The sequence below is a fragment of the Streptomyces yunnanensis genome (assembly GCF_029011865.1).
Classification (GTDB): domain Bacteria; phylum Actinomycetota; class Actinomycetes; order Streptomycetales; family Streptomycetaceae; genus Streptomyces; species Streptomyces yunnanensis.
The window spans coordinates 7653653-8115025 of the sequence record NZ_CP095749.1 but is presented as its reverse complement, the minus strand read 5'-3'; the positions used below and the strand labels follow the sequence as shown (position 1 = coordinate 8115025).

374 protein-coding genes, 3 rRNA genes, 8 pseudogenes and 2 riboswitches (1 of these 387 running past the window's edge) are annotated in these 461373 nt (G+C 71.9%); of the genes and pseudogenes, 170 read left to right on the top strand and 215 right to left on the bottom strand.

Annotation, left to right across the window (positions count from 1 at the left end; genetic code table 11):
* The 3 genes from MOV08_RS35415 to MOV08_RS35405 all read right to left on the bottom strand — a co-directional run.
* Positions 1-820, bottom strand: partial view of a diaminobutyrate--2-oxoglutarate transaminase gene (locus MOV08_RS35415; RefSeq protein WP_275310333.1) — the 5' portion only. 578 nt of this gene lie to the left of the window's left edge; the window shows 820 of its 1398 coding nt (coding positions 1-820); it begins with the start codon at positions 818-820; its stop codon lies beyond the left edge, outside the window.
* A 121-nt stretch (positions 821-941) separates the two neighbouring features.
* A complete protein-coding gene (locus MOV08_RS35410; protein WP_275310332.1) occupies positions 942-2096 on the bottom strand; it encodes an alanine racemase in 1155 nt (384 codons plus the stop codon).
* Positions 2097-2263: 167 nt separating this feature from the next.
* Positions 2264-2815, bottom strand: coding sequence for a GNAT family N-acetyltransferase (locus MOV08_RS35405; RefSeq protein WP_275310331.1), 552 nt, complete (start codon positions 2813-2815; stop codon positions 2264-2266).
* An 847-nt stretch (positions 2816-3662) separates the two neighbouring features.
* Between MOV08_RS35405 and MOV08_RS35400 the strand changes: the two genes are divergently transcribed.
* Entirely contained in the window at positions 3663-4061 is a 399-nt protein-coding gene (locus MOV08_RS35400; protein WP_275310330.1) for a hypothetical protein, read from the top strand.
* A gap of 404 nt (positions 4062-4465) precedes the next feature.
* Complete coding sequence (locus MOV08_RS35395) at positions 4466-4867, top strand: hypothetical protein (RefSeq protein ID WP_275310329.1); 402 nt, start codon at positions 4466-4468, stop codon at positions 4865-4867.
* Between the two features lie 150 nt (positions 4868-5017).
* On the opposite strand, the gene MOV08_RS35390 is transcribed toward MOV08_RS35395, so the two are convergent.
* Genes MOV08_RS35390 through MOV08_RS35345 form a run of 10 tightly spaced genes read right to left on the bottom strand, consistent with a single transcriptional unit; the run spans position 5018 to position 27197 of the window.
* Complete coding sequence (locus tag MOV08_RS35390) at positions 5018-6397, bottom strand: ABC transporter ATP-binding protein (protein ID WP_275310328.1); 1380 nt, start codon at positions 6395-6397, stop codon at positions 5018-5020.
* Positions 6398-6428: 31 nt separating this feature from the next.
* A complete protein-coding gene (locus MOV08_RS35385; protein ID WP_275310327.1) occupies positions 6429-7124 on the bottom strand; it encodes an energy-coupling factor transporter transmembrane component T in 696 nt (231 codons plus the stop codon).
* Positions 7117-7695 (bottom strand): MptD family putative ECF transporter S component, encoded by a 579-nt coding sequence (locus tag MOV08_RS35380; RefSeq protein WP_275310326.1) that lies wholly within the window; start codon positions 7693-7695, stop codon positions 7117-7119. Before MOV08_RS35380 ends, MOV08_RS35385 begins: the two co-directional genes overlap by 8 nt.
* Before the next feature lie 42 nt (positions 7696-7737).
* Complete coding sequence (locus MOV08_RS35375) at positions 7738-9510, bottom strand: ABC transporter ATP-binding protein (protein WP_275310325.1); 1773 nt, start codon at positions 9508-9510, stop codon at positions 7738-7740.
* The gene (locus MOV08_RS35370) at positions 9507-11267 is read right to left on the bottom strand and encodes an ABC transporter ATP-binding protein (RefSeq protein ID WP_275310324.1); all 1761 of its coding nucleotides are present in this window, start codon (positions 11265-11267) and stop codon (positions 9507-9509) included. Before MOV08_RS35370 ends, MOV08_RS35375 begins: the two co-directional genes overlap by 4 nt.
* Complete coding sequence (locus MOV08_RS35365; protein ID WP_275310323.1) at positions 11260-12057, bottom strand: thioesterase II family protein; 798 nt, start codon at positions 12055-12057, stop codon at positions 11260-11262. Before MOV08_RS35365 ends, MOV08_RS35370 begins: the two co-directional genes overlap by 8 nt.
* Entirely contained in the window at positions 12054-13088 is a 1035-nt protein-coding gene (locus MOV08_RS35360; RefSeq protein WP_275310322.1) for a Gfo/Idh/MocA family oxidoreductase, read from the bottom strand. The genes MOV08_RS35365 and MOV08_RS35360 overlap by 4 nt, the downstream gene beginning before the upstream one ends.
* Positions 13085-14233: a saccharopine dehydrogenase NADP-binding domain-containing protein gene (locus tag MOV08_RS35355; protein WP_275310321.1), complete on the bottom strand. Its 1149-nt coding sequence runs from the start codon at positions 14231-14233 to the stop codon at positions 13085-13087. Before MOV08_RS35355 ends, MOV08_RS35360 begins: the two co-directional genes overlap by 4 nt.
* Positions 14230-19842, bottom strand: coding sequence for a non-ribosomal peptide synthetase (locus MOV08_RS35350; protein WP_275310320.1), 5613 nt, complete (start codon positions 19840-19842; stop codon positions 14230-14232). The genes MOV08_RS35355 and MOV08_RS35350 overlap by 4 nt, the downstream gene beginning before the upstream one ends.
* Complete coding sequence (locus MOV08_RS35345) at positions 19839-27197, bottom strand: non-ribosomal peptide synthetase (RefSeq protein WP_275310319.1); 7359 nt, start codon at positions 27195-27197, stop codon at positions 19839-19841. Before MOV08_RS35345 ends, MOV08_RS35350 begins: the two co-directional genes overlap by 4 nt.
* A 268-nt stretch (positions 27198-27465) precedes the next feature.
* Between MOV08_RS35345 and MOV08_RS35340 the strand changes: the two genes are divergently transcribed.
* Positions 27466-27837 carry a hypothetical protein gene (locus MOV08_RS35340; protein ID WP_275310318.1) on the top strand — a complete coding sequence of 124 codons (372 nt, stop codon included), beginning with the start codon at positions 27466-27468 and terminating at the stop codon, positions 27835-27837.
* A 47-nt stretch (positions 27838-27884) separates the two neighbouring features.
* Here MOV08_RS35340 and MOV08_RS44230 read toward each other — a convergent pair.
* Positions 27885-28085 (bottom strand): annotated as a pseudogene (locus MOV08_RS44230) (hypothetical protein); the annotation flags it as partial.
* 698 nt (positions 28086-28783) lie between these two features.
* Here MOV08_RS44230 and MOV08_RS35330 point away from each other — a divergent pair.
* Entirely contained in the window at positions 28784-29203 is a 420-nt protein-coding gene (locus MOV08_RS35330; RefSeq protein WP_039642269.1) for a glutathione peroxidase, read from the top strand.
* On the opposite strand, the gene MOV08_RS35325 is transcribed toward MOV08_RS35330, so the two are convergent.
* From MOV08_RS35325 to MOV08_RS35315, 3 genes are all read right to left on the bottom strand, one after another.
* Positions 29185-30759, bottom strand: coding sequence for a recombinase family protein (locus MOV08_RS35325; protein WP_275310316.1), 1575 nt, complete (start codon positions 30757-30759; stop codon positions 29185-29187). The genes MOV08_RS35330 and MOV08_RS35325 overlap by 19 nt on opposite strands.
* Before the next feature lie 129 nt (positions 30760-30888).
* Positions 30889-31236, bottom strand: a complete 348-nt coding sequence (locus MOV08_RS35320; protein ID WP_275310315.1) for a hypothetical protein — start codon at positions 31234-31236, stop codon at positions 30889-30891.
* Between the two features lie 11 nt (positions 31237-31247).
* On the bottom strand, positions 31248-31664 hold the full coding sequence (locus MOV08_RS35315; protein ID WP_078876016.1) for a helix-turn-helix domain-containing protein: 417 nt from the start codon (positions 31662-31664) through the stop codon (positions 31248-31250).
* Between the two features lie 296 nt (positions 31665-31960).
* Between MOV08_RS35315 and MOV08_RS35310 the strand changes: the two genes are divergently transcribed.
* From MOV08_RS35310 to MOV08_RS35270, 9 genes are all read left to right on the top strand, one after another.
* Positions 31961-32170 (top strand): helix-turn-helix domain-containing protein, encoded by a 210-nt coding sequence (locus tag MOV08_RS35310; protein WP_205362618.1) that lies wholly within the window; start codon positions 31961-31963, stop codon positions 32168-32170.
* Positions 32167-32382 carry a hypothetical protein gene (locus MOV08_RS35305; protein WP_039638391.1) on the top strand — a complete coding sequence of 72 codons (216 nt, stop codon included), beginning with the start codon at positions 32167-32169 and terminating at the stop codon, positions 32380-32382. The genes MOV08_RS35310 and MOV08_RS35305 overlap by 4 nt, the downstream gene beginning before the upstream one ends.
* A gap of 49 nt (positions 32383-32431) precedes the next feature.
* Positions 32432-33451 (top strand): hypothetical protein, encoded by a 1020-nt coding sequence (locus MOV08_RS35300; protein WP_205362619.1) that lies wholly within the window; start codon positions 32432-32434, stop codon positions 33449-33451.
* Complete coding sequence (locus tag MOV08_RS35295) at positions 33448-33996, top strand: hypothetical protein (RefSeq protein ID WP_205362620.1); 549 nt, start codon at positions 33448-33450, stop codon at positions 33994-33996. The genes MOV08_RS35300 and MOV08_RS35295 overlap by 4 nt, the downstream gene beginning before the upstream one ends.
* Before the next feature lie 138 nt (positions 33997-34134).
* Positions 34135-34965 carry a hypothetical protein gene (locus MOV08_RS35290; RefSeq protein ID WP_275310314.1) on the top strand — a complete coding sequence of 277 codons (831 nt, stop codon included), beginning with the start codon at positions 34135-34137 and terminating at the stop codon, positions 34963-34965.
* Positions 34965-35666 carry a zinc finger domain-containing protein gene (locus MOV08_RS35285; protein WP_275310313.1) on the top strand — a complete coding sequence of 234 codons (702 nt, stop codon included), beginning with the start codon at positions 34965-34967 and terminating at the stop codon, positions 35664-35666. The genes MOV08_RS35290 and MOV08_RS35285 overlap by 1 nt, the downstream gene beginning before the upstream one ends.
* Positions 35663-36085, top strand: coding sequence for a hypothetical protein (locus MOV08_RS35280; protein ID WP_275310312.1), 423 nt, complete (start codon positions 35663-35665; stop codon positions 36083-36085). The genes MOV08_RS35285 and MOV08_RS35280 overlap by 4 nt, the downstream gene beginning before the upstream one ends.
* A complete protein-coding gene (locus tag MOV08_RS35275) occupies positions 36082-36255 on the top strand; it encodes a hypothetical protein (protein WP_275310311.1) in 174 nt (57 codons plus the stop codon). Before MOV08_RS35280 ends, MOV08_RS35275 begins: the two co-directional genes overlap by 4 nt.
* A gap of 97 nt (positions 36256-36352) precedes the next feature.
* Positions 36353-36814, top strand: coding sequence for a single-stranded DNA-binding protein (locus MOV08_RS35270; protein ID WP_420834239.1), 462 nt, complete (start codon positions 36353-36355; stop codon positions 36812-36814).
* Here MOV08_RS35270 and MOV08_RS35265 read toward each other — a convergent pair.
* Positions 36811-37014 (bottom strand): YegP family protein, encoded by a 204-nt coding sequence (locus tag MOV08_RS35265; protein ID WP_102924295.1) that lies wholly within the window; start codon positions 37012-37014, stop codon positions 36811-36813. The two genes, MOV08_RS35270 and MOV08_RS35265, sit on opposite strands and share 4 nt — an antisense overlap.
* Positions 37015-37206: 192 nt before the next feature.
* Between MOV08_RS35265 and MOV08_RS35260 the strand changes: the two genes are divergently transcribed.
* The 25 genes from MOV08_RS35260 (at position 37207) to MOV08_RS35140 (ending at position 57998) form a co-directional block, all read left to right on the top strand.
* Positions 37207-37422 carry a hypothetical protein gene (locus MOV08_RS35260; RefSeq protein ID WP_275310310.1) on the top strand — a complete coding sequence of 72 codons (216 nt, stop codon included), beginning with the start codon at positions 37207-37209 and terminating at the stop codon, positions 37420-37422.
* Positions 37419-37655, top strand: a complete 237-nt coding sequence (locus MOV08_RS35255; RefSeq protein ID WP_275310309.1) for a hypothetical protein — start codon at positions 37419-37421, stop codon at positions 37653-37655. The genes MOV08_RS35260 and MOV08_RS35255 overlap by 4 nt, the downstream gene beginning before the upstream one ends.
* A 26-nt stretch (positions 37656-37681) precedes the next feature.
* A complete protein-coding gene (locus MOV08_RS35250) occupies positions 37682-38461 on the top strand; it encodes a hypothetical protein (protein ID WP_275310308.1) in 780 nt (259 codons plus the stop codon).
* Positions 38462-38602: 141 nt separating this feature from the next.
* A complete protein-coding gene (locus tag MOV08_RS35245) occupies positions 38603-39847 on the top strand; it encodes a hypothetical protein (RefSeq protein ID WP_275310307.1) in 1245 nt (414 codons plus the stop codon).
* 58 nt (positions 39848-39905) lie between these two features.
* A complete protein-coding gene (locus tag MOV08_RS35240) occupies positions 39906-40481 on the top strand; it encodes a hypothetical protein (RefSeq protein WP_275310306.1) in 576 nt (191 codons plus the stop codon).
* A 68-nt stretch (positions 40482-40549) separates the two neighbouring features.
* Entirely contained in the window at positions 40550-41485 is a 936-nt protein-coding gene (locus MOV08_RS35235; RefSeq protein ID WP_275310305.1) for a DUF2637 domain-containing protein, read from the top strand.
* Positions 41486-41589: 104 nt separating this feature from the next.
* Entirely contained in the window at positions 41590-42120 is a 531-nt protein-coding gene (locus tag MOV08_RS35230; protein WP_338057430.1) for a helix-turn-helix domain-containing protein, read from the top strand.
* A 4-nt stretch (positions 42121-42124) separates the two neighbouring features.
* Entirely contained in the window at positions 42125-43387 is a 1263-nt protein-coding gene (locus MOV08_RS35225) for a PBSX family phage terminase large subunit (RefSeq protein ID WP_275310304.1), read from the top strand.
* Positions 43374-44849, top strand: a complete 1476-nt coding sequence (locus tag MOV08_RS35220) for a phage portal protein (RefSeq protein ID WP_275310303.1) — start codon at positions 43374-43376, stop codon at positions 44847-44849. The genes MOV08_RS35225 and MOV08_RS35220 overlap by 14 nt, the downstream gene beginning before the upstream one ends.
* A gap of 358 nt (positions 44850-45207) precedes the next feature.
* Positions 45208-45663, top strand: a complete 456-nt coding sequence (locus tag MOV08_RS35215; RefSeq protein ID WP_275310302.1) for a hypothetical protein — start codon at positions 45208-45210, stop codon at positions 45661-45663.
* A 470-nt stretch (positions 45664-46133) separates the two neighbouring features.
* Positions 46134-46472 carry a hypothetical protein gene (locus tag MOV08_RS35210; RefSeq protein ID WP_275310301.1) on the top strand — a complete coding sequence of 113 codons (339 nt, stop codon included), beginning with the start codon at positions 46134-46136 and terminating at the stop codon, positions 46470-46472.
* A gap of 354 nt (positions 46473-46826) precedes the next feature.
* Positions 46827-49052, top strand: coding sequence for a phage minor capsid protein (locus MOV08_RS35205; protein ID WP_275310300.1), 2226 nt, complete (start codon positions 46827-46829; stop codon positions 49050-49052).
* A gap of 9 nt (positions 49053-49061) precedes the next feature.
* Entirely contained in the window at positions 49062-49247 is a 186-nt protein-coding gene (locus tag MOV08_RS35200; protein ID WP_039638359.1) for an Rmf/CrpP fold protein, read from the top strand.
* An 86-nt stretch (positions 49248-49333) separates the two neighbouring features.
* On the top strand, positions 49334-49930 hold the full coding sequence (locus tag MOV08_RS35195) for a hypothetical protein (RefSeq protein ID WP_275310299.1): 597 nt from the start codon (positions 49334-49336) through the stop codon (positions 49928-49930).
* Positions 49931-49948: 18 nt separating this feature from the next.
* On the top strand, positions 49949-50926 hold the full coding sequence (locus MOV08_RS35190) for a major capsid protein (RefSeq protein WP_275310298.1): 978 nt from the start codon (positions 49949-49951) through the stop codon (positions 50924-50926).
* Positions 50926-51324 (top strand): hypothetical protein, encoded by a 399-nt coding sequence (locus MOV08_RS35185; protein ID WP_275310297.1) that lies wholly within the window; start codon positions 50926-50928, stop codon positions 51322-51324. Before MOV08_RS35190 ends, MOV08_RS35185 begins: the two co-directional genes overlap by 1 nt.
* The gene (locus tag MOV08_RS35180; RefSeq protein ID WP_275310296.1) at positions 51321-51641 is read left to right on the top strand and encodes a hypothetical protein; all 321 of its coding nucleotides are present in this window, start codon (positions 51321-51323) and stop codon (positions 51639-51641) included. Before MOV08_RS35185 ends, MOV08_RS35180 begins: the two co-directional genes overlap by 4 nt.
* Positions 51638-51991 (top strand): hypothetical protein, encoded by a 354-nt coding sequence (locus MOV08_RS35175; RefSeq protein WP_275310295.1) that lies wholly within the window; start codon positions 51638-51640, stop codon positions 51989-51991. Before MOV08_RS35180 ends, MOV08_RS35175 begins: the two co-directional genes overlap by 4 nt.
* Positions 51988-52419, top strand: a complete 432-nt coding sequence (locus MOV08_RS35170) for a minor capsid protein (RefSeq protein WP_275310294.1) — start codon at positions 51988-51990, stop codon at positions 52417-52419. Before MOV08_RS35175 ends, MOV08_RS35170 begins: the two co-directional genes overlap by 4 nt.
* An 11-nt stretch (positions 52420-52430) precedes the next feature.
* Positions 52431-52943, top strand: coding sequence for a phage tail tube protein (locus tag MOV08_RS35165; protein WP_275310293.1), 513 nt, complete (start codon positions 52431-52433; stop codon positions 52941-52943).
* Positions 52943-53431: a DUF7426 family protein gene (locus MOV08_RS35160; RefSeq protein WP_275310292.1), complete on the top strand. Its 489-nt coding sequence runs from the start codon at positions 52943-52945 to the stop codon at positions 53429-53431. The genes MOV08_RS35165 and MOV08_RS35160 overlap by 1 nt, the downstream gene beginning before the upstream one ends.
* A gap of 29 nt (positions 53432-53460) precedes the next feature.
* On the top strand, positions 53461-53652 hold the full coding sequence (locus MOV08_RS35155) for a hypothetical protein (RefSeq protein WP_275310291.1): 192 nt from the start codon (positions 53461-53463) through the stop codon (positions 53650-53652).
* 6 nt (positions 53653-53658) lie between these two features.
* Entirely contained in the window at positions 53659-56079 is a 2421-nt protein-coding gene (locus MOV08_RS35150) for a phage tail tape measure protein (RefSeq protein ID WP_275310290.1), read from the top strand.
* 2 nt (positions 56080-56081) lie between these two features.
* On the top strand, positions 56082-56984 hold the full coding sequence (locus tag MOV08_RS35145; protein WP_275310289.1) for a phage distal tail protein: 903 nt from the start codon (positions 56082-56084) through the stop codon (positions 56982-56984).
* A 12-nt stretch (positions 56985-56996) separates the two neighbouring features.
* Positions 56997-57998: a hypothetical protein gene (locus tag MOV08_RS35140; RefSeq protein WP_275310288.1), complete on the top strand. Its 1002-nt coding sequence runs from the start codon at positions 56997-56999 to the stop codon at positions 57996-57998.
* A gap of 48 nt (positions 57999-58046) precedes the next feature.
* Here MOV08_RS35140 and MOV08_RS35135 read toward each other — a convergent pair whose 3' ends face one another.
* The gene (locus MOV08_RS35135; RefSeq protein ID WP_275310287.1) at positions 58047-58676 is read right to left on the bottom strand and encodes a hypothetical protein; all 630 of its coding nucleotides are present in this window, start codon (positions 58674-58676) and stop codon (positions 58047-58049) included.
* A gap of 201 nt (positions 58677-58877) precedes the next feature.
* Between MOV08_RS35135 and MOV08_RS35130 the strand changes: the two genes are divergently transcribed.
* Together MOV08_RS35130 and MOV08_RS35125 are read left to right on the top strand one after the other, a co-directional pair.
* Positions 58878-59978: a hypothetical protein gene (locus tag MOV08_RS35130; protein WP_275312000.1), complete on the top strand. Its 1101-nt coding sequence runs from the start codon at positions 58878-58880 to the stop codon at positions 59976-59978.
* Positions 59979-60722, top strand: coding sequence for a hypothetical protein (locus tag MOV08_RS35125; RefSeq protein ID WP_275310286.1), 744 nt, complete (start codon positions 59979-59981; stop codon positions 60720-60722).
* Between the two features lie 89 nt (positions 60723-60811).
* On the opposite strand, the gene MOV08_RS35120 is transcribed toward MOV08_RS35125, so the two are convergent.
* Positions 60812-61483: a hypothetical protein gene (locus MOV08_RS35120; protein ID WP_275310285.1), complete on the bottom strand. Its 672-nt coding sequence runs from the start codon at positions 61481-61483 to the stop codon at positions 60812-60814.
* 125 nt (positions 61484-61608) lie between these two features.
* Between MOV08_RS35120 and MOV08_RS35115 the strand changes: the two genes are divergently transcribed.
* From MOV08_RS35115 to cutA, 6 genes are all read left to right on the top strand, one after another.
* Positions 61609-63057, top strand: a complete 1449-nt coding sequence (locus tag MOV08_RS35115; RefSeq protein WP_275310284.1) for a hypothetical protein — start codon at positions 61609-61611, stop codon at positions 63055-63057.
* Between the two features lie 29 nt (positions 63058-63086).
* The gene (locus MOV08_RS35110; protein ID WP_275310283.1) at positions 63087-63335 is read left to right on the top strand and encodes a hypothetical protein; all 249 of its coding nucleotides are present in this window, start codon (positions 63087-63089) and stop codon (positions 63333-63335) included.
* Between the two features lie 72 nt (positions 63336-63407).
* Complete coding sequence (locus tag MOV08_RS35105) at positions 63408-64418, top strand: peptidoglycan-binding protein (protein WP_275310282.1); 1011 nt, start codon at positions 63408-63410, stop codon at positions 64416-64418.
* Between the two features lie 68 nt (positions 64419-64486).
* The gene (locus tag MOV08_RS35100; RefSeq protein WP_275310281.1) at positions 64487-64732 is read left to right on the top strand and encodes a hypothetical protein; all 246 of its coding nucleotides are present in this window, start codon (positions 64487-64489) and stop codon (positions 64730-64732) included.
* Positions 64729-64986, top strand: a complete 258-nt coding sequence (locus MOV08_RS35095; RefSeq protein ID WP_275310280.1) for a hypothetical protein — start codon at positions 64729-64731, stop codon at positions 64984-64986. The genes MOV08_RS35100 and MOV08_RS35095 overlap by 4 nt, the downstream gene beginning before the upstream one ends.
* A 97-nt stretch (positions 64987-65083) precedes the next feature.
* Positions 65084-65410, top strand: a complete 327-nt coding sequence (gene cutA / locus MOV08_RS35090; RefSeq protein WP_039638343.1) for a divalent-cation tolerance protein CutA — start codon at positions 65084-65086, stop codon at positions 65408-65410.
* Here the strand turns inward: cutA and MOV08_RS35085 are convergent, their stop codons facing one another.
* On the bottom strand, positions 65411-67099 hold the full coding sequence (locus tag MOV08_RS35085; protein WP_275310279.1) for a helix-turn-helix domain-containing protein: 1689 nt from the start codon (positions 67097-67099) through the stop codon (positions 65411-65413). It abuts the gene before it with no gap.
* Here MOV08_RS35085 and MOV08_RS35080 point away from each other — a divergent pair.
* From MOV08_RS35080 to MOV08_RS35055, 6 genes and pseudogenes are all read left to right on the top strand, one after another.
* Complete coding sequence (locus MOV08_RS35080) at positions 67010-67363, top strand: ATP-binding protein (protein WP_275310278.1); 354 nt, start codon at positions 67010-67012, stop codon at positions 67361-67363. The genes MOV08_RS35085 and MOV08_RS35080 overlap by 90 nt on opposite strands.
* Positions 67360-67902 (top strand): DUF6624 domain-containing protein, encoded by a 543-nt coding sequence (locus MOV08_RS35075; RefSeq protein WP_275310277.1) that lies wholly within the window; start codon positions 67360-67362, stop codon positions 67900-67902. The genes MOV08_RS35080 and MOV08_RS35075 overlap by 4 nt, the downstream gene beginning before the upstream one ends.
* Before the next feature lie 178 nt (positions 67903-68080).
* A complete protein-coding gene (locus tag MOV08_RS35070) occupies positions 68081-69205 on the top strand; it encodes a hypothetical protein (RefSeq protein ID WP_275310276.1) in 1125 nt (374 codons plus the stop codon).
* Positions 69202-69555: an ASCH domain-containing protein gene (locus MOV08_RS35065; protein WP_039638339.1), complete on the top strand. Its 354-nt coding sequence runs from the start codon at positions 69202-69204 to the stop codon at positions 69553-69555. Before MOV08_RS35070 ends, MOV08_RS35065 begins: the two co-directional genes overlap by 4 nt.
* A gap of 166 nt (positions 69556-69721) precedes the next feature.
* A pseudogene (locus MOV08_RS35060) lies at positions 69722-69832 on the top strand (glutathione peroxidase); the annotation flags it as partial.
* Positions 69833-69982: 150 nt separating this feature from the next.
* Positions 69983-71578, top strand: a complete 1596-nt coding sequence (locus MOV08_RS35055) for a GAF domain-containing sensor histidine kinase (protein ID WP_275310275.1) — start codon at positions 69983-69985, stop codon at positions 71576-71578.
* A gap of 76 nt (positions 71579-71654) precedes the next feature.
* Here MOV08_RS35055 and MOV08_RS35050 read toward each other — a convergent pair.
* Positions 71655-72110, bottom strand: a pseudogene (locus tag MOV08_RS35050) (ATP-grasp domain-containing protein); the annotation flags it as partial.
* Positions 72111-72281: 171 nt separating this feature from the next.
* On the opposite strand from MOV08_RS35050, the gene MOV08_RS35045 reads away from it, so the two are divergent.
* Positions 72282-74282: an ABC transporter ATP-binding protein gene (locus tag MOV08_RS35045; protein WP_275310274.1), complete on the top strand. Its 2001-nt coding sequence runs from the start codon at positions 72282-72284 to the stop codon at positions 74280-74282.
* Between the two features lie 197 nt (positions 74283-74479).
* Positions 74480-76036, top strand: coding sequence for an apolipoprotein N-acyltransferase (gene lnt / locus MOV08_RS35040; protein ID WP_275310273.1), 1557 nt, complete (start codon positions 74480-74482; stop codon positions 76034-76036).
* 149 nt (positions 76037-76185) lie between these two features.
* Here lnt and MOV08_RS35035 read toward each other — a convergent pair whose 3' ends face one another.
* Complete coding sequence (locus MOV08_RS35035; RefSeq protein WP_275310272.1) at positions 76186-77100, bottom strand: Gfo/Idh/MocA family protein; 915 nt, start codon at positions 77098-77100, stop codon at positions 76186-76188.
* A 72-nt stretch (positions 77101-77172) separates the two neighbouring features.
* Positions 77173-78384 carry an FAD-dependent monooxygenase gene (locus MOV08_RS35030; RefSeq protein ID WP_275310271.1) on the bottom strand — a complete coding sequence of 404 codons (1212 nt, stop codon included), beginning with the start codon at positions 78382-78384 and terminating at the stop codon, positions 77173-77175.
* A gap of 212 nt (positions 78385-78596) precedes the next feature.
* Here MOV08_RS35030 and MOV08_RS35025 point away from each other — a divergent pair, with 212 nt between their 5' ends.
* The gene (locus MOV08_RS35025; RefSeq protein ID WP_275310270.1) at positions 78597-79214 is read left to right on the top strand and encodes a TetR/AcrR family transcriptional regulator; all 618 of its coding nucleotides are present in this window, start codon (positions 78597-78599) and stop codon (positions 79212-79214) included.
* 23 nt (positions 79215-79237) lie between these two features.
* Here MOV08_RS35025 and MOV08_RS35020 read toward each other — a convergent pair whose 3' ends face one another.
* The 7 genes from MOV08_RS35020 to MOV08_RS34990 form a co-directional block, all read right to left on the bottom strand.
* Entirely contained in the window at positions 79238-79807 is a 570-nt protein-coding gene (locus MOV08_RS35020) for a hypothetical protein (protein ID WP_275311999.1), read from the bottom strand.
* Positions 79808-79878: 71 nt separating this feature from the next.
* The gene (locus MOV08_RS35015) at positions 79879-80592 is read right to left on the bottom strand and encodes a uracil-DNA glycosylase (RefSeq protein ID WP_275310269.1); all 714 of its coding nucleotides are present in this window, start codon (positions 80590-80592) and stop codon (positions 79879-79881) included.
* A 67-nt stretch (positions 80593-80659) separates the two neighbouring features.
* Complete coding sequence (locus MOV08_RS35010) at positions 80660-81625, bottom strand: aldo/keto reductase (RefSeq protein WP_039638332.1); 966 nt, start codon at positions 81623-81625, stop codon at positions 80660-80662.
* Positions 81626-81762: 137 nt separating this feature from the next.
* Positions 81763-82533, bottom strand: coding sequence for an SDR family oxidoreductase (locus MOV08_RS35005; protein ID WP_039638331.1), 771 nt, complete (start codon positions 82531-82533; stop codon positions 81763-81765).
* 43 nt (positions 82534-82576) lie between these two features.
* Positions 82577-83338 carry a 3-oxoacyl-ACP reductase FabG gene (gene fabG, locus MOV08_RS35000; RefSeq protein ID WP_039638330.1) on the bottom strand — a complete coding sequence of 254 codons (762 nt, stop codon included), beginning with the start codon at positions 83336-83338 and terminating at the stop codon, positions 82577-82579.
* A 213-nt stretch (positions 83339-83551) separates the two neighbouring features.
* Positions 83552-83947 carry a DUF3037 domain-containing protein gene (locus MOV08_RS34995; RefSeq protein WP_039638329.1) on the bottom strand — a complete coding sequence of 132 codons (396 nt, stop codon included), beginning with the start codon at positions 83945-83947 and terminating at the stop codon, positions 83552-83554.
* Positions 83944-84765 (bottom strand): HipA family kinase, encoded by an 822-nt coding sequence (locus MOV08_RS34990; protein ID WP_039638327.1) that lies wholly within the window; start codon positions 84763-84765, stop codon positions 83944-83946. Before MOV08_RS34990 ends, MOV08_RS34995 begins: the two co-directional genes overlap by 4 nt.
* 979 nt (positions 84766-85744) lie before the next feature.
* Here MOV08_RS34990 and MOV08_RS34985 point away from each other — a divergent pair.
* Positions 85745-86557, top strand: coding sequence for a glycoside hydrolase family 26 protein (locus MOV08_RS34985; protein ID WP_275310268.1), 813 nt, complete (start codon positions 85745-85747; stop codon positions 86555-86557).
* A 128-nt stretch (positions 86558-86685) separates the two neighbouring features.
* Here MOV08_RS34985 and MOV08_RS34980 read toward each other — a convergent pair whose 3' ends face one another.
* Both MOV08_RS34980 and MOV08_RS34975 read right to left on the bottom strand, forming a co-directional pair.
* Complete coding sequence (locus MOV08_RS34980; RefSeq protein ID WP_039638324.1) at positions 86686-87387, bottom strand: metal-dependent hydrolase; 702 nt, start codon at positions 87385-87387, stop codon at positions 86686-86688.
* A gap of 188 nt (positions 87388-87575) precedes the next feature.
* On the bottom strand, positions 87576-88079 hold the full coding sequence (locus MOV08_RS34975) for an LURP-one-related/scramblase family protein (protein WP_275310267.1): 504 nt from the start codon (positions 88077-88079) through the stop codon (positions 87576-87578).
* Positions 88080-88491: 412 nt separating this feature from the next.
* Between MOV08_RS34975 and MOV08_RS34970 the strand changes: the two genes are divergently transcribed.
* Positions 88492-89121 (top strand): hypothetical protein, encoded by a 630-nt coding sequence (locus MOV08_RS34970; protein ID WP_275310266.1) that lies wholly within the window; start codon positions 88492-88494, stop codon positions 89119-89121.
* 415 nt (positions 89122-89536) lie between these two features.
* The gene (locus MOV08_RS34965) at positions 89537-89884 is read left to right on the top strand and encodes a hypothetical protein (RefSeq protein WP_275310265.1); all 348 of its coding nucleotides are present in this window, start codon (positions 89537-89539) and stop codon (positions 89882-89884) included.
* A 184-nt stretch (positions 89885-90068) separates the two neighbouring features.
* Here MOV08_RS34965 and MOV08_RS34960 read toward each other — a convergent pair whose 3' ends face one another.
* The 8 genes from MOV08_RS34960 to MOV08_RS34925 form a co-directional block, all read right to left on the bottom strand.
* On the bottom strand, positions 90069-90785 hold the full coding sequence (locus MOV08_RS34960; protein WP_275310264.1) for a YcnI family copper-binding membrane protein: 717 nt from the start codon (positions 90783-90785) through the stop codon (positions 90069-90071).
* Positions 90786-90878: 93 nt separating this feature from the next.
* A complete protein-coding gene (locus tag MOV08_RS34955) occupies positions 90879-91547 on the bottom strand; it encodes a hypothetical protein (RefSeq protein ID WP_275310263.1) in 669 nt (222 codons plus the stop codon).
* 192 nt (positions 91548-91739) lie between these two features.
* Positions 91740-93260, bottom strand: coding sequence for a PepSY-associated TM helix domain-containing protein (locus MOV08_RS34950; protein ID WP_275310262.1), 1521 nt, complete (start codon positions 93258-93260; stop codon positions 91740-91742).
* A gap of 225 nt (positions 93261-93485) precedes the next feature.
* On the bottom strand, positions 93486-94283 hold the full coding sequence (locus tag MOV08_RS34945) for a hypothetical protein (RefSeq protein WP_275310261.1): 798 nt from the start codon (positions 94281-94283) through the stop codon (positions 93486-93488).
* A 199-nt stretch (positions 94284-94482) separates the two neighbouring features.
* Complete coding sequence (locus MOV08_RS34940; RefSeq protein ID WP_275310260.1) at positions 94483-95415, bottom strand: isocyanide synthase family protein; 933 nt, start codon at positions 95413-95415, stop codon at positions 94483-94485.
* 163 nt (positions 95416-95578) lie between these two features.
* Positions 95579-96856: a cytochrome P450 family protein gene (locus tag MOV08_RS34935; RefSeq protein WP_275310259.1), complete on the bottom strand. Its 1278-nt coding sequence runs from the start codon at positions 96854-96856 to the stop codon at positions 95579-95581.
* A gap of 11 nt (positions 96857-96867) precedes the next feature.
* Complete coding sequence (gene asnB, locus MOV08_RS34930) at positions 96868-98694, bottom strand: asparagine synthase (glutamine-hydrolyzing) (protein ID WP_275310258.1); 1827 nt, start codon at positions 98692-98694, stop codon at positions 96868-96870.
* 16 nt (positions 98695-98710) lie between these two features.
* Positions 98711-100123, bottom strand: coding sequence for an MFS transporter (locus MOV08_RS34925; protein WP_275310257.1), 1413 nt, complete (start codon positions 100121-100123; stop codon positions 98711-98713).
* 312 nt (positions 100124-100435) lie between these two features.
* Here MOV08_RS34925 and MOV08_RS34920 point away from each other — a divergent pair, with 312 nt between their 5' ends.
* Positions 100436-100651, top strand: a complete 216-nt coding sequence (locus MOV08_RS34920; RefSeq protein ID WP_039638316.1) for a heavy-metal-associated domain-containing protein — start codon at positions 100436-100438, stop codon at positions 100649-100651.
* Between the two features lie 90 nt (positions 100652-100741).
* Here the strand turns inward: MOV08_RS34920 and MOV08_RS34915 are convergent, their stop codons facing one another.
* From MOV08_RS34915 to MOV08_RS34850, 14 genes are all read right to left on the bottom strand, one after another.
* Entirely contained in the window at positions 100742-101557 is an 816-nt protein-coding gene (locus tag MOV08_RS34915) for an ABC transporter ATP-binding protein (RefSeq protein ID WP_275310256.1), read from the bottom strand.
* Positions 101554-102681, bottom strand: coding sequence for a FecCD family ABC transporter permease (locus tag MOV08_RS34910; RefSeq protein ID WP_420834238.1), 1128 nt, complete (start codon positions 102679-102681; stop codon positions 101554-101556). Before MOV08_RS34910 ends, MOV08_RS34915 begins: the two co-directional genes overlap by 4 nt.
* Before the next feature lie 2 nt (positions 102682-102683).
* Entirely contained in the window at positions 102684-103754 is a 1071-nt protein-coding gene (locus MOV08_RS34905; RefSeq protein ID WP_275310255.1) for an ABC transporter substrate-binding protein, read from the bottom strand.
* Between the two features lie 350 nt (positions 103755-104104).
* Positions 104105-104983 carry an RICIN domain-containing protein gene (locus tag MOV08_RS34900; protein WP_275310254.1) on the bottom strand — a complete coding sequence of 293 codons (879 nt, stop codon included), beginning with the start codon at positions 104981-104983 and terminating at the stop codon, positions 104105-104107.
* 747 nt (positions 104984-105730) lie between these two features.
* Entirely contained in the window at positions 105731-105949 is a 219-nt protein-coding gene (locus MOV08_RS34895) for an EF-hand domain-containing protein (RefSeq protein WP_039638309.1), read from the bottom strand.
* A gap of 287 nt (positions 105950-106236) precedes the next feature.
* A complete protein-coding gene (locus MOV08_RS34890; protein WP_275310253.1) occupies positions 106237-107583 on the bottom strand; it encodes an MFS transporter in 1347 nt (448 codons plus the stop codon).
* Positions 107584-107653: 70 nt separating this feature from the next.
* Positions 107654-109087 (bottom strand): nitrosuccinate lyase, encoded by a 1434-nt coding sequence (locus tag MOV08_RS34885; RefSeq protein ID WP_275310252.1) that lies wholly within the window; start codon positions 109085-109087, stop codon positions 107654-107656.
* Positions 109084-111090, bottom strand: a complete 2007-nt coding sequence (locus tag MOV08_RS34880) for an FAD/NAD(P)-binding protein (protein ID WP_275310251.1) — start codon at positions 111088-111090, stop codon at positions 109084-109086. Before MOV08_RS34880 ends, MOV08_RS34885 begins: the two co-directional genes overlap by 4 nt.
* A 125-nt stretch (positions 111091-111215) precedes the next feature.
* A complete protein-coding gene (locus MOV08_RS34875; protein WP_039638306.1) occupies positions 111216-111920 on the bottom strand; it encodes an ArsR/SmtB family transcription factor in 705 nt (234 codons plus the stop codon).
* Between the two features lie 13 nt (positions 111921-111933).
* Complete coding sequence (locus MOV08_RS34870) at positions 111934-112377, bottom strand: RidA family protein (protein WP_052287048.1); 444 nt, start codon at positions 112375-112377, stop codon at positions 111934-111936.
* Positions 112374-113582 carry a CapA family protein gene (locus MOV08_RS34865; RefSeq protein WP_275310250.1) on the bottom strand — a complete coding sequence of 403 codons (1209 nt, stop codon included), beginning with the start codon at positions 113580-113582 and terminating at the stop codon, positions 112374-112376. The genes MOV08_RS34870 and MOV08_RS34865 overlap by 4 nt, the downstream gene beginning before the upstream one ends.
* Positions 113583-113729: 147 nt before the next feature.
* Positions 113730-114917 carry a class I SAM-dependent methyltransferase gene (locus tag MOV08_RS34860; RefSeq protein ID WP_039638304.1) on the bottom strand — a complete coding sequence of 396 codons (1188 nt, stop codon included), beginning with the start codon at positions 114915-114917 and terminating at the stop codon, positions 113730-113732.
* Between the two features lie 154 nt (positions 114918-115071).
* Positions 115072-116046 carry a methionyl-tRNA formyltransferase gene (locus tag MOV08_RS34855; protein WP_039638303.1) on the bottom strand — a complete coding sequence of 325 codons (975 nt, stop codon included), beginning with the start codon at positions 116044-116046 and terminating at the stop codon, positions 115072-115074.
* Positions 116043-116918 (bottom strand): ThiF family adenylyltransferase, encoded by an 876-nt coding sequence (locus tag MOV08_RS34850; RefSeq protein ID WP_039638302.1) that lies wholly within the window; start codon positions 116916-116918, stop codon positions 116043-116045. The genes MOV08_RS34855 and MOV08_RS34850 overlap by 4 nt, the downstream gene beginning before the upstream one ends.
* A gap of 305 nt (positions 116919-117223) precedes the next feature.
* On the opposite strand from MOV08_RS34850, the gene MOV08_RS34845 reads away from it, so the two are divergent.
* On the top strand, positions 117224-117946 hold the full coding sequence (locus MOV08_RS34845; RefSeq protein WP_039642206.1) for an ArsR/SmtB family transcription factor: 723 nt from the start codon (positions 117224-117226) through the stop codon (positions 117944-117946).
* Positions 117947-118047: 101 nt separating this feature from the next.
* Here MOV08_RS34845 and MOV08_RS34840 read toward each other — a convergent pair whose 3' ends face one another.
* From MOV08_RS34840 to MOV08_RS34815, 6 genes are all read right to left on the bottom strand, one after another.
* Complete coding sequence (locus tag MOV08_RS34840) at positions 118048-119028, bottom strand: aldo/keto reductase (RefSeq protein ID WP_275310249.1); 981 nt, start codon at positions 119026-119028, stop codon at positions 118048-118050.
* Between the two features lie 124 nt (positions 119029-119152).
* Positions 119153-119707 carry a RidA family protein gene (locus MOV08_RS34835; RefSeq protein WP_275310248.1) on the bottom strand — a complete coding sequence of 185 codons (555 nt, stop codon included), beginning with the start codon at positions 119705-119707 and terminating at the stop codon, positions 119153-119155.
* A 48-nt stretch (positions 119708-119755) separates the two neighbouring features.
* Positions 119756-121375: a long-chain-fatty-acid--CoA ligase gene (locus tag MOV08_RS34830; protein WP_275310247.1), complete on the bottom strand. Its 1620-nt coding sequence runs from the start codon at positions 121373-121375 to the stop codon at positions 119756-119758.
* 211 nt (positions 121376-121586) lie between these two features.
* Positions 121587-122798 carry an erythromycin esterase family protein gene (locus MOV08_RS34825; protein WP_275310246.1) on the bottom strand — a complete coding sequence of 404 codons (1212 nt, stop codon included), beginning with the start codon at positions 122796-122798 and terminating at the stop codon, positions 121587-121589.
* 159 nt (positions 122799-122957) lie between these two features.
* Positions 122958-123980: a Rieske 2Fe-2S domain-containing protein gene (locus MOV08_RS34820; RefSeq protein ID WP_275310245.1), complete on the bottom strand. Its 1023-nt coding sequence runs from the start codon at positions 123978-123980 to the stop codon at positions 122958-122960.
* Between the two features lie 2 nt (positions 123981-123982).
* Positions 123983-124210 (bottom strand): recombinase-like helix-turn-helix domain-containing protein, encoded by a 228-nt coding sequence (locus MOV08_RS34815; RefSeq protein WP_275310244.1) that lies wholly within the window; start codon positions 124208-124210, stop codon positions 123983-123985.
* Positions 124211-124487: 277 nt separating this feature from the next.
* Between MOV08_RS34815 and MOV08_RS34810 the strand changes: the two genes are divergently transcribed.
* The gene (locus MOV08_RS34810; protein ID WP_275310243.1) at positions 124488-126026 is read left to right on the top strand and encodes an MFS transporter; all 1539 of its coding nucleotides are present in this window, start codon (positions 124488-124490) and stop codon (positions 126024-126026) included.
* A gap of 195 nt (positions 126027-126221) precedes the next feature.
* On the opposite strand, the gene MOV08_RS34805 is transcribed toward MOV08_RS34810, so the two are convergent.
* Positions 126222-127718 (bottom strand): MFS transporter, encoded by a 1497-nt coding sequence (locus tag MOV08_RS34805; RefSeq protein WP_275310242.1) that lies wholly within the window; start codon positions 127716-127718, stop codon positions 126222-126224.
* A gap of 141 nt (positions 127719-127859) precedes the next feature.
* Here MOV08_RS34805 and MOV08_RS34800 point away from each other — a divergent pair, with 141 nt between their 5' ends.
* Positions 127860-128516: a TetR/AcrR family transcriptional regulator gene (locus MOV08_RS34800; RefSeq protein WP_275310241.1), complete on the top strand. Its 657-nt coding sequence runs from the start codon at positions 127860-127862 to the stop codon at positions 128514-128516.
* 115 nt (positions 128517-128631) lie between these two features.
* On the opposite strand, the gene MOV08_RS34795 is transcribed toward MOV08_RS34800, so the two are convergent.
* Positions 128632-129390 carry a helix-turn-helix transcriptional regulator gene (locus MOV08_RS34795; RefSeq protein WP_275310240.1) on the bottom strand — a complete coding sequence of 253 codons (759 nt, stop codon included), beginning with the start codon at positions 129388-129390 and terminating at the stop codon, positions 128632-128634.
* A gap of 224 nt (positions 129391-129614) precedes the next feature.
* Between MOV08_RS34795 and MOV08_RS34790 the strand changes: the two genes are divergently transcribed.
* Positions 129615-130280 (top strand): Rossmann-fold NAD(P)-binding domain-containing protein, encoded by a 666-nt coding sequence (locus MOV08_RS34790; RefSeq protein ID WP_275310239.1) that lies wholly within the window; start codon positions 129615-129617, stop codon positions 130278-130280.
* Between the two features lie 596 nt (positions 130281-130876).
* The gene (locus MOV08_RS34785; RefSeq protein WP_420834312.1) at positions 130877-133027 is read left to right on the top strand and encodes a prolyl oligopeptidase family serine peptidase; all 2151 of its coding nucleotides are present in this window, start codon (positions 130877-130879) and stop codon (positions 133025-133027) included.
* 74 nt (positions 133028-133101) lie between these two features.
* On the opposite strand, the gene MOV08_RS34780 is transcribed toward MOV08_RS34785, so the two are convergent.
* On the bottom strand, positions 133102-133746 hold the full coding sequence (locus tag MOV08_RS34780; RefSeq protein WP_039638296.1) for a cysteine hydrolase family protein: 645 nt from the start codon (positions 133744-133746) through the stop codon (positions 133102-133104).
* 181 nt (positions 133747-133927) lie between these two features.
* On the opposite strand from MOV08_RS34780, the gene MOV08_RS34775 reads away from it, so the two are divergent.
* The 3 genes from MOV08_RS34775 (at position 133928) to MOV08_RS34765 (ending at position 137564) form a co-directional block, all read left to right on the top strand.
* The gene (locus MOV08_RS34775; protein WP_420834237.1) at positions 133928-134446 is read left to right on the top strand and encodes a pyridoxamine 5'-phosphate oxidase family protein; all 519 of its coding nucleotides are present in this window, start codon (positions 133928-133930) and stop codon (positions 134444-134446) included.
* Positions 134447-134650: 204 nt separating this feature from the next.
* Entirely contained in the window at positions 134651-136159 is a 1509-nt protein-coding gene (locus MOV08_RS34770; RefSeq protein WP_275310237.1) for an acyl-CoA synthetase, read from the top strand.
* The gene (locus tag MOV08_RS34765; RefSeq protein WP_275310236.1) at positions 136152-137564 is read left to right on the top strand and encodes a carboxyl transferase domain-containing protein; all 1413 of its coding nucleotides are present in this window, start codon (positions 136152-136154) and stop codon (positions 137562-137564) included. The genes MOV08_RS34770 and MOV08_RS34765 overlap by 8 nt, the downstream gene beginning before the upstream one ends.
* Positions 137565-138234: 670 nt before the next feature.
* Here MOV08_RS34765 and MOV08_RS34760 read toward each other — a convergent pair.
* On the bottom strand, positions 138235-139197 hold the full coding sequence (locus MOV08_RS34760; RefSeq protein WP_275310235.1) for a LysR family transcriptional regulator: 963 nt from the start codon (positions 139195-139197) through the stop codon (positions 138235-138237).
* 75 nt (positions 139198-139272) lie between these two features.
* Here MOV08_RS34760 and MOV08_RS34755 point away from each other — a divergent pair, with 75 nt between their 5' ends.
* The gene (locus MOV08_RS34755; RefSeq protein ID WP_275310234.1) at positions 139273-140277 is read left to right on the top strand and encodes a DMT family transporter; all 1005 of its coding nucleotides are present in this window, start codon (positions 139273-139275) and stop codon (positions 140275-140277) included.
* Between the two features lie 300 nt (positions 140278-140577).
* On the opposite strand, the gene MOV08_RS34750 is transcribed toward MOV08_RS34755, so the two are convergent.
* Complete coding sequence (locus MOV08_RS34750) at positions 140578-141915, bottom strand: aminotransferase class I/II-fold pyridoxal phosphate-dependent enzyme (protein ID WP_275310233.1); 1338 nt, start codon at positions 141913-141915, stop codon at positions 140578-140580.
* A gap of 35 nt (positions 141916-141950) precedes the next feature.
* On the opposite strand from MOV08_RS34750, the gene MOV08_RS34745 reads away from it, so the two are divergent.
* Positions 141951-142619, top strand: a complete 669-nt coding sequence (locus tag MOV08_RS34745) for a pyridoxamine 5'-phosphate oxidase family protein (RefSeq protein WP_275311995.1) — start codon at positions 141951-141953, stop codon at positions 142617-142619.
* Between the two features lie 9 nt (positions 142620-142628).
* Entirely contained in the window at positions 142629-143306 is a 678-nt protein-coding gene (locus MOV08_RS34740) for an FMN-binding negative transcriptional regulator (RefSeq protein ID WP_275310232.1), read from the top strand.
* Between the two features lie 192 nt (positions 143307-143498).
* Here the strand turns inward: MOV08_RS34740 and MOV08_RS34735 are convergent, their stop codons facing one another.
* Positions 143499-144509 (bottom strand): NAD(P)/FAD-dependent oxidoreductase, encoded by a 1011-nt coding sequence (locus tag MOV08_RS34735; protein WP_078876290.1) that lies wholly within the window; start codon positions 144507-144509, stop codon positions 143499-143501.
* Positions 144510-144721: 212 nt separating this feature from the next.
* Between MOV08_RS34735 and MOV08_RS34730 the strand changes: the two genes are divergently transcribed.
* Complete coding sequence (locus MOV08_RS34730) at positions 144722-145336, top strand: helix-turn-helix domain-containing protein (RefSeq protein ID WP_039638286.1); 615 nt, start codon at positions 144722-144724, stop codon at positions 145334-145336.
* A 21-nt stretch (positions 145337-145357) separates the two neighbouring features.
* Here MOV08_RS34730 and MOV08_RS34725 read toward each other — a convergent pair whose 3' ends face one another.
* The gene (locus MOV08_RS34725) at positions 145358-145993 is read right to left on the bottom strand and encodes a TetR/AcrR family transcriptional regulator (RefSeq protein ID WP_039638285.1); all 636 of its coding nucleotides are present in this window, start codon (positions 145991-145993) and stop codon (positions 145358-145360) included.
* A gap of 169 nt (positions 145994-146162) precedes the next feature.
* Between MOV08_RS34725 and MOV08_RS34720 the strand changes: the two genes are divergently transcribed.
* Positions 146163-146903 (top strand): YqeB family protein, encoded by a 741-nt coding sequence (locus MOV08_RS34720; protein WP_275310231.1) that lies wholly within the window; start codon positions 146163-146165, stop codon positions 146901-146903.
* Between the two features lie 225 nt (positions 146904-147128).
* On the opposite strand, the gene MOV08_RS34715 is transcribed toward MOV08_RS34720, so the two are convergent.
* The 3 genes from MOV08_RS34715 to MOV08_RS34705 all read right to left on the bottom strand — a co-directional run bounded on the left by MOV08_RS34715 (position 147129) and on the right by MOV08_RS34705 (position 150054).
* The gene (locus tag MOV08_RS34715) at positions 147129-148097 is read right to left on the bottom strand and encodes a DMT family transporter (RefSeq protein WP_275310230.1); all 969 of its coding nucleotides are present in this window, start codon (positions 148095-148097) and stop codon (positions 147129-147131) included.
* Between the two features lie 178 nt (positions 148098-148275).
* Positions 148276-149418 carry an EamA family transporter gene (locus MOV08_RS34710; RefSeq protein ID WP_275310229.1) on the bottom strand — a complete coding sequence of 381 codons (1143 nt, stop codon included), beginning with the start codon at positions 149416-149418 and terminating at the stop codon, positions 148276-148278.
* A gap of 102 nt (positions 149419-149520) precedes the next feature.
* Positions 149521-150054 carry a Clp protease N-terminal domain-containing protein gene (locus MOV08_RS34705; protein ID WP_039638280.1) on the bottom strand — a complete coding sequence of 178 codons (534 nt, stop codon included), beginning with the start codon at positions 150052-150054 and terminating at the stop codon, positions 149521-149523.
* A gap of 448 nt (positions 150055-150502) precedes the next feature.
* On the opposite strand from MOV08_RS34705, the gene MOV08_RS34700 reads away from it, so the two are divergent.
* Positions 150503-150931, top strand: a complete 429-nt coding sequence (locus MOV08_RS34700) for a type II toxin-antitoxin system Rv0910 family toxin (RefSeq protein ID WP_275310228.1) — start codon at positions 150503-150505, stop codon at positions 150929-150931.
* Between the two features lie 52 nt (positions 150932-150983).
* On the opposite strand, the gene MOV08_RS34695 is transcribed toward MOV08_RS34700, so the two are convergent.
* From MOV08_RS34695 to MOV08_RS34685, 3 genes are all read right to left on the bottom strand, one after another.
* Positions 150984-151610 carry a PadR family transcriptional regulator gene (locus MOV08_RS34695; protein ID WP_275310227.1) on the bottom strand — a complete coding sequence of 209 codons (627 nt, stop codon included), beginning with the start codon at positions 151608-151610 and terminating at the stop codon, positions 150984-150986.
* Positions 151611-152072: 462 nt separating this feature from the next.
* Positions 152073-152711: an NAD(P)-dependent oxidoreductase gene (locus MOV08_RS34690; RefSeq protein WP_275310226.1), complete on the bottom strand. Its 639-nt coding sequence runs from the start codon at positions 152709-152711 to the stop codon at positions 152073-152075.
* Between the two features lie 20 nt (positions 152712-152731).
* Entirely contained in the window at positions 152732-153661 is a 930-nt protein-coding gene (locus tag MOV08_RS34685; RefSeq protein WP_275310225.1) for an EamA family transporter, read from the bottom strand.
* Between the two features lie 75 nt (positions 153662-153736).
* Between MOV08_RS34685 and MOV08_RS34680 the strand changes: the two genes are divergently transcribed.
* On the top strand, positions 153737-154243 hold the full coding sequence (locus MOV08_RS34680) for a MarR family winged helix-turn-helix transcriptional regulator (RefSeq protein ID WP_275310224.1): 507 nt from the start codon (positions 153737-153739) through the stop codon (positions 154241-154243).
* A 428-nt stretch (positions 154244-154671) separates the two neighbouring features.
* A complete protein-coding gene (locus MOV08_RS34675; RefSeq protein WP_275310223.1) occupies positions 154672-155487 on the top strand; it encodes a PhzF family phenazine biosynthesis protein in 816 nt (271 codons plus the stop codon).
* Positions 155488-155559: 72 nt separating this feature from the next.
* On the opposite strand, the gene MOV08_RS34670 is transcribed toward MOV08_RS34675, so the two are convergent.
* Positions 155560-156303, bottom strand: a complete 744-nt coding sequence (locus MOV08_RS34670) for a CPBP family intramembrane glutamic endopeptidase (protein ID WP_039642180.1) — start codon at positions 156301-156303, stop codon at positions 155560-155562.
* 287 nt (positions 156304-156590) lie between these two features.
* Here MOV08_RS34670 and MOV08_RS34665 point away from each other — a divergent pair, with 287 nt between their 5' ends.
* Positions 156591-158372, top strand: coding sequence for a substrate-binding and VWA domain-containing protein (locus tag MOV08_RS34665; RefSeq protein WP_275310222.1), 1782 nt, complete (start codon positions 156591-156593; stop codon positions 158370-158372).
* Positions 158373-158648: 276 nt separating this feature from the next.
* On the opposite strand, the gene MOV08_RS34660 is transcribed toward MOV08_RS34665, so the two are convergent.
* Positions 158649-160205 (bottom strand): glutamate-cysteine ligase family protein, encoded by a 1557-nt coding sequence (locus MOV08_RS34660; RefSeq protein WP_275310221.1) that lies wholly within the window; start codon positions 160203-160205, stop codon positions 158649-158651.
* Between the two features lie 561 nt (positions 160206-160766).
* Between MOV08_RS34660 and MOV08_RS34655 the strand changes: the two genes are divergently transcribed.
* Both MOV08_RS34655 and MOV08_RS34650 read left to right on the top strand, forming a co-directional pair.
* Positions 160767-161351: a hypothetical protein gene (locus MOV08_RS34655; RefSeq protein ID WP_039638274.1), complete on the top strand. Its 585-nt coding sequence runs from the start codon at positions 160767-160769 to the stop codon at positions 161349-161351.
* A 338-nt stretch (positions 161352-161689) separates the two neighbouring features.
* A complete protein-coding gene (locus tag MOV08_RS34650; protein ID WP_039638273.1) occupies positions 161690-161896 on the top strand; it encodes a DUF5999 family protein in 207 nt (68 codons plus the stop codon).
* 90 nt (positions 161897-161986) lie between these two features.
* Here MOV08_RS34650 and gcvP read toward each other — a convergent pair whose 3' ends face one another.
* Positions 161987-164872, bottom strand: coding sequence for an aminomethyl-transferring glycine dehydrogenase (gene gcvP / locus MOV08_RS34645; protein WP_275310220.1), 2886 nt, complete (start codon positions 164870-164872; stop codon positions 161987-161989).
* A 189-nt stretch (positions 164873-165061) separates the two neighbouring features.
* A riboswitch (glycine riboswitch) is annotated at positions 165062-165159 on the bottom strand.
* Positions 165160-165222: 63 nt separating this feature from the next.
* Here gcvP and MOV08_RS34640 point away from each other — a divergent pair.
* Complete coding sequence (locus MOV08_RS34640; RefSeq protein WP_073448290.1) at positions 165223-165657, top strand: PRC-barrel domain-containing protein; 435 nt, start codon at positions 165223-165225, stop codon at positions 165655-165657.
* Here MOV08_RS34640 and MOV08_RS34635 read toward each other — a convergent pair.
* From MOV08_RS34635 to MOV08_RS34575, 13 genes are all read right to left on the bottom strand, one after another.
* Positions 165567-167012, bottom strand: coding sequence for a DNA polymerase IV (locus tag MOV08_RS34635; RefSeq protein WP_275310219.1), 1446 nt, complete (start codon positions 167010-167012; stop codon positions 165567-165569). The genes MOV08_RS34640 and MOV08_RS34635 overlap by 91 nt on opposite strands.
* Positions 167013-167089: 77 nt before the next feature.
* Positions 167090-167695, bottom strand: a complete 606-nt coding sequence (locus tag MOV08_RS34630) for a MerR family transcriptional regulator (protein WP_039638268.1) — start codon at positions 167693-167695, stop codon at positions 167090-167092.
* Positions 167696-167880: 185 nt separating this feature from the next.
* On the bottom strand, positions 167881-168351 hold the full coding sequence (locus MOV08_RS34625) for a bifunctional nuclease family protein (protein ID WP_016571419.1): 471 nt from the start codon (positions 168349-168351) through the stop codon (positions 167881-167883).
* 53 nt (positions 168352-168404) lie between these two features.
* Positions 168405-169151 (bottom strand): transcriptional regulator FtsR, encoded by a 747-nt coding sequence (gene ftsR, locus MOV08_RS34620; RefSeq protein WP_275310218.1) that lies wholly within the window; start codon positions 169149-169151, stop codon positions 168405-168407.
* A 16-nt stretch (positions 169152-169167) separates the two neighbouring features.
* Positions 169168-170016: an FHA domain-containing protein gene (locus MOV08_RS34615; RefSeq protein WP_229921846.1), complete on the bottom strand. Its 849-nt coding sequence runs from the start codon at positions 170014-170016 to the stop codon at positions 169168-169170.
* 118 nt (positions 170017-170134) lie between these two features.
* Positions 170135-171118 (bottom strand): DUF881 domain-containing protein, encoded by a 984-nt coding sequence (locus MOV08_RS34610; RefSeq protein WP_275310217.1) that lies wholly within the window; start codon positions 171116-171118, stop codon positions 170135-170137.
* A 5-nt stretch (positions 171119-171123) separates the two neighbouring features.
* The gene (locus tag MOV08_RS34605; RefSeq protein ID WP_016578706.1) at positions 171124-171456 is read right to left on the bottom strand and encodes a small basic family protein; all 333 of its coding nucleotides are present in this window, start codon (positions 171454-171456) and stop codon (positions 171124-171126) included.
* Positions 171453-172385: a DUF881 domain-containing protein gene (locus tag MOV08_RS34600; RefSeq protein ID WP_275310216.1), complete on the bottom strand. Its 933-nt coding sequence runs from the start codon at positions 172383-172385 to the stop codon at positions 171453-171455. The genes MOV08_RS34605 and MOV08_RS34600 overlap by 4 nt, the downstream gene beginning before the upstream one ends.
* A 76-nt stretch (positions 172386-172461) precedes the next feature.
* Positions 172462-174957: a mannose-1-phosphate guanyltransferase gene (locus tag MOV08_RS34595; RefSeq protein ID WP_102923558.1), complete on the bottom strand. Its 2496-nt coding sequence runs from the start codon at positions 174955-174957 to the stop codon at positions 172462-172464.
* Between the two features lie 116 nt (positions 174958-175073).
* On the bottom strand, positions 175074-175688 hold the full coding sequence (gene clsA, locus MOV08_RS34590; protein WP_039638260.1) for a cardiolipin synthase ClsA: 615 nt from the start codon (positions 175686-175688) through the stop codon (positions 175074-175076).
* Positions 175689-175835: 147 nt separating this feature from the next.
* Positions 175836-175952, bottom strand: a 5S ribosomal RNA gene (rrf, locus tag MOV08_RS34585).
* Positions 175953-176023: 71 nt separating this feature from the next.
* Positions 176024-179145 (bottom strand): 23S ribosomal RNA (locus MOV08_RS34580).
* A gap of 309 nt (positions 179146-179454) precedes the next feature.
* Positions 179455-180982, bottom strand: a 16S ribosomal RNA gene (locus MOV08_RS34575).
* Together the 16S, 23S and 5S rRNA genes form the textbook arrangement of a ribosomal RNA operon.
* Before the next feature lie 585 nt (positions 180983-181567).
* Here MOV08_RS34575 and MOV08_RS34570 point away from each other — a divergent pair.
* Positions 181568-182017: a PTS sugar transporter subunit IIA gene (locus MOV08_RS34570; protein WP_039638258.1), complete on the top strand. Its 450-nt coding sequence runs from the start codon at positions 181568-181570 to the stop codon at positions 182015-182017.
* 82 nt (positions 182018-182099) lie between these two features.
* Complete coding sequence (gene ptsP, locus MOV08_RS34565) at positions 182100-183770, top strand: phosphoenolpyruvate--protein phosphotransferase (RefSeq protein ID WP_275310215.1); 1671 nt, start codon at positions 182100-182102, stop codon at positions 183768-183770.
* Between the two features lie 97 nt (positions 183771-183867).
* Here ptsP and MOV08_RS34560 read toward each other — a convergent pair whose 3' ends face one another.
* Both MOV08_RS34560 and MOV08_RS34555 read right to left on the bottom strand, forming a co-directional pair.
* Positions 183868-184809 (bottom strand): hypothetical protein, encoded by a 942-nt coding sequence (locus MOV08_RS34560; RefSeq protein ID WP_275310214.1) that lies wholly within the window; start codon positions 184807-184809, stop codon positions 183868-183870.
* A gap of 178 nt (positions 184810-184987) precedes the next feature.
* The gene (locus MOV08_RS34555; protein ID WP_275310213.1) at positions 184988-187024 is read right to left on the bottom strand and encodes an acetoacetate--CoA ligase; all 2037 of its coding nucleotides are present in this window, start codon (positions 187022-187024) and stop codon (positions 184988-184990) included.
* 389 nt (positions 187025-187413) lie between these two features.
* Here MOV08_RS34555 and MOV08_RS34550 point away from each other — a divergent pair, with 389 nt between their 5' ends.
* The 5 genes from MOV08_RS34550 (at position 187414) to glpK (ending at position 195200) form a co-directional block, all read left to right on the top strand.
* Positions 187414-189837: a glycoside hydrolase family 31 protein gene (locus MOV08_RS34550; RefSeq protein WP_275310212.1), complete on the top strand. Its 2424-nt coding sequence runs from the start codon at positions 187414-187416 to the stop codon at positions 189835-189837.
* Positions 189838-189931: 94 nt separating this feature from the next.
* On the top strand, positions 189932-190774 hold the full coding sequence (locus MOV08_RS34545) for a M15 family metallopeptidase (RefSeq protein ID WP_275310211.1): 843 nt from the start codon (positions 189932-189934) through the stop codon (positions 190772-190774).
* 106 nt (positions 190775-190880) lie between these two features.
* Positions 190881-192608, top strand: a complete 1728-nt coding sequence (locus MOV08_RS34540) for a bifunctional diguanylate cyclase/phosphodiesterase (protein ID WP_275310210.1) — start codon at positions 190881-190883, stop codon at positions 192606-192608.
* A 207-nt stretch (positions 192609-192815) separates the two neighbouring features.
* Positions 192816-193583 (top strand): MIP/aquaporin family protein, encoded by a 768-nt coding sequence (locus tag MOV08_RS34535; RefSeq protein WP_067354395.1) that lies wholly within the window; start codon positions 192816-192818, stop codon positions 193581-193583.
* 66 nt (positions 193584-193649) lie between these two features.
* Complete coding sequence (gene glpK / locus MOV08_RS34530; RefSeq protein ID WP_275310209.1) at positions 193650-195200, top strand: glycerol kinase GlpK; 1551 nt, start codon at positions 193650-193652, stop codon at positions 195198-195200.
* A gap of 103 nt (positions 195201-195303) precedes the next feature.
* On the opposite strand, the gene MOV08_RS34525 is transcribed toward glpK, so the two are convergent.
* From MOV08_RS34525 to MOV08_RS34505, 5 genes are all read right to left on the bottom strand, one after another.
* Positions 195304-195915 (bottom strand): GTP-binding protein, encoded by a 612-nt coding sequence (locus MOV08_RS34525; RefSeq protein ID WP_039638249.1) that lies wholly within the window; start codon positions 195913-195915, stop codon positions 195304-195306.
* 206 nt (positions 195916-196121) lie between these two features.
* On the bottom strand, positions 196122-196991 hold the full coding sequence (locus MOV08_RS34520; RefSeq protein ID WP_275310208.1) for an alpha/beta fold hydrolase: 870 nt from the start codon (positions 196989-196991) through the stop codon (positions 196122-196124).
* Between the two features lie 204 nt (positions 196992-197195).
* Positions 197196-197609: a DUF742 domain-containing protein gene (locus MOV08_RS34515; protein ID WP_205362871.1), complete on the bottom strand. Its 414-nt coding sequence runs from the start codon at positions 197607-197609 to the stop codon at positions 197196-197198.
* Between the two features lie 30 nt (positions 197610-197639).
* A complete protein-coding gene (locus MOV08_RS34510) occupies positions 197640-198065 on the bottom strand; it encodes a roadblock/LC7 domain-containing protein (protein WP_039638246.1) in 426 nt (141 codons plus the stop codon).
* Positions 198062-200737, bottom strand: a complete 2676-nt coding sequence (locus MOV08_RS34505; protein WP_275310207.1) for a nitrate- and nitrite sensing domain-containing protein — start codon at positions 200735-200737, stop codon at positions 198062-198064. The genes MOV08_RS34510 and MOV08_RS34505 overlap by 4 nt, the downstream gene beginning before the upstream one ends.
* Before the next feature lie 394 nt (positions 200738-201131).
* Here MOV08_RS34505 and MOV08_RS34500 point away from each other — a divergent pair, with 394 nt between their 5' ends.
* Together MOV08_RS34500 and MOV08_RS34495 are read left to right on the top strand one after the other, a co-directional pair.
* The gene (locus MOV08_RS34500; protein WP_420834236.1) at positions 201132-201485 is read left to right on the top strand and encodes a hypothetical protein; all 354 of its coding nucleotides are present in this window, start codon (positions 201132-201134) and stop codon (positions 201483-201485) included.
* A 207-nt stretch (positions 201486-201692) separates the two neighbouring features.
* Positions 201693-202496 (top strand): IclR family transcriptional regulator, encoded by an 804-nt coding sequence (locus MOV08_RS34495; protein ID WP_275310206.1) that lies wholly within the window; start codon positions 201693-201695, stop codon positions 202494-202496.
* A gap of 46 nt (positions 202497-202542) precedes the next feature.
* Here MOV08_RS34495 and MOV08_RS34490 read toward each other — a convergent pair whose 3' ends face one another.
* The 7 genes from MOV08_RS34490 to MOV08_RS34460 form a co-directional block, all read right to left on the bottom strand.
* The gene (locus tag MOV08_RS34490; protein ID WP_275310205.1) at positions 202543-207225 is read right to left on the bottom strand and encodes a coiled-coil domain-containing protein; all 4683 of its coding nucleotides are present in this window, start codon (positions 207223-207225) and stop codon (positions 202543-202545) included.
* Positions 207226-207283: 58 nt separating this feature from the next.
* Complete coding sequence (locus MOV08_RS34485; protein WP_275310204.1) at positions 207284-208231, bottom strand: hypothetical protein; 948 nt, start codon at positions 208229-208231, stop codon at positions 207284-207286.
* 94 nt (positions 208232-208325) lie between these two features.
* Positions 208326-209864, bottom strand: coding sequence for a hypothetical protein (locus tag MOV08_RS34480; protein ID WP_275310203.1), 1539 nt, complete (start codon positions 209862-209864; stop codon positions 208326-208328).
* 132 nt (positions 209865-209996) lie between these two features.
* The gene (gene pcp, locus MOV08_RS34475) at positions 209997-210683 is read right to left on the bottom strand and encodes a pyroglutamyl-peptidase I (RefSeq protein ID WP_275310202.1); all 687 of its coding nucleotides are present in this window, start codon (positions 210681-210683) and stop codon (positions 209997-209999) included.
* An 80-nt stretch (positions 210684-210763) separates the two neighbouring features.
* On the bottom strand, positions 210764-211732 hold the full coding sequence (locus MOV08_RS34470) for a DUF979 domain-containing protein (RefSeq protein WP_039638242.1): 969 nt from the start codon (positions 211730-211732) through the stop codon (positions 210764-210766).
* Positions 211729-212439: a DUF969 domain-containing protein gene (locus MOV08_RS34465; protein ID WP_275310201.1), complete on the bottom strand. Its 711-nt coding sequence runs from the start codon at positions 212437-212439 to the stop codon at positions 211729-211731. Before MOV08_RS34465 ends, MOV08_RS34470 begins: the two co-directional genes overlap by 4 nt.
* 451 nt (positions 212440-212890) lie before the next feature.
* On the bottom strand, positions 212891-213634 hold the full coding sequence (locus MOV08_RS34460; RefSeq protein ID WP_275310200.1) for a GntR family transcriptional regulator: 744 nt from the start codon (positions 213632-213634) through the stop codon (positions 212891-212893).
* A gap of 254 nt (positions 213635-213888) precedes the next feature.
* On the opposite strand from MOV08_RS34460, the gene MOV08_RS34455 reads away from it, so the two are divergent.
* From MOV08_RS34455 to MOV08_RS34445, 3 genes are read left to right on the top strand one after another with little or no spacing between them, the layout of a single operon-like run.
* Complete coding sequence (locus tag MOV08_RS34455) at positions 213889-214665, top strand: LamB/YcsF family protein (RefSeq protein WP_275310199.1); 777 nt, start codon at positions 213889-213891, stop codon at positions 214663-214665.
* Positions 214662-215393 (top strand): 5-oxoprolinase subunit PxpB, encoded by a 732-nt coding sequence (gene pxpB / locus MOV08_RS34450; RefSeq protein WP_275310198.1) that lies wholly within the window; start codon positions 214662-214664, stop codon positions 215391-215393. Before MOV08_RS34455 ends, pxpB begins: the two co-directional genes overlap by 4 nt.
* Positions 215390-216283, top strand: coding sequence for a 5-oxoprolinase subunit C family protein (locus tag MOV08_RS34445; protein ID WP_275310197.1), 894 nt, complete (start codon positions 215390-215392; stop codon positions 216281-216283). Before pxpB ends, MOV08_RS34445 begins: the two co-directional genes overlap by 4 nt.
* 78 nt (positions 216284-216361) lie before the next feature.
* Here MOV08_RS34445 and MOV08_RS34440 read toward each other — a convergent pair whose 3' ends face one another.
* The 5 genes from MOV08_RS34440 to MOV08_RS34420 form a co-directional block, all read right to left on the bottom strand.
* The gene (locus MOV08_RS34440; RefSeq protein WP_275310196.1) at positions 216362-219976 is read right to left on the bottom strand and encodes a hydantoinase B/oxoprolinase family protein; all 3615 of its coding nucleotides are present in this window, start codon (positions 219974-219976) and stop codon (positions 216362-216364) included.
* Positions 219973-220833, bottom strand: a complete 861-nt coding sequence (locus MOV08_RS34435) for an SGNH/GDSL hydrolase family protein (RefSeq protein WP_275310195.1) — start codon at positions 220831-220833, stop codon at positions 219973-219975. The genes MOV08_RS34440 and MOV08_RS34435 overlap by 4 nt, the downstream gene beginning before the upstream one ends.
* Complete coding sequence (locus tag MOV08_RS34430) at positions 220830-222065, bottom strand: glycosyltransferase (protein ID WP_275310194.1); 1236 nt, start codon at positions 222063-222065, stop codon at positions 220830-220832. Before MOV08_RS34430 ends, MOV08_RS34435 begins: the two co-directional genes overlap by 4 nt.
* Positions 222062-223195 (bottom strand): glycosyltransferase family 4 protein, encoded by a 1134-nt coding sequence (locus tag MOV08_RS34425; protein WP_275310193.1) that lies wholly within the window; start codon positions 223193-223195, stop codon positions 222062-222064. Before MOV08_RS34425 ends, MOV08_RS34430 begins: the two co-directional genes overlap by 4 nt.
* A gap of 113 nt (positions 223196-223308) precedes the next feature.
* Positions 223309-224733 carry a hypothetical protein gene (locus tag MOV08_RS34420; protein ID WP_039638232.1) on the bottom strand — a complete coding sequence of 475 codons (1425 nt, stop codon included), beginning with the start codon at positions 224731-224733 and terminating at the stop codon, positions 223309-223311.
* 311 nt (positions 224734-225044) lie between these two features.
* On the opposite strand from MOV08_RS34420, the gene MOV08_RS34415 reads away from it, so the two are divergent.
* Positions 225045-226511, top strand: a complete 1467-nt coding sequence (locus tag MOV08_RS34415) for a PP2C family protein-serine/threonine phosphatase (RefSeq protein WP_275310191.1) — start codon at positions 225045-225047, stop codon at positions 226509-226511.
* Between the two features lie 225 nt (positions 226512-226736).
* Here MOV08_RS34415 and MOV08_RS34410 read toward each other — a convergent pair whose 3' ends face one another.
* The gene (locus tag MOV08_RS34410; RefSeq protein WP_039638229.1) at positions 226737-228263 is read right to left on the bottom strand and encodes a DNA-binding protein NsdB; all 1527 of its coding nucleotides are present in this window, start codon (positions 228261-228263) and stop codon (positions 226737-226739) included.
* A gap of 285 nt (positions 228264-228548) precedes the next feature.
* On the opposite strand from MOV08_RS34410, the gene MOV08_RS34405 reads away from it, so the two are divergent.
* Together MOV08_RS34405 and MOV08_RS34400 are read left to right on the top strand one after the other, a co-directional pair.
* The gene (locus MOV08_RS34405) at positions 228549-229685 is read left to right on the top strand and encodes an aminoglycoside phosphotransferase family protein (protein WP_039638228.1); all 1137 of its coding nucleotides are present in this window, start codon (positions 228549-228551) and stop codon (positions 229683-229685) included.
* Between the two features lie 337 nt (positions 229686-230022).
* The gene (locus MOV08_RS34400; RefSeq protein ID WP_275310189.1) at positions 230023-232041 is read left to right on the top strand and encodes an N-acetylmuramoyl-L-alanine amidase; all 2019 of its coding nucleotides are present in this window, start codon (positions 230023-230025) and stop codon (positions 232039-232041) included.
* Positions 232042-232129: 88 nt separating this feature from the next.
* Here the strand turns inward: MOV08_RS34400 and MOV08_RS34395 are convergent, their stop codons facing one another.
* Together MOV08_RS34395 and MOV08_RS34390 are read right to left on the bottom strand one after the other, a co-directional pair.
* Positions 232130-232627: a hypothetical protein gene (locus MOV08_RS34395; RefSeq protein ID WP_039638227.1), complete on the bottom strand. Its 498-nt coding sequence runs from the start codon at positions 232625-232627 to the stop codon at positions 232130-232132.
* 73 nt (positions 232628-232700) lie between these two features.
* Entirely contained in the window at positions 232701-233306 is a 606-nt protein-coding gene (locus MOV08_RS34390; RefSeq protein WP_275310188.1) for a CGNR zinc finger domain-containing protein, read from the bottom strand.
* Positions 233307-233355: 49 nt separating this feature from the next.
* Between MOV08_RS34390 and MOV08_RS34385 the strand changes: the two genes are divergently transcribed.
* The 3 genes and pseudogenes from MOV08_RS34385 (at position 233356) to MOV08_RS34375 (ending at position 234986) form a co-directional block, all read left to right on the top strand.
* Complete coding sequence (locus MOV08_RS34385) at positions 233356-233505, top strand: hypothetical protein (protein WP_275310186.1); 150 nt, start codon at positions 233356-233358, stop codon at positions 233503-233505.
* Positions 233502-234251, top strand: a complete 750-nt coding sequence (locus MOV08_RS34380; RefSeq protein ID WP_275310184.1) for a maleylpyruvate isomerase family mycothiol-dependent enzyme — start codon at positions 233502-233504, stop codon at positions 234249-234251. Before MOV08_RS34385 ends, MOV08_RS34380 begins: the two co-directional genes overlap by 4 nt.
* Positions 234248-234986 (top strand): annotated as a pseudogene (locus MOV08_RS34375) (leucine-rich repeat domain-containing protein). Before MOV08_RS34380 ends, MOV08_RS34375 begins: the two are co-directional and overlap by 4 nt.
* A 92-nt stretch (positions 234987-235078) precedes the next feature.
* On the opposite strand, the gene MOV08_RS34370 reads toward MOV08_RS34375, so the two are convergent.
* From MOV08_RS34370 to MOV08_RS34350, 5 genes are all read right to left on the bottom strand, one after another.
* Positions 235079-235321 (bottom strand): DUF397 domain-containing protein, encoded by a 243-nt coding sequence (locus tag MOV08_RS34370; protein WP_039638223.1) that lies wholly within the window; start codon positions 235319-235321, stop codon positions 235079-235081.
* A gap of 87 nt (positions 235322-235408) precedes the next feature.
* Positions 235409-236590, bottom strand: coding sequence for a thiolase domain-containing protein (locus MOV08_RS34365; protein WP_275310182.1), 1182 nt, complete (start codon positions 236588-236590; stop codon positions 235409-235411).
* The gene (locus MOV08_RS34360; protein WP_275310180.1) at positions 236587-237633 is read right to left on the bottom strand and encodes a thiolase domain-containing protein; all 1047 of its coding nucleotides are present in this window, start codon (positions 237631-237633) and stop codon (positions 236587-236589) included. The genes MOV08_RS34365 and MOV08_RS34360 overlap by 4 nt, the downstream gene beginning before the upstream one ends.
* Entirely contained in the window at positions 237633-238580 is a 948-nt protein-coding gene (locus tag MOV08_RS34355) for a Zn-ribbon domain-containing OB-fold protein (RefSeq protein WP_275310178.1), read from the bottom strand. The genes MOV08_RS34360 and MOV08_RS34355 overlap by 1 nt, the downstream gene beginning before the upstream one ends.
* Before the next feature lie 24 nt (positions 238581-238604).
* On the bottom strand, positions 238605-239450 hold the full coding sequence (locus MOV08_RS34350; protein ID WP_275310176.1) for a crotonase/enoyl-CoA hydratase family protein: 846 nt from the start codon (positions 239448-239450) through the stop codon (positions 238605-238607).
* A 163-nt stretch (positions 239451-239613) separates the two neighbouring features.
* On the opposite strand from MOV08_RS34350, the gene MOV08_RS34345 reads away from it, so the two are divergent.
* Complete coding sequence (locus MOV08_RS34345) at positions 239614-241242, top strand: acyl-CoA synthetase (protein WP_275310175.1); 1629 nt, start codon at positions 239614-239616, stop codon at positions 241240-241242.
* 65 nt (positions 241243-241307) lie between these two features.
* Here the strand turns inward: MOV08_RS34345 and MOV08_RS34340 are convergent, their stop codons facing one another.
* The gene (locus tag MOV08_RS34340) at positions 241308-241937 is read right to left on the bottom strand and encodes a chorismate mutase (RefSeq protein WP_275310173.1); all 630 of its coding nucleotides are present in this window, start codon (positions 241935-241937) and stop codon (positions 241308-241310) included.
* Between the two features lie 125 nt (positions 241938-242062).
* Positions 242063-242758: an alpha/beta fold hydrolase gene (locus MOV08_RS34335; protein WP_039638215.1), complete on the bottom strand. Its 696-nt coding sequence runs from the start codon at positions 242756-242758 to the stop codon at positions 242063-242065.
* 121 nt (positions 242759-242879) lie between these two features.
* Between MOV08_RS34335 and paaK the strand changes: the two genes are divergently transcribed.
* Positions 242880-244217: a phenylacetate--CoA ligase PaaK gene (paaK, locus tag MOV08_RS34330; RefSeq protein ID WP_275311993.1), complete on the top strand. Its 1338-nt coding sequence runs from the start codon at positions 242880-242882 to the stop codon at positions 244215-244217.
* Positions 244218-244219: 2 nt separating this feature from the next.
* Here paaK and MOV08_RS34325 read toward each other — a convergent pair whose 3' ends face one another.
* From MOV08_RS34325 to MOV08_RS34295, 7 genes are all read right to left on the bottom strand, one after another.
* On the bottom strand, positions 244220-245020 hold the full coding sequence (locus tag MOV08_RS34325) for a VOC family protein (protein WP_275310172.1): 801 nt from the start codon (positions 245018-245020) through the stop codon (positions 244220-244222).
* Between the two features lie 69 nt (positions 245021-245089).
* Positions 245090-246664, bottom strand: a complete 1575-nt coding sequence (locus MOV08_RS34320; protein ID WP_275310171.1) for a fatty acyl-CoA synthetase — start codon at positions 246662-246664, stop codon at positions 245090-245092.
* Positions 246665-246717: 53 nt separating this feature from the next.
* Positions 246718-247740, bottom strand: coding sequence for a tetratricopeptide repeat protein (locus MOV08_RS34315; RefSeq protein WP_275310169.1), 1023 nt, complete (start codon positions 247738-247740; stop codon positions 246718-246720).
* On the bottom strand, positions 247730-248341 hold the full coding sequence (locus MOV08_RS34310; protein ID WP_039638210.1) for a hypothetical protein: 612 nt from the start codon (positions 248339-248341) through the stop codon (positions 247730-247732). Before MOV08_RS34310 ends, MOV08_RS34315 begins: the two co-directional genes overlap by 11 nt.
* Positions 248342-248482: 141 nt before the next feature.
* Positions 248483-250033, bottom strand: a complete 1551-nt coding sequence (locus tag MOV08_RS34305) for an acyl-CoA synthetase (protein ID WP_275310167.1) — start codon at positions 250031-250033, stop codon at positions 248483-248485.
* A gap of 75 nt (positions 250034-250108) precedes the next feature.
* Positions 250109-251227 carry an NAD(P)H-dependent flavin oxidoreductase gene (locus MOV08_RS34300; RefSeq protein WP_275310165.1) on the bottom strand — a complete coding sequence of 373 codons (1119 nt, stop codon included), beginning with the start codon at positions 251225-251227 and terminating at the stop codon, positions 250109-250111.
* 71 nt (positions 251228-251298) lie between these two features.
* Positions 251299-252879, bottom strand: coding sequence for a phytoene desaturase family protein (locus tag MOV08_RS34295; RefSeq protein ID WP_275310163.1), 1581 nt, complete (start codon positions 252877-252879; stop codon positions 251299-251301).
* Between the two features lie 195 nt (positions 252880-253074).
* On the opposite strand from MOV08_RS34295, the gene MOV08_RS34290 reads away from it, so the two are divergent.
* Positions 253075-254373 (top strand): glycoside hydrolase family 27 protein, encoded by a 1299-nt coding sequence (locus tag MOV08_RS34290; RefSeq protein ID WP_275310162.1) that lies wholly within the window; start codon positions 253075-253077, stop codon positions 254371-254373.
* Positions 254374-254429: 56 nt separating this feature from the next.
* Here MOV08_RS34290 and MOV08_RS34285 read toward each other — a convergent pair whose 3' ends face one another.
* The 7 genes from MOV08_RS34285 to MOV08_RS34255 form a co-directional block, all read right to left on the bottom strand.
* Complete coding sequence (locus MOV08_RS34285) at positions 254430-256418, bottom strand: serine/threonine-protein kinase (RefSeq protein WP_275310161.1); 1989 nt, start codon at positions 256416-256418, stop codon at positions 254430-254432.
* Positions 256419-256444: 26 nt separating this feature from the next.
* Positions 256445-257362, bottom strand: a complete 918-nt coding sequence (locus MOV08_RS34280; protein ID WP_039638201.1) for an oxygenase MpaB family protein — start codon at positions 257360-257362, stop codon at positions 256445-256447.
* 19 nt (positions 257363-257381) lie between these two features.
* The gene (locus MOV08_RS34275) at positions 257382-258572 is read right to left on the bottom strand and encodes an acyl-CoA dehydrogenase family protein (RefSeq protein WP_102923591.1); all 1191 of its coding nucleotides are present in this window, start codon (positions 258570-258572) and stop codon (positions 257382-257384) included.
* 218 nt (positions 258573-258790) lie between these two features.
* Entirely contained in the window at positions 258791-259255 is a 465-nt protein-coding gene (locus MOV08_RS34270) for an SH3 domain-containing protein (RefSeq protein WP_275310160.1), read from the bottom strand.
* 186 nt (positions 259256-259441) lie between these two features.
* Entirely contained in the window at positions 259442-260206 is a 765-nt protein-coding gene (locus MOV08_RS34265) for a VOC family protein (protein WP_275310159.1), read from the bottom strand.
* 127 nt (positions 260207-260333) lie between these two features.
* Positions 260334-261509, bottom strand: a complete 1176-nt coding sequence (locus tag MOV08_RS34260) for an FAD-dependent oxidoreductase (protein WP_039638194.1) — start codon at positions 261507-261509, stop codon at positions 260334-260336.
* Positions 261510-261633: 124 nt separating this feature from the next.
* Positions 261634-262413, bottom strand: coding sequence for a class I SAM-dependent methyltransferase (locus MOV08_RS34255; RefSeq protein ID WP_039638192.1), 780 nt, complete (start codon positions 262411-262413; stop codon positions 261634-261636).
* A gap of 109 nt (positions 262414-262522) precedes the next feature.
* Here MOV08_RS34255 and MOV08_RS34250 point away from each other — a divergent pair, with 109 nt between their 5' ends.
* The 3 genes from MOV08_RS34250 (at position 262523) to MOV08_RS34240 (ending at position 265595) form a co-directional block, all read left to right on the top strand.
* Entirely contained in the window at positions 262523-262702 is a 180-nt protein-coding gene (locus MOV08_RS34250; protein ID WP_039638191.1) for a hypothetical protein, read from the top strand.
* 127 nt (positions 262703-262829) lie between these two features.
* Complete coding sequence (locus MOV08_RS34245) at positions 262830-263087, top strand: DUF5133 domain-containing protein (RefSeq protein WP_239010203.1); 258 nt, start codon at positions 262830-262832, stop codon at positions 263085-263087.
* Positions 263088-263129: 42 nt separating this feature from the next.
* The gene (locus MOV08_RS34240) at positions 263130-265595 is read left to right on the top strand and encodes a phosphoketolase family protein (protein ID WP_078875995.1); all 2466 of its coding nucleotides are present in this window, start codon (positions 263130-263132) and stop codon (positions 265593-265595) included.
* Between the two features lie 44 nt (positions 265596-265639).
* On the opposite strand, the gene MOV08_RS34235 is transcribed toward MOV08_RS34240, so the two are convergent.
* Positions 265640-266305: an HhH-GDP family DNA glycosylase gene (locus MOV08_RS34235; RefSeq protein ID WP_039638188.1), complete on the bottom strand. Its 666-nt coding sequence runs from the start codon at positions 266303-266305 to the stop codon at positions 265640-265642.
* Positions 266306-266537: 232 nt separating this feature from the next.
* Here MOV08_RS34235 and ku point away from each other — a divergent pair, with 232 nt between their 5' ends.
* Positions 266538-267620, top strand: a complete 1083-nt coding sequence (ku, locus tag MOV08_RS34230) for a non-homologous end joining protein Ku (protein ID WP_275310157.1) — start codon at positions 266538-266540, stop codon at positions 267618-267620.
* A gap of 43 nt (positions 267621-267663) precedes the next feature.
* Here the strand turns inward: ku and MOV08_RS34225 are convergent, their stop codons facing one another.
* Both MOV08_RS34225 and MOV08_RS34220 read right to left on the bottom strand, forming a co-directional pair.
* Positions 267664-269274, bottom strand: coding sequence for an alpha/beta hydrolase (locus MOV08_RS34225; RefSeq protein ID WP_275310155.1), 1611 nt, complete (start codon positions 269272-269274; stop codon positions 267664-267666).
* Between the two features lie 157 nt (positions 269275-269431).
* Entirely contained in the window at positions 269432-270475 is a 1044-nt protein-coding gene (locus MOV08_RS34220; protein ID WP_275310153.1) for an Lrp/AsnC family transcriptional regulator, read from the bottom strand.
* Positions 270476-270628: 153 nt separating this feature from the next.
* Here MOV08_RS34220 and MOV08_RS34215 point away from each other — a divergent pair, with 153 nt between their 5' ends.
* Together MOV08_RS34215 and MOV08_RS34210 are read left to right on the top strand one after the other, a co-directional pair.
* The gene (locus MOV08_RS34215) at positions 270629-271135 is read left to right on the top strand and encodes a DNA-binding protein (RefSeq protein WP_275310152.1); all 507 of its coding nucleotides are present in this window, start codon (positions 270629-270631) and stop codon (positions 271133-271135) included.
* A gap of 41 nt (positions 271136-271176) precedes the next feature.
* On the top strand, positions 271177-272106 hold the full coding sequence (locus MOV08_RS34210; RefSeq protein WP_275310150.1) for a GNAT family N-acetyltransferase: 930 nt from the start codon (positions 271177-271179) through the stop codon (positions 272104-272106).
* Between the two features lie 50 nt (positions 272107-272156).
* On the opposite strand, the pseudogene MOV08_RS34205 reads toward MOV08_RS34210, so the two are convergent.
* A pseudogene (locus tag MOV08_RS34205) lies at positions 272157-272306 on the bottom strand (SDR family NAD(P)-dependent oxidoreductase); the annotation flags it as partial.
* Positions 272307-272395: 89 nt separating this feature from the next.
* Positions 272396-273568, bottom strand: coding sequence for an acyl-CoA dehydrogenase family protein (locus MOV08_RS34200; RefSeq protein ID WP_275310149.1), 1173 nt, complete (start codon positions 273566-273568; stop codon positions 272396-272398).
* 231 nt (positions 273569-273799) lie between these two features.
* On the opposite strand from MOV08_RS34200, the gene MOV08_RS34195 reads away from it, so the two are divergent.
* The gene (locus tag MOV08_RS34195; protein WP_275310148.1) at positions 273800-274600 is read left to right on the top strand and encodes an alpha/beta fold hydrolase; all 801 of its coding nucleotides are present in this window, start codon (positions 273800-273802) and stop codon (positions 274598-274600) included.
* A gap of 396 nt (positions 274601-274996) precedes the next feature.
* On the opposite strand, the gene MOV08_RS34185 is transcribed toward MOV08_RS34195, so the two are convergent.
* Positions 274997-275554, bottom strand: a complete 558-nt coding sequence (locus MOV08_RS34185) for an RNA polymerase sigma factor (RefSeq protein ID WP_039638180.1) — start codon at positions 275552-275554, stop codon at positions 274997-274999.
* A gap of 323 nt (positions 275555-275877) precedes the next feature.
* Between MOV08_RS34185 and MOV08_RS34180 the strand changes: the two genes are divergently transcribed.
* The gene (locus MOV08_RS34180) at positions 275878-276186 is read left to right on the top strand and encodes a hypothetical protein (RefSeq protein ID WP_039638179.1); all 309 of its coding nucleotides are present in this window, start codon (positions 275878-275880) and stop codon (positions 276184-276186) included.
* A gap of 92 nt (positions 276187-276278) precedes the next feature.
* The gene (locus tag MOV08_RS34175) at positions 276279-276809 is read left to right on the top strand and encodes a cupin domain-containing protein (RefSeq protein WP_275310147.1); all 531 of its coding nucleotides are present in this window, start codon (positions 276279-276281) and stop codon (positions 276807-276809) included.
* Positions 276810-276976: 167 nt separating this feature from the next.
* Here MOV08_RS34175 and MOV08_RS34170 read toward each other — a convergent pair whose 3' ends face one another.
* From MOV08_RS34170 to MOV08_RS34160, 3 genes are all read right to left on the bottom strand, one after another.
* Positions 276977-277633 carry a hypothetical protein gene (locus MOV08_RS34170; protein ID WP_275310146.1) on the bottom strand — a complete coding sequence of 219 codons (657 nt, stop codon included), beginning with the start codon at positions 277631-277633 and terminating at the stop codon, positions 276977-276979.
* Positions 277634-277954: 321 nt separating this feature from the next.
* Entirely contained in the window at positions 277955-278389 is a 435-nt protein-coding gene (locus MOV08_RS34165; RefSeq protein ID WP_275310144.1) for a VOC family protein, read from the bottom strand.
* A 131-nt stretch (positions 278390-278520) separates the two neighbouring features.
* Positions 278521-279537, bottom strand: coding sequence for an MDR family NADP-dependent oxidoreductase (locus MOV08_RS34160; RefSeq protein ID WP_275310143.1), 1017 nt, complete (start codon positions 279535-279537; stop codon positions 278521-278523).
* 800 nt (positions 279538-280337) lie between these two features.
* On the opposite strand from MOV08_RS34160, the pseudogene MOV08_RS34155 reads away from it, so the two are divergent.
* The 4 genes and pseudogenes from MOV08_RS34155 to dhaM all read left to right on the top strand — a co-directional run.
* Positions 280338-280643: pseudogene (locus MOV08_RS34155) on the top strand (SDR family oxidoreductase); the annotation flags it as partial.
* Between the two features lie 455 nt (positions 280644-281098).
* Complete coding sequence (dhaK, locus tag MOV08_RS34150) at positions 281099-282091, top strand: dihydroxyacetone kinase subunit DhaK (protein WP_039642152.1); 993 nt, start codon at positions 281099-281101, stop codon at positions 282089-282091.
* Between the two features lie 130 nt (positions 282092-282221).
* On the top strand, positions 282222-282830 hold the full coding sequence (dhaL, locus tag MOV08_RS34145; RefSeq protein ID WP_275310142.1) for a dihydroxyacetone kinase subunit DhaL: 609 nt from the start codon (positions 282222-282224) through the stop codon (positions 282828-282830).
* Positions 282827-283240, top strand: coding sequence for a dihydroxyacetone kinase phosphoryl donor subunit DhaM (gene dhaM / locus MOV08_RS34140; RefSeq protein ID WP_039638174.1), 414 nt, complete (start codon positions 282827-282829; stop codon positions 283238-283240). The genes dhaL and dhaM overlap by 4 nt, the downstream gene beginning before the upstream one ends.
* Positions 283241-283264: 24 nt before the next feature.
* On the opposite strand, the gene MOV08_RS34135 is transcribed toward dhaM, so the two are convergent.
* The gene (locus MOV08_RS34135) at positions 283265-284083 is read right to left on the bottom strand and encodes an SAM-dependent methyltransferase (RefSeq protein WP_039638173.1); all 819 of its coding nucleotides are present in this window, start codon (positions 284081-284083) and stop codon (positions 283265-283267) included.
* 362 nt (positions 284084-284445) lie between these two features.
* Between MOV08_RS34135 and MOV08_RS34130 the strand changes: the two genes are divergently transcribed.
* Positions 284446-285045 carry an RNA polymerase sigma factor gene (locus MOV08_RS34130; protein WP_275310141.1) on the top strand — a complete coding sequence of 200 codons (600 nt, stop codon included), beginning with the start codon at positions 284446-284448 and terminating at the stop codon, positions 285043-285045.
* A gap of 55 nt (positions 285046-285100) precedes the next feature.
* Positions 285101-285865, top strand: coding sequence for a hypothetical protein (locus MOV08_RS34125; RefSeq protein WP_275310140.1), 765 nt, complete (start codon positions 285101-285103; stop codon positions 285863-285865).
* Between the two features lie 17 nt (positions 285866-285882).
* Here the strand turns inward: MOV08_RS34125 and amaB are convergent, their stop codons facing one another.
* From amaB to MOV08_RS34110, 3 genes are all read right to left on the bottom strand, one after another.
* Positions 285883-287457, bottom strand: coding sequence for an L-piperidine-6-carboxylate dehydrogenase (amaB, locus tag MOV08_RS34120; RefSeq protein WP_275310139.1), 1575 nt, complete (start codon positions 287455-287457; stop codon positions 285883-285885).
* 27 nt (positions 287458-287484) lie between these two features.
* Positions 287485-288915: a 2-oxoadipate dioxygenase/decarboxylase gene (gene hglS, locus MOV08_RS34115; protein ID WP_275311991.1), complete on the bottom strand. Its 1431-nt coding sequence runs from the start codon at positions 288913-288915 to the stop codon at positions 287485-287487.
* Positions 288916-289048: 133 nt separating this feature from the next.
* Positions 289049-290254, bottom strand: a complete 1206-nt coding sequence (locus MOV08_RS34110; protein WP_275310137.1) for an NAD(P)/FAD-dependent oxidoreductase — start codon at positions 290252-290254, stop codon at positions 289049-289051.
* A gap of 228 nt (positions 290255-290482) precedes the next feature.
* Here MOV08_RS34110 and MOV08_RS34105 point away from each other — a divergent pair, with 228 nt between their 5' ends.
* Positions 290483-291532 (top strand): LysR substrate-binding domain-containing protein, encoded by a 1050-nt coding sequence (locus tag MOV08_RS34105; protein WP_275310136.1) that lies wholly within the window; start codon positions 290483-290485, stop codon positions 291530-291532.
* A gap of 37 nt (positions 291533-291569) precedes the next feature.
* Here MOV08_RS34105 and MOV08_RS34100 read toward each other — a convergent pair whose 3' ends face one another.
* A complete protein-coding gene (locus tag MOV08_RS34100) occupies positions 291570-291968 on the bottom strand; it encodes an STAS domain-containing protein (protein WP_235092786.1) in 399 nt (132 codons plus the stop codon).
* A 338-nt stretch (positions 291969-292306) separates the two neighbouring features.
* Between MOV08_RS34100 and MOV08_RS34095 the strand changes: the two genes are divergently transcribed.
* From MOV08_RS34095 to MOV08_RS34080, 4 genes are all read left to right on the top strand, one after another.
* On the top strand, positions 292307-293068 hold the full coding sequence (locus MOV08_RS34095; RefSeq protein ID WP_039638168.1) for a DeoR/GlpR family DNA-binding transcription regulator: 762 nt from the start codon (positions 292307-292309) through the stop codon (positions 293066-293068).
* Between the two features lie 100 nt (positions 293069-293168).
* Entirely contained in the window at positions 293169-294554 is a 1386-nt protein-coding gene (locus MOV08_RS34090) for an ABC transporter substrate-binding protein (RefSeq protein WP_420834235.1), read from the top strand.
* Positions 294535-295446: a carbohydrate ABC transporter permease gene (locus MOV08_RS34085; protein WP_275310135.1), complete on the top strand. Its 912-nt coding sequence runs from the start codon at positions 294535-294537 to the stop codon at positions 295444-295446. Before MOV08_RS34090 ends, MOV08_RS34085 begins: the two co-directional genes overlap by 20 nt.
* Positions 295443-296294: a carbohydrate ABC transporter permease gene (locus MOV08_RS34080; RefSeq protein ID WP_275310133.1), complete on the top strand. Its 852-nt coding sequence runs from the start codon at positions 295443-295445 to the stop codon at positions 296292-296294. Before MOV08_RS34085 ends, MOV08_RS34080 begins: the two co-directional genes overlap by 4 nt.
* A 36-nt stretch (positions 296295-296330) precedes the next feature.
* Here MOV08_RS34080 and MOV08_RS34075 read toward each other — a convergent pair whose 3' ends face one another.
* Together MOV08_RS34075 and MOV08_RS34070 are read right to left on the bottom strand one after the other, a co-directional pair.
* Positions 296331-296819, bottom strand: a complete 489-nt coding sequence (locus MOV08_RS34075; protein WP_275310132.1) for an NUDIX hydrolase — start codon at positions 296817-296819, stop codon at positions 296331-296333.
* A gap of 43 nt (positions 296820-296862) precedes the next feature.
* Positions 296863-298398, bottom strand: coding sequence for an ATP-dependent DNA ligase (locus MOV08_RS34070; protein WP_275310130.1), 1536 nt, complete (start codon positions 298396-298398; stop codon positions 296863-296865).
* A 123-nt stretch (positions 298399-298521) separates the two neighbouring features.
* Here MOV08_RS34070 and MOV08_RS34065 point away from each other — a divergent pair, with 123 nt between their 5' ends.
* Both MOV08_RS34065 and MOV08_RS34060 read left to right on the top strand, forming a co-directional pair.
* Entirely contained in the window at positions 298522-299253 is a 732-nt protein-coding gene (locus MOV08_RS34065; protein WP_275310128.1) for a histone deacetylase, read from the top strand.
* Positions 299254-299324: 71 nt separating this feature from the next.
* Positions 299325-300656 carry a phosphoribosyltransferase gene (locus MOV08_RS34060; RefSeq protein ID WP_275310126.1) on the top strand — a complete coding sequence of 444 codons (1332 nt, stop codon included), beginning with the start codon at positions 299325-299327 and terminating at the stop codon, positions 300654-300656.
* Positions 300657-300773: 117 nt separating this feature from the next.
* On the opposite strand, the gene MOV08_RS34055 is transcribed toward MOV08_RS34060, so the two are convergent.
* Positions 300774-301889, bottom strand: a complete 1116-nt coding sequence (locus MOV08_RS34055; RefSeq protein WP_275310125.1) for a baeRF3 domain-containing protein — start codon at positions 301887-301889, stop codon at positions 300774-300776.
* Positions 301890-302315: 426 nt separating this feature from the next.
* On the opposite strand from MOV08_RS34055, the gene MOV08_RS34050 reads away from it, so the two are divergent.
* Complete coding sequence (locus tag MOV08_RS34050) at positions 302316-302750, top strand: CBS domain-containing protein (protein ID WP_039638162.1); 435 nt, start codon at positions 302316-302318, stop codon at positions 302748-302750.
* A gap of 81 nt (positions 302751-302831) precedes the next feature.
* On the opposite strand, the gene MOV08_RS34045 is transcribed toward MOV08_RS34050, so the two are convergent.
* Positions 302832-304052, bottom strand: a complete 1221-nt coding sequence (locus MOV08_RS34045) for a 4-hydroxybenzoate 3-monooxygenase (protein WP_275310124.1) — start codon at positions 304050-304052, stop codon at positions 302832-302834.
* Positions 304053-304481: 429 nt separating this feature from the next.
* Here MOV08_RS34045 and MOV08_RS34040 point away from each other — a divergent pair, with 429 nt between their 5' ends.
* Positions 304482-305018 carry a hypothetical protein gene (locus MOV08_RS34040; RefSeq protein ID WP_275310122.1) on the top strand — a complete coding sequence of 179 codons (537 nt, stop codon included), beginning with the start codon at positions 304482-304484 and terminating at the stop codon, positions 305016-305018.
* 45 nt (positions 305019-305063) lie between these two features.
* Here the strand turns inward: MOV08_RS34040 and MOV08_RS34035 are convergent, their stop codons facing one another.
* The 3 genes from MOV08_RS34035 to MOV08_RS34025 all read right to left on the bottom strand — a co-directional run bounded on the left by MOV08_RS34035 (position 305064) and on the right by MOV08_RS34025 (position 307193).
* Positions 305064-305561: an NUDIX hydrolase gene (locus tag MOV08_RS34035; RefSeq protein WP_275310121.1), complete on the bottom strand. Its 498-nt coding sequence runs from the start codon at positions 305559-305561 to the stop codon at positions 305064-305066.
* A 137-nt stretch (positions 305562-305698) separates the two neighbouring features.
* Entirely contained in the window at positions 305699-306313 is a 615-nt protein-coding gene (locus MOV08_RS34030; protein ID WP_275310119.1) for a hypothetical protein, read from the bottom strand.
* An 82-nt stretch (positions 306314-306395) separates the two neighbouring features.
* Positions 306396-307193: a glutamate racemase gene (locus tag MOV08_RS34025; protein WP_039638157.1), complete on the bottom strand. Its 798-nt coding sequence runs from the start codon at positions 307191-307193 to the stop codon at positions 306396-306398.
* A gap of 136 nt (positions 307194-307329) precedes the next feature.
* Here MOV08_RS34025 and MOV08_RS34020 point away from each other — a divergent pair, with 136 nt between their 5' ends.
* On the top strand, positions 307330-308478 hold the full coding sequence (locus tag MOV08_RS34020; RefSeq protein ID WP_203232735.1) for a glycosyltransferase: 1149 nt from the start codon (positions 307330-307332) through the stop codon (positions 308476-308478).
* A 4-nt stretch (positions 308479-308482) separates the two neighbouring features.
* On the opposite strand, the gene MOV08_RS34015 is transcribed toward MOV08_RS34020, so the two are convergent.
* Positions 308483-309823, bottom strand: coding sequence for a TerD family protein (locus MOV08_RS34015; protein WP_275310118.1), 1341 nt, complete (start codon positions 309821-309823; stop codon positions 308483-308485).
* Between the two features lie 254 nt (positions 309824-310077).
* Between MOV08_RS34015 and MOV08_RS34010 the strand changes: the two genes are divergently transcribed.
* The 6 genes from MOV08_RS34010 to MOV08_RS33985 all read left to right on the top strand — a co-directional run bounded on the left by MOV08_RS34010 (position 310078) and on the right by MOV08_RS33985 (position 316290).
* Positions 310078-310530, top strand: a complete 453-nt coding sequence (locus tag MOV08_RS34010; protein WP_039638151.1) for a DUF6643 family protein — start codon at positions 310078-310080, stop codon at positions 310528-310530.
* 46 nt (positions 310531-310576) lie between these two features.
* Positions 310577-311401, top strand: coding sequence for an MOSC domain-containing protein (locus MOV08_RS34005; RefSeq protein ID WP_275310116.1), 825 nt, complete (start codon positions 310577-310579; stop codon positions 311399-311401).
* Between the two features lie 116 nt (positions 311402-311517).
* Complete coding sequence (locus tag MOV08_RS34000; protein ID WP_275310115.1) at positions 311518-312408, top strand: MEDS domain-containing protein; 891 nt, start codon at positions 311518-311520, stop codon at positions 312406-312408.
* Positions 312402-312860, top strand: coding sequence for an ATP-binding protein (locus MOV08_RS33995; RefSeq protein WP_275310113.1), 459 nt, complete (start codon positions 312402-312404; stop codon positions 312858-312860). Before MOV08_RS34000 ends, MOV08_RS33995 begins: the two co-directional genes overlap by 7 nt.
* A 230-nt stretch (positions 312861-313090) precedes the next feature.
* Positions 313091-313693: an Rv1733c family protein gene (locus MOV08_RS33990; RefSeq protein ID WP_275310112.1), complete on the top strand. Its 603-nt coding sequence runs from the start codon at positions 313091-313093 to the stop codon at positions 313691-313693.
* 167 nt (positions 313694-313860) lie between these two features.
* The gene (locus MOV08_RS33985) at positions 313861-316290 is read left to right on the top strand and encodes a right-handed parallel beta-helix repeat-containing protein (protein WP_275310111.1); all 2430 of its coding nucleotides are present in this window, start codon (positions 313861-313863) and stop codon (positions 316288-316290) included.
* On the opposite strand, the gene MOV08_RS33980 is transcribed toward MOV08_RS33985, so the two are convergent.
* The gene (locus MOV08_RS33980) at positions 316260-318668 is read right to left on the bottom strand and encodes an alpha/beta hydrolase family protein (RefSeq protein WP_275310110.1); all 2409 of its coding nucleotides are present in this window, start codon (positions 318666-318668) and stop codon (positions 316260-316262) included. The genes MOV08_RS33985 and MOV08_RS33980 overlap by 31 nt on opposite strands.
* A 326-nt stretch (positions 318669-318994) precedes the next feature.
* On the opposite strand from MOV08_RS33980, the gene MOV08_RS33975 reads away from it, so the two are divergent.
* Positions 318995-319843 carry a DeoR/GlpR family DNA-binding transcription regulator gene (locus MOV08_RS33975; protein WP_275310108.1) on the top strand — a complete coding sequence of 283 codons (849 nt, stop codon included), beginning with the start codon at positions 318995-318997 and terminating at the stop codon, positions 319841-319843.
* A 59-nt stretch (positions 319844-319902) separates the two neighbouring features.
* On the top strand, positions 319903-320376 hold the full coding sequence (locus tag MOV08_RS33970) for an SRPBCC family protein (protein WP_275310107.1): 474 nt from the start codon (positions 319903-319905) through the stop codon (positions 320374-320376).
* A gap of 27 nt (positions 320377-320403) precedes the next feature.
* On the opposite strand, the gene MOV08_RS33965 is transcribed toward MOV08_RS33970, so the two are convergent.
* On the bottom strand, positions 320404-321561 hold the full coding sequence (locus MOV08_RS33965) for a PLP-dependent cysteine synthase family protein (RefSeq protein ID WP_039638137.1): 1158 nt from the start codon (positions 321559-321561) through the stop codon (positions 320404-320406).
* Between the two features lie 245 nt (positions 321562-321806).
* Between MOV08_RS33965 and MOV08_RS33960 the strand changes: the two genes are divergently transcribed.
* Positions 321807-322094: a hypothetical protein gene (locus MOV08_RS33960; protein WP_039638136.1), complete on the top strand. Its 288-nt coding sequence runs from the start codon at positions 321807-321809 to the stop codon at positions 322092-322094.
* Positions 322095-322304: 210 nt separating this feature from the next.
* The gene (locus MOV08_RS33955) at positions 322305-322805 is read left to right on the top strand and encodes an ATP-binding protein (RefSeq protein WP_275310105.1); all 501 of its coding nucleotides are present in this window, start codon (positions 322305-322307) and stop codon (positions 322803-322805) included.
* 9 nt (positions 322806-322814) lie between these two features.
* On the opposite strand, the gene MOV08_RS33950 is transcribed toward MOV08_RS33955, so the two are convergent.
* Positions 322815-323135, bottom strand: a complete 321-nt coding sequence (locus MOV08_RS33950; protein ID WP_275310104.1) for an SHOCT domain-containing protein — start codon at positions 323133-323135, stop codon at positions 322815-322817.
* A 246-nt stretch (positions 323136-323381) separates the two neighbouring features.
* Here MOV08_RS33950 and MOV08_RS33945 point away from each other — a divergent pair, with 246 nt between their 5' ends.
* Genes MOV08_RS33945 through MOV08_RS33935 form a run of 3 tightly spaced genes read left to right on the top strand, consistent with a single transcriptional unit; the run spans position 323382 to position 325590 of the window.
* Positions 323382-324002, top strand: a complete 621-nt coding sequence (locus MOV08_RS33945; RefSeq protein ID WP_275310103.1) for a TetR/AcrR family transcriptional regulator — start codon at positions 323382-323384, stop codon at positions 324000-324002.
* Positions 324003-324028: 26 nt separating this feature from the next.
* Complete coding sequence (locus MOV08_RS33940; RefSeq protein WP_275310102.1) at positions 324029-324616, top strand: DUF4865 family protein; 588 nt, start codon at positions 324029-324031, stop codon at positions 324614-324616.
* Positions 324610-325590, top strand: a complete 981-nt coding sequence (locus tag MOV08_RS33935) for a phosphotriesterase family protein (protein ID WP_275310101.1) — start codon at positions 324610-324612, stop codon at positions 325588-325590. The genes MOV08_RS33940 and MOV08_RS33935 overlap by 7 nt, the downstream gene beginning before the upstream one ends.
* Positions 325591-326030: 440 nt before the next feature.
* On the opposite strand, the gene MOV08_RS33930 is transcribed toward MOV08_RS33935, so the two are convergent.
* Complete coding sequence (locus tag MOV08_RS33930) at positions 326031-327257, bottom strand: ROK family protein (protein ID WP_039638131.1); 1227 nt, start codon at positions 327255-327257, stop codon at positions 326031-326033.
* Between the two features lie 17 nt (positions 327258-327274).
* On the opposite strand from MOV08_RS33930, the gene MOV08_RS33925 reads away from it, so the two are divergent.
* Together MOV08_RS33925 and MOV08_RS33920 are read left to right on the top strand one after the other, a co-directional pair.
* Positions 327275-328606, top strand: coding sequence for an MFS transporter (locus tag MOV08_RS33925; RefSeq protein ID WP_420834234.1), 1332 nt, complete (start codon positions 327275-327277; stop codon positions 328604-328606).
* Between the two features lie 209 nt (positions 328607-328815).
* Positions 328816-329571, top strand: a complete 756-nt coding sequence (locus MOV08_RS33920) for a maleylpyruvate isomerase family mycothiol-dependent enzyme (protein WP_275310100.1) — start codon at positions 328816-328818, stop codon at positions 329569-329571.
* 48 nt (positions 329572-329619) lie between these two features.
* Here MOV08_RS33920 and MOV08_RS33915 read toward each other — a convergent pair whose 3' ends face one another.
* The 3 genes from MOV08_RS33915 to MOV08_RS33905 all read right to left on the bottom strand — a co-directional run bounded on the left by MOV08_RS33915 (position 329620) and on the right by MOV08_RS33905 (position 333001).
* Entirely contained in the window at positions 329620-330285 is a 666-nt protein-coding gene (locus tag MOV08_RS33915; protein ID WP_039638127.1) for a response regulator, read from the bottom strand.
* Entirely contained in the window at positions 330282-331532 is a 1251-nt protein-coding gene (locus MOV08_RS33910; RefSeq protein ID WP_275310099.1) for a sensor histidine kinase, read from the bottom strand. The genes MOV08_RS33915 and MOV08_RS33910 overlap by 4 nt, the downstream gene beginning before the upstream one ends.
* Before the next feature lie 188 nt (positions 331533-331720).
* On the bottom strand, positions 331721-333001 hold the full coding sequence (locus MOV08_RS33905; protein ID WP_275310098.1) for a geranylgeranyl reductase family protein: 1281 nt from the start codon (positions 332999-333001) through the stop codon (positions 331721-331723).
* Positions 333002-333178: 177 nt separating this feature from the next.
* Here MOV08_RS33905 and MOV08_RS33900 point away from each other — a divergent pair, with 177 nt between their 5' ends.
* A complete protein-coding gene (locus MOV08_RS33900; protein ID WP_275310097.1) occupies positions 333179-334540 on the top strand; it encodes a dipeptidase in 1362 nt (453 codons plus the stop codon).
* A gap of 530 nt (positions 334541-335070) precedes the next feature.
* Here the strand turns inward: MOV08_RS33900 and MOV08_RS33895 are convergent.
* From MOV08_RS33895 to MOV08_RS33885, 3 genes are all read right to left on the bottom strand, one after another.
* Positions 335071-336105, bottom strand: coding sequence for an NUDIX hydrolase (locus MOV08_RS33895; protein WP_039638122.1), 1035 nt, complete (start codon positions 336103-336105; stop codon positions 335071-335073).
* A gap of 293 nt (positions 336106-336398) precedes the next feature.
* Positions 336399-338348: a serine/threonine-protein kinase gene (locus MOV08_RS33890; RefSeq protein WP_476718410.1), complete on the bottom strand. Its 1950-nt coding sequence runs from the start codon at positions 338346-338348 to the stop codon at positions 336399-336401.
* A 279-nt stretch (positions 338349-338627) separates the two neighbouring features.
* A complete protein-coding gene (locus tag MOV08_RS33885; RefSeq protein ID WP_275310095.1) occupies positions 338628-339584 on the bottom strand; it encodes an ROK family protein in 957 nt (318 codons plus the stop codon).
* A 183-nt stretch (positions 339585-339767) separates the two neighbouring features.
* On the opposite strand from MOV08_RS33885, the gene MOV08_RS33880 reads away from it, so the two are divergent.
* A complete protein-coding gene (locus MOV08_RS33880; RefSeq protein WP_205363122.1) occupies positions 339768-340808 on the top strand; it encodes a LacI family DNA-binding transcriptional regulator in 1041 nt (346 codons plus the stop codon).
* 106 nt (positions 340809-340914) lie between these two features.
* Here the strand turns inward: MOV08_RS33880 and MOV08_RS33875 are convergent, their stop codons facing one another.
* Positions 340915-341592: a class I SAM-dependent methyltransferase gene (locus tag MOV08_RS33875; protein WP_275310093.1), complete on the bottom strand. Its 678-nt coding sequence runs from the start codon at positions 341590-341592 to the stop codon at positions 340915-340917.
* Positions 341593-341680: 88 nt separating this feature from the next.
* Entirely contained in the window at positions 341681-342148 is a 468-nt protein-coding gene (locus MOV08_RS33870; RefSeq protein WP_275310092.1) for a glycine-rich domain-containing protein, read from the bottom strand.
* A 790-nt stretch (positions 342149-342938) separates the two neighbouring features.
* Here MOV08_RS33870 and MOV08_RS33865 point away from each other — a divergent pair.
* A complete protein-coding gene (locus MOV08_RS33865) occupies positions 342939-343718 on the top strand; it encodes a helix-turn-helix domain-containing protein (protein ID WP_275310090.1) in 780 nt (259 codons plus the stop codon).
* A gap of 51 nt (positions 343719-343769) precedes the next feature.
* Here MOV08_RS33865 and MOV08_RS33860 read toward each other — a convergent pair whose 3' ends face one another.
* Positions 343770-345053, bottom strand: a complete 1284-nt coding sequence (locus MOV08_RS33860; protein WP_275310089.1) for a DUF6986 family protein — start codon at positions 345051-345053, stop codon at positions 343770-343772.
* 206 nt (positions 345054-345259) lie between these two features.
* Here MOV08_RS33860 and MOV08_RS33855 point away from each other — a divergent pair, with 206 nt between their 5' ends.
* The gene (locus MOV08_RS33855; protein ID WP_275310087.1) at positions 345260-345778 is read left to right on the top strand and encodes a DinB family protein; all 519 of its coding nucleotides are present in this window, start codon (positions 345260-345262) and stop codon (positions 345776-345778) included.
* A 107-nt stretch (positions 345779-345885) separates the two neighbouring features.
* On the opposite strand, the gene MOV08_RS33850 is transcribed toward MOV08_RS33855, so the two are convergent.
* The 4 genes from MOV08_RS33850 to MOV08_RS33835 form a co-directional block, all read right to left on the bottom strand.
* Entirely contained in the window at positions 345886-346848 is a 963-nt protein-coding gene (locus MOV08_RS33850; protein ID WP_275310084.1) for an electron transfer flavoprotein subunit alpha/FixB family protein, read from the bottom strand.
* A gap of 147 nt (positions 346849-346995) precedes the next feature.
* On the bottom strand, positions 346996-347784 hold the full coding sequence (locus MOV08_RS33845) for an electron transfer flavoprotein subunit beta/FixA family protein (RefSeq protein ID WP_073447283.1): 789 nt from the start codon (positions 347782-347784) through the stop codon (positions 346996-346998).
* A 212-nt stretch (positions 347785-347996) separates the two neighbouring features.
* On the bottom strand, positions 347997-348503 hold the full coding sequence (locus tag MOV08_RS33840; RefSeq protein WP_275311985.1) for a flavin reductase family protein: 507 nt from the start codon (positions 348501-348503) through the stop codon (positions 347997-347999).
* 231 nt (positions 348504-348734) lie between these two features.
* Positions 348735-349067 (bottom strand): TlpA family protein disulfide reductase, encoded by a 333-nt coding sequence (locus tag MOV08_RS33835; protein ID WP_189856532.1) that lies wholly within the window; start codon positions 349065-349067, stop codon positions 348735-348737.
* A 499-nt stretch (positions 349068-349566) separates the two neighbouring features.
* Between MOV08_RS33835 and MOV08_RS33830 the strand changes: the two genes are divergently transcribed.
* Positions 349567-350280, top strand: a complete 714-nt coding sequence (locus MOV08_RS33830; protein ID WP_039638110.1) for a lysophospholipid acyltransferase family protein — start codon at positions 349567-349569, stop codon at positions 350278-350280.
* Between the two features lie 10 nt (positions 350281-350290).
* Here MOV08_RS33830 and MOV08_RS33825 read toward each other — a convergent pair whose 3' ends face one another.
* The 4 genes from MOV08_RS33825 to MOV08_RS33810 all read right to left on the bottom strand — a co-directional run bounded on the left by MOV08_RS33825 (position 350291) and on the right by MOV08_RS33810 (position 354872).
* On the bottom strand, positions 350291-350995 hold the full coding sequence (locus MOV08_RS33825) for a B3/B4 domain-containing protein (RefSeq protein WP_275310083.1): 705 nt from the start codon (positions 350993-350995) through the stop codon (positions 350291-350293).
* A gap of 555 nt (positions 350996-351550) precedes the next feature.
* A complete protein-coding gene (locus MOV08_RS33820; RefSeq protein WP_338057428.1) occupies positions 351551-352621 on the bottom strand; it encodes a threonine aldolase family protein in 1071 nt (356 codons plus the stop codon).
* Positions 352618-353445, bottom strand: coding sequence for an SDR family NAD(P)-dependent oxidoreductase (locus tag MOV08_RS33815; protein WP_039642129.1), 828 nt, complete (start codon positions 353443-353445; stop codon positions 352618-352620). The genes MOV08_RS33820 and MOV08_RS33815 overlap by 4 nt, the downstream gene beginning before the upstream one ends.
* 29 nt (positions 353446-353474) lie before the next feature.
* Positions 353475-354872 (bottom strand): DUF6421 family protein, encoded by a 1398-nt coding sequence (locus tag MOV08_RS33810; RefSeq protein ID WP_275310080.1) that lies wholly within the window; start codon positions 354870-354872, stop codon positions 353475-353477.
* Between the two features lie 859 nt (positions 354873-355731).
* Here MOV08_RS33810 and MOV08_RS33805 point away from each other — a divergent pair.
* Positions 355732-356415 carry a glycerophosphodiester phosphodiesterase gene (locus tag MOV08_RS33805; RefSeq protein ID WP_078875992.1) on the top strand — a complete coding sequence of 228 codons (684 nt, stop codon included), beginning with the start codon at positions 355732-355734 and terminating at the stop codon, positions 356413-356415.
* A gap of 96 nt (positions 356416-356511) precedes the next feature.
* Here MOV08_RS33805 and MOV08_RS33800 read toward each other — a convergent pair whose 3' ends face one another.
* On the bottom strand, positions 356512-357045 hold the full coding sequence (locus MOV08_RS33800; RefSeq protein ID WP_039638104.1) for a GNAT family N-acetyltransferase: 534 nt from the start codon (positions 357043-357045) through the stop codon (positions 356512-356514).
* Between the two features lie 105 nt (positions 357046-357150).
* On the opposite strand from MOV08_RS33800, the gene MOV08_RS33795 reads away from it, so the two are divergent.
* Complete coding sequence (locus MOV08_RS33795; protein ID WP_039638103.1) at positions 357151-357537, top strand: VOC family protein; 387 nt, start codon at positions 357151-357153, stop codon at positions 357535-357537.
* Between the two features lie 847 nt (positions 357538-358384).
* Here the strand turns inward: MOV08_RS33795 and MOV08_RS33790 are convergent.
* The 15 genes and pseudogenes from MOV08_RS33790 to MOV08_RS33720 all read right to left on the bottom strand — a co-directional run.
* A pseudogene (locus MOV08_RS33790) lies at positions 358385-358612 on the bottom strand (IS5/IS1182 family transposase); the annotation flags it as partial.
* A 45-nt stretch (positions 358613-358657) separates the two neighbouring features.
* On the bottom strand, positions 358658-359950 hold the full coding sequence (locus MOV08_RS33785; protein ID WP_275310078.1) for a condensation domain-containing protein: 1293 nt from the start codon (positions 359948-359950) through the stop codon (positions 358658-358660).
* Between the two features lie 20 nt (positions 359951-359970).
* Positions 359971-360099 (bottom strand): ubiquitin-conjugating enzyme E2, encoded by a 129-nt coding sequence (locus MOV08_RS33780; RefSeq protein WP_239010198.1) that lies wholly within the window; start codon positions 360097-360099, stop codon positions 359971-359973.
* Between the two features lie 113 nt (positions 360100-360212).
* Positions 360213-360491, bottom strand: a complete 279-nt coding sequence (locus MOV08_RS33775; protein ID WP_039638101.1) for a phosphopantetheine-binding protein — start codon at positions 360489-360491, stop codon at positions 360213-360215.
* Positions 360492-360508: 17 nt separating this feature from the next.
* Positions 360509-361813 carry a class I adenylate-forming enzyme family protein gene (locus tag MOV08_RS33770; protein ID WP_275310076.1) on the bottom strand — a complete coding sequence of 435 codons (1305 nt, stop codon included), beginning with the start codon at positions 361811-361813 and terminating at the stop codon, positions 360509-360511.
* Position 361814: 1 nt separating this feature from the next.
* Positions 361815-362816 (bottom strand): biotin synthase BioB, encoded by a 1002-nt coding sequence (locus tag MOV08_RS33765; RefSeq protein WP_275310075.1) that lies wholly within the window; start codon positions 362814-362816, stop codon positions 361815-361817.
* Positions 362817-362970: 154 nt separating this feature from the next.
* Positions 362971-364263 carry a condensation domain-containing protein gene (locus MOV08_RS33760; RefSeq protein ID WP_039638100.1) on the bottom strand — a complete coding sequence of 431 codons (1293 nt, stop codon included), beginning with the start codon at positions 364261-364263 and terminating at the stop codon, positions 362971-362973.
* A 3-nt stretch (positions 364264-364266) separates the two neighbouring features.
* Positions 364267-365247, bottom strand: a complete 981-nt coding sequence (gene sbnA / locus MOV08_RS33755; RefSeq protein WP_039642125.1) for a 2,3-diaminopropionate biosynthesis protein SbnA — start codon at positions 365245-365247, stop codon at positions 364267-364269.
* Positions 365248-365262: 15 nt separating this feature from the next.
* A complete protein-coding gene (gene sbnB / locus MOV08_RS33750; RefSeq protein ID WP_275310073.1) occupies positions 365263-366330 on the bottom strand; it encodes a 2,3-diaminopropionate biosynthesis protein SbnB in 1068 nt (355 codons plus the stop codon).
* Positions 366331-366379: 49 nt separating this feature from the next.
* Positions 366380-370072 (bottom strand): non-ribosomal peptide synthetase, encoded by a 3693-nt coding sequence (locus MOV08_RS33745; protein ID WP_275310071.1) that lies wholly within the window; start codon positions 370070-370072, stop codon positions 366380-366382.
* A 96-nt stretch (positions 370073-370168) separates the two neighbouring features.
* Entirely contained in the window at positions 370169-370387 is a 219-nt protein-coding gene (locus MOV08_RS33740) for an MbtH family protein (RefSeq protein WP_039638098.1), read from the bottom strand.
* A 72-nt stretch (positions 370388-370459) separates the two neighbouring features.
* A complete protein-coding gene (locus tag MOV08_RS33735; RefSeq protein ID WP_420834233.1) occupies positions 370460-383683 on the bottom strand; it encodes an amino acid adenylation domain-containing protein in 13224 nt (4407 codons plus the stop codon).
* A 297-nt stretch (positions 383684-383980) separates the two neighbouring features.
* Complete coding sequence (locus tag MOV08_RS33730; RefSeq protein ID WP_275310068.1) at positions 383981-406015, bottom strand: non-ribosomal peptide synthase/polyketide synthase; 22035 nt, start codon at positions 406013-406015, stop codon at positions 383981-383983.
* Positions 406016-406680: 665 nt separating this feature from the next.
* The gene (locus tag MOV08_RS33725; protein WP_275310067.1) at positions 406681-408168 is read right to left on the bottom strand and encodes a tryptophan 7-halogenase; all 1488 of its coding nucleotides are present in this window, start codon (positions 408166-408168) and stop codon (positions 406681-406683) included.
* 80 nt (positions 408169-408248) lie between these two features.
* On the bottom strand, positions 408249-409460 hold the full coding sequence (locus tag MOV08_RS33720; RefSeq protein WP_275310065.1) for a cytochrome P450: 1212 nt from the start codon (positions 409458-409460) through the stop codon (positions 408249-408251).
* 753 nt (positions 409461-410213) lie between these two features.
* Here MOV08_RS33720 and MOV08_RS33715 point away from each other — a divergent pair.
* The 10 genes and pseudogenes from MOV08_RS33715 to MOV08_RS33670 all read left to right on the top strand — a co-directional run bounded on the left by MOV08_RS33715 (position 410214) and on the right by MOV08_RS33670 (position 420583).
* Positions 410214-411902, top strand: a complete 1689-nt coding sequence (locus tag MOV08_RS33715) for a 2-isopropylmalate synthase (protein WP_338057267.1) — start codon at positions 410214-410216, stop codon at positions 411900-411902.
* Between the two features lie 109 nt (positions 411903-412011).
* A complete protein-coding gene (locus MOV08_RS33710; protein WP_275310063.1) occupies positions 412012-413349 on the top strand; it encodes a cation:proton antiporter in 1338 nt (445 codons plus the stop codon).
* Positions 413350-413431: 82 nt separating this feature from the next.
* On the top strand, positions 413432-414151 hold the full coding sequence (locus MOV08_RS33705; protein WP_275310062.1) for a class I SAM-dependent methyltransferase: 720 nt from the start codon (positions 413432-413434) through the stop codon (positions 414149-414151).
* Between the two features lie 376 nt (positions 414152-414527).
* Positions 414528-414602: pseudogene (locus tag MOV08_RS33700) on the top strand (VOC family protein); the annotation flags it as partial.
* A 111-nt stretch (positions 414603-414713) separates the two neighbouring features.
* Positions 414714-416261, top strand: a complete 1548-nt coding sequence (locus MOV08_RS33695; protein ID WP_275310060.1) for an FAD-dependent monooxygenase — start codon at positions 414714-414716, stop codon at positions 416259-416261.
* A 147-nt stretch (positions 416262-416408) separates the two neighbouring features.
* On the top strand, positions 416409-417032 hold the full coding sequence (locus MOV08_RS33690) for a DUF5134 domain-containing protein (RefSeq protein ID WP_275310058.1): 624 nt from the start codon (positions 416409-416411) through the stop codon (positions 417030-417032).
* A gap of 122 nt (positions 417033-417154) precedes the next feature.
* Positions 417155-418090, top strand: coding sequence for a M56 family metallopeptidase (locus tag MOV08_RS33685; RefSeq protein WP_039638088.1), 936 nt, complete (start codon positions 417155-417157; stop codon positions 418088-418090).
* A 23-nt stretch (positions 418091-418113) separates the two neighbouring features.
* Positions 418114-418908, top strand: coding sequence for an HAD family hydrolase (locus MOV08_RS33680; protein ID WP_275310056.1), 795 nt, complete (start codon positions 418114-418116; stop codon positions 418906-418908).
* Positions 418909-419077: 169 nt separating this feature from the next.
* A complete protein-coding gene (locus tag MOV08_RS33675; protein ID WP_275310054.1) occupies positions 419078-419860 on the top strand; it encodes an SDR family NAD(P)-dependent oxidoreductase in 783 nt (260 codons plus the stop codon).
* A 267-nt stretch (positions 419861-420127) separates the two neighbouring features.
* Positions 420128-420583 carry a nuclear transport factor 2 family protein gene (locus tag MOV08_RS33670; protein WP_275310053.1) on the top strand — a complete coding sequence of 152 codons (456 nt, stop codon included), beginning with the start codon at positions 420128-420130 and terminating at the stop codon, positions 420581-420583.
* Positions 420584-420641: 58 nt separating this feature from the next.
* On the opposite strand, the gene MOV08_RS33665 is transcribed toward MOV08_RS33670, so the two are convergent.
* A complete protein-coding gene (locus tag MOV08_RS33665) occupies positions 420642-420866 on the bottom strand; it encodes a hypothetical protein (RefSeq protein ID WP_275310052.1) in 225 nt (74 codons plus the stop codon).
* Positions 420867-421074: 208 nt separating this feature from the next.
* Between MOV08_RS33665 and MOV08_RS33660 the strand changes: the two genes are divergently transcribed.
* On the top strand, positions 421075-421488 hold the full coding sequence (locus MOV08_RS33660; protein ID WP_275310050.1) for a hypothetical protein: 414 nt from the start codon (positions 421075-421077) through the stop codon (positions 421486-421488).
* A gap of 395 nt (positions 421489-421883) precedes the next feature.
* On the opposite strand, the gene MOV08_RS33655 is transcribed toward MOV08_RS33660, so the two are convergent.
* Both MOV08_RS33655 and MOV08_RS33650 read right to left on the bottom strand, forming a co-directional pair.
* Positions 421884-422852 carry an aldo/keto reductase gene (locus tag MOV08_RS33655; RefSeq protein ID WP_275310049.1) on the bottom strand — a complete coding sequence of 323 codons (969 nt, stop codon included), beginning with the start codon at positions 422850-422852 and terminating at the stop codon, positions 421884-421886.
* A 13-nt stretch (positions 422853-422865) separates the two neighbouring features.
* Positions 422866-423462: an NADPH-dependent FMN reductase gene (locus tag MOV08_RS33650; protein ID WP_275311981.1), complete on the bottom strand. Its 597-nt coding sequence runs from the start codon at positions 423460-423462 to the stop codon at positions 422866-422868.
* Between the two features lie 101 nt (positions 423463-423563).
* Between MOV08_RS33650 and MOV08_RS33645 the strand changes: the two genes are divergently transcribed.
* The gene (locus MOV08_RS33645) at positions 423564-424400 is read left to right on the top strand and encodes a helix-turn-helix domain-containing protein (RefSeq protein WP_275310047.1); all 837 of its coding nucleotides are present in this window, start codon (positions 423564-423566) and stop codon (positions 424398-424400) included.
* A gap of 209 nt (positions 424401-424609) precedes the next feature.
* Here MOV08_RS33645 and MOV08_RS33640 read toward each other — a convergent pair whose 3' ends face one another.
* From MOV08_RS33640 to MOV08_RS33630, 3 genes are read right to left on the bottom strand one after another with little or no spacing between them, the layout of a single operon-like run.
* Positions 424610-427540 carry a hypothetical protein gene (locus MOV08_RS33640; protein ID WP_275310045.1) on the bottom strand — a complete coding sequence of 977 codons (2931 nt, stop codon included), beginning with the start codon at positions 427538-427540 and terminating at the stop codon, positions 424610-424612.
* 2 nt (positions 427541-427542) lie between these two features.
* Positions 427543-429390, bottom strand: a complete 1848-nt coding sequence (locus MOV08_RS33635) for an HSP90 family protein (RefSeq protein ID WP_275310044.1) — start codon at positions 429388-429390, stop codon at positions 427543-427545.
* 57 nt (positions 429391-429447) lie between these two features.
* Positions 429448-430434 carry a hypothetical protein gene (locus MOV08_RS33630; protein ID WP_275310043.1) on the bottom strand — a complete coding sequence of 329 codons (987 nt, stop codon included), beginning with the start codon at positions 430432-430434 and terminating at the stop codon, positions 429448-429450.
* A gap of 1208 nt (positions 430435-431642) precedes the next feature.
* On the opposite strand from MOV08_RS33630, the gene MOV08_RS33625 reads away from it, so the two are divergent.
* Genes MOV08_RS33625 through MOV08_RS33615 form a run of 3 tightly spaced genes read left to right on the top strand, consistent with a single transcriptional unit; the run spans position 431643 to position 433709 of the window.
* Positions 431643-432734, top strand: coding sequence for a hypothetical protein (locus tag MOV08_RS33625; protein WP_275310041.1), 1092 nt, complete (start codon positions 431643-431645; stop codon positions 432732-432734).
* A gap of 31 nt (positions 432735-432765) precedes the next feature.
* Positions 432766-433203: a hypothetical protein gene (locus tag MOV08_RS33620; RefSeq protein WP_052287020.1), complete on the top strand. Its 438-nt coding sequence runs from the start codon at positions 432766-432768 to the stop codon at positions 433201-433203.
* Positions 433200-433709 (top strand): hypothetical protein, encoded by a 510-nt coding sequence (locus tag MOV08_RS33615; protein ID WP_275310040.1) that lies wholly within the window; start codon positions 433200-433202, stop codon positions 433707-433709. Before MOV08_RS33620 ends, MOV08_RS33615 begins: the two co-directional genes overlap by 4 nt.
* Before the next feature lie 160 nt (positions 433710-433869).
* On the opposite strand, the gene MOV08_RS33610 is transcribed toward MOV08_RS33615, so the two are convergent.
* A complete protein-coding gene (locus tag MOV08_RS33610; protein WP_275310039.1) occupies positions 433870-435090 on the bottom strand; it encodes an arylsulfotransferase family protein in 1221 nt (406 codons plus the stop codon).
* A gap of 802 nt (positions 435091-435892) precedes the next feature.
* Here MOV08_RS33610 and MOV08_RS33605 point away from each other — a divergent pair.
* Positions 435893-436558 carry a site-specific integrase gene (locus MOV08_RS33605; protein ID WP_275310038.1) on the top strand — a complete coding sequence of 222 codons (666 nt, stop codon included), beginning with the start codon at positions 435893-435895 and terminating at the stop codon, positions 436556-436558.
* Here the strand turns inward: MOV08_RS33605 and MOV08_RS33600 are convergent.
* On the bottom strand, positions 436506-437894 hold the full coding sequence (locus MOV08_RS33600; RefSeq protein WP_275310036.1) for a peptidase C39 family protein: 1389 nt from the start codon (positions 437892-437894) through the stop codon (positions 436506-436508). The genes MOV08_RS33605 and MOV08_RS33600 overlap by 53 nt on opposite strands.
* Positions 437895-438059: 165 nt before the next feature.
* Between MOV08_RS33600 and MOV08_RS33595 the strand changes: the two genes are divergently transcribed.
* On the top strand, positions 438060-438650 hold the full coding sequence (locus MOV08_RS33595; protein WP_052287019.1) for a uridine kinase family protein: 591 nt from the start codon (positions 438060-438062) through the stop codon (positions 438648-438650).
* A gap of 503 nt (positions 438651-439153) precedes the next feature.
* Entirely contained in the window at positions 439154-441055 is a 1902-nt protein-coding gene (locus MOV08_RS33590) for an AAA family ATPase (RefSeq protein ID WP_275310034.1), read from the top strand.
* Between the two features lie 64 nt (positions 441056-441119).
* Here the strand turns inward: MOV08_RS33590 and MOV08_RS33585 are convergent, their stop codons facing one another.
* The 10 genes from MOV08_RS33585 to ribD form a co-directional block, all read right to left on the bottom strand.
* Complete coding sequence (locus MOV08_RS33585; RefSeq protein WP_039638073.1) at positions 441120-442250, bottom strand: hemolysin family protein; 1131 nt, start codon at positions 442248-442250, stop codon at positions 441120-441122.
* A complete protein-coding gene (locus MOV08_RS33580; protein WP_039638072.1) occupies positions 442247-443617 on the bottom strand; it encodes a hemolysin family protein in 1371 nt (456 codons plus the stop codon). Before MOV08_RS33580 ends, MOV08_RS33585 begins: the two co-directional genes overlap by 4 nt.
* 171 nt (positions 443618-443788) lie before the next feature.
* Positions 443789-444259 carry a PH domain-containing protein gene (locus tag MOV08_RS33575; RefSeq protein WP_039638071.1) on the bottom strand — a complete coding sequence of 157 codons (471 nt, stop codon included), beginning with the start codon at positions 444257-444259 and terminating at the stop codon, positions 443789-443791.
* 45 nt (positions 444260-444304) lie between these two features.
* Positions 444305-445153 carry an ATP phosphoribosyltransferase gene (hisG, locus tag MOV08_RS33570; protein WP_039638070.1) on the bottom strand — a complete coding sequence of 283 codons (849 nt, stop codon included), beginning with the start codon at positions 445151-445153 and terminating at the stop codon, positions 444305-444307.
* 54 nt (positions 445154-445207) lie between these two features.
* Positions 445208-445480 carry a phosphoribosyl-ATP diphosphatase gene (locus MOV08_RS33565; protein ID WP_016571913.1) on the bottom strand — a complete coding sequence of 91 codons (273 nt, stop codon included), beginning with the start codon at positions 445478-445480 and terminating at the stop codon, positions 445208-445210.
* A 129-nt stretch (positions 445481-445609) separates the two neighbouring features.
* Positions 445610-446095, bottom strand: a complete 486-nt coding sequence (gene ribH, locus MOV08_RS33560; RefSeq protein WP_039638068.1) for a 6,7-dimethyl-8-ribityllumazine synthase — start codon at positions 446093-446095, stop codon at positions 445610-445612.
* A gap of 45 nt (positions 446096-446140) precedes the next feature.
* Positions 446141-447532 carry a GTP cyclohydrolase II gene (gene ribA, locus MOV08_RS33555; protein WP_275310033.1) on the bottom strand — a complete coding sequence of 464 codons (1392 nt, stop codon included), beginning with the start codon at positions 447530-447532 and terminating at the stop codon, positions 446141-446143.
* Complete coding sequence (locus MOV08_RS33550; protein WP_039638066.1) at positions 447529-448185, bottom strand: nicotinamide mononucleotide transporter family protein; 657 nt, start codon at positions 448183-448185, stop codon at positions 447529-447531. Before MOV08_RS33550 ends, ribA begins: the two co-directional genes overlap by 4 nt.
* The gene (locus tag MOV08_RS33545; protein WP_039638065.1) at positions 448182-448844 is read right to left on the bottom strand and encodes a riboflavin synthase; all 663 of its coding nucleotides are present in this window, start codon (positions 448842-448844) and stop codon (positions 448182-448184) included. The genes MOV08_RS33550 and MOV08_RS33545 overlap by 4 nt, the downstream gene beginning before the upstream one ends.
* 1 nt (position 448845) lies before the next feature.
* On the bottom strand, positions 448846-449973 hold the full coding sequence (gene ribD, locus MOV08_RS33540) for a bifunctional diaminohydroxyphosphoribosylaminopyrimidine deaminase/5-amino-6-(5-phosphoribosylamino)uracil reductase RibD (RefSeq protein ID WP_275310032.1): 1128 nt from the start codon (positions 449971-449973) through the stop codon (positions 448846-448848).
* Between the two features lie 154 nt (positions 449974-450127).
* Positions 450128-450258, bottom strand: a riboswitch (FMN riboswitch).
* Positions 450259-450429: 171 nt separating this feature from the next.
* Here ribD and MOV08_RS33535 point away from each other — a divergent pair.
* Positions 450430-451218, top strand: coding sequence for an SDR family oxidoreductase (locus MOV08_RS33535; RefSeq protein WP_275310030.1), 789 nt, complete (start codon positions 450430-450432; stop codon positions 451216-451218).
* A gap of 55 nt (positions 451219-451273) precedes the next feature.
* On the opposite strand, the gene MOV08_RS33530 is transcribed toward MOV08_RS33535, so the two are convergent.
* On the bottom strand, positions 451274-452530 hold the full coding sequence (locus tag MOV08_RS33530) for an ROK family transcriptional regulator (protein ID WP_275310029.1): 1257 nt from the start codon (positions 452528-452530) through the stop codon (positions 451274-451276).
* Between the two features lie 70 nt (positions 452531-452600).
* Between MOV08_RS33530 and MOV08_RS33525 the strand changes: the two genes are divergently transcribed.
* A complete protein-coding gene (locus MOV08_RS33525; RefSeq protein WP_275310027.1) occupies positions 452601-453854 on the top strand; it encodes an MFS transporter in 1254 nt (417 codons plus the stop codon).
* Positions 453855-453864: 10 nt separating this feature from the next.
* Here the strand turns inward: MOV08_RS33525 and MOV08_RS33520 are convergent, their stop codons facing one another.
* Positions 453865-454350, bottom strand: a complete 486-nt coding sequence (locus MOV08_RS33520; RefSeq protein ID WP_275310025.1) for an acyl-CoA thioesterase — start codon at positions 454348-454350, stop codon at positions 453865-453867.
* A gap of 145 nt (positions 454351-454495) precedes the next feature.
* Here MOV08_RS33520 and MOV08_RS33515 point away from each other — a divergent pair, with 145 nt between their 5' ends.
* Complete coding sequence (locus tag MOV08_RS33515) at positions 454496-455890, top strand: uracil-xanthine permease family protein (protein WP_275310023.1); 1395 nt, start codon at positions 454496-454498, stop codon at positions 455888-455890.
* Between the two features lie 41 nt (positions 455891-455931).
* Here the strand turns inward: MOV08_RS33515 and MOV08_RS33510 are convergent, their stop codons facing one another.
* Positions 455932-456387 (bottom strand): phospholipase, encoded by a 456-nt coding sequence (locus MOV08_RS33510; RefSeq protein ID WP_420834232.1) that lies wholly within the window; start codon positions 456385-456387, stop codon positions 455932-455934.
* Positions 456388-456666: 279 nt separating this feature from the next.
* Here MOV08_RS33510 and MOV08_RS33505 point away from each other — a divergent pair, with 279 nt between their 5' ends.
* Both MOV08_RS33505 and MOV08_RS33500 read left to right on the top strand, forming a co-directional pair.
* Positions 456667-457422, top strand: coding sequence for a DUF5995 family protein (locus tag MOV08_RS33505; protein ID WP_275310022.1), 756 nt, complete (start codon positions 456667-456669; stop codon positions 457420-457422).
* A 77-nt stretch (positions 457423-457499) separates the two neighbouring features.
* The gene (locus MOV08_RS33500; RefSeq protein ID WP_275310021.1) at positions 457500-458432 is read left to right on the top strand and encodes a TIGR03619 family F420-dependent LLM class oxidoreductase; all 933 of its coding nucleotides are present in this window, start codon (positions 457500-457502) and stop codon (positions 458430-458432) included.
* A gap of 117 nt (positions 458433-458549) precedes the next feature.
* Here the strand turns inward: MOV08_RS33500 and MOV08_RS33495 are convergent, their stop codons facing one another.
* Together MOV08_RS33495 and MOV08_RS33490 are read right to left on the bottom strand one after the other, a co-directional pair.
* Positions 458550-460256: a flavin monoamine oxidase family protein gene (locus MOV08_RS33495; protein WP_275310020.1), complete on the bottom strand. Its 1707-nt coding sequence runs from the start codon at positions 460254-460256 to the stop codon at positions 458550-458552.
* Between the two features lie 152 nt (positions 460257-460408).
* A complete protein-coding gene (locus MOV08_RS33490; RefSeq protein ID WP_275310019.1) occupies positions 460409-461215 on the bottom strand; it encodes a carbon-nitrogen hydrolase family protein in 807 nt (268 codons plus the stop codon).
* Positions 461216-461373 lie beyond the last annotated feature (158 nt).

Genomic DNA, 461373 nt, shown 5'->3' with positions numbered 1-461373 from the left:
TGCGGCCGACGCCGGTCTGCACCTCGTCGACGATCAGCGGAATCTCGCGCTCGGCGGTGATCCGCCGCATCTCGCGCAGCCAGGCGTCCGGGGCGGGCACCGCGCCGCCCTCGCCCTGCACCGCTTCCAGGATCATCGCGGCGGGCGGCACCACTCCGCCGTTGGGGTCGTCCAGCAGCCGCTCGACGTAGTCGGCCGAGATCTGCGCACCGCCCTCGCCGCCGACGCCGAACGGGCAACGGTAGCTGTACGGGTAGGGAAGCCGGGTCACATCGGCAGCGATCCCGGGCACCGGCGTCTTCGTCCCGACGCCACCGGAGGCGGCCAGCGCGCCCGCGGTCATGCCGTGGTACGCGCCGGTGAAGCCCAGCACGCCACGGCGTCCGGTGGCCGTCTGCATCAGCTTCAGCGCGGCCTCGACCGCGTCGGTTCCGGCCGGTCCGCAGAAGTGGATACGGGCCTTGTCGGCGAAGTCTCCGGGCAGGGTGGCGAACAGCGCGTCGGTGAACTCGTCCTTCTCCGGGGTGGCCAGGTCCAGGACGTGGAGCGGGGCTCCGCTGCTGACGGTCCGCTGGATGGCCTCCAGCACGACGGGGTGGTTGTGGCCAAGGGCCAGCGTGCCCGCGCCGGAGAGGCAGTCGAGGTAGCGGCGGCCGTCGGTGTCCTCGATCGTCATGCCCTGGGCGCGGGCCGGGACGATGGGGAACGAGCGGGCGTAGGTGCGGGCGGCGGATTCGCGTCCGCGCTGGCGCTCCAGGATGGCCGCTCCGCTGGGTGCGGTCCGCGGTGCCGCGGGCAGGTCGGTGGGCTGCAGGGTCATGAGGACTGGCTCCAAGGAGGGGAACAGAGGCGGGGGGGGTGACCACACCGATGAGGCCGAAGGAGGCGTGGCGCGGGGGCGGTACCGCCGCGGCGACAAGCCTCGGCGGCCGGGGGCTCGTTCAGAGCAGAAGTCGTTCGGCGACCGGGTGCCCGAGGAAGCGGTGCATGGCGAACTCCCAGCCGTAGGAGCCCGCGTTGGGGAAGACGACCAGGTCGCCGGCGCGCACCCGGTCCACCTTCACGTCGCGCAACAGGGTGTCCTCGGGGGTGCACAGTTCACCGACGACGGTCACCCGGGTGTCCTCGGCGGCGGGGCGGGGGCAGCCCTCGGGCCAGTCCGCGACGGGCAGGACCGCGACGTTGTGCACGATGTCCCAGGAGGTGGGCAGCTGGAAGTGGTTGATGCCGCCGCGGAGCACGACGAACGACTCGCCGTACGACGCCTTCACGTCGGTCACCTCGGCGGCGTACCAGCCGCAGTCGGTGACCAGGAAGCGGCCGGGCTCCAGTACGACCTTGACGCCCTCGGGGACCTCCACCTGCGCGGCGAGTTCCCCGAAGCGGACGACGTCGAAGGGCTTCTCACCGATCTCGAAGGCGACACCGATGCCGCCGCCGATGTCGACATGCCGCAGGTCAATCCCGTTCTCGCGGGCGGTCCGCACGCTCCACTCCACGCACCAGCGCAGATACGCGGCATGGGAGTCGGCCTCGAGGTTGTTGGAGGCGGCGTGGATGTGGAAGCCGACCAGATCCAGGCCGGGCAGCTGAACCGCCGCGCGCAGCACACCGGGCACATCCGGCTCCGCCACGCCGAACTGGGAGGGCACACCACCCATGTGCAGCGAGCCAGTGACCGGAATCGTCTCCGGGTTGACGCGCAGCGCCACCTTGGCGCGGACACCCTCCACGACGGCGATCCGGCTGATCCGGTGCAGTTCGAGCAGACTCTCGGCGTTGATCGCCTCGACCCCGGCCCGGACCAGGGCGGTCAGGACGGGGACGGACTTCGCGGGCCCCGCGGCGACGACGGGGGCGGTGGTGCCCTCGTCGACCGGCTTGGCCGACAGGGCGAGTTCGAGCTCCGAGCGGGAGGCGACCTCGAACCCGTCGACATACGGCGCCAGAGCCGCGACGACTCCGGGGCAGGAGTTCGCCTTCACGGCGTAGTAGACGGCCGCCCACTCGGGAAGGGCACTGCGCAGCTCCCGCGCTCGCTCGGCGGCGACGTCTCCGTCGTACACATACGTGGAAACCGGCGTCTCGGACTGCACCAGTTCCAGAAGACGGCCGCGAACCCTCTCCGGGACCACGTCCACGGGGTAGACGGATCGCGGGGCTGCGGACGGCGGCAACTCAATGGACACGTTATGCCTCAGGTCGGGGGCGAGTACAGGGAAGGAGATTCGATTTCCGGGCGGGCGTGGAGCAGGAGAGGGCTTCAGCCACGGCCGAGCGGGCGCACGATCGCCACATGGGGCCGCCATCCCGGATACGGCTCCAGCCGGCCTACGGGCTTGAAGCCGTACTTGACGTAGGTGGCAAGCATCACGTCGTTGCCCTCGGACACGAACGCCGCTGCGCGATCCTCCGGGCGGCACGCGAGGAACGCCTCGAAGAGCGCGTGCCCGATGCGCGAGCGCCGCCATCGGTGACGCACCAGCAACTCGCACACCCCGACCGTGCGTCCGGGGTACTCGCGAGTGAACTCCGCACCGGGATCCGGCACCAGGCCGTCCCACCACAGCGAGTCCGGCGGAAGCGTGTACCCGTAGACGAATCCGGCCACCTCGTCGCCGTGCAGAGCCGCTATCAGCCCAAAACCGGGGCGCTCGGCATGCCGCAGCAGTCGGTCCGAGACTGGCGGATCGCGATGGTCGCTGAGCCCCAGCGCGTCCGCGTACACGTCCTCGTAGGCAGTTGCCCACCGCCCGACGGCCGAGGTGACGGCTGTGCCGTCGTAATGCTCGATCACAAGCTCGGCCGACGCCATCGCTGGCGTTGGCGCGATTGACTTGCTCGAACGCGTCACAAGCACTCCCAGAGGTAACACAACTGCCTGGCGGCCATAGAGATTCAGCAGAATGCTTAGGCTAGCCTAACCTAACGAATTCCGCGCAAGTCACCAAGACTGCATGCACTGCACACGCAGACCGGCGTCCGGCCGCGCCAGGCATGGGACGTCCGTAGAGACATCAGGTGAATACGAGGCGGCCGCTCCCCTTCGCTCGACTTGAGAGTGGGAGTGGCGACCGAGGCCCCTCCAGTGAGCAACTCACCTGCAACCCGCGCCCGCAGGCGATTAGCGCGACAGCCCCCGAAACGAGCAGCACCGACCGTCCCTACAGTTGCCGATACAGCCGCCGCATTCCTGGAACCACAGTCCTGCCGGACCTGCTCGAAGCGAACCAAGGTAACGCCTTCGCCCTTCGCCCAGTTCGCGGAAGGCATGACGAACTCACTTACCTGGTCACTAAAGGACATCTTCACAGTGGAGTACCGAAGGGCTGCGCATCGTCCTCAATCACGACCTGTCCTCCGCGTTTTACCTGCTGGTCGGGTACAGCGCGGCCGCACGGGCGCGTCGCCCCTGACCGGCTGACCGGCGCAGGGCGCACAGCGTGAAGCGACAGGCGACACAGGGGCGCTGGAGGGCTCGCCCCAAAGCAGCCGCTTCACCTGCGCAAGAAAGTTAGGCTAACCTAAGTCATCCTGCGGATTGGGGGACGGACGCCCCGCGCCCCAAAACCAGCATGCCGGTGGACCTCGGACTCACTCCCCCCCGCCCCCGGCGAACACAGCTGACGTCCTGCCAGTCGGAAGGGAGGCCACGTCTCCACATGTACCTGCCGGCCAACGGAAGTGCTCCCGTACTGCCCACAAAGACGCGAGAAGGACTGGTCGAATATCTCCGTGTTGACCTCGCGCCCGAAGAGGCGGCCACCCGCACCGGTATAACGCTCGACGCTCTCCACGCAGTAGCCAACGCGGACGGAAATCTTGCCGTCGCCCTCGCAGGGCGAAACCCGCACGCCCGGTGCGGGCAGGCAATTCAGCAACGTGCCGACGTACCGCGCGGCGTAGCGCTCGGAATTTCCCTCGCCGGCGCCGCGCGCACAGCCGGAGTCGCTGCCGCCACGGTGATCGCGTGGAGCGCCAATGACGCACGCTTCAAGGCCACCCTGGATGCGGTCGGGGCCCCGGTCGACAGCAGCACCGCGAAACAGGTGGTCGCATGACTCCGGCTCGGGCAGCCATTCTCCTGGAGGCCCTACGCGACGGGGAGACCATGACAGGCGCCGCCGAACGCGCGGGCATCAGCCGGAGGACCGCCTACAGGTACGCAGAGCGGGACGCGGAATTCGGCGAGCAGGTAAAGGAAGCGCTGGAGACGGGGAGGCGCGTCCGAGCACGTCGCAGAGGGAAACATACCCGCCTGCGCACTGCTGGCTACAGACTCGTCCCGATGGGTGAAGCTGCACAGCAGCCCTAGTAGATCGTCGCTGTTTAGTTGTGGCATGACCGGTTGGGAGACTGGCGTCTGGCAAGTTCCAACCCACTTGCCAGACAGGACTGTTGTCATGGTTCGCAGAAGAAGCGGCCAGTCAGGTTGACGACGCAAGATCGTGAGGAATTGGTCCGGGTGACCACGACGGGTGTTCGTGGGGCCTCGATGATCATGCGTGCGCGGGTGCTGCTCGCGCTGGACACCTCGGTGGGCGAGGTGGGTTCCAAAGAGGCGATCGCGACCCGGCTCGGCGTCTCCGGTGAGACATTGCGGTTGGTCGCCAAGCGTTTCGCCGAGACCGGTGGCGACGTCCACGCCACGATCGCACGGAAGAAGCGCGACCTGCCGCCAGCAAACTGCCGGGATCGACATACGACCGCAAGGGCCTGGCTGGCGGGTACAAACTCGCCACCCCTGTGCACAACGTACCGTCCTCGACACCCATGCTGGTCGACGGCACGGGAGCGCTCGCGCTCGCCCTCGCATGCGGTACGTTCGGGCTCCGTCTCCACCGCAAGCGTAGGCATTCCCGGATGAGTTGATGCGTACAACAGCCAATGTGGCACGCATCCAGATGAGTTGAGTGTCCTTCCATGCCCCGCCTGTGTAGCGGGGCATGGAGCTGTCGTCCGCTGCCATCGGTTAGGTCCTCGGGCGCGCGGCTGCCCACGTGTCTGGGGGCCGCGTTCAGGGGGAATCCTCCGGAGCGGACAAGGACACGAGGTTCTTCGCGCACTCGTCGGCGAGTTCGTGGTCGTGGGTGATCAGAACCACGGCTGCGCCCGTGCCGGCGAGGTTTGTCAGTACCTCGGAGACGGACCGCATGGCGCGGTAGTCGAGGCCGGAGGAGGGCTCGTCGAACACGTACACCTCGCGGCCCTCGACGAGCGCCGATGCGACGGCCAACCGCTGCTGCTGGCCGCCGGAGAGCGACAGCGGATGGCGGTCGGCGAGATGGCCGATGCCCAGCCGTCGCAGGGCGTCGTCGACGGCGGATGACGACACGCCCGGGCGCCCCAGTGCCAGTTCTTCGCGGACCGACGGGCCGAACAGCTGCCGGTTGACGTCCTGCATGGCCAGGAAGACGCGGCGGGTCCGCTCCCGGCGCGTCAACGGCACGCCGTCAAGTGCCACGTGCGCCGACGACTTCTCAAGGCCGGAAAGGATGCGCGCGGTGTGCGTCTTGCCGACGCCGTTCCGTCCGATGAGCGCGGTCACCGTCGCGCGGGGGAAGCGCAGTTCGCCGAAGCGCGGGTGGTCGCAGACCAGACCCGGTTGGTTGTCGGCCGCCTGGTGGCTCAGCTCGGCCTCCGGGGGGTGCAGGCTGCGCAGGCCCAGTTCGCGGCGCGTCTGCTCGGGTATGCCCCAGAAGTCCTTGGGCCGGTAGGTCTCCGCGATCCGGCCGCCGTCCATCCGCACCACGCGGTCGACCAGGCCACGCAGGTAGTGCAGCCGGTGTTCGGCGATGACGAGGGTCGCGCCGGTATCGCGGAGCCGCGTGAGGGATGCTCGCAGCTCCTCCACCGCGCTGTCGTCCAGATTGGAGGTCGGCTCGTCGAGGAGGTAGATCCGCGGCTGGTCGCAGACCGCCGAGGCCAGTGCCACGCGTTGTCTCTCTCCGCCGGAGAGCGCGAACATGCTGCGGCCGGCGAGGCGGGAGACGCCCATCCGGTCGGCGACCCGCGCCACGCGGGCGCGGATCCCCTCCGGGTCCGCACCCGCGTTCTCGCTGCCGAAGGCCAGCTCGGACGGCGGGTCGGTGCAGAAGAACTGGGTCCTGGGGTTCTGGAACACGGTCGACACCGCGCGTCCCGTCTCGTGCAGCGGTTGGTGCCCGGGATCGCTCCCGAACACCGCGACGCCGCCCGACACTTCGGCCTCGTAGACGTGTGGGATGAGGCCGTTCAGCAGCCGGATCACGGTCGACTTGCCGCATCCGCTGCCGCCGGTGAGCAGAACGCACTCCCCCTCTGACACCTCGAACGAGACGTCACGCAACGCCGGTTCGCCGCCCGTCGGGTACCGCACGGTGGCCTTGTCGAGAGCGATCGCCTTCGCGCCAACCATTACTCCGTCACTCCATTACTCCGTTACTCCGTTACTCCGTCAGTTTCCAGAACGTCGCGAGGGCGGCCAGGGCCAGCACGGTGAGCGCCAGGGCCGCGTCCCGGATACCGAATCCCAGTCGGGCGGTCGTCGTCGGCCGGACCGGGGCGCCGAGTCCACGGCACATCGCCGAGGCGGCCAGGTCCTCGCCGGAACGTACCGCTGCCGCCAGCAGCGGAACCAACACATACTCCACGGTCCGCAGGGGGTGACGGACCGCGGCCGCGCGGCCGAACAGGCCGCGCAGCCGCATCGCGTCGGTGATCGCCACGGCGTCCTCGCGCACGGTCGCGGTGAACCGCAGCATGACCGCGAGCGGGGTGATCACGAAGCGGGGTACGCGCATACGGTTCAGTCCGCCGGACAGCTCGCTCGGAGTCGTCGAGCGGACGAAGTAGTACCCGTACCCCGCCGCTATGACGTACGGGACCGTGTACAGCAGCGCTGTCGTGATCACCGCGCCACCCGGCACATGCGGCAGCACCCACCGGCTCAGCGCCATGCAGGCGGCCCATGCCCCGGTGAACCACGCGGCGCCGCGTATCGCCCGCTCCGACACCAGCAGCACGGCCAGCACCAGCAGGGCCGGGACCTGGATGAACCGGGTGCCCGACGACAGCAGGAGCAGGTCGACGACGATGACGGCGATCAGTCGGGTCCGGACGTCGAACCAGCCCCGGCTATGCAAGACCGGCCTTCACGAAGTGTTTTGCCAGCATCTTGCGTCCGAGCAGACCGCCGAGCAGACCCGCGACGAAGTAACTCGCCACCATCGCGAGGACCACGCCCGGTGTCATCAGGCCGGCGTAGGTATCGGCGTAGGCGTTGCCCATCTGCGCGCGTACCTGGGCGATCGTGTCCTCGCGCAGGAAGAGCAGCGGAAGGATGGCACCTGCCGACCACAGGCTGAAGAACGCATAGCCGAGCACGTCGGAGACCCCGGGTGACGCGCGCTTGGCGGCGATCACGATCTCCGCGGCGACACCGGCGACGAGGGCGGTCGCCATCGTGATCACGTGGTGGCCGAGCAGCAGCGTGAGAAGGCCGAGCAACAGGGCCATCAGCGCGACCATTCCGGTCGAGCGCACTCGCGCCCGGAACAGCATGAAGACGATGCCGCAGATGACGATGGTGGCGAAGGAGGTAAGGGGCTGTAGCAGGGGGGTGAGCGAAGCGAGCATGTTGATGGCGAAATAGAGGACGAGATACACGGCGCTGAAGACGCCAAGCGATACCAGGTCTCTGGCCTTGAAATGCACGGTTGTTCTCCTGGTTTCCTTGTTCCCGGGTGATTCGGATGTTCAGGATTCGCCGGCCGGTATATGGACGGGCGTCCGCAGTGGGGTTTCTCCCGCGTGTGAGCGCCAGAACTGCGCGTACCTGCCGTTCCGTTCGAGGAGGTCCTCGTGGGTGCCGTGTTCGACCACGGCGCCGCCGTCGAGGAAGGCGATCGAGTCGGCCTGTGCCACCGTGGCCAGGCTGTGCGCGATGACCAGGACCGTGGCGCGCCCGGCGAGCAGCCGGATGGATTCGGCCACCACGGCTTCGGTTGTCGGGTCGAGGGCGGCGGTGGCTTCGTCGAACAGCACCACCGGGGCGTTCTTCACCAGGGCCCGTGCGATGGACACCCGCTGACGTTCGCCACCGGACAGCGCCCGGCCTCCTTCGCCGACGCTGCTGTGCCAGCCGTTGGGAAGGCGTTCGGCGATCTCGGTCACCGCCGCGAACTCCGCGGCGCGCCGTACCTGTTCATCGGTGGCTTCGGGGTTGCCCAGGCGGATGTTGGCTTCCAGGGTGTCGTCGAACAGGTAGACGTCCTGGAAGACCAGGGACAGCTGGGCCATCAGGTCGTCGGTGGCGAAGTCGCGGACGTCGGTGCCGCCGAGGGTGACGGCCCCGTCCTGGACGTCCCAGAAGCGTGCGATCAGTCTGGTGAGGGTGGTCTTCCCGCTCCCGGACGGGCCGACCAGCGCCACCATCGAGCGGTGCGGAACGGTCAACGACAGCCTGTTGAGGACGGGTTGGCCACGCTGCTCGTGCCCTGGCCCGGGCTCGTAGGCGAAGGTGACGTCGTGGAAGGCGATGTCGTGCCGTGGTGGCACCGGGCTCGGCGTGGCCGGTTCCGGGAGTCCGTCGAGCTCGACGAGATCGCGGACGGCACCGACTTCCACAGCCGAACGGCGCAGCGCCGTACCGAGTTCGGCCAGGATCTTCAGCGGGCCGGTGAACTGTGCGCACAGCCCGATCAGCGCGACCACGTGGACCGGGTCGGCGGTGCCGTGCACCGTCAGGTAGACGCCCAGTGTCACGGCGGCGCCGAACGCGGTCTGGACGACGAGGCCCTGCAGGGCCAGGCCGAGCACCGAGGACCAAAGGGCCCGCCGTCCGGCCCTGCGCTGTGCGTCGATCGCGTCGTCGAGCGGTGTGTACGCGGTTCCTTCGATGCCCGCGGCGCGCAGCGTCAGCTGTTTCTCCGCGAATTCGAGGAGCCGGGTGTTGGTGGCCGCCGCGGCGTCGTGGATCCGCCGTTCGGCCGCGCCGTTGCGGCGGCCGGCGACGGTTGCCGACAGCCAGATGACGGGTGCGGCAGCCAGTAGGGCCAGCCCCATGCGCCAGTCGTAGAAGCAGGTCGCGACCGCGACCGTGAGCGGCGTGACGACATGCAGTGTCAGCGGTACCAGGATGTCCATCGCCGTCTGTGCGACGAACATCGTGCCCCGCACCGCGACGTGCGAGGTGCGCCCCGTGGTCGCGGGAGTGAACCAGCCGATCGGCAACTCGACGAGCCGCTGGCCGATGCGGCGGTGCATGGCGACGATGACGTCCATCGCGAGGTGGAATCCCCACATCGTCACCCGCGCCAGCAGCGTGCCGCCGGCCGCCGCGACCAGGCCGAGCACGGCCAGCCAGTACCAGGCCGCCCCGGCATCGTTCCGATAGAGCGACAGCAGCACCGGCACCAGCGTCGCCAGCGCGATTCCCTGGAGCACTCCGACCAGCGTGGCGAGGGCCAGGAAGCCGCGGAACGCACGGCGGGTAGCGGTGCCGCCGATGGATATGAGCGCGGATATCACCGGGTCACCTCACAGAAGTCGTCGTTCCACATGCGGGCGTAGACGCCCCCGTGCTCCAGCAGTTGGGCGTGGGTGCCCTGCTCCACGACGCGTCCATGCTCCAGCACCACGGTGTTGTCCGCCTCCTTCGTGCTGTCGAGCCGGTGCGTGATCACGATGACGGTGCGGTCCGCGGTCAGGCGCCGGAGGGCGGCGTTCAGCAGCGCCGCCGCGTCCGGGTCGATCGCGGATGTCGCCTCGTCGAGCACCAGCACCGGGGTGTCCGCCAGCAGCAGGCGGGCGATGGCGATGCGCTGGGCTTCCCCGCCGGACAGGCGGGCGTCCGTGCCGACCACCGAGTCGTATCCGTTCGGCAGCGCGAGGATCCGGTCGTGGATCAGCGCCTCGCGGGCCGCGCGTTCGACCTCCGCGCGGGTGGCGGCCGGGCGGCCGAGGGCGATGTTGTCGGCCACCGAGACGGCGGGCAGCTGCGGTTGCTGGAGCAGCACCCCGACGGTGCGGTACAGCTGCCGGGTCGGGATGTCGCGGACGTCCACTCCCCCGATGCGGATCTGCCCCCGGTCGACGTCGTGGAACCGCACCAGCAGCGCCGTCAGCGTCGACTTTCCCGCGCCGGACGGCCCGACGAGGGCGGTCGTGGTGCGGGCGGGGAAGGTGAGCGTGATGTCGTGCAGTACGGGCTCCTCCGCGCGGTATCCGAAGCCGACGTCACGCACTTCGACCGTCGCGTCGCGCAGCTCCGCCTCCCGGTCCGTGGCCGGGAGCTCCGGCTCGTCGAGCAGGCGGACGATACGTCCCGCGGCCTCGGCCGCGTCGGCCCGGGCCTGGGCACTGGTCGCGACCGTGAGGATGGCCGCTGGCAGCATCATGGCCACGGCCGACACCACCAGCAGCGAGGCGGCTCGCGTCCAGCCCTGCTGCACGCTCCAGACGCCCACCGCGAACACCGAGCAGGCCATCACCGACGCCGTGAGGAACACGCTCGCGACGGCCTGGGCGCGCATCGCGGGCCGGACGAGGCCGGTGAACTCCTCACGGAACCGCTCGGAGACCGCGGTGAAGCGCCCGTATTTCTCGCCCGCCTTGCCGAACACCTTCAGCACCACGACCCCGCGGAAGTAGTCCGTGACCGCCGCGCTGACGACCGCGAGTTCGGCGGAGACACGCGCCATGATCTCCCGGCTTCCGGTCTGGGACAGCGCCGAGAACACGGTGAAGTACAGGACCATCGGAGCGATCACCGCCAGCCCGAGCCGCCAGTCGACGGCGAAGCAGAAGAGCAGTCCGGCGGCCGGGGTGAGCACGCAGGCGACGGACTCGACGAGGGTGTGCGCGACGAGCTGGTGGAGCGAGTCGACGTCGTTCTGCACGATCTGCCGCACCCGCCCCGAGGAGTGGGCTCCGAACCACCCCAGCGGCAGCCGTCCCAGCTTGGCGCTCAGCGTACGGCGGAGCGTCGCCTGGAGTTCGACGTCGGCGAAGTGCGTGATCAGCAGGGCGACAAAGCTGCACGTTGACTGGATGCCGAGCCCGGCGATGAACCAGAGCAGCGGCCTGCTCACGTCCTGATGGTGGGTCAGTCCCTCGGCGAGATCCAGCAGGGCGAAGAACGGGATCACTGAGCACAGCGACCCGGCGGCCTGTATCGCGACCGCGACCGCGGTGGGGGCGACCACCGGCCGCAGGATCCGGAACAGCGGGCCGCCCGTGATCTTCCCTGACAGCCCCGGCTGCTGCCTGGTGTGCTGGTCAGACATCGGCGCACACCCCGCGGGCAGCACGGACATCTGTGCCGGTGCCGGCACCGGCACAGATGGTGCTGATCAGCTCCGGGAGCTGGGTGTCGGGTGCCTGTAGGTAGAAGTGCCCGCCCGCGCACCGGACAGGGGCACGCCGCTGGGTGGAGAAGCCGTTCCACTCGCCGATGCGTACCGGGTCGACCTCGTCGTCGCGGTCGCCGAAGACCACGTGGATGTCCGGGATCACGGCGCCGGTGCAGGCGTATGTCTCCAGCAGCCGGTAGTCCTCCCGCACCGCCGGGAGGAACATGTCGCGGAGTTCGGGCACCTGCCACAGTTCCGCGCTCGCCGGATTCTGCCGGACGATGTCGGCGATCAGCTTCGCGTCGGTGTCACGGTGCAGTGCGGTGCCCACACCGCGGGATGGCGGGTTCTGTCCCGACACCACCACCTGAATGCCTCGGGCACCGCGCGCCGCCAGCGCCGCCGCGGTCTCGTACGCCACCAGCGCGCCCATCGAATGCCCGACGAGCACGGGCGCCGCCTCGGCGAGGCCGGCCGCCGCGAGGTCGTCCGCGATCGAGCGGGCGAGGCCGACGAGGCTGTCGCCATGCGGGTTGTCCCGGTGCCGCTCGTGCAGGCGGGCGTCCCGTCCGGGATAGGTGACGCCGAACAGCTGGGCCTTGGGTATCGCGCCGGTCCAGTGCAGAAAGAACCGTGGACTCCCCCCGGCGTGCGGGAAGATGACGACGGGTACGTCGCCTCCACTGCTCGTCTCGGCATCGCTCAGCGGTGCCACTGCGTTCACGAACACACCTCCAGGTCATGGACGTTGATGAATTTCGGTGGTGAGGAGGGCAGGTCGGCGGGTCTGCCTAGACGTGCCGATACCGCCTCCCAGTGGCGGAGCACGGCGAGGTCCCGCTGCCCGACCGGCTGCCGCCCGGTTGTCAGCGCCTCGGCGAAGCCGCGGAGTGCCCGGGTGATTCCCTCCGCCCACAGGCCGGTGAACACGGTGTCTCCGGTCCAGTCGTCCGGTCCGAGGACGTGTGACAGGCGCTGTTGCGGGTGGCGCAGCCGTCCCGGGGTGTCCTCGTGCAACCGGGGCTCCCACCGGGTCGAGCCGTGGACGTGCGGCAGCGACAGCTCGCCGTCCGGTGTGCCGAGGACGAAGCCCATGAGGGGCTGGCAGTTGTCGTCGGGCGTGCGTGCGTCGTAGCCGTTGCGTACCAGCACATCCACCGCGACACCTCCCCAGTCCGTGCTGACCAGGGACTTGGCCGTCGCCGCTGCCGGGTGCACCGCGAGGTCACCGCCCGGCGGGGAGGTGAGGATCCGGGACAGCACGCGCAGGCTGGAGTGCAGCACCTGGACGGTGGTGCGGAGTTCGACGCTGGTGACCGGGGAGACGGCGTCCAGCGCGCGTGCCGCGGCGATGAACCGGCGGACCGGTTCCAGATGCTCGTAGAAACCGGTCACCGCGAATGCCGCTCCAGACCGTTTCGCGGTACGGACCGAGCGCACGACGTCCGAGGAGTGCACCGGGAGCTCCTGGAGCACGGAGATGCCACGTCGCAGCAGGTCACGGCAGATCTCGTCGCCCTGGCCGCCGACCATCGCGGAGCGGACCGCGACGACAGCCAGCTCGGCACCGTCGATCTCGTCCGTCCCGGCCAGGTAGCGCACCCCGAGGTCCGCCGCGAGATCGCGTCCGGCCTGCCCGCCGGTGCCGGCCACGCCGACGAGTTCCACGGGTGAGCACGGATCGGCCAGCGCCCGCGCATAGTGCGCGCCGAAGGTGGCGCCGACCACCACCGCCCGTGGCCTGACCCTGCTCACAGCTCACCCTCCTCGAACTGTCCTGACTTCTCGGCCGGTTCGGAGGGCTCGGGCAGGCTGGCGGCCGGGGCGGTGTCCAGAACGAGCGACACCCCGGGTACGTCCGTGGCCATGCGGTCCCAGAAGCGCCGGGCATCGACGTACTCCGACATCCAGACCGCACCGGTCCTGCCGCGCGGGTCTTCGAGAGCGGCCAGCGCGGCCACGGCCCCGGTGAGGGCGTAGCTGTCGGCGCAGTGCAGGACGGTGCGCACACGCACGGTGGCCTGTCGCGAGGTGCCGTGTCCCGCGGTGCCCTGCAGGCTGATCCGGAAGTACGGCCGGGCCCCGGAGACCGCGGCGTCGATCGCCCGGAGCGTCTCGGTGTGGGTGCGTTCCTGGCCGAGCGCCCTGGACAGGGCCTGTTCGATCGGCACCGAGCCGGTGATGTTGCCCCACCACAGGGCAGCAAGTCCCAACTCCTCGGCCGCGGCCCGGCATTCCTCGTCCAGGCTCACATGGGCGCGCGCGGTGCCGGGGAATGCCGCGGGGACGGCCATGCCGCTGTCCGGTGGCAGCGTGTGCAGGGCACCCCGCTGGTAGATCTTTCCGGGATGACCGGTCCGGGCGCGCACCGCGTGCAGGTACTCGTCGAGTCCCGCGCGGCTGAGCGGCTGCACCCCGCCGCAGTGGGCGTGGATCTCCGTCGTCGCGGGGTCCGCCAGCCGGGCGGCCACCGCGCGCACGGCCACACCGGCCAGCCCGGGCTGCACGCCCGCACCGAACACGGCGAGAGCGCCGTGCTTCTCGGCTGCTGCCGCCGTCGCGTCGATGAGGGCCTGGTCTCCGCCGGCGTCGACGTAGCGGGCTCCGTGCCGCAGCGCTGTCTCCGCGGTCGGCGCGGAGTAGCGGTAGGACGGCCCGGCGCAGTTGACGACGACATCCACCGGACCGGCCGGCCCTGCCAGCGCCGCATCCACAGAGCCCGGCTCGTCGAGGTCCACCCGAACGGTGTCCGGGCTTCCCGCCCCGTACGCCCGCCACTCCCTTTCCAGCCGCGGCAGATTGCGCCCCGCGGCAACGACATGGGCGTCCTCCCGGCCGAGCAGGGTCCGCACACAGGCCCGCCCCACCGCGCCGGAGGCGCCCAGTACTAGGTACTTCATGCGTCCCTTCCCCATATCTGCTGGAGGATGTCCGTCACCGCGGCCGCCGCATCACCGGTGAGACAGTCGAAATGGGTTCCGTCCACGTCGGTCACGGTGAGCTCACCGAGGCAGTACTCCTCCCAGAAGGCCGTCATGTCCTCCTTCAAGGTGGGCAGGAAGTGCAGGTCACCGCGCTGCCGCAGGAAAGTGATGTCGCCGAGGTAGCCGAGGCTCCGGAAGGAGGCGACCGCCTTCAGGCTCGCCGCGTACGACTCGCGGAGCTCCAGCAGCGTCTCCGGCGTCCAGGCGCCGGCCGGGTCGGAGGCGGCGAGCCGGTCCAGCCGAGCCCGCACGCTGTCGGGTGCCGTCGCAACGGCCGGGCCCAACCTCGGGTATCCGACAGCGAGTTGCGCCAACGCGCCCTGGGGCACGCGGTCGCCGTAGTGGGCGCGTGCCTCGTTCAGCAGGTCGCCGAGTTCGTGCTCATCGAAGTCGAGACCGGCGTCGGCGGGGGCGCGGTACATCAGCCTCGCGAAGGAGTAGTCGAGCAGCAGCCCGTCCTCGATGACGAACGGGATGCGGTACGAGCTGACCACCGTCAGCGATCCGGGCGGGGTCCCGCGTTCGGCGAGCCGTTCGGCCATGCTCGCGGCGATCAGGCCGCCCATGCAGTAGCCGATCAGATGGATCCGGCCGTGGGTGCGGTCGAGTCCGCTGTCGTCGAGCGCGCGGACGTAGCGTTCGGCGAGGGTGCCGAACAACTCCTCGGGCGCGACGTCGATACCGCCGTCGCCGGGGGTGCGCCGCGCCCCGAACACTGCTGGCCGCTCGGTCTGCGTCTCCAGCCGGGCCAGGAGATCGCGGTACGGGCCGAGCCCGCCGGAGCCGTCGTGGACGAAGACCACAGCATCGTCCTGCCAACGGCTGCCGCGGCCGTCGAGCACCTGGACCAGGGGCCGTTGCGCCTCCGCGGGCCCCTTCCCGTCGACGGTTCCCTTCCCGGTCTCCGTTCCGGTCTCCGTCGCGCTGGGGTCCGCCGTGTCGCCGTCGGAGAGTGCCTGTACGCACCCGGCCACCGTGGGGTCGGCGACGATCTCCCGCAGCAGCCGGTCCCACGGAATCGCCCCGGCCCCGGGGATCTCCCGCCGCAGCGTGCCCACGCAACGGGCGATCAACAGGGAATCGCCGCCGAGCTCAAAGAAGTTGTCGCCGGCCGCGATCGGATGGTCCGGGCCAAGGCCCAGCACCTCGCGCCAGATCCGGGCCACCGGCCGGTGCTCGACGCCCAGCCGTGCCGGTCCGCCTGCGCCGGCTGGGCGCTGCGCACCGGTGCCCGTGCGCCCTGCCAGCTGTGCGACGGCCGCCCGGTCGACCTTGCCGTTCGCCGTCAACGGGAGGGAAGGCAGCACGACCACCCGCGACGGAAGCATGTAGCGGGGCAGGTGCTGCGCGCCGGCTTCCAGGACCTGCGCGGGGGTGAGGGGCTCCTCGTCGAGCCGCGCGCTGGCGAAGAACACCGACTGCGCTGCCGGGCGCAGCACGCTGTCCTCGGCGGGGAAGTGCACACACCGCTCGAACCGCGACGCCTCCAGTGCGGCGTTCCACTGCTCCAGGGAGAAGAACGCATCACCGCTCGCCGCCCGTTCATCCGTGAATCCGGTCAGCCCCTCCTTGAACTCCATCGACACCAGCAGCGGCGCGTTGACCTTCGTGGAGTCGATGACGGCCAGGGTGCCGCCGGGGGCGAGCAGCCCGTGCAGGCGGTCGAGGGCCGCGGGAATATCCCGGGCGTTGTGGAGCACGTTGGCGCACAGGACGACGTCGAAGGAGCCCGGCGCCATGCCCTGCTCCTGCGGGTCCTCGTTGAGGTCGAAGAGCGTGACGTTCACCTCGGGCCACCGCTGAGCCGCTTCGTCGAGAAAGAACCGCGAGACGTCCGTGAACGTGTACTCGGCACGGCACCCTTCGAGGACGGCGAGCACCGGGGCGGTGGTGCCGCCGACACCGGCGCCGATCTCCAGGATCCTGAGCGACTGTCCTGCGGCATTGCGCTGCCCGGCCCGCTCCCTGATGCCAGCGCAGATCAGGCCGTTGAGGTACCGGCTGGTGAGGTTCTCGGCATAGGCGGCCCGGGCGACATGCGTGCTGCCCTCGGGGAACAGCAACGCCAGGGGGTCGGCTTCGCCGGACAGCAGGGCGGACAGTTCGGCGAGACAGCGCTCGACGTAGGCGAGCTGCTCGTCGCCGTAGTCGAGCGCGCGGCCGAGCTCGCGCACCTCGGACCACCGCCGCAGCAGTGCCGTCTCCTCATGCAGCTCCGGGGCGACCGTGACGTTTCCGTCCGACACGGTGAGCCTGCCCTCGTCCTGAAGCGTACGGATCCAGCGCCGCACCAGTGGCCGATGGGCGCTGCCGCCGAGCGCGGCGACGAGGTCCTCGACGCCGGTGGTTCCCCGCGCGCACTCCTCGGCGACCTTGCTGCCCATCGCGTCGAGGGCCACCGCGTTCATGCGGGCGAGGAACTCGGTGAAGGCGTCGGCGTCCAACTTGGCGATGAACGCCGCGTGTTCGGCCGCGACGGCCTGCTCGACCCGTTCTGCATCCCGCACTCCTTCGGCGCGCCGGACCGGCCCGCGTCGGGGAACCACGCCCGCGACGAGTGACTTGCCGCGCCCGGTGTCGGCGGCCGCCGCGACGGCGGCCACTATCCCCTCCGCGGAGCACAGTGCGGATTCGACCTCGGCGAGCTCGATGCGGTGCCCGCGGATCTTCACCTGGCCGTCGAGGCGTCCGAGGAACTCGATCTCCCCGTTCGGCAGCAACCTGCCGCGGTCGCCGGTGCGGTAGCAGCGTTCACCATTGTCCGGGTGGCGGTAGAAGGCGGTCGAGGCGGCGGAACCGGTACGGGTGCCGGTGCCGATGCCGGTGCCGAGGTATCCGGCGCCGACGCCATCGCCGCCGATGTGGATCTCGCCCGGCTGTCCGGTGACGGCGGGCTCTCCGTCGGCGTTGAGGACCCAGATGCCCTGGTTGGGCAGTGCCCTTCCGTACGGGACGGACCGCGTGTCCGGCGGCAGCGGCTCGGTCACCTCGTGCAGGTTCGACCAGATCGCGGCCTCTGTCGCGCCGCCGAGTGCGAGGAAGCGGGCGTCGGGCGCGTGGCGCCACAGGTGCCCGGGCTGCCGTACCGGGACCCAGTCCCCGGAGACGAGCACCACGCGCATGCCGGACAGCCGCCCCGCCGGAGCGCCCTCGTCGTCCAAGTGGTCCAGCAGCAGCTGGAGTTGTTCGGGCACCGAGTTCCAGACCGTGACGCCGTGCTCCGCCACCGCGTGGGCCCAGGTCTGCGGGTCGGCGGTGACGCCCGAGGACGGCAGCACCACGCGCCCGCCCGCGGCGAGCACGCCGAAGACGTTGAACACCGACAGGTCGAAGGAGGGCCGCGAGACCGCCAGCACCGCGTCGTCCGCGGTCAGTTGGAGGAGCTCCTCCATCGCGTCGAGGGTGGTCGCGACCTGGTCGTGGGTGAGCGCGACTCCCTTCGGTGCCCCGGTGGAGCCGGACGTGAAGATGGCGTACGCGAGCTGTCCGGGGTCCACTGCCGGGATGTCCGTGTCCCCGGCGGGCAGGAGGACGGTGTCCGGGTCGATCACGAACACGCCGGCGTCGGCGCCGTTTGCGGTGCTGGTAGCGGCGCGGGCTTCGGTGCCGGTTGCGGCGCCTGCTTTGGTTCCGGCGCCGCTGTCGCTGAGCGTGGCGATGATGTGCTCCCGGCGGGCGGCGGGCCACTCCGGGTCGACGGGCACGAAGTAGCAGCCCGCGGCGAGCACGCCGATCTCCGCCGCGATCTGGTCCGGGCCCGGCGGCAGCGCCACCACCACCGGACTGCCCGGCCGTACCCCGGCACCGACGAGCGTCCGGGTGACCGCGGATGCCCGCTCGGCGAGCTCTCCCCTGCTCACGGTGGTGCCGGTGCCGGAGTGCACGACCGCGACGGCGTCGGGGTCGGCCTGGGTGTGCTCCCGTATTCGGGTGTGCAGCGCGCCCCGAGGACGCCGCGGCACGCGTGTCACCGCCGGCAGCGCGCGGCGGTCGAGGAGGTCGCGGTCCCAGGCCGACTCGTCCGCCGCCAGCAGTTCCACGGCGTCCACGAAGTCCCCGAACGCAGCGTCCAGCACGCTCTCCTCGATCCCGCCGTTCCTGCTGTCCCAGACCAGCGAGGCCCCGCCGCCGTGCGGGGCGGCCTGTACGTCGAGCAGGACCTGCGGGGTCTGGCTGAGCCCGGCCTCCACGACGGGCCGGAGCCGGCGCCCGATGCCCGTTCCCGACCCCGTGCCGGCGCCCACGGTCGAGGTGAGCACCACCTGCGGGGTGCTGTTCTGCCCCTCCTGTCGGCGCGCCAGCATCCGGCCCACTTCGACGCCGCTGACCGCGCCGTGGTCCATCGCCTCGAACAGGGAGTCCTGCGCCCGGCGCGCCAGGTCGGCGAAGGGCACATCGGGCTGTCCGGGGGCCTCGGCCAGAGCGGTCGAGGTGAAGTCCCCGACGATCCGGTCCACGTCCTCCGTGACCGGGCTGCGGTCCAGGACCGTCGCGGTCACCAGGGAGCGGTCGGCGTCGGTGTAACGCCGGGCCACCCGCCCGAGCACCGCGAGCAGCAGCGCGGACGGCGTCACCCCGCGCGACCGTGCCGCGGCGGTCAGGGCCGCCCAGCGCTCCGGCTCGACGAGGTGGCTGCGCCGCGTGTAGCGGACCGGCCCGCGTTCCCGGTCCTGGTTCCGGCCCGGGCCCCGGAGGGAGGGCGGGAACTGCATGGCCGGCGGGAGCTGTTCGCTGCGCTCCTGCCAGTACTCCTCGTCCCGGGCCCGGGCTGCGCGCGCCCGCGCCGTATCTGCCCTCCTGCCCATCGTCAGGATGTAGTCGCGGAAGGTGAGGGACGGTTTCGCCAGGGGCGTCGCCGGGTCGTCGAGGGCCGTTTCGAAGTCCTGCAGGATCACTTCGAGGCCGCGGAAGTCGGTGAGGAGCAGATCCACCGACAGGTGCAGCACCGACTCGCCCGGGCCGCGCGTCACCACTGCGTCGATCATGGGACCGCCGCCGAGCTCGTAACTGCGGTGCTGGAGCTGCGACCGCACGACACGCCGGGTCTCGTCGAACGCCTCGGGAGTCGGGCAGTCGTGGACGAGGAGCGGTACGTCCATGCCGGACTCGATCTGCTGCCATCCGTCCGGGGAAACTGTCACGCGCAGCATCTCGTGGCAGTCGACGACCCGCTGCCATGCCTGCCGCAGCCGCCCGGCCGGTCCCGCCAGGTCGTCGGGGAGGATGAACTCGGCGTAGCCGTGGCAGCCGACGCCGCCGTCCTCGTAGGCGTCTGTCCGGCCGACGAGGTAGGCGGCCTGAACATCGGTGAGGGGGAAGGGCCGGTCGGCGTTGTCCGGGTCCCGCACCGCGGCCTCGCGAGCCGCGAGTACCGCGATGACCTCGTCGCGCCGTGCCGCGACCTGCTCGCGCAGCTCGGGCTCGAAGGCACCGGTCGGGGCCTTGAAGCGGAGCTTCCCGTCTTCCAGCCACAGATCGACGCCCCTCATCTCGATCCTGTCGATCAGCTGCTGGACGGAGGTCATAGCTCACCTGCTTCGTAGTCGTCGTCTGCCGTGTCGGTCGCGAGGTTCGCCACCGCAGCGGTGAATGTCCCAAGGTCCGGATGGGACAGGAGAGTTCGCAGTGTGATCCGCGGGTGGACCTGCTCCTGGAGGGCGCGGACGCAGCGCGTCGCCCGCAGTGAATCGCCCCCGGCGCGGAAGAAGTTCGCCCCGTCCCGGGGCAGTTCCGTGCCGAGCGCGCGCTCCCATGCCTGCCGGATGAGCGCGTCGAGCCGCCCGGCGCCGGACTGCCCGGGATCTGGCTCCTCGGCGTCCGGCCGTGCGCACGCGGACCCGGCGAAGTCGCGCAGCCGGCGTGCGACCCCGTCCACCACGGCCTGGGCCCGCCGGGAGCCGATGAGCTGGGTGACGTGGTCGGCCGTGATGTGCAGCCCCCGGCAGTCGTCGTGGACCTGGAGGTCCAGCACCGTCTGCGGGGTCTGCGAGCAGCTGAACACCAGCCGCCCGAACCCGAAGTCGTCGGAGCGCAGCGCGGGATCCTGCATCCCCAGCCCACAGGTGAACACCACGGGATACATGCCGCGCACCGGATCCCCCGTCTCCTGCACTGCGTTGCGCTGCTGATCGATGGCGGTGACGGTGCGGTGGTCCCGCGCCGCGGCCAGTTGCAGCTGGGCGCTCCGCCCGACGGGGACGAGGTCGCCGCCGTCGGCCACGCGCGCACCGACCAGCGTCAGCGAGGTGAAGTCGCCCACCACCGTGTCGATGCCCGGCACGGTCAGGTCGCGGTCGAAGGTGGTGACGTTGACCGCCAATCGTTCCTGGCCACTGCACTCCGCGAGTTCGGCGGCGTACGCGGCGAAGATCAGCGCGGCGGGCGTGAGGCCGGCATCCGCCGCCGCGGCGCGGACCGCGTCCCACTCCCTGCGGTGCAGGCCGGTGCCCACCCGATCGAAGACGGGCCGTTCGGTCAGAGCGACGATCTGCGCCGCGCTGACGAGCGCGGGCGCTTCGGGCACAGGGTTGGCGGCCCAGTACGTGGAGTCCCGCTCCGTCGGTGCCACGGTGCTGCACAGCCACGGGCGCTGGGAGACGTAGTCGGCGAAAGAGGCGCGCAGCGGGTCGAGTTCCGCCGCCGTGGCCCCGGCGTAGAGTGCGCCGATCTCCCGCAGCACCCGCCACATCGAGGCACCGTCGAGCATCAGGTTGTCCATCCCGATCCCGATCCGGGTCCTGGTCCTGGTCCCGGGCGAACCCGGGCTGCCCGACCGACCGATGCGCACCGTGAGCGGGCCACGCCGGACGGGGTCGGGGACCTCCGCGGCGGTGCTCTCCCGCGGATCGTCGGCGAATTCGACGGGCGGGTGCACCGGCCGGTCCCCGACACGGCCGGTCATGACCCCGTCCTCATCAACGACCGTGGTGCGCAGGGCCGGATGGCGGAGCACCACGGCCTCGACGGCGGCGGTGAAGCGTTCGGTGTCGAGCTCCGGCGCGTCGAACTCGAAGTAGCAGTGCGAGGCGACACCCCCGAGCAGCTGCTGCTCGCTGCGGCCGGTCAGGTATGCCTGCTGCACCTTGGTCAAGGGGAAGGCAGAAGTGTCCGCGGCGGTTCGGGGGTCCGCGTCCGCGTCCGGGGAAGCCGCCGCGGGCCCCGGAGCCGATGGCTCGTCTTCGCGCGCCGACCGGGCGATGTGCCGCGCCAGTTCGCCGAGCACCGGGATGTTGAACAGGTCGGCAAGCCGAACGCCGGTGAAGCCACGGGTGTGCAGCTCGGCGAGAACCCGCGTGGCCGCGAGCGAGTCGCCGCCCAGCGCGAAGAAGTCGTCGTCCGGCCCAGCCGTGCGTGCGGCCTCCGGCAGACACCGCCGCCAGAGGACGGCAAGGAGCTCCTCGACGCCGGTGCGGGATGTTTCTTCCCGCTCCTTCCGTTGCTTCTGTTGCTTCCGGCGTGCCGGGATGTCCGACGGAGGCCGCAGTTGGAGCACAGGCACCGGCGCGGCCGTGCGCGCGGGAGCGGCAGCGGCAGCGGCCGCCTCATCCCCATCGCCGCCCTCGTACCGCTCGTACCGGGCATGTACGAGAGCGAGTTGCGGGGTAGGCGCGCTGACCGAGACGGGACGCCAGCCCCGTTCCGTCAGCCAGTTCCACCAGGTGGGCACCGGCCACAGCGGCGTGGTCGCCGGGTCGGCGATGCGGGAGTCGAGCAGCGCGGTCACCAGGGAGGCCGGGTCGGGCCCGGTCACCTCGGCCAGCAGGAGCGCGGCCTCGGGCGCGACGGGCATGTCGGTGAGCATGGCGGCCAATCCGGTGTCCCGGTGCAGCGCGCCCAACGCAAGGACGACGTCCACCGGCATCTCCGGCGGCGCGGCGAGGGACTTCAGGCCCCGCTCCTCGCCGAGATCGCGCAGCAGCGGAGAGCACTCGACCGGGACCCACTCGATGTCCGTCCCCGCCAAGTGCCCGGCGAGAACGCTGTGCAGCAGCCCGGTCCCGGCGCCGAGGTGGGCCACCCGCACGCTGCGGCCCGCGGCCTCCGCCGCGCGACGCAGCTCGCCGCACACCTGCGTCAGCAGTCCGCCGGCCTCAAGGGAACGGGTCAACAGCGCCTCCGGCGCGAGTCGTTCGTGCTCCAACAGCCGCGTGACTCGCACCTCGCCGGTGAGGCAGTGCGCGAGGAACTCGGCGTCCGCGGCGTGCGGTTCGCCCGCCGCCTCCAGGTCGGCGAGTGCGGTGCGCCACCGGTCGAACACCGACGCCAGCGCGGGCCTGACCTGCTGCGGGTCCACGCGCTGCGCACAGCGGCGCAGTGTGGCCACCAGCTCGTCGCGGTCCGGCGCACACACCGCAGCGGACGGTGCCGCAGGGGCGGCAGCCGGTGCTCTCCCGCTGCTCCCCGTGAGGCGCCGGATCCGACCCACGAACCGAGAGAACGCCCGCTCCAGGAAGCCCGGTTCCAAGACGTCGTCCGGACAGTCCCAGCGCAGTTCGATCCCCTCGTCGCGCGGCACCACCTGGCAGTCGATCAGTACGCCGGGAGTCCTGGTGTGCGACCAGACCGCCTTGACCTCGCCACGGAAAAGGCGCTGCGCCGACGACAGGCCGAGGGTGCTGGTGAAGACGACGGGGAAGGCCGCACGGCCTGCCCGGGCGACATCCCGCTCGCCGGGCGCGTACCCGGCAACGGCCCGACCCAGCGCACGGTGCACCTCCCGGGCGCCGAATTCCGGACCGCAGCGGCACAGCGCGAGTTCGGTGAAATTGCCCAGCACCTCCGAGGAGACGTCCGTGGGCCGGCGGGACATCGGCACACTGATGTCCACGGCATCCACGCCGAGGGTCTCCGCGAGGGACTGCCCGAACTCGGCCAGCAGCAGCGATGACGTGGTGACCTGCTGGTCCCTGGCGACGCGGGTCAGTGCGCTGGTCTCATCGGAGTCGAGATGCACCCCGCGCGAGCGGATGACGACCCGCTCACCAGGAATCCGCTGTACCGGCAGCGCCGGTGGCCGCAGTCCACCCGCTGCGTCATCGGGGGCATCGGCCCGGAAGCCTGCTTCCTCGGCCTCCTCGGCCTCCTCGGTCTCCTCTGCCTCCTCGGCTTCTTTGGCGGCGGTCCGTGCCGCGTACCGGCCGAACTCCGCCAGGGAAGGATCGATCGGTTCCACCGACTCGGTCCCGCACGCCTCGGATATCAGCGTGTTGAGTACGCCCATGAGGCTCCGCGCATCGAGCCCGAGGTAATTGAGGCTGAGCCCGATCTCCCGTTCGTGGCCCCGTACCGCCACAGCGGTCAGCACGCCGGCAGACGGTTCGGTCTCGTCGTCCAGGCCGGCCAGGTAGGCGCGCAAGCGGTCCGCAGCCCGGGCGGGGCCGCCCGCGTCGAGCCAGGTGAGCGGAGGGAGTTCGGGGAGTTCGTGGGGCGGCAGTACGCGCTGTGCCGCGTCCCCGTGGCGTATGCACCGCAGTCCGTCGAGGCGGGCGCACACGACGTCGATCGCCTTCGACCACGCGCCGAAGTCGACCGGCCCGGCGGAGCTGATCACGACCGAGTACCGCGGTGCCGTACGGACGACCCCGCGGATCCCGTCCGCGCCGAGCGCGTACGCACGCTGCAACGGGGTCAGCGGGAATGTCCGCGCGACCTCCTCGGAGGCCGTATCCCGGAGGGCCGGCGCGTCCTGCGGGTCCTGCGCGTCCGACGCACCCTGCACCGACGGCGTCCGCACCGCGGTGCAGACCGCTGTGAACGCCCGCAGCGTCGGGGCGGCGAACAGCTGGTCCACTCCGGCTTCGATGCCCCGCTCCCGCAGCCCCGCACAGACCCGGGTCGCGGCGAGGCTGTCCCCGCCGAGAACGAAGAAGTTGTCGTCGGGGGCGAGCTGCTCCACGCCGAGCACACGACGCCACCCCGCGGCGACCTCGCTGTCACGGTCCACGCCGCCGGGACTCGGGGACGCCTCAGACCCGTCCGACTCCAGCCGCGCGGCAGCCCACCTCCGGTCCACCTTGCCGTTCGCGGTGAACCGCAGCTCCGCGGCCTCGGCGATCACCGTTGGCACCATGTAGTGCGGCAGGTCGCAAGCGAGCCGTTCACGGAGCACCCCGGCATCAAAGGGCACCGGCGCGGATACGTCCGATGCAGCGGGCGTACCCAATGCATCCGGGACGACCAACGCGCCCAGCGCCGTCCGGTTCCGGATCGGTGTCACCACGGCCGCCGAAACGCCCCCGGCTCGCCGGATCGCGTGCTCGATCTCGCCGCATTCGACGCGATGGCCCCGGACCTTCACCTGCGTGTCCAGCCTGCCGAGGATGAACAGCAACGGCCCTTCCCGCCAGACCCCGAGGTCGCCCGTGCGGTACCACCGCTCCCCCCGCCCGTCGGTGACGAACCGCTGGGCGGTGAGCTCCGGCGCGCGGTGGTACCCGGTGGCCACCCCCGCGCCGCCGATCCACAGTTCACCGGCGACCCCGTTGGGACGGTCCCGTCCCTCGTCATCGACGACGCGGTACTTCTGTCCCGACAGCGGCACGCCATACGGAATCGACCGCCACTCCGGGTCGATGTCGTCCTGCGAACGGATCACGTACGCGTTGGACCAGATGGACGCCTCGGTGGCGCCACCCATCGCCACCAGCGCCGCCTTCGGCGCGGCCTCCCGCAGCCTGCGGAACAGCACCGGGTCGATCCAGTCTCCGGAGCACATCACCGTGCGCAGCGAGTCCAGTTCGTCGTTGGCGGCGAGCAGCATCTCGACCAGGCCGGGAACGGTGTTCCACACCGTCACCCCGAAGCGGCGGACCAGCTCGCCCCATACGAAGGCGTCCCGCCGGGCGTCCTCGGGGATGGTGACGACCGCCCCACCGCAGGACAGCGGACCGAAGATGTCGTACACGCTCAGATCGAAGTCCAGCGCGGACACCGCGAGCACCCGGTCGTGGCGGCCGACTGCGTTCCGGACGTTGACGTCGGCCACTGTGTTCAGCGCCGCGCTGTGGGCGATCGCCACCCCCTTGGGGGCCCCGGTCGAGCCGGACGTGTAGATGATGTACGCAAGCCCGTCGCCCGCTGCCGCCACCGGCTCGGGCAGCGGATCGTGACCGGCGGCACCGGCGGCGAGGTCGTCCGCGGTGAGCACCAGCCCGGCCCCGGCCGCCTCGGCGATGGCTTGCGCACGCGCGTCCGGCACATCGACGCCGATCGGCAGATAGATACATCCCGCGTACAGCACCCCGAGCACCGCCACGACCTGTGACGGTCCCTTCGGCAGCCGGATCGCGACGACCGCGCCGGGGGCGACCCGCGCATGGACTGCGGCGGCCAGTCGCAGTGCCCTGTCGTCCAGTTCGGCATAGGTCAGCCGCCCAGACTCCCCGATGCCGACGGGGTCACCGCTCTCGCGGTACTGCCGCGGATCCCAGAGCACCGCCTCGGCGTGCGGATGCTCGCCGACCCGCCGACGGAAGTCCTCGTAGAGCAGACCGGTTGTGCGGGCGGGCGCGGTCGAGTTGACCGCGAGCCGCTCATCGGCCGTGCTACGGCACAACTCCAGTTGCGGAGCGCCGTGTTCGATGACCTCGCGGAGCGATTGCACGAACAGCTCGTAGATCTCGCGCGCCATTCCGTCGGGAAGCACATCGCGGCGCACATCGAACGCGACCTCCACACCCGCGCTCGTCAGCCGGAAGACCCGGCAGTCAATGATCACTTGTGGTGTCGTCGAAGAGAACTCGGGCTCACCGAGCGCCGCCACGGCATCGTCACCGAAGATCGGCCGCTTCGCCGCGAACGTGAACACGTAGGGAGACAGGCCGGGATGCCCGCTTCCGGCCTTGAGCGCCTCGCGCAGCTCTGTCGTCGCCTCGACACCGCGCGAGATCCGGAACCTGAGCTCGTCACCGACCTCACGCACGGCCTCGGCGAATGTGTCCATGGCATCGGGACGCGCGCGGTGCGCGTAGGTGACCGTGCGGTCCACCACCTCGTCCTCGGTGCCGGTGGTGTCGACCCCGGTCACCGTCACCAGGAACTCAGCGCTGGACGAGAACCGGCGCAGCACCCGCTCGTACAGCGCGAGCACCAACGCCGCCGTCGTGCAGCCCAGTTCCTGCGCCCGCCCCTCCAGCCGACTCCAGTCGGCGTTACCGAACCGGGTGGTCAGCCGCTCCACGAGCGGATGCGCAGCCAGGTCCGCCTCCGCTCCGCCATCAGGCCCGTCGGGCGGTCCGGCCGCGGCGGTACACCGCGGCAGTTGAGGCGGCGCGAACAGTTCGACCGGCCGGGCGTCGACGACTTCCTGCGCCACCGCCGGCCGTGGCCGCCGCGCCCGGCGCAGTCGCTCCCGTACGTCCCCCAACTCCCGGTACTCCGGGAGGACGTCCCTACCCAACGCCGTGGCCAGCTGCGAAGCCAGCACGCCGATCGCGGCGATGTCCGCGATCGCCAGGGAGATCGCCAGATGCATCGTGGACGTCCCGTCGGGCAGCTGGCTGACCTCCACCGCCCACGTCTGCCCCCCGACCAGATCCAGTGACTCCGTCAGCATCCGGCGCCGCGTCACTGCCACTGCCTGGGCCACGTCCCCGGGCTCCAGCCCCCTCAGATCGTGCCGGCGCAGCCGCGGCGGAACGACCTGCGCCTCCTCCAAGGTCTCCGCGTCGGCGAACCGCAGCCGCAGATACGGATTGGCCGTCAGAGCGGCGACGGCGTCACCGAGCCGCCCCACGTCGATGCTCCTGCCGCCGAACTCCAGGTACGCGACGCAGTCGAGGCCCCCCAGCGGCAGCCCTGGATCACGCCCGGCGAAATACGCGCTCTGCACCGCCGTCGCCGGCAGCTGCCCTCCACTGCTGTTACCGATGCGACCTCTCATGTTGAAAATGGTAATCATGTTCATGCACGGATGCAACTCACCCCTTCCCCGCGTGGCACCTCACTCCGACCTCGGACGTTCCGAGCAACCGCTCGCTGCCAGGGGGCGGTCACGTCCACAAGCGGCCTCACCGTGACGACGCGAACGGGGGCCGGTTCGCGAAGATGGACGACGGCTTGCCGCGACCCACCCGCAGAACTCCCCGCTCGGGCGTCAAACCGGGGTCCGCAGCCCCGAGGGCACTGGCTCAGGGATTCATGCTGGAGGAATGGCCACAGGCACCGTCGACCAGGAGATGGTGCGGATGGCACCCGGGCGTGGAGGCATGGTGGTCTCCGCCGTCGGCTACCGCATCGCCGGGGTGCGGACGGGGCTGCACCGGGGGCTGCCGCCTCCGTATCTGACGCTGATCTTCTCCCTGGACGGACCCGTCACCGGCGGGCCGACGCCGGAGCAGGCGCGCGGCCCGGATGCCTTCCGCGCGGACATCGTGGTGGGTGGGCTGCAGCAGGCTCCGGCGTACGTGGTGCAGCCCGAGCGGGAGTCGGGAGTGCAACTGGCTGTCGCCCGGCACCACGGCGCGGGCACCCTCCGGGGTCTCGCCGCCCACGTCGCGCTCAGCGAACGCCGCCTGACCTGAGTGCCGAACAGGCGGGAGGCGAACTTCTCGGTGGTGCCGCGCAGCTTGGGGCGGGCCACCGCGATCGGGCCTGCGGTGGTCTTGACGGCGGTCGGGCAGTGGCCGTTGCGGTGCCCCAGGCGGGCGGTGGCCTGGCCGTCCTCGTCAACGACCCCAGTGGCGCGCTGGTAGCGGGCACGGCCGAGGAAGGCGTCGACCTCGGCTTCCATCGCGGTCTGGATGATCAGGCGGGCGCCGAGTCGGGCCACGTCTTCCAGTACCTCGACCAGGTCGCGGTCACCGGTGAACAAGGCATCAATCTCGGCACGGATGGCCTCGGTGGGCGATACTCGTCGGGACACGAGCGTGGGTCTGCTTAGTGCTAACTGGGCGGTTCTGCACGGAACTTACGCTCGTGTCCTCTTTTCCGCCGACTCTCGGACGCGACCCGATCACGTAGCGCGGTGATGAGGGCAGGTAGCCGGAGACCATTGCTGGCCTCCGGCCCCTGTAACAGCCTCGCTCGCGTTTCCGCCTCCCGACCCGATCAGGTGGGAAATTGGGAAACCGATGGGAAAACGCTCATGCAAACCTCCGCGAGGTACTGCACGTAGATGCAGCGAACTACCTGAACACGCACGCTGCGTCGCAGGTCAGACGATGGCCACTCCTCTGACCTGCCGTATGGTATTGATTCCGGGCATGGACGCCAAGAAGCCCCCGGCCCACCCCTTCCAGCGCATCTCGCTGCCGCACCAACCGCCCCGGCTGCCGCCGCCCGCCCCCCGGCGCCCCGTCGACGAGGACACGCCGATCTTCGACCAGTTGCTCCGGGAGTGGCGGGCCGGCACGTTGCGTCCGGCGGTCAGCTGGCCGGTCGACGAACCGGGGAAGATCAGGCCGGGCACGGTTGTTGGGGGCGAAGACGGACGTCCCCGTCCACGGAACCGCATGGAGGAGCCCGAGCATGAGCCTGTACGACATCCCGCTGCGCACCCTGACCGGTGAGCCCGCTTCCCTGGCCGACTATCGGGGCAAGGCCCTGCTGGTGGTGAACGTGGCGTCCAAGTGCGGGCTGACCCCGCAGTACACGGGGCTGGAGCGGCTCCAGCAGCAGTTCGCCGACCGCGGGTTCAGCGTGCTGGGCTTCCCCAGCAACCAGTTCGCGGGCCAGGAGCCCGGCACGGCCGAGGAGATCGCCACCTTCTGCTCGACGACGTACGGCGTCAGCTTCCCGTTGTTCGAGAAGACCGACGTCAACGGCGCGGACCGGCACCCGCTGTACGCCGAGCTGACCGGCACCCCGGACGCCGAGGGCGCGGCCGGCGACGTCCAGTGGAACTTCGAGGGTTTTCTCTCCAATGAACGTCACGCCATAGCGGCGTAACGACCCTGGTCGAGCTTCCGCGCCTCTTTCCACACGGGGATGATCTCGACCGTGACCGGGCCCGGCCTCTTCGGCTGCTGCAAGGCGATTCGCCCGATCAGCTTCCGAAGGATCAGGTTCCGCTCGGCCACGGTCAGCGTCTCCCACTCGTCCAAGACGCCCACCACGAGAGGCAGATAGTCCTCTGCCTCCGGCATCTCCTCGACCTCGACAAGGGCCGAGATCCGCTCCGAAAGCTGGTCCCGCTCGGCCACCAGCTCATCCCGCGCCGCCTCGAAGACACCCTGCGGGTACTTGTCCGGGTTCTTGGCGGCGTCGACGGCAAGCCGAGTGAGCGATGCTTCGATCTTGGCGTGCTCGGCCTGGGCCCTTGCCCGCTCCCGTGCTGCACGCGCCCGGTCGTCGTTGCGGCCATTGCTGTCCAGTGGCGTAGACGGCGCGTTGTCGATCTCATGCGCCACCCTGCGGAGCCACTTCCGGACCTCGGCGACGACGTCGGCGCCGCGGGCCCAGACGCCCACACACCCGGCATCTCCGTACTCGGTGCGCCGCGCACACCGGAACCCGGGCTTGTTGCGGCTGCGCGCCACAGTTGCGGCACCGCTGCACTGACCGCAGCGGGTCAGCCCGGTTACCTCGGTGCTCGGCAGACGGCTGCGCGGGGGCGTCGCCGCTACCGCTTTGCGCCGGGTTTGATACTCCTTCCATGTCTCGTCGCCGATGATCGCTTCGTGAGCGCCCGGAACGAGCCGGTAGTAGCTGCACTGTCCCTGGTGCTTGCCACGCGGGCAGTCTTCGCGGTGGACCCGCAGCAGGCCAGCGGCAAAGCCACTGTCCATGTAGTACCGGATGCCCTCTTGCCCCCAGAGCCCCCCGCGTGTGGTGGTGCACCCGAGGCTGTTCAACCACACGGCCAGGGGTTTGAACCCAGTTCCGTTGAGGTACCGGGCGTAGAGCTCGACGACGACGTCGCGCAGCTCCGGGTCGATCTCATAGCGCTCTTGCTGGAGTGCTCCGGTCTCGGGGTCGTACCTCTTGTGCCAGATGTAGCCGAACCGCGGCTTGCCCATCGCGGGAAGCTGGGCGTTGCGGCGGTAGTCGTGTGCTTCCTTCCACTGCTCGCCGATGCGGTCGGCCTCGAACGCGGCAACCTCGAACAGCACACCGCGGGTGAACCGGCCGGTTGCGGTCCGCGGGTCGGCATCCTCAGTGGCCGAGTAGAGCTGTCCCCCGACCTTCTCAACGCGGGTGAGGTTAATCGCGACGCCGTGTCGACTACGGCCGAACCGGCTGAACTTCCATACGGCGATCTCCTTTGCGATGCCGCCCTCAATGGCCGCGATGGCCTTCATGATCTTGCGATGGAAGTTGGTACCGGTGGCGTCGAGGTCGATCACCCACTGCACGATGCGCCGCCGTGTGCGCTTGGCCCAGTCCTCGATACTGGTCCGTTGCAGCTCTGGGCTGATCTTCTCTTCTTTCCAGGTCGAGACCCGTATGTACCCGATGGCGGGTATCAGTTCACCGAACGTGTCGGCGGGCGGCTGGACTTCCATAGGTTCCCCTGTTCCTCGGTGAAGTCATCGGCCTTGCGGGATTGTTCGACGGATGGCGGCGCGGTGGTCCGCGCGCCTTAACGACGAAGGGCCCACCGAGTGGTGAGCCCTTCGACAGTGACTTGGGAGTCAAGTCATGGCCCTCTCAGGTTTGTTGTGGGGACCATCGCGCAGGATGGCGACTTTGTTGACCGCCGTGGGGGCGACGCCCGGTTGCACTCGGCCTTCTCGTACGTCCTCGTAGCACTGGAAGTAGCCAGCCTTGGCGTGGTGTTCGGCCTCGGCTTCGACTTTGCGGAGGGTCATTCGCCATGCACTGATGAGCAAGGCCGGAACGGCGATCAGGGTGGTGATGCCACCGGCGTAGAGCGGTGCGACGTGCTCAGAGTGCAGGAGACCCTCGCCAAGCAGGGTGAGGGCAGCGACGACGACAGCCGCGAGGGCGTACATGACGGTGTGCAGGGTGCGTCGAGACATGGTTTTCCTTGTTACTTACTGGTGTCGCCTCTCTCGGGTGTTTCGTCGAGGAGTGCGTTCACCATGGACATGACCGCGGCTTTGTGTGCCGGCCTGGTGATGCCGAGCGCCGCGAGCGCTTCGTCGGTACTGATCGACGTGGGCCGTTCGACTTCGGCCTCGGGGATGATGCCGGCCAGTACCAGGAGCGGGGTTAGCGGGACGTTGAGCGCCTGAGCGACCTTGCCGAGAGTGGCAGGGTCAGCTCCGCCGTCGTCCCGCAACAAGCGTGAGACGGTCGCTTGCGGGATGCCTGATTCGTCGGCAAAGGCTCGCCGGCCGCCTCCCCTCTGCGAGAGGTTGTATCCGCGACGCTGCAATTCGTCATGGAGCCACCGACCAACGGTGAGCGCTCCACCGGGCTGTGGGAGACGGGCCTGGGGTTTCATGCTTGCAATGTACCGCGCACGGGCGATCGCTAACGCACTGGCGGCGATTTTTAGGCATGGCTTTGACCCCCTTTTGACGCACCCAGGGTGACGAACACCCCTGGTGACTGATCGTACACATGATCGCTGCGTTAGATACAAGCGGATAAGTGCACGTTGCGTGATTTACCCACCCATCCGACGCTACCCCCCACCACTGACAACGGGCCTTGATCAATCTAACTTCCACTCATGATTGATACCTGCTACGTTCCATTCGTGATTGATACGTCGTACTCACGAGAGGTCGTACGGACGTGGCCTACACCCCTGCCCATCTGATCGCCGCCGCCCAGACGCACGGCGACCACACCACCGCCGAAATCGCGCGCCGCCTCGGCGTCCCCTACGTCTCCGCCTACCGGTGGGTGACCGGGCGCCACGCGCCCGGCCCGGAGGGGCTCGCCGCCATCGAGCGGGCCTATGGCGTCACCGCGGCCACGATCTTCACCGGGGAGGCGCCGTGATCACCTCCAAGGAAGAGGCGTTTGCCGCCGCCCGCGCCGTGCTGGATCGGGCCCGCGCCCGCCGTGACTCCATGCCCATACGCGCTGCGGCCGAGGCCGCCGCCGTCGGCAGCGCCCACACCGCCGACGAGATCGAACTCATCTTGCGCCGCCTGCGCCGCCAGGCCGCCGCGGATCCCACCCGCGCGGCAGACCTGCCTGCCGCGGCCTGACGCCGCCGGCCTCGACCTCACCCTCGCCCCACACTCGAAGGAATCAGCGATGACCGTCGTCACCCTCGCCGACCACCAGGCTCAGCAGCAGCACCTCGCCGCCCCCTCCATGCCCCGCATGTCGGTCGAGACCAAGCTCGACTACTGCCGCGCGTTCGCCGCGTCCGGTCTGCTCCCCCGCCAGTTCCGCGGGCAACCGGCCAACCTGCTCTATGCGGTCGAGTACGCCGAGAGTCTCGGCCTGCATCCCATGGTCGCCATCACCGGCGTGCACGTAATCGAGGGCAAGCCGAGCGCGTCATCGGCCCTGATCTCCGCCCTTGTCCGGCGCGCCGGGCACCGGTTGCGTATCAAGGGCGACGCGACGGCCGCCGTTGCTCAGGTCATCCGCACCGATGACCCCGACTGGACGTTCGAGGTTCGGTTCACCATCGAGGACGCGCGCCGAGCCGGGCTGCTCGGCAAGGATGTGTGGAAGAAGTACCCGGCATCGATGCTCAAGGCCCGCGCGCTATCCGCTGTCGCTCGGGACGCCTGCGAAGAGGCGTTGTTCGGCATCCACTACACCCCCGAGGAACTCGGGGCCGTGGTCGACCAGGAGGGGAACCCGGTCTACCTCGCCGGAGAGATCCAGCAGGACACCGGCGAGCAGGCTCCGCAGGACGTCGAGCAGCCCGACTTCCTCGCCCTGGCGCAGGACTGCCCGGACGCCGACGCCGTGCGCGCGGTGTGGGGACAGGCCAAAGCCGCGGGCGCCCCGGCCGACTACCTCGCCCAGGTCGCCGCGATCGGCCGGAACAAGCCTGGCGCCAAGGTGGCTGAGCAGCCGCCGGCCGAGGTGGTCGAGGACGTCGTCGAGGCTGAGCCAGCCGGTGACGCCCAGATAGCCGCAGACACCGCTACCGCTCGGGCCGAGATGTACGACGCTGCGCAGGCCGCCGGCCTCGACGTCGAGGAGGCCAACGAGGCATTCGAGGCGGCGCACGGGTGCCAAGCCGTCTTCGCCACCGCGGAGCAGTTGCGCGCCCAGGCCGCCGACCTGCGTGAGGCCGTCGAGGGGGACCGGTGAGCGCCGAGGACATCAAGGCCGCGACCACCCGTGAGGCCGTGCTGAAAGCACTGTTGGACGAGGTGAAGGCCGCTTACGAGGAGGCGCGCACGGAGGTGCAGCACCACCTCGACGCCGCCCAGGAAGCCACCGGAGCGCGGCAGTTCGCCGCCAGCCTGCCGGACGGTACGAAGGTGGGCACCATCTCGCTCACGGGCGGGGAACCGGCCGCGCAGATCGTCGACGAGCAGGCGTTCACGGCCTGGGCCCGAACGGCGTTCCCGGCCGAGCGCGTAACGCGGATCGTCAAAGAGATGCGGGCCGCGTTCGTCGAGCGGCTGCTCGGCGAGATGACCGCAGCCGGCGTGCCGCAGATCGTCGACCCGGCCTCGGGCGAGGTGCATGAGGTGCCCGGGGTGGAGATCCGGCCCACGAGGCGCCGCTCGCACTCCGTGCGGTTCGCCAAGGGTGGCAAGGGCCTCGTCGGCGAGGCGTGGCGTACGGGCGTGTTGGCGCCCCTGGTGCTGCCCATGCTCGCCCCCGGCACGGCAGATGACGCCGCATGAAGTGCGGCCACTGGGACGGCTTGGAGCGCCGCTACTGCGGCGCGCCGGGCACCCGCCGGTACGTCATCGGCCATCGCTGCCCCCTGCACTCCCCTGCCGCCCTGAAAGACCCATCAAGCCGCATGTAAGGAAGGCGCGTTGAGCCTCGACGCCATGGACTGGGTATGGACCCGGTCCGCCGCCAAAGGAACGGCGCGCATGGTGCTGCTCGCCATCGCCGACAAGTGCCCCGGCCCCGACTGCACCGCCTACGCGGGCACGACCATGCTCGTGCAGCGGACGAACTCGGCCCGCTCGTCCGTCGTGACCGCCGTCGACAAGCTGCTCGAAACTGGCGAGTTGGAAGTCGTCAAGGGCAAGACCGGCCCTCGCCGAGAGACCGTGTATCGGCTCCCGCTCGCCGTCGGCCACCACAGGGCCGAGTCCGATTCGGCCCCTTATGGAGGTCCGAAATCCGGACCGGTACGGAATCCGGACCGGTCCGAGAACCGGACCCCCGGGGGTACGGATTCCGGACCCCAGGGGTACGAAAACCGGACCCCCACCGGTCCGGAATCCGGACCCCAGAACGCATATGAACGCAATCACCAAGAAGAACAGCAGCAGCGCGCGGGCGTCTCACCGGTAGTCGAGCAACTGCGCCCCCTCGCCGACGCCCTCGACGCCGCCGGAGTCGAGGTCAGGTGGACGCTCGGACTCGGCGAGCAGCGCGACGTATGGCGCCTGGTCCAGGCGCACGGCGCCGCCGCCCTGGTCGACCTCGCCGCCCGCCGCACTCACCCCGGCGACGGCCCCAAACCGGCCCGCTACTGGCTGCGTGTCTGGTCCGACCTCGACCACGTCCCCGCCGCCGCGCCGCACGGCTCCAACGTCGTGCCATTCCGGCCCGCCGCGCCGGCCGCCCCCACCAGCCACACCGACAACTTGGCAGCAGGGCTAGCCCTGTTGGAGAAGGAAGGTTTCGCCTAATGCAGCACGCCCACGTCGCCGCCCTGTTGAACTTCGCCGCCACCCTCGACAGCCGCGTACGTCGCGTCATGGCCAGCCCCGAGCAGTCCGCGGCCACCATCCGCACGTGGACGCAGGCCCTCGACGGCATCCCCGCGGAGTCCGAGGCCGCCGGCTGGGACGCCGGCCGCGCTGTGCGCCGCTACTACGAACAGCGCAACGGCGACCGCAGCGCGCAGTTCCGGCCGATCGAGCCGCACGACCTCCTCGCCGCCTTCGCACCGCACCGCGCCGAGTTGATGAACCGCCACACCGACCCGGCGCCGGCGGTCGACCCGGACCACGTCGGCGCCTACCTCGCCGAGCTGCGCACCTCGCGCACGGCCGTCGCCACCGGCCAGGCCGCGCCCGTCGAGCACCCCCAGCTCACCGGCGGACCGCACCCCGCCATCGAGGCCCGCCTCGCCGCCATCGGCAGCCCCATCCCGCCGGCCGTCCGGCAGCAACTCGCCGCCTACCGGCCCACCAAGGCCCGCCGCGAGGCCACCGTCGCCGCCGGCCAGCCCGACCCCCTGTCGGTGCCGTGCCCCTGGTGCCACGCCGAGTGGGAGCAGCCGTGCCGCGGCGGATGGCGCCCCAACGGCAAAGGCCGCCGCACCAAGACCACCCCGCACGACAGCCGAACCGAACTCGCCGCCAATCGCCAGGGAGTTGCAGCATGAGCCGCAAGATCTACCGCCTTACCGCCACGTGGCCCACCCCTGCACCCCGCGTGCAGTTCCAGACGTCCGACCGCAAACGCCTCTACTCCAAAGCCCGGACGTGGGCAGGCGAGGGCGCCGTCGTCGTGGTCGAGAAAGCCCGCGGCGCGCGGTGGCTGCCCGACACGACCCTCGACGGCCCCGCCATGCTCGCCGAGCAGCAGCACCAGGCCGCCGAGAAGGAAGCCGCCGCCCGCCGGGCCGCTGTCGAGGCCGAACTCGCCGCCCGCACCGCCCGGTTCGTCGACAACGTGCACGCCGAGCACGCCGAGGCCGAGCACAACCGGCACGCCCGACTCATGCAGGCCCCGCCCGTTCCCCGGCGCGCCGCGGGCCGACTTGCCGCCGCCCACGTCGTTGCCGGCCGGGGCATCCGATGACCGCGCCCGCCGTTGTTGCCCTGCTGGCTGGGGAGCTGTACGACCTGCACCCGGACGCGTACGCCGGACGCGAGCACCCCGTCGCCCCGGCCGCCGTCCAGGCCGCCGAGCGCCTACTCGACGCCCTCGCCGAGCACGGCCTCACCATCACCGCGAACCGGGCCGCGTAGCCCGCCAGGGGCGCCCAAAACTGCACGTCAAGGGGCGCCCCTACGCGCTATCATTCATTCGCGATCGATAGTTACCGTTCACGAGAGAGGAACTGCCATGGCCGGAGAGACCACGATCACCCTCGCTGGGAACCTCGTCGACGACCCCGAACTGCGGTTCACCACCGCCGGCGCCGCCGTCGCCAAATTCCGCGTAGCCAGCACCCCCCGCACCTTCGACCGTCAGACCAACGAATGGCGCGACGGCGAAAGCCTGTTCCTGACCTGCTCCGTGTGGCGCCAGGCCGCCGAGAACGCTGCCGAATCCCTCACCCGCGGCATGCACGTCATCGTCACCGGCCGACTCAAGCAGCGCACCTACGACGACCGCGAAGGCGTCAAGCGGACCGTGTTCGAGCTGGACGTCGAGGAAGTCGGCCCGTCCCTGCTGCGCGCGACCGCCACCGTCACCAAGGCAGGCCACCACAAGGCCCCCCAGCAGCCGCAGCAGACCGCCGCAGACCCCTGGACCACCCAGACCCCAGCAGCACCGCAATACGCCACAGAACCGCCGTTCTAAGCGTTGTGAGTACGGCGAGACTCACGAATCTCGCGCACCTCCGCCGTTGGCGCATTGCGCTTGACCGACTCGATGCCCTTCTCACATGCGGCCTTTGAGTTATAAGCCTCACCGACCGCGATGATCTCGCCGTTGCCAGCCTTGAGCCGGTACCGGTACTTCCCCGCCTTGTCCTCGTACATCTCGAACTTGCCGGCCACAACGCCTCCTGCTTGTAGGGGTTTCTCCCTCCCAGGAACGCACCCATACAGCCGTGCAGCAGCCACACGCCGTCCATTCGAGTGGCAACGGCACGGCGCCTACGCCGCGACCGGTCGAACCCGCCCCCGTGCGCGCGGGGACGGCCGGCCCGCCCCCGCCCGACTCACCTCGACACCTCGGAGGTCCGCCCCGTGATCGTCCCGACCCGCCGCACGGTCCACGTGACCCGGACCGAGCACGCCCTACCCTTGCCCGCTCCCCTGCTCCACGTCGCACACCTCGTTGAGATCGTGCGCGATGAGCTGCACCGCGTTGACCGGCCGGCCGCCGACGCCGAGGTGCGCGTCAGCGACGGGGACCTGATCGCGTCGTACGAGACGCCGCGCCTTTCGGCGGTGCGCCGATGACCGCCCCCGACGAACGCCGCGCACAGATCGACGTGTTGCTCGCCCGCTACGGCCGTCACGCCCCGGCCGAGGCCGCGCACCTGCGGACCCTGATCGAGGCCGAGCGCACCGCGGCCGACCGGTACCGGCGCCAGGCCGGCGGGCAACAGGCCGCCGTACGCCGGTTGCAGCGCCGCCTTGACGCCGCCGAGCAGGCCATCGTCGAGGCCGAGCAGCGCGCCAACGCCGCCTAGCAATCCAGTCCCGGGAGGGATGAACCATGCACAACCCCGTAGCCGTTCGCGCCGCCGAGAACCTCGCGACCATCCGGAACCACTGGGCCGAGCTGCTGCTCGCCATCGAGACCCCGCCCGCCGACGCGTGGCCCCCGCGCCAACTCGCGCACACGCTGCGCGCCGTCGACGACGAGCAGCTCGACGTCGAGGACCGGGCACCGCTCGTGCTGCGCGAGCACCCGGCCCCGCTGAACGTCGGCGCGCTCGACACCGGCCTCGCCATCGAACGCGCCGTGTTTGACCTCGCCGACACCCTCGCCGCCGCGGTCCAGCACGCCGACCTCGACGACCCGCGCCGCTGGAACTACCGCAGCGCCACGGATCCCGGCAGCCGCGCACACGGCCTGCATTGGGCCGCGCTGTACGTCGAGGGCCGGGTGCTCGACGAGGACACCGAGCCCGAACTGCTCGACGACGACACCCTCGTATCGGCCCCGTTCACCCCCCTGCCCGAGTACCTGCTGCACGAGACTGCCCGCGTGGCGCACCAGTGCGCCGGCCGCCTGCTGCGCACCCTTGGCCTTGACCACCGCGCCACCCCGGTACCCAACCGGCCGTGCCCCTGGTGTGGCGGTGAACTCACCTTGCACACAGGTCCCGACCAGGGGCCGAGCGTCACATGCGGCACGGGCCCCCAGTGCCCCGCCCCCGTACCGCTCACCCTCACGCGCCGGCGGGTGTGGGAGTGGCACGACTTGCTCGCCCTGGTGACCGCGCTGGACGGGGCGGAGCAGGGAGGGGAAGCGCCCCCGATGGCCGCGTGAGGTGACGTCGTGAGCCAGGGCCCGGAGTTGGTTTCGGGCCCTTTCACGGAAGATCTTGTGAACTAAGTTCAGAACACGGTACAGTCACATGCGTAACGCCGGACTGCACCCGGCACCCAACAACCCACGGGAGCAACCCCCATGGACATGCCCCCCCTGGCAGAGCGCGCCAACGTCACGTACGCCATCGTCGGCAACGGCAAGGCCCTGCACTTCTCACCCCGCAACGACGAGACGCTGTGCCACCGAGAGATCCGCGCATACATCGATCTCGCCGAGGCGTGCGAACTGCTCGACGAACAGGGCATGAAGATGTGCAAGTTGTGTTTCCGGGCCGCGCAGAAGCGCGCCGCCGAACGCGAGGCCGCCATCACGCCCGACATTGAGCGCGAGCAGATCGCCGCCCTTGGCGCCCCGCAGACCGTCGAGGCCGCTGTCGAGCTGATGCGCAGCACCCGCCACGTGGGCACCCGAGCCGACGCCGCCCGCGCCGCTCTGCCCCCGCAACTTGCCGACACCCTCGACACCATCAACCGCACCGACAGCGAGCTGTCACTCGTGGACCTGAGCAATCGCGCCGTTGAACTGTGGGACGAGCAGCCTGCCATCGAGCAGCAAGCCGTAGCGGCTGGCGTTCCGTCCGACACGTGGACGATCACGACCCGCAACGGCGAGGAGATCGCCCGCGTTGAGGGCGCCACGGTCGAGGACATGACCCGCGCCGCCGAGGCTCTGCCGGCGGTGCGCGCCAACATCAAGCGTGAGGGCGGATTCGCCCGACGTCGCCTCTCCACCTCCGAGCTGTTGCCCGCAGACACCGGGCAGCGCGTCGTCGAGGGTGTCGTCGTCGCGCACGCAGGCACGGCCGAGGGGTGCGCGCCGGCCGACGCCACGCACCCGGACGTCGTGGCTGCCCGCGAGGCCCTTGCCGGCCTAGCCGCAGCGACCATGACCGAGCACCACGACGTCACCGAGCCGACCGAGGACGAGCAGACCGTACGCGGGTACCTGATCGACCCCCGCACTCACGGCCGCGTCGCCGTGTACTGGCTCGAAGGGGGCCGGATCATCCGCCGCGACCAGATGCCGCACGGCCCCGCCCTCGACTGCCTCGCCGACCGCCTGCGCCGCCGCGGGTGGGCCGTCGAAAAGATGCTGCGTTCCTCGCAGTGCGTGTTTGCCCACCGCCCGGTCGAGGACACCGCACCCGCCGAGCAGGATGTCGCCGAAGCCGAGATCGCCGACACGGTCGAGGCTGTCGAGCAGGCCGAGCGCGTCGACGGCACCTGGCGCGGCGGTTGGATCGTCGGGACGACGATGCCGGCCGACGAGGTGCTGTTCAACCTTGACCCGGCCGACGTCGAGCAGGGCGCACTGTTTATCTGATCACTGACCGCCCGCCCCGGAGCCGCCGGGGCGGGCCCATCCCGATGGAGATCCGCACATGGCCAAGGAACGTGACGACCGGCCCGAGCAGTACACGCGCAGCGACCCCAGCAAGCAGCCCACACCCCCAGCCGGCCAGCAGGCGGCAGTCGAGGGCACGCTCACCGCGGAGGGGTTCCTGCCTGCCGACAAACCCGAGACGGCCGAGCACAACCGCCGCGCAGCAGACCGACAGGGGCTCGGCCCCGGGTCGGCTACTCAACGCTTCACCGAGCAGATGCTCAGCATCATGGCGGAGTATGAGCAGCGGCGACGCGAGGAGATCATCGCGGCCGGCGGCGACCCCGACGAAGACCGTGACCCGTTCGAAACGGTGCGCGCCATCGCTGACCAGTGGGCTGCGACCGAGGCCGATGACGAGGGACGCGCGGCCCTGCTCGACGACCTCGCCGACCAACTCGACACCACCGAGGTACGCGCGCTACGCCTCGCCGCCGAGGCCGCCGCCGCCATCACTCCGCGGCTGATCTACGCGGACGCCGACCACGGCGTAAAGCCCGCCGACACCGCGGCCGACCTCGGCGTGAGCGAGTCCTACGTGTACCGCATCCTGCGCACCCGACCCGCCAAGTAACCAAAGCGGCCCGTCACAGGCGACTGCACCGCCGGACGGGCCTAACCACCACGGGAGCAACCCCCGCAATGGCTACGCACAACCCTACCCAACCCCTGCCCGCGGCCGGCCGGCTCACCTGGGCGCCCCTCGCCGCTGCCGCGCTAGCAACGGCCGCGTTCGCTTTCCTGGCGTTCCGCTTGTCGTTCGCCGCGCTCACCGCGCTTGCCACCGAGCACGGCGTCGAGCCCGACGTCGTGTGGATGTTCGCCGTCTTGGTCGACGGTGGCGCCGTCGTCGGCACCGTCGGTGTCATCGGCGCCCGTCGCGCCGGCCGCTCGACCGCGCCGTACTGGTGGACCGTCGTCGCGTTCGCATCGGTGTCGCTGGCGTTCAACGTCGCGCACGCCGATGGAACGCTGCTCGGTGTCGCTATCGCCGTCGTACCGCCGGTCGCGCAGTTGGTTGCCACCGAGCTACTCGTGCGGATGCTGCCCACCGCCGGCGCCGCCGCCGTCGACGACATCACACCGGCGGTTGCCGCCGCTACCGACGCCGCGCGCCGCGCTCAGGCCGCCGCCGACGCCGCCCACACCGACGCCACCGCGGTACAGGCCGCCCTCTACACTGCCACCCGGACCGTCACCGACGCCGCCGCACCGCCGTTGGCCCTGGTCGATCTCGCCGCCGCCGTCGCCGCCATTGATGGACCGCCAGCCGTCGACGACGCCCTCGACGACGCTCCGCCGCCGCTCCCCCTCGCCGCCACGTTCACCGCGCCGCCGCTCCCCACGCCAGCCCCGTTCGACGACGACGCCACCCCCGGCGCCCCGGCGTCGATCACCGGCGCCGCGCCGACGGACGCCGTCGCCGCATACCGGCGCCTGCACAGGGAGACCGGCAAGCGACCGACGGCCGAGGCGCTCGGGCAGGCACTCGGCCTCAAACGCACCCGGGGCAGTGAGATACGAATCGCCGTCGAGCGGGCGCTCGGCATCCACCTTGCGACCGTTACCAAGTCGTGATCTAATGAGCGGCGCCTCCGGCGTGCCCGGAAACTGAACGTACGCCCCGTCGACCCTCCCCCCGGTCGACGGGGCGTTCGCATGCCCAAAGGAGGTGATGAGCCATCGCCGCGCCCATCACCGACAAGGACCGCAACGAGGTTCGCCGCCTCCACGCGGCCGGCCAGTCCCGGAACCAGATCGCCCGCGCCATCGGGCGCAGCAGCTCGACCGTGTCGAAGATCGCCCGCGACGAGGGACTGCGGTTCGAAGGCGGGGCGCGGGTCGCTCCGGCCACTGCGGCGCGGCAGCTCGACCTCGCCGAGCAGCGCCGGCAGCTCGCCGGCCGCCTGTACGCCCGCGCCTCCGCCAACCTCGACCGCGTCGAGGCCACCGAGTATGTGCGCGTTGAGCTGCTGCCCACCGGCCGACCCGTCCGGCTGATCTCCGACGAACCGCCCGCCCAGGATGAGCGCCACCACTCCCAAGCCATCAGCTCATACCTGACGAGCGCCGCGCGGCTCGTCGAGATCGACGCCGGCACCGGTACCGGCGAGGTCCGGTCCATGCTCACCGACCTTGCCCGCGGCCTGCGCGCCGCGTTCGCCAACGCCGACCAGGCCGAGACGGACGAAGGGACCGACACCGGGAGGTGAGCCTGTGCTCGACTCCCTGCCGCTGTCCCGGAAACAGCTCCAGTCCATCGCGCAGGCCACCGCCCGAATCTGCCTTTGGCACGGCGCGGTGCGCTCCGGCAAGACCGTGGCCTCGCTGCTGGCGTTCCTCCTGGCCGTGGCCGAAGCGCCCGCATCGGGACTGATCGTGATCTGTGGGCGCAGCTTGCAGACCATCGAGCGCAACTGTCTCGAACCGCTGCAAGACGAGGCGCTGTTCGGGCCCGTCGCCCGGCAGGTACGGCACACCCGCGGGGCGACCACGGCCGTCATTCTCGGCCGGACCGTGCACCTGATCGGCGCGGCCGACGCCCGCGCCGAGGGCCGCCTGCGCGGACTGACTGCCTGCTTGGCCTACGTCGACGAGGCAACGCTGCTCCCCGAGGGGTTCTGGACGCAGCTCCTTGCCCGTCTGTCCGTGCCTGGGGCGCGGCTGCTGGCCACCACCAACCCGGACGGTCCGCGGCATTGGCTCAAGACGGGCTATCTCGACCGCGAGGCTGAACTCGACCTGAAGTCATGGCACTTCCGCCTCGACGACAACCCGAGCTTGTCCCGCGCCTACGTCGCATCGCTCGCCGCCGAGTACGTCGGGCTGTGGAAACGACGCATGATCGACGGCGCATGGTGCGTCGCCGAAGGCGCCGTCTACGACATGTGGGACGAGCGGCAGCACGTCGTCGATACCCTGCCCGCGATGCGCCGATTGTGGCTCGGCATCGACTACGGCACCACCAACGCCACCAGCGCCGTACTGCTCGGCCTGGGCGACGACGACCGGCTGTACGCGGTCGCCGAATGGCGCCATGACTCCCGGCAGACCCGCCGGCAGATGACCGACGCGCAGTACAGCGCCGCCATCCGTCGATGGCTGGCCGAGCAGCAGGTCGAACCAGAGTGGACGTTCGTCGACCCGAGTGCAGCAAGCTTTTCCACACAGTTGTGGACGGACGGGCACCCCAGCATCGCACGGGCCCGAAACGAAGTCCTCGACGGCATCCGCAGCGTTTCGACCGCGTTCGACTCCGGCCTGCTGCGCGTCCACTCCTCATGCTCCGGCCTGCTGTCCGAGCTACCTGGCTACGCATGGGACCCCGCCGCGTCCGACCGCGGCGAAGACCGCCCGATCAAGCGCGACGACCACAGCGCCGACGCCCTGCGCTACGCCGTGCACTCCACCGCTCACGAGTGGCGCCACCTGATACCCGCGCCCACCGACGAGGAGGTGACGCCCCGTGCCGCTGCCTGACAACGGCGCCCCGTGGCCGCCGCCGACGCTCGGCCACCTGTACCGCGAGATGCGCGTCGATGACGCGTGGTACTCCGGCGACCGGCGCCGCCTGGCCGACGTCCACCAGGACCACCAGCACCGGCGCGACGGCCGCCGCCGACTGTGGGCGCGCCACCGCCACCCGCAGCCCGGCCGGCACGACACCCGGCTGCATATCCCGCTTCCCGCCGACATCGCGACCACCTCGGCCGACCTCCTGTTCAGCGAACCGCCCACATTCACCGTGACCGACCCCGCGGTGCAGGCCCGGCTCGACGAGATCACCGAGGCCGGCGGCATTGCGAACACGCTGCTTGAAGCGGCCGAAGTGGCTGCCGCACTTGGCGGGGTGTACCTGCGCGTCACGTGGGATGCCTCCCTCGCTGCCCGGCCGCTGCTGACGGCCGTGCATGCTGACTGCGCCATACCGGAATTCCGCTGGGGACAGCTCGCCGCCGTCACCTTCTGGCGTGAGCTGTCCGCGGCCGGCTCCACGGTCTGGCGCCACTTGGAGCGGCACGAGGTCGGGCGCATCCTGCACGGCCTTTACCAGGGCACCACCGACAGCCTCGGCACTCGGACGCCGCTCACGGAACACCCCGAGACGGCACCGCTGGCCGACTCCCTCAGCGCCGAGGGCGACACGATCGAGACCGGCCTCGACCAGCTCACGGCCGCCTACGTGCCCAACATCCGCCCCAACCGCAGGCATCGCGGATCACCGTTCGGCCGCAGCGACTACCAAAGCGCACACGACCTGTTCGACGCACTCGACGAGACATGGTCTTCGTGGCTGCGCGATATCCGCCTCGCCCGCGCCCGGTTGATCGTGCCCGACGGCTACCTGCGCGACCACGGCCCCGGCCGCGGCGCATCCTTCGACGACGACCGGGAGATCTGGCAGGCGCTCAGCATCCCGCCAGGCGACAACAACGCGTCAGGGATCACCCTGTCGCAGTTCGCCATCCGGGTTGCTGAGCACCAGCAGACGGCCGACGCAATCATGCGGCAGGCCGTACAGCTCGCCGGATACTCCGCGCAGTCCTTCGGCCTGGGCGACTCGACCGCCGCCACGGCAACCGAGGTCACCGCCCGCGAGCGCCGGTCAATGACCACCCGAGACAAGAAGTCGCGATACTGGGCCCCGGCCCTGGCCGACATGCTTCACGTGATGCTCCGCCTCGACCGGGCCCTCTACACCCCAGCGCTGACACCAGAACGGCCCGTGATCGTTTACGGGGACTCTGTCAGTGAGGACCCGCAGACGGTCGCGCAAACCCTGTCGCTGCTCCAGCAGGCGCAGGCCGTGAGCACCGATACCAAGGTGCGTCTATTGCATCCGGATTGGGACGACGACACCGTACGGGCCGAGGTCGACCGCATCCTCGCCGAGACCGGACAGGCTGTACCGGACCCCATGCAAGCCGGCGCCCTCGACTAGTGCCGCTAGAGATAGCGTTCACCCTGCGGCAGCTCCCCCGTTTCCTCGCCACACACCGAATGGGCGTACGATGCACTCCTTGGCGAATTATTGTCCCGTCATCAGATAATGCGACCACAGATGTCCACAAAATTCACGTGAGCTTGCCCCTCAAGCCTGCGCCGAGCTCCCTTGCGCCCCCGCCATACCCCGTGCGCCCGCTGCCAGCCCCTGGGATTTCATCGTATTCATTGAAAAACTCCCTCAAGGAGCGAAATCCCCACGCCACGCCTGACCGGCAGGGCGATTCCGACTCCGTGTGAGTGAACCCCAATGTCCACTCATCTCTCTGGGTCTCCAGCGCCAAGGAGGGCTCCTGATGCCGACACACATCGCCGCCGGTCTCGGAACCGCCAACTCGACCTACAATCCATCCGTCCAGGCAACCGAACAAACCGTCACGCTCCACAGCGAAACAATCTTCGAGCCCGGCCTGCCCTGTGCTGACAACCCGACGCGCCTGCTGTTGTCCGACAAGCTGGACGGCAACTTCCTCACGTCGTGTCTAGGCGCCATCCAGAATCCCAATCTCAACGGGGTCCTGAAGTTTTCGGACGGCACAACCAGCAACTACCACATCAGCATCCTCACCGCTGAACGCGTGGAAGGGCACGTGGTCGCCCGCGCTACCGGAACCATCAACAACGGCCCCTACGCCGAGGCCACCATCAATCGTCTCGGAATCCGCCTGGCCGGGAACGTCACAGCCTGCTTGACAGGCGGCGGTGTCTCCAATTCCACCGGCGCGGAAGTGGTCATCATCACGGGGCCATAGCATCGTGACACGTGGCAGCGAGCGGGTCCCGAGGAAAGCCGACAACTCCTTAGGGCCGTGGCAGGCCAGCCCTGAAATCATGGAGAGAAACGCTGAGCACCTCGCCGCACGCTCCCGTCCACGTTGCACACTCCCCCGAGCACACCGGCCCCGGAACCTGTCACAGGACCGGGGCCATTCCACTGGCCGTCGAGATCAGTAGTAGCTCTGCCATTGATAGCACCGATTGCCACCCACGACAGTAGCGGTCCGACAGTCAGAGAAGCTCATCATCCATCAGCATGCCCTCCGCGAGGCCATCTAGAACAACGAGCTACACACCGAAATAAACTCACTTGAGGACTCGCTAGAGAAGGCGAAGGATGGCCCCACCCGAACCCGCGGTGACAGAACTCCTATTACCATAGAGCCCACCAGATATCGATAGAGGCGCCAAACTCATTAAACCGTTCTTCTACTTCATTGAACCGTTGGGAGAACTGGCCAGTGAGACCAGAGAAGAAAACCGCAACAGCGTCCCAGAGGCGAGCAAAGAAGGCGCTCACCAATTCATAGGAAACAAGGATTATTCCTCGCTCATGGAGATTCTTGTTGCCGATCGCGATGAGCGCATTAGAAATGCCGACCTCACGACTAATGAATTCCTGAAGGTTCTTTCCAGCCCGCCCTTCGACGCGACTCCTGAACTCGCGAGGGTCAATTCCGCCACACCCGTCGACACTTCCCTTTCGCTCACTTACATCGCGCATCGTTCGATCTTTGTTGCACTTGATGGCGGCCTTCTCTTCGTTTCGACGAGACTCAATTAGCGCCTTAACTTCAGATGGGAGCACACAGCCGGACCTAAGGACAGTCGCCGTGATCTCGTAAGCAAGTTCATAGGTCTGAATCTGTGCGCCAGTCGAAGGGTCCAAGGCGGACGGCGCACTCGTCTCGATCGACGAAGGTAGGAGAAAATCCATACGCGCTTGCAGCGCTCCCGAATTCGCGGTTCGAATAGCCCGCATCATCGACTCAAACCCACTCTCGGGTGCGTGGGAGGTATCGACTGACCCCATGGCGTACTCCTATTTCCTGCGCCCACACCAAGACGGCATTTACATGTATCCCCCGGTCGACCTCGCATTGAAACTACAGTAGAGGGATATTCGGGGGGGGGTGCTGTGCCGATCCACCCAGGAATGGTCGAGGACCTCTCGGCCGGCGTTCGTGACCTGTACGCGGACGCCGAGCAGCGGTTGCTGGGCATTGTCGCCCGGCAACTTGCTGCTGGCCTGGAGGCACCCGGGTGGGCGGTTGCCAAGCTGCGCGACATCCAGCCGCTACGCCGGACCGCGCAGAGCGTCGTCGCCGAACTCGCCAAGGCAACCAGCCTGGACGTGTTCGATGTGGTCGCCGAGGCGTACAACACCGGCGCCCGCGCCGGGCTTGCCGAACTCGGCGCGCTGCACGACGGGGACGTCCGGCGGATCGCTGAAAGCACCCCGAACGGGCGGGCCGTTGACCGGCTGGCGCACGAGACCATCGACCGCGTCACCGCCACGCACCGCGGCATTCTCCGCGGTGTTGAGGACGGTTACCGCCAGGTGATCAGCGAGGTGTCCGCTACGCCCCTGCTCGGTATCGACACCCGCCGGCAGGCCACCCAACGCGCGATGGAGCGGTTTGCCGACCGGGGCCTGAGGACGTTCGTCGACAAGGGCGGGCGCGCGTGGTCGATGACCTCGTACGCCGAAATGGCTGTGCGTACCAGCGTGGGGCGGGCCGCGGTCGAGGCGCACGGCGACCGCATCCGCGCCGCCGGGGTATCTCTGGTGATCGTCTCCAACGCTCCGCACGAGTGCCCGCTGTGCCGCCCCTACGAGGGGCGTGTGCTGGCCCTGGACGGCCCGGACGGTGCCCGCACTGTGGAGGTCGAGCACGCCGTCGAGGACGGCCGCACGGTCCGCGTGCAGGTGGCCGGTTCACTCGACGAAGCGCGGCGTGCCGGGTTCCAGCACCCGAACTGTCGGCACTCCACCAGTGCCTACCTGCCTGGGGTGACCCGGGCACCGGTCGAGCACTCCACCGATCCCGACGGGTACGAGGCAACACAGCGGCAGCGCGCCATCGAGCGGGGTATCCGGAAGTGGAAGAACCGCGCCGCAGCCTCGACCACGCCCGAGGGCAAGCGGGCGGCCGAGGCCAAGGTGCGCGCGTGGCAGAAGAAGCAGCGCGAACACCTTGCAGATCACCCCGAGTTGATTCGCCGGCGGTACCGCGAGCAGCCCGGCGCCGGGAACCTCCCGAGCACCGCCCCGCGTCCGCCGCAAGACGCCGTCGAGGCCGCACAGGTGCGCGCCGGCGACGAGCGGACTCTGCCGGAGATGGCCGACGAGCAGCTCGCCGTCGCGCACGGCTCCGGGCACCTGGACGAGCGCGACCGCGGCCGGATTGAGGCCGAGGCCGACCGGCGCGACGAGCACGAGCTGCTCGACCGTGTCCGCCCGCACGGGCGCCTCGCCGAGGATCTGACCGCGTTCGGTGACACCGAACTCGCCTGCGTGCTGCCGCACCTGGGCGACGACGACGTGCTGCGGGTGGCTGCCGAGATGGACCGCCGCGACGTGGCCTCCGGCCTGCCCGGCGCCCGGACGGACTTGATCGGTCTGTCCGACGCGCAGCTCGCCCGCCGTACCCGTGGCGCGGACGCCGGGGAGTTGAGCTCGCTGGCTGCCGAGGCGGACCGCCGTGACCTGCTGCGGACCGTGTTCCCCGGCGGGCACCTGGCGGCCGACCTGTCCGGCCTGGGCGACGATGTCCTCGGCTGGGCTATCCGTTACGGCCGCGAGGGCGACGTCGAGAGGATCGCCGACGAACTCGACCGACGGCACTCGCCCGCCCCGCCGGCCGAGGCACACGGGGCGCACACCGTCGAGGGACAGCTCGCTGACCGGGCCGCCGTCGACGAGGCCCTCGCGCCGGCCGCCGACCCGGACGACTGGGCGCACCTCGCGCTCGACGACGACCGGTACGCGGGCATGTCCGCCGCTGAACGGTGGATCGCAGAGCGTGAGGACGCCGCCGCGGCGCAACGCTCGGCCTACTCCCGTGAGCAGGTACGGGAGATGTACCGCGAGCACATCGCGGCTCAATGGCTGGAGGCCGAGAACGCGCTGCGCGGGCACCTGCTCAACCGGCGGGCCGAGGCCGACGGCATCGACCCCCGATCGCTGTTCACCGGCCCGGCACACGTGGCGTATGCGCGTGCGTCGGAGGACTTGATTCGCTGGTGGGAGACCCATCCGCGAACTACGCTGGCCGAGTACACCGAGCAGATCACCGGCGTCCGGGACACTGCGGCGCAGACCGCGCGGCACTCCCGCAACGACCGGCAGAACCGGCTGTAGGGAGGGTCCATGGGCACTAGGGGTGATCTGGTCCGCGCGATCAACGCGGGCGCGGCAGCCGGCCGTTCCGGCGACCCGGTAACCGCCTGCCCCTTCCCCTCTGGAGACCTGCGCCGCTCGGCGTGGGTGCGCGGCTACGCGAAGACGATGCGGCTGCCCGACGAGCAGCACGACCAGGAGCAGGCCGCCGAGTAGGCACTGCTGCACCAACCGACCTGAAGGGCCCGCCGATGGCGGGCCCTTTGTCATGCCTGCACACCACCACGAAGGACCCGACCCCCATGTCCGACACCACCACACCTACCGCCGAGGCCACGCCGACCACCGGCACCCCGGCCCCAGAGACGCCGTCCGCCCCCGTCGCGTCGACGCCGGCCCCGGCCGCCGAGCAGCAGCTCGCCGACGCCACGACGCGCGCCGAGCAGGCCGCCGCCGAGCGCGACGAGCTGCGGGCCGCCCTCGACGCGGTGACCAAGGCACTCAACCCCAACGGCGACCAGGGCGAGCAGGATCCGGCCGCGCTGGCTGCCACGGTCGCCGAGCGCGACAAGCAGCTCGACCAGACCGGCGCCGAGCTGCGCACGGCGCGCGTGGAACTGGCCGCCTACAAGGCCGCCGCCGACCACGGCGCCCGCGCCGACCGCCTGCTGAACAGCCGGTCGTTCCTCGACGCTGTCGCCGCGCTTGACCCCGCCGACGGGAAGTTCGACGAGCAGCTCGTCGCAGCGATCCGGGCCGCGGTCGAGGCCGATCCGGATCTGTACCGCGCGACCCCGGCCGTCCCCGGCCGCGGCGGTGCGGAGTTCAACGGCGCTCCGGCTGCGCCCACCAAGCCGGCCACCCTCCGCGACGCCATCGCCGCCCGGCTTGGCGCCTAAAACCTAGGAAGTACCCACATGGCAATCACCCTCGCCGACGCCAAGCTGAACACGCAGGACGACATCGACCTGCGTGTGATCGACGAGTTCCGCAAGTCCTCGTGGCTGCTGGACAACCTGACCTTCGACGACGTCGTGAACCCCGCCGGCGGCGGCGCCACGCTGACTTACGGCTACACGCGTCTGGTGTCCGAGCGCGGCGCGGCTTTCCGTCCGCTGGGCACCGAGTACGGCATCGAGCAAGCCAAGCGGTCCCGCGCGACCGTCGACCTGTCCGTGCTCGGCGGCGCCTTCGAGATCGACCGCGTCCTGTCCAACCTCGGCCCGGCCGCCACCAACGAAGTCGCCTTTCAGATGGGGCAGACGATCAAGAGCGCGCGTGCGTTCTTCTCCGACCAGGTCATCAACGGCACCCGCAACACCTCCACCGCGACCGGGTTCGAGGGACTGTCGAAGGTGCTCACGGGCTCCAGCACGGAGTACAAGACCGCGGCCGACTGGTCCACCCCCGCCGACCAGCCCGCAGCGCACAACGCCCTCGACTCCCTCGACGAGTTCCTCGGCCTGCTCGACGACACCCCGAGCGCGCTGCTCGGCAACAAGAAGACCATCGCCCGTATCCGCAGCCTGGCGCGCCGGGCCGGCTACTACAGCCGCACCGAGAACGCGTTCGGGCAGACGGTCGAGTCGTACAACGGGATTCCGTTCATCGACCTGGGCGCCAAGGCCGGCAGCGCCGATCCGGTGATCGGCATCGACGCCAAGACCGGCACCACCGACCTGTACGCCGTGCGCCTGGGACTGGATGCCTTCCACGGTGTCTCGACCGTCGGCGGCGGCCTGGTCCGCCAGTGGCTTCCGGACTTCTCCACCGCCGGCGCCGTCAAGCGCGGCGAGGTCGAACTCGGCCCGGTCGCCGTCGCGCTGAAGACGACCAAGGGCGCGGCGGTGTGGCGCGGCATCCAGGTCAACCCGGCTGCGACGCGGGGGGAGTGATGTTGCGGCGCCTGTACGCCACCCCCGAGCAGCTCGCCGCCTACCTCGGCGAACCTGCCCCGGACGGCGCAGAGCGGCTGCTCACCCGCGCGTCCGAGGACGTCGACAGTGCCCTGCTGACCGCGGTGTACGCGGTCGACGAGGACGGCGACCCGCTCGACGCGCGGGTGCGCGCCGCTCTGGCCGATGCCGTGTGCGCGCAGGTCGAGCATTGGCTCGCCACCGGTGACGACGGCACCGGCGCCGGCGGCGTCTGGGACTCGGTGAGTATCGGCCCGGTGTCCCTGTCGGGTCGGTCCGGGCAGCCGCCGGCCGCCGGCGGCGTCGAGCTGGCCCCGCGCGCCGCCCGCGCCCTACGCCGGGCCGGGCTTGAACCGGGGGTGGTGTGGCCGTGGTGACCCAGGTTCCCGCGGTGTTGCTGCGGCATCGGATCACGGTCGAGCCGTACGCCGGCGAGGGCGCCTATGGGGCCCAGTACCGGCACGCCATTCCCAACGTGCGTGCCCTGGTGGACGAAGCCCCGCGCATGGTGCGCACCGCCGCCGGCCGCCAGGTCACGGCAACGGCGACCGTGATTGCCGGGCCGACGCTGGACTGCCCGCCCGGGAGTCAGATCACCCTGCCCGACGGGCGCACCACCACCGCGCTCACCGTGACCCGGCACACCGCCCCCGGCCTGCCGGTCCCTGCGTGTACGGAGGTGACGTGCGAATGAGCCAGTCCGCCCGCCTGCGCTGGAACGGCCAGGCCGCAACCGCCGCCATCCGGCAGGCTGCCGCCCGCGGCGCGCTGCTCGGCGCCGAGCACGTTCTACAGGCCAGCCGTCAGCAGGTGCCGATTGCCGAGGGCACCCTCGAACGCTCCGGCGCCGCCAGTGTCGACGAGCAGCAGCTCGTCGCGGCCGTCTCCTACGACACTCCGTACGCCCGCCGGGTGCATGAGGATCTCAACGCCCGTCACTCTCCGGGGCGTTCGGCGAAGTATCTGGAGTCTGTACTGCCGCAGGAGTCGGCGACGGTGCAGGCGTTGATCGCCGCGCAGGTTCGGCGGGCGCTGCGCTCGTGAGCTACACCGCCGACCTCCTCGACGGGCTCGCCCGCCGGCTCGACGCCGCCGGGGTCGGTACCTACCGGCCCGACGGCGTGTATGTGCCGGGCGATACCGCGATCACCATTGCCGCGATGCCGCCGGCGCCGGATCGCGTGATCTGCCTATCTGCCTACCCGGTGGCCGACTCTCCCGTGCTCACCGACACCACCACCGGCATTCAGGTCCGCACCCGTGCCGGGGCAGACCCGCGCGAGGTCGACGCCCTCGACGACGCGGCGTTCGACGTGCTGCACGGATCCGGCCCCCGCACCTGGGGCGCGGCCCGCGTGCAGCTGCTCTATCGCGTCTCGGCCGCGCCGATCGGAGCGGACTCTGCCGGCCGTATGGAGCGCAGCAGCAACTACTACGCCCGCGCCCACCGCGCGGCCCGACACCTCGAATAGGAGGCGCCACGATGGCAACCCCGACGCCGCCGGCCGAGACCGTGACCGCACTGGCCCGCCGCTACCGGCTGGAGCTGGACACAGGCAAGGACGGCCCGCCCACGTGGGCCGTGATTCCCGGCATCACCGAGTTCACCCCCAAGATCGAACCCACGCAGCAGGACGTGACCACCTACGACGCCGAGGGATGGTCGGAGCAGGCCGTAACGATGCTGGCGTGGTCGGTCGAGGTCACCCTCGCCCACCGCGCCCACCCGACCACCGGACGGTTCAACGCAGCACAGGAAGCACTGCGCCGGGCGTCCATGTCGTTCGGTGCCGCCTCCTACGTCCGCGTGCGGTACTACGACCGCAACGGCGCCCCGGACGCCCAGGAAGGTACCGCCCTGGTCACCTGGGAGCCCGAGGGCGGCGGGCCGGACGAAATCGACACGATCAAGGTCACTCTTACCGGATCGGGTCCGCTGGTCGAGATTCCCAACCCGGTTGGGGACGCGCCGCCCGTGAACAAGAAGGAGGCGTAGTGGGATTCGAGGCGCTCGACGAGCTGCTCGACGAAACGATTCAGCTCCCCATCCGGGGCACCGTCTACACCGTCCCGGCCCCGTCCGCCGAGGTAGGTCTGCGCACGCAGGCGCTCCTGAACGCCGCGGCGGTAGCGGCCGACGGCGGACGCGTCGACGAGCAGGTGCTCGGGGACGCCGCCGAGCGGGACCTGTATGCCGACGTGCTCGGCAGCGCGCACGCGCAGATGGTCGCCGACGCCGTGCCCTGGCCGGCCCTCAAACACGCCGCCCTGACTGCGATGGTGTGGATCACGCAGGACAAGGCCGCAGCCGAGAAGTTCTGGAACGCGGGCGGCGACCCTTCTCGTCTGGCCCCGAACCGGGAGACGCGCCGGGCCCGATCGGGCGCGGCGAAGTCGACCCCGAGTCGGGGCTCTACGAGTGGTACGAGTGGCCCGAAGGCACCCCCCGCCCGCGCCCGGGGCAAGGGCAACCGCCCTCGCTGACCTGGCCCAAACTCCTCGGTCACTGGCCGTTGATCGAGGCCGATCTGCACGAGATCTACGGCGTCGACCTCGGCGACCGGGCGCTGCTGCGGGCCCGGTCCTGGCGCTGGCTGCGCGTGCGCATCCTCGCCCTTCTCTCCGCCGAGTCCCGCCTCGCCCGCGTGCTCACACCCCCACCCGCCGCCCCCGCACCCCCGGGAGGCACGACCGTCCGGAGGTGATGCGCCGTGGCCCTCCGCGTCGGCGAACTCGCAGCCACCATCACCGTCGACGACTCCGGCGCCCGCACGGGCGTACAGCGGGCCGAGGCCGCGCTGCGCGCCGGCGGGGATCGGATGGCCGCCAGTGCGGACCGTTCCGGGCGGCAGGCCGGTAACCAGCTCGGCGACGGTGTCGAGCAGGGCGCCGACCGGGGCGGCAACCGCGCGGCCGAGGCGATACAGAAGGGGCTCAAGAAGCTCGCCGCCGCCGCGGTCGGCCTGGCCATCGGCACGGCGCTGGTCGGTGGGATCGGCGAGGCCCTCGAACAGGCCAAGATTCCGGGCCAATTGCAGGCGCAGCTCGGTGCCAGCGGGCCGGCCGCCGCGAAGTACGGCAAGGCCGCCGGCGCGCTGTATTCCGGGGCGATCGTCGACAGCGTCCAAGACGGTGCCGAGGCGATCAAGGGCATCGCGCGCTCTGGCCTGCTGCCACCGGAGGCTACCGAGCAGCAGATCACCACCATGGGCAAGCGCGTGGCCGACACCGCCTCGGTGATGGGTGAGGACGTATCCGCCGTCACCCGATCCGTCGGCCAGATGATGCGAACCGGTCTGGCCAAGAGCGCCGATGAGGCCATGGACGTACTCGTGCGCGGTACGCAGCGCGGCGCGAATTCCGCCGAGGATTTGCTCGACACGTTCACGGAGTACGGCACGCAGTTCCGGAACATGGGCCTGTCCGGGCAGCAGGCGATGGGGCTCATTCAGCAGGGGCTCAAGGGTGGTGCCAGGGACGCGGACGTCGTTGCCGACACCATCAAGGAATTCAGCATCGAGGCTGTTGCCGGGTCGGACAAGGTCCGGGGAGGGTTCGAGAAACTCCACCTGAACGCCGACAAGATGTTCGCCGCCATCGGCAAGGGCGGCAGCAGCGCGAACGGCGCCCTCGACAAGACCCTCGACACCCTGCGGGCCGTTAAGGACCCCATCGAGCGCAACGCGATTGCGACCGAGTTGTTCGGCACCAAGGCCGAGGATCTCGGCGACGCACTGTACTCCCTGGATCCGTCCAGTGCGGTCAAGGCGTTGGGGGACGTCAAGGGTGCCGCCGACGGTGCGGGCAACGCCATGCGTGACAACGCCGCGACCAAGGTCGAAGTCTTCAAGCGGAAGCTCATGCAGGGAGTTGTCGAAGTCCTCGGCACCTACGTGGTTCCGGCGATTGAGAAGCTCGTGAACTGGCTCGGCGACGGTGGCCTCGGCCGTGCGTTCAAGACCGCCAGCAGCTTCATTTCCGAGCACTCCACCGCCCTTGGCATCGCGGCCGGCGTGATCACCACGCTCATGCTGCCCACCCTGATCACGCTCGCCGCCCAGGCGGGCATCACGGGCGCGGCGGTGGTGATGAGCTGGGCCACGCAGACCGCCGCCAGCGTTACCGCTGCTGGTCGGTTCGTGGTCACCAACGCCACCATCCTTGCCGGTTGGGTGGCGCAGGGCGGCGCCGCCGTCGCTGCCTGTGCGCGTGTGGTGGGGGCGTGGGTCCTCATGGGCGCGCAGAGCCTCATTCAAGCGGCACGGATGGCTGCTGCCTGGGTGATGGCCATGGGCCCTGTCGGCTGGATCATCACCGCCGTGGTGGGCCTGGTCGTGCTGATCGTCGCCAAGTGGGACGCGATCAAGTCAGCCACGGCCGCCGCCTGGGAGTGGGTCTGGAACAAGATCAAGTCAGTCGGTCAGTGGCTGCTAGACCTGTTCCTGAACTTCACCCTCGCCGGGATCATCATCAAACACTGGGACGACATCAAGGCCGGCACCGTCCGGGTCTGGAACGCCATCGTCGACTGGGTCAAGGCACTGCCGCAGCGCATCGCCGATTTCTTCCTGAAGTGGACGCTCGTCGGGCTGATCATCCGGCATTGGTCGGAGATCAAGGACGGTACGAAGCGCAAGGCCGGCGAAATGCTCGACTGGGTCCGCGGCCTGCCTGGGCGCATCGTCGGGTACTTCGGGGACTTCGGATCCATGCTCTACAACAAGGGCCGCGACCTGATCACGGGCCTGTGGAACGGGATCAAGAACATGGGTCCTTGGCTGGCAAGCACCCTCGCCGGGTGGGCAAAGGACTTGATTCCGGGGCCGATTGCCCGTGCGCTGGGGATTCACTCGCCCTCGCGTGTCATGCGGGACCAGATCGGCCGGCACATCCCCTCAGGCATCGTCGAAGGCATCAAGGCCGGCGCCCCCGCAGTCGACCGCACCATGCGATCCCTGGTGTCCGTTCCCTCCGCCCCACAGTTCGCCACCGCCGGCACAGCCCCCGCCAACGGCGCTCTGCAGGACGTTGGCGGGGGCACGTCGGTTCACATCGAGAACTGGCACGCCGGTGGGCAGTCCGCCGACCAACTCGCCGCCGCGCTGGCCTGGCAGATGAAGGGCAGGGGGTGACCATGTCCGCTGGTGATCTGGTCACCCTCCCCGGACACCTCCAGTACGGCGAGCTGCTGCTCGGGCCCGGCACGGCCGTGCGCTGGCAAAAGCTCGCCGGCTGGGAGGACTCCCCCGGCGTCGACTCCGGCACCGTGCCACGGTCCGGCGCACACGGGGCGATCCCCGGCCGGCTGCTGGCACAGCCCCGCACGATCACGGTCGACGGTGTCGTGCTGCGCACCCCGCCCGGCGCAATGACAACGGCAGTACGGGCCTTGGGCGCGCACCTGGCGCTCCGCGACGACGAACTGCCGTTCGTAGTACGCCTCGACGACGCCCCGCCGCTGCTTGCCTACGCCCGGTGCCTGCGGCACTCCATACCCGTCGACACCGGATACCGCATCGGCGTCGCGAGCGGTGGGGCGATTCAATTCGAGGCCAGCGACCCCCGCCGCTACAGCCTGATCGAGCAGCGCGCCGAGATCCGGCTGCCGGCCGCCGAGCCTGGCCTCGACTGGCACCTCGACCCCGGCCCCGAACGGTTGGGCTGGCCGCTGGACTTCGGGGCGCCTGGCTCGACCGGCACCACCACCGCCACCAACGAGGGCACCACCGACACACACCCGATCATCACGTTCCGGGGGCCGGTCGACCGGCCCAGTCTCACCAACCTTCTGACTGGCGACGTGATCGAGTACGACCTCGCCCTCGCCGACGGCGACGAGCTGCTCGTCGACACCGCGGCCGGCACCGTCACGCTCAACGGCACCACCTCACGACTGAGCGACGCGACCGCCCGCTCGATCCCCGAGCAGACCCTTACCCTGCCGCCCGGCGTGACGTCGTGGGCGTTTCGCGCCGCCCCTGGATTCACCGACCCGCGCGCTACCGCGATCCTGCGGTGGCGCTCGGCCTACTGGTAAGGAGCACCCCCTGTGACCGTGCGCGCCGCATGGCTGCTGCCCACTGGGCAGACCCGTGAAGACACCCGCCTCGCGCCGCTCGGCGCCATGGTCCCCACCAGCGAACTCGCCTCCCGCGATGGGGTGATCGCCGGCGGAAATCCCCTCTCCGCGGCCGGCGTCGGCCCCATGCAGCTCCAGATCGGCACCGGCCGCGCCCTAGTCCAAGGCACCACCCCACAGGGCGCCTACCCGGTCGCGGTGACCTCGCCGGAGACGCTGACGCTGGCCGACGGCGACGCGCAGTACGGCCGCATCGACGCTGTCGTGCTGCGGGTCCGCGATGGGCTGTATGACACCAGCGAGCAGACCGCCGTCGCCGTCGAGGTCATCCAGGGCGCGCCTTCGGCTACCCCGACCGCTCCCGCGCTGCCGCCGGCCGCGCTGCGGCTGTGGGAGGTGACCGTCCCAGCCGGCACGTCCGCCGGCACCGGCGGGATCACCTGGGGCTCCGCCCTGGCCGACCGACGCCGCTACACCGCCGCGTACGGCGGGATCATCCCCCGCGGCTGGGGCCTGAACTTCCCCGGCGCTCACGACGGGCAGTACCGCGACACCGGCACCAGCCTGGAACGCTGGAACGCCTCGGCCGGAGCGTGGCAGCCGTACCCGGCCGACACCGGATGGATCGACCTACCCCTGCCCACCGGCTATCAGCGGTTCTCCGCCAACGCCTACCCCTTCCAGATCCGCAAGACCGGCACACAGGTCCACCTGCGCGGGCGCATCACATGCACCGCCGGCCCCATCCCCGCCGACGGACAACCACTGCCGGGCCTGACCCTGCCTGCCGCCTATCGGCCGTCCCAGTCGCCCACCTCATACGCCGAGGTGCTGCTCGGCTGCGACGTCACCAGCACCTACCCGGCCGGCGTCGTCCGCGGAGAGATCAGCGGCCGAGGAACGATCACCGCCGCCTTTCAACGGCCCATCTCTACGTGGCTGGCCTTCGGCTGTTCCTGGTGGACCGACTGATCAACATGGTGAGGGTTGCCGCATTGCACCGCCTACCGCTGGCATACCTCATGCCATTGAATACACGCTCTCGATTCCCCTGGTGAGATCTTGGAAGAACTGCTTTACCTTCTGGAAGTATTCGAGGAACCGATTAATCAAGCCACTGAAGAAATCGGCCACTTTACTCCATACCTGATTGAAGAAATTGCTCACTTTCTCGTACGCCATGACAATTGCATTTTGCGTCTCCGGGCGCGCATTGCCAATCTGAATCAGGTCATCCGAGAGCTTCTCTTGTCGCTTACCATATTCGGCGACGTTCCTATTTGCGAGATCCCGCAATTTCTTGCCAAACTGTTCCCCTGTGAGCTTTTCGCTCTCCCTCTGACGCGCGAGATTGGCGACTTCGTTTTCGTTTTCCTTGAGGAGCGTCTCATGGCTCCTCCCGAAGGCTTCAATGAGGCTTGCCGCTTCCTTCGGAAGGTTTCCCTTTTCGGACCTCGGCGCGAAGTGTGCCGGAATCTGAAAACTAGGGGCTTCGGACGCTTTCCCTGGCGAGAACTGGGGACGTCCCGCCTTTTCAGCCTGGGATGAGTCTTCAAGAGCCATTGCCGTGTGCGCCAGAAGGGAAGCCTCATTGGTTGCCGAGACTGCTCGCGTCACGCCTTCAAAGGCGTTGGTGATTTCTGCGGTCATGACTACCTCCGTCGTGTTATGAAACGAGAGCTGGAATCTGAGGCCGCCTGAGGTGACAGTGCAAGCCGAAGTGCATCCGACCTATACATATGCCCAAAGCAATCCTTCTGATCGTGCACTCCGAAAAGATCCCCTATTCGGACGAAGGCTGATCGGCCAGTGCTCGCCGTCCTACAACAGCCCCGAGGGAGGACCGTGGCCATCGATAACACGTACCGAGTCCTGCTGTGTGATCTCCGCACCGACCAATTGCTCGACGTCCTGCCTCTGCAAGGGGTGAGTTTCGACGACTATCTCGGCAAGACCGGCACGGCATCGGGCACCATCCCCGTCCCCAACGCCGCCGTTGCCCGCCGCGTCCGCGCCGCCGTCACCCCGGGCCGCACGGCACTGTGGATCGAGCGAGGGCGGGAAATCTGGTGGGGCGGGATCGTGTGGACCGCCTCCATGCAGTCCACCGACCGCGGCGTTCTGTCCATGCAGGTACAGGCAGGCACCTTCGACAGCTACCTCGATCACCGCCGCCTGTTCGACACCGTCGAGGCCCGGCAGGTTGAACAGTTCGACATCGTGCGGCAGTTGATCGACTACGCGCAGCAGGCCGCCGGCGGCGATATCGGCATCGAGTACGGCACCGAGACGTCCGGCATGGCACGTGATCGCGTCTACAGCCGGTACGACGTTCCCTCGCTGCGCGACCTCATCGACCAACTCGGCAAAGTTCAGGGCGGGTTCGAGTGGCGCATAGCCGCCTTCCGGGACCCCGAAAACGGCCGACGCGTCAAACGCTTGCAGCTTGGATCACCGGTGATCCGGACCGGTGCGAGCGATGTCGTCCTCGACCATCCGGGCCCGGTCATGTCCTACGCCTGGCCCGTGGACGCCACCGGGCAGGCGAACGTCTGGCAGTCCCGCGGCGCCAGCGACAACGCCAACCAGGCCGCCGAATCCGTTCCGCTGCTGTCTGATCTGCTTGTGGACGAGGGCGCCCTCGCGGCCGGCTGGCCCCGCCTGGATGGCACCTCGGACTACTCCACCGTGGTCGAGAAACCGACGCTGGACGCGCACGCGCGGGCCGACTGGGACGCCGCCCGCGCCCCGCTCACCATTCCCGAGATCACCGTGCACATGGGCCGCGCGCCCCTCTCCCCCGCCATGCTCGGCACCACCATCCGCCTGCGCATACGCGATCTGTGGTGGCCCGACGGCCTCGACGAGCGGTACCGCGTCGTCGGCATGGCCATCACGCCGCCAGAGCGCGGCCGACCCGAAACCGCGAAACTCCTCCTGGAGGCGCCCTAAATGGCCGCTGTCCCCCTCGACCTCCTCGACCGCATCCGCGCCCTTGAGCGGCAGGTGCGTGAACTTGCCGGCCGCGCCCAGACCCGGCCCGCCCTGAACCGGATCACGCACGGGGCCGTAGTGATCGGCGAGGGCGGCAGCCTCGACGTCCGCGCCCCCGGCGGCACGCAGGTGCTCGGGGTGGGCCAGTTCGCCACCGGCCGCTACGGCGTGAGCATGGCCCGCGAGGACGGGACCGGCGTCGCCCTGGAAGTCGGCGGCAACGACACCACGGCCGCCCAAATGGTCCGGCTGTTCGCCCGCGGCGGGTACCCGTCCCCGATCGTGATGGATGACGGGTACGCCGACGGGTACCTCGGCCGCCCGTGGGTGCCCATCCCCCTCGCCCCCAGCGCCACCGTCACCGCCTCCGACTGGACCACCACCCACGCCGGAACCATCTGGACCCAACACGCCGTGCTCGCCGCACAGTGGTCGATCTACGCGCCGGCCGGCACCACCGCCGAGGCCCGCCTCATGCTCAACCGCGGCGGCAACCTCACCCAGCTCGGCGACACCCTCACCGCCACCGGCAAAGAGGTCTTCACCTCGCAGCGCATCACCCCCAGCGCGCACGGCCTTTCCCGCGGCGACACCGCCGCCCTGCTCATCCAGGCCCGCCGCACCGCCGGCACCGGCACCGCGGTTGCGTGGTGCCAGGGCATGTGGGGATCCAACACTGCCACTCCGAAGGAAGCCAAGTAACAGCGTCTGAGTACGCCTGCTTGCCGGAGGGTGGCTCGCCGAGTCTCCTTGCGGGCTCGCCACTCCTCCGGCATTGGGTGCTTTTTGCTCTACGCGCCAACAGTCACTCGGAAGGCAAGGTACTCGGAGCGCCAGGAGGCGATCGTCTGCCGTCCCTTGCGAACCTTGTCGCCGCCCGAATCGACGAGACAGACGTGATTACCCTTGAACATGTACAGGTCGCCCGGACTGCGGAGGTCGACGAAGCACGCGTCGATGTCCTTGTCGAATGGATAGGCCGGACGCCACTCTTCGATTTTGGTCGGCGCTTCCCGCATCTTGTTCCCACCAGAGTCGACCTTGCTCACCATGTCGCCCTTGAACAGGTACAGGTCGCCCGGGCTGCGCGGATCAACGAAACACGCGTCGATACCGGACTGGAACGGGTAGTTGCTGCGCCAGCTGGAGATCTCCATGGGCGCTTCCCGCTGCTTGTTGCCACCGGAGTCAACCTTGCTCACCTTGCTGCCCTTGAACAAGTACAGGTCACCGGGGCTCCGCGGATCAACGAAACACGCGTCGATACCGGACTGGAACGGGTAGGCCGACCTCCATTGGGAGATCTCCATCGGGGCCTGCATCCGTCGTTTGTTGCTCCCAGAGTCAACCTGGAGGACTCGGCCGCCCTTGAACAGGTACAGGTCGCCCGGGCTCCGCGGATCAACGAAACACGCGTCGAATGATGGCGTGGAATCGAAACCTTCTTCATTCTGCTCGGTCATGATCCCTGTTTTTCACAGATTCTTGGCGGCGGCATCCCGACCGGTCTATTCGAGTGAACTGGGCTGGGGTCCCTTCACGGTCCAAATCAAGTTCCGACGTCCTGACGCATGCTCTGAGGAGAAATGTGCTACCCAAGTCCATTCCCACCGTCACCGTCACCGGGCGATTCCTCTCGCCTGACGGCCGCCCGCTGTCCGGCAGCGTCGTTTTCCGCGCGCCGGCGCAGCTCACGTTCCCGGCCGCCGACGTCATCCTCGGCGGACCCGTCACCGCGCAGCTCGACGCACAAGGGCAGATCAGTGCGACCCTGCCCGCCACCGACGCGCCCGGCATGATCCCCGACGGCTGGTCGTACACCGTGACCGAGTCCCTCTCGGGCATCCCGGCCGGCCGCTCGTATCAAGTCCTGCTGCCCGCCGAGGCTCCCGAGGTCGACCTCGCCGACATCGCCCCCACCGACCCCACCAAGCCCAACTACGTTCCGGTGCACGGCGCTTCCGCGTATGAAGTGGCCAAAGCGGAAGGGTTTGAGGGCACCCGGCCGGATTGGCTCGCATCCTTGGTCGGCCCCCGCGGACAGGAAGGAACGCGGGGGCCGGCCGGTCCCCAGGGCGAGCCAGGCCCCCAGGGCGCACGCGGCGAGCAGGGCACCCCAGGGGCTGACGGCCGGGTGCAGTCCGTCAACGGCCGCTCAGCCGCCGAGGTCACGCTCACCGCGGCCGACGTCGGAGCAGTCCCCGCCGCCGCGGCCGGCGCCCCGGGCGGCGTCGCCCAGCTCGACGACGCAGGCCGCGTCCCCACCACCCAACTCCCCTCCACTACCGGTGCGGTCGCGTCGGTCAACGGCAAGACCGGGGCCGTGCAGCTCACCGCGGGCGATGTCGGCGCGCTGGCCACCAGCACCCGCGGCGCCGCCGGCGGGGTCGCCAGCCTCGACGCCGACGGGCGCGTACCCGCCACGCAGCTCCCGCCGGCTACCGGCGCCCGCAACACATGGTCCCCACAGGCACTCGGTTTCCAGGCGTGGACGTGTGACCCGTACACGGTCGCTAATCCCGTGGCCAAGTTCCTTGCACCGCAGCGGCTTTACGTGTGTGGCATCAACATCACGGAGCCAACGCAGGTCAACAGGGTGATCATGTTCGCCCGCGGCTATGGAGGTGTCCCAGCCGATCTGTTCGCGGCGGGCATCTATCGCGAGGACGGGACGAAGGTCACCGGCACCGCGGCGCCGGTCAGTCTCGACATGGCCGGGCAGACGGCCGGCAGCCCACCCCAGATGATCAACAACCACATCGGGGCAACGCCGATCGCCATGCCGTCAACAGTGACCCTCGCGCCCGGCCGGTACTGGGTGACATGGGTCCTGACCACGGGCAGCACCTCGGATTACGCGTTCTTCCACGTGCAGAACGAATCCCCCGTCGCCGCCGCCAACTGGTTTTTCGGTACCCCCTTCGCCCGCGCCTGGTACCTCAACGGCCAGACCAACACCCCCGCCAAGCTCAACCAGGCCGAGGCGGGCGTGCTCACCGACCACGACATTCCGATCATGGCCCTTGCCCTGGCCTGACCACACACCCACCAGTAAGGACTACACCCATGGCTGAGATCGTCCGTGCCGAAGTCGCCGTCACGTACGGCATAGAAGGGCGGGACCCCCGCCGGACCGTCATCCGGCACAACATTCCCATCATGACGTGGGCGCCGGGCGGCAGTGTCTACCTGACGCCTCAGGAGAACGAGGCCGCGCTCAAGGCCGCCGCCGCGGCCTTCGCCGCAGCCCTGCCCACCCACCGCGGGTACAGCATCATCGGCTCCCTGATCAGCGAGACCACCACCCCCATCTGACCTCCCACCCCGACCCTCGCACCACACGCCCGAGCGCACCGCGCCGGGCGTTTCCTCATCTCTGGAGATCCCATGGCACCCCCCCTGACCGCCGACCGTCTGCTCGCCGCGCTGCGCGCCGAGGGCGTCAACGTCATCGAATACGGCAACTGGCGCTCCCACAACCGCAACCACAAGGGACCGTTCGGCCCGGTCAACGGCGTGATGATCCACCACACCGTGAGCAGCGGCACCGATGCATCGGTGCGCCTGTGCTACGACGGATACGCAGAGCTGCCCGGCCCGCTGTGCCATGGCGTGATCGCCAAGAACGGCGACGTCTACCTGATCAGCTCCGGCCGCGCCAACCACGCCGGCCGCGGCGATGCTGGCGTGCTGAACGCCGTGGTCGCCGAGCGCGCCCTACCGGCCACCATCGCCAACAACGCCGACGGCAACACCCACTTCTACGGGTTCGAGTGCGTCAACCTCGGCAACGGTTCGGACCCGTGGCCCGAGGCGCAGCTCGACGCGATCGAGCGCGTAGGCGCCGCCCTGTGCCGTGCCTACGGCTGGTCAGCCGCGTCTGTGATCGGCCACAAGGAGTGGACGAACACCAAGATCGACCCCCGCGGCTTCAGCATGGACACGATGCGCGAGCGCATCGACCGCCGCCTGAACCACGGCGGCAGCAGCAGCTCGTACACGGTCAAGGCCGGCGACACCCTGTCGGCGATCGGCCGGGCGCACGGCGTGCCGTGGAAGGAAATCGCAGCAGCGAACGGCCTGCGGGAGCCGTACACGATCAAGCCCGGCCAGTCCCTCACGATGCCCGGCAAGCCGGCCCCGGCCCCGCGGTACGAGCCGTTCCCCGGGGACGGCTTCTTCAAGTCCTACCCGCGGTCGCCGATCGTGACCGCCATGGGCCGCCGCCTGGTCGAAGTGGGCTGCTCGGCCTACTCCGACGGGCCCGGCCCCCAGTGGACCACCGCCGACCGCGAGTCGTTCCGCAAGTGGCAGCAGCACCTCGGCGACGCGCCCGCGTACTGCGACGGCTGGCCCGGCCGCCGCCAGTGGGACGCCCTCAAGGTCCCCAAGGTCTGATCCCCCCCGGCCCGTCCGCACACGGCGGACGGGCCCCTGCCCCCATCTCTAGAACGAGGTACACCCCCATGACCGACGCCACCCGGCGCACCATCCGCACCGTCGTGCAGACCACCGTCGCCCTCGCCGTACTACTCCCCGCCATCGTCGACGCCTCCGGCATCCCCGCATCCCTGCCCTGGGTCGCCGGATCCCTCGCCGTCGCCGGTGGCCTGGCCCGCGTGATGGCTCTGCCCGGCGTGCAGGCGCTACTCCCCGGCTGGCTGCGCACCGCGCCGCCCGGCCACACCAAGGACACCGGAGGTGACGTGTGACCGACCACGACCCCGGCGACGTCGCCCTCGAACTCGAACGGCTCCGCGGCGCCGTCGAGGCCGGGTTCGCCCGCGTCGACGGCGCCCTCGCCCTCGTCGTCCAACGCTCCGACCAAACCGACCGACGCCTCGCCGACCTCGACAACCGGCTCGACGCCGTCGAACGCCGACGGTGGCCGCTGACCAGCATCGCCGCCCTGGTCGGCGTCGTCGGCCTGTTCATGACCGTCTGGCAAGCCACCGCAGCCCGCTGACCAGCCACGCCCCGCCGCCGGCCCTAGGCCGGTGGCGGGGCGCCCTTTGCGTTCTGCGATACGGTCGGCGGCGACCATGCCGATATGAGGGGGCACCGTGGCCGACGCCGAATTCCTCGCTGTACTGACCACCACGGACAGCGAAGAGCGCGCACAGAACCTTGCCGCTACCGCTGTCGAGGCACGCCTCGCCGCGTGCGCGCAGATCGACGGACCGATCAAAAGCGTGTATCAGTGGCAGGGAAACATCGAGACGGACGCCGAATGGCGCGTTCTCTACAAGACGACCGCCGCCCGGTACGCCGATCTGGAGAAGCACATCAAGGCCGTGCACACCTACGACACACCGGAGATCATCGCGACCCCGATCACGGGCGGCAGTAACGAGTACCTGTCCTGGTTGCGTGCTGAGACCGCAAGCTGATCAGGCCAACGAGACCCGTAGTTCGTCGTGCAGTTGCCGCGCCGTGTTGTTTCCGGCCGGCAACTGCGCGGCGAGCGCAACAAGCCTCTGTCGACCCAGAGTTGCCTCGGCCCGCTGTGTGACCTTGAGTGCGAGGCGAGCCACCTCGACGCCTCTCTCGATCTGCCCCTGTAGGACGTATGCCGTCGCAACGTCGCCAAGGATGACCGCGCGCACCTTCGCATCTTCGGGCGTAAGCGCGTCGAGCGCGGCCCGACTCACCTCAGCCAACTCGGGATGGTTCATCCTCGCGTAGGTAGCCACCGTCATGCTGTCGAGCCGAGCCCGCGAGAAGAAGCGCACCCACGGTTGTTCCGCCTCTGGTTGAGCGTAGTCGAAGACAGCGTGCGCTCGATCGATGGCCCGCAGGGCCCCGTCGTAGTCGCCGGCACTCGCTCGCTCCTCCGCTTCCCGTGCGGCGATCCAAGCACGTGCCGTCGCACACCCCTTGCCTCGCACGTGATATTGAGCAGCGGCCAACAGTTCAGCAGCCTGTCGTGGATCGTCCATGGCGTAGCTCTCGTAGGCCATAACGAGGGCGGTTACGGGCTGTTGTTCCGCTTCCTTGGCAGCGTCCCTCGCCACTCCGTAGAAGTGGGCGGCATGTTCGGTGTTCCCGAGGTCGTAAGCCACCCACCCCGCCAGGGCAGCAGCCTCCCCCGCGGTCGCGGTAAGCGCTCTCCCCTGTTGCGTCGACGAGCTGATCAGCCAAGACAGGGTGTCAACATGCCCGACCAGACGCTCGTACAACTTGCTTGCTGGCATGACAGTCTCGGCTTCGAAGAAGTAGGCCGAGCGTTCCGCCATGGCCTGACTGGTCGTTGAGTCGGCTCTGCCCCTACCGCTCAGGGCGTGGGCAAGTCGGCCCCAAGGTTCGGCCGCGATCCCCGCCCCCACTGCGGCGGCGCCCATGAACTTTCGCCGTCTCACTGGGTCGTCCTCCCGTCGGTCGGCATCCCCCACGAACAGGGGATCGTCACTGTCAACGGTATGACGTGAATCCACCCTGCGGGCGGCGCGCCTACGAGCCCGGCTAACGCGTGTGGCCGAGTCGAGGAGTGCAACGTCAACGCCGAAGACCTGGGCAAGAACCGAACGTGTGAACGGCGTCGGCATGCGCTTGCCGTTCTCGTAACGGCTGATGTCCTGCGCGCTCTTTGTGCAGGTCACCTCAATCTCTCCGCACCGCTTCGCGATCTCCGCCTGAGTCTCGCCGCTCTCAGAACGTAAGCGCCGCAGCAGTTCTTCGATGCCTTCCTCGTTACGCACCGGCCGCTCCCGCAATCGTTTCTGGCCTACATACTGGCCCACAAAATGGCTTCCCTGCTGGCTGATCCATCGAAGCAACGGCTCAGCTTGGCTTGAGGTATGCCGCCACCCATCGTTGAACTTCCGGCAGCGCCGGCTCTGGGCTCCACGGCAAGACCTGCTGCCGACGGTCCCTCTCAACCGCTGCCGCTTCCCGCCGTGGATCGCAGGAAGCACGAACGCGGCCTTCCACTCATGCACGCCGCTTACAAAAGTACGCCCGCGCACGTCCGGGTCGCTCGAAACGATGCCTTGCAGACGTTGCGCCGGTCCGGGTTGGCGCATCGGTTGCATGACGTTCGACTGCTGGTGAGCGAAGTCGTCACTAACGCCGTTCAGCACACCCGTAGCCCCAGTTTCACGGTCACCGTGCGCATGACCCACAACGAGGTGATCGTCGCCGTGGGCGACGCTTCGCCTGAGGTTCCACTGCGCCACCGACCCCAAACCGGCGACGAACACGGCCGCGGGCTGGTGCTCCTCGACCTGCTCGCCGACGCATGGGGCGTGGACATCACCGACCACGGCACCAAGGTCGTGTGGTGCTGCCTAAACCTCACCACCGCGGCCGGCCATCCCTCGCCCACTCAGGAGACGGCACCATGAGCGCCCCTGGCCCCACTCATCCAGAAATCGCCCGCGCGTTGCTCGACCTCAAGCGGAGGCACCAAGAGGCGCGCGAGCATGCGGATCTCCGCGACGATGACGAGTCGTTTGCCCGCCTCGCCTGGGCCGAGGACAGGGGTACCGAAACTCTCAAGCTGATCGTTGCCGTGTATGGCTGGCCTGGCCACACGCTTGCCGGCGAGAACGGCGCCGATGCGGCCTGGTGGCTCGCCCACCACTCCGATGACGTCACCTTTCAAGAGGAGGCACTCGAACTCCTTCAGGAGGCCGTAGTCGCGGGCGAGGCCACCCGACGGCAACTGGCGTTCCTAACCGACCGTGTCCGAGTTCGGTACAACCGTCCACAGCTTTACGGAACGGCCTTCGCCCTCGACGTCGACAGCATCGAGCCATACGGAGTTGAGGACCCCGACCGCCTCGACGAACGACGCGCTGAAATGGGCCTCGAACCATTCGACGAATGGCAACAGTTGGTACGCAACCACTTTCCGTTGCGCCCTCGGAACACCGAATCGTAACCACCAGGAACGGGCCGTCCCGAAGTGGGACAGGCCCCGGGCCGACTCGCCGGGATCGAGCGTACAAGGCCCGTCCTCGGATCAGTCGGCCTTGAGAATCCGGCCCGGCCCCGCACTGGTCGCGGCACACCTGCCGCTCCGCGGCACCGTCCCGCTCATCTACGGAGGGGAAGACAAGGTGACCATGTACCCCGTATCGCCAAACACGGTCCTCGCAAACGCTCTCAGCCATGCCGAGGACGTGCTCACGCCCCGAGTCCTCGCCGCCGCGCCCGAACGGGTCGTGTTCGTCGTAGGGACACAGATCAACGGGGCCCCGCACATTGGCACTTCTCTCGTGCAATCCCTCACTTTCGCCGCCGCCGCCCGCATCCGGGACAAGTTCGGCGTACCAGCCGAAGTCCAGTTCGGCGCCCTCGATAACGCGCCGTACGCCGTCGTCACCGACCACGGGACCGGCCACCGCTACCAGCGAGCCTACGTGCACGCCTTCGGCGAACAGGGGATCGTCGGCCTGGTCGACAAGCTGTATCGCCCCCTGTTCGCCGCCCTGTCCGAGCGGCTGCATGTCCCGTACACCGTCGAGACGTACAGCCAACAGCAGGCCGGCGAGCACTTCCGCCGTACGTGGCTGCGAGTGCTGCCCCACATGGACGCCGCACGCTGGTGGCTCGCGCCGTCCTCGGGGGTGGCGCACATCCGGGTCCCGTGCCCACAGCCAGATTGCGGCTGGGCCGAGAAACATGCCGAGCGCACCCGTGTCCAACACATCAGCGCGGAACAGGCGACCGTTTCGGCTGTCTGCCTGCACCACGGCACGTACGACGTCACCATCGATCCGGCCGGCAAGGAGTACCTCGACCTTGCCACGCTCTACCGCAACCTGATCAAGGAACTCGCCGCTGCCGGCGCGACCGACACCCTGTACGTGATGGTCAAGGGTGGCGACTGGGTGTTCGGCTGTCAGCTAGTCGACGGTGCTGTAGGCGCCTTACAGGCCACCGGATTTACCTGCGGGCCGTTGCCCGCGCGCTTGTTCTGCCCGATGATCCTCAGCGACACCGGCGCGAAGCTGTCCAAGTCCCTCATCAGGGAAGGGCGCGCGGCCTTGCCCGAGGGCGCCGCCCCTTGGATGCTCGACACTCGGGAGTGGCCCGGATCGCTACCCGAGTACGTCGACCGACTGCTCCACATGGCCGAGGTCGTTCTTTCCGACCCTCGCCACTTCTTCCGTTCGTACTCCGCCGGCGAACTCAGCCGGATGATGACCGCACCAGCAGCTAGGAGCGTTCCCGCCCCATGACGGAAACCGCCGCTCGCCTCCACGAGCTGAACCTGTACCGCCGGTACTTCGATCTCGTCGCCGCCGGAGAGAAGACGATTGAGGTCCGGGTCAAGTACCCGCGCCTCGCCGATCTCCACGCGGGCGACGTGATCCGATTCCGGATCAAGGGCACCGAGGAAACGGTCGACGCCGCGGTGAAGCGCGTCACGGAGTACCCGAACTTCGAGGCCCTGCTCGACAGCGAGGGGCCCAGCAGCGTCAACCCAACGGCGAGCCGCGAGCAGCAGCTTGCCAACATCAGGAACATCTACCCGCCGGAAAAGGAAGCCCTCGGCGCTCTCGCAATCGAGATCGAACTCGTCGAGTAGCCCTCGTACACGGCCAGGAACAAGCAGCGCCCCCGACGGATTCAATCCGCGAGGGCGCTTCGCTGTCTCCTTCCTCGGCTGCCGGAAGCCAAGGTGCCTGCGCGACGCTAGGCTTCCGGAGCCGTGTCGGCCGTCGTAGGGGCGGTGTTCATCGGAGAAGAAACCCGAGAAGTTCCTGATCGACCACACCGGCGCGGTGGCCGGCCGCTTCCGGCCGCGGACGGAGCCCGAGGCGGCGGAGCTGGTCGCGGCGATCGAGGCGGCGCTGCCGGCCTGATCCGCGGCGTCCAGGGCCAGGTCGGGGTTGCGGCACCGCTCCGGCCCGGGTGGGACCGTAAGCGCCCCGATGTCGCCCTTCCGGGCGATTTAGACTGGTCGGAGCCGTATCGTTTCTGCACCCTGCCGCACCAGCTCAGAAGTCGTCTCCATGCCGCATTCGCCGCCGTTCTCCGAACCCGCCGACCCGCACGAAGGTGCCGGGGTCGAGGGCTCGGCGGCGGTGCTCGCCGAGCGGACCGCGCAGAGCCTGCGGCATCTGGCCGGCGGCCCGCTGACCCGGCTGCCGCAGCTGCTGGAGGCGATGGTCGCCATCGGCTCCGACCTCGACGTGCACCGGGTGCTGCACCGGATCGCCGAGACCGCCGCATCGCTGACCGGCGCCCGCTATGCGGCCGTGGAGGTGCTGGACGAGGACGGCGACGGGCTGCGCGACCTGATCACCCACGGCACCCCGCCCGAGGGCCGGCCGGCCGCCCCGTTCGCCCTCCGGGTGCCGATCAAGGTGCGGGGCGAGCTGTTCGGGAGCCTCTTCCTGGCCGGGCAGCCGGACGGCGCGGCGGCCGGTCAGGGTGCGGCGCCCGGTGCGGAGGCGGGGCGGTTCAGCGAGGTGGATCTGCATCTGGTGCGGGTGCTGGCCACCGAGGCCGGGATCGCGATGGGCAACGCCCGGATGCACGCCGCGGCCCGGCAGCGCCGGCGCTGGATCGACGGGGCGGCGTCGGTGACCACGGCGCTGCTGGCCGGCCCGGAGACCGGCTCCGCCACGGAGCACGCGCTGACGGTGGTGGCCGAGAAGGGCCGGGAGCTGGCCGAGGCGGCGACCGGGGCGGTGCTGCTGCCGCAGGCCGACGGCGCCATGGAGGTGGTGGCGATCTCCACGGTGCTGCCCGAGTCGGTGCGGGCGGAGACGTACGGCGGCACGATCCCGCCGGAGAGCCCGGTCCTGCACCAGATCCTCGCCGGGCTGGCGGTCTTCTCCGACGACTTCGCCGGGGACCCGCGCTCGATCTCCCCGCTGTCGCGCCACTACGGGCCGACGATGCTGTTGCCGTTGCACAGCGGCGGCCGGGTGTTGGGCGCGCTGGCCCTGTGCCGGGCCAGCGGCGACACCCGCTTCACGCATCTGGAGCGGACCCTGGGCACCCAGTTCGCGTCCCAGGCGGCGCTGGCGCTCGTGCTGGCCGACCGCCACCGCGACCGGGAGCGGCTCGCGGTCTACGAGGACCGGGACCGGATCGCCCGCGATCTGCACGACCTGGTGATCCAGCGGCTGTTCGCCACCGGGATGCTGCTGGAGAGCGCCCAGCGCACGGCCGTCCTCCCGGAGGTCAAGGGGGACGTGGGGCGGGCGGTGGACGAGTTGGACGCGACGATCCAGGAGATCCGCACCGCGATCATCGCGCTCCAGCAGGGGCCGCCGGAGGCGCCGGCCGGGCCGCGCACCCGGATCCTGCGGGAGGCCGGCGCGGCCACCGCGGTGCTGGGCACCCGGCCGTCGGTGCACTTCGTCGGGCCGGTGGACGCGCGGGTCGGCGCGGAGTGCGCCCGGGCGCTGGTCGCCGCGGTGGGGCGGGCGTTGGCGGAGGTGGCCCGGACGGCGACCTCGGCCCAGGTCGTGGTGGACGCCACGGTCACGCTGGCCGACGGCCGGGAGGGCGTGCGACTGACGGTGACCGGTGAGGGGGAGGGCGAGGACGACGGCCCGGCCGCGCCGGTGGTCTGGGAGGGGCCCCTCCAGCCGTAGGTCGTCTCACCCGGCGCGGCGGACGAAAAACGGCAGGTCGCGCGAGGCCAGCCGGGGCCGTGGTCCGGCGGCCCGGCGGCCCGGCGGCCCGCAGGACGGTGTCCAGTGACGCCTCAGGGTCGGCGGCGTAACACCCGCTCGCCCAGGCCGCGTTGGCCTCGACGACCGCCCAACGGCCGTCGGTGCGGCCGACGTCGACGACGATCGCGGAGGGCAGCGTCGAGCCGTGACGGGCGAGGAGTTCGGCGCCGAAGGCCGCCGCGTCGGGATCGAGCGGCCCGGGGGCGAGGCGGCCGTCCTCGGCGTACCGGCCGCCGGTGCGGACCTCGCCGTCCAGGACGTACAGCCGGTGCTCGACGCTGAAGGCGACGATGCCGGAGACCAGGACGACGGTGCCGGGATCGACCGCGTCGGGGCCGGGCAGCCGCGAGCCGTCGGCGTAGACCATGGCCCGGATGCCCTTGTCGTTGGGGGACTTGACGAAAGCCGGACGGCGCAGGGCGCGGGCGTCGCGGATCGGCAGGGCGCGGATGCGGCCATCGTCGCGGCGGCCCGGTGGGGCGAACGGGGCGCGGTGCGGGTAGCCCCACGGGGTGACGGTGCGGGAATCCCTTGACCTCAAGATTGGTTTAGGTTCTAGGTTCTTTCATGTCGCCGGTCACGCACGGCGATCCCGTGACGACCCGGCAATCAGGAGGCCGCGATGGACATGGAAGTCACCGCCTGGCATTCGCTGCACAGCACGATGACCGCACAACAGGGCAAGCGCCGCCTCTCCCGGGGCACGCTGCGCCGGATCGCGGCCTTCGCCCGCCCGCACCGCCGGATGCTGGTGTGGTTCCTGGTGCTGAGCACCGTCACCGCGCTGCTCGCGGTGGCCACCCCGCTGCTCGCCGGACGCGTGGTGGACGCGATCGTCGGCCGCACCTCGCCCGGACTGGTCCTGGGCCTGTCCGGGCTGATCGCGGCGATCGCCGTCGCCGAGGCGGGGCTGGGGCTGCTGACCCGCCGGCTGTCGGCGGGCATCGGCGAGGGGCTCATCCTCGACCTGCGCACCACCGTCTACGACCACGTCCAGCGGATGCCGATCGCCTTCTTCACCCGCACCCGCACCGGAGCGCTGGTCAGCCGGCTCAACAACGATGTGATCGGCGCCCAGCGGGCGTTCAGCGACACCCTGTCCGGAGTGGTCAGCAACATCGTCACCCTGCTGCTCACGCTCGGCGTGATGCTCAGCCTCTCGTGGCAGATCACGCTGATCGCCCTGGTGCTGCTGCCGGTGTTCGTGCTGCCCGCCCGGCTGGTCGGCCGACGGCTGGCGGCGCTGCGCCGGGAGGGCGCCGACCACAACGCCGCGATGGGCACCCAGATGACCGAGCGGTTCTCCGCGCCCGGCGCCACCCTCGTGAAGCTGATGGGCCGCCCGGCGCGGGAGTCCGCGGAGTTCGCCGCCCGGGCCCGCCGGGTGCGCGACATCGGCGTCCGCTCGGCGATGGTGCAGACGTACTTCGTCACCGCGCTCACCCTGGTCTCCGCGCTGGCGCTGGCCGTGGTCTACGGGCTGGGCGGGTTCCTGGCGCTGCGCGGGCAGCTGGAGCCGGGCGCGATCGTCTCGCTGGCCCTGCTGCTCACCCGGCTCTACGCCCCGCTGACCGCGCTGTCCGGCGCCCACATCGAGGTGATGAGCGCGCTCGTCAGCTTCGAGCGGGTCTTCGAGGTGCTGGACCTCAAGCCGCTGATCACCGAGCGGCCGGACGCCCGTCCGGTGCCCACCGGCCCGGTGTCGGTGGAGTTCGACGCGGTGCGCTTCGGCTACCCGTCCGCCGACAAGGTGTCGCTGGCCTCCCTGGAGGAGGTCGCCACGCTCGACACCCGGGGCGGCGAGGAGGTCCTGCACGACGTCTCCTTCCGCGCCGAGCCGGGCCAGATGGTGGCCCTGGTCGGCTCCTCGGGCGCCGGCAAGTCGACCATCGCCCAGCTGCTGCCGCGGCTGTACGACGCGGACTCCGGCGCGGTGCGGCTGGGCGGGGTGGACGTCCGGGACCTGACCGCCTCCTCGCTGCGCGACGCCCTGGGCATGGTCACCCAGGACGGTCACCTCTTCCACGAGTCCATCCGGGAGAACCTGCTGCTGGCCAACCCCGAGGCGGCCGAGGAGGAGCTGTGGGACGCGCTGCGCCGGGCCCGCCTGGACGCGTTGATCGCCTCGCTGCCCGACGGCCTGGACACCGTCGTCGGCGAGCGCGGCTACCGGCTCTCCGGCGGCGAGCGGCAGCGGCTGACCATCGCCCGGCTGCTGCTGGCCCACCCCCGGGTGGTGATCCTGGACGAGGCCACCGCCCACCTGGACAACACCTCGGAGGCGGCCGTCCAGGAGGCGCTCACCGAGGCGCTGGACGGGCGGACCGCGCTGGTGATCGCCCACCGGCTGTCGACCGTGCGGGCCGCCGACCTGATCCTGGTCGTCGAGGGCGGGCGGATCGTCGAGCGGGGAACGCACGAGACGCTGCTGGCGGCCGACGGCCGGTACGCCGAGCTGTACCGGACCCAGTTCGCCGGCGGACCGTCCGGGGCGGCGGACAGCCCGGCCCCGGCGGACGTGACAGACACGGTGGACGTGACGGAGGCGGTGGACGCGGTGGCCGCCGGCGCCGCGCCGGGCGACACCCCGGAGCTGTCCACCGCACCCTCGCTGGTGAACTGACGACGCCCGCCACCCGGCCGGCGACGGGCCCCCGTCCCCTTGGGCGGGGGCCCCGGCGTGCGCCTCACGGGAGCGGCGGTCCGGGTGCACGAGAAGTGGCGGGAGCCCGGGAGGGCTGACAACCCTTGAGCGTGGCAAGAGATATCGACGGGACACAGCGGCACACGCTGGGGCAGGCACGGCGACAGGGAGCCCGTATGGACATACCGCTCGGCCACCGGACGCGAGGGGCCGGCTCCCTCTGGATGCGCGGTCCGGCCGCCGCGCTCGCCGGCGCGCTGCCCGCCCTCGCCTTCCCTGAGCCCTCGTGGTGGTGGCTGGCCTATGTCGCGCTGGTGCCGTGGCTGCTGTTGCTGCGCGCGGCACCGACCGCTCGACGGGCGGCGCTGTACGGCTGGCTGGGCGGTGCCGGGTTCATGCTGGCGGTGCACCACTGGCTGCTGCCGAGCCTGCACGTCTTCATCCTGGTGCTGGCGCTGCTACTCGGTGCGCTGTGGGCACCCTGGGGGATGCTGGTGCGGGCGCTGCTGGGCGGGGCGCCCGGCCCGGGGCGGGCCGCCGCCGCACTGGTACTGCTGCCGTCCGGCTGGCTGATGGTCGAACTGGTCCGGTCCTGGGAGTACTTGGGCGGGCCCTGGGGACTGCTGGGCGCCAGCCAGTGGCAGGTACCGCCCGCGCTGCGCCTGGCCTCGCTCGGCGGGGTGTGGCTGGTGAGCCTGCTCATCGTGGCGGTGAACACCGCGCTGGCGGGGCTGCTCGCCGTCCCGGCCGCCCGGCGGCCCGCCGTCGCCGGTCTGCTGGTGTGCGCGCTGGCCGGCACCGCGGTCTGGCTGTGGGCACCGCTCCCCCGGCCCGCCGGGACGGTCCGGATCGCGGTCGTCCAGCCCGGCCCCGACGGCACGCCCACCCAGCGGCTGGCCCGCAGCGAGGCGCTCACCGGCGCGCTGGCGGGCCGCGGGGTGCGCCTGGTCGTCTGGGGCGAGAGCAGCCTCTACCAGGACCCGGCGGACCACCCGGCGCTCGCCGCCCGGCTGGCCGCGCTGTCCCGGCGCACCGGCGCCGACCTGCTGGTGAACGCCGACGCGCCGGACTCCGGCAGGACCGGCATCTCCAAGAGCGCGGTGCTCATCGGCCCGCAGGGCCTGACCGGGGACCGGTACGCCAAGATGCGGCTGGTGCCGTTCGGCGAGTACATACCGGCCCGGTCCGTGCTGGGCTGGGCGACGAAGGTGGGCAAGGCCGCCACCAGCGACCGGCGGCGCGGCACCCACCAGGTGGTGATGCCGGTGCCCGCCGCGGCCGGACTGCGGGTCGGGCCGCTGGTGTGCTTCGAGACGGCCTTCCCGGACATGAGCCGCCATCTGGCCGCGGACGGGGCGCAGGTGCTGGTCGCCCAGTCCTCGACGGCGACGTTCCAGGACAGCTGGGCGCCGGCCCAGCACGCCTCGCTGGGGGCACTGCGCGCCGCGGAGACCTGGCGCCCGATGGTGCACGCCACGCTCACCGGGGTCAGCGCGGTGTACGGCCCGCGGGGCGAGCGGATCGGCGAGCGGCTGGGCACCGACCGCAGCGCGGCGGCCGTCTACGACCTGCCGCTGGCCCGGGGCACCAGCCCGTACACCCGGTGGGGCGACTGGGCCCTGTACGGGGCGGTCGCCGCACTGCTCGCCCACGGTCTGGTCGCGGTGGTGCGGGCCGGTGGACGGCGGCGCGGCGCCGGTCGCTCCGGGGGCGTCGGTGCTAGGCGCTTCTGACGGATCTCCGTGGAGGAAGGAGCGGCGCCTGGTGCGTGCGATCGCAAGGCGCCGGGATGTCTTCATAGCGGAGCTATGGGGACATGTCGGCAACGCAGCGAGCGTGCGTGCCAGACGCCGCGACGCCGCGGAGATCCGTCAGAAGCGCCCTAGCCCCGGGCGGCGGCCTGTGCGAGGGCGTCGGTGATCACGCGTTCGCACAGCTCGTGCGTGCGCAGCGCGTCCCGGGCCGACGACACGCGCCCGGCCCGGACGCCGTCCAGGAAGGCCAGCACGATCTGCTCGATGCCGCGCTGACGGGCCACCGGTTCCCAGTCGCCGCGGCGCCGGACGCTCGGCCGCCCCTGGTGGTCGACGACCTCGGCGAGGTTGACGACCTGGCGCCGGGCGTCCTGGCCAGACACGTCCAGCACCTCCTCGGCGGAGCCGCTGCGGCGGTTCATGGTGCCGAGGGCGGTGAACCCGTCGCCGGACAGCTGGAGCACCACCTGGTCCATCAGCCCGTCCCGGATCCGGGCCCGGACGTCGATGTGCTCGATCTCCCCGGGCGCGAGGAAGCGCAGCGTGTCGACGACGTGGATGAAGTCGTCGAGGACCAGCGTGCGGGGGTCCTCGGGCATCCCGGTGCGGTTCTTCTGGAGCAGGATCAGCTCGCGGGGGTGCTCCCGGCACTCGGCGTATCCGGGGGCGAAGCGGCGGTTGAAGCCGACGGCCAGGCCCACCCCGCGCTGTTCGGCGAGGTCGACGATCCGCCGGGTGTCGGCGAGCTCGTAGGCGATCGGCTTGTCCACGTAGGTCGGCACCCCGGCCTCGATCAACCGGGTCACGAGCTCCGGGTGGGCGATCGTCGCGGCGTGCACGAAGACGGCATCCGGGCCGGCGGCGAGCAGCGCGTCCAGGTCGGAGTGGAGCTGCCGCCCGGTCAGCCGGTAGGCGTCACCGGCCTGTTGCAGGGCCGCCGGATTGCGGGTCTGGAGGTGCAGCTCGATGCCGGGCAGCGTGCCGAGTACGGGGAGGTACGCCTTCCGTGCGATGTCTCCGAGTCCGATGCAGCCGACCTTCACGCGATGTCTCCCTTGGTTCCGCGGTCCCGGTGCCCAGGCCCTGGGGATCTTCGGGCAACCGGTCCCCGCAGCTTACGGGGCGCCCGGCGGCCGCCAGTCGGCGATCCCGTCCAGGCCGCGCAGCGCGAGGTCGGGCGCCAGGCGGGCGGTGGCCGCGACCAGGGCGCCGCGCAGGGCGCAGGCGGGCCGGGACCGCCAGGTGGAGAGCCGGCCGATGCGTCCGGACCGGCGGACCACGGCCATGGTGCGGGGCAGCCGCTGCCGGGTGTACGCGGCGAGCGCGGCGGCCAGCGGCGCGTCCGGGCCGGCCTCGTGGGCGAGGACGACGGCGTCCTCGACGGCCTGGCAGCCGCCCTGGCCGAGGTTGGGCGTCATCGGGTGCACCGCGTCGCCGAGCAGCGCGACCCGACCGCGGTGGAAGGCGGGCGGTGGGGCCGCCGCGGCGTACACGTCGTTGCGGAGCACGGCGGCCGGGTCGGCGGCGGCCAACAGCTGCGGGACGGGCCGGTGCCAGTGCCCGAAGCGGCGCTGCAGTTCGGCCCGTCGGTCGCCGCCGGCCCGGTCGCCGCCGGGCGGGACGGCCGCGGTGGCGTACGCGTAGATCCGCCCGTCGTGCAGCGGCAGGGTGCCCCACAGGCCGCCGGGTCCCCAGGTCTCGTGTGCGGTGCCGGGGTCGGCGAGCCCGGCGGCGTCGGCGGCGGACACCACGAAGCGCCAGGCGGTGAAGCCGGCGTAGCGGGGCGCGGGGTGGGCGGGGAAGAGCGCCCGGCGGGTGGCGGAGCGGATGCCGTCGGCGGCGACGACGAGGTCGGCGGTCAGCTCCTGCGGGGCGCCGTCCGGGCCGGTGGTCCGCACCCGGGCGGGCCGGTCCTCGCGCAGCGGATCGCCGGGGTCCACGAGGGCGGCCGGGGCGCCGGTGCGGACCGCGTCGCCGGGCAGCCGGCCGGCGAGCAGGGCGATCACGTCGGCGCGGTGGGCGAGCACCACCGGGCCGCCGTACCGCCGCACGGCCGCGGCGTTGTCCGTGCGGGCCAGCAGTCGTCCGTCGGGGCGGCGGATCTCGCCGGCCAGCTGCCAGGAGGCCATGGCGCGGACCGCGTCGCCCACGTCCAGGGTGTCCAGTGCGCGCTGCGCGTTGGGGGCCAGTCCGATGCCGGCGCCCACCGGTTCCAGGGCGGCGGCCCGTTCCAGGACGGTCACCCGCCAGCCCCGCCGGTCCAGGGCCACCGCTGCGGTGAGCCCGCCGATCCCGCCGCCGATCACGAGCGCGGTGCGCTGCGGCATGGCGCCGCCTCCCTCCCTCTGCCGGGTGACGACGCGTGCGGCGCAGGGCCGCGCGTCCCCCGGTGTGACTACACCTGTAGTTCCGAATGCCTCAGAGACTACACCTGTAGTTGAACGGGCGGGCGACGCACCACGGCCGCGGTCCGGCGCCGCGGTCCGGCACCGCACTACGGCCGTAGTCAGCCCTGGCCCGTCCCGCTAGGCTCACCTGCATGAACGCCCGCACGACCACCGCTTCCCCGCCCCCGATCCCCCGGCACCGGCTGATCGCCGACACCGCCCTGGACCTGCTCGCGGAGCGCGGGATGCGAGGGCTGACACACCGCGCCGTCGACGAGGCGGCCGGGCTGCCGCAGGGCTCCACCTCGAACCTCGCGCGGACCCGGGCGGCGCTGCTGGCAGCGGCGGTGACGCGGCTGGCCGAACGCGAGGCGGCGGTGCTGGCACCACGGGAGATGCCGGGCGTCGCGGACCCGGAAGCCGCCGCCCCGGCGGCCCTCGCGGACGCGCTCGCGCTCGCCCTGCACCGCTATCTGTCGCACCACCGCGGGCTGCTGATCGCCCGTTACGAGCTGGCGCTGGAGGCCACCCGCCGGCCGGAGCTGCGGGAGGTGTACGACCGGGCCGGCCGCGCCTTCCGGGAGCCGGTCCAGGCGCTGCTGGCGGCGGCCGGCTCCCCCGCGCCGGAGCGGCAGGCGCTGGCCCTGGTGGCCTGGTGCGACGGGGTGCTGTTCTCCTGCGTCGCGGGGCAGTTCCACGCCGCGGTGCCCACCCGGGACGCGCTGCGCACCTCGTGCGCGGAACTCCTCGACGGGATGCTGCGCGGCTGAGGTCCCGTACCGGGCCGAGCCTGCTATCGGGACGTCCCGGTCGCGCCCTCGATGCGCAGCTCCAGCCGCTGGATCGCCTCCGTGAGGCGGCGGCGGTACTCGCCGTCGGCCAGGGCGCGGACCGAGGCGCGGGCCCGCCGGAGCTGGGCGCGGGCGTCGGCCGGCCGGTCGAGTCCGGCGTAGTCGGCGGCGAGGTTGAGGTGGAGCGCGGGGAAGAACGCCCGCAGCGCGGCGAGGGGGTGGCGGGGGCCCGGGCCGCCCGGGCCGCCCGCTTCGCCCGCTGCCCCGGTCCGCACGGGCCGCTCGGTGACGAAGCCCTCCGCCTCCTCCAGGGCGCGCAGGTCCCAGTCCAGTGCGTCCCGGGGGTCGTCCTGGGTGTCGGCCATGTAGTGCGCGAGGGCGCAGCGGTGGAAGGCGTCGCCGCGCGGCCCGATCTCGTGCCACAGCGCGGCGAGGCGGTTGCGGGCCTCCTCGCGGTCGCCGGCGCGGTGCAGCATGATCGCCTGGCCGATCCGGGTCAGTACCCCGTCGTCGTGCTCCGCCTCACGGCGCTGCTCCACCACCGCGCACTCCCCGTCCTCGCTCGCCGCCAGCACTGGCTCCCCCCGACGCTAACCGCCGGAGGGAAGGTCCGCGCGGTGTGCGCGACGCGAGGGTTGGCCGGTCAGCCCAGGTCGGGGATCCGCCAGTCGATCGCGGTGTGCCCCTGGGCGGCGATCGCCTCGTTGATCTGGGTGAAGGGGCGGGAGCCGAAGAACTTCTTCGCGGACAGCGGGGAGGGGTGCGCGCCCTGGACCACCGCGTGCCGCTCGTCGTCGATCAGCGGCAGCTTCTTCTTGGCGTAGTTGCCCCACAGGACGAAGACGGCCGGATCCGGGCGGTTCGCGACGGCGCGGATCACCGCGTCGGTGACCTTCTCCCAGCCCTTGCCCTTGTGCGAGTTGGCCTCGCCCTCGCGGACCGTGAGGACGGCGTTCAGCAGCAGGACGCCCTGCTGGGCCCAGGGCATCAGATAGCCGTTGTCCGGAATCGGGTGGCCGAGCTCCTCCTTCATCTCCTTGTAGATGTTGCGCAGCGACGGCGGCGTCTTGACACCCGGCTGCACGGAGAAGCACAGGCCGTGGCCCTGGCCTGCGCCGTGGTACGGGTCCTGGCCGAGGATGAGCACCTTGACCTGGTCGAAGGGCGTGGCCTCCAGCGCCGCGAAGACCTGCTCGCGCGGCGGATAGACCCCTCCGCCCGCCCGCTCCTGCTCGACGAAGTCAATCAGCTCCTTGAAGTAGGGCTTCTCCAACTCCTCGCCCAGGGCCCCGCGCCAGGACTCGGGCAGCATGTCGGTGACCACGTCAACAACCTCCGGTGTGCGTTCCGTTCTCATCGAGAGAACCTACCGGCGACCACTGACAGTGCCCGCCACGGGCCGCACGGCAGGATCCCCCGGCCCCTCACGCGGTGTCCAGCCGGGCCCGCTGGTACGGGTCCAGGACGAGGTCCAGCGCGGCCAGGCACTCGTCGAGCTGGGCCACGGAACTGACCCCGAGCACCGGCACCACCGGCACCGCGCCACCCATCAGCCACGCCAGCACCACCTGGTTCGCGGTGGCCCCGCACTCCGCCGCCACCTCCGCCAGCACCCGCGTGCGGATCACCGTCCCGGGGTGGTCGTAGCGGTCCGGGAGCGGCCGGTCCGCGCGGGTGTAGGCGCCCTCCACCAGGGGCGAGTAGCCGAGCAGGGTCAGATCGGGGTGCGCCGCCGCGTAGTCGAGGAGTTCCTCGTCGGTCTCCCGCTGGAGGCCGGTCGGCGACTCGGGGCGCGGCCGCAGATAGGTGTGCCGCTGCTGTACGGCGCGGAAGCCGGGCAGTCCGCGGGCGGCGGCGTGCTGCCGGGCCTCGGCCAGCCGCCAGGTCGCGTGGTTGCTGGCCCCCAGGGTGCCGACCCGGCCGTCCCGGACGAACCCGGCCAGCGTCTCGACGGTCTCCGCGAGCGGGACGGTGCGGTCCTCGATGTGCGCGTAGTAGAGGTCCACCCGGTCCGTGCCCAGGCGGCGCAGGCTGCCGTCGAGGGCGGTGCGGAGCGCGCCGGCGCCCAGGCCCTCGGCGTTGGCGGGCCAGCGGGGCCCGCGGGCCGGGTCGGGCCGGGCGCCGGCCTTGGTGGCCAGCACCGTGCGGTCCGCCGCGCGGCGGCTGCGCAGCCAGCGCCCGAGCACCCGCTCGCTCTCGTCACCGGTCGCGCCGGGCACCCAGCAGGCGTAGTTGTTCGCGGTGTCGACGAAGGTGCCGCCGGCCTCGGCGAAGCGGTCCAGGAGGGCGAACGCGGTCCGCTCGTCGACCGTGGTGCCGAACGGCATGGCCCCCAGGCACAGGGCGCTGATCCGCGGTCCGTCGCCGCCGCCGAGCGTGCGGTGGTGCATGGCATCTCTCCCTGACAGGTCCCTCGACACACGTGGTGCCGGCCCCTCGTCGGGACCGGCACCACGGACTCTGCCTCTTGGAGCGCACACGAAGGCAAGCCCGGTGGGGGACCGCCCGCTCCGGCGGCCCCCGGGCGTCACACCCCGGCGTTCAGGAACAGCCCGCCGTCCACGACGAGCGTCTGCCCGGTGACCCAGCCGGCCGCGTCGGACAACAGGAAGGCCGCGGCCCCGCCGATGTCCTCCGGGACGCCCAGCCGCCCCATCGGGTAGCCGGCCGCCGCCTCCTCCTCGCGGTTCTCGTAGAGCGCCGCGGCGAACTTGGTCTTGATCACCGCGGGGGCGATGGAGTTGACCCGCACCACCGGCGCGAACTCGTGGGCCAGCTGGAGGGTGAGGTTCACCATCGCCGCCTTGCTGATCCCGTAGGCGCCGATGAACGGCGAGGGCGCGACCCCGGCGATCGAGGCGATGTTGACGATCGCGCCGCCGTTGTCCTTCTGCCAGGCGTGCCAGGTGCGTTGGGCGAAGCCCAGCGCCGAGACGACGTTGGTCTCGAAGACCTTGCGCGCCACGTTGAGGTCGAGGTCGGCGATCGGGCCGAACACCGGGTTCGTCCCGGCGTTGTTGACCAGGTAGTCGACCCGTCCGAAGGTCTCCATGGCCCGCTCGACGGCGGTGGCCTGGTGCGCCTCGTCGTGCGCCTTGCCGGCGACGGGCAGCACCCGGTCGGCGCCGAGCTTCTCGGCGGCCTCCTTGAGGGACTCCTCGTTGCGTCCGGTGATGACGACCCGGTCGCCGCGGGCGACCAGGGCCTCGGCGATGCCGTACCCGATGCCGCGGCTGCCCCCGGTGATCAGGGCCACCTTGCCGGAGGGCTCGGGGAACCCGCTGTCCTGCTCTGTCATATCGCGTTCTCCTGCTCGTGTGCTCCTGCGGTCGGTCCGGCGGTCAGCACAGCGGGCCGCCGGCGACGTACAGGACCTGGCCGGAGACGAACCCGGCCGCGTCGCCGGTGAAGAAGGCGATGGCGTTGGCGATGTCGTCGGGGTTGCCGACCCGCTGCACCGGGATCTGGGTGGCCGCCGCGGTCTTGAAGTCGTCGAAGTCCATCCCGACGCGCGCGGCGGTGGCGGCGGTCATGTCGGTGGCGATGAAGCCGGGGGCGACGGCGTTCGCGGTGACGCCGAACTTGCCGAGTTCGATGGCGAGGGTCTTGGTGAAGCCCTGGAGACCGGCCTTGGCCGCCGAGTAGTTGACCTGGCCGCGGTTGCCGAGCGCCGAGCTGGAGGAGAGGTTGACGATCCGCCCGAACTTGGCGTCCACCATGTGCTTCTGACAGGCCCTCGACATCAGGAACGCACCGCGCAGGTGCACGTTCATGACGGTGTCCCAGTCGCTGTCGCTCATCTTGAACAGCAGGTTGTCGCGGAGCACGCCCGCGTTGTTGACGAGGACGGTCGGCGCGCCGAGCTCCGCCGCGACCCGCTCGACGGCGGCCGCCACCTGGTCGCTGTCGGAGACGTCGCAGCCGATCGCGACGGCCTTGCCGCCGGCCGCGGTGATCTTCCCGACGGTCTCCTTGCAGGCCGCCTCGTCGAGGTCGAGTACGGCGACGGCGCGGCCCTCGGCGGCCAGGCGGACGGCGGTGGCCGCGCCGATGCCGCGGGCCGCGCCCGTCACGATGGCGACACGCTGCTCGGTGGTGGACATGCGGGTTCTCCTCACCCTCGATCGTCGAAACCTCGAACACCAGCGGTCGCCGTCGATCCAGGTGAGCAACCGCTTAGTAGCCTCAGCAGGGCTGACGCTAGAAGCCCGGCCACCCCCTGTCAACGCCCCACCACCGCGCACCCGCCCGCAGACGCCGAACGGGGCGGCCTCCCGAAGGAATCCCGCCCCGTCCACCGCGCCCTCGGCGCACCGTCACCGCACCAGCAGCTCCAGCAGCCGCTCCGCCTCCGCCGTGGGATCGGCGGTCAGACCGGTGTGCACCGGTCCCGGCTGGACGATCGTGCTGCGCGGCGCGATCAGCCAGCGGAAGCGCTGCCCCGGGTCCTCCCCGGCCGCCTGTCCGGCCCGCGCGCCGCCCTCGCAGATGCCCTCCACGGCACACAGCGCGGCCCGTACGCCGGCCACGTCCACCGTGGGATCCAGCGCCAGCAGCCGGGCCTCGTCCAGGTGCGTACGGGCCTCGACGAACCGCTGCGCACGGCAGTACACCACCACCCCCGCGTTGATCATCTCCCCGCGCTCGACCCGGGGTACGACCTTCAGCAGCGCGTACTCGAAGACGTCGCGCCCGTTGTACATTCCGCTCACTTCACGGCCCTCCGCGGCAACTTGCCCGCCAGCCACTCCGGTGCCTGCGAGGGCCTGTCCTTCGTCGGCTCCCCGATGGTGATGTGCTCGCTGACGGTCCGGGCACGGTCCAGCAGCGTGCGAACATACGCCCCGCGCAGCTCGTCCGGCGAGTCGAAGCCGGGCTCGCCGTCCAGCCACTCGTCCGGCACGTCCGCGGCGATCTCGGTGAGCAGGTCCTCGGTGATCCGCGGCGCGAACTCCTCGGCCGCGGCCGCCACATCCGGCCCGAACGTGGCCAGCGCGTGGTCGGAGGCGTTGTAGGGCCGGGCCGAAGCCTTCTGTGCGGTCGGCCAGTTGTGGTGCCAGATCATCGCCGCGCCGTGGTCGATCAACCACAGCTCGCCGTGCCACACCAACAGGTTGGGATTGCGCCAGGACCGGTCCACGTTGTTGATCAGCGCGTCGAACCACACCACCCGGCCGGCCTCGCGCGCGCTCACCTCGAAGGCGAGCGGGTCGAACCCCAACGAACCGGGGAGGTAGTCCATCCCCAGGTTCAGCCCCCCACTGGCCTTCAGCAGTGCCTGGACCTCCTGGTCCGGCTCGCTCAGCCCGATGACCGGATCCAGCTGCATCCGCACCAGCTCCGGCACCCGCAGCCCGAGCCGCCGCCCGAGCTCCCCGCAGATGACCTCCGCGACCAGCGTCTTACGACCCTGTCCCGCGCCGGTGAATTTCATGATGTAGGTCCCGAGATCGTCCCCCTCGACGAGCCCGGGAAGCGACCCACCCTCACGCAGGGGCGTGACATAGCGGGTCGCAATCACCTCTCTCAACGCTTTCTCAGGCCCCACGGGTCACTTTCCTTAGAGTTAACAACCAGGTTCAAGGAGGCGCTCACCTCGAAATCGCCCCGATCGGCCCTGGGGAGAATCTGGGGAGAATCGACTGGCGCACAGATCGCCCCTCTCGCCCCGGTAGCCCGTCAACGGCGGTTCGACCTTTGCTTCCGGCCTCCGGCATGAAGTGAGCATAGTAACCGAGCGTGATCACCGGGGAGGAGTGCCCGAACCACCGCGGCAGTCGCCACGGCCTCCCCCACCTCCGACAGGGGAAAGGCACAGGCGTGCCGCCGTACGTGGAACCCGCCCTTCGGCGCCGCCTGCCACTGCCACGACCTCGCCCCCCTCGGGGCGAGGCGGGATGCCCCCCGCTTCGGCCGGTGCCGGCTTCCAGGTGTAGGTGCTCCACGTATTCGCGGCCACCGCGTTGCCGAAACGCGTGGGGAGGGGGAGGGAGCCTGCCTGCACTGCCCGTCCACCTCCGGCCGCTGTCGATGGCCGGTCAAGCGGCGCTGCTCAGCGGCGGTCCCGCGGACCGCGTGCTGGTGGCGACGACGTCGCCCTGTCTCGCCGACGGTGCGACTGCCGAGAGTGTGGAAGCGATTTCGAGCGCCACAAGGAATCCACAAAGAAGGCTGTCAGCCTGTGCTCTCCCGCGGCCTGGAAAGTGCGGCCGCGGAAGCTTCCATACGAGGTGAAGAAAGTTATGCGCGTGTCCCGGGTGTTCGGTTGCCGTCGCCGTGTGGCGTCCGCCGCCGCATCTCTCGCCGTGATCACAGCGGCGGTTACCGGCTGTTCAGGCCATAGCACCCCGAACGCCGCCGGGTCGGCACCGGTCGCCGCGGCGGCGCCGACCACTTCGGGTTCGTCCACGGCGGGGCCTTCCCCTTCGACCGGGGCGTCGTCGGGCGTACTGTTCGGCGGCGACGCCCAGTTGTCCGGTCTGCCACATCTCGGCCGGTCGCCGGCGATCGTGCGCACCTACGACACCATCGACACCGCCGGCGCGTTTCCCTCCACGGACGAGACCAGCGCCCTGCACTCCGGAGCCACCCTGCTGGCCAGCCTCGGCACAGGACACAACCGGGATTGGGCGTCGATCGCCGCAGGCACCTCGGACACCGAGGTGCTGAAATACCTGCGTGCGGTCAACACCGCCGCCACAACCCGCCACCTGAACGCCATCTACGTGTCGTTCAACCACGAACCCAACGCCAAGATCGACGCCGGGAAGGGAAGTCCGGCGCAGTACGTGGCGGCCTGGCGCCACGTGTACCAACTGGCCGCCGACGCACGCCTGAACGCCCAGACCGGTGGCCGACTGCGCTGGGTATGGATCCTCAACGCCAACGGCTTCGATCATCCGAGCACCGCCAACAGCTTCTGGCCGGGCGCCCGTACCGTGGACGTCGTCGGGGTCGACGGCTACGTGACCGGCAGTTGCTCGAAGAAGACGAGCGGCAACTACCTGGACCCGGCCAAGAACGCCACGAAGCCCGAGGCCGTCTTCGGCCCGGCGTTGAACTGGAGCACGGCCCACGCCGCGGGCAAGTCGGTCTTCATCCCGGAATGGGGCAGCGTCCCGTTCACCAACCCCGGCCTCCGCCCCTCGTTCATCCAGGCGATGACCCACTACGTGGTCGCCCATCCGCAGATCGGCGCCGTCATGTACTGGAACGACCACGCCCATCACGACTCCTGCGACTACACCCTCGACAAGGACCTCGCGTCACAGCGCGCCCTCGCCGCCATGGGTGCCCACGCCCACTTCCAAGCACACCCCTGACATCGGCCACAGCACCACGGCATCCGCGGGCGCACCCGGAACCAGCAGCCGTGCAGTCCGTCGCGGGCGGCCCGGAACCTGCCGATGGCGCAGGCTGCTGGGCGGTCCGACCGGCCAGTGGGGGAACGTCAGTTGAGGGGATGCGGCGCCAGCACGGTCAGCCAGAGCAGAACGATGGTGGCGGCGCCCATCAGCGGGGTGAGTATCTCGGTCTCCAGCTTGTTGCCGCTGCTCTTGATGAGGACTATTTCGTACCGGGTCTTGAGCGGCCACAGCCACGGTGCGCCGCGCTTGGTGAGGGAGTCGCCGATCAGATGCGCCAGGCAACCCAGACCGATGGCATACGGCAGCCAACCGGGCGCGGACGGAATGAACTTGTCGATGGCCGCAGTTCCCAGACCGGCCAGGGCCACGATGGTGCCCCACGCGTGGAAGCCGTGCCCGGGCGGACAGAGATTGAGCGCGCGCACGGCCATGGCCAGCAGGAAGAAGGTCATGACGAGGGTGAACGGCCGCCCCAGGTACGTGATTCCGGCCCAGCTGCCGACGGTCATCAGGGCGACGAAGAACAGGGAGTGCGTCGCATGCCGGTGTCCGCCGGAGATCCAACTGACGAACCGACAGAGCGTCTTGGAGACCGGGCCGAGGAAGTTGGCGATCGTCCCGTCGTGGTGATCCAGGTCGGGCAACAGTGCGGCGCCTGCGCACAGCACTGTGCCGATGAGGATCTCCTGCGGCGCCAGGTGCGTGTGCAGCACCAGCGGCGGCAGGTAGGGTGCGGTGCCCGCGAACAGCAGCGCGCCGCTCACGGCATGCGAATGACCCATCATGGTGAAGTTGTTCTCCCCCGATTCGGCGCCACGAGATCGGCGCGCGGATATGTCTGGCGCAGTGCTGTGTCCGGTGCACTGCTATGTCTGGTGCACTGCGGTGTCTGGTGCACTGCGGTGTCTGGTGCACTGCGGTGTCTGGTGCACTGCGGTGTGCGCACGGGTGCGTCCTGTGACGCGCCCAGCTGTCAGAGATTGGTGAGCCGTTCGCCCTTACGGTCCTCCAACGTGTGGTCCACACACACCGCCAGGACTATCAACAGCAGGGCGTCCGGCTCGCTCATCACATCGACCGCGTACGCGTCGCGAATGCTGAACCAGCGGCGCGAGATGCGCGCCAGGCACGTGCCGTCGTAGAGGATGTCGAATTCGCGGTCCCAGAAGCTGCCGACTATCCGCAGCCGTCGACCATCCGTCAGGCTGGCCTTGAAGCGGTCCCCGAAGAACCCGAAGGCCCGCTTGCTGATGCGGCCCACCAGCTCGCCGTTCTGCTTGATCAGGATGGTGTGATGGAGCGTCAGGGTCTTCTTGACGATGCTGGCGACCTGGTTGCCCTCGGTGTCCACGAAGTCGAACGTGGTCCGCAGACGGAACAGTTTGCGGTTGACCTTGAGCAGCTTCTCCCGATGCTCGGTCTCGACCCAGGCTTCTTCGTGGAAAGCCAGCATGCGATCGCGTACCAGGTAGCGCATGGAAAACCCCGTCCAGACCGTAACGTTCCCGAGCGGCGCGGCACCGCCGTGACGGACGCCCGTATGGAGAGGGGAAGAACCCCCGCCGGGATCATACTTGCACCCTTGCGCAAGCCAAGAACATCTCCCTCGCGTGAACCGGAAGACCGGGGATCCTCGTGCCGGCGCGTGCTCTCGCGCTGCTGTGCCGCCTGCCTCACCATCGCGACGTGATCGTCTCCGGCCGCCCCCTTGGGCGGAGAGCATCTGCCGTTGCACCCCGGCCGACGTCGCCCCTTCTTGACCTTCGCAGGTCACCCGCCGAACGGCGGTGAGCACGACGGCATGTGTGCTTAACCGGATGTATCAAGAAAATACAGAACACACCGTCAAGGTCCCTTTTATGCCGACTGCTGGTACTACGCTGGCGGCCGTGACCCCTGGGCTTGGCCTCCGCCTCTCACGTGCTGCGGTCTTCGCGGCGGTGTGTGTGGTGGCGTCGGCTCTGGGGCACGCGCTGATGTCCGGTCAGACCGTGCCCGTGCGGGTGGTGGCGTACGCGTTCGCCGCGACCGCGGTGGGCGCGTGGTGGCTCACCGGACGGGAGCGCGGTGCGCTCGTGGTCACCGGCTCCGCCGTGGCTGCGCAGTTCGTGCTGCACACGGCGTTCAGCCTGTCGCAGTCGCCGACGGCATCCGCAATGTCCGCACCGATGGCCGCGCACGACGGCATGGGTGGCATGGGCGGGATGGCCGGCTCCGTGGGCATGGCGGCCACCGGACACTCCTGGTCCCTCGGCATGGGGCTCGCGCATGGCCTGGCCGCGCTGGTCTGCGGGTTGTGGCTGTGGTGCGGTGAGGCGGCGGCGTTCCGCCTGGGCCGGTCGTTGGCCTCCTTCGTCTGCGCGCCGCTGCGGCGTGCTCGACGGTCATTCGCCTATGCCGGCCTGGCCTCCCCCGCACGTCCCGGGGCCGCTTACGGTCCCGTTCTGCGGCTGTGCGCTTGGCCGCTGCGATACGCCGTCCTCCGCAGGGGTCCGCCGGTACTTCCCGTCTGCCGCTGACCGCTCGTCCCCGCACGCGGGTCGACGAGCACATTGCCGACGTGCGCGGACGTCCGCGTGCCGGCTCAATGCCAGCTGACAGCTGGGGCAGCACCGGGACCACTGCCGGATCGAACCATCATTGCGGTTTCGATCGTCGAGTCTGGGATGGCGGCGGTAGCCGAAGGCCCAGAACCTTCAGGCCGGGAATGTTCGCCTGTTGCGCGCCATGGCGATTCCTCGGGGACTCGCATGGCGAAACCGTCTGTGGAGATCTTGGAAGGCGAATCGCCAGATGCCGAAATCGAGAAGAAGTATGCCGTCACCCACCTTCGCTCTGCGCCAGCTCAACCGTCATGGACTTCTCGCTCTGCGTTTGTCCCTCGGGACCGTCTACGTATGGTTCGGGGCCCTCAAGGCAGCTGACTGCACCCCCGTGGGCAAGCTCGTTCGCGACGCCGTGCCGTTCACCACCCCGGCCTGGTTCGTCTCCGCGGTCGGCATCCTGGAGATCGTCGTAGGTCTGTGGTTCCTGTCCGGACGTCGCCTCAAGTGGTTGCTGCCCCTGTTCGCCGCCCACATGTTCAGCACCTTCAGCGTTCTGGTCTTTCTCCCGGGAACCGCCTTCCAGCACGCCAACCCTTGGGAGCTGACCATGACTGGCGAATTCGTCGTCAAGAACCTCGTCCTGCTCAGTGCCGGGCTCTTCCTGTGCAGTCACCGGGACCCGTCACGGGGACCCGAGCACGAGATGAGGGCAGCCGTGCGCGCTCTCAGGGTGTGAACCACCCGGCTGACTTCCGCGCAGGTCTCGGCAGCCCCCAACCAACCGTTGAGGTCGGCGCGGGCGCGGGCCACCCGCGAGCGCACCGTGCCGGCCGAGTTGGCGGGCATGACTGTGGTGGGGCGGTAGCAGCACGGTGTCCGCCCCACCAGAGCGTGCCCGGTGTCCCGGTTGGCTACGGGCGCTACGGGCGGGCGGAGCGGCTGCGGTAGAGCGCGATGGCAGCCGTTCCGATGCCCAGGACTCCCGCGATCAGGCCCGCGATGCCCAGGGCCCGGGTGGTCGAGTCGCTCGTGGCGGCACTGGAAGCCTTGGGAGCCGTGGGGGCGGCGGAGGCGGCTTCGTCTGCCTTGGTGAGTTTCAGCACCGGCGCCGGGTTCTCCGGCTCTGCCTGACCGGTCTTCGGCTCTTCGATCCAGCGCACGACCTTGCCGTCGGAGTAGGTCTGGAGCGTCTTGAAGGCCAGCTGGTCGGTGTTGTCGGGGAGTTGACCGAAGGCGACGCTGAAGTCCTGGTACTGGCCGGGCTCGATCTTGCCCTTGGTCCAGGTGATCTGCGCGACGGCTTCGTTGATGGTGCCGTCGTCCGTCTTGATCGGGTTCTTCAGCTTGGTGGTCTTCACCTGCGCGGTCCAGCCGGGCTCAGGGGTGACGAGCACCGAGGGGATGGGGTGGTCCGTGGGCAGGAAGACCTGGACCTGCGTGGTGTCGGCGTTGTCCTCCTCGTTGGGGACCCGGAAGGTGAGGGTGCCGTCGGTGGCGCCCTTCGGGTAGCTGTCGGGGTGAACCGTCACGTGCGCGAAGGCCGAGCCCGCGGCGGTGAGCAGCCCGGCCGTGGCGAGGGTGGTGACGAGGGTGGTACGGCGCAGAGCGCGCCGGAGGGTGGTGTGCCTCGGGGACATGGGGACTCCGTACTGGTGGTCGTCCGGCGGCGGTGATCGGCCGCCGAGGGGTAGGGGTGAGCAGGCCGTCGTTGCGGAGAACGGCTGGTCGGCTCACACGGGCAGAACGCGGTACGGGTCCGGGAGCGGCGGGCCGCGGCGTGACACGGCGTGGCGCAGCAGGACTTGGCGCAGCGTCCGTTGCCCGGCTGTCCGCCCACCGGGGACGACCGGGTACGCGAGAGTGGGCTGCCGGCCCGCTCGGGTGCCCCACCACGCCAGCAGCCCCGGCACCAGCGTCATGGCCCTGCGCAGCAGGGACCACAGTGCTGCTTCGCCCCGTCGCAGCCACCAGGACGCGAGCAGGGCGGCTGCCGTGTGCGCTGCGGCGGCGTGGGCCGTCGGGTGCGGGTGCGCCATCATCCGCGTGGCGTGCATGACCGTCGGCGTGCTGGTGGCGGTGAGGCGCCGGGCCGGGGACTGGGCGGCGTCGAAGGCCAGGTGCAGGGTGCCCTGGGTGGTGAGCATGGCGCCGCCGATCCCCAGCAGTGATCGCTCCCGGGCGCTCAGCAGATAGCCGAGAACGAGGACGGTGAGGAATCCGGCTCCGTCCGCCCACATCGGTGGCGCCGAGCCCACCGCGAGTTGGTGACCCGCGGCGGACAGCGTCAGGCACACCGCGGCGAACACCGCGGCGCGCAGGAGCCGCAACGCCGGGGAGGCATACGCGACGGCCGGGCCCTCCCCCTCGGGCCGGAGCGCGTGGCGGTCCTTCGTCCTCATGCGCAAACCTTCGTTTCGCAAACCTTGGTTTCGCGTCCGCGCCGGGCGAGGAGCACGCCCCACCTGGGTGAAGCGTCCTCCCCTCCCGGCTTGTTGGCCAGATGCCGGATCGTTGGTCAGACGTCGGCTCGTTGGTCAGACGTCGGCTCGTTGGCCAGACGTCGGCTCGTTGGCCAGACGTCGGCTCGTTGCTCAGCCGAAGAACCGGCGCAGCGGGGCGATCCGGCGGATCAGCAGCCAGTCCAGGGTGAGGACGGCCAGCATGGAGATCCCGGCAAGAGGCATGGCCACCCCGAGCACCAGCATGATCAGGGCGACGCCGCGGGTGACCCGGGCGTCCTGGGCGCGGCGGGGTGCGCCCAGGCCCTTGCCGGTCGGGCGGCGGCGCCACCACATCACGACGCCGCTGACGGCCATGCCGATGACGGCGAGGCAGGTGCCGAGTGCGACCAGGAGGTTGGGCAGGCCGAAGCGCTCGCCCTGGTGGAGGGCGATGCCCTCTTCGACGAGCTTGGACAGCAGGCCGTACTGGGGCCAGCCGTAGGAGGCGAGCACCTTTCCGGAGTACTGGTCGAGGAAGAGGGTGCGCTGCTTGGCGGGGTCCGCCTCGGACTTGCCGGAGATCGTGTAGACGCCCTTCGGGCCCTGCGGCAGGGTCACGGTGAAGGTGCCGGGCACGCGCTCGTGGTGGGCGACGGAGACGGCCTGCTCGATGGACAGGCTGCCCGGCGCGGCACCGTTTCCGCCCTGGCCTGCCATGTGGCCGGCGTGCCCTTCATGCCCCTGGTGTTCGCCATCGGCCTGCGAGGTCGGGACCTGGACCTTCTCCGCCGCCCAGGGCACGGAGGTATCGGGGTTGGAGGTGAGGCGGTCGGCGGTGGTAGCCGGGATCTTCGAGGAGACCTTGTAGTCCTCGGCGCTCGGGGCGCCCTGCTTCGTCGCGGTGATGACCTTCTGCAACTGCTGGCCCCACAGGCCCGTCCACGGCAGGCCGGTGGCGATGAGCAGCAGCAGGAAGACGGAGACGGCCGCGCCGACGGTGGCGTGCCAGCGGCGCAGCCCGCGCCGTCCCGTCCGGCCGCGGCGGGGCCGGGCTCGCCACCACAGGTACAGGCCGGTGCAGGTCAGGATCGCGGCCCAGGACGCGGTCAGCTCCACGAGGCGGTCGCCGACCGTCCCGCTGAGCAGGTTGCCGTGGAGGTCGCGGACCTTCTGCATGAAGGTCGTGGCGTTGTCGACCGACCCCAGCACCTTGCCTTCGTAGGGGTTCACGTACACCGACACGGTCGGCGCCCAGGGGCCGCCGCCGTCGGCGGCGAGGGTGACCATCGTGCTGTGTGTGCGGTCGCCCGGTGGCGTCACGGACTGGACGGTCGCCTCGGGCTTCGCCTTGCGCACGGCGTCCACCTGCGCGGCCAGCGGCACCGGCTTGGCGCTGGCGCTGTGCGGGGCGTGGACGGTGCGCAGGTCCTTGTAGACCCAGTTCTCGTAGGCGGGTTTGAACAGGTAGATGCCGCCGGTGACGGCGAGCAGCACCAGCAGCGGGGTGACCAGCAGGCCGGCGTAGAAGTGCCAGCGCCACAGGGTCTTGTACAGCTGGTTACGGGAGGGCCGGGCGCGGTCGGTGCCGCGGTCCGGCCCGGTCTCCGGAGAGGGGTCCGCAGGGGTGTCCGGCGTGGCGTCCAAAGTGGTGCCCGGCCTGTCTTCGGACACGCTCGGGGCGTGCGTCATCGCAAGTCGTCTTTCGTCGTACCCCGCGGCCGGGCAGCACCGACCGCAGGTGATCGCAGCAGGAATCCGGACGGCCGCGAAACACAGACACGGCCGCCGGGCGGCGGACGGGCGTACCGAGACGCCGTCCGGGATGCCGCGTGTGCGCCGCGCAGGGCACGGCGCAGCACAGGCTCCGGCTGGCGGAGCCCGCACACCACGCGGTGATCAGTACGCGAAGGACAGCGGGGGGCCGCGGCGGATGACGGCGTGCCGAACCACCGCCAGGTGCGGTTGCGCCGCCGCGGCCCGGCGCCGGGCCCGCCGGGGCCCGACGTGTGCCACGGGCACCGTCACGCCTCTGAGGAGCAGACGCAGCAGCCGATGGAGCGACCGGTCGGCGGCGGCGGCCAGGGCCGCGAGCAGTGCGAACAGCGCACGCTCACCGCGGTGCAGCCACCAGGCACACACCAGGCCGGCCAGGAGGTGCGCCGCCAGCATGCCGACGCCGGCGTGGTGCATGGCGGGCATGGCGGGCGTGGGGTGCATGCCGGTCATCGCGTGCATGGCGTCGGTCTGGGAGCCGCCGCGAGCCAGACCCTCGGCGGGCCGGCGCACGGGGGGACTGTCCCAGTCCATGCCCCCAGCCCGCACGACCTGCCGCATCGACCGGTCGAGGAGGGGCACCGAACCTGCCGCCGGGCCAGGGTGACCGCACAGCAGCAGATCGGCCCAGGCTGCGGACTTGCCGGGGGCCTGGGCGGGTGCCGCGGTCCCCTGCGCCCAGGAGAAGAACACGTGCAGACCGCCCTGGCAGGCGAGCACCCCGCCGGCGATGACCGGCAGGGACCGCTCACGGCCGGCGGCCAGCCCGGCGCACACGAGAACCGTCACCGCGGCCGCCGCCAACGCCCACCCCGGTATCGCCGGACCGGACATCACGGCATGCCCGGCCGCGGACAGCACGACGCAGACCGCGGCGAACACCGCGGCCCGGACATATCGCACAGCGGCGGTGACAGGCATGGCGCCGACATCATGACAAGGAGCCCGGAAGCTTTCAGACGCGGGGTGGCCGAATGTCGACCATGGTGCGTCCAAACGATCAACGTCGGCTTGATCGTTGATGACACCCATCCGCCGATCCCGTCGGCGCACGGGCACCGGACGCCGCCTCCCACGACCAGGCTCCTCGTCGTACCGGGCCACGGTTCAACCAGTCCGATCAGCCCTGCTCGAAGTGGCTGGGCCGTCCGTCGTACTCGACCAGGCGGCCCAGCTCGGCGGCCTTCGCCCGGGGCATGAGGGTCCAGGTGCCGTCGGTGCGGCACAGGGCTGCCGAGTGCCAGGGGGTGGTCCAGGCGTCGGGGGCTTCGAGGAGGCGGATGCCGAACTTGGGGGCGCCGACGGGCTGGGGGTGGATGGACAGGCGTACGGAGCGGGGGTGGTGGTCGGCGATCAGGTCGCCCCAGGCGCGGCTGCGCTGGATGACGCCGTACGCGCGTTGCCGGCACTCGCGCTGGAGGGCGGATCGGGTGCCTGTGTGGTCGGCGGTGTCCTCGACGAGGAAGCGGGTGATGCCCCGGTAGAGGGCGAGGGTGTTGGCGTCGGCGCGGACCTCGGCGCGCAGGGCGTCCAGTGTGGGGGCGTAGCGCTTGTGGAGGTGGGCGCGCTGGGTGTCGTGCGGGAGGTCGCCGAATACGTCGCGCAGGTCGAATACCGACAGTCTCGTGAGCCCCGATCGACCTATGAGGGTGCGGAGTTCGTCGGCATAGGCGTCGATGTGCTCGTCGGGGACGCGGATGAGGTCGCCGAAGGCGTGGCCGTCGGAGCAGACGACCATGCGGGCGCCGGGCGGGTAGATCCGCTCGATCTCGTTGCACAGGGCGTTGAGGAAGCCGAGGGAGAGGCGTTCGCCCTGGTCGGGGAGGTGACCGAGGACTTTGGCGGGGTTGGGGGACTTGCAGGGGAAGGCGGGCAGGGTGAACGTGACGGGGGCGTCGTCGCGTACGAAGTCGGCGACCTGGCGCAGTTGGTGCGGAAACCTCTCCGCGGAGGCGGGGCCCGGGTCGGTCGTTCGGTGATGCGGCAGGAGCAGGTTCAGGATCGCGATGCCGAGTCTCGTGGGGAAAGTGCCCGGCGCGGTTGTCGGCGGCATGTCGTTTCTCCGGGAAGCAGGAAGCGGGAAGTGTGCGGGCACGACGGCATGACGGCATGGCGCCGTGGCGAGGGGCGGCCAGGCGCCGTCAGGCGCATGAGGGGGTGATCAGCCGGGCCCGGGGCGCGCGGTGTGCGCGGCCCCGGTCAGCCGGCGGCTGGTGTCAGCGGCGTCGGTCGTAGCTGACGGGCAGGTGGTTGGTGCCGCGGCCGAGGACTGCCGGGATCCACGCGATGTCCTCGTCCCTGATGGCGAGGCGGAGGCCGGGGAGCCGGGTGAGCAGGGCGCCCAGGGCGACCTGGAGTTCGGCGCGGGCGAGGGCCGCTCCGGGACAGAAGTGGATGCCGTGACCGAAGGCGAGGTGCGGGTTGGGGGTGCGGTCGAGGTCGAGGGTGTCCGGGTCGGGGAAGCGGCGCGGGTCGCGGTTGGCGGCGCACAGCGAGACGATCACGGAGTCGCCGGCCGGGACTTCGGTGCCGTACAGGTCGTCGTCCCGGTCGAGGAAGCGCCAGGTGGTCAGTTCGAAGGCGCTGTCGTAGCGGAGGAGTTCCTCGACGGCACGGGGCAGCAGGTCGGGTTCGTCGCGCAGGCGGGCGAGCTGCTCGGGGTGGCGGAACAGGGCGATCAGTGCGGTGGTGATCTGGTTGGTGACCGGTTCCTGGCCGGCGACGAGGAGCTGGAAGATCATGGAGTCCAGCTCCTCCTGGGACAGTTCGCGGCGGTCGCGGGCCACGACGAGGCGGCTGAGGAGGTCGTCGTCCCCGTGTTCGCGCTTGTGGGCGACGATGTCGGCTATGTAGCTCTGCAGGCCGTGCAGTCGGGCCTCGTACAGCGGTCGTCCGGGGTCGGTGGGTCCGACGGGCTGGACGACCTTGCCCCAGTCGCGGTCGAAGCGGGCGGCCAACTGCTGTGGGAGGCCGATGACTTCGGCGAGGACCTGGAAGGGGAAGAGGGCGGCGAAGCCGGCGACGAGGTCGGCGGGGCCGGTTTCGGGGAGGGCGTCGATGAGGGCGTCGGCCAGTTCCTGGAAGCGGGGGCGCAGGCTCTCGATGCGGCGGGGGGTGAAGGCGTCGGTGACGAAGCGCCGCATGCGGGTGTGCTTGGGCGGGTCCTGATGGAGGAGGTGGGCCTGGAGCTGGGAGTGCTGGGGTTCGGGCATGATCGAGGCGCGGGCGCGCCAGCGGTCGTTGCCCCGGTCGTGGTTCTTGCCCAGGCGTTCGTCGTTCAGGGCGGCGTAGGCGGCGTCGTAGCCGGTGACGAGCCAGGCGTGTACGCCGCTGGGGAAGAGCACGCGGTGGACGGGGCCGGCCTCGCGCATCCGCTCGTAGAGCGGGTAGGGGTCGCTCTTGTAGGGGCAGCCCGTCAGCGGGACCGGGTCGGGCAGGGGCTCGGGCCGGGGCTTCGGCTCCACGGCAGACAGGGGTGGTTCTTGGATGGTCATGTGAGGGCTCCTCAGAGGGCGAGTTCGGGCCGGTGGTGGTCCAGCCACAGGGCCAGGTCGACGACACGTTCGAGGCGGAGGCGGTGGCCCCACACCAGCAGGTCGGGCGGGGTGTCGAGGCAGGGCTTGAGGCGGGGCTCGTCGGCCAGGGCGCGGACCTGCTCGCTGGACAGGGCGTCGCGGGCGAGGTCCTGCAGGCCGCGGTTGTAGTCGGGGTGGTGGGTGGCCGGGTAGTGGTTCTTGGGCCGGTGCAGTACGGAGTCGGGTGCGAGCCCGGCGCCGGCGGCGCGCAGCAGGCTCTTCTCCCGGCCGTCGAAGCTCAGTTGCGCCCAGGGCGTGGCGAAGGCGTACTCGACGAGGCGGTGGTCGCAGTAGGGGACGCGGACCTCCAGGCCCTGGGCCATGCTCAACCGGTCCTTTCGGTGGAGGAGTTGGCGCAGCCAGCGGGTCAGGGACAGGTGCTGCATCTCGCGCTGCCGGTGCTCGGCGGGGGATTCGCCGTCCCGATGCGGTACGGCGGCCAGCGCGCTGCGGTACGTGTCCTGGCGGAACTCCGCCATGTGCAGGTCGAGTTCGGGGTTGAGCGGCATCGCGGCGTCGTCGCCGTTGACGAGCAGCCACGGGAAGGTGTCCGCGGCCAGCGCCTTCGGACTGTGGAACCAGGGGTAGCCGCCGAACACCTCGTCCGCCGCCTCGCCGGAGAGGGCCACGGTGGAGTGTTGGCGGATCTCGCCGAACAGCAGGTACAGCGAGGTGTCCATGTCGCCGACGCCGATCGGCGAGTCCCTGGCCACCACGACCGCCTTGCGGTGCTCGGGGTCGAGCAGGGCCAGCGGGTCGAGGACGACCGTGCTGTGGTCGGTGCCGATGAAGGCGCCGGCCTCGGTGGCGTACGGGGTGTCGTGACCGGTGCGCAGCACGTCACCGGTGAACTCCTCGGCCTGGTCGCTGTAGTCGACGGCGTAGGAGCGGATGCGGGCGTCCGGGCCCTCGCGCAGCCGGAGTTCGTCGGCGAGCAGCGCGGTCAGGACGGTGGAGTCGATGCCGCCGGACAGCAGGCTGCACACCGGGACGTCGGCCTCCAGTTGGCTGCGGGCCGCCGAGTCGACCAGCGTGCGGATCCGCTCGACGGCGGTGTCCCGGTCGTCGTCGTGGACGTCGGCCTCCAGCTGCCAGTAGCGGCGCTCGCGGATACCGTCCCGGTCCAGGACGAGCAGCCCGCCGGGCTCCACTTCCCGTACCCCGGACCACACGGTCGGCCCGGTGTTGAAGAGCAGGCTGTACGCCTCCCGCAGCCCGTCGGCGTCCACCCGGGGCCGGATCTCCGGGTGGGCGAACAGGGACTTGGGTTCCGAGGCGAAGGCCAGGCCGCCGTCGACGGCGGCCCAGAACAGCGGTTTGACGCCGAGGCGGTCGCGTACCAGCAGCAGCCGCTGCGCACGCTCGTCCCAGACGGCGAAGGCGAACATGCCCTCCAGGTGCCTGGCGACGTCCTCGCCCCACTCGGCGTAGGCGCGCAGGACCACCTCGGTGTCGCTGCGGGTGCGGAAGTGGTGGCCCCGGCCCCGGAGTTCGACCCGCAGTGCGTGGTGGTTGTAGACCTCGCCGCTGTAGCTGAGGACGTGGATCGGCCGGTCGGGACGATCGGTCATCGGCTGCCCGCCGCCGGCCAGGTCGATGACGGCCAGGCGGCGGTGGCCGAGCGCGGCGCGCTCGCCGAGCCAGACACCGCCCGCGTCCGGGCCGCGCGGGGTGAGGGTGGCGGTCATGGCCTCGATGACCGGCGCCTGGGTGCGGGCGTCGCCGTGAAACGACGCCCATCCGGTGATTCCGCACATGCGCGTGACTCCCTGGTCAGTTGTGGGCGGCGGGCGCCGCGTCGGTCGTCTTCTCGGGCCCGGGCGCGAGTCTTCTTCTGCCGGGCAGGGCGAGCAGGGGCACGGCGACGCAGGCGGCCGTGGCCGCCAGCGCAAGCCCGGCTCGTACGCCCTGGTCGGGGCCGGCCAGCCCCCAGGCGGCGGTGGCCAGGGCGGGGCCGAGAGTGAAGCCGAGCGTGCGGGCGAGTTGCATCGTGGATCCGACGGTCGCGGTCCGGTCCCGTGGTGCGGCGCCCATGACCAGGGCCTGGGTGGGGCCGCCGTTCAGGCCCATGCCGACGCCTGCCAACGCCAGCCGCCAGGCCACCTCCAGCGGTGACCAGCCGCCGCCCAGCGGGACCAGCAGAAGCAGACCGGTGGCGGTGACGACGGCACCGGTGACCGCGACCGGCCGGGCGCCATACCAGTCGGCGAGGCGCCCGCCGATCTGCCCGGCCAGCCCCATGCCGAGGGGGAAGGCGAGGACGGTCAACCCGGTCGTGGTGGCGCTGACACCGTTGTCGCGCTGCAGGTGCAGAGCGACCACGTAGTGCATGGCGGCGAACCCGGCCGCGAGGGACAGCACCGCGCCGTGGGCCCGGAACAGCCCCGTGGCCCGCAGCACACCGGCCACCGGCCGGCCGCCCGGACCGCGCGACCACCACCACAGCGTCGGGACCGCCGCGAGCCCGAGCACCAGCCACGCCGGGCGGTCCGACGCCAGGGTCAAGGCCAGCAGCAGGACCGCCACGCCCGAGGCCACCAGCAGCGCGTCCGCCACGGACCGCCGGTCGGGCCGGCGCAACCCGCCGTCCCGCGGCATGACCCTCCAGGCCACGACCAGGGCGAGCACACAGAAAGGGATCTTCACCAGGAAGACCGCGTGCCAGCCCAGGTGGTCCAACAGCAGCCCGCCCACGGCCGGTCCGGTCACCGCGCCCAGCGGCCCCAGGGTGGCGGGCACGCTCATCGCCCGCCCACGCTTCTCCGGTCGTACGGAACGGACCGCGAGGACCGGCATCAGCACGAACAGCACCGCAGCGAAGGCACCCTGCACGAGGCGGGCGGCGATCAGCCAGGCCGCCCAGGGTGCGGCGGCGGCCAGGGCGCTGCACAGGCCGAACCCACAGGTCGCGGTCAGTACGGCCGAGCGCAGCCCCACTCCGTCGAGCCACCGGCCGACCGGCAACAGCAAGGCCACGACGGGCAGTTGGTAGCCCAGCACCGCCCACTGGGCAGTCGCGGTGGACACCTGCAGACCGTCGGCGATGTCCGCCAGGGCCACGTTGACGATGTTCATGTCGAGCATCGCCACGAACGCCAACACACCCGACACGGCGACCAGCGCCCAGCGGTCCTCGCCGGCGGGTGTGCGACCGGGCGGTTCCGCACCGGGAACGTGCTGTGTCACCCTTCCCCCCTCATCCTCAAGAGCGGACTACCCGACGGCAGTCCCGTCTGAGGAGTCGTGAGGAATCGAAGGTGAGTTCCCGGCTCCGCCCAAGAAAGTGACCTGCAGGCTGGTTTTCCGGGCTGACCAGCACGGCGGGTCGGGTTCCGCTAGTGGCGTCCGGATTGCCGAGCGGAATGGCCGCACTCCCCCACCGATCCGCGGAACTCCATGCTCCACCCGGCCGACTCCTAGGTGAGGGCGTCGCCCTCACCCTCCGCACCCGCGGATCGGTCCGCAACCGGAAGCCCACCGACACCCAGGAGTTCTCCCATGGCCCAGAAGCAGTACACCGTCACCGGCATGAGCTGTGAGCACTGTGTGGCGAGCATCAAGGAAGAAGTCTCCGAGGTGCCCGGCGTGCGCGAGGTCGAGGTGGACCTCGCCGCGAAGGCCGTCACGGTGCGCGGCACGGACCTCGACGACGAGCGGCTGCGCGCGGCCATCGTCGAAGCCGGCTACCGCGTCGCCGCCCCACTCGCCGCCTGATCGCCCGGAAGGAGCCGCAGACCGGGCAGGACGCAAGCACCGTCCCGCCCGGCCGCGGTCATCCATCGGTGCGTTCAACCACCGATGCGTTCAACCGCCGGTGCCCACCTCCACCGCCGCAGCCGCCTCCGCGCCGACCGCCGCCCGGTGATCGAAGGCGATCAGGAGGTCACCGGTGAGGGGGTGGTCGACCACGGCCGCCCGCACCCCGAACACCTCGGCCAGCAGGCCGGGAGTGAGGACGTCGCGGGGCGGCCCGGAGGCGACCACGGCCCCGCCGTGCAGGACGTGCAGCCGGTCGCACACGGCGGCGGCCGCGTTGAGGTCGTGCAGCGACACCAGCGTCGTACGGCACTGGGCGCGCAGCAGCGCGAGCAGTTCGACCTGGTGGCGGATGTCGAGGTGGTTGGTCGGCTCGTCCAGGACCAGGACGTCCGGGTTCTGGGCGAACGCGCGGGCCAGCAGCACGCGTTGGCGTTCGCCGCCGGACAGAGCCGTGAACCGGCGCCCGGCCGCCGCCTCCATCCCGACGTCGGCGAGGGCTCGCACGACGATGTCCCGGTCGGTGGCGTCATCGCCCGCGAAGGCCCGCTTGTACGGCGTCCGCCCCATCGCGACCACCTCGCGCACGGTCAGCTCGAAGTCGCTGCCCCGTTCCTGCGGCAGCGCGGCGACATGCCGCGCCGACCGGACCGCGGACAGCTCGCGCAGGTCGGTGCCCGCCAACAGCACCCGGCCCGCGGTGGGCTTCAGGTGCCGGTAGACGGTGCGCAGGAGCGTGGACTTGCCGCTGCCGTTCGGCCCGACCAGGCCGGTGATCTCCCCCTCGGCCGCCACCAGATCGGCCCCCGCCACGACCGTGCGGCCGGCGTAGGCGACGTGCAGGTCCTCGATCTCGATTCTCAACTGCCGCTCCCAAGGCGCCGGTCCAGCAGATACAACAGCGCCGGAGCGCCGATCAGCGAGGTGACCACGCCGACCGGCAGCTCCTGCGAGTCCATCGCCGTACGGCAGACGATGTCGACCACCACCAGGAGCAGCGCGCCGAACAGCGCCGAGAGCGGCAACAGGCGGCGGTGGTCGCCGCCGACGACCAGGCGGCAGGCATGCGGCACCATCAGACCGACGAAGGCGATCGCGCCGGACACCGCGACCAGGACGCCGGTCACCACGCTGGTCACCGCGAACAGCTCCCGGCGCAGCCGGGTGACGTTGACGCCGAGTCCGGCCGCCGTCTCGTCGCCCATCAGCAGGGCGTTCAGCGCCCGGGCACGCGCCTGGAACCACAGCAGGCCGGCCGGCACCACGACCGCGGGCACCACCAGCAGCGGCCAACTGGCGCCGCTCAGGCTGCCCATGAGCCAGAACAGCACGCTGCGCGTCTGCTGCTCGTCCCCGGCCTGCAACACCAGATAGCTGGTGAAGCCGGACAGGAACTGGCCGATCGCCACCCCGGCCAGCACCAGCCGCAGCGGCGCGAATCCCCCGCCCCGCCGGGCGATGACCCACACCAGGACGAACGTGGCCAGCGCGCCGGCGAAGGCCGCGCCGGACAGGCCCAGGCCCAGCACCCCGCCCGCGCCAAGCCCCAGGACGATGGCGGCGACCGCACCGAGCGACGCCCCGTTGGAGATGCCCAGCATGTACGGGTCGGCCAGCGGGTTGCGCACCAGCGCCTGCACCGCCGTACCGACCAGGCCGAGCCCGGCACCCACCAGCGCGGCCAGCAACGCCCGTGGAACCCGCAGTTGCCACACGATCAAATCGTCCGTGCCGGGCCGCGGGCCCTCACCGGCCAGCCGCCGCCCCACCACGCTCCACACCTCCCCGGGCGGGATGGACGTCGAACCCCAGGCCACCGCGGCCGTCAGCGCAGCGAGGAGCGCCACGCCGAGGACCAGCGCCAGCGGTCCGGCGCGCAGACTCCGCGCGCCCCGGCTCGCACCGCCCCGGTTCCCGCCGTCCCGATTCCCGTCACCCCGGCTCGCGTCCATGGCCTTGCGGCGGGACGCGGACAGCGTCGAGATCACGACTAGCCGACCTTGCCCGGGTAGAGGGCCTTGGCGATCGCCTCGACCGTCTCGGCGTTCTCGACCCCGGCGATGGTGGTCTGCTCGGAGCCGATGCGCAGGAAGTGGCCCTCCTTGACCGCCGTCAGGCCCTTGGTGGCCGGATTGCTCTCCAGCCACTGCTGCGCCTCGTCGAACGCCTTCCTGTTCGCCGCCGCGCTGCCCCGGTTGCGGATCCCGAGCTGGATCCAGTCCGGGTTCTTGGCGATCACGTCCTCCCAACCGACCTGCTTGCGGTCGCCGTCGCAGTCGGCGAAGACATTGCGGGCGCCGGCCAGGGTGATCACCGCGTTGGCGACCTGGCGGTTGCAGATGACGGTGGGCTGCTTGGTGCCGGCCTCGTAGTCGAAGAAGAAGTACGTCGGCCGCTTGCCCTCCGGCGTACCGCCGACGGCCTTCCGGACGGCGTCCACCTTCTCCTTCATCCCCGCGACGAGTTCCTTCGCCCTGGCACTCGTACCGGTGACCGCGCCGAGCGAGGTGATGTCGGCCTCGACCGCCGACAGGTCCGTCACCGGACCCTTGCGCTGCGCCGCGCAGGCGGTGGACTTCAGGTAGATGTGCTTGATCCCGGCCGCCTTGAACTCCTCCTCGGTCGGCGCGTCGCCCATCCCTCCCCCGCCCATCCCGCCCATGGCCGCGAACGTGTCGATATACAGGTCGGCACCGGAGCCGAGCAGCTTCTCCTTCGGGATCACGCCCTTGCCGAGCACGTCGACCTTCTGCGCCTGCGCGTCCAGCGCGCCGGGCAGGGCGCCCTTGCCCGGCGGGAAGCCCGTACCGATCACCTTGTCGCCGGCCCCGAGGCGGAGCAGCAGTTCCAGGCTGGAGGCATTGCTGGTGACGATCTTCTTCGGAGCCTCGGAGAAGGTGGTCTTGGCCCCCATGCAGTCGGTGACGGACACCGGGTAGCCACCGGAGGCGGCCTTCCCGCTGCCCCCGTCCGACGCGTCCTTCACTCCGCTCCCGCAACCTGCCGCCAGCAGGCCGCCGAGTACGACGACCGCCGTACCGCCCCACACACGAGAACGCATCGAAACCCTCCAAGATCCACTCAGCAGCGGCGGACAGATCTCCGCCACCCGCTCCAGTAGTCGGGGCGAACCCCCATCGAGTTCCCTGCCGATCGCCACAACGACTCAGCAGGCCCCTTTGCGCGGCTGCCAGGCACAACGGAGTTCGTCGACCGTGCGCACGGGCACTCGGCGGAGGCACTGGCCCCAGCCGAACCGCAGCTCTCCGAGCAGGGGCTCAACGTGCTCGGAGAGCGGTCGGCGATCGTGCCTGGCACCACGGTGAGGGTGCGGTGCGCTGGTGAGGGTTGAGCAGACCCTGCGGTGTGCAGGGCCTGCTCGGTTCTTGAGGAGCCTTCGGACCAAAGCCGTCAGACGCGCTCCAGGCGCCATTTCTGCGCGTCGGTGTCGTTGAAGGTGTACTGCTGCACGTTCGCGCTGTTGTCCATCGACATGCCGGCGACGTCCACGGCCTTGCCGCTGAGGACGCTGCTGATCACGAAGACGCCGTCGCCGAGGGGGGAGACCCACCAGCGTTGGTTGGTGCCACCGTTACCCGTCCACTGCTGGATGTTGGCGGTGTCCTGCAGACCGGCCTTGTCGACGTCGAGGAACATCCCGCCGGCCTTGGACGTGATCTCGTACTCGCCGGTGACGTCCCACGGGGACCGGCGGCCGGCGCGCCGTACGGCCTTGAACGTCCACTGCTGGTTGGCGCCGCCATGACGGGTGTACTGGCCGACGTTCGCCCCGCTCTCGTTCTCCTTGCCGAGGATGTCCAACACCTTGCCGCTACCGACGTTGGTGAGGATGTACGTGCCCTCCTCCACGGGCAGCCTGTCCCCTCGCACCTGTGCGGCGTCCGAGCCGTGCGGGAAGATGCGTATCGAGGCCGTCCTGTTCTTCAACGCCGGACCCAGGGTGGTACGGGAGGCACCCACGATGGCACCGAGGTCGTCGATCTCCCGGGTGTCCTTCTCCGCGACGGACCCCAGCTCGTCACGGGGGCCCACCTGGGCGGCGAAGCCCTTGAAGCCGGCCTCGACGTGCAGGGCCAGGCTCTGCTCGGTGTGGTCCACCACCGACAGGACACGACCTTCAAAGCCGAATGCCCGGACGTCGCCCAGCGTCTGGTCGGAGAGCAGGATGCGGCCCCTCTCCTTGGTGTTGAAGTCCTCGTGCTCGTAGACCGCGTACCAGCCCTTCGGGCACACCTCGACGCCGCTGCCCTCGAAGATCTTGACTGTCACCCTCGTCCGTCCTTCTCTGCATCAGCTTCCCGCGCACCGCGGGCCAGGTCATCACCCTAGGGTCCCAACCCGATCACCAATAGTGATCAAATTCGGTCACTGGCCCGTCGGTTCCGCATGTGCGTCATGGTGAAGTCGGTGGTGCCGGCGTCGGCGCGGCGGCCGATCATCCTTGCGGATGACCTTTTGTCGTCGTGATCCGCCCAGGATGGAGCCATGGCGTTCAAGCTGTCTGTGGACGATGCGGCGGGTACGGGCCCGCGTCGGACATTCCGCCTTCGGCCGGACACATGGCCGGGACTCGTTGCCGCGGTGTGGGGGCTCCTGTTCGCGGTACCCAGTTTCGCCTGGGCGACGGGATTCACCTTCGGTGCGCGGACGACGGTGTCGCCGTCCCTGGTGAAGCTCGCCGAGGACCGGGTGGCGTGGTTCGTAGTGGTTCATCGTCGGCGGTCTGGCTTTCGGCGTGGCCACCACACGGTATGTCCGCCGACTGGGCGTCCGGGGCGAGCTGCGACTTCATGGAGCCGTGGGGGCGCTGGGCGCGTTGCTCCTGTCACTGGCGTCGATGATCACCGGAATCGGTTGATGACCGGGATCGGTTGGTGACCGGGATCGGTTGGTGACCGTCGCGCAGCTGCCGGACCGGTTCGCGACACGGGGGGGGGGACGGCATCCCCGGCCAGGCGCCGGATCGGCGGGATGACGAACCGGGTCCGGCACGTTCACGTACCGGACCCGGCAGTGTCAGCCATTCATGGCCGCCCAGAACTCCTCGAAGGACATCTTGCGGTCGCCGTTGGTGTCCAGGGAGTCGATCAGCTCCTGAGCCTGCGCCTCGGTGATCTGAGAACCCTCCAGCTCGGCAACGACCTTCTGGTACTCCTCCGCGGTGACCTGACCGTCCCCGTCGATGTCGTAACGCTCGAAGACCTTCCGCGCCGCCGTCTCCACGATGTCTGCCATGTGCTCATCCCTTCTGCGATCTTCGTTGACGGGCCCAGGTTATCCGTCCGCACGGAGCAACGACGGCGCGCCCGAGCCGCCCGGCTGTTGCGGGCCCGGCCCGCTCCGGGTCGCCGCACGCCACTGCGTGCGGACCTCCTCACGGGCGGGACGCGGAACGGGTCGCCGGCGGGGCGCAGTTGCTCGCCTGGCGGGCCGGAATTCGGGCGCTGACGTTCGGCCATTCCACCCAACTTCTCGCAGAGAAAGGGGAGTTGGGGTGACCTTCGCGGCGGCGGCGGGCGGCTTCACAGGCGGCCGGCGAGCGGCTCCGGCTGGGAGGCCGCGGCGGCGTGTTCCAGGTCGTGGCCGCGGGTCTCGGTGGTGAGCCAGACCGCGGTGGCGCTGACCAGGCAGGCGACCAGCATGTACAGGGCGACCAGGGAGGGGTCGTGCCCGCCGGCGGCCGACAGCAGGGTGGTGCCGGCCAGCGGAGCGAGTCCGCCGCCGATGACCGCGGCCAGTTGGTAACCCATGGACACCCCGGTGTAGCGGGTGCTGGTACCGAACATCTCCGAGAACAGGGCCGGCACCGGTCCGAGCAGCGCGCCCATCGGGAGCGGCGCGAGGACACCCAGCGCGAGCATCATCAGCGGCACCGAACCCGTCCCGACCATGAGGAACACCGGGAAGGCGACCGCGCCGAGGAGGAGCGCCGCGCCCAGCAGGACCGGGCGTCGCCCGATCCGGTCCGACAGGGCCGCCGAGAGCGGCATGGCGACGGCCGCGGCGAGTCCGTTGAGGAGTTGGCCGATCAGGAGGTCGGTGCGCGCGTAGCCGGCGCCGGTGCCGAAGCTGATGACGAAGACGCTGGTCAGCGCCTGGGACACGGTGGCGGCGAAGACCACGAAACAGGCCAGGAGCAGGGGTTTGGGCGTGCGGAGGACCTCGACCAGCGGTCGGCGGACGACGGCGTTGCTCTGCTGCACCTGGGAGAACAGCGGGCTCTCGGTCACCTTCAGCCGCACGAACAGGCCGAGGGCGAGCAGGGCGGCGCTCAGCAGGAACGGCACCCGCCAGCCCCAGGACAGGAACTGCTCGTCGGGCAGGGTGGCGAACAGGGTGAGGACGAGGGTGGACAGCACCGTGCCGGCCGGGCCGCCCAGTTGGACGAGGCTGGTGAGCAGGCCGCGTCGGCGCCGGGCGGCGTGCTCGGCGGTCAGCAGCGCGGCCCCGCCCCACTCGCCGCCGACCGCGACGCCCTGGACCAGGCGCAGGGCGACCAGCAGCGTCGGCGCCAGGTTGCCGACCTGGTCGTGCGTGGGGAGCAGCCCGATCAGGGTGCTGGCGACGCCCATCAGCACCATCGAGAGCACCAGCATCGCCTTGCGGCCCAGCCGGTCCCCGAAGTGGCCGAAGAGCGCCCCGCCCAGCGGGCGGGCGACATAGCCGACGGCGAAGGTGCCGAAGGCGGCGAACGTCCCGGCCAGCGGCGAGAGGCCGGTGAAGAAGAGCTTGTCGAACACGAGCGAGGCGACGGTGCCGTAGAGCATGAAGTCGTAGTACTCGATCGTGCTGCCGAGCAGGCCGGAGAGCACGACGCGGCGCATCTGGGCCCGGCGGTGCGGGCCGGATCCGGGAACGGGCTGAGACATCGCGGTACCCCTTGCCTGTGCGGATGCGGTCGTGGCGGGACGTGGATCCGAGGTGCGGGAACGCGGTCCGTCAGCGCGGGCGGACCGTGCGGCGGTAGTGCGCCAGCGCCCGGTCGACGAGTGCGCCGGCGGCACCGGTGTAGCGTCCGGGGTCGAGGAGTTCGGCGAGCGCGGCCTCGTCGAAGCGGCCGGCCAGTTCGGGGAGGTCCGGCAGGACGGCGCCGAGCGGTCGGCCGGTGCGGACCGCCTCGGCGGCGGCACGGCTCATCAGCGACTTCGCGGCGACCTTGCCGACCACGGGGGCCAGCACCGCGGCGAGCCGCTCCGTGATCAGCAGGCTGCCGGTCAGCGCCAGATTGCGCTCCATCTGCCGGGGGTGCGCGGTCAGCCCCTCGGCCAGCTCCACGGCGGTGTGCGCGGCGCCGCCGGCCAGCCGCAGGCACTCCCGCATCGGCTGCCACTCGGCGTGCCAGACACCGGCCGGCCGCTCGTCCTCGGCGAGCATCGCCTGGGCCAACACCAGGGAGAGGGCGGGCACTTGCAGGGCGGCCGAGCGGATGAGGGTGGCCAGGGCGGGGTTCCGCTTGTGCGGCATCGCCGACGAGACGCCCCGGCCGGCCGCCGCCGGCTCGGCGACCTCGGCGATCTCGGTGCGCGAGAGCGTCTGGACGTCCACGGCGAACTTGCCGAGCGCCCCGGTGACCTCGGCGAGCGCCGCCCCGAGCCGGGCCAGCGGACCGCGTGCGGTGTGCCAGGGCAACACCGGCTCGGCGAGGCCCAGTTCGGCGGCGAAGGCGGCGATCAGCCGGTCGGCGTAGCCCGGGACGTCGGGGCGCGCGGCGATCCGGGCGTACTCCACATAGCCGGCCAACGTGCCGGCCGCCCCGCCGAGTTGGGCCGGCAGCCGGTCGCGCAGGGTGCGCAGCTGCGCCCCCGCCTCCTGGACGGCCTGCAGCCAGCCGGCGGCCTTCAGTCCGAAGGTGACCGGCACCGCGTGCAGCGCCAGGGTGCGGCCCGGCATGGGGGTGTCCCGGTGCCGCGCGGCGAGTTCGGCCAGCGCCGCCGCCACCCGGTCCAGATCGGCCAGGAGCAGGCCGGTGGTCCGGTGGGCGACCAGGATGGCGGCGGTGTCCATGATGTCCTGGCTCGTGGAACCGCGGTGGACGTACTCGGCCGCGGCCGGATCGGTCGCGGCGACCGCGGACGTCAGTTCCTCGACGAGTGCCACCACCGGGTTGGCGGCGCCGCGGCTGCGCCGGGCCAGCGCGACGAGGTCGAGCCGGTCGGCCCGGGCGGTCCGGGTGATGGTCGCGGCGGCCTCCTCGGGCACCACGCCCAGGTGGGCCTGGGCCCGGACCAGGGCCGCCTCGGCGTCCAACAGCGCCTGGAGCCAGGCCCGGTCGGAGGTGGCCGCCTCCGCCGGGGCGCCCGCGCGCACCGGCGAGAGCAGCCCGGAGTCCGGGGCGAGGTCGACGTCCGGGGAGGAGGAGTTCGGTGATCTCATACCGTCGCCTTCGTGCTCTCGGATGCGGTGGCGGTCGCCTTCGCGACCAGGGCGAGGGCGGCCCGGGCGACGGCGTCGGCGTCGCTGAGCGTCACCGAATTGACGCCCGGACGGATGCCGGCGGCGGTCACCCAGTGGACCGCTTCCGTCGGCACGCCGAAGGCGAAGCGCCGCGGGTGGGGGCGGCCCGCCGCGTCGACCAGGCGGTAGAGGCGCTCGGTCACCTCCAGTCCGCCGGTCCGGTACACGGTGCCGTCGGGGTCGGGTATCCCGTACGCCCGGCACCCGCCGTCGGCCAGGAGGCGGCCGAGCAGCGGATCGGCGGTCCGGCGCAGGTCGGTGTCGGGCAGCCGGGCGTCGATGAGGACCGAGGTCCGCACCTCGGATTTGGGGACGGCACCCGCGCGCAGGGCGAAGGTCCCGGCCCCGGCGTCGGCGTGCGCGGTCACGTCGGGGCCCAGGACCTCCAGCACGCCCGCGTCGATCAGTGCCACGGCCTCCTCGATCCGCCGTACGGGCGGGCCGATGGACAGGAAGGCGTTCAGCGGTGTGTACCACCCGTCGAGGTGCCGGTGGTGGGAGTGGCCGGTGAGGCCACGGTGGTCCACGACCAGCCGCACCTCGTTGCGCAGGTCGCGCAGGACGTCCAGGGCGGCCTTCAGCGGTCCGCTGACGTTGCCGGCCCGGGCCTCGGCGATGTCGTGGCGGAGGTGGTCCAGCAGCCAGGCACGGAAGTCGTCGGGGCCGGTGAACGTCCGGTCGCCGTAGGGGCGGGCGATCCGCTCCCAGTCCCAGTGGCGGTCCCGGGGGAAGCCGAAGGTGTCCAGGACGCGGGTCTCCGCCGGGGTGTTCCAGGGCGCGGCGAGATAGCGTCGACGGAAGCTCTCGGCGGCCCGTACGCCCTGTTCGGCCGCGAGGAAGGTGGTGTAGTAGACGGTCTCCACCTCCTTCGCCACCAACGGCCACACGTCGCGGCGGAAGTCGACGCCCGCCCCGCCGGCCGCCCGTGCGCGCAGGTCGGCGATCGCCTCGGGCGTGAGCACCACGGGCACGTGCCGCCCGTACGGGCCCTTCTCGTTCTCGCCGCGGGAGTGGAAGGGGACGCCGCGGCGGGAGCCGGCGTACAGCCGCGGCTCGTCGCCGGACGGCAGATAGCGCAGCGAGCCGTCGTCCCGGCGCTCGAAGCGGCCGCCGCGGCCCACGGTGAACAGCGCCATGTAGTCGAAGAAGTTGAGGCCCAGGCCGAGCAGGCCGACGCGTTCCCCGGCGCGCACCCGGGCGAGGTCCGCGTCCGCCGGGTTGGCCGGCGGGAAGTACACCAGGTCGCGCTCGGCCGCGAAGCGGGTCAGCGCGGTCTCGCGCGAGGTGGCGCGGGTGGGCAGGTGGCCCTGCGCGAGGATCACGGCGTGCAGGTCCCCGAGCCGGGTGCCGTCCTCCAGGTGCACGGTCTGGAGGCGGCGGCAGCCGTGCTCGGCGTCCCGGGACGGCGTGGGGGCCGCGGCGGGGTGGGCGCCGTCGTCGAGGGCGACGGCCCGCGACCGGTGGGTGTGGACGCGGACGTGGTCCGGCGCGGTGTCGACGACGCGTTGGAAGACCCAGCGCAGGTAGTGCCCGTAGAAGGCCCGGGTGGGGTACGAGTCCGGCCCCAGGGCGGCGGCCTCGTCCAGGACGTCGGACGGGTACTGGTGCCCGTCGAAGGGCCCCATCAGGGTGAGGAACCGAGCCCATTCGTGCAGGCTCGGGCCGGGTAGGAGCGGACCTTCGAGGTCCACGCTGGCGTCGGTGAACATCGTCACCTGCGAGGCGACGGTGTTCATCAACAGGTGCCGCGACTGCGTGGTGCGCCAGACCTGACCCGCACCCGCCGGGTGGGGGTCCACGACGTGCACGGCGATCCGCCGGTGCGGCGCGATCTCCCGGGCGTTGGCGCAGATCCGCTCCAGCACCGAGAGTCCTCGTGGGCCCATGCCGATGATGCAGATGTCGAGTCGTGGGCTAGACATGGCATTCTCCAATGGGTTGCGTGCGCGGCGCGGACGGGGTCGCGCTCCGTCACCGGACGACCGTCGGCCGCGCGCGCTGTGCTGCCCCCACCGCACCCGGAACGTCCGGGGGCGGCGGGGGTGGTTCACGGGAGGTGCAATCCGAACTCGCTCGACAGCCCCGCCGTGCCCTCGGCGGTCACCACGACGGCCCGCTTGTGCTCGCGGGCCCTGGTGATCCAGCCGAGTGCGAACAGCTGGTCCGTCAGGGCCGTCGCCGCGCTGCCGGCCAGGTGGTGCCGGCGCTCGCTCCAGTCCACGCACCCCTTGATCAGGGGCTGCCCGTCGGACTCCATGGCGTCGAGGGTCAGGCCGAGCGGCTTGCGCGCGTCCCAGCGTTCCGCGTCGATCTCGATGCCGTCCGGCGTCCGGCGGACCAGCCCCCGCTCGCACAGTGCCTCCGCCAGTTCCACCCCGATGCGCCCGGCCAGATGCCGGTAGCAGGTGCGGGCGTTGCTGAGCGTCTTCAGCAACCGCGCGGACCGCAGCGAGGTGGGCTGCCGGACCGGCGCGATGACGGCCAGGGCCTCCACCAGTTCGGCCACCTGGGGGGAGGAGATCCGGTAGTAGGCGTGCCGCCCCATCCGGTCGACGGTGAGCAGGCCGTGCTCCACCAGCCGGGAGAGGTGTTCGCTCGCCGTGGGTCGGGAGACGCCCGCGATCGTGGCGAGCTCCCCGGCGGGCATCACGAAGTCCCCCACCAGCGCGCTGACCATCGCGGCGCGGGTCGCGTTGCCCAGGAGTTCCGCGACCGTGGCGATGTCGGGGCGGGGCTGTGCGGGGTCCAACATGGTTCCTCCGTCGTCACGCCGCGGGGTGGGAGGGGGCGAGGGCGACGCACTGCACCTCGACCTGGAGGTTGGGCAGCGGCAGTCCGGACACCGCCACCGCGGTGCTCGACACCAGCGTGTCCCCCAGGATCTCCCGGCGGATCTCGAAGAAGCGGGGGGCGGTGCGCATGTCGGTCAGGTAGATGGTCATCGACACCAGGTGCTCGAAGCCGCCGCCCGCCGCGCTCAGCACCCGCCGGACGTTCTCCAGCGCCCGGTACGCCTGCTCGTCGAAGCTGTCGCTGACCGGCTGGTAGTCCTCGTCGATGCCCAACTGCCCGGAGATGTAGAGCAGTCCGCCGGCGGTGACCGCCTGGGCGTAGCCGAACCTGCGCGGGTCGCCGACGCCGGGCACGTCCACATGGCGCACGATGGCCTCGTCCGCCGTGGCCTTGGTTTCCTGTCGGTCGTTGCTCATGCCTGCTCCTCGAACTGCTCGGACGGGGATGCCGGAAGGGCCTGGATGCTGTCGGCCGGGAGGCCGGAGCCCTCCAGCGGCGGGGTGAAGCGGGTGGGCAGCTGCTCCTGGGTGCAGCATTCGGTGAGGTACGCGGTGACCCGCCGCCCGGCCTCGCTCCGCGGCGACACCGGCACCGGCTCGTTGTGGGTGTCGATCACCGCCGGGCAGAAGCCCGCGGCGAGCACGCCGTGCGTGTCGAGGCGGACCACGGCCACGCCGGTCATCCGCGCGTCCGGGTGGAAGGGCAGCAGCGGGTACTCCTCCTGCGGCCGTATCCGGAACTCGCCGAAGCGGCGGCCCAGTTCGTGCTCGTCCTGCGGGCGGGCGGCGCTGAGGTAGCCGTCCTTGGCCAGGCGCTGCGGCAGGTCGGGCAGGTCGAAGACGTAGTGTCCGAGCCCGTAGAAGACCGGCTTGCCCTTGTAGAACTCGATGCCGCGGAGCATGTGGTGGTGGTGCCCGAGGACGACGTCCGCGCCGGCGTCGACGGCGAGCCGGGCCAGGCGGCGCTCGTTGTCGGTCAGCACGAACGGCCGGGTGAAGTCGCCCCAGTGGAAACTGATGACGACGATGTCGGCCTGCGCGCGCACGGCCCGTACGTCACGGGTGAAGGCGGCCACGTCCTCCGGGAAGTTCTCCGTGGTGACGCGCGGGAGAAGTCCGGGATTCCATTCGTTGATCTCCCACGGCGTATAGCGGGTGTGGGCGCGCAGCGGGGCGAGTCCGGGCACCCCGGCACGGGCCTCGTAACCGTGCGGGAAGACCGAGGAATAGGCGAGAAAGGCGATCCGCAGGCCGTTGCGCTCGACGATGGCCGGGGTGCGCGCCTCGTCGATGGTGGCCCCGGCGCCGGTCGTGGCGATGCCCAGGCCGCGGAGCGTGTCCCGCGTGTTGAGCAGTGCCTGGTGGCCGCCGTCCACGCTGTGGTTGTTGGCCAGCGACATCACGTGGAAGCCGGCGTCGGCGAGCGGCTTGGCATTCCGTCCGGGGGCGACGACGGGGGACCCGGAACTCGGTGCCCTTTCCCAGGTGTCGCTGAACACTCCTTCGCAATTGCCGAAGACGACATCACCGGTGTTCAGGAATCCGCCGGCTGTTTCGAATGCAGTCTCGGGATTCTCCCGGTCGATGAAGACATCGCCCACCGCGAATAAGGACACAGTCATGGTCACTCTTTCGGATGCTGGAGACGGGATGTGGAATGAGGCCACTCCGTACTGCTGAACAAGCCTAGTTCCCGGGCAGTTTGTCCCCGGCCGAACTGTCGTCGGGCGTGGCGGCCGGCCGTCGCCACACCCGACGACGGCGCGGGTTCAGTGGGCGCGGGTGTGCCGGCCGGCGTGGCCGACGAGGAGCAGCCGGTGCATGGGCGCCTCCAGGACGGCCACCCGCTCCAGCCCCGCCTCCGCGAGCCACTGGTCGTAGGTGCTCAACGCATAGGCGTCGCCGCCGCCGGTGGCGAGCATGGAGGCGGCGAACAGCAGCGCGAAGCGGTCCTGTGCCGTGGTCGGCCGTGCCTCGTCCACCACGATCTGGTCCGCGATGCAGATCAGCCCGTCGGGGGCCAGGACGTCGGCGGCGCTGCGCATCAGCTTCTGCACCGAATCGTCGGTCTGCAGATGGAAGATGTTGGCGAACAGGATCAGATCGACGGTCTCGCCCCAGCCGTGCTGCCAGAAGTCCCGGACTGTGCCGGTGAAGCGCGCGCCGACGCCGATCTTCTCCGCCTGTCGGGTGGCGAGGGGGATGATGCGCGGGGCGTCGATGCCCTCCGCCGTCCAGGACGGGAAGCGTTCGAGCAGCAGTTGACTGTAGAGACCGGTGCCGCAGCCGACGTCGAGCACGGAGACCGCCTGGTCCTTCTTCCAGCCGGATTCGGCGAGGAAGGACGACAGCACGTCCACGATCGGGGGCGCCCAGAAGTTGATGCCGAAGGTCAGGTCCTCGTAGTTGGTCTCCGAGATCTGGTTGGTGCGGTCGTTGCCGGACCGGTCGCGGGTGCCGTGCCGGACGGCGTCGCCGAGGTTGCGCCAGGCGGCCCAGGCGACGTGCCGGTCGTGGGCCATCTTCCCCACCAGGCTGAAGGTGCCGCCCGGGAGCAGGGCGTGCCGGAACTCCTCGGGGAGGACGTAGCGGCTCTCGCCGTCGTCGTCGGAGCGCTCCAGCACGCCGTAGGCGACGAGCCCGCCCAGCAGGACGCGGGTGGCTCGCTGGTCGGTGTCGAGGTCGGCGGCGAGCTCCGCCACGGTCCCCGGGCCCTTCGACAGCCTGGCGAAGACTCCGAGGTCGTGGGCGGTTTCGATGATCGCCGGCGCCCACAGGCTGATGAGGTGCTCGTAGAGCTGGTGTGCCGCGCGGATCGTCTTGCGCTCGCCGGTGGTGGTGGACAGGTGGGTGTAGTCCACTAATTCCCTGACACCGTTGTCGGGGCGTGCCGGGCTGCCGCCGGCGCGGGTGCGGTCATGGGCTGCGGTGGCCAGGTTGACGGATTGCTCAACCATGAGGGGAGTTCCTCTCGTTGCCGGTCGGCGGGAGGGCGCCCGGCGCGGCCGGCGGTGACGGTGGAGGCGGGCTGGGGTGCAGCCGCCGGGTCGGGAAGCGGGGTCGTCGGACCGCGGTGTCGGCCGCGGTCCGACGACCCCGGTGACGGCGGCGTCAGGCGTGGGTGCGGGCCTGGAAGCGGGTGTCGAACCGCGTGGTGCCGTCGGGGACGCTGGCGAGCCGTTCCGCGCCGTGGACGTCGAGGGACCACAGGCGGAGCCAACCGTCGGCGCTCGCCGCGTAGAGGGCTCCGGACTCGATGCGCAGGGCCCCCGGGGCGTCGGGGGCCGGGAACTTCCGTCCCACGTCCTCCGCCGTCAGGACGGTGAGTTGATCTCCGCGATCGGTCCGCACATAGGCGCCGGGACTGCGGTATCCCGCCCGGACCGTCCGCAGGATCGTTTCGCTCGACCGGCCGAAGTCCAGCCAGTAGTCGCGGTCGCCCGGCTTGCTGAAGTAGCTGCGCAGCGCCGGGTCCTGGGGCGAGGTGGGGTAGTCGCGTGCGATCAGCCGCGGCAGGAGCTGCCGCAGCAGCGCCACGTTGGCGATGGTGTGCGACTCCCGGACCTCCAGGGCCGTCTCGTTGCCGGCCAGCCGGATGCGCTTCTGCATGACGACCGGCCCGCCGTCGATCTGCGGCGTCATCTCGATCGCGGTGACCCCGCTGTCGAGTTCGCCCTCCCTGACCGTCCAGAAGAAGGGCGCCCAGCCGGCATAGCGCGGCAGGGGGCTGGGGTGGAAGTTGATCGAGGTGATGGCCGGTACGGCCAGCAGGTCCGGTTTGAGGATCTGCTGGTAGTTGCCGGTCAGGAAGTAGTCCGGTGCCAGCGCGGCCAGTTCGCGGATCAGCCCGGGGTCGTTGACCTTGGTCGGGCGGAAGAGCGGAACGCCGCGTTCGCCGGCCTGCTTTTCGAGGTCGACCTGGTCCTCTTCCCCGAGGAAGTAGGGGCACAGCTTTCCGGGCGGGCTGGTGACCACGCCGACGAGTCGGACCAGCGGATGCTCCGCGAGGATCGACAGGAACGGCGCCCCCAGCTTCGAGTTGACTTCGGAGAAGAGTACGACCCGGATCGGGTGTAACTCGCTCACTCAGTCCACCACTTCCCGGGGACCATCTTGGCCGTCCAGCTCAGGGAATCGAAGATGGCGTAGCCGGGCTGGACGGGGAGCGGCTCCAGTCCCGGGATTTCCAGGATCTCCAGGGCGAGTCGCTCGGTGAGGATGCCTTCCGCCATCGGCGGGCAGGCGCCGAAGATGGGCATGCGCTTCATGTCGACGAACCAGTGGTCGATCATCTCGCGACCGGGGTACGACGGCATCACCGCGATGGCCCGCTCGACCAGTTTCTTGATGACGTCGGGGGTGAACTCGGCGTCCTCGGGGATGTCGTACACCTCCTCGATGGTCATCGAGTCCTTGGTGTACTTGTACACGATGACGGTGTGCCCCACCGTCGGTATCTTGAGCATGAATTTGCACCGGTCGGACTTGCGGAACGCGCGGTGCAGGGCGTAGCGATTCTTGACCTGATAGAACTCCATCTGGTCCATGACGTAGTCGCAGCCGTCCATGAATTCCTCGGCCGACTCCGGAGTGATGCCTTCCGGGAACACGTCGATGTTCACGTCCCGGGTCAGGTCGTAGGCCAGTTCCGCGACGACCTCGGCCTTGTTGCGGCCGAGGTGTTCGACGTCCGCCCCGATCTGCCGCTGTACGTTGGAGAGCTCGAAGATGTCGGGGTCGGCGAGCTTGAGGTTGCGCACGCCCATGCGGACGAGCCGCAGTGCCACCGCGCCACCGATTCCGCCGGTGCCGACGATTCCGACGACGGAGTCGCGGAGCTTCTCCTGGCGGGCCCGCTGTTCTTCCGGGGTGTCGCCGAGCCAGCCGAGATTCCGGTCGACGCGCTCCCAGTAGAATTTGTCGTCGTAGGTGCCGCGGTAGGTAGTCCTGTCAGCCATTGCGTGGACCCTCTCGTGAATGAGCGGACAACTTGGCGTACCAGGCGCGACAAGAGGGATCAACGATTTTTGATTTCCCCCGTGACGCCTGTTCGAAAACTACCTGAGGAACAGTTAGGAAGCCGCCTAAGTGTGCGTAGCATCGGGCCTTCGTGATGCCTAGGCGGAATATGCCACTCCGATGCAACACCGAATCTTTGATTCCGCCCGAATTCATAGATAATAAAGTGTGGTTCCGGTCAGCGTGGCCGGAAAGTGCGGTTCGGTGGCCTTCTTCGGGTCGCCCCCCGATTATGGTGATCTCCATGCCACGAACACCTGAGATCGGGCCAGATATCGCCACCGTCGCCCAGCTGTTGGGTGATCGTACGCGCGCATTGATGGTCAGCGAGTTGGCGACGGGCGAGCCGCTGTCCGCCAGTTCACTGGCGGCGTTGGTCAGCATTTCCCGGCCCACCGCGAGCGAGCACCTGGCCAAGCTGGTCGACGGCGGGGTGCTGCACGTGGAACGGGTCGGACGGCACGCCTACTACCGGCTCGCGAACGACGATGTCGCGGTGGCGCTCCGGGCGCTGGCCTCGGTGGCCCCCGACCTGACGCCCCCGGCCGCCCCGCCGACCCGCGCCCGGGGCGTCCTCAGCACGGCGCGGACCTGCTACGACCACCTCGGCGGGCGGTTGGGGGTGGAGCTCACCGACGTCCTGCAGGCGCGGGGGCTGATCCAGCGGCGCGCCCAGCAGTGGGAGGTCTCGACCGACGCCTGGGACGCCTGGCGGCCGTTGGGCATCGCCTGTGCGCCGCTGAAGGACTCCCGGCGGCCGATCGTGCGCGGCTGCGCGGACTGGAGCGGACCCCGGCACCACATCGCCGGGGGGTTGGCCGCGGCGGTCACCGAGCGGCTGTTCAGCCTGGGTTGGTTGACGCGCGTCTCCGCCGGCGACCGCGTCGTCACCGCCACGGAGGCCGGTCTGGTGGGGTTACGGCAGACCTTCGGGTTGTCGCTGAGTGGCCTCGGGCCCGACCGATGAACACAGCCATCGGTCGGGTCCGAGGTCATTCAGCGCACGCGGCACACGACATCGCCCGGGGGCCGGCGCGGCCTCCCGGGCGATGCTGTGCTCGCGCGCGCTCAGGCGTCGATGGTGCGCATGATGCCCTCCGGGTAGCGCTCGCCGGCCACCGCGTCGCCGGGCATCAGGGCGTCCAGGGCATCAACTTGATCCTTGGTCAGTTCCACCTCGGCGGCCGCCGCGTTCTCCTCGACGTAGCGCACCCGCTTGGTGCCGGGGATCGGGACGATGTGCTCGTCCTTGGCCAGCAGCCAGGCGAGCGCAATCTGGCCGGGAGTCGCCCCCGCCTCGTCGGCGAAGGACTGGATGCGTTCGACCAGGGCGAGGTTGTGGGTGAGGTTCTCGCCCTGGAACCGGGGGTCGGTGTGCCGGTAGTCGTCCTCGGACAGCGCGGCCAGGTCGCGGACGGTGCCGGTGAGCATCCCGCGCCCCAGCGGCGAGAAGGCCGCCACCCCGATGCCCAACTCCCGGCACGCGGGCAGGACATCGGGCTCGGCGTGCCGTGCGAACAGCGAGTACTCGCTCTCCAGCGCCGCGAGCGGGTAGGTCGCATGGGCCCGCCGCAAGGTGTCCTCGCTGACCTCGGAGAGGCCGATGTGCCGGACCTTCCCCTCGGCCACCAGCTCCGCCATCCCGCCGATGATCTCCTCGATGGGCAGCGAACGGTCCCTGCGGTGCAGGTAGTAGAGGTCGATCACGTCGACCCCCAGCCGGCGCAGCGACGCCTCGCACGCCTGCTTGGCGTAGGCCGGGCTGGAGTCCAGCTCGAAGCTGCGGTCCTGGGACCACCCCCGGATGCCGAACTTGGTGGCGATCACCACCTCGTCCCGGCGGCCGGCGACGGCCTCTGCGATCAACTCCTCGTTGTGGCCCCGGCCGTACATGTCCGAGCTGTCGAGGAACGTCATACCGAGGTCGAGGGACCGCCGGAGCGCGGCGATCGACTCACCGCGGTCGGCGGGGCCGTAGTTCTGCGACATGCCCATGCAGCCGAGGCCGATGGCGGAGACCTCCAGGCCCCCCAGCATGCGAGTCTTCATCGTGGTGCCCTCCCGTGATGTGCCCGGACGAGGCCGTCGAGGGCCCCTGCCCGGGCAGCGTTGCGATGGCCTGTGAATGGGGGTGTGGCCCGCGCGCGGTGCGCCGTCGAACGGTGCGCGGCCCTCACTCGGGGTGCAGTTCGAGTTCCGCCGCGATCTCGACCGGCACGTCCCACGGCAGCGCGATCGTGCCGACCGCCACGCGGGCGTGGTAGCCGATCTCCTCACCGAACACGTCGAGCAGGAGCTGTGAGGCGGGGTTGAAGACGGCGGGGAAGTCGATGAATCCCGGCACCGAGTTGGCCATGCAGTGCAGTCGGCAGAACGCCCGCACCCGGCCCAGGTCCCCCACCGTCTGCTCGACGCTGGCGAGCACGGACAGGACCGTGCGCACCGCGGCGTCCTGCGCGCACCGCAGGCCCACGGTGTCGCCGATCGTGCCGTAGGGCCCGGTGAGCTGGCCGTCCTCGGCGATCGGCACATGCCCCGACACGAAGACCCGGGTGCCGACGACCCGCACCAGCCGGGCCGGGATCCGCAGTTTCGGGCTGGTCGGGATGCGCCACGGCACCGGCAGCGCCAGTTCCTTGCGCGCCAGCCGTTCGGCCACCTCACGGCTCGTGACCCGCGCGGCCGCCGTCACCTGCGCCGCTCCGCCGGTCGTTACGCTCTGCCCCACGATCTGTGTCCTCCTCCATGCCAACGGTTGTCCGTGCGACGGCGGTTGTCAGGCCCGGCTCTCGGCGTAGCGCGCCCGCAGGGTCTTCTTGTCGGTCTTGCCGATGCTGGTCTTCGGCAGCTCGGCCACCAGCTCGATGGTGTCCGGCACCCACGACGGGGCGAGGCGGGCGGCCAGGAACTCCCGCAGCTGCTCGCCCGTCACCGTCGCGTCCTCCTGGGGGCGCAGCACCACACAGGCCAGCGGGCGCTCGCCCGCGGTGGCATCGGGGACCGCGACGACGGCGGCCTCGACGACGGCCTGGTGGCCGAGGAGTTCCTCCTCCACCTTGAGCGAGGAGATCCATTCGCCGGCCGACTTCACCAGGTCCTTCATCCGGTCCACGATGCGGACATAGCCGAGTTCGTCGATGACGGCGACGTCGCCGGTGCGCAGCCAGCCGTCCATGAACTTGTCGGGCCGGGAGCCCTCCTGGGCGTACTCGCGGGCCACCCAGGGGCCGCGCACCTGCAACTCCCCCATCGCCCGCCCGTCCCAGGGCTGCTCCGCACCCGCGTCGTCGGCGATCCGCATCTCCACCAGCGGCAGCGGACGACCCTGGGAGGTGGCGTAGTACCCGCGGGTCTCCTCGGACGCGTTGCCGCCCACGTCGGCGGGGAGCTTGCTGAAGCTGCCGTGCCCGCTGGTCTCCGTCATGCCGAAGACCTGGACGATCGGGAATCCCACCTCCACCTCGAACGCCCGGGAGACCGGGCGGGCCACCGGCGAACCGCCGCACACCATGCGGCGCAGCGAGGACAGGTCCGGTCGCCGGTCCCGCCAGTGCGCCAGCAGCCCGGGCAGCGCCGCGCCGAACCCGACGGCGACGGTGGGGCGTTCCTTCTCCACCAACTCGCAGACCCCGGCCGGGCTCAGGTCACGGCCCGGCAGGACCAGCGCGGAGCCGTGCAGGGCGGCGGCGAAGGGCAGTCCGACCTGGCTCAGCGCCAGCGGCACCAGGGCCAGCAGGGTCTCGGAGGAGCCGAGGCCCTCCGCGTCGGCCAGGCCGGTGCAGAAGCTCTGCAGGACGGTGCTGCGGTGGCTGTAGACCACACCCTTGGGGAGCCCGGTCGTGCCGGTGGTGTAGCTGGTGTGGGCCGGGGCGCTCTCCGCCACGGACGGCCAGGCCGCCATGGGCTCGGCCGCGGCCAGCAGCGCCTCGTACTCCAGCGCGTCGCCGTCCTGCGCGGCGTCGTCGGTGTCGGGCAGCACGACGAGGCGCCGGACCCGGCTCAGGTGCGGCTCCACCCGGCGCCAGTCGGCCAGCAGGCTGCGGTCGCAGAGCACGATCGCGTCGTCCGCGTGGTCCACGATGTAGGCCACCTGCTCGGCGGCGAGGTTGATGTTGACCGTGTGCAGCACGGCGCCCATCGACGGGACGGCGAGATACGCCTCCAGATGCCGGTGGGTGCTCCCGGCGAAGGTCGCCACCCGGTCGCCCGGCTGCATGCCGAGGTCGCGCAGCGCCCCCGCCAACCGCCGTGCCCGGTGCACCACTTCGCCCCAGGTCGAGCGGTGCAACCCCGTCCCGACCCGGCTGATCACCGGCCGGGCGGCGAAGAGTTTCTCGGCCCGAGGGGTGATCAACGCCGGAATCGTGAGGGGGAACTCCGACACTGCGTCCTGCATCCGACTACCTTTCATCCGGTGTTCCGCGGATCGGCCGGGCCAGCGTCATCGACGGTTGCACTGGCCACGAGAAGACGCGCTGCGCTGCGGGCCGACAGGCTCGGGGACCGGACCGACATGCGCACCGGTCGCCCTGATCCAAGTATTCGGAATTACCGTTTGGGAGGGGCCGAAGTGTCGTCGCCGGGGTTTCGCGGGGGCCTGCCGCGGCCTACGGCAACCACCGCACCGGGGACGCCCGGCGGATGTGAACGAGCACGTCGAAGGCGTCGGCGAGGGATGCCACCGCGAGGTGTTCGGCGGCGTCCCGGGACGGGTCGTAGACGCCGCTGATGACGCGCAGCCTCGCCGGTCCGTCCCAGCGGCGGCGCACGGCGGCGGGGCGCAGATCCAGCCGGTGGGCGGGCAGGTCCACCGCGCCGAGCCGCGCGTCGAGCAGGTCGCCGGCCGGCTCCGGGACGACGGCGACACCGAGGTCGCCGTGGTGGAAGCCGATCGCGACGGACGCGTACCGCGCGCCGTACCGCGCGCGCAGCAGACTGCCGACGCTCGGCTGCGGCCCCTTCTCGGGAGCCAGGCCCAGGGTGCCCTCGGTGGCCGAGGTGTGCGCGATGCCGTCCCAATAGACGGCGCGCAGGCCGGTCCGGCGCTGCTGGTCGCCGAGGGTGTCGGCCCCCACCGCGTCGTCGCCCGCGTAGCTGCCGCGCCCGGCGACGCTGCGCTCGTGGAAGTCCACGATCCGGCGCATCCGCGCGGCGACGTCCTCGTCGCGGTGGGCACCGGGCAGGGACCGGACCAGCGCGAGCGCGTCGCGGGCGTGATCGGCGAACGGCCGTCCCGGGTGGGTGCCCCGGGCGCGCTGCACGTGTTCGTCGGTGTGGTGGGCGGTCCGGATCGGCTCCAGGTGGGAGGTCAGCTCCGGCAGCAGCTCCGGGGCGGACGCCCGGACGTGGGCCAGGACGGCGTCGTAGTCCTCGGGCCCCGCCTGCGCCGGCCGGACGCCGAAGATCCGTACGGGGTCGTGCGGATGCTCCTGGTTGAACGCCCGGATCCACTCCAGGGCCGCGACCATCTCGGCGGTGCGCCACGGCCGCCAGGCGTCGTCCAGGGCGGCCGCCGCCGACCCCTCGCCGGTCCCCACGTACCGGTCGAGGCGGTCGGCGACCGCGACGGTGTCCTGGAGGGCCAGCGCCCGGAACCCGTGGTGCCGGACCAGTCGGCGGAAGAGCCGGTCCCGGGCGTCGAAGGTCTCGCGGGAGAAGCGGGTGGACTCGCCGAGCCCGACGATCGTCGCGTCCGCGAGGCTCGCGGCGAGGTCGTCGAGCACGGCGTCGGTCAGCGGGGCGACGTCGTGGGGCGCGGGATCGTACGGTCCTACGGACGTGGGGAGGGCGGGCCGGGGAACGGTGTTCTCGTGCGTCATGTCGCCCACCCTCCTACCTCAAGTCCACTTGAGGTCAAGCGGCGGGTTCCGGCCGGCCCGCGTACCGGCCGGCCAGTCCACCCCGAGGCGCCTCGGCGGCAGGATTTTTCGGACACGGAACCCGAGGCCGAGGACGCCGCGGCCGGTCCGCGGGTCGGTTCACGCCGGCGGCGCAGCGGCGGACTGCTGCTCGGCCCGGGCCCGCAGCAGGCGCCGCAGCCGCACCAGGCCCAGGTCGTGCTGGTAGAGATGCTCGTGCTGGTCGGCGTCGGCCGGCAGGGCCTCCAGCAGGACGCGGTCCTGTTCCAGCACCGCCCAGTGGCGCTCCTCGATCAGGGTCCGGTAGAGGAAGCGCCAGGTGTCGCGCTGCCAGCCCGACACCCGGCGGTAGCGCCAGAAGAAGACACCGGTGCGCTCGGCGTCCACCGGGCAGACCATGCCGACGATGCCGAAGGCGCCGCCGGGGCCCGCGGAGGGCGGGTACGGGATGGCGAGGTCCACCCAGTCGACGCCGGTGCGGCACAGCTCGACCCAGTCGAAGTTGACGCCCCGCTGGTCGGTCTTCTCGAAGAAGTAGCCCCGATCGGTCTCGCGGACGCGGAACTTGGCCGTGGTGTCCCCGTCGTGCATGGTGTGCGACTCGCGGTGCAGGAACGCGCCGTGCATCGGGTCCAGGAGGTTCTCCATGATGTACCGCCAGGGGGCCTGCCACTCCGCGTAGCACAGGATCGGCTCGATCCCGGGGTCGTCGAGCGGCTCGGGGACGGTCAGTTCGACCGGTTCCGGATGCCGCTCGTCGCCGAAGTAGGCGAGGACCGCGCCGGCGACCTCGCGGACCGGCAGCGAGGCGACGAGCCTCCTGCCTTCGAGGGCGCAGCCGGGCAGGCCGGGTACGGAGGCGACGGTGCCGTCCGTCGCGACCTCGACGCCGTGGTACCGGCAGGCGACCCGGTCCCCGAGGTGCTTTCCCAGCGACAGCGGGGCGCCGCGGTGCGGGCAGCGGTCGGCGAGCAGCGCGAGGGGGCCGTCGGCGCGGTGGAACAGCAGCCACTGCTCGCCGAGCACGGTCACCCTGCGCATCGCGCCGGGGGCGACGAAGGACGAGGGGAGGACGGGGTGCCACTGGTTGCGGAGGCCGGTGGCGTAGATGTGGTCGGCGGTGGCGGAGGTGGAGAGGGGCATGGTCAGGCTCCCAGGCGACGCATCTCGGCGCGGAAGGACTCCTCGGTCCAGGGCGCGCCGTCCGGGGCATGGACCTGACGAGCATTCAACCCACCTACGACATCGGCGAGTTCGTGGCCGTCCTCGGTGAAGACCTCTTCGAGGGTGGCGGCCAGCTTGTACTCGTAGGGGGTGGGCTCGCGCGTACGGGACTGGTGGGGGTCCAGGTGGGGCCGGGGGGCGGTGGTCATCGGGGCCTCCAACGGGCGGGCTGGGGTCGTCGGGTCACAGGTCGAGGACGAGGCGGCCGGCGGCACGGCGCGTGCACGCCCATCGTGACGCAGGCGCCGCGCGACGGACGGGCGTCGCTCCGAGCGCGGACGGCTCCGAGTACGGGAAATCCAAGGGCTTGAACATCACGCGGGCAAGACCCCGGGCAGCGGCACGCACCTTGGAGATTGACCGTTGACCGCTTGGGCAACCGTTCCTACTGTCTGCGCAACCCCTCTGTTCGCGGAAGGAACCTCCATGACGACTGTGGCCGGCCGGTCCGCCGCGGGACCAGCGGGATCCATCGCCGCACGGCTCGAACGACTGCCGCACTCCCGCTGGCACGTCAAGGTCCGCTTCCTGATCGGCACCGTCACCTTCTTCGAGGCGTTCGACCAGCTGATGGCCGCCTCCGCGCTGCCCGTCCTGACCCACGACTGGCGCCTGACGACTGGTCAGGCGACCTTCGCCGTCACGGCCGGCTCGATCGGCATGCTCCTCGGAGCCCTGGCGGCCGGGTGGTTGGGCGACCGACTCGGCCGGGTGCGGACGGTCGCGCTCGGGGTCGCCGTCACCGCGCTCGCCAGCCTCGCCGTCGCCCTCTCCAACGGGATCGAGCCGTTCGCGCTCTTCCGGTTCGTCCAGGGCCTCGGCATCGGCGGCGTGGTCCCGGTCGCTGCCACCTACATCAGCGAGATCGCCCGCGCGGACCGCCGGGGCCGCTTCGTACTGCTCTACGAGATGATCTTCCCGGCCGGCCTGGCCGCCGCGTCCCTGGTGGCCGTGTGGGTGGTGCCGCACCTCGGTTGGCGAGCGATGTTCGTGATCGGCGCGCTCCCGGCGCTGCTCGCCGCCCTCCTCCCCCGACAGGTCGCCGAGTCCCCACGCTGGCTGCTGACGCGCGGGCGGACGCACGAGGCCGAACGGATCCTCGCCAGTATCGAGGCGGAGGTGGCACGAGCCACCGCCACACCACCACCGCCACCGTCACGGTTATCGGAGCCGGCTACCGGCAACGGCATCGACACCGGCACCGGGACCGGGTCGACGCCCCCGGATGCGGACTCGCGCCCGGCCCATGACTCCGTCTCCGACTCCGACTCCGACCTGCCCTCCGACTCCGCCCCCGACTCCGGCTCGGCCTCCGTCCCGGATGCACGCACGGCCGGTGCCGGCGCGCCGGGACGACTACGGGAACTGTTCACCGGCCGCTATCTGCGCCGCACCGTGGTCGTCTCGGGCCTCTGGTTCGTCGCGTACTACGTCAACCACGGCATCGCCACCTGGCTGCCGTCCCTCTACACCAAGAACTTCGGCCTGGACCTGACCACCGCGCTGGTCTACACCCTGCTCAGCAACGTCACCGGGCTCCTCGGCACGCTGCTGGTCGCGCTCGTCATCGACCGGGTCGGCCGACGCCCGGCGATGGTGGCGGCGTTCACCGGTACCGCGCTGGCTCTGGGGACGCTGGCACTGGCCGGAGCCGTCTCCGGCGAACAGGTCGCACTGTTCGCGTCCTGCTCCACGTTCTTCGTCTACGCCATCAACGCCGGGCTCTACCTCTACACCCCCGAGCTGTACCCGACGCGCAACCGCGCCAAGGGCGCCGCCTTCGGCGGACTGTGGAACCGCGCCGGCGTCATCCTCGGGCCGATCGTCGTCGGCACGATCCTGGGGGCCGGCGGCAGCCTGATCCTGGTCTTCGCCCAACTGGCGGGAATCGCGGCGGTGGGCGCGGTGATCGGACTCTTCGCCGTCGAAACCAAGGGCAAGACCCTGGAGGAACTCAACACCTGAGCCGCCCCGCTCGTCCGCATCCGGCCGTCCGGGTGTCCGGGTGTCCGGGTGTCCGAGCGTCCGAGCGTCCGAGCGTCCGAGCGTCCGAGCGTCCGGAGCATGTGACGACGCCTGCGGGGCGCACGGTGCGCAGAGTGCTCACGAGGGCCGCGCCCTTCGGGAAAACGCCCCTGGGCCGCGGCCCTCGCGCTCGGCTCACACCCGCGTCCACCCACCGGCCTTCCCCTCGCGCACGGCGCGCCGGCCCTTCAGCACGAAGACCGCGATCAGCAGCCCACAGAGGGCGAAGGCGGATCCGACGGTGAACGCCCCGGTCACGCCAGCCGTCAGCGCATGGTGCGCCTGCTCGCTCTCGGACAGTCCACCGGGCGGGTTCGCCTTGGCCGACCGCATCGCCGCACCGAACACGGTGACGAGAAGGGCGAGCCCCAGGGAACCGCCGACGGTCAGCATGGCCTGGAGGACTCCGGAGGCGGCACCGGACTCCTCCGGAGCGGCCTCGGAGAGGACGATCAGGTTGTGCGAGACCAGGGCCAGCCCGGCGCCGAGGCCGAACAGCACCAGGGGACCGACCACATGGGTCCCGTAGCCGCTGGTGGCGGTGAGCCGGGTGAGCCAGATGGTGGCGATGGCGACCGCCGCGAGGCCGGTGATCGCGACCTGCTTCGCGCCGAGCCTCGGGAGAATCCTCGGCACGAACTGGGAGGAGACGAAGACCGACAGCGCCATCGGCAGGAACGCCAGTCCCGTGACGAGCGGCCCGTACCCGAGGACGCCCTGGAGGAACTGCACGAGGAAGAACCACATGCCGGTCAGCGTCGCAGCGATGAAGAGCAGGTTGACGTACGCGCCGGCGCGGCTGCGGCGGGTGAACAGCCCCAGCGGCACGATCGGTTGGTCGACGTTCTTCTCGATGACCAGGAACGCCGCGATCAGCATGGCACCCAGGGCGAACGACACCAGTGCCACGGGGTCGCCCCATCGCCCTTCGGACACCCGGATCAGCCCGTACACCACAGCCGTCATCCCGGCCGTCGAGGTGAGCGCGCCGGCGATGTCGAACCGGCCGGACCGGCGCGCGGTCTCGTCGATGAAGCGCGGCGCGCACAGGATGACCAGGGCACCGAACGGCAGGTTGATGAGGAGCACCCAGCGCCAGGACAGCCCCGAGGTGAGGATGCCGCCGAGGACGAGCCCCAGGGCGAGGCCGGAGCCGACGAGGGTGGAGTAGATGGCGAACGCGCGGTTGCGTTCGGCGCCTTCGCGGAAGTGGGTGGTCAGCAGCGCGATACCGGTCGGCGCCGCGAGCGCGGCTCCGACGCCTTGGAGGGCACGGGCCGCCACGAGGGTGCCGGCGGTCGGGGCCACACTGCCGAGGGCCGAGGCGAGGGTGAAGACCGCTGTCCCGACGACGAAGACGCGCCGGTGCCCGAGGATGTCGCCGGCCCGCCCGCCGAGCAGCAGCAGGCCGCCGAACGCCAGCAGGAAGGCGTTGATCACCCAGGAGAGGTCGGTCCGCCCGAAGCCGAGGCCGTACTGGATCGCGGGCAGCGCGACGTTCATGATCGTGGTATCGAGCTGGAGCATGAACTCGCAGGACACGATGAGGGCCAGCGTGAGGGCGGGGCCGCGGGCGAGCCGGTGCGCCGGCGCCTCGGTGCCTAAATCTTGCGATTGCGCGGACTGCGACATGGACTGCCTATCCTCTTCCGGTCGGCGGAGCAGCGCTCTGCGGCGGGTACGGATTCCGGAGCCAAGTCAAACGGGGACACTCCCCGCTTAGCTCGATCACCGTACCGGGGACACTCTCCACTTTCAATGCGAGGAGTACGGATGAAGCCAGCGCGCACGCCCGACCAGCAACGGCCCATGCGCGCCGACGCGCGCCGCAACTACGACCGGTTGGTCGCCACGGCCCGGGTCGCCTTCCAGGAACAGGGGGCCGACGCCTCCCTCGACGACATCGCCAAGCGGGCCGGCGTGGGATCGGGCACGCTCTACCGCCACTTCCCGCACCGCGACGCCCTGCTGGCGGCGGTCATCGGGGACAGCATCGACGCCCTCCACACCAGGTCCCAGGAACTGCTCGCCACCGATGACCCGGCGGCGGCGTTGGAGGCGTGGATGCGCGCGACCATCACCCACGCCGGCACCTACCGCGGACTGGCCGCGACGTTGATGAGCAGCACGTACGACGAGGGTTCGCCGTTGCACTCCTCCTGCAAGCGGAACCACGCCGCCGGGGCCGAACTCCTCAAGCGGGCCCAGGAGTCGGACCGCGTGCGCCCCGAGGTCGACGCCGCCGACCTGTTCCGGCTGATCACCGCGGTCGCCTGGGCGGCCGAGCAGTCCCCGGAGAGCGAGGACACCGCCGAACGCCTGCTGCCGTTGGTGTTCGACGGGCTGCGGACGACCGGAACGGCACGGCAGGCACAACCAGCGCGGCAGGCACAGCCGGCACGGCAGGGACAGCAGGCGCCGAAGGGCTGATCGACGCCGGGAGTCGGCGCCCACGCTTCCCGGTACGCCATCCCCCGCCCCGCCCCACGCGACACGACACGCCACGCCACGCCACCCGCCGTGCTCCCGCCCGGGAAGCGGGGCTTCAGCAGCCGCCCCGCTCCCCCACCCTCGCCCACAGGCCGCGCAATGCCCGGTCCGTGCCGGTCCCCGGCGCCGCCGTGTACACCATGACGCGCTGATCGGAATCCGGAACGGCGAGCACCTCACAGCTGAGGTCCAGCGCACCCACGTCGGGGTGGACCATGCGCTTGGTGACGGTGCGGTGGACACCGACGTCATGGCGTTCCCACAGCTCGGCGAACTCACCGCTCTCCCGCGAGAGTTCCGTTACGAGCTGTCGGACTCCCGGATCGTCGGGGTACCGTCCGGCCCCCCGGAGGTCGGCGACGCAGCGGCGGCCCAGTCGCGCCCGGTCGCGCGGGCCGATCCCGGCGGCCGGGCCGGTGAACAGCCAGCGCAGGGTGTTCCGTTCGTGCTCCGGCAGCTCCGCGAGGTTCGCGACCAGCGCGTCCAGCATGCGGTTCCAGGCGAGGATGTCGTAACGGGAGTTGAGCACCATGGCCGGCACGGCGTCGAGCTGGTCCAGCAGGCGCCGCGCACTGGCGTCGGTGGTCCGCGACATCGGCACCGGCACGGCGGCCTCGCCGACCAGCCCCAGCAGGTAGTTGCGTTCGCCGTCGGAGAGGTGCAGCGCCCGGGCCAGGGCGATCACGACCTGCCGGGAGGGCCGGAGCCGGCGCCCCTGTTCCAGCCGGGTGTAGTAGTCCAGCGAAACCCCGGCGCGCTCGGCGACCTCCGCACGGCGCAGCCCCCTCGTCTGCCGCCGCCCACCGCCGGCCAACCCCACGTCCGCCGGCCGGACGCGCGCAGACGGGTACGGAGGAATCCGGCCAGCTCTGCCGCGTTCATTCCCCCAGGATGCCGGATCACGGCGCCCACCGACCAACCCGACCGCCCCTGTGCGGCCCGGTCCCCACACCGCCGGGTAGGACTCCCCGTCCCCTCCCGTACACCGCACTGCCCCGAAAGACTGCTGCCGTACTGACCAAGGCGAAAGGGGTAGTTGTGACGATTCTGGTGACGGGCGGGCGCGGGCACGTGGCACGGTCGGTGGTCGACGGCCTGCTGGCGACCGGGGCGCGGGTCCGGGTGGCCAGCCGCAGCCCGGAGCGGGTGGTGGTGCCCGCCGGGGTGGAGACGGTCCGGGCCGACCTGGCCGACCCCCGCACCCTGCCGGCCGAGGAGGCCCTGCGCCACTCCCGGCTCGCCTGGACGTTCCTGCGGCCCGGTGCCTTCGCGACCAACACCTTGCAGTGGGCGCCCGCCATCCGCGCGTCGGGGACGGTACGCGCGCCCTACCCACAGGCGCATGCCGCCTCCGTCCACGAGGACGACATCGCCGACGTCGCCGTGCTCGCCCTCACCCGGGACGGCCATCAGGGCCTGACCCATCCACTGACCGGCCCGGCGTCGGTTACCCAGCAGGAGCAGATCGACTGCCTCGCCGCGGCCACCGGCCGGAAGATCCGGCTGGCCGAGATCGGCACTGAGGAGTACCGCGCGACGCTCCGCCAGTGGGGCGACGAGGAGATGGTCGACACCCTGCTCACCCACCTCGCCGAGGCCGACAACCGGCCGGCGGCGGTCTGCTCCACATACCGGGACCTGACGGGTGGGCCGGGCCGCAGCTACGCACAATGGGCCCTCGACCACGCCGCCGACTTCCGCTGACTTCCGCTGACTTCCGCTGACCGATCGGCGCGACGGCCGCCGCTCCCTTCTATTCGGCTGCGGCAGCACCCGCCGTCCGGGTATGATCCATTGGCTCCGATCGACCGTAGCGACAGTACCTGTCCGGTCACCTCAGGTGGCCGTCGTCCCCGCGCAGAAGCCCGGCCGGACGACAACACGCCACGGACGCTCCTGACACCCGGCTCAACCGCCGTAGGCGCTCAGCAACTTCCCCGGCCAAGCGGCCGACCACGCACGCACACGCGCCCGTCCGGCGACGCGTCCCCTGCGGCATGCTCCGGCTCTGCACACCCTGTACTTCCTGCACTTCCTGCACACCACACGCAGCGCTCCTGTTATGCGCATGCCGCCTCATCACCGCCTATGGAGGCAACACCGTGAAACGCCAAACAAACGACACCGCGAACACCCCCACCGCCAATACCGACACCGACACCGACACCGACACCGACAGTGACACCGACAGTGACACCGACAGTGACACCAGTACCAGTACCGACACCGACACGGATACCGACACCAACGCCGCGCTCTTCCCGGAGCAGTTCGCCCGTACCCGACGCTTCTCTCTTGGTGTGCCCAGGCAGTTCACCGTCTCCCCCGACGGGCGGCGGGTGCTCTTCGTGCGTACCGGGTCGGGCAGCGATCCCGTTGGGCGGCTGTGGCAGCACGAGGCAGGTGAGGAGCGGCTGTTGGCCGATCCTGTCGTCCTGGTGGGCGGGGGTTCCGAAGACGTCCCCGAGGAGGAGCGACTGCGGCGCGAGCGGGCGCGCGAACGTTCCACCGGCGTGGTCGGCTACGCCACCGACGGCGCGGCGCGGCTGGCGGCGTTCGCGCTGTCCGGCGCGCTGTGGGTGGTGCCTACGGACGGCGGTGGGCCGTTCGCCGTGCCGACGGCCGGGCCGGTGGTCGATCCACGGCCGTCGCCGGACGGGCGGCACATCGCGTATGTGAGCGGGCACTCGCTGCACGTCGTCGGGCTGGACGGCGACGACCGGCAAGTGGCACGGGCGGAGGGGCCGGACATCTCCTACGGGCTCGCCGAGTATGTCGCCGAGGAGTCGATGGGCCGCTCGCGCGGCTACTGGTGGGCGCCGAACGGCCGCCGCCTCCTGGTGGCGCGGGTCGACACCGCCCCGGTGGCGCGACGGTACCTCAGCGACCCGGCGGACCCGGCCCGGCCGCCGCAGGTGATCCGCTATCCGTCGGCGGGCACCGCCAACGCCGTGGTGACTCTGCACCTGCTCACCCTGGACGGCGACCGCACGGAGGTCTCCTGGGACCGCGCGGCGTACGAGTACGTCGTCGATGCGGGCTGGGACGTGCACGGCCCGTTCGTGGCCGTGCAGAGTCGGGACCAGCGAGTGGTGCGCACCCTGGCGGTCGATCCGATGACCGGCGCCACCGAGGTGCGGCACGAGCGGACCGATCCCGCCTGGGTGGAGTTGGTGCCCGGTACCCCGGCCCGGACGGCCTCCGGCGCCCTGGTGCTCCCGGAGGACGCGGGCGGCACCCGCTGGCTGACCGTGGGCGGGCGGCGGGTCACGCCCGAGGGGCTGCAGTTGCGCGAGGTGCTGGGCGTCGAGGGCGAGCGGGTGCTGTTCGCGGCGAGCGACGACCCGACAGAGACCCATGTGTGGCGCCATGAACCCGGTGTCGGATGCCGCCGGTTGAGCCGGGACCCGGGTGTCTGGACCGGCACCGGGCGCGGCGGGACGACCGTCCTGGCGGGCCTGACGCCGCGGGGGCACGAGGTGTGCGTCATACGGGACGAGGCCGAACCGGCCGCACCTGCACCCTCCCAGCAGCCCGCACAGCAGCCGTCGCAGGAGCCGTCGCCGCAGCCGTCGCAGCGGCGCTCCGCGCAGCCTGCAGCACCGTCTTCCCCGCGCGCCTCCGTCGCCCTCGCCTCGCTCGCCGAGAAGCCGGTGGTCACGCCGCGGCCGCTCCACCTCACCCTCGGGGAACGGGAGTTGCGTGCGGTCCTGTACTTCCCGTCCTGGCACCGGCCGGGCACCGGGAAGCTGCCGGTCCTGCTCGACCCGTACGGCGGGCCGGGGATCCAGCTCGCCGTACGGGCGCGGGGGTGGACCAGTTGCGTGTCCCAGTGGTTCGCCGAGCAGGGTTTCGCGGTTCTGGTGGTGGACGGACGGGGCACTCCGGGACGGGGGCCGATCTGGGAGAAGGCGGTGCACGGCGACCAGTTGGGTCCGGCGCTGGAGGACCAGGTGGACGCGGTGCGTGCCGCCGGGGAACGCTTCGTCGACCTGGATCTCGGGAGGGTGGCGATCCGGGGCTGGTCGTTCGGCGGGTTCCTGGCCGCCGCGGCCGTCCTGCACCGCCCCGACGTCTTCCACGCGGCGGTCGCCGGCGCCCCGCCCACCGATCAGCGGATGTACGACACCCACTGGAAGGAGCGGTTCCTGGGCCACCCCGACACGCACCCGGAGAACTACGCGCGTTCCTCGCTGGCCGGCGACGGCCATCTGTTGCGCCGCCCGCTGATGCTCGTCCACGGGTTGGCGGACGACAACGTCGCCGTCGCGCACACCCTGCGCTTCTCGGCCGAACTGCTGGCGGCGGGCCGCCCGCACACCGTGCTGCCGCTGCCGGGGGCCACCCACCTGCCCGCCGACGACGCGGTCAACGCCAATCTGCTGCGCGTCCAACGCGACTTCCTCAAGGACGCTCTGCCCGCCCCCGGGAAGGCCGCCACCGGGACGTGACGCCCGGGGTGCGTCGGGGCGTCGGGCGGCAGTCGCGCCGGGGCGGTGCTCCACCGGGGGCGGTGGGCGCCGGGTCAGCGGGCGCGCTTCGGGCGCTGCCAGTTGGTGAGGACGGCCTCGGTGGTCGTCACGGTGGCCACCAGGGCGAGGGTGTTGCGGACCATCGCGGGGGTGTAGTCGGCGGGCACCCCCGCGATGGCATCGGCCGGGACGACCGCCGTGTAGCCGAGGTTGACCGCGTCGAACACGGCATTCGGGATCGCCACGTTGGCCGAAACCCCGGTGACGACGAGCGTGCGGCAGCCGAAGTTGCGCAGCAGCGCGTCCACATCGGTGCCGGCGAGCGGGGAGAGTCCGTGCAGCCTGCGCACCACCAGGTCGTCCTCCGACACCGGTATGGGGTCGGCGACGCGCACCGCGGTGGACCCGATGACCTGCCGCACCGGCAGCCGCTCGGCCGCCCTGAAGAGCCGGGCGTTGTGGTTGGCGCCGCGGCCGTCGGGACGCCGTTCGGCGATCGCGTGCAGCACCTGGACACCGGCGCCGTGGGCGGCCGCCACCAGCCGGGCGATGCGCACCAACGCCCCTGAGGTGCGGGCGGCTTCGGCCAGTTCGGGCAGGGCGCTGTCGGGGCCGACCACGCCGCGCTGGCACTCGACGGTGAGCAGCACCGTCGTGGCCGGGTCCAGCTGCTCGGCGAGCCGGGTGTCCGAAGGCATCGGCAATCCCCTCTGCGTGTTCCGTCTGCGTTCCCCCTGCGGGCGTCGCGCCGGTGTCCTCCCATACGGGCGGGTGCCGGCGCGGCGGGCCGGGAGGCGCGAGCGTATCGACCATTGCGTCCGGCAGGAAGAGCCTCCATGATTTCTGACACTCCATCAGAATCAGCGAGGGGCGGCGAGGATGACCGAAACACCGCGCGCGCAGCACACACCCCGCACGGACGGCACACCCCGGCCGACCGCGACCCAGCGTCGGGGCCGCCGGATCATGATGACCCCGGCCGAACTCGACGCCTTTCTGGCGTCCCAGCGGACCTGCCGGGTCGCCACGGTCGGCGGATACGGCACGCCGCACCTGGGCGCACTGTGGTTCGTCTGGGACGGGACGGCGCTCTGGCTGTACTCGATCACCCGCAGCAAGCGGTGGGCGCAGCTGCGCAAGGACCCGCGGATCGCGGTGCTCGTGGACGACGGGCACGACTACGGCGAGCTGCGCGGCGTCGAACTGACCGGCCTCGCGGAGTTCGTCGGCGAGGCGCCGCGCACCGGAGAACCCTGCCCGGAACTGATCACTCCGGAAAGCCTGTTCACACGGAAGTACTTCGGGCTCGCGGAGATGCCGCACGACGGCCGGCACGCCTGGCTGCGACTGGCGCCCGAGTCGGTGGTGTCCTGGGACTTCCGCAAAATCCCGGGCTGACCGCTGCCCGTCGCACCGCGACCGGAGGCAAGCCGGCCACCACCGCACGAGCCGAGTTATCCACAGGCCGGCGGCCCGTCGATCACAATCTCCGCGGTCTCTGCGAGAGTGGATCCGTCAGCCCGTTCCGCGCGGCGGCGCGTGCGGGATGGGGACAGCTCCGGCCCACCCGGCCGGGCAGCCGACGAGATCGAAGGAGACCCGGTGAACGTGCTCTTCCCCGCACTGCGCGACGGCTCGCCCGCCCCCGCGCTGCGCTTCGGCGACCGCGCACTCGACTACCGCCAACTGGCCTCGGTGGTCGGCCCGCTCGCCGAGCGGATCGGCTCGCTGGCCCCAGGCGGCGGTCCGGCCCGGATCGCGGTCTGGGCGACGCCGACGCTGGAGACCTCCGTAGGGGTCATCGCCGCGCTGCTCGCCGGCGTGGCCGCGGTGCCGGTGAACCCCAAGATCGGCGAGCGCGAGCTGACGCACATCGTGACGGACAGCGCCCCCGCCCTCGTCGTGGCCGAGCCGGGCACCGTCCTCCCCGGCCCGCTGGCCGCCCTCCCCCGTCTCGACGTGGAGATCACCGAGCCCGCCGCAGAGCCGGCGCCCCACCCACTCCCCCTGGAGCCGGGCGACGAGTCCCCGGCCCTGATCGTCTACACCTCCGGCACGACCGGCCCGCCCAAGGGCGTCGTCCTCCCCCGTCGGGCCCTCGCCCACACCCTCGACGCGCTGGCGGACACCTGGCAGTGGACGGCCGACGACGTGCTGGTGCACGGCCTGCCGCTGTTCCACGTCCACGGCCTGATCCTGGGCATCCTGGGCCCGCTGCGCCGCGGCGGCAGCGTCCACCACCTGGGCCGCTTCAGCACCGAAGGTGTCGCCCGGGAGCTGTCGGCGGAGGGCACGATGCTCTTCGGCGTACCGACGATGTACCACCGGCTCGCCCTGGAGGCCGGCGAGAATCCGGCCCTCGCCAAGGCACTGGGCCGCGCCCGACTGCTGGTCTCCGGCTCCGCCGCACTGCCCCTCACCGACCACGAACGACTCACCGCGGCCACCGGCCGCCGGGTGATCGAGCGCTACGGCATGACCGAGACGCTGATGAACACCAGCGTGCGCGCGGACGGCCCCGATGCCACCGGCACGGTCGGCGTCCCCCTCCCCGGTGTCTACGTCCGCCTCGTCGACGACGCCGGGCAGGCCATCGAGACCAGCGACGGCGAGACGGTCGGCGAGATCCAGGTGCGGGGCCCCAACCTCTTCTCCGAGTACCTCAACCGCCCCGACGCCACCGCCGCGGCCTTCGACGGCGGTTGGTTCCGCACCGGCGACATGGCCGTGCGGGACGCCTCCGGGAATTACCGCATCGTCGGCCGCAAGGCCACCGACCTCATCAAGAGCGGCGGCTACAAGATCGGCGCCGGCGAGATCGAGAACGCGCTGCTGGCCCACCCCGGCGTCGCCGAGGCCGCGGTCACCGGCGAGCCCGACGAGGACCTCGGAGAGCGGATCGTCGCCTGGATCGTGCCCGCGACCTCCCCCGATCCCGACTCGCTCCCCTCCGCCCAGGAACTGGCCGACCACGTCGCCCAGCAGCTGGCCCCCCACAAGCGCCCCCGCGTCGTGCACTTCCTCGAAGCCCTGCCGCGCAACGACATGGGCAAGATCCTCAAGCGCGACCTCCGGGCCGCCACACCCACGGCGGGCACCGGCAATGCATGAGCAACCGCCGCACGACGCGGTCCCGCCGCCCAGCCTGCGCCTGACGGCCCGTCAAGCCATCGCCGCCGTCACCGACTCCTACACCGAACTCACCCCGCCCCTCCCCACCGTCCCCGCGACACCCGCTCCCCCCGACGGCCCCCTCAACTGGCACGGTTACGACGCCTCCCGGGAGCGCGCCCGCGCCCGGACCGGCGAGGACGAGTCGGTGCTCACCGCCCTCGCCTCGATCGGCGGCACCGACGCCGTGGTGCTCGCCTTCGAGTTCGGCTTCCTCGGCGGATCCCTCGGCGAACGCACCGGCGACCGACTGGAAGCCGCCTACGCCGTGGCGCGCGAGCGGCGTCTGCCCCTGGTGTCGCTGATCGCGACGGGCGGCAGCCGGATGCAGGAAGGGATGCGGGCCCTGTCACAACTCCAGCGCGTGGCCCGCCAGTCGGCACTGAACCGCGCCGCGGGACTTCCACAGATCGCGGTGCTCCGCGACCCGACCACCGGAGGCGGCTGGGCCACGCTGGGCGCCGGTGCCGATGTGATCCTCGCCCTCCCCAAGGCCCAGGTCGGCTTCGCCGGCTCGCGGGTACGGCCACCGGACGCCGATCCCCATGCCTACTCCGCCGAGGGCCAGCTCGCCGCCGGCCAGGTCGACGCCGTGGTCCCCGCCGACGCCCTCCGCGCCACACTCCGACGCTGGCTCCACCTGCTCGCCGACACACAAGGCCCATCGGCCGAAGCGCCCTCCCCGGCCCCCGTCCCCGCCGCGCTGGGCACCACTGCTCTCCCCACCACCGGCTGGGACGCGGTGGGCCGGGCCCGCGACACCCGACGCCCCCGCGCCGAGGCTTATCTACGGGCGTACTTCGACAGCTGGGAGGAGATCAGCGGCGACCGGTGCGGCGGACGCGACCCCGGCATGCGCTGCGGATTCGGCCACCGCGACGGCCGCACCATCGCCTTCGCCGCCCAGTGCGGCACCGCCACCCGCCCGGCCGGTTTCCGCACCGCGACCCGACTGATACGACTCGCGGACCGACTCGGCATCCCCGTCCTCACCCTCGTGGACACCCCAGGCGCCGCCAACGACGCGGACGCCGAACGCGCGGGGGCCGGCGCAGCCATCGCCGACACCTTCGCCGCGCTCGCCTCCGCCCGCGTCCCGGTCACCTCACTCCTCATCGGCGAAGGCGGATCCGGCGGCGCACTCGCCCTGGCCGCCCCGAACCGCCTGTGGGCCACCCCCGACAGCTACTTCTCCGTCATCGCCCCCGAACTGGCCGCCGCCATCCTCAAACGCGCCCCCGCCGAAGCCCAACACACCGCCGACCAACTCCACATCCGCCCACAGGACTTGCTCGACCTCGGCATCATCCAGTCCATCGCCACCTCGGAGCCCGGACCCGGGTGACACCCAGCCCCGGCTGTGAGCAAGCGGACACCCCGCGGCAAGGCCGAACCGGTACTTGCCAGGAACGCCCGCTCCCACGACCTGGGAGGCTCGCAAGCCGGGGAGACCCACAGACTTGGAGCACACCAGAGGAGGACAACTGGCTCACATCGGGGATGACTGGCCCGCACCGGAGGGGGAGGGGACTGGCCCACACCCGGGCGACCGGCTCGCGTCGGGACGAGTGGCTCACCCTGACGGTGACTGGCTCGCGTCCGAAGCTGGCTCACGCCGGCGAGAGTGACTGGCTCACCCACGGGACAGCCGGACACGGCCTGATGTAGCCGAACGCAATTCAAACTGACCCGTCTCGATCCGGGAACGAGCACGGCCGGGCACGACACGGCCGGGCGCGGCCGGGGTGGCGACGTACGGCCCGGCGTGCCCGCGCACGCCAGGCACCCCCAACTGCCCTTCAGGGAACTGACGTCTACCTGGGGCACGGACAGGGGAATCCCTCATGGAATTACGCATGGGGGACGAGCAATCCCGCGACGACGGTGGAGGGGTGGGTGGGGAGGGCGGGGGGGGGAGGGCGGGGGGGAGGGCGGGGGGGGAGGGGGGAGGGAGGAGGGGGAGAGCGCAAGCAGCACTCACACACCACAGCCACCGCTCACCCCACCCCACCCCCTCAGCCCTCTCCCCCAACTCCAGCCCCACCCCCCGAACGGCCCCCCTCCCCATCCATCCCGACCTCCACGCACTCCCCGGCCCTCTGGAGCGCTGCCACGGCCGCCCGGATCGAGGGTCTGCGATCGGCGTCCGCACGCCAGATGGCATAGACGTGCCGCCGCATGGGATGGCGTACAGGCACCACACTCACGCCGTCCGGCACCGGCCCGCGCCCCAGCCGTGGCGCCACCGCGACACCCAACCCGGCCGCGATCAGAGCGAGCTGAGTGTGATGCTCCTCGGCCAGGTGCGCGATACGCGGCTCCACCCCCTTGCTGCGCAGCGTGAAGATCAGCCAGTCATGGCAGAACCCCGCCTGCGGCCAGGAGATCCACTCGTCGCCGGTGAACTCCTCCAACTCCACGAACTTCCGCCCGGCCAGTGGATGGTCCGACGGCATCGCCACATCCGAGGGGTCGTCGAGCAGCGGCGCCTTCGCCAGCCCCTCGGGCAGCGACAGCGGCCGGTTGTACCAGTCGAGTACGACGGCCAGATCGACGTCACCGCGGACCACACCGCGCACCGAGTCGTCCGGCTCCATCTCCCGTAGCCGCGGGCGGAGTTGTGGATGTTCGGCGCGCAACGCGGCCAGCGCGGACGGGAAGAGTCCGCGCGCCGCGGTCGGGAATGCGCTCATCCGCAGCTCGCCCACGGGCTGACCGCGATGCGCCTCCAGCTCGGCCTGCGCCAGCTCCACCTGGGAGAGGATGCGCGCCGCATGGTCAGCGAGCAGCCGACCGGCGTCGGTCAGTCGGATTCCCCGCCCGTTCTTCGCCAGTAGCTGCTGTCCGGTCTCGCGTTCCAGCTTGGCGATCTGTTGGGACACCGCCGAGGTCGTCACATGCAGTCCTTCGGCTGCCGCGCTGACCGAACCGTGCCGGGCGATGGCGGACAGCGTCCGCAGTCGATCAAGGTTCAACATATAAGTAATGCTAAGCGATACCTGCCATTAATTCTCGCTTGTGCTACGAATTTGAATCCCTGCATCGTAGACACCATGAGCACCACCGACGCGCCCTCTGCACGCGCCACCTCCGCCGACGTCCCGGCCCCCGGATCCGCACCGGCACCTGTCGCGACCTCGACCGCCTCGCGCTCCGCCCAGGACGCGCCCGCGCCGCGCCGTACCTTCGCCTGGCAGATCCGTTTCGCCTTCCTCTGCCTGGTCTGGGGATTCAGCTTCCTCTTCATGAAACTGGGCACCGAGGGTTTCGCACCGTTGCAGGTCTCGCTGGGCCGGGTGGCGTTCGGCGCACTGGTGCTGTTGGCGTTCCTCGTGATCAAGCGCGAACGACTCCCCCGCTCGGCGCGGACCTGGGGCCACCTCGCGGTCGCCGCGCTCCTCCTCAACGCGCTGCCGTTCTCGCTCTTCGCCTACTCCGAGCTGACGATCCCCTCGACACTGGCGAGCATCTGCAATGCCACCTCGCCGCTGTGGGGCATGGCACTGTCGGTCGTGGCGCTCTCGGAGGACCGCCCCACGCGACGCCGGGTCGCGGGGCTCGGCATCGGATTCCTGGGGGTGCTCACCGTCCTCGGTGCCTGGCAGGGCTTCTCCGGCACCGACCTAACGGGCACCGCCATGGCCCTGGGCGCCTCGCTCAGCTACCCGATCGGCTGGATCTACGTCCGCCGCACCCTCGCACGGGACGAGCACTCGCACCTGGCCAAGTCCAGTGCCCAGCTGCTGCTCGCCACCCTCCAACTGGCCGTGGTCACTGCGCTGTTCACCTCGATGCCGACCGCGTTCCCGGCCGTCCCGCTCCTCGCCGTCTTCGCCCTCGGCGCGCTGGGTACCGGCGTCGCGTTCCTTCTCCAGTACGGCCTGGTCGCGGAGGTCGGACCCACCACCGCCCAGATGGTCACCTACTTCACCCCCGTCATCGCCACCGCGTCCGGTGTGGCCCTCCTCAACGAGCACCTCGCCTGGAACACTCCCGTGGGCGCCGTCATCGTCCTGGCCGGCGCCGCCCTCACCCAAAGCAAGCCCCGCACCTCGTAGCCGTCCGCAGCCCCCCCGCCGCAAGACTCAAGCCGAAGTCGAAGTCGAAGCCGGAGTCGAAGCGAAGCCACAACGCCCGGCCGAAATCCGGCAGGCACGACTCCGCCCCGGCCCCCGAACCTCTCGGGGGCCAACCGCTCCCCTACGGGCACGAGGCTCCACCCCTCCCAGCGAGCAGCCCGCTTCCTACGCCCAGCACCCCCACCGGGCCTCTCACCCCTCCCGTCTTCCCCTCCCCTCGGTGCCTCCCCTCCCCCCACCCACCCCACACCCCCCTATCCGCACCCCTCACCGACCCCTTCACTCATACCTCCGCGCCTCCCCCACCCCCGCCCCCATTGCCTCGGCTATCGCGTCGGCCAGGGGGGCGACGTCGTCGACGGCGAGGCCGGAGACGGTGATCCGGATGCCTTGCGGGGATTGCATGCGGAAGCGGGCACCGGGGGCGACCGCCCAACCGGAGTGCAGGAGTCGGGCCACCACACCCGTCTCGTCGGGGACCGGTACCCAGACGTTCATCCCGCTGCGTCCCCGCGCCGGGACTCCGCGCTCCTCCAGGGCGCGTATCAGCGCCTCCCGTCGTGCGCCGTACGCACCGGCGACCGCCTGGGGGTCGATCGCGAACGTGCGCCACAGGTGCACCACCGCGTGCTGGATCAGATGGCTGACCCAGCCGGGGCCGAGGCGCTGGCGTCCGCGGACCCGGTCGATGGTGATCGGGTCGCCGGTCAGTGCCGCGAGGCGCAGGTCGGGGCCGTACGCCTTGGCCGTCGAGCGGACCAGCACCCAGTGGTCGGTGACGCCGGAGAGCGGGTGCAGCGGGAGATCGACGATGCCATGGCCGTGATCGTCCTCGATGAGGAGCACTCCGCGGTGTCCGGCCAGCAGGGTGCGGAGTTCGACGGCGCGGGGGCCGCTGATGGCGGCGCCCGTGGGGTTCTGTGCCCGGTCGGTGACGATGACCGCGCGGACCCCGCCGTCGAGTGCCGCTGCCATCCGCTCGGGGATCGGGCCCTCGTCGTCCACCCCGACGGGCACGGGGCGCAGGCCGAGGGCGGGGATGAGGTCCAGCAGGCTGCCCCAGCCGGGGTCTTCGATCGCCACGGCGTCTCCGGGGCGCAGGTGCGCCGCGAGGACGCGTTCGATGGCGTCGAGGGATCCGCTGGCGACGGCGATGGGGCTCTCGGGCACTCCCTCGCGGGTGAACGCCGCCCGGGCGAGTGCTTCGAGGTCGTCGTCGACGGCGGGCATGCCGTAGAGGACGGGACGTCGTGTGTTGCGCGCGGCGGCTTCGGCCAGGGCTTCCTCCAGCGGAGGGAGCAGGGTCGGGTCGGGGTTGCCGTCGGCGACGTTCCGGACGCCGGGCGGGGCCACCACGCGCAGCGCCTCGCGGGAGGTGCTGGCGGGTCTGGGGCGGACGCGACTGCCTCGCCGGCCCGCGGTTTCGATCACTCCCCGGTCGCGCAGCGTGCGGTACGCGGACGCGACCGTATTGGGATTCACCTCCAGATAGACAGCCAACTCCCTTAGTGGGGGCAGCACTTCGCCTGGTTGGAGCTCGCCGGCACCGATGGCTCGCTCGACGCTTGCGGCAATCTCCGATGCGCGCCGCCCTTCGATCCGATACTCTCCTAGCACAAAGTTGATTATGTACTAGTGCAATGGAGTTCGCAATGGCCGAGGGAAAGTCTTTCGCCGCGACGGATCGCACCCTCCCCACCCGCGCCCGGGAGCGGGCCAGGTACGACGAGGAGACGGTGCACGCGATCCTCGACGAGGGCTACGTCTGCCATCTCGGCTTCGTGCGCGACGGCGCACCGGTCGTCCTGCCGACGCTCTACGGCCGGGTCGGCAACCGTCTCTATGTGCACGGTTCGACGGGTTCCCGCCCGCTGCGGATGGCCGGCGGGCAGAGCGCCGACCCCGGCCTCGCGGTCTGCCTCACGGTGACCCACGTCGACGGACTGGTCCTCGCCAAGTCCGCGTTCCACCACTCCATGAACTACCGCAGCGTCGTGGTCCACGGCACCGCCCACCAGGTCACCGACCAGGAGGAGAAGAAGGCCGCGCTGGACGCCCTCGTCGATCACGTCCTGCCCGGCCGCGCCGCGGACTCCCGGCCCGCCAACGCCAAGGAGCTGGCCGCCACCGCCGTGCTCCGCCTCGATCTGCGCGAGGTCTCCGCGAAGATCCGCACCGGCGGCCCCAACGACGATCCCGAGGACCTGGCCCTCCCCTACTGGAGCGGCGTCCTCCCCGTCTCCCCCTCCTACGGCGCCCCGATACCGGCCGACGACCTCGCCCCCGGCATCCCCGCCCCGGACTACTTCTCCGCCCGCTGAGGAGCACCTATGCTCATCCATCCCTGGGACGCCCCCGGCGACGACGCCGAATGGCAGGAGTGGCTGGCCGCCCATGACTTCGGACAGCTCGCGGTCAACGGCACCGCCGGCGAGCCGCCGTGGGTGCAGCCGCTGCACTTCGCCTACGACCCGGCGCGCCGCGAGGCCGTCACCCACCTCGCCCGCCCCAACCCCATCTGGTCCGCGCTGCTGGACAGCCCGACGGTCCTGCTGAGCGTGGTGGACGACTACACCTTCATCCCCGGCCCGTGGCAGGCCGGCGAGGACCAACCGCCCGAGCACGGCGTCCCCACCAGCTTCTACGCGGCGGTCCAGCTCCGCTGCACCGCGCACGTGGTGGACGATCCGGAGGCCAAGGCCGCGTTGCTGCAACGCCAGCTGGCCCATTTCCAGCCGGACGGCGGCTCGGCGCCGGTCGCCGCCGAAGCGGCCCCGTACGGTCGGCAGTTGCCCGGAATCCGCGGGCTGCGCCTCGAAGTGCTCGATGTGCGGGCCAAGTTCAAGTACGGCGGCAAGCGGAGCGAGGCGGTCCAGCACCGTATCTCGGCACGCCTCGCCGAGCGGGACGGTCCCGGCGATGCCGCGGCGCGCCGTCACCAGCAGCGTCGCCTCACGGCCGCCGGCGGCTCCGCGCCGACCGCGAGCCGCTCGCACGGGACAAGGTAGCGAGGCGGGAGAGGCAGGAAGGGTAGGAGAGGTGGGAGTCGACGCACGCCCGACGCGCGTCCAGCACACGATGCCCCACACACGGCACACGGCACACGGCACACGGCACACGGCACACGGCACACGGCACACCGGATGAACGACGAACGGGGGGCGTTCATCCGGTGGGCCGCCGCGCTCCGGCCGCGGGGGTCAGCGGTGCGCCCCGACCGTCGCCCGGCGTTCCGCCACGGCCCGCTCGACGTCCTCCTCCACCAGGTCGAGGTTGAGGGCGAAGGCGGCGGCCGCCCCCATGCCGGCGGCCGTCACGACCTGCGCGCGCGGATCGGCCACGTTCCCCGCGGCCCACACGCCGGGCACGCTGGTCCGTCCCGAGGTGTCGGTGCGCACCCAGCCGTCCTCGTTCCGTGCGCAGCCCAGCGCGGTGAGCAGGGTGTCGTGCGGCACCATCCGCGGGAAGACGAAGACGGCGGCGCGCGGCACGACGTGCCCCTCGGCCAGTTCGACCCCGCGCAGGCGGTCGTCGTCGACCACCAGCCGCTTGACCGTCCCCTCGGCGATCCGCACGCCGCGCGCCGCCAACCGTTCCCGTTCCTCGTCGCTCGGGTCCAGCCGGTGCGGGAAGAGGACGACGTCGTCCGACCACTGCCGCAGCAGGAGCGCCTGGTGCACGGAGCCGGGGTGGCTGCCGAGTACGCCGAGCGGCCGGTCGCGGACTTCGTAGCCGTGGCAGTAGGGGCAGTGCAGCAGGTCCCGGCCCCAGCGTTCCCGGAGGCCGGGGAGGTCGGGGAGTTCGTCGCGCAGGCCGGTGGCGACCAGGACGCGGCGGGCGCGGAGTTCGGGGCCGCCGGCGAGCCGCACGCCGAGGTCGGGGGTGATCTCCGTTGCCCGGCCGTTGATCAATTCGGCTCCGTAGGCGGCCAGTTCGGTGCGGCCGACCTCCAGCAGGGCCGCCGGTGGCATGCCGTCCCTGGAGAGGAAGCCGTGCATCCGGTCGGCCGGTGCGTTGCGGGGTGCCCCGCCGTCGATCACTGCCACACGTCGGCGGGCCCGGGCCAGGACCAGGGCGGCGTTCAGTCCGGCCGCGCCGGCCCCGACGACCACGACGTCCCATTCCGCGTCGCGGGCCGGACCGTGCGTGTGGTGCGCGGCCCCGGCACCGTGTGCGGCGCTCTCCGCCCCGCCGCCGGGGCTCCGCGCCATCCCGGCGTCCATCTCGGCCTCCGCCTCCGCGTTCGCCTCGCCCTTCCCCGCGGCATCCCTCTCGATGTTCGCCTCGCTGTTCGTCTCGACGCTCGACCCGACGCTCGATCCGACGTTCGTCTCGCCCATTGCGATCACCTCCGTCCGCAGGCTGCGCCAGGTGTCGCATTCTCAGCAATGTTTGTTGCCGAATCCGGGAATGGCACGGTGCAATGGACGGTGTGGAACACTCATCTGCCATTTCCCAGGCCCTCGCCGAGGTCGGTCCGCGCCTGAAGCGGTTGCGGACCGAGCGCGGCGTCACGTTGTCCGCGCTGGCCGAGTCCACCGGGATCTCCAAGAGCACCCTGTCCCGGTTGGAGTCCGGTCAGCGCCGGCCGAGTTTGGAGCTGCTGCTCCCCATCGCGCAGGCGCACCAGGTCCCCTTGGACGAGCTGGTCGGGGCGCCGGAGGTCGGGGATCCGCGGGTGCGGCTCAAACCGCGGCACATGCACGGCGCCACGGTGTTGCCGCTGACCCGTCATCCGGGTCCGCTGCAGACGTTCAAGATGGTCATTCCGGCCACGCGCAGTACGCCGGACCCCTGTACCCACGAGGGGTACGAGTGGCTGTATGTGCTGGCGGGGCAGTTGCGGCTGGTGTTGGCCGACCACGATCTGGTCATGGGGGCGGGCGAGGCGGCGGAGTTCGACACCCGGCTGCCGCACTGGTTCGGGAGTACGGGGGACGGCCCGGTGGAGGTCCTCAGTCTCTTCGGGCGTCAGGGCGAGCGCATGCATGTGCGCGCCAAGCCCCGCTCGCGCGCCGAGGGCGACGACGCCCGCTGAGCGCGGCGGCGCACCCGCCCGTCATGCCTCGGGTGTGTTCTCGCGGTGCGGTGGCGCCTGGAGGAAGCGCTGGAGGATCAGGTGCAGCACGGGCAGTTGTTCGGCGGGCTTGAACGCCGGGTCGGCGGCCGCGCTGCTGTAGAGCGAGGCGATCAGGGCCTGGACCCAGGTCGCGGCGTCGTGCGGATCGAGCGCGGGGTCGATCTGGCCGGCAGCCGCCGCTCTGGTGAGCAGGGTGGTGAGGGCCGTGTGTTCCAGGGCGTTGTCCCGGCCGAGCAGGGCGTCGAGTTCGGGGTCGCGGTGCACCTGGACGACGGCTTCCATGACCAGCGGCGGGGCGGCCGGGTCCATGGCGTCGGCGGTGAGGAGGTCCACGACCTCCAGCAGCGCCTCCCAGGGGTCGTCGCCGGCCTGTGCCCGGGCGAGCCGCTCGGCCTTGCTCTCCCCCGTGTCCCCGGCGTCGTCCTCGAAGAGGGCGTGGAAGATCGCGCGCTTGTTGGGGAAGTAGTGGAAGAGGTTGCCGGAGCTCATGCCGGCGGCCTTGCAGATCTCGGCCGTGGTGGTGCGTTCGAAGCCCTTGGCCGCGAAGAGTTGGGCGGCGGTGTGCACGATGTGGCGGCGTCGGGCGCGGTGCTTCGCCGGGTCGATCTTCCTCATGGCGCTCTCGCCTTTCTGCCCGTGGCCCTGCGTCGGTTGATCCGCCTGGCCGCTCCGGCGTTGTCGCCGGGACGGGCTCCGGCCGCTCCGTGACCAATAATAGACCGCCTACTCGGTTTATTATTGCCGGCGACGCGCACGACCCGCATCGCCCAGGGGGATCAGACACATGGACACCCACAAGCCGCAGCCCACTTCCGGCCCCGCCGCGCCGGGATCGGAACCCGGTGGGCCGACCGGTCCCACCGTCCTGGCCGACTCGACCGCGATGGTGGTCGCCGTCTGCGTGGTGTTCGCGGCGCTCGGCGCCGGCGTCGGCTGGCTGGTGCGGCTGCTCGCGAAGTGGCTGGTGACGCTGGAGCACGCGCCCTGGCAGGGCCCGGCCAGGCTGCTGACGTCGATCCCGGAACCCTGGCTGACGATCGGCGTCCTGGCGCTGGGGGCGGTGCTGGGGCTGGCGGTCGCGCTGTTCGGGCAGCACGACGAGTTGGCCGTGCGCGTCGCCGACGACGAGGTGGTGCTCACCCGGCGGGCGAAGCCCCGCGCGTTCCCGCGCGCGGCGGTCCGGCTGGCGTTCCGGGACGGCAAGGAACTGGTCCTCCTCGGCCAGGACACCGCCGAACTCGCGCGGGAGGGCTGCACGTTGAGCGTCCAGCGCCTCGCCGGGGCTTTCCGTGAGCACGGCTACGACTGGGCGGACGGCGATCCGCACGAGGACGAGTTCCGGCGCTGGGTCCCGGACGCCCCGGGGCTGCCGATCGGCGCGAACGCCCTGTTCACGGCGCGCGAGCGGGCCCTCGGCAAGTCGGGGACGGCCGAGGACGCCCGGGAGTTGCGGGACGAGCTGGCCCGACTGGGTGTCGTCGTCCGGGACAGGGACAAGCGGCAGTTCTGGCGGCTGGTCCCCTAGGGCCTGTCGTCAAACTCCCGTCGTTCGCCCGGAGGGCGGGCCTCGCGGCGTCTGGTGCGTGCGATCTCAAGGCGGAGGGTCATCCCGGTACCGGGCGTACCGGGATGAGCCCGACAACGCAGCATGGGGGTCCCCCCGCGCCCTTAAGGCGTGGGGGAGTGCGTGCCAGGCGCCGCGAGGCAGGCGGGAGTTCGACGACAGGCCCTAGGACCAGCCGCCGAGCGGCTATCGGAGTTCGCCGCGGTCCCGGCCGCGGGCCTCCGTCACCGCCAGTGCCGCGACGGCCGTGAGCAGGACGGCGGTGCCGGCCGCCGTCGCCGTGGTGAGTCGTTCGCCGAGGAACAGCACCGCGATGGCCGCCGCCGAGACCGGTTCGATCAGGGAGATCACGGAAGCGGTCGCGGCCCGTACGACGGCCAGTCCGGCGAAGTAGAGGCCGTAGGCGAGGGCCGTGGGGATGGCGGCGATGTACCCGAGCAGGAGCAGGCTGCGGCCCAGGTCGTGGGCGTACGGCCACAGTCCCTCGGCCGCGGCGAGGGGCAGCAGGCACAGGGCGCCGACCGCGAACGCGCTGATGGTCGAGGCGTAGGGGTCGCTGCCGCCGCCCCGCCCGAAGCGGCGGGTGGTGAGGGTCATCACGGCGCAGGCGGCGGCGGAGAGGACGGCGTAGCCGACGCCGGCCGGGCGGACGGTGGCGGCACCGTCGCCGCCGAGGACGAGGATCAGCAGGCCGGTCAGTGCCCCGCCGACGGCCAGGATGCCGCCGGCGCCGAGCCGTTCGCCCATGGTGAGGCGGGCCCCGATGGCGATGAGGACGGGGCCTGCGCCCATGGTGATGACGGTGCCGACAGCCAGGCCGGTGGCTTCGACGGACGCGAAGTAGGCGGCCTGGAAGACGGCGAGGGCGATGCCGGTGACCGCGACCCGTGCGGCGCGGCGGCGCAGCGGCTCGGCCGGCAACGGGGTGGTGGTGTCGGTCGTGCTGCCGGTGCGGTGCCGCCGTGCCGCCCGTACGGCGAGCAGGAGCAGCAGGCCGCCGAAGGTGCGCCAGAAGGTGAGGGCGAGGGGGCCGAGTCCGCTGCCGTGGTAGAGGAGGGCGGCGGCCGCGCCGGCGGTGCCCCAGGCGGTCGCGGCGAAGGAGACGTAGGCCAGTCCCCGGCCCACGGGCAGGGCGGGGTGGGGTGTGCTGTGCATGGGAGCTGTACTCCGGGAAATCCAGGACGGCGCTGGGCGCCGTGGCATGGTCGCGTGGTCCCGTGTGCGGGCAGCGTCAACCGGCTCGGGACTCCGCCCGGGCCGGGATTTCCTCGGAGGCCGCCGCCCGCCTTACGCGGCGGGAGGGGGCAGCACAGTCGAATGCATGATCGCCAGCCTATGTCGTGGGTGAACCGGCCGACAACTCGTCGCCGGAGGGCTCCGTGGCGCCGTCCCGCGCGGTCCGGGACCCGTGGACGTCGACTGCGGGCGCTCCCCCGCCGGCGACGGTGACGGTGCCGGCCTCTCCCGGTTCGGTCCGCGGTTTGGCGGACTGGGCGATGAAGGCGCCGATCAGGACCACCGCGCCGCCGGTGAGCTGGGGTGCGGAGAGGTGTTCGCCGAGCAGTACCCAGGCGAGCACGGTGGCGATCACCGCTTCCAGGCAGGCGACGACGCCGGCGACCTGCGGGGAGAGCCGCCGGATCGACACCACTCCGGTGAGATAGGCGGCCACCGTGGCGACCAGCACGATCCAGGCGAGGAGCAGCGCCGCGGGGACCTCGATGCCGTTCATGTCGGCGGTGCCGCCCAGTACCGACCAGTGCAGGTTCCAGGGCCGGGCGACGACGGTGAGGACGAGCGCGCCGATCAGCAGGCCGTAGGCGATGACGCCGAGCGGGTCCGGCACCGCGTCGCCCTCGCCGTCGCCGCCGTGGTCGGAGAGGACGAAGTAGCCGACCTGGCAGCAGGCCGCGCCGAGCGCGAGGAGCAGACCGAGGGCGTCGAAGCTGAGGCCGGACCACACCTCGACGACGCAGGCCAGTCCGCCGACGGCGAGGACGACGCCGACGGCCGCGGCGCGGCTGACGGGGCGTTTCTGGACGAAGCGCACCCAGCCCAGGACGAGGGCGGGGGCGAGGTATTCGATGAGCAGCGCGACGCCGACGGGGATGCGGGAGAGCGCGGCGAAGTAGCACGCCTGGACGCCGGCGACGGCCAGCAGTCCGAAGCCGGCGAGCAGTGCGGGCCGGCGGCGGGGCAGGTCGCGGTGGCGCCAGGCGACGGGGAGCATCACCAGCGCGGCGCCGGTGACACGGAGCCAGGTGACGTGCAGCGGTTCGAGGCCGGCGGCTATCAGGGGTTTGGCCGCCACTCCCGAGCCGCCGAAGGCGAGCGCGGAGAGCAGGGCGATGCCGAGTCCGGCGCCACGTCCGGCGCGCGGGCCGGGCGCGGCCGACCGTGGGGTCCCCGTGGACCCTGAAGTTCCGTGGCCCGGGCCGGTGGTGTGGCCTGCCGGGCTCCCCGATGAGGCGTGCATCGGGTCATCATGACAGTCGAGGTCAGCAGCGTCACCCCCTGAAACTCCTGTCTCATCAGGCGATACGCGGGGGCCGCGGGGGCGGCGTGCGCGATGTCCTGGTCAGTCCGGTACGGGCTGTTGGTCGCCGTCGAGGCGGGCGGCGAGCCGGGCGGTGTCGACGGCGGCCCGGCGCAGGACCTCAACCGCCCGGGACTCGGGGTCGTCGACCAGTGCGGCAAGGAGGTCGAGGCAGCCGGCGCGGGTGGCGTAGCGGGCGTGGGCGCGATCGAGGGCGCCGTCCATGGCGGCGGCCGCGGCGGGCGACCAACCGGGGACGCCGCCTTCGGTGACCATCGGGACGGCACCGGAGTCCTCGACGGTGCCGTGCCACTGGAGGCCGTAGCCGATGCTGCGTTGGACGAGGTAACCGAGGAGCCGGGCGACCTGCTGGCCGCCGTCGAAGACCTCGCGGACCGCGGGGTCCCATTCCAGGAGTCCGTGGAGCAGGTGTGCGGTGTCGACCTGGTGGTCGCCGTCGCGGGTGGCGCGCCTGCGGGCAGCGGACACCACCGACGCGAGCTCCACGGTGAGCTGACTGTCGGGGTCCTCCTGGGCGGAGCGGTCGCCGCCACTGTACGCAGTACGGTTTTGCACAGCCCCACCCCACCAGTCCTGAAAGGCCGGAGCATCCCCGGCGGGAAGCATTTGCGCATCCCACCTTGGTTGGGGAAGCCGACACACGATCTCATCCTCACGGAGGATATGCGGAGAGAACGTGGAGGTCGGGCATCTCGTCGCAAACGTGCGCACTCTCGTTCGCCCGCCCCATATCACCAGGTCACGGACGACAACCGAGCACCGCCGGCCGCGTGCCACGGCGCGACTGTCGACACCCGGGCCGGCGGCCAGGACCTGTCGGGTGGATCCGACGCGCGGGCCGCGCCGACACCCGTTGACCGCCTTCCGCCCTGCCCGGCACGACCTCGCCCCACACGGAACTGACAATCCATCAGTAAAGCCCGGCAGTTGCTATTGAACCCTCGCCCCCGTACCGCTACGTTCCGCGCACCAGCCAGGACGCCGTCACCGAAGGGGTGCACGCATGGCCGATGTCACCGCCCAGGTCCGGATCGAGGCACCGGCCGAGAAGGTCTGGGACCGGCTCACCGACTTCGACTCCTACGGACAGTGGAACGCCACTCACACCAACTTCCCGCACGGCGGCCCCCAGCCCCTCCAGGCGGGCGCGACCTACGACGAGAACATGAAGCTGATGGGCTTCCCCGCGGAGGTGAGCTGGACCGTGCAGGAGCTGGAGCCGGGCCGCCTGCTCGCCGTCAAGGGCAAGGGCCCGATGGGCGTCAACCTCGGCATGCGCTATCAGCTGACGCCCGACGGCGAGGCGACCACGGTCCGGATCGACGGATCCTTCACCGGCGCCGCGGTCTCACTGATGGCAGCCAAGCTGAAGGACTCGGCGAGCGCCGCACTGAACGAGTCGCTGCGCAAGCTCGCCGGCCTGGTCGCCTGAGCCGCCGCCGGGGCGGCCGCGCCCTACGGCACCGCCGCCCCGGCCCGCCGCATCAGTCCTCCTCGGCGAGGATCAGGTACAGCTCCTTGCGGGCCTTGTTGACCACCGCCATGGCCTTCTCCCGCTGTTCGGGGCTGCCGGTGGCCCACACCTGACGGAACGCCTCGACCAGGCCGCCGCCCGCCTTCCGTATCTCGTTCATCGCCTCCCAGTCGACGCCGCGACCGGCGTCCTCCCAAGGGGCGTCGGAGCCGCTGTCGGCCTCGGCGATGCCGGCCTCGGTGAGCGAGAACAGCTTCTTGCCGCCCTCGCTGGCGCTGGTGATCAGCCCCTCGTCCTCCAACAGCTGGAGGGTGGGGTAGACCGAGCCGGGGCTGGGCTTCCACGCCCCACCGCTGCGCTCGGCGATCTCCTGGATCATCTCGTACCCGTGCATCGGGCGGTCCTTGAGCAGCGCCAGTATCGAGGCCCGCACATCGCCGCGACGGGCCCGGCCGCGCGGTCCGCCGCGCCCCCGGCCGCCCCCAAAGGGCGGGCCTCCGAAAGGCGGCCCGAAGCCGCCGAAGGCGGCGCGCCGCCGCTCGAAACCGCCGCCGAACTCCCCGTGGCCACTGCGGCGTCCGGGGCCACGGTGCTCGTGTCCGTGGTCGGGTCCGTACTCGTATCCCTGGGAACGCATGGCGTCCTCCCTCTCGTCATGAGTGCTCACGCACGTGCTATCGGTCGCAATCGTTGACCGATCGCGATGCCTCAACGATATATCGGGAGTGTTCGGCGAGCAAGGGTCGCCCGTGCCTCTCTTCTGTCCCGTCCCTGCTTATCTGGTCCCGGTCTCAATTGATCTGGTCTGATCCGCTCGTCGTCTCAGGTGGACATTCCCCGCCGTGGTGGCGTGTGCCGCCGGGTGCGGCACGCGAGGCCATCAATTGCGGTGGCCCGGTTCTGTCGGGGCAACTGCCGCGGTGTGTGCGTATGAGAGACGTGTGCTCGCTGTGGTCACGTGCGACGGTGAGTGCGCCTCAGGCGTTGATGCGACGTACATCGACGGCGACGGGGTCGCGTGTTTCGGCGTGCGACCGAAACGGGTAGCGGTTGGCCCGGGTTGGGGCCGGGCCAACCGTTGCGCGACGTTGGCCGGTGGTCAGTATGCGGCGGTGAATCTGGCTTGGTGGTGCTTGGGCCGCTCGGCCTCATCCAGTAGCACTACCGCGAGATCCTCCATGGAGATCACCGAGTTGCCTTCGGCATCGACTACGAGTTCGTCGGTGCCGAGTCGGTAGGTGCCGGTGCGCTCTCCTGGCTCCAGTAGTGCGGCGGGGCTGAGGTAGGCCCAATCCACTCCGGTCTCGGCGCGGCAGGTTTCGAGCTGGTCGGAGCAGGCCCGTGCGATGTCCCGCCAGGCGGCAGGGAAGTTTGGGTCATCGATCACGGTGCCTCCGCCAGTGCCCGGCACGGTCAGGGTGGCTGCACCGCCGACGATCAACAGCCGGACACCGGTCCGGGTGAGTCCGGCCAGTAGCGCCTTGGTGGTGGTGACCAGTTCGCTCTCGCGGCCGGGAGCCGGACGGGTCGCGCTGATCACGACGTCCTGGCCGATGCTCAACTCGGCCACGTCCTCAACGTTTCCGGCGTCGCCGGTGCGGGCGTGGGCGGCAGCGGGCAGTTCGCGGAAGCGGGCCGGATCGCGTACGACAGCGGTGACCTGGTGGCCGCGCGAGAGCGCTTCGGCCACCACTCGGCTTCCCACGTTTCCGGCGGCTCCGAACACGGTGATGCGCATGGAACTGTGCTCCTGTTGGTTCAGTTGATGGGTGAGGTTTGCGACGAGGCGCCACGATGGCACGGAGCCGCCTGGCTTGCGGATGCACCCGGCCCCCGAGACCCCGATGGGCGTCCCGGCTGGCGCGTTCCGCGTCCGGTCTGTGCTGTGACGAGGGCGGCGAGGACGATGAGTCCACCAAGGGCTTGCGCCGCGGTGAACTTCTGGTCGAGGACGACCCAGCCCAAGGTGGTGGCAACCACGGGGCTGAGCAGGCCGAGGAAGGTGACGTTGGTGGGCGGCAGGGCGCGGATCCCCCGGAACCACAGAGCGTAGGCGAGGGCGGCCCCGATGATCGTGAGGTAGCCGTAGCCGAGCAGGTTCGCGCTGCTCAGCGTCGCGGGTGGCGGTCCTTCGACCGCTAGGGCAACCGGGAGCAGCAGCACGCCGCCGGCGACCAGTTGCCAGCCGGTTGTCGCGAGCAGGGGGGCGGGCGAGGGCCATCGTTTGCTGAGGACGACTCCGGTGGCCATGACAGCCGCACTGGCGACTGCGGCCGCAACACCGAGACCGTCCAGCCGCGCGTCAGCCTGGAGGACCAGCAGACTGACGCCAACCACACCTGCGACGCCGGTGACCGTGGTGCGCAGGGTCAGACGCTGACCGAGCAGACCAAGGGCGAGGACGGCGACCAGGAGTGGTTGCAGGGCGCCGATGGTCGCGGCGACCCCGCCCGGTAGCCGGTAGGCGGCGACGAACAGCAGCGCGAAGAACGCCCCGATATTGAGGGTGCCGAGCACCGGTGCCCGCCACCACCAACTGCCCTGCGGTAGGCGCCGGGTGAGCGCAACGAGGAGGAGACCCGCTGGTAGGGCGCGCACCACCGCGGCCAGGAGCGGGCGGCCCGGTGGCAGTAATTCGGTGGTGACGAGATAGGTGGTCCCCCAAATGATGGGCGCCAGCGCTGTCATGAGAAGGACCCCGAGTCGATTACTTAGCACTAAGGCAAAGTAACTTAGCACTAAGGAAATGGCTAGACTGGGGCCATGGCAGATCACGTCGACCTTGTGCTGGAACAGTGGGCCACGCAGCGCCCCGACCTGGATGCGTCCCCGATGGCAGTAATCGGGCGCCTGAAGAGGCTCTCGCAACTGATCGAGGCCGAACTGCGCCGTACGTTCAGCACGCACGGGCTCGACGCGGCCTCGTTCGATGTGCTCGCAACCCTGCGCCGCAGTGACCCCCCGCACCACCTCACCCCTACCGAGCTGATGCGGGCAGCCATGGTCACCTCGGGAGCCATCACCCAGCGCCTCGACCGCCTGGAGAGTCGCGGCCTGGTCACGCGCATCCCCAGCGAGTCGGACGGCCGCGGTATCCACGTCGCTCTCACCGACGACGGCCGCGCACTCATCGACCAAGCGCTGCCCGACCACATCGACACCGAGAACCGACTGCTCACCGCACTCACCACACCCCAGCGCGACACCTTGGCCGATGCACTGCGGGCTCTACTGGAATCGCTCGGCGACAGCGCAGACCGACCTCGCTGATCCCGGCCGCCAAGCGCGGTGCAGGATCGATATCAGTTCGACACGCCATTTCCGGATCAGAGCAACTGAGACGACAGTCGGCATCCACACCCGCGGGACCAGGTGAACTGAGATTTCCACAGACTCGGAATCTCAGTCCTTCTGGTCGCCGCAGGCCACGAACCTCACCGCGGACCAGATCATTTGCGACGGGACATCTTCCGTCCGGGTCCATGACTCTCGAACGCGCGCCATCGAGCCCCGCAGATCGCGATGCCCCGCAGATCGCGACACCCTGACGACCGCGACGCCGTGGCGACCGCGCTTCCGCGCCGGCGGGGCGCGAGCAGCGGCAGCACCGGGCGGAGGACCGCGGGATCCGCCAACCAGGTCCAATGTCCCGGGATTGGCCTTGGCCCGTGGCCCTGCGGCACGCCTACGCTCCGGCCATGAGGATCCGCATCGTCGACGCCTTCACCGACCGTCCGTTCGCCGGCAACCCCGCCGGCGTCGTACTGCTGGACGCCGGCACGTTCCCCGAGGACGCCTGGCTCCAACACGTCGCCGCCGAGGTCAATCTCTCCGAAACCGCCTTCGCGCACCCGCTTCCCCCCGGCGGCGACGCCGACTGGGCGCTGCGCTGGCTCACCCCGACCGCCGAGGTGAACATGTGCGGGCACGCCACTCTGGCCACCGCGCACGTGCTGCACACCACGGGCGCGGCGACCGGCACCGTGCGCTTCAGCACCCGCAGCGGCGTGCTGATCACCCATGCCGACGACAGCGGCTCGATCACCATGGACTTCCCCACCGCCCCGCTGACCCCCGTGGACGTGCCGGACGCCGTCGCCCGGGCCCTGGGCGCCGAGATCCGCTCCGCGCACGACACCGGGCCCGACCTCGGCGACCTGCTGATCGAGTTGGCCGACGAGAAGGCCGTGCGGGACCTGGCGCCGGACTGCGCCCTGCTGGCCGGACACGGCGGGCGAGGCGTGATCGCCACCGCCCGCGCCGAAGACCCCGACGGCGCCTACGACTTCGTCTCGCGCGGCTTCTTCCCCGCCGTGGGCATCGACGAGGACCCGGTCACCGGGAGCGCGCACACCGCGCTCGCCCCCTTCTGGTCGGCACGCCTGGGCCGCGGCAACCTGGTCGGCTTCCAGGGCGGCACCCGGACCGGCCTGGTCCGCACCGAGCTGCGCGGCGAGCGCACCCTGTTGACCGGCTCGGCGGTGACCGTCATCGACGGCGAACTGCTCGTCTGACCGCCGCCGTCCGGACACGGTGCGGGGCGGGGGCCACCAGGCCACCCGCCCCGCACCGCCGGATACCGCGCCTCACCCCGTGGGCAACCAGGGCACCCGCCCCGCGAGCAGGGCGTAGCCCAGGAAGGCGACGATGTCGATGAGGGCGTGCGCGGCGACCAGTGGGCCGACCCTGCCCCAGCGCCGGTACACCAGGGCGAAGATCACGCCCATCACCATGTTGCCGACGAAGCCGCCGATGCCCTGGTAGAGGTGGTACGAACCGCGCAGCACCGAACTGACCGCGACCGCCGCCCACGGCGTCCACCCCAGTTGCCCCAGCCTGCGCAGCAGGTATCCGACGACGATGACCTCCTCCAGGACGGCGTTCTGCACCGCGGAGGCGATCAGCACCGGGATCTTCCACCACACGTCGGGCAGCGCCTCGGGCACCACCGTCAGATTGAAGCCGGCGGCCCGCGCGCCCAGGTAGAGCAGCAGCCCGCTGCCCCCGATGGCCGCCGCCAGCCCGGTGCCGACCCCCAGGTCGAAGCCGGGCCGTCGCCGGTCGAAGCCGATGGCGCGCAGTCCCCCGGCCCGTTCCCGCATCAGCAGGTGGGCCACCAGCACCACCGGCACCAGTGCGGTCGCGATGCCGAACAGCTGCCAGGCGAGATCCAGCCAGGGCCGGCCGGGCGCGTGCGAGGCATTGAGCGTCGCCGCCTGGTGCTTGAGGCCGCCGGGTTTGGTCAGTGACCCGATGAAGCTGATGAGCGCGGAGACCGCGCTGGCCCCCAGGGAGAGCGCCAGGACGATCAGTATCTCGTTCCGCAGCACGCTCCGGGCCGGCTCGCCGGCCGCCTCGACGGGCCGCCCCGAGCCGCTCCCCGCGCCCGGAACGTCCGCGCCCGCCACGGGACTTGTATCCGACTGCAAAGGTTCCTCCACTTCCGCAATACCGCCTCGTCACCGCCGTCGCCCCGCTAGGGTCTCGAAAGCAGGTACGAAGATCGCTCGCGACAGGCCGGGGACGGTCGCGCTCCACGTGGGGTGTTTCCGTCCGCATCGATCCCGATAGAGGTCCGGGGCTCCGGAACTCCGCGTATCAGGAGAGGCGCTACCGCATGGGACGTCACAGCTTGCCCGACGACTCCGCACCACAGGGAACGGGGTCCCCCCGTACCCGCCGCCGGACGGTCGTCCTCGCCACCGTCGTCCTCGTGATCGCCGCCACCGGCTCCGTCGTGGCGCTGCGTGGCGGGCTCTTCCCCTTCGGCGCGTCGTGCGACGGCGATTCCGTACGGCTGGAAGTGATCGCCTCGCCCGATATCGCACCGGCGCTGAACGCGGTGGCGGACAAGGCCCGCGAGGACGCGGTCCGCACGGACGGCAGGTGCCTGGACGTCAAGATCAATGCTCGGCCCTCCTCCGAGGTCGCCGACTCGCTCGGGCAGCGGCCGGCCAACCCGGATTTCCAGGTATGGGTGCCCGATTCGGACCTGTGGGTGAACCAGGTCACCGACAACCGGGGGTCGTCGCTGACCGCCGTCGGCGCCGTCGCCTCCTCGCCGCTCGCGCTGGGCGCGGTCCACGACGCCGCCAAGACCCTCGGCTGGCCGGGGAAGACCTACTCCTGGACCGCGCTGACCCGGGCCGCCTCCGGTGGCGCGCTGCGCCTGGGCGTCGCCGACCCGGCCCGCAGCGCCACCGGGCTGCTCGCCCTGGCCCGCATCGACGCCGCCGACCGCAAGGAGACCCACAGCGGCGACGAGGCCGCCACCCGTACCGCGGCCACCGCCAAACTGCTCTACGAGCGGGTCGCGGACGGTGACGACCAGGTACTGGCCACCCTGCCGCGCAACGACTCGGGGGCCGAACAGGGCAATCCGCGCCGCAACCAGGCGCTGCTCCTGTCCGAACAGGCCGCGTACGCCCACAACACCAGTGGGGACGCCGGGCCCGCGCTCGACCTCTTCTACCCCACCGACGGCACGGCGCAGCTCACCTACCCGTACACCCTCGTCGACGAGGACTCCCTGACCGCCGACCAGAGCCGCGCCGCCAACCGCTTCATGACGCTGCTGGACGACACCTCGGGGCAGCAGACCCTGCGTGACCACGGTTTCCGGGCCGGCAACGGCAGCGCCGACCCGCCGCTGACCGGCAAGGCGGGCGGCCGTGCACCGCAGCCGTTCGCCGCCGCTCCCGCCGACCCGCCCACGTCCAAGGAGCTCCAGGCGCTGCTGGGCATGTGGACCATCACGGTGCACAGCGCCCGGATCACCACCGCCGTGGACGCCTCGCCGTCGATGGCGCTGCCGGTCCCCGGGCAGGGCGGCCGGTCCCGCATGGACCTGGCCAAGGACTCCCTCCTCCAGGCGCTGTCCACGTTCACGCCCGAGGACGAGATCGGACTGTGGAAGTTCGCCACCAACCTGGACGGCGACCGGGACTACGTGGAGCTGTCGCCGACCAGCCGGCTCGGCGACCGCGGCCCGGGCGGCGGCACCCACCGCGACGACCTCACCGCCGCCTTCGGCTCCCTGGCCCCGGTGTCGCACGGCGCGACCGGCCTCTACGACACCACCCTGGCCGCCTACCAGCAGGCGTCCGCGACCTACGCGAGCGGGAAGTTCAACGCGCTGGTGGTCGTCACCGACGGCGCCGACGACGATGCCGCCGGCATCGGCCTGGACGCCCTGGTCACCGACCTGAAGCGGCTCGCCGACCCCAAGCGCCCGGTGCCGCTGGTCGCCGTCGGAATCGGTCCGCGGGCCGACCGGTCGGCGCTGGCCCGCATCGCGGCCCCGACCGGCGGCTCCGCCCACCGCGTCGACGACCCGTCGCAGATCCACGAGGTGATCCTCAAGGCCATCATGGCGGCGGGCAGCCGCGGCCCCCACTAGGGCGCTTCTGACGGATCTCCGCACCGTCCCGCCGGCCGCGTCACCGAGCGCGTCACGGCTCAAGTCCCCCACGGTCGCCCGCACTTCGCCCCACCGCCGACCGAACCACCGCCCCGTGGGCGGACCGGCACGTACGCCTACCGGCTGGCGGTCGCCGTCGAGGGGGCGGGCCTGCCCGTCGACGACTCCCCGGCGGCGGGCTCGCAGATCCGCACCGGCGGCGGCACCGGCGTCAGCTGCCCGGACGGCCCCGCCGCGGGCGCTCCACGGCGGGCGTCACGCGACGGTGCCCCCGGCCGCCGTCCGGCGCTGCGCCGGTACGACGGCCGCGCCGGCCGCCCACGGCACCGGCCAGGTGTGCACCGGCTCCCCGGTGTGCATCAGCTCGCTGTAGCGCCGGGTCATCGCCGCCAGGGCGGCGTCCCGGGGCAGTCCCTGCCGCAGCGCGTGGTGGAACGCCGCGGCCTGCCAGGACGCCCCGTTGGCCCGGCGTGCGCAGCGGGCCTCGATGATGCCCAGGTAGTGGTCGCGGTCGGCCGGTTCGACGCCCCAGGCATCCAGCCCGGCGGCCGCCAGCGGCAGGAGTTCCTGTTGCACCAGGCGCACGGCGGGGATCTCGGTGAGGCCGCCGGCGCGGCCGGGCCGCGGCCAGCGGAGGATGGCGTCGATGCCGTGGCGGCAGGCGGTGTCGAAGTTGGCGGCGGCGACGGTGAACGGGAGCCGGGTCCAGACGGGGCGCGGCTGCTCGGCCAGGGCGCGCACCAGGCCGTAGTAGAAGGCGGTGTTGGCGATGACGTCGGCGACGGTCGGGCCGGCCGGCAGCACCCGGTTCTCGACGCGGAGGTGCGGGAGGCCGTCGGCGACCGCGTAGACGGGGCGGTTCCAGCGGTAGATCGTGCCGTTGTGCAGGATCAGTTCGGCGAGGTCGGGCACGCCGCCCTCGTCGAGGACGCGCAGCGGGTCCTGTGGTCCGCACAGCGGCAGCAGCGGTGGGAAGAAGCGCAGGTTCTCCTCGAACAGGTCGTAGGCGGAGTCCACCCAGCGCTCGCCGAACCATGTGCGCGGGCGCACTCCCTGGGCCTGGAGTTCGGGTGCGCGGGTGTCGGTGGCCTGCTGGAAGACCGGCGGTCGCGATTCGCGCCACAGCTCCCGCCCGAAGAGGAACGGGGAGTTGGCGCCGACGGCTATCTGGGCGGCGGCGATCGCCTGGGCGGCGTTCCAGACGGCGGCGAACCGGCCGGGCGTCACCTGGAGGTGCAGTTGTACGGAGGTGCAGGCGGCTTCGGGGGCGATCGACGGCGAGCGGGTGATCAGGCGCTCGACGCCCTGGATGTCGATGACGAAGTCCTCACCGCGGGCGGCCCGCATCTGGTCGTTGAGCAGCACATAGCGGTCGTTGGCGGAGAGGCTGGCAACGGTGAGGTCGTCGGCGTTCAGGGTCGGCAGGATGCCGATCATGACGATGCGGGCGGCGACTTCCCGGGATTTTCGCTCGGCATAGCCGAGTCCGGTGCGGAGTTCTTCGGCGAGCTGGTCCAGTACCCGTCCGGACAATCGGTGCGGGGTGATGTTGACCTCGAGATTGCACTGCGCGAGTTCGGTCTGGAAATCGCCGCTGGCGATCCTTTCCAGGACCTGCGAGTTCAGCATGCGGGGGCGCCCGTCGGCGCCCGCGAGATTGAGCTCGATCTCCAGGCCCATGAGATTCTTGGGGCGGTCGAACCGCTTCTCCGCCAGGAGCCGCCGCAATCCGTCCAGGCAGTCGTGCAGCTTTCTTCGATAGCGCTCCCGGTCCGCCAGGTCGTTCCCCTCCGCGGCGACCTTCTCCCCCATCGGCGGGTCCCTCCTAGGTGAACGGCTCGCGGCCACGGGCTGGTCGGTACCGCCCCCGGCGCGCCGGGGTACGGGCTACGGTCGATGATGCCCCGACAATCTGATCGATAACGCCGCAGGGGCATGCCGGTACCGTTACTCTCGGAAGGGCGCGCCCGAGGCATTTCCCAGGGGCATATCCACTCGGCCCGCGTCCACCGTAATTCGCTCGTAAAAAACACCGACGGGTTCCGGCCTACCACTTCGTCGAAGAATTACGAGGTGGCCTCTTCCGGTCCCCGCCCAAAGCGGCGGAAATCGCCCCGTATGGCGGACCGGATTCCCTCTTGCCGGAAATCCGCAAGGCGAGTAGCCGAAACACTTCCAGAACATATGTCGTATAAACTTCGCAGACGAGGCAGAGATTTGGCGCCCAGCGCGGCGGTGCCCCCATCGGTGCCCCGACACCGCTGCCGACCCGTCGGTCCGCAGTTGCGGTCGGCCAGGCTCTGACCCGCCCGCAGACAGCGCCGTCCGCACTGCCACGCTCCACCGTGTCTCCTAAGTGAGAGGCGACCCGCCATGCCGCTGCACGTTCCTCCCTCCCCTGCGCCCGCCCTGCGCAGCATCCTCAGCGCCCTCGGCTCCCCCACCGCGGTCCGCGAGGCCCCGGCCGCCGCGCTCCGCACCCATCAGGGGCCGCTGAGCCCCGACCACCCGCTGCCCGTGCACGTCTGGGACGACGTCAGCCAGGCCGGCCCGCCGCGCACCCGCCTCGCCGGCTGGCGTTTCCTGATCCGCGGTGGCGAGCGCGCCGTGGCCGCCGCCGAGGCCCGGCTGACCGCCGACGGCTGGACGTTCTCGCACTTCTGCGACGGCCCCTATGTCGCCGCGACCGAACGGGCTCTGCAGCAGGCCGAGTCGCTCACCGCGCCCTACCAGCCGCGCCTGCTGTCCGTGCCGGAGCTGTACATGCTCACCCTGTGGCTGCACCACGACCTCACCGCGGACGGCGCGGAGGGGATGCCCGCCGCCGGTGATCTCCTGGTACCGCTGGCGCCCGCCCCGCCCGGGATCGCCTCCTACCTCCCGCAGCGGGTCGCCGACCTGCTGCCTCGCCTGACCCTCCGCCTGGGCCCGACGCCCCTGCTCCGCGAGCCGGCCTGACCGTCCGCCGCAGGCCCGCCGGATCGCGCGGGACGGAGGCCCCGCACCGCGCACGACACGGTGCACCCATGCGCCCCGCGACCTCTCCGGCCGCGGGGCGCACCACGCCGTGCGCCCCTGTGCGCCGGTAGCGCGCCAACGCCTGCGGGCGGGCGCGCAATTGGAAGCAACCGCCCGCACGGGTGACACGTCCGTATCGAGTGTGTACCGCTGCTGCGAAATCCCTGCGGAATCCCGTCCGTAGGGCAAGACTGGGACCGACATGAAACGGGGGAGCGGCCATGAGCATCGCATCGAGCCGCACGACGTTCACCACTCCGCAGCGAAAGACATTTTCCATGTGCCAGCATCAACCGCCATGCCCATCAGCTGACTCCACCGACCGGGAGGCCGCCCAGCTGGTGGCGCACCACCCGGAGCAGGGCTGGAGCCTGCTGTGCAACGGCGTCCTGCTCTTCGAGGACACCGGTGAGCTGCTGCCGGACGGGCAGGTCATCGCGCCGCATCGGCCGGTCGACCCGCCACGGGTCACCGCCGCCGCGTGACCCCGCAGTCACCCGGCACGTACACCAGGGCCCCCGGCGCATCCGCCGAGGGCCCTTGATGTTGCCACCGGTCACCGGTGGCGGGGGTGATCAGACGTCGTACTCGTCCAGCGGCGGGCAGGAGCAGACGAGGTTGCGGTCACCGAAGGCGCCGTCGATCCGGCGCACCGGCGGCCAGTACTTCTGCGCGGCGTTGACGCCGGCCGGGAAGACGGCCTCCTCGCGGCTGTAGGGGTGGTTCCACTCGCCGCCGAGCGCCGCCGCGGTGTGCGGGGCGTTGCGCAGCGGGTTGTCGTCCTTGTCCCACTCCCCCGAACCGACCTTCTCGATCTCCGCGCGGATGGCGATCATCGCGTCGCAGAACCGGTCCAGCTCGCTCAGGTCCTCGCTCTCGGTCGGCTCGATCATCAGCGTGCCGGCCACGGGGAAGGACATCGTCGGCGCGTGGAAGCCGTAGTCGATCAGCCGCTTGGCGACGTCGTCGATGCTCACGCCGGTCGCCTTGGTCAGCGGTCGGACGTCGACGATGCACTCGTGGGCGACCAGTCCGCCGGGGCCGGTGTAGAGCACCGGGTAGTGCGGCTCCAGGCGCTTGGCGATGTAGTTCGCGCCGAGCACCGCGACCTGGGTGGCGCGCTTGAGGCCCGCACCGCCCATGAGGCGGACGTACGTCCACGAGATCGGCAGGATGCCGGCCGAGCCCCAGGGGGCGGCGGAGATCGGGCCGACGCCGGTCTCCGGGCCCGCGGTGGGCTGCAGCGGGTGGTTGGGCAGGTACGGCGCCAGGTGGGCGCGGACCGCGACCGGGCCGACGCCGGGGCCGCCGCCACCGTGCGGGATGCAGAACGTCTTGTGCAGGTTGAGGTGCGAGACGTCGCCGCCGAACTTGCCCGGCTCGGCGAGGCCGACCAGGGCGTTGAGGTTGGCGCCGTCCACGTAGACCTGACCGCCGGCCTCGTGCACCGTCGCGCAGATCTGGGTGATGTGCTCCTCGAACACGCCGTGGGTGGACGGGTAGGTAACCATCAGGACGGCCAGTTCGTCCCGGTGCTTCTCGATCTTGGCGTGCAGGTCGTCGGTGTCGACCTCGCCGTCCGCACCGGTCTTGACGACGACGACCTTCATGCCGGCCATCACGGCGCTGGCGGCGTTGGTGCCGTGCGCCGACGACGGGATCAGGCAGACGGTGCGCTGCTCGTCCCCGTTGGCACGGTGGTAGGCGCGGACCGCGAGCAGACCGGCCAGTTCGCCCTGGGAGCCGGCGTTGGGCTGGATGGACACCTTGTCGTAGCCGGTGACCGCGGCCAGCTGCTCCTCCAGTTCCCGGATGAGCGTGAGGTAGCCCTGGGCCTGGTCGGCGGGGGCGAAGGGGTGCAGCTGACCGAACTCGGGCCAGGTGACCGGCTCCATCTCGGTGGTGGCGTTCAGCTTCATCGTGCAGGAGCCGAGCGGGATCATGCCCCGGTCCAGCGCGTAGTCCTTGTCGGCGAGGGTGCGCAGGTAGCGCAGCATCGCGGTCTCGGAACGGTGCTGGTGGAAGACCGGGTGGCCGAGGTAGTCGTCGGTGCGCAGCAGGGACTGCGGCAGGCTCTCGTCGACGGTCGCGTCCAGCGCGTCGATGTCGCCGTGGATGCCGAACGCGCCCCAGACGCCGGCGAGCTGGGCCCGCCCGGTGGTCTCGTCGCAGGCGATGCCGACCAGGTCGGCGTCGACCTCGCGGAGGTTGATGCCGGCCTCGCGGGCGGCGGCGGCGACCTCGGCGGCCCGGCCGGGCACCCGTGCGGTCAGGGTGTCGAAGTAGACGTCGTGGACGAGCTCGACCCCGCCGGCCCGCAGGCCCGCGGCGAGGATCGTGGCGTAGCGGTGGGTGCGCCGGGCGATGGTCCGCAGCCCGTCGGGGCCGTGGTAGACGGCGTACATCCCGGCCATGACGGCGAGCAGCACCTGCGCGGTGCAGATGTTGCTGGTGGCCTTCTCGCGGCGGATGTGCTGCTCGCGGGTCTGCAGCGCCAGGCGGTATGCCTTGTTGCCGTCGGCGTCGACGGAGACGCCCACCAGACGGCCGGGCAGGCTGCGGGCGTACTGCTCGCGGACGGCCATGTAGCCGGCGTGCGGGCCGCCGAAGCCCATCGGGACGCCGAAGCGCTGGCTGGTGCCGACCGCGATGTCCGCGCCGAGCTCACCGGGCGAGGTGAGCAGCGTCAGCGCGAGCAGGTCGGCGGCGACGGTGACGATCGCGCCCAGCTCGTGTGCCCGCTCGATCACCGCGCGCGGGTCGCGCACCGCTCCGGACGCGCCCGGGTACTGGAGCAGCACGCCGAAGACGCCGCGCTCGGCGATCTCCTCGGGGATGCCGTCGGACAGGTCGGCGACCACGACCTCCACACCGGTCGGTTCGGCGCGGGTCCGGATCACGGCGACGGTCTGCGGCAGACAGTCGGCGTCGACCAGGAAGACGCCCTGCTTGACCTTGCCGACCCGGCGGGAGAGCGCCATCGCCTCGGCGGCGGCGGTGCCCTCGTCCAGCAGCGACGCACCGGAGGTGGGCAGTCCGGTCAGGTCGGCGACGACGGTCTGGAAGTTCAGCAGGGCCTCCAGGCGACCCTGCGAGATCTCCGGCTGGTAGGGCGTGTAGGCCGTGTACCAGGAGGGGTTCTCCATGACGTTGCGCAGGATCACCGGCGGGGTGAAGGTGCCGTAGTAGCCGAGCCCGATCATGGGCGACAGCACCTGGTTGCGGTCGGCGAGCGCGCGCAGCTCGGCCAGGACCTCGGCCTCGGTGCGGCCCTCCGGCAGACCGAGCGCCTCGGTGCTCTTGATCACGTCGGGCACGGCGGTGGCCGTGAGCTCGTCCAGCGATCCGAAGCCGACCTGCGCGAGCATCTTCGCCTGCGCCTCGTGGTCGGGGCCGACGTGCCGGTGCTCGAACGGGATGCCCCGCTCCAGCTCGGTCAGGGAGATGCGGTGGGTGTTCATCTGCGGGGGCCTCCTGGTCAGTACGACCTACGAGGGGCACCACGGCGCTGGTGCCCGGACGGCCTCCCCCTCTGTCATCTCAACCTGAGAGCTTCACCGGTCCGCGGGCTGCGGTCCGGCTTTCACCGTCGGTGAGGAGGGGTTCCGGCATGGTGCCTGTCCGTGGCCCGCCCTGCTTTCCAGAGTGACCTCGTCCATGCGGTACGTGTGCCTGAGAGATTCCGGGGAGGATTTGCTCCTTCGGCGCCCTGGTCGCGAACGACAAAGGACTCTCCCGCATGGGGTCGACGGCCAATCGCCAGCCTACCAGCGCACCGCTGAAACGATCCTTCGAGTGGCCGGGGCATGAAATGTGCCGTTTCGTAGTTGTCACAAGGCAGTTGCGACCAAGTGGAGGGACCGTGCAAACCGATATCGATCCCCGGAGCCTCATCGGCCGCAAAGCGTTCGACCGGAACGGCGCGAAAATAGGGACCGTCGACGAGGTGTACCTCGACGACGCGACGGGCGAACCGGAGTGGGCGGCCGTGCGCACCGGTCTGTTCAGTCGGGATGCGTTCGTCCCCTTGGAACCGAGCAAGATGGTCGGCGACAGCCTGCACATCCCCTACGACCGGAAGCTGATCAAGGACGCTCCGGACTTCGGCGTCGGCCGGCACCTCTCCCCCGAGCAGGAGCTCCAGCTCTACCACCACTACCGCCTGGATATCTCCTCACCGGCCTCCGACTCCGCCTCGCCCGCCGGCGACACCGACTTCGGACGGATCGCCGGCGCGGACGACTGATCCGGCCTGCCCAGCAGCGGCAGGGGCTCGCCCGGCCGCAGCGCCGGATCGTCGACGGTGAAGGTCCGCACCCGCCCCGGTGCGGACCATGGCGTCTCGAACCGTACGGTCACCCTCCCCAGGCCACTGCCCTGCACCCACCCGGCACCGAACTCCTCGTGGACCACGTCCAGCCCCGGATACCAGCGCCGCGGCAGCTCCACGCCGGCCTCCGGCTCGCCCGCCGCCTCCTCCGCCGGCTCCGCCGCCCCACGCGCCGCCTGCTCCTCGGCCTCCCGCTCCGTGGCCAGCTGGGCGAAGAGGTCCTCCTGTGTGAAGTCGGCCAGCCCGGTCACCCCCACGCCCAGCAGCCGCACCCCGCCCGTGGTGTCCACCGTCTCCAGCAGCCGCACCGCGGCCTCCCGGACGACGGTCGGGTCGTCGGTGGGCCCGCGCAGCGTCTCGGACCGGGTCAGCGTCGAGAAGTCGTAGTTCCGCACCTTGATCACCACCGTGCGCCCGGACCGCCCGGCCGCCCGCAGCCGCCCCACGCACCGGTCGGCCAGCCGCAGCACCTCGTTCCGCACCCGCGTCCGGTCGGTCAGATCGACCTCGAAGGTGTCCTCCACCGAGACCGACTTCGCGTCCCGCTCGGCCACCACCGGCCGGTCGTCCTGCCCCAGCGCCATCGCGTACAGCCCGGTGCCGTGCGCCTTGCCCAGCAGCCGCACCAGCTCCGCCTCGCCGGCCTCCGCGGTCTCCGCGACGGTGTGGATCCCGGCCCGGCGCAGCGTCTCGGCCGTCGCCGGCCCGACCCCGGGCAGCGTCCGCACCGGCATCGGGCCGAGCAGCTCCCGCTCGGTGCCGGGCTCGATCACCACCAGGCCGTCCGGCTTCGCCGCCTCGGACGCGATCTTGGCGAGCATCTTGGCGCCGGCCAGCCCCACCGAACCGGTCAGCCCCGTGGCCGCCTTGATGTCGCGCCGCAGCCGCTCGCCCACCGCCCGCACCGCGGCCGTCTCCGCCGGCACCCCGCCCGCCTCCAGGTCTACGAAGGCTTCGTCCAGGCTCAGCGGCTCGACGAGCGGCGAGAGCGCCCGCAGCAGCTCCATGACCGTGTCACTCACTTGGCGGTACAGCGTGAACCGCGGACTGAGATAGGCGGCGTTGGGACACAGCCGACGCGCCTGCGCCGTCGGCATCGCCGAGCGCACCCCGAAGACCCGCGCCTCGTACGAGGCGGTGGCGACCACACCACGCGGCCCGATCCCGCCGACGACCACGGGCTTCCCCCGCAGGCTCGGCTTGGCCGCCTGCTCGGCGGCCGCATAGAACGCATCCATGTCCAGATGCAGGATCGTCGGCGCACGTCTCACACCACTGATGCTGCCGCACACCACTGACAATCGACCCGATCCCGGGCCGGCAAAGCCCGTCGGTCGTCGGCCGTCCGTCAGCCGGCCCGATTGCGGCGCCGCGCCAATTCGTCGTGCGGGTTCTTGCCGATCAGCGTCTCGCCGGTGTCCACCCGCTCGCCGTGGAGCTGCGACAGTGCGCCCTCCACGTCCCGCCACACCACGCCCACGGCGATCCCGAAGACCCCTTGGCCGCCCTGGAGCAGATCCACGACCTGGTCGGGCGAGGTGCACTCGTAGACCGTGGCCCCGTCGCTCATCAGCGTCATCCGCGTCAGGTCGTCCAGTCCGCGCGCCCGCAGGTGCTGGACGGCGGTGCGGATGTTCTGCAGCGACACCCCGGTGTCCAGCAGCCGCTTGACGATCTTCAGGACGACGACGTCCCGGAAGCTGTAGAGACGCTGGGTCCCGGACCCGTAGGCCGGCCGGATGCTGGGCTCCACCAGGCCCGTGCGCGCCCAATAGTCCAGCTGTCGGTAGGTGATGCCCGCCGCCGCACACGCGGTCGGTCCGCGGTAGCCGATGTTCTCCGCCTCGCGGGCCCCCGACATCGCAGCGGCCTGTACGGGGCCGCGGTTCGTCGCCGAGCCCCTGTGGAGCGGCAATGCCCCTTCCGCCGCCGTACCGTCGCCGGTGATTGCCACGCCGCCCTCCGTCCTCCACGTCCCGGACGGGACCTGCCTTATCGACGGTATGCAGTCACTCGGGGTGCGTCAACGATCGCCGCGCTCGCCACGCCGAGTGATAATCACCCTACGAGTGGTTTCTCGTGACTTGTCACGGGGAAGGGATTACAGGTTGGCCGGAAACAGATGGTTCACCTGGCCGATCACTGGTTGGTGCCGAAGTCCTCCGGCGAGATCTGGTCGAGGAACTCGCGGAACTTCTCCACCTCGTCCTCCTGCTCGTCGGGGATGGCGATGCCCGCGTCGTCCAGCACACCATCGGTACCGAAGATCGGGGTCCCGGTGCGCAGCGCCAGCGCTATGGCGTCCGACGGCCGCGCACTGACCTCGACACCGCTGGCGAAGACCAGTTCGGCGTAGAAGACCCCTTCGCGCAGATCCGTGATCCGGACCTGCGTCAGCTCCTGCCCCACGGCCTCGAGCACGTCCTTGAAGAGGTCATGCGTCAGCGGCCTGGCGGGGACCATGCCCTGCTGGGCGAACGCGATGGCGGTGGCCTCTCCCGGCCCGATCCAAATGGGCAGGTAACGGTCGCCTCCCACCTCCCGCAGCAGCACGATCGGTTGGCTGGAAGGCATCTCCACCCGGACACCCACGACGTCGAGCTCGTTCACACAGCAACCCTAGGCCGTGCCCGGCCGGTTTGGGTAGTCGGGCACTCGTTTGCTCACGGCAGACGGATGCGCAGGGCGCTCTGCAACAGCGCCGCGTGCAGCCGCGCCGACAGCGTGGCCAGCTCCCTGGCGGTGGCCTCGGCATGGGCCCGGGTCTGCGGGTTCCGGTGCCGCCGAAGGGGTGCCACGACCTGCTCGACCAACCCCGCCTCGCGCTCCGCGGCCGCCTTCACGGCCCGCAGGTGCCGCGGCTCCAGACCGAATCGGCCGAGGTCCGCCACGAGTTTGGCGACGGTGACCGCTTCGATGTCGTATCCCCCGTCCTCGTGGGGGACGATGAGTCCGTACGACTCCCAGTCGGCGAGCGCGGCCTCGTCGACCTCGGTGGCGGCCAGCAGCTCGGCCCGGCCGATCCGGGCAGCCGTCGGGCGCTCCTCGTCAGGATCGAAGACGCCCTCGACGAGGTCCCGCGGCGCCGCCGGAGCGGGCAGCTGCACCTGCTCGCCCCGCTCCAGGGCGTCGAGGTGCTCCTTGATGACCTTCAAGGGGAGGTAGTGGTCCCGCTGCATCCGCAGCACGCTCGCCAGACGTTCGACGTCCGCCGCGGTGAACTTGCGGTACCCGGAAGGCGTGCGCTGCGGTTCGACCAGCCCTTCGGCCTCCAGGAACCGGATCTTGGAGATGGTGACCTCGGGGAACTCCTCGCGCAAGACGTTGAGCACCGTGCCGATGCTCATCGGTTTGCGGTCCGAGGAGGCGGTGCCGGACGAGCCGGCACCGCCTGTCGGTGTGTGGCGCATATGCCTTCCCTGGCGGTCAGATGCCGACGCCTCGCTGGCTCGCGTAGAAGACCAGGCGGTACTTGCCGATCTGGACCTCGTCGCCGTTGGAGAGCACCGCGGAGTCGATCGGCTCGCGGTTGACGTAGGTGCCGTTGAGGCTGCCGACGTCGGTGACGGTGAAACGGCCGTCCGAACCGCGGCGGAACTCCACGTGGCTGCGGGAGACCGTCACGTCGTCGAGGAAGATGTCGCCCTGCGGGTGCCGACCCGCCGTCGTCAGCTCGCCGTCCAGGAGGAAGCGACTGCCGGCGTTCGGACCCCGGCGGACGACCAGCAGGGCCGAGCCCATCGGCAGGGCGTCGACGGCGGCCTGGGCCTCCGGCGAGAGGGCCGGGGACAGGTTCTGCCCGGTGGCCTCCGCGTCGTACGCCTCAAGCCCCGAGATGGAGATCGTCGACGTCGTCTCGGAGGCCCGCTCGGGCTGGGCCCCCGGGCGCAGCGGCGCGCCGCAGTTGGAGCAGAACCGGCTCGCCTCGGCGTTCCGGTGCCCACACCTCGTACAAACCGGCAAGGTCGACCCTCCACCCGTGTGTGCGGCTGATGGTTCCTGGGAACCTATGCGGCCGGCACCGGAGGGGTCAACAGAACCCGCGCCATGCCCCCCGGACGGACCGCCGACCTCATCACGGAAGAGCGGACGGCTCTCGGACCCGGAGCCCTCCTCCTGGCGGCGCGGAGCGCGATGCCGCGCGGAGCCGCCGTCGCCTTCCTGACGCGCGCTCTTGCCGAACAGCTTTCCAAACAACTTCACGGGCGATTCCCCTTGTACGACACAGACCCGCCCGTGGGGCAGGACGAACCCTCGATGCACACACCGGCCGATCCGGACATCCTGTGAACGTCCGTGGCCTTCAGACAGTTTCCACCACACACCACACGCACGGTGCGTCGACCCCCCGCTACCTCATGCCCTCGCCGGGCCATCACCATACGTAGACGCCTCACTGGGATGACAACCGAGCGTAGTCAGGCCGCTTCGCCTCCCGCAAGGCGTCCACAATGATCTTCTGTTCACGGGTCACAGACACCTTGGCCTGCTCCTTTTCCAGTGTCTGGACCACTCCGCCAGGGATGTTGAGCGCCGGCTCCAGGTCCTCCGGCTTCCCGATGACCTTGAAGCGGTACGGCGGCGTGACGGTCTTGCCGTCGATCTCCACCCCGCCCCGGAGGTCCGAAAGAGAGGTGTTCGCGACGACGCGAACGTTGTTGACCTGGATGGCCTCGGCCCCGGCCGCCCGCAGTTCCTGGATGGTGTCCAGCAGTTTGTCCGCCTCCACGGAGTGGTGGGGGTCGTCGATGGTCAGGTTGATGCCGGGGCCTTGCGCCGCGACGGTCCCGGCCAGCACACCCAGCTGCTGTTCCTTCTCCACGGTCTGCTTACGGGCCTCCTCGGCTTGGTCCGAGCTGTTCTCCAGCTCGGTCTTCTGTCCCTCCAGGCGCCGCTGCTCATCCGTCAACCGCTGGGAGCGGTTGTCCAGTTCGTCCAGAATGCGCACCAAGTCCTCTTGGCGCGCGCCCCGCAGCGCACTGCTGTCACTGGTGGAACGTACCTGAATCGCGAGGCCGAGGCCGAGAATGAACAGGAGCAACGCGACGATCAGTTGAGCCCGGGACACCCTCGGCGGCCACAGACCGGCGCGGAGCCGCTGCCTACCGGTCAGCGGAGGCACGGCGGCTTCCTCGTCCGCAGCCGCGTCCACACCCGCACCAACTGCCGGTTCGGACCCCTTCTGTCCGGCTTCGTTCTTCTGGGACGCCGATTCCGCTCCGGCGGTGCGCCCGTCCGCCCACCCTGGACGGCGGGGACTCTCCGGCGGCATCGGCTGCCGCCCGGCGGGACTGTCCGCACGACCCTCCCGCGCCGGGCCGGGCTCCGGCTGCCCTTCCGGCGTGCGCTCCGGCTCCGGGGTCTCGTCCGTTGCCATCGGCCTCACGCCCGGAAGACGTGCCGGCGGATCGCGGCAGCGTTGGAAAAGATGCGGATGCCGAGCACCACGACGACGCCGGTGGAGAGTTGGGCACCGACGCCCAGTTTGTCCCCGAGGAAGACGATAAGGGCGGCGACGACGACGTTCGACAGGAAGGAGACGACGAAGACCTTGTCGTCGAAGATGCCGTCCAGCATCGCCCGCAGACCACCGAACACGGCATCCAGCGCGGCGACGACAGCGATCGGCAAGTAGGGCTCGACCACCGTCGGCACCACGGGTCGGACGACGATTCCGACCACGACTCCTACGATGAGGCCCAGTACGGCGATCACGATGTGCCCTTCCCTGTGTCGGCGCCGTCCGCCTTCGCGGCACCGGCCTTCGGCTTTGCGGTACGTACGGTCAAACTGGGCGCGGGCGGCAGCGTGACCTGGCTCTCCACGGAAATCTTGGCGCGCACGCCGTAGTTCTCCTGCAACACATGCAGATACTGGCCATCGGCGCTGTCCTGGAACTTGGTGCTCAGCCGCTGCCCGTCCCCCACCGCCAGCACCGTATAGGGCGGCACCAGTGGCTTGTTGTCGACCAGTATGGCGTCTCCCGCGGCTCTGATCGCCGAGAGCGACGTGAGCCGCTGCCCATTGACGGAGATGGCCTCCGCACCGGACTGCCACAGGCCGTTGACGACCCGCTGCATGTCACGGTCGCGCACCCGCCCGGTGTCGGAGAAGTCGCTGCTCTCGCGCGGACCTCCGGTGCCGGCCTCGGACCCCTTGGCATCGTCCACGACCAGCTTCACACCCGGCCCGGTGACCTGCGTCGACCCCGCCAGCAACGCGAGCAGCTCGGCCTTGCCGTCACCGCCGTGCTTCAGCGCCTCGCGCTGCATCCGGTCCACCGCGTCCCGGGTCGCGTCGACCCGCTGCTGCTGGCCGTCGGCCTCGGTGGTGCCCTTCTGGATGCGGTGGATCAGCTCCTCCCGCTCCTTGGCCAGCGTCGGCGCCGCGACCCGCGCCTGCGCCGCCCCCACGGTCACCACCAACGCCGCCAGCACCAAACCGGCCGCCAGGCCCAACTTCGCGCGCAGCGTGCGCGGCAGGCCGCTGACGCCCTCCGCGGACTTCCGCGCGGCGGCCTCGGCGTATCCGTCGTCGAGGCTGTGATCCATCACGTTGGTCAGCAGCGACATGGAGGCATCCGGGCGCGCGGCCAACGGGTGGGGGTTGCTCCGAACGGGGCGCTGCTGCGACATGCCGCACATCGTCCCATGTCGGCGGCACGGTCTCCCAATGGCCCCACCGGCGTGCCGATCGGCGGCACGCCGGTGGGGAACAGGGTCAGCGTCCGGCGCTGTCCACGACAACCGCCCACTCGTCCAGCAGCTGCTGCGCGGAGGCGTCGTCCGGTCCTTCCGCCCAGAGATGGGTGACCGCCTCGGCCGGGTCGGGCAGCACCAGCACCCAGCGCCCGTCGGCCTCCACGATCCGCACTCCGTCGGTGGTGTCCACGTCCCGATCGCCGGCCGCCTCCACGACGTGCCGCATGACCAGACCCTTCACCGCCCACGGCGTCGCCAAGTCCCGCCGCTGGACGTGCGCCCGCGGGATCCGCGCGTCGATCTGGCTGAGCGTGAGCTGCGTACGGGCCACCAGACCGATCAGCCGGACGAACGCGGCGGCGCCGTCGAAGACGCTGCTGAACTCCGGGATGATGAAACCGCCCAGACCGTCGCCGCCGAAGATCGTGGCGTCCTGGCGCCCCACCCGGGTCAGATCGTCCGGTGAGGTCGTCGTCCACTCGACCTGCGTGCCATGGTAAGCCGCCACCTGCTCGGCGATCCGGGTCGTGGTGACCGGCAGCGCCACCCGCCCACTGCGCCGCTCGGCCGCGACCAGGTCCAGCATCACCAGCAGCGCGCGATCGTCCTCGATGATCCGGCCGCGCTCGTCCACCAGGGAGAGCCGCTCGCCGACGGGGTCGAACCGCACGCCGAACGCGGCCCGCGCCGAGGCCACGATCTCGCCGAGCCGGACCAGACCGGAGCGGCGGGCGTCAGCGGTCTCGGTCGGCCGGGCCTCGTCCAGACCGGGATTGATGGTCAACGAGTCGACGCCGAGCCGCCCCAGGAGGCTGGGCAGCACCAGGCCGGCGCTGCCGTTCGAGGCGTCCACGACGACCTTCAGGCCGGACTCGCTGATGCCCGTGGTGTCCACGGCCCGCAGCATCGCCCCCGTATAGGAGTCGAAGACGCTGGCCGGGAACTGGAGATCGCCGATCTCACCGGGAAAGGCCCGCCGGTACTCCTGGCGGGCATAGACCCGGTCGAGCTTGCGCTGCCCGGCCTGCGAGAGGTCCGCACCCCGCTCGTCGAAGAACATGATGTCGACGGAGTCCGGCACCCCCGGCGTCGTCCGCACCATGATCCCGCCGGCACTGCCGCGAGCGGTCTGCTGACGGGCCACCGGCAGCGGTACGTTCTCCAGGTCGCGGACGTCGATGGCGCTCGCCTGCAGCGCGGAGATCACCGCGCGCTTGAGGGCCCGGGCGCCACGCGAGTGATCGCGCGCCGTGGTGACCGTTGCGCCCTTCTTCAACGTGGTGGCATACGCACCGGCGAGCCGCACCGCCAGTTCCGGAGTGATCTCGACATTGAGGATCCCCGACACGCCGCGCGCCCCGAAAAGGTGCGCCTGGCCGCGGGACTCCCAGATGACGGAGGTGTTGACGAACGCACCGGCCTCGATCGTCTTGAAGGGATAGACCCGCACGTTGCCCTGGACGATCGACTCCTCGCCGATGAGGCACTCATCGCCGATGACCGCGCCGTCCTCGATCCGCGCGGCCCGCATGATGTCGGTGTTCTTGCCGATGACACAGCCGCGCAAATTGCTCTGTTGGCCGATGTAGACGTTGTCGTGCACCACGGCCCTGTGCAGGAACGCGCCGCTCTTGACGACGACGTTGGAGCCGACGACGGTGTGCTCGCGGATCTCCACATCCGCCTCGACCTTGGCGTAGTCCCCGACGTACAACGGGCCGCGCAACACCGCGTCCGGGTGCACCTCCGCGCCTTCGGCGACCCACACCCCCGGCGAGATCTCGAAACCATCGATATCGACGTCGACCTTGCCTTCGAGCACATCGGCCTGGGCCTTCACATAGCTTTCGTGCGTGCCGACGTCCTCCCAATAGCCCTCGGCGACATAGCCGTAGATGGGCTTGCCTTCCTTCATCAGCTGCGGGAAGACGTCCCCGGACCAGTCCACCGGAACGTCGGCCTCGACGTAGTCGAAGACCTCCGGCTCCATCACGTAGATACCGGTATTGACGGTGTCCGAGAAGACCTGGCCCCAGGTCGGCTTCTCCAGGAAGCGCTCGACCTGCCCGGCCTCGTCGACGATGGTGATGCCGAACTCCAGCGGATTGGGCACCCGCGTGAGGCACACAGTGACGAGGGCGCCCTTTTGCTTGTGGAACCGGATGAGATCGCTCAGGTCGAAGTCGGTGAGAGCGTCACCGGAGATGACCAGGAAGGCGTCGTCCTTGAGGGCCTCCTCGGCGTTCTTCACGCTGCCGGCGGTGCCGAGTGGCTTTTCCTCATTGGCGTAGGTGAGCTCCATTCCCAGCTCTTCTCCGTCGCCGAAATAGTTCCGGACGAGCGAAGCCAGGAATTGCACGGTCACGACGGTCTCGGTGAGACCATGCCTTTTCAACAGCCGCAGTACATGCTCCATGATCGGCCTGTTGACCACCGGGAGCAGCGGCTTGGGCATGCTGGATGTCATGGGGCGAAGGCGAGTGCCTTCGCCGCCGGCCATCACAACGGCCTTCATGTCGGAAGCGTCCTCCTCGAAGAGACGACGGTCTTGCCGACTTCACTTGTCAAGGGCGCCCACTGTTTCCCCCGTATGGGCGCCGGGCCTTGGCACGATCTGCCTTTTCGGCGAGCTCAGTCGGCCGTGGCGTCCGCCCTGATGATCCGACGGACCTGGACCACGTAGAGGATCCCTGCCCACCAGTAGAGCGCTGTACCCCATCCGGCGAACGCCCATCCGAAAACGGTCGCGAGCATGTGAAGCCAGCTATGTCCGTCTCCGTCGCTCAGCAGCAGCAACGGGAAGGCGTACATCAAGTTGAACGTAGCCGCTTTGCCCAGGAAGTTCACCTGGGGAGGCCCGTAGCCGTGGCGTCCGAGGAGCCCCACCGCGATGAGCAGCATCAACTCGCGGGCCAGCAGCGCCGCGGTGAGCCAGAGCGGAAGGATGTCCCGCCAGGTCAGACCGACCAGGGTGGAGAGGATGTAGAGGCGATCGGCGGCCGGGTCGAGGACCCGCCCCAGCCTGCTGATCTGGTTCCAGCGCCGGGCGAGCTTGCCGTCGAGGTAGTCGCTGACGCCGCTCAGCGCGAGCACGAGCAGCGCCCAGCCATCGACCTTCGGACCGCCGAACGCCGGCCAGAGGATCAGCCACAGGAACACCGGCACGCCGACCAGGCGCGCCATGCTCAGGATATTCGGGATGGTGAGGACACGGTCTGTCTGGATCCGCGTCTCCTGGACCTCCACGCGGAAGCCTCCTGTGGGAGAAATATGCCGATGTTGTCCCCGACTTTACCCGGCCCGCCGGCCACCTCGTGCCGCGGGTCCCCATTCCGAAACGCAAAGAATCCCTGTTGGGAACCGAGGTTCCCAACAGGGATTCTTCTAAAATTAGTTCGGCGGCGTCCTACTCTCCCACAGGGTCCCCCCTGCAGTACCATCGGCGCTGAAAGGCTTAGCTTCCGGGTTCGGAATGTAACCGGGCGTTTCCCTAACGCTATAACCACCGAAACACTATGAAACACTAAACAACCGTTGGTCTGTTCGTGGCTTCAGAACCAACACAGTGGACGCGAGCAACTGAGGACAAGCCCTCGGCCTATTAGTACCAGTCAACTCCACACCTTACGGCGCTTCCATATCTGGCCTATCAACCCAGTCATCTACTGGGAGCCTTACCCCATCAAGTGGGTGGGAGCCCTCATCTCGAAGCAGGCTTCCCGCTTAGATGCTTTCAGCGGTTATCCTTTCCGAACGTAGCCAACCAGCCATGCCCTTGGCAGAACAACTGGCACACCAGAGGTCCGTCCGTCCCGGTCCTCTCGTACTAGGGACAGCCCTTCTCAAGACTCCTACGCGCGCAGCGGATAGGGACCGAACTGTCTCACGACGTTCTAAACCCAGCTCGCGTACCGCTTTAATGGGCGAACAGCCCAACCCTTGGGACCGACTCCAGCCCCAGGATGCGACGAGCCGACATCGAGGTGCCAAACCATCCCGTCGATATGGACTCTTGGGGAAGATCAGCCTGTTATCCCCGGGGTACCTTTTATCCGTTGAGCGACGGCGCTTCCACAAGCCACCGCCGGATCACTAGTCCCTACTTTCGTACCTGCTCGACCCGTCAGTCTCACAGTCAAGCTCCCTTGTGCACTTACACTCAACACCTGATTACCAACCAGGCTGAGGGAACCTTTGGGCGCCTCCGTTACCCTTTAGGAGGCAACCGCCCCAGTTAAACTACCCACCAGACACTGTCCCTGATCCGGATCACGGACCCAGGTTAGACATCCAGCACGACCAGAGTGGTATTTCAACAACGACTCCACACCAACTGGCGTTGGCGCTTCAAAGTCTCCCACCTATCCTACACAAGCCGAACCGAACACCAATATCAAGCTATAGTAAAGGTCCCGGGGTCTTTCCGTCCTGCTGCGCGAAACGAGCATCTTTACTCGTAATGCAATTTCACCGGGCCTATGGTTGAGACAGTCGAGAAGTCGTTACGCCATTCGTGCAGGTCGGAACTTACCCGACAAGGAATTTCGCTACCTTAGGATGGTTATAGTTACCACCGCCGTTTACTGGCGCTTAAGTTCTCAGCTTCGCCCCACCGAAATGGAGCTAACCGGTCCCCTTAACGTTCCAGCACCGGGCAGGCGTCAGTCCGTATACATCGCCTTACGGCTTCGCACGGACCTGTGTTTTTAGTAAACAGTCGCTTCTCGCTGGTCTCTGCGGCCACCCCCAGCTCAGGAAGCAAGTTCCCTCACCGGAAATGGCCCCCCTTCTCCCGAAGTTACGGGGGCATTTTGCCGAGTTCCTTAACCATAGTTCACCCGAACGCCTCGGTATTCTCTACCTGACCACCTGAGTCGGTTTAGGGTACGGGCCGCCTTGAAACTCACTAGAGGCTTTTCTCGACAGCATAGGATCATCCACTTCACCACAATCGGCTCGGCATCAGGTCTCACCCTGCATGAGAGACGGATTTGCCTATCTCTCGGGCTACACCCTTACCCCGGGACAACCACCGCCCGGGCTGGACTACCTTCCTGCGTCACCCCATCGCTTACCTACTACAAGTCTGGTCCGTCGGCTCCACCACTCCCCTTCACCCGAAGGATCCAGGGCGGCTTCACGGACTTAGCATCGCCTGATTCAGTATTGGGCGCTTCAAAGCGGGTACCGGAATATCAACCGGTTGTCCATCGACTACGCCTGTCGGCCTCGCCTTAGGTCCCGACTTACCCTGGGCAGATCAGCTTGACCCAGGAACCCTTAGTCAATCGGCGCAAGAGTTTCCCACTCTTGTATCGCTACTCATGCCTGCATTCTCACTCGTGAACCGTCCACAACTCGTTTCCACGGCTGCTTCACCCGGCACACGACGCTCCCCTACCCATCACAACAGGCGTTAGCCCTCATGCTGCAATGACACGACTTCGGCGGTGTACTTGAGCCCCGCTACATTGTCGGCGCGGAATCACTTGACCAGTGAGCTATTACGCACTCTTTCAAGGGTGGCTGCTTCTAAGCCAACCTCCTGGTTGTCTCTGCGACTCCACATCCTTTCCCACTTAGCACACGCTTAGGGGCCTTAGTCGATGCTCTGGGCTGTTTCCCTCTCGACCATGGAGCTTATCCCCCACAGTCTCACTGCCGCGCTCTCACTTACCGGCATTCGGAGTTTGGCTAAGGTCAGTAACCCGGTAGGGCCCATCGCCTATCCAGTGCTCTACCTCCGGCAAGAAACACACGACGCTGCACCTAAATGCATTTCGGGGAGAACCAGCTATCACGGAGTTTGATTGGCCTTTCACCCCTAACCACAGGTCATCCCCCAGGTTTTCAACCCTGGTGGGTTCGGTCCTCCACGAAGTCTTACCTCCGCTTCAACCTGCCCATGGCTAGATCACTCCGCTTCGGGTCTTGAGCATGCTACTCCAACGCCCTATTCGGACTCGCTTTCGCTACGGCTTCCCCACACGGGTTAACCTCGCAACATACCGCAAACTCGCAGGCTCATTCTTCAAAAGGCACGCAGTCACGACGCAAAGAACAAGTCTCTGCGCGACGCTCCCACGGCTTGTAGGCACACGGTTTCAGGTACTATTTCACTCCGCTCCCGCGGTACTTTTCACCATTCCCTCACGGTACTATCCGCTATCGGTCACCAGGGAATATTTAGGCTTAACGGGTGGTCCCGCCAGATTCACACGGGATTTCTCGGGCCCCGTGCTACTTGGGTGGCTCTCAAGCAAGCCGCTGACGTTTCAGCTACGGGGGTCTTACCCTCTACGCCGGACCTTTCGCATGTCCTTCGCCTACATCAACGGTTTCTGACTCACCGACCGGCCGGCAGACCGATCAAGAAAGCTCCCACAACCCCAACCACGCAACCCCTGCCGGGTATCACACGTGACTGGTTTAGCCTCATCCAGTTTCGCTCGCCACTACTCCCGGAATCACGGTTGTTTTCTCTTCCTGCGGGTACTGAGATGTTTCACTTCCCCGCGTTCCCTCCACACTGCCTATGTGTTCAGCAGCGGGTGACAGCCCATGACGACTGCCGGGTTTCCCCATTCGGACACCCCCGGATCAAAGCTCGGTTGACAGCTCCCCGGGGCCTATCGCGGCCTCCCACGTCCTTCATCGGTTCCTGGTGCCAAGGCATCCACCGTGCGCCCTTAAAAACTTGGCCACAGATGCTCGCGTCCACTGTGCAGTTCTCAAACAACGACCAGCCACCCACCACCCCAACCCGAAGGCTGAGTTCACTGGGGCCGGCATCCCGAAGGCTCAGACCATAGTCCGCACCCTCAGACACCCAACAGCGTGCCCGACACCCAGACCCGACCCGATCCGCGTTCCACGCCCAAAGGCAGTACTAGCGTCCCGATCGATCCCTGTGTGCCGAGTAGTCAACGTTCCACCCATGAGCTAACCACCGTCGAACACTCGCCGACGTAGTGGCTCTGGACAATCTTGCGACTGCCTAGATGCTCCTTAGAAAGGAGGTGATCCAGCCGCACCTTCCGGTACGGCTACCTTGTTACGACTTCGTCCCAATCGCCAGTCCCACCTTCGACGATTCCCTCCCACAAGGGGTTGGGCCACCGGCTTCGGGTGTTACCGACTTTCGTGACGTGACGGGCGGTGTGTACAAGGCCCGGGAACGTATTCACCGCAGCAATGCTGATCTGCGATTACTAGCAACTCCGACTTCATGGGGTCGAGTTGCAGACCCCAATCCGAACTGAGACCGGCTTTTTGAGATTCGCTCCACCTCGCGGTATCGCAGCTCATTGTACCGGCCATTGTAGCACGTGTGCAGCCCAAGACATAAGGGGCATGATGACTTGACGTCGTCCCCACCTTCCTCCGAGTTGACCCCGGCAGTCTCCTGTGAGTCCCCATCACCCCGAAAGGCATGCTGGCAACACAGAACAAGGGTTGCGCTCGTTGCGGGACTTAACCCAACATCTCACGACACGAGCTGACGACAGCCATGCACCACCTGTACACCGACCACAAGGGGACCGTGTCTCCACGGTTTTCCGGTGTATGTCAAGCCTTGGTAAGGTTCTTCGCGTTGCGTCGAATTAAGCCACATGCTCCGCTGCTTGTGCGGGCCCCCGTCAATTCCTTTGAGTTTTAGCCTTGCGGCCGTACTCCCCAGGCGGGGAACTTAATGCGTTAGCTGCGGCACGGACGACGTGGAATGTCGCCCACACCTAGTTCCCAACGTTTACGGCGTGGACTACCAGGGTATCTAATCCTGTTCGCTCCCCACGCTTTCGCTCCTCAGCGTCAGTATCGGCCCAGAGATCCGCCTTCGCCACCGGTGTTCCTCCTGATATCTGCGCATTTCACCGCTACACCAGGAATTCCGATCTCCCCTACCGAACTCTAGCCTGCCCGTATCGAATGCAGACCCGGGGTTAAGCCCCGGGCTTTCACATCCGACGCGACAAGCCGCCTACGAGCTCTTTACGCCCAATAATTCCGGACAACGCTCGCGCCCTACGTATTACCGCGGCTGCTGGCACGTAGTTAGCCGGCGCTTCTTCTGCAGGTACCGTCACTCTCGCTTCTTCCCTGCTGAAAGAGGTTTACAACCCGAAGGCCGTCATCCCTCACGCGGCGTCGCTGCATCAGGCTTTCGCCCATTGTGCAATATTCCCCACTGCTGCCTCCCGTAGGAGTCTGGGCCGTGTCTCAGTCCCAGTGTGGCCGGTCGCCCTCTCAGGCCGGCTACCCGTCGTCGCCTTGGTGAGCCACTACCTCACCAACAAGCTGATAGGCCGCGGGCTCATCCTTCACCGCCGGAGCTTTCCACACGGAGATCATGCGACCCCGTGTCATATCCGGTATTAGACCCCGTTTCCAGGGCTTGTCCCAGAGTGAAGGGCAGATTGCCCACGTGTTACTCACCCGTTCGCCACTAATCCCCGACCGAAGCCGGTTCATCGTTCGACTTGCATGTGTTAAGCACGCCGCCAGCGTTCGTCCTGAGCCAGGATCAAACTCTCCGTGAATGCTTACCGGTAATCCGGTATCAACACTCGCGTTGAGCGGAACCGCAAGGAGGAATAATCCTCGCGGTTCACAGCGTCCTCGCTGTGCGCCTCCCAAAGCTATTGGAAGGACTTTTCAAAGGAACCTCATCTCCATGATGGAGACGGGGTATCAACATATCTGGCGTTGACTTTTGGCACGCTGTTGAGTTCTCAAGGAACGGACGCTTCCTTCGGATTCCCTCTCGGGCTTCCTCCGGGCGCTTCCCTTCGGTGTTTCACACTCTATCAGGGCTTTTCCGGCTTTCGAACCACCGCTTTTCTGCAGGCATGCAGAAGCGCACGATTCGAGAATCTGGATCAAGACTTTGAGGAGTGCCGCCCACTCAGTCGGTCGCGTCGAGCGCTTCCTGGCTGTCCGGGGCAGATCCCAAACACTACAGCGGCCGGATGGGCGAGGCAAATCGATTCCGCGTCGGCGGGGGCCTCAATCGGGCTCTGTCATGCGGAACCGTCAGTTCTTATGACTTACGCTTCTCAACGGTGCGCCGTCCGGGACAGGCAGTGACGGCGGCCTGATGAATCTTCACCCCTGGGAGGTTTCCCATGACCACCGTGACGTCCCCTCTTGCAGGACGCGCCATCGGCCTCGCGGCTGTGCCGGACCCCGTCTTCTCCGGCGCGATGGTGGGCCCCGGTACCGCCATCGACCCGGTGCGTGAGCCGTCGGAGGCAGTTTCGCCCGTGGAGGGCGTGATCGTCTCGCTCCACCCGCACGCGTTCGTCGTCGTGGACGCCGAAGGGCACGGCGTGCTGACGCACCTTGGTATCGACACCGTGCAGCTCAACGGCGAAGGCTTCGAGCTGCTGGTGAACAAGGGCGACACCGTGACCCGCGGACAGGCTGTCGTGCGCTGGAACCCGGCCGCGGTCGAGGAGGCCGGCAAGTCGCCGGTGTGCCCCGTCGTCGCGCTGGAGGCCACCGCGGACTCGCTCGGCGAGGTGCGCGAGGACGGCGACATCAAGGCCGGCGACGCGCTCTTCTCCTGGCAGTAGGCAGCCGGGTGCCGTCGTGAGACGGCAGGTACGACATCCACCGCGGCGGCCGGGCCCGCCGCAACAACCGGAGACGGGTGACATGGAGACAACGCTGCGGGGCGTCGGGGTGAGCCACGGCGTGGCCATCGGCGAGGTGCGGCACATGGGGACGGCGGTGCTGGAGCCGCCGGCCAAGCAGATTCCGGCGGAGGAGGCGGAGCGCGAGCAGGGCCGGGCCCGTCAGGCCGTGGAAGCTGTCGCCGCCGACTTGATCGCGCGGGGCAATCTGGCCGGTGGCGAGGCACAGCACGTGCTGGAGGCCCAGGCCATGATGGCGCAGGACCCCGAGCTGATGGCCGACGTCGAACGGCGGATCGCCGTCGGCAGCACGGCCGAGCGCGCGGTGTACGACGCGTTCGCCGCCTACCGCGCGTTGCTGGCCGGGGCGGGTGAGTACCTCGCGGGCCGGGTCGCCGACCTCGATGACGTGCGGAACCGTATCGTCGCGCGGCTGCTGGGCGTGCCGATGCCCGGCGTTCCGGACAGCGACGAGCCGTATGTGCTGATCGCGCGGGATCTCGCGCCGGCCGACACCGCGCTGCTGGACCCGACGCTGGTGCTCGGTTTCGTGACCGAGGAGGGCGGGCCGACCAGCCACAGCGCGATCCTGGCGCGGGCGCTGGGCGTGCCGGCCGTGGTGGCGCTGCCGGGTGCGGGTGAGCTCGTCGAGGGCACCGTGATCGCGGTGGACGGCAGCACCGGTGAGGTGTTCGTCGACCCGAGCGCGGAGAAGCGGGCGGCGCTGGCGAAGGCGGCGGAGGAGCGGAAGGCGGCGCTGGCGGCGTCGTCCGGTCCGGGGGCCACGTCCGATGGGCACAAGGTGCCGCTGCTGGCGAACGTCGGTGGGCCGGCGGATGTGCCGTCGGCCGTGGAGGCCGGTGCGGAGGGCGTCGGGCTGTTCCGTACGGAGTTCCTGTTCCTCGACGACAGCAAGCAGGCGCCGTCGGAGGCGAAGCAGGTCGAGGCGTACCGGCAGGTGCTGGAAGCCTTCCCCGAGGGGCGCGTGGTGGTACGCGTGCTGGACGCGGGGGCGGACAAGCCGCTGGACTTCCTGACGCCGGCCGACGAGCCGAACCCGGCGCTGGGCGTGCGGGGTCTGCGGACCCTGCTGGACCACCCCGACGTGCTGCGGACGCAGCTCCAGGCGCTGGCGAAGGCCGCCGAGGGGCTGCCGGTCTACCTGGAGGTCATGGCCCCGATGGTGGCGGACCGGTTGGACGCCAAGGCGTTCGCGGACGCCTGCCGGGAGGCCGGGCTGCAGGCGAAGTTCGGTGCCATGGTGGAGATTCCGTCGGCGGCGCTGCGGGCGCGGTCGATCCTGCAGGAGGTGGAGTTCCTGTCGCTGGGCACCAACGACCTGGCGCAGTACACCTTCGCGGCGGACCGGCAGGTGGGCGCGGTGTCCCGGCTGCAGGACCCGTGGCAGCCGGCGCTGCTGGACCTGGTGGCGGCTTCGGCCGAGGCCGCCAAGGCCGAGGGCAAGAGCTGTGGCGTGTGCGGTGAGGCGGCCTCCGATCCGCTGTTGGCGTGCGTGCTGACGGGTCTGGGGGTCACCAGCCTGTCGATGGGCGCGGCGTCGATTCCGTATGTGCGGGCGACGCTGGCCAAGCACACGCTGGCGCAGTGCGAGCGGGCGGCTGCCGCGGCGCGGGCCGCGGACACCGCGGAGGATGCCCGGGCGGCCGCGCAGGCGGTGCTCTCCGGGGAGTGATCCGGGCGGCGCGCGGCGCCGTGTGAGGTGAGGGGACGGCCGTCCCGCCTTTGTGGCGGGGCGGCCGTTTCGCGTGGGTGCGGGGCCCGGGTGGGGGTCAGGGATGGCAGTGCGGGCCGGGCGGGGGTGGGAGGGGGAGGCCGGGGGCGTAGTCGACGCGGTGCTCGGGCGGGATGGGTTCGTCGGTCTCGGGGTCGGTGCAGTAGGCGTCGAAGATCTCGGCGGCGCTGATCGGGTCGGGCCAGGCGTCGCGCAGGCGCCAGCCGCGGACGGTGGCGGGGGCAGGTTCGGCAGGGGTGCCGGCGGGGGTGCCGGTGGGGTCGTCGGTCGGGGTGGTGCGGCAGACGACGGCGCCGGTGGCGGGTTGGGCGAGGGCGGCGGCGAGGACCGTGCAGAAGACGAGCGTTTCGGATTCGGGGAGTTGGGGCGGGCCGCCGTCGGGGGTGCCGGTGGTGTGCAGGTAGGCGCGGAGGGAGTCGCCGGCGTCGGGGAGGGTGCAGACGAGGTGGTGGGTGCCGTCGCCGAGGGCGGTGAGGAGGTGTTGGAGGGCGGTGGTGGCGCGGGTGAAGGCGGCGTGGGCGAGGTCGTGGCCGCACTCGGCGCAGTGGCCGGCGCGGGCCAGGAGGGTGGTGGCGCGGTCCCAGGACGCGCGGCGGGCGGCTTCCTCGGTGAGTAACGGCAGGAGGCGGTCGAGGGGGGTGCCGTCGTAGGCGAGGGAGGCGCCGGTGCAGGCGACGGCGGCGGTGTAGCGGCTGCGGCTGCCGGGGTCGTCGGGGTCGAGGCCGTGGTCGGCGCAGTAGCCGGCGAAGGCGGTCGGGTCGAAGAGGCAGAGGGTGGTGTGCACGCCCTGGGCGGCGAGGGTGCGCAGCAGGGTCTCCAACTGCTGGAGATAGCGCCGGTGGTCGTCGAAGGGGAAGGTGCGGTAGCGGCGCATGGCGGCGAAGTCCCGGGCGTCGGCGAGGACGGCGGCGGTGCTGGGGACGTCGCGGCGGAGCGGATGGCCGGCGGGGTGGCGGGTGGGGCGGGTGGTGGGTGTCATGGCTCCCCCTCGGTGTGGGCCCTGGGCGGGCGTCACTGGTCGGTCGACAACTGTCACCGAGAGTAATCGGGGGGTCTGACAACGGCGGTGCGGTGCCGGTCGGGGCGGTGGGAGGGCCGTGCGGAGGGGGTGGTCCGGCGCCGGGGCGGTGGTGCCGTCGGCGCCGGGCCGCTCCCTCTCAGGTGGTGCGGTGCTCGGCGCGGTCGGCGGCGATCCGCTCGTAGAAGCGGAGGAGTTCGAGGTTGTCGACGGAGCCGGGGTTGACGGCCTTTTCGAGGGGGGTGCCGGCCAGCAGGCGCTTGATCGGGACCTCGATGCGCTTGCCGGTGAGGGTGTGCGGGACGCCGGGGGCTTCGATGATCTCGTCGGGGACGTGGCGCGGGGAGAGTTGTTCGCGGATGGTCCGCTTGATGCGGTCGCGCAGGGCGTCGTCGAGGGTGGCGCCGGGGGCGAGGTGGACGAAGAGGGGCATCCAGTAGCCGCCGTCGGGGAGTTCGAGGCCGATGACGAGGGATTCGCGGATCTCGGGGAGGCGTTCGACGGCCTCGTAGATGTCGGCGGAGCCCATCCGGACGCCTTGGCGGTTAAGGGTGGAGTCGGAGCGGCCGTGGATGACGACGCTGCCGCGGGTGGTGAGGGTGATCCAGTCGCCGTGCCGCCAGACGCCGGGGTACATGTCGAAGTAGCTGTCGTGGTAGCGGGTGCCGTCGGGGTCGTTCCAGAAGCGGGTGGGCATGGACGGCATGGGCTCGGTGACGACCAGTTCGCCGACCTCGTCGAGGACGGGCCGGCCCTGGGGGTCCCATGCCTGGAGGTCGGTGCCGAGGCAGGCGGCCTGGAGTTCGCCGATGTGGACGGGGAGGGTGGGGACGGCGCCGGCGAAGCAGCTGCAGACGTCGGTGCCACCGCTGACCGAGGCGACCCACAGGTCGGCGCCGCTCTCCGCGAAGCTGTCGTGCAGCCAGCGGAAGCCGTCGGGCGGGAGCGGGGAGCCGGTGGTGGCGACGCAGGTGACGGTGGAGAGGTCGAGGTCGCGGGCGGGGTGCAGGCCGGCCTTGCGGCAGGCCATGACGTAGGCGGCGGAGGTGCCGAAGACGGTGGTGCGGGTGGCGGCGGCGACCTGCCACTGGGCGGCGGTGTCGGGGTGGCCGGGGCTGCCGTCGTAGAGGACGATCGTGGATCCGGCGAGGAGGCCGCCGACGAGGAAGTTCCACATCATCCAGCCGGTGGAGGTGTACCAGAAGAAGCGGTCGTCGGGGCCGAGGTCGCAGTGCAGGCCGGTCTGCTTGAGGTGTTCGAGGAGGATGCCGCCCTGGGACTGGACGATGGCCTTGGGGAGGCCGGTGGTGCCGGAGGAGTACAGGACCCACAGCGGGTGGTCGAAGGGGACCTGTTCGAAGACCGGTTCGGTGTGCTCCGAGGTCAGGTCGGACCATTCCAGGGCGCCTTCGGGGGCGGGGGTGCCGAGCAGCGGGACGTGGACGACGGCGCGCAGGGTGGGGAGTTCGGCGCGGAGTTCGGCGACGGTGTCGCGGCGGTCGTGTTCCTTGCCGCCGTAGCGGTAGCCGTCGACGGTGAACAGGACGACCGGTTCGACCTGCTGGAAGCGGTCCAGGACGCTGCGGGCGCCGAAGTCGGGGGCGCAGGAGGTCCAGACGGCGCCGACCGCGGCGGTGGCGAGGAGGGCGACCACGGCCTGCGGGATGTTGGGGAGGTAGCCGCTGACGCGGTCGCCGGGGCGGACGCCGAGGCGGCGGAGGGCGGCGGCCAGTGAGCCGACCTGGGCGCGGAGTTCGGCCCAGGTGACGGGGTCGGGTTCCTGGCGTTCGTCGACGTGGAGGAGTGCGGGGGTGTCGGCGCGGGCGGGGTCCTCGGCGGCGCGCAGGGCGTGTTCGGCGTAGTTGAGGGTGGCGCCGGGGAACCAGCGGGCGCCGGGCATCGTGCGGTCGGCGAGGACGGTGTCGTAGGGGGTGCCGAAGCGGACGTCGAACCATTCGGCGACGGCCTGCCAGAAGGTGGGGAGCTGGTCGACGGACCAGTGGTGCAGGGCGGCGTAGTCGGCCGCGGGGTCGCCGGGGGTGGGGGCGGGTGCGCCGTGGTGGGTGGCGGCCCAGGCGTGGAAGCGGGTGACCTGTGCGCCGGTGATCCGGTCCGGTCCGGGCTGCCAGAGGGGTTCCGGTGCCGGCTGGGCGGTGGAGTGCGGTGCGGTGGTCATGATGCGGCTCCTGGCAGGTACGCGTCGTGGGCGTCGAACGCACGCGGCCCCGCGATGTGGGCGGGGCCGTGCACGGCGTGCCTGGACGATGCCATTTGACTCCTCCCCCTGTAAATGGCGGGGGATTCCTGGCTCACGCTGCCCGCTCGCTCAGCGAACGACTGGGTCTTACGCGATCATCACCAACCGGGTTGAGACCAGCCCGGGTGCGGCTACATGCTGGAGCACTTCTTCATGCGCGCTTGGTTCTCGCTACGCAGTGCCTGACCCTACCACCGCTTAGTGTGAGCGATGGACTACGTACCGAAGTTGGCCGGGTCGGCCGTGCCCAGGTGAACGGCAGTTGAACGGTTCCCGCCTGGGGGGTCGTCAGTGGCAGGCTGACCGGCATGGACGGGCGTGATCTGGTGCGGTCGGTACGGATGGTCAGGGCGGTCGGGCCGGCGCAGGGGCTGCGGTCCGTGCGTGCGGCGTGGCGCCGGAGCAGGGCGGATGCGCGGGCGTTGCCGCCGCGGGGTGCGGAGCGGGCGCGGGTGCCGGGTGAGGCGCGGGATGCGGAGCCGTTGCCGGGTGGCGGGGTGATCCGTTTCGCGCGGTCGTCGTTGCGGGTGCGGGTCGCGGCGGGCGGTGCGGTGTTCTGCGGGTGGGACGGGGCCGGGCCGGAGCCGTCGTACGCGCTGGCCGGGGAGTGTCCGGCGGTGGATCCGCGGGTGGTGTTGGAGCCGGATACCGAGGGCGGCTGGCGGATCGTCTCGGAGCGGGTGCTGGTGGTGGTGTCGCGGTTCGGGGCGGTGGAGGTGCGCACGCCGGGTGGCGCGATGCTGCGGCGGGAGCTGCCGCCGCGCTGGTGGGAGCGGGTGGCGGAGGGCGCGGGCGGTGGTCCGGAGGGGGACGGCCGGTGTGCGGGGGCCGGGGCGGCGCGGTGGGTGCAGCGGTCGGAGGTGGCGGCGGACGCGCGGTTCTTCGGGCTGGGCGGCCGGTCGGCGGGGCCGCGGCTGCGGGACGGGGTGTACCGGCTGTGGAACACCGATCCGGGCGGTGCGTTCGGGCCCGGGGACGATCCGCTCTACCTCACGATGCCGGTGCAGTTGGTGGTGGCGGACGCGGGGACGCACCTGGTGTTCCACGACAACTCCTGGGACGGCCGGGTGACGTTGCACGAGGGCGTGGAGGGCGCCGGTTCGGGGCATGACCGGCCGGGCACCTGTGAGCTGCGGATGGACGGCGGGCCGCTGCGCTACTGGGTGGTGGCGGGGACGCCGGCGCGGGTGTTGTCGGGGTGGACGGCGCTGACGGGGGCGCCGGCGCTGCCGCCCCGTTGGGCGCTGGGGTACCAGCACGCCCGGTGGGGGTTCGGCGGTGCGGACGAGGTGCGGCGGGTGGTGGCGGGCTACCGGGAGCGGGGGTTGCCGCTGTCGGCGGTCCATCTGGACATCGACCACTACGACGGGCACCGGGTGTTCACGGTGGACCGCGAGCGGTATCCGGATCTTCCGGGGTTGGCCGGTGAGTTGCGGGCCGAGGGGGTGCGGCTGGTGTCGATCGTGGATCCGGCGGTGAAGGCGGAGCCGGGGAACTCGGTGTACGACGGCGGGGTGGCGGTGGACGCCTTCGTGCGGGACACCCGGGGGGAGGTGGTGCGGGGGGTGGTGTGGCCGGGTGAGTCGGTGTATCCGGACTTCACCGATGCGCGGGTGCGCAAGTGGTGGGGGGCGCTGTACGCGGAGCGGCTGGCGCAGGGGTTCGCCGGGGTGTGGCACGACATGAACGAACCGGTGTCGTTCGCGGCGTTCGGGGAGTCGACGCTGCCCCGGTCGGCGCGGCACGCCCTGGAGGGGTGCGGTGGCGACCATCGGGAGGCGCACAACGTCTACGGGTTGGCGATGGCGCAGGCGGCCTACGAGGGGCTGTGCGAACTGCGGCCCGGGGAGCGGCCGTTCCTGTTCTCCCGGTCGGGCTGGGCGGGGCTCCAGCGGTACGGGGGGACGTGGTCGGGGGACGTGGACACCGGGTGGCCGGGGCTGCGGGCGTCGTTGTCGCTGGTGCTGGGGCTGGGGCTGTGCGGGGTGCCGTACAGCGGGCCGGATGTGGGCGGGTTCTCGGGGGTGCCGTCGCCGGAGTTGTATCTGCGGTGGTTCCAGCTGGGGGCGTATCTGCCGTTGTTCCGTACGCATTCGGCGCTCTGGGCGGGGCGGCGGGAGCCGTGGGAGTTCGGGGCGGAGGTGTTGGAGCATGCCCGGGCGGCGCTGCGGGAGCGGGTGCGGCTGCTGCCGTACTTCGTGACGTTGGGGCAGTTGGCGCGGCTGTCGGGGGCGCCGTATGTGCGTCCGGTGTGGTGGAGCGCGCCGCGGGACCGGGCGCTGCGGGACTGCGAGGACGCGTTCCTGCTGGGGGACGCGCTTTTGGTGGCGCCGATAGTGGAGGCGGGGGCGGTGGGGCGGGCGGTGCGGCTGCCGCGCGGCCGGTGGTACGACACCGCGACCGGGCGGGCGTACGAGGGGCCGGGCCGGGTGTGGGTGGACGCGCCGCTGTCCCGTATTCCGGTGTTGGCGCGGGCCGGTGCGGTGGTGCCGGTGGCGGGGGCGGACGGTGCGACGGAGTTGGAGGTGTGGGCGCCTGCGGTGGGGCGTACCGGCGGGGGGCTGGTGGTGCCGGACTGCGGGGACGGCTGGCGGCGGCCGGAGGTGGAGCGGTTCGTCTCCCGGTGGGAGGGCGACCGGGTGGTGGTGGAGCGGCGGGACGGGGAGGCGGCGGGGTATCCGGTGCGGGTGCGGGGGCTGGCCGGGGAGGAGGCGGGCCCGGCAGCCGGGTAACGGGGCGGCGGGGCGGGCCCGTTGGGCAGGGCGGTGGTGCGCGGGTGGGCGGCGGGGGTTCCCCGTGCCGGCCCCGCCTGGTAGACGAGGGTCCATGCCGAGACTTGCTGCCGCCTGGCGCGGCCTGGCCGCCGCTGCCGCCGCCCTGTTGACCGTCACCCTCGTCCCGTCGAGTGCGGTGGCGGGGCCCGTCGCCGCGCCGTCGTCGCATCGCGCCGGTGCCGACGACCCCAAGGCGCCGAAGGAGTTCGTGGCGCTGCGGGACGTCGATCCCACGATCGTCCAGGAGATCCGGTACGCCACTCCGCACGATTTCATGGGCGTACCGGTGACGGGATATCGCGAGCCGCTGTGCATACTCACCCGGGACGCGGCGCGGGCGTTGCACCGGGCGCAGGTCGCTTTCCTGCGGCGCGGCTATTCCCTGAAGGTGTACGACTGCTATCGCCCGCAGCGGGCGGTGGATCACTTCGTGGCGTGGGCGAAGGATCTGTCCGACCAGCGGATGAAGGCGGAGTTCTATCCGCGGGTGGACAAGTCGGTGCTGTTCCGGGACGGGTACATCGCGGAGAAGTCCGGGCACAGCAGGGGCAGTACGGTCGATCTGACGCTGGTCCGGCTGCCGGCGGTGCCGACCCGTCCGTATGTGCCTGGGGAGCCGTTGACGTCGTGCTTCGGGCCGAGGGCGAGCCGTTTCCCGGACAACTCCCTTGACATGGGGACGGGTTTCGACTGTTTCGACACTCTCGCGCACACGCTGGATCCGCGGATCAAGGGGAAGCAGCGGGCGCACCGCATGCTGTTGAAGGAGGGACTGGAGCGGGCGGGCTTTGTGAACTACGCGGACGAGTGGTGGCATTACACCTTTTCGCCGGAGACGTTTCCGGACACGTATTTCGATTTCCCGGTGGCGCGGAGTTCTCTGGTGCGGCGCTGAAGCGGAAACGGCGCGGCGGCCTCCGTGGCCGTACGCTCCGGAAGGGTGCGTGAACAGTGCGTGAACGAGGCTCCGCGGGTGCCCGGGGAGCGGCATCCTGCTGCTCGTGCCTGCCTGGACGGACCAGCTCCGCTTCGCTTTCCAGCCCGTGGTGAACCTCGCGACCGGCTCGGTCGCCGCGCTGGAGCCGCTCGCCAGACCCGAGGACGGCGAGGTCGACGTGCTCACCCGCGCCCGCCACTCCCCCGATCTGGACGTCGAGTTGGCCGCGCTCGCGGTCCGGGCCGCGGCGGAGCAGGAGACGCTGCTGCCGCTGCACATCAACGTGTTCGCGGCGACCGTCGCGCGGCGTCCGGAGGTGGCCTCGCTGGGCAAGGCGGTGCGGGAGGCGGGGCGGCGACCGTGGGAGATCACCCTGGATCTGGTCGGGCCGTTCGCCCAGGTCCCCGAGCGGGAGCTGCTGGCGGCGGTGGCGGGGCTGCGGGACGAGGGGTACCGGATCTGCGCGGACGGGGTCGGGGACGGGGATCTGCCGCTCCGGCTGCTGGGTGAACTGTCCCCGGATCTGGTCAAGTTGGACGGTTCGCTGTGTGTGCGGCTGGAGCGCGACCCGGGGCGGCAGGCTGCGGTGGCCGCGATGCGGCAGCTGTGCGAGCGGGTGGGCGGGCTGCTGGCGATCGAGGGGGTGGAGACCGAGGGGCAGTACGCGGCGGTGCGGGCGGCCGGGGTGCAGCTGGCCCAGGGGCATCTGTTCGCGCCGCCGGCGCGGCGGGTGGTGACGGAGGTGTTCGTGCCGGCCGCGCTTCCGCCGCCGGCGAGCGGTCGGCGGGTCCCGGACCGGCCGCCGTCGGGGCCGCCGGTGGCGCAGTTCCTCCAGCCCGCGGCGCTGCTGCCGATGGACGCCTCGGCGGGCGCGGTGCGCAGTCATCTGACCGGCTTCCCCGAGGTGTCGGGGGTGCTGTTGGTGGACGCGGACGGGGTGCCGGTGCGGGCGATCGACCGGGACCGCTTCCTGCTGTCGCTGTCCGGGCGGTACGGGCACGCGCTGTACGCGGATCGGCCGGCGCTGCGGCTGGCGGACCGGCCGCGGACGGTGGGCGCGGACGCCACCGCCTGGCAGGTGCTGGACATGATCGCCGACGGGGAGCGGGACCGTACCGGCGACGACGTGGCGGTGGTGGACGAGCGCGGCCGCTGCATCGGGGTGGTGCACCTCGCCGACATCCTGCGGGCGCTGGCCGAGAGCCGGGTGGAGGAGGCGGCCCGGCTCAATCCGCTGACCCGGCTGCCGGGTTCGGACGCGGTCAACGGCGAGGTGGACCGGCGGGTCGCCGAGGGCCGGGAGTTCGCCCTGAGCTGGCTGGACGTGGACGGTTTCAAGCAGGTCAACGACGGTGCCGGGTTCGCGGCGGGGGACGAGCTGATCCGGTCGGTGGGGCGGACCCTGGCGGAGGTGGCGGCGGGCGAGCCGACCAGCCGGGTGGGGCACATCGGCGGGGACGACTTCCTGGTGCTGACCGAGCCGGACGGGCTGGAGCCGTTCGCCAAGGCGCTGGTGGACGTGGCCTGGTCGGCGGGCGAGATGCAGGTGACGCTGTCGCTGGCGACGGTGGTCTGTCCGCCCGGCGGCGTCACCGGGCACGGGCCGGCGGCGGCCGCGCTGGCGCCGTTGAAGAAGGCCGCCAAGGACCTGCCGGGGGCGAGCTGGGTGGTCGGGCAGTTGGGGTCGGAGCGTACGGAGGTGCGGCGGGGGGCGAGCGCGCGGGTGCCGGAGCCGGCGGGGGCGCCGGAGGGGGCGGACGCGGGGCAGGAGGGCGCGCGGGCCCGCGGCTGAGCCTCGGCCTCCGTTCCGCGCCGCACGGTGCGCCGCTGCCGAAAACGCCAACCCCCTTTGTGTACACGTGCTTGACGCTCCCTCAGCCACGGAGAACACTTCCGGGTGCCGGTCGCCGGATGCCCGCGGGCACCGCCGTACTCAGGCATGGCACGCATCCTGCACGGAGGACCGGGGCCCGCCCCGGGCAACGGCCGAGGAGCCGCCATGTACACCAATGGGGACATCGTCGTCGGTGAGGTGATCGGTACCGCGCTCCTGATCCTGTTCGGGTCCGGGGTGTGCGCCGCCGTCACCCTGCACCATTCGAAGGCCAGGGGCGCGGGCTGGGTGGTGATCGCCTTCGGCTGGGGCCTGGGCGTGCTGGCCGGTGCCTACACCGCGGCGCCGCTGTCCGGCGGGCACCTGAATCCGGCGGTGACGCTGGGCTCGGCGGTGGCCGGCGGCACCCCGTGGGCGAAGGTGCCGCTGTACGTGCTGGCGCAGCTGGTGGGCGCGGTGCTCGGGGCGGTGCTGGCCTGGGCGCTGTACTTCGCGCAGTTCGCCGCCAATGCCGAGCCGGGCAGGGCCCAGCCGACGCTGGGGGTCTTCGCCACCGCGCCGGAGATCCGCCGGCCGGGCGCCAACCTCGTCACCGAGGTCATCGCCACCGTCGGGCTGGTGCTGCCGCTGCTGTTCTTCGGCCGCAACCAGGGCATCGGGATCGGCCAGGTGCCGGGCGCGCGGGCGGGCGTCTACGGCTCCGGGATCAACGTCCTGCTGGTGGCGCTGCTCGTGGTCGGCATCGGGCTGTCGCTCGGCGGTCCGACCGGCTACGCCATCAACCCCGCCCGCGACCTCGGCCCGCGGATCGCGCACGCGCTGCTGCCGATCCCCAACAAGGGCTCCTCGGACTGGGGTTACGCCTGGATCCCGGTGGCCGGGCCGCTGCTCGGCGCGGTGCTGTCGGGGCTGGTGTACACGGCGGTGTTCTGACGGCGGGCGGCGCCGGGGCGGACCGCAATCGGCCGGTACCGGCCATGACTTCGGGAGGCGGGACGGATGAGCAGCCAGCACACCGGGACGGACTGCGCAGCCGGGACGTATGTCGCCGCGATCGACCAGGGCACCACGTCGAGCCGCTGCATCGTCTTCGACCGCGCCGGCGCGGTGGTCGCCGTCGACCGGCGCGAGCACCGCCAGATCTTCCCCAGACCCGGTTGGGTGGAGCACGACGCCACCGAGATCTGGGCCAAGGTGCAGGACGTGGTGGCGGGTGCACTGGCCCGGGCGGGGCTGCGGGCCGACCAGCTGAGCGCGCTGGGCATCACCAACCAGCGGGAGACCACGGTGCTGTGGGACCGGGCCACCGGCCGGCCGGTGCACCACGCCGTGGTCTGGCAGGACACCCGTACCGACCGGCTGTGCGCCGAGTTGGGCGGGGCGGCCGGTCAGGACCGCTTCCGGGAGACCACCGGGCTGCCGCTGGCGAGCTACTTCTCCGGGCCGAAGGCGGCCTGGCTGCTGGACGAGGTGCCGGGGCTGCGGGCGCGCGCCGAGCGCGGCGAGATCGCGTTCGGCACCGTCGACTCCTGGTTGATCTGGAACCTGACCGGTGGCACCGACGGCGGGGTGCACGTCACGGACGTCACCAACGCCAGCCGCACCCTGCTGATGGACCTGACGACCCTGCAGTGGGATCCGGCGATCCTCTCCGCGATGCGGATACCGGAGGCGATGCTGCCGGAGATCAGGTCGTCGGCCGAGGTGTACGGCACGGCGGTCGGGCCGTTGGCGGGCGTCCCGGTGGCGTCGGCGCTGGGGGATCAGCAGGCTGCGGTCTTCGGGCAGACGTGCTTCGGCGTCGGGGAGGCCAAGAACACCTACGGCACCGGCTCGTTCCTGCTGCTGAACACCGGCCACCGGCCGGTGGCGTCGAAGCACGGGCTGCTGACGACCCTGGGCTACCAACTCGGCGGGGAGGCGCCCGTCTACTGCCTGGAGGGCTCGATCGCCATCACGGGCGCGCTGGTGCAGTGGTTCCGCGACCAGCTCGGGCTGATCGGGTCCGCGGCCGAGATCGAGGAGCTGGCGGCGAGCGTGCCGGACAACGGCGGCGCCTATGTCGTCCCCGCGTTCTCGGGGCTGTTCGCGCCGTACTGGCGGGCCGACGCGCGCGGGGTGATCACCGGGCTGACCGGCTACGTCACCAAGGCGCACCTGGCCCGGGCGGTGCTGGAGGCGACCAGTTGGCAGACCCGTGAGGTGGTGGACGCGATGTACCAGGACTCGGGGGTGCGGATCACCCGGCTGAAGGCCGACGGCGGGATGACCGCCAACCGCCTGCTGATGCAGCATCAGGCGGATGTGCTGGGGGTGCCGGTGATCCGCCCGGTCGTCCCGGAGACGACGTGCCTGGGCGCCGCGTACGCGGCCGGGCTCGCCACCGGGGTCTGGCGGGACCTGGACGAACTGCGCTCCCACTGGCAGCCCGACACCGAGTGGACGCCGCGGTTGGCCGCTGCGGACCGCGAGCGCGAGTACGGCAACTGGCGCCGGGCGGTGGAGCGGAGCTTCGGCTGGCTGGCGGCGGACGGCGGCGCCGCGTCCTGACGTCGGCGGGCCGCGAAGGCGTACGGCCCGTACCCCGGGCGGCGGGGTACGGGCCGTACTTCCGCGCCCCGTCAGGGAAGCGCGGGTCCGGGGGCGGCGCCGGTCAGGGCAGGGCGGGCTCCCGCTGCTGGGCGCCGCGCCGCATCGCGTGCTCGACGACGGCGACCAGCACGTCCCGCGCGGATTCCCGCACCCGGGCGTCGCAGAGCATCACCGGGACGGCGTCGTCGAGGTCCAGGGCGTCCCGGACGGCCTCGGCGGGGTAGCGGTCGGCGCCCTCGAAGCAGTTGACGGCGACGACGAAGGGCAGGCCGCGGCGCTCGAAGTAGTCGATGGCGGCGAAGCTGTCCGCCAGGCGGCGGGTGTCGGCGAGCACCACCGCGCCGAGCGCGCCGCGGGCCAACTCGTCCCACAGGAACCAGAAGCGGTCCTGGCCCGGGGTGCCGAAGAGGTACAGGACCAGTTCGTCGCGGACCGTGATCCGGCCGAAGTCCATGGCGACGGTGGTGGTGGACTTGGCCTCGACGCCGTGGAGGTCGTCGAGCGGGCGGCCGGCCTCGGTCAGCCGCTCCTCGGTCCGCAGCGGCCGGATCTCGCTGACCGCGCCCACCAGGGTGGTCTTGCCGGCGCCGAAGCCGCCCGCGACCAGGATCTTGAGCGTCACCGGTTCGGCCGGGGCGGGCCGGGGACGGCGCTCAGAACGCCCGAAGACCATGGGTTTCCTTCTCCTGGTTGCCGGGGATGCGGGGCGCACGGGGGCAGCGCGAGATGTCCCGAGCGCGGGGCGGCCGTCGCTGACGGCGGTCGCCAGTGCACCGTACAACGTGCTCCGTACGGCGCCCACTTGAGGTCCGCTCCGATCACGCGGGGCTGCCGGGCCAAGGCCGCCAACCGTCCCAAAAGGACGGCGCGGCAGGCGGATCAGCGCTGTCGGTGGGCGGCGAGGTGGTCGAGGATCTTGGGCGTGACCAGTGCCGGGACCTCTTCGGGCAGCCAGTGGCTGGCGCCCTCCAGGGCCTCGAAGCGGTAGGGAGCGTCCACCCACTCCCCCGTCGACTCGGCCGCGCCGCGGCCCAGGGCGATGTCCTCGCTGCCCCACAGGAAGAGGGTGGGCACCGCGATCCGCCCGGCCGGGACGGAGATCACCGCCTCGGGGGCGCGGTACCAGTTGAGGGTCGCGGTCAGCGCGCCGGGCTCGGAGAGCCGCCGGATGTTGGCCTCGACCAGCTCCGCGGGGACCTTGCCGCCGTAGACGGCGCGCAGCCGGGCCGCCGCGTCGGCGAGCAGGGCGGACTCGGCGGCGCCGTCCGGGCGACGGAAGAAGCGGACGTAGTCCAGCCGGTGGTGCTGTTCGGGGTCGTCGGCGGCGGCGCGGTCGAGCGCCTCGGGGTGCGGGGTGGCGAGGACGGTCAGCGACGCCAGCCGCTCGGGGTGGGCGCCGGCCAGCGCCCAGGCGACCATGCCGCCCCAGTCGTGGGAGACGAGGTGGCAGCGCTCGGCGCCCAGGGCGTCGGCGAAGGCGAGGGCGTCGGCGACGAGTTCGGGGACGGCGTAGTCGGCGATCCGCGGCGGGCGGGCGTCCGGGGAGTAGCCGCGCTGGTCGACGGCGACCGCGCGGTACCCGGCGGCGCCCAGGGCGGGCAGCACCCCGCTCCAGGAGTCGGCGAACTCGGGCCAGCCGTGCAGCAGCAGGACGACCTCGCCGTCGGCGGGACCGCAGGCCAGGGCGTCGAAGGTGTGGGGTCCGGCGGTGATCCGCAGGGGCTGGAGGGGGGTGGCGTCGGCGGCCATGGCGGCGGGCTCCTCGGTTCCGGGTGCCGGCCACGGCACGGGGCACGCGGTGGCGGCCGGCGCGGGACGGCACATGATCGACGGCAACCGTAGTCCGCCGCCGAGCGCGCGCTCAACAGGGAGCAGGGAAGCGGAGGCGGGGGTGCCGCCCGCCCGGGGCGGGGCGGGCGGCTGGGGCGGTGCGCGGCGGCGTCCGCCGGGTCGTCACAGTGCGCGCAGGCCGTCGATGACCTCGCGCAGCACCTGTTCGTCCGGCAGCTCGGCCGGCGGCACCGGGCGGGTCACATGGACCAGCCCGGCGTCCAGCAGATCGCCGATGAGGACCCGGACCACGCCGACCGGCAGGTCGAACTCGGCCGCCAGCTCGGCGACCGACTGCGGCGCCGCCCGGCACAGCTCGACGATGTCCACCTGCTCCGGGGACAGCGTCTGGTCGGCGATCGGCCCGTCGGCGCGGCTCTCGGCGATCACCAGCGCGATCAGGTCCAGCCGCCCCTCGGCGGCCGTACGGGTGCGCCCGCGCGTCATCGCGTACGGGCGGACGACCGGTCCCGCGTCGTCGTCGAACCAACGGGCCGGTTGCCGTTCCGGTGCCGGCCGGCCCTCCTGATCGGTCATGGCGTCACCGTAGTCGTACTCGGCCGGCGGTCAGGACCGGGGCGCGGTGCCCAGGTGCGTGCCGACGCGCTTGACGAGCAGGGTCATCTCGTAGGCGATCAGCCCGACGTCGGAGTCGGCGTCGGCGAGGACCGCCAGGCAACTGCCGTCGCCGGCCGCGCTGACGAACAGGAACGCGTCGTCGAGCTCGATCAGGGTCTGTCGGACCCCGCCGGCGTTGAAGTGCCGGCCGACGCCCTTGGCGAGGCTGTGGAAGCCGGAGGCGACCGCGGCCAGGTGCTCGCTGTCCTCGCGGGTGAGGTCCTTGGAGGCGCCGGTGGGCAGGCCGTCGCTGGAGAGGATCAGTGCCTTGCGGATGCTGCCGACCCGCTCGACCAGCTCGTCCAGGAGCCAGTTCAGCTCCCCGGATCCGTGCGGCGAGGCTGCGGTGGAAGCGGATGCCTTCGGTGCGGTCATGGACCGTCCTCTCCCGATGTGGTTCGTGGTGGTGCGGTTGCGCTCCCGGGGGCGCCCTGTGGGGTGCCCGGGTCCGGAGGTGTGGGGGTGTGCGGGGTTTCGCCGTTCTCCCGGCGGCCGCGCTGCCAGCCGCGCTGGAGCGAGGCCATGCGGGCCCGGACCGCCTCCGCGTCGCGGTCGTCCTCGGCCGGGGCGGCCGGCCGGTCCGCCGGGGGCTCGGTGCCCTGGTCGGACTTGAGCTGCGGGGCGAGGCTGGCCTGGCGCACCCGGCGGGGCAGGCCCTTGGGGGTGGTGGCCGGGGCCGCGGGGGCGGCGTCGGCGGGGGTCCGGTCGGGGGTGTGCTGCCCGGCGGCCGGGCCTGCGTCGGGCTCGGGGCGCGGCTCGCCGCCGGGGTCGTCCGGTGTCCGGGCGCCGTCCACGGTCCGGCCGTGGTCGGAGACCAGGACCGGTGTGCGGGAGCGGCGCGGCAGCGGGGCGAGTTGGCCGTTCGGCACCTGGTCGCCAGCCTGCTGGTGCTGTTCGCCGGACGGGACGAGGGCGGGCTTCGGGACGGCCCTGGGGCCGTGCGGCGCGGCGTCCGGTGCGGCCGGGTCGGCCTGCGACACAGGGGCCTCCAGTTCGACGGGGCCGGCGAGGGCCCCGCGCCGGGTGCGCCGGGCGAGCGGCACCGGGACCTGGGCGAGCGGATCGAGAGGGGTGTCCTCGGCGTGCTCGGGGCCGGCCGCGGTATCGGCCGCGGCGTCGGCGACGGCCGGCTCGGAGTCGCGGGCGCCCTCGCCGGTGTCGGTGAGGATCGCGCCGGGGACGAGGACCACCGCGGTGGTGCCGCCGTACGGCGAGGGCTGGAGGGAGACCCGGACGCCCTGTCGCTGGGCGAGCCGGCTGACGACGAACAGTCCCAGCCGGTCGGTGTCGGACAGTTCGAACTCGGGCGTCTCGGCGAGCCGGAGGTTGGCGTCCAGCAGCTGGTCGGGGGCCATGCCCAGGCCGCGGTCGTGGATCTCCAGGGTGTAGCCGTGGGAGACCCGCTCGCCCAGCACCTGGACGGCGGTGTGCGGCGGGGAGAAGACGGTGGCGTTCTCCAGGAGTTCGGCGATCAGGTGGGTGAGGTCGGAGACCGCGGGGCCGTCCACCGCGAGCCGGGGCAGCCGGCGGACCTCGATGCGCTCGTAGTCCTCGACCTCGGCGACCGCCGCGCGCACCACGTCCATCAGCTGGACCGGCTTGCGCCACTGCCGGGAGGGGGCCGCGCCGGAGAGGATGACCAGGCCCTCGGCGTGCCGGCGCATGCGGGTCGTCATGTGGTCGAGCCGGAACAGGTCGGCGAGTTCGTCGGTGTCCTCGGTGCGCCGTTCCATGGCGTCCAGGAGCGTCAGTTGGCGGTGCAGCAGGACCTGGCTGCGGCGGGCGAGGTTGACGAACACCTCGGAGACGCCGCGGCGCATGTCGGCCTGTTTGACGGCGGCTTCGACGGCGGCCCGTTGGAGGGTGTTGAGGGCCTGGCCGACCTGGCCGGTCTCTTCCGGGCCGAACTCCAGGCGGGGCGCCTCGGTCTCCACGTCGACGTGTTCGCCGGCCGCCAACCGGCGCATCACGCTGGGCAGTCGGACGCCGGAGACCTCGTGGGCGGTCTTGCGGAGCCGGGTCAGGTCCCGGACGTGCCGGCGGCCGATCCGCAGCGAGACGATGACCGAGACCAGCAGCGCGACGAAGCCGAGGACGCCGGTGGCGACGGCCTTGAGGACGATCCGGGTGGCGATCGGCGCGACCCGCTGCTGGTAGCGCTCGCCGGCGTCCTTGCCCATCCGTCCGAGGTCGCCGAGGAGCTTTTCCGCTGCGGTGTTCCAGCGGTCGGCGTTGACCGTGTGGGCGGCGGTCGCGGGGTCGGCGGCGATCACCCGGTCCTCGGAGGAGGTCAGTTCGCGGGCGCCGGCGGAGCGCCAGTAGTCCTCGTAGAGGCCGCGGTCGGTGGCGGGCAGCAGCGGCAGGTTGGTGCTGTAGAGGATGCGGCGCTCGGCGACCCGGTCGGAGAGGGCGCGCTGGTCGCGCTGGTCGATGCTGCCGGAGGTGAGGATCGCGGACATCAGCGCGTCCTCGCGGGAGAACGCCTCGCGGGCGCGGGTGATGTTGACCAGGGCGCGGCCCTGCTTGTCCATCTCGACGTTCTCCAGCGAATGGAGGGCGGCGAGCAGGTCGTAGCCGGGGTCGACCAGGGCGTTGTAGGACTCCATGGCCTCGTCGCGGCCGACCTGGTTGTCCTCGACCTGGCTGCGCAGGGCGTCCAGGCCATCCAGGCCCTTGACGAGGTCGGTGACCCGGCCGGCGGCCGGGCCGGCCAGGTCCGAGCGGACGTCCGCGGCGTCCACCTCGTCGTGGAGCCGGGCCACGGCGTCGTCGGTGGCCCGGGTCTGGCCGCGGAGTTCGTTGAGGGCGTTGGCGCCGCGGCGGTCGGCGAGGTAGGTCAGGCTCTGGCGGCGTTCGCGCTGGAGGGCCTGGATGACGTCCTCGATCGGGTAGCCCAGGCCGCGGACGACGGTGCCGACGTCGAGGAGCTGGTTGGCCTCGCGGCCGGTGACGTAGGTGGTGATGCTCCACATCAGCGTGAGGGACACCAGCGGCACGAGCAGCAGCGCCACGATCTTCCGGCGGACCGACCTCCCGCGAAAGCGCATGGCCTCCCCTACGTCAACCCCGGTGGACGGGGGCGGTGTTCCGTCAACAGCGGCGCGAGCCTACTACTGTCGGGGGAACGTTCCGAGGCCCGGCGGCGCGGCGGGGGATGCGGGTGGGGCGGGATCGTCACGAGTTGTCCGGCGATGCCCGGAGGGCCTGCCGGTGAGTGTGGCCATGGCCACCCGGGCGCGCGGCCCGTGCCGGCCCTGCGCGGCGCTTCCGCGCACCCCGGTGTGTGACGCCGGAGGGGGACGCGGAGTGGACAGGAGCCCGCCTCGTGTGGCATGTATCCGGTGAAACCCGGGCAGCCACCGAGGAGTCGGGCGGCCCCGGGTGCGGGGAGAGTGCGGGGAGAGTGACGCGATGGACGGCGGCAGGCGTCCCTTGTGGCAGGTGGAGCCGACGGCTCGGCGCCGGATGGCCGATCCGGTGCGGACGGCCGCGGTGCGCGCCGTCATCATCGTGGCGGTCACCCTGATCCAGGCCATGGTGGCCTTCCTGTGCACGCTGGCGGGGTCCTGGTTCGCGTTCCCCGCGGTCCTCTCGACGGTCGCCAGCACGATCGTCGCCACGTGGGCGGTGCTGGACGTCTGGGTGACGCGCCAGGTCTGGGTCCAGCGGCACGGGGTGCGGTCCGAGCCGAGCAGCACCGCCCGGGAATTGCGCCGGGAGCGCCGGGAGGCCCGCCGGCAGGAGCGCCGGCGGCCACCGGAGGGGCCGTCGCGGACGGACCGCGCGGCGGCCTGACGGACCGAGGACCGGGCCGCGGGGCGTGCGGGGCGACGCCCTGTCCCCCCGGGCACCGATCGGTATCATCACGTTGTGAATTGCGCATGACGTCGCGCGATGCGCAACAGAGATCCAGGCCGGGCGGCGCCCCGTCGAGGGCTTCCTTCCCGGCGAACGGCCCCGAGGCGGGTCCGTCGGGGGCAACGGGTGGTGAGGCGAAGAGCCATGGCGAACACGACAGATGCGGCGGAGCGGCGCGCCGAGGAGCGGCGCGGGGCGAGTTCCGTCCAGTCCGTGGACCGCGCGGTGAGCGTGCTGGAGAGCCTGGCCAGGCTGGGCGAGGCCGGGGTGACCGAACTCGCCGACGAACTGGGCGTGCACAAGTCGACGGCGTTCCGGATCCTGGGCGTCCTGGAGAACCGCGGCCTGGTCGAGCAGGAGAGGGAGCGCGGGAAGTACTTCCTGGGCGCCGGGGTGCTGCGGCTGGCCGGCGCGGCGGCGATCCGGCTGGACATCTCGCAGGAGGGCCAGCCGGTGTGCCGGGCGCTGGCCGACGAGACCGGGGAGACCGCCAACATCGCGGTGCTGGACGGCGACGCCGCGGTCAACATCATGCAGGCCCGGGGCTCCGCCGCGGTGACCGCCCACAACTGGCTGGGCCGCCGCACCCCGTTGCACGCCACCGCCAGCGGCAAGGTCCTGCTGGCCCACCTGCCCCGGGAGCGCCGGGAGGCACTGCTGGGCCGCAAGCTGCCGCGGTTCACCGGCGACACCCTGACCGCCCCGGCCGCCGTCCGGGAGCAGCTGGCCGCCGCCCGCGAGGACGGATTCGCCTGCACCACCGAGGAGTTCGAGACCGGGCTGAACGCCGTCGCGGCGCCCGTCCACTCCTACGACGGGACGGTCATCGGGGCGATCGGGGTCTCCGGGCCCGCCTACCGGATGGCCCGGGAACATCTCCCGGAGCTGGCGAAGGCCGCGGTGAAGGCCGCGGCCGAGCTCTCCCGCCGGATGGGGTACGGCGGCTGAGCCCGGGCGCGGTGGCCGCCCCGCCCGTTCGGCCGGGGCGGCCCGCTCAGCCGGCGGTCGGCGCGGCCCCCGCCGGCTCCTCCGGGCGGCGGTACATCCGCGTCGCCGTGATCTCCCCGTGCACCACCTCGCCGGACGGGTCCGCCTGCGGCAGGCCCGGCCGCAGGTGCTCCTCGACGCTGATGTACTTCAGGCCCGCCCGCAGGTCCGCGTCGTTGCGCAGCCGGATCACCAGCGGGAACTCCGCGAGCGCGGTGGTGTCGAACAGGCCCGTGGTGTAGAGGAGTTGGACGCCCAGGGCGTCGGCGACGGCGCGCTGGAGCTCCAGCAGATAGGTGGCGTTGGCGCGGCCGATGGGGTTGTCGAGGAACAGCGTGCCGGCGTGCCGCTGCTTGTCGCGGCCCCGGTCGTTGCTGCGCAGCGCCGCCATCGTGCAGTACAGGGCGATGGCGGCGGTCAGCAGCTGACCGCCGGAGAAGACGTCGCCCATCTGTCCCACCGGCACCCGCTCGGCGCGCAGCACCGCGTCCGGCTTGAGGATCTCCACCGCCACCCCGCGCGGCTGGAGCGCGGCCTGCACCCCGCGCAGCAGCAGGGACATCCCGTCCCGCCGCAGGTCGCTGTTCTTCCTGACCGCCGAGCGGGTCGCCTCGTCGATGACCTCGCCCAACCGGTCGGTCAGCGTGGCCTGGTCGGGGTCCTCGAAGCGGATCCGCAGGAACTCCTGGCCGGACCACTCCCCCAGCCCCTCCGGCAGCCGGGACAGCCGCTGGGCGGAGCGCAGCGTGGTCAGCGACGACTCGACCAGGCCGCGCAGCCGGTCGACGATGGAGTCGCGGTTGCGCTCCAGCTGCGCCAGCTCGTCGGTGAGCACCCGCAGGCGGGGCGCGAACGCCTCGGCCCACTTGGCGGCGTGGTCCGGCAGCGCCGCGGCCGGCAGCTCCCGGATCTGCTGCCGGGCGGGGGTGCGCACCTGCTCGTAGCGGGTGGCGTTGGCGTGCCGGACGAGGACGTCGGCGGCCTCGCGGACCGCGCCCTCGGCGGCGGAGAGGTCGGCGGCGCAGCCGCGCAGCGAGCGGCGGGACTCCGCGGCGGCCTGCCGGGCCTCGGCCGGACCGCCGGCGTACGGCTCGATGGCGGCGTCCTCGCCCTCCGCTCCCTTTTCGGCGTCCGGGTGGTCCCGCAGCAGATCGCGCAGCAGCGCGGCGGTCTCGTCGAAGCCGCCGGCCGCGTCCTCGGCGCCGCGGTGTGCGCGCAGCAGCTCCTCGTGCTCGGCGCGGGCGGCCTCAAGTGCCTCGGTGGCGGTGGCCAGTTCGCCGTTGGCGGTGCGCAGCAGCTCCTTGGCCCGGTCGGCGTCGGCGGGCGCCAGCTCCTCGGGGAGCTCGGTGTGCGCCTCGCCGTCGGTGGGGGCCAGTCGCTCCGCCTCGCCGCGCAGCCGGCCGAGCTGCTCGCTGGCGGCCGAGGCACGGGTCTCCAGCATCTGCACCAGCGACTCGGCGCGGCCCGCGGCGGCCTGCCGGGACGGGCCGTCGGCGGCGTCCGGGCTCTGGAGTAGCTGCTCGGCGCGGGTGCGGACCTTGTTGGTGAGGCGATTGAGCTCGGCCAGGGCGGCGGACTCGTCGCCCTCGGCGCGGGCCTGCTCGGCGCGCAGATCGGCGCCGACGCCGACCTTCTCGTAGAGCTGGGAGGCGGCGCGGTACGCCTCGCGGAGCGCGGGCAGCGAGGCGGTCGGCTCCTGCGGGGCCTCGCCCAGGTCGTCGGGGACGCCGGCGATCTCGGCGCGCTCGGCGCGCAGCGCGCGGGCGGTGCGGCGGGCGTCGTCGGCGGCCCGCTGGGCGGCCCGGCGGTCCTCGTCGGCGGCCCGGGCGCGGTCCACGCACTCCTCGGCGCGGGCCTCGAACTCCACTGCCTCGTCGGCCAGTTCCCGCATCCGGGACTGCCAGCCGGCGCGCTCGCGGAGCCGGTGGGCGAGGCCGGCGAGCAGGTCGGCGGCGCGCCGGGCGCGCTGGGCGGCCTCCTGCCGCTCGTCGCGCACCCGGGTGGCCTCGGTGGCGACCTCGTCGGCCTCGGCACGGGCCGTGCGGGCCTCGGCCAGCTCGGCGGCGGCCTCCTCCGCGGTGGTCCGGGCGGCCTCCGCGGCCTCGGCGAGCTCGGTGAGCCGGCCGGCCGGGCAGCCCGCGCGCCAGGAGCCGAGGCGGGCGGCGAACGCGCGGTCGCCGGCGAGGCGGGCGGCCAGCACCCGGATCTCCTCGTCGCGCTCGGTGGCGCAGGTGCGCAGCGCGCGGCGCTCCTCGTCGGCGGCGGACTCGTCGTGCATGGCCGGGTTCGGCGGGACGAGAAACACACCGGAGACGCTGCTGTCCTGGGCGTCGGGGGCCGGGGTGGGGGCCAGCAGCGCGGCGGCGGTGCCCACCGCGACGGCGGAGCGGGGCAGCAGCGCGGCCTGCGCCAGCACCTCGCGGGCCCGGGCGTGGGTGTCGGGGTCGGTGATGATCACGCCGTCGACCAGCTCGGGACGGGCGGCCAGCACCCGGGCGTGGTCGGCGGGGTCGACGGACTGGGCGAGATAGCGCCAGCCGGGCAGCGCGGGGATGCCGTGCTCGCCCAGGTACTCCACCGCGGCCAGTACGTCGGGGCCGGGCGGCAACAGCCCGCCGTCCCCCAGTGCGCCCAGGATGCGGGCGTCGTCGGCGGCGGCCGTGCGCAGGTCGAACAGCTGGCGCTCGGCGGTGGCGACGCCCTGCTCCAGCAGCTCGTGCAGGGCGTCGGCGCTGCGGTCCAGTTCCTCCGCGGTGAGCGGGCCGGCGGCGCGGCGCGGGGCCGCGGATCCGGTGCCGTCGGCCGTGCGGGGGCCGGGCAGGGCGATCGTTGACGCCTCGGGGAGGCCGAGGAGTTCGGTGAGCCGCTGCTCGGCGCCGATCGACTCGGCGGCCCGCCGCTCGGCGTCGTGGGCCCGCTCGGCGGCCTGGGCGGCGTCCTCGGCGCGGGCCGCGGCGAGTTCGGCGGCGGAGTGCCTCGCTGCGGTCTCGCGGGCCCGGTCGGTGGCGTGCCGGGCGGACTCGCGGGCCGCGTCCCACGCCTCGACGGCGGTCTTCTCGGCGTCGGAGGCGGCGAGCGCGGCGCGGGCCGGGTCGGCGTCCGGCGCGGTGTCGTCGAGCCAGCCGGCCCGGACCGCCTCCGCGGTCTCCTCGGCGACCTCGGCGAGCCGCTGCTTGAGGTGGTCGGACTCGCTGCGGGCGCGCTGGGCGCGGGTGGCGGCGGCGGTGGCGTCGCGGTGCGCGGACTCGCCGGTCTCCTGGAGGGCGGCGGAGCGCTCCTCCTCCTCGTTGGCGACGCGTTCGCCGGCCTCGGCGGCGCCGTGCAGGGCGCGGACCAGGTCGGCGGCGGCGGTGGCGCGGGCGGCCAGCGCCGGGGCGGCGTCCCGCTCGGCCTCGCGGATGGCGGCGGCGACCCGGGCGGAGCGGTCGGCGGCGGCCCGGTGCCGCAGCGCGATCTCGGCGGCCTGCCAGGCGCTGTGCAGCGTCCGGGCGTCGTTGAGCTCGCGGCGCTGGGCGGTGGCGCCCTTCTCGGCGGCGGTCAGCGCCAACGAGGCGTGCCGGTAGGCGAGTTCGGCGGAGACCAGGGCGCGGCGCTCGCGGCCGCGCTCGGCGTCGGTGACCCGGTGCGCGGCGGCGGCGACCGCCTCGGCCAGCTCGGCGGCCCGGCCGCGCTCCTCGGTGCCGCGGGCGTGCAGCCGCTGGGCCAGGCCGCGGGTGCGGCGCTCGGCGCCGGCGTGCACCTCGCGGGCCCGTTCGCGCGCCTCGGCGGCCTCGACGATCTTCGAGAGCAGGTCCAGCGAGCCGGCGGTGAAGTCGCGTTCGGCGGTGAGTTCGGCGCGGCGGCCGAGCTTGTGGGCGAAGCCGTGGACGAGGTCGGCGAGGCCGTCGGTGTCCCGGGTGTCGGTGACGGCGCGCAGCAGCAGGTCGGTGAAGTCGGAGTCGTTCTTGACCGCGAAGAGGCCGGCCGCCTCGCCCTCGTCGGCGTTCATCTCCCGCTGGTACCGGAAGAGTTCGGGGTCCAGGCCGAGGTCGCCGAGGTGTTCGTTCCAGCGCTCGTGGACCTCTTCCCAGACCACGTCGAGGTTGGGGTAGTTCTTGCCGGCCTCGGTGAGCGCGTCGCGGAAGCCCTTCATCGTGCGGCGGCGGCCGTGGGCGCCGGAGCCGCCCTCGCCGTGCTCCGTCCGGGGGCGGACGAGGGTGGCCTCGGCGACCGGGAGGGAGTCCAGGCTCATCCCGGGGCCGGGGCGGAAGCTGTACCACGCCTCGGCGAACTTGCGGGGGTCGTTGGAGACCTGGCGGCCGCGCCATTCGCTGACCTTGCCGACCACGACGGACTCGCCGGTGACGACGTGCTGCCATTCCAGGGCGACGTGGCCGCAGTCGTCGGCCAGCAGGAACTTGCGCAGCACGCCGGAGCTGGCGCCGCCGAGGGTGTTGCGGTGGCCCGGCAGCATCACCGAGAAGATCAGCTTGAGCAGGACGGACTTGCCGCCGCCGTTCTCCAGGAAGAGCACGCCGGCCGGGGCCGGGCGGCGCGGCGGGCCGACCGGTTCGTCCTCGAAGAAGTCCGCCTGGGCCGGGGCCGGCTGCGGCACCGGCGCGCCGACCCCGCGCAGGTCCAGGACGGTGTCGGCGTAACGCGCACCGGCGGGCCCGATGGAGTAGAGACGGACCCGGGACAGCTCGTACATGGCGGACTCTCGTTGGTGTGTGGAGGGGTCGGTGGGCGGGGTGGGCGGCGGCGGGTGGTCAGCCGGAGTGGAACGGCAGGCCGGCCTCGGCGACCAGGTCGAGGTCGTCGGTCTCCTCGCCGGGCAGCAGCGAGGCGCTGCCGTCGGAGACCGGCACGATGCCCAGCTCCAGCAGCTCGGCCATGGCGGCGGTGCCGGCCATGTCGCGGACCTGGAGCTGATAGCGGGCGGTGGTGCGGTAGGCGCCGCCGGCGTCGTCGCCGGTGCGCTGGAGGAAGCCGGAGTCGACGAGGAAGGTGATGGCCTTGGCGATGATGCCGGTGGTCGAACCGGCCAGCCGCCGGGCGTCCTTGGTGGCGCCGGTGGCGCTGCGCCGGGCGTAGACCCGCCAGGCGGACTCCAGGCCGGGGGCGTCGGTGACCGGGTCGGTGTTCTCGCCGTCCTGCTCGGCGCGCTCCGTAAGGCGGCGGCACGCCTGGCGGACGAAGGCGTCGACGCCGTTGACGGTGATCCGGCCGATGTAGCCGTCGTCGGCGAGGTCCTCGGGGCGCGGGAAGGACATCGCGGCGATCGCCAGATGGGCCAGGCCGTGCAGGAAGCGGTCGGCGGAGTCGGCGGAGGCGCGGCGGGCGTAGTCGCCCATCCGGACCGCGAAGACGGAGTCCTCGGCGGCGGTGACGGCCATCCCGGCGCGGGTGGAGACCTCCAGGACGACCAGGCCGAGGCCGCCGGCGACGGCGTCGGCGAGCCGGGCGAAGGCGGGCTCGTCCCGATAGCGGCGGAGCAGGTCGGCGTACTCGACGTCCCGGGCCGGCAGCAGCTTGGGCTGGAGGCCGAAGGAGACCAGCCGGGCGGCGTCGGCGGCGTCGGCCGGGGTGAGCGGTTGGGGCCGCCCCTGGTCCGCCGGGGTCGTTTCGGGGGCGTCGGCGGGCGCGCCCCAGGCCGTTTCGCCGGTGTCCGGCGCCGGGTCGGGCTGCGGCACCTCGTCGGCGTCGTACTGGGTCACGGGAGGAGCTCCTTGCGGGGGACGGTCGGGGGTATCGCGGAGCGGAGCGGGGGCGGTCCGGCCGCTATCAGGAGGCGGGGCTGCGCGGCGGGCATCAGGCGACCTCGGAGCGGTCGGCGGCCATCCCGGCCGCGTCCAGCAGGGCGGTGCCGACGATGAGGTCGGCGCCGCCGAACTCGGGGTCGATCAGCTCGGTGCCGTCGTCGACGGCGAAGAGCAGCTGCTGCTCGCCCTGGCGGTAGGCGGTGCCGACCGGGGGGCTGGCGGCGTGCACCGCCAACAGGGCGACCAGATACGGGAGTTCGGGGTCGTCGCGGCGGGCCTCGGCGAGCAGGCCGGAGAGCCGGCGGGGGGCGTCGGCGGGCAGCGCGAGCAGCGCCATCGCGGCGTCGAGCTGGGCCTCGCTGAAGCGGCTGTCGTCGGGCGTGGCGACCAGGTCGGGCTCGGGCATCTCGGCGCCCAGGTGCTCGCGCTCCACGGGCGGGGTGAGCAGCACCTCGACGAGGTCGGCGACCCGGACGGCGGCGGGGGTGCGCAGGCCGGTGCCGCGGGCGAAGAAGGCGTCGGTGACCCGGGTGGCCTGCTCGACGGGGAGCGGGAGGACGGGGGCGACGAGCTGGCCGTAGAGGTCGAGGCCGCTGCGGGCGGCGGGGGCGGCGAACGCCTGGCGGTCCTGCTCGGCCCGGAAGAGCGGACCGGCCTCCAGGAGCCGGGACTGGAGCTGGGTGTGCCGGCGGATGCAGTCCTTGACGATGTCGACCAGCTCGGCGGCGCGCCGCTTGTGCTCGCCGGTGCGCGCGTCGACGGCCTCGGCCTCGTCGCGGGCCTTGCGGATGTTGGTGAGGATGGCGTTCTCGTGGCGGTAGCGGTCCGCGACGTGGTCCAGGGCCTCGTTGATCATGTCGGGGACGGTGCGCAGCCAGTCGACCGAGCGGACGTTGCGCCGGGTGGCCTCCAGGGTCTTGCGGAGGGTCTCGGCGTACTGGACGGTGCGGTAGCGGGCCTGCTCGGCGGCGAGCTGGGCGTCGGCCAGCCGGCCCCGGCTGATCAGCACCTCCAGCTTGACCTCGGCGGCGATCTGGGCGCTGGTGACGTCCGTGTCGAGGGCGCCGACGAGGACGTTGACCGCCTCGTCGGTGGCGCGGAGGTAGACCGTGCCGCCGGCGCCGGGGACCTCCTCGACGAGCTTGAAGTCGTAGTCGCGGCGGACGTATGCGCCGTCGGTGTCGAACGTGCCGTAGACGGCGCGGAAGCCGCGGTCGACGCTGCCGACGTTGATGAGGTTCTCCAGCACCCAGCGGGCCACCCGCTCGTGCTCCGCGGCGGGGCGGTCCGGGGCCTGGGCGGCGATCCGCGGGAGGACCTTGGCCACTATCTCCTCGTGGTCGGCGCCGGTGTCGAAGTCCATGTTCAGGGTGACCAGGTCGATGACGGCGAGCGCCACCTCCGCCATCGCGTAGACCCCGTACTCGCCCGCGAGGTTGGCCTTGCGCGCGTCGAGGTCGTGCAGCGGCGCGGTGCACGCCAGCGCGCGCAGCCGGCGGGCCAGTCCTTCGTCGGCGGCCGGGCCCGGCGCGGGCCGGCCGTGGCCGTTGAGCTGGGGCGCAGCGGCCCCCGGGGCGGAGAAAGTCACGTCGCACAGAGTAGGCGCTGGCACCGACAACGGACGAAACGGCGCGGATCGACTCATGGGCGGACCGCCGCCGGATTCCCGACGGGGCCCACGGGCCGGCCGACCGGTCATTTTACCGGCGGCGCCGGTGGCTCAGTGCGTGGCCCCCTCGGCGACCCGCAGGTCGGTGCGGGTGCGGGCGGTGGTGACGGCGATCTCGCGCAGCGCGGTGGCGACCGCGTCGACCGGCAGCGACGGCTGGGCGCGGTCGGTGACCTGCTCGGGCGCGTAGGGGATGTGCACGAACCCGCCGCGCACATGGGGCAGTTCGGTGGCGATGAGGTGGGCGAGCCCGTAGAAGACGTGGTTGCAGACGAAGGTCCCGGCGGTGTTGGAGACCGAGGCCGGCAGGCCCGCGGCGCGCACCGCGGCCACGCACGCCTTGATCGGCAGGGTGGCGAAGTAGGCGGCGGGCCCGCCCGGCACGATCGGCGCGTCGATCGGTTCCGCGCCCGCGTTGTCGGGGATGCGGGCGTCGTCCACGTTGAGGGCGACACGTTCGACGGTGAGGTCCGGGCGCCCGCCCGCCTGTCCGACACATACCACGATGTCCGGACCCACCTCGTCGATCGCCGTGCGCAGGGCGGTCAGCGAGTCGCCGTAGACGCAGGGGAGTTCGGCGGCGTGCAGCGCCAGCCCGTCGAGCGGGGCGGCCACCGCGGCGCGCACCGCGCGCCAGGACGGATTGGCGGCTTCGCCGCCGAACGGCTCGAAGCCGGTGAACAGGACGCGGGTGGGCGGGGTGGGAGTCGTGCGGCTCGGCGGGGTGGCGGAGGTCATGCGGTCCCTCTCGGGCGGTGCGGAGGCGGGCGAAGCGGACGGAGCGGTCGTCGTCGACCGTGGACGACCGTCGGGGCGGGTCAGAACGCGAACAGCGCCATGATCACGATGTTGCAGCCCAGCAGGATGCCGGCGGTCGGCAACTGCGCCTTGATGGGCCCGTACTGGTCCTTCAGTTCCAGTAGCGCCGCCGGGACGATGTTGAAGTTGGCGGCCATCGGGGTGACCAGCGTCCCGCAGAAGCCGGCGAGCATGCCGAGGGCCAGGACGGCGGCCGGGTTGCCGTGGAAGTGCCCGATCAGGACGGGCCAGCCGACGGCGGCGGTCATCACGGGGAAGGCGGCGAAGGCGTTGCCCATGATGAGCGTGAAGGCGAACATGCCCACGCAGTAGACGACCACGGCGACGTAGAGGGAGTCCTTCGGCAGCACGGCGGTGGCGAGCTTGCCGACCTGCCCGCCGACGCCGGACACCTGGAAGATGGCGCCGAGCGTGGCCAGCATCTGCGGCAGCAGCATCGCCCAGCCCATCGCCTCCAGCATGGTGCGACCGGACTGCACGGGCACCGAGAGGCGCTTCTCGCGCAGCAGCACCATGCCGACGACGAGCGCGACGACCGCGCCGAGGCCGAGGCCGAGGATGGTCTCGCTGCCCGTCTGGAGGACCGGTTCGCCCCCGATGGACAGGTGCTTGACGCCGATCGCGCAGGCCATCGCGACGACCGGAATGGTCAGGGCCGGGACGAAGAGCTTGTTGCCGAGCCGGGCGGCGCTCGCCGCGCGCTCCTCGGGGGTGGTGGTGCGCGGGGTGCCGCGGCCGGTGAAGCCGAAGCCGGCGAGGACGGCCATGACGAGCACCGCGGCGCCCAGCGGTTCGGCCGGCGCCTGCTTGGTGACGACCCAGCTGCTGTAGATGAACCCGGCGCCGATCAGGCCCCAGAAGGCGCCGGTGCCGAAGCGCTTGGGGTTGCTGCGGTCGGTGACCATCTGGGCGGCCATCACCAGGAAGCTGAGGCCGACGAGCCAGTAGAACCACTCTGCCTTGATCATCGGGCGGCCCCTTCTGCGGTGGCGGGGCGGACGTTGGCGGCGAGCAGTTCGCGCTCCAGGAAGCGGTCCAGTCGCAGCAGCCGCCAGCCGTGGACGACGAAGGCGCACAGCGCGGTGGGGATCGCCCACAGCGCCAGGTGCAGCGGTTCGAGGTGGGTCCCGTAGGTGGTGTTGACGAAGCCGGTGATCAGCAGGATCGAGCCGACGGCGAGGAAGACGTCCTCCCCGAAGAAGAGGCCGACGTTGTCCGCGCCGGCCGCGAACGAGCGGATCTTCTCCCGGGTGCGGGCGGGGAGTTGGCCGTAGCGGCGCTCGGCGGCGCCCTCCGCCATCGGGACCGCCAGCGGGCGGACGGTCTGGGCGTGCCCGAAGACGTTGGTCAGTCCCACGGCCGCGCCGATCTGCCGCAGGCCCAGGTAGAGCGCGAGGAACCGCCCGGTGGTGAGCCGGCCGAACCGGGCGATCAGGGTGCGAGCCTGCTCCTGGAGGCCGTAGCGCTCCAGGAGGCCGATGACCGGCAGGGTGATCGCGAAGATGGTCACCGCGCGGCTGCCGGCGAAGCCCTCGCCGAAGGCGGCCAGCACCTTCGCGGGCGAGAGCCCGCCGAGCAGGCCGGTGATGATGCCGGCCGCCGCGACGACCAGCAGGGCATTGCGTTTCGTGGCGAAGCCGATCACGACCACGAGCACGCCGAGGAGGACGATCATGGATCCGCCTTCCGCGTAGACGGGTCCCCCGCGGATGCGCGCCGCGACGGCGACGGGCAGCGGACACTGGGGGAGCGTTGAGGGGTTGCTCAGGAATTGCAGCGGAGGCTATGCGATTGTTGAACGATCCGACAAGGGGTTGGCGACGACAAAACAGGACCGAGGGTCGGTCCGCCGGCTCCGCCCGATGGCTCCGCCCGATGGGCCAGGGTCGGAACCCGATGGGCCAGGGTCGGAAGCGCCCTAGGGCCTGTCGTCAAACTCCCGTCGTTCGCCCGGAGGGCGGGCCTCGCGGCGTCTGGTGCGTGCGATCTCAAGGCGGAGGGTCATCCCGGTACCGGGCGTACCGGGATGAGCCCGACAACGCAGCATGGGGGTCCCCCCGCGCCCTTAAGGCGTGGGGGAGTGCGTGCCAGGCGTCGCGAGGCAGGCGGGAGTTTGACGACAGGCCCTAGCCCTCGGCGATGCGCTGGGCGTACGCGGCGGACAGCTGGGCGCGCGAGTCCTCCAGATAGGCGCGCAGCAGCCGTTCGGCCTCGACCGCGTCGCCGGCCAGCAGGGTCTCGGCGATCTGCCGATTGCGGACCAGATAGGGCGAGTGGAAGCGCCGCGGGTCGTCCATCACGTGGAAGACCAGGCGGAGTTCGGCCAGCACGCCGCGCATCAGCTCGTCGGTGCGCGGGCTGCCCGCCAGCGCGACGACGGCCTGGTGGAAGCGGAGGTTGGCGGTCGACAGCTCGGCCCAGACGCGGTCCGCCGCGGCCTCCTCGCCGGCCCGCACGGCCTCCTCGATCGCCGCCACCGACCGGGTGGTCGCGGCGTCGTACGGCCCCGGTCCCAGCCCGCGCACCGCGGCGCACTCCACCAGCATCCGTACCCGGAAGATGTCGTCGAGGTCCTCGACGGTCACCATCCGCACGAAGACCCCGCGGTTGAGCCGGTGTTCCAGCAGCCGCTCGTGGGTGAGCAGCCGGAACGACTCGCGCAGGGTGTTGCGCGAGACGCCCAGCGCACCGCCGATGCTCTCCTCCGACAGCCGCACGCCGGGCGGGAAGTAGCCCTCGGTGATCCGTTCGCGCAGGATGTCGGCGACCCGCTCGGCCGTGCTGGCGCGGCCGAGCAGGGCGCGGTCCCGTTCCAGTCCCGCGACCTCGGCGAGCCGCCGCTGATCGTTCTTCGCCACTCCGCCGGCCATACCGCTGTCCGCTCCGTCCGTTCGGACGGACCGGCGAGGCCCGTCCCGCTGCGCTGTCAGCCGAAGTCAATCCCAGATGACGGGACGGGACAACACACCTCTTGTCGGATCGTTCAACGATCTGTACGTTGACTTGCGCTGCGGCCCCCACGTTCTTCCCCCCCCCATTCCCCTCCCCCTCCCCCTCTCGCTTGCTGTCACCCTCCCCTCCGCATCCCCGCATCCCCGCACCCGCGCACCCGGAACGGACATCCATGAGCGACTCCGCGGCCCCTCCCCTCATCGACCTCAACGCCGACCTCGGCGAAGGGTTCGGCCGCTGGCAGCTCACCGACGACGAGGCCCTGCTGTCCGTCGTCACCAGCGCCAACGTCGCCTGCGGCTTCCACGCCGGCGACCCGAGCACGATGCGCCGGGTCTGCGCCCTGGCCGCCGAGCGCGGGGTGGTGATCGGCGCCCAGGTCTCCTACCGCGACCTGGCCGGCTTCGGCCGCCGTGCCATGGACGTGCCGCCCGAGGAGCTGGCCGACGAGATCACCTACCAGATCGGCGCGCTGGAGGTCTTCGCCCGCGCCGCCGGCGCCCGCGTCGGCTACGTCAAACCGCACGGCGCGCTCTACAACCGCTGCGTCCACGACGCCGAACAGGCCGCCGCGGTGGTCGCCGGGATCCGTGCAGCGGGCGGCCGCCTGCCGGTCCTCGGGCTGCCCGGGTCCCCACTGCACCGGGCCGCCGCACAGGCCCGACTCCCGGTCGTCGGCGAGGCGTTCGCCGACCGCGCCTACACCGACCGGGGCACGCTCGTGCCGCGCCGGGAGCCGGGCGCGGTCGTCCACGACCCCGACACGGTGGTCAAGCGCGCCGTGGGCCTGGCCCGCGACCGGGCGGTCACCTCCCTGGGCGGCACCCGGATCGCGGTCGCCGCGCGCTCCCTCTGTCTGCACGGCGACACCCCGGGCGCCGCGGAGCTGGCCCGACGGGTCCGGTCCGAGCTGACCGCGGCCGGCGTCCACATCCGGAGCTTCGTATGACGTCCCAGGGCGCGGGGGCGGCGACCGGCGGGGCCGGGCGGCCGCCCCTGACGACGCTGCCGGTCGGCGACCACGGGCTGCTGATCGAACTGCCGACCTCCCGGGACGTCGAGGCGCTGCACGCCGAGCTGCTGCGCCGGGCCGCCGCCGGCGCCCTCCCCGCGGTCCGCGAGATGGTGCCGGCCGCCCGCACGGTCTTCCTCGACGGCCTGGCCGACCCGTCCGCGCTGGCCGCGGAGTTGGCCGGCTGGCGGATCCCGCCGCCGACCACCGACGACCGCCCCGCCGTGGAACTCCCGGTCCACTACGACGGTCCCGACCTCGCCGAGGTCGCCGCGCTGTGGGGGATGTCCGCCGACGAGGTGGTCCGCCTGCACTCCGGCACCACCTTCCGGGTCGCGTTCTGCGGATTCGCGCCCGGCTTCGGCTATCTGACGGGGCTTCCCGCGCACCTGCACGTCCCCCGACGGGAGAACCCCCGCACCCGGGTCCCGGTCGGCTCGGTCGGCCTGGCCGGCGCGTACACCGGGATCTATCCGCGCTCCTCCCCCGGCGGCTGGCGGTTGATCGGCCGTACCGACGCCGTCCTGTGGGATCCCCGGCGCGAACCGGCGGCGCTGCTCGCCCCCGGCACCCCGGTCCGCTTCGTCCCCGTGGACGCCACCGTCCCGGCCCCGCGCACCGCCCCGTCCCGCCCCGACCGCGCACCCGAGGAGCCCGCCCGATGACCGACCGCGCGCTCTCGGTGGTCCGGGCCGGTGCGCTCACCACCGTCCAGGACCTCGGCCGGCCCGGCCACGCCCACCTGGGGGTGCCGCACTCCGGTGCGCTGGACGGGCCCGCGCACCGGCTCGCCAACCGCCTCGTGGGCAACCCCGCTTCGGCGGCCACCCTGGAGACCACCCTCACCGGCTGCGCCGTCCGGCTGCGGACCGCCGCCACCGTCGCGGTCACCGGCGCCGCCTGCCCGGTGACGGTGGACGGCCGCCCCGCCCCGTGGTGCGCCCCGGTCCACGTCCCGGCCGGCGCCGTGCTGGAGGCCGGGACGGCCACCCACGGGCTGCGCGCCTACCTCGCCGTCGCCGGCGGCATCGACGCCGAGCCGGTGCTCGGCAGCTGCGCCACCGACCTCCTCTCCGGCCTGGGCCCGGACCCGCTCGCGGACGGCGCGGTGCTCCCGCTGGGATCGCCGCACGGTCCCCCGGCGGCGGCCGACGCGGTCCCGCACGCCGGGCCGGCGGCCGAACTCGTGCTGCCGTTCCTGCCCGGTCCGCGCGACGACTGGTTCACCGCGGCCGGGCTGCGCACGCTGGCCGCCGGCCGGTTCCGGGTCTCCGCTGCCTCCAACCGGATCGGGCTGCGCACCGAGGGCCCGTCCCTGGAACGCGCCCGGGACGGCGAACTCGCCAGCGAGGGCATGCCGTTGGGCGCGCTCCAGGTGCCGCCGAACGGCCTGCCGGTGCTGTTCCTGCACGATCACCCCACGACCGGCGGCTACCCGGTCGTGGGGGTCGTCCCGGAGCGCTTCCTGGCTGCGGCGGCGCAGGCCGCACCGGGGACTCCGGTCCGGTTCGCACGGATCGGCCGACGGCCGGAGCGGGCGGCGCGCCCCCGGTGACGGCGGCGCGGACCGACGGACGGGACTTCGCGGACGCGGCGCAGGGTCGGACAGACCTAGGGCAGACCTAGGGCAGACCTAGGCCACCCCGTACCCGCCGCCGCCCGGTGTGCGGATCACCAGCACGTCGTCCACCCCGACCTCGGCCGTGTCGCACCCCCGCAGCTCCTGCCGTGAACCGTCCGCCCGCTCCAGGAAGTTGGCGCCCAGCGCCCCCGGCCCGCCGCCCGCCATCCCGTACGGGGGGACCCGGCGGTGGCCGGAGAGCAGGGCGACGGTCATCGGCTCCAGGAACCGCAGCCGCCGCTCGACCCCGCGCCCGCCGTGCCAGCGTCCGGTGCCGCCACTGCCGTCGCGCAGCGCGAAGCCGTCGACGCGGACCGGATAGCGCCACTCCAGCACCTCGGGGTCGGTGAGCCGGGAGTTGGTCATGTGGGTCTGGACGGCGTCCGCGCCGTCGAAGCCGTCCCCGGCGCCGGAGCCGCTGGCGACGGTCTCGTAGTACTGCACCCGGTCGTTGCCGAAGGTGAGGTTGTTCATCGTGCCCGAGCCCTCGGCCTGCACGCCGAGGGCGGCGTAGAGCGCGCCGGTGACCGCCTGGGAGGTCTCCACGTTCCCCGCGACGGTGGCCGCCGGGAAGACGGGCGCCAGCATCGAGCCCTCCGGGATGCGCACCTCGACGGGCTTGAGGCAGCCGCTGTTGAGCGGGATGTCCTCGGCGACCAGGGTCCGCAGCACGTACAGCACCGCCGCCATCACCACCGAGCTGGGCGCGTTGGTGTTGCCGGGCTGCTGCGGCGAGGTGCCGGCGAAGTCCAGCACCGCGCTGCGGGCGGCGCGGTCCACGGTCACCGCGACGCGGATCTCGGCGCCGCCGTCCGTCTCGTAGCGGTAGTGCCCGTCCGGCAGCCGGGCCAGGATCGCGCGCACCGACTCCTCGGCGTTGTCCTGGACGTGCCGCATGTAGGCCCGTACGACGTCCAGCCCGAACTGGTCGGTCATCCGCCGCAGTTCGTGAATGCCCTTCTCGTTGGCGGCGATCTGGGCGCGCAGATCGGCGAGGTTGACGTCCGGGGCGCGGGACGGATACGGCCCGGAGCAGAGCAGTTCGCGGGTCTCCCGCTCGCGCAGCCTGCCGTCCCGGACCAGCAGCCAGTTGTCGAAGAGGACCCCCTCCTCCTGGATGGTGCTGCTGAACGCGGGCATCGAACCGGGGGTGATCCCGCCGATCTCGGCGTGGTGCCCGCGGGAGGCGACGAGGAACAGCAGCTCGCGCCCGTCGGTGTCGAACACCGGGGTGACGACGGTGATGTCCGGCAGGTGCGTCCCGCCGTGGTACGGGTCGTTGATCGCGTAGACGTCGCCCGGCCGCAGATCGTCACCGCGCCGCCGCAGCACCTCCTTGATGGACTCCCCCATCGAGCCCAGATGGACGGGGATGTGCGGGGCGTTGGCGATCAGGTTGCCCTCGGCGTCGAAGAGTGCGCAGGAGAAGTCCAGCCGCTCCTTGATGTTGACGGAGTGCGCGGTGTTCTCCAGGCGGACGCCCATCTGCTCGGCGATGGCCATGAAGAGGCTGTTGAAGACCTCCAGCAGTACGGGGTCCGCCGCGGTGCCGACGGCGGTCCGGTCGGGGCGCGGCCGGGCCCGGGTGAGCAGCAGGTGGCCGCGCTCGCCGACGGCGGCCCGCCAGTCGGGGTCGAGGACGGTGGTGGCGTTCTCCTCGGCGATGATCGCCGGGCCGGTGAGGACGTCGCCGGGCCGCAGGTCGCCGCGGCGATGGAGCGCGGCGTCCCGCCAGCGCCCGCCGACGTACATCCGGACGGTCGCCACGGGCGCCAACTCCCGGACCCGCTCGGCCAGTCGGACGTCGTAGCCGGTCGCGCCGCCGGCCGCGCCGCGCGCCTCCACCGACACCGCCTCGGCGACCAGCGGCTTGTCCATGGTGAAGGCGTACCGCTCGCGGTGTGCCCGGACGAACGCGGCGGCCATGGTGGCGGGGTCGGCGAGCGGCACGGCGAGGGCGGCGTCGGTCCCGGCGTAGCGGACCAGGACCCGGGCGCGGGTGGTGAGCGACGCGGCCGGCACGCCGTCGTCGAGGAGCTCGCGCCGGGTCTGCCGGGCGAGGGCGTCGCAGACCGCGCGGACCCGGTCCATCGCGCCGGCTTCCGCGAACGGCTCCTCGACGGCCTGTTCCCGCATCGCGGTGGCGTCGGCGACCCCGATGCCGTACGCGGAGAGCACCCCGGCCAGCGGCGGGACCAGGACGGTGCCGACGCCCAGCGCGTCGGCGACCGCGCAGGCGTGCTGGCCGCCGGCGCCGCCGAAGCTGACCAGCGCGTAGCGGGTGATGTCCCGGCCGCGCTGGACGGAGATCTTCTTGACCGCGTTGGCCATGTTGAGCACCGCGATGTCCAGGAAGCCGGCGGCGACGTCCTCGGGGCCGCGGTCGTCGCCGGTCGCGGCGGCGGCCCGGACGGCCAGCTCGGCGAACCGGGTGCGGACCGTGGCGGGGTCCAGCGGCTGGTCGCCCTCGGGTCCGAACACCGCGGGGAAGTGGTCGGGTTGGATGCGGCCGAGCATCACGTTGGCGTCGGTGAGGGTGAGCGGGCCGCCGCGCCGGTAGCAGGCCGGTCCGGGGTCCGCGCCGGCCGAGTCGGGGCCGACCCGGTAGCGGCGGCCGTCGAAGTGCAGCACGGATCCGCCGCCGGCCGCGACGGTGTGGATGTTCATCATCGGGGCGCGCATCCGCACCCCGGCCACCTCGCTGCCGAAGATCCGCTCGAACTCGCCCGCGTAGTGCGACACATCGGTGGAGGTGCCGCCCATGTCGAAGCCGATCACCCGGTCGAAGCCGCCGTCCGGACCGCCGGCCTCCGCGGCCGTCCGCACCATGCCGACCACCCCGCCCGCCGGACCGGACAGCACCGCGTCCTTGCCCCGGAAGTGGGTGGCCTCCCGCAGCCCGCCGTTGGACTGCATGAACAGCAGCCGGATGCCGGGGAGTTGGGCGGCGACCTCGTCGACGTACCGCCGCAGGATCGGCGAGAGGTAGGCGTCGACGACCGTGGTGTCGCCGCGCGACACCAGCTTCATCAGCGGACTGACCTCGTGCGAGCAGCTGACCTGGGTGAAGCCCGCCTCCTCCGCCAGCTCGGCGACCGCCCGTTCGTGCGCGGGGTGGCGGTAGCCGTGCAGCAGCACCACGGCGGCGCTGCGCAGGCCGTCCGCGCGCGCCCGGAGCAACTCCCGGCGGACCGGCTCCCGGTCGAGCGGCCGGACCGGCTCCCCGCGGGCGCCGACCCGTTCCGGCACCTCGATGACCCGGTCGTAGAGCGCCTCGGGCAGCACGATCCGCCGGTCGAAGATCCGCGGCCGGTTCTGGTACGCGATCCGCAGCGCGTCCCGGAAGCCCTCGGTGGTCAGCAGCACCGTCGGCTCGCCGGTGCGCTCCAGGAGGGCGTTGGTGGCGACGGTGGTCCCCATCCGGACGACCGAGACCCGCTCGGCGGGCACCGGCGCGTCCGGGGCGAGCCCCAGCATCATCCGGATCCCGGCGACCGCGGCGTCCCGGTAGCGCTCGGGGTGGTGGGAGAGCAGCTTGCCGGTGACCAGGCGCCCGTCCGGGCGCCGGCCCACCACGTCCGTGAAGGTACCGCCGCGGTCGATCCAGAACTCCCAGCGTCCGGTCACCTCGCCATTGTGGCAGCGCCGCCCGGTTCGGACAGGGCCGCGAGCGCACTGCGGGTGGCCCGCTCGGCGGCGGCGTCCAGCAGCCGACCGGATCCGGCCAGGCCGTACCGGCACTCCCGGACGGCCAGCGCCAGCAGGCCGGGCAGCAGGTCGGTGCACCGGTCGGCCACCCACCGGGTGCCGCGGGTCGCCATCCACAGCGCGGCACCGGCCCGGGTCGGCGGCGGGCCGTCCAGGTCCAGCGGGGGCGGCGGGCCGGCGGCCAGTCCACGGGCGGCGAGCGCGGTGTGGAAGTCGCGGGCCAGCAACCGGTGGCCGCGCTCGCTGGGGTGCAGCCGGTCCACGCTCCAGGTGGCCCGGTCGGCCACCCACGGATGCTCGGCGAGGTGGACGTGGACGCCTCCGTAGCGCGCGGAGACCGCGTGCACCACGGTGTTGACGGCGCGCATCCGGCGGGCCAGGGGGCGGGCCAGCGGCCCGGGCAGCCCCAGCATCCGCCCGGGGTCGGGCAGACAGGCCGTCAGCACCACGGTGCCGTCGGCGCTCAACGTGCCGTGCGTCCGGTCCAGCGCGGCGGCCACCCGCTCGATGGCGAACGCCGCGCGCAGCGTGTCGTTGGCGCCGGCCAGGAGCGACGCGAAGCGCGGGGCGAGCTCCCGGGCCACCGGCAGCTGCTCGCGCGCCACCTCGTCGGCCAGCGCCCCGCTGCGCGCGAGGTTCACCAGCCCCACACCGCCCGGCCGTTCCCCCAGCGCGTCGGCGAGCAGTGCCGCCCAGCCCCGCCAGCCGCCGCCCGCCACGGGGTCGCCGAGCCCCTCGGTCAACGAGTCCCCCAGGGCCACGAACCGGGGCGTCACCAGGCACTCCAGGGACCCACGGCCCGCGGCCCGGGCCTCCCGGCCAGTCGCCCGCCGGCCGGCCGTGGTGCGTCGTGGGCCGCCAGGAACGCGGCCACCGCCGGCTGCCAGCCGTAGCCCTCGGCGCGCCGCCGCGCGGCGGCGCGGCGGGCCGGCTCGGGCCGCGCCAGCACCCGCTGCACCGCGTCGGCGAAGGACGGGCCGTCGTCCAGCGCGGTGTCCCCGCCGTCGCCCACCAGGCCGCCCAGCGCCGAGGCCGCGCTGGCGACCGCCGGGGTGCCGCAGGCCAGCGCCTCCAGCGCGGCGAGCCCGAACGTCTCGGCCGGGCCGGGCGCCAGGGCCAGGTCGGCACTGGCCTGGAGCGCCGCCAGCCGGCCCGGGTCGGCGAGGTGCCCGAGGAACGTCACCGGCAGCCGCCCGGTCCGCGCCCGGTGCTCCAGCCGGGCCCGCAGCGGCCCGTCGCCGGCCACCACCAGCGCCGCGTCGACGCCCCGCCGGCGCAGTTCGACGAGCGCGTCCAGGGCCCGCCCGGGCCGCTTCTCCGTCGACAGCCGGGAACACATCAGCAGCAGCACGGCGGCGCCTTCGGCGTACCGGTCGCGCACGGCCGGGCTGCGCAGGCCCGGATGCCGGGCGGTGAGATCGACGCCGAGCGGCGCCCGCACCACGTTGCGCGCGCCGGCCCGCAGGAACTCCGCCGCCGCCCACTCGGTGGTGCACACCACCCGACTGTAGGCATACGCGGTACGGGAGTTGACGCGGTCGGCGACGGCGCGGGCCAGCGGGCGCGGCACGCCCCAGGTGTGCAGCACCCCGTCCACGCTCTCGTGCGACACCATCACCGCGGGGACCCGGGCCCGCCGGGACCACTCCCCCGTCCAGCGCAGCGTCGTGCGGTCCGAGACCTCCAGCCGGTCCGGGGCCAGCTCCGCCAGCAGTCGTCGGAGCCGGGGGCGGTCGGTCAGCACCCGGTAGCCGCCGCTGCCGGGCACCAGCGGCCCGGGGAGGGTCAGCACCCGGCCCTGCGCGCTCTCCTCGTCCCGTATGCCGCGCGGCCCCAGCGCGTCCGGCGGGCCGGGCACGATGAGCAGCGGCTCGTGGCCGGCGGCCCGGTAGCCGGCGCCCAGTTCGCGCAGCGCGGTGCGCAGCCCGCCGGAGGCCGGGGCGACGAAGTTGGCGATCCGGACGATCCGCAGTCCGGCCCGGGCGTCCCGGGACCGGCGGGCGGTCACGCCGCCACCGCCGTCCGGTCGGCCAGCACGTCCGCGTAGTGGCCCAGCAGCTGGTCGCCGACCGCCTCCCAGGTGCGGGCCGCGACCGCCTGCCGGGCGGCGGCGCCGTACCGCACCCGCAGCTCCGCGTCGCCGCCCAGCGCCCGTACCGCGTCCCGCAGGGCGCCGCCGTCCCCGGGCGGGACCAGCAGCCCGGTCCGGCCGTGGTCGACGAGGTCCAGCGGCCCGCCGGCGGCCGGCGCGACCACCGGGACGCCGGAGGCCATCGCCTCCTGCACGGTCTGGCAGAAGGTCTCGTACGGCCCGGTGTGCACGAAGACGTCCAACGAGGCGTACAACCGGGCCAGTTCGTCGCCCGTCCGGCGGCCCAGGAAGCGCACCTCGGGCAGCTGGGCCCGGAGGGCTGCGGCGCTGGGCCCCTCCCCGATCACCACGGTGCGGACGCCGGGGAGCCGGGAGGTCTCGGCCAGCAGCCGGACGTCCTTCTCCGGCGCCAGCCGCCCCACGTACCCCACCAACATCTCCCGCCCCGCCAGCAGCGAGCTGCGCAGCACCGCGTCCCGCCGCCCCGGGTGGAACCGCGCCGAGTCGACCCCGCGCGGCCACAGCCGCACCCGGGGCACCCCGTGCTCGGTCAGGTCCAGCAGCGCCGCGCTGGACGGGGCCAGGGTGAGGTCGGCGGCGGCGTGCACCGCCCGGATCCGCCGCCAGGCCGCCGCCGCGCCGCGCCCCAGGTAGGTCCGCGCATAACGCGCCATGTCGGTCTGGTACACCGCGACCGCCGGCACCCCCCGCCGGGCCGCGGCCGCCATCCCGCGCGCCCCGAGCACGAACGGGCTGGCCAGGTGGACCAGATCGGGCCGGTGTCCGTCCAGCGCCGCGGACAGCCGCCGCCCCGGCAGCGCGATCCGCACCTGCGGGTATCCGGGCAGCGGCATCGAGGGCACCCGCACCACCGGGCACGGGCTCTCGTAGGCGAGCGCGGCGGTGGCCGGCGCGGAGTTCGCCAGCGGCGCGATGACCAGCGGCTCGTGCCCGCGTCGGACGAGGTGACGGGCGGTTTCCAGGGCACAGTGCGCGACGCCGTTGACGTCGGGCGGGAAGGATTCGGTGACCAGGGCGACACGCATACCGCTGTTGTCGGGGGGCCGTGCGTGGACCGGGCCAAGGGGATCTTTCCAACCGGCGAACGTCCCATGAGCGTTCGCCGCTGCGCCCGATCAGGCGGGCATCGCCCGCGGCGTCACACCGCCGAGGCGTCCGGGCCGATGCGGGCGCGGACCGCGGTCTGCACCTCGGCCTCCTCGGCCGGGTCGGCGGCGAGCCGGCGGAGCTGTTCGACGACCCGGTCGTCGCCGGTGGCCGCGTGCCGGGCGGCCAGTTCCCGGGTGGTCTCCTCGCAGTCCCACAGGCACTCGACGGCGAAGCCGGCGGCGAACCCGGGGTCGGTGACGGCGAGCGCGGCGGCGGCCCGGCCGCGCAGATGGGAGGAGGAGGTCTCGCGGTAGAGGTGGCGCAATACGGGGGCGGCGCAGGTGATCCCGAGGCGGCCGGCCCCGTCCACCAGCTCCCACAGCGCGTCGGCGTCCGGGCCGTCCTCCCGCACGGTGCGGCGCAGCGCGGCCAGCACCAGGTCGGTGTCGCGGCGGGCCCCGCGCCGGGCGAGCATCCCGGCGGCGGACGCGCCCAGCCGGTCGGTGCGCGCGGCCCACCCCCGGGCCCGCTCGACGGCGGCCACGCTGCGCATCCGCTCGTACGAGGAGAGCGCGGCGGCGACCAGCGGTTCGGCGGAGAGCGGATCGGTGACGGCGGCCTCGACGAGGTCGAGGACCTCCGGGTCGCCGCGTTCGGCGAGGTGGTGCAGGACGGCGGCGCGCGCCGCGTCCGGTCCGCCACGGCCGGCCCGCAACAGCTCGGCGCGGTCCTCGGGGCCGGCGACGGCGCTCAGGCAGCGGGCGGCGGCGATGTAGCGGTGCTCCCCGGGGCGCGGTTCGAGCTCCTGCTGGGCCCACTCCAGCACCTCGGTCACGCTCCAGCCGGGGCGCGGTCCGCGCGGCCGGAGCTGCCGCTGCCAGCGGTCGAAGGAGCCCTGTTCCCCGGCGGCGGCCAGCCGCGCGCGGTAGCGGGGGTCCTCGGCCCACAGCCGCCAGGGGCGGGGCTCGAAGGCGTCGCGGACGGCGGTGGCCAGCTGGGCGTCGCCCTCCGGCGTCTCGGGGAAGCGGGCCAGGACGGCCGGCGCCAGCCCGATCAGCCCGGCGTCGTCGTCCCGCAGCGCGAGCTCGTCGAGGGCCCAGCGCCAGTTGCCGCCGACCGCGGCGTAGCTGCGCAGCAGCAGGCGGGCGGCGTCCCTGCCGTACGCGGCGAGGTGGCCGAGGACCGAGAGGGCGAGGCCGGTGCGCTCCTCGCCGGTGTCGGTGAGGTCGTCGGGGTGGAACAGGTGCCGTTCGATCTCCTCCAGGCCGCCGTCGAGCTGCATGTAGAGGCGCGCGTAGTAGAGCGAGCGGTTCTCCACCTGCCAGTCCCGGCGCGAGTCGCACAGCACACTGTCGTTGAGTGCCGCGAGCGCCTCGGCCCGCGGCGCCGCGAGGGCATGCAGGGTCCCGTCGCCGCGGCCTCGCTGAAGGAGGCCGAGCAGGGTGCCACTGGGCGCTATGTCTGGATCGAACATGAGGTCAGCATCCGGTGCGGGGGACAGGCTGGCAACGGGATTTCCGCTGACCGGCATTCTTGCCGGTGACTGCGGGCCCTATGCGTCGTTCCCCCCATGGATCGGCGGGGTAGACAGCTGTACGGCGGCCGAAGCCTAGCGTGGAACGCGTTATTCCGCCGATTCGGCCCGACCACCGAAGGGAGGCCGTTGACATATGCCAGGTGCACCACCGTATCGGGTAATGCCAAATCCCTTACGGACGGTCGCAGCCTGTGCAAGAGTCGTAACCGGCCCATACGTTCCGGCGCCGCCTGATCACGGAGTACGTCATGCCGCCCCCTCTCTTCGCGGATCACCCAGCCGATCGGACCCCCGAGCGTGACACGGTCGAGGCACTCATCTCGCAGGCCCGCACCCTGCGCGGTGGCCTCGATGCGGTACGCAGAGAGTCCTCGGTGGCCGGTGACCTCGCCGCCGACCCGCAGCTGCGCTGGCAGCGGGCGCTGTGCGACCTCGCCGTCCACCACCTGGACGACCTCGGCGGCCACCTCGACCAGCTCAGAGAGGGCCTGCCCGCCGACCTGACCGACGTCGTGGAGCCGCCCGTCGAGCTGCCGGCGGCGCCGCCGGAGCCCGCGGCGCCCGAGCGGGGCGCGCTGCTGCGCCGGGTGGGCAGCGCCGAGTGGAATCTGCTCACCGACGAGGTGACCTGGTCCGACGAGCTCTTCACGATGGTCGGCCGGGAGCCCGCCGACGGGCCGCTGACCCTGGACGAGCTGCCGTCCCTGGTGCACCCCGACGACCAGGAGAAGCTGGCCGTGATGGTCACCGACTGCCTGGTGGACGGCCGACCCATCGACGGCGAGTTCCGGATCGTGCGCACCGACTCCGGCATCCGCACCGTCCACATGGTCGGCGAACCGGTGCTCGACTCCGACGGCGGCACGGCCTGCATGTGGGCCGTCCTGCGCGACGTCAGCGAGCTGCGCCGCAGCCAGATGGCGGTGCGCGAGACCGGTGACTCGCTCCAGCGCCAGCGGCACATCGCACAGACCGAGCACCGGCTCGCGGTCGAGCTCCAGGAGGCCGTGCTGCCGCCCTGGCGCGGCTCGCTGCGCTTCCCCGAGGGCGGCCCGGTCACCCTGGACCTCGCCGGCCGCTACCTCCCCGCCGGTAGCTCCGCACTGATCGGCGGCGGATGGTACGACGCGCTGCAACTCCCCGACGGGCGCACGCTGTTGAGCGTCGGCGACCTCACCGGGCACGGGGTCGCGGCGACGTCCGGGATGGCGATGGTGCTGGGCGCGCTGCGCGGGATGGCCGTGGCCGGCCACCGGCCGGGGCAGCTGATGGGCTTCCTCAACCAGCTGCTGGACACCGCCGCCCAGCCGGCGCTGGGCAGCGCGGTGTGCTGCCAGTTCGATCCCGCGACGCGGGCGCTGGAGTGGGGCCAGGCCGGGCACCCCGCACCGCTGCTGTTCCGCGGCGGCACGGGGCGCGCGCTGGACCCGCCGGAAGGCGTACTGCTCGGCGCCACGACCGGCGCGCACTACGGCCAGCACACCGAACAGCTGGAGCCCGGCGACCTGCTGGTGCTGCACACCGATGGACTGGTCCCGCGCCGCGCCCTCGGCCCGGAGAGCGCCCATGAGGGCACCGAGCGGCTGCTGGACCTGGCACCGCGGTTCAGCGCGGCCCGCAGTGCGCAGGACAGCGTCCGCATCGTGGTCGAGGAGTTCGGCGCGACCGAGCGCGAGGACGACGCCTGTGTCCTGATCGCCAAGGTCGGCGACTGACGCACGGCGCGACCGTCCAGGGCGGACCGGCCGCGCGAGAGCCGGCCGCCCCGAGAGGCCCCGGTCATTGACGGGGTGTCATATATCAGCTGACGCAGCATGGTTGGCAGGGCGCCCGGCGGACGGTCCGCTGAACGTCGGTCGGTGGACATCGGTCGGTGGACAAGGATCGAGGACGGACCGCCCCACGCCGTCGGGGCGCGGGGGCGGGTCGCACGGCGGCGCTCAGAGTGAGAAGTTCGGCCCCAGCTCCGGCCCGATGCTCGACCCCAGCCCCGCCGCCTGCCCCTTGGGCCGCGGTTTCGGCAGGACCTGCTGGAGCTCCTCACGGAGCTCCTGGATCTTGCCGCAGCCGGCGTACTGGCCGGTGAGCCGGAACATCTCCCGGAGCCGGTCCCAGGTGCGGTGCGAGGAGTTCTCACCGATGGAGACCAGCGCCAACCGGGCGTAGGTGTCGGCCTGTTCGGGGTCGCCGCCGATGAAACAGGCCGAGGCCATCGAGATGTAGTCGAAGATCTGCGACCGCTGGTGACCGTTCCTGCGCAGTTGGAGCGCCTTCTTGGCGTGCCCCTGGGCGATCCTGGCGGCGGCCGGATCGTGCTCCGCGAGGGTGCGGAAGGCCAGCGCCTGCATGCCGTGCATGTCCGCCTCGTCGAACATCTGCATCCAGGCCGGCGGCGGCACATCGCCCTTGTCCGAGACGAACAGTTCCTCGGCCTCGCCGAGGGTGCGGCGCATCGCCTGGCCGTGGCCCTTGGACGCATGGGCCCACGCCTCGATGGTGTGCAGCATGGCGCGGGTGCGCGGCAGGGTCTCCTGGCCGGAACCGGACTGGGCCAGCTTCATCAGGTCGAGGGCGTCGTCCGGGCGGCCCAGGTGGACCATCTGGCGGGCGGCGCGGGACAGTGCCTCGCCGGCGCGCGGGCGGTCGCCGCCCTCGCGGGCCGCGTGCGCGGCGATGATGAAGTACTTCTGCGCGGTGGGCTCCAGGCCCACGTCGTGCGACATCCAGCCGGCCAGCACCGCGAGGTTGGCGGCCACGCCCCAGAGCCGGCGCTGGAGGTGGTCGGGGTGGCGGTAGGCGAGCATCCCGCCGACCTCGTTGAGCTGGCCCACCACCGCTTTGCGCTGGAGGCCGCCGCCGCGGGCCGCGTCCCACCGGCGGAACACCTCGACGGAGTGCTCCAGGGCGTCGATCTCCTGTGACCCCACGGGGGCCGCCTCGTAGCGGTCGAGGCCGATCTGGTCGAGTTCGTGCAGGGATTCGTGGGCGAGCGGATCGTCGTGGCGGAGGGCCATCGGGGCGGGGTCGGTGTGCAGCCAGTCGTGCATGGCGCCGGTGAGTGCGGAGCCCGCGGCGAGCGCCGCGCCCGCCCCCACCAAGCCGCGTCGATTGAGCATGAGGTCCATTCCCGTGAATTCCGTGAGGACCGCAGCGGTCCGCTCGGGCGCCCACGGCAGACCGTCCATGGCCTGGCGCTTCCCCGCGCGACCTGACCGGGCGAACCCGAGGTCCTCGATGGTTACGACACGGCCGAGGCGCTCGGTGAAGAGGGAGGCGAGGACCTTGGGCACCGGGTCCCTGGGCGTCTCGCCCATGTCGATCCAGCGCCGGACCCGCGAGGTGTCGGTCGCCAGCTGCGGATGACCCATGGCCGCCGCCTGCCGGTTGACCAACCTCGCGAGTTCTCCCTTGGACCAGCCGGCCAGGCCGAAAAGGTCCGCGAGACGGGTGTTCGGCTCCCTGCTCACGTCAAGCCCCCAGGTTCCTCGACTGAGTTGACACTAACGGCCGCTGACATGGGCTGCGAGCATTCGCCAGGGTTCGCCAGGGTGCGCCAGATGGTCTGCCACCCGCACCCGCGTGTTCGGTAGGTGTGCAGCCCCCGGCCCGGTGACGGGACCGCATTCCCCAGGGTGCGTGCCCTGCACGGGGACCTACGGATCGGCCGCCTGTACGGGGCCCGTTCACGGGTTCCCGCCACCGGGCCGGGAGCGCACGCAACTCGTCGGCGCACGAAGGGACCTGTCTCACCCATGTATGCAGCATCGTCCGCCGTGACCGCCCCCACCCGGACGTACCGCCCGCACCCTCACGGCAGCGGGCCGTATCTCGATCCCTCCCCGGCCGCGGGGGCGGTGACCGGGCTCCCCGGCGGCCGGAACCGGCGGGCGCAGGGGATGGGCACCCAACCGCTCAGCGGGAGACTCGATTTGTCCGGCCCCCAGGGCGCCCAGCTGCGCGCCGCCGTCGCCTCGGTGCACCGCATCTGCCCGGAGTTCAATCCGGTCCAGGTGCTGCGCCGCGGCGGGAAGTCCGTACTGCTCCTGGGGACGACCGGTCGGATGAGCGCCGTCGCCAAGTGTTTACTGGACCACTCCCCCGCGTGGGCCGAGAGCTTCCGGCAGGAAATAAGCGCGTACCGGGCGTTCGTCCGGCACCGTCCGCCGGTCCGGGTGCCGCGGCTGGTGGCGGCCGACCCCGACAACTGCACGCTGGTGGTGGAGCGCATGCCGGGGCGGGTGGCGGCCCTGGCGCGGCACCCCTCCGAGGCCCCGCCGCGGGCCGATGTGCGGGCCGCGCTGGCGGCGATCTGCCGGGTCAACACCTGGCGTCCGCCCGCCGGGCTGTTCGACGCCCCGCTGGACTACGCCGGCCGGATCGGGCGTTATCACGATCTGGGACTGCTCACCGACCGCGACATGGGCGATCTGCAGAAGCTGCTGCACGGGCTGGCGCACACCCAGGGCCAGTTCTGCCACGGCGACGCCCTGTTGAACAACGTCCTGCTCTCGCCCGCCGGCCCGGTGCTGCTGGACTGGGACAACGCGGGCTGGTACCTGCCGGGTTACGACCTGGCGACGCTGTGGACGGTCCTCGGCGACGCGCCGGTGGCCCGCCGGCACATCAGCCAGCTCGCCCAGGCGGCGGGCACCACCGCGCGGGACGCCTTCCTGGTGAACCTCATGCTGGTGCTCACCCGCGAGATCCGGCGGTACGAGACCGCGGTGCAGCGGACCATGCGCGAGCCCGCGCCGACCACCACTCCGGGGGCGGGCCACCACCCCGGGGCGCCCACGGCGGGCGAGGAGCAGCGACTGCTGCTGCGCAGGCTGCACGACGACGCGCAGATGGCGCGGCGGGCGGTGCGGGCGGCGGTCGGCACCCGCTGACCGCCGGGTGCCGACCGGTGCCCAAGGGGAAATCTGTGAGCGGCGCGCCCGTACCCGGGCCGCGCCGCTCACCCGTGTATTGGTCCATTCCACTGATGCCCCGCAGGTCCCGGGCCGACTTCGGGAAGGCTCCTGGCGGTGCTGCCCTGACATGCGAAAACCCAACCGGGTGGGGTGATTGACGGCGCGTCGGCAAATCTATGGTTCTCGGCCGACCGGGGCCTTACTCTCGGGTTCTCCCGCGCGACCGCGGCCTGGCCGGTTCACGCACCACCGGGCAGGCCCTGGCACACCACCGTCACACCGCCCCGGCTCGGGCCGGCTTGAGGAGGCTGTTTTGCGAGGATCCGCACCGGAAGACGCGCCGAGAACCCGCCACCCCGCCCTACGCAGATCCGCCACCGCCGTCGCCGCCGCGGCGCTGCTGCTGCCCCTGCTCGCCGCGGCCCCGTCCGCGCGGGCCGGCGAGCCCCCGACCGGCGCCCTGGAGCGGGCCTTCGGTGACGCCGCCGCGCGCTACCACGTCCCGCGCAGCGTGCTGCTGGGCGTCTCGTACCTGGAGTCCCGCTGGGATGCCCACGGTGGTGCGCCCAGCGTCTCCGGGGGCTACGGGCCGATGCACCTGACCGACGCCCGGGCGGCCGTGGCGCGGGCGCCGGAGTACAGCGCGGACGACGAGGACGCCCGCGGCGACGGCGCGCGGCCCCCGCGCACGGCCGGGCGGTCGCCGTCCCGGCGGGTGGCGCTGCCCGCCGAACTCCCCTCCCGGCTGCGGACGTTGCCGACCGCGGCGCGACTGACCGGGCTGCCGGCGGCGAGGCTGCGCACCGATCCGGCGGCGAACGTGCTGGGCGGGGCCGCCCTGCTGGCCGCCGCGCAGCGCGCGCTGGGGTTGCCGACCAGCAGCGACCCGGCGAAGTGGTACACGGCGGTGGCGCGCTACGGCAGCGGGGACGATCCGCGCAGCGGCGCGGCCTTCGCCCGGGACGTCTTCGGGGTGATGCGGCAGGGGCTGAGCCGCACCACGGACGCGGGCCAGCGGGTCACGCTGGCCGCGGCGCCCCGGCTGACCGCCGACGCCGCCCAAGAGAAACGTCTCAGCAGCGCCGCCACCGCCCGCCGCGCCGCCGCGTCCGGTGCCGGCGGGGCGTTGGAATGCCCCTGGTCGGTGGCCTGCGAGTCCTGGCCGGCCCCGTACGAGCAGTACGACGACGGGACCAACTACGGCAACCACGATCTGGCCGACCGCCCGAAGGACCAGCGGATCGACGCCATCGTCATCCATGACACCGAGGGGTCGTGGGAGACCACGCTGCGGCTGATCAAGGACCCCAAGTACGTGTCCTGGCACTACACCGTCCGCTCGGCGGACGGGCTGATCGCGCAGCACGTGCGGACCCAGGACGTCGCCTGGCACGCCGGCAACTGGTACCTCAACTCGCACTCGATCGGCATCGAGCACGAGGGGTTCCTCGCGTCGCCGGACGCCTGGTACACGGAGGCGATGTACCGCGCCTCGGCCCGCCTGGTGAAGTACCTGGCGAGGAAGTACGGCATCCCGCTGGACCGGCAGCACATCCTGGGCCACGACAACGTGCCCGGCACGGTCCCCTCGACGATCCCGGGGATGCACACCGACCCCGGCCCGTACTGGGACTGGGCGCACTACTTCACCCTGCTGGGCCGGCCGTTCGCCCGTACCGCGGGCCCGCGCGGCGGCCTGGTCACCATCCGCCCGTCCTACGACCGCAACCGGCCGGTCTACACCGACTGCGAGAAGGCCGGGCAGCCCTGTGCGGCGCACGGGTCCGGCGCGGTGCGGCTGTACACCGCGCCCAGCGAGAGCGCGCCGCTGGTCCAGGACATCGGGCTGCACCCGGACGGCTCCGCCTCCACGACCGGGGTGAACGACACCGGGGCGCGGGCCACGACCGGCCAGCGGTTCGCGGTGGCGGGCCGGTCCGGCGACTGGACGGCGATCTGGTACCTCGGGCAGCGGGCGTGGTTCCACAACCCGCGCTCGCATCCGACGGCGGTGAACGCCAAGGGCCTGGTGGCCACGCCGAAGGCGGGCCGGGCGGAGATCCCGGTCTACGGGCGGGCGTACCCGGAGAAGGAGGCGTATCCGGCGCAGGTGCCGGTGCAGGCGGTCACCCCGCTGCCGTACCGGCTGCTGGCCGGCCAGGAGTACGCGGTCGGCGGGCGGGTGCGGTCGGAGTACTTCTACTCCCCGACCTTCGACGTGACCAAGCACGCGGTGGTCCGGGGCCGGGACGTGTACTACGAGATCCAGGTCGGGCACCGGGTCGGCTATGTGCGGGCGGACGACGTGGACGTCCGGTCCTCGGGGGCGTAGCGCCCTGACGGGCGGGAACGCAACGCGCCCGGTGGTGGCCCTGGGGCCCCACCGGGCGCGTTGCGTGCGCCGCCGGTCCGCCGTCGGGTCAGCCCTGCTGGAAGAGCTCCGCGGGCAGCGGCTTGAGCAGGGCGTAGAGGTCGTCGGTGATCGGGCGGTCCCAACTGGCGATGGTGACCAGCACCCCGTCGTTCCGGTCGAACTGCACGCAGGAGATGCGGCTCTCGGAGCACTTGATGCGCTTGACGATCAGGAGGTTGTCCTGGTGCATCACGGGGGTGTCCTCGGTCTCGACGACCGTCACCGGCTCGTCGTTGCCGAGCGCCGCGAGCAGTTGGGCGACCTCGAAGGGCACCTGTCCCTCCTCGGCCTCGCGGGCCGGGGAGCCCTCCGGCAGATTGCCGATGATCATCGCCGGGCCGCGGCCGCCGAACAGGTCGTAGCGCAGGAACACGCCCTGGCAGCTCCCGTCGGGCGCGGGCAGCAGCCCGGCCCCGAGATTGCCGGGCCAGTCTCCCGGGTCCATGGCGAGTACGTCGAAGTCTGGACCGGCGGGAGTGGCGCTGCGGCGGCGGAGGAAGGACATGCCGCCATCGTACGTGGCCCGGCCCGGCGCACCGCGCGGGCGCCCGCCCCCGGCGCACCCCCGTGGCGCGCTCTCAGACGTCCCCGCTCCGCCGGCGCCGCTCGTGGTGGCGGGCGACCCTGGCGCGGTTGCCGCAGGAGGGTTTGCACCACTCCTGGCGGGCGTGGTCCTTCACGAAGTAACGCACGCAGCGCGGGGCCGGGCAGGCCCGCAGCAGGTCGCGGTCCGGGCCGGCGAGGAAGGCGAGGGCGGCCCGGGCCAGTGCGGCGGTGAGCCGGTCGGCGGCGGGCGGGGCGCCGGCCGGGAGGTCGCGCAGGACGGGGGGTGCGCCGGGTTCCCAGACGAGTCGGGGGGCGGTCGGGACCCGGGCGGCGGCGGCGTTCAGTCGGGCGAGCGCCTCGTCCTCCGGGAGCAGCCGGTGGGCGTCGGCGGAGCTGGGCGGGCCGGGGCGGACGGCGCGGGCGAACAGTGAGCGGACCGCGGCCCGCAGCTCCCGTACTGCGGTGAGCAGCGCCTCGTCCGCCGGGGGCGGGCCGTCCTCGGCGCAGTCCAGGGCGGCGGCCCGGTCGGCCGTCCAGGCCGCGAGCCCGGCGGTGTCGGCCAGGTCGTCGGCGACGCCGCCGTTTCCGTCGTGGCGGATGGTGACGGCGAGATCCAGAGCGAGCCGTGTTGCGTCCATGACGCTAATGGTACGGTCTCGCTCAACCATTAACACCCGAGGAGGAAGCATGGCCGATGTCCGTCAACCGCTGTGCGATCCGCCGGTGTTCGGGGACGACGGGCCGCCGGATTTCGATGCGGTGGCGACGCCCGACGACACCCGGCCGGCGTACCGCCGTACCAGGACCGCATGGACGAAGGAGCTGCTGTGGCCATGACCCACCGCGCCGCCGGCACGCCGGCGGGCGCACCCCTTGCCGCCGAGGCCGTACGGGACGCCGTCGAGGCCGGGCACGCCCGGCTGCGCGCCCTGCTGCCCGGGCTCACCGACGCCGCGGTGCGCGCGCCCAGCGCCCTGCCGGGCTGGTCCCGGGCCCATGTCCTCGCGCACATCGAGGGCATCGGCCGGGCGATGGCCCGCCAGGCCCGCTACGCCCTGCGCGGGGAGCTGATCGAGCCGTACGACGGCGGGTTCCCGGCCCGCACCGCCGCCATCGAGGAGGGCGCCCGGCGCGATGCCGCGGCACTGCGGACGGCGGTCGGCGACGCGCTGGCGGAGGCGTCCGCGGCCTGGGCGGCGGTCGGTCCGGGCGACTGGTCCCGCCCGGTGCGCTACCGCGACGGCGCGCTGCGCGACGCGCTGCTGGCCTGGTGGCGGGAGCTGGTGATCCACACGTCGGACGCCGACCTGGGGCACGGGACGGACCGGTGGCCGCCGGAGCTGTGCCACCACCTCCTGGCCCATCTGGCGCCCCGGGCGCCCGAGGGCGTCCGGCTGGTGCTGGAACCGGCGGGCGAGGCGGCGGCGCTTCGGTACGGTCCCACCGACGCGCCGGTGGTGACCGTGCGCGGTCCGCTCACCGCGCTCGCCGCCTGGCTGGCCGGCCGCGCCCCGCACACCCCGCTCGGGTGCGTGCGGGCGGGCGTCACCGGTCCGCTGCCGGAACTGCGGCCGTGGCCCTGACGCCGCGGCCCGCTCCGGGGCACCTCAACTACTGGCGGGCGGGCCTGGGTTCGGTACCGGAGGAGGTGTGGCGGCACCAGGACTGCGAGGTCCTGATCCTGGCCGACAACCGCCTCACCCGGCTCCCCGCCGGCCTCGGCCGGCTGCGCCGCCTGCAACACCCTCGACCTCGGGCACAACGCGCTCACCGAGCTGCCCGAGGAGATCGGCGCGCTGGCCGGCAGCCTGGCCCGCTTCCTCTACGTCCACGACAACCGCCTCACCGCCCTGCCGGACGCGCTGTGCCGGCTGGACCGGCTGGGGTATCTCAATGCCGGGGACAATCCGCTCGGGCGGCTGCCGGAGGGGATCGGGGCGATGGCCGGACTGGTCGAACTCCGGGTGCAGCGGGCGGGGTTGGCGGCCCTTCCGGAGTCGGTGGGACGGCTGCGCGGGCTCCGTGAGCTGTGGCTGGGCGGCAATGCGCTGACCGGACTGCCGGACGGGGTCGCCGGGCTCGGCGCGCTGCGCGAGCTGGAGCTGCGCGACAACGCGCTGCCGCACGTCCCCGGGGCGCTGCGCGGGCTGCCCCTGCTGCGGCGGCTGGACCTGCGCGGCAATCGGATCGACGCGCTGCCGCCGTGGATCGCCGGGCTGCCGTCCCTGGAGAAGCTGGATCTGCGCTGGAACGCGGTGGACGACGCGGCCGCGCCGGTCCGGGCGCTACGGGAGCGGGGGTGCGTGGTGCTCACGTGACGGGCCGGCCCTCGCCGTCGGGCGGGGTCGGCCTCGGTCATCACGCGCCGGCGGCAGTCCGGTCGGACCCGCCCGGGGCGGACCTGCCGGGATCAGGTCAGGTCGAATTCGCCCGCACGGGCGCCGAGGACGAAGCCGCGCCACTCCGCGGGGGTGAAGATCAACGCCGGGATCTCCGGGCTGCGGCCGTTGCGCATCGCGACATAGCCCTCGACGAAGGCGATCTGGACGTCTCCCCCCACACCCCGCGTGCTCGTCTGCCACTCCGCGTGGGTGAGGTCGAGTGCGGGCCTGGGCCCGCCCGCGAGCCGCTGGTCGGTGATCGTGTCGGCCACGTAACCACTCCTCCCGGTCGTCGTCGGTGGCCAGGGTAACGACTGGGCCCCGGGACGGACAGGGGACGTCCGGCCGCTGCGGGGCCGTCAGCCGACCGGGGGCTCGGCGCCCACCAGCCACATCGAGAAGAACTGTGCGCCGCCGCCGTAGGCGTGTCCCAACGCCCGTCGGGCGCCGTCCACCTGGTGCTCGCCGGCCCGGCCGCGGACCTGGAGGGCGGCCTCGGCGAAGCGGATCATTCCGGAGGCGCCGATGGGGTTGGTGGAGAGCACCCCGCCGGAGGGGTTGACGGGCAGGTCGCCGTCGAGTTCGGTGACCCCGGACTCGGTGAGCTTCCAGCCCTCGCCCTCCGCGGCGAAGCCCAGGTTCTCCAGCCACATCGGCTCGTACCAGGAGAACGGGACGTACATCTCGACGGCGTCGATCTGGCGGCGCGGATCGGTGATGCCGGCCTGCCGGTAGACGTCCGCCGCACAGTCCTTGCCGGCCTGCGGGGAGACGAAGTCCTTGCCGGCGAAGAGGGTCGGTTCGCTGCGCATCGCCCCGCCGTGCACCCAGGCCGGCGGGCGCGGGGCGCGGGCCGCGCCGGCCCGGTCGGTGAGGACCATGGCGCAGGCGCCGTCGGAGGAGGGGCAGGTCTCGGAGTAGCGGATCGGGTCCCAGAGCATCGGCGAGGACTGGACCTTCTCCAGGGTCAGGTCGTGCTCGTGGAGGTGGGCGTAGGGGTTCTTCAGGGCGTTGCGGCGGTCCTTGTAGGCGACCAGGGAGCCGATGGTGTCGGGGGCCCCGGTGCGCCGCATGTAGGCGCGGACGTGCGGGGCGAAGAACCCGCCGGCGCCGGCCAGCAGCGGCTGCTGGAACGGGATCGGCAGGGACAGCCCCCACATCGCGTTGGATTCGGACTGCTTCTCGAAGGCGAGGGTGAGGACCGTGCGGTGCACCCGGGCGGCGACGAGGTTGGCGGCGACCAGGGCGGTGGAGCCGCCGACCGAGCCGGCGGTGTGCACCCGGAGCATCGGTTTGCCGACGGCGCCGAGCGCGTCGGCGAGGTACAGCTCGGGCATCATCACCCCCTCGAAGAAGTCGGGGGCCTTGCCGATCACCACGGCGTCGATCTCCGCCCAGGTCAACTCGGCGTCTTCCAGGGTGCGTTGGGCGGCCTCCCGGACGAGTCCGGCGATCGAGACGTCGCGCCGGGCGGCGACGTGCTTGGTCTGGCCGACGCCGACGACGGCCACCGGCTCCTTCGCGGTCGCTGCGTTGTTCATCGCTCCCCCTCCAGGACGGCGACCAGGTTCTGTTGTAGGCAGGGCCCCGAGGTGGCGTGCGCCAGGGCGCGGTCGGAGGCGCCGCGGTGGATGGCGGCGGCGGCCTCCCCGAGGCGGATCAGCCCGGCCGCCATCACGGGATTGGCGGCCAGCGCGCCGCCGGACGGGTTGACGCGGACCGTGCCGCCGGCGGCGTCGAGGCGCAGCGCGCGGCGCAGCACGACCTCCTGGGAGGTGAACGGGGCGTGCAGTTCCGCGGTGTCCACCGGCGCCTCGAAGGCCCCGGCGCGTTCGGCGGCGAGCCGGGTGGAGGGCGAGTCGGTCAGGTCGCGGACACCCAGGCTGTGCGCCTCGATGCGGTGGTCGATGCCGCGGATCCAGGCGGGGCGGTCGGCCAGGCGGCGGGCGGTGTCGCCGGCGGCGAGGATCACCGCGGCGGCGCCGTCCACGACCGGCGGGCAGTCGCCGGTGCGCAGCGGTCCGACGACCTGCCGGCCGGGGTCGGCGTCCGTGCCGCCGCGGCTGCGCGCGCCGATCCCGGCCAGTTCGCGGGCGTCGGTGATCCCGGTGTCGATCAGGGCCTGGGCCTGGAGGGCGGCGAGCGCCACCGAGTCGGGCCAGAGCGGGGCGACGTAGTACGGGTCGAGCTGGCGGGTGAGGACCTCGCGCAGGTCGCCGGGCGAGGACTTGCCGTAGGCGTAGACCAGTGCGGTGTCGGCCTCGCCGGTGAGGATCTTGACCCAGGCTTCGTACAGCGCCCAGGCGCCGTCCATCTCGACGTGGGACTCGGCGATCGGCGGCCAGGCCCCGACGCCGTCCAGGGCCATGGTGAAGGAGAAGGCGCGGCCGGCGAGGTAGTCGGAGGAGCCGGAGCAGGTAAAGTCGATGTCCCGGGCCTTCAGGCCGGTCTGCGCGAGCACGTCGTGCAGGACCGGCATCAGCATCTCGACCTCGGAGGTCTCCGCGCTGTCCGGGACGTGCTCGCTCTGCCCGAAGGCGACGACGGCGACCTCGCGCACCGGGCCGCGCACTGGCTCGGACATCAGATCAGCTCCTTGTAGCTGTCGTAGTCGGCGTCGGGCTCGCCGGTGGGGCGGTAGTGGTCGGGGAACCGTGCGCCCTCGGTCCATACGGGTTCGACGCGCAGCCCCATCCGCACCTGGTCGTAGGGGATGCCGCCGATCCGGGCGTGCAGCGCCAGGTCGGCGCCGTCCAGGGCGATGTGGGCGTAGACGTAGGGCACCTCGATGTCGAGGTTGCGGGCCTTGATGTTGACGATGCAGAAGGTGGTGACGGTGCCGCGGGGGCCGACCTCGACCTGTTCGCCGGTCGCCACGCCGCAGGTGGGGCAGGCACCGCGGGGCGGCACGTACACCTTGCGGCAGGACGGGCAGCGTTCGCCGACGGTCTTCCGTTCGGCGAGCGCCTGGATGTAGCGGGACTGGGCGCCGCCGGGCGCGTAGGTGTAGTCGAGCCGGGCCGGGGCGGTGATGCCGGTGACGGGGTCGGCGAACCCACCGCTGTGTGAGGTGACTTGGTGATCGGCCGCGGCACCGTCGGCGGGCTCGAAGCAGGCGATGTCGGTGATGGCGCCGGTGCGTTCGACGGCCCAGCGGATCCGGACCCGCATCCCGGTGCGCACGGCCTCCGGGGCGGGCGCGTCGAGGGCGTGCAGCAGGGCGGTGTCGGCGCCGTCGAGCCGGACCAGGACCCAGGCGAAGGGGGTGGCCAGCGGCTGGCCGCGGCGCGGTGAGGGGTTCCAGGCCCAGGTGGTGACGGTGCCGGTCGGGGCGACCTCGACCAGGTCGCGCAGTTCGTCGGCGGTGACCGGGTCGTACTCGACGGGCGGCACCACCACCCGGCCGTCGCGGGCCCGGATCCCGAGGACGGTGCGTTCGCGCAGTCCGGTCAGGAAGGCGCCCTGGACCGGCCCGAGTGAGCGGGTGAAGGGGAATTCCACGACGAGCGGTGCGGTGAGGACCTCTGGCATGGCGGACTCCTCGGTCGGGTGGGATCAGGCGCGCCGGAAGACCGGTGGCCGCTTCTCGGCGAAGGCGCGGGCGCCCTCCTTGGCGTCGGCGGTGTCGAAGATCGGCCAGCCGCGGGCGAGTTCGGCGGCCAGCCCGTCGGCCTCGGTCAGTTCCGCGGTCTCGTAGACGGACGCCTTGACCGCCTCGACGGCGAGCGGGCCGCAGGCGTTGATCCGTTCGGCGATCTCCAGGGCCTTCTCCAGTGCGGTGCCGTCGGGGACGACGTGGCCGATCAGGCCGATCCGGGCGGCCTCGGGGGCCGGGTAGGGGCGGCCGGTGAGCAGCATCTCCAGGGCGTGGGTGCGGGGGATCTGGCGGGCCAGGCGGACGGTGGAGCCGCCGATGGGGAACAGGCCGCGCCGGACCTCGTAGAGCCCGAAGGTGGCGCCCTCGCCGGCGACCCGGATGTCGGTGCCCTGGAGGATCTCGGTGCCGCCGGCGACGCAGTGGCCCTCGACGGCGGCGATGACGGGTTTGCGCGGGCGGTGGTGGCGCAGCATCGCCTTCCAGTGCAGGTCGGGGTCGGCGCGCAGCCGTTCCCGGTACGCCTCGCCGGTCATCCCGTCGCCGGCCAGCGCCTTGAGGTCCATGCCGGCGCAGAAGGAGCCGCCGGCGCCGGTCAGCACGATCGACCGGATGCCGTCGTCGGCGTCGGCGGCGAGCCAGCCGTCATGGAGGCCGACGAGCATCGGCAGGGACAGCGCGTTCTTCGCCTCCGGCCGGTCGAGGGTGAGCACCAGTGTCGCGCCGGTGCGCGTCACGGTGAGGTGTTCGGTGCCCGCGTCCTCCGGCCGAGCCGGTGCGGTCGCGGCGTGTTCGGTCCCGCCCATTCCGTCCTCCCGTCTCACGACGTAGAACAGGTTGCAGTAGCCGCACGGTGAGTTCAAGGCTTTTCTGACGACCAGTCAGTTTTCTTGGTCGGGGCCCTTCCCTGTGCTTCGCCACGACGCTCTAATGACGCCCGAGCCGACGCCCGCCCGGTCTGGAGGAGCCATGGAGTACAACCTCGCCGACCTCTTCGAGTCGATCGTCGACACCGTCCCCGACCGCGAGGCGCTGGTACACCTCGACCATCCGGGCACCGGCGCCGAGCGGCGACTGACCTACGCGGAGCTGGACCGGGCCGCCAACCGCCTGGCCCACCACCTCGCCGGCCAGGGCGTCGGCCCCGGCGACCACGTCGGCCTGCACCTCTACAACGGCGTCGAGTACCTCCAGACCGCCTACGCCTGCCTGAAGATCCGCGCCGTCCCGGTCAACGTCAACTACCGCTATGTAGAGGAGGAGTTGGCCTACCTCTACCGCGATGCCGACCTGGTGGCACTGGTCTTCGACGGGGAGTTCACCGAGCGGGTCGCCGGGGCGCTGCCGCGGGCGCCGGGGCTGCGGCACCTGGTGCGGGTCGGCGCCCCGCCCGCGGGGGCCGCCGAGCCGTCGATCGCGCCGGTGCCGCTGGCGCAGGCCGTGGCGGCCGGCTCCCCCGCCCGCGGCTTCGGGCCGCGCTCCGCCGACGACCGCATCGTCATCTACACCGGCGGGACCACCGGGATGCCCAAGGGCGTCGTCTGGCGCCACGAGGACATCTTCTTCTCCGGGATGGGCGGCGGCGCGCCGACCGGGGAGCCGGTCGGCCGCCCGCAGGAACTGGCCGAGCGGGTGGCGGCCGGCGGCGAGGGCCTGGTCTTCTTCCCGACGCCGCCGCTGATGCACGGCACCTCGACGCTCACCGCGTTCATCGCCTTCCACTTCGGCCAGAAGGTCGTCGTCCACCGCAAGTTCGTGCCCGAGGAAGTGTTGCGCACCATCGAGCGGGAGCGGGTCACCAGCGTCTCCCTGGTGGGCGACGCGATGCTGCGGCCACTGGTGGACGCCCTTGCCGGACCGCTCAAGGGGACCGACTGCTCGTCCCTGTTCAGCGTCAGCAGCTCCGGGGCGGTCCTCTCCGACACGGTCCGCGCCCAGTTCGCCGCGCTGGTACCGAACGCGTTACTGCTGAACAACTTCGGCTCCTCGGAGTCCGGGTTCAACGGCACCGCCACCGACGACTCCGGCCCGGACAAGGGCTTCCGACTGAACGTCAACTCCCGGATGGCCGTGGTGGATCCGGCCACCCACCGGCGCTCAGCGGTCGGCGAACCGGGCCGGCTCGCGCTGCGCGGCCACGTCCCGCTCGGCTACCACAACGACCCGACCAAGACCGCCGAGACGTTCTTCGAGGCCGACGGCGACCGGTGGGTGCTGCTCGGCGACATGGCCACCCTCGGCGCCGACGGCGTGGTCACCGTGCTCGGCCGGGGCTCGCAGTGCATCAACTCCGGCGGGGAGAAGATCTATCCGGAGGAGGTCGAGCAGGCCCTCAAGGCGCATCCGGACGTCTACGACGCGCTGGTGGCCGGCGTCCCGGACGACCGCTGGGGCAACCGGGTCGCCGCCGTCGTCCAACTCCGCCCAGGCTCGGGCCCGTTGGACCTCACCGCCCTCCAGACGCACTGCCGGACCCGGCTGGCCGGCTACAAGGTGCCGCGCCAGGTCGTCTTCGCCGACCGCATCCAACGGTCGCCCAGCGGCAAGGCGGACTACCGCTGGGCGAAGGCGGTGGCGGCGGGCGAACGGGAGGCGTGAGCGACCGACCGGGCGGCGGGCGCAACGTTGCGGACCCCGGCCCGTGTCCACTTCGCGGACACCCCTTAGCCCCCGCAGACCGAGCGCAGCGACCGGGCCAGCCCCGCCGCGTGCAGCGCGTCCAGCCGGCGCTCGTGGCCCACCCACAGCGCGGACAGCGCCAGTCGCGGCGCGCAGCCGGGCGCCGTGCGGGCCTGCGGGGACGCGGCGATGGCCCGCACCAGCTCCCCGTTGATGCGGTTGATCTCCGTGCGGATCCGCGCGAGGTCCGGCCGGGTGGTGGGCGCCTGCGCCGGGTCGGCGGTCCAGCGGCGGTGCAGGCCGCGCTGGACGACCTTGCTCGCCTCGATCTGGTCCCGGAAGATCCGCACGGTCGCGGCCGGGTCGGCGCCCAGCCGGCGGGCCAGGGCCGCCACCGCTTCCAGCACCTCCCGCTCCCGCGCCGGGTCGTCGATCGGGCTGCCGGTGCCCCACTTGGCGGCGGCCACCAGATCGGCGGTGGCCAGCCGCTCGGCGGAGAGCGCGACCAGCGGCCGGAGCTGCCCGATCGGCGCGGGTGCGGCGCCGACCGGCGCGCTCACCGGACGCGCGGCCCCGGCGGCCGGCGCCGCGACGGCGCTCCCGGCCCCGGCGAACAGCACCGCCGCGGCGGTCCCGGCGAGCAGCGCACGGCGTATCGAGGTGGTCACCTGCACATCGAGCCTTTCTGGGAACCGCGGCCCGGTGAACGACGCGCGGGCCACGGGGGGGGTGCGGACGCCGGGAGCCTACGGCCGCCCCGGCCTCCGCGCCAGGCGCCGGGCGCCGCCCCGCCGGGCTCTCACCGGCCGCCCGCCAGGAACGACGTGACCGCCGCCAGGTAGGCGGCCGGCCGCTCCTCGTGGACGAGGTGGCCGGCGTCGATGGTGACCAGGTGGGCGTCGGGGATGGTGCCGGCCAGTTCGGCGAGATGGTGCTGGGGGATGTGGCTGGTGGGGCCGCCGGCGATGACGAGGGTGGGGGCGGTGATGGCGGGCAGGCCGTCGCGCCAGTGCGGGGCGGGGGCGTTCCGTTCGGCCACCACGGCGATCTTGGCCTGCCAGTCGAAGGTCGGCGGGCCGGGCGGTGGCTCGGGGACCTCCTGCGGCGGGTCGGCGGGGACCGGCGGGGCGGGCTCCTCCACGATCAGGCGGGTGACCAGGTCCGGGCGGTGGGCGGCCAGCAGGAGGGCGGCGGTGGCCCCCGCGGAGTGGCCGACGAGGGTGACGGGGCCGAGGCCGAGCGTCTCGACGAAGCCGATCGCGTCGTCCCGCCAGTGCTCGAAGCCGTACTCCCCCGGCCAGTCGCTGCGGCCGTGTCCGCGCTGGTCGAGGGCGAGGACCCGGTGCGTGGTGGCCAGTCGCCCGACCACGCCGCGCCAGTCCTCGCCGTCCTCCCCGAGGCAGTGCAGCAGGACCACCGGCGGCGCGTCCACTGCGCCCCATCCGCGGTATGCCAGCCGGACGTCGCCCACCTGCACCTTCCGTAGGTCACCCATGCGCCCGACGCTACCCGTGGGCCTTCCTCGGCACGCCTCTTGACGTGTTCGCCGCGCGCTGATTACTTGGACCCGCACGCAGCTACCGAATGATCGGTAGGGAGACGAGGCGGTGAGATCCATGCCGGAAACGGCGACGGACAGCGGGGCGAACCTCGGGACCTGCGGGACCGACTGGTGCGACGACGCGGAGCGGCTCTCGACGGACGCCCTGCACACGCTCCAAGTCACCCGGCTACGAGCCACGTTGCGGCACGCCTACGAACACGTCCCCTTCTACCGCGAGGCGTTCGACCGGGCGGGGGTGCGGCCCGAGGACTGCCGCTCGACGGCGGACCTGGCCCGCTTCCCGTTCACCGTCAAGGACGATCTGCGGGCGCACTACCCGTTCGGGATGTTCGCCGTCCCCAAGGAGCGGGTGCGGCGGCTGCACGCCTCCAGCGGCACCACCGGGCGGCCGACGGTCGTGGGCTACACCGAGCGGGACCTCTCGGACTGGGCGGACCTGGTGGCCCGTTCGATCCGCGCGGCGGGCGGCCGACCGGGGCACACCGTCCACATCGCCTACGGGTACGGGCTGTTCACCGGCGGACTCGGGGCGCACTACGGCGCGGAGCGGCTCGGCTGCACGGTCGTCCCGGCGTCCAGCGGGATGACCAGCCGTCAGGTGCGGCTCATCCAGGACTTCCGCCCCGAGATCATCATGGTCACGCCGTCCTACATGCTCACCCTGCTCGACGAGTTCGAGCGGCAGGGCGTGGACCCCCGTTCGACCTCGCTGAAGGTCGGCATCTTCGGCGCCGAGCCCTGGACCCAGGAGATGCGCCGGGAGATCGAGGAGCGGTTCGCCATCGACGCCGTCGACATCTACGGCCTGTCGGAGGTGATGGGCCCCGGCGTGGCACAGGAGTGCGTGGAGACCAAGGACGGACTGCACATCTGGGAGGACCACTTCTATCCCGAGGTGGTCGATCCGATCACCGGGGAGGTGCTGCCGGACGGCGAGCACGGCGAACTGGTCCTCACCTCCCTGACCAAGGAGGCGATGCCGGTCATCCGCTACCGCACCCGGGATCTGACCCGGCTGCTGCCCGGCACCGCCCGCCCGGCCTTCCGCCGCATGGAGAAGGTCACCGGGCGCAGCGACGACATGATCATCCTACGCGGGGTCAATCTCTTCCCGGCGCAGATCGAGGAGATCGTGCTGCGCACCCCGGGGGTCGCCCCGCACTTCCAGCTCCGGCTGACCCGCGAGGGCCGGCTGGACGAGCTGACCGTCCGCGCCGAGGCCCGGCCGGGCGCCACGGCGGACGACCGGACGGCCGCCGCCGACCGGATCGCCCGCGGCGTGAAGGACGGCATCGGCGTCACGGTCGCCGTCGAGATCGTCGATCCGGAGACGCTGGAGCGCTCGGTCGGGAAGTTCAAGCGCATCGTGGACGCGCGCCGGAGCGGGTGACGTCAGGTCATCGACGGGTCCCCCTTGATCAGCGCGAAGGGGGCGCCCGCCGGATCCATCAGCATCGCCAGCCGGCCGACGCCGGGCACGTCCATCGGGGCGATGAGCGGCGTGCCGCCGTGCTGGACGGCGGCGTTGAAGGTGGCGTCGCAGTCGGTCACGCCGAAGTACGGGTGCCACTCGGGCGTCGAGCCGGCGTCCAGATTCTCCTGCGGGAGCTGCATGATGCCGCCGTGCGCGGTGTCCTCGCCCTGTCCGGCGCCGGGGGCGGAGGCGAGGCTGTAGACGGGGCCGCCGCCCATCGGCATGTCCTGGTATCTCCATGAGAACACCGAGGCGTAGAACTCCTTCGCCGCGGCGGCGTCGGTGGTGTAGAGCTCCGTCCAACACAGGGTGTCGGGCTCCATGACCGCCTCCAGGCCCTTGACCTCGCCGGGCTGCCAGACGGCGAAGTCGGCGCCGGTCAGATCGGTGAGCATGGCCAGCCGGCCGGCGGTGAAGACGTCCATCGGCGCGACCCGGACCCGGCCGCCGGCCTGCTCCACCGCCTTGCAGGTGGCGTCCGCGTCCGCGGTGTGGAAGTACGGCGTCCAGGACGGGCTCGCGCCCTCCTCCGTCAGCGGGCCGACCGCGCCGACCGTTCTGCCGTCGAGCTGGAAGAAGCCGTAACCACCGCTCTCCGGGCCGGCCAACTGGAAGGTCCAGCCGAACACCGCGGAGTAGAAGGCCGCGGCGGCGTCGACGTCGGGCGCGCCGAGGTCGAGCCAGTTCGGCGAGCCCGGGACGAAGTGGGTCGTCAGCATCAGTGGAGCTCCCATCACGCGCTGGTCAGTACCGGTTCCCAGCATGGCAGCGGGCACTGACAGCCGCCCTCAGCGCGCCGCCCGGCGGGTGTCGAACCGCTCGCGCAGCGCACGCTTGAGGACCTTGCCGGAGGCGTTGCGCGGCAGCGCGTCCACGAACACCACCCGCTTGGGCACCTTGAACGGCGCCAGCCGGGCCCGCGCCGCCGCGATCAGCTCCGCCTCCCCGACCACGCCGTTCTCCTCCGTGCCGTCGGTGCGCCGGACCACCACCGCGGTCACCGCCTCGATCCACCGCTCGTCCGGCAGCCCGATGACCGCGACCTCGGCGACCTGCGGATGGGCGTAGAGCGCGTCCTCCACCTGGCGCGAGGCGACCAGGACGCCACCGGAGTTGATGACGTCCTTGACCCGGTCGACCACCGTGAAATAGCCCGCCGCGTCCCGGACGGCCAGGTCCCCCGAGTGGAACCAGCCGTCCCGGAACGCCTCCGCGGTCTCGCTCGGCTTGTCCCAGTAGCCGGTGCACAGCTGCGGCGAGCGGTAGACGACCTCGCCACGGGTGCCGTCCGGCACCTCCCGGCCGTCCTCGTCCACCACCCGGGCCTCGACGAACAGCACCGGACGGCCGCAGGACTCCATCCGGCCCTCGTGCTCGTCCGGGCCCAGGACGGTGGCCAGCGGGCCGATCTCGCTCTGGCCGAAGCAGTTGTAGAAGGCGAGGTGCGGCACCCGGGCGCGGAGCCGTTCCAGTACGGGCACCGGCATGATCGACGCGCCGTAGTACGCCTTGCGCAGCCCGCCGAGGTCCCGGGTGTCGAAGCCGGCGTGCCGGGTCAACGCGATCCACACCGTGGGCGGGGCGAACAGGCTGTCCGCCTCGCCCGCTTCCACCAGCGCGAAGATCCGCTCCGGATCGGGCCCGTCCAGGAGGGTGTTCTCCGCCCCGACCGCCAGATAGGGCAGCAGGAAGACGTGCATCTGCGCGGAGTGGTAGAGCGGCAGCGAGTGGACGGGGCGGTCGCTCTCCTTGAGGTCGAGGGCGACGATGGCGCTGGTGTACTCGTGCACCAGCGCCCGGTGGGTCATCATCGCGCCCTTGGGGAGCGCGGTGGTGCCCGAGGTGTAGAGCAGCTGGACCAGGGTGTCCTCGGACGCCTCGGGCAGCGCACCGGCGCCGGCCGCCGCCCCGTCCTCCGCCGGCTGCTCCGCCAGCCGCTCCAGCAGCCCGTCCGGCGCGCCGTGCAGTGGCACGGCCCGGGTCCCGGCCGGCAACCGGGACGCCAGCGCGACGTCCGTGAGCACCAGGGCGCTGCCGGACTGGTCCAGCAGGTACGCCAGTTCCTCGCCGGTGAGGCCGTGGTTGACCGGCACGTGCACCAGCCCGGCGCGGGCGCAGGCCAGGAAGCCGATCAGATACGCGTCGGAGTTGTGCCCGTAGGACGCCACCCGGTCGCCGGGGCGCAGCCCCTCGGAGCGCAACACCCGCGCGGCGGCGGTCACCGCGTCGTCCAGAGCGCGGTAGCTCCAGCTCCGCCCCGCGTACCGGACCGCGGTCCGTTCCGGCACCCGGCGCGCGCTGCGCCGCAGGACCCCGTCGACCGTGTTGCTGCGCGCTCCGGGCGCGTCCCTCGCATCCGTCATGCGGCGATCCTGCGGTGCGCCCGGGGGCCGGTCAAGGTACTGGACGGGGCGGGTCACGGCACGTCGGCGGCGGGTGCCGCGCCGCGCCGCAGGACGGCGAGCCGGTCCGTCAGGGCCCGGGTGGTGGCGTCGTCCGCCCCCAGGACCCGCGCGCAGTCCGCGAGGGCGTGCGCGTACACCTCCCGGGTGTGGTGCGCGTCCTGCGCGGCGGACTCCTCCCACACGGCGAGGGACGAGGCGACGTTCTTCTTCACCCGGGCCTCGCCGGACGCGTCGCCGAGGGTCCGGAACTCGGCCAGGGCCTGCCAGGACGCCGCCAGCGCCTGCTCGATCCGGCCGTCCTGGGCCAGCGCCCCGGCGAGGTTGGTGAGCGTGCGGGCCCGGCCGTGCCGGTTGCCCGCCGCCGCGAACCGCTCGACCGCCTGCTCGTACGCGCGCACGGCGTCCGCCGACAGTCCCGCCGCCAGCAGGGAACTGCCGAGGTTGGAGAGCACCGCGCCCTGCCGCGGGTGGTCGGCGGGCAGGTCCGCGCTGGCCTGCCGGCCCAGGTCGATGGCCTCCGTCAGATCGCCTTCGTAGCCGGCGCGCTCGTAGCGGATGCGCAGCGCGCTGCTGAGGCTGGCGAGCGCGGCGGAGCGCTGGGGCAGACCGGGCGGGATGCGGACCGCCGCCTCGCGCCCCAGGACGATCGCCTCGTCGAGGTCGTCCCAGTTGCCGGTGTACTCGGCCCGGGCGTGCAGGGCGCCGATCAGGTTGGGGATGGTGGCGGTCAGCTCGGGGTGGCTGCCCTCGGGCAGCTGGGCGGTGTGTGCCGTCTGGGCCTCCCGGAAGCAGTGGATGGCGGCGTCCAGGTCGGCCACGGAGGAGGTGAGTTGGAAGCGGACCATCCGGATCAGGCCCAGGTTGGACAGGATGGTGATGCGCAGCGGTCCCGGCGGGGTGGCGGTGAGCACCTTGTCCAGGGTGGCGATGGCGTCGTCCGTCTCCTCCAGCCCCCGGTGCAGCCGGCGCGGGGATTCCAGGATCTCCGCGGCCCGCAGTGCCGTCGCCGGATCGATCCCGTGGTCAGTGCTCATCGTTGCGCTTCCCGTCTTCGGCGTGCCGCTGGTCGAGTACCGCGGTGATCCAGATGCGCGCGAGCCCCTCGTCGTAGAACTCGATGGTCTCGGTGCCCCGTTGTACGCGGATGACGACCCGGGGGTCCCGTTGCGACGGTACGCCGGGTGGCTGCGACGGGGGCGGCGCGCCGCCCGGGTCGGCCGGCGGATGGACGTGCACACCGCCGTTGATGGCCCCGGCCTGCACCGTGGGGCCGAGGAGTCGGGCGTGTCCCTCGACGAGGTTGCCGCCCCCCGTCCCCGTCCCCGGGGCGTCCGCCGGTGGCCGCGTGGTGCGGTACCACAGCAGCTCCCACCACTGGGCGGAGCGCGGCAGATGGGCGCCGTCGCTGGCCTGCCGGGCGAAGCCGTCCAGCAGTTCGACGAAGGCCAGCAGGGCGGCGCACGAGGTGGGCACCGCGCCGGCGTGGAACCAGCCGTGGACGGCCGACGGGGTCGGCCACTGGCTGACCGGCAGCTGCCCCTGGGACAGCTCGACGAGCTTGTCCACGGCCGGACTTCCGGCCGCGCGGTACAGCTGCCGCAGCTCGTCCCCGAGGTCTTGCGCCGGTTGCTCCACCTGTTCGACTTCCCCCTGAGGACCGTGTGCGCACTCCGATGAGTTTCCTCGGCACGAGCCGTGTCAGGGGTCCAGGCTAGCCGTTGCGGCCGGAGCGGCTCGCGTCGCCTCGGGGGGGTAGGCGTGCGGTGCGGCCGTCGGTCACACGGCGCGCTCCCGGCCCTCCCAGTACGGGTCGCGCAGCCGTCGCTTGTAGAGCTTGCCGTTGGGGTCGCGGGGCATGGCGGCGGTGAAGTCGACGGAGCGGGGGCGCTTGTAGCCGGCCAGCAGGCGGGCGCAGTGGTCGAGGATCTCGGCGGCCAACTCCGGTCCGGCCCGGTGGCCTTCGGCGGGCTCGACGACCGCCTTGACCTCCTCGCCCCAGTCGTCGTGCGGGATGCCGAAGGCGGCGGCGTCGGCGACGGCCGGGTGGGCGAGGAGCGCCGACTCGATCTCGGCGGGGTAGATGTTCACCCCGCCGGAGATGATCATGTCGATCTTGCGGTCGCGGAGGAAGAGGTAGCCGTCCTCGTCGAGGTAGCCGAGGTCGCCGACGGTGAAGAAGTCGCCGATGCGGTTCTTCCGCGTCTTGCCCTCGTCCTTGTGGTACGCGAAGCCGCCCGTGGTCATCTTCATGTAGACGGTGCCGAGTTGACCGGCCGGGAGCCGGTTGCCGTCGTCGTCGAAGACCGCGAGCTCGCTGATCGGCCAGGCCCGGCCGACCGTGCCGGGCTTCTTCAGCCAGTCCTCGGCGGTGGCGAAGGCGCCGCCGCCCTCACTGGCCGCGTAGTACTCCTCGACGCAGCCGCCCCACCAGTCGATCATGGCGCGTTTGACGTGGTCGGGGCAGGGCGCGGCGCCGTGGATGGCGTGCCGCATCGACGAGACGTCGTAGCCGCGGCGGACCTCCTCGGGGAGCGCGAGGAGGCGGTGGAACTGGGTGGGGACCATATGGGTGTGGGTGCAGCGGTGCCGGGCCATCAGGCGCAGCATCTCCTCCGGCGCCCACTTGTCCATGAGGACGACGCGGTGCCCGATGTGCAGGGAGGCACCGGCGAATTGCAGGACCGCGGTGTGGTAGAGCGGCGAGCAGACCAGGTGGACGTTGTCGTCGAACGGCCGGATGCCGAAGATGCCGAGGAAGCCGCCGAGGAAGGTCTCCTCGGGGGGCTTGCCGGGCAGCGGGCGGCGGATGCCGCGGGGGCGGCCGGTGGTGCCGGAGGTGTAGTTCATCACCCAGCCCAGGGTCCGGTCGGCGGGCGCGGACTCGGGCCCACCGTCGAGGAGTTGGGCGTACGGGCGGAAGCCGGGGACGGCGCCGACGGCGTAGCGTCGCCCGGCCGCCAGGCCCGCCTCGTCGGCCGCCTGCCGGGCCGCGTCGCCGAACCGCTCGTGGGCGATCAGCACCTTGGCGCCGGAGTCGGCCACGATCCAGGCGATCTCCGGGCCGACCAGGTGGTGGTTGACCGGGACGAGGTAGAAGCCGGCCTGGGAGGCGGCGAGGTAGGCGGTGAAGAACTCCACGCCGTTGGGGAGGACCACGGCGAAGGCGTCGCCCCGTTCCAGGCCGGCCGCGCGCAGCCCGTGGACCAGCCGGTTGGCGGCGGCGTGCAGGCGGCCGGCGGTCCACTCTCCGCCGTCCGGCGCGATCAGGACCGTCCGGCCGGGGTCGGCGGTGGCCTGCGCCCAGAAGCCGTTGGGGGTGTCGGTCATGGTCGGGTCCTCCTCGGGCAGTGACGAATCGGCGGATCGGTGGATCGTCGGATCGCGGATCGACGGATCGGCGGATCAGGCGCGTCCGGCGATGCGGTTGATGCGGTCGATGGCCCGCTCGAAGCCGCGGGTGAGGTCGTCGAAGACCGCCTGGACGCTGCGCTCGCTGGTCATCCGGCCGACGATCTGGCCGACCGGGGTGCCCAGCAGCGGCTCGACCTCGTGCCGTTGGATGCGGGAGTTGGCCTCGGCGACCAGCAGCCCCTGGAGCGGCATCGGGAGGGTGCCGGGGCCGTCGGGGTCGTCCCAGGCGTCGGTCCAGGCGGTGCGCAGCTGGCGGGCGGGCTTGCCGGTCAGGGCGCGGGAGCGGACGGTGTCGCCGGGGCCGGCGGCGAGCAGCTTCGCGGTCAGTCGCCGGGAGTGCAGATCGGCCTCCTCGGTGGTGAGCCAGATCGAGCCGAGCCAGACGCCCTGGGCGCCCAGGGCGAGTCCGGCCGCGATCTGCTCGCCGGTGCCGATCCCGCCGGCGGCGAGCACCGGCAGCGGATCGACGGCGGCCACCACTTCCGGGGTGAGCACCATGGTGGCGATCTCCCCGGTGTGGCCGCCGGCCTCGTAGCCCTGGGCCACGACGACGTCGATCCCGGCGGCCTTGTGGTGCAGCGCGTGGCGCGGGCTGCCGGCCAGGGCGGCGACCCGGACGCCGTGCCGGTGGGCGCGCTCGACGACGTCGGCGGGCGGGGAGCCCAGGGCGTTGGCGAGCAGTTTGATGGGGTAGTCGAAGGCGACGTCGAGCTGGGTGCGGGCGACCTGTTCCATCCAGCCGGTGATCCGCCAGCCGGACGCCTCGCCGGGGGCGAGCGGCGGCACGTCGTACGTGTCCAGGAGCGCCGCGACGTACGCGCGGTGCTCCTGCGGGATCATCGCCTCGACGTCGGCCTCGCTCAGTGGGTGGCCCTGCGGGGCCTCGACCTTCTTGGCGGGCATCACCACGTCGAGGCCGTACGGCAGTCCGTCGGTGTGCTCCTGCATCCAGTCCAGGTCGCGGGCCAGTTCACCGGGGGCGGTGTAGCGGACCGCGCCGAGCACCCCGAACCCGCCGGCCCGGGTGATCGCGGCGGCCACCGCGGGGAACGGCGTGAACCCGAAGACGGCGTGCTCGACTCCCAGCGCGTTGCTCAGCTCCGTCTGCATGGGCGCAGGATGCCGCAGCGGGCCGCACGAGGGAAGAGATTTTCTGATGCTACGTCAGAAACTGGTCGCCCTCACCGCGCCGCCGACTCCTCCAGCACCGCCATCGCCGCGTTGTGGCCGGGGATGCCGCTCACCCCGCCGCCGCGGAGCGCGCCCGCGCCGCACAGCAGGACGTTGGCGTGGCCGGTGGCGACGCCCCAGCGGGCGGCGGCGGTGCCGAGGTCGTCCGCCTCGTCGGCGTAGGGGAAGGCCAGCTCGCGGTGGAAGATGTTGCCGCCGGGCAGGCCCAGTTCGCGGTCGAGGTCGAGGGGACTGCGCGCCTCGACGCACGGGCGACCGTCGGCGTCCTCGGCCAGGCAGTCGGCGAGCGGTTCGGCCAGCTGCGCGTCGAGTTGGGCGAGGGTGGCGGCCAGCAGCTTGTCCCGGGTGACCGGTTCCTCGGCGGTGTCGGCGGCGAACAGCCGGGCCGGGGTGTGCAGTCCGAAGAGGGTGAGGGTGTGGTGGCCCCGGCGGACCAGGTCGGCGCCCAGGATGGAGGGGTCGGTCAGGGAGTGGCAGTAGATCTCCGAGGGCGGCACACTGGGCAGCCGGCCGGCCGCGGCCTCCCCGTGGGCGGTCTCCAACTGGTCGTACCCCTCGGCGATGTGGAAGGTGCCGGAGAACGCCTCGCGCGGGTCGGTGCGCGGGTCGCGGAGCCGGGGCAGCCGGGTGAGCAGCATGTTCACCTTGAGCTGGGCGCCCTCGACGGGCGGCGGCGCGGGCTCGCCGAGCAGCCGGGCCAGTTCCCGGGGCGCGGCGTTGACCAGGACGTGGCGGGCGCCGATCGTGCCGCACCCCTCACCGGTGACCTCCGCGGTGCGGCCGTCGGTGGCGAGGGCGGTGACCGGGCAGCCGGTGACGATCTCGGCGCCGGCCCGGCGGGCGGCGTCGGCGAGGGCGTCGGTGAGGGCGCCCATCCCGCCGAGGGGGACGTCCCAGTCGCCGGTGCCGCCGCCGACGACGTGGTAGAGGAAACAGCGGTTCTGACGGAGCGTCGGGTCGTGGGCGGTGGCGAAGGTGCCGATCAGCGCGTCGGTGAGGACCACGCCGCGCACCAGGTCGTCGTGGAAGGTCTTCTCGATCAGCTCGCCCAGGGGCCGCTCGAAGAGGGCGTGCCAGGTGGCGTCGTCGTCGATCCGGGCGCGGAGCCCGGCGCGGGTGGGCAGCGGTGCGGTGAGCGTGGGGAAGACCCGCTCGGCGAGCCGTCGGGTGGTGGCGTAGAAGTCCTGCCAGGCATCGAACTCACGGTCGGAGCCGGTGAGTTCGGCGAACGAGGCCCGGGTGCGGGCGGCCCCGCCGCCGACCAGCAGGCCGGTGGGCCGGCCGGCGCGCACGACCGGGGTGTACGAGGAGACGGTGCGCTTGCGGACCGCGAAGCGGAGCCCGAGGTCCCGCACGATCTTCGGCGGCAGCAGGCTGACGAGGTAGGAGTAGCGGGACAGTCGGGCGTCGATCCCGGTGAAGGCCCGGGTGGAGACGGCGGCGCCGCCGGTGTGGTCCAGCCGCTCCAGCACCAGCACGCTCCGCCCGGCGCGGGCGAGATAGGCGGCGGCCACCAGTCCGTTGTGCCCGCCGCCGACGATGACGACATCGTACGAAGTCCGTTCCGGCATGCCTCTTGGTAGCACGGAGGTCCGGCGACCACCAGGGAGGAAACGCGCGGCGCCGGCCGAATGAATCGTTTGTTCCGGGCGGTGCGGCTTCTTGACCACTCGTCAGTCCGCTTCTAGCGTCCGGCCGTGCGCGCCCTGGAACCGCCCCCGTCGGCCGTTCTCACCGGCCGGCCCACCCGCCACGTGAGGTGACCTGTGTCCCATCCGTCGGTATCCCGCATCGGCCGCACCCTCCTCGGACTCACCACCGTCGCCGCCTGTTCGGCGGGGCTGCTGGCGGCCACCGCGCCGGCCTCCGCCGCCCGCGCCCCCGGCACCGCCCACGAGTCCGACTACCCCAACCTCGCCCCCACGCCCCCGATGGGCTGGAACAACTGGTCGTACTACCAGTGCGGCGGCCTCAACGAGCAGGTGGTCCTGGACAACGCGCGGGCGCTGGTCCGCAGCGGGCTGGCGCACAAGGGCTACCGCACCGTCACCGTCGACGACTGCTGGATGACCAAGGAGCGCGGCCCGCAGGGCGAGCTGGTCGCCGACACGGCGAAGTTCCCGCACGGCATGGCGTACGTCGGAGCGCAACTCCACAGAATGGGGCTGAAGTTCGGCATCTACGAGGACGTCGGCAAGCTGACCTGCGGGAAGTACCCGGGCAGCCTCGGGCACTTCGAGGCGGACGCCAAGCTCTTCGCGAGCTGGGGGGTGGACTACCTCAAGGCCGACGGCTGCAACGTCCCGGTGCCCTCGGGACAGAGCAAGGAGAAGATCTTCCACGACCTGTACACGCAGCAGAGCCGGGCACTGCGGGCCACCGGGCGGCCCATCACCTTCTCGATCTCCGCGCCCGCCTACTTCCAGTTCGCCGGGGACGCGGTCTGGCACCGGGTCATCACGTGGTCCGGGCAGCTGGGCAACCTGTGGCGGGGCGGCGCGGACATCGCGCTCCAGCAGAGCACCCCGGCCGCGAAGTGGGCGTCCATCAGCGGCAACTTCCGCTACAACGCCAACCTCGCCGACCTCCAGCGCCCCGGGCGCTGGAACGACCCCGACTTCCTGCTGGTCGGCGACTCCGGCCTGAGCCGCGACGAGATGCAGAGCCAGATGTCGCTGTGGGCGATGATGGCCGCGCCGCTGATCTCCAGCACCGACCTGGGCAAGCTCTCCCCGGCGGCGCTGGCGATCCTCGGGAACCGCGAGGTGATCGCGGTGGACCAGGACCCGCTGGGCGTCCAGGGCCACATCGTCCAGCAGGACGGGGACGCGGCGGTGCTGTCCAAGCCGCTGCGGAACGGCGACCGGGCGGTCGCGCTGTTCAACGGGGGCAGCACCGCCCGCACGCTGTCGATCACGGCGGGCGCGGCCGGGCTGCCGGCGGCGCAGTCCTACCGGCTGCGCGATCTGGTCACCGGGCGCAGCGTGCGGACCGCCCGGACCATCATCGCCCGAAAGGTTCCGCCGCACGCCACCGTGCTCTACCGGGTCCGACCGGAGCGCTGATCCTGCGGTCCCCTGCGGGCCCCTGTGTCGTCCGCAAGGGCCCGCAGGGGCGTCCGCTACCGCCGGTGTCCGGCGCGCTCCCGGCGCAGTGCCGCGACCCGGCGGTGCAGCGCGTCCGCCTCGTCCGTCCGCCCCAGCCGCGCCAGGCACTGGGCCTGCTCGCCGCGGCTGGCCAGCGCGTCGAGGTGGTCCGGGCCCAGGGTCCGGGCGCGGGCGTCGGCGACCTGGCGGTAGACGTCCAGCGCCTCGGCCCAGCGGGCGAGCCGGCCCAGCGCCACGGCGATCTCCCGGCGGCTGGCCAGGGTGTCGGGGTGGTCGGCGCCGAGCACCCGGGCGCGGGCCGCGGCGACCTCACGGGCCTCGGTCAGCGCCTCGTGCCAGCGGTCCTGACGGCCGTAGTTGACGCCCAGGCCGTGCCGGGCGCGGAGGGTCTCCGGGTCGTCGGGGCCCTGGGCGCGGGTGCGGGCCGCCACCAGGTCGCGGTAGTGGGCCAGCGCCTCCGCGCTGCGGCCCAGCCGGCCCAGGGCGACACCGGTCTCGTAGCGGGCGGCGAGGGTGTCCGGGTGGTCCGGGCCGAGCGCCGCCGCGCGCCCCGCGGCCACGTCGTGGTAGGCCGCGAGCGCCTCCGGCCAGCGCCCCAACTGCCCTGAGACAAAGGCGTGTTGCCAGCGCGAGGCGAGGGTGTCGGGGTGGTGGGCGCCGAGCACCCGGGCGCGCGCCTCGGCGACCTCACGGGCGGCGGTCCGGCACTCCTCCAGGCGGCCCAGCCGGCCGAGGCCGACCGCGAGGTGGTGGCGGCAGCCGAGGGTGTCGGGGTGGTCCGGGCCGAGCAGCCGCTCGCGCCCGGCCAGCACCTCGGTGAAGAGTTCCTGCGCCTCGAAGTGCCGGCTCGCCCGGGTCAGGGTGTGGGCGTGCGCCAGCCGGCCGGCCAGGGTGGCGAGGAGGGCGTGGTGGTCGCCGGGCGGGCTCGGCCGGTCGGGGCCGAGGGCCGGGGACGCCTCGCCGCGCAGCGGGTCGCGGGCCGAGGTCCAGACGTCGGTGAGGACCGCGACCGCCGGATCCGTCCAGGGGCGGTGCGGCGCCCGGGCGCGGACGGCCGGGGCACCGGCGGTGATCCCGCGGGTCCAGGAGGGCAGCCGCGGGGTGGGCAGCGTCAGGTCGTCCGGCGCGGGGCCGGCGCCGCGCGGGGGGCGCCGGTGGCGGGCGTCCGCCAGCCGCTTGGCGAGCTCGTCGGCGTCCCGCGGGCGCTCGTCCGGGTCCTTGGCGAGCAGGTCGAGGACGATCCGCTCGTACGCCTCGGGCAGATCGGGGCGGACCGCGCGCGGCGGTTCCGGGGGCGTGTCGCGGTGGCCGACCAGCACCGCCCAGGCGTCGCCCTGGGCGAACGGCGGGGCGCCGGTGGCGATCTCGTAGAGCACGCACCCGAGGGAGTACAGGTCGCTGCGGTGGTCGACGGTGCCGGCGCCGATCTGCTCGGGCGACATGTAGTGCGGGCTGCCCATGGCGATGCCGGTGCCGGTGAGCCGGGCGGTGAAGCCGATGTCGTGGCCGAGCCGGGCGATGCCGAAGTCGCAGATCTTGACCGTGCCGTCGGTGGTCCGGACGATGTTGGCCGGTTTCAGATCGCGGTGCACCACGGCCTGTTCGTGGGTGTAGGCGAGGGCGGCGGCGATCTGCTCGGCGACCTCGATGACGTCCGGGACGGGCAGCGGCTGGCGCCGGTTGTCGTCCAGCAGCTGACTGAGGTTACGGCCGTTCAGCAGCTCCATGACGATGAAGAGGATGCCGTGGTCCTCGCCGAAGTCGTGCACGACGGTGATCCCGCGGTGCTGCAGCGCGGCCGCGACCCGGGCCTCGCGCCGGAAGCGCTCCCGCAACACCCGGAGGAATCCGGGCTCCTGCCGCTGCCCCATCGGCTTGAGGCACTTGACGGCGACCAGCCGGCCCAGCGCCTCGTCGCGGGCCCGCCACACCTCCCCCATGCCGCCGCGCCCGATGGTGTCGAGCAGCCGGTACCGCCCCTGAATCAGCCTGTGCTCCGCCATCCCTGTCGCCGCCCCCGCTCCCGCGTTCAGCCGCGTGGATCCCCCTGTGTGTCGTGCCCGTCCAGTATGGCGGCGGAGTCCCGGAGCTTGAAGGGACCCGGCCGCGCGCCGGGGCCGAGCCGCGCCACCGCCCGCAGGACGTGCCGCGGCGGCAGCTGCCAGCGGACCGTGGCCGGTACCGCGCGCAGCAGCCGGCCGGCGGTGCGCAGCCGGCGGGTGGCGAGGGCCGGCGGGGGTGCCGGCCGGCCGTAGAGCCGGTGCGCGTGGCCCGGCAGCGCCGCGTAGGCGAGCTCGGCCACCGGCCGCCAGAGCAGCGCGCGGGCCGGGACGAGTGCGGGCGGCACCGGCGGGCGCCGTAGGAAGGCGTCGACCTGGCGGGCTTCGGGGGTGAGCGCGAGCTCGGGGCGGATCCGGGCGAAGTAGGCGGCGAGCGCGGCCCGGTCGCCGGGCACGGTGTCCGGGTCCAGGCCGACGAGCCGGGCCCCGGTGCGCTGTTCGTCGAGATAGCGGTCGGCCTGCCGGTCGGTGAGCGGGTGGCCGGAGCGGCGCAGCACCTGGAGGTAGGAGTCCACCTCGGCGCAGTGCACCCACCGCAGCAGTTCCGGTTCGTCGATCCGGTAGCGCTCGCCGGTGGCCGGGTCGGTGGCGGTCAGTCGGCGGTGCAGGCCGCGGACCGCGGCACCGGCCCGTTCGGCGGCGTCGGTGGTGCCGTAGGTGAGGGTGCCGACGAAGTCGGCGGTGCGCATCAGTCGGCCCCAGGCATCGCGCCGGCCCCGGTCGTCCATCCGGAAGGCCGCCGAGTTCTGCCGCACGCCGCGCACCGCGCGCGGGTGCAGCGCCTGGAGGTAGAGGGCCCGGACGCCGGCGATCCACATCATCGGGTCGGCGTGCAGCTGCCAGGTCACCGAGCGGGGCCCGAAGAGCCCGGGGTCGCCGGCCGTCACCGCGCCGCCCGCCGGCCGGTCACCGCCGCACCCGGGGCATGCCCAGGCCGATCCACGAGATGATCTCGCGCTGGATCTCGTTGTTGCCGCCGCCGAACGTGAAGATGACCGCGGAGCGGTAGCCGCGTTCCAGTTCGCCGTGGAGCACCGCGCCCGCCGAGCCCTCGGTCAGGGATCCGGCGGCGCCGGCCACCTCCATCAGCCAGGCGTAGGCGTCCCGGCGGGCCTCGGAGCCGTAGACCTTGACCGCGGAGGCGTCCTGGGGGGTCAGCGTGCCCCGCTGGAGCGCGTCGACCATCCGCCAGTTCAGCAGCTTCATGGCCTCCAGTCGGGTGTGGGTGCGGGCCAGTCGCCCGCGCACCCAGCCCAGGTCGATGACCCGGCGGCCGTCGGCGAGCTTGGTGCCGGCCGCCCAGCGCTGGACGTCGTGGAGGGCGCGGATGGCCATGGTGCCGTGGGCGGCGAGGGTGACCCGTTCGTGGTTGAGCTGGTTGGTGATGATCCGCCAGCCCTTGTTCTCCTGGCCGACCCGGCGGGTGGCGGGGACGGTGATGTTCTCGTAGTAGCTGGCGGTGGTGTCGTGCGAGGCGAGGGTGTTGATCAGGGTGCAGGAGTAGCCGGGGTCGCTGGTGGGGACCAGGAGCATGGTGATGCCCTTGTGGGGCGGGGCGTCCGGATCGGTGCGGACGGCGAGCCAGACCCAGTCGGCGGTGTCCCCGTTGGTGGTCCAGATCTTCTGGCCGTTGACGACGTAGTGGCCGGTCTCCTCGTCGCCCTCGCGCACCGCGCGGGTCTTCAGGGCGGCCAGGTCGGTGCCGGCGTCGGGTTCGCTGTAGCCGATCGCGAAGTCGATCTCGCCGGAGAGGATCCGGGGCAGGAAGTACGCCTTCTGCTCCTCGGTCCCGAACCGCATGAGGGTGGGGCCGACGGTGTTCAGCGCCATCAGCGGCAGCGGCACCCCGGCCTGGGCCGCCTCGTCGAAGAAGATGAACTGCTCCATGGGCGTCATCCCGCGCCCGCCGTACTCCCTGGGCCAGCCGACGCCCAACCAGCCGTCGGAGCCGAGCCGGCGCACCGTGGCGCGGTAGAAGCGCTTCTGGGCGGCCGGGTCGGCGTACCGGGCGTAGGCGTTGTCCGGTACCAGTTCGCCGAAGTACGTGCGCAGTTCGGCGCGCAGTCGCTGCTGTTCCGGGGTGTAGTCCAGGTGCACGGCCCCTCCACCAGTCGTCCGGTCCACTCGTCCCGTCGCCCGGTGGCCGCCCGGGTGCTGACGGCCCGTCGGATTCCGGGGTCGGGGGCACAGTAGAACGCGTTCCAGTAATACGGAAGGGCGGTGACCGGTCGGGCGCGGGCGCGCACCGGGCCCGGCGCGACACCTGGAGGGGTGCCGGGCCGGGCCCGTTCCGGAGCCCGCCGCGCGGGGCGGCCTCAGCCGGCGTGCCGGGCGGCCTCGTTGCCCTGGACGCGGTCGCGACGCCCGTCGCCGCAGTACTTGACGGCGCCGGTGTTCGTCACGTGCTTGGCCGCGATCCAGGTCCGGCGGCTGCCGCGGACCAGGTACCAGACCTCGTTGCCGCGGATGTTCTGGGCGCGGACCTTGCAGACCAGGTAGACCCGGGCGCCGTTGCGGAGGTATCCGCGGGACGCGGAGTCGGTGCTGGGGTATTCGCGCTCGTTCATCCCGCGGCCGGCGGTGACGGTGCCGTACGTGTAGTCCGGACCGGTCAACTCCTGGGGAAAGGGCTGCGATTGAGGGCTGGGCAGGGGGTGGGGCGTCGCCTGGGCCGGAGTCGCTGCGAACAGCGTCGCCCCCAGGGCGACGGCCGTGGTCAGTGCGCCCGCGCCGGCTGCGAGCTTCTTGCCTCGGGCCACGAGGACGTCGGTCGTGGACATAGGGGTCTCCTGTTCTCGACGCGCGATGCGTTGCCGCGCAGTGCCACCCATCGGTGCGTTGCGGACATTACGCGCAAACACCGCAAACAGTGTGGTGAAACGACGAAACACGGCCGACCGTGTGACACCGCATGGGCCCGTCGGCCGAAGGAATTCACTCGCCCCCCGGCGCGCCGGTGCGCGCGGTCAACCCTCCGTACCCGCCTGGTGGATCCCGAAGACCGCGCCCTGCGGATCCCGCACCATCGCGATCCGCGGCCCGTCCGGGACGTCCGTCGGCGCCATCAGCACCATCCCCCCGGACTCGGCGGCCCGCGCCTCGGTCCCGTCGACCGACTCGACCGCGAAGTACGGCAGCCAGTGCGGCCGGACGTCCTCCCGGTCGCGCGCCTCCACGGTGCTCATCCCCCCGAAGTCGGCGCCGCCGATCCCCCACTGGGTGTACGTGCCATGGGCCCTGACGGTCCATCCGAGGACCCGGGAGTAGAACGCCACCGCGGACTCGGCGTCGTCGGTGGCGAGTTCGACCCAGCCGAGCGCGCCGGGCGCGTTCAGCAGCTCGGCGCCGGCGAAGCCGCGGGCCTGCCAGACCGCGAAGGCCGCGCCCGCTGGATCGGCCAGCACCGCGAACCGGCCCAGGTCGAAGACGTCCCGCGGACCCACCAGCACGCTGCCGCCGGCCTCGGTCACGGCCGCGGCCAGCGCCTCGGCGTCGCCGGTGGCGAAGGTGACGGTCCACGCGGTCGGCTGGCCCGGCGCGTACAGCGGGGTCGCCGCGGCGACCCGGGCGTCGCCCACCGAGAAGAGCGTGTAGCCGCCGGCCGCCGCCCGCGGGTCGGCCTCGGCGTGCCAGCCGAAGACCTCGCGGTAGTAGACCGCGGCCGCGGCCACGTCCGAGGTGACCAGCTCCACCCAGCAGGGCGCGCCCGGCGTGATCTCGGTGATCTTCACGCGCTGCTCCGTCCCTCGGTGCCACGGGCCGGGCGGGCGGAGCGCGGACACGCCGCCCCCGGCGTCCCTCCGCTGCCGATCGTCCGACGGGCGGTGCGGGCCCGCAACCCGGCACGACGGGGCCGGGTCAGGGGCGGTGCGGGTGCAGGTGCCGGCGGCGGAGCAGGTGGTGCGCGCGGCGCGGGGCGTCCGGCGCGAGGGCGGCCTCCAGGCCGCGGGCGGCCCCCTCCGCGGCCGCGGTCGAGCGGGGGAAGAGCGCCGCCTCGTACACCCGCACCGCGCGGTCCGGATCGGTCTGCCAGGTGTGCGCCTCAGCGAGGTGCTGGGCGAGCTCGCAGCCGTCCTGGAGGGCCAGGTCCGCGCCCGGACCGGCGAGCGGGGTCATCAGGTGCGCGGCGTCGCCCAGCAGCGTCAGGCCCGGGGTGTGCGGCCAGGTGTGCGGCACCGGCAGCGCGAACAGCGGGCGGTTGGCGAACCCCTCGCCGCCGTCCCGCAGCAGCGCCAGCAGCCGCTCGTGCCATCCGGCGAACGCGGTCAGCAGCGCGCCGCGGACCGCCTCGGCGTCCGCGGTGTTCACCCCGGCCTCCCGCGCCCAGTCCTCGGATCCGCGGAGGGCCGCGTAGACCCGGACCCGGCCGCGGCCGTCGCGCCGGGCGATCAGCCCCTTCCCCCCGGACAGCGCCATCATGGTGCCGCGGCCGACCAGCCGGGCGATCGCCGGGTGCCGGGCGTCGACGTCGTCGAGGCCGGTCTCGACGAAGGTCACGCCGGAGTAGTGCGGGGTCGCCTCGGACAGCAGCGGGCGGACCCGGGACCACGTCCCGTCGGCGCCGACGACCAGGTCGAAGGTGGCCGACCCGCCGTCGTCGAAGACCGCCTGGTGCCGGCCGCCGCCGCGCGGGTGCAGCGTCCGCAGGTAGGAGCCCCAGCGGACCGTGCCGGGGGCGAGCGAGTCCACCAGCAGCCGGCACAGCTCGCGCCGGCCGATCTCCGGGCGCTCGGCGGGCGTGCCGGGTTCGGGCAGGTCCCGGTGGAGCACCGCGCCGGTGCGGTCGAGCAGCCGGAGCTCCTGGCCGACGGGCCGGGCCGCGGCGCGGAACTCCCGCTCCAGCCCGGCCACGCGCAGCGCCGCCTGCCCGGTCGCCGCCCGCAGCTCCAGGGGGCCGCCGGGCGCGACGCCCACCGGGCCGAGGGCCCGCTCGAAGACCGTCACCGGGACCCCGTGCCGCTGGAGCACCCGGGCGCAGACCAGCCCGCCGGGGCCGGCCCCGATGATCGCGATGCGGAAGGTGGTGGGGGGCATGGCGCGGCGCTCCTCGGTGCTCCTCGGCCCGCGGTCCGACGCCCGCACCGGGACCGTCCTCGCTACCAGAGGAGCACAGCCGCCCCGAAAGTGCGATCGGTGCCGGTCGGCGGGCCCGCGAGGGTCAGTCCGGGAGGGCCCTGAGCAGGACCAACGAACCCTCCAGGAAGCGTTGTTCGCGCAGTGCGCCGTGGCGGGCGTCCCAGGTGCCGTCGGCCAGGTCGCGGCGGAGCGCGTCGGCGAAGCGGGTGCGGGCCGGCTCGTCGACGAAGCTCCAGGCGGAGCACGCCCGGCGGGCGCCGGGGTCCAGGAGGCGCTCGGGGCGCCCGTAGTACGCCTCGTTGAAGCCGTCGGAGCAGTCCAGGGGGATCGGGACCGGCTCGACGGCGACGGTGCCGCCGAGGGCGGACGCCAGCGCGTCGATCCCGGGGTAGCGGCGGGCCTCGGTGTCCAGGACCTCGGGGCAGTAGGCGTACAGCCAGAAGTCCCGGACCCGCCGCGGGTCGCAGGTCAGCACGACGACCGGGCCGCGGGCCACCCGGCGCAGCTCGCGCAGCCCGGCCGCCGGGTCGCTCCACTGGTGGACGCTGAAGGTGGTCATCGCGGCGTCGAAGGAGTCGTCGGCGAAGGGGAGTTGTTCGGCGACCGCGTCGATCGCCGGGGCGAGGTGGGGCGGCCGCTGGGCGCGCATCGCCGCGGACGGCTCGACGGCGGTGACCTCGCGGGAGGTCGCTTCGTAGGAGCCGGCGCCGGCTCCGACGTTCACCACCGTGCGCGCGGCGCCCAGGGCCCGGTCGATCCGGGCGGCGATCCGCGGGTCGGGGCGGCGGTGCTCGGCGTAGCCCCCGCCGACGGCGCCGTAGTCCACATCGCCGGCACTGCCGTCGCACGCGCGCTCATCCATGACGTGAACGTATCAACGGGTCGGCGCCGCGGGCGGGCGGATCCCGCGAAAGGGCGGCGGGCGGCGGACCGGCGCACGATGGAACCACCCAGGAGGGAGTACCACCAGCATGAGCAGCGCGACGACGGGTGACGGGCCGGGGCCCGTGCCCAGTGGACCGCGGCCGGTGCCGCACGACCCGGGGACGCCCGAGCCGGCCGAGGAGCCCGCGGAGGACCCCGGTACGGCCCCCGAGGAGCCGCCCGGCGCCCGCCCCGGCGAGGACCCGGCGCCCGAGCCGCCCGACTGAGGCCGGGCGGCCGGCGGCGGGCCCTTCCGGTTGCAGCGACCGCCCGTCCGGCGCAAGGTGGGAGCCACTCCGGTCCGGGCGCACCTCGACGCGCCCGCCAGCCGCCCCGGGCACGCACGCCGGGCCGATGTCGGGAGAAGAAGACGGCATGCTGCTGCCGGACAAGTCCGTACTCGCCTCGCTGCTGCGGCGCTACCGCGTCTGGGAGCGGGTGGTGCTCGCCGACCCGCACGACCCGGTGGCCCGGCGTCGGCTGGAGGACCTCGCGTACACGCTGTGCGTGCTGATGGGCCGGCGCACCGTCCACGAGGCGATCATCGAGGCGGAGCAGTACCTCGCGACCGATCGGGCGGCGCCCCGAACCGTCGAACGGCGCAACCCGTAGGGCGCGCCGGGCCAAGCCGCCGCGCGAACCGAGGAGCCGAGCGTGGGACACCCCGGAAACCCGACGACCACCGCGTCGCCGCCCTCGGCGGCCGGCGCGGCCGACCCCGCCGCCCCGCTCGGCCCGAGCGAGCTGAACGCCCTCGACGCGCACTGGCGGGCCGCCAACTACCTCTCCGCCGGGCAGATCTACCTGATGGCCAACCCGCTGCTGTCCGAGCCGCTGCGCCCGGAGCACATCAAACCCCGGCTGCTGGGCCACTGGGGCACCTCCCCCGGTCTGAACCTCGTGCACACCCACCTCAACCGGGTGATCAAGGCCCGGGAGCTGGACGCACTGTGCGTCTGGGGGCCGGGGCACGGCGGGCCGGCGGTCCTGGCCAACTCCTGGCTGGACGGGACGTACACCGAGACGTACCCGGACGTGACCCGGGACGCGGCGGGGATGGCGCGGCTGTTCCGGCAGTTCTCGTTCCCCGGCGGGGTGCCGAGCCATGTCGCGCCCGAGACCCCGGGCTCCATCCACGAGGGCGGCGAACTGGGCTACTCCCTCACCCATGCCTACGGCGCGGCCTTCGACAACCCGGAACTGCTGGTCGCCTGCGTGATCGGCGACGGTGAGGCCGAGACCGGACCGCTCGCCGCGTCCTGGCACGCCACCAAGTTCCTGGACCCGGTGCACGACGGCGCGGTGCTGCCGATCCTGCACCTCAACGGCTACAAGATCGCCAATCCGACGGTGCTGGCCCGCATCCCCGAGGACGAGCTGGACGCCCTGCTGCGCGGCTACGGCCACGACCCGCTGCACGTCACCGGCGACGACCCGGCCGCGGTGCACCAGGCGATGGCCGCCGCCCTGGACCTGGCGCTGGACCGGATTGCGGCGATCCAGCGGCGGGCCCGCGCGGACGGCGACGCCGGGCGGCCCCGGTGGCCGGCGATCGTGCTGCGCACGCCCAAGGGCTGGACCGGTCCGCGGGAGGTGGACGGGCAGCCCGTGGAGGGCACCTGGCGCGCCCACCAGGTCCCGCTGGCCGGGGTGCGCGACCACGCCGACCACCGCCACCAACTGGAGCAGTGGCTGCGCTCGTACCGGCCGGAGGAACTGTTCGACGAGGCGGGGCGGCCCCGGCCGGCGGTGCTGGCGTGCCTGCCCGAGGGCCGGCGCCGGCTGGGCGCCTCCCCGCACGCCAACGGCGGCCTGCTGCTGCGCGAGCTGCCGCTGCCGCCGCTGGAACGGCACGCGGTGGAGGTGGCCAAGCCCGGCACCGCGCTGCACGAGCCGACCCGGGTGCTCGGCACCCTGCTGGCCGACGTCATGGCGGCGACCGCCGGGCGCCGCGACTTCCGGCTCGTCGGCCCGGACGAGACCGCCTCGAACCGGCTGGACGCCGTCTACGGCGTCACCGCCAAGGCGTGGCAGGCGGCCACGCTCCCCACCGACGAGCACCTCGCGCGCGACGGCCGGGTGATGGAGGTGCTCTCCGAACACCTCTGCCAGGGCTGGTTGGAGGGCTATCTGCTCACCGGGCGGCACGGGTTGTTCTCCAGCTACGAGGCGTTCGCGCACATCGTCGACTCGATGGTCAACCAGCACGTCAAGTGGCTGCGGACGGCGCGCCGGCTGCCCTGGCGGCGGCCCGTCGCCTCCCTGAACTACCTCCTCACCTCGCACGTCTGGCGGCAGGACCACAACGGCTTCTCCCACCAGGACCCCGGCTTCGTCGACCACGTCCTCAACAAGAGTCCCGAGGTCGTCCGGGTCTATCTGCCGCCGGACGCCAACACCCTGCTGGTGGTGGCCGACCACGCGCTGCGCAGCCGCGACCACGTCAATGTGATCGTGGCCGGCAAGCAGCCCTGCTTCGACTGGCTCACCCTCGACCAGGCCCGGGTGCACTGCGCCCGCGGCGCCGGTGTCTGGGAGTGGGCGGGCACCGAGAACGGCGGGCCTCCGCGCGGCCTCGCCCCCGCGCGGAGCACCGACGCCTCGCCCCCGGACGTGGTGCTGGCCTGCGCCGGGGACGTGCCGACGCAGGAGACGCTGGCCGCCGCCGACCTGCTGCGCCGCCATCTGCCGGAGCTGGCCGTGCGGGTGGTCAACGTCGTCGACATGACCCGGTTGCTGCCGGCGGACGTCCATCCGCACGGGATGCCGGACTCCGAGTTCGACGCCCTGTTCACCCCCGACAAGCCGATCATCTTCGCCTACCACGGCTACCCCTGGCTGATCCACCGGCTCTGCTACCGCCGGACCGGCCACCGACACCTGCACGTCCACGGCTACAAGGAGCAGGGCACCACCACCACGCCGTTCGACATGGTCGTCCTCAACGACCTCGACCGGTTCCGGCTGGTGATGGACGTGGTGGACCGGGTGCCGGGGCTGGGCGCCCACGCGGTGGCGCTGCGGCAGGCGATGGCGGACGCCCGGACCCGGCACCACGCCTGGATCCGGGAGCACGGCACGGACCTGCCGGAAGTCGCGGAGTGGACCTGGACGGGGTGACCGCCGCCCGTTCTCACCTTCTCCGCCCGCTTCTTGACGGTCCGTCAGGCGAACTGCCCGGCCCGTTCCCGCACCTCCTCGACCACCGACCGGTCCAGCGCCGCGCGCACCAGCGCCGAGGCCAGCGCGGCGGTCTCGGCCGCGGGCACCAGCCGGCGCAGCCGGTCCGGGTCCTCCGGCAGCCCCAACCGCCCGGCGCCCTGGAGGGCCTTGGCGTCGAGGTACGGGGCGAACTCCGGCCATACGCCCTGCACTTCGCGGACGAAGATGCCGGAGCCGGCCGGCCCGACGCCCGGCAGTTCCTGGAGCGCGCCGCGCAGCGCCCCGAGGTCGCCGTCGGCCGCCGCCCGCATCCGCCGCAGATCGCCGCCGTGGCGGTCCAGCAGGAGTCGCGCCCCGTCGCCGAGACGGGTGGCGGTGCTCTCGTCGTAGCGGCGGTAGCCGCCCGCGCCGAGCGCCTCGACCCGCTGCCGCCAGGGCGCGTCGGCCATCCGCCGGGGCGTGCCCAGCCCGGCGTCGAACAGGGCGCGGGCCGCCGCCACCGCCACCGAGGCGCGGATCCGCGCACCGAGCAGGTCGGCGAGGACCAGGAGCTGGTAGAGCGGTTGCGGGGTGTCGCGCAGACGGATCCCGGCCTCGGCGGCGTAGGTCCGCCCGTGGCGGTCCAGCAGGGCGCGGACGAGGTCCTGGTGGGCGGGGCGCGGGCTCATCGGGTGCCTCCGGGGTTCGGGCGGGCATCGGGTCGGCGCCGCCTCCGGGCGCTCGGGGCGGCGCGGAACGACCGACCGCGCTGCGCCACGGCCGACCACTGCGGGCGGGGTACCCGGTCGGCCCGGCCGGGATGCTAGGGCGTCCGGGTGGTAGGCGCCGGCCGGCAGGCGGGACGTCGCGGACTCGACCTAGGCTGGTACGGCACCGAACCGCACCACGAAGGCGGCTCCCATGCGGCCCACCGCGAAGTTCTCCCTCAGCTTCGGCCTGGTCACGATCCCGGTGGCCGCCTACAACGCCACCGACACCGCCGCCTCGGTCAGCTTCGTGCGGATCCACACGGCGGACGGCGGGCGGGTCCGCAACCAGCCGGTCTGCTCCCTCGAAGGCACCGAGGTCTCCCCGGACGAGATCGGCCGCGGCTACCGGACCGACGACGACACCATCGTCCCGCTGACCGACGACGACCTGGACGCGCTGCCGCTGCCGACCGCCAGGACCCTGACCATCCTGGCCTTCGTCGCCGGCGGCGACATCGATCCGCTCCAGATCGGCAAGGGCTACTACCTGGGCGCCGACGGCCCCGCGGCGGCCAAGCCCTACGCCCTGCTGCGGGACGCGATGGAGCGGCACCGGCGGGTGGGCCTGGGCAAGATCGCGCTGCACGGCCGGGAGACCCTGGCCATGATCCGGCCGGTGGAGGACGTGCTGGTCATGCAGGTGCTGCTGTGGCCGCACCAGATCCGTCCGATGACCGGTGTCCTCCCCGAGCGGGAGGTGAAGGTCGCCGCCGACGAGGTGCGGGCGGCGGAGACGTTGATGGACTCCTTCGGCGGGCTGTCCGAGGAGGACGTGCACGACCACTACCGGGAGGCCCTGGAGGAGATCGTCGCGGCCAAGCTCGCGCACCGCGCGCCGGAGTTCGAGGCCGGCGAGGAGCCGCCGGCGGGCCGGGTGATGGACCTGATGGCGGCGCTCCAGGACAGCGTGCGGGCCGCGAAGCGGGCCCGCGGCGAGATCGACGAGGCGGCGGAGGCGAACGGGAGCGGCGACGGGCGGCCGGCCGGCCGTACGGCGACGAGGACGGCGGCCCGCAAGACCGCTTCCCGGAAGGCCGCCGCCGCGGGAAAGACCGCGCAGCGCAAGCCCGCGAAGGCCACGGCGGCGGGCACGGGGACGGCGAAGGCCGCTGCCGCGGCCGGGAAGAAGACGACCGCGGCGGCCAAGGGCAGCGGCGCGCAGAAGGCCGCGGGAACGGCCCGGAAGGCCACGGCGGCCAAGCGGGCCACCGGCCGCGGGCGGAAGGCGGGCTGAGGCCCACGCCGGGCCGGGTTGCCGCAGGCGGCGACCCGGCCGGTCAGCGGCAGCCGGTGCCGCCGACCGGCAGCGCCCCGTCGATCAGGAACGCGTCCACCTTCTGCCGCACGCACGGGTTGCCGGAGGGGTACGCGGCGTGTCCCTGGCCGTGGTACGTCAGCACCACGCTGGCGTTGCCCAGCGCCCGGGCCATGTGCGCGGCGCCCTCGTACGGCGTGGCCGGGTCGTCGGTGGTGGCGACGAGCAGGGCGGGCGGTGCGTCGTGGGCCGCCACGTCGCGGGAGGAGTCGTCGCCCGGGACGGGCCAGCCGTAGCAGTCCAGCAGGGTCGGGGCGATGTCCGGGCCGAAGAGCGGGGACGCCTGGGTGAGTTCGCGCCGGGCGCGCGGGAAGTCGGCGGGGCCGTAGCGCTCGGAGGTGTCCCGGCAGCTGATCGCCCGGAGGGCCAGTTGGTCCTGGGAGGGCATCGCCGCGGTCGCGGTGAGCCCGGGGCGACGGGCGGCGGTGCCGGTGCTGCCGCCCGCGCCGCCGCTGCCGCTGCCGCTGCCGCTCAGCTGGAGGATCCCGGACCCGTCCCCGTCGCGCAGCTGCGCCAGGGCGTCCCGCAGGGCGGGCCAGCTGTCCCGGCTGTAGAGGGACTGCCGCAGCGCGTAGACATAGGCCGTGCCGTCGACCTGCGTGCCCCGCACCCGCAGCGGATGGTCCGTCAACTTCTGGTACCAGTCGGCGAGTTGACGTCGCACGGTCGCATCGTCGGAGCCCAGCGGGCAGTGGCCGGTGTGCACGCAGTCGGTGGCGAAGTCGTCGAGCAGCCGCTGGAAGCCGCGGGCCTGGGCGACCGCGGTCTGCCAGGTGTTCCTGGTCGGGTCCTCGACGCTGTCCAGCACCAACCGGCCGGCAGTGCGGGGGAAGATGTGGGCGTAGACCGAGCCGAGCCGGGTGCCGTAGGAGAAGCCCAGGTAGGTGAGCTTGCGGTCGCCGACGGCGGACCGCAGGACGTCCATGTCCCGGGCGACGTCGGGGGTGCCGACCCAGGGCAGCAGCTCGCCGGAGTACCGGCCGCAGGCTTCGTTGATGCGCTTCTCGTTGGCGGCGAGGCCCTCCGCGCCGGTGCCGCCGGCCGGGGTGTAGCCGGTGCCGCAGGAGATCGGTTCGGTGTGGCCGGTGCCGCGCGGGTCGAAGCTCACCAGGTCGTAGCGCTGGCCGAGGTGGGCGAAGCCGTCGCTGTTGCCGATGAGGTAGTTCACGCCCGAGTCGCCGGGGCCGCCGGGGTTGATGACCAGCGAGCCGAGCCGCTTGCCGGGCCCGGTCGCCGGCAGCCGGACCAGTTGCACGCGCAGCGTGCCGCGCTCGGGGTGGGCGTAGTCGCGCGGGACCTCCAGCCGGGCGCACTGGAAGCGGCGCGCGCCGGCGGACGGCGGCGCGGCGCCGGTCGGTGGCGGCGAGCCGTGCGAGGACGGGGACGGGCCGGTGCCGGGGAAGCCCGCCGGGCAGGGCTGCCAGGCCGGCTGCTGCGCGTAGAAGCGGGTGAGGTCCGGGCCGGCGGCGGCCGGGGCCGGGCCGGGGGACGCCACCGCGGCCGGAATCCCGGCCAGGGCGCCGGACAGCGCGCCCGCCGCCAGCACCGCGAGGGATCCGCGAAGACCCGGCATACCCCGAGGGTAGGGCCGGGCACCCGAACAGGCATCCGGACGCGGGGCCGCGCCGGCCCGGCGGCCGGCACCGGGATGCGGGGCAACCGCCCGGTCGGCGGGATGCGGGGCGGCGGCCCGCTTCCGCGCGGCGGCCCAGGGCTGGCGCCGCCCGCGGTCAGCGCCGCAGCGGCAGCAGCGCCCCGGCGCGTTTCACGGTGCGGATGACCGGGGCGGTCTCCAGCGTCCGGATGGCGTCCAACGACGCGATCCGCCCGGTCAGATAGTGGGCGAGGTCGAGCGGGTCCCGGCAGTTGACGGCGGCCACCAGATTGGTCGGCCCGGTGGTCATCGCGACGAAGGACACCTCGGGGTGCCCGGCCATCGCCGCGACCACCTCGGTGAGCCGGGAGGGCCGTACCGACATCCACAGCCGGGCCTCGGTGCGGAAGCCGAGGGCGGCGGGCGGGATGTCGACGAGGAAGGCGAGCACGCCGGCCCGCCGCAGCACGGCCAGGCGGCGGCGCACGGTCGACTCGGACACCCCGGCCGCGGCGGCGAGTTCGGTGTGGCCGGCCCGGCCGTCCCGCGACAGCACCTCGACGAGCGCCCGGTCCGCCGGCCCGAGCGCGCGCCCGCCCTCCTCGGTGCCCGGGACGTCCCCGTCCGCTCCGAACGCCTCGTCCGCGGCCGGCGGGGCGAGCAGGGCGACCTGTTCCGGGGTGAGCCGCGCGGCGCCCGCCGGCAGTGCCACGGGGCCGCCCCCGGGCCGCGCGACGCCGGGCCCCCGCGGGAGGCCGAGCAGCAGGTGGGCGGTGACCGAGGTGACCCGGCCGGTCCCGGGGAGCTTACGCAGCAACAGTTCCTCGCCGCGGTCGGCGGTGGGCGTCTGGACGCTGCAGGAGATCTCGGTGCCGCCGGAGAGCAGATGGACGTAGGAGGTGTCGGGGCGGGCCGCCAGGGCGTCGGCGAGCGCGGTCGCCGCGTCCGGTGTGCAGCGCAGCCGGAGGGTCCAGGCGCTGTGGCCGAGCCGGGCACCGTTGAGGACGCCGACGACGCGCAGCACGCCCGCGGTGCGCAGCCGGCGGTAGCGGCGGGCGACGGTGTTCTCGGAGACCCCGAGGGCGGCCCCGACGAGCCGGAACGGCGCCCGGCCGTCGATCTCCAGGGCGTGCACCAGCCCCGTGTCCACCTCGTCCAGCACGACGGTTTCCGGCTTCATCCCGGGAAGTCTGCCAGCATCCGCCATCCCGGCCGCCCGCCACCTGTCTCACGTGAACGACCCGCTCAAACGACCCGCTTAAACGACTCACTTAAACAACTCGTTCACAATATTCCGTTGACAACGAGGTGCGCACGGCGGCACTCTGACGGCATGTCATCGACCTCGGAACAGCAGCCCGCGTCCGCCCGCCCGGCCGACCCGTTCACTCCCCCCGATCCCGGCCAGGCCCGCGCGCACCGCGCCCACGCCGCCCTCTTCCGCATCGCCGAACGCCATGCGGCCACCGACGAGCAGCGCCGCCGCCAGGCCCACCCCTCGCTCATCGGCCCCCACGAAGCCGTCCGGATCGTCTCGTTCCTGCTCAGCGGCGCCGCCCAACTCCACGACGGCGAAGCGGAGGTGGACCGCGCCGACATCACCGCCGCGCTGAGCCTGGTGCCCATGGCGCGCGGCGACATGGACGAACTGGAAACCGGGCTCCTCCAGATGGCGCGCGGCCGCGGCATGACCTGGCAGGAGATCTCCTTCGGCCTTGGCCTCGGCACCCCGCAGGCCGCCCGGCAGCGCTACGAACGACTGGCCGGCCGCACCGCCACCGACTCCGACTCCACCAGCAGCTCCGACTCCACCACCGGCTCCGGCGCCGAAGCGGAGTGAGGCCGTGGCGGGCCCGGCCGCACCAGCAGTAGTCTCCGCGGATGCCCGAACCCACGCCGGCGCTGCCGGCCGGCTACCAGGGGCGGCCGGCCACCGCCGACGACGTGCCGACGATCCACCGCCTGGTCGCGGAGTGCGAGCGCGCACTGCACGGCCAGGCACAGACCGACCCCGGCGGCATCGCCGCGGACTTCAACAGGCCGGGCCTGGTGCCCGAGTCGGACACCCTGCTGGTCCACGACGGGGTGGGCCGGTTGGCCGCCCGGGCCTGGGTGAACCGGCGTTCCGAGGTGGACGTCCACCCCGTGCACCGGGGTCGCGGCCTGGGGGCCGCGCTGCTGGACTGGGCCGAGGCCCGGGCCCGCCGGGCCGGGAGCGAGGGGATCGTCCAGACCGTGCCGGACGACGACACGCACGCCGTCGCGCTGCTGCGGTCGCGCGGGTACGCGCCGCTGGTGACCGCCTGGCTGCTGGAGTTCACGATGCCCGACGAGCCGGCGGCGCCCGAGTTGCCCGAGCCGCCGCCGGGCGTCACGATCCGGTCGTTCCGCGCCGGCGACGAGCACGCCGCGCACCGGCTCGTCGAGGACGCCTTCGCCGCATGGCAACCGCGCCGCATGCCGTACGAGGAGTGGGCCCGACACACCGTCGACCGGCCCACCTTCGCGCCTGCCATGTCGCCACTCGCCTTCGCCGACGGCCAACTCGTCGGCGCCGTCATGTCGTTGGACCTGAACGACACGGGCGAAGGCCATCTGGAGCAGCTCGCGGTCCGCAGCGACCACCGCAACCGGGGCGTGGCCCGCCTCCTGTTGCGCCACGCCTTCCGCGCCTTCCACCGGCAGGGCCGGCGGACCTGCACCCTGTGGACCCACTCGGACACCGGCGCGCTCACCCTGTACCTGCGGGTGGGCATGACGGTCAGGCGCAGTTCCACGGTCTTCCGCAAGGGGCTGACGGCAGGCGCCTGAATCGGGCAGCCCCCGCGGGCGCGCCCACGCCCTCCCCCCCCCGCCAACCGTCAGCCCGCCTCCGCCGTGGCGAGCAGCGACTCGGACAGGGTCCACAGGCGCCGCGCGGCCTCGGGATCGACGGCGTAGCGGGCCACGCCGTGGAGCGTCCCGGTGCGGCGGTCCACTGTCTCGGTCTCGTTGCAGTCGACGAAGTACCGATGCGCGCCGCGCCGGCGGCGGCGAACGCGTCGATCGACGCGGGGTCGGCCAGGTCCAGCGGGGCGACGTGCACGGCGGTTCTCCCCGCTCACGCGTCGAGGCCGCCGCGCTTGACCAGCTGGCCGGCGATCACATTGCGCTGGATCTCGTTGGTGCCCTCCCCCACGATCATCAGCGGCGCGTCACGGAAGTATCGCTCCACGTCGAACTCGGTGGAATAGCCGTAACCGCCGTGGATGCGCACCGCGTTGAGGGCGATCTGCAGGGCGGTCTCGGACGCGAAGAGCTTGGCCATGCCGGCCTCCATGTCCACCCGTCGGCCGGCGTCCGCCTCGCGCGCCGCGTACAGGGTGAGCTGACGGGCCGCGGTGAGCGACGTGGCCATGTCCGCGAGGTAGTTGCCGATGGACTGGTGCTGCCAGATCGGCTTGCCGAACGCCTCGCGCTGCCGGGCGTAGGCGAGCGCGTCCTCCAGGGCCGCGCGTCCGACGCCGAGGGCCCGGGCGGCGACCTGGAGCCGGCCGGTCTCCAGGCCCTTCATCATCTGGCCAAAACCCTTGCCCTCGACGCCGCCCAGCAGGGCGTCGTCGGGCGCCCGGCAGTCCTCGAACGACAGCTCGCAGCTCTCCACGCCCTTGTAGCCGAGCTTGGGCAGGTCCCGGGAGACGGTGAGCCCTGGGCCGTGCTCGACGAGGAGGAGGGAGATGCCCCGGTGCGCGGGGGCTGCGGTCGGGTCCGTCTTGCACAGCAGCGCGATCAGTTGCGAGCGGCGGGAGTTGGTGATCCAGGTCTTCGTCCCGTTGATCAGGTAGCCCCCGCCGCGCGCGTCCTTGCGGGCGACGGTGCGCAGGGCCTGGAGATCGGAGCCCCCGCCCGGTTCGGTCAGCGCCATGGTGGCCCGGATCTCGCCGGTGGCCATCTTCGGCAGATAGCGGCGCTTCTGCCCCTCGGTGCCGTAGCGCACCAGCAGCTTGGCGACGACGGTGTGGCCGCCCATCGCGCCGGCCAGACTCATCCAACCGCGCGCCAACTCCTCGGTGACCAGGACGTAGCACGGGGTGGAGACGGGCGTGCCGCCGTACTCCTCGGGGACGGCGAGACCGAAGACGCCGAGCCGCTTCATCTGCTCGATCAGTGCCTCGGGGTAGATGTCGCCGTGCTCCAGTTCCCGGACGACGGGTTTGACGTCCCTGTCGACGAAGTCGTGCACCGTGCCGACGACGCTCTGCTCGTCCTCCGAGAGGACATCGAGGGTGCTCATCCGCGACGCTCCTTGTCTCCACCGGGTCCTCGACTGCGGCCGGAACGCGCTCCGTTCGGCCGGATACCCTCGTGCATGCTCACGCGAGCAGCGAGGGGCGGGCAACGGGGGATGCCGCCATGCGGGGGACGGGCGACGGGCGGCCGGCGCGGACGGTGGTCGACGGCCACGTGCCTCGCCCGGCCCACCCGCCGGCGTCCGGCCGCCCTCGCCGAACCCGGAGGAAGGCCCATGACCGACAGCGCCCCGCGCGTTCCCGACCTCGCCCGCGCCGCCGACGGCACCCGGCTCGCCTACCAGCGCCGGGGTGCGGGACACCCCCTCGTCCTGCTGCCCGGGCAGGCCAACAACCACCACTGGTGGGACCCGGTGCGGGCGGACTTCCACGGCACGCACACCACGATCACCCTCGACTACCGCGGCACCGGTGACAGCGATGCACCGCAGGGCGGCTACTCCACACGGCAGTTCGCGGACGACGTCATCGCGGTGCTCGACGCCTCGGGTGTCGAGCGGGCCGACGTCTACGGGACCTCCATGGGCGGCCGGGTCGCCCAGTGGGTCGCCGCGCGGTACCCCGAGCGGGTCCGGCGGCTCATCCTGGGCTGCACCTCCCCGGGCGGCCCGCACGCCGTGGAATGCGACGCTTCCGTGCGGCGCGCCCTGGCCCACCCCCACCCGGAGACCGCGCGCCGGACCCTGGTGGACCTGATGTACTCCCCCGCCTGGCGCGCCGACCACCCCGGCCCCTACCCGACCCTCGGCGACCCCGACATGCCCCCGCACGCCCGCCGCGGACACCTGGTGGCCAGCAACGCGCACGATGCCTGGGACGCGCTCCCCGACATCGGCGCGCCCACCCTGATCCTCCACGGCGACCAGGACCGACTCACCCCGCCGGACAACGTCCCGCTGCTCGCCGCCCGCATCCCGGACGCCAGGACGCACCTCTTCCGCGGTGCCCGGCACGCCTACTTCCACGAGCGCCGCGCGGAGGCCGGCGGCCTGGTCGCGGCGTTCCTGGGTGGCTAGCGGAGACGACCTGGGACCTGTCCCCCGCCGGCGGCGACGCGCCCGGGTACGTCCCCCGGCCCGCGGTGGTCAGTGTGCATCGGCCGTTCTCGCAGGAGCGCCGGAGGCGGCCCCGGGACAGGGTCTGCATCAGCCCGACCGCCCAGCACATCGGGCACCCGCGCAAGGCGAACAGGCCGACCGGCAGCAGCACCGGGCTCGCCGGGCCGACGGCCGGGAGGAGCGCCACCGAGCCGGCCAGCGCGCCGAACCCCACCGCCCCGCGCACCAGGTGCCGGGTCAGCGAGGTGCTCGCGAAGTCGCGACCGTCGGCCTTCGTTTCCGCCACTCCGGCCTGGGGATCCGTCACTTCGGCCTTCGGTTCCGTCACGTCGACCTTGGGTTCCGTCATTCCCGTCATCGCTGTCCTCCGGGGGTCGAGTCGGGTGTGACACCGAGTGCGTGCTGGACCGCCGCGCGGGCCCGGTGCAGACGCGATTTCATCGCCGCCGTGCTGAGGCCCAGCGCATCGGCGACCGTGCGTCCGCTGTGGCCCTGTAGGTCGCGCATGATCAGCACCCGGCGCTGGTCGGGCGGCAGCGCGGCGACCGCCGCCGCCACCCGGTCCGCCTCCAGGCGGCGCAGCGCCTCCGCCTCGGCCGATTCCACGGCGGTGTCCGGCACCGGTGGGCGGTCCCACACCCGGCTCCGTGCGCGTCGGAGGCACTCGTTGCGGACGATCCGGAACATCCACGACGCCAGTGCGCCGGAGGCCCGCAGCATCCCGATCCTGCGGTAGAGGATGATCAGGGCTTCCTGCGCGGCGTCCTCGGCGTCCTCCGGCGTCGCGCAGAGGGAACGGGCGAAGCGCTGCACGTTCGGGTGCGAGCCCGACACCAGCGCGGAGATCGCCCCGACCTCGCCGCGCTGCGCGGCGACGATCAGCTGTTCTCCGGGCCAGGCCGAGTCAACCACGCCCACCTCGCTTGCGCTGTACGACGAACACGCACGTGCACAACAGCACCACGCCGACGGCGACACCGATACCAAGGAAACAGGGGCCTGCCCTGCTGTTTCGCCGGGAGCCTCGGGCTTAGGTCGTCGGCTCGTGCCCCCAGGCCGACACCTCGAACCCGCGCCTGCACGCGCAGCCGCACCCGGACTCCGTACCCCCTCTCTGCGCGCGCCGCCCCGTTGACGTCGCTCGTCCGACGACTGCCGCGCGAGATGTTTAGTGATCGTTTATTGCGGCTCGGCAGGATGTGGAGCGTCGAGAAGGATCCTGCGCAGGGGACGGTATGGCCAAGCTGTATCTGGAGAAGCTCACGTGCGTCACGACCGAGGGCTGGAGCGGCTTCGATGAACCGAGGCTCGTCGTCCAGGACCGCGGCACCGTGTGGAATGGAACGGTGCTGGGAGATCGGATGTACACCGTCAAGTACGACTGCGACTTCACGGGGACCATTGCCGTCTCCCTCGGGGAGGCCGGCACCTCGGGCGGGGACGGCAAGCTCGGGGAGCAGTGGATCACGGACACGCCCGGCGAGCGCACTCTGCGCTTCAGGGCGGACGGCGCCGAGTACAGGCTGCTGTACGCGGTGGAGTAGGAAGCTCGGCCGGACGACGCCCTCGTTGCGGCACGCGGGAGATCAACTGGCTTTCCCCTACGTGGCGTTGGGCAGTGCGCCACAATGCCCCCATGACCGATGATCAGTCCCGAATTCCCGCCCGTGCACTGCTGCGTCGCCCCCAGGACGGTGAGCTCATAGACGTCGCCGGTGTCGCGCACTTCTTCCGGTTGACCGGCGAACACACGGGCGGGCACTTCGCCTTCGAGGAGTTCAGCCTCGCCCCTGGAGTGATCGGCGCCAGACCGCATGTGCACGATGGGCACGACGAGTACTTCTACGTCCTCGACGGCGAGTTGACGCTGCACACCGGGGACGGCGAGGTAACGGCCGGCCCCGGGCATCTGCTCGCCGCGACCCGCGGCACCCCGCACGGCTTCCGCAATGCGGGCACGGTCCCCGCACGCGCCCTGTGTCTCTACACTCCCGCCGGCTACGAGGACTACTTCCGCGACGTCCACGCCGCGGTGAGCGCCGGGGCCGAAGCGACCGATGAGCTGCTGGCCGAATTCCGCAGCCGCTACCGGACCAGTTCCTACCAGGTTCCCCCGGCATCATTTCGCGCCTCAGCTCACGGGGATGCGCCTCGTTCGAGCTATTAGCCTGCGCCGCGGCTCTTCACCAATGCGCCACGAATAAGAGTGATGACGCCTACATCATGTGCGGCCGGCTTCCTGAGCACGGAGCCGGTGGAGATCTCCACACGGAATTGAGCCCCCTCGCTCATGACGCAAGGGGGCTCAACGGGCCGGCGACTACCGCACCGGCGTCAGTCAGCTCCACCCAAATCAACGCAGTAGCTCATCATGCGACTGCCCTTGAATGTGGCGACCTGAACTCCAATATTGTCGATGCCACCCTTGTACTTGACCGACGTCCACCCCTCCTTGTGTTTGCCATAGCCGGAAACCTTGTTCCAGCGGCCCTGCACGGTTTTCCCGTGCATGTCCACTATGAGGATTCGAATCGCCGCATAGCGACCGTCGGCCCTGCCGTCCGCCAGGTCCATCTTGACGCTGAGGGTTGCGCTTGGCCCGTGCCAGTTGTAGATGTCCGCCCCGCCCGACGCCCCGATGTCGCCCGTGGTGCACGCTCGCTGCACCACAGGGTCACCCGAGCCGACTGCGGGAGTGCGGGCTTTTCCGATGTCGGCTGAAGCCGTCCGCGTCGACCCGCCGAGGGCCACGGCGGCCTGTGCGGGCACGGCGGCCAGGACGGCTGCTCCCGCAGCGGCACAAGCCGCGAGTTTGCACATCCCCGTTTTGCCATGCATTTTCTGGACCTTCCCCCAAAGTCGGACGAAGGGAATGCGACTTCCCAACGACCATTCCTTGCATCCATGTATTTTGATCACGAGCAGATGCCCGTCTGCACCGACACCCGCCCATAGCGGCACTGAAAGCGGAACCGATTGGGAAGCAGCCATTCCACCGCTATCACGCCGACGACTGCACGCATGCATTCACACGCACCGGCATGCCAGGCGTGACGCACACGCCACGCTAACACAAATGCACGCATCGCATTATCGAAAATCGACGGATCATTACGCGGCATTTGCGTTGACTGCCCCCCGTCGACGGTATTCGACGCCTTCTTCGTACCGAGCTCCGGGTATCACGCGTTTTCCCTTCCCCGTCCTACTGGTGGGGGGCGCCGCAACCGCAACGACCGCACGGCATGGGAACCATCCGGTGCGAAGGCCGCCGTCGGCCGGAGCAAACTGCCTTGCCGGCCCGGAGGATGCTCAGTCGAGACAGAACTCGTTGCCCTCGATGTCCTGCATCGCGATGCAGGACTCATTGACGCCATCGGCACGCAGCAGTTGCACGCGTACCGCGCCGAGCGCGACCAGTCGTGTGCACTCGACCTCAAGCGCGGCCAGGCGCTCTTCACCCACGAGTCCGGTGCCGACCCGCACGTCGAGATGCACCCGGTTCTTGACGACCTTGCCCTCGGGAACGCGTTGAAAGAACAGCCGCGGGCCCGCACCTGAGGGATCGATACAGGCGAACGCCGAACCCTGGCGCTCAGGCGGCAGCGAGCGATCGTAGGCGTCCCACGTGGCGAACCCCTCCGGTGGCGGCGGTACGACGTACCCCAACACCTCGCACCAGAAACGGGCGACGCGCTCAGGTTCTGCGCAGTCGAAAGTGACTTGGACCTGCCTGATCGATGACATCGGCGCACCATAGCAGGGGGGATCAATCCACTCATCTCCCGGCGTGGATGCGCATGTTGCGGGAAGGCGGCCCCTGTTGGCCGCTGCTGTGTCCCTCGCCGAAGTGGTTTTGTGCCTGGCCCGGAAGCGGGTCAGAGCTCCACGTGCACCGCGCCTACGTGCCGGCCCTCCACCAGCTCCCGCAGCGCGCGCGGTGCCTGGTCGAGCCCGGTCAGCACGGTGCGGGGGAAGGTGAGCGTGCCGTCCCGCAGCGCGCGGCCGAAGAAGTCGGTCCACTCGGGGATGACGTCGAGGTGGTCGAAGAGCGCCGCGCCGCGCAACGTGACGCTGCCTGAGATGAGGGCATGGGGGTCGATCTCCGTGACGGCCGAGTCGCCCAACTGCCCGGCCAGTGCGCCGATCAACGCAATGCGTGCCCCGCGTCGGGCCAACGCCATCGCCGACTTCAGCTGCTCGCCGCCCACGTTGTCGACGACCACGTCGAGCCCGTCCGGCGCAGCGGCCCGCAGCTGTTCGTCGAGGGAGCCCGCGTTGCGCAGCACGACGGCGTCGTAGCCCAGTTCCTTCGTCAGGATGTCGGCCTTGCGCTGTGAGCTGGTGGAGCCGATGACCCGGGCCGCGCCGCGCAGCCTGGCGATCTGCCCGGCCAGCGAGCCCACACCACCTGCCGCGCTGGTCACGAACACCGTGTCGCCCTGGCGGACTTCACCGGCACGCACGACGCCCAGGTAGGCCGCGGCGCCCTGCGAAAGGTGCGCGGCCGGGAAGGGCAGCGCACCCGGGTCCAGGCACTGGACGGCCTGCGCATCCAGCACCGCGTACTCCCGCCAGCCACCGGTCTGGCTGGCGACCAGATCCCCCACCTGCAAACCACTGTCACCTGCGTCCACGACCTCTGCAATACCGGGTCCCGGCACGCAGGCGCCGACGTCGAACGGCGGCATCGGCAACTCGCCGCGGCCACGGATCAGTTCGCTCATGATGGTGAGGACGGCCAGTGTGGTGGTGCGGACGAGCACCTGGCCCGGCCCCGGCACGGGCACCGGGACCTCCACGACGGTGAAGTGCTCCTCGGAGGGCGCACCCGTGGGACGGGTGACGAGGTGGACCTCTCGATGAGTCGCCGGGACGGCGGATGATGCGGACATGCGCTGACTCCTGATCTCGTCCGGTCAGTACCGCGGGAACCCGGTCCTGCCGGCAGGACCGGGGCACCCTGCCCACAGAACGCCCCCTCCGTGTCCCAAGATCCCGGTTCCGCTGTCGGCGAAGCAGTCCAGCCGATGCGCCGCACCGGGTGTGACGCACGGCCGTGCCGCCATCGTCAAGTCGTCGTGCAGCTTTGGCGATACGCCGCCGCGGCATACCGGCGCAGTGCGGCACCGAGCCCCGCGGCCCCCGCCAGGCCGACGCCCGGCACCCACGTTCGCCGCACCGGACACCGCCCGGCCGCACCCGGGCCAACGACGGGACACTGCGGACACGCCCATGTCCTACACCTTGCCCGTCGACCTGGTCCCGGTCCTGAGCTCCGCCCTGCTGGTCGCGACGCTCGTCGTGGTGGTGCGGCTCGGCAAGGTCCACGACCAGCGCCGACCGGCTTGAGACCGGGTGCTCTGGCGCAGCGCTCCCCACGTAGGCGAGCCGGACGCCGCAGCGGATCACCACCAGCACGCCACCGTCGGCACCACTCAGAAGCCAGCACGCCCACCCTGGAGTTGGCCACCCCACGGGATCGATCACGTCGGACTCAACCGCCTGGCTGGTGCCTGCCACAACGCCTCGACGGATTGCGCCTGTTGGCTGCGTCGGGTGGCAAGATGGGCGCTGACACGCACCCTGCGACGTGCCTGGAATGTGACGCCCAGCGAACTCCGCAGGTCCTGACCCGCGCGGCGGACGGCTTTCCGCAGTATCCGGGCGAGGGTGTCCCACCACCGCCGCGGCCGGAGTGGCCTTCTACGTGGCTTCCGAGCACGCGGTCCTCGGACTGACCCGGTCCGCAGCGCTGGAGTTCATCGGTCAAGGGGTGCGGGTCAACGCGGTGCTGCCGGGAGGCATCGACACCCCGATGGTGCAGCGGTTCTCGGCGCTCAATCCCAACCTGATGGATCAGACCGCGGCCGCCCATCCCATCGGCCGCATCGCCCGGCCCGAGGAGATCGCCAACGCGATCGTCTGGTTGCTGTCGGACGCCGCGAGCTTCGCCATGGGGTCTCCGCTGGTCATCGACGGGGGTTACACCACACGGTGAGACCGCGGCGCGAAGGTCGCCTGTCGTCCGGCGGCGCGACGTCCCGTGTCCGTCGGCGAGCCCCGCATGCGCCGTTCGGGTGGCCGGGCGCCGGTTCTCGCCGAGCGGCGCACGGCCGGCGGGGTGTTGGTGGATCGCTTGGGTGACGGAGCGCGCGTTCGTCGGGAGGGGCGGGCGTCGGTCGGCGGGCGCCCCTTGCGGTGGAGCAACCTTGTGGACGACGGTGCAGCCGGCTGCTCGCGGCCCGATACTTGATCCGCCGGAGCCGTCCGACGGAAAGGTCACCCGATTGGCTGATCACCCATCAGGAACGTCAGCATGAGGTCAGCATCAGTCCCGCCGGAAGCCGCCGTTCGGCGCCCTGGGGCGCCAAGATCGAGAACCTGCGAAGACGCGTCTGACCAGCAAGAAATCAAGCCATGGCCGTGCTTGTTGAGGATCCCTGGAAGGTGCCCATGAGGATGTTGATCAACGTCGCCGAGACCGTGGTGGCGGACGCCCTGCGCGGGATGGCCGCGGCGCATCCGGAGCTGGTGGTGGACGTGGCGAACCGGGTGATCGTGCGGCGGGACGCGCCGGTGGCCGGGAAGGTGGCGCTGCTCTCCGGCGGAGGGAGCGGGCACGAGCCGCTGCACGGGGGGTTCGTGGGGCCGGGGATGTTGGACGCGGCGTGTCCGGGGGAGGTGTTCACCTCGCCGGTGCCGGATCAGATGGTGCGGGCCGCGACGGCGGTGGACGCCGGGCGCGGGGTGTTGTTCGTGGTGAAGAACTACACCGGCGACGTGCTGAATTTCCGGATGGCGGCGGAGCTGGCGGAGGACGAGGGGGTGCAGGTCGCCAGCGTGCTGGTCGACGACGACGTCGCGGTGCGCGACTCGACCTTCACCGCCGGGCGGCGCGGGACCGGGGCGACGCTGTTCGTGGAGAAGATCGCGGGGGCGGCGGCGGAGGAGGGGATGCCGCTGGAGCGGGTGGAGGCGGTGGCCCGGAAGGTCGTGGCGTCGTCGCGGAGTTTCGGGGTGGCGCTGAGCGCCTGCTCGACGCCGGCCAAGGGCAGCCCGACGTTCGATCTTCCGCCGGGCGAGCTGGAGTTGGGGGTGGGGATCCACGGCGAGCCGGGGCGGGAGCGTCGGGCGATGATGACCTCGCACGAGATCGCGGACTTCGCGGTGGACGCGATCCTGGAGGATCTGCGACCGCGGCTGCCGGTGCTGGTGCTGGTGAACGGGATGGGGGCGACGCCGCTGCTGGAGCTGTACGGCTTCAGCGCGGAGGTGCACCGGGTGCTCGACGAGCGCGGGGTGACGGTCGCCCGTACGTTGGTGGGGAACTATGTGACGTCGCTGGACATGGCCGGCTGCTCGGTGACGTTGTGTCAGGTCGACGAGGAGTTGCTGCGGTTGTGGGACGCGCCGGTGGCGACGGCCGGGCTGCGGTGGGGGCGCTAGGGCGTGCGGCACGGGGGTGAGCCGGGGCGGAGTGGGGTGTCGTGGGCGGCGGTGGGTCGCCGTTGGCGGTACGTGGGTGTCGCAAAAGGCGGCAGTCACTTGGGAGTCGGGTGTGCAGAGGGGTGATGGTGTGGTGAACACGGGGTTTGACGCCGGGTTCTTCGTACGGTGGATGGTGGCGGCGGCCGGTCTGGTCGAGCAGGAGGCCGGGCGGCTCACGGAGCTGGACTCGGCCATCGGCGACGCCGATCACGGAACCAACATGCAGCGGGGGTTCGCCGCGGTGGTGAAGACGCTGGAGAGCGAGCCGCCCGCCACGCCCGGGGCGGTGCTGGTCATCGCGGGGCGGCAGCTGATCTCGACGGTGGGGGGTGCCTCGGGGCCGCTGTACGGGACGCTGCTGCGGCGGGCCGGGAAGAGCCTGGGCGAGGCGTCGGAGGTGACGGTCGCGGAGTTGCAGGCGGGGCTGCGGGCCGGGGTCGAGTCGGTGCGGGAGCTCGGGGGTGCCGCGCCCGGCGACAAGACCATGGTCGATGCCCTGCTGCCGGGCGTGGCGGCGCTGGGGACCTCGCTCGACGCGGCGGCCGGGGCGGCCGAGGAGGGGGCGTTGGCGACCGTGCCGATGCGCGCGCAGAAGGGGCGGGCCAGCTATCTCGGGGAGCGCAGCATCGGGCATCAGGACCCGGGTGCGACGTCCTCGGCGCTGCTGTTCGCGGCCCTCGCGGAGGTGGCGCGATGAGCGGCGAGGACCGCGTGGTGGGTGTGGTGCTGGTGTCGCACAGCAAGGCGGTCGCGGAGGCGGTCGCGGAGCTGGCGGTCGGGCTGACCGGGGACGGCCCGAAGGTGCCGGTGGCCGCGGCCGGCGGAACGCCGGACGGGGGGCTGGGGACGAGCGCCGAGCTGATCGCGTCGGCGGCGCGGGAGGTGGACCGCGGCGCGGGGGTCGCGCTGCTGGTCGACCTCGGCAGCGCGGTGCTGACGGTGAAGGCGCTGATCGCGGAGGGCGACGAACTCCCGGCGGACGCCCGGCTGGTGGACGCGCCGTTCGTCGAGGGGACGGTGGCCGCCGTGGTCAGCGCGTCGGCCGGGGCGGACCTGGCGGCGGTCGTGGCGGCGGCCGAGGAGGCGTACGGCTACCGCAAGCGGTGAGCGCCCGGCCCCGCGGGCGCGCGCTCAGGGTTTGCGGGCGACCGCGGCGTAGCAGGCGGCCTCGGCGTCGGTGACGTGGGTGGCGTCCTCGGGGCAGTCGGGGCGCCACTGGTGGGAGAGGGTGACGCCGGGGTCGAGGAGTTCCCAGCCGTCGAAGAAGCGGAGGAACTCGGCGCGGGTGCGGAACTGGAGCTCGGTGCCCGCCTCGCGGTAGATCCCGAGGATCCGGTGCATGGTGTCGGGGCTGTAGTCCGAGGTGGCGTGGGTCATCGCCAGCGTGCTGCCGCTGGGGAGGGCGGCCTTGAGGGTTTCCACGACGGTGTGCGCGCGGTCCCGGCCGTCGTCGGTGACGAAGTGCATCAGGGCGTTGAGGCTCAGGGCGACCGGCCGGGTCAGGTCGAGCGTGTCGAGGAGCTGCGGGGCGCTCAGGATGCCGGCGGGCTCGGTGACGTCGGCGGGCACGTAGGCGGTGCGGCCCTGGGGGGTGCCGCGGAGCAGGGCCGCGGCATGGGCGAGGACGATGGGGTCGTTGTCGGTGTAGACGATGCGGGCGTCGGGGGCGGTGTGCTGGGCGATCTCGTGGAGGTTGGGCGGGGTGGGGATGCCCGTGCCGATGTCCAGGAACTGGCGCAGGCCGGCGCCGGCGAGGTGCCGGGTGGCCCGGTGCATGAACTCGCGGTTGATCCGGGCGGCCACCAGGGCTGCGGGGAAGACGCCCAGGACCCTGCCGGCGGCCATCCGGTCGGCCAGGAAGTTGGTCTTGCCGCCCAGCATGTAGTCGTAGATGCGGGCCGAGTGCGCCCGGTCCAACTGCAGGTCCACCACGGGCTCGTGCTCGGTCATCGCGCGCTGCCTCCCCGCCGTCGGATGGGTCGCCGGCCGGGCACCGCCCGCGCGAGCGGCGTCCGACGGGGAGAGCACTGCCCGGTGGGTGCGCGTTCATGCGCCGGTGCACCACCCGGGCGCGGGCACCTGCCGTCCGCGCCGGGCCCGGTGGTCGCGGGTGGGCGGCGGCGCGCGGGATCTGGTCGTTCTCGGTCACGAGTAGTCATATGAATACGGAGCGCAGGAATATTTGTCGCCGGGTGCCACAAAACGGCTTGGTTTCCTGTTGATTGGACGGTGAGGGCAAACCGTCCTCCCGACGCGGTCGCCGTCCTCGGTGGCGCCGCGCCGGTGCACGGCAAACGGAACGAGGACGGCGCGTGAGCACACACCGGAACCGACTTCTGCCGGCCAGACGGCCGGACCGTGCCGCCCTGCCGGAGATAGTCGCCCCGCAGGAATCGGGTCGGCGGCTGGCGCTCACCTTCCAGGCGTTCCTGACGACCCACGCCCGGAAGTGGCTGGCCTACGCCTATCTGCACACCGGCAGCGAGGACGCGGCCCACGAGGTGACCCGGGCCGCGTACGAACAACTCGGCCGGGTGTGGCCGCACGCGCTGCGGCAGGCGTCGGTGGAGGCGTACGCCTGGGCGGTGCTCAAGGAACGGGTCATGGAGTGGCTCTACGACCGTCAGCAGCCGACCGCGCTCACCGAGACCGCCGCCTTCGCCGTCGTCACCCACGCCCTGCTGCGCGAGTGCCAGCAGCAGTTCGCGATGCTGGAGAGCCAGTTGGGGCTCTATGCGGCGATCTCGCGGCTGCCGGAGCGGCAGTGCGACGTGATCGTGCTCCGGCACGTCATCGGCTACGGCGACGCGCAGATCGCCGCGCTGCTGGGGGTGGACGAGGTCACCGTGCGCTCGTACGCGAGCCGGGGCAAGCGGAAGCTGGCCGCCGCGCTCGGCATCGATCAGGGATAGCCGGCCCGGGAACGGCCGGACGGTTCAGCGGGAGTCGAACATGGGGGAACGGAAGATGACGAGAGCGCACCGGTACCCGGGCGGGCGGCGGGAGACCGTCGAGTCGCTGCTCAGCGCCGCGGCGGCGGTGGCCGGGATCGACGGGCTGGCCGACTTCAGCGCGCTGGACGACGCGGGGGCGCTCGACGGGCTGGGCTGTCTGGCGCCCGCGGCGGCGGGGCGGGGCGCGGAGCTGCCGCCCGCGGTGGTGCCGCCGCCGGGCCCGGGGCGGGCCGCCCCCAGCGGGTATCCCACCGCGCGGGACGAGGCCGTCCACGAGCTCCAGCTGGCCTGCGCGCTGGTGGTGAACGCGGCGGCGGCCGCGGCGAGCCTGGAGCGGCTGGTGAACGACCACCACATCGATCCGGAGGGGGCGCTGGTCTTCGGCTGCCTGCTGCACATCACCGGGCGGTCCGCGGCGGCGCGCTTCTGGTGGCTGTTCGGCGCCGGGGCCGGCAGCCGGACCGCCGCGTACTGCCTGTATCTGGCGCACCGCGGGGACGGCGAGTTCCGCGACGCCACGTACTGGCGCGAGCAGGCCGCGCACGCGCCCGACGAGGAGCCCCGGGCGGTGGCGGCGTTCGACGAGAAGCAGCTGCTGCCGGACGAGGCCCGGCACAACCTCCTCGTCCAGTGGCACAGCGGGCTGGCACCGACCCTGCCGACCGCGCTGGAGAACGTGATCAACCGGCTGGTGGTGGAGGGGGACGACGAGGACTTCGGGGCCATCCCCCGGCCGTCGCCGACGCTGGTGGAGGACCTGGGGCGGGCCCTCCACTGACGTCGACGGCCGCACGCTCAGAGGAAGTTGACGCCTTGGGCGAGCGGGAGGTCGGCGGAGTAGTTGACGGTGTTGGTGGCCCGGCGCATGTAGGCGCGCCAGGCGTCGGAGCCGGACTCCCGGCCGCCGCCGGTCTCCTTCTCGCCGCCGAAGGCGCCGCCGATCTCCGCCCCCGAGGTGCCGATGTTGACGTTGGCGATGCCGCAGTCGGAGCCGTCGGCGGCCAGGAACCGCTCGGCCTCCCGCTGGTCGCGGGTGAAGATGCTGGAGGACAGGCCCTGCGGTACGCCGTTCTGCAGGGCGATGGCCTCGTCGAGGGTGCGGTAGGTCAGGACGTAGAGGATCGGCGCGAAGGTCTCGGTGGCGACGATCCCGGTCTGGGCGGGCATCCGGACGAGGGCGGGGCGGACGTAGGCGGCGTCCGGGGCCTCGTCGGCGAAGTGGCGGTCGCCGCCGACGAGCACGGTGCCGCCGGCGCGCCGCGCCTCGGCCAGCGCCTCGGTCATCGCGGTGTGCGCGGCGGTGCCGATCAGCGGTCCGACGAGGGTGTCCGGGTGGTAGGGGTCGCCGATCGGCAGCTGCGCGTAGGCGTGCGCGATGCGCTCGACGAGGCGGTCGGCGAGGTCCTCGTGGACGATCAGCCGGCGCAGGGTGGTGCAGCGCTGACCCGCGGTGCCGGCGGCCGCGAAGACCACGCCGCGGACGGTGAGGTCGAGGTCGGCCGAGGGGGTGACGACGGCGGCGTTGTTGCCGCCGAGCTCCAGAAGGCAGCGGCCGAAGCGGGCGGCGACCCGGGGTGCCACCTGCCGTCCCATCCGCACCGAGCCGGTGGCGCTGACCAGGGCCACCCGGGGGTCGTCGGCGAGCAGTTCACCGTGCTCCGGTCCGCCGAGCAGCAGGTGGTGGACGCCGGGCGGGGCGCCGGTGTCGGCGGCGGCGCGGGCGAGCAGGGCGGTGCAGGCGAGCGCGGTGAGCGGGGTCAGCTCGGACGGCTTCCAGACCACCGGGTCGCCGCAGACCAGGGCGATGGCGGTGTTCCAGGACCACACGGCGACGGGGAAGTTGAAGGCGGAGATCACTCCGGCGACGCCGAGCGGGTGCCAGCTCTCGGAGAGGCGGTGGCCGGGGCGTTCGCCGGCGATGGTCCGGCCGTAGAGCTGGCGGGAGAGGCCGACCGCGAAGTCGCAGATGTCGATCATCTCCCGGACCTCGCCGAGCGCCTCGGAGCGGATCTTGCCGGCTTCGAGGGTGACGAGGTCGGCCAGGTCCTCCTGGTGGGCGGTGAGGAGTTCGCCGAGCCGCTTGACCAGGGCACCGCGGACCGGGGCGGGGACGGTGCGCCAGGCGAGGAAGGTGCGGTGGGCGTCGGCGAGGGCGGCCTCGGCCTGTTCGGGGGTGGTGGCGGGCAGATGGGCGAGGACGGCGCCCGTGAGCGGAGTGCGGGCGGCGACCGTGGCGCCGGTTCCGGGGTCCTGCTCCGGGTACGCGTCGAGTCCGGCGGCGCCGCAGTGGCGCAGCGCGGTGCCGGCGCGGGCCCGCAGGGCGTCGGTGCCGGGGAGGCCGAGGGTGGCGGGGTGCGCGCTGACGGTCATCGATAACTCCCTTGACTGCGAAGGTCGCTAGGGCGTGGTGGGCGTGGTGGCGGTGGTCGGGGCGTCCAGGGTGCGGAGGGCGGCGTCGGCGTGCAGGGCGGACAGGGCCCGGCGCAGGGAGCGGTCCTGCTGTTCGGCGTAGAGCGCGAACGGGTCGAGGACCGGGCGGTCCAGGGCCGCGGAGAGGCGGTGGGCGTCGAAGGGGGTGCCGTCGCGGCGCGGGTCGCGGGTGCCGTCGCCGGTGAGGTTGGAGTGGAAGATGCCGGCGGCGGAGCGGGGCAGGAAGTCCTCGTAGACGAGGGGGTGGGCGGTCAGCCAGCCGTCGGCGAGCAGGTCGGCGAGGGCGGCGGGCGGGCGGCGGCCGTCGCGGGGGCGGTCGGTCACCGGGTGGTAGGTGAAGAACGCCAGCCGTTCAGCGGCGAGTCGGGTCTCGGTGCGAGGGAAGTCGCGCTCCCACAGGGCGCGGGCGGTGGCCTGCCGGTCGGCGTCGGGCCGGTCGGCGGTCCGGCGGTCGGTCTCGGCCATGAGGGCGTCGTAGCGGGCCCGGCCGCCGGGGGTGAGGGCGATGCCGCGGGCCTCGACCTCGCCGAAGCGCACGCGCAGGGCGCCGCGGGTGAGCCGGCCGTCGGGGTCGCGGAAGGTCCGGGGTTCGGCCAGGGCCCGGAAGGAGGTCTGGCGCAGCAGCACGTCGGGGCCGGCCCAGCGCGGGGGTCCCTGGATGCGGTCGATCATGGTGATGCCGCGCTCCCCCATCTGCCGGTAGAGGGCGTCGATGTCCAGGACGCGCGGGGTGAGGTGGTTGACGTGGGTGGTGGTGACCCCGCCGATGTCGGCGGCGACCGCGGAGATCCGTTCCAGTTCGGCGTACCAGGCGCGGTCGACGGGCTCGGTGGAGAGGGTGAACGCGCCGACGGCAAGCGCGAGGAAGCGTTCCGCCGCGGGTTCGTCCAGGCCGTGGTCGCGTTCCGCGCGCTCGGCGAGGTCCAGGAGTTCGGGCGGGAAGAGCCGGCGGCGGGCGAGGAAGGCGTCCAGGCGGGCTTCGAGGTCCGGGTCGAAGAAGCGGCGGTCGCCGGTGGTGAGGAGGGAGGTGAAGACGCGGAAGGGGTTGCGGTCGAGTTCGTCGGGGTCGATGGGGCGGAAGGCGGTGGAGACGACGGGGACCGCGCCGATGTCGCCGTCCCGGAGGTCGTAGAAGCCGACCGGGCGCATGCCGAGTGCGGCGAAGACCTGGGCGGCCTGGCGGAGTTCGGCGGGGGTGCCGACGCGGATGGCGCCGTGCCGCTCGGCGGTGACCCGGTCGATGCTGCCGAGCCGGCCGGCGTCCGGGTCGCGGCCGGCGACCTCGTCGTTGATCTGCCCGGCGACCTCCAGGAGGGTGGTGTAGGCGGGGACTTCGGTGCCGTACATGTCGGAGAGCCGACGGGCGAACGCGGCGCGCAGCCGCCAGGTGGGGATCAGGGCCATGGGGTCTCCTTTCCCGGGTCCGGCGGGGTGCGGGCCTGCCCGGTGGTTCGTGGTCGGAGCCGACCTGGGGCCTGTCGTCAAACTCCCGCCTGCCTCCGGGCGAACGACGGGAGTTCGACGACAGGCGCTAGATGACGTGGGCTTCGGGGCGGGTGGCGGGCCGGCCGTCGAAGCGGGTGGCGGCGAGCGGTCCGACGTCGAGGAAGGGTTCGCGGCGCAGGTAGAGGTCGCGGACGATCTCGCCGACGGCGGGGGCCTGGAGGAAGCCGTGGCCGGAGAAGCCGGTGGCGTAGAGGAAGCGGCCGGGGTGCGGGGCCTCGCCGATGAGGGCGTTGCGGTCGGGGGTCATCTCGTAGAGGCCGGCCCAGCCGCCGGTGACCGGCAGGTCGGCCAGTGCCGGCGCCCGGCGGGCCGCGGCGGCACGGAACGGGGTGAGCCATTCGCGGCTGAACTCCCGGGCGTATCCCGGCTGTTGGTCTGGGTCGGAGAGGCCGACGAGCAGTCCGTCGGCGCCGTCGTTGTGGAAGTAGAGGGTGGAGGCGTAGTCGAGGGTGAAGGGGATGCGGGGCGGGCGGGGGCTCAGCGGCCCGGTGAAGGCGATCTGGCGGCGCAGCGGGGTGACCGGCAGGGCGACCCCGGCCAGGGCGCCGACCTCGGCGGACCAGGCGCCGGCGCAGCAGATCACGGTGGGGGTGCGGACGGTGCCGTGCGGGGTGCGGACGGCCGTCAGGTGGCCGTCGGCGGTGTCGATGGCGGTGACCGGGCAGCGGGTGCGGACGGTGGCGCCGAGCCGGCGGGCCGCACGGAGGTAGCCGGCGACGGCGGCCTTGGGGGTGGCGTAGCCGTCGGTGGGCGAGTAGGCGGCGGCGACCAGGGTGCCGGGGTCGACGTAGGGGCAGAGGTCGCGGGCGGCGCGGGGGGTGAGGAGGCGGCTGGGCACGCCGTGGGAGTTCTGGATCTCGACGCCCCGGGCGAAGGTGTCCCGTTCGGCCTCGTCGCCGAGGAGGAAGAGGTAGCCGACGGAGTCCAGGCCGATGTCGGCGCCGGGGCGGCGGGCGAAGTCCCGCCAGGCGGCCAGGCTGCGCACGCCGAGCCGGATGTTGAGCGGGTCGGAGAACTGCGCGCGGACCCCGCCGAGGGGTTTGCCGGACGAGCCGGAGGCGGGCAGGTCGCGCTCCAGCAGCAGCACCCGGCCGGCGCCGGCCTCGGCCAGGTGGAAGGCGATGCTCGCGCCGATCACCCCACCGCCGACGATCACGACGTCGGCACAGGCGGGGAGCGGGGCGGAGTGCGGGTCGGGGTCCGAGGGAGTCGAAGCCGTGGGGTGGGCCATCCGGGCCGCCTTCCCGTCGTCGCGTGGTCGCGTGGGTGCTCCGGTCGCCGACACAGCAGCGGGGCCGGTGCCCTTCGATGGTGACCGGCCGGTGGTCGGCCGTCCATGCAGAGTCGTTGGAAGTGATCTATGAGGAGGTGTGGGGCCCCGGGGGTTTGGGGCCCGTCCGGTGGATCAGGGCCCGGCGGGGCGCGGGTGGCGCCGGTGGCCGCTGGGTAGGGTCCCGCCGTGGAATTGCCGGGGGTGCAGCTGCGGACGCTGCTGGAGCTGACCCGGAGCCGCACGATGACCGCGGCGGCCGCGGCGCTCGGATACACGCCGGGCGCGGTCTCCCAGCACATCGCCGCGCTGGAGCGGAGCACCGGCAGCGAGCTGGTCCGGCGGGTCGGGCGCCGGGTGGAGCTGACGGACGCCGGGCGGACGCTGGCCGAGCACGCCGAGCGGATCCTGGGCGCGCAGGCGGAGGCGGTGGCGGCCCTGGAGCGGGCCCGCGGGGAGGTGGGCGGGCACCTGCGGCTGGGGGTCTTCGGGACCGCGGCCGCGGTGCTGCTGCCGCCGGCCCTGCGCCGGCTGGCGGCCCGGCATCCCGCGGTGCGGGTGGCCAGCCGCGAGGTGGACGTGGACCAGGCGTACGTGGAGGTGCTGGCCGGGCGGGTGGATCTGGCGCTCGGCCTGGACTATCCGGACGCGCCGCTGGCCCGGGACGGCGCGGTGGAGCTGGTGCGGCTGCGGACGGAGCGGTTCTCGTTGGCGGTGCCGGCCGGGGCGGCGGGGGCGGGCCGGGCGCCGCTGGCGCTGGCGGAGGCCGGGGCGTACGACTGGATCCTGCCGGCGGCCGGCTCGTACTACGGGCGGGCGATCCGGACGGCCTGCCGCCGGGCCGGCTGCGAGCCGCGGGTGGTCCACGAGGTGACGGACACCGCGACGTCGCTGGCGATGGTCGGGGCGGGGCTGGGGGTGGCGCCGCTGACCGGGCTGATGCTGCGGCTGCGGTCGGAGGGGATCACGGTGGTGCCGCTGCGGGAGACCGTCGAGCGGCACATCGTGGTGGCGGTGGGGACGGCGGCCCGGGCCCGGCCCTCGGTCGCGGCGCTGATCGCGGCGCTGCGGGCGGGCGCGGAGTCGGGGGTGGGCCCGGAGGGAGTGGGCCCGGAGACGGAGCGGGCGGCGGGCACGGGCCCGGGGACGGTGCCGGGCGGCGGTCCGGTGCCGGGTGGCGGGAACGTCACACGCAGGGGTCAGCACGGCCCGGCGGCGGTGCTTCGCTCGCAGGCGTGAGTGCTCCCCCACATGGCGCAGTGGCCCCGGGACGCGGTCAGTCCGCCGCGGGCGGCGGCCAGGTCGGGCGGCTGCTGTCGGGGACCGCGGCCAGGGCGTGGCCGACCGTCGGGTAGCAGGAGAAGACCCCGAGGGACTGCGTGCCCACCAGCAGCTTGAGCATCCGCACGCCCAGGGACGCCAGCAGCAGCCGGCCCTCCAGGCGGCGGCAGAGCCATTCCAGGGCCAGCAGGCAGCTCAGGCCCCGGGAGTCGCAGAACCGCAGGGCGGTCAGATCGAGCACGAGGAAGCGGTGGCCGGCCGAGACGATGGACCGGGCCTCGGCGAGGAACGCCTGCTCGGTGCGGAGGTCCAGCTCCCCGCTGACCCGCAGCACCGCGCACTCGTCCTCCTGGACGAGTGCGGTGACCGCCAACGACCGCATCTCCGAGCTCATGGCGTCCAGCCTAAGCGCCCCCGTGCACCGCACCACCGGCGTCCCACCAGCGTGCGCGGGCGGGCCGGGGCGGCGCCCGCGGGCACGCAGACCGGGTGAAACGGGCCGTTCCACGGGGCACGGGCCCGAAGAACGGCGCTCGGAGGCGGGCAGAAACGGGCGGGTTTGGTTCCGTTGCGGACCCCAGCGGGCAGTCCAACTGTTGCTATAAACCTGGCTGCGGGCAGAAGCGGGCACCGTCGCGACCGAACGGAAAGCGATCCACACGGAACGTGACCGAACGGAAGACGGCGGTCGGAAGCGGGCGGGCACATCCCGCCCGGAGTGGGGAGAGAGCCATGAGGGCCGAGGAACGCCAGAGCCGCCTCCTCGTGCTCGCCCGCCAGTCCGGACGCGTCGAGGTCGCCGAGGCGGCCGCGGAGTTCGGGGTGGCCCGCGAGACCGTGCGGCGCGATCTGCGGGACCTGGAGCGCCGAGGGCTGGTGCGGCGGACGCACGGCGCGGCGTACCCGGTCGAGAGCGCGGGGTACGAGACCACCCTGGCACGGCGGGAGACCCAGCAGGTGCCCGAGAAGCGGCGGATCGCGGCGGCCGCGGCGCAGTTGGTCGGCGAGGCGGAGACGGTCTTCGTCGACGAGGGGTACACGCCCGAGCTGGTCGCGATGCTGCTGCCGACGGACCGGCCGCTGACCGTGCTGACCGCGTCGCTGCGCACCGCGTCGCTGGTCTCGGCGTCCGACTCGACGACCGTCCTCCTGGCCGGCGGGCGGGTGCGGGCCGGGACCCAGGCGACGGTCGGGCCGTGGTGCCGGGACATGCTCGCCGGCTTCGTGGTCGACCTGGCGTTCCTGGGGGCCAACGGGATCTCCCGGGAGTACGGGTTGACCACCCCCGATCCCGCGGTCGCCGACGTGAAGGCGCAGGCGGTGCGCTCCTCGCGGCGGCGGGTGCTGGTCGGGGTGCACAGCAAGTTCGGGGCCAGCAGCTTCTGCCGGTTCGCCGGCATCGACGAAGTGGACGTGATCGTCACCGACACGGGGCTCTCCGCGCCGGAAGCACACCGGTACTCGCTCCTGGGGCCGCAGGTGCTCCGGGTCTGACCTCCCCTCCTCCCCTCACCGCCGTCGGCCGGGCCGGCGGCCCGTCCGGCATGCCCACGCCCGTCCCCCTCGGGCCGAATCACCTGGAAAGGCAGGAGCCGTGCGCGCACGATCCCCCGGAGCTGTCGGCGGCGCGGGCCGCCGGGCGAGCCGGCTGGCCGCCCTCGCGGCCGCTCTCTCCCTGGCGGTCACCGGCTGCTACCGCGGCGCCGGTGACACCGGCCACGACGGGCTGCACACCCTCAACGTGCTGATGGTGAACAACCCGCAGATGGTGGACCTCCAACGGCTCACCGCCGAGCACTTCACCAAGGAGACCGGCATCCGGGTCCACTTCACCGTGCTGCCGGAGGACGACCTCCGCGACAAGATGAGCCAGGACTTCTCCAGCCAGGCCGGGCAGTACGACGTGGCCAGCCTCAGCAACTACGAGACGCCCATCTACGCCCGCAACGGCTGGCTCACCCCGCTGGGGCAACTGGCCGACAGGGACCGCGAGTTCGACCAGAAGGACGTTCTCGCGCCGGTGCGGTCCTCGCTCACCGCGGCCGACGGCGAGGTCTACGCGGAACCCTTCTACGGCGAGTCGTCGTTCCTGATGTACCGCAAGGACCTGCTCAAGGCGGCCGGGCTGACCATGCCCGCCCGGCCGACCTGGACCCAGGTGGCCGCCATGGCCGCCACGTTGGACGGCTTCCGCAAGGGCCAAAAGGGCATCTGCCTGCGCGGCCAGCCCGGCTGGGGCCAGCTGGCGGCGCCGCTGACGACCGTGGTCAACACCTTCGGCGGGACCTGGTTCGACAAGGACTGGCGGGCGCGGCTGGACGCCCCGGAGTTCGCCCGGGCGACCCGGTTCTACGTCGGGCTGGTCCGCGCGCACGGCGAGCCCGGCGCGCCGCAGGCCGGGTACACCGAGTGCCTCAACGACATGCAGCAGGGCAAGGTCGCGATGTGGTATGACGCGACCGCCGGCGCCGGGTCGCTGGAGAGCGCCGACTCCCCGGTCGCCGGCCGGATCGGGTACGCCCCGGCACCGGTCGAGCGGACCGCCGGCGCGGGCTGGCTCTACACCTGGGCCTGGGGCATCCAGAAGGCCAGCACGCACCAGAAGGCCGCCTGGGAGTTCGTCCGCTGGGCGTCCGGGAAGTCCTACGAGCGGCTGGCGGGCCGGGAACTGGGCTGGTCCCGGGCGCCGGCCGGGAAGCGGGCCTCGACCTACCGCGACCCCGACTACCTCAAGGAGGCCGGGGCGTTCGCGGGGGCGACCGAGCGGGCGATCACCTCGGCGCGGCCGGACGACCCGGGGGTGCAGCCGCGGCCGGCGCCCGGGATCCAGTTCGTGGGCATACCGGAGTTCTCGGACCTGGGGACCAAGGTGTCGCAGGAGATCAGCTCGGCGATCGCCGGCAAGCAGAGCGTGGACGACGCGCTGCGGGCGGGCCAGCGACTGGCGCGGGAGGTGTCCGATGCGTACACCCGTCGCTGAGCGGGCCAAGGGCTGGGCCCGGCGCGCCCCGCTGCTGCCCGCCCTGGTCTTCCTGGTCGTGGTCACCCAACTCCCGTTCGTGGCAACGGTGGTGATCTCGTTCATGCGCTGGAACGCGCTGGCCCCCGACCACCGCGGGTTCGCCGCCCTCGACAACTACCGGGCGGTGGTCACCGATCCGGCGCTGCGGTCGTCGGTGGGCACGACGGTGCTGCTGACGGCGTCGGTGGTGCTGGTCAGCCTGGGGCTGGGGCTGGGGCTGGCACTGCTGCTGGACCGGAGCTTCCGCGGCCGGGGCATCGTCCGCACCCTGCTGATCACCCCGTTCCTCGTGGTGCCGGTGGCCGCCGCGCTGCTGTGGAAGCACGCGCTCTACAACGCCTCGTACGGGCTGTTCAACGGGGCGTTGACGTGGCTGTGGCAACTGTTCGGCGCCGGCGAGCCGCCGCAGCCGGACTGGATGACCGACTCCCCGCTGCTGTCCGTGGAGCTGTCGCTGATCTGGCAGTGGACGCCGTTCATGATGCTGATCCTGCTGGCGGGGTTGCAGAGCCGGCCGGCGGACGCGGTGGAGGCGGCCCGGATGGACGGGGCCACCGCCTTCGACATCTTCCGCCACCTCACCCTGCCGCACCTGCGGCGCTACCTCGAACTGGCGGCGCTGCTGGGGACGGTGTACATCGTGCAGAACTTCGACGCGGTGTTCACCCTCACCTCCGGCGGACTGGGCACCGCCAACCTGCCGTACACCCTCTACCAGACCTTCTACCAGGCCCACGACTACGGCCGGGCGTCCGCGCAGGGCGTCGTGGTGGTGCTCTGCTCACTGCTGGTGGCGAACTTCGCCCTGCGCACCGTGTCGTCCCTGCTGCGCGAGGAGATCACCCGATGACGCGAGGAGACCGCAGGGGCGGACGGCGGGTGCGCGGGGCGGCGCTGGGTCTGACGGCCTGGCTGTGCGGGATCGCCTTCTTCCTGCCGGTGGCATGGATGGTGCTGACCTCCTTCCACCGCGAGACCGACGCCGCGACCAATCCGCCGAGCCTGGCCGCGCCACTCACCCTGCACGGCTACCGGGAGTTCTTCGGCGTCGGCGGCGCCGGCGTGAGCCCCTGGCCGCCGCTGCTCAACTCCCTGACCGCGTCGGCGGCCTCGACGCTGCTGGTGCTGGTGCTGGCGGTGCCGGCGGCGTACGCGCTGTCCCTCCGGCCGGTACGCAAGTGGCGCGACGTGCTGTTCTTCTTCCTCTCCACGAAGATGCTGCCGCTGGTGGCGGGACTGCTGCCGATCTACCTGGTCGCCCAGAACACCCGGATGCTGGACGACATCTGGCTGCTGGTCATCCTCTACACCTCGATGAACCTGCCGATCGCGGTGTGGATGATGCGGTCCTTCCTGGCCGAGGTGCCGGTGGAGATCCTGGAGGCCGCCTCGATCGACGGGGCGGGGCTGCCCACCACGCTGGTGCGGATCGTGGCGCCGGTCGCCCTGCCGGGCATCGCCGCGACCGCGCTGATCTCCTTCATCTTCAGCTGGAACGAGCTGCTGTTCGCGCGGGTGCTGACCGGCATCGTGGCCGGCACCTCCCCGGTGTTCCTGACCGGGCTGGTCACCAGCCAGGGGCTGTTCCTGGCGAAGGTGTGCGCGGCGGCCACCGTGGTGTCGCTGCCGGTGCTGGTCGCCGGTTTCGCCGCCCAGGACAAGCTGGTGCAGGGCCTGTCGCTGGGCGCGGTGAAGTGACCGGGACCGGGCCGCCCGCCCGGGTGGTGCGGGCGGTCAGCCGGCGTCGGCGCGCCCGGCGGCGAGCGCCTCCGCCAGCCGGTCCAGGAATTCCCGCTGGGCCGTGACCAGCCGGGCGCGCGCCTGCTCCGGGGTGCACCACGCGACCCGGTCGATCTCCGGGAAACTGCGGATCACCCCCGAGCCGCGCGGCCACTCCAGCTCGAAGGTGCCCGGCTCGATCCGGTCCGGGTCGAGGTCGCCCGCGACGGCCCACACGGTCACCACCTTGCCGCCGGACTGGCGGACGTCCCCCAGGGGTACGTACCGCCCGTCCGGCGGCGGCATGCCCAGCTCCTCGGCGAACTCCCGGCGGGCCGCGGCCAGCGGCTCCTCCGGCGGTGCGTACTCGCCCTTGGGCACCGACCAGGCGCCGGCGTCCCGGCGCGCCCACAGCGGGCCGCCCATGTGCGCCAGCAGCACCTCGGTGCCGCCGTCGGCGCCGCTGCGGTGCAGCAGCAGTCCGGCGCTCCGCTTCCCGGCCATCCTCTCCGGCGCTCCCTTCGTCCCGTTCTCCGCTCCCGACGCGTCACCTGTGCGCGGCGAGCACGGTGTCGAGGGTGTCGGCCTCGGCGGCCGTCTTGTCCTCGCGGTAGCGCACCACGCGGGCGAACCGCAGGGTGACGCCGGCCGGGTAGCGGGGCGAGGTCTGGAGCCCGTCGTAGGCGATCTCCACGACGAGTTCCGGACGGACCGTCACCACATGGCCGTCGTCCGCCACCGCCAGTTGCCCGAGCCGCTCGGTCTGCCAGCCCAGGGTGGCGTCGGTGAGCCCCTTGAAGGTCTTGCCGAGCATGACGAAGCCGCCGCCTGCGGCCCGCGCCCCGAGGTGCAGGTTGGAGAGCTTGCCGGTGCGGCGGCCGTGGCCCCACTCCGCGGCCAGGACCACCAGGTCCAGGGTGTGCACGGGCTTCACCTTCAGCCAGGCGGCGCCCCGGCGGCCGGCGCTGTAGGGCGCGTCGAGGGCCTTGACCACGACGCCCTCGTGGCCGCGGCGCAGGGTGCGGTCGAAGAAGTCCGCGGCGGCGGCGCGCGCTGCGGGGTCGTCCGGGTCCTCGACGACGCAGCGCCGCACCCGGGTCGACTCCGGTACCAGGGCGGCGAGTTCGGCGTGCCGGCGGTCGCCGGGGAGGTCCAGCAGCGCGCGGTCGCCGAGCGCGAGGAGGTCGAAGAAGACCGGGGTCAGCGGGAGGGCGGCGCGGGCCGCGGCGACGTCCGTCCGGGAGCCGAACCGGCCGGCGACCCGCTGGAACGGCACCGGACGCCCGTCCGCGCCCAGCGCGATCACCTCGCCGTCGAGGACGAGGCGCTCGGCGGGCAACTCCCGAACCAGGGCGGCGACCTCGGGCAGCCGGTCGGTGACCTCGTCCAGGGTGCGGGTGTGGATGCGGACGTGCGGGCCGTCCCGGTGCACCTGCACCCGGATGCCGTCGAGCTTCTCCTCCACCGCGCAGCGGCCGAGCCGGTCGATCGCCTCGGCCACGGACGCGGCGGTCCGCGCGAGCATCGGCCCGACCGGCCGGCCGACGGTGAGCCGGAATCCGGCCAGCGCCGGCGGGCCGTCGGAGAGCAGGGCCCGGGCCACGTCGGGCAGTGAGCCGGCGAGCATCACGGCCCGCCGCACCGCGTCCGGGGGCGCGCCGGTGGCGGCGGCGAGCCCTTCGACGGCGAGCGCGTCCAGCGCGCCCTGCCGGACCTCGCCGGTCAGCAGCCCGTACAGGAACCGCTGCTCCTGGTCGGTGGCGGCGGCGAGCAGGCCGCCGACCAGCCGCCGCCGCTCGGCCTGGGCGCCGGGGCCGGCGACCCCGGCCAGCGCGGTCAGCGCGGCGTCCACGTCGCGGACGGTGAGGGTGGGCCGGTCGGCGGGCGGCGGCGGGTCGCGCAGCGCGCTCCAGCCGACGCCGATCCGGCCCTGGGGCAGCCGTCCGGCCAGATAGGAGATGACCAGCGGGGCGTCCACCGGGTCCGCGGCCGAGAACAGCTCGGCCAGCAGCGCGGTCTTCCGCGACCGGGCCGAGGTGGCGGCGACCTCCGCCGACACCCGGGCGAGAGCGGCGAGCAACATACGGTCATCGTGCCCCCGCGGCGCCGCCACCGCTCCCGCAACGGACCGGCCCGCGAACCCGCACCCGAGCGCCCGGCCCGAGCAGTCGCGCCGGCCGGGCCGCCGGGGCGCTACCGTGAGGGGGTGACCGCGCCCCGTGTCCCGGAACCCTTCGACGCCGCCGGGAACGCCTCCCGCCCGGGCCCCGTCACCCATGTCTGGTACGCCGCGTACGGCTCCAACACCCACCCGGAACGGCTCGACTGCTACCTCGCCGGGGGCCGCCCGCCGGGCGGGCGGCGGGATGTCCCGGGGTGCCGCGATCCCCGCCGGCCGCGGCGCAGCGCGCCGGTACTGCTGCGCGGGCGGCTGTACTTCGCCACCGAGTCCGCGGTGTGGACCGGCGGCCGGGCCTTCTACGACCCCGAGGCGGACGGCGAACTCCCCGCCCACGCCTATCTCCTGACGGTTTCTCAGTTCTCCGACATCGCGGCGCAGGAGATGTACCGGGAGCCGGACCGGGACCTGGACCTGACGCGGGTCCTGGCCCGCGGGCGCGACCGGCTGGGCCCCGGCCGCTACGAGACGCTGGTCTGCGCCGGCCTCCTCGACGGCCACCCGGTGCTGACCTTCACCGCCCCCTGGCGCAGCACCGAGGTCCCGCCCAACCCGCCCGCCGCCGCCTATCTGCGCCATATCGCGGCGGGCATCGGCGCCGCGCACGGCTGGCCCCCGCGCCGGACCGCGGCGTATCTCGCCACGTGCCCGGGGGTGCACCCTCGGTGGTCGGCACCCAAGATCGCGGCCCTGCTGACCGCGGACCCGGCTGGGTCCGCCCCGGCCGCCCCGCCCGCGCGGTCCCGACTTGCGGAATGACCGCGGGTGGAGTTATGCCGGAGTCAGGTGTGGACGTGGCTTTCGTCTCCCCTGGGTAGGGGGTGCACACTGTGCTGTTCACTGACCGCGCGGACGCCGGACGGCGACTGGCCGAGGCGCTGCGCCATGTGGCGAAGGAAAATCCCGTCGTCCTGGGCCTGCCGCGGGGCGGAGTCCCGGTGGCCTATCAGGTGGCCCAGGCCCTCGACGCGCCCCTCGATGTGATCGTGGTCCGCAAGCTCGGCGTCCCGTACCAGCGGGAGCTGGGGTTCGGCGCGATCGGCGAGGGCGGCGTGCGCGTACTGAGCCAGGACATCATCAGCCGGGGCCGGGTCGGCCCCGAGGACGTCGACGCGGTGCAGCGCACCGAGGAGGCGGAACTGGCGCGCCAGGCCGAGCGGTTCCGGGCCGGCCGGCAGCGGCGTGCGCTCGACGGCCGGACCGTGGTCGTGATCGACGACGGCATCGCGACCGGGGCGACGGCGGCGGCCGCCTGCCAGGTGGTCCGCGCCCAGGGCGCGGCCCGGGTCGTGCTGGCGGTGCCGGTGGCCCCGCCGGACGCCGCCGAGCGCCTGCGCACCGCCGCCGACGAGTTCGTCTGCCTGTCCACCCCCTATGCGTTCTCCGCGGTCGGCGAGTGGTACCAGGACTTCTCCCAGACGTCGGACGACGAGGTGGTCTCGCTGCTCTCCCAGGCCGCCGCCGGCACCGCTCCGCTGGCCGGTGCGGCGGGCGGCAGGCGGGCCAGGACGGCGCACCGCGCCGGTGACTGGGAGGAGGTGCGGGTCGAGGCCGGGCCGGTCGTGCTGACCGGGGATCTCACCCTGCCGGTACCGGGCGGGCCGGTCGTGATGTTCGCGCACGGCTCCGGCAGCAGCCGGCACAGCCCGCGCAACCGTGCGGTGGCCACCGCGCTGAACCGCGCGGGCCTGGGCACCCTCCTCTTCGACCTGCTCACCCCGGCCGAGGAGGCCGACCGGGCCAACGTCTTCGACATCGACACGCTGGCCCGGCGCCTGGCCGACGCCACCCGCTGGCTGCGGGCCCGGGAGTCCGTCCCGATCGGCTACTTCGGCGCGAGCACCGGCGCCGCGGCCGCCCTGCGGGCCGCCGCCTACCCCGACGCGGGCATCGCCGCCGTGGTCTCCCGCGGCGGCCGGCCCGACCTCGCGGGCCGCTCGCTGCTCTCCTCCGTGGAGGCCCCGACGCTGCTGATCGTCGGCGGCGCCGACACCCTGGTACTGGATCTCAACCGTCAGGCACAGTCCGCGCTGACCTGCGAGAACAAGCTCGAAATCGTCCCCGGCGCGACGCACCTCTTCGAGGAGCGGGGCGCCCTGGACAAGGTGTCCACGCTGGCCCGCGACTGGTTCACCCGCCACTTCCACCTGCTCCCGGCGTAGCGGTGGAGCGGACGGCGACGACCGGCGCGGAGCCGGCGCGACAGACAGTGGCCAACGGGCAACCCGTTGGCCACTGTTGTGCTCGCACCTGACGGCTAGTACCGGAGCGTCCCCCGGCTAGTACCGGAGCGTCCCCGCGATCCCGCCCACTCCGGCGAGCGCGCCGTCCGGTACGAACCGCACCTCCGCGCCGGTGTCCAGGGAGCGCTCCACGATCGAGTCCACGATGTCGTCGACGGCGTCCCGTTCACCGCGCTCGGCCGGCATCAGATGGCCGCCGGTGTCCCGCACGGTCTCCCGGTAGTTCTCCTCCACGGCCAGCAGGGCGACCCGGCCGGTCTCCGCGTTCTGCCGGATCTCGTCCAGTCCGGCGGCGAAGGCCCGGCGCCCGCGCGCCCGGTCCAGTTCGGCCAGCACATCGGCGACTTCGGCCTCCGCGCGCTTCTCCGCGTACGGGCGGACGGCCTGCCAGAGCGGCTCGGGCGGTCCGGCGGCCAGCCCGGCCTGCGGCACCTGCGTCACCGTGACCTTGGTGCCGGTGCCGCCCCGCATGACTGTCCCCACGTCGTCGAGGAGCGAGAGCGCCGCCGCCTTGCCGACCACGTACAGCGGCCGGGGGTCGGCCTTGAGGACGGTGGCCAGCGCGGTGTCCGCCTCGCGCAGGAACTTGCGGGTGTGCTCGTCACGGAAGGTGCTGGGCACCTCGCCCACCTGCAACTGGTCCTCGGGGTCGGGATCGGCCAGGCTGCGGGTGAGCGGGAAGGCGCCGCGCCGCACCTCGGTGAGGCGGTCCAGCGCGCCGCTCCACAGGCTGACGTGGTCGGCGGAGACCGCCAGCACCCAGAAGGGGTGCTCGGCGGCGTGCGCGGCGACGAGGTTGCGGGTGAGGAAGGTGTCCGAGAGCACCACCCGGGCCGGGACGGTGCGGCCCAGCGACCACACCTGGTGCTCCCCCGGCGCCGCGAAGAGGACCATGCCCTCCTCGGCATGGGTCAGATCGACCTCCGACGCCGCCTTGTCCAACTGCTCGATGACGTCGATCCGTCGCTCCCTGGAGACGTCCGGATCGGCCTGCAGCCGCTCCTTGGCCTCGGCGAGCATGTTCCGCAGCAGGACCGGGTCCTGTGCGTTGTCCGGCTCACGGCGATGCGTGGGCATCAGCACCGACACGGCGGGGTAGGGCCGCTGCCGGCGAAGCTTGGCGAGTTCAGCAGGGCTGAGCGCAGCATGCATCGGAACCCTTCTTTCGGTGAGCGGATTCACGGAGCGGATTCACGGAACGGATTCTCGGAGCGGATTCACGGATACGGGTTCAAGGAGCGCTGCAGAGCGCGGAATCGAGGAGTCCGGACCGTCCGGAGCGGCCCCTTCGGATAGCCTCGCCCGACCCCCGGCGCTCTATCACACTATGAACGATATGCCCGTTTCTCCGGTGGGGCAGCAGGTGCGGCGGCAGCCGCGTCGCGGCCGTGCGGCAGCGGGATTTCGGGCCGGTCACCGGCGTCCCGGCCCCGGAAGCGACCTTGCGCCATCCGTGGTGTCATCGAAGGGTGGGCGCCCTGCGAACCACGCGGACGCCATGCGACGAACGCTCCGGAGGAGCCAGAGAAGAACCCCGAGAAGAACCCAGAGAAGAACGCTGCGACAGCGGGAGGAATCATGGCCGGCAAGCTGCGAGCCCGGGACATCATGACCGGCGGCGTGCAATGCGTCGGCGCGCACCAGTCGTTGCAGGATGCAGCGAAGATGATGCGCGACCTGAAGGTCGGCGCGCTGCCCATCTGCGGCGACAACAACAGACTGACGGGGATGATCACCGACCGTGACATCGTCATCAAGTGCTGCGCCGAGGGCATCGACCCGTCCACGGTGCAGGCGGGTTCCCTACAGAGCAAGATCCACTGGATCGACGCCGAGGCGGACGCCGCCGACGTCCTGCGCACCATGGAACAGCACCGGATCAAGCGCCTCCCGGTGATCGACACCAAGGGCGGTCACCAGCTGGTGGGCATGATCACCGAGGCCAACCTGGCCAAGAACCTCACCGACGCGCAGGTCGCCGAATTCGCCACCCGCGTCTACGCGACCGCCTGACGCGCCCGCCCCAGCGGCCGACGGGCACCCTTTCCGCGCCCGGCACGGCACCCGGCCGCTGGCGGCCCCTGGCGCGGCACCCTAGAGATCCGCCTCCTCCCCGAGGTAGAGCCCGGCGAACGCCTTGGCCGCGGCCTCCGAGCCGAGCAGCCGCCGCAGCCGGGCCGCGGCCGTCCCGGCGCGGAACCGATCGCCCGACGAAGCGCCGTGCAGCACCTCCGAGAGCCACTGCGAGAACTCCAGGTACTGCCACACCCGCCGCAGGCTCGCGGCCGAGTAGCCGGCCAGCCCGCGATCGTCGCCCTTGTAGTGGGCGATCAGCGCGTCACCGAGCAACAGGGCGTCGTTGATCGCGAGGTTCATGCCCTTGGCCGCGATCGGCGCGAGCAGGTGCGCCGCGTCCCCGGCCAGGTGCAGCCGGCCGTAGGTCATCGGCTCCACCACGTAGTTGTGCATCGCCAGCACGGTCTTCTCGCTCAACGGCCCCTCGCGCAGCGGCCGGGCGCCGTCGGCGGCCAGCCGGAGGTGGAGTTCCGACCACACCCGCTCGTCCGGCCAGTCCGCGACCCCGTCCCCGGCCGGAACCTCCAGGTAGTAGCGGGTGACGTGCGCGCTGCGCGCCATGTGCGCGCCGAATCCCCGCGGGTGGATGCCGAAGACCACGCCGTCCGCTGACGGCGGCGCCTCGGCCAGCACCGCGAGCCAGGCGACCCCGTGGTCATGACGGGTGGTCCGCACCCGCCCCTCGGGTATCGCCGCCCGGCTCACCCCGCGCGCCCCGTCGGCGCCGACGATGTGGTCGCAGGCGATCCGGTGCCGTGCGCCGGTGACCGGATCGCCGAACGAGACCGCGGGGTGCGGCCCGTCGATGTCGTGCAGCCGTACGTCGCGCACCCCGAAGTGCACCGCACCGCCGGCCCGGTCCGCGTAAGCGGCGAGCAGATCGCCGACCAACAGCGGCTGCGGATAGACGAAATGCCGCCGCCCCGACAGCCGGGCGGTGCGCACCGGGTGCCGACCGCCGTCGAAGCGGAACTCGAACTCCCCCTGGGTATGGGCGCGTTCGAGCAGCCGCTCGGCGAGCCCGTGCCGGCCCAGCGCGCGCACCGCCCACTCCTCGACGAACCCGGCCCGCGGCCGCCGCTCGATGAACTCCCGGCTCTCCGCCTCCAGTACGACGCAGTCGACACCGGCGGCCCGCAGCACATTGGCCACGGTGAGCCCGGCGGGCCCGGCCCCGACGATGACGACGGAGGCGCGGGAGAAAGGCGGGGCGGCGGGACGTGGTGCGGGCGAGGACACGGCGGGTGGTTCCCTTCGGGCCGGGCGGAGGATCGCACGCAGTATGGCGGTTGGCCGAAACCATGCGCTCGGCGCCCCGGCCCCCGCTGCCGGTCCGCCGCCCCACAATCCCGCACCACTGCCGCCATACCCGTACGTACCACCCCCGGCCGCCCCGCGAAGCCCCCGCGGCCCCCGGCCGCCCCGCGAAGCCCGCTCGGCTCCCCGCAGGAGGGCTGCCCGGGCTCTCCGGCCCACCGGGGCCGTCGCCCGCGCTCGTCCGCGCATGATCCCGGCGCGATCCGCGCCCCGACAGCCCCTCGTCGGACCTCCGTGGCCGTTCGGCCGTTCACCCAAATGGCCGCCCCGGATCGCCTCGCACCCGCGGGCCTTACTAGCGTCGAACGACGCAACGCGCCGACTGCGCACCGCCGCCACAAGGAGGCCGCCATGCGGAGGCTGATCGCCGTGCCGACCGTGCTGCTCGCCCTGGCCGCCGCCGGCTGTGCCGGAGAGGACCGTCAGGACGCGCCGACCGTCTCGTCCGCATCGGACCCGGGCATGGCCCCGAACGGCACGCCGGGGCCCCAGGGCTCCCCCACCATCCCGGGCCAGCCGGTGAGCTGCGGCGAGATCGCCGACGTGCTGGGCAAGGCGCACGGCGTCGCGCTGTTCGCGGACCCCGCCCCGACCGGCGCGGTGGGCTGCGACGAGGCCCGCGGGGTGATGAAGGAGTTCTTCCTACGGGCGCCCCCGCAGACGGCCGGGCAACAGGGGGCGCTGGCCGTGCGGGGCTGGTCCTGCCAGTACGACGGCGGCCCCACCGGCACCTGGATCACCGACTGCCGGCGCGACGAGCGCGAGATGCACACCGAGGACGCCGGCCGGTCCACCGGCCCCAGCGGCCCGCCGGGCGCGTCCGAACTGCCCGGCCTGCCCGACGAGTCCTCGCCCCCCATGGAGGAACCGTCGACCACCGACATCTAGGGCGCTTCCGGCCACCGGGCCCTGACCGCGGGACCCGACCTCCGCCTACGTCTGCGCCTCCGCCTCCGCCTCCGCCATGCCGTGGAACCACGTCGGCCCGGCGTCCAGCGCCTTCTTGATCCGCGCCAGCGCGTAGTCGTCCAGCTCCGGCAGGGCGTCCCTCGCGAACCAGCCGACCGCCAGCGACTCGTCGTCGTTGACCCGCGCCTCGCCGCCGACCGCCCGGCAGCGCAGCGTCACGTCCAGGAACTGGCACATGTCGCCGTTGGGGTACCGGGTCGGCGGCATGGCCTCGACGAGGACCACGCCCTCGGGGACGACCCGCACCGCGGTCTCCTCGTAGACCTCGCGGACCGCGGTCTCGGCGGGCTGCTCCCCGGGCTCCGGGATACCGCCGATCACCGACCAGCCACCGGTGTCCACTCGCTTGCCCAGCAGCACCCGGCCGGCGTCGTCGAGGACGACCGCGCTCACCCCGGGCAGCCACAGCAACTTGGTGCCGATGTCGGCCCGGAGGTCACGGATGAAATCGGGGATTGCCATGCCCCGACCCTACGGGACGCCCCCGGACGACTCACCGGACGGCAACGCGTGCGGACCCGCGCAGACCTACCGAGACCGACGGGGACAGGAGGCCGGGGCCGGGCGGCGACCCGAGCAGCCGGCGCCGCGCCGCCGCGCTACGCCGTCGAGGCCGGGCGGCGCAGTCGGAGCCGCTCGCGGACGCAGCGCACCGCGCCCTCGGCGTCGTCGACGGTGACCGTGAAGGTGCGCCCGTCACCGAGCCGCAGCACCATCGCCTCGCCACGGCGGACGACCACGGCGGTGCCCTGCTCGGGGCGCCAGCGGTAGCCCCAGCCGCCCCAGTGGCGCGGGGTGACCCGGGGCGCGAAGTCGGCGCCGACGACGGTGTCCAGGGGAATCCGGCGGCGCGGCACCCCCAGGTGGCCGCACCGCACCTCCAGGCAGTCGTCGTCCACCCGGACCGCGACGTGGACGAAGGCGAGGGTGCCGAAGAGCACCAGCAGGCCGGCGGCGACACAGCCGACCACGGCCATCACCAGCGGCGCCAGGCCGGAGGTCCAGGTGCTGTTGACGGCCAAGCCGACGCCCAGTGCCAGACAGGCCGCGCCGATGGCGGCCAACAGCCACTGGAAGCGGTTGGTGGCACTGCCGTGCCAGACCTCGGGAATCTCCGCAGGGGAGCCGCCGGCCGGCCGGACACCGGTCGGGACGCCGTCCGTGCTTCCGTGCTCACCGGGGGCTGCGGCCCCCTCGTGGGGGTGGTCCCTCATGAGACGCAGCGTACGCGCCTTCGCACCCTGGGGCAGTACGCCGGCGCCGTGCGGTGCGCCACCCGTGGGGTCCCCCGTGGTGTCAGACGGTGCGCGGGGCGGCCGGGACGGCGCCGGTGAGCAGCCGGCCCTCCTCGTAGGCCAGGACCTCGTCGGGCAGGGTGCCCGGGCGGCCGCTGAGGAGCACGTCGAGGGTGCCGGTGGGGGCGGCCGCGGGGGCCGGCTCGGCGCCGATCCGGCGGAGTGCCTGGGCGGCCACCGCCTCGGCGGAGCCGTGCAGGACCAGGGGCGGGGTGCCGGGCTGCTGGAGGGCGGCCCGGATGCGTTCGGCGACCAGCTCGTAGTGGGTGCAGCCCAGCACGACGGCCCGGATGTCGCGCGGGGTGAGCTGCGCGGCGGCGGCCACCGCGGCGTCGATCGCGGCGTCGTCGGCCTGCTCGACGGCGTCGGCGAGGCCCGGGCAGGGCACTCCGGTGACCTCGACGCCCTGGGCGAAGCGGGCGATCAGGTCCTGCTGGTAGGGGCTGCCGGTGGTGGCCGGGGTGGCCCAGATGGCGACCGGGCCGCCGCCGGCCGCGGCGGGCTTGATCGCCGGGACGGTGCCGATGACCGGGATGTCCGGCTCCAGCGCGGCGCGGAGCGCGGGCAGCGCGTGCACGGAGGCGGTGTTGCAGGCGACGATCAGCGCGTCCGGGCGGAGCGCGGCGGCGGCCCGGGCCACGGCCAGGGCGTGCGCGGTGACGTCGTCGGGAGTCCGCGGACCCCAAGGCAGGCCGTCGGGGTCGGTGGAGAGCACCAGGTCCGCGTCGGGCCGCAGGCGCCGCACGGCGGCGGCCGCCGGGAGCAGGCCGGTTCCGGAGTCCATCAGCGCGATCTTCACCCGGACACTTTACTCAACGGTCCGCCCCTCTTGTCATACCGGGCCGGGAAGGACCGGAACGGCACGGACCCCGACGGCCCGTGTCGGGCGCCGGTCCGCGGCGGGCCCGGTGGGGCAGACTGCGCCCGTGGAAGCGATCGCGTGGATCGGTGCCGGGTCCCTGCTGGCCTGGCTGTGGCTGCTGCTGGGACAGGGCTTCTTCTGGCGGACCGACGTCCGGCTGCCGGCCCGCCGGGATCCGGACCGTTGGCCTTCCGTCGCGGTGGTGGTGCCGGCCCGGGACGAGGCGGCGGTGCTGCCGGCGAGCCTGCCGACGCTGCTGGCCCAGAAGTACCCGGGCCGCGCCGAGGTCTTCCTGATCGACGACGGGAGCACGGACGGGACCGGCGCGCTCGCCCGTGAGCTGGCGGCCGGCGCGGGCGGGCTGCCGCTGACCGTCGCCTCGCCCGGTGAGCCGGAGCCGGGCTGGACCGGGAAGCTGTGGGCGGTCCGGCACGGCATCGCGCTGGCCCGGGAGCGCACCGCCCCGGAGTACCTGCTGCTGACCGACGCGGACATCGCCCACGAGCCGGACAGCCTGCGGGAGTTGGTCGCCGCGGCCCGCTCCGCGGGGCTGGACCTGGTGTCCCAGATGGCCCGGCTGCGGGTGGCGACCCCCTGGGAGCGGCTGATCGTGCCGGCCTTCGTGTACTTCTTCGGGCAGCTCTATCCGTTCCGGTGGGTCAACCGGCGCGGCGCCCGGACCGCGGCGGCGGCCGGCGGGTGCGTGCTGCTGCGGCGGGAGGCGGCGGAGCGGGCGGGCGTGCCGGAGGCGATCCGGCACGCGGTGATCGACGACGTGTCGCTGGCGCGGGCCGTACAGGGTTCGGGCGGGACCGTCTGGCTGGGGTTGGCGGACCGGGTGACCAGCGTGCGCCCGTATCCGCGGCTGGCGGAACTGTGGCGGATGGTGTCCCGCAGCGCCTACGCCCAGCTCCGGCACCGGCCGCTGCTCCTGCTGGGCACGGTCCTGGGGCTGGCACTGGTCTATCTGGCGCCGCCGGCCGCCCTGTTGGCCGGCGTCGCGGCCGGTGACCCGGTGGTGGCGGCGCCGGGCGGCGCGGCCTGGGCGGTGATGTGCGGGACCTACCTGCCGATGCTGCGCTACTACCGGCAGCCGCCGTGGGCGGCGCCGCTGCTCCCGTTCACCGCGCTGCTCTACCTCCTGATGACCGTGGACTCGGCCGTGCGGCACTACCGGGGGCGCGGCGCGGCCTGGAAGGGCCGCACCTACGGGGCGCCGTGAGCGGTCACTTGCTGGCCGGGGACCAGTTCAGGCCCCAGCCGTAGGCGTGGTCGACGGTGCGCTGGGGGCTGACGCCGGGCGCGGGGACGAGGTAGCGGGCCTCGCGCTGGACGACGAGTTCGCCGCCGGTGTGGGTGATCAGGGCCAGCGCGCACACGGTGGCCGGCACCGTGCAGGCGTCGAGCGTGAACTCGACCGGGGCGCCGTGCTGCGGCCGGAGGGTGACGGTGGCGTCCAGGCCCTCGAAGCTGCGGGCGCCGGAGTAGATCGTCACGAAGATCAGGATGCGCCGGAAGCGGGCCTGGTGGTCGAGGTTGATGGTGAGGTTCTCGCCGGTGGCGACGGCGCCGGTGCGGTCGTCCCGGTCGAGCTGGATGTACGGCGGGGCGTGCAGGTCGCCGAATGCCTGGGCGAGCGGGTGCACCACGCCGGCCGTGCCGTCGGTGAGTTCGTAGAGCGCGCACAGGTCGAGGTCGAGGTCGCCGGAGGGCGGCAGCAGCGCGCCGCGGGCGCCCAGTGCCTCCATCGCCTTGCGGCCGAACTTCTTGCCGAGGCGCTTGCCGGCCCCGCCCGCGCTCCAGTTGAGGTTGACCCGCATCGCTCCGGACGTGCCACCCTGCTTCGTCAACGAGACGGCCGGGGCATCCTTCGTGAGGGTGACTTTCGTCAGCCGGACGGGAGCCGGCGCGGGCGCCGGCGCGGCCTGTCCGGGCGGGGGCGGAATTGACGCCACCGGTTGACCGGTCGGCAACGGGGGCGCGGGGGCCGCGGGCGGCGGGGCGATCGGCGGCGCGACCGGAGGCTGCGGCGCTGGCGCGGGCCCGTCCGCCACGCTGATGCCGAAGTCCGTGGCCAGCCCCGCGAGCCCGGTGGCGTACCCCTGCCCCACCGCGCGGAACTTCCAGCCGCCCTGCCGGCGGTAGAGCTCGCCGAGCACGAAGGCGGTCTCGGTACTGGCGTCCCGACTGTCGAACCGGGCCAGTTCTGCGCCGCTGCCCGCGTCCAGCACCCGTACGTACAGGCCCGGCACGGCGCCGAAGCTGCCGCCGTCGGCGGAGGCGGCCAGGACCACGGTGTCGACGGCGGGCTCGACGGCGGCCAGGTCCACGCGGAGGGTGTCGGTGCTCGTCCCGCCGGCCGGGCGCTTGCCCTCGTGGCGCACCGCGCCGGAGGCGTGCGCGGGCTGGTTGTAGAAGACGAAGTCGGCGTCGTCGCGGACCCGGCCGGACACCAGCAGCAGCGCGGAGGCGTCCACGTCCGGCGCCCCGGGGGCCGGCTGCCAGCCCAGCTCCACCCGGACCGCCGGCGCCGGAATCGGGACATTGCCGCCCTTGAGCATCGACATCGCCGCACCTTCCTGTCGTCCTGGTGGCCTCGCGCCCCGTCACCGGTGGCCCCCACCAACCTACTTGGCCGGGAACGCCCCGAACGCCCACTGTTCATCTGCGGGAAGGGCGGTCTTTACACGATCCCTACGGGCGATCGCGACCGATTTTCACAGGTTCGCTCGGTTTGGTGACCCGGGGCCGCTCCGAACCCGTAAAACAACCCTCTTGTCAGGCTCCCCAATCGACACATCGTGGGCTTAACTTATGAGGCATGACCTCCCCCCGCTCCACTTACAGCGGCGGCTACTACGCATCGCCTTCCTTCCCGGACACCCCCATCTACGACAGCCTTGTCGCAGAGCGGGGTACTCCGCAGATCGCCCCGATCCGCGTAAACCCGTCGCCCTGGGACACCGGCTCCTCCTCGCTGCCGGCGCTCCCCTCGGCGCTGCCCGCACTTCCGGCCGCGCCCTCCCAGCCGGCCCCGGGCCACGGGTACCCGGGCGCCGCGGCGCAGCCGGTCGCCCCGCTGCAGCACACCCCCGCCCCGTACATCCCGCAGCAGGCCGGCACCCGCGGCTACCCGCCGCCGCAGCAGCAGTACCAGCGCCCGGCACCGGGCACGGGGTACGAGGCGATGCGCCCGGCCGCGCCGGTCGCGCCGCGGCCCGGCTCGCCGTTCGACGACCCGGGGTACGGCCGCCAGTACCCGCGGGGGTACTGAACCGGCCGTTCGACCGGATGTCCGAAGCGGCTGGCAAGATGGGCATATGCCCACGCCACACGTCCAGTCGCTGCACGTCTATCCGGTCAAGGCCCTTGCGGGGTCCGGTCCCGGCGAAGCGGTGGTCGAGCCGTGGGGGCTCGCCGGGGATCGGCGTTGGCTGGTGGTCGACGCCGAGGGTCGACAGATCACCCAACGCCAGCAGCGGAGGCTGGCGTTGGCCCGTGCCGAGGAGCTGCCCGGCGGCACCCTGCGGCTGACCGCGCCGGGAATGCCGCCGCTGGTGGTCCAGGTGCCCGAGCCGACGGGCACCGCCCCGGTCGAGATCTTCGGCAACGTCGTCGAGGCGGTGCCCGCGTCCCTCGAGGCCGCCGTCTGGTGGCGGGGCTTCCTCGGCGTCGAGTCCCGCCTGATGCACATGGACGCCCCGGAGCGGCGCCGTCCCGTGGACCCGCGCTACGGCCGGCCCGGCGACACGGTCGGCTTCGCCGACGGCTATCCGCTGCTGCTGACCACCTCCGCCTCGCTCGACGCCCTCAACTCCCTCATCGCGCAGGGCGACCACGCCGACGAGGGCCCCCTCCCGATGAACCGTTTCCGGCCCAATGTGGTCATCGAAGGCACCGCGCCCTGGGCAGAGGACGACTGGCGGCGGGTGCGGATCGGCGGCGTGGAGTTCCAGGTGGCCAAGCCCAGTGGCCGCTGCGTGGTGACCACCACCGACCAGCGCACCGCCGAGCGCGGCAAGGAGCCGCTGCGGACCCTCGCCCGGCACCGCCGCTTCGGCGACCAACTGGTGTTCGGCCAGAATCTGATCCCCCGCGGGGCCGGCACGCTCCGCGTGGGCGACCCGTTCGAGATACTCGGCTGACGGCCGCGCGCGGTCGCCGCCGCCCTCATTGCGGGCTGGTCGGCGGCTGCCTACAGTGAGCGCACAGCGCCGCCGACGGGACGGGCCGCGGGGGGAGACAGAGAGCTGCTGTGCCGATGCCTGCCAGGGACGCGTTGAGTGATCACCTCATCCCCGTGCAACGCCTGCGCCCCGGCGACCATGCCTTCGTCGGCTACGGCGACGACGAGGTGCGCTGGGAGACCGTCACGGCCTTCGTCCGGCTCGGTCTGGCGCGCGGCGAGAAGGTCCTCGTCCTGCCGTGCCCCGACGTGCCGGAGGACGAGGTGCTGGCCAGGATCGACTTCCCCAGCCGCAGCACGGTCCGGGCGCGCGAGCGCGGCCAGCTGGTGGTCACCAGCATGCGGGAACTCATCTGGCCGGACGTCGAGTTCACCGCCGCCCGACAGATGGGGCGGCTGCGCCTGGCGACCGACCGGGCGACGGCCGAGGGGTACACCGGGTTACGGGCGTTCATCGACATGGGCTGGGTGGCCGCGCTCGGCGCCGACGTCGCGACGGTGGCCCGGCGGGAGACCGGCGCCGGAGCGCTGTTCGCCGGGCGGCCGTACACCGAGGTCTGCGCGTACGACCGCCGGCGGTTCGACCGGTCGATGGTGGCCGCGATGGAGCGGGCGCATCCGCACGCCGTGCTGGAGCGGCTGGGCAGTCTGCGGGCGGTGCGCGGGCCGGACGAGGTGCTGTGCTTCGTCGGCGAGGCGGACGGCGCCAACCGGGCCGCGTTCGCCCGGTCGCTGGAGATCGCGCTGGCGCGGACGGCGGCGACCCGCCGGCTCACCGTCGACCTGACGCGGTTGCACTTCCTGTCGGTGGGCTGCGCGGTAGGTCTGCTCACCCTGGCCCGGGGCGCCACGGGCCACGATCTGGTCGAGGTGCGCTGCGACCGCGGGCAGCGCCAGATGCTGCGGCGGCTGGGCGCCGATGCGGTGCCGCGGCTGGCGCCGAGGGAGGCGGTAGGGCCGTGCTGAATCCGGAACCGGCCGGTCACGATCGGGCGAAGGCGCCGGCGGAGGAGTCCGGCCGACGGCTGCTGCAGCGGCGCTTCACCGCGCGACTGCTGCCGCAGCTGCGACTGCTGGTCGAGGAGTGCGCCGCCAGCGAGGGGCTGAACGAGCCCCGGCGCGGGGAGTTCGTGCTGGCGGTGGACGAGATCGCCGGGAACGCCGTGGAGCACGCCGGCGGCGCCGGGCGGCTGGTGCTGCGGCGGGTGGGGGACGAGTTGGAGTGCCGGATCAGCGACGCCGGCCCCGGTTTCAGCGAGGCGGTGATCCCGGAGTTGCTGCCGGGCCTGGACGGCGCGCCCAAGGGGCGCGGGTTGTGGCTGGCGCGACTGGTGGCGGACCGGTTCGCGGTCGCCCCCGGTTCCGGCACGGAGGAAGCGCAGGGCGCGGTGGTGACGGTGGCGGTCCGGCTGCGCTGAGGGCACCGTCCCGCGGGGCGGGATCCGGCCCCGTCGCACAGGCGCCGCAAGCGCACCGAAAGGCCGCCAATCGGCCGCGGGGCACCGGGAGTTGGCGAACGGGTGGGACGGCTGGGGCGGGTGGTTCCCGACGGTCGGCGGTGCCCGCGGCGCGATGTCGCCCTCCTCTTCCCGGAACGCCCGCCGGGGCGCCCCGCCATGCGGTATGCACGGAGACGAGAGGGGGCACGATGCGGGCGATCAGGGGCATCCGGCGCTGGCGGCACAATCCGCTCCGCCGTCGGACCGACCAGGTGGAAGCCTGGCTGGCGCTGGCCGCCGCGCTGCTGATCGCCGTCGGGGCGCCCTGCGCCGGCTGGTTCGCCGGCCGGGCCGCGCACGACGCCCTCCTGGAGGCCGTACGGCTCGAACACCGGCAGCGCCGCCCGGTGTGGGCGGTCGCGGACCGGCCGGCGCCCGGCACCCCGGTCGACCCGGCTGCGGAGACGGTCCCGCAGCGCGCCGCGCACCTGCGGGTGGTCGCCCGCTGGACGGGGCCGGACGGCGGCCCGCGGACCGGGGAGGTCGCGGCGCCGCGGCCGGTGGAGCCCGGTGACCGGTTCCGCCTGTGGACCGACGACCGGGGGCGGGCGGTGCCGCGACCGCTGGACGAGGGCACCGCGCAGACGCACACGGCACTGGCCGCGCTGGGCGCCGCGGCGGCCGCCGGCGGGCTCGTCGAGGGCGGCCGGCGGCTGGCCGTACGGCAGCTGATGGCGCGTCGGTTCCGGTGTTGGGAGGCGGCCTGGGCGCGCGCCGGGCAGGACTGGGGACGGGCCGACGCCGGGAGTTGAGGCGGTGCTGACCAGGCGGTGGACCGTGTCGGCCGGCACCCCTCCGGCGCGCTACGGTGGTGCCTCCAGCCTCGCGGCTGGGGCCTCGCAGCCCGCAAAGCGGACATCCGCGGACGGATGACTGCCGGGCCGACATCCACCGTACGAAGTGGGGACACGACACCGCCATGGCACAGGGCTCGGTCCAGGTGACGCACTCCGGAACGTCGCGTTGGCGGCGCCGCACCGGTGAGTACAGTTCGCTCGCCGCCGCCCTGGAGGCCGCCGGGGACGGTGACGTCCTGACCGTGCCGGCCGGTACCTACCGGGAGAACCTGGTGCTCCAGCGCACGGTGACGCTGCGCGGGCCGGAGGGGTCGCGCGGCTCGGTGCGGATCGCGCCGGCCGACGGGGTGGCGCTGACGATACGGGCCTCGGCCACCGTCCACGACCTGCACCTGGAGGCGACCGACTCGGCGTCGCCGGCGCTGCTGGTGGAGGACGGCGCCCCCGAGTTGACGGACATCCGGGTGGTGACCCGGTCCGCGGCCGGGATCGAGGTGCGCGGCGGGGCCCGTCCGACGGTGCGGCGCTGCACGGTCGACAACGCCGGCGGGGTCGGCATCAGCGTCCTGGACGGCGCCGGCGGGGTCTTCGAGGAGTGCGAGGTGATGGCCGCCGGCCAGGCCGGGGTGGCGGTGCGCGGCGGCGCCCACCCGCGGCTGGAGAACTGCCGGATCCACCACACCTCGGGCGCCGGGCTGTCGCTGTCGGGCGAGGGCAGCGCGGTCGAGGCGGTGGGCTGCGAGCTGTACGAGATCAAGGGCACCGGCATCCAGGTCGCGGCGCGGGCCGCCGGCCACCTCACCGACTGCACGGTGCACCGCACCACCGCGGACGGCGTCACCCTGGACACCGACGCGGTGCTCACCCTCGCCGACTGCGACATCCACGACATCCCGGAGAACGCGGTGGACCTGCGGTCCCGGTCGGTACTGACGCTGACCCGCAGCACCGTGCGGCACTTCGGGCGCAACGGCCTGTCGGTGTGGGACCCGGGCACCCGGGTGGACGCCAACCAGTGCGAGATCCACGACAGTACGGGCGACTACCCGGCGGTGTGGGTCAGCGACGGCGCGACCGCGGTGCTGGACTCGACGCGGGTGCACGACGTCCCCGACGCACTGTTCGTCCTGGACCGGGGCTCCCGGGCCGACGTCGTGGACTGCGACATCGCGCAGGTCCGCAACACCGCGGTGTCGGTGAGCGACGGCGCCACCGTCCAGCTGGACGACTGCCGCATCCGGGAGGTCTCGACCGGTGCGTGGTTCCGCGACCACGGCAGCGGCGGCACGCTCGCCAACTGCACCGTCGACGGGGCACAGACCGGCGTGATCGTCACCAAGGGCGCGGACCCCACCATCGAGGGGTGCACGGTCAGTTCGCCGACCGAGGCCGGCTTCTACGTCTCGGCGGAGGGCCGCGGCACCTTCCACAGCTGCCGGGTCACCGGCAGTTCCGGCTTCGGCTTCCATGTGATCGACGGCTGCCGGACGACGCTGACCCGGTGCCGTACGGAGCGGTGCGCGCGCGGCGGGTACGAGTTCGCCGACGCGCTCGGCGACGGCAGTAACGGCGGGCCCACGGTCGAGGACTGCACCAGCGACGAGAGCCGGGCCACGCAGGAGCCGACGGTGACCGCCCCGGCGGTGCAGCAGGCCACCCAGACCGCCGGGCTGCTGGGCAACGTCCCGGCACCGCGCCCGGCACCGACCGCCGCCGCGCCCCCGGAGGCGCCGGCGACCGGCCGGCCCGCCGAAGAGGTGCTGGGCGAACTGGACACCCTGGTGGGGCTGGACAGCGTCAAGCGGGAGGTGCGCACCCTGATCAACATGATCGAGGTGGGGCGCCGCCGGCAGGAGGCCGGCCTGAAGGCCGCGTCCGTCCGCCGCCATCTGGTGTTCACCGGCTCCCCCGGGACCGGCAAGACCACGGTGGCCCGGCTGTACGGCGAGATCCTGCACTCCCTGGGGGTGTTGGAGCGCGGCCATCTGGTCGAGGTGTCGCGGGTGGACCTGGTGGGCGAGCACATCGGCTCGACGGCGATCCGCACCCAGGAGGCGTTCGACCGGGCCCGCGGCGGGGTGCTGTTCGTCGACGAGGCGTACGCCCTCTCCCCCGAGGACTCCGGGCGGGACTTCGGCAAGGAGGCCATCGACACCCTGGTGAAGCTGATGGAGGACCACCGGGACGCGGTGGTGGTCATCGTGGCCGGCTACACCGCGGAGATGGAACGGTTCCTGGCGGTCAACCCGGGTATCTCGTCGCGTTTCTCACGGACCATCAGGTTCGGTGACTACGCGCCGGAGGAACTGCTGCGGATCGTCGAGCAGCAGGGCGAGGAGCACGAGTACCGCCTCGCCGACGGGGCCGGCGAGGCGCTGCTCAAGTACTTCACGGCGCTGCCCAAGGGGCCGTCGTTCGGCAACGGCCGGACGGCACGGCAGACGTTCGAGGCGATGGTCGAGCGGCACGCGGGTCGGGTCGCCGAGCTCACCGACCCGAGCACCGACGACCTGACCCTGCTCTACGCCGAGGACCTGCCCGAACTCGCCTGACTCCCGGTGCAGTTGGTGCGCTGGGCCGGTATCCCCGGGCCCAGCCGGGCGAGCAGTTCGGCGCGCACCCGGTCGAAGACCGGATCGGCCTGGTAGTCGCCGTGGCCCAGGATCTGGGCGGGCAGCGGGTTCTGCAGGGTGCGACCGAAGGCGAGCGGGTCGCGCAGCGGTCCCTCGTCGACGGCCCGGCCGTCCTCGCAGGAGAGCAGGATCGGGCCGCCGATGGGGTCGGTGAAGCGCCACAGGTTGCGCCAGTCGTCCATCTCGCGGTGCAGGCCGGTGAGGGCGGGCGGGCCGAAGTAGGCGGGGAACCAACGGCCGTAGAGGCGTTCCAGCGGGCTGCCGTAGGTGAGCAGGGCGACCCGGCTGCGGGTGACGAGATCCAGCTGCCAGACGGCCGCCGCGGCCAGCACGCTGCCCTGGGAGTGGCCGGAGATCACCAGCCGGCCGTCGTACTGCTCGGTCCAGGTGGCCATCCGCCAGGTGAGGTCGGGGACGGCGCGCTCGGCGTAACAGGGCGGCGCGAAGGGGTGCGCGGCGCGCGGCCAGAAGGTGCCGACGTCCCAGAGGATGCCGATGGTGCGGCGGGCGGAGTGGTCGCGGTAGGCGCGCCGGCCCATGGTGAGCAGCAGGATCACGCCGGCGCCCATCAGCCAGGAGCCGAGGGACTCGGCGGTCTCGGCGGCGGCGTGCACGAACGGCGCGGCGCCCTCGGTGGCGCGGCCGGGGGCGCGGTCGGTGAGCCAGGCGCCGGCCACCGCGCCGGCGCCCAGGACGAGGGTGACGGCGGCGATGGCGGCCACCAGGACCGGCGCCGCGTCGGTGAGCCCGGCGCGGGCGATGGTGCCCGCGATGCGCTCGGTGCGCAGCACGTCGGGGCGCTCGCGCGGGTCGTAGAGGCCGGGGACGTCCCTGGCGACGCGTTTGCGGACGGCCAGCACCCGGACGCCGGCCAGGACGGCGACGGCCGCGACCACCACCAGCAGCGCGGGCAGTACCGACGCCTGCCAGGAGAGCACCACCGGGGGCCCGGGGATCGGGGCGTGGTCCTGGCCGGGGGTGGCGGGCCCGTCGATCCAGTCGGCGAACCGCTGGGCCACTCCCCCGGACAGCACCCCGGCGACCGCGCAGGACAGCAGCGCGACGGCCGGCCCGCCCATGCCGCGCAGCGCGGTCCGGGTCTCGTCCCGGGCGGCGCGCTGGAGGAACCAGGCGGTCACCACCAGGGCCAGCACCAGCACGCTCTGGCAGACGGCGATCCCGCCGAACGCCGCGACACCGGGCAGCGGGCCGTGGCTCCGCGCCGCCGGCCGGGCCCAGGCGGCATAGCCGGCGGTGAGCGCGAGCACCGCCAGCGCGGCGTACGGCAGCGCCCGCACGGCGAGGCGGTCGGTCTCCTCGTCGCGGGCCGCCTCGCTGCGGGCGGTGCGCCAGACGATGACCAGGGTGCCGGCGGCGAGCAGCAGGACCAGGCCGGTCAGGGTCCGGCCGACGGCGGTCAGGGCGGTGGCGCCGGCCCGGCTGTCGGCCCGGAGGGAGGCGACGAGCAGGGCGGCGGCGAGGGTCAGCACCCCGGCCGCGGAGTGCGCGGCGCGCAGCCGGGCGACGAGCCGGCGGCCGTACCAGAAGCCGTCCAGGCCCAGCGCGGTGCGCTCGTGGGCGGGGGTGTCGCGGGAGGCGCCGGGGCGGCGCGGCGGCGGGGAGGCGGACTCGTAGGCGCTCCAGGTGCGGTGCGAGAGCCACCACAGGAAGCCGACGACCAGCAGGGGCAGCAGGGAGGCGAGGACCAGGCGGCGGCCCGGGGTGCTCCACCAGCCGCCGCCCGCGGGGTTGAGGAAGCCCAGCCAGGACTTGCCGGTGACGCAGACCGGGGTGCCGGCGCACTGCCAGGCGCTGAGGTCGAGGGCGACCTCGCAGGCCGCGGCGGCCAGCAGGACGGTGAGGGTGAGGGCGAGCAGCCGCACCAGGAGGTCGTAGATCCGCTGGCCCCGGTGGTCGGGCGGGGCGTCCGGGCGCATCCAGTGGGCGAGGTTGGCGACCATGAACGGCAGCAGGATCAGCCAGAGCGCGCGGGCGCCGTTGCCGGAGGTGAGGTTGGACCAGCAGTACGCCTCGCGGACCGGCTCGGTCCGGTAGTCGTCGGGCCGCTGTTCGGCGTCCGCGTCGTCGGTGCGGCGGTAGCAGGCGGCGGTGTCGTCGCCGGAGATCCGCTGGACCCGCGGGTCGCCGAGCATCTCCTGCGGGGTGGTGCCGCCGACGCCGTGGACCAGCAGCTCCAGGGCGAGCTGCGGCTGCGGTGCGGTGGCCGGTGGTGCGCCCCTCGTCGGACCGGGATCCGTCGAGCGGGCGGGTGGTGGTGTGGTGGCCGCGGTCTCCACTGGCTGTCCCCCGATGTCAGTGCGGTGCGGTGTGGTGTTGTGGGGCGGCCGGGGTCGGTCGTGGTCGGTGGTGCGGTGGGCCGCCTCTTCGGATTGTCCCTGCCCTCTGGGAGCGTTCGCACCCCGGTTCCGGTTCCCGGGGCGCCGGTTGTGGCTCCCGGGACGCCGGTTGCCGTACCCCGCTTGTGGTGTGCCCGGTCGCGGTGTGCCCGGATCGGGGTGGCTGTCGGACCCGCGTGCGAGGATGTGGTCAGCACAGATCGCAGGCGGCGGACAGCCGGCGGAAGGACCCGGGGCGGTGAGCCGGGTGGAAGGGACGGGCCGCGGTGGGCGACAACCAGAATCTCCTCGCGGAGCAGCGGCGGGCCCTGATCCTCGATGAGGTCAGGCGACGCGGCGGCGTGCGGGTCAACGAACTGACCCGACGGCTGAGCGTCTCGGACATGACGGTCCGTCGCGATCTGGACGCACTCGCCCGCCAGGGCATGATCGAGAAGGTGCACGGCGGCGCCCTTCCGGTGAGCGACCCCAGCGCGCACGAGCCGGGTTTCGAGGTGAAGTCGGGGCTGGAGCTGAGCGCCAAGGCGGAGATCGCCAAGGCGGCGGCCGAGTTGGCGGTGCCGGGCAGCGCGATCGCGCTGGCGGGCGGCACGACGGCGTACGCGCTGGCACAACGGCTGCTGGAGGTGCCGGAGCTGACGGTGGTGACGAATTCGGTGCGGGTGGCCGATGTGTTCTACAACGCCCAGCGGGCGGCGGCCAGCGGCGGCGAGGGCCGGCCGGCCGCGGAGGCGGCGACGGTGGTGCTGACGGGCGGGATGCGCACGCCGTCGGACACCCTCGTCGGCCCGGTGGCGGACGCCGCGATCCGGTCGCTCCACTTCGACCTGCTCTTCCTCGGGGTGCACGGCATATCGGTGGAGGCGGGACTGTCCACGCCCAATCTCGCGGAGGCGGAGACCAACCGGCATTTCGTGCGGTCCGCGCGGCGGGTGGTGGTGGTCGCCGACCACACCAAGTGGGGCACGGTCGGCCTGAGTTCGTTCGCCGCGCTGGACGAGGTGGACGTGCTGGTGACGGACGCCGGACTGTCCGCCGAGGCGCGGGCGGAGTTCGCGGACCGGTCGACGGAGCTGGTGGTGGCGGGCGAGCCGACGGGCGATGCAGACAACTGACGCCCCGTCAACTATGGTGTCCGGCGCAGCAGGCCCCGTCCCCAGGAGGTGGGCGCCCCATGACCCGACGGCTCCGCCCCGTCGCGCTCGACTTCGCCGCATCGGCGCCGCTGCGGCTGGCGTTCACCGCAGAGGCCGCCGCCCCGCCCAAGGTCGTCTACGCCGCACTGGCGGACGACGTACCGGGCTGGGCGGATTGGTTCACCGGCGTCGCCCGGGCCGCACCGACGGATGACGGCCTCGGCCGCGAGGTGCGCCTCACCGGCGGCACCCGGTTCAGCGAGACGATCATGGCCGCCGAGCCCGCCGCGCGCTACGCCTACCGGGTCGACACCACCAACGCCCCTGCCCTGCGGGCCCTGTTGGAGGACTGGCGACTGACGCCGGCCGGCGCCGGGACCCGGGTGCGGTGGACGTTCGCGGCGGACGGCCCGGCGCCGTTCCGCTGGCTGATGCCGCTGGCCCGGCCGGCCCTCGGGCGCTCCTTCCGCGCCTCGATACGGGCCCTGGACCGGCGGCTCGCCGGCGGCTGACGGCCCGGCCCGGCCGGCGCTGGCGCCTCAGTCGCCCCAGGAGCCGGTGCCGAGGAAGTGCTCGATGGTCCGGGTGTAGGGGGCGATGTCGAGCCCCTGCTCGGCCAGCCAGTCGTCCGAGTAGTACTTGTCGAGGTAGCGGTCGCCGGGGTCGCACAGCAGCGTCACCACGGAACCGGTGCGGCCCTCGGCGACCATCTCCGCGACGATCTTCAGGGCGCTCCACAGCCCGGTGCCGGTCGAGCCGCCCGCCTTGCGGCCGATCGCCCGCTCCAGCGCGCGGACGGCGGCGACGCTGGCCGCGTCCGGGACCTTCATCATCCGGTCGATCGCGCCGGGCAGGAAGCTCGGCTCCATGCGCGGCCGGCCGATGCCCTCGATCCGGGACGCGGTGGCGCAGTCGGTCGAGGCGTCGCCGGTGAGCCAGCCGTCGAAGAAGCAGGAGTTCTCCGGGTCGGGGACGCAGATCCGGGTGTCGTACTGCATGTAGTGGACGTAGCGGGCGATGGTCGCGGAGGTGCCGCCGGTGCCGGCGGTGGCGACGATCCAGGTCGGCTCGGGGTAGCGCTCCAGCCGCAGCTGCTGGTAGATCGACTCGGCGATGTTGTTGTTGCCCCGCCAGTCGGTGGCCCGCTCGGCGTAGGTGAACTGGTCCATGTAGTGGCCGCCGGACTCGGCGGCGAGCCGGGCGGAGACCTCGTAGACCGTCCGCGGGTCCTGGACCAGGTGACAGGTGCCGCCGTGGAACTCGATCAACCGGGTCTTCTCCCGGCTGGTGGTGGCCGGCATCACCGCGATGAACGGCACGCCGATCAGCGACGCGAAGTACGCCTCCGAGACGGCCGTGGAGCCGCTGGAGGACTCGATCACCGGCTTCCCGGGGCGGATCCAGCCGTTGCACAGCCCGTAGAGGAAGAGCGAGCGGGCCAGCCGGTGCTTGAGGCTGCCGGTGGGGTGCGTCGACTCGTCCTTGAGGTAGAGGTCGATGCCCCACTTCTCGGGCAGCGGGAAGCGCAGCAGATGGGTGTCGGCGGTGCGGTTGGCGTCCGCCTGGACCTTGCGGACGGCTTCGTTGAGCCAGTCCCGGTAGCCCTGATCCGAGCGGTCCACATCGACGGTCGGCTGGACCGACGGGGCCGTCTCCTGGTCTCCAGGCCGGCTCTGCGGCTGTTGTGCGGTGCTCACCGGCGCGCTCCTCCAGGGGTCTACGGGCCCGCTTGGAAGGTCGGGCCGGTTTCGACTATAACCACCCGGCGCACGCTTCTCACCTGCATAAACATCGCTTTGAGAGGCCCCAAGGAGGCCCTGGGGGAAGGGTGTTGTGCGCCTTTGCGCCCCATGCGGCACTGGTGTAAGGGGCGCGGTGGCGGCAAACTTCCCTACGGGGGGCGGTGGACGACACCGGCCCGCGACACCGGGGAGTGGTGAGGATGGCCGAGCCGGAATACAACGCGACCGGCGTACGGATCGAGCGGTCGCTGCGGTCCTTGACCAGAGCGGGGCAGGTCCGCATCAGCGGCGGCCGGCTGGCGCTGCTGACCAGCTACGGCAGGGAGATCGACAGCGCCCCGCTCGGCGCGGTGGAGGCCCACAAGCCCCTGTTCGCGGCCCGCGACCGGGCACTCGCCATCCTCAACGGCAACCGCTACTCCCTCACGCTGGGCGCCCGGGACCGCTTCCTCAGCGCCGTACAGGCGGCCCGTCGGCCACGCGCGTGAACGCCGGCCGGGGCCCGTCCGCCCCGATACACCGGACAGCCCCCACGGCGCAGGCGGTGCGGTTGCGGCGGTGCACCGCCTGCCCGACCCTGGACACGTATCACTGAGGGTTCACCAGCGATGACGCTGTGGCGCAGCCGGTATCGCTGGTTCCGATCTTCGCCCCTCCCCGGTACGAGGGGCGCCCGGCCTCATCAGGGAGTCGCGGTCGTGATCAGGCAGCCCAGCAGACACTGCACGGTGGAGCTCCAGGCCGTCCCGGCCCGCATCGGCCATGTGCGCGGGATCGTCTCCGCGCAGCTGCGGCACTGGCATCTCGACGCCTTGATCGACCCGGCCTCGCTCGGGGTGACCGAGCTCCTGGCCAACGTCCACCGGCACGCCCGCCCCAGCAAGCAGTGCACCGTCGAACTCTGTGTCCTGCTCGACCAGTTGACGGTCTCGGTGCACGATCTCGATCCCCGACTGCCGCGCCTGCGGACCGCCGACAGCTGGGAGACCTCCGGCCGCGGGCTGGCGCTGATCGCGGCGCTCAGCGAGAGCTGGGGGGTGCGCCCGCACGCCCCGGGCAAGGTCGTCTGGTTCACCCTCCCCGCCCTGACCACCGCCCCCGAAGCGGCCCGCGCGCTGCGCACCCACTGGGACACCGCGCCACTGGAGGAAGCGGGCACCGACCCCCGCCCCCGGAACCGGAGCGCGAGGGTCGGCTGACGACGCGGCCTAGACCGCCGCGCCCCCCTTGCGGCCGGCGCCGAAGTGCTCCTCCAGTACGGACAGCCGCCGCCAGTACTCCTCCTCGTCGATCTCGCCGGCGGCGAACCGGCGCCCGAGGACGGCGATCGGCGTCGGGGTGTCACCGCCGCCCGCTGGCCGGGGGCCGGGCCACGGGCCGCGGAAGGCCCGGCCGGGGCCGCCGTGCCGCCACACGGTGCGGCGCAGCAGGGTCACCACGCCGAAGGCGACGGCCGCCCAGACGAGCGGGACGAACAGGATCCAGGGACCCGGGCCGCCGCCGGACCAGTGTTCTGCCAATGCGTTCATGGATGTCAGCTCCTTGACGGGACGCGCCGGACGACCTCCGCCCGCGGGCCGGCCGGAGTCTCCGGGATACGCCTTCGAGACTCGCTCCCCCGGCCCCGCGCGTCGTCGTACGCCCGGCGACAGTGCGCGTACGACGCACGGGGTACCGCCCCCGCCCCCGGGAGTACCCCGCCCGGAGCCGCTCCCCGCCCACACCCTTCCACCCCCCTCTTGATCTATGTAACTACTGGTATGTACAGTCGCCGTATGAGCAGCACACGGGACAGCGCAGCGGCGGCCGGCACGCCCCCGCCCGGCAGCACTCAGGAACGGCTCGTCATCAGCACCCAGGAACTCCTGTGGGAGCGCGGCTACGTCGGCACCAGCCCCAAGGCGATCCTTCAGCGCGCGGGGGTGGGCCAGGGCAGCATGTACCACCACTTCGCGGGCAAGTCCGACCTCGCGCTGGCGGCGATCCGGCGCACCGCGGGCGACATGCGGGCGGCGGCCGAGGAAATCTTCTCCGCTCCCGGCACGGCGTACGACCGCGTCGCGGCCTATCTGCTGCGGGAGCGGCAGGTGCTGCGCGGCTGCCCGATCGGGCGGATGACGCAGGACCGCGACGTGGTGCAGGACCCCGAACTCCGGGCGCCGCTGGACGAGATGTTCGGCTGGCTCCGGCACCGGATCGCCGAGGTCCTCACCGAGGGGCAGCGGCACGGCGAACTGTCCGACGCCCTCGATCCGTCGGCCGTCGCGGCCAGCGTCGCCGCGGTCGTCCAGGGCGGCTACGTCCTGGCCCGGGCGGCCGAGGACCCCGCACCCTTCGACGCGGCCGTGCACGGCCTGCTCGCGCTGCTGGCCGCGCAGACCACGCCGGCCCCCTGACCTGCCCTCTCCTCCTTGGAGTCCCCATGCACGCCATGCAGTACAGCGTCACCCTGCCCGCCGACTACGACATGGAGATCATCCGGCACCGGGTGCGGACCAAGGGCCACCTGCTGGACACCTTCGAGGGCCTCGGCCTGAAGGCGTACGGCATCCGGGAGCGCGGCACCGACGGCTCGCCGGTCAACCAGTACGCGCCGTTCTACCTCTGGGCCGATCAGGCGGCGATGAACCGCTTCCTGACGGGCGACGGGTTCCGCGGCGTGATCCGGGACTTCGGGCGGCCGGCGGTCCACAACTGGCAGGGCCTGTACCACCGTCCGGGCCCCGCGGCCGGCCGCACCCCGGGCACCTTCACCCGGTGGACCGAACGGCTCCCGGAGAGCGCCGACGTGGCGACCGCCATCGAGGACGCACTCGCCACCCACGAGAAACTGGCGGCCACGGAGGCAGTGCACACCACTGCGCTGGGCCTCGACCCCCACCACTGGGAACTGGTCCACTTCACCCTCTGGACGGACGCCGCCCCCGAGTCCGCGGCCGGCCAACGCTTCCAGGTGCTGCACCTGTCCACGCCGGGCCTCGCACGACTGGGCGGCGGACGGCAGTGGTGACCCCGCGCCCCGCATCCGCCCCCGGCCACCGCACCGCGCCCGCCGGCCCCACCGTCCGCACCGTCCTGGGCGACCTCGCCCCCGACCGGCTCGGCGTCTGCGACGCGCACGACCACCTCTTCCTGAGCAGTCCCCAGTTGCCCGGCCAGGAGCTGGCCGACACCGCGGCGGCCGGCGCCGAACTGCACGCCTTCCGGGCGGCCGGCGGGACGGCCGTGATCCAGTGGACGCCCTACGGCATGGGGCGGCACGCCGCCGAACTCCCGCGGCTGGCACGGGAGTCGGGAGTGACGATCGTCGCCGCGACCGGCCTGCACCAGGCGGCGCACTACGGCCCCGGGGTCCTGGAAGGACTCCCGACAGATCCGGCCGCGCTGTTCGTCACCGAACTGACCGAGGGGATCGGCGCCATCACCGGCGACGATCCGGAGCCCCGGCCACGGGCCGGCATGATCAAGGTGGCCGGCGGCTTCCACGGACTGGACCGCCACGCCCGGCGCACCATGACGGCCGCCGCCGAGGCCCACCGGGCGACCGGCGCGGCCATCGGCATCCACCTGGAGCTGGGCACCGGGGCGCTGGACGTCCTCGACCTGCTCTGCGGCGAACTGGCGGTCCCGCCAGACCGGGTGATCCTCGGCCACCTCAACCGCTCGCCCGACCCCGCCGTGCACCGGATGGCCGCCGAGGCCGGCGCGTACCTCGCCTTCGACGGACCGTCGCGCGCCAACCACGGCACGGACTGGCGGATGCCGGACGCGGTGGCAGCGCTCTGCGACGCCGGATTCGCCGACCGCATCCTGCTCGGCGGCGACACCACGACGGCCGCCGCCCGCGCGGTCAACGGCGGCCCCGGCATGCGGTATCTGCTGCGCAGGCTCCGACCACGGCTCGAACTCGCCGTGGGGACGGCGGCGGTGACCCGGATGCTCACCACCAATCCGGCCCGGGCGTTTGCGGCCGAGTGGCCGTGAGTCCCGCTGCGTGTCCGCCTGGCGGCGGGGTGTTGCGTTGTCCGCTGCGTGTCCGCCTGACGGCGGGTTGTTGCGTTGTCCGCTGCGCGGGGCTGTTGGGTGCGGTGACGGGCCTGCGGGGGTGGTGTGCAGGACTGCTGCGCTTTACGTCCTGCACACCACCCCCTCCGGCCCGTCCCCTCCCGTGAGTGGGTGGGAAAGACAGGCACGCGGGCGCCGATGCCGGTGGTCCGCTGACGGCCACCACTCCACAACGAACCCGCAGGGACCCACCGGCATGCGCCCCGACCCACCGTTTCCATGACCACCCACGGGAGGGGACGGGTCTGCGGGGCAGGGGTTGACCGGACGTAAAGCGCAGCAGTCCGGACAACCCCTGCCCCGCAGACCCGGCACCGCACCCAACAGCCCCGCGCAGCGGACAACGCAACACCCCGCCGTCAGGCGGCCCCGTCGAGGATGACCAGCGGATCGTCCAGGATCGGCTGCCACGCCAGTTCCGCCGCGCCCACGAGGCTGTTGTGGTCCAGGCTGCACGGGAGGATGGGGACGCCGCCGCTGCGGCCCCACAGGCTGCGGTCGGCGACCACTGCTCGGAGGCGTTCGGGGTCGGCTTCGACGAGCGCCCGGTGGAGGCCGCCGAGGATGATGCGGTCGGGGTTGAGGATGTTGACCAGCCCCGCGAGGCCCAGGCCGAGGCGGTCGATGAGCAGGTCGGCGGCGGCGCGTACGCCCGGGTCGGTGTACTCGTTGCGGAGGAGTTCGCCGGCCTGGTGGAGGAGGGAGACCTCCGGTCCGGGCTCCCGGCCGGCGGCGACGAGGAAGGCGAGCGGGTCGGCCTCGACGTCCAGGCAGCCGCGGCTGCCGCAGTGGCAGGGCGTGCCCTCGGGGTGGACGGTGAGGTGGCCGACCTCCAGGGCGAGGCCCGAACTTCCGCTGTGCAGGCGGCCGTCGAGCACCAGCGCCCCGCCGACGCCCCGGTGGCCGGAGGCGACGCACAGCAGGTGGCGGGCGCCGCGGCCGGCGCCGTGCCGGTGTTCGGCGAGCGCGCCGAGGTTGACGTCGTTGCCGGTGAAGCCGATCTTCTCGGTGACGCCGGGGATGCCGGCGTCGGCCAGCGCGCGCAGGAAGAGTTCGCGTACCGGGGCGCCCGAAGGCCAGGCCAGGTGGAGCGGGTTGAGCGCCTCGCCGTCCGGTTCGGCGACCGCGGAGGGCACCGCGAGGCCGGCGCCCAGGCAGCGTCGCCCGGTGTCGCGCAGCAGGGCGGCGCCTGCCTCCACCACCTCGGCGAGGACCTGCGCGGGGTCCGCGGGGATGATGCCGCAGCTGGGCGTGGTGGCGACGATCCGGCCGCCGAGGCCGACCAGGGCGGCGCGGTACCCGTCGGCGTGGATCTGCGCGGCGAGTACGACCGGGCCGTTCTCGTTGACCGACAACCGGTGGGAGGGTCGTCCCTGGGAGCCCGCGGAGGCGTGCGGCCGGGAGTCGACGGTGATCAGGCCGAGCGCTTCGAGCTCGGCGGCCACCGCCCCGGCGGTCGCGCGGGTCACGCCGAGTTCGGTGGTCAGGACGGCACGGGTGGGCGCGCGTCCGGTGTGTACGAGCTCCAGTGCGGGTCCGAGGGCGCTGCGGCCCCGCTCCAGCCTGGTTGTCCGAGTCTGGGTCACGCCTCTATTCTGGCTTTGTGCCGACGCTAAACAAAATACGCACGGCCTTGACCCTCAATCGGGCCCACATCCCCTCCGACTCCCCGCAATCCCCTCCATCACCGCATGGCCGGACGGCGCGCGCCGTCCCGGGACCGGTCGCCCCCGGGTCGGCCCGGCTGCGCGCCGCGATCACCGCGTTCTTCGCCATGGACGGCTTCCTCTTCGCCGGCTGGGTCGTCCGGATCCCCGCGATCAAGGCGCAGACCGGCGCCGGCGCGGGCACGCTGGGCCTGGCGCTGCTGGGCGTCTCGGTCGGGGCGGTGGCGTTCATGATGCTCACCGGGCGGCTGTGCCGGCGCTTCGGCAGTCATGCCGTGACCGTGGCCTCCGGTGCCGCGCTCGCGTTGAGCATCCTGCTGCCCCCGCTCGCCCGTTCGGCCACCGCGCTGGGCCTGGTGCTGCTGGTCTTCGGCGCGGCGTACGGCTCCCTCAACGTCGCCATGAACAGCGCCGCCGTCGAACTGATCGCGACCCTGCGCCGCCCGGTGATGTCCGGCTTCCACGCCGCCTTCAGCCTGGGCGGGATGGTCGGCGCCGGGCTCGGCGGGCTGGTCGCGGCGCACCTCTCGCCCTTCGTGCACCTGCTGGTGCTGGCGGTGTGCGGACTGCTGGTGACGGCCGTCGCGGGCGTCGCGCTGCTGCGACGGCGTACGGGAGCGGGGACGCCGGCGGCTCCCCCCGAGGAACGCGTGGAGCGGCGCTGCCCGGCGGCACCCGATCGGCCGCGGGGGTCCAGGGTGCCCGATCGGACCCGCCGGCTCGTGCTCGTCTTCGGCGTGATCGCGCTGTGCACCGCGTACGGCGAGGGTGCGCTGGCCGACTGGGGCGCGCTGCACCTCTCCCAGGACCTGGCCGCCTCACCGGGCCTCGCGGCCGCCGGCTATGCGGTGTTCGCGCTGGCGATGACCGCCGGGCGGCTCTCCGGGACCGTGCTCGTCGAGCGCTTCGGCGCGGCGCGGGCCCTGGTCGCGGGCGGCGGCACGGCGGCGGCCGGGATGCTGTTGGGGGCGCTGGCGCCGACCGCGTGGGGCGCCTGCGCCGGATTCGCGGTCGCCGGTTTGGGGCTGGCCAACATCTTCCCGATCGCCATCGCACGGGCCGGGGCGACGGGCGGCCCGGACGGGGTCGCGGTGGCCTCGACGATCGGCTACGGCGGCATGCTGCTGGGGCCGCCCGCCATCGGCTTCCTGGCCGAGGTGTGGGGCCTGCCGGTGGCGCTGACCACGGTCGCGCTGCTGGCCGCGGTGGCGGCGCTGGTCGCGCATCTGACGCGCGGGGCACATCGGAGCGAGGTCGCACGGCCCTGAGCCGGTTTGCGCGTACGGGCTGGGTGACGAATCGTCATCATCCCTAGGACGACGGGGTGTTGTGGCCGATGTTGTGGCCGATGTTGTGGCCGACTGCGACGGGCTCGCACTTTGCGGTGACGTGTCGGCGGGCTCCACCGCAGGGTGCGCCGGGGCGGCGGGCGGCCCGGGGCGGTGCGTTGTCGGTGGTGGCTGGCACACTCGGGGGCATGGAGATCACTGAGTTCGTCGAAACGCTGCGACTGGACGGCGGGCTGCTCGCGGACGCCGCCGACGAGGCCGGGCCCGACGCCCCCGTGCCGGCGTGCCCCGAGTGGCGGATGCGCGATCTGGTGCTGCACATGGGGCGGGTCCACCGCTGGGCGGCGGGGTTCGTGACCGAGCCCGGGGATCAGCGGATGCCTTTCCCGGAGACCCCGGAGCTGTCCGACGACAAGCTGGTGCCGTGGCTGCGCGAGGGGCACCACCACCTCGTCGTGGCGCTGCACACCGCGCCGACGGACCTGCGGACATGGGCGTTCCTGCCCGCGCCGTCCCCGCTGGCCTTCTGGGCGCGCCGGCAGGCCCACGAGACGTCGGTGCACCGGGTCGACGCCCAGCAGGCGGCCGGCGTCCCGCTCACGCCGCTGCCGGCGCGGTTCGCCGCCGACGGTGTCGACGAGCTCGTGGCGGGCTTCCACGCCGGTGACCGCAGCCGGCTGCGCCCGGACGCGCCCCGGACGCTGCGGCTGCGCGCCACCGACACCCCCGGCGCGGACTGGACGGTGCACCTCACCCCCGACGCACCGCCGCGCACGGTCCGGACGCCCGACGCGACCGAGGCCGGGGCCACCGCCGACTGCACCATAGAGGGCCCGGCCGAGCGGCTGTATCTGACGCTGTGGAACCGCCTCCCCTGGGACGGGCTGACGGTCTCCGGCGATGCGTCCCTGCGGACGCTGTGGCAGGAGCGGGCGGGCATCTGACCGGTGTCCGACGGGCCAGCCGCGGGTGGCCGGGCGAGGAGCGCCCGACTACCCGAGCCAACCCGGGCGCACCAGCCCCGACTCATAGGCCAGTACCACGAGTTGGGCGCGGTCGCGGGCGCCCAGCTTGACCATGGTGCGGCTGACGTGTGTCTTGGCGGTGAGCGGGCTGACCACCAGCCGGCGGGCGATCTCCTCGTTGGAGAGCCCGATGCCCACCAGGGCCATCACCTCCCGCTCGCGTTCGGTGAGCGCGGCGAGTTCGGCGGACGGCGCCGGCTCCTTGGAGCGGGCGGCGAACTCCGCGATCAGCCGGCGGGTCACCCCCGGCGAGAGCAGCGCGTCGCCGGCCACCGCCGCGCGCACCGCCCTCAACAACTCCTCCGGTTCGGTGTCCTTGACCAGGAAGCCGGAGGCGCCGGAGCGGATCGCCTCGAAGACGTACTCGTCGAGTTCGAAGGTGGTCAGCATGACGACCTTGACGTCCCGCAGTGTCGGGTCCTCGGTGATCCGCCGGGTGGCGGCCAGGCCGTCGACGACCGGCATCCGGATGTCCATCAGGACCACGTCCGGCCGGTGCGCGCGGACGGCGGTCAGCGCCTCCTGGCCGTCCGCCGCCTCGCCGACCACCTCGATGTCGGACTGGGCGTTCAGCAGCGCCTTGAAGCCGGCCCGGACCAACAGCTGGTCGTCGGCGAGCAGTACCCGGATCACGACTCCTCCTCGATGACGGTGCGGGCCGCGGCGGCGAGCGGGATGCGGGCCCGGACCCGGAAGCCGCCGTCCGGCCGCGGCCCCGCCTCGACGGTGCCGCCGAGCGCCGCGGCGCGCTCCCGCATCCCGGCCAGCCCGTTGCCGCCGCCGGTCAGCTCCTTGGTACCGGCGGTGGCCGGGCCGTCGTCGTCGACCAGGATCTCCAGCGCACCGGGAGCGTAGCGGAGCCGCACCCGGGCGGTGCGCGAGCCCGAGTGCCGGACGATGTTGGTCAGCGCCTCCTGGACGATCCGGAAGGCCGCGAGGTCGGTGCCGGGCGGCAGGGCCGCGGGGGTGCCCTCGGTGGCGACGTCCACGGCGAGGCCCGCTCCCCGGGCCTGCTCGGTGAGTTCGGGCAGCCGGTCCAGGCCCGGGGCCGGGGCGCGCGGGGCGTCTCCCGGGGTGCGCAGGGTGTCGAGGACCTGCCGGACCTCGCCCAGCGCCTCCTTGCTCGCGGCCTTGATGGTGGACAGCGCGGTCCGGGCCTGCTCGGGGTCGGAGTCCAGCAGCGCCAGCCCGACGCCCGCCTGGACGTTGATGACCGAGATGCTGTGCGCGAGGACGTCGTGCAGTTCCCGGGCGATCCGCAGCCGCTCCTCGTCGGCCCGACGGCGCTCGGCGGCGGCGCGTTCAGCCCGCATCCTGGCCAGTTGCTCGCGGCGCACCCGGGCGAGTTCGGAGGCCGCCAGCACGGCCGCCACCCAGGCGGTGACGAGCAGTTCCTGGGCCCAGGGCGCCGGTCCGAGGTACGGGGGCAGCCAGCGGTAGAGCCAGTGCGCGACCAGGAGGTGGACCAGCCACACCCCGCCCACCGCGCACCAGGCGACCGCCCGGTACCCGGCGACGATCGCCGCGTAGGCGCCGAGGGCCAGGGTGACGAACACCGGCCCGTACGGGTAGCCGGCCGCGAAGTAGGCGGCGCAGCAGGCGGCGGTGCCCAGCGCCGTGGCCCGCGGGTAGCGGTGCCGGAAGAGCAGCAGCAGGGCGCCGGCGAGGAGCAGCGCATGGCCGAAGGAGTCGAGCGGGACACGTCCGTGCGGATTGCGGGCGGCGGCGTTGCTGCCGAGGGTGACCAGCAGCGTCACCGCGAGTGTCGAGCGCCACGGCAGCCGGCCGTCCGCCCGTCTTCCGGGTTGCGGGGCCGCCGCCCACAGCTCCCCCGCCGCGCCGAGGCAGCGCCGCGCCCACGGCGGCCGTGCGTTGTCCATGCCGCAACGCTAGACCGCGACGGGCGCGGCGGCGTCCGCCCGGCGCGGTGGTCGCGCCTACTCCCGGTGGAGTACCCGGCCGGACGTCAGGCCACCGGCCCGGACGCCCGGGACGGCGCCCGCGCGGCACTCACGGCGGCGCCGCGCCCCTACGAGGACGGCGGCGCGGCCCGGCGCCGCCTGACTCCTCACCGCCGTTCGGCCACCGGCTCCTGGTCACCGACCTCCGCAGGCGGGGCGGCCGGCGCGGTCTCCCGGGACGCCTCCGCCCGGTCGAAGGCGTCCAGCGCGCGCCGCGCCACCGGATGCGCGCGGACCAGGTCGGCGAGCGTGGCCTGACCGCGGGTGATCTTCGCGAAGGCCCGCCACGCCGGCCGCAGCCCCGTCACCGCGGCGTGGAACATCCCGGGGCGGCGCGCGAAGGCCGCCAGCATCCGGCGGCCGACGCCCATCTCCACACCCAGCCCGGCCTTGATCGCGAAGGCGTAGTTCAGCGCCTGACGGCGGGCGTCGACCGCGTCGTGCGCCTCGGAGATCCGCACCGCCCACTCGCCCGCCAGCCGCCCGGAGCGGAGCGCGAAGGAGATGCCCTCGCGGGTCCAGGGCTCCAGCAGGCCCGCCGCGTCCCCGCAGACCAGCACCCGACCGCGGGAGAGCGGGGAGTCGTCGGCACGGCAGCGGGTCAGATGGCCGGAGGAGATCGCGGGCTCGAAGCCGGCCAGGCCGAGCCGGCCGACGAAGTCGTCCAGATAGCGCTTGGTGGCCGCGCCCTCGCCACGGGCGGAGATCACACCGACGGTGAGGGTGTCGCCCTTGGGGAAGACCCAGCCGTAACTGCCGGGCAGCGGGCCCCAGTCGATGAGCACCCGGCCCGCCCAGTCCTCGGCGACCGTCTCCGGCACCGGGATCTCGACCTCCAGCCCGAGGTCGACCTGGTCCACCTTGACGCCGACGTGCGCGGCTATCCGGCTCGCGCTGCCGTCCGCGCCGATCACGGACCGGGCCAGCACCACCTCGCCGTCGGCGAGCACCACCGCGACGGTCCGCCGGTCGGGGACGTTGGCGCCGTGCTGCTCGACCCGCGAGACGGTGACACCGGTCCGGACCCGGGCGCCGGCGTCCTTGGCGGACTCCACCAGCGCGGCGTCGAACTCGGGGCGGTCGACCAGCCCGAAGAGCGTGTTCCTGGAGCGGCGGGTGCGCGTCAGCTTGCCGTTGAGCGAGAAGGTGACGGCATGCACCCGATCGCGCAACGGCAGTTCGAAACCGGGCGGCAGGGAATCCCGGGACGGGCCGATGATGCCGCCGCCGCAGGTCTTGTAGCGGGGGAGTTCGGCCTTCTCCAGGAGCAGGACCCGGCGCCCCGTACACGCCGCGGCGTGTGCCGCCGAGGCGCCCGCGGGCCCCGCGCCCACCACCACCACGTCCCACACCTGCTGCTCGCCCTCGGCTGCCTGCTCGCTGCTCACCTGTGCTTCCGCTCCCGTCCGATGCCTGGCTGCGCGTACCGCCCGCATCCTACGGGCCGCGTCCGGCCGAACCGCCTGTGGGAAGATCGGTGGCACGCACACGTACGTCCGGCCCGCCCGGCTCACCCCGCCGGACGTGCCCCATGTACCCAACGTCGCGCCCACAAGGAGCGTTCCATGTCTGACAGCCCGCTCGCCCAGACCGTCGCCGCACTGCAACCACGGGCCAGGACCGAGCTCGCCGAGCTGGTGGCCTTCAAGTCGGTCGCGGACTTCGCGCAGTTCCCCAAGAGCGAGAGCGAGGGCGCGGCCCGCTGGATCGTGGACGCCCTCCAGGCCGAGGGCTTCCAGGACGTGGCACTCCTGGACACCCCCGACGGCACCCAGTCCGTCTACGGCCACCTCCCCGGCCCGGCCGGCGCCCCCACCGTCCTGCTGTACGCGCACTACGACGTCCAGCCGCCGCTGGACGAGGCCGCCTGGGTCTCCCCGCCGTTCGAACTGACCGAGCGCGACGGCCGCTGGTACGGGCGCGGCGCCGCGGACTGCAAGGGCGGCGTGATCATGCACCTGACCGCGCTGCGCGCCCTCAAGGAGCACGGCGGCGTCCCGGTCAACATCAAGGTGATCGTGGAGGGTTCGGAGGAGCAGGGCACCGGCGGCCTGGAGCGGTACGCCGAGGCGCACCCCGAGCTGCTGACCGCCGACGCCATCGTCATCGGCGACGCCGGCAACTTCCGGGCCGGGCTCCCGACGGTCACCGCGACGCTGCGCGGCATGACCCTGATGCAGGTCCGGGTCGACACCCTGGCCGGCAATCTGCACTCCGGCCAGTTCGGCGGTGCGGCCCCCGACGCACTGGCCGCCCTGATCCGGATCCTGGACTCGCTGCGCGCCGAGGACGGCTCGACGACCGTGCGCGGGCTGGCCACGGACGCCACCTGGGAGGGCCTGCAGTACCCCGAGGCGGACTTCCGCTCGGACGCCAAGGTCCTGGACGGCGTCGAACTGATCGGCACCGGCACCGTCGCCGACCGCCTCTGGGCCCGGCCCGCCGTGACGGTCCTCGGCATCGACTGCCCGCCCGTGGTCGGCGCCACCCCGTCCGTACACGCCTCGGCGCGCGCCCTGGTGAGCCTGCGGGTGCCCCCGGGCTCCGACGCCGCCGAGGCCACCAAGCTGCTGACCGCCCACCTGGAGAGCGCCGCCCCGTGGAGCGCACGGGTCACGGCCGAGCAGGTCGGCCAGGGCCAGCCGTTCCGCGCGGACACCAGCAGCCCCGCCTACGCCTCGATGGCGGCGGCGCTGAGCGAGGCGTACGACGGCCAGGAGATGCAGACCTCCGGCATGGGCGGCTCGATCCCGCTGTGCAACACGCTGACCGCCCTCTACCCCGACGCGGAGATCCTGCTGATCGGCCTCAGCGAGCCCGAGGCCCAGATCCACGCCGTCAACGAGAGCGTGTGCCCGGAGGAACTGCGGAGGCTGTCGCTGGCCGAGGCCCTTTTCCTGCGGAGCTATGCCGAAAGTCGGGGCTGAGCCCACGTTGTCGGCTTCCCCGCCGTAGGGGTTCGCCTTTTGCGCCTGCGGCGCGTGTCCGTCTGACGGCGGGTGTTTCGTCCGCTGCGCGGAGTTGTTGTCCGCTGCGCGGGGCTTTCGGGTGCGGTGACGGGCCTGCGGGGGTGGTGTGCAGGACTGCTGCGCTTTACGTCCTGCACACCACCCCCTCCGACCCGTCCCCTCCCGTGAGTGGGTGGGAAAGACAGGCACGCGGGCGCCGATGCCGGTGGTCCCCTGACGGCCACCACTCCACAACGAACCCACAGGGCCCCACCAACAGACACCCCCACCCACCCTTTCCATGACCACCCACGGGAGGGGACGGGTCTGCGGGGCAGGGGTTGACCGGACGTAAAGCGCAGCAGTCCGGACAACCCCTGCCCCGCAGACCCGGCACCGCACCCAACAGCCCCGCGCAGCGGACCCGCCCCGCGCCGCAGGCGCAAAGGCGCGAACCCCACGGCGGGAACGCCGACTACGTGGGAGGCCAGCCAAGCGCAGCGAACTGGCTACCCCACAGGAATACCGGCCTCAAGGTGCAACGGGCACCCCCGCTCCCGCGCCCGTAGGGCCCATCGGAGTCGGTTCCAGCGGACTGGCGGCAGCATGGACTCCGCCTCGGCTTCGGTGACGAAGCGCCATTCGCGCAGTTCGGAGCCGGGAAGCAGCAGTTCCCGGATCTGGGCGGCGGTGAGCGTGCCGCCGTCGAAGAGCAGGCGCAGGCCGCCGAAGCCGGGGGGCTTGGGGGCCTCCCAGTCGAGGACCAACAGCTTGGGGGCGCACGGGAGTTGGATGCCCAGTTCCTCGGCCACCTCGCGTATGCCGGCGCGGGCGGGTGCCTCGCCCGGTTCCACGATGCCGCCGGGGAACTCCCAGCCGGGCTTGTACGTCGGGTCGACCAGCAGGACGCGGTCCTGGTCGTCGAAGAGGAGCACTCCGGCGGCGAGGGTCTCCGCGGTGGGCTCGGGGGTCTGCACGATGTCGCAGGCGCCGGCGCCGGTGCGGACGGCCTCGGCGACCCGTTCTGCGGTCTGGCGGGGGGTCAGCGCCGAGGTGTCCACGACGTGCGCGTCGCTCTTGAGCCAGTCCAGGGCCTGCGCGTAGGGCTCCAGGTGTTCCAGGCACCAGCGGCGCACGGACGCGCTGCCCTCGGGGTCGCCGGGCGTCTCCTCGCGGCGCCCTATGCGCTCGCGCAGGATCGTTTCCTCCGCATGGATCAAGACATGTCGGACGGGTATCCGGCGGGCGGCGAGGGAGCCGAAGATCTCGTCGCGGTACTCCTGGCGCAGCAGCGTCATCGGCGTCACCAGCGGGCCCGGCACCTCGGTGAGCAGTGCCGCGGCGGTGTCCACCACCATGCGCCGCCAGGACGGCAGGTCCTGGTAGTCGTCCACCTCCTCGAACCGCTTGGCCGGCAGCATCAACCGCAGCCCGCTGCCGAGGAGTTCGGGGTCGTAGAGCGTGCTTCCGGGAAGCAGGTCGAGCAATTCTTGAGCCGCAGTGGTCTTGCCCGCACCGAACGTGCCGTTCAGCCAGACGATCACGGTTTCCCCTCTTCCCTAGACCCAGGTGAGTTGCCCGCAACACCCTGCCACGGAAACGCTCGGGGCCACGGGCCGCGCACAGCACCGGGAACACCGCCTCGAAGAACACACCGCACGGGGGATCCCGGTCCGTCTCCCCCGCCGCGAAGCCCCGGCAAACAAGCGCTCCCCCGCCCCTTCAGCACCGAAACCCCCACCCGCGCACGGCCTCCGGCCAGCCGCGGGCGGGGCGGTACGTCGCATATGCCGGAGTCCCATGGGGATCTCGGCGTCCGGGGAGCACCGGCGCGGGCTCAGCAGGTCCGCAGTCCCGGGACCGGCTGGTCGTTCTCCCCTCCGGTGAGGTAGACGACGCTGACGTAGACACCGGAATTGCCGCTGTCGTCATCGGTCTTGGCCCACCACACGTTGGTCCACTTCCCGTACGTCTCGCGACGGCCCAGCTTCGCCTGGCAGTAGAAGTAGTTGGTACCCATGTTGAGGTGGCCGACCTGCTGGAAGGACGCGGTGTAGGAGTTCGCGGTGCGCCACACGTCGCAGTTGGCCTTGCCGCCGCCGACGTCGGTGCAGGACGGGCCGCGGGTCGGTCCCCCGCCGCCGGTACCGCCGCTTCCGCCGCCGGCACCGCCGGCCGTGGACCCCGACCCGCCGGTGGTGGTACCGCCGTGCGCACCGCCCCCAGTGCCGCCCTGGCCGCCGCCCGAGGCGCCGCCGCCGTCCGTGCCGCCCTGGCCGCCGGTCCGGCCCCCGTCGGTCTGGCCGCCCGTACTGCCGCCCGGGACACCGGGCTTGGGGTGGCCGGACGGAGAGGTGTCGCCCGAGGGGCTCGCCGCGTCGGACGGCGACGGGTCGGTGGCCTTGCCGTCGCCACCGACCCCGCCCTTGCCGGCGGACACGCTCGGTCGGCCCGCCGTCGGCGTGGTGGCCGGTGCCGCCGGGTGCCGTCCGCCCGCGGTGTCCCGGTCGCCGGAGCCCCCGCCGACCAATCCGTAGGTGATCCCGCCGCCGGCGGCCAGCACCGCGAGGACGGCGGCCACCGCCAGCAGCACCCGGCGGCGCCGGCGGGCCGGCAGCCGGGTGGTGTCGCCGTCCGGTCCGCCCGGATACGGGTGCGGGCCGGTGGCCCCGGCCATGCCGACGGCGGCCGTGGCCGACGGGCCGTGAGCGGCCCGCGCAGGGGCCGGCGGCGCGTACGGGGCCGGCGGCTGCGGCACGGGGCCGCCCTGCGCACCGGGCCCGCCGAGCCAGCCGGCCGGCGCCGCGGCACCTGCGGGACCGGGCACCGGCCCGGCACCCGCCGTGACGTCCGTGGCGGTGGGCGCGTACGGCAGGCCGGACGGGGCGACCGGCGGCGGGGCGGGCGGCGTCACACCGGGGTCGCGGCCCTCGGCCACCGCCTGGAGCATGCTGCGGGCCTGGGCGGCGGACGGGCGGTCGGCCGGGTTCTTGGCCATCAGGGCGTGCAGGACGGGCGCCAGCGGGCCGGCCCGGCGCGGTGTGGGGAGCGGTTCGGTGACGATCGCGGTCAGCGTCGAGTACACCGACGTACGGCGGAACGGCGCGCTGCCGCCCTCGATCGCCGCGTAGAGCGTCATGCCCAGCGACCAGATGTCCGAGGCCGGGGTGGGGTCCATGCCCTGGGCGCGCTCGGGCGGCAGGTAGTCCAGCGAGCCGACCAGTTCGCCGCTGCGGGTGATGTTGGTGGTGGCGCCGTCGCCGGGGGCCTCGATGCTGGCGATGCCGAAGTCGGTGAGCACCACCCGACCCCTCCCGGGGCCCGAACGGCCTGCGGGGTGCCCCCATCCCTCCAGCAGGACGTTGCCCGGTTTGACGTCGCGGTGCAGCACGCCCACCTGGTGGGCGGCGTCCAGCGCGTCCATCACGGCGGCGCCGATCCGGGCGGCCTCCCGGGGGTCCAGCGGCCCGTGCTCGCCGACGGCGTCGTCCATCGACGGGCCGTCCACCAGCTCCATGACGATGACCGGACGCCCGCCCTCCTCGATGACGTCGTGGACGGTCACCACGCCGGAGTGCCGGATCCGGGCCGCGGCCCGCGCCTCGCGCTGCATACGGGTGCGCAGGTCGGCGAGTTCGGGCGCGGAGGCGTCCGTGTAGGCCCGCAGGACCTTGAGCGCGACCTCACGGCCCAGCACCTGGTCGTCGGCCCGGCAGACCACGCCCATGCCGCCGCGGCCGATCCGCCCGGTGACGCGGTAGCGGCCGCCGAGCACCCGCCCGGTCAGGTCGTCGTCGTTGCCGCGCTGGGGTCCGCTGCGGGAAGCGGCCCGCGGCACACCGCCGCCGGGCACCTCACCCGCCGGCCCGGGGCCGTTCGCACCGGCCGCCGCACCGGACCCGTTCGCACCGTGCTGCTCGTGCTCCCCCGAAGTCACCGTGCCGATCCCCTCGCTACCCGAATCCGTGCCCCACAGCGGCCTGTGCGTCCTGGAACGCCGGGGCGTTCGCCGCGGCCCCGGACGGCCGGCACCAGACTACGGGGCGGAGGGGGGCGACCGGTGCCCTTATGGGGCAGGGGTGAACGCATCGAGACGGGACCGTTGTGCGGCGGCCGCGGCGGCGCCCACCACCCCGGCGTCGGTTCCCATTTGGGCGGGGACCACGGTCAGCCCGGAGACGAAGGACAGCGTCGCGTAGTCCCGCAGGGCGGTGCGCAGCGGGTCGAAAAGGACATCCCCGGCGCCCGCGACCCCGCCGCCGATGACCGCTATGTCGATCTCGACGAGGGTGGCGGTGGCGGCGATGCCGGCGGCCAGCGCCTGGCCGGCCCGTTCGAAGGAGCGCAGCGCGACGGGGTCGCCGGCGCGCGCCGCGGCGGCGACCGCGGCGGCGCTGGCGTCCCCGTCGGGGCCCGGCCGCCAGCCGTTGGCCAGTGCGCGGCGGGCGATGTTGGGACCGCTGGCGATCCGCTCCACGCAGCCGCGCGCGCCGCACGGACACGGGTCGCCGTCGAGATCGACGCTGATGTGCCCGATGTGGCCCGCGTTGCCCGAGGGGCCCGGATGCAGCCGCCCGTCGAGGACCAGCCCGCCGCCGACCCCGGTGGAGACGACCATGCACAGCGCGTTGTCGTGGCCCCGGGCGGCGCCCTGCCAGTGCTCCGCCGCGGTCATCGCGACCCCGTCGCCGACCAGCGTCACCGGGAGCTCCCCCACCAGCGCCCGCACCCCGGCGACCAGCGGGAAGCCGCGCCAGCCGGGGATGTTGACCGGGCTGACGGTGCCGGCCCCGGCGTCCACCGGGCCGGCGCTGCCGATGCCGACGGCCGCCACCCGTGCCCACTCCGGCGCGGCGGCCAGCTCGCGGACGACCTCGGCCACCGCACGCATCACGGTGGCCCCGTCCTGGTCCGCGGGGGTCGGCCGGGCGGCCCGGACGACGAGTCTGCCCTGCGCGTCCACCAGAGCGCCGGCGATCTTGGTGCCGCCAATGTCCAGCGCTGCGCTGAGGTCCGTCTGCATCGGTGTCGAATTCTCCTGGTGGGCATGGGGGGCCGGGGTACCGGCCGGCGTGAGAACGCCAGTCTTCCGGCATTTGACAACGTTGTCTAGGGGCTATGCTCGTCGCCACACGGCGGCCGGCCGCGCGCCCCGTCCGGCCGCGCCCACCACCGCATCCGTCCCCCGCCAGACAGGACCGCACACGTGACCGAGACCGCCCGCGGTACCTCCCATCGCTACGGCACCCGCCCCACGATGAAGGATGTCGCGGCGCGCGCCGGCGTCGGCCTGAAGACCGTCTCCCGGGTGGTCAACGGCGAACCGGGCGTCACCCCGGACACCGAACGTCGCGTCCAGGAGGCCATCACCGCGCTCGGCTTCCGCCGCAACGACTCCGCGAGGATCCTGCGCAAGGGCCGGACGGCCAGCATCGGCCTGGTCCTCGAAGACCTCGCCGACCCCTTCTACGGCCCGCTCAGCCGCGCCGTGGAGGAGGTCGCGCGCAGCCACGGCGCCCTGCTGATCAACGGCTCCAGCGCCGAGGACCCGGCCCGCGAGCAGGAGTTGGTGCTGGCGCTGTGCGCCCGCCGGGTGGACGGGCTGGTCGTCATCCCGGCCGGCGACGACCACCGCTATCTGGCACCGGAGATAGCCGCCGGCGTCGCGACCGTCTTCGTCGACCGCCCGGCCGGTCGGATCGACGCCGACGTGGTCCTCTCCGACAACTTCGGCGGCGCCCAGGCCGCGGTCGCCCACCTGATCGCGCACGGCCACCGCCGGATCGGCTTCATCGGCGACCAGCCGCGCATCCACACCGCCAAGGAGCGGCTGCGCGGCTACCGCACCGCGATGGCCGACGCCGGACTGCCGGTCGCCGACTCCTGGGTCTCCCTCGGCCCGACCGCCCCCGACCGGGTCCGCGCCGCGGCCACGGCCATGCTCGCCGCGCCCGAGCCGGTCACCGCCCTGTTCTCCGGCAACAACCGCGTCACCGTCACCGCCGTCCGGGTCCTGCGCGACCATCCCCGCCCGGTCGCCCTGGTCGGCTTCGACGACTTCGAGCTGGCCGACCTGGTCCACCCCGCCATCACGGTCGTCGCCCAGGACTCCGCCCACCTCGGCCGCACCGCCGCCGGCCTGCTCTTCCGCCGCCTCGACGGCATCGACGACCCCCCGCAGCGCCTGGAGCTCCCCACCCGACTGATCCCCCGCGGCTCGGGTGAAATCGGACCGCCGGAGGGCTGACGGGCCGCACACCCTCCAGGGCTGTCCGCTCCTGATGCGCGAGCGGTGTGCGACCGTTGCGCAGGCTGTGCCACGGCCCTTCCGACCCTGATCCGCCGGACAGGCCCTAATGCTCGCGCACCGCCCGGACAACGAGCGTTCCGCTCTTCCTCTTCCCCGTGAGAGGGGCCGGAACAACCGTCGCGCGGCAGTCCCCAAAGCCATACTCCCCGAGCAGAGCGGGCCACCTCTCCACTGGGTAGTCCCAGCGTTTGACGACGGCGGGGTCCTCGTCCGGCCCGCGGGGAATAGAGGACGCCTGGCATCCATAACAGCCTTCTACGGCTGGTTGTTGGGACATGGCGAACACAGCACCCGGTCGGAGTTTGGCGAAGACGGCGGGCAGCATGAGGGCCGGGTCGGTGAAGTGCGCGGCCCCGAACACCGAGTAGATCGCGTCGAACGGCTCCGCGGCGGCGAGGAAGTCCAGCGCGTCGCCGCGGTGCAGTGCCATGCCTTCGACGCCGTTCCAGCGCCCGCGGGCCTTGGCGAGTTGGGCCGGCGAGAGATCCACTCCCACCGCCCGCATTCCGAGCGTGGCGAGGTGCGCGAGGTTCCCACCGCTTCCGCATCCCAGGTCCAGGGCGCTTCCGCCGGGCGGCAGGGCAAGGAGTTCGGCGCCGGGCCCATGGTCGGGGTACTGGGTCCAGTTGAACCATGTGGTTTCGCCTCTGGAGTTGATCGCGCGTCGGTGGGGCCTGCTCTTCGCGTAGGTGTCCCATGCGGCGCTGCGGGTGTCCGTCACGTGCGTCCGTCCCCTTGTCATGGCGGCAGCCGCCCTGAGTTGAGTTCGGGCGGCCGCCGCAGTTCACTGCGGGTCGCTTGTCGCGACGCTACTTCTTCACGGGGCTGTCAGTGCAGCCCGCGTGGCACTGCGAGCAGTCGGCCGAGCAGTCCGCACTGCTCTCGCTCGGCCAGAACTCGGGGTCGATCTGGTATCCGGCGGCGCGGATGGCTTCCTTCGTCCGGGCGAGTACGGCGCGGCCTTCGGCAGGGCTGTGGCTTCCCCGGACCGGCACATGGTGCACAAAGCTGCCGAGTGCCGCGCAGAAATCCGCGTACGGCTTCGTGAGCAGGACAAAGGCGTGCCAGAAGAGGTCCACTCGGAGGCTGGGGGCCAGCTTCGTGTCCGTGCCGGCGCTGGTGGCGAGGAATGCGAGCATCTGGTCCACTCCGCGCTCGCCGAGGTCGTCGGTGAGCTCCGTCCAGTGGCTCTCGCGCACGCTCTGGATCAGGTCGGCCCGCGTGCCCGGACCGATCAACTCGAAGACGTTGGTCGTGCTGTCGTGGGTGATCGTCACGTCTTTGCCTTCCGTGTCGGATGGTGTGTGATCGTTCGTCGGACCCGTCCCGTATGGCGGAAGTCCGGTTGCTCCGGCTTGCCCTGGCGCCGGAGCGGTGCCCTCACCGCCAGGGCGGCACCCGCTCAAGGGCGGACCGGGGGTGAACCTGAGCGCGTCAGCTCAGACGGGGAACGGCCTTCCCCTGTTCGGACCTTGTCCGGTCGGGGGCTGCCCGCCCACCGCCGCACCGGGCGGACGGGGACGGAATCCTCCGAAGTTCGTTTGCAACGAGGGCATTTGCAGGGCGGCCACGTGCCGGAGGTGTCCGGGAGCAGTGACCTTCGGGTGGTGCTGACGGGGTAGCTGATCGCGGCTTCCCACGTTCTGCCGGAGTCGCGTGAGACACGCAGGGTCATGGTCACGGGAGGCTCCCCGAGTGGGAGCGGTGATTCCGGAGCCGTACGTTGGCGTCCGTCACCGCGGACAGGTCCCCTTGCTCGGCGGCGGCCTTTCGCTGTATTGCGAGGGCGCCGCAGGCGGCACAGCCTTCGACAGGAGTCGGCTGCGACGCCGGCAGCGCGAGATGGACCGCCGCGCCGACGCCGCTCCCCGGGGTTCCCCTCTTGCGTTCGGTCATGTACCGCCCTCTCCCTCGACCCCTTTGACGCGTTCGATGTTCTCGCTGCCGAACGGGCGTGACGACGACACTTCGGGCGTCGCCGGGGCGTCACTCGGAAAGGTCTCCGTGACGCTCCGATGGGCGTCAAACCGGTGTCATTTGACGGTCGTTCGGTCTAGCTTGGACGTCATGACGACGACTGCTGCGGTGCCGAATGATGTGCTGCGGGCCGTACGGATGGGCCTGCGCATGAGTCAGGACGAGTTCGCGACCGCGCTGCGGCGCGCCGGCGACGAATTAGGGGAGCCGAACGAGGCGTCGAAGCGGCTGGTGCAGCGCTGGGAATCCGGCATCAGCAAGACACCGCGAGGGGTGTACGCACGGGCTTTGGAAAGGTCCACGGGCCGCCCCGTGGAAGCTCTCGGATTCTCCCTGCCGGTACCGATGGCACGGGTCCACGCAGACGGAACAGGAGGGCATGACATGGACGCCGGAGTGGAAGGTGTCGCCGCCGCTACCGCGGGCCCCCAGAAGGTCTCGCAGTCGAGCGAGGCGATGTTCACAGGCGTGTGGCTCAGTCGGTACGAATTCCACTCGTCCAGCCGGGACGCCACCTTCGAGGGCAAGCACCACGTGGTGATCGTGCAGCACGGGAACCGTCTGACCGTCCAGAGTCTGCCCGGCGCGAGCGGCAATCCGGACAGCCCGCTCGCACTGGACCTGACAGTGGACCGGAACGTGGTCACGGGCACATGGGTGGAGCAGACCGCCGCTGACGGCTACTACAACGGCGCCCGCTACCACGGCGCACTTCAGATGCTGGTCGAGCCGACCGGCCGCCGGATGGCCGGCAAGTGGGTCGGCTTCGGCAAGGACTTCGACGTGAACACCGGGCCGTGGGAGCTGCGCCTGATGGACCGCTCCACCAGCAAGGCCACGCTGGAGCGGTACAGCAAGCCTCCGGAGTGACGACGTCCCCGTCCCGCGTTCCCGAAGGCGCGTGGGACGGAGACGAGGGGTTCAGGCCGACATCACCCCCCGCCCCGCCAGCCCGTCGAGGTCGGTGCGGGTGAGGCCGGTGAGGCGGGCGACCTCGGCGGTGTCGACGGCGCCGCAGTCGAGGCCGCGGAGGAGGTAGGCGCTGAGGGCCTTGGCGGTGGCGGGTTCGTCCATGACGTCGCCGCCGGCCTTGGCGACGTAGGCGGCGAGCCGGGCTGCGGCCTTCTCCAGGCCCTCGCGGTAGAAGGCGTAGACGGCGGCGTAGCGGGTCGGGAGGTGGCCCGGGTGCATGTCCCAGCCCTGGTAGTAGGCGCGGGCCAGGGCACGGCGGGTGAGGCCGTGGTGCAGCTTCCAGGCTTCGTGGACCTGGGCGGTGGGGCCGACCGGCAGGACGTTGGTGGAGCCGTCCGAGAGGCGGACGCCGGTGCCGGCGGCGGCGACCTGCATGACGGCCTTGGCGTGGTCGGCGGCGGGGTGGTCGCTGGCCTGGTAGGCGGCGCTGACGCCGCAGGAGGCGCTGTAGTCGAAGGTGCCGTAGTGGAGGGAGGTGGCGCGGCCCTCGGCGGCCTCGATCATGCGGGCGACGGTGGCGCGGCCGTCGCCGCCCAGGATGGCCTGGGTGGTCTCGATCTGGATCTCGAAGCCGATCCGGCCGGGCGCGAGGCCGCGCGCCTTCTCGAACGCCTCCAGCAGGCGGACCATGGCGGTGACCTGCTCGGCGTAGGTCACCTTGGGGAGGGTGAGGACCAGGCCGTCGGGCAGGCCGCCGGCCTCCATCAGGCCGGTGAGGAAGATGTCCAGGGTGCGGATGCCGCGGTCGCGGACGGCCGCCTCCATGCACTTCATGCGGATGCCCATGTAGGGGGCGGCGGTGCCGTCCCGGTACGCGGCGGCGACCAGCGCGGCGGCGCGGGCGGCGGTCTCGTCCTCCTCGGCGTCGGACCGCAGGCCGTAGCCGTCCTCGAAGTCGATGCGCAGGTCCTCGACGGGCTCGCGCTCCAGCTTGGCGCGGACCCGTTCGTAGACCGGGCCGGCGAGCTCGTCGGAGAGGCCGAGGACGCCCGCGAGGGCGGTGGCGTCGGGGGCGTGTTCGTCGAGCATGGCCAGCGCCTGGTCGCCCCAGGAGCGGAGGGTGCCGGCGGCGAAGGCGTCGCCGGGGACATAGACCGTGTGGATCGGCTGGCGGGTGCCGGGGTCGCCCGGGTAGCGCCGTGCCAGGTCGGCGTCCACCTGGGCGAGGGCGGCTCCGATGCCCTCGCGTACGGTGTCCGCGAGGCTCGTCGCCACGGTCTCCTGCTGCCCCATTTCGGTACCCTCCCGTTGCTTGTGCCCGCTGCCGCCATCGACCCGAGCAGTTCCGTCTAACGGAATCAACAATCCGCATAGCGAAGCTAATGCTGTCGGTTGGTGAGGTCAACACCCTTCCCGGCCGTGCCGACCCAGGTCACCGGCCTGGACCGCCCCGACAACTCCCTGGCGCGACCCGCCCGCCGCACCCCACAATCCCCGTCATGACATGGACCGCACCCCGGATCGAACGCCGGGACATACCCGCCGCGGCGAGCGAGCGCGCGATGTTGCAGGGCTGGCTCGATTTTCACCGCGGCACCCTGCTCAGCAAGTGCGCGGGCCTCACCGGCGAACAGCTCGCCCGGGCCACCACCCCGCCGTCCCCGCTCACCCTGCTCGGCCTGGTGCGTCATCTGACCTACGTCGAACGCGTCTGGTTCCGGCAGCGGTTCGCCGGCGAGCGGATCGACCGCCTCTACTGCACCGACGACGCCCCGGACGCCGACTTCGACGACCTCGACCCGGCCCGGGCCGAGGCGGAGCACGCCGCCTTCCGCGCGGAGATCGCGGCCTGCGACGCGGTGGCCGCCGGCCGCGGCCTGGACGAGACCTTCACCACCGCCAGCGGCCGCACCCTCAACCTGCGCTGGGTGTACGTCCACATGATCGAGGAGTACGCGCGGCACAACGGGCACGCGGACCTGCTGCGCGAGGCGCTGGACGGCGAGACCGGGGACTGACCGCGACAGCGGCCGGAAGGAAGCCGCACGGCCGAAGGCCCCGTACGTCCGGTGCGTACGGGGCCTTCGGCCATGCGGTGCCGGTGGCCTCGGCGGGCCCGGTCGGGTCAGCCCTTGCGGGACTTGACCTCGTCGGTGAGCGCCGGGACGACGTCGAAGAGGTCGCCGACCACGCCGTAGTCGACCAGGTCGAAGATCGGCGCCTCGGCGTCCTTGTTGATGGCGACGATGGTCTTCGAGGTCTGCATACCGGCGCGGTGCTGGATCGCGCCGGAGATGCCCGCCGCGATGTACAGCTGCGGCGAGACCGACTTACCGGTCTGGCCGACCTGGTTGGTGTGCGGGTACCAGCCGGCGTCCACCGCGGCGCGGGAGGCGCCGACGGCCGCGCCGAGCGAGTCGGCGAGCGCCTCGATGACCGGGAAGTTCTCGGCGCCGTTGACGCCGCGACCACCGGAGACCACGATCGCGGCCTCGGTCAGCTCCGGACGGCCGGTCGACTCGCGCGGGGTGCGCGAGACGATCTTGGTGCCCTTGGAGGCGTCGGCGACGGTCACCGCGAGCTGCTCGACCGCGCCGGCGGCCGGGGCGGCCTCCGGGGCGGCGGAGTTGGGCTTGACGGTGATGACCGGGGTGCCCTTGGTGATCCGCGACTTGGTGGTGTACGAGGCCGCGAAGACCGACTGGGTGGCCACCGGGCCCTCGTCGCCGGCCTCGACGTCCACGGCGTCGGTGATGATGCCGGAGCCGATGCGGACGGCCAGGCGGGCGCCGATCTCCTTGCCCTCGGCGGAGGACGGCAGCAGGACGGCGGCCGGCGAGACCGCGTCGTAGGCGGCCTGGAGGGCGTCGACCTTGGGGGCGACGAGGTAGTCGGCGAACTCCGGGGCGTCGGCGGTGAGGACCTTCACCGCGCCGTGCTCGGCGAGCACGGGGGCGGCGGTGTCCACGCCGGCACCGAGGTGCACGGCCACCGGCTCGCCGATGCGGCGGGCGAGGGTGAGCAGTTCGAGGGTGGGCTTGCGGACGGCGCCGTCCACGTGGTCGACGTAGACAAGGACTTCAGCCATGGGAATTGCTCCTGCAGGAAGAGTGCGGGCGAAGGGAGGACGGATGGTTCCGACGGACCGTCAATTGCGGGCGGGGAGGCGGGAGATGACGCCCGACCCCGACCGCGGAAGCGGTACCGGGCCGGGGCCGGGCCCCGGCCGCGCGGCCTAGATGAACTTCTGGCCCGCGAGGAACTCGGCGAGCTGCTTGGCGCCCTCGCCCTCGTCCGTGACGATCGTGCCCTTGGTGCGGGCCGGGCGCTCGTCGGCCGACTCGACCTTGGTCCAGGCGCCCTCCAGGCCGACCTCGTCCGCCTCGATGTCCAGGTCGTCCAGGTCCAGGGTCTCCAGCGGCTTCTTCTTCGCCGCCATGATGCCCTTGAAGGAGGGGTAACGCGCCTCGCCCGACTGGTCGGTGACGGAGACGACGGCCGGCAGCGCGGCCTCCAGCTGCTCGCTGGCGGTGTCGCCGTCCCGGCGGCCGGTGACCTTGCCGTCGGCGACGGCGACCTGGGAGAGCTGGGTCACCTGCGGGACGCCGAGCCGCTCGGCGAGCAGCGCGGGCAGCACGCCCATGGTGCCGTCGGTGGAGGCCATACCGCAGACCACGACGTCGTAGCCGGTCTTCTCGATGGCCTTGGCGAGCACGAGCGAGGTGCCGAGCGCGTCGGTGCCGTGCAGGTCGTCGTCCTCGACGTGGACGGCCTTGTCGGCACCCATCGACAGCGCCTTGCGCAGCGCGTCGGTGGCGTCCTCGGGACCGACGGTCAGGACCGTGATCTCGGCCTCGCCGTCGTTGGCTTCCTTGATCTGCAGGGCCTGCTCGACGGCGTACTCGTCGAGCTCCGAGAGGAGACCGTCCACGTCGTCCCGGTCGACGGTCAGGTCCTCGGCGAAGTGCCGGTCGCCGGTGGCGTCGGGCACGTACTTCACACAGACAACGATCCTCAAGCTCACGCCGGCTCTCCTACCTGCTTCGTCTCTTCAGAACTGCCTTGTGCTGGCAGCATAGGCGCCTCACGGGGCGGCTCCCGGTCGGATACGGATCCCCGCGCCGACCGTCATATTACTCGCCAGTACATACACTCTGTCGCCCCGAATCAAGGCCGTCGAAATGTGACCTTCCCAACGGCCCCGACCGGGCGACGAAGCAGGTCCGGAGGAACCCGTCAGTCGCGCAACGCGTTGAAGCGGCCCTGGTGGTAGAGGAGCGGCCGGCCCGGCCCCGCGGGGTCGCCGACGACCGGCTGGGCGAGCACGATCCGGTGGTCGCCGGCCGGGATCCGGGCCACGACCCTGCACACCAACCAGGCCAGCACACCGTCCAACAGGGGCACGCCCTCGGGACCGGTGCGCCAGGAGGTGGCCGGGCCGAACCGGTCGGCGCCGCTGCGGGCGAACGTGGCGGCCAGCTCCTGCTGGTGCTCGCCGAGGATGTGGACGCCTATGTGCTCGGCCTCGGAGACGGTCGGCCAACTGGAGGCGCCGGTGCCTATGCCGAAGGAGAGCAGCGGGGGCTCGGCGGCCACCGAGGTGAGGGAGGTGGCGGTGAAGCCGACGGGTCCGGAACCGGTCGCGGTGATCACCGCGACGCCCGCGGCGTGCTGACGGAAGACGGAACGCAGAAGTTCGGGGGAGGCGGTGCGGGGCGTGCCGACATCGGGCGAGGCCGTCATGGAGTTGTCCTTCTGCTGTGGGCTACGAGCCCGGGCGGGGCCGCCGGCGGCCGAACGGCGGGCGGCGGCAGGGGTGTCGTCGCTGCTCACGCGCCGGGACAGCGCGCGCTGGCGGTCCGCAGAAGGTCGACGTGTGCGCGTCCGTACAGAAGGAGGGGAATTCCTGGCCGCATCACGTCAGGCTGACGAGGCGCGCCCCGCAGCGTCAAGTGCCGCCGGACATCTGGGAGATCAATCACTGACCGCCGCCCCCAACGCCGCGATGACGTCGGCCTTCCGCGGCTGGCCCGAGGCGCGGCGGACGATCGCACCGTGCCGGTCGAGCACCAGGACCGTGGGCGTGCGGAGGACGCCAAGGCGCCGCACCAGCTCCAGCCGGTCCTCCGCGTCGATCTCCACATGGGCCACGCCGTCGACCATCCCGGCGACCTCGGCGAGGATGCGCCGGGTGGCCCGGCAGGGCTGGCAGAAGGCGCTGGAGAACTGGACGAGGGTCGCCCGCTCCCCCAGCTCCGCGCCGATCCCCGCGGCATCCAGCCGCGCCTCGTCGTCCCGCTTGCGCACCTTCGTCCCTCCGTCGTCCCTCCGTCGCGGTGACGGAGGGCAGGCCCAGGGCGCCGGACCCGCCGTCACGAGCACCGCGACCGACGCACACGAGGCGCCCTGCCGTCCCCGTCATCCCAGGGTGCAGCGTTCAGGCGACCACAAAGATTCCCGGGATCGCCCACCGGACGTCGGCGGACGGGGTTCCGCCCGCGCGCAACGGCGGATCGACCCGACGGCGAGCGGGGCCGGCAGGACGGACACCCCGCACACACGGGCACGGAGGCGGGCCGGTGGCCGGGCTGCTGCCCGAGGGCGAGGGGTGCCTTCCCCTGCGGCGGGCAACCGGCCGAGACCTGCGGTTTTCCCCGCCCACGTGACGAGAATCTCCCGCTCCGGGGGGCTCGGGCGCTGGCCGCCGGGGCGGACATCGGGCACGATCTCCGGAGCCGCAGAGTTACGACTGCGTAGGTTTCCGCCGGGAGAACCCTCCCCAGGCACAGAGAAGGGGTCCCCCGGAATGGCCGAGTTCGTCTACCCGCCCGTCATCGGCGCCGCCCGCACGCTCTTCAAGACGATGGACTTGAAGTTCGACATCGCCGGCACCGAGCACATCCCGCAGCGCGGAGGGGCGGTACTGGTGAGCAATCACATCGGCTACCTGGACTTCGTCTTCTGCGGGCTGGCGGCGCGCCCGGCCAAGCGCCTGGTGCGCTTCATGGCGAAGGAATCGGTCTTCCGCCACAAGGTCTCCGGGCCGCTGATGCGGGCCATGAAGCACATCCCGGTGGACCGGACGCAGGGCATGCACGCCTACAAGCACGCGCTCTCCGCGCTGCGTTCCGGCGAGATCATCGGGGTCTTCCCGGAGGCGACGATCTCCGAGTCGTTCACCCTGAAGAACTTCAAGTCGGGCGCGGCACGGCTGGCCCAGGAGGCCGGCGTCCCGCTGCTCCCAATGGCGCTGTGGGGCACCCAGCGGCTGTGGACCAAGGGCCACAAGCGCCAGTTGGGCCGCCAGCACTTCCCGATAACGATCCGGGTGGGCGAGCCGGTCGAGGCCGACCCGGCCGAGCAGGCCGAGAAGATCACCGACCGGCTGCGGGCCCGCGTCCAGGACCTGCTGGAGGCCGCCCAGCGCGCCTACCCCGTACGCCCCCGGGACGCCGAGGACACCTGGTGGATCCCGGCCCACCTCGGCGGCACGGCCCCGGCCCCCGGCGGCCGCGCATAGTCTCCCGGGCTCAGGATTCCTGCGCCCAGACCTCTCCCACCTCGACGCGGGCACCCGGGCACGCCTTCTCCAGCGCCTCGGCGAGCTCGGTGCCCGCGGTCCGCAGCTCGTCCCACGTCATCGGCGCCATCCGCTCCAGCAGGAAGAGCGCGTCGACCGACTCCTCGGTGAGCCGGGTGCGCACGCCCTGCCGCCAGTTCCAGCGCCGACAGGTCACGCCCTCGTCGTCGCACCAGACCACCTCGCCCGCCTCGGGGTGCTCCACCACCTCCGCCCCGCCGGCGGCGGTGGCGAACGGCTCCTCGCCGGTGGCCCGGACGAGCCGCATCTCCCCCTGGATGCGGTCCAGGTCCTCACCGCCGACCGGGATCAGATGCGCGACGCTGATCGCGTTGTAGACGTCGACCAGCCGGTTGATCCGCGGCAGCCCGCCGTCGGCGAGGGCGCGCTTGGCGAGCGCCTCGGCGGAATTGCGCGTACGGGAGGGCTTGCAGCCGAACGCGGTGTACGCGGCGCGCCAGGCGGCGATGTGCGGATCGTCCTGCGGCGCCCGGCCGTCGAGCCGCGCGACGAGCCGCCGGGCGGCCTCGTCCAGCAGCGCCGAACTGAACTCGTCGCTGGGCCCGTTGGTCAGGCCGTGCGCCTCCACGGCGAGATAGCCGAAACCGGGCGCGAGGGCACGCACCTCGTCGGCGACGTGCAGGGTGCGGATCATGGGCCGTACCTCGGAGCTCTCGGGAACATCCACCAAAGTCGAGGCCGAGCGACGACCTCCCCCGGCATTGGAGCACACCGACGGACAGTTCAGCAAACGGTACCCCTAGGTCCAGCGTATTGGACTGCCTCCCACGTTGTCGGCCTCCACCGTGTTGCGTTGTCCGCTGCGCGGGGCTGTTGGGTGCGGTGACGGGTGGGAAAGACAGGCACGCGGGCATCGATGCCGGGTGGTCCGGTGACGGTCACCACTCAGCGACGAACCCGCAGCGGACCACCGGGCATACACCCCCACCAACCCTTTCCATGACCACCCACGGGAGGGGACGGGTCTGCGGGGCAGGGGTTGACCGGACGTAAAGCGCAGCAGTCCGGACAACCCCTGCCCCGCAGACCCGGCACCGCACCCAACAGCCCCGCGCAGCGGATCCGCACCGCACCCGAAACGCCCCGCGCAGCGGACCCACCCGCCCAGCAGAACCGGCACAACCCGCCGCCAGGCGGACACGGCGGGGCAGCCGACAACGTGGGGAAAAACCGGGCCGCTAGCAGCCCGTTATCGGCCCATCTCCTCGCGGATCGCCGAAAGGAACGCGTCCACGTCGGACTCCGTCGTGTCGAAGGCGCACATCCAGCGGACCACCCCGTCCTGCTCGTCCCAGAAGTAGAAGCGGAAGCGCTTCTGAAGGCGCTCACTGACCTCGTGCGGGAGGCGGGCGAAGACGCCGTTGGACTGGACGGGGTAGAGGATCTCGATGCCGGGGATCTCGCGGACGCCGGCGGCCAGGCGCTGGGCCATGGTGTTGGCCTGACGGGCGTTGCGGAGCCAGAGGTCCTTGGCCAGCAGCGCCTCCAGTTGGACGGAGACGAAGCGCATCTTGGACGCCAGTTGCATGGAGAGCTTGCGCAGGTGCTTCATGGCGCGGACCGCGTCCGGGTTGAGGACCACGACGGCCTCGCCGAAGACCGCGCCGTTCTTGGTGCCACCGAAGGAGAGGATGTCGACGCCCACGGCGTTGGTGAAGGCGCGCATGGGGACGTCGAGGGTGGCGGCGGCGTTGGCTATCCGGGAGCCGTCGAGGTGGACGAGCATGTTGCGCTCGTGGGCGTGGTCGCAGATGGCGCGGACCTCGTCCGGGGTGTAGACGGTGCCGAGTTCGGTGCTCTGGGTGATCGAGACGACCTGCGGCATGGCGCGGTGCTCGTCGTCCCAGCCCCACGCCTGGCGGTCGATCAGCTCGGGGGTGAGCTTGCCGTCCGGGGTGGGGACGGTGAGCAGCTTGAGGCCGCCGATCCGCTCCGGGGCACCGCACTCGTCGATGTTGATGTGCGCGGTGTCGGCGGCGATCACCGCGCCCCAGCGGTCGGTGACGGCCTGGAGCGCGACGACGTTGGCGCCGGTGCCGTTGAACACCGGGAACACCTGGGCGCGCTGCCCGAAGTGGCTGCGGAAGACGCGCTGGAGGTGCTCGGTGTAGTCGTCCTCGCCGTAGGCGACCTGGTGGCCGCCGTTGGCGAGGGCGAGCGCGGCGAGCACCTCGGGGTGCGCACCGGCGTAGTTGTCGCTGGCGAAGCCGCGTATCTGCGGGTCGTGGTGCTGCCGGGCGTCGGTCTTCGCCCGGTTCACGGCTTGGGGGTCAGCCACAGACGCTGTCCATTCACTTCCTGGGCGGGCCGGTCCCAGACACCGGCGATGGCCTCGGCCAGCTCCGTGACGTCGGTGAAGCCCGCGAACTTGGCGTTCGGTCGCTCGGCGCGCATCTGGTCGTTGACGAGCGCCTTCACGATCAGGATGGCAGCCGCGGCGCGCGGTCCGCCCTCGCCCCCCGCCTTGCGGAAGCCGTCGGCCATGGCGAGGGTCCACGCCTCGGCGGCCGCCTTGGACGCGGCGTAGGCGGCGTTGCCCGCGGTGGGCTTGCTGGCGCCGGCCGCGCTGATCAGCACGTAGCGGCCGTTGCCGCTGCGTTCGAGCGCCTCGCTGAAGGCGAGGGAGGTGTGCTGGACGGTGCGGATCAGCAGCTTGTGCAGGGTGTCCCAGTCCGCCAGGTCGGTCTCGGTGAACGTCGAGCAGCCGCGCCAGCCGCCGACGAGGTGGACGACGCCGTCCACCCGGCCGAATTCCTTCTCCGTACGGGCCGCCCATTCGCGGGTCTGGTCGAGGTCGAGGAGGTCGACGGTCTCGCCGATGACCGTGGCGCCGCCGTGGGCGTAGCGGGCCGCGTCGACGGCCTCGGCCAGCCGCTCGGGGTTGGCGTCCGAGCCGACCACCACCGCCCCGGCCTCGGCCAGCCGCAGCAGGGTGGCGCGGCCCGCCGGGCCGGCCGCTCCGGCCACCGCGATGACCGCACCCTCCAGCGGCCCCTGGCCGCCCGTCGAAGTAACCATCTCCGTCGCCTCCTCGTCCTGCCCCTGGACGGCCGTCGGCCGGGTGTTCCGATCGCTGTGCTGCATGTTCTGATCCTGCTCGGTCCGCACGCTCGTCACGCCGCCGCCGGCGCTTCGCTGTGGGCGGTGATGCCCTTGGTCGAGGCGATCACGGAGCGCAGCTTCTTGGCGAGCGCCTCGTAGAACATGCTCAGCGGGAACTCGTCGGGAAGCACGTCGTCCACGAGTTTGCGCGGCGGCTGGTCCAGGTTGAGGGCGTCCGGACCCTTGGCCCAGACCGAGCCCGGGTGCGGGGCGAGGTAGGTCGAGACGAGGCCGTAGGCGGCGAACCAGTGGACCAGCTTGGGCCGGTCGATGCCGTCGCGGTAGAGCTGCTCGATCTCACCGCAGAGCTGGTTGGTGACCTTGGGCGCCCGCTCCCAGTCGATGTGCAGTGTGTTGTCCGTCCAGCGTACGACGTCGTGCTTGTGGAGGTAGGCGAAGAGCAGCTGGCCGCCGAGGCCGTCATAATTGCGCACCCGGTCGCCGGTGACCGGGAAGCGGAACATCCGGTCGAAGATCACCGCGAACTGCACGTCCCGGGCCTGCGGGTAGCCCTCGGCCTCCAGCTTCACGGCCTCCTTGAAGGCGGTGAGGTCGCAGCGCAGCTCCTCCAGGCCGTACATCCAGAACGGCTGCCGCTGCTTGATCATGAACGGGTCGAACGGCAGGTCGCCATGGCTGTGGGTGCGGTCGTGGATCATGTCCCAGAGGACGAACGCCTGCTGGCAGCGCTGCTGGTCGTCGAGCATGGCCGCGACGTCCGCGGGGAGTTCGACGCCGAGGATCTCCACGGCGGCCTCGCTGACCCGGCGGAAGCGGGCGGCCTCGCGGTCGCAGAAGATGCCGCCCCAGCTGAACCGCTCGGGGGCCTGGCGGACCGCGATGGTCTCGGGGAAGAGGACGGCGGAGTTGGTGTCGTAGCCGGCGGTGAAGTCCTCGAAGGTGATCCCGCAGAACAGGGGGTTGTCGTAGCGGGTGCGCTCCAGCTCGGCGAGCCAGTCAGGCCAGACCATGCGCAGTACGACGGCCTCGAAGTTGCGGTTCGGGTTGCCGTTCTGGGTGTACATGGGGAAGACGACGAGGTGCTGGAGGCCGTCGGCGCGCTGCTGGGCGGGCTGGAAGGCGAGCAGCGAGTCGAGGAAGTCGGGGATCCCGAAGCCCTCGTCGGCCCAGCGGCGCAGGTCTTCGACGAGCGCCTGGTGGTAGGCCGCGTTGTGCGGGAGCAGCGGGGCGAGCTCGCGGATGGCCGCTATGGCGCAGTCGACCTCGTGGCGCACGGCCGCGGCACTGGGCGCGCCGTCCGCGGCGAGGTCGATCGCACCGTCCTTGGACTGCCACGGGCGGATGCTCTCGATGGCGTCCTTCAGCACGGGCCAGGCGGGGTGCGCGACCACGGACTCATCGGACAGGGTGCCGCCCCGGACACCCACAGGCGAAAGAATTTCCGTCATGACTGCCCTCCGGCGGTAGATCGTCCTGTGGAGACACCGTAACCAGCCAAGGATCGCCCGTTCAAGTGGGGTCGGCGAAAAATATTCTGCGGACACCCCATGGTCACGACTGTTCTTCCTGTGGGGTACGGGTTCGACCTCACTTCCTGCCCTTCATGGCGAGGGATTCCGCGTTTTCTCCGGCACGGACGGGGGTAGAAGTGGGGATCACAGAGCGTCCGGGCGGGTGGCGGGCGCCGGGCCGGACCGGGCCCGGTGAAGTGCGGGATGACCTGCTCACCCCGTTGCCGGATGACCCCCGGGCAGACTTCCTGGGGCACGGTGCCCATCCGGATCAGGCACATCACCTCTCGTCTGCGCCGGCCGCGCAGACCGACGGCGTGAGCGGCGCGCGGCGTCACGGGCGGGGCGCAGCCGGGCGACCTCGTCCGGTCCGGCGCAGCGCATGACGAGGGCGCCCGAGCCCAGCGCCTGTCGCCGGCTCAATGCCTGCCGTCATGTCAACTTGCCTTGGCGGAAGGGCCGTTCGCCCTGTCGGCGCGGCTGACTCGCACTTTCAGGCGGTGATATGACCTGTCGTCAGACGCAGGAGGGGCGGGTGGAGCGGCGCCCCGCCCGGGCCCGGGAGGAAGGTGCCGGGGCGATGCCGGCGGATCTGGCGCGGATGGCACGGCCCGGACGGCCGGCGGGGCGTAGACGGCGCGGCACGGGGGCACTCGTACGGGCTAGAGGGCACTTGTCCCTACGTCGCTGCCGCTCGTCAGCGGATTAGGCTGTGCGCCATTTCGGGCGGCAGTGCGCCGGCGGCGACATGTGCACGGAGCCGACCGCAACCGAGCCGACACAAAGCGAGGCAGCCTTGTCCTTTCTCACCATCGGGCACCGCGGAATGATGGGTGTGGAGCCGGAGAACACCCTGCGCTCCTTCGTACGCGCCGAACGCGAGGGCGTCGACGTCATCGAACTGGACCTGCACCTGAGCAAGGACGGTGCACTGGTGGTGATGCACGATCCGGACGTCGACCGGACCACCGACGGCACCGGTGCGATCGCCGATCGCACCCTCGCCGAGCTGCGGGAGCTGGACGCCGGGCGGGGCGAGCGGATCCCGGTGTTCGAGCAGGTGGTGGACACGGTGCGGCTGCCGCTCCAGGCGGAGATCAAGGACGTGGCGGCGGCGCAGGCGCTGGCCGAGGTGGTGCGGTCGCGCGATCTGACCGACCGGGTGGAGATCATCTCGTTCCACGACGAGGCGCTGGCGGCGATCCGCACGCTGCTGCCGGGGGTGCGCACCGGGCTGGTCGCCGAGCGGTACGGCGCCGATGTCGTGGACCGCGCCACGGCGGTGGGTGCGGAGTTGGTGTCGCTGGACATCCGGCGGCTCACCCTCGATCTGGTCGAGCGGGCGCACGCCGCGCAGTTGAAGGTGCTGGGCTGGACGGTGAACACCCATGACCAGCTGCGGCTGGCGCGCGGGCTGGGGCTGGACGGGGTGGTGACCGACCAGCCGGAGATCCGGCGGGCGGTGCGCTTCACGGCGTAGCCGGCGCGGTACGCGGGCGGGCGGCCGGACGGCGCGTTACGGGCCGCCCGGTCCGTCCGGTCGGGGCCGCGGTCGGGGCCGCGGTCGGGGCGGTGGTCAGCCCAGCGGCTTGACCAGCAGCTCGAATTCCAGGTCGGCGCGCTGCGGTATGCCGAACCGCTCGTCGCCGTACGGGAACGGGCTGAACCGGCCGGTGCGGCGGTAGCCCCGGCGCTCGTACCAGGCGATGAGTTCCTCGCGCTGCCGGATGACGGTCATCCGCATCTCCGGGGTGCCCCAGGCGGTCAGTGCGGTGCGCTCGGCCTCGGCCATGATCACCTTGCCCAGGCCGGCGCCCTGGAGGTCCGGGCGGACCGCGAACATCCCGAAGTAGGCGTGGTCGCCGCGGTGCTCCAGCTGGCAGCAGGCGATCAGCTCGCCGTCCCGCTCGGCGACCAGCAGCCGGCCGCTCTCGTTGCGCACCACCTCGGCGACGCCGTCCGGGTCGGTGCGCTGGCCGTCCAGCAGATCGGCCTCGGTCGTCCACCCGGCCCGGCTGGCGTCCCCGCGGTAGGCCGACTCCACGAGCGCGACGAGCGCGGGGACGTCGGCCTCGGTGGCGTTGCGGAAGGTCAGCGAGGTGGTGGGCATGGGAGCGGGGTCCTCTCGGCCGTGGCGATGGCGGAAAGATCGAGGCTAACAAGACGCGCCGGCCGACGGCAGGGCCGGACGGTCCCTGCGGCGTAGGGTCCAGCCATGGTGCAGGTACTGAGCAGCAGGATTCTGGTGCGGCCGGCCGATCCGGAGCGGTCGCGGAAGTTCTACGGCGAGGCGCTGGGGCTGGCGATCTACCGGGAGTTCGGCACCGGTCCGGAGCGCGGCACGGTGTACTTCCTCGGCGGCGGCTTCCTGGAGGTCTCCGGGCGAGCCACGGACGCCCCGACGCCGACCCTCCAGTTGTGGCTCCAGGTGGACGACGCGGCACGGGCGCACGAGGAGCTGGTGGGGCGCGGGGTGGCGGTGCTGCGGCCGCCGGTGCGCGAGCCGTGGGGGTTGATCGAGATGTGGATCGCCGACCCGGACGGGCACAAAGTTGTAATCGTGGAAGTCCCAGCGGACCATCCACTCCGATACCGACCCTGACAAAACGCAGCCTAACGGGACCTCGGGGCACATTCCATAGGCTCTTCGAAGTTGCCGCCCTTGCCGGGGCGCTGCGCAGCCATTACAGCCAATCGTGTGCGAATGGGGCCGCTTTCCCCGCAGAGATGCTCCATCGCGGGCACACTCCCCCGGCAAGGACCGCGAAGCTGACCCGCCAGGGGCAGTATCTGGGTGCCACACAGCTCCTCGAAACTCCACCGAGGCCCAGATCCCGTGTCGGCATCGGCTGAACGGGCCGCCACCGAGGTTCCGTTAGCCCCGCCTCGAAAAGCCTAAGGGGTGTCCCGTAATCCCTGGCGGGCGCACGACGACAGCTACGGCCCTCCCCCCAACTGTCGCCGGGAGGTACCCCCCACGCCGCGTTGTCGGAACATCCGGATACGCCCGGTATCCGCTTGCCCCTCCGCCTTGCGATGCACCGCATCTGACGCCGTGCGCTGATCCACCAGGGATTACGGGACAACCCTTAGGCGAATCCCACACCAGCACCCACTCGCCCTCTGCGTACAGGCCGAGGCGGCATGTCCGATCTCGCCGGCGAGGAATGCCTTTCAACCTCATAAAGAGAGCACCCAAGCCGGCTCGCCCGAAGAAATCGCCGCATAGCGCACCCTCACCCCTCCCCCTTGTCAACGAGCGAGGGCGCCTTTCACAACGTACTCGTGTTTCACCTCCACGGCTTGAAAAGCGCCCCACAGCACAAGCAGTGCCACCAGTCGCAGGAACCGCACCACGGGGTAGGTCAAGTGGCTGTCCCTGCAGGAAGTCCTTGTGCTCTCCAAGGCCATTCGCGCGCGAACAGGGCGCCCGTCTGCGCGAAGTTTCCAGCGAAGGCGGACTCGATGCGGGCACGGACTTTGCGGTGTGAGCGATTGTGTTCCTCCTGCCAGCCCGGGAGTTCGCGCTGGCCGGGTTCGCGACGGTGCGGGATGACCAGCCCAGTACCGCAGTGGCCGCCGTTGACGATCACTGTCGTGTGGCCGACGGCGGCTTTCGCTCCGGACAGCTGCCACGCCTTGCAGTCGTTGCGGTTGCCGGGCAGGGCCGGTCGACCTGGCCACGAGGCGGGTGTCGGCCGCGCCGGACTGAAAGGCTGCGTTCAGGGCGCGATCGGCCCTGCCTCGGCCAGGCCCGGAGCCGAGCGGAGCAGAGTGACGAAGTCGTCGAGGTGATCAGCGAGTTGCCAGCGAGTGTAGAGGGCAGCGTTGCCGTCGAGGGCGAGGTGCATCCCCTCTTCCATGCCACGGTTGTAGACGTTGAAGGTCAGGTCCTGGACCGGGCCTGAGTTCAGGGTGTGGACGGTGGCAGGGGAACCGGCGTAGCTGTTCCGGTAGGCGAAGGACATGAGGTTGATGTCCGGGCCGAATTGACGCCTGTTTCGGGCGAGTTGGGGGAGGTCCCGGGCCAGTCGCTCCAAGGGGTAGCGCTGGTGCTGGAGGGCCGTGGTGACTTCTGCCGCAGCCTGTCGGATGAGCGAGGCGAAGTCGAGGTCGGGGGTGAGGGAGAGCCGCAGCGGCACGGTGTTGGAGACCATGGCCGGGATCTGGCGCAGGGCGGTGTCCGTGCGGGCGGCGACCGGCAGGCCGACGGCCATCCGGCGGACGCCGGTGGCGCGGTGCAGCTGTACGCCGACCGCGGCGACGACGACGGCGGGCCACCGGACGTCGAGGCGGCTCGCGAGGGAGCGGAGTGCGGTGACGTCGGCGGGGCCAAGGCGGGCGGTTTCGCGGAGCGATTCGTTGGTGGGTGCGGGACGCCAGTCGGTCAGGCTGACCGTCTCGGTCTGGCCGGCCAGGCGGGTGCGCCAGAACTCGGCGGCGGCACGGAACGCCGCGGACTGCTGGTAGGCGGTGTCGGCTTCGACGACCTGGCGGAGGGTGCCGGCCGGGCGGGGCGGGAGCGGCCGGCCGGACGCCAGTGCGGTATAGACGTCAGCGGCGTGCGAGGCGATGAGCGAGTAGCCGAAGCCGTCGAGGACGATGTGGTGGAGGGAGCGGTACCAGAGGTGGCGCCGGTGGGTGAGCCTGAGCAGGGCCCAGGTCGCCAGGGGACCCTTGACCAGGTCGTAGGTGGTGGTCCGCTGGTGTTCGGTCATCCAGCGGTGGGCCGCGGCCAGGGGGTCCGGCTCGGCACTGAGGTCGAGGTGGTGGAACGGGATCTCGACGGTGTCCTCGATGTACTGGACCAGCCCTTCGTCGCCGAGGTCGAAGCGGGCTCGCAGGGCGGGGGTGGCGGCGGCCACTTCGCGGAGTGTCTCGGCGAAGAGTGCCGGGTCGACCGGGCCGGCGATGTCGCAGTATTCGGCAAAGGTGAAGCAACGGTCGTCGGGGTTCAGTTGCTGTGCGACCCATACACCGGTCTGGGCGGAGGTCAGCGCCAGTTGTTCGGTCATCGGTCAGCCTCTCGTCACGGTCATTGGGGGTGGTGCGTCGTCGCCGTGGACATCGCGGACCAGGTTTCCTGGCGGAGCATGTCCAGACAGCGTTCGCCGGGGTCGGGGGCGATGGCCACGGCGGTGAGTGCGGTGTCCAGGCGGTTCACGGGCTGCCGCTCATCCGCCGTGTGCGCGGCGTCGGAGGTGTGTCCGTCACCACCGGTCGGAGAGTTCCGGGGTGACGATGGATCAGCCGCCCGACCTCGGCGCCTCCGCCACATCAGGACAGAGCGCCGGCCCTGTAGAGGCAGGCGGACCAGCCGGCAATGGAGCGAATCTCGGGATCGATCATCACCGCATCGTCCAGCTCCACGCCGGCAAGCTTCTCCACCCGCGAGGCAAGCTCCATCCAGTCAAGCGAACTCAGACCGAAAAGCGCGAAATCCTTGCCCCGTAGCGTTTCGTCCTCAACGAGATCAATCTCTTGCAGCGCGATCTCACCTTTTGCTTTCATGATTTCGATGAGGGTGGCTGCCACCAGGCGCTCACAGGCGTTCATGCGCCCTTTTTCCATCGCTACCGGACACCCTTCTGTGTCATTTTTTCCATCTCCGCCCTATCAGGCTTCCCTATCGCGTTGACCGGAAGCTTTTCACAACGCATCACACGCGGTCTTGGCATGTCAGCGGAAAGTCGCATGAGTGCCGCATCGATTTTGACCGACTCGACAGCCGCTCCGGCGACAAAAGCATGGAAATCATCGATCTCGTCGGCACCTGTCCGCGCTACCACCAGGAGATACACATCATCGACCCCAGGGATCTGACGCAAGGCATTCTCAATTGCGTGCGCATCGATAAAACGTCCATTAATGCGGAGCGCGCCCCGACGGCGTTCAATGAATTCGATCGTGCCGTCCCTGCGGTATTCGACGATGTCGCCTGTCCGCCACACCGTGGCCGGGGTTTCAGCGTCTGCCATGCATCCCTCAATGGGGGCGACTGAACTTACTTGGAGTTCACCGACCTCCCCGCACCCGGGGTGGATAATCTCAACCCCGGGAATCGGCCTCCCTATTCCTCGATCCCCCATCATGATCGCGCCGGTTTCCGACGAACCGTAGTTCCGCATGAGGCGGACACCAAATCGTGCGGCGAACTTCCGAGTCAGTGCTTCGCTAACCTGGCCGGCACCTACCATGGCCACGCGCAGGTCAGGTTTGGCGCCCGCGTCTTCGACGTCGGCGAGGAGGCGGGCGAGTGGCGCCGAAAGCGCAAGAACCACAGAGGCTCCGGAGTCGATCCTATGCACCAGCCGTGAGACACGCACCACTGGTTCAGCATCGACGGTACAACCATTGATCAGTGCGCTGAGTGCGAATCCCGAGCCATATGAGTGCACCACCGGTACGGGGACGATCACGTTATCCTCAGGCGCCATCGGCAGCAGGGTTCGGTACCCCATCGCCTCTGCCAGAACGCTGGCGACACCGCGCCTCACGATTTTCGGCTTCCCGGTCGAACCGGAACTGACGTGCATGAGCGCGGTGGTCTCGAGCCCTTGGGTCGGGATTCCCGACTCCGGAGCCCTAACCGTGAAATTTTTGTCGACAAGGAATGAAGCGCCGCCCTGCGGTAAGTCGGGACGCTTGGTGCACAGCACGGGAATCGCGTCGAGCTGCCACACCTTCAAAAGCACCGCAAGGAGATGTGGGCCTTGGAGGTCCTCCAGCACCACGATATTTCCCGCTTCGACGCCGGCCTCAAGGAGATCGTCGGCAATCCGGCTCAGATCTTCCAGGACCGCGGAGACGGAACGTCCGCCCAGCCGCGCTCCGCTGCGAATGATGCGATCAACTAGGTTCTGGCGTGCGCTGTGCACTTCACTCCCACCTCATACGTTCATCTCCATCACCGATAAAGATCGAGCGACCCATGATCAGCCCCGCGTTGTCGGCCAGCTTCCTGGCGTGCTCCAATCCCACTACGAAGCGCTTGTTTCCATAGATCAGGTAGCGATCGCGGTCGGCCTCGCCGGTGAAATTCACGGTCAGGACGTTCGCCCCGGCGTCCAGACCGCGGGACTGGCCACCCGAATCAGTTTTTTCAAGTGCGCTCACCGAGGGGATGAGGAGGTGCGGGTAGCAGATCCGCAGTATCGCGATGATGTTCAACGCTAATTCATTCGATCCTGCCGGCGCGATGGAAAGCGGAGTATCCGGGGCCGGAACAAAGGGGCTCACGCTGCACATGTGCACACCGAGCTCACCAGCCAGTTCAATGTCATCGATGATGCTCTCAATGCTCTGTCCCGGAAGTCCAGAGATGAGACCGGTACCGACCCGGTACCCGAGATCGAGTAGATCGCGCATGCACCGGAGACGCTGCTCGAGATCCTCGTGACGTATCGCCCTGAACAATTCCGGATCACTGGTCTCGTGTTTGATGATGTAGCTTACGGCCCCCAGTTCCCGAAGATTCTTGTACTGAGCTCTGGTCAAGTTCCCGACGTTGAGCAGAATCTCGACGTCACCGTCATAAATTTCCCTGATAGCCGGTATCGACTCCCTGAGCACGGACAGCACACGTGTGGTCTCGCCGCCCTGGAGTAGCACCACATTTATTCCGGCATCGCGGATTGACCGGGCGCAGCGTTGTATGTTTTCGCTGCTCATGAAGAACCGGTCGTTATCCTGAACGTTGTCGCGACGCATAGGGCAATAATCACAGTTCACGCGACAGACATTGGTGATCTCGATGACTCCGCGGACCACGATACGTCGGCCGAAATGTTCCTGGCGACGTCGCCGGGCCTCGGCGAAAAGCTCTTGCTGCTGCTCACCACTCGCCTGCAGCGCGGCACGAATTTCGGAACGGGTCAGCATTTTCCCACTCATTCACATACCTCCGACAGAATTTTCGATATTGGTTCAGAGATTCGGTGACCTCCACTGCTGCCGTAGAAACCGCAGAGGAGATCGGATCCTGACTTGCGTCCGATTCTCGCCGTACCGCGTCCCTGCCGCGCAGCACTGCCACTCACGAAGTGATGAGGCCACCGTCGAGGAGACCCCTGACCGAGCGCAGCAATGACGCAAATTCTTCGACGTGGTGAGACAATTCGGCCCGACCATAGAGAGCAGAGTTTCCATCGAAAGCAATGTGCATGCCCTGACTCCAACCCCGGTGGTAGATGTTAATTGTCAGATCCTCTACCGGGCCTGAGTTCAGGCTGTGGACAGTGGCCCGAGAGCCCGCATAGTCGTCATCGTAGTGGAATGACATGATGTTGATTTCCGGGCCGAACTGGCGTCTTCCGGCCGGGAGGCCGGGTACAAGTCGGGCCAGCCGCTCCATTGGGTAGCGCTGGTGGCGCAGCACCTCTTTTAGGCCTTCTGCCGCCTGTTCCGCAACAGTCTTGAAATCTGCTTTCGCCGTCAGGTCGAGGCGCAGTGGCACCGTGTTCGACACCATCGCGGGCACCGTACGCAGAGCAGGTTCCGTCCGGGCGGTCACCGGCAGGCTGAGAGTCATGCGTCGCACTCCGGTAGCCCGGTGCAGCTGGACAGCGAGGACCGCGACGACAACCGCCGGCCAAGGAAGGACGAGGTCTCGCGCGACGGACCTGAGCATGCCTACTTCCGCAGGCTCAAGGTATGCACTCTCCCGGATAGCAGCCCCGTTGGGTGGCAGTCGCCAGTCGGTCAGACTCACGGTGTCCATCCGATTTTCCAGGTACGCGGCCCAGAACTCGCCGTCGCGTCTGAACGCATCGGATCGCTGGTAGGCGATATCCGCCTCGACCACCTGCCGGAGGGTGCCCACCGGAGCTGTGCGCCGACGGCGGCCGGTGCTCAACGCCGTGTAGGAATCGGCAACGGCAGAAGCGATCAGCGAGTGTCCGAGACCGTCGACAGCAATGTGGTGAACAGCCCTGTACCAGATGAAGCGATCTGAGGCTGCCTTGAAAAGCGCCCAAGTAGCAAGCGGACCTTTGGTGAGGTCAAATCCATGATTCTCGCGATGCCTGGCCATCCAGCACCTGGCTGCCGCATAGGCGTCCGATTCCCGGCTCAGATCGAGATAATGCATGGGTATGTCGACCGTGTCGTCGATGTGCTGGACCAGGCCTTCGTCTCCGAGGTCGAATCCAGCCCGCAACGCCGGAGTGGCGGCCACTACCTCGCACAATGCCGCCCTGAAGCGATCGGGGTCGACCGGCCCTGCGATGTCGCAGTACTCCGTGCACGTGAATGATGTGTCGCCGGGGTTCAGTTGCTGTGCAACCCACACACCGGTCTGGGCAGAGGTCAGCGCCAGTCGCTCGGTCAACGGTCAGCCTCTCGTCACGGTCAGCGGGGCGAGTGGTGCGTCGTCGCCATAGACCTCGCGAACCCAGGTTTCCTGGTAGAGCGTGTCCAGATAGCGTTCGCCGAGGTCGGGGGCGATGGCCACGGCGGTGAGTTCGGCGTCCGGGCGGTGCCTGGCCAGCCACCGCTGGGCGCCGGCGACGACGGTGCCGGTGGATCCACCGAAGAGGAAGCCGGCCGCGGCGAGCCGGTGGCAGGCGCGGACGGTCTCCGGTTCCGGGACCATGACCACGTCGTCTATACAGGCGGGATCGAGGAGTTGGGGACGCACTCCGGCGCCCAGACCGGGGATCATTCGGGGCTGGGGCAGGCCGCCGAAGGTCACCGAGCCGACCGTGTCGACCGCGACGACAGTCACCGGACGCCCCGACTCCCGGAAGTACCTGGCGCAGCCCATCAGGGTGCCCGTGGTGCCGGCACCGACGAAGAGCACATCGAGGTTGGGGAAGCGCTGGGCGATGGCCGGGGCGGTGATGCGGTGGTGGGCGATCCAGTTGAACTCGTTGGTGTACTGGTTCAGCCAGACATACCGCGAGTCGGCGGCGCACAGGTCATGGACGTGGCTGAGCCGGGCGCCGAGGAAGCCGCCCTCGCCGTCGGGTTCGGTCACCGTGTGCACCTCGGCGCCCAGCGCTTCCATCATCCGCCGGGTGGCGGGGTTGCAGCGGCTGTCCGTCACACACAGGAAGCGGTAGCCCCTAGTGGCGGCGATCATGCTCAGTGCCACGCCGAGGTTGCCCGAGGAGGACTCCACAAGAATGGAGTCCCGGGTGAGCAGTCCCGCCTTCTCGGCCTCCTCCACCATGGTCGCGGCGGCCTTGAGCTTGATGGACCCAGCGAAGTTGAACCCCTCGCACTTCAGGTACACCGGGCTGCCAAGGACCGGGCGCAGATCGACGTAGAGGTCCTCGGTGTTGAACTCCTCGGGCGAGGTGATCACCGGCAAGACGGCCACCTCCGCTCATTCATCACTGCCGCCGCGCGGATCGTCGTTCTCGCCGTAACGGCTGACGTCGTGGAAGAAGTCCGCCACGACCCGGAGTTCGCCGCGCGCCCGGAGGTGGTCGTAGACGTACTTGCCGACCGCGAGGTCCAGGACGCCGAGGCCGAACGGGGAGAAGATCACGGGCCGGTCCTCGGGCAGGGTCACCCGGCCGGACATCACGTCGAAGAGCGTCCCGTCGATGAACGACCGGTTTCCCGCCGCCTGTTCGGCCAGGTGCGGGGAGGTGTCGGCCTTGAGGCAGTGCTCGACGTCGTCCACGACGTTGGCCGAGGCGAGGATGATCTCGGGTGCCAGGTCGCGCAGCGAGATGTGGAGGACAAGGGGGTTGTGGGTGAACCAGCCGGGGTCGGTGACATGCGGGGTGCCGGCGACCGTGGCGAAGACCACCAGGTCGCTTGCGCGGATCAGCTCCTCGGCGGACCCGTGCACGGTGATCCGGCCGCCCGACCCGCCGCGTTCCAGGTACCCGCGGAAGCCCTGGGCGTTCTCCGCGTCGAGGTCGTGGATGCCGAGCTCGTCGAACTCCCAGCCGGCGCCCCGGAGATAGCTGTGGATGTACCGGGCGATGAGTCCGACGCCGAGGAATCCGACCCGGCGCGGGCGGCCGCGCTCCCGGCCCCGGGTGAGCCGGTCGGCGGCCAACGCCGCGGAGGCCGCCGTCCGGGTGGCGCTGATGATGGAGCTCTCCATGCAGGCGAGCGGATAGCCGGTGCGCTGGTCGTTGAGGACCAGTACGGCAGAGGCGCGGGGGATCCCGGCGTGGATGTTCTCCGGAAAGCTGGAGATCCACTTCATGCCGTCGACCTGGGTGCGGCCACCGAGTGAGGCGGGCAGCGCGATGATCCTTGAGGACGGCCGGTCGGGGAACCGCAGGAAGTACGACGGCGGGTTGACCGAATCGCCCTCGCCGTGCGCCCGGTAAGCCTCCTCGACCAGCTCGATGATCTGCTGCTCGTATCCGGTCAGCACCTGGTGGACCTGGGCGCCGGGAACCACGGCGAACGAGGGGATCTGTGCGTTCATGACGATGGACGGCTCCGTTTCAGAGGGGATCGGCGGACGGGACGGGCGGTCAGGGGATGGCGACCGGCTGGTGGGTGGGAGAGCAGTCGGCGAGGCGTACGGGGGCGCCGAGGACCATGCCCACTTCGCGCTGCCCCTCGTACGGTTCGCGGCTGTGGGCCATGCGGATGTTGTCCACGAGGAGGACGTCACCGGCCTGCCAGGGCTCGCGCAGCGTCGCGGCCTCGTAGACCTCGTTGATGGTCGCGATGGTGTCCCGGTCGATGGGCGAGCCGTCGCCGAAGCAGGTGTTGAACGGCAGTCCCTGCTCGCCGAACTGCATCACCAGATACTCCCGGACGGCGGGGTCCATGGTCCATTCGTTGAGGAACGCGATCTGGTTGAACCAGACCGGGCGTCCGGTCAACGGATGCCGGATCACCGCGGAGCGACGCTGGGTGGTGTGCAGTCCGCCGTCCGGCTGCCACGCGAAGGCGGTTCCGTTGGCTCGGCAGTACGCCTCCGCGGCCGCCCGGTCGGCTGCGGCCAGCGCCTCCTGCCAGCCAACGCCGACCAGGTCGTTGTAGGAGCGGAGCAGTGACCAGCCGTGGTCGGTGAAGCGTTCGACGAGCGGCTGCGGCAGGCCGGCGAGGACCGCCTGGGCGTCGGCGAGGCCGGTGACGCCGCCGGTGGCCGGTGCGGTGAAGCAGCCGATGGTGAGCAGCCGGGGGAATTCCAGCCCGTAGCTCAACTCGTGGTGCATGCACATGGGCTGGTCAGCCGGCCATTCCAGGGAGGAGAGCACCCGCCCGCCGAGCGGGCGGCGCCGGGCGAACGCTTCCCGCTCCGCCGGCACCGATCCCGAGAGCCGTTCGCCGATCGAGCCGAGCGCGGCGGCATCGCGCACGCCGAGGCCGCGGATCAGTACGGCGCCGTGCTCCAGCAGCGCGGCTTCCAGCGCGGCCCTGCGCTCGCCGGTCCAGTCGGCTAAACGGCCGGGCGCGACGTCCTCGGTGACCCGCAGGACCGGGGGTTTGCCGGGGGCCAGTTCCAGGCCGAGTTCCCCGGCTCCGGTGGCGGCCGGTGCGGCGGGCGACCAGGTCGGCGCCGTCGTCCCCTGGTCCTGTGGTGTGTGCGCGCCGGCCGGCGGCGCGGCCTCGCCCTCCTGCGGTGCCTTCTCGTCCCTCTCGTCCATGGCCGAGGCGAGCTCGGCCAGGACCGGGTGGTCGACGATGTCCTGAAGCGTCACCGGTCCGCCGAGCGCGATCCCGAGGCGTACCGCCGACAGCGAGGTACCGCCGGACGCGAAGAAGTGGTGGTTTCGGGTGATCTCGGTGACCGGCAGGCTGAGCACCTGCGCCCAGATCCGGGCCAGCCGCTGCTCGGTCGCCGTGCGCGGGGCGTCGTCGCCGACCGGGCCGGCGGAGAGCGGTCCCTCGGGGGAAGCGGTGGCTGCCGTGGCGGCGATGAGGGTGGTCCCGTCCCGGGTCAGCGCCTTCTTGTCGATCTTGCCGTTGCCGGTCAGCGGCAGGGCGTCCCGGTGCCGGTAGATCCCCGGCACCATGTAGGGAGGCAGCGTGTCGGCCAGGGCCTGCCGGATCGCATCCGCGTCCAGCGGGACGTCTGCGGCGTAGAACGCGACCAAGTGCTTTTCCCGGTCGGGGCTTTCCGCCACGACCACCGCGGAGTCCCGTACCCCCGGCACCCGCAGCAGATGGTTCTCGATCTCACCGATCTCGATCCGGAATCCCCGGATCTTGGTCTGGGCGTCCCGCCGGCCGAGGAACTCCAACGTCCCTTCCGGCAGCCACCGGCCGATGTCCCCCGAGCGGTAGAGCCGCTCACCCGGGCGGTGCGGATCGGTCCCGAAGGCCGCAGCGGTCCGCTCCGGGTCGTTGATGTACCCGCGGCCCACACAGACCCCGGAGAACACGATCTCGCCCGGCGCGCCCAGCGGAACCGGCTCCAGGTGCTCGTCCACCACATACACCCGGACGTTGCGGACCGCCGATCCGAGCGGCACCCGGTCACGGCCGGGCACCCGCTCCATCACCTCGTGGTTGGTGTCGTCGGAGGTCTCGGTCAAGCCGTACGCGTTGACCAGTCTGATGTCCGGGTACGCGGCGAACCAGCGCTCGACCAGCTCCTTCTTCAACGCCTCGCCAGTCGCCGAGACACTGCGCAACCGGCCCAGGCTGCGCGGATGCTCCTCCAGGTAGGTGAGCATCACCTCCAGATACGACGGGACGACCTGGAGCACCTCGACCTCGCCCTCGACAAGGGTGTCGACACAGCGCCGGACGTCCAGGACCTCCTTCTGGCCGATGATCAAGGTCCGGGCGCCCACCAGGAGCCCGCTCACCAGCTGCCACAGCGAGATGTCGAAGCACTGCGGTGCCGTCTGAGCGACCGTCTGGCCGGGGCCGATCTCCAGATCCTCGATCTTGGCGAGCAGATGGTTGAGCATGCCGGCGTGCTCGCACATCGCGCCCTTCGGCTCGCCGGTGGAGCCTGAGGTGAAGTACACGTAGGCGAGTTGGCCGGCAGAGACCGGAACGCCCGGGTCCGTCTCACGGTGCTCGCGCTCCACGGGCGCGGTGTCGTCCCGGCCCTCCGGACGGGCCTCGGTGACGAGGTCGGCGATGAGCAACCGCGGGGGCTCGCCGAGCCCCGTCAGGGCCTGGTCGAGGTTGCCGGTGCTGCCCGGTTCGGTGAGGACGAACCGGCACTCGCTGCGGCCGAGCATCGCGGCGATGCGGGAGGCCGGGAAGTGCGGTTCCACCGGGAGGTAGACCCCTCCCGCCTTGAAGACGCCCAGCGCTGCCGCCAGCCAGCCGAGGTTCCGTTCGGTGACCACGGCGACCACGTCCTCGGGCCGGAGCCCCCGGTCCAGCAGTGCGTGGGCGATGCGGTTGGCCCGGCGGTTCACCTCGCCGTACGTCCACTCCGTCCCGTCGTGGACGGCGGCGATCAGGTCGGGGTGCTGCCGTACCCGCTCCTCGAACAGCTCGTGCATCCGGCGGTCCGGAAGGTCACGCACCGGCCCGGCCAAGCCGTCGATCTGGTGGGCGAGTTCGTCCGGGGAGAGGAGGCGCCCGCAGTGGTGCCCGGCGGTGTCGTCACCGGTCATCAGTGTCAGGGCGGTCAGCAGGTAGCCTGCGATCCGCTGTGCGTACGGCAGGTCGAGGACATCGCCGCGGCCGGTGAGCCGCAGCCGCAATCCGCCGTGGGGTGCCGGGGTGACGGCGATGCGCAGTACGAGGGGAGCCGGCAGCGGGCGGCCGTCGGCCAGTCCTCCGTCAGGCACCCGCCCAGCAACACCAGTCGCCGCGTCCAGCGCGGAGAGATCGAGAACCACCTCGTACTCCGGCGCGGCCGCCCCCGCCTCCGCCGCCGGGTTCCGCTGCTCCCCCCGAACGGTCTGATGGACGGTCAGTACCAGCTTCCGCCAGCTGCCGTCCGTCACCGGCAGCCGGTGCGGCAACGGTTGACCGTCGCCACCGGGCGCGGCGTATCCGGTCAGGACATCCGACTCACCGGTGAGCGCGGCCAGCACCTTGGCATGCGCCGCCAGCAGTACGGAGCCGAATCCCACTCGCAGGCGCTCGGCGAGCCCGGTCAGCCCCTCGACCGTGCCCGCGGGGACCAGGCACGCGTACTCGGTCGTCGGCAAGGCGTCTTGCCGTGGTGCGGTGCGCCACCACGGAATGGCGGTGACGATCCCCGATTCCCTGTCCGGGCCGGCGTCGGTGGGTATGCCCATAGTTCCTGCTGCCTTCACGAGAGAGGTAGGTGACCGGTGGCGCTCTCCGGGGAGAAGAGCGCCACCGATGATGCGGCGGGTCCGGCTGAGGCCGGCTCAGGCCTCCGCTGCGGCCATCGCCTTGACCAGGCTGGCCGGGCGCATGTCCGTCCAGGTCTCCTCGACGTACGCCAGGCAGGCGTCCCGGGTGTCCGCGGTCTTGGCGACGGTCCAGCCGGCGGGCACCTCGATGGACTCGGGCCACAGCGAGTGCTGGCCCTCGTCGTTGACGAGCACGAGGTAGGTGGCGTCCGGGTTCTCGAAGGGGTTGCTCATGATCTCTTCCTCATTCATCTCTCGGTGGATGGGCCAGCCCCGGGAAAGGCCCTTGCCCTTCCCGGGAATTCCTCAGGACTTGCCGGTCGGCCGTGCCATGCGGCGCAGCGCCGGTCGTTTCTTGGCGGCGGTCCGGGGTTCCTCCGCCATCCGCTCGACCAGTCCGGCGACGGTCGGTGCGGTGAAGAGCGTGCCGATCGCCACTTCGGCGTTCAGCTCGCTGCGGATGCGGCTGACCAGGCGGGTGGCGAGGAGCGAGTGCCCGCCGAGGTCGAAGAAGCTGTCGTCGATCCCGACCCGGTCCACGCCCAGCACCTCGGCGAACAGGCCGCAGAGCACCTCTTCCTGCGCAGTGCGCGGGCCCCGGCCACCGGCGGTGGCCGCGTAGTCCGGCACCGGCAGTGCCTTGCGGTCCAACTTCCCGTTGGGGGTCAACGGCAGCCGGTCCAGCACCATCACCGCGGACGGAACCATGTACTCGGGCAGCCGCTCGGCCAGCCGCTCCCGCGCCGCCTTCACCACCGCACCGATACCGCGAGCGGCACCGGGACTGTTCACCCAGGGACCACCCGAGCCGGCCGGAACGTAGACCCCCGACAGTGCGGCCCGACCCGAGTCGCCCGCAAGGACGACGGCGTCGAAGAGGGCCACGGACCGCGACGACCAGGTGGTGACGATCCGCAGACCGCACTCCGCACCCTGGGCCACCAACTCCTCCGGATCGACCGCCGGGCCAAAGTCGACCGCGTCCAGACCGTCCAACCGACGCTCGACGGCGACCTCGGCCACCAGACGGGCATTGGGGATACCCGTGACACGAACCGGCACCTCCAGCACCGCCGGATCCAACCCCGGCGTCCAAGCAACCCGCGGCACAGCCCCGACATCCAACACCTCCCCCGGCACCTTGTGCAGCACCACCTCATAACGATGCCGGGTCAACTCATTGTGGTAATCACCCCGCTTCAACCGAATGTCCACCGCCCCCACCCGCACATCCTCAGACGCCAACTCCGTGAAGAACTCCGGCGCCACCACCAGTTCCTTCTCCAGCAACACCGCACGATCGACGACCGCACGGGCCGACGCACCACGGCCGGAATGCACCGCAGCGTGCAACACCCGAAGCGAACCAGCGTTACGGACGTCACCGATGACCAGACGGCCACCCGGCACCAACAACCCCAACGCCCGATCGACCACACGAGCCAGATACTCCCCATCCGGGAAGTACTGCACCACCGAGTTGATCAGAACCGTGTCGAAATGACCGGCAGGCAAACCCTCGACCACATCCGCGGCTTGGCACCGTAGCCGGACCCGGTCGGACAGGCCCGCCTCAGCCACCTGATGCCGAAGCCGCTCGATGACCGCACCCGAGAGGTCCGTACCCCAGTACTCGTCCACTCCCCCGGCCAGATGCCCCATCAACAGACCGGAACCCACACCGATCTCCATGATCCGGCTGCCGCCGAGGTCGCGTACGCGCTGGACGACGGCATCGCGCCAGGCACGCATCTGGTCGAGGGGAATGGGCTTGCCGGTGTACGAACTGTCCCAGCCGCCGAAGTCCTCACCGAAACCGCCCGAGCCCGCACCGGCATACACCGAGTCGTAGATCTCGCGCCATTCGCCGACCTGGGCGTCCCCGGCGGATGGCGCCTCCTCGACGACTCCGGCCTTGGCCGCCGCAGCCAGGTCCGGGACGACGTAGGCCGCCAGACGCTGGTCACCCGGAACATCCTCACGCGCCAGCACGACCGCCTGACGCACACCCTCCGAAGCCGTCAACAACGACTCGATCTCACCAGGCTCGATACGGAAACCACGGACCTTGACCTGCTCGTCCGCACGCCCCACATACTCCAACTGCCCATCGGCCCGCCACCGCGCCAAGTCACCCGTGCGATACATCCGCACCCCCACCTCAAACGGCGAAGCCACAAACCGCTCCGCAGTCAGGGCAGCCCGACCGGCATAACCACGCGCCAGACCCGCACCCGAGGCATACAACTCACCCACCACACCCACCGGGACCGGACGCAGCGCCTCATCGAGGACATAGGCGCGGGTGTTGGCGACGGGGCGGCCGATGGGTACCACGCCGCCGGAGAGGGCGCCGCTCATCGAGATGGCCACGGTCGATTCGGTCGGGCCGTAGGCGTTGACGACGCGGCGGCCGGCGGCGGCCCAGCGGGCCACCAGCTCCGGCGGAGTCGCTTCGGCACCGACGACCAGGCACGTGAAGTCGGTGAGTTCCCCGGCCGCCTCGGCGGGCAGGGTGGCAACCACGGAGGGCGGGATCAGCGCGTGGGTGATCCGCTGGGCGGCCAGAAGGTCGCGCAGGGCCTCGCCCACCAGGCGCCCGCTGTCGGGCACCACCAGGGCGGCGCCGGCGGCGAACGTGACCACCAGTTCCCACACGGCGGCGTCGAAGCTCGGCGAGGCGAACTGAAGGACGCGGCTGCGGGAGGTGGCTCCCAGGCGCTCAAGCTGGGTGTGCGCCAGGCTGGCCATGCCGCGGTGGGACACCACCACGCCCTTGGGGAGGCCGGTGGAGCCGGAGGTGTAGATGACGTAGGCCGGGTTCGCCGGGTCCACGACGACCTCGGGGTCGGTGTCCGGGAAGCCGGACAGGTCCCGGGCCGACGCCTCGGCACCCAGGACGAGCAGCGGCGCCGCGTCGGCGAGCATGAAGGCGCGGCGTTCGGCCGGGTAGGCCGGGTCGAGGGGCACGTAGGCACCACCGGCCTTGAGGACGGCCAGGACCGCGATCACCATCTCGGCCGAGCGGGGCAGTTCGACCGCCACCAGCTTCTCCGGGCCGACGCCCTGGCCGATCAGCCAGTGCGCGAGCCGGTTGGCCCGGGCGTTCAACTCGCCGTAGGAGAGGACATGTTCACCGTTGATCAGCGCGGTGGACGCCGCGTCCCGCCGTGCCTGGGACGCGAAGAGCTGGGCAAGGGTCGCCCCGGGCACCTCGGCGGCGGTGTCGTTCCAGACAGTGAGCAGCTGCGCGCGCTCGTCGTCCGAGAGCAGCGCCACCTGGCCGATCGGCAGCGACGGGTCGGCCACCACCTGCTCCAGCAGCCGCACCCACCGGGCCAGCAGTCCCTCGACGGTCGAGCGGTCGAAGAGGTCGGTGGAGTACTCGATGGTGCCGGTGACGCCCTGCTCGCCTGCGCGTTCGGCGAGGCTGAGCAGCATGTCGAAGCGGGACCGGCCGATGCCGACCTCTTCGGGGCGGACCCGCAGATCCGGCAGGTCGAAGTCGCCTTCGGGGGCGTTCTGGAGGACCAGGGCGACCTGGAAGAGCGGGTGGTGGGAGGTGGAGCGCTGCGGGTTGAGCAGCTCCACCAGGTTCTCGAACGGCACGTCCTGGTGGGCGTAGGCGGCCAGGCTGGCCTCCCGCACCCGCCCCAACAACTCCTCGAAAGCCGGATCGCCCGAGGTGTCGGTACGCAACACGAAGGTGTTGACGAACAACCCGACCAAGTCATCCAGTGCCTCGTCCGTGCGGCCGGCGACACCACTGCCCAGCGGGATGTCGGTCCCCGCGCCGAGGCGGGTCAGCAGCGCCGCCATACCGGCCTGCAACACCATGAAGACGGTGGTGTTGGTGCGACGGGCCAGCCGCACCAGGCGCTGGTGCAGGTCGGCCGTCATGTCGAACTGAAGGTGGGTGCCGTCGAACGAGGCGACGGCCGGGCGGGCGCGGTCGGCGGGGAAGGTGACCTGCTCGGGCAGCCCGTCGAGCTGCTTGCGCCAGTAGCCGACCTGCTGGGCGTAGAGGCTGTCCGGGTCGGACTCGGCACCCAGCAGCTCACGCTGCCACAGGGTGTAGTCGACGTACTGGACGGGCAGTTCGGACCACCGCGGGGCCTCCCCCTGCGCACGGGCGGTGTAGGCGGCGACGAGGTCGCGCGCTATCGGCCCCATCGACCAACCGTCACCGGCGATGTGGTGCACCAGCAGCAACAGCACGCTCTCGTCCGGTCGGATCTCGAACAGCCAGGCACGGACGGGGATTTCGGCGGCGAGATCGAAGCCGTAGCGGGCCGCCTCCTCCAGTGCCCCGGGCAGCTCCGTCTCCGTCACCGGGCGGCGCTCCCAGTCCAGCTCCACCCGTTGCATATCGAGCACCGACTGGTGCGGTTCCCCGTTGATCTCGGGGAAGACAGTGCGCAGCGACTCGTGCCGGCCGATGAGGTCCTTCAGCGCGCCGCGGAGCGCCTCCGCGTCCACACCGCCCGACAGGCGCAGCGCCAGCGGCATGTTGTAGGTCGCCGAGCGGCCCTCCAGCTTGTGCAGGAACCACAGCCGGCGCTGCGCGAACGACAGCGGCACCACGTCCGGCCGCGCCATCGGCACCAGTGCGGTACGCGTTCGGCCGTTGCCGGTGAGGCGGGGCGCCAGACCGGCGACCGTGGGGGCCTCGAAGACCGCGGCGATCGGGACTTCCACGCCGAGCGCGCTGCGGATGCGGCTGACCAGGCGGGTGGTGAGGAGCGAGTGCCCGCCGAGGTCGAAGAAGCTGTCGTCGATCCCGACCCGGTCCACGCCCAGCACCTCGGCGAACAGGCCGCAGAGCACCTCTTCCTGCGCAGTGCGCGGGCCCCGGCCGCCGGCGGTGGCCGCGTAGTCCGGCACCGGCAGTGCCTTGCGGTCCAACTTCCCGTTGGGGGTCAACGGCAGCCGGTCCAGCACCATCACCGCGGACGGAACCATGTACTCGGGCAGCCGCTCGGCCAGCCGCTCCCGCGCCGCCTTCACCACCGCACCGATACCGCGAGCGGCACCGGGACTGTTCACCCAGGGACCACCCGAGCCGGCCGGAACGTAGACCCCCGACAGTGCGGCCCGACCCGAGTCGCCCGCAAGGACGACGGCGTCGAAGAGGGCCACGGACCGCGACGACCAGGTGGTGACGATCCGCAGACCGCACTCCGCACCCTGGGCCACCAACTCCTCCGGATCGACCGCCGGGCCAAAGTCGTCCGCGTCCAGACCGTCCAACCGACGCTCGACGGCGACCTCGGCCACCAGACGGGCATTGGGGATACCCGTGACACGAACCGGCACCTCCAGCACCGCCGGATCCAACCCCGGCGTCCAAGCAACCCGCGGCACAGCCCCGACATCCAACACCTCCCCCGGCGCCTTGTGCAGCACCACCTCATAACGATGCCGGGTCAACTCATTGTGGTAGTCACCCCGCTTCAACCGGATGTCCACCGCCCCCACCCGCACATCCTCAGACGCCAACTCCGTGAAGAACTCCGGCGCCACCACCAGTTCCTTCTCCAACAACACCGCACGATCGACGACCGCACGGGCCGACGCACCACGGCCGGAATGCACCGCAGCGTGCAACACCCGAAGCGAACCAGCGTTACGGACATCACCGATGACCAGACGGCCACCCGGCACCAACAACCCCAACGCCCGATCAACCACACGAGCCAGATACTCCCCATCCGGGAAGTACTGCACCACCGAGTTGATCAGAACCGTGTCGAAATGACCGGCAGGCAAACCCTCGACCACATCCGCCGGCTGAGCGCGCAACCGCACGCGCTCCGCCAGGCCGGCCTCCACAACCTGCACGGACAACCGGTCGATGACCGCAGCGGAGAGGTCCGTACCCCAGTACTCGTCCACTCCCCCAGCCAGATGGGCCATCAGCAGACCGGAACCCACACCGATCTCCAACACCCGCCGACCACCAAGCTCACGCACCCGCTCGACAACCGCATCGCGCCAGGCACGCATCTCACCCAACGGAATCGACTCACCGGAGTACGAACTGTCCCAACCGCCGAAGTCCTCACCGAAGCCACCCGAACCCACACCCGCATACACCGAGTCGTAGATCTCGCGCCACTCCTCCACCTGGGCATCCGCCTCGACATCGACCCCCGCCGCGGCCGCCGCAGCCAGATCCGGGACAACGTAGGCCGCCAGACGCTGGTCACCCGGAACATCCTCACGCGCCAGCACGACCGCCTGACGCACACCCTCCGAAGCCGTCAACAACGACTCGATCTCACCAGGCTCGATACGGAAACCACGCAGTTTGACCTGCTCGTCCGCACGGCCGGCGAACTCCAGCTGTCCGTCGGCGCGCCAGCGGACCAGGTCGCCGGTGCGGTACATCCGCGCCCCCGGCTCGAACGGGCAGGCCACGAAGCGCTCCGCGGTCAGGGCGGCGCGCCCCACGTAACCGCGGGCCACCTGGGCGCCGGTGACGTACAGCTCGCCCACGACGCCCACCGGTACGGGCTGGAGTCCGCCATCCAGGACGAACATCCGGGTGTTCCAAGTGGGCCGTCCGATGGGGACGTTGTGTGTCGGGTCGTCGGTGCTCTGCCAGACGGAGGAGGCGACCTGGATGGTCATCTCGGTCGGGCCGTAGAGGTTGAAGAGAGCGCTGTTCCAGTCCTCGCTGATCCGCGCCGCGAGATCCGGGCGCAGGGCCTCGCCGCTGGACCAGATGCGGCTGACCTGGTGGCCGGCGGGGGGCTGCGGCAGGTTGGCGAGCAGGGAAGGCGGGAACTGGGCAACGGTGACGCCGTGCTCCGCGAGAAAGGCGACCAGTTGTTGCGGGTCGCGGATCACTTCACCCGGCGCGACGCAGATCGCGGCGCCGTTGAGCAGCGGGAACCAGATCTCCAGACCCACGGAGTCGAACCGGACCGAGGTGCGGAACAGCAGTACGTCGCCGGGACCGACCGGGTAGGCGTCCTGCATCCACTGGAGGTTGTTGGCCAGTCCGCGGTGTTCGACGAGTACGCCCTTGGGGAGGCCGGTGGAGCCCGAGGTGTAGATGACGTAGAGCGGGTGGGCGGGGGTGAGCGGGGCGGTGCGGTCGGCGTCCGTCAGGTCCTCGGGGGACTGGCGGGCGACGGCGCCGCGGGTCTCCTCGTCGTCGACGGCGAGGAACGGCAGCTCGTCGTCCAGGGCGTCGAGGCCGCTTCCGCGGGCGATCAGGGCCAGTACGGGACGGGCGTCACGCAGGGTGTACCGCAGCCGCTCGGCCGGGTCGTCGGGGTCGAGCGGGAGGTAGGCGCCGCCGGCCTTGAGCACCGCGAGCAGGCCCACCACGGTGTCGGTGGAGCGGGGCAGCGCCACCGCCACCAGCTTCTCCGGGCCGACACCCAACTCGACGAGATACCGGGCCAGTTGGTTGGACCGGGCGTTCAGCTCGGCGTAGCTGAGGGTGGTCTCGCCGAAGCGCACGGCGGTGGCGTCGGGGGTGCGCCGCACCTGCGCTTCGAGGAGTGCGACCAGGGTGTCCTGGCGGACCTCGACGCCGGTGTCGTTCCACTCCGTCAGTACCTGGTGCCGCTCGGTCTCGGTCAGCAGGCCGGCTCGGCTGATCGGCTCGGCCGGGGCGCTCAGCGCCTGTTCAAGGAGGCGTATCCACCGGTCGAAGAGCCGCTCGACGGTGCACCGGTCGAACAGGTCGGTGGCGAACTCCACCACGCTCTCGATGCCGGCCGGGTTCCCCGCGGCGTCATGGCGCTCGGTGAGCGAGAAGAGCATGTCGAACCGCGCGGTACCGGGGTCCACCTCGGTGGTGTGGACCCTGAGTGCCGGGAGGGTGAAGTCGCCCTGGGCGGTGTTCTGGAGGACCAGCGCGATCTGGAAGAGCGGGTGGTGGGAGGTGGAGCGCTGCGGGTTGAGCAGCTCCACCAGGTTCTCGAACGGCACGTCCTGGTGGGCGTAGGCGGCCAGGCTGGCCTCCCGCACCCGCCCCAACAACTCCTCGAAAGCCGGATCGCCCGAGGTGTCGGTACGCAACACGAAGGTGTTGACGAACAACCCGACCAAGTCATCCAGTGCCTCGTCCGTGCGGCCGGCGACACCACTGCCCAGCGGGATGTCGGTCCCCGCACCGAGGCGGGTCAGCAGCGCCGCCATACCGGCCTGCAACACCATGAACACGGTGCTGTTGGTCCGCCGGGCCAGCTCCGCCATCCGCCGGTGTAGCTCTCCCTCGACGGTGAGCGTGACGCAGGCGCCCTCGTAGGAGGCGACCGCGGGACGGGGCCGGTCGCTGGGGAAACCGACCTGCTCGGGCAGGTCGTGCAGCTGTCGGCGCCAGTAGTCGACCTGCTGGGCAAACAGGCTGTCCGGGTCGGACTCGACACCCAGCAGCTCACGCTGCCACAGGGTGTAGTCGACGTACTGGACGGGCAGTTCGGACCACCGCGGGGCCTCACCCTGCGCACGGGCGGTGTAGGCAGCGACGACGTCGCGGGCCAGCGGCCCCATCGACCAGCCGTCGGCGGCGATGTGGTGCAGCAGCAACAACAGGGTGCTCTGGTCCGCGGCCGTCTCGAACAGCCAGGCACGGACCGGTATTTCAGAGGCGAGGTCGAAGCCGTGGCGGGCCGGCTCTGCCAGGGCGCCGGGCAGCTCCGCCTCGGAGACCGAGCGGTGCTCCCAGCCGAACCGGGCGTCCGCCGGATCCAGCACCAACTGGTGTGGCTCGCCGTCGATTTCGGGGAACACGGTGCGCAGCGATTCGTGCCGGCCGATCACATCGAGCAGCGCGGCATGCAGCGCCTCGGCGTCCACGGCGCCGGTGAGGCGGAAGGCCAGCGGCATGTTGTACGTCGCCGAACGGCCCTCCAGCTTGTGCAGGAACCACAGCCGGCGCTGCGCGAACGACAGCGGCACCACCTCGGGGCGCTCCACCGCGACCAGGGCGGTGCGGGTCCCGCCGCCCCGGTTCAGCAGTGCCACCAGCCGCGCCACGGTGGGCGCCTCGAAGACGTCCTTGATCGGCAGTTCCGTGCCGAGCACGCTGCGGATGCGGCTGACCAGGCGGGTGGCGAGGAGCGAGTGCCCGCCGAGGTCGAAGAAGCTGTCGTCGATCCCGACCCGGTCCACGCCCAGCACCTCGGCGAACAGGGCACACAGCGTCTCCTCCTGCGGAGTGCGCGGGCCCCGGCCACCGGCGGTGGCCGCGTAGTCCGGCACCGGCAGTGCCTTGCGGTCCAACTTCCCGTTGGGGGTCAACGGCAGCCGGTCCAGCACCATCACCGCGGACGGAACCATGTACTCGGGCAGCCGCTCGGCCAGCCGCTCCCGCGCCGCCTTCACCACCGCACCGATACCGCGGGCAGCACCCGGGTTGTTGACCCGAAGACCAGGTGCCGCACCGGGCGTGTAGACACCCGTGAGGACGGGCTCGTTGCTCGTCTCCGCATCCGTCGCCCCGTTCGCCTCCTTCGGGAGGACGACGGCGTCGAAGAGGGCCACGGACCGCGACGACCAGGTGGTGACGATCCGCAGACCGCACTCCGCACCCTGGGCCACCAACTCCTCCGGATCGACCGCCGGGCCAAAGTCGTCCGCGTCCAGACCGTCCAACCGACGCTCGACGGCGACCTCGGCCACCAGACGGGCATTGGGGATACCCGTGACACGAACCGGCACCTCCAGCACCGCCGGATCCAACCCCGGCGTCCAAGCAACCCGCGGCACAGCCCCGACATCCAACACCTCCCCCGGCGCCTTGTGCAGCACCACCTCATAACGATGCCGGGTCAACTCATTGTGGTAGTCACCCCGCTTCAGCCGAATGTCCACCGCCCCCACCCGCACATCCTCAGACGCCAACTCCGTGAAGAACTCCGGCGCCACCACCAGTTCCTTCTCCAACAACACCGCACGATCGACGACCGCACGGGCCGACGCACCACGGCCGGAATGCACCGCAGCGTGCAACACCCGAAGCGAACCAGCGTTACGGACATCACCGATGACCAGACGGCCACCCGGCACCAACAACCCCAACGCCCGATCGACCACACGAGCCAGATACTCCCCATCCGGGAAGTACTGCACCACCGAGTTGATCAGAACCGTGTCGAAATGACCGGCAGGCAAACCCTCGACCACATCCGCCGGCTGAGCGCGCAACCGCACGCGCTCCGCCAGGCCGGCCTCCGCCACCTGCACGGACAGCCGGTCGATGACCGCAGCGGAGAGGTCCGTACCCCAGTACTCGTCCACTCCCCCGGCCAGATGGGCCATCAGCAGACCGGAACCCACACCGATCTCCAACACCCGCCGACCACCAAGGTCACGCACCCGCTCGACAACCGCATCGCGCCAGGCACGCATCTCACCCAACGGAATCGACTCACCGGAGTACGAACTGTCCCAACCGCCGAAGTCCTCACCGAAACCGCCCGAACCCACACCCGCATACACCGAGTCGTAGATCTCGCGCCACTCCTCCACCTGGGCATCCGCCTCGACATCGACCCCCGCCGCGGCCGCCGCAGCCAGATCCGGGACGACGTAGGCCGCCAGACGCTGGTCACCCGGAACATCCTCACGCGCCAGCACAACCGCCTGACGCACACCCTCCGAAGCCGTCAACAACGACTCGATCTCACCAGGCTCGATACGGAAACCACGGACCTTGACCTGCTCGTCCGCACGCCCCACATACTCCAACTGCCCATCGGCCCGCCACCGCGCCAAGTCACCCGTGCGATACATCCGCACCCCCACCTCAAACGGCGAAGCCACAAACCGCTCCGCAGTCAGGGCAGCCCGACCGGCATAACCACGCGCCAGACCCGCACCCGAGGCATACAACTCACCCACCACACCCACCGGGACCGGACGCAGCGCCTCATCGAGGACATAGGCGCGGGTGTTCGTCACCGGCTCGCCGATCGGCATCACGCCGTCGGTGGAGGTGTCGCTCATCGAGACGCAGACGGTGGATTCGGTGGGGCCGTAGGCGTTGACCACCCGCCGGTCCACGGACCAGCCCGCCACCAGTTCGGGCGGGCATGCCTCGCCGGCGAGGACCACCGTTCTCAGCAGGGGCAACGTCGATTCGGCGCCCGCGGGCAGTGCGCCGAGCACCGACGGCGGAAGGGTGACATGGGTGATCTGCTGTCCTTCGAGGACGCTGCGCAGGGCCTCGCCCACCAGGCGGCCGTCCTCGGGCACCACCAGCGCGGCGCCGGAGGCGAAGGCGAGCACCAGCTCCCAGAAAGCCGCGTCGAAGCTGGGCGACGCGAACTGGAGCACGCGGCTGCGGGAGTTGACGTCCAGCCGCTCGGCCTGGGCATGGGCCAGGCTCGCCACGCCGGTGTGGGAGACGACGACGCCCTTGGGGAGGCCGGTGGAGCCGGAGGTGTAGATGACGTAGGCGGGTTGGTCCAGACGTATCGCGGTCCCGGGGTTGTGCTCGGGGAATCCGGAGAGGTCGCGGTGGAGCGCGGTCCCGTCCAAGACGAGGACGGGGTTGGCGTCGGCGAGCATGAACGCGCGGCGTTCGGACGGGTAGTCGGGGTCGAGGGGGACGTAGGCGCCGCCGGCCTTGAGGATGGCGAGGGCGGCGACGGCCATGTCGGCCGAGCGGGGCAGTTCGACCGCCACCAGCTTCTCCGGGCCGACGCCCTGGCCGATCAGCCAGTGCGCGAGCCGGTTGGCCCGGGCGTTCAACTCGCCATAGGTGAGGGATCGTTCGCCGTGGACGAGGGCGGTGGCTGCCGCGTCATGACGCGCCCGGTTCTCGAAGAGCTGGGCAAGGGTCGCCCCGGGCACCTCGGCGGCGGTGTCGTTCCAGGCAGTGAGCAGCTGCGCGCGCTCGTCGTCCGAGAGCAGCGCCACCTGGCCGATCGGCAGCGACGGGTCGGCCACCACCTGCTCCAGCAGGCGCTCCCAGCGGGCCAGCAGCCCCTGGACGGTCGAGCGGTCGAAGAGGTCGGTGGAGTACTCCACGTACGTTTCGATGCCGGTCGCGGCGCCGGCGGGGTCGTGGCGCTCGTACATCTCGACCAGCATGTCGAAGCGGGAGGTGCCGGTGCCGATGAACTCGCTGCGGACCTGGAGCCGCGGCAGCAGGAACTCCTCGGACGGGGCGTTCTGGAGCACCATCGCGATCTGGAACAGCGGGTGGTGACTGGTGGAGCGCTGGGGGTTGAGGACCTCCACCAGGTGCTCGAAGGGGACGTCCTGCCGTTCGTGGGCGGCGACGCTGCGTTCGCGGACCCGGGTCAGCAGCTCGTCGAAGGCGGGGTCGCCCGAGGTGTCGGTGCGCAGCACGAAGGTGTTGACGAAGAGGCCGACCAGGTCGTCCAGTGCCTCGTCGGTGCGGCCGGCGACGCCGCTGCCCAGCGGGATGTCGGTCCCCGCGCCGAGGCGGGTCAGCAGTGCGGCCAGGCCGGCCTGGAGCACCATGAAGACGGTGGTGTTGGTGCGGCGGGCCAGTTCGACGACGCGCTGGTGCAGGGCGGCGTCGAGACGGTGGTCGAGGCGTGCGCCGGTGAAGCGGGCGACGGCGGGCCGGGGGCGGTCCGTGGGGAAGCTGACCTCGGTCGGGAGGTCCGTCAACTCGTCGCGCCAGTAGGAGACCTGGTCGGCGTAGACGCTGTCGGGGTCGTCGGCGTCGCCGAGCTGTTCGCGTTGCCAGAGGGTGTAGTCGGCGTACTGGACGGGGAGTTCGGACCACTGGGGTGCCTGGCCCTCGGCGCGGGCGGTGTAGGCGTTGACCACGTCGCGGGCGAGCGGGGCCATCGACCAGCCGTCGCCGGCGATGTGGTGCAGCAGCAGTAACAGGGTGCTCTGGTCCACGGCCGTCTCGAACAGCCAGGCCCGCAGCGGGAGTTCGGTGGCGAGGTCGAAGCCGTAGCGGGCTGCCTCGCGGAGGGTGTCGGGCAGGTCGGCGGCGGGGACCGGGCGGTGTTCCCAGGTGAAGTGAGCGTCGGCCGGGTCCAGGATCAGCTGGTGGGGTTCGCCGTCGACCTCCGGGAACACCGTCCGCAGCGACTCGTGACGGACGATCACATCGAGCAGTGCCGTGCGGAGCGCCTCGGCGTCGACGGAGCCGGTGAGGCGCAGGGCGAGCGGGACGTTGTAGGTCGCCGAGCGACCCTCCAGCTTGTGCAGGAACCACAGCCGGCGCTGGGCGAACGAGAGCGGGATCAGGTCCGGCCGGGCCATCGGCGCCAGGGCGGCGCGGGCGGTGCCGGCGGCCGCTTCGTCCAGCCGTCCGGCCAGTGCGGCCGGGGTGGGCGAGTCGAAGACGTCCTTGATCATCAGCTCTGCACCCAGGGTGGTGCGGATCCGGACGAGCAGCCGGATCGCGGTCAGCGAGTGGCCGCCGCGCTCGAAGAGGTCGTCCTGGGGGCCTACGTGGTCCACCCCCAGCACCTCCGCGAAGAGGCCGCACAGCACTTCTTCGCGCGAGAGGGATTCCTTGGCGTCCAACTTCTCGCTCCCCTTTTCTTTCCGGACGAGATCCGTCCGACAGGTCATATCCGCCTGGCCGCAAGCCATCTACCGGGGGTCAGCCGGATGTGCTTCGCCGGGGCGGCCGGTGGAATGCAACCAGTTTTTTCGGCCGGGACTTCTGAATATCTCCCGGGCGGGTCACAAGAGGCCCGTAGGCGTTCGAGTCAACCATTCGCCCGGGACAGCGTCAAGGTCAACAAGACGCGCTGGTAAGGGATTTCTCGGGTACGGACTCCACGGGCGGGAATGCGTGGAGCGGCCCGCCCGTACGGCAGGGAAAGCTGCCATACGGGCCGGTACCTCGTTTCACCGCGGGGTGGTTCAGGACCCGTCGGTGAGGTTTTTCCGAAGTTTTTCCGCGATGATCGGGCCGATCTCCCGCAGTGGTTCGGGGTTCATCATGTGCGTGTGCCTGCAGGCTGTCCTCCGAAATTCGACGGGGCCGGTGAGATAGCGGTCCCAGACCCCGGGTTCCAGCGTGTGGTCGTGTTCTCCCCCGGTCGCGGCCAGGATGAGCGTGGGCGCGGCAACCGGCTGCGGGGTGGCGTCGATGCCCAGGAGTGAGTTGTTCAGGGTGACCTCCATGAGGGCCTTGGCCTCGGTCTCGGTGAGGCCGGCCAGTGCGGAGTTCTTGGCACGCAGCATGCTCATGGCGTTCTCGTGGGTGAGGTTTTCGGTTTCCTCGTCGTCGAGTTCGACGTCGAAGAGATCCAGCATGGCCCGGTAGACGTCGGCCACCCGGACCTTGGTCATCGCCTCTTCCACTTCCCGGCGGCTCACCGGATTGACCGGATGGCAGTCGAGCAGGGTCAGTTGGGCCACCTGTCGGCCGCTCTTTTCCAGTAGTCCCGCCAGAGTGTGTGCGACCACGCCGCCGAACGACCAGCCGAGGAGGTAATAGGGGCCTTCGGGCTGGACCCGGAGAATGTGCTCCAGGTAGTCCTCGGCCATTTCCTCGACGGTATCCGGGAGTTCCTCGCTGCCGGTCAGGCCGCGGGCCTGGAGCGCGTGGACCGGGATGTCCTGGTCGATGTACTGCAGGAGTCCGGCATAGGTCCAGCCGAGGCCGCTGCCGGGGTGGATGCAGAACAGCGGACGGTGCCGGCCCGCGGTCCGTAGCGGGAGCAGGACTTCGAGGGCGTTCTCCTCGCCGCCGGTGTCGAACCGGTCGGCGAGCCCGGCCACGGTGGGCGTGCCGAAGAGTGCCCGCAGCGGCAGGTCCACACCGAGGACGCTGCGGATCCGGCTCATCAGGCGGGTGGCGAGCAGCGAGTGGCCGCCGAGGTCGAAGAAGCTGTCGTCGATGCCGACCCGGTCCAGGCCGAGGACCTCGGCGAACAGTCCGCTGAGCACTTCCTCGCGCGGGGTGCGGGGCGCGCGCCCTGGGCCGGCGCCGGTGAAGTCAGGGGCGGGCAGGGCCTTGCGGTCCAGTTTGCCGTTGGGGGTCAGCGGCACCTCGTCGAGGGCGACGACCGCGGACGGGACCATGTAGTCGGGGAGTTGGGCCGCGATGTGCGCCCGCAGTTCCCGTGCGTCCAGTCCGGCCGTGGGGTCGGCGGGGACGGCGTAGCCCACCAGCTGCACTCCGGTGGCGCCGTCCTCGCGGGCGACGACCACCGCCTGGCGTACCGAGGGGTGCGCGGTCAGGACGGCAGCGACCTCGCCGGGTTCGATGCGGAAGCCGCGGACCTTGACCTGTTCGTCCGCGCGGCCGGCGAACTCCAACTGCCCGTCGGGGCGCCGGCGTGCCAGGTCGCCGGTGCGGTACATCCGCACCCCGGGCTCGAAGGGGCTGGGCACGAACCGTTCGGCGGTGAGCCCCGGGCGGCCGAGGTAACCGCGGGCGACCTGGGCACCGGAGACGTACAGCTCGCCCACCACGCCCGGCGGTACGGGTCGCAGCCCGGCGTCGAGGACGTAGGCGCGCATGTTCCAGAACGGCCGGCCGATCGGTACCGGTCCGGACGGCAGCTCGGCGCCCGGCGGGATCTCGAACTCGGCGCAGTTGACGGTGAGTTCGGTGGGTCCGTAGGCGTTGACGAGGGTGACGTCGGGATGGACGGCGCGCCAGGGGGCGACCGCCGCGCCGGTGAGCGCCTCGCCGCCGAGGATGAGCAGCTCGGCCGGTGACCAACGGTCGGGCAGGGCCGCCAGCAGCGGCAGATGCGACGGGGTCGCCTTGAGGAAGGTGAGCGGTGCGTCCTCGGCGGGCTGTTCCCCGGCCGGGAGGTCCTCCAGGGCGGTGAGGTGGACCCGGCCGCCACTGAGCAGGGTGGTGTAGAGCGTGGTGACGGTGAGGTCGAAGGCGAGCGTGGAGTGCACCACGGTCGCTCCACGGGCGGCGGGGTAGTGCTCCGTCGTCCAGGTCAGGTAGTTGACCACCGAGCGGTGCTCGACCACCACGCCCTTGGGGCGCCCGGTCGATCCGGAGGTGCGGATGACGTAGGCGGGGTTGCCGGGCCGTAGCGGGGTGGTGCGGTCGGCGTCGGTGAGGTCGTGCGACGGCAGGGCGGCGAGCAGCTCGGTGGTCTCCGGGGAGTCCAGCAGCAGCCGGGGGTGGTCGGTGTCCGGGAGCAGGGTCTGCGCCTCGGTCGTGGTGAGCAGCTGGCGCGGCCGGGTGTCGTCGAGGGCGTGCGCGAGCCGGTCGGCCGGGTGCTTGAGGTCGAGGGGCAGGTAGGCGGCGCCGGACTTGAGGACCGCGAGGAGGGCCACCAGGGTCTCGACCGAGGTGGGCACGGCCAGGCCGATGAACTGCTCCGGGCCGGCGCCGGCCCGGACGAGGTGCCGGGCGAGTTGGTTGGCGCAGGCGTTGAGCTGCGCGTAGGTGAGCCGGGTGCCCCCGGACTCGACGGCGATCGCGTGCGGGTGAGCCGCGGCGCACTGCTCGAAGAGGCCGACGAGGGTGGTGTCCGGGACGGGGTGGTCGGTGGCGTTCCACTCCTCCAGGGCGGTGTGCCGTTCAGCGTCGGTGAGGATCTCGATCTCGCCGACGGGCCGCTCCGAGTCGGCGGTGACGGCCTCCGCGACCATGCCGAGGCGGGTCACGATGGCCTGTGCGGCGTCCGGGTCGAACAGGTCGGTGGCGTAGCGCAGGACGCCGCCGAGTCCGGCGGGGGCGCCGTCGTCGGTGAAGCTCTCGCTGAACAGGAAGTCCAGGTCGAACTTGGCGGCTCCGGTGCCGGCGTCGGCGAAACCGACGTCGAGTCCGGGCAGGGTCAGTTCCGGTCGTCCGGTGTTGCCGAGGGACATCATCACCTGGAACAGCGGGTGCCGGGACGACGACCGGTCCGGGTTGATGAGCTCCACCAGCCGCTCGAACGAGAGGTCCTGATGGGCGTAGACGGCGAGGTCGGTACGGCGGACCCGGGCGAGCAGTTCGGTGAAACCGGGGTTGCCCGACAGATCGGTGCGCAGCACCAGGGTGTTGACGAAGAATCCGATCAGGTCGTCGAGGGCCTCGTCGGTGCGGCCGGCGATCGGGGCGCCCATGACGATGTCGTCGCCGGCGCCGAGCCGGGAGAGCAGGACCCCCATGGTGGCCTGGAGCGTCATGAAGACGCTGGTGCCGGTGCGGGCCGCCAGCTCCACCAGGCCGCGGTGGACCTCGGCGGGCAGTTCGAAGCCGACGGTCTCGCCGCGGTGGCTGGGCTGGTCCGGGCGGGGCCGGGAAGTGGGGAGGGCCAGTTCCTCGGGGGCGCCGGCCAGCATCCGCCGCCAGAAGGCGACCTGCTGGGCGAGGGCGCTGTCCGGGTTGTCCTCGCTGCCGAGGACCTCCCGCTGCCAGAGGGTGAAGTCGGCGTACTGCACCGGAAGTTCGCGCCACTGGGGCGCGGCGCCGTCCTGCCGGGCGGTGTACGCGGTGACCAGGTCCTTGGCGAGCGGGGCCAGAGACCAGCCGTCGGACGCGATGTGGTGCATCAGGACCAGCAGGACATGGCGGTCGGGTCCGGTCCTGAAGAGCCAGGCGCGGACCGGCGGCTCGGTGGCGAGGTCGAATCCGTGGCGGGCGGCGGCCTCCAGTGCCGCGGGCAGTTCGCTCTCGTCGAGCGTCCGGACCTCCCAGCCGATGTCGGCCCGGTCCGGGTCGAGCACCAACTGCCGTGGCTCACCGCCGACTTCGGGGAAGACGGTGCGCAGCGACTCGTGCCGGGCGACGACGTCGCGCAGCGCGGCGTGCAGCGCCTGCTGATCGATCCGGCCGGTCAGCCGCAGCGCCAGCGGCATGTTGTAGGTCGCCGAGGGGCCCTCCAGCTGGTGCAGGAACCACAGCCGGCGCTGCGCGTACGACAGCGGTACGGCCTCGGAGCGGGCCATCGGCACCAGTGCGGCGCGGGCCTGTCCGCTGCCGTCCAGCCGCTGGGCGAGTCCGGCGACGGTGGGATCGTCGAAGACGGTGCCGATGGGCACCTCCACTCCGAACACCGCGCGGATCCTGCTGACCAGGCGGGTGGCGAGCAGGGAGTGCCCGCCGAGGTCGAAGAAGCTGTCGTCGATGCCGACCCGCTCCAGGCCGAGGACCTCGGCGAACAGGCCGCACAGTTCGGCTTCCTGAGGGGTCCGGGGCTCTCGGCCGACGCTGAGCGCCCCGTAGTCGGGGGCGGGCAGGGCCTTGCGGTCGAGCTTGCCGATCGGGGACAGCGGCAGCCGGTCGAGGACGACGAAGGCGGCCGGGACCATGTACTCGGGCAGCCAGCTGCGCAGCCCGGACCGGAGTTCCCGGTTGAGGTCGAGCAGCCGGCGGGACCGGGCGGGGCTGTTGGCGTACGGGGCGGCGGCGCGGGTGGTGGCGGAGCCGCGGTAGGCGGCCACCGGGGTGGTGCCGCCGGCGGGCCGGAGGACCGCGTCGAAGCGGTCGTCACGGCCGGACTCGGCCCAGGTGGTCACGGCGTCCATGCCGTGGGCGGCGGCGAGGTCGTGCACCGCCTCCGGGTCCAGGCCGGGGGTGGGCGGGATCGGCGCGCCGGTATCGCCGCCGCCTTCGATGGCGCGCAGTGCGGTGTGGTCGGCGAGCAGCCGGGCGTTGGGCACATCGGTCAGCCGCAGCCCGTCCGGGTGGGCGCGCAGGGCGGCGGTGAGCCCGTCCGCAGTGGCGCCCGCCGCGTCCCAGGTCAGCTCCGGCAGGTCGGCGAGCGGTGCAGCACCGGCCGGGGACTTGTGCAGCACGACGTCGTAGCGGTAGCGGGAGAGTTCGTTGGCGTGGCCGGCGCGCTTGAGCCGGATGTCGACGCCGCCGATGTCGTCCAGGGTCTCGCCGAGTCGGACGAAGTAGTCCGGGGCGAGCAGGAGTTCCTCCTCGTCGGCGACCTTCTGCTCCAGCAGTGCCCGGGCGGCGTCCGGATCGGCGTCCGGGCCCAGCCGGCGGGCGGTCACCCCGGCCTGGAGGTGGCGCAGCAGCCGCAGGTTGCGGATGTCGCCGAGGAAGAGCGCGCCGCCGGGGGCGAGCAGGTCCAGGCTCTTGCGGATGACGTCGGTGAGGTAGTCGGCGTGCGGGAAGTACTGGGCGACGGAGTTGAGGACGATGGTGTCGAAGTAGCCCTCCGGCAGGCCGGTGGTGTCGTCGGCGGGCTGGGCGCGGAGTTCGGTCCGGCCGGCCAGTTCCGGGTCGCCGGCCGTTCGCGCGCGCAGGCTCTCGACGGCCGGCGCCGAGAGGTCGGTGCCCCAGTAGGCATCGACGTGCGGGGCGACCTGGGAGAGGATCAGGCCGTTGCCGACGCCGAGTTCGAGGACGTGGCGCGGGGCGAGGCGGAGGATCGCGTCGACGGCCGCGGAGCGCCACTCGTGCATCTCGGTGAGCGGGATCGGGGTGCCGTCGTAGCTGCTCTTCCAGATCCCGAAGTCCTCCCAGAAGCCGCCGCCGGCCGCCTGGTCGCGGTAGACCGCGTCGTAGACCTCCTGCCAGGACGCCACCTGACGGCGGTCCTCGGCGCGGTCGCGGCCCTCCGACCGGTCCTGGTCGGGGACGACATAGCCGACGAGCTGCGGGGTGCCGCCGTCCTCGCGGACCATGACGGTGGCCGCGGCGATGCCGGGCTGCCGGGAGAGCGCGGCCTCGATCTCGCCGAGTTCGATACGGAAGCCGCGGACCTTGGCCTGGTCGTCGGCCCGGCCGAGGAACTCCAGGCCGCCGTCGGCGCGCCATTTGACGAGGTCGCCGGTGCGGTACATGCGCTCGCCGGGCGTCCCGTAGGGGGTGGCCACGAAGCGTTCGGCGGTCAGGGCGCGCCGGTCGAGGTAGCCGCGGGCCAGGAACGGGCCGGCCAGGTACAGCTCGCCGGCGACGCCGTCGGGTACCGGCCGCAGCCGGTCGTCCAGGACGTACACCCGGGCGTTGTTCAGCGGCAGGCCGATCAGCGGCGGGCGTTCCGGGCCGGTCACGTCGGCGGCGGTGATCCAGACGGTGGCCTCGGTCGGGCCGTAGAGGTTGACCGCGCCGCCGCCCTGGGCGTGCAGCTGCTCGGCCAGGGCGGCGGGCAGGGCCTCGCCGCCGACCAGCAGCCGGACGCCGGCCAGTCCCCCGAGGTCCTGGGCCAGCAGCGAGCGGTACATGGACGGGGTGGCCTGGAAGACGGTCGCACCGCACTCGGTGATCAGCCGGCGCAGGGCGACCGGGTCCTTGCCGACCCGGTCGGTGGCGATCTCCACGCTGGCGCCACCGAGCAGCGGTGCGTAGATCTCCACGGCCGCGATGTCGAAGGTGATGGTGGTCGCGGCCACCATGTGGTCGTCGGGTGTCAGCGGGACGCGTGCGGTGACCGCGTCGAGGAAGTGGGCGAGGTTCGCGTGGGAGACCACCACACCCTTGGGGTAGCCGGTGGAGCCGGAGGTGTAGATGACGTAGGCGGCGTGGGCCGGGTGGACAGGGGTGCGCCGGTCGGCGTCGGTCACGTCGGTGTCCGCCAGGGCCGTCAGCCGGCGCTCGGCCTCGGGGTCACCGAGCTGGATGGAGAGTTCCGGCAGCGGTTCGGGCAGGGTCGCGCGGACCGCGGCCGTGGTGATCAGCGCGGCGGGTGCGGCGTCCCCGACGAGGTACGCCAGCCGGTCGGCGGGGTGGGCAGGGTCCAGCGGCAGGTAGGTCGCGCCGGCCTTCTGGACCGCCAGCAGGGCGACGACCAGGTCCGTCGACCGGGGCAGCGCCAATGCCACCACGCACTCGTGGCCGATGCCGTGGTCGAGGAGCAGCCGTGCCAGCTGGTTGGCGCGCCGGTTCAACTGCCCGTATGTCACCTCCTCGTGGCCGGCGCGGACCGCGAGCGCATCCGGGGTCCGGGCCGCCTGCCGGGCGATCTTCTGGTGCGGCCACTCGGAGGGCGGCTCGGTCGCGGTGCCGTTGCGGGACTGGAGCGCCGTGGTCCGTTCGTCGGCGGAGAGCAGTTCGATGTCGCCGATGCGCGCCGCCGGGTCACGCACCACGGCGCGCAGGAACCGCTCGTACCAGGCGGCGATCCGCAGCACCGTGGCCCGGTCGAAGAGTTCGGTGGCGTACTCCAGGGTCGCGCTGAGTCCGGCGGGTGCGCCGTCGTCGTCCAGGACCTCGGTCAGGCTGAGGAAGAGGTCGAACTTGGCGCTCTCACTGTCCAGCGGATACGGCGTGACCTCGATGTCCTGCATGCGCAGGGTGGCGGTCTCGGTGTTCTGGAGCGCGAACATCACCTGGAACAGGGCGTTGCTCGCCTGCGACCGGACCGGGTTCAGCGCCTCCACGAGGTACTCGAACGGCAGGTCCTGGTGTGCGTAGGCGCCGAGCGCGGTGTCCCGGGCGCGGCCGAGGAGCGTCTCGAACGGCGGGTTGCCGGCGGTGTCGGTGCGCAGGACGAGGGTGTTGACGAAGAACCCCACGAGGTCGGCCAGGGCCTCGTCGGTACGGCCCGCGATCGGCACGCCGACGGGGATGTCGGGGCCGGCGCCGAGTCGGGTGAGCAAGGCGGCGAAGCCGGCCTGCAGCACCATGAAGAGGGTGGCGCGGGTGTCCGCGGCGACCTTGCGCAGCCCGGCGTGGAGTTCGGCGTCGAGGGTCAAGGGCAGGAAGTCGCCGTGGTAGCCGGCGATCGCCGGCCGCGGGCGGTCGGTGGGCAGTTCCAGCAGCGACGGGATGCCGTCCAGTGCTTCCTTCCAGTAGGTGAGCTGCTGCGACACCAGGCTGTCGGGGTCGTCGGCACGGCCCAGGAGTTCCTGCTGCCAGATCGCGTAGTCCACGTACTGCACCGGCAGCGGCTGCCCGCCGGGGAGCGAGCCGGCCAGCCGCGCCTCGTACGCGGCGGCGAGGTCCCGCATCAGCGGTGCCCGCGAGGCGCCGTCGGCGACGATGTGGTGCATCAGCAGCACCAGCACCGGGTCGCGCTCCTCGTCACCCGCCGGCCCGTGGCCCGCGACCGGGACGAACAGCCAGGCCCGTACGGGCGGTTCGGAGTCCAGGACGAAGCGGTGGCCGGCGGCCTCCTGTACGGCCCGGTGCAGCCGCTCCGGAGCCAGCTCCTCGACAGTCAGCGACAGTTGGGCCTCAGCAGGATCGAGCACCACCTGCCGGGGCTCGCCGTCGGTGGCGCGGAACACCGTCCGCAGCGACTCGTGGCGGGCCACCAGGTCCTGCAGCGCCTCCTGAAGGGCCTCCCGGTCCAGCTCGCCGGACAGCCGCATCGCGAACGGCCAGTTGTACGCCGCCGAGGGCCCCTCCAGCTGGTGCAGGAACCACAGGCGGCGCTGCGCGAAGGACAGCGGCACCGCGTCCGGCCTCGGCATCGGCGCCAGCGCCGTACGAGCCCGGCCGCCGGCATCGAGCCGGGTGGCCAGCCCGGCCACGGTCGGCGAGGCGAAGACCTCGGAGATCGGGATCTCCACGCCCAGGGCCGCGCGGATCCGGCTGACCAGCCGGGTGGCGAGCAGCGAGTGCCCGCCCAGCGCGAAGAAACTGTCGTCGATGCCGACCCGATCCACCCCCAGGACCCCGGCGAACAGCCCGCACAGCAGCTCTTCCTGCGGTGTGCGCGGGGCGCGGCCGGTGCTGAGGGCGCCGAAGTCCGGTGCGGGCAGCGCCCGGCGGTCCAGCTTTCCGTTCGGCGTCAACGGGATCGCATCGAGGGCCACCACCGCCGCCGGGACCATGTACTCGGGCAGCCGCTCCGCCAGGTAGGCGCGGAGCGCAGCGGTGTCGAGCCCGGCCGTGCCGGTGTCCTTGTTCGGGACGGCGTAGCCGACGAGCTGGGTGTCCCCCTGGTCCGTCTCGCGAGCCGCGACGGCGGCCTGGCGGACGTCGGGGTGGTCCTGCAGGGTCGCCGCGATCTCCCCCGGGTCGATCCGGAAGCCGCGGATCTTGAGCTGTTCGTCGGCCCGGCCGGCGTACTCCAGGTTCCCGTCCGGCCGCCAGCGCGCCAGGTCGCCGGTCCGGTACATCCGCACCCCGGGCTCGAACGGGCTGGCCAGGAAGCGCTCCGCGGTCAGCCCGGGCTGGCCCAGGTAGCCGCGGGCCAGCTGCGCACCCGCGACATACAGCTCACCGACCACACCCGTCGGAACCGGCCGGAGCCGCTCGTCGAGCACATAGGCCCGCGTGTTCCAGAACGGCTTGCCGATCGGCACCGGCCCCTCGGGCAGCTTCTCCTTCGGCCCGACGCGGTACTCGGTGCAGTTGACGGTGGTCTCGGTCGGCCCGTAGGCGTTGACGACGGTGACCCGCCGGTGTTCCCTGCGCCACTGCGCCAGCACCTCACCGGACAGCGCCTCGCCGCCCAGGATCAGCATCTCGCCCGGCGACCACTGCTTCGGCAGGTCGCCCAGCAGCGGCAGATGGGACGGGGTGGCCTTCAGGAACGCCACCGGGACGGCGTTCTCGCGGTGTGCGAGGTCGTCCAGCGCGTCGAGGTAGACCCGGCCGCCGACGGTGAGGGTGGTGTAGAGGCCGGTGACGGTCAGGTCGAAGGCGATCGAGGTGGGAACCAGCGTCGCGCCGCGGGCCGCCGGATAGTGGTGGGCGGTCCAGTTGAGGTAGTTGGCGACCGCCCGGTGCTCCACCATCACGCCCTTGGGTGTGCCGGTCGAGCCGGAGGTGTAGATGACGTAGGCCGGGTGCTCCATCGCCACCTCGACCTCGGGGTCCTCGTCCGGGAAGCCGGACAGGTCGCGGCCGAGCGCCGCCTCGTCCAGCACCAGCACCGGGTCAGCGTCGGCCAGCATGAACGCCCGCCGCTCCGCCGGATAGTCCGGATCCACCGGCACATACGCACCACCGGCCTTGAGGACCGCGAGCAGCGCCACGATCAGCTCCACCGAGCGCGGCAGCACCACCGCAACCAGCTTCTCCGGACCGACCCCCTCGCCGACCAGCCAGTGCGCCAGCCGGTTCGCCCGCGCGTTCAACTCCCCGTACGAGAGGGACTCGTCGCCGCTCACCAGGGCGATCGCATCCGGAGCCCGCCGTGCCTGGGTCTCGAACAACTCGGACAGCGTCAGCTCGGGAACCTCCACCGCAGTGTCGTTCCACGCCGTCACCAGTTCCTGCCGCTCGGCCTCACCGAGCAACTCCACCCGCCCGATCGGCAGCGACGGATCCGCCACCACCTGCTCCAGCAGACGGGTCCAGCGGGCCAACAGCCCCTCGACCGTGGCCCGGTCGAACAGATCGGTGGAGTACTTGATCGCGCCCACGATGCCGGCCGGGGTTCCGGCCGTGTCATGACGCTCCATCACATTGACCGACAGGTCGACCTTGGCGGTCTCGATGTCGACCGGCTCCCCGCTGACCTCCAGACCCGGCAGCCCGAACTCCGCGACCGGGTTGTCCTGGAGGACCAACATCACCTGGAACAGCGGGTGATGGGAGCTCGACCGCTGCGGGTTGAGCAGCTCCACCAGGTGCTCGAACGGCACGTCCTGGTGCTCGTACGCCGCCAGGCTCGCCTCCCGAACCCGGCCCAGAAGCTCCTCGAACCCTGGGTCACCGGAGGTGTCGGTGCGCAACACCAACGTGTTGACGAAGAACCCGACGAGGTCGTCCAGCGCCTCGTCCCGGCGCCCGGCGATCGGCGAACCCAGCGGAATGTCCGTACCGGCGCCCAGCCGCGTCAGCAGGGCCGCCATCGCCGCCTGTACGGCCATGAAGACCGTGGCACCCGACTCCCGGGCCAGCTCCGCCAGCCGCTGGTGCAGTTCCGCGCCGAGCGTGAAGTTCACCGACGCGCCCACGGACGACGCCTGCGCCGGGCGGGACCGGTCGGCGGGCAGGCTGATCTGCTCGGGCAGCCCCGCCAGGGTCTCCCGCCAGTACGCCAGCTGCCGGCCGTACAGGCTCTCCGGGGCATCCTCGTCACCGAGGAGTTCCCGCTGCCACAGGGTGTAGTCGATGTACTGCACGGGAAGGTCCGGCCACTGCGGGGCGTCGCCCTGCTTCCGTGCCCGGTACGCCTCCACCGTGTCGCGGGCCAGCGCACCCATCGACCAGCCGTCACCGGCGATGTGGTGCAGCAGCAACAACAGCACACAGTCATCCGGCCCGATCTCGAACAGGCAGGCACGGAAGGGTATCTCGGTGGCCAGGTCGAACCCGTGCCGGGCCGCCTCCTCCAGCGCCGCCGGCAGCTCCGCCTCCGACACCGAACGCCGCTCCCAGCCGAACCCGGCGTCCGCGGCGTCCCGCACCACCTGGTACGGCTCGCCGTCGGTCTCGCCGAAGACGGTGCGCAGCGACTCGTGCCGCCCGATCACGTCGAGCAGCGCATCCCGCATCGCCTCGGCGTCCACCGCGCCCTTGAGGCGAAGCGGCAGCGGCATGTTGTACGTCGCGGACGGGCCCTCCAGCTTGTGCAGGAACCACAGCCGGCGCTGCGCGAACGACAGCGGCACGACGTCGGGCCGCGCCATTGGCGCCAGCGCGGTCCGCGTGACGCCGCCACCGAGCCCCAACTCCTCCACCAGCCCGGCCACCGTCGGCGACTCGAACATCACATAGAAGGGGATCTCCACATCCAGCTCGGAGCGGACGCGGTTGACCAGGCGGGTGGCGAGGAGGGAGTGTCCGCCGAGGTCGAAGAAGCTGTCGTCGATACCGACCCGCTCCACACCCAGCACCTCGGCGAACAGGCCGCAGAGGACTTCCTCCTGCGGGGTACGCGGCCCACGGCCACCGGCGGTGGCGGCGTAGTCCGGTACCGGAAGCGCCCGCCGGTCCAGCTTGCCGTTGGGGGTCAACGGCAGCCCATCGAGCGACACCACAACCGAGGGAACCATGAACGCCGGCAACCGCTCCCCGAGTTGAGCGAGCAGCACGGCGGCATCCACCAGCCCCTCGCCATCCGGCACGACGTAGGCCACGACCCGCTGGTCGCCCGGAGAGTCCTCACGGACCACCACCGCTGCCTGCCGGACCCCCGCAGAGGCGACCAACAGCGCCTCCACCTCACCGGGCTCAATCCGGAAGCCGCGCACCTTCACCTGCTCATCGGCACGACCCACATACTCCAACTGGCCGTCCGCACGCCACCGCACCACATCACCGGTCCGGTACATCCGCACACCAGACTCGAACGGAGAAGCAACAAACCGCTCCGCGGTCAACCCGGCCCGCCTGACATACCCACGCGCCAAACCAGCACCCGAAACGTACAACTCACCCGCAACACCCGCCGGAACCGGACGCAACGCCTCATCCAGAACGAACACCCGGGTGTTCGCCAACGGACGTCCCATCGGCACCACACCATCACCAGCGCCCGACAGACCCTCACTCATCGACACACAGACAGTGGACTCCGTCGGACCATAGGCGTTGACCACCCGACGGCCCGCAGCCCACCGCGCCACCAACTCCGGCGACGCCGCCTCACCGGCCAACACCACCGTCTCCAACCCCGACAACACCGACTCCACACCCAACGGCAACGCACCCAACACCGACGGCGGCACCGTCACATGCGTCACCCGGTGCGCAGTCAGTGCGTCCACGAGCGCATCACCAGCCAGTCCACCGGCCTCCGGCAGCACCAACACAGCCCCGGAGGTGAGGGCCATCGCCAGCTCGGAGAACGCGGCGTCGAAGCTCGGCGACGCGAACTGCAACACCCGACTCGACGACGTCACACCGAACCGCTCCACCTGCGACGACACCAAGCTCCCCACACCACGATGGGAAACCACCACACCCTTCGGCATGCCGGTAGAACCAGAGGTGTAGATCACATAGGCCGGATGACCCAACTCAACGTCCACCACAGGATCGGCATCCGAGAAGCCGGACAGGTCGCGGCCGAGCGCCGCCTCGTCCAGCACCAGCACCGGGTCGGCATCGGCCAGCATGAACGCCCGCCGCTCCACCGGATACTCCGGGTCCACCGGCACGTACGCACCACCGGCCTTGAGAACGGCCAACACCGCCACCACCAGATCCACCGAACGCGGCAACACCACCGCAACCAGCTTCTCCGGACCAACACCCTCACCGACCAACCAGTGCGCCAACCGGTTCGCCCGCGCGTTCAACTCCCCGTACGAGAGGGACTCGTCGCCGCTCACCAGGGCGATCGCATCCGGAGCCCGCCGTGCCTGGGTCTCGAACAACTCGGACAGCGTCAGCTCGGGAACCTCCACCGCAGTGTCGTTCCACGCCGTCACCAGCTCCCGCCGCTCGGCCTCACCGAGCAACTCCACCCGCCCGATCGGCAGCGACGGATCCGCCACCACCTGCTCCAACAACCGCACCCAACGCGCCAACAACCCCTCGACCGTGCCCCGGTCAAACAGATCGGTGGCGTACTGGACGGCCGAGATCACGCCCGCGGGCTCGCCGTCCGCATCGCGGCGCTCGATGACGTTCAGCTCAAGGTCGGCCTTGGCCACGTTCAGGTCCAGGCCCTCCAGTTCGACCTGGAGGCCGGGGAGGGCGAAGGCCGCCTCGGGGGCGTTCTGCAGGCCGAGGATGACCTGGAAGAGCGGGTGATGGGACGTCGAACGCTGCGGGTTGAGCAGCTCCACCAGGTGCTCGAACGGCACGTCCTGGTGCTCGTACGCCGCCAGGCTCGCCTCCCGAACCCGGCCCAACAACTCCTCAAAGGCAGGGTCACCAGAGGTGTCCGTGCGCAACACCAACGTATTGATGAAGAAGCCGACCAAGTCGTCCAGCGCATCGTCCCGACGGCCGGCGATCGGCGAACCGAGCGCGATGTCCGTACCGGCGCCCAGCCGCGTCAGAAGCGCCGCCATCGCCGCCTGCAACACCATGAACACCGTGGCGTTCGAACGGCGGGCCAGCCCGACCATCCGCCGGTGCAGCTCCGCGTCCAGCTCGAACGAGAGCAGCGCGCCCTGGTAGGAGGCGACGGCCGGGCGGGGCCGGTCGGCGGGGAAGGTGACCTGCTCGGGCAGCCCGTCGAGCTGCTTGCGCCAGTAGCCGACCTGGCTCTCGAACAGGCTGTTCTCGTCGGACGCATCACCCAGCAGCTCGCGCTGCCAGAGGGTGTAGTCGGCGTACTGGACCGGAAGCGGGGACCACTCCGGGACCTGGCGTTCGGCCCGTGCCGTGTACGCGGTGACCACGTCGCGGGCCAGCGGACCCATCGACCAGCCGTCGCTGCCGATGTGGTGCATCAGCAGCAACAGGACGCTCTCCTCCGCGCCGACCTCGAACAGCCAGGCCCGCACCGGGATCTCCGACGACAGGTCGAACCCGTGGCGGGCCGCCTCGTCCAGCGCCGTCGACAGGTCCGCCTTCGACACCGTACGCCGCTCCCAGCCGAGCCGGACGTCGGCCGGGTCCAGTACCAACTGGCCGGGCTGGCCGTCCACTTCGGGGAACACCGTACGCAGCGACTCGTGCCGCCCGATCACGTCGAGCAGCGCATCCCGCATCGCCTCGGCGTCCACCGCGCCCTTGAGGCGAAGCGGCAGCGGCATGTTGTACGTCGCGGACGGGCCCTCCAGCTTGTGCAGGAACCACAGCCGGCGCTGCGCGAACGACAGCGGCACGACCTCCGGCCGCGCCACGGGGACCAGCGCCGTACGGGAGCGCCCCCCCGCCGCATCCAGTCGGGCCACCAAGCCGGCGACCGTGGGGGCCCCGAACACCTCCTTGATCGGCAGTTCCACACCCAGGACGCTGCGCACCCGGCTCACCAGGCGGGTGGCGAGGAGGGAGTGTCCGCCGAGGTCGAAGAAGCTGTCGTCGATACCGACCCGCTCCACACCCAGCACCTCGGCGAACAGGCCGCAGAGGACTTCCTCCTGCGGGGTACGCGGCCCACGGCCACCGGCGGTGGCGGCGTAGTCCGGTACCGGAAGCGCCCGCCGGTCCAGCTTGCCGTTGGGGGTCAACGGCAGCCCATCGAGCGACACCACAACCGAGGGAACCATGAACGCCGGCAACCGCTCCCCGAGTTGAGCGAGCAGCACGGCGGCATCCACCAGCCCCTCGCCATCCGGCACGACGTAGGCCACGACCCGCTGGTCGCCCGGAGAGTCCTCACGGACCACCACCGCTGCCTGCCGGACCCCCGCAGAGGCGACCAACAGCGCCTCCACCTCACCGGGCTCAATCCGGAAGCCGCGCACCTTCACCTGCTCATCGGCACGACCCACATACTCCAACTGGCCGTCCGCACGCCACCGCACCACATCACCGGTCCGGTACATCCGCACACCAGACTCGAACGGAGAAGCAACAAACCGCTCCGCGGTCAACCCGGCCCGCCTGACATACCCACGCGCCAAACCAGCACCCGAAACGTACAACTCACCCGCAACACCCGCCGGAACCGGACGCAACGCCTCATCCAGAACGAACACCCGGGTGTTCGCCAACGGACGTCCCATCGGCACCACACCATCACCAGCGCCCGACAGACCCTCACTCATCGACACACAGACAGTGGACTCCGTCGGACCATAGGCGTTGACCACCCGACGGCCCGCAGCCCACCGCGCCACCAACTCCGGCGACGCCGCCTCACCGGCCAACACCACCGTCTCCAACCCCGACAACACCGACTCCACACCCAACGGCAACGCACCCAACACCGACGGCGGCACCGTCACATGCGTCACCCGCTGACCCTCCAGCACCACGAGCAGCACCTCGCCCGCAAGCGGCCCAGTCTCCGCGACAACCAAAGCCGCACCCGAGGAAAGAGCCATCGCCAACTCGGAGAACGCAGCATCAAAACTCGGGGACGCGAACTGCAGCACCCGGCTTCCCGACGTCACACCGAACCGCTCCACCTGCGACGACACCAAGCTCCCCACACCACGATGGGAAACCACCACACCCTTCGGCATGCCGGTAGAACCAGAGGTGTAGATCACATAGGCCGGATGACCCAACTCAACGTCCACCACAGGATCGGCATCCGAGAAGCCGGACAGGTCGCGGCCGAGCGCCGCCTCGTCCAGCACCAGCACCGGGTCGGCATCGGCCAGCATGAACGCCCGCCGCTCCACCGGATAGTCCGGGTCCACCGGCACGTACGCACCACCGGCCTTCAGGACCCCAAGAACCGCCACCACCAGATCCACCGAGCGCGGCAACTCCACCGCCACCAGCTTCTCCGGACCAACACCCTCACCGATCAGCCAATGCGCCAACCGGTTCGCCCGCACATTCAACTCACCATAAGAAACCGACCGATCACCGACCACCACCGCAGTCGCCTCCGGCACACAACGCACCCGAGCCTCGAAAAGCCCCGCCAACGTCGCCTCCGGAACCTCAACCCCCGTACCGCTCCACACCTCCACCAACTCCCGCCGCTCGGACCCACCAAGCAGCTCCACCCGACTCAACGGCAACGACGGATCCGCCACCACCTGCTCCAACAACCGCACCCACCGCGCCAACAACCCCTCGACCGTCGAACGGTCGAAGAGCGCGGTCGCGTACTCGACCAGGACGTCGATGCCGGCGGGGTTGCCCACCCGGTCGCGGCGCTCGGTGACATTGACAACCGAGTCGGCGCGGGAGACCTGGAGATCCACCCCTTCGAGTTCGACCTGGAGGCCGGGGAGGGAGAAGGACGGCTCCGCCGCGTTCTGCAAGCCGAGGATGACCTGGAAGAGAGGATGGTGGGAGGTGGAGCGCTGCGGGTTGAGCAACTCCACCAGGTGCTCGAACGGCACGTCCTGGTGCTCGTACGCAGCGAGGCTCGCCTCACGGACCCGCCCGAGGAGTTCCTCGAAACCAGGATCACCGGAGGTGTCCGTGCGCAGAACGAGCGTATTGACAAAGAAGCCGACGAGGTCGTCGAGCGCGTCGTCCCGACGGCCGGCGATCGGCGAACCGAGCGGGATGTCCGTACCAGCACCCAGCCGGGTCAGCAAGGCCGCCATGGCGGCCTGCAACACCATGAACACCGTCGCGTTCGAGCGACGAGCGAGCCTGATCAGCCGGCGGTGCAGCTTGGCATCGAGTGCGAACGTCAGATGGGCGCCTTCGTAGGAGGCGACGGCCGGGCGGGGCCGGTCGGTCGGGAAGGTCACCTGCTCGGGGAGGCCGGCCAGTTGCTCCCGCCAGTAGCCGACCTGCTGGGCGTAGATGCTGTGCGGGTCGGACTCCTCGCCCAGCAGCTCGCGCTGCCACAGGGTGTAGTCGGCGTACTGGACCGGCAGCGCCGACCATTGCGGTGCGCCGCCCTCGGTACGGACCGTGTACGCGGTGACCACATCGCGCGCCAGTGGACCCATCGACCAGCCGTCGCCGGCAATGTGGTGGACGAGGAGAAGGAGGACGCTCTCTTCCGGTCCGCTCTCGAACAGCCAGGCTCGGACCGGGATTTCGGCGGCCAGCTCGAAACCATGGCGGGCCGCTTCCTCCAGTGCCTGGGGGAGTGCCTCCTCGGGGAGGGACCGGTGTTCCCAGCCGAAGCGGACGTCGGCCGGGTCCAGCACCAGCTGCCGCGGTTCGCCGTCGACTTCCGGGAAGACGGTACGCAGCGACTCATGGCGGGCGATGACGTCGCGGAGCGCGGTGTGCAGGGCCTCGGCGTCCACCGCGCCGTGCAGCCGCAGTACCAGGGGCACGTTGTAGGTGGCGGAGGGTCCTTCAAGCTTGTGCAGGAACCAGAGGCGGCGCTGGGCGAACGACAGCGGAACGATGTCCGGGCGCACCGCGGGTACGAGGGCCGCGCGGGAGCGACCCTCACCGACGCCGAGGCGGGCAACGAGGCCGGCGACGGTGGGGGCGACGAAGACGTCCTTGATCGGCAGCTCCACGCCCAGCACGCTCCGTACCCGACTGACCAGCCGGGTGGCGAGGAGGGAGTGCCCGCCGAGGTCGAAGAAGCTGTCGTCGATACCGACCCGCTCCACACCCAGCACCTCGGCGAACAGGCCGCAGAGGACCTCTTCCCGCGGATTGCGCGGGCCCCGGCCGCCGGCGGTGGCGGCGTAGTCCGGTACCGGCAGGGCACGGCGGTCGAGCTTGCCGTTGGGGGTCAGCGGGAGCCGGTCCAGGACCATGACGGCAGACGGGACCATGTAGTCCGGCAGGCCCTCCGCGAGACGTTCGCGGGCGGCCTCGACCACCTCGCCGATGGCTCGGACGGCTGCCGGATTGTTCACCCACGGGCCGCCCGCGGTGGCCGGCAGGTAGACGCCGGTGAGGACGGCGTCGTTCATCTGGGCCGGGAGGATCACGGCGTCGAAGAGGGCGACCGACCGGGACGACCAGGTGGTGACTACACGCTGGCCGCGCTCCTGTCCCCAGGCCACCAGGTCTTCGGGGTCGGTCCCGGTTCCGTACTCCTCGGCGTCGTGGCCGTCGAGGGCGCGCTCCGCAGCCACCTCGCCGATGAGCCGGGCGTTGGGGATTCCGGTGACGCGGACCGGGGAGTTGAGGTCCGCGAACAGTTCGGCCAGGTCCAGGCCGGGGGTCCAGGGCAGCTGCCGGGCGTCGGACAGGTCGACGGTGCTGTCCGGTGACTTGTGGAGGATGACCTCGTAGCGGTGCCGGGTCAGTTCGTTGTGGTAGCCGCCGCGCTTGAGGCGGATGTCGATGGCGCCGACGCGGTCGTCGCGCTGGGCGATCCCGATGAAGAATTCCGGTGCGGCGACGAGTTCCTTCTCCAGGAGGACCGCGCGGTCCACGACGGCGCGGGCGGCGGCGCCGCGGCCGGCGTCGACCGCGGCGTGCAGGACCCGCAGCGATCCGGCGTTCCGGACATCGCCGATGATCAGTCGGCCGCCGGGGGCGAGCAGTCCCATGGCCTGGTCGATCACCTGGGCGAGGTAGCCGCCGTCGGGGAAGTACTGGACGACCGAGTTGATCAGCACGGTGTCGAAGTACGCCGGGGGCAGCCCCTCGGTGGTGTCCGCGGTCTGGCAGCGCAGCCGTACCCGGTCAGCGAGACCGGCCTCGGACACCTGACGGGAGAGCCGGCCGATGACCGCGCCAGAGAGGTCGGTGCCCCAGTATTCCTCGGCGTCCGGGGCCAGGTGGGCCATCAGCAGACCCGAGCCGACGCCGATCTCCAGGATCCGGCGGGCGCCCGTGGCGCGCACCTGGTCGACGATGGCGTCCCGCCAGGCCCGCATCTCGTCGAGCGGGATGGGGTCGCCCGTGTAGGAGCTGTCCCAGCCGGAGAAGTCCTCGCCGAACCGGCCGGCGCCCGACCCGGCGTAGACCGAGTCGTAGATCTCGCGCCACTCCTCGACCTGGGCGTCCGCGCCGGTGTCGGAGGCGGGTGTGTCGGAGGCGGGTGCAGGGGAGGCCGCCGCGGCGGCCTCCAGGTCGGGTACGACATAGGCGACCAGACGCTGGTCGCCGGGGGTGTCCTCGCGGGCCACGACGGCGGCCTGGCGGACGCCTTCATAGGCGACCAGCAGCGATTCGATCTCGCCGGGCTCGATCCGGAATCCGCGGACCTTGACCTGCTGGTCGACCCGGCCCATGTACTCCAGCTGGCCGTCGCGGCGCCAGCGGACCAGGTCTCCCGTCCGGTACATCCGCGCGCCGGGCTCCAGCGGGGAGGCCACGAACCGCTCGGAGGTGAGCGCGGCGCGTTTGACGTAGCCGCGGGCAAGGCCGGCGCCCGATACGTAGAGTTCGCCCGCGACGCCCACCGGCACCGGGCGCAGGCCCTCGTCGAGGACGTAGACCTGGGAGTTGGCCACCGGGCGGCCGATCGGTACGTCGCCCTCGTCGAGCGGGCCGGCCATGGTGACGATGACGGTGGACTCGGTGGGGCCGTAGGCGTTCATCACGCGGCGGCCGGGCGACCAGCGCACGACCAGTTCCGGCGGTACCGCCTCGGCGCCGACCACCAGGCATTCCAGGTCGGTCAGTTCCTCGCTGGCGCCGGGCGGGAGGGTGGCCACGACCGACGGTGGGATCAGCGCATGGGTGACCCGTCCCTCGGCCAGCACGGTCTGGAGTTCCTGGCCGACCAGGCGGCCGCGTTCGGGGACGACCAGTGCTGCGCCGGAGGAGAAGGCGACCAGCATGTCCCAGAACGCGGTGTCGAAGCTGGGTGAGGCGAACTGCAGGACGCGGCTGGCGGGGTTGATTCCCAGCATCTGGACCTGGGTGTGGGCGAGGCTGGCGACGCCACGGTGGGAGACCACCACGCCCTTCGGGATGCCGGTGGAGCCGGAGGTGTAGATGACGTACGAGGGGTGGTCCATGGACAGCGTGACGTCGGGGTCGGTGTCCGGGTATCCGGAGACATCGGTGTGCAGTGCTTTTTCGTCCAGGGACAGCACCGGAGCGGCATCGGCGAGGATGAAGGCACGCCGTTCGGCCGGGTATTCCAGGTCGACGGGAACGTAGGCACCGCCGGCCTTGAGGACGGCGAGGACGGCCACCACGAGGTCGACGGACCTGGGCAGCATCACGCCGACCTTGTGCTCGGGGCCGACGCCCTGCTCGATCAGCCAGTGGGCCAGCCGGTTGGCGCGGGCGTTGAGCTCGCGATATGACAACGTTTCCGTCCCGCGAACCACCGCGGTGGACTCGGGGGCGCGCCGGACCTGCCTCTCGAAGAGCCCGGCCATGGAGGCTTCCGGGACCTCGGTGGCGGTGTCGTTCCACGCCGTCAGCATCGTGCTGCGCTCCGCCTCGGCCAGCAGGTCGAGCTCGCCGATGGTGCGCGTCGGGTCCTCGACAACCTGCTCCAGCAGACGGGTCCACCGGGCCAGCAGGCCCTCGACGGTGGAGCGGTCGAAGAGGTCGGTGGCGTACTCGACCAGCACCTCGATGCCCTGCGGGCCGTCGGCCGGGTGGTGCCGTTCGGTGAGCGAGACCAGCATGTCGAAACGGGAGGTGCCGGAGCTGAGGACCTCTGCCTGGACCTGGATGCCGGGGAGTTCGAAGGCGCCGCTGGGCGCGTTCTGCAGGACGAGCGCCACCTGGAAGAGGGGGTGGTGGGCGGGCGACCGTTCGGGGTTGAGGAGCTCCACCAAGTGCTCGAACGGGAGGTCCTGGTGCTCGTAGGCGGCCAGGCTGGCCTCGCGGACGCGCCCGAGCAGGTCCTTGAAGGCGGGGTCGCCCGAGGTGTCCGTACGCAGCACGAACATGTTGACGAAGAAGCCGATGAGGTCGTCGAGGGCCTCGTCGGTACGGCCGGCGATACCGCTGCCGAGGGGGATGTCCGAGCCTGCGCCCAGCCGGGTCAGCAGGGCCGCCATGGCGGCCTGCAGCACCATGAACACGGTCCCGTTGGCGTTCCGGGCCAGTTCGACGAGTCGGCGGTGCAGCTCCTCGTCCAGTGCGAAGGTCAGCTGGGCGCCCTCGTAGGAGGCGACGGCGGGGCGGGGACGGTCGGCCGGGAAGGTGACCTGCTCGGGCAGGTCCGCCAACCTGTCCTTCCAATAGCTGACTTGACAGTTGAGGACACTATCGGGGTCGGACTCGTCGCCGAGCAGCTCGCGCTGCCACAGGGTGTAGTCCACGTACTGGACGGGAAGTTCGGACCAGCCGGGGGCGCGCCGCTCGACACGGGCGGTGTACGCCTCGGCGATGTCCCGTGCGAGCGGGCCCATCGACCAGCCATCACCCGCTATGTGATGCATGAGCACCATCAACACTAAGTCGTTGGTGCCCGTCTCCAGCAGCCAGGCCCGGACCGGGACTTCGGATGCCAGGTCGAAGGCGTGGCGGGCGGCCTCCTCCAGCACCTTCGGAAGCGCGTCCTCGGTCACCGTGCGGTGCACCCAGTTGAGCTGGACGTCTTCCGATTCAAGCACCAACTGGTGGGGTTCACCTTCGACTTCGGGGAACACGGTGCGCAGCGACTCGTGCCGCTCCAGCACATCCAGCAGGGCGGCCCGGAGGGCCTCCGTGTCCACCTCCCCCTTCAGTCGCAGCGCAAGCGGCATGTTGTAGGTAGCCGAGGCCCCCTCCAACTTGTGCAGGAACCACAACCGGCGCTGCGCAAAGGACAACGGGATCACGAGCTCTTCCTTCTTCCTGCTTACGGAGAAAGGCCCTGGCATCGCATGCCACGGCGCGGCCGCCGAGACTTACCGCAGGGCGGACCATGCAAGGGGCGGAAATGGCAAAGTGCCTGAAATTTAGAATGCAAGTTGAAGTAAATCGACGGTAACGCGAGGAATCCGCCACAGGGCAAGACAGCTTCTGGGTTCCTCTTCAGCACCCAGGGAAAGGCCGCTCGACCGGACATCGGCCGGATCCGGGGGTCAACCGGAGAAGCGGCCGGAGTTCAGTCCGTACCAGGCGCTGTGCGCCCGTCAAGTGACAGGATCAGCCGTGCGGCTTCGCCCGGAGAGGGCAGTCGGTGCGCACAGCGCGCCGTTCAGCGCATCTCGCATGAAGGCGCCGACGGGCCGGCCGGTGACGACGAGAAGCGAAGCGTAGGAATGCACACGGCATCGTCGCGTCCGCAGATAGCCTTCGGTCATGGAACTCAACCCCCGTTAGGTGAGTAAAACCGTCAAGGTCGCTCAGCAGCGGTCTCAAGCGATCACTGTGATCCAATCAGCCGATCCGGGGAGCGTCAAGTGAGTTCTGAGACTCGCGAACTCGCCCTGGTAGCCGCAAGGTTGGGATGCCACGTGCCGGGTGCCCGCCGCCCCTCCGGCAGGCACCCGGCGGCCGATCAGACGGCCGGAACCACCCAGGCCATCCCGTCTCCGGAGGGCACCAGGCCGCCGCTGAACAGCGGGTCCTCGTCGTTCAGCGCATGCCCCAGCGCGGCACGTGCCTGCACCCGTGCGCTCTCCTGCATCACTTCACCGACGATCGCGGACCTGAAGAGCGGGGCGTTCTGCTCCCCGTCACGACGGGCCTCCACGCCCACCGAGTCCACCGCGGCGGCCAGTTGCCCGGCTGTCTGCTCCAGGCGCATACCGGCCAGTGAGGAATCGCCGGAGGCCGCGCCTCCGACCAGCTCCACAAAGGCTTCGATATCACTGGTGTTGGCTTTGGTTACCTTCTTGGCCTTCCAGAAGTAGGACTCCTCGTCGTGGTGCATGTCGTAGAAGCCGACCAGGAATTCGTAGAACAGTCCGTACTCCCGACGGTAACGCTGCTCGAACTCCTCGAAGCTGCGCTTCTCATCGATCTCGCCGGCCAGCACACTGTTGATCGAGCGGGCTGCCAGCAAACCGCTGTAGGTCGCAAGATGGACACCGGAGGAAAACACGGGATCGACAAAGCAGGCGGCATCCCCGACGAGCACCATCCCCGGGCTCCAGAAAGCCGTACCACAGTAGGAGTAGTCCTTCCGCACCCGGATTTCTCCGTACGTCCCCTCGGTGACCCGACGCGCTTCCGACAGCATGTCCCGGACCTCCGGGCAGCGGTCGATCAGCTTCAACAGGGCCTTCTCAGGGTCGCCCTGGATCTGGTCGGCCCGTTCCCTCGCCACCACCGCACCGACACTGGTCAGCTTCTCGGTGAGCGGGATGTACCAGAACCAGCCGTCGTCAAAAGCCGCCGACAGGATGTTTCCGCTGCGCGGGGCGGGCAGCCTCTTACCACCCTCGAAATAGCCGAACAGCGCCACGTTCTGGAAGAACTCCGAGTAGACACGCTTGCCGCCGGTGTTCTTGTGCAGACGGCTGCGGTTACCGGAGGCATCCGCCACGAATGTCGCTGACACCTCCCGCACTATTCCGTCGGCGTCCGTGTACCGCAGGCCGGTCACCCGGTCACCGGCCTTGATGACGTCGTTCACCGAGCATTCTTCCCGCACGTCCACCCCTACCCGGCGGGCGTTGTCGAGCAGAATCTTGTCGAACTTCATCCGCTCCACCTGGTACGCGTGCGACGTCGGCCCGGCGAGCTTCTGCGATATGGCGAAGGTGAAGGTCCACGGCTCGGGCTTGGATCCCCAGCGGAAGGTCCCGCCCAGCTTCTTGGTGAAACTTGCCTTTTCCAGCTCCTCGGTCACACCCAGCAGCTTGCCGACACCGTGGACCGTCGCCGGCAGCAGCGACTCACCGATCTGGTAGCGCGGAAAGCGCTCCTTTTCCAGCAGCATGACCCGGTGTCCGCGCATCGCCACCAGAGCGGCGAGTGTGGCCCCGGACGGCCCGCCACCAACCACAACAAGGTCGAATTGCTCAGCGGTTGACGTGTTCACGCACTAACTCCTCGTATCTGGTTGCCTGATGCCGTCGAACTCATTACGTGCTGGCAGATGCCGACGTTTCCTCTGGGCGCTCAGCGCACCGCCTCGAACGCCACCGGCAGGCCCTTGAGAAAACGGAAGTTGATGTTCTCCTGCCACCTGGGACGGCTCTCCAGCAGGCGAAGTTCCTTGGTCCGCCGCAGCAATGCGGACAGTGCTGTCTCGACCTCGGTGACCGCGAGCGAGGCGCCGAGACAATAGTGGATGCCATGGCCGAACGAGAGATGGTCGGCGGCGCCCCGGGTGATGTCGAGCTGGTCGGGATTCTCGAATTTGAGCGGATCGTGATTTCCTGACCCCAGTACCAGGGTGACCGACTCGCCCTCGGGAATCCCCTTTCCCAGAACCTCGATGTCGGTCAGTGCCACCCGGGTGGTGAACTGTACGGAGCTGTCGTAGCGCAGCAGCTCATGGGCGGCCTTGAAGCCCAGGTCGGGCCTGCCGCGCAACAGTTCCAGCTGGTCAGGGTTCCGGAGCAGAGCCAGGACGGCGTTGCCGATGAGATGCGTCGTGGTGGCCTGCCCGGCGTCGATGAGCAGCAGGAAGTTGGCGAAGATCTCGTCGTCGGTGTAGTCGCCACTCTGGATCTGCTCGGCGATCATCTGGGTGAAGAAGTCCGTTTCGGTCCCGGCACGGCGCTCCTGGGCTCTCCCGTCGAACGCCTCCCGGAGCTTTTCCACCCGCGGTATTTCCTTGCGGGACTGGGCGAAGAACTCCATCAGCAGTCCCTGCCAGTTCTCCAGCAAATGGACGGCATGGTCGGGAACCCCGGCCAGCCGCGCGATCACTCCCCTGGTCAGCGGTTCGGAGAAGTCATGGATGACATCCATCCTCCCCTGCTCCACCACCCGGTCGAGCAGTTCCTCCGTGAGATTCTCGATGACTGGCCGAATCTCCCGAATGAAGCGCGGTGTCAGGCCCGGTCTGATCAAATTCCGGAGCTTGGTGTGCCGCGGCGGCTCATGGAATACCATCATGTCCGCCAGCGCATCCTTTAACGGCTTGAGTTCGGCGCGCGCCGCAGCCGGCAACTGTTCATGGAAGCTTTCGATCCGGGCTCCGGAGAGCCGGTCATCCTTGGAAAGCGCGCTGATCTCCTCGTACCCGAGAACCACCCAGCTGCGCATCAACTTGTCGTAGTAGACCGGACTTTTCTCTCGGACCTCCCGATAAAAGGCGTACGGGTTGGCCGCGTTTCCCGGAGTGAAGAGTTTGAGCAGGCTGGGCGCCTCTTGAATGGCCATGCTACGACCAGCTCACTTTCGGTTCGGTACGTTCATGGAGTGTCCGACGGACCGGTCCGGCTGTCCGGCGAATCGGTTCGGCGAGTTTCGCCGGGGATAGCGGGAAGGAGGTGGCCGCCCAGGGGGCGCGCACAACGGCACCCGGCGATAGCGCACGGCCGGGGCCGCGTTCAGCCGGGCGAGCGGCAACGGTAGGAGGGCCCCGAACCGCCGGGTGGGATCGAACGCTACCACCGCACTCCGGCTGTGCTACGGAAATGCGGGGAAGCCGGGGATGCTCAAAAGTATTGACCTGTCGGGCTGGTGGAGACTTCACTGTTCGTGCCATGATCCGTTCGAACGTTGGCGATGCGCTGTTGCGGTGGCCGTGCCCGGGGCAGATGGCTGCTCGCGCGGCGGTGAACGACAGGATCCGCGCACGACGGCGCAGGGACGTACCTGCCAGTCCGATCGTCGGCCGGCACCCGGCCCCGCGCAGCTCCTGGCAGACATGCTCTTGGCCACTGCCTGTCCATCAGGCGCACCGTCGGCAGCTCAACCCCCAACTATGCACTCGTTTATTGATAGTTGGGGCGGCACTAATGGTTAGGGTGCAAAGATCCGGATGGTTGATTCCGTCGCCGGCGGGTGACCGTCGGCTGGCCTTGGGGGTTGGCGAGAGTGTCCGAGCTCATGGGGTTGTCTGGGGTGCGAGAGCCGTCAAGTGGAGCGGGGACCGGACAACCATGGTGGAATCCACAGCAGGCGTCCTCGATGCCGGCCCACCGCTACATCCGTGAAGAACCGCGGTTGCCACAGGGGTTGGCCGACCGGAGCTGGCCGGAACGGGAGATCGCGCGGCCCCCGCTATGGGCCTCGGTCGACCTGCGCGACGGCAACCAGGCACTGGCCAACCCGATGGACGCCCGGCGCAAGCGGCGGATGTTCGATCTCCTCGTCGGGATGGGCTTCAAGGAGATCGAGGTCGGCTACCCGGCGTCGAGTGCGGCGGACTTCTCCTTCATCCGGGAACTGATCACCCAGGACCTGGTCCCCGACGATGTGACGATCGTGGTGTTCACACCGGCCCGGCTGGATCTGATCGACCGTACCTTCGAAGCCGTCCAGGGCGCCAAGCGGGCGATGGTGCACCTGTGCCTGGCCACCGCGTGTCTGTGGCGCGAGGCGGTGTTCTCCATGACCGCCCCGGAGCTGCGGGAGTTCACCCTCCAGGCAGCAAGGCATGTGGCGGCGCTGGCGGACGGCATGCCCGGTTCACAGCTTCGGTTCGAGTACTCACCGGAGACGTTCAACGTCACTGAGCCCGAGTTCGCGCTGGAGGTCTGCGACGCGGTCAGCGCGGTCTGGGACGCCACTCCCGATCGCCCGGTGACCCTGAACCTGCCGGCCACGGTGGAGACCGACTCCCCCAATGTCTTCGCCGACCAGGTCGAATGGATGCACCGGAATCTCAACCGGCGGGAATCGGTGATCCTTTCCGTGCACCCGCACAACGACCGGGGCACCGCGGTGGCCTCGGCCGAGCTGGCGGTGATGGCCGGCGCGGACCGCATCGAGGGCACCCTCTTCGGCAACGGCGAACGGACCGGCAACGTCTGCCTGGCCACCCTCGCCCTGAACCTCTTCAGCCGAGGCATCGACCCGCAACTGGACTTCTCTGACATCGATGCCATCCGCCGGACGGTCGAGCAGTGCAACCAGATGCCCGTCCCGGCACGCCACCCCTACGCCGGCGACCTGGTCTATACCGCCTTCTCCGGTACGCACCAGGACGCGATCGGCAAGGGGTTCGCCGCCCTGGACAAGCGGTCCGCCCGCACCGGCCGGTCCGCGGCCGAGCTTCCCTGGGAGGTGCCCTACCTCCCCATCGATCCCAAGGACGTCGGCCGCACCTACGAATCGGTGGTTCGCGTCAACAGCCAGTCCGGTAAGGGCGGTGTGGCCCACGTCCTCAAGACCCACTATGGCCTCGACCTGCCCCGCACCCTGCGTGTGGAGCTGGCCAAGGCGGTCCAAGAGGTCACCGACGAGACCGGTGTCGAGGTCTCCTCGCGTCACCTGTGGGAAGTATTCACCGAGACCTACCTCGAACCCCGTCCCGGCCTCCTGCTCAAGGAGGTCGAGGAATCACCCCAGGGCAACCGCGTCGGCGTGACCGTCACCCTGGCGGAACCGGGCGGCCGGGAACGCGAACTCACCGGCATCGGAGACCAGTTCAGTGACGCACTCCTGGACGCTCTCGCCTATCTGGGCCATGACATCCGGCTCCATCAGCTCACCCACCACACTGTTGACGACCACGCCACCCCCCGGACCGCTGCCTACGTCCAGCTGACCACCGGCACATCCACCGCCCATGGCGCGGGAATCGATCCCGATTCTCACACCGCTGTCGCCACCGCGGTCTTCAACGCCCTCAACAAGGCCCTCGCTCCCCAGTGATCTCGGGAAAGTCACGGACCTGCCGAATCCCGGCGGGATTACACACCCGTGCCAAGAATGCCCCCTCGTCGGGGATGCCCACTGACACCGCAGGAGAGAGCTGAGAACGGTGGAAACCTCCGTCATAGCCGCTGGGTCGGCTGCCTCTATCAGCGGCAGCGTATTGGCATCCCTGGCCGCTATCCTCGCCGCCGCCTATCTTTTCGCCAGACTTGCCCAGCGCCTTCGCCAGCCTGCCGTGGTGGGCGAGATCGTCGCCGGTCTCGCCCTGGGCCCCAGTCTGCTCGGCCTGCTCCCGGGACACCTTACTCATCTGCTTTTCCCCGCCCCCGTCCTGCCGTATCTGAACATCCTGTCCCAATTGGGCCTGGTCCTCTTTATGTTCGGCATCGGCTATCAGCTGGATGTCTCCCATCTGCGAGGGGTCAGCCGCCGGATCACCGCGGTGTCCCTGAGCTCGGTAGCCCTCCCCTTCGCCTTGGGAATGGGGCTGGCGGCGCTCCTCCTTCCCTGGTTCATCACCCGGGAAATGAAGACCGATGGATTACTGGCGCCCGCCCTCTTCCTCGGCGCCGCGATGTCCATCACCGCGTTTCCCGTGCTCGCCCGGATCATCACCGAGCATGACATGCACAAGGATCGCATCGGGATCATGTCCCTCGCCTGTGCGGCCATTCAGGACGTCCTCGCCTGGTGCATTCTCGCCGTAGTCATTGCCATCGTGAATTCCACCGGCGGCTGGCCACTGGCCCTCCTGGCCCTCGAATCGGTCGCGTTCCTGCTCGGTCTCATCTACGTCGTCCGCCCCGGCCTCACCTGGCTGCTGGCCCCGGAACGCCGCTGGGCCGGAGCCCCCGCCACTCACGCCACACTCGTAGTCGGCCTGCTGCTCTCCGCCTGCGCCACCGACAAGATCGGTCTGCATGCGGTGTTCGGTGCCTTCGCCTTCGGCGCCGCGGTCCCGCGCCGGCAGATCGACGCACTGGCCCCCGAGGTCCCCGAACGCATCGAGCAGAGCAGCCTTTTCCTCCTGCCGGCCTTCTTCACCGTCACCGGCCTGTCGGTAAACCTCGGCGGACTCGGCGTCCGGGGCATGGTCATGGTCCTCGCCGTGGTCACGGTAGCCTGCATCGGCAAATTCGTTGGTGCGTCCGGCGCGGCACGTCTCACCGGGGCGTCCGGACGTGAATCGATCACCCTGGGAATCCTCCTCAACACCCGTGGCCTGACGGAACTCGTCATCCTCAACGTCGGCCTTTCCCTGGGGGTCCTCGACTCCCGCCTGTTCACCGCCATGGTCCTCATGGCTGTGTTCACCACCGTGATAACCGGGCCGCTCCTCCAGCGCGTTCATCCGAGATCGCCACATCCGCCAACGGCGCATCAGCAACCGGAGACCCACACCGCGGACGAAAGCCAGAGCCGTACACCGGACGCGGTCTCCTGACAGGCCGGCGCCTCATTCTGTGTGGCACTTGACACTAAATCATCACACCGCGCAATGCCGAAAAGGAACATGAGGAAGCACCATGACGCAGGACAGTACCCGGCAGCGAGGTCTCGACTCCCTCGCATCCAAGGAACGCTTCGACGCCCTCCTGGCGAAAATCGACGACGCCGAAGCATTCGACACCTCCCTCGGCGTCGAGACCAACCGCCCCGTGGAACCCTGGGAGATCGAGGAAGCCAACGACACCACTTTGCTCAACAACTCCCGCTACTCCCCCACACCGGTCCGGACGATCCGTCAGGCCATTGCAGCTTCTCCCCTACGGTACGAGGACATATCTTTCGTTGACTTCGGCTCCGGCAAGGGCCGGGCGATGCTCGTTGCCTCCGAATTTCCTTTCAGGAAGGTCATCGGCGTGGAGTTCTCCCGCCGTCTCTGCGAAACCGCGAGGGAGAACGTCGAACGCTACCGCGGCCCGCGGAAATGCGGCACCGTCGACGTGCGATGCCAGGACGCCGCAGCTTTCACGATCCCCGACGACGCATCCTTCTTCTACTTCTACGAGCCCTTCACGGTCGCCGTCGCGCAGCAGGTCCTCCGCAACATCGAGGCTTCAGTCCGGAGTCATCCCCGTCAGGCCGTCCTGTGCCTGGTGGGCGCGGGCCTGCTGGCGGCTCTCGACGGTCCGTCACCCTGGATCCAGCTCGGCGAGACCCTGGCCTCACCGGACGACCCCTACTTCGACACCAGGCTCTACGTGAACGGCACGCAGGAACACAGCACGGACGGAACGGCCTGACGGACGGCGCGGGCAGACGGACGGCGCGACCATCGACCCTGGCGGGCCCGTAGTCGTGCGCGATGCCCGCCCCACCGGCGCCCCCGGCAGTAGCCGCCTCGACCCGGGAGAGTCTCACTCCAGGGCAGCCCGCACCGCGGCAGCCAGAGCTCTCGGCCGCACACGCCGTACCGGAAAGCGCAAGGACGCCACGCCCGGCCGGGACGACCTGCTACGGGCCCGTCAGCCACCGACGGCCACCGCTTCACCGCATTCCAGCCCACGTTCTGAACGGCTCCGCCCGCACTTCGCCAGCCGGTCCCACCGTCAGCTCCGCTTGTCCAGGAAATCGTGCGGTGCTCGTCCTCCCCGCTGGTGGACAGTGCGGCAGTGCCCGTCTGCCGACCCGGACGGGCACCGGATCGTGGTGACCGAGGTCCCTGCCGACCATCCGCTGCGCTACCGGCCCTGAGCCGGCGGACCGGCCCGCGCCCGGTGGCGCGGGCCGGAGTGCGTCCGGTGCAACTCTGGGTTGCACAAAGGTCACTGGTGGTGGGTCCCCGCGGTCGCTAGCGTCGCGGGTATGACCACCACGGAATCCCCCATAGGCGGGGAGCACTTCGACGTCGTCATCGCCGGCGGCGGACCGGTCGGCCTGACACTGGCCGCGGAGTTGAGACTGCAGGGCGTCGCGGCGCTCGTCCTGGAGCGGGGGCGGCGTGGGGAGGGCGAGCCGCGCACGCTGGTACTGCACTCCCGGACGCTGGAGACGCTGGACCGGCGGGGCCTGCTGGCGAAGTTCACCCGCGCCCAGGAGAGCCTGCCGGGGCTGGCGGACTTCCGGCGGCAACTCGACGACCGGGCCGCGCGCGGCCACTTCGCCGGCCTGTACCTGCTCGGTCGGCACTCGGCGGAGCCGGCCGAGCAGCCGCACGGCCTGGCCCTCCCCCACCAGGTCCTCAAGAACCTGCTCGCCCGGCGGGCCGAGGACCTCGGCGCGGTGGTCCGCTACGACCAGGAGGTGACCGGCCTGGCCCAGGACGCGGACGGCGTCACCGTCCACGTGCGGACCGCGGACGGCGACACCACGGTGCGCGCGGACTTCCTGGTCGGCTGCGACGGCGGGCGCAGCGTCGTGCGCAAGGACGCCGGGATCGGCTTCCCGGGCACCGACCCGTCGTTGGTGTCCCGGATGGGGCGCGGCCGGGTCGAGGTCCACGGGGGCGGGGAGCTGCCGGCCGCCTGGCAGCGCACCGACGGGGGCTGGTTCATGCGGATGCCCGACGGGCGGATCGCCGTCACCGAGTGGGAGCCGCCGAAGGACCTGGAGAGTCCGGAGACCGTCGACGAACTGGCCCGGGGCATCGAGCGGGTGACCGGGCAGCGGGTCACCCTGAGCGATGTGGACTTCGTGACGCGCTTCACCGACAGCGCGCGCCAGGCGGACCGGTTCCGCGTGGACCGGGTGCTGCTGGCCGGCGACGCGGCGCACATCCACTTCCCGGCCGGTGGGCAGGGCGTCAACCTCGGCCTGCAGGACGCGTTCAACCTGGGCTGGAAGTTGGCCGCGGTGTGCCGGGGCCGGGCGCCGGAGGGGCTGTTGGACAGCTATCACGCGGAGCGGCACCCGGTCGCCGCGGAGGTGCTGGAGAACACCCGCGCCCAGGTCGCGCTGATGCGGCCCGGCCCGCAGGTGGACGCGCTGCGCGCGCTGTTCACTCGGCTGATGGCGATGGACGAGGTCAACAAGTACCTCAGCGACGTCATCTACGGCACCGGCATCCGCTACCCGGCCGGGCCCGAGGGACATCCGTTGACGGGGACGTTCGCCCGCGATCTGCCGGTGACGACGGCGGACGGCACGACGCGGCTGGCGGAACTGCTGCACCCGGGGCGGCCGTTGCTGCTGGGGCTGGAGGGGCCGGATGCGGACGGTTCCCTCAAGGCCGCGGCGGGGTGGGCCGACCGGGTCGAGATCGTCCCGGCCGCCACCCAGGCGCCCTCCCCGGCGGCGCTGTTGGTGCGGCCGGACGGCTATCTCGCCTGGGCGAGCGACGGGCCGGTGGCGGAGGACGCGCTGCGCGCGGCGCTGACCGCCTGGTGCGGGCCGGAGCGGGCGGCCGCGGACTGACCGGGGCGCGCCTGGGCACCACCGCGCCGACCGGCGGTGCGGACCGGGCTTCCTGCGCTCCCGGATTGCGCCTGTGCGCTGCTGTATGCCACGCCCCTGCCGGGCATCCTGCGGGTGCTCACCGTCCCCCGGTCCGGGAGGTGTTCCATGCACACACCGTCACTGGTCGGCTGGTTGTTGGTGCTGCTGTGCGCAGCCACCGGCGGCTACTGCCTGTCCCGTACCCGCACCGGCCCCCCGGAACAGCGGGCCACGGCCCGCGGCGAGGCGCTGATGGCGTTGGGCATGGCGGTGATGGCGCTGCCGGCCTCCGCGGTGGCGCCGCCGGCATGGTCGCCCTGGGTGTACACGGCGGTGTTCGGCACGTCGGCGCTCTGGGCGTTGGTGCGGCGCCATCTGCACCACGCGGTGGGGGCGCTGGCGATGGTCTACATGGCGCTGGCGATGGTCGGCATGCAGGACATGCCGGGGATGCACGCCGCGTCCGGCACGGCGGAGATACCGGGGATGCACGGCGCGCACGGGATGGCGGGGATGACCGGGGGGTCGCATGGCGCGCCCGCCGGCATCCCGCTGCTGACCGGCCTGCTGCTCGTCTACTACACGGTCTATGTGCTCGCCGCCGGGATCCGGCTGGCCCCCGCCGGCGCGCCGGGCGCACCGGGCGCCGCCGCCGGGACCTCCGTCGCCTGCGCCGGCCCGCCCGTCGTCCTGCGGGCCTGTCAGGTGGCCATGGGGCTGGGCATGCTCGCCATGCTCCTGGCGCTCTGAGGCCCGTCGCGCGCCCTCGGCCGCGCCGCCCCGCGCGCCGCACGCCTCCGCGGGGCGTGGTGTACGTCACTTCCGTCGCAGGACCGTACCAACCGGTAGCGGGCCGCTCATAGGCTGGCGCCATGATGGTCCCCCTCACGCTGATGATCCTCGGCGTGCTGGCCGCGGCGATGGCGCCGCGCGTGATGGCCCGTTCGGACTGGCCCGACCGCGAGCCGGTGCTGGCCCTGTGGGTGTGGCAGTGCGTGGTGGCGGGTGTGCTGCTGTGCTGTGTGCTCGCCATGGCGCTGAGCGCGGCCGCCGCCTGGGACGCGGTGCGCAGCCCGGTCTTCGGATTCGCCCCGCGGGTGGTCGTCGAGGCGTACGCGCTCAACACGTACGGGCCGTGGGCCGGTGTGCTGGCGCTGCTGCTGGCGGGCGGCGGCGCGTGGACGGTGGTGGCGCTGACCCGCGAGGTGCGGGCGGCGCGGGCCCGCCGCCGGCGACGCCGGAGCGAACTGCTGCGCCGCTCGCCGCTGCTGCCCGGCGAGGACCCGCGCGGCAGTCGCCTGGTGGTCCTGGAGGGCGACCGGCCAGGAGCGTTCCTGCTGCACCACCCCTCGCCCCAACTCGTCATCACCACCTCGGCGTTGCAACGCCTGAGGGGCCGTCAGCTCGATGCGCTGATCGCCCACGAGCAGGGGCACCTGCGGGCCCGGCACGACGTCCTGCTGCACTGCGCGTCGGCGCTGGCCGCCGGCTTCCCGCAGATCCCGGTGTTCGCGGCGTTCCGCGACCAGGTGCACCGGCTGGTCGAGATGGCCGCCGACGACGTCGCCTCGCGCCGCTTCGGCCGGCTGACCATCGCCCTGGCACTGGTCGAACTCAACGAGGACAGCGGGGTGTTCGGGCCCTGCCCGCCCCAACTGGCCCAGGTCCCACAGCGGGTGAACCGGCTGCTGGCCCCGGCCGCCCGCCTGACCCCCGGCCGCCGCCTGCGGATGACGGCCTATGCGCTGCTGCTGCCGGCCGTCCCGCTGCTGGTGGCGTTCGGCCCCGGGCTGCACGCGCTCACCTGACCGGCCACCGGACAACCGTCACCATGGAGACCATGACCACCATCAACGGCGCGCCCGGCGGTACGGCCGGCGGCGGGATCGACGGCGTCCTGTTCGACTTCTCCGGGACGCTGCTGCGCATCGAGCCGGCCGAGTCCTGGCTCCGCGCGTCCCTCGCCGCCTTCCACGCCGCCCCCGGAACGCCGCCCTGCCCCCTCGCCGACGGCGAGATCGTCCAGCTGGCCGCAGCCCTGGAGCGGGCCGGCGCCCTCCCCGGCGGCGCCTCGCCGGCCACGCTTCCCGACGAGCTGACCGCCCTGTGGGACCTCCGCGACCGCGACGCCCGCCACCACCGCGCCGTCTACACCGGCCTGGCCCGCCAAGTACCGCTTCCCCGGGCCGAGTTGTACGACCCGCCGAGCGCCGGGCGCTCCCTCTACGACGCCCTCTACGACCGCCACATGACGCCCGACGCCTGGTTGCCCTACCCCGACGCCGCCGAGGTGCTGGCCGCGCTCCATCTGCGCGGCATCCGCACCGGCGTCCTGAGCAACATCGGCTGGGACCTCCGCCCGGTCCTGCGCGCGCACGGCCTCGACCGCCACCTCTCCGCCTGCGTGCTCTCCTTCGAGCACGCCCTGCAGAAGCCGGACCCGCGGCTCTTCGAGCTCGCCTGCCGGGAGTTGGGGGTGGCGCCGCCGCACGTGCTGATGGTCGGCGACGACCGCACCGCCGACGGGGGCGCCACCGCCGTCGGCTGCGCCTACTTCCCGGTGGACCACCTCCCCGTGCACCGCCGCCCCGATGGCCTGCGCCCGGTGTTGGACCTGATCGGCTGAGCAGCGCGCGCACGGGGCCGGGCCGCCCCACCGGGCAGGGGCGACGCCGGACGGGGGTGGCGCGCCGCCCGACCGGTGTGTGATCGTCTGCCGGTGCGGCCCGGGCGCGCGACGCGCCGCGACCACCGCACCGGACCCGCACGCCCCGTTCCGACCAGGAGGCCGGCCCATGCCCACCCCCGCCCCGTACCTCGACGCACTGTTCTCGCTCGCCGGGCGCCGGGCCCTGGTGACCGGGGGCAGCTCCGGGATCGGGTGGGCGATCGCCGAGGCGCTGGGCCGGGCCGGCGCCGAGGTCGTCCTGATGGCACGCCGACCGGAACCGCTGCGGGCCGCCGCCGAGGGGTTGCGGGCGGCGGGCTGCACGGCGGACTGGGTCGCCGCCGACCTCGGCGACCGGGCGGCGGTGCGGACGGGCGCCGACGAGGTGGCGGAGCGCTGCGGCGAACCGGACATCCTCGTCAACGCCGCCGGGGTCAACCCCCGCCCGCACATGGACGCGTTGAGCACCGAGGACTGGGACCGCACGATGGCCGTCAACCTCGACGCCCCGTTCCTGCTGGGCCAGCGCTTCGGGCCCGGGATGGCGGAGCGGGGCTGGGGGCGGATCCTGCACCTCGCCTCCCAGCAGAGCATCCGGGCGTTCGGCAACAGCGGGGCCTACGGGGTGTCCAAGGCGGGTGTGGCGGCGCTGGCCCGCTCCCAGGCCGAGGCGTGGTCCGGGCGCGGCGTGACCGTCAATGCCCTGGCCCCGGGCTTCGTGCGCACCCCGCTCACCGAGGCGGTCTTCGCCGACCCGACGCGCACCGAGGCGATGGCCCGCCGGACGATGACCGGCCGCAACGGCGAACTGTCCGACTTCGCGGGCGCCGCGGTCTTCCTGGCCGGCCCGAGCGCGGCGTTCGTGACCGGCCAGACGGTGTTCGTGGACGGCGGCTTCTCGGTGACCTGACGGGCCGTCCCCCGCACACACCGGAACGGCACGGACGCCTTCGGGACCGCTGGCCCCGTCGCCCTCAGCTCCCCATATGCCTCGATCAGCGTCTCCCCCACGCCCGGACACCCACGGGAGGCCGTCGACCACGCCTCCTTACCTCCGAGGTAATCGCCCCCCTCCTCCCCCCTCGACAAGATGGAGACACCCCCGACACACCCACCCCAGCCACCCGCACCCGCACCCGCACGCACCGCATCAACCATCCGAAGGGACGCACCCCTCATGACCGCGACCACTCCGCCGACCACCCGCTCCGTGGTGGAGAAGCTGCTGCACCGGATCGGCGAGGGCGACCCGGAGCGCATCGCAGAGCTGTACGCCGACGACGCCGACTGGAAGTTGGACTGGCCGGAGGCCGAGCACGGCCGCGCCGCCACGCCCTGGATCCGTCACCGCACCACCCGCACCGACGCCGCCGCCCACTACCGCGAACTCGCCGAGCACCACCTCCCCGAGGCCGCGGCCACCGAGATCGAGCGGATCCTCGTGGACGGACCGGACGCCGTCGTCCTCGGCGAGATCCGCCAGACCGCACGGACCACCGGACGCGCCTACCGCGCCCGCTTCGCCCTCCACCTCACCGTCGACAACGGCCTGATCACCCGCCACCACGTCTACGAGGACAGCCTCGCCGTGACCCAGGCATTCGCACCGGCGGCCCACCACACGAACCACTGACCAGCACCCACAAACACCGGCAAGCGCCGACAAGCACCGACGCCACGAGCACGGCTTTTCAGAGTCGGTAGCCGAGGATTCTCCAATCGGCCGGAGTGCCGTTTTCCGTCAGGAGACTGCTCAGCGGCATCGTGAGGTTCGTCTGAAGCGGGGTTTCGTCATTGGGGACGGCCACGGCCTGCACCGACATGGAGCCGAGAAGTGCGGTCGCGAGCACGAGACCGACGAGTGCACAACGCGTATTTTTCATGTCGTGCCAACGAACCACGGGCAACAACGTCACCGTGCGGCGACCACCGTAGCCTGGCTGGGCTAGAGCGGCCGATCCACCAGGACCAACCTCGCCGAGAAACCCGTCAGCACCCGCCGCGCCGAGAAATATCCACGGGCGACTTCCCGCCCTTCGGCCGCCTGCGGAAGCCGCCCCCGCCACGAGTGGCCAAACCCCCTGCAAGGATGGCCATTTCGACGATCCTGAGGGGAATCCATCCGTGCGCACCCCTGCCGACTATCTGGAACTGGCACGCACCGAGGACGACAGCACCGCCCTGCATCGACTTGCGCAGTGCCCGTACCCCTTCGTCTGGCATGCGCTGGCGGTCAATCCCCGTACCGCGCCCGAGACCCTGGTGGAACTGAGCGCGGCCCACGACAGCACCTGGAACGACAACAAGCTCCTGTGCCTGCTGGCGGAGCATCCGGGTGCGGACCTCATGGTGTTGCGAGCCGTGCGCGATGTCGTGGCCGCGAAGCTCACCGAGGGCGAACGCCCCTATGCCGCCGTGCTCGCCCTGGCAGCACGAACCGAACTCGCGACGGAAGAGGTCCGGCGGCTCGGGACGCTCCGCGGGGCCTCCGCCCGTCTGCGTACCCGGCTCGGCCGGCGCCTCGCACTCCGCGCCTGACGCCCCGCCCGACGGCGTCTCAGCGCACCCCACCGACGCCAGCACACAAAGGCTTGGGCTCGTTCACGTCGAACGAGCCCAAGCCGGGCCGTGCTGAGTTCGTGCTGGCTTCCGCTGCGATCTTGGCGACGAAGGGGACAAGATGAACCGCGGAGTCGCCTCATGGGCTCGCAGTGCCAAAAGAGATCCCGCTCCGAGTCGAACGACGACACCGTCCGCGTCGTCAAACACACACGGGTACGCGAGAGCAGGCCCATCGGGCAACGAGAGGTCGTCCATGTTCGCCGAGTGATTGTCAAGACCTGTGGATCGTGGACTGATCGTCGTCGGGTGGCTGGGAGTTGAACAGGCGGAGCCAGCCACCGCCGACGCCCCAGTCTTCCCGGACCTCGTGCTCAGAACCCGGTGGGTGTTCGGGGCGTGTACGGACGCTCCAGCGCCGCGAGTTCGTCGCCGGTCAGCCGGACGTCCAGCGCGGCCGTCGCGTCGTCCAGGTGGCCCGGGCGGGTCGCGCCGACGATCGGGGCGGTGACCACCGGGTTGCCCAGCACCCAGCCGAGCGCGACCTGTGCCATCGGCAGGCCCCGGGCCCCTGCGACGGACTGCACGGCGTCCACGATCGGCCGGTCGGCGTCCGCGAAGAACCGCCTGGCGACCGGATCCCCGGCCGAGCGGGCCGTCGCCTGCCCATACGGGCGGGCCAGCCGCCCGGAGGCCAGCGGGCACCACACCAGACTGCCCACCCCCTGGTCGGCGAGCAGCGGGAACATCTCCCGCTCCTCCTCGCGCTGCACCAGGCTGTACTGGTGCTGCATCGATACGAAGGCCGGGCCGCCGTCCCGCGCCGCGGTGTGCTGCAGCTTGGCGAACCGCCAGGCCCACATCGAGGAGGCGCCGACGTACCGGACCTTCCCGGCCGCGACCACCTCCCGCAGGGCCGCCACGGTCTCCTCGACCGGGGTTACCGGGTCGAAGCGGTGCAGCTGGTAGAGGTCCAGGTAGTCGGTGCCGAGGCGGGTCAGCGAGCCGTCCACCTGCGCCAGGATCGCCTCGCGGGACAGCCCGGAGCCGCCCGGGCCGTCGTGCATCGGCAGGCCCACCTTCGTCGCGAGGACGACGTCTTCGCGCCGGGTGTACCGTCGCACCGCGCGGCCGACCAGCTCCTCCGAGGCACCGCCGCCGTACACGTTGGCGGTGTCCCAGAAGGTGATGCCGAGCTCGACCGCCCGCCGGAAGACGGGCGCCGCGGCCTCCTCGTCCAGCGCCCACGGGTTGTGCCCGCGGCCACTGCCGCCGAAGCCCATGCAGCCGAGCGCGATCCGGCTGACCGTCAGGTCGGTGCCGCCGAGCTTGACGTATTCCATCGTCGCCCCCGTCTCAGGCCGGGTACGGTTCGGCGGCCCGCGCGTGCTTCAACGCGCCTGCCCACCAGGACAGTTGGTCGAGCATGGTCTTGGCGTAGCCGGCCGCCTGCGGGTCGTCCGGGCGGCCGTCCGTCCAGGCGGTGAAGTAGTTCGGGAAGGCCAGGCCGTCCCGGATGGTCACCGCGTGCAGCTCGGTCAGCACGTTCTCCAGGTGCAGCACGGCATGCCGGCCGCCGGCCGCGCCGCCGTAGCTCACGAAGGCGACCGGCTTGGCCGTCCACTGGGTGAAGTGCCAGTCGATGGCGGCCTTCAGCGAGGCGGGGTAGCTGTGGTTGTACTCCGGCGTGACGATCAGGAAGGCGTCGGCGCCCTCCAGGGCCTGGGTCAGCCCGGCCATCCCGGCCGGGCGGGGGTAGTCGACACCCGCGAACTTCGGCGGGGCAGCGGGCAGCGCCAGTGGGAGGTCCACCTCGGCCAGGTCGACCACGTCGACCTCGAACCCGCCGTGCGCGACGGCCTGTTCGGCCACCCACGAGGACACCACCGGGCCGAACCGACCCTCCCGGACGCTGCCGACGAGGATCACCAGCTTGTGCGTGTTCTTCTCCATGTCCACCACCATCGGCCCGCCGGCCGGCCGCAACCAGACCGTGCCCAGGCTGGCCCCCACAGGGCCACCCTCCGCACTGCCGCAAGCCGTACGCTCGTCACATGGGCACACCTCTGGGGGACTTCATCCGCGCCAAGCGCGACAGCATCCAGCCGGATACGCTCGGGCTGGTCGACCACGGCCGCCGCCGCTCGCCCGGGCTGCGACGCACCGACCTGGCCGTCCGCGCCGGCATCAGCGTCGAGTACCTGACCCGGCTGGAGCAGGGCCGAGACCGCAACCCCTCCCCGGCCGTGGTCCACGCGCTCGCCGACGCCCTCAGCCTCGACCCCGCCGAGCGCGGCCACCTGCGCTACCTCGCGAAGATCACCGGTGGCGCCTGCCCCAACCATGTCCGCCCGGCCCCGCCCTCCCGCGAGGTCCGCCCCACCGTCCGCGACACCCTCCGCCTGCTCGAACCGGGCGTCGCCGCCGTTACCAACCGCCTCGGCGACATCCTCGCCCACACCCCCGGCTACGCCGCCGTCCTCGGCGCGGCCGGCCTGCTGGACGCACCGGCTCCGAACCTCACCCGCTACGTCTTCACCGACCCCCGGTCCCGCAGCCTCTTCCCCGACTGGGACGAGGTCGCCGACGAGCAGGCCTTCGACCTCTGGCTCGGTCCCTCGGCCGAGAACTCCGAGTGGCTCAGCACCGAACTCGCCCCCGTGGCCGGCCCCGAGTTCACCCGCCGCCTGGGCAACCACCGCGTCCCCCGCCGCGGCCCACTCCGCCTCCAGCACCCGGCCGGGCCCGAACTCCGCCTGCTGCGCGAGACCTTGGACCTCACCGCCGACGCCCAGCAGCTCCTCGTCCTCCTCCCCGCCGACGAGGACACCGCCGCCCACCTCGACCGACTCACCCAGCCGGCCCCGACCCGCCTGCGGGCCATCTCCTGAGCACGGCGAATTCGACGATCCGGACCACGGACGGATTCCAGCCTGGTTCGCCGGTGCCGACGGCGGCTCGGTGAGGCTCGGCCGTCGTGATCACGGTGGAGGGCGGCATCGCGGTTCGAACGGGCTTCGGTGGCCGTGCGTAGTGAAGGGTCTGGTGACGGGGCGAGCTGTCGCCCCGTCACCGGACCCACGGCGTCACCGCGACACCATTACTCGTTGCGCAGCTGGGTGGCCAGAGAGAGCAGCGGCTCGGTTTCCTCGTTGTGGCCAAGGGTCGTGAGGCGGGAAACCGCCGCGTCGAGGCGGGTGAGGGCGGGGGCGGGGCGTTCCAGGTAGATGCCCTCGATGGCGCCCGCGAGGCGGACGCACTCGGCCCACTCGCCGGCGTGGTCCTGATCCGGCCCCGGCTCGCCGAGCAGGGCTAGGGCCTGCTCCAGGGCAGCCAGGGCATCTTCGAACGCACCGGCGTAGGCGTTGACCCGTCCGTGCTCGTAGGCCAGAGCGGTGTCCAGGGAGCGGCCGCGGGCCTGGTATCCGGCGGCGCGGGCCTCGTCAGCGATCCGGCCGGCGTCGGCGAGGAAGGCGAGGGCGTCGGCCAGGCCGTCGCCGCCCTGCTGCTGGGCCTGGAGGCGGGCGAGTTCGCGCAGGCAGCCGCTGAGCTGCTCGTAGCGCGGGGCCTGGGCGTGGGCGGCGAGTGCCTGGTCTGCGGCCTTGCGGGCCTGGGCGTACTCCCCGGACTCGCCGAGGAGTACGGCAGTCTCCGCGGCGATCATGGCGTGGCTTCCCGGATCGTCGTCCCATTCGGCCGACTCGGCCGCGAGGGCGACGAACTCCGTCGTGGCGGCCTTGAGGTCCTCTCCCGCGTGCAGCGCGCGGGCGCGGGTCAGGCGCAGCTGGGCGACAAGCCGGTCGTCCAACTCTTCGGCAGCAACATCTGGTTCGACCAGCAGGGAGTCGAGCAGAGCGATGCAGTCCTCGACGCGCCCGAGGTCGAGACTGAGTTGGGCCGCGTTGCCGTAGGTGCAGTACGCGTCCGTCCGGCTGCCGCGGCGAAGTTCCAGCTCTGCGGAGCGTGTCAGGTGACGCAGTGCCTCCTCGGGACGTCCCAAGTGCATGCATGCCTCCGCCAGATCACCGTGGAGGCGAGCGGTGTTCACCGCGCCGGCCGGCCAGTCAGTGGCCAGGCGCAGGCTTTCGGTCAGGTCCGCGTGTGCGGCCTGCGCGGCCTGGAGGCCGAGCTGGAGTCGACCGCGCAGTCCGAGCGCGCGGGGCAGGTGCCAAGCGGGGCCGTGCGCCTTCAGCCGGTCGAGGAGGGCGTCGATTTCGGTGACCGCGGCGGGCAGGTCGCCGGAGACGGCGTAGGTGCTGGCCCGCAGCACCTGTGCGCCGGAAATCTGGCCGGTGACGTCGTGCTGGGTGGCGAAGGCGTGCAGCAGGTCCACCTCGGCGAGGGCCGGCGCGATGTGCTCGTCATCTCCCGAGGACTGCAGGCGCAGGCCGAGCGCGGTCGCCCGCAGCCGCAGCAGGCGGGCCTCCTGGTACGGGGCGAGTGCGGGCGTCTCCTGGTGCAGGCGGACCATGGATGTGTGCGCGACGGTCAGCGCGGCGGTCTTCGCCTCCGCCCCGTCGCCACCCTGGGTGGGAATCTCGGCGGTGGCCAACAAGGCGCAGGCGCGGGCGAGCGTCGCGTCACCCGGCGCTCCGGCTTCGTCGTACAAGTTCGCGGCCTCCTCGTGGAGGGCTGCTGCGGCCTCGAACTCGTCCTTCTCACCGGCCCGGTTCGCCTCGTCGGCCAGCAGATCTGCGCGCAGTTGCGTGAGCGGCCCCACGGCCGGGTCGTCGGGGTGGGTGTAGTCGCGGACGGCGACGAGCGTGCGCAGGCGCGCCCAGCATGCCTCGGCGTCCGGATGTCCTTGCTGGTCCAATTCCCTTGCGCGCGTGATGAGTTCGGGAAGTGTGTCGGGGACGGTGGCGGCGGTGGGGGCGGGAGACGTGGCGAGCGGGACGAACACGGCCACGTCGTCGAGGCTGCGGCTGCGCAGGGTCAGTTCCAGCGCCGCCAGGAGCGGGGCGCGGTCGAGGCGGGTTCTGCGGTGGTCGGCGTGGGTCGTGGTTCCGTTGCGGGTGTCGAAGCGCGCAGCGAGGTCGTCAGCGCGGCGGTGCACCTCGGCGTGCAGACTGGCTACCGTCCAAGTGCGGCCCGTGTTTCCGGAGGCGGGCAGGTCGCCATGGCCGAGCTGCCCGACGCGCTGGAGCAGCACTTCGACGCCGGTGAGGAAGTGGAGCAGGTCCAGCGGGGAGTCGACGTCGTCGAACAAGTTGCGGTTCTCGGCGAGCAGTTCCAGGCCGCGTGCCTCGTTGCCGGTCAGCGCGCAGAACTCCAGGTGCCTGCCGACCTCCCCGGACATCGAGGGGTTGCGGCGGCAGGCGCGGTAGCCGGTGAGGTGCAGTTCACGGGCCCGATCGGTGCGGCCGGTGCGCAGCAGGGGCAACAGCGCGTACGAGACGGACCGGGCCGGCTCCTCCTTGCAGGATTCCTGCCCGGACAGGACGGGCTCCCAGGTGCGCAGCGCCCGTTCGTCGTCGCCCGCCGTCAGGTGGTACTGCGCGCGCTCGCAGATCTCGCATGCCTGGCAGTCGCTGAGCTCGGTGCGGGCGCGGCCGGCCCACAGTTCGTAGGCCAGGGTGGTGTCCTCGCCGGTGTGGGCGGCGAGTTGGTACGCCTGTCCGTAGTAGGGCTGGAGGCCGAGGCCGGCCTCTTCGTACCGGTCGCGCATCTCGGTCAGCCACTGGTGCAGGCTGGCCAGCGGTATCTCGGGCAGCGCGCGCAGGGCGTTGGCCAGCCACTTGAAGCGCCAGAACAACGTGTGGCGCAGGCGCTCGTCGAAGATGTCGGGCTGCTCGTCGAAGAGGGTGAGCAGGCGGGCGAAGACGACGGGCGACTTCCGGGGTTCGGAGCCGTAGGTGTACGCCTCGTGGAGTTCGAGGAGCGCGTGGACGAGCGGGACGGGTTCCGCGAAGTGCTCGGCGGCGTCGACGAGCTCCTCGGCGGTGACGGTGCGGCCCCGGCCGTAGGGGCGCCGGTCGTTCTCCTGGAGCGCCCGGTACAGCTCGTCGGTGGTCTGGGGTGCGGTCGGCATCGTCAGCGGTCCTTGCGCAGGGCGTGGGCGAGAAGGTCGAGGAAGGAGCGGTTGATCAGGCTCGATTCGGCGGGCCTGAGCGGGCGCCGGGACAGCAGCGCGGCCTGCCCGTAGAGGGCTTCGGCACTGGTGCGGGCGAGCTCGGGTTCGTCGATGGCGAGGGCGGTGCGCACCAGCGGATTGAGCTGATTGAGGATCAGCTGGGCTCGTGGCGCCTCCTGGTGCAGGGCACCGAGGATGTCGCCCCACAGGCCGCCTTGTTGCTCGCGGGCGAGCTGGGAGCGGGTGCGCTCGTGCCGGGCCTCGCGGCTGTCGACGAGGAGGGCGGGGGCGGAGGCGGGCTGGAAGGTGCGCAGCGCCACTTCGCAGTCGAAGGCGGCGAGGGCGTCGCGGGCCTGTGCGAGATAGGCCGCAGCGGCCAGTTCCGTCTCCCGGTCGACGGGGTCGAGGTGGGCGGTGAGGGTGGCCGGGTCGAGGTCTGCGACGCTGACTTCGGGCCTGATCTCGGGTATCCGGTGGACCAGTTCACGGTCGTAGGTGTAGCCGCCGTTGACGACGCCGAGGCCGGCGGCCGAGGCGATCGCCGCGACCTGCCGGAACTCCTCCACACTCGACGTCACGAGCACGGTGCGGTGGGTGCGGGCGAACTCGTCGAGGGTGGTGTGGCCGTCAGTGGTCTCGAACGGCAGCCAGGGCAGCAGCATTCGCAGGATGTCGTCGTCGTGCACCGCGAGGGACTTCACGGCCAGGTGGTGGGCCTGGAGGAAACGGGCGAGCAGATCGGGGTCGCTGGCGGCGGTCCGCGCGATCCACGCGCGCAGCCGCTCGGCGAGGGCGTCGCGGACGGCCGCGAGGGTGTCGTCCTCGTACAGGGACTCGCGGGACGCCGTCGGGCGCAGGCTCTCGGCGTCAATGACGCAGCGGACGAAGAACGCCCACTCGGGCAGGATCTCCTCGGCCTGCTCGGACAGCAGCATGCCCTTGACGTGCACGCGATGGCCGTGGCGGCGTCCGACCGGCACGGCCTCGGTCAGCACGCACGCGATGCCTTTCAGGCCCACGGCCGGCAGGTCCAGCTCGATGGTGTCCAGCGGCGTGAATCCGAAGACCTCCTCGCCGTACTCGGCCAGTGCGCGGGAGCGAGCTCCCGGTGTGCGGTGGGTACGCGCCCAGGGTGCCGGCTCGGGGTTCACCGACGCACCTGGGCCGCCTGTGCCGTCGGTGAAGGACACCGGGTGGCGCAGCAGAGAGCCGAAGTGCCGGGCCAGCGCGTGTACTTGTGCCGGCCGGGTCCACTCGCCGGCGTCGGCACGCGGCGTCAGCGTGACGGTCGTGCCGGGCTCAGGGCGGGCGGAGGCGGGCAGGGTGCGGACGGTGTAGCTGCCGTCGCCGCGTCCCCGCCACTCCACGGCGGGGGCGTCGGGCGTGCGGGCGGAGCGGCTCAGGACCTGGATCTCGTCCGCGACCAAGAAGCAGGAGAGCAGGCCGATGCCGAACTGGCCGATGAAGTCCCCCCGTTGCTCGACGATCCCCTCGGCGCGCTTGCTGCTGCGGCCGATCGTGGCGAGGAAGGCGTGCACGTCGGCCTCGGTGAGGCCCACGCCGTCGTCCTCGACACGCACCACCGAACCATCGGCGTACAGACGGATGCCGAAGGCGTCGGCGGGTTCCTCCGGTGCGAGGGCGTGCCGGGCGGTCAGTGCGTCCACCGCGTTCTGCATCAATTCGCGCAGGTAGACGCGGGGGCTGGAGTAGAGGTGGCGGGAGAGGAGATCGACCAGGCCACGCAGATCCACCTGGAAGGTGCGGTCGACGCCGGTCGTGTTGGTGTCGGTGTGAGGCAGAGTCATCGGGTGGTCCGGAGGGAAGGGAGACGGGTTGACGGGCGAAGCGGGGCCGGCGCGCGCTCAGGCGCGACGGTGGAGGCGGGCAAACTGCTTCTCGGGCTCCTCGAAGTAGCTCCAGGGCCAGCTGGTGTAGGCGCCGTCGAGCACCCGGAGGACGCGCCGGACCGTGTGGTCTTCACCGGCCAGCGCCAGGGCCATGGCGAACAGGTGGAAGTCGTGCTGCCAGCCCGGGCGATACGCATAGGCAGGGTGAAGGATGCTGTGGTCGGCCGCAGCCCGCAACTCGGCCTGGACGGCGGCGTTGACGAGGCAGTCCCCCTCGTCCGACTCGACCCAGTCCTCGATGTGTGCCATGGCGAGCACGCAGCCCAGGCGATGCCCCTGCGGGGTGTGGGCCAGCGCGCCGCGGGCGAACGCCAGAGCCTGGCCGGGCTCCCCTCCCCAGCGGGGCTGCAACTGCGACACCCACTCAAGGTGGGTCTCCAGGTCCAGCGGGTCACGACGCAGGGCGGCGTGGAGCCGGACTTCGCTGACAGCGGGAGACAGCGACATGCCACGGCCGGAGGTGAGGAGGTGGCACCACGGCGTGATCCAATCCGGCCGCAACTCAGCGGCTTGGAGCAGCTGTTCCTCGGCGATCCGGAGCCGCTCGTGAAAGATCCGCCACTGCTCCTGTGCGACGTTCCTGGCGAGCTCGGCGGTGCGCGCCTCCCAGCCCCAGCTGAGGTGACGCGTCCCGGATATCAGCAGTGCCGTCGCCCGGTGTTCCCCGTCCTCCTCGACGGCTCGGCCGATCCAATCCTGCACACCGTCCACGTCGGCCAGCTGACCGAGGACCTGGTGGTCATGGCCAAGGTCGAAGGGGGCCAGCGCCGCCTTGACCGCCTCCCAGTCACCCGCGGTGGCAGCCTCAACCAGCGCGAGCACCCGCGCGTCCCCAAGTGCGTGCAGCGGGTAGATCCCGTTCTTCTGCCTGCGAGGGACCGGAAGGGCATGCGGATTCGCCAACGGCCTCTCCGCACCCCTGCCGAACAACTTGCTGAACATGCCGCGCCCTTTCCTGGCCCCACGTGATCTTCTGGCGCAGCATAAACGGCCCCACCGACATCACTTCCACGGAATTTTCACCGATGCAGCACAATATCGCTCGCGGTGCGACCCTCTCCCCCAGGCACCACCAAACCAATTGACGTCCGCAGCAGACCTGTTTCGGTCCCTGCGATTCACCTGTCCCCGGCTCGGAAGCGGCACGGACAAACGAACCGGGAAGCGCCGGAAAACGATGGCCGGCAGGGCTCTGCCGGCACGCTTGGACGTCAAGCGGGCTGCTCCGGAACGGTTTTCCAACAATGTGCACTGGGAGCCCCATCGAGACTTCGCGCACGAACTCCGTCGGGGCCATTCGCATTGAGGACGTGGCCCGACCCGGACAACGCCGGCACCAGCGTCTCCCAGGTCGCCGGCCTCGGCTACCTCGGCATCCTGGCCGGCCCCGCCATCCACGAAGCCTTCGGCGGCCTCACCACATGCTCATCACCCACAGACACGTCCAACACCTTTATCAGGACCTCTTCATGTCACGCGCTGACCGGCAAGTGGCTCGCTGGCGCGGGCCTCGTCACCACACGTGCCATGGTGGCTGTGCTGGCGGTACTCGGCGCGGTAGGTCTTGAGGTCCGGCCAATGTGTCGAGCTGTTTGACCAGACTGCGCAGTTCGGCTGCGCTGCGAGCCGGCAGGGCGTTGAGCAGGTACTCCAGGAGATACCTGGCGTGGAAAGGGTTGCCGCAACAGTCCCAGTGCAGTTGCAGTTCATCTCCCCACTCCCAGTCGCGCCACAACTCACGCTTGGGGAGGGATACATGTTCCTTCCATAGCCGCACTGCTGCAACTGTCTGCCCTGGTTCCAGGAAAGTGCGGGTGCGCTCAATGCATCGGATCGCGCGCATGGTTCGTGCGGACAAGCCATCGATGTCGGCCGAAGCGTCACGACTTGGTCGGCGGGCGGGCAACCCGGCCCGGACGGCGCGTGGGGCCCTACGCGGCATTGCTCCCGTGATTGTTCGTCATGCCTCACATATTGCCATAGCGGATGGAACGGGGCAGATCAGGGGCTTGGCCATGTGATCATGTGAGCGACTCTGGATCGACCGGTGCGCCATCAACGGATCAGGTGGTCGAGTGATCGAGTCATCGGGAATTGAGCGAGAACGGGAGTGCGGTGTGAGCGGGGCTGGGGGGCAGGACGGGTCGTCCGTGCCTGAAGAGGAGTGGGAGCGGTTCCTACGTGAATCGGTGACGGGTGCGGCCGGGGCCCCCGTGGAGCCGTCGGCGCGCGCCCGTGAAGTAGGGCGGCGTCTGCGGGAGGGCTCCGGGCAGCCGGAGGGGTGGCGTACGGGTTCACCGGCCCGCCCCCAGCGCAGAATGGGCTGGTACGTGACCGGACTGGTGGCGGGCCTGGCCCTCCTGGTCGTGGGGCTCTTCCCGCAGGAAGTCGTCGGCTGGTTCGGTGGCAACGACGGCGGGCGGGACGGAGCGCCGTTGGCTGCCGAGTCGGAAAGTCCGCGGGAGGCTCCCGGCGCCGAGCCCGCTCTGCGCCCTACCCTCGCCGAGCCCTTCCGGGGCTCGCCTGCCGCTCACTGGGCCGACGGAGCGGCAGGGATCACGGTGCCCTCGGCCAAAGCGACCGGCTGGATGGATCCCGCTCAGGTCGAGCGGGCATTGCGGCAGAGTCGGGACTTCATGGTGGCCACGGGGCTCGACTCCCGCGTGCTGCGCGGCGAGCGCCCCACGAAGGCGATTGCGCTGCTGAACCCTCACCAGGAGGACGTCCAGGAGTACCTGCGCACCGCACTGTCGTCGACGGCGCCCGCTCCCGAGACCAACCCGCTGTTGTTGTTCAGCCGCTTCCGTCCGGAGCAGACGCGGCTGGTCGGTGACGTGGTCAAGACGCGCGGCCGGCTGACGTACCGGGAAGGGAAGCGAGGGGCGGTCGAGGTGACGGCGGACGTCACCTTTGTGTACCCGGTCACCCCAGCGGGCAACGGCGGGCGTGACGCCGAGGTCGTCCGTACGATCGTGCGGCGCACGATCGTGATGAGCTGGGACGACCCGGCCGAAGTCATCACCGAACCGGGCACGATGTCTCTCATCTCGCACGCGGTCGACATGACCAACGGTGGCTGCTCCGCCCCGACTGGCTACTTCGTGCCGCCCTTCGGCACGGCCAAGGAACAGCCCGCCGACGAGGCCCACCAAATCGATCCGTACGACCGCAGCAAGCCGATCGACACGGGTAACGGCACGACGGCCACGGGCAGCGACTGCGCTACCGCCACCCGCTCCTAACGCCGCCAGGGTCGCCTAGATCGCCACCCTCATGCTCGACGACGTCGATCTCGGCAACCGTCGGCTGACCATCGCCGGACGCGCCCGCCCGCTCGACGACCTCACCTTGAAACCGCTGCTGGACTGGTGGCAGCACCGGCGAATCCGGTGGCCGAACACCGCGAACCTCCACCTGCTGATCGACAACCAGACCGCCAACACGACCGGCCGGGCCAGCAACCACTGGATCAGCGCTCCGATGCGGGGGCAGGACGCGACGCTGGAGCGACTCCGCGTCGACCGACAACTCGAAGAGTTCCTGGTCCATGGGCCCGACCCGCTCCATCTTTCCGAAGTCTTCGGACTCGACGAGAAGACCGCGAGGCGCTACGCGGAATCCGCACGAGCCTGCTGGAACAGGCCACTGACCAGCACCTTCGATGAAATCTGCTCGACCGGGACGCACCGCAAAGGGAAAATGGACGAGTGACGTCGACCGAAGCAGCAGCAATCGCTCTACAAGACCATGCCGTCCTCTGGAGCACGGGGGAAATCCGCGCGAGCGAGGTTGTCGATGCCGCCTGTGATGCGCTCGTCGCCGGACTCGACACCCCCGGCCTTCGGATCCTCGCCGCCTGCACGCGCGCCGAGGCGGACTACGACGTCCACGACTTGCTTCCCGCAGCACTCGACGAACTTGGCCTCACCTTCTTTCCGATCGCCAGCGAGGCCGGCCAGGAAGCCGCCGCCCGAGTCCTTGCACGCCGTATGCTCGCCGGCGAACTCACGCCTCGGGAGTTCACTTTCCGGATTCATCAGCGCTACGGACATGAGCTGCCCCTGACTGAGCGGCTGGCCGAACTCGACGATGAGTACGACGTCCTCGAATACGGCGACAGAACCGTGGACGAGGTCGATGCCGAGGTCACGGGCGAAGCCCGCCGCCTCGCAACCCACCCCACGGTTCCCACCGAACCCACGGATACGCTCAGCTGATGCACACGGACCGACCCGCGAGTCCCCGCTGGACAGACTTCGGCCCGTCATGCCGGACGATCTACCGGTCCGAGCCCCGCCGCGGGGACGGATCCCGTCGATTGATCATGACTCGATACAAGAGCCCTAGGTGCTTTTGCGTGCTCGGTGCCTCGCCCGGTCATTTCCAGTCAAACCGGTACGCCCGGTAGGTGTTCACCCCCGTGGGGAACTGAGCGTTGAAGAGCAGCTTGCCGGATCGGCTGAACTCGGAGACGTAGGGCAGCGATCCCCAACCAACGAGAAGGTCGCCGTTGCGCATCGTCTGCGCGTTCCCCTGGGACGAGGCACTGAGCTTCGTCGGCTGATCGACGGAACGCACCAGCGTCGCCTCGTGGGTCTTGGCGTTCAGGCGCACCGTCACCACGCGGCTGTACGGCAGCTCCCGGACGGTCCCGGAGCCCGTGTTCCCAGCACCTGCGGCCTCGTTGTCGAAGAGCGTGTACAGGCCGTTCTCGACCGGCTCCGGGTCATGCTGCCAGGCGAAGATCTTCCCGGCCTCGTTCAGCACCTGGCCGGGTGCGGCCTTCAGCTTGAACGAGCTCGCCTTGCCGCCGAGTTGCCAGAAGATCTTGCCGGTGTGCCGCGACACCTGGTATGTGGTCCACGTGTTGCGTGCGTCGATGAGCAGCTTCCCCTTGCCGTCCGGCTTGACGGCGTTGATGTGGAACCAGTCCCACGGCGTGGTCGCCGAGGACGGCAGCGGCTGCTTGCTCTGTGCGTACGGCACGTGGTCGGCGCTGTTCCACTGGAACAGCACCTTGCCGGTGCGGATGTCGACCTCCTGCGCGGCCCCGTTGATCACCTTCTGGTGAGCGGAGCCGCCGATGGACGTGAGGTCGGCGGTGGCTTCCTTGTAGGCCAGGATCAGCGCGGTGTTCCGCGGCGTGATCAGGAACTCGTGGCCGTCGGCGGTGTAGCCGTTCCCAGCCCGGACTTCGGCGATCTTCTGGTACTGGTCGTTGTAGACGTAGTCGACGCCGCTGGCGAGCCCACCGAGGTTGGTGCCCTGCCACCAGGTCAGCACCGGCTTGCCGTGGTAGGTCTGCTTGCGGAAGTCGGCGGCCTCCTGTCCGGACGGCACCGCGTGCGACCAGACGACCTTCTTGCCGTCATGGCTGAGGATCTCCACGCCACTCGCGTACTTGCTCGTGGCCGAGTTCGGCGAGACGAAGATGTCCCCGCTGCCGGTCCCCACCTTGTCGGCCAGGACGTGCACAGGCGGCAGTGGGCGGCTGCCCGGCTCCGACGCCCAGGCTCCGGTCGCGGGCACCGCGCCCGAGAGTGCCGCGGTCGCCGCCGCAGCGAGCGTCATCGGTGCGGCCCAGGTTCTCTTTCGCATGATGCTCCTTCTGTGAAGTCCGAAGCTGAGTAGGGGTTTCGGGACTGTTCGTCGACAGCAACGAGCCATGTCCCCGTGCGCGGTGGGCGAGAACCGTCGCCGGCTCAGGGGTTGTGATGCAGGAAGCCGCTGCCTCTTGGGGAGAGGAGGGCATGACGACACGTGTCAACTGTGCGTGGCCTACCAGACGTTGGGATCACGCACGACGGCCGTCAGCGGCACTTGGATGGATCCAGTCGTGGAGGGCGGCTGCCACCGGGTGAGGACACACAGGGAGGCCGTACCAGTCCGCTAAGGCACGTAGGCCCGCAGGGCGGAGGAGACTCTGGAGAAGGGGGCGAAGCCCTCAGCAGGAGCGACAGGCAGCCGAACAGACTCGCTTGAGGTCGATGTGACCGCGAGTTGTCAGGGCAGTGGAGTGCTTCCGCATGCCGCGAAGTTAGCGGGGCTCCCACCCGCCGTCAACGCCAGTCCACATCATGAACCCGGCCGCCCACCAGCGGTGTTCGCGACTCGCCGCCTTCAGGCAAACGGCAGCGGTGCCGGATGTCGGAGCAGCAACGTCCCGCTCCCCGGGGCGAAGCCCCCGGCCGGAGTCCTTCAGCGGCTGCACGACGGGCTGCCGGGCGGGCCCTCTGACCGTGGAGTTTCCCGGTCAGGTGGGCTGGTGTGCGTGGATGTCGGCATGCTCACGCTGGTCGGCGACCGGTGTCCACGGTGAAGATCGCCTGGCTGGGCGGCTGGGGCGGTTCTCGGGTTCTGCTGTGCCCGTCACGAGGGTCCGCCTACGAGCCGCCGCCGTGTGGATACGCCACCAGGTCGCGGCGACTGCCGCCGGATCCTGCGGCTGCACGTCCTGCCGCACCTGGGGCGCAAGACCATGGCTCAGGTGACGGCGGCCGGTGTGGAGGAGTTGTACGCCCGCTGGGCGAAGGCGGGGGCCAAACCGAACACGATCGAGGCCCGGAGCATCGCCCTGTCGTCGCTCTTCTCGCACGCGGTGCGCCACAAGCGAATCGCCAACAATCCCGTTCAGGAGGCGGAGAAGCCCGCTAATCTCGTGGTTCCGGTCGACGAGCGGGGCCTTCCGGGTCTTGAAGAGATCCAGGCCATAGCGCACTCGATCGGGCCGCGCCTGGAACCGGCTATATGGCTGATGGCTTGCGGCGGTCTCCGTATCGGCGAATCGCTTGACGTCTTTCCCGAGGACTTTCAGGACGGCACGCTGCGTCTGCGGCGGCAGATAGTCCGGTATCGGGATATGGACGGAGTCTACGCAGCACGCTATGCGTCCTTGAAGCACCGGAAGGAAGGGGAATGGCGCGATGTCCCCCTGCCGGAATTCTTCGCCGCCTATGCCGACCGCTTCCCCATACCTGCCGCAGGAGCTGGCGGTCGGCTTGGCGGCATGAGCGTTACCGGATTCCGAGCTCGCGCAGGACGCGGTGCTGAGTTGGTGCTGAGTTGACGGGGAAGTAGAGGTAGCAGACACCCCCGGAACCGCTCTTGACCTGGCCCTTGTCGTCGTGGCGCTTGGTGCGGAGCCAGATGTTCTCGAACTGGTGGCGCTTGTAGACGCGGCGGACGGCGGGGTCGGTGGGGGAGGCCGGGTCGTTGGCGATCACGTCGCCGGTCGGGGTGAAGCCGATGACGGTCATCAGGTGGCCGGCGGTGCCGTAGCCCGCGCCGTCGAGTTCGGTCTTGAGGAAGGACTGGGAGGTGATGACGGGGATGCCGGCGTGGACGAGGCGTTCGGCGTCGGTGAGGGAGGACAGCCGGGTGACGACGCCCTGGAGGTCGGGGTAGGTGGCGGCGTAGGCGGCGTTGAAGGGCCAGTTGCCGCAGCCCTCGTATTGGTAGTCGTAGGTGTAGCGGGCGGCGTGGCAGACCTGGGGGTCGGCGTAGGAGGGGTCCACCCAGGAGAGCTGTCGGCGGGTGGGGCGGTGGCCCCAGTACTCGATGATCATTTCGGAGGAGGTGGGGCTGCACCACGCCTCTCCCCCGCTGTCGTACTGGGGGTACTGGCCCTTGTGGATCTCCTGCGAGTAGCGGGGGACGTGCAGTTCGCAGCCGACGAGGCCGGGTTTGGAGGCCGGCACCTCGAAGCGGTCGGGGAGGTCGGAGGCCATCGCGCCCAGTCGCCAGACGGTGGGGGTGGCGGTGGTGCCGGGGCGGCGGTAGAGGGTGAGGCGGAGCTGGTAGGCGGCCAGGCGGAGGCCGCTCGCGGGGTCGTCCAGGGCGAAGGTGTCGGTGGAGACGGCGCTGCGGCCGTCCTTCTGGCCGTCGACCGAGGTGCGCCGGATGTCGGTCTCGCCGTCGCCGGCGGTCCAGCGGCCCATGACGTACCAGGGGGTGTGGCCGCCGTCCGAGTACGTGCCGCGCAGTTCGACGGCGATCCAGGTGCCGGCGGGGGTGTGCGCGTTCCAGGAGGCGACGGCCTCGGTGGCCGGGACCGGGAGGCGGCGCACCGGGCTGGTCCAGGTGGCGTACTCCCAGGTGGCGGTCTTGCCGGTGTGCGGGTCGTGGTACTCGGTGGTCCCGGCGGGGCGGGCGAGGGCGATGCCGGGGCGGCGGCCGGACACCACACGGGTGCCGTGGCCGGTGCCCTGGTGCCAGTCGGCGGCGGTGGTCCAGGCGTGGTAGTCCACGGGGCTCTTCGATCGGCGCGGGGCGGTCTCGGGAACCGGCAGGGCGGGCCGGCCGGCGGGCTCGCCGGTGGCGCGGGCCAGGGGGCTCGCGGCGGCGCCCGCGGCGACGGCGAGCGCGGCGGCCAGGACGGTGCGCCGGGGCGCGGAGCTGGTCATATGAGGTCCCCCAGTCGGTGCGGACGGCTCGCGGTGCGGGCGGTCGGGTCCGGTGCGGTGCGGCGGATGCGCTCAACTATCTCCGTTCCGGGCGGGCTTAGGAAGGCGGTTCGACGCGCGTCGCGCCACGAATATTGGTGTGGACCACTGGCGTACGCTGGTGGGATGACCCCCGCCCCGGACCCCGTGCTGACCTCGCTGGCCGCCCGGCTGCGCACCCTCCCGCCGTCGTGCGGCCCGGTGCGTCTGGTCGCGGTGGACGGACACGCGGGATCGGGGAAGAGCACCTTCGCCGGGCGGCTGGCGGAGGCGCTCGGCGGCGCTCCGGTGGTGCACACCGACGACCTCGCGACGCACGAGGAGCTGTTCGCGTGGAGCGGCCGGTTCCGGGAGCAGGTACTGGCGCCGCTGTCCCGGGGCGGGACGGCGCGCTACGAGGTCTACGACTGGGTGCGCCGGGAGTTCGCCACGGTGCGGGAGCTGGCGCCCGAGCCGGTGGTACTGGTCGAGGGCGTGGGCACCGGGCGACGCGAGTTGCGGCCGTACGTCGCGTGCCTGCTGTGGATGGAACTGGCGCGCGAGCATTCATGGGAACGGGGTCAACTCCGGGACGGTCCGGGGCTCTCCGCGTTCTGGGATGGCTGGATTCCGGCGGAGCGCGCGCACTTCGCGGCGGATCCGTCCCGGCCGTATGCCGATCTCCTGGTGCACCAGGGGCAGATGGGGTACGAGGTGTGCGTGGGACCCGTCAAGTAGCCTTGACCGGGCCCGGATTTCACCGTGCGTAGCCGACCATGGCTGACACGCCGCCAGTCGTTGACCGGGACCCGCCGAGTACCCCAACTCGGCTTGACCTGGGGGGCGTACAGGACTTACGTTCTCAATGTGCGGTTCAACGGACCGCCTGCAGACGCGAAGCCCCCGGTTGTTCCCCCGTGATCGGGGGCTTCGTCCTGTGTGAAAGCACATTGCGCGGCGCTCGCCGCACGGCACTTCCCTCACCCAGGGTCACCGCTCGCTTCGCGCCGATGCGCCCCCTTTCACTCCCCCGTCTCCACCTCGTGCGGCCCTCTACGACCTGCACCGACAGCGCAGGTACGATGCGAGTCTGTGCCACCGCAGGACCCGGACCCGGGTGCGTGGCAGGGCAACTCCCGCCCGCCGCACGCCGGTTCGCCAAGGGCCGGCCAGGCCCCGGGCCCACGGCGCGGCACACGTCCGGTGGTACACCACGGGGGGACGTTTTGTGGGGGGACGGGATGGATGTCGGCGCTCAGGGTTCGCCCGCTCCGGCTGAACTCGCCTGGCTGCGCGCGGTCGACGCCTACACCATGGGGGCCTACCCCCAGGCCGAGGAGGAGTTCCGGGCCGCGGTACGGCTCGATCCGTCGATGGCCGACGCCTGGCTCGGACTCCACGCGCTGCGCGCGGACACCTCCATGGCGCTGCTGCGGATGCACCAGCACCGCGACCGCTTCGGCGAGCAGCGCGCCCGCCACCGACGCGCCCTGAACTCCTGGTACTGGCTGGGCTGGTGGGTCCAGCCGGTGCTGGAGACCAGCCGCGATCTGCTGCTGGCGCACGCCTCCCACTGGCTCGACGGCCGGCACGTCGCCGAGCTGGACCAGGCGCTGGCCGGCTGCCCACCGGTGGAGACCGACCCCCAGGTGCGCTTCCTGCACGCCTGCCGCGCCTACCTCGTCAAGGACTGGGAGCAGCTCGTCCGGCACACCGAACCGCTGCTCGGCGATCCGACGCTGGGCATCGAGGCGGGGCTGTTCGGCGGGATGGCGCGGGTGCGGCTGGAGACGTACGGGCAGGCCGAGCCGCTGCTGGCCACCGCGCTGATGCGCTGCCGCAGCGAGCAGCCGCAGCGCAAGGAACTGCGCTACTGGCTCGCCCGCGCCTACGAGGGCACCGGCCGCAGCGCCGCCGCGCTCCCCCTCTACCGCGCGGTGCACCGGGTCGATCCGACGTTCATGGACACCGCGGCCCGGCTCGCCGCCATCGCGGAGGCGGACGGGCTGGACGAGGGCGCCGGCCTGGCGCCGGTCTCCGCCCAGGGCCCGGCCCAGGAGGTCGGCGGCGACCTCGACCCGCTGGCGCCGCTGGACCCGGTGGACGGCCGGGAGCTGCTGGTGGCCGGCGAACCGGCCGGCGCGCAGGCGGAGCCGGCCGGACCGTCCGCCGGGGACGGCGGCACCGCCCGGATCAAGACGACCGCGGCGGGCCGTCGCGGCGGCGAGCTCCTGCCCACCGGGCCGGCCGATCCGGTGCTGCTGGAGAAGGCCCTGGCGGAGCTGGAGCGGATGGTCGGCATGGAGCCGGTCAAGCGGCACGTCAGGGCGCTGTCGGCGCAGCTGCGGATGGCCCGGCTGCGGGCCGGCCAGGGCCTGCCGGTGGCGCCCCCGAAACGGCACTTCGTCTTCTCCGGCCCCTCGGGAACGGGCAAGACCACGGTGGCCCGGATACTCGGCCGGGTCTTCTACGCGCTGGGGCTGCTCGGCGGCGACCATCTCGTGGAGGCCCAACGCGCCGACCTGGTCGGCGAGTTCCTCGGCCAGACCGCGGTCAAGGCGAACGAGCTGATCGACTCGGCGCTGGGCGGGGTGCTCTTCGTCGACGAGGCGTACAGCCTGTCCAACTCCGGCTACAGCAAGGGCGACGCGTACGGCGACGAGGCCCTCCAGGTGCTGCTCAAGCGGGCCGAGGACAACCGCGACCGGCTGGTGGTCATCCTGGCCGGCTACCCCGAGGGCATGGACCGGCTGCTGGCCACCAACCCCGGCCTCTCCTCCCGCTTCACCAGCCGGGTGGACTTCCCCAGCTACCGTCCGCTGGAACTCACCAGGATCGGCGAGGTGCTGGCCGCGGAGAACGGCGACCGCTGGGACGAGGAGGCCCGCGACGAGCTGTCCAGCATCAACGGCCACGTCGTCGAGCAGGGCTGGATCGACGAGTTGGGCAACGGCCGCTTCCTGCGCACCCTGTACGAGAAGAGCTGCGCCTACCGCGATCTGCGGCTGTCCACCTGGCAGGGCATCCCGACCCGGGACGATCTGGCCACCCTTCGGCTGCCGGACCTGATGCAGGCGTACGGCGAGGTGCTCTCGGGCCGCGGGCCGGATCCGCAGGCGCCGCCGAAGGGGCTGGACCTGTAGCCGCCGGGAAGGCGGAGGGGCGCGCCGGTGATCCGGCGCGCCCCTCCGTCGGGTCCGGCGTGGCTCAGCCCGCCAGCGCGGGATCCTCGGCCGTCACCGCCGCCCCCTCACGCGGCTCGCCGACCCGCCCGGCCCCCTCCCGGGGCGCCGGACCGGCCGTCCGCTCCGTGCGGTGCGCAGGGTCCCGGACCTCGCCGACCAGCATCTCCAGGACGTCCTCCAGCGCGACCAGGCCGAGCACCCGGCCGCCTGCGTCGGCGACCGCGGCAAGGTGGGAGGCGGCCCGGCGCATCGCGGTCAGCGCGTCGTCCAGGGGCAGTTCGGCGCGGAGGGTGGCCATCGGGTGCCAGATCCGCTGCGGCACCGCCCGGTCCCGTTCCTCCAGGTCCAGGACGTCCTTGACATGCAGATAGCCCATGTAGGCGCCGCCCGGCGCGCAGACCGGGAAGCGGGAGTAGCCGGTCCGTACGGTCAGCTCCTCCACCTGGCGGGGCGTCACCGTGGGCTTGACGGTGATCAGCCCCGCGGGGTCCAGGAGCACGTCGGTGACCGGGCGGCTGCCGAGCTCCAGGGCGTCGGAGAGCCGCTCCTGCTCCCCGGGGTCGAGCAGGCCCGCCTGGCCGGAGTCCTCGACGAGGTGGGTGAGCTGCTCGCTGGTGAAGACCGCCTCGACCTCGTCCTTGGGCTCGACGCGGAAGAGCCGCAGCACGCCGTGGGCCAGCGCGCCGAGCAGCGCGGTGACCGGGCGGCACAGCCGGGCGAAGGCGACCAGGCCGGGGCTGAACCACAGGGCGGTCTTCTCGGGTGCGGCCATCGCCAGGTTCTTCGGGACCATCTCGCCGATGACCAGGTGGAGGAAGACCACCAGGGCCAGGGCGAGGGCGTAGCCGAGCGGGTGGACCAGAGCCGCGGGCAGCCGGACGGCCTCGAAGACCGGTTCCAGCAGGTGCGCGACGGTCGGCTCGGCGACCGCGCCGAGCGTCAGGGAGCAGACGGTGATGCCGAACTGGGCGGCGGCCATCATCTGCGGGAGGTTCTCCAGGCCGTGCAGGACCCGGCGGGCCCGCTTGGAGCCCATCGTGGCGAGCGGCTCGATCTGGCTGCGGCGGACCGAGACCAGGGCGAACTCGGCGCCGACGAAGAAGCCGTTGGCGAGCACGAGCAGAACCGCGAAGAGGAGCTGGGCCGCGCTCATCGGGCCACCTCCGCTCCGGCCGCGACCCGCTCGCGGGCGGCCTCGGGGACGGCGGGGGCGGCGGGCGCCAGCCGCACCAGTCGTATCCGCTCGGCGCGGTGGTGGGCGACCAGCCGCACCCGCAGCCGCCAGCCGTCGAGCTCGGCGGTGTCACCGGGGGCCGGGATCCGGCCGAGTATGTGGGCGACCAGCCCCGCGACGGTCTCGTACGGGCCGTCGGGGGCCTCCAGACCGATCCGGCGCAGGGTGTCGACCCGGCAGCCGCCGTCGGCGTCCCACGCCGGACGGCCGTCCTCGGGCGGGGCCTGGCCCAGTTCGGGCAGGTCCACCCGGTCGTGTTCGTCGCGGACCTCACCGACGAGTTCCTCGATGATGTCCTCCAGGGTCACCACGCCGGCGGTGCCGCCGTACTCGTCGACGACCACCGCGATCGGCTGCTCGCTGCGCAGCCGTTCCAGCAGCGGCTGCACCGGCAGCGTCTCGGGCACCAGCAGCGGCGGCACGGCGATCCGGGCCGCCGGGATGCGCAGCCGCTCCTCGGCGGGGACCGCCAGCGCGTCCTTGAGGTGCACCATGCCGACGATCTCGTCGAGCCGGGTGCGGTAGACGGGGAAGCGGGAGAGCCCGGTGGCGCGGGTGAGGTTGACGACGTCCTCGGCGGTGGCGGTGGCCTGGAGGGCGCTGACCCGGACGCGGGGCGTCATCACGTTCTCCGCGGTGAGGTCGGCCAGCGAGAGGGTGCGGACGAAGAGGTCCGCGGTGTCCTGCTCGATCGCCCCGGCCCGGGCGGAGTGCCGGGCCAGCGAGACCAGCTCGCCGGGGGTGCGGGCGGAGGCCAGTTCGTCGGTCGGTTCCACGCCCAGGGCGCGGACCAGCCGGTTGGCGACGGTGTTCAGCAGGGTGATCACCGGCCGGAAGAAGCGGGAGAAGGCGTCCTGCGGGCCGGCGACGAACCGGGCGACCTGGAGCGGCTTGGAGACCGCCCAGTTCTTGGGCACCAGTTCGCCGATGACCATCTGGACGGCGGAGGCCAGCAGCATGCCGATGACCACCGCTATGCCCGGGACGGCGCCCTTGGGCAGGCCCAGGGCGAGCAGCGGTCCGGACAGCAGCCCGGCCAGCGCCGGCTCGGCGAGCATGCCGACCACCAACGAGGTGATGGTGATGCCGAGTTGGGTGCCGGAGAGCTGGAAGGAGAGTTCCCGCAGTGCGGAGACGACGGTGTCGGCCCGGCGGTCGCCGTTGGCCGCGGCCCGTTCGGCGTCCGCCTTCTCGACGGTGACGAGTCCGAACTCGGCGGCCACGAAGAAGCCGTTCGCGAGGATGAGCGCAAGTGCCGCAAGGAGGAGCAGCAGGGGGCCGATCATGCCGCCGCCTCCGTCGTATGCGGGGGTTCGGGAGGGGCGGCGCAGGTACTACAGGACGATCCGTCCATTGCCGGAGGGAGTCACTCCTCGGTTCGTTGGGTCCCCTGAGGGGCGGGGCGCGGGCGCACCCCGGAGAACAGAGTAAACAGCGGGGCCCGCGTTGGGGCAGGGTCAGCGGGCCGTGTGGTCGACGGCACCGTGGATCTCGACGAGATCGCGCAGGGCGCGCGCGTCGCGGATGGCCTGCTCCCGGGCGATGCCGGGCTGGATGCCCATCGCGGGCAAGCTGGTGCCGTCGGCGAGGTCCAGATGGACCCAGGGGTCGCCGGCCCGGAGGTTGACGCGCAGGACCTGGGCCCAGGCCAGGTCGCGCCGGGTGGTGAGGTTGACGACCGTGACGCCCTCCTGCCGCGCGACCACCCTGGGGCGGCTGAGCAGCAGGAGGACGGCGCCCACCAGGACCCCGGTGCCGACGAAGCTGACCCGCTCGCCGCCGGTCAGCTCCGGCAGCAGTAGCGCGACCGCGGCGAGGGCGGCGAGCTGGGCGATGCCCACGGCGTACAGGACGGCCCGGGTGCGGGCCGGCCGGAAGGTCACCGGCAGGCCGGGCAGGGAGTCAGCGGGGGACGCGGGCGCGGACACGTGTCGTCTTCCGTCGGAGGGGGTGGGAGTGCGGGCGGCGGTGCGTCAGAGCCGGCAGGCGTGGATGCCGGTGGTCAGGATCGCGCGGGCGCCGAGGTCGTAGAGCTCGTCCATGATGCGCTGGGCGTCCTTGGACGGGACCATGGAACGGACCGCGACCCAGCCTTCGTGGTGCAGCGGGGAGACGGTCGGGGACTCCAGGCCCGGGGTGAGCGCCACGGCCTTCTCGACGTGCTCGACCCGGATGTCGTAGTCCATCATCACGTAGCGGCGGGCCACCAGGACGCCCTGCATCCGGCGGAGGAACTGGCGGACCTTCGGGTCGTCGTCCGGGGCTCCGGTGCCGCGGATGACCACGGCCTCGGACTTCAGGATCGGCTCGCCGATGATCTCCAGACCGGCGTTGCGCAGGGTGGTGCCGGTCTCCACGACGTCCGCGATGATCTCGGCGACGCCGAGCTGGATGGCGGTCTCCACCGCGCCGTCGAGGTGGACGACGGAGGCGTCCACGCCGTTGTCGGCGAGGTGCTGGGTGACCAGGCCGGAGAACGAGGTGGCGATGGTCATGCCGCCGAAGTCGCCGACGTCCTTGGCGGTGCCGGGGCGGGTGGCGTAGCGGAAGGTGGAGGAGGCGAAGCCGAGCTGGAGGATCTCCTCGGCCGGCGAGCCGGAGTCCAGCAGCAGGTCGCGGCCGGTGATGCCGATGTCGAGCTTGCCGGAGCCGACGTAGACCGCGATGTCGCGGGGGCGGAGGAAGAAGAACTCGACCTCGTTCTCCGCGTCGACCAGGACCAGTTCACGGCGGTCCTTGCGCTGGCGGTAGCCGGCCTCATGGAGCATCGCCGACGCAGGCTCGGACAGTGAACCCTTGTTGGGGACAGCGATGCGCAGCATGACAGCGATTTCCTTTGCAGCTGGGAGAGTTGGGGGATTGCGGAGGGGGCTGGCTCAGAGGTGGGCGTAGACGTCGTCGAGGGAGATCCCCTTGGCGACCATCATCACCTGGAGGTGGTAGAGGAGCTGGGAGATCTCCTCGGCGGCGGCGTCGTGCGACTCGTGCTCCGCGGCCATCCACACCTCGGCGGCCTCTTCGACGATCTTCTTGCCGATCGTATGGACACCGGCCTGCACCAGCTCGGCGGTCCGGGAGGTGGCGGGGTCGCCGGTGGCGGCCTTCTGCTGGAGCTCGGCGAAGAGCTCCTCGAACGTCTTCTTGGACATGATGCCGCCTACCCTACGCGGTGAGGTCACTGCGGCGCGCAGCGCCTCGATTGAAGGGTGGTGGTGGGAGACGGGCGGGCGGCGCGCAGCGCCTCGGTTGAAGGCCCGCGGGGTGAGACGGGCGGCCACTCATCGCCAGGGCTCGGAGACCGTACGGAGTGTGGCGGCGGTGGCGACCGCCGCGGTGACCGCCTCGTGGCCCTTGTCCTCGGTGGATCCGGGCAGTCCGGCACGGTCCAGCGCCTGCGCCTCGGTGTCGCAGGTCAGCACGCCGAAGCCGACCGGGACGCCGGTGTCCACCGCGACCTGGGTGAGGCCCTGGGTGACGCCCTGGCAGACGTAGTCGAAGTGCGGGGTGCCGCCCCGGATGACCACGCCGAGCGCGACCACCGCGTCGTAGCCGCGGCCGGCCAGGACCTTGGCGACCACCGGCAGCTCGAAGGTGCCGGGCACCCGCAGCAGCGTGGGCTCGTCGATGCCCAGCTCGTGCAGGGCCCGCAGCGCGCCGTCCACCAGGCCGTCCATGACCTGCTGGTGCCACTGCGCGGCGATCACGGCCACCCGCAGGTCGCCACAGTTCTTCACGGACAGTTCGGGTGCGCCCTTGCCGCTCATGGTTCTCCTCGTACGAGTGATGTGCCGGTGCCCGGCTGACGGTGGTTACTGGTTGTCGCAGGTGGTCGCGGTGCCGGCGGTACCCGTGCCGGCGCCGGGGGTGCCCTCCAGCCAGGGCAGGTCGTGGCCCATCCGGTCGCGCTTGGTGCGCAGGTAGCGCAGGTTGTGCTCGCCGGCCTGGACAGGCATCGGCTCGCGGCCGGTGACGGTCAGGCCGTGCCGCACCAGGGCGGCGGTCTTCTCCGGGTTGTTGGTCATCAGGCGCAGCGAGCGGACGCCGAGGTCGCGGAGCATCTGGGCGCCGGCGCCGTAGTCCCGGGAGTCGGCCGGCAGGCCCAGTTCGAGGTTGGCGTCGAGGGTGTCCCGGCCGCGCTCCTGGAGCTCGTAGGCGCGCAGCTTGGACAGCAGCCCGATGCCGCGCCCCTCGTGGCCGCGGAGGTAGACCACCACGCCGCGGCCGGCCTCGCTGATCCGGCGCAGCGACGCCTCCAGTTGGGGGCCGCAGTCGCAGCGCAGCGAGTGGAAGACGTCGCCGGTCAGGCACTCGGAGTGGACCCGGACCAGGACGTCCTCGCCGTCGCCGAGCTCCCCGGCGACCAGCGCGACGTGCTCGATGCCGTCGGCCGTGGAGCGGTAGCCGTACGCGGTGAACTCGCCGTGCGCGGTCGGCAGCCAGGTGGCGGCCTCACGGCGGACGGTGGGTTCGGACGGGGGTCCCCCCTGCGCATGGGGGTCCCCCTGCTCGAACGAAGTTGAGAGTGGGGGAGGAGCCGAGAGCTCGGGGGACCGGCGGTAGGCGATCAGGTCCTCGATGGAGATGATCGTCAGGCCGTGCTTGCGGGCGAACGGGACCAGTTCGGGCAGCCGCAGCATGGTGCCGTCCTCGCCGGCGATCTCGACGATGGCGGCGGCCGGGCGGAGTCCGGCGAGCCGGGCGAGGTCCACCCCGGCCTCGGTGTGGCCGTCGCGGGCCAGGACGCCGCCGGGCCTGGCGCGCAGCGGGAAGACGTGGCCGGGCCGGACGAAGTCGCCGGGGGCCGAGCCGCCGGCGGCCAGCAGCCGCAGGGTGGTGGCGCGGTCGGCGGCGGAGATGCCGGTGGAGACGCCGTGCGCGGCGGTGGCGTCGACCGAGACGGTGAAGGCGGTGCCCATCGACTCGGTGTTCCGCTCGACCATCTGCGGGAGGTCGAGCCGGTCCAGGTCGGCGCCCTCCATGGGGGCGCAGATCAGACCGCGGCACTCGCTCATCATGAACGCGACGATCTCCGGGGTGGCCTTCTCGGCCGCGACGATCAGGTCGCCCTCGTTCTCGCGGTTCTCGTCGTCCACCACCACGACCGGCCGGCCGGCGGCGATGTCGGCGATGGCCCGCTCGACCGGGTCCAGCGTGAGGTCGCCGGTCTCGGCCTCGGCGTACCAGCTCTGCAGTGCGGTCATGCCGCGACTCCTTCCAGTGCGGGGCGCTCGGCGGTGGTCCGCGAGCGGAGCCACCAGTCGCGCATGCCCCAGGCGACGAGGGCGAGGTAGACGACGTAGACGAGGCCGGAGAAGGCCAGGCCGCTGCTGAAGGCGAGCGGGACGCCGACCACGTCGACCAGTAGCCAGGCGAACCAGAACTCGACCAGCCCGCGGGCCTGGGCGACCATCGCGGCGAGCGTGCCGACGAAGATGTAGGCGTCCGGCCAGGGGTTCCAGGACAGCTGCGGGACCAGGGTGAACAGTCCGCCGACGGCCAGGGTGCCCAGGGCGGTGCCGCCGATCAGCAGCCCGCGCTCGCGCCAGGTGGCGAACCGGACGGCGATCGAGCCGTCCTGCGCCTGTCGGCGGCCGCGCTGCCACTGCCGCCAGCCCCACACCGCCACCCCGATGACCAGCAGTTGCTTGCCGACGCCGCCGCTGAGGTGGGCGGAGGCGTAGGCGGCGACGAGGATGACGCCGGAGAGGAACTGGGCGGGCCAGGACCATATCGAGCGCCGCCAGCCGAGCGCCAGGGCGGCCAGGCCGATGGTGTTGCCGATCATGTCGGACCAGATGACCCGCTGGCCGAAGACCGTGAAGGCCGGGCCGTTGAGCCAGTTCAGGACGCTCACCGGTCCATCTCCTTGATCTCCGCGAGGTCGTCGGCGTCCTTGTCGCCCCGGCCGAGCAGCCGCTCGACGTACTTGGCGAGCACGTCCACCTCAAGGTTGACCGGGTCGCCGGGCTGCTTGATGCCGAGGGTGGTCAGGGCGAGGGTGGTGGGGATGAGGCTGATGGTGAAGTAGTCGTCGGCGGCGTCCACGACGGTGAGGCTGACGCCGTCGACGGTGATGGAGCCCTTCTCGACGACGTAGCGGGCGAGTTGGGTCGGCAGCGCGACCTTCACCAGCTCCCAGTGTCCCCCAGCTACCGCCGGGGGTGCCCCCACACCCGGGGTGCGCTCGACGAGGGTGCCGGTGCCGTCGACATGGCCCTGGACGAGGTGTCCGCCGAGCCGCCCGCCGAGCGCCATCGGGCGCTCCAGGTTGACCCGGGAGCCGGTGGTCAGCGCGCCGAGGCTGGAGCGGTGGAGGGTCTCGGCCATCACGTCGGCGGTGAACTCGCCGTCCGCGGTGTCCACGACCGTCAGACAGACGCCGTTGACGGCGATCGAGTCACCGTGCTTGGCGCCCTCGGTGACGACGGGGCCGCGCAGGCGGAAGCGGGCGGCGTCGCCGAGGTTCTCGACGGCGACGACCTCACCCAGTTCTTCGACGATTCCGGTGAACACGTCAGTTCTCCTCGGGACGGGCGTGGCGGATGGGGGTGGCGGTGATGCGAAGGTCGGGGCCGAGGCGGGCGGTGGCGGTCACATCGAGCCGCAACGCCTGGGCGATGGTGGTGATTCCGGCGTCGCCGACCGCGGCCGGGCCGGCGCCGAGCAGCACCGGGGCGAGGTAGCCGACGACCTTGTCGACGGCTCCGGCGGCGAGGAACGCCCCGGCGAGCGTGGGTCCGCCTTCGAGCAGGACGGACCGCACGTCGCGGGCGAACAGGGCCTGGAGCAGGGCCGGGATGGACAGCCCGCGCCCTTGGGGGGCGCGCGGCAGCCGGACGAGCGGGGCGAGCCCTTCGAGATGCTCCGCGTCCGCGTCCTCGGCGACCGCGATCAGGGTGGGCGCGGTGCCGTCCAGGACCCGCGCGCCAGCCTTGACGGCGGTGGCGCCGGAGTCCACCACGACCCGCAGCGGCTGGCTGATCTCGTCGTCGGACAGCCCGGCGACCCGCGCGCCGAGCTGCGGGTCGTCGGCGCGGGCGGTGCCGGAACCGACGATCACGGCGTCCGCCGCGGCGCGCAGCCGGTGCACGTCGGCGCGGGACTCGGGCGAGGAGATCCAGCGGCTGGTGCCGTCGGCGGCGGCGATCCGGCCGTCCAGGGTGGCGGCGTACTTCCACAGCACGAACGGGCGGCCGCGCAGCACCGAGGTCAGCCACGCCTCGTTGCCGGCCGCGGCCTCGTCGGCGAGGAGTCCGCCCTCGACGTCGATCCCGGCCCGGGCCAGGGTCAGCGCGCCGCCGGTGGCGGTGGGGTTGGGGTCGGCGACGGCGTAGACGACCCGGGCGACACCGGCGTCGATCAGTGCCTGGGCACAGGGGCCGGTGCGACCGGTGTGGTTGCAGGGCTCCAGGGTGACCAGGGCGGTGCCGCCCCGGGCGCGCTCGCCGGCGGCCTGCAGGGCGTGGATCTCGGCGTGCGGTCCGCCGGCCCGCTGGTGCCAGCCCTCGCCCGCGGTGCGGCCCGCGGAGTCCAGGACGACACAGCCGACGACCGGGTTCGGGCTGGTGCGACCGAGACCACGGGCGGCGAGCTCGATGGCCCGGCGCATCGCCGCGGTCTCTTCGGGGGCTGGGGTGGCCACCGGGTCCTCCTGCCTCTTCGGGCACGGACTCCGGGGCTGTCTGGACGACAGGAGCGGACGCTGAAGCCGCGCACACCGGGGCCGGAAAAGCACGGCCCGACCGGAAAAGGACGTCCGGACGCGCCGCCGACGGCGGTGTACTCGAACTCGCCCGCCGCGCACTGCCTCCCATCCGGACTTTCACCGTCGGTGCAGGAATTCCACCTGCTCAACCGGCCGCTGGCTGCGGACGGGTCGCGGACTATTACCGCCGGTTCGGAATTACACCGACCCCGGAGTGCGCTGCTGCTTATGTCAGTACAGGCCCAGTCTGCCACGGCTGATCGTCCCCCATGCGAGCGAAGCCCTGTGGGCTGCCTCACAGGATGCGGGCGCGCCGCCTGTCGGAGCCGCCACCGATGTTCCGTCATAGGGCGGGTACCCCTCTCCCCCTCTCTCAGGACGGACGGAACCGCGATGACGGTCACGACGGACATCCTCGTCACCGGCGGCACGGGCACCCTCGGGCGCGCCGTGGTCGGCCGGCTGCTGGACGGCGGCCATGGCGTCCGGTCGCTGAGCCGGCATCCGCACACCGGCACCGGGCGCCGCCGCCCGCGGTCGTACGCGGTCGATCTGCGGGACGGCACCGGGCTGGCGGAGGCGGTGGCGGGGGTGGACACGGTGGTGCACTGCGCCTCCACCCCTTCCGGCGGCGACACCGAGGCGGCGGGGCGGCTCGTCGAGGCGGCGCGCCGGGCCGGGGTCCGGCACCTGGTGTACGTCTCGATCGTCGGCGTGGACCGGATCCCGCTGCGCCACTACCGCGCGAAGCTCGCCGTGGAGCGGCTGGTGGAGCAGTCCGGGCTCGGCTGGACGGTGCTGCGCACGACGCAGTTCCACGACCTGCTGCTGCGGCTGGTCAGGACGGGCGCCCGGTCGCCGGTCGTGCCGCTGCCGGCCGGGACCCGTGTGCAGCCCGTCGACGTCGGCGAAGTGGCCGACCGGCTGGTCGAGTTGGCGCTGGGCGGGCCGGCCGGGCACGTCGCCGACATGGGCGGGCCCGAGGTGCTGACGGCCGGCGAGGTGGTCCGGATGACGCTGGCGGCGGGCGGGCGGCACCGGTTGCCGCTGCCGGTGTGGCTGCCGGGCCCCTCGGCGGCGGCGCTGCGGCGCGGGGAGAACCTCGCCCCGGAGCACGCGGTGGGCCGGCGCACCTACGCGGAGTTCCTGGCGGAGCGGGCGGGTGCGCAGGTGGGCGGGTGAGCGCGGCGGCCGGGCGGTGCGGCGAGGCGCCGGCCGCGGGGCGCGTCGGGGCGGCTCAGGGGGTGGAGCCGAAGAGGTCGTCCTGGGCGGCGTCCCGGGCGGCGAGCACCGCGCCGCGCAGCACCGCCCGGCCGCCGACCGTCCCGGCGCGGACGTCGGTGCGCAGCGGGGAGAGTCGGGTCAGCCGTGCGGCGACGCGTGCGGCCAGCGGGTCGCCGCCGGCCCGGCCGATCTCGCCGCCGAGGACGACGCACCCGGGGTCGAGCACCGCGCACACGCCCGACACGCCGAGCGCGATCCGGGCGGCCAGCGCGTCGAGGAAGGCGGCGGGGCCGCCGGCGGTCACCGCGTCCCGGACCAGGGCCTCGGCGGGCGGCGCGGCGGCGCGTTCCGGGGTGTCGCCGGGGGCGGGCGCGAGGCCGTGTTCGGCGGCGAGCCGGACGATCGCGGCGGAGCCGGCGAGGGAGTGGAAGCCGCCGTCGCAGCCGGTGGCGGAGGGCAGTCCGCCGGTGCCGGGGACGGGCAGGAAGCCGATCTCGCCGGCGCCGCCGGAGGCGCCGCGGCGCAGCGTCCCGTCCAGCACCACCGCGGCGCCGGTGCCGTGGCCGAGCCAGAACAGGACGAAGGTGTCGCGGTCGCGGGCGGCGCCGTCCCGCTGTTCGGCGAGGGCAGCGAGGTTGACCTCGTTCTCCAGCAGGACGGTGCCGGCCCCGCGGTCGCGCAGGGCGCCGATCAGCGCGTCGTGCCAGGCGGGGGTGGAGCCGCCGAGCCGCCCGGTGGCCGGATCGATCAGGCCCGGCGCGCCGATGGCGAGGGTGTGCGGGCCGGCGGCGCCGGCCTCGGCGAGGGTCGCGTCGACGGCGGCGAGCGCGGCGGTGCGGGCCGCCGCGGTGGGGTCGGGTGCGTCGCGGGCGGGTCGATCGCCGTCCCCGGGCGTGCCGAACGGGCCGATGGGGACGGTGCGTTCGGCGCGCAGCCGCCCGAGGAGGTCGGCGACCGCGACGGTGAGGCTGTGGGTGCGCAGGTCGAGGCCGACCAGGTGGGCCCGGTCGGCGACGATGCCGTAGAGGCGGGCGTTGGGCCCGCGTCGCCGAGCGCCGCTCTCGCCGACGACGGCGATCAGCCCGGCCTCCTGGAGGCGGTCGACCAGATCGGCGACGGTGGGCCGGGACAGGCCGGTCAGCTGCCTGAGCTGACTTGCTGTCAAATTGCCCTCGGACTGCAGGAGTTGCAGGGCCAGCCGGTCGTTGATCAGCCGGGCGGTGGTCGGGGAGGCGGTGCGGCCGGCGGCTGTCGCGAGCGGTGCATGCATGGCTGGAGCCTTCCCTCCTCACGGGCGGTCACCCTTATTATCAGGCAGGGTTCCTGATAATTTGCCGGCCATGGCTGGCAACGGCGTTCCCGACGCCACTCCCCGTGCCCCGCAGCCCCCACTCCCCGACCGCCGACTGCGCCGTGCCCGCTGGGCGATAGCCGCGGTGTTCCTCGTCCACGGCTCGGTCACCGGAAACTTCGCCACCCGGATCCCCTGGATCCAGGACCACACCCAGATCCCCCCGGGCCAGCTCGGTCTGGCCCTGGCCTTCCCCGCGATCGGCGCGTCGCTGGCGATGCCGCTGGCCGGCCGGATCGGACACCGCTTCGGGGCCCGCGCCGCGCTGCGCGGACTGCTCGCGCTGTGGACGCTGTCACTGGCGCTGCCCGCCCTCGCCCCCGGCCTGCCGGCGCTCTGCGGCGCGCTGTTGGTCTACGGCGGCGCCTCGGGCATGGCGGACGTGGCGATGAACGCGCTGGGCGTGGAGACCGAGGACCGGCTGGGCCGGCCGATCATGTCCGGGCTGCACGGCATGTGGAGCGTGGGCGCACTGCTCGGGTCGGCGGCCGGCACCGTCGCCGCGCACACCGGGACCGACGCCCGGCTGCACCTCGCGGGCGCCGCCCTGGTGGCGACGCTGCTCGGGGTGCTGGCCTGCCGGGGCGTGCTGGACCTGCGCAGCGCCCCCGAGGAGCATCCGCCGCCGCGGTTCGCGCTGCCGCCCCGGTCGGCGTTGGTCATCGGCGCCATAGGGTTCTGCGCGGTGTTCGCCGAGGGCGCCTCGCTGGACTGGTCGGCGGTCTACCTCCGCGACCGGCTGGGCACCGACGCCGGGCTGGCGGCGGCCTGCACCACCGCGTTCTCCTGCACGATGGCCGCCGTCCGGCTGGCCGGGGACAAGGTGGTGGCCCGCTTCGGCCCGGTGCGCACGGTCCGGGCGGGCGGGGTGCTGGCCACCGCCGGCGGGCTGCTGATCGTCACCGCCGGCCGTCCGGCGCAGGCGATGACCGGCTTCGGGCTGGTCGGCCTGGGGATCGCGGTGGTGGTCCCGCTGGCGTTCGCGGCGGCCGGGCACAGCGGCCCGGCCCCCAGCCAGGCCATCGCGGGAGTCGCCACCGTCACCTACACCTCCGGCCTGATCGCCCCCTCGGCGATCGGCGGCATCGCCCAGGCAACCTCGCTGACCGGCTCGTTCCTGCTGGTGACGGCGCTGATCCTGGGTCTGGTGGCGGGGGCCGGGGTGCTACGGGTGCCGGGCCGCACGGCCGCGGCGGGCGCGCCGGCCGCCGCCGACCGCGGACGCGCCCCGAAGCGCTCCTGACCGTGGCGGCTCAGGCCGCGTCGGCGCCGGCGTCGGCCTGCTCCGGCCGGAGCAGGTCCGCGGCGATCGCCCGGGCCCGGTCCGACCAGGGTGTGGGGCGCAGCGCCTGCGGGTCGACCCGGACCAGGACCCGGTGGCCGCGGGCGTGGGTCTCGGCGCCGTCGGCGGAGCAGAGCCGGAAGCCGTACGTCAGGCCGGTGCGGCCGAGGCGCTCGACCCACAGGTGCACGGCGTAGCCGCCGGCGCTGGTGACCGGGCGCTCGTAGGAGACCTTCATCTCCTTGATGACGTTGCACATGTCGCCCGCGGCGGTCCAGTCGCCGTCGAAGCCGAAGCCGAAGCCGTGCCAGTACTCGGCCCAGGCCCGCTCGGCCAGCAGCGGGTAGCGGGAGTTGTGGAGCATGCCGAGCGCGTCGAGGTCGTCGAAGTGGACGGTGACGGGGACCAGCTGCCCGTAGGTGACGGGGCCGGCGGCCTGGAGGGGTTCGACGCTCACGGGTGGTGCTCCTGGGGTTCTCAAGGGGGTGGTCCGGTGCTGGCGCGGCCGACGGGGCCGGCGCGACAAGCCCGAGCCATCGTAAGCGGCTGCTTAGAATGCTTCGCGTCCCCCTGTGAAGAACACATGAACAACTGGAGCAGTCATGGGCCTCGGTGTGCGCTGGACCGTGCACGGCGACGGGCGCAACCCGGCCCCCGGCGCCGTGGTCAGACCGGACGAACGGCTGTCGTGGCCGCGGACGGTGGGGCTGGGTGCGCAGCACGTCGTGGCGATGTTCGGGGCGAGTTTCGTCGCCCCCGTCCTGATGGGCCTCGACCCCAACCTCGCGATCATGATGTCGGGCGTCGCCACCGTCATCTTCCTGCTGGCCACCCGCGGCCGGGTGCCCTCGTACCTGGGCTGCTCGCTGTCGTTCGTCGGTGTCGCGGCCGTCATCCGGGCGCAGGGCGGCACCAGTGCCACGGTGACCGGTGCGGTCCTGGTGGTCGGGGTCGCGCTCTTCCTGGTCGGTCTTGCCGTCCAGCGGTTCGGGGCTCGGATCATCCACGCCGCGATGCCGCCGGTGGTGACCGGCGCCGTGGTGATGCTGATCGGCTTCAACCTCGCGCCGGTGACGGCGACCACGTACTGGCCGCAGGACCAGTGGGTGGCGCTGCTGACCATGCTGGCGACCGGGTTCGCGGTGGTGTGCCTGCGCGGGTTCTGGTCGCGGATCGCGATCTTCCTCGGCCTGGTCTTCGGCTACGCCATCTCGTGGATCTTCGACCGGGCCTTCGGAATGATCCACTCCGTCAACGGCGCGGGGAAGGTGACCGACCACTGGCGGCTGGACTTCTCCGCTGTCGGCAAGGCGGACTGGATCGGCCTGCCGTCCTTCCACGGCCCGAGTTTCCAGTGGTCGGCGATCCTGGTGGCGCTGCCCGTCGTGATCGCGCTGGTCGCGGAGAACGCCGGACACGTCAAGGCGGTCGGCGAGATGACCGGTGACCCGCTGGACGACAAGCTCGGCACCGCGATCTCCGCCGACGGCGCGGCCTCGGTGCTCTCCACCGCGCTGGGCGGCCCGCCGAACACCACCTACTCCGAGAACATCGGCGTGATGGCGGCGACCCGGGTCTACTCCACCGCGGCCTACTGGGCGGCCGCCGGCTTCGCGCTCCTCTTCGGCCTGTGCCCGAAGTTCGGCGCGGTGGTCGCCGCCATCCCCGGCGGGGTGCTGGGCGGCATCACGGTGATCCTCTACGGCATGATCGGCCTGCTGGGCGCCCAGATCTGGGTGCACAACAAGGTGGACCTGCGCAATCCGCTCAACCTCGTCCCGGTCGCCGCGGGCATCATCATCGGCATCGGCGGGGTCAACCTGCGGCTGGGCGACAACTTCGAACTGGGCGGGATCGCCCTGGGCACCATCGTGGTGCTCACCGGCTACCACGTTCTGCGCGCCCTGGCGCCGGCGCACCTCAAGCAACAGCAACCGCTGCTGGACGAGGGCACCTCCGCGTACGACGCGACGGACGGCCCGGACGAGCGGTCGTGACGACGCGACGGCCCGGGGTGCGCCCCGGGCCGTCGCTCCGCTCACGAACCGAGGTTCTTGACGGCCTCGTAGTACGTCCAGGCCAGCGCGTTGCAGGACGTCTTCGTCGCGCCGGAATATCCCGCGCAGACCCGCTTCAGGTCCTCGTAGAGGGCGCTGTCCAAACGCGCCTTGTTGGCGGAGAAGGTGCCCGCCTGCTTGTAGTTGCGGTAGCCGAAGTCATGCCGGGCGCAGGAGAGCTTGAAAGGGAATCCGAAGGGATTGTCCGGGGACTTGGAGCAATAGTCGGTGGACCAGTCGAAATCGTAGGCGGCCCATTTCGCCTGATTGTTGCGGGCCGCCAGCCAGTTGTCGTAACTCGCCGCGCTGGTCTGCGTGAAACTCGCCATCACCTGCGGTTTGTCGGCGGGGGCGGCCTGGGCCGGGGCGGCGGCCACGGCCAGCGCGGAGACCGCGAGTAACGGTGTGACCAGCGTGGCGACGAGTCTTCGGGACACGAATCAACCTCCGGAAATCCACGCCGCGTTCGGGCGGCGCTTTCTGGCATGCCACATGGATGTGGGTGTTCTCAAAGGACATGGCGGAGACTTCGCCGTCTCCTGCGGCCGGACCGGAAATGCGCAGCGCGAATCGACGCGGCAGTGGGTACCGCGGGACGAGCCCGGCGCAGATCGGTGGGAAGAGCCTCAAGACGGCGGGCCGATTATTACTCCGTTCCGGTCAACTGTCCACGGGATTAGGCATATTCAGGGGTATGCCAATGCCACGCTGAACGGATGACGACCTTTCAGCAACATGTCGGAAACGGCCCGCCGCACACCACCGCGGAATCCGTTGCCGGGCCCGCCGGCGGCGCCGGACCTGCGACGACCGCAGGAGTGGCGCAGGTACGGGAACGGATGCGGGCGCTGGACCGGGCGCTGCCCACCGACGACGGGGTGGCCGTGTTCAACCGGGTCTACCTGGCCGTCACCGAGGCCGTCGCCGAGCGGGTCGGCGACGACGCCTTCGAGGACCCCCGGGCCGCCGGCGAACTGGACGTGCGGTTCGCCCGCCGCTACTTCACCGCGGTGGACGCCGACGCCACCGGGCTGCGCCCGCCGGCCTGCTGGCGGCCGCTGTTCCAACTGCGCCGACACCCCCGGATCCGCCCGCTCCAGTTCGCCCTCGCCGGCATCAACGCGCACATCGGCCACGACCTCGCACTGGCGGTGGTGGACACCTGCCGGGCGCTGGAGTGCGAACCCCCCGCCCTGGAAGGCGACTTCGACCGCATCGGCACGCTCCTGACCGGCCTGGAGGAGGGCATCCGGGAGACCCTGATGCCTGGTCCCGACCTCCTGGACATCGCCGATCCGCTCACCCATCTCGTCGGCTCCTGGAGCCTGGAGATGGCCCGCGACGGCGCCTGGGCCGCGGCCCGGATGCTGTGGGGCGCCCGCCGGCTCCCCGACGTGGCCGAGGAGTTCGCCGACCGCCTGGACGCGAGCGTCGGCCTGATCGGGCGCTGTCTGCTGACTCCGCTCGGCTAGGGCGTGCCCGAGGGGCGTCGAAGCGCTCGGCGCCGACGTCGTTCCGCGGCCGGGCGCCCCGTCGTAGGGTGCGGTCCATGACGTTACGACTGGGACTGGGGTTGCCCCAGATGCCGCAGTACGACCCGCGGCGCGATGTGCGGGACGTGGCCCGCGCCGCGGAGGAGATCGGATTCGACAGCGTCTGGGGCTTCGAGCGGACGCTGGTCCCGAACGAGCCGCTGGACGGGCTCTACGGCGTCCCGGGCCAGCCCTGGCCCGACTTCTACCGCCACTGCGCCGACCCGTTGGTCACCCTGACGCTGGCCGCCGCCGTCACCGACCGGGTCTGGCTGGGCAGCAGCGTGCTGGTCTCCGGGCTGCACGCGCCGTTCCCGCTCGCCCGGATGCTGGCGACGCTGGACGCGGCCAGCGGCGGGCGGGTGCTGGCGGGCCTGGGGACCGGCTGGTCCCAGGACGAGTACCGGGCCGCCGGGGTCACCGCGTACGCCGACCGCGGCGCCCAGCTGGACGAGCTGCTGGAGGTCTGCGCGGCGGTCTGGGGCCCCGACCCGGTCGCGTACCGGGGCCGTTGGACGGAGATCGCGCCGGCCGCGGTCGGCCCCAAGCCGGCCCGTCCGGTCCCGGTCTACCTGGCCGGGAGCAACGGCCGGGCCCTGGAGCGGGTGGCGCGGCGCGCCGACGGCTGGCTCCCCGGCCATCTGACGGGCGCCCAACTCGCCCCGCTCCTGGGGAGGTTGCGGGCGGCGGCCGAACGGCACGGCCGGGACGCCGGGGAGCTGGACGTCGTCCTGCGGGTCGGGGTCGACCTGACCGGCGCGCCGCTGCCGGAGGACGGCCGCCGTCCGTACACCGGCAGCCACGAACAGGTGCTGGCGGATCTGGCCGGTGCCTCCGACGCCGGTGCCGGGGAGGTCCTGCTGGACTTCCAGGTGCACTGCCGGGACGGCAGGGAGCTGACCGACCGGGCCGCCGACCTGTACGGGCGGATCCGGGCGGCCGGGCTGTAGCACCGGGCCGGCGGGCGCGACCGGCCGGGCGGAAGCGGAGGTGCGCGGGGCCCCGGATCGACCGGGGCCCCGCGCACCTCAGTTGGCGCTCGTGCCGACGCGGCGCCCTGGGACCGCTCAGTCCTCCGGGAGCTCCACGGGAGCGATCTCGTCGTAGACGTCGCCGGGGCCGGGGTTGGTCGCGTCGGTGCCACCGCCGAGGTGGTGCATCACGCCCCAGACCGCGTTCAGGGCGGTCTGGATGGCGCCCTCGGCCCAGCCCGCCGTCCAGGAGATGTCGTCGCCGGCGAGGAAGATGCCGCGCTTGTCCTCGGGGAGCAGCTCCTGCATGAAGTGGGTGAACAGGCGCCGCTGGTAGCGGTAGTGGCCGGGCAGGTTGGCCTTGAACGCGCCCATGAAGTAGGGCTCGTTCTCCCAGGACACGGTCACCGGGTTGCCGATGATGTGCTTGCGGATGTCGACCTTGGGATAGATCTCGCCGAGCGACTTGAGCATGACCTCCATGCGCTCGTTCGCCGACAGCGGCAGCCACTTCAGGCTGTCGTCGCACCAGGTGTAGGAGAGGCAGATGACGGCCGGCTGGTCCGGGCCGTTGTCGAGGAGGTACGTCCCGCGCGTCATGCGGTCGGTGAGCGTCATCGACATGACGTCCCGGCCCGTCTGCTCGTCCTTGTCCAGCCAGAACGGCCGGTCGACGGGGACGAAGAGCTTGCTGGACTCCATGTAGTGGGTGCGCTCGATCGCCGTCCAGTGGTCGATCGGGAACAGGTCGTCGTCGCAGTCGATCTTCGACAGCAGCATCCAGCTCTGCGCGGTGAAGACCACCGCCTTGTAGGAGCGGATGTCGCCGGAGGCGTCGGTGACGGTGATGCGGTTGCCGGCGGTGCGGTGCAGCCGGGTCACGGCCGGCCGCGGCGCGCCGCCGTGCAGCGACGACAGCGAGGTGCCCGGCGCCCAGTGCACGATCTTGCGCGGCTCGCGCTCCCACAGGCGCAGCGGCAGCTGCTGGGAGCCGCCGACGATGCCGCGGTGGTGGTCGTCGGCCTCGGTGTAGACGACCCGCAGGATCTCCAGGATGGAGTTGGGGAAGTCGGTGTCCCAGCCGCCGGTGCCGAAGCCGACCTGGCCGAAGATCTCGCGGTGCCGGAAGGACGTGAACGCCTTGGAGTCGCAGAGGAAGCCGTAGAAGGTCTGGTTGTCGAGCTTCTCGACGAGCTGCGCCCAGATCTCGCGGATACGCGGGACGTCGCGCTCGCGCATGGCCTGGTTCATGTCGGAGAAGTCGGCGCCCTCCTCCAGGCAGGCGTTCCACGCCTCGGCGACCTGGCGGTAGACCGCGGGCAGGTCGTCGAGGGTCTCGGCGTAGTGCGACTCGCCCTTGAGGTCGACGACGGTCGAGGGGGTGGACTCGGCGAGCGGGTTGGGGAACGGCTGGGTCGTGAGGCCCACCAGGTCGATGTAGTGCTGGAGCGCGGTGGAGGACGGCGGGAAGCGCATCGCGCCCAGCTCGCAGTTCAGGACACCTTCGTCACCTGCGGCGGAGCAGCCGTCGAAGCCGACCGTGCGCAGCCGGCCGCCTATCTGGTCCGCCTCGTAGACGACGGGCTTGAGGCCCATCTTCATCAGCTCGTACGCGGTGACGATGCCGGAGAGGCCGCCGCCGACGATGGCGACCTCGGTGCCGTGCTCGGTCGCCGGTATCTGGCCCAGGCCCGCCGGGTGCGCGAGGTAGTCGTCGTACGCGTAGGGGAAGTCCGGGCCGAACATGGTGATCGGCGGCTGCGCGGTGGTGTGCGGGACGGCGGGGGGCACCGTGGACGTCATCGGGCGGACTCCTTGCGAGGGGGCGGGCATAACGGGGCGTATCGGGCGCTGGCGGGCGCGCCGGGACGCCCTCGTGGGCGGGGGGTGCTTCAGGCCGCGACGGCGGACCGGGGGCGGTGCGGGCGGGGGCGGCGGGCGCGGTGCGGCGCCGGTCAGGCGAGGTCGGTGTAGAGCTCCGGCCTCCGGTCCTGGAGGTAGGGGTTGTTCTCCCGCGCTTCCTTCAGGAAGTCCGGGTCCACCGCGGCCTGCACCAGCTGCTCGGAGCGCCCGGCGCGGGTGCGGACGACCCCGTCGGGTCCGGCCAGGCAGCTGAGGCCGACGAACTCGAACTCGCCCTCCGCGCCGACCCGGTTGACGTACGCCACGTACATCTGGTTCTCGAAGGCGCGGACCGGGATCATCTGCTCCGGCACGATCTGGAAGGGGTGCATCTGCGCGGTGGGCACCAGCAGCAGATCGGTGCCGGCCAGCGCGTGCGCCCGGACGTTCTCCGGGAACTCCACGTCGTAGCAGATCAGCAGGCCGATCCGGAGCCCGTCCAGCTCCGCCTGGACGACCTGCCGGTCCCCCGGGGTGAACCACTCGCGCTCGAAGCAGCCGAAGAGGTGGGTCTTGCGGTAGTTGGCCAGCGGGGCGCCGTCGGGGCCGATCAGCTGCGCAGAGTTGTAGACCACGCCGTGCTCTTCGGGGGCGCGCTCGGGGTAGCCGTAGAGCACCGCGATCCGGTGTTCGGCGGCGATCTCGGCGACGGCCCGGGCGCTGGCGCCGTCGGCCGGCTCGGCTAGGCGGTGCAGGTCGCCGCCGATCGCGTAGCCGGTGAGGAACAGCTCGGGGCAGGCGAGCAGCCGGGCGCCGGTCGCGGCCGCCTCGCGGGCCGCCTCGTCGAGGACCTTCAGGTTGTGCGCCACGTCGCCGGGCCGTCCCGAACTCTGGAGCAGGGCGGTGTGCAGTGGCGGCATGGGACCCCTCGGTGACGGCGGTGCGGGCGGGACGCATTGACGGTACGGGGCGCCGACGATCCGGGACAAGGCGCCTCCGTTGCGCGGCGGCGGACGATTCGTTGCGCCTTCAAGGGCCACCGCGGCGATTCGTTGCACGGGGCATGCGCGCCGGTCGG

Bases quoted from the DNA above. Each gene is read 5' to 3' on its own strand.
- MOV08_RS34570 (WP_039638258.1), top strand. From the start codon at position 181,568: ATGACCACCGTGACGTCCCCTCTTGCAGGACGCGCCATCGGCCTCGCG.
- MOV08_RS34860 (WP_039638304.1), bottom strand. From the start codon at position 114,917: ATGGTTGAGCAATCCGTCAACCTGGCCACCGCAGCCCATGACCGCACC.
- lnt (WP_275310273.1), top strand. From the start codon at position 74,480: ATGGACATACCGCTCGGCCACCGGACGCGAGGGGCCGGCTCCCTCTGG.
- MOV08_RS34655 (WP_039638274.1), top strand. From the start codon at position 160,767: ATGCCGCTGCACGTTCCTCCCTCCCCTGCGCCCGCCCTGCGCAGCATC.
- MOV08_RS34035 (WP_275310121.1), bottom strand. From the start codon at position 305,561: ATGGCAATCCCCGATTTCATCCGTGACCTCCGGGCCGACATCGGCACC.
- MOV08_RS33580 (WP_039638072.1), bottom strand. From the start codon at position 443,617: ATGATCGGCCCCCTGCTGCTCCTCCTTGCGGCACTTGCGCTCATCCTC.
- MOV08_RS33940 (WP_275310102.1), top strand. From the start codon at position 324,029: ATGCACGCCATGCAGTACAGCGTCACCCTGCCCGCCGACTACGACATG.
- MOV08_RS35190 (WP_275310298.1), top strand. From the start codon at position 49,949: ATGGCAATCACCCTCGCCGACGCCAAGCTGAACACGCAGGACGACATC.
- MOV08_RS35275 (WP_275310311.1), top strand. From the start codon at position 36,082: ATGACCGCGCCCGCCGTTGTTGCCCTGCTGGCTGGGGAGCTGTACGAC.
- MOV08_RS34535 (WP_067354395.1), top strand. From the start codon at position 192,816: ATGTACACCAATGGGGACATCGTCGTCGGTGAGGTGATCGGTACCGCG.
- MOV08_RS34820 (WP_275310245.1), bottom strand. From the start codon at position 123,980: ATGCCCCTCTCCACCTCCGCCACCGCCGACCACATCTACGCCACCGGC.
- MOV08_RS35185 (WP_275310297.1), top strand. From the start codon at position 50,926: ATGTTGCGGCGCCTGTACGCCACCCCCGAGCAGCTCGCCGCCTACCTC.
- glpK (WP_275310209.1), top strand. From the start codon at position 193,650: ATGAGCAGCCAGCACACCGGGACGGACTGCGCAGCCGGGACGTATGTC.
- MOV08_RS35200 (WP_039638359.1), top strand. From the start codon at position 49,062: ATGGGCACTAGGGGTGATCTGGTCCGCGCGATCAACGCGGGCGCGGCA.
- MOV08_RS34895 (WP_039638309.1), bottom strand. From the start codon at position 105,949: ATGGCAGACATCGTGGAGACGGCGGCGCGGAAGGTCTTCGAGCGTTAC.
- MOV08_RS35405 (WP_275310331.1), bottom strand. From the start codon at position 2,815: ATGGCGTCGGCCGAGCTTGTGATCGAGCATTACGACGGCACAGCCGTC.
- amaB (WP_275310139.1), bottom strand. From the start codon at position 287,457: ATGACCGTCAGCGCGCACCCCGCCACCCTCGGCCTCCCCGGCACCGAC.
- MOV08_RS34955 (WP_275310263.1), bottom strand. From the start codon at position 91,547: ATGAGGACGAAGGACCGCCACGCGCTCCGGCCCGAGGGGGAGGGCCCG.
- asnB (WP_275310258.1), bottom strand. From the start codon at position 98,694: ATGTGCGGAATCACCGGATGGGCGTCGTTTCACGGCGACGCCCGCACC.
- MOV08_RS33950 (WP_275310104.1), bottom strand. From the start codon at position 323,135: ATGAACGCATTGGCAGAACACTGGTCCGGCGGCGGCCCGGGTCCCTGG.
- MOV08_RS34465 (WP_275310201.1), bottom strand. From the start codon at position 212,439: ATGATCGTCCTCCTCGGCGTGCTCGTGGTCGTGATCGGCTTCGCCACG.
- MOV08_RS34960 (WP_275310264.1), bottom strand. From the start codon at position 90,785: ATGTCCCCGAGGCACACCACCCTCCGGCGCGCTCTGCGCCGTACCACC.
- MOV08_RS34425 (WP_275310193.1), bottom strand. From the start codon at position 223,195: ATGCGTGTCGCCCTGGTCACCGAATCCTTCCCGCCCGACGTCAACGGC.
- gcvP (WP_275310220.1), bottom strand. From the start codon at position 164,872: ATGAACACCCACCGCATCTCCCTGACCGAGCTGGAGCGGGGCATCCCG.
- MOV08_RS35010 (WP_039638332.1), bottom strand. From the start codon at position 81,625: ATGCACCACCGCACGCTCGGCGGCGGCGACGGACCGCGGATCAGCGCC.
- MOV08_RS34980 (WP_039638324.1), bottom strand. From the start codon at position 87,387: ATGATGGGTCATTCGCATGCCGTGAGCGGCGCGCTGCTGTTCGCGGGC.
- MOV08_RS34160 (WP_275310143.1), bottom strand. From the start codon at position 279,537: ATGTCCGCATCATCCGCCGTCCCGGCGACTCATCGAGAGGTCCACCTC.
- MOV08_RS35325 (WP_275310316.1), bottom strand. From the start codon at position 30,759: ATGGAAGTCCAGCCGCCCGCCGACACGTTCGGTGAACTGATACCCGCC.
- MOV08_RS34745 (WP_275311995.1), top strand. From the start codon at position 141,951: ATGGCCGAGGGAAAGTCTTTCGCCGCGACGGATCGCACCCTCCCCACC.
- MOV08_RS33690 (WP_275310058.1), top strand. From the start codon at position 416,409: ATGCACACACCGTCACTGGTCGGCTGGTTGTTGGTGCTGCTGTGCGCA.
- MOV08_RS33900 (WP_275310097.1), top strand. From the start codon at position 333,179: ATGTCTGACAGCCCGCTCGCCCAGACCGTCGCCGCACTGCAACCACGG.
- MOV08_RS34515 (WP_205362871.1), bottom strand. From the start codon at position 197,609: ATGACCGATCAGGAGGGCCGGCCGGCACCGGAACGGCAACCGGCCCGT.
- MOV08_RS34550 (WP_275310212.1), top strand. From the start codon at position 187,414: ATGGACGGGCGTGATCTGGTGCGGTCGGTACGGATGGTCAGGGCGGTC.
- MOV08_RS34100 (WP_235092786.1), bottom strand. From the start codon at position 291,968: ATGAGCTCGGAGATGCGGTCGTTGGCGGTCACCGCACTCGTCCAGGAG.
- MOV08_RS34175 (WP_275310147.1), top strand. From the start codon at position 276,279: ATGACCGATGATCAGTCCCGAATTCCCGCCCGTGCACTGCTGCGTCGC.
- pxpB (WP_275310198.1), top strand. From the start codon at position 214,662: ATGACGTCCCAGGGCGCGGGGGCGGCGACCGGCGGGGCCGGGCGGCCG.
- MOV08_RS34085 (WP_275310135.1), top strand. From the start codon at position 294,535: ATGCGTACACCCGTCGCTGAGCGGGCCAAGGGCTGGGCCCGGCGCGCC.
- MOV08_RS35315 (WP_078876016.1), bottom strand. From the start codon at position 31,664: ATGAAACCCCAGGCCCGTCTCCCACAGCCCGGTGGAGCGCTCACCGTT.
- MOV08_RS35045 (WP_275310274.1), top strand. From the start codon at position 72,282: ATGGACATGGAAGTCACCGCCTGGCATTCGCTGCACAGCACGATGACC.
- MOV08_RS33640 (WP_275310045.1), bottom strand. From the start codon at position 427,540: ATGCCGACCGCACCCCAGACCACCGACGAGCTGTACCGGGCGCTCCAG.
- MOV08_RS35015 (WP_275310269.1), bottom strand. From the start codon at position 80,592: ATGAGAACGGAACGCACACCGGAGGTTGTTGACGTGGTCACCGACATG.
- MOV08_RS34975 (WP_275310267.1), bottom strand. From the start codon at position 88,079: ATGCGCTACCTGGTACGCGATCGCATGCTGGCTTTCCACGAAGAAGCC.
- MOV08_RS35145 (WP_275310289.1), top strand. From the start codon at position 56,082: ATGTCCGCTGGTGATCTGGTCACCCTCCCCGGACACCTCCAGTACGGC.
- MOV08_RS34520 (WP_275310208.1), bottom strand. From the start codon at position 196,991: ATGGCCGCCGACGCCACCCCCCTCCAGCCCCTGCGGATCACCGCCGGA.
- MOV08_RS33635 (WP_275310044.1), bottom strand. From the start codon at position 429,390: ATGACTCTGCCTCACACCGACACCAACACGACCGGCGTCGACCGCACC.
- MOV08_RS35390 (WP_275310328.1), bottom strand. From the start codon at position 6,397: ATGGTTGGCGCGAAGGCGATCGCTCTCGACAAGGCCACCGTGCGGTAC.
- MOV08_RS34740 (WP_275310232.1), top strand. From the start codon at position 142,629: ATGCTCATCCATCCCTGGGACGCCCCCGGCGACGACGCCGAATGGCAG.
- MOV08_RS34460 (WP_275310200.1), bottom strand. From the start codon at position 213,634: ATGGCCGGCGGAGTGGCGAAGAACGATCAGCGGCGGCTCGCCGAGGTC.
- MOV08_RS34345 (WP_275310175.1), top strand. From the start codon at position 239,614: ATGGAGTACAACCTCGCCGACCTCTTCGAGTCGATCGTCGACACCGTC.
- MOV08_RS33500 (WP_275310021.1), top strand. From the start codon at position 457,500: ATGACGTTACGACTGGGACTGGGGTTGCCCCAGATGCCGCAGTACGAC.
- MOV08_RS33695 (WP_275310060.1), top strand. From the start codon at position 414,714: ATGACCACCACGGAATCCCCCATAGGCGGGGAGCACTTCGACGTCGTC.
- MOV08_RS34760 (WP_275310235.1), bottom strand. From the start codon at position 139,197: ATGTTGAACCTTGATCGACTGCGGACGCTGTCCGCCATCGCCCGGCAC.
- MOV08_RS34865 (WP_275310250.1), bottom strand. From the start codon at position 113,582: ATGACTGTGTCCTTATTCGCGGTGGGCGATGTCTTCATCGACCGGGAG.
- MOV08_RS34720 (WP_275310231.1), top strand. From the start codon at position 146,163: ATGGACACCCACAAGCCGCAGCCCACTTCCGGCCCCGCCGCGCCGGGA.
- MOV08_RS34800 (WP_275310241.1), top strand. From the start codon at position 127,860: ATGAAGCCAGCGCGCACGCCCGACCAGCAACGGCCCATGCGCGCCGAC.
- MOV08_RS34195 (WP_275310148.1), top strand. From the start codon at position 273,800: ATGACCGACAGCGCCCCGCGCGTTCCCGACCTCGCCCGCGCCGCCGAC.
- paaK (WP_275311993.1), top strand. From the start codon at position 242,880: ATGCCGGAAACGGCGACGGACAGCGGGGCGAACCTCGGGACCTGCGGG.
- MOV08_RS34390 (WP_275310188.1), bottom strand. From the start codon at position 233,306: ATGGACGCAACACGGCTCGCTCTGGATCTCGCCGTCACCATCCGCCAC.
- MOV08_RS34245 (WP_239010203.1), top strand. From the start codon at position 262,830: ATGTCGGGAGAAGAAGACGGCATGCTGCTGCCGGACAAGTCCGTACTC.
- MOV08_RS34610 (WP_275310217.1), bottom strand. From the start codon at position 171,118: ATGGCAACGGACGAGACCCCGGAGCCGGAGCGCACGCCGGAAGGGCAG.
- MOV08_RS34510 (WP_039638246.1), bottom strand. From the start codon at position 198,065: ATGACCGCACCGAAGGCATCCGCTTCCACCGCAGCCTCGCCGCACGGA.
- MOV08_RS34940 (WP_275310260.1), bottom strand. From the start codon at position 95,415: ATGCCGCCGACAACCGCGCCGGGCACTTTCCCCACGAGACTCGGCATC.
- MOV08_RS34445 (WP_275310197.1), top strand. From the start codon at position 215,390: ATGACCGACCGCGCGCTCTCGGTGGTCCGGGCCGGTGCGCTCACCACC.
- MOV08_RS33720 (WP_275310065.1), bottom strand. From the start codon at position 409,460: ATGGCCATTCAAGAGGCGCCCAGCCTGCTCAAACTCTTCACTCCGGGA.
- MOV08_RS35005 (WP_039638331.1), bottom strand. From the start codon at position 82,533: ATGACAGAGCAGGACAGCGGGTTCCCCGAGCCCTCCGGCAAGGTGGCC.
- MOV08_RS34080 (WP_275310133.1), top strand. From the start codon at position 295,443: ATGACGCGAGGAGACCGCAGGGGCGGACGGCGGGTGCGCGGGGCGGCG.
- MOV08_RS34170 (WP_275310146.1), bottom strand. From the start codon at position 277,633: ATGGCTGCTTCCCAATCGGTTCCGCTTTCAGTGCCGCTATGGGCGGGT.
- MOV08_RS34305 (WP_275310167.1), bottom strand. From the start codon at position 250,033: ATGACCGACACCCCCAACGGCTTCTGGGCGCAGGCCACCGCCGACCCC.
- MOV08_RS34595 (WP_102923558.1), bottom strand. From the start codon at position 174,957: ATGAAGGCCGTTGTGATGGCCGGCGGCGAAGGCACTCGCCTTCGCCCC.
- MOV08_RS35125 (WP_275310286.1), top strand. From the start codon at position 59,979: ATGGCCGCTGTCCCCCTCGACCTCCTCGACCGCATCCGCGCCCTTGAG.
- MOV08_RS34805 (WP_275310242.1), bottom strand. From the start codon at position 127,718: ATGTCGCAGTCCGCGCAATCGCAAGATTTAGGCACCGAGGCGCCGGCG.
- MOV08_RS33735 (WP_420834233.1), bottom strand. From the start codon at position 383,683: ATGACCTGTCGGACGGATCTCGTCCGGAAAGAAAAGGGGAGCGAGAAG.
- MOV08_RS33490 (WP_275310019.1), bottom strand. From the start codon at position 461,215: ATGCCGCCACTGCACACCGCCCTGCTCCAGAGTTCGGGACGGCCCGGC.
- MOV08_RS34255 (WP_039638192.1), bottom strand. From the start codon at position 262,413: ATGGATGAGCGCGCGTGCGACGGCAGTGCCGGCGATGTGGACTACGGC.
- MOV08_RS33865 (WP_275310090.1), top strand. From the start codon at position 342,939: ATGACGACGACTGCTGCGGTGCCGAATGATGTGCTGCGGGCCGTACGG.
- MOV08_RS33630 (WP_275310043.1), bottom strand. From the start codon at position 430,434: ATGTTCAGCAAGTTGTTCGGCAGGGGTGCGGAGAGGCCGTTGGCGAAT.
- MOV08_RS34030 (WP_275310119.1), bottom strand. From the start codon at position 306,313: ATGAGGGACCACCCCCACGAGGGGGCCGCAGCCCCCGGTGAGCACGGA.
- MOV08_RS34920 (WP_039638316.1), top strand. From the start codon at position 100,436: ATGGCCCAGAAGCAGTACACCGTCACCGGCATGAGCTGTGAGCACTGT.
- MOV08_RS34365 (WP_275310182.1), bottom strand. From the start codon at position 236,590: ATGAACAACGCAGCGACCGCGAAGGAGCCGGTGGCCGTCGTCGGCGTC.
- MOV08_RS34325 (WP_275310172.1), bottom strand. From the start codon at position 245,020: ATGCTGACGACCCACTTCGTCCCGGGCTCGCCGAACTGGCTCGACCTC.
- pcp (WP_275310202.1), bottom strand. From the start codon at position 210,683: ATGACCTCCGCCACCCCGCCGAGCCGCACGACTCCCACCCCGCCCACC.
- MOV08_RS33765 (WP_275310075.1), bottom strand. From the start codon at position 362,816: ATGCTGACCCGTTCCGAAATTCGTGCCGCGCTGCAGGCGAGTGGTGAG.
- MOV08_RS34335 (WP_039638215.1), bottom strand. From the start codon at position 242,758: ATGGGTGACCTACGGAAGGTGCAGGTGGGCGACGTCCGGCTGGCATAC.
- MOV08_RS34730 (WP_039638286.1), top strand. From the start codon at position 144,722: ATGGACGGTGTGGAACACTCATCTGCCATTTCCCAGGCCCTCGCCGAG.
- dhaM (WP_039638174.1), top strand. From the start codon at position 282,827: ATGAGCGGCGAGGACCGCGTGGTGGGTGTGGTGCTGGTGTCGCACAGC.
- MOV08_RS33945 (WP_275310103.1), top strand. From the start codon at position 323,382: ATGAGCAGCACACGGGACAGCGCAGCGGCGGCCGGCACGCCCCCGCCC.
- MOV08_RS35165 (WP_275310293.1), top strand. From the start codon at position 52,431: ATGGCAACCCCGACGCCGCCGGCCGAGACCGTGACCGCACTGGCCCGC.
- MOV08_RS33855 (WP_275310087.1), top strand. From the start codon at position 345,260: ATGACATGGACCGCACCCCGGATCGAACGCCGGGACATACCCGCCGCG.
- MOV08_RS33910 (WP_275310099.1), bottom strand. From the start codon at position 331,532: ATGGACAACGCACGGCCGCCGTGGGCGCGGCGCTGCCTCGGCGCGGCG.
- MOV08_RS33830 (WP_039638110.1), top strand. From the start codon at position 349,567: ATGGCCGAGTTCGTCTACCCGCCCGTCATCGGCGCCGCCCGCACGCTC.
- MOV08_RS33585 (WP_039638073.1), bottom strand. From the start codon at position 442,250: ATGAGCGCGGCCCAGCTCCTCTTCGCGGTTCTGCTCGTGCTCGCCAAC.
- MOV08_RS34385 (WP_275310186.1), top strand. From the start codon at position 233,356: ATGGCCGATGTCCGTCAACCGCTGTGCGATCCGCCGGTGTTCGGGGAC.
- ribH (WP_039638068.1), bottom strand. From the start codon at position 446,095: ATGAGCGGCAAGGGCGCACCCGAACTGTCCGTGAAGAACTGTGGCGAC.
- MOV08_RS33495 (WP_275310020.1), bottom strand. From the start codon at position 460,256: ATGACGTCCACGGTGCCCCCCGCCGTCCCGCACACCACCGCGCAGCCG.
- MOV08_RS34300 (WP_275310165.1), bottom strand. From the start codon at position 251,227: ATGCAGACGGAGCTGAGCAACGCGCTGGGAGTCGAGCACGCCGTCTTC.
- MOV08_RS33775 (WP_039638101.1), bottom strand. From the start codon at position 360,491: ATGAACGCCTGTGAGCGCCTGGTGGCAGCCACCCTCATCGAAATCATG.
- MOV08_RS34845 (WP_039642206.1), top strand. From the start codon at position 117,224: ATGCCACGAACACCTGAGATCGGGCCAGATATCGCCACCGTCGCCCAG.
- MOV08_RS35195 (WP_275310299.1), top strand. From the start codon at position 49,334: ATGTCCGACACCACCACACCTACCGCCGAGGCCACGCCGACCACCGGC.
- MOV08_RS34505 (WP_275310207.1), bottom strand. From the start codon at position 200,737: ATGCGCTTTCGCGGGAGGTCGGTCCGCCGGAAGATCGTGGCGCTGCTG.
- MOV08_RS34350 (WP_275310176.1), bottom strand. From the start codon at position 239,450: ATGGGCGGGACCGAACACGCCGCGACCGCACCGGCTCGGCCGGAGGAC.
- MOV08_RS34830 (WP_275310247.1), bottom strand. From the start codon at position 121,375: ATGCAGGACGCAGTGTCGGAGTTCCCCCTCACGATTCCGGCGTTGATC.
- MOV08_RS35110 (WP_275310283.1), top strand. From the start codon at position 63,087: ATGGCTGAGATCGTCCGTGCCGAAGTCGCCGTCACGTACGGCATAGAA.
- MOV08_RS34250 (WP_039638191.1), top strand. From the start codon at position 262,523: ATGAGCAGCGCGACGACGGGTGACGGGCCGGGGCCCGTGCCCAGTGGA.
- MOV08_RS34270 (WP_275310160.1), bottom strand. From the start codon at position 259,255: ATGTCCACGACCGACGTCCTCGTGGCCCGAGGCAAGAAGCTCGCAGCC.
- MOV08_RS34560 (WP_275310214.1), bottom strand. From the start codon at position 184,809: ATGACACCCACCACCCGCCCCACCCGCCACCCCGCCGGCCATCCGCTC.
- MOV08_RS35250 (WP_275310308.1), top strand. From the start codon at position 37,682: ATGCACAACCCCGTAGCCGTTCGCGCCGCCGAGAACCTCGCGACCATC.
- MOV08_RS33680 (WP_275310056.1), top strand. From the start codon at position 418,114: ATGGAGACCATGACCACCATCAACGGCGCGCCCGGCGGTACGGCCGGC.
- MOV08_RS33650 (WP_275311981.1), bottom strand. From the start codon at position 423,462: ATGGAGAAGAACACGCACAAGCTGGTGATCCTCGTCGGCAGCGTCCGG.
- MOV08_RS35285 (WP_275310313.1), top strand. From the start codon at position 34,965: ATGCAGCACGCCCACGTCGCCGCCCTGTTGAACTTCGCCGCCACCCTC.
- MOV08_RS34050 (WP_039638162.1), top strand. From the start codon at position 302,316: ATGGCCGGCAAGCTGCGAGCCCGGGACATCATGACCGGCGGCGTGCAA.
- MOV08_RS35175 (WP_275310295.1), top strand. From the start codon at position 51,638: ATGAGCCAGTCCGCCCGCCTGCGCTGGAACGGCCAGGCCGCAACCGCC.
- MOV08_RS34765 (WP_275310236.1), top strand. From the start codon at position 136,152: ATGCATGAGCAACCGCCGCACGACGCGGTCCCGCCGCCCAGCCTGCGC.
- MOV08_RS35340 (WP_275310318.1), top strand. From the start codon at position 27,466: ATGGCCACAGGCACCGTCGACCAGGAGATGGTGCGGATGGCACCCGGG.
- MOV08_RS34315 (WP_275310169.1), bottom strand. From the start codon at position 247,740: ATGAGCACTGACCACGGGATCGATCCGGCGACGGCACTGCGGGCCGCG.
- MOV08_RS35030 (WP_275310271.1), bottom strand. From the start codon at position 78,384: ATGCCGCAGCGCACCGCGCTCGTGATCGGCGGCGGGATCGGCGGGCTC.
- MOV08_RS34355 (WP_275310178.1), bottom strand. From the start codon at position 238,580: ATGCCAGAGGTCCTCACCGCACCGCTCGTCGTGGAATTCCCCTTCACC.
- MOV08_RS34685 (WP_275310225.1), bottom strand. From the start codon at position 153,661: ATGACAGCGCTGGCGCCCATCATTTGGGGGACCACCTATCTCGTCACC.
- MOV08_RS34015 (WP_275310118.1), bottom strand. From the start codon at position 309,823: ATGTCGATGCTCAAGGGCGGCAATGTCCCGATTCCGGCGCCGGCGGTC.
- MOV08_RS33675 (WP_275310054.1), top strand. From the start codon at position 419,078: ATGCCCACCCCCGCCCCGTACCTCGACGCACTGTTCTCGCTCGCCGGG.
- MOV08_RS34380 (WP_275310184.1), top strand. From the start codon at position 233,502: ATGACCCACCGCGCCGCCGGCACGCCGGCGGGCGCACCCCTTGCCGCC.
- MOV08_RS35135 (WP_275310287.1), bottom strand. From the start codon at position 58,676: ATGACCGCAGAAATCACCAACGCCTTTGAAGGCGTGACGCGAGCAGTC.
- MOV08_RS34405 (WP_039638228.1), top strand. From the start codon at position 228,549: ATGTATGCAGCATCGTCCGCCGTGACCGCCCCCACCCGGACGTACCGC.
- MOV08_RS34665 (WP_275310222.1), top strand. From the start codon at position 156,591: ATGGGACGTCACAGCTTGCCCGACGACTCCGCACCACAGGGAACGGGG.
- MOV08_RS34215 (WP_275310152.1), top strand. From the start codon at position 270,629: ATGTCATCGACCTCGGAACAGCAGCCCGCGTCCGCCCGCCCGGCCGAC.
- MOV08_RS35370 (WP_275310324.1), bottom strand. From the start codon at position 11,267: ATGTCTGACCAGCACACCAGGCAGCAGCCGGGGCTGTCAGGGAAGATC.
- MOV08_RS33970 (WP_275310107.1), top strand. From the start codon at position 319,903: ATGACCCGACGGCTCCGCCCCGTCGCGCTCGACTTCGCCGCATCGGCG.
- MOV08_RS34395 (WP_039638227.1), bottom strand. From the start codon at position 232,627: ATGTCCTTCCTCCGCCGCCGCAGCGCCACTCCCGCCGGTCCAGACTTC.
- MOV08_RS34225 (WP_275310155.1), bottom strand. From the start codon at position 269,274: ATGCCGGGTCTTCGCGGATCCCTCGCGGTGCTGGCGGCGGGCGCGCTG.
- MOV08_RS34320 (WP_275310171.1), bottom strand. From the start codon at position 246,664: ATGACGGATGCGAGGGACGCGCCCGGAGCGCGCAGCAACACGGTCGAC.
- MOV08_RS34725 (WP_039638285.1), bottom strand. From the start codon at position 145,993: ATGAGGAAGATCGACCCGGCGAAGCACCGCGCCCGACGCCGCCACATC.
- MOV08_RS34545 (WP_275310211.1), top strand. From the start codon at position 189,932: ATGCCGAGACTTGCTGCCGCCTGGCGCGGCCTGGCCGCCGCTGCCGCC.
- MOV08_RS34660 (WP_275310221.1), bottom strand. From the start codon at position 160,205: ATGGGGGAGAAGGTCGCCGCGGAGGGGAACGACCTGGCGGACCGGGAG.
- MOV08_RS34210 (WP_275310150.1), top strand. From the start codon at position 271,177: ATGCCCGAACCCACGCCGGCGCTGCCGGCCGGCTACCAGGGGCGGCCG.
- MOV08_RS34945 (WP_275310261.1), bottom strand. From the start codon at position 94,283: ATGCCTGTCACCGCCGCTGTGCGATATGTCCGGGCCGCGGTGTTCGCC.
- MOV08_RS33595 (WP_052287019.1), top strand. From the start codon at position 438,060: ATGACCCCCGCCCCGGACCCCGTGCTGACCTCGCTGGCCGCCCGGCTG.
- MOV08_RS35245 (WP_275310307.1), top strand. From the start codon at position 38,603: ATGGACATGCCCCCCCTGGCAGAGCGCGCCAACGTCACGTACGCCATC.
- MOV08_RS34690 (WP_275310226.1), bottom strand. From the start codon at position 152,711: ATGCGCATCACCGTGTTCGGAGCCGCCGGAAACGTGGGAAGCCGAGTG.
- MOV08_RS35280 (WP_275310312.1), top strand. From the start codon at position 35,663: ATGAGCCGCAAGATCTACCGCCTTACCGCCACGTGGCCCACCCCTGCA.
- MOV08_RS34470 (WP_039638242.1), bottom strand. From the start codon at position 211,732: ATGATCAAGGCAGAGTGGTTCTACTGGCTCGTCGGCCTCAGCTTCCTG.
- MOV08_RS34285 (WP_275310161.1), bottom strand. From the start codon at position 256,418: ATGGCGGAGCACAGGCTGATTCAGGGGCGGTACCGGCTGCTCGACACC.
- MOV08_RS34005 (WP_275310116.1), top strand. From the start codon at position 310,577: ATGCCCACGCCACACGTCCAGTCGCTGCACGTCTATCCGGTCAAGGCC.
- fabG (WP_039638330.1), bottom strand. From the start codon at position 83,338: ATGTCCACCACCGAGCAGCGTGTCGCCATCGTGACGGGCGCGGCCCGC.
- MOV08_RS35270 (WP_420834239.1), top strand. From the start codon at position 36,353: ATGGCCGGAGAGACCACGATCACCCTCGCTGGGAACCTCGTCGACGAC.
- MOV08_RS35240 (WP_275310306.1), top strand. From the start codon at position 39,906: ATGGCCAAGGAACGTGACGACCGGCCCGAGCAGTACACGCGCAGCGAC.
- MOV08_RS33885 (WP_275310095.1), bottom strand. From the start codon at position 339,584: ATGCAGACGGACCTCAGCGCAGCGCTGGACATTGGCGGCACCAAGATC.
- ftsR (WP_275310218.1), bottom strand. From the start codon at position 169,151: ATGCGCCACACACCGACAGGCGGTGCCGGCTCGTCCGGCACCGCCTCC.
- MOV08_RS35025 (WP_275310270.1), top strand. From the start codon at position 78,597: ATGAACGCCCGCACGACCACCGCTTCCCCGCCCCCGATCCCCCGGCAC.
- MOV08_RS33530 (WP_275310029.1), bottom strand. From the start codon at position 452,530: ATGCATGCACCGCTCGCGACAGCCGCCGGCCGCACCGCCTCCCCGACC.
- MOV08_RS33745 (WP_275310071.1), bottom strand. From the start codon at position 370,072: ATGGGCATACCCACCGACGCCGGCCCGGACAGGGAATCGGGGATCGTC.
- MOV08_RS35320 (WP_275310315.1), bottom strand. From the start codon at position 31,236: ATGTCTCGACGCACCCTGCACACCGTCATGTACGCCCTCGCGGCTGTC.
- dhaK (WP_039642152.1), top strand. From the start codon at position 281,099: ATGAGGATGTTGATCAACGTCGCCGAGACCGTGGTGGCGGACGCCCTG.
- MOV08_RS33565 (WP_016571913.1), bottom strand. From the start codon at position 445,480: ATGTCCAAGAAGACGTTCGAGGAGCTCTTCGCCGAGCTCCAGCAGAAG.
- MOV08_RS34260 (WP_039638194.1), bottom strand. From the start codon at position 261,509: ATGCCCCCCACCACCTTCCGCATCGCGATCATCGGGGCCGGCCCCGGC.
- MOV08_RS34095 (WP_039638168.1), top strand. From the start codon at position 292,307: ATGAGGGCCGAGGAACGCCAGAGCCGCCTCCTCGTGCTCGCCCGCCAG.
- MOV08_RS33655 (WP_275310049.1), bottom strand. From the start codon at position 422,852: ATGGAATACGTCAAGCTCGGCGGCACCGACCTGACGGTCAGCCGGATC.
- MOV08_RS34490 (WP_275310205.1), bottom strand. From the start codon at position 207,225: ATGTACGAGCTGTCCCGGGTCCGTCTCTACTCCATCGGGCCCGCCGGT.
- MOV08_RS33620 (WP_052287020.1), top strand. From the start codon at position 432,766: ATGCTCGACGACGTCGATCTCGGCAACCGTCGGCTGACCATCGCCGGA.
- hisG (WP_039638070.1), bottom strand. From the start codon at position 445,153: ATGCTGCGCATCGCTGTCCCCAACAAGGGTTCACTGTCCGAGCCTGCG.
- MOV08_RS34415 (WP_275310191.1), top strand. From the start codon at position 225,045: ATGCCGCCCCCTCTCTTCGCGGATCACCCAGCCGATCGGACCCCCGAG.
- MOV08_RS33920 (WP_275310100.1), top strand. From the start codon at position 328,816: ATGGAGATCACTGAGTTCGTCGAAACGCTGCGACTGGACGGCGGGCTG.
- MOV08_RS34055 (WP_275310125.1), bottom strand. From the start codon at position 301,889: ATGCATGCTGCGCTCAGCCCTGCTGAACTCGCCAAGCTTCGCCGGCAG.
- MOV08_RS34360 (WP_275310180.1), bottom strand. From the start codon at position 237,633: ATGTCCGAGCCAGTGCGCGGCCCGGTGCGCGAGGTCGCCGTCGTCGCC.
- MOV08_RS34825 (WP_275310246.1), bottom strand. From the start codon at position 122,798: ATGACGCACGAGAACACCGTTCCCCGGCCCGCCCTCCCCACGTCCGTA.
- MOV08_RS34885 (WP_275310252.1), bottom strand. From the start codon at position 109,087: ATGAGATCACCGAACTCCTCCTCCCCGGACGTCGACCTCGCCCCGGAC.
- MOV08_RS33800 (WP_039638104.1), bottom strand. From the start codon at position 357,045: ATGCCCACCACCTCGCTGACCTTCCGCAACGCCACCGAGGCCGACGTC.
- MOV08_RS33685 (WP_039638088.1), top strand. From the start codon at position 417,155: ATGATGGTCCCCCTCACGCTGATGATCCTCGGCGTGCTGGCCGCGGCG.
- MOV08_RS35055 (WP_275310275.1), top strand. From the start codon at position 69,983: ATGCCGCATTCGCCGCCGTTCTCCGAACCCGCCGACCCGCACGAAGGT.
- MOV08_RS34525 (WP_039638249.1), bottom strand. From the start codon at position 195,915: ATGGTCTTCGGGCGTTCTGAGCGCCGTCCCCGGCCCGCCCCGGCCGAA.
- MOV08_RS33840 (WP_275311985.1), bottom strand. From the start codon at position 348,503: ATGACGGCCTCGCCCGATGTCGGCACGCCCCGCACCGCCTCCCCCGAA.
- MOV08_RS33815 (WP_039642129.1), bottom strand. From the start codon at position 353,445: ATGCAGCACAGCGATCGGAACACCCGGCCGACGGCCGTCCAGGGGCAG.
- MOV08_RS33505 (WP_275310022.1), top strand. From the start codon at position 456,667: ATGACGACCTTTCAGCAACATGTCGGAAACGGCCCGCCGCACACCACC.
- MOV08_RS34420 (WP_039638232.1), bottom strand. From the start codon at position 224,733: ATGTTCGATCCAGACATAGCGCCCAGTGGCACCCTGCTCGGCCTCCTT.
- MOV08_RS34935 (WP_275310259.1), bottom strand. From the start codon at position 96,856: ATGACCATCCAAGAACCACCCCTGTCTGCCGTGGAGCCGAAGCCCCGG.
- MOV08_RS35105 (WP_275310282.1), top strand. From the start codon at position 63,408: ATGGCACCCCCCCTGACCGCCGACCGTCTGCTCGCCGCGCTGCGCGCC.
- MOV08_RS34000 (WP_275310115.1), top strand. From the start codon at position 311,518: ATGCCTGCCAGGGACGCGTTGAGTGATCACCTCATCCCCGTGCAACGC.
- MOV08_RS35400 (WP_275310330.1), top strand. From the start codon at position 3,663: ATGTACCTGCCGGCCAACGGAAGTGCTCCCGTACTGCCCACAAAGACG.
- MOV08_RS33990 (WP_275310112.1), top strand. From the start codon at position 313,091: ATGCGGGCGATCAGGGGCATCCGGCGCTGGCGGCACAATCCGCTCCGC.
- MOV08_RS33795 (WP_039638103.1), top strand. From the start codon at position 357,151: ATGGTGCAGGTACTGAGCAGCAGGATTCTGGTGCGGCCGGCCGATCCG.
- MOV08_RS35330 (WP_039642269.1), top strand. From the start codon at position 28,784: ATGAGCCTGTACGACATCCCGCTGCGCACCCTGACCGGTGAGCCCGCT.
- MOV08_RS34455 (WP_275310199.1), top strand. From the start codon at position 213,889: ATGAGCGACTCCGCGGCCCCTCCCCTCATCGACCTCAACGCCGACCTC.
- MOV08_RS34715 (WP_275310230.1), bottom strand. From the start codon at position 148,097: ATGCACAGCACACCCCACCCCGCCCTGCCCGTGGGCCGGGGACTGGCC.
- MOV08_RS33715 (WP_338057267.1), top strand. From the start codon at position 410,214: ATGCCGGCCCACCGCTACATCCGTGAAGAACCGCGGTTGCCACAGGGG.
- MOV08_RS33850 (WP_275310084.1), bottom strand. From the start codon at position 346,848: ATGGCTGAAGTCCTTGTCTACGTCGACCACGTGGACGGCGCCGTCCGC.
- MOV08_RS35100 (WP_275310281.1), top strand. From the start codon at position 64,487: ATGACCGACGCCACCCGGCGCACCATCCGCACCGTCGTGCAGACCACC.
- MOV08_RS35355 (WP_275310321.1), bottom strand. From the start codon at position 14,233: ATGAAGTACCTAGTACTGGGCGCCTCCGGCGCGGTGGGGCGGGCCTGT.
- MOV08_RS34840 (WP_275310249.1), bottom strand. From the start codon at position 119,028: ATGAAGACTCGCATGCTGGGGGGCCTGGAGGTCTCCGCCATCGGCCTC.
- MOV08_RS34295 (WP_275310163.1), bottom strand. From the start codon at position 252,879: ATGCCGGAACGGACTTCGTACGATGTCGTCATCGTCGGCGGCGGGCAC.
- MOV08_RS34700 (WP_275310228.1), top strand. From the start codon at position 150,503: ATGGCCGATGTCACCGCCCAGGTCCGGATCGAGGCACCGGCCGAGAAG.
- MOV08_RS34125 (WP_275310140.1), top strand. From the start codon at position 285,101: ATGACGAGAGCGCACCGGTACCCGGGCGGGCGGCGGGAGACCGTCGAG.
- MOV08_RS35300 (WP_205362619.1), top strand. From the start codon at position 32,432: ATGACCGTCGTCACCCTCGCCGACCACCAGGCTCAGCAGCAGCACCTC.
- MOV08_RS35350 (WP_275310320.1), bottom strand. From the start codon at position 19,842: ATGACCTCCGTCCAGCAGCTGATCGACAGGATCGAGATGAGGGGCGTC.
- MOV08_RS34710 (WP_275310229.1), bottom strand. From the start codon at position 149,418: ATGCACGCCTCATCGGGGAGCCCGGCAGGCCACACCACCGGCCCGGGC.
- MOV08_RS35345 (WP_275310319.1), bottom strand. From the start codon at position 27,197: ATGAGAGGTCGCATCGGTAACAGCAGTGGAGGGCAGCTGCCGGCGACG.
- MOV08_RS34695 (WP_275310227.1), bottom strand. From the start codon at position 151,610: ATGCGTTCCCAGGGATACGAGTACGGACCCGACCACGGACACGAGCAC.
- MOV08_RS33515 (WP_275310023.1), top strand. From the start codon at position 454,496: ATGGGCCTCGGTGTGCGCTGGACCGTGCACGGCGACGGGCGCAACCCG.
- MOV08_RS34815 (WP_275310244.1), bottom strand. From the start codon at position 124,210: ATGACCACCGCCCCCCGGCCCCACCTGGACCCCCACCAGTCCCGTACG.
- MOV08_RS34495 (WP_275310206.1), top strand. From the start codon at position 201,693: ATGGCGAACACGACAGATGCGGCGGAGCGGCGCGCCGAGGAGCGGCGC.
- MOV08_RS34680 (WP_275310224.1), top strand. From the start codon at position 153,737: ATGGCAGATCACGTCGACCTTGTGCTGGAACAGTGGGCCACGCAGCGC.
- MOV08_RS34010 (WP_039638151.1), top strand. From the start codon at position 310,078: ATGACCTCCCCCCGCTCCACTTACAGCGGCGGCTACTACGCATCGCCT.
- MOV08_RS34070 (WP_275310130.1), bottom strand. From the start codon at position 298,398: ATGTTGCTCGCCGCTCTCGCCCGGGTGTCGGCGGAGGTCGCCGCCACC.
- MOV08_RS34810 (WP_275310243.1), top strand. From the start codon at position 124,488: ATGACGACTGTGGCCGGCCGGTCCGCCGCGGGACCAGCGGGATCCATC.
- MOV08_RS34890 (WP_275310253.1), bottom strand. From the start codon at position 107,583: ATGTCTCAGCCCGTTCCCGGATCCGGCCCGCACCGCCGGGCCCAGATG.
- MOV08_RS34555 (WP_275310213.1), bottom strand. From the start codon at position 187,024: ATGACCACCGCACCGCACTCCACCGCCCAGCCGGCACCGGAACCCCTC.
- MOV08_RS35120 (WP_275310285.1), bottom strand. From the start codon at position 61,483: ATGACCGAGCAGAATGAAGAAGGTTTCGATTCCACGCCATCATTCGAC.
- MOV08_RS33590 (WP_275310034.1), top strand. From the start codon at position 439,154: ATGGATGTCGGCGCTCAGGGTTCGCCCGCTCCGGCTGAACTCGCCTGG.
- MOV08_RS34755 (WP_275310234.1), top strand. From the start codon at position 139,273: ATGAGCACCACCGACGCGCCCTCTGCACGCGCCACCTCCGCCGACGTC.
- MOV08_RS34735 (WP_078876290.1), bottom strand. From the start codon at position 144,509: ATGGCGCGGAGCCCCGGCGGCGGGGCGGAGAGCGCCGCACACGGTGCC.
- MOV08_RS33670 (WP_275310053.1), top strand. From the start codon at position 420,128: ATGACCGCGACCACTCCGCCGACCACCCGCTCCGTGGTGGAGAAGCTG.
- MOV08_RS34075 (WP_275310132.1), bottom strand. From the start codon at position 296,819: ATGGCCGGGAAGCGGAGCGCCGGACTGCTGCTGCACCGCAGCGGCGCC.
- MOV08_RS34135 (WP_039638173.1), bottom strand. From the start codon at position 284,083: ATGACCGAGCACGAGCCCGTGGTGGACCTGCAGTTGGACCGGGCGCAC.
- MOV08_RS34775 (WP_420834237.1), top strand. From the start codon at position 133,928: ATGACCGAAACACCGCGCGCGCAGCACACACCCCGCACGGACGGCACA.
- MOV08_RS33825 (WP_275310083.1), bottom strand. From the start codon at position 350,995: ATGATCCGCACCCTGCACGTCGCCGACGAGGTGCGTGCCCTCGCGCCC.
- MOV08_RS33535 (WP_275310030.1), top strand. From the start codon at position 450,430: ATGACGGTCACGACGGACATCCTCGTCACCGGCGGCACGGGCACCCTC.
- MOV08_RS34850 (WP_039638302.1), bottom strand. From the start codon at position 116,918: ATGGCTGACAGGACTACCTACCGCGGCACCTACGACGACAAATTCTAC.
- MOV08_RS34220 (WP_275310153.1), bottom strand. From the start codon at position 270,475: ATGAAGCCGGAAACCGTCGTGCTGGACGAGGTGGACACGGGGCTGGTG.
- MOV08_RS34180 (WP_039638179.1), top strand. From the start codon at position 275,878: ATGGCCAAGCTGTATCTGGAGAAGCTCACGTGCGTCACGACCGAGGGC.
- MOV08_RS34875 (WP_039638306.1), bottom strand. From the start codon at position 111,920: ATGTTGGACCCCGCACAGCCCCGCCCCGACATCGCCACGGTCGCGGAA.
- MOV08_RS34905 (WP_275310255.1), bottom strand. From the start codon at position 103,754: ATGCGTTCTCGTGTGTGGGGCGGTACGGCGGTCGTCGTACTCGGCGGC.
- MOV08_RS34650 (WP_039638273.1), top strand. From the start codon at position 161,690: ATGTGCCAGCATCAACCGCCATGCCCATCAGCTGACTCCACCGACCGG.
- MOV08_RS34040 (WP_275310122.1), top strand. From the start codon at position 304,482: ATGCGGAGGCTGATCGCCGTGCCGACCGTGCTGCTCGCCCTGGCCGCC.
- sbnB (WP_275310073.1), bottom strand. From the start codon at position 366,330: ATGAACGCACAGATCCCCTCGTTCGCCGTGGTTCCCGGCGCCCAGGTC.
- MOV08_RS34870 (WP_052287048.1), bottom strand. From the start codon at position 112,377: ATGAGCAACGACCGACAGGAAACCAAGGCCACGGCGGACGAGGCCATC.
- MOV08_RS33705 (WP_275310062.1), top strand. From the start codon at position 413,432: ATGACGCAGGACAGTACCCGGCAGCGAGGTCTCGACTCCCTCGCATCC.
- MOV08_RS33740 (WP_039638098.1), bottom strand. From the start codon at position 370,387: ATGAGCAACCCCTTCGAGAACCCGGACGCCACCTACCTCGTGCTCGTC.
- MOV08_RS33525 (WP_275310027.1), top strand. From the start codon at position 452,601: ATGGCTGGCAACGGCGTTCCCGACGCCACTCCCCGTGCCCCGCAGCCC.
- ku (WP_275310157.1), top strand. From the start codon at position 266,538: ATGCGGCCCACCGCGAAGTTCTCCCTCAGCTTCGGCCTGGTCACGATC.
- MOV08_RS35255 (WP_275310309.1), top strand. From the start codon at position 37,419: ATGACCGCCCCCGACGAACGCCGCGCACAGATCGACGTGTTGCTCGCC.
- MOV08_RS34165 (WP_275310144.1), bottom strand. From the start codon at position 278,389: ATGTCATCGATCAGGCAGGTCCAAGTCACTTTCGACTGCGCAGAACCT.
- MOV08_RS34780 (WP_039638296.1), bottom strand. From the start codon at position 133,746: ATGCCTTCGGACACCCGGCTCGCCGAGCAGCTGGACCCGGCCACGACG.
- ptsP (WP_275310215.1), top strand. From the start codon at position 182,100: ATGGAGACAACGCTGCGGGGCGTCGGGGTGAGCCACGGCGTGGCCATC.
- MOV08_RS35075 (WP_275310277.1), top strand. From the start codon at position 67,360: ATGAGCGCCCCTGGCCCCACTCATCCAGAAATCGCCCGCGCGTTGCTC.
- MOV08_RS35235 (WP_275310305.1), top strand. From the start codon at position 40,550: ATGGCTACGCACAACCCTACCCAACCCCTGCCCGCGGCCGGCCGGCTC.
- MOV08_RS34110 (WP_275310137.1), bottom strand. From the start codon at position 290,254: ATGGCCCACCCCACGGCTTCGACTCCCTCGGACCCCGACCCGCACTCC.
- MOV08_RS34640 (WP_073448290.1), top strand. From the start codon at position 165,223: ATGTGCCGTTTCGTAGTTGTCACAAGGCAGTTGCGACCAAGTGGAGGG.
- MOV08_RS33960 (WP_039638136.1), top strand. From the start codon at position 321,807: ATGGCCGAGCCGGAATACAACGCGACCGGCGTACGGATCGAGCGGTCG.
- ribA (WP_275310033.1), bottom strand. From the start codon at position 447,532: ATGACCGCACTGCAGAGCTGGTACGCCGAGGCCGAGACCGGCGACCTC.
- MOV08_RS33985 (WP_275310111.1), top strand. From the start codon at position 313,861: ATGGCACAGGGCTCGGTCCAGGTGACGCACTCCGGAACGTCGCGTTGG.
- MOV08_RS33600 (WP_275310036.1), bottom strand. From the start codon at position 437,894: ATGACCAGCTCCGCGCCCCGGCGCACCGTCCTGGCCGCCGCGCTCGCC.
- MOV08_RS35065 (WP_039638339.1), top strand. From the start codon at position 69,202: ATGACGGAAACCGCCGCTCGCCTCCACGAGCTGAACCTGTACCGCCGG.
- MOV08_RS33785 (WP_275310078.1), bottom strand. From the start codon at position 359,950: ATGACCGAACAACTGGCGCTGACCTCCGCCCAGACCGGTGTATGGGTC.
- MOV08_RS33645 (WP_275310047.1), top strand. From the start codon at position 423,564: ATGGGCACACCTCTGGGGGACTTCATCCGCGCCAAGCGCGACAGCATC.
- MOV08_RS34880 (WP_275310251.1), bottom strand. From the start codon at position 111,090: ATGTCTAGCCCACGACTCGACATCTGCATCATCGGCATGGGCCCACGA.
- MOV08_RS33860 (WP_275310089.1), bottom strand. From the start codon at position 345,053: ATGGGGCAGCAGGAGACCGTGGCGACGAGCCTCGCGGACACCGTACGC.
- MOV08_RS35215 (WP_275310302.1), top strand. From the start codon at position 45,208: ATGCCGACACACATCGCCGCCGGTCTCGGAACCGCCAACTCGACCTAC.
- MOV08_RS33610 (WP_275310039.1), bottom strand. From the start codon at position 435,090: ATGCGAAAGAGAACCTGGGCCGCACCGATGACGCTCGCTGCGGCGGCG.
- MOV08_RS33810 (WP_275310080.1), bottom strand. From the start codon at position 354,872: ATGACGGAAATTCTTTCGCCTGTGGGTGTCCGGGGCGGCACCCTGTCC.
- MOV08_RS34235 (WP_039638188.1), bottom strand. From the start codon at position 266,305: ATGAGCCCGCGCCCCGCCCACCAGGACCTCGTCCGCGCCCTGCTGGAC.
- MOV08_RS34675 (WP_275310223.1), top strand. From the start codon at position 154,672: ATGAGGATCCGCATCGTCGACGCCTTCACCGACCGTCCGTTCGCCGGC.
- MOV08_RS34200 (WP_275310149.1), bottom strand. From the start codon at position 273,568: ATGAGCACCCTCGATGTCCTCTCGGAGGACGAGCAGAGCGTCGTCGGC.
- MOV08_RS34600 (WP_275310216.1), bottom strand. From the start codon at position 172,385: ATGTGCGGCATGTCGCAGCAGCGCCCCGTTCGGAGCAACCCCCACCCG.